358 protein-coding genes, 7 tRNA genes, 6 rRNA genes and 18 pseudogenes (2 of these 389 cut by a window edge) are annotated in these 461,373 nt (G+C 34.6%); 222 read left to right on the top strand and 167 right to left on the bottom strand.

Features of this window, described 5'->3' with window-relative positions:
• Positions 1-460: the final stretch of a leucine-rich repeat domain-containing protein gene (locus PC_RS10150; protein WP_079890472.1), read on the top strand. 1,292 nt of this gene lie to the left of the window's left edge; only the last 460 of its 1,752 coding nucleotides appear in the window; its start codon lies off the left edge, out of view; the stop codon is at positions 458-460.
• A gap of 991 nt (positions 461-1,451) precedes the next feature.
• The gene (locus tag PC_RS10145) at positions 1,452-1,700 is read left to right on the top strand and encodes a tyrosine-type recombinase/integrase (RefSeq protein ID WP_011176462.1); all 249 of its coding nucleotides are present in this window, start codon (positions 1,452-1,454) and stop codon (positions 1,698-1,700) included.
• Between the two features lie 195 nt (positions 1,701-1,895).
• Here PC_RS10145 and PC_RS11545 read toward each other — a convergent pair.
• The 3 genes and pseudogenes from PC_RS11545 to PC_RS09190 form a co-directional block, all read right to left on the bottom strand.
• Positions 1,896-3,249, bottom strand: a pseudogene (locus PC_RS11545) (BTB/POZ domain-containing protein); the annotation flags it as partial.
• Positions 3,250-3,746: 497 nt separating this feature from the next.
• Complete coding sequence (locus PC_RS10140; RefSeq protein WP_011176460.1) at positions 3,747-5,798, bottom strand: leucine-rich repeat domain-containing protein; 2,052 nt, start codon at positions 5,796-5,798, stop codon at positions 3,747-3,749.
• A gap of 489 nt (positions 5,799-6,287) precedes the next feature.
• On the bottom strand, positions 6,288-7,967 hold the full coding sequence (locus tag PC_RS09190; RefSeq protein ID WP_079890471.1) for a hypothetical protein: 1,680 nt from the start codon (positions 7,965-7,967) through the stop codon (positions 6,288-6,290).
• A 444-nt stretch (positions 7,968-8,411) separates the two neighbouring features.
• On the opposite strand from PC_RS09190, the gene PC_RS09185 reads away from it, so the two are divergent.
• Positions 8,412-8,678, top strand: a complete 267-nt coding sequence (locus PC_RS09185) for a hypothetical protein (protein ID WP_011176458.1) — start codon at positions 8,412-8,414, stop codon at positions 8,676-8,678.
• A complete protein-coding gene (locus tag PC_RS09180; RefSeq protein WP_011176457.1) occupies positions 8,671-8,937 on the top strand; it encodes a type II toxin-antitoxin system YafQ family toxin in 267 nt (88 codons plus the stop codon). Before PC_RS09185 ends, PC_RS09180 begins: the two co-directional genes overlap by 8 nt.
• Before the next feature lie 310 nt (positions 8,938-9,247).
• On the opposite strand, the pseudogene PC_RS12025 reads toward PC_RS09180, so the two are convergent.
• The 3 genes and pseudogenes from PC_RS12025 to PC_RS09165 form a co-directional block, all read right to left on the bottom strand.
• Positions 9,248-9,436: pseudogene (locus PC_RS12025) on the bottom strand (hypothetical protein); the annotation flags it as partial.
• A gap of 739 nt (positions 9,437-10,175) precedes the next feature.
• Positions 10,176-11,132, bottom strand: coding sequence for a hypothetical protein (locus PC_RS09170; protein ID WP_011176455.1), 957 nt, complete (start codon positions 11,130-11,132; stop codon positions 10,176-10,178).
• Positions 11,129-11,923 (bottom strand): hypothetical protein, encoded by a 795-nt coding sequence (locus PC_RS09165; protein WP_011176454.1) that lies wholly within the window; start codon positions 11,921-11,923, stop codon positions 11,129-11,131. Before PC_RS09165 ends, PC_RS09170 begins: the two co-directional genes overlap by 4 nt.
• Positions 11,924-12,304: 381 nt before the next feature.
• On the opposite strand from PC_RS09165, the gene PC_RS11905 reads away from it, so the two are divergent.
• The gene (locus PC_RS11905) at positions 12,305-12,424 is read left to right on the top strand and encodes a transposase (protein WP_044045635.1); all 120 of its coding nucleotides are present in this window, start codon (positions 12,305-12,307) and stop codon (positions 12,422-12,424) included.
• A gap of 191 nt (positions 12,425-12,615) precedes the next feature.
• On the opposite strand, the gene PC_RS09155 is transcribed toward PC_RS11905, so the two are convergent.
• The gene (locus tag PC_RS09155; RefSeq protein WP_011176452.1) at positions 12,616-12,885 is read right to left on the bottom strand and encodes a hypothetical protein; all 270 of its coding nucleotides are present in this window, start codon (positions 12,883-12,885) and stop codon (positions 12,616-12,618) included.
• 26 nt (positions 12,886-12,911) lie between these two features.
• On the opposite strand from PC_RS09155, the pseudogene PC_RS12015 reads away from it, so the two are divergent.
• Both PC_RS12015 and PC_RS11530 read left to right on the top strand, forming a co-directional pair.
• A pseudogene (locus PC_RS12015) lies at positions 12,912-13,007 on the top strand (hypothetical protein); the annotation flags it as partial.
• A 222-nt stretch (positions 13,008-13,229) separates the two neighbouring features.
• Positions 13,230-13,715, top strand: coding sequence for a hypothetical protein (locus tag PC_RS11530; RefSeq protein ID WP_011176451.1), 486 nt, complete (start codon positions 13,230-13,232; stop codon positions 13,713-13,715).
• Here the strand turns inward: PC_RS11530 and PC_RS11525 are convergent.
• Positions 13,624-14,035: pseudogene (locus PC_RS11525) on the bottom strand (IS1-like element transposase); the annotation flags it as partial. The gene PC_RS11530 and the pseudogene PC_RS11525 sit on opposite strands and share 92 nt — an antisense overlap.
• A gap of 311 nt (positions 14,036-14,346) precedes the next feature.
• Here PC_RS11525 and PC_RS09145 point away from each other — a divergent pair.
• From PC_RS09145 to rpoN, 4 genes are all read left to right on the top strand, one after another.
• Positions 14,347-14,607: a hypothetical protein gene (locus PC_RS09145; protein WP_011176449.1), complete on the top strand. Its 261-nt coding sequence runs from the start codon at positions 14,347-14,349 to the stop codon at positions 14,605-14,607.
• A complete protein-coding gene (locus PC_RS09140) occupies positions 14,608-15,036 on the top strand; it encodes a hypothetical protein (protein ID WP_011176448.1) in 429 nt (142 codons plus the stop codon). It abuts the gene before it with no gap.
• Between the two features lie 43 nt (positions 15,037-15,079).
• Positions 15,080-15,319: a hypothetical protein gene (locus tag PC_RS09135; protein WP_011176447.1), complete on the top strand. Its 240-nt coding sequence runs from the start codon at positions 15,080-15,082 to the stop codon at positions 15,317-15,319.
• A gap of 901 nt (positions 15,320-16,220) precedes the next feature.
• Complete coding sequence (rpoN, locus tag PC_RS09130) at positions 16,221-17,699, top strand: RNA polymerase factor sigma-54 (RefSeq protein ID WP_011176446.1); 1,479 nt, start codon at positions 16,221-16,223, stop codon at positions 17,697-17,699.
• Between the two features lie 80 nt (positions 17,700-17,779).
• On the opposite strand, the gene PC_RS09125 is transcribed toward rpoN, so the two are convergent.
• Positions 17,780-18,304 (bottom strand): hypothetical protein, encoded by a 525-nt coding sequence (locus PC_RS09125; protein WP_011176445.1) that lies wholly within the window; start codon positions 18,302-18,304, stop codon positions 17,780-17,782.
• A 314-nt stretch (positions 18,305-18,618) separates the two neighbouring features.
• Here PC_RS09125 and PC_RS09120 point away from each other — a divergent pair, with 314 nt between their 5' ends.
• The 15 genes from PC_RS09120 to PC_RS09050 all read left to right on the top strand — a co-directional run bounded on the left by PC_RS09120 (position 18,619) and on the right by PC_RS09050 (position 35,425).
• Complete coding sequence (locus PC_RS09120; protein WP_011176444.1) at positions 18,619-20,037, top strand: hypothetical protein; 1,419 nt, start codon at positions 18,619-18,621, stop codon at positions 20,035-20,037.
• A gap of 99 nt (positions 20,038-20,136) precedes the next feature.
• On the top strand, positions 20,137-22,689 hold the full coding sequence (locus tag PC_RS09115; protein ID WP_052278695.1) for a type II secretion system protein GspD: 2,553 nt from the start codon (positions 20,137-20,139) through the stop codon (positions 22,687-22,689).
• Positions 22,676-24,307, top strand: coding sequence for a type II secretion system ATPase GspE (gene gspE / locus PC_RS09110; RefSeq protein ID WP_011176442.1), 1,632 nt, complete (start codon positions 22,676-22,678; stop codon positions 24,305-24,307). The genes PC_RS09115 and gspE overlap by 14 nt, the downstream gene beginning before the upstream one ends.
• A 2-nt stretch (positions 24,308-24,309) precedes the next feature.
• Positions 24,310-25,497 (top strand): type II secretion system F family protein, encoded by a 1,188-nt coding sequence (locus tag PC_RS09105; protein ID WP_011176441.1) that lies wholly within the window; start codon positions 24,310-24,312, stop codon positions 25,495-25,497.
• An 18-nt stretch (positions 25,498-25,515) separates the two neighbouring features.
• Positions 25,516-25,920, top strand: a complete 405-nt coding sequence (locus PC_RS09100) for a type II secretion system protein (protein ID WP_011176440.1) — start codon at positions 25,516-25,518, stop codon at positions 25,918-25,920.
• Entirely contained in the window at positions 25,921-26,508 is a 588-nt protein-coding gene (locus PC_RS09095) for a prepilin-type N-terminal cleavage/methylation domain-containing protein (protein WP_011176439.1), read from the top strand.
• 52 nt (positions 26,509-26,560) lie between these two features.
• Positions 26,561-27,034, top strand: a complete 474-nt coding sequence (locus PC_RS09090; protein ID WP_044045263.1) for a hypothetical protein — start codon at positions 26,561-26,563, stop codon at positions 27,032-27,034.
• Positions 27,021-27,800, top strand: coding sequence for a type II secretion system protein GspJ (locus tag PC_RS09085; RefSeq protein WP_044045261.1), 780 nt, complete (start codon positions 27,021-27,023; stop codon positions 27,798-27,800). Before PC_RS09090 ends, PC_RS09085 begins: the two co-directional genes overlap by 14 nt.
• A gap of 1 nt (position 27,801) precedes the next feature.
• Complete coding sequence (locus tag PC_RS09080; protein ID WP_044045260.1) at positions 27,802-28,629, top strand: hypothetical protein; 828 nt, start codon at positions 27,802-27,804, stop codon at positions 28,627-28,629.
• Positions 28,630-28,684: 55 nt separating this feature from the next.
• Positions 28,685-29,656, top strand: coding sequence for a small ribosomal subunit Rsm22 family protein (locus tag PC_RS09075; protein ID WP_011176435.1), 972 nt, complete (start codon positions 28,685-28,687; stop codon positions 29,654-29,656).
• 121 nt (positions 29,657-29,777) lie between these two features.
• On the top strand, positions 29,778-30,626 hold the full coding sequence (locus PC_RS09070) for an efflux RND transporter periplasmic adaptor subunit (protein ID WP_011176434.1): 849 nt from the start codon (positions 29,778-29,780) through the stop codon (positions 30,624-30,626).
• Positions 30,623-32,353, top strand: a complete 1,731-nt coding sequence (locus tag PC_RS09065; RefSeq protein WP_011176433.1) for an ATP-binding cassette domain-containing protein — start codon at positions 30,623-30,625, stop codon at positions 32,351-32,353. Before PC_RS09070 ends, PC_RS09065 begins: the two co-directional genes overlap by 4 nt.
• Complete coding sequence (locus PC_RS09060; protein WP_011176432.1) at positions 32,350-33,477, top strand: ABC transporter permease; 1,128 nt, start codon at positions 32,350-32,352, stop codon at positions 33,475-33,477. The genes PC_RS09065 and PC_RS09060 overlap by 4 nt, the downstream gene beginning before the upstream one ends.
• Positions 33,478-33,486: 9 nt before the next feature.
• Positions 33,487-34,596, top strand: coding sequence for an ABC transporter permease (locus PC_RS09055; protein WP_011176431.1), 1,110 nt, complete (start codon positions 33,487-33,489; stop codon positions 34,594-34,596).
• 175 nt (positions 34,597-34,771) lie between these two features.
• Positions 34,772-35,425: an outer membrane protein gene (locus PC_RS09050; RefSeq protein WP_011176430.1), complete on the top strand. Its 654-nt coding sequence runs from the start codon at positions 34,772-34,774 to the stop codon at positions 35,423-35,425.
• A 247-nt stretch (positions 35,426-35,672) separates the two neighbouring features.
• Here PC_RS09050 and PC_RS09045 read toward each other — a convergent pair whose 3' ends face one another.
• The 5 genes from PC_RS09045 to PC_RS09025 all read right to left on the bottom strand — a co-directional run bounded on the left by PC_RS09045 (position 35,673) and on the right by PC_RS09025 (position 41,676).
• Positions 35,673-36,767 carry a hypothetical protein gene (locus tag PC_RS09045; protein ID WP_011176429.1) on the bottom strand — a complete coding sequence of 365 codons (1,095 nt, stop codon included), beginning with the start codon at positions 36,765-36,767 and terminating at the stop codon, positions 35,673-35,675.
• Positions 36,764-37,642, bottom strand: a complete 879-nt coding sequence (locus PC_RS09040) for a DUF58 domain-containing protein (protein WP_011176428.1) — start codon at positions 37,640-37,642, stop codon at positions 36,764-36,766. Before PC_RS09040 ends, PC_RS09045 begins: the two co-directional genes overlap by 4 nt.
• Positions 37,639-38,631 carry an AAA family ATPase gene (locus PC_RS09035; protein WP_044045258.1) on the bottom strand — a complete coding sequence of 331 codons (993 nt, stop codon included), beginning with the start codon at positions 38,629-38,631 and terminating at the stop codon, positions 37,639-37,641. Before PC_RS09035 ends, PC_RS09040 begins: the two co-directional genes overlap by 4 nt.
• A 66-nt stretch (positions 38,632-38,697) precedes the next feature.
• On the bottom strand, positions 38,698-40,467 hold the full coding sequence (locus tag PC_RS09030) for a sensor histidine kinase (protein ID WP_011176426.1): 1,770 nt from the start codon (positions 40,465-40,467) through the stop codon (positions 38,698-38,700).
• A 162-nt stretch (positions 40,468-40,629) separates the two neighbouring features.
• The gene (locus PC_RS09025; protein WP_044045256.1) at positions 40,630-41,676 is read right to left on the bottom strand and encodes a M24 family metallopeptidase; all 1,047 of its coding nucleotides are present in this window, start codon (positions 41,674-41,676) and stop codon (positions 40,630-40,632) included.
• A 109-nt stretch (positions 41,677-41,785) separates the two neighbouring features.
• Between PC_RS09025 and PC_RS10135 the strand changes: the two genes are divergently transcribed.
• From PC_RS10135 to PC_RS08980, 9 genes are all read left to right on the top strand, one after another.
• Complete coding sequence (locus PC_RS10135; RefSeq protein ID WP_011176424.1) at positions 41,786-42,871, top strand: inverse autotransporter beta domain-containing protein; 1,086 nt, start codon at positions 41,786-41,788, stop codon at positions 42,869-42,871.
• A 128-nt stretch (positions 42,872-42,999) separates the two neighbouring features.
• Positions 43,000-43,821, top strand: a complete 822-nt coding sequence (locus PC_RS09015; RefSeq protein WP_052278694.1) for a glycosyltransferase family 2 protein — start codon at positions 43,000-43,002, stop codon at positions 43,819-43,821.
• 837 nt (positions 43,822-44,658) lie between these two features.
• Positions 44,659-45,414, top strand: a complete 756-nt coding sequence (gene pyrH, locus PC_RS09010) for a UMP kinase (RefSeq protein WP_011176422.1) — start codon at positions 44,659-44,661, stop codon at positions 45,412-45,414.
• 11 nt (positions 45,415-45,425) lie between these two features.
• Positions 45,426-45,977 carry a ribosome recycling factor gene (frr, locus tag PC_RS09005; RefSeq protein WP_011176421.1) on the top strand — a complete coding sequence of 184 codons (552 nt, stop codon included), beginning with the start codon at positions 45,426-45,428 and terminating at the stop codon, positions 45,975-45,977.
• A 107-nt stretch (positions 45,978-46,084) separates the two neighbouring features.
• Positions 46,085-46,159: transfer RNA gene (locus PC_RS09000), tRNA-Glu, on the top strand.
• Between the two features lie 4 nt (positions 46,160-46,163).
• Positions 46,164-46,237, top strand: a tRNA-Lys gene (locus tag PC_RS08995).
• A gap of 390 nt (positions 46,238-46,627) precedes the next feature.
• On the top strand, positions 46,628-47,206 hold the full coding sequence (locus tag PC_RS08990; RefSeq protein ID WP_011176420.1) for a UvrB/UvrC motif-containing protein: 579 nt from the start codon (positions 46,628-46,630) through the stop codon (positions 47,204-47,206).
• Positions 47,190-48,266, top strand: coding sequence for a protein arginine kinase (locus PC_RS08985; protein ID WP_044045254.1), 1,077 nt, complete (start codon positions 47,190-47,192; stop codon positions 48,264-48,266). The genes PC_RS08990 and PC_RS08985 overlap by 17 nt, the downstream gene beginning before the upstream one ends.
• 10 nt (positions 48,267-48,276) lie before the next feature.
• Complete coding sequence (locus PC_RS08980; protein WP_011176418.1) at positions 48,277-49,371, top strand: CDP-glycerol glycerophosphotransferase family protein; 1,095 nt, start codon at positions 48,277-48,279, stop codon at positions 49,369-49,371.
• A 451-nt stretch (positions 49,372-49,822) separates the two neighbouring features.
• Here PC_RS08980 and PC_RS11520 read toward each other — a convergent pair whose 3' ends face one another.
• The 3 genes from PC_RS11520 to PC_RS08970 all read right to left on the bottom strand — a co-directional run bounded on the left by PC_RS11520 (position 49,823) and on the right by PC_RS08970 (position 52,653).
• On the bottom strand, positions 49,823-49,996 hold the full coding sequence (locus tag PC_RS11520; protein ID WP_181679113.1) for a hypothetical protein: 174 nt from the start codon (positions 49,994-49,996) through the stop codon (positions 49,823-49,825).
• 531 nt (positions 49,997-50,527) lie between these two features.
• A complete protein-coding gene (locus tag PC_RS08975; RefSeq protein WP_011176416.1) occupies positions 50,528-51,019 on the bottom strand; it encodes a hypothetical protein in 492 nt (163 codons plus the stop codon).
• Positions 51,020-51,102: 83 nt separating this feature from the next.
• The gene (locus PC_RS08970) at positions 51,103-52,653 is read right to left on the bottom strand and encodes a hypothetical protein (RefSeq protein WP_011176415.1); all 1,551 of its coding nucleotides are present in this window, start codon (positions 52,651-52,653) and stop codon (positions 51,103-51,105) included.
• A gap of 426 nt (positions 52,654-53,079) precedes the next feature.
• On the opposite strand from PC_RS08970, the pseudogene PC_RS11515 reads away from it, so the two are divergent.
• Together PC_RS11515 and PC_RS11510 are read left to right on the top strand one after the other, a co-directional pair.
• Positions 53,080-53,203: pseudogene (locus PC_RS11515) on the top strand (IS1/IS1595 family N-terminal zinc-binding domain-containing protein); the annotation flags it as partial.
• Positions 53,190-53,391: pseudogene (locus PC_RS11510) on the top strand (IS982-like element ISPasp3 family transposase); the annotation flags it as partial. The pseudogenes PC_RS11515 and PC_RS11510, both read left to right, overlap by 14 nt.
• A gap of 122 nt (positions 53,392-53,513) precedes the next feature.
• On the opposite strand, the gene PC_RS08965 reads toward PC_RS11510, so the two are convergent.
• Positions 53,514-54,161 carry a histidine phosphatase family protein gene (locus PC_RS08965; RefSeq protein WP_011176414.1) on the bottom strand — a complete coding sequence of 216 codons (648 nt, stop codon included), beginning with the start codon at positions 54,159-54,161 and terminating at the stop codon, positions 53,514-53,516.
• A 37-nt stretch (positions 54,162-54,198) separates the two neighbouring features.
• Positions 54,199-54,966, bottom strand: coding sequence for a peptidoglycan editing factor PgeF (pgeF, locus tag PC_RS08960; RefSeq protein ID WP_181679112.1), 768 nt, complete (start codon positions 54,964-54,966; stop codon positions 54,199-54,201).
• A gap of 183 nt (positions 54,967-55,149) precedes the next feature.
• Here pgeF and PC_RS08955 point away from each other — a divergent pair, with 183 nt between their 5' ends.
• Positions 55,150-55,788, top strand: a complete 639-nt coding sequence (locus tag PC_RS08955) for a hypothetical protein (RefSeq protein ID WP_044045252.1) — start codon at positions 55,150-55,152, stop codon at positions 55,786-55,788.
• A gap of 7 nt (positions 55,789-55,795) precedes the next feature.
• On the opposite strand, the gene PC_RS08950 is transcribed toward PC_RS08955, so the two are convergent.
• The 5 genes from PC_RS08950 to PC_RS08930 all read right to left on the bottom strand — a co-directional run bounded on the left by PC_RS08950 (position 55,796) and on the right by PC_RS08930 (position 59,304).
• Positions 55,796-56,692 (bottom strand): HvfC/BufC family peptide modification chaperone, encoded by an 897-nt coding sequence (locus tag PC_RS08950; RefSeq protein WP_011176411.1) that lies wholly within the window; start codon positions 56,690-56,692, stop codon positions 55,796-55,798.
• 6 nt (positions 56,693-56,698) lie between these two features.
• Entirely contained in the window at positions 56,699-57,559 is an 861-nt protein-coding gene (gene bufB / locus PC_RS08945) for an MNIO family bufferin maturase (RefSeq protein ID WP_011176410.1), read from the bottom strand.
• 115 nt (positions 57,560-57,674) lie between these two features.
• Positions 57,675-58,307, bottom strand: coding sequence for a hypothetical protein (locus PC_RS08940; protein WP_011176409.1), 633 nt, complete (start codon positions 58,305-58,307; stop codon positions 57,675-57,677).
• Positions 58,308-58,335: 28 nt separating this feature from the next.
• Positions 58,336-58,776 (bottom strand): hypothetical protein, encoded by a 441-nt coding sequence (locus tag PC_RS08935; RefSeq protein ID WP_011176408.1) that lies wholly within the window; start codon positions 58,774-58,776, stop codon positions 58,336-58,338.
• A gap of 33 nt (positions 58,777-58,809) precedes the next feature.
• Positions 58,810-59,304, bottom strand: a complete 495-nt coding sequence (locus tag PC_RS08930; protein WP_011176407.1) for a hypothetical protein — start codon at positions 59,302-59,304, stop codon at positions 58,810-58,812.
• A gap of 270 nt (positions 59,305-59,574) precedes the next feature.
• Between PC_RS08930 and PC_RS08925 the strand changes: the two genes are divergently transcribed.
• Entirely contained in the window at positions 59,575-60,777 is a 1,203-nt protein-coding gene (locus PC_RS08925; protein ID WP_011176406.1) for an MFS transporter, read from the top strand.
• Positions 60,778-60,871: 94 nt separating this feature from the next.
• Here the strand turns inward: PC_RS08925 and PC_RS08920 are convergent, their stop codons facing one another.
• From PC_RS08920 to PC_RS08900, 5 genes are all read right to left on the bottom strand, one after another.
• Positions 60,872-61,849: a hypothetical protein gene (locus PC_RS08920; protein WP_011176405.1), complete on the bottom strand. Its 978-nt coding sequence runs from the start codon at positions 61,847-61,849 to the stop codon at positions 60,872-60,874.
• A gap of 329 nt (positions 61,850-62,178) precedes the next feature.
• Positions 62,179-62,757, bottom strand: a complete 579-nt coding sequence (rsmD, locus tag PC_RS08915; RefSeq protein ID WP_044045620.1) for a 16S rRNA (guanine(966)-N(2))-methyltransferase RsmD — start codon at positions 62,755-62,757, stop codon at positions 62,179-62,181.
• Positions 62,758-62,764: 7 nt separating this feature from the next.
• Complete coding sequence (locus PC_RS08910; protein ID WP_011176403.1) at positions 62,765-64,036, bottom strand: DUF4864 domain-containing protein; 1,272 nt, start codon at positions 64,034-64,036, stop codon at positions 62,765-62,767.
• A 47-nt stretch (positions 64,037-64,083) separates the two neighbouring features.
• The gene (locus tag PC_RS08905; protein ID WP_011176402.1) at positions 64,084-65,115 is read right to left on the bottom strand and encodes a tetratricopeptide repeat protein; all 1,032 of its coding nucleotides are present in this window, start codon (positions 65,113-65,115) and stop codon (positions 64,084-64,086) included.
• 83 nt (positions 65,116-65,198) lie between these two features.
• The gene (locus PC_RS08900) at positions 65,199-66,131 is read right to left on the bottom strand and encodes a DMT family transporter (RefSeq protein ID WP_011176401.1); all 933 of its coding nucleotides are present in this window, start codon (positions 66,129-66,131) and stop codon (positions 65,199-65,201) included.
• A 453-nt stretch (positions 66,132-66,584) separates the two neighbouring features.
• Here PC_RS08900 and PC_RS08895 point away from each other — a divergent pair, with 453 nt between their 5' ends.
• Entirely contained in the window at positions 66,585-67,274 is a 690-nt protein-coding gene (locus PC_RS08895) for a response regulator transcription factor (protein WP_011176400.1), read from the top strand.
• Positions 67,275-67,334: 60 nt separating this feature from the next.
• Positions 67,335-67,787 (top strand): hypothetical protein, encoded by a 453-nt coding sequence (locus PC_RS08890; RefSeq protein WP_044045249.1) that lies wholly within the window; start codon positions 67,335-67,337, stop codon positions 67,785-67,787.
• 347 nt (positions 67,788-68,134) lie between these two features.
• Here the strand turns inward: PC_RS08890 and murI are convergent, their stop codons facing one another.
• The 7 genes from murI to PC_RS08855 form a co-directional block, all read right to left on the bottom strand.
• On the bottom strand, positions 68,135-68,956 hold the full coding sequence (murI, locus tag PC_RS08885; RefSeq protein ID WP_044045248.1) for a glutamate racemase: 822 nt from the start codon (positions 68,954-68,956) through the stop codon (positions 68,135-68,137).
• 3 nt (positions 68,957-68,959) lie between these two features.
• Complete coding sequence (locus PC_RS11655; protein WP_011176397.1) at positions 68,960-69,679, bottom strand: LysM peptidoglycan-binding domain-containing protein; 720 nt, start codon at positions 69,677-69,679, stop codon at positions 68,960-68,962.
• A complete protein-coding gene (locus tag PC_RS08875; protein WP_011176396.1) occupies positions 69,669-70,409 on the bottom strand; it encodes an OmpA family protein in 741 nt (246 codons plus the stop codon). Before PC_RS08875 ends, PC_RS11655 begins: the two co-directional genes overlap by 11 nt.
• A gap of 301 nt (positions 70,410-70,710) precedes the next feature.
• A complete protein-coding gene (gene tolB, locus PC_RS08870; protein WP_011176395.1) occupies positions 70,711-72,120 on the bottom strand; it encodes a Tol-Pal system protein TolB in 1,410 nt (469 codons plus the stop codon).
• A 61-nt stretch (positions 72,121-72,181) separates the two neighbouring features.
• Positions 72,182-73,243, bottom strand: a complete 1,062-nt coding sequence (locus PC_RS08865) for an energy transducer TonB (protein WP_044045244.1) — start codon at positions 73,241-73,243, stop codon at positions 72,182-72,184.
• A gap of 15 nt (positions 73,244-73,258) precedes the next feature.
• Complete coding sequence (locus PC_RS08860; protein ID WP_011176393.1) at positions 73,259-73,687, bottom strand: ExbD/TolR family protein; 429 nt, start codon at positions 73,685-73,687, stop codon at positions 73,259-73,261.
• Positions 73,688-73,701: 14 nt separating this feature from the next.
• Entirely contained in the window at positions 73,702-74,454 is a 753-nt protein-coding gene (locus tag PC_RS08855) for a MotA/TolQ/ExbB proton channel family protein (RefSeq protein ID WP_011176392.1), read from the bottom strand.
• 390 nt (positions 74,455-74,844) lie between these two features.
• Between PC_RS08855 and PC_RS08850 the strand changes: the two genes are divergently transcribed.
• The 11 genes from PC_RS08850 (at position 74,845) to PC_RS11505 (ending at position 88,481) form a co-directional block, all read left to right on the top strand.
• Positions 74,845-77,088 carry a protein-disulfide reductase DsbD family protein gene (locus PC_RS08850; protein WP_011176390.1) on the top strand — a complete coding sequence of 748 codons (2,244 nt, stop codon included), beginning with the start codon at positions 74,845-74,847 and terminating at the stop codon, positions 77,086-77,088.
• On the top strand, positions 77,076-77,873 hold the full coding sequence (locus PC_RS08845; protein ID WP_011176389.1) for a TatD family hydrolase: 798 nt from the start codon (positions 77,076-77,078) through the stop codon (positions 77,871-77,873). Before PC_RS08850 ends, PC_RS08845 begins: the two co-directional genes overlap by 13 nt.
• A gap of 243 nt (positions 77,874-78,116) precedes the next feature.
• Positions 78,117-79,079 carry a succinate dehydrogenase/fumarate reductase transmembrane subunit gene (locus PC_RS08840; RefSeq protein WP_011176388.1) on the top strand — a complete coding sequence of 321 codons (963 nt, stop codon included), beginning with the start codon at positions 78,117-78,119 and terminating at the stop codon, positions 79,077-79,079.
• A gap of 14 nt (positions 79,080-79,093) precedes the next feature.
• Positions 79,094-80,977, top strand: a complete 1,884-nt coding sequence (sdhA, locus tag PC_RS08835; protein WP_011176387.1) for a succinate dehydrogenase flavoprotein subunit — start codon at positions 79,094-79,096, stop codon at positions 80,975-80,977.
• Between the two features lie 17 nt (positions 80,978-80,994).
• Positions 80,995-81,765, top strand: coding sequence for a succinate dehydrogenase iron-sulfur subunit (gene sdhB / locus PC_RS08830; protein ID WP_042282006.1), 771 nt, complete (start codon positions 80,995-80,997; stop codon positions 81,763-81,765).
• Positions 81,766-81,867: 102 nt separating this feature from the next.
• Entirely contained in the window at positions 81,868-83,421 is a 1,554-nt protein-coding gene (locus PC_RS08825; protein ID WP_011176385.1) for an ArnT family glycosyltransferase, read from the top strand.
• Positions 83,422-84,057: 636 nt separating this feature from the next.
• On the top strand, positions 84,058-84,147 hold the full coding sequence (locus PC_RS10700; protein ID WP_075882539.1) for an AURKAIP1/COX24 domain-containing protein: 90 nt from the start codon (positions 84,058-84,060) through the stop codon (positions 84,145-84,147).
• 227 nt (positions 84,148-84,374) lie between these two features.
• Positions 84,375-86,252, top strand: coding sequence for a tRNA uridine-5-carboxymethylaminomethyl(34) synthesis enzyme MnmG (mnmG, locus tag PC_RS08820; protein WP_011176384.1), 1,878 nt, complete (start codon positions 84,375-84,377; stop codon positions 86,250-86,252).
• 6 nt (positions 86,253-86,258) lie between these two features.
• Positions 86,259-86,978 (top strand): lipoate--protein ligase family protein, encoded by a 720-nt coding sequence (locus tag PC_RS08815; protein WP_044045240.1) that lies wholly within the window; start codon positions 86,259-86,261, stop codon positions 86,976-86,978.
• Between the two features lie 183 nt (positions 86,979-87,161).
• Positions 87,162-87,578: a DUF1761 domain-containing protein gene (locus tag PC_RS08810; RefSeq protein WP_011176382.1), complete on the top strand. Its 417-nt coding sequence runs from the start codon at positions 87,162-87,164 to the stop codon at positions 87,576-87,578.
• Positions 87,579-87,845: 267 nt separating this feature from the next.
• On the top strand, positions 87,846-88,481 hold the full coding sequence (locus tag PC_RS11505; protein WP_011176381.1) for a hypothetical protein: 636 nt from the start codon (positions 87,846-87,848) through the stop codon (positions 88,479-88,481).
• A gap of 58 nt (positions 88,482-88,539) precedes the next feature.
• Here the strand turns inward: PC_RS11505 and PC_RS08800 are convergent, their stop codons facing one another.
• The gene (locus PC_RS08800; RefSeq protein WP_011176380.1) at positions 88,540-89,061 is read right to left on the bottom strand and encodes a methylated-DNA--[protein]-cysteine S-methyltransferase; all 522 of its coding nucleotides are present in this window, start codon (positions 89,059-89,061) and stop codon (positions 88,540-88,542) included.
• Positions 89,062-89,231: 170 nt separating this feature from the next.
• Here PC_RS08800 and PC_RS08795 point away from each other — a divergent pair, with 170 nt between their 5' ends.
• On the top strand, positions 89,232-90,662 hold the full coding sequence (locus PC_RS08795; protein WP_011176379.1) for a DNA-3-methyladenine glycosylase 2 family protein: 1,431 nt from the start codon (positions 89,232-89,234) through the stop codon (positions 90,660-90,662).
• A 30-nt stretch (positions 90,663-90,692) separates the two neighbouring features.
• Here PC_RS08795 and ligD read toward each other — a convergent pair whose 3' ends face one another.
• The 5 genes from ligD to PC_RS08770 all read right to left on the bottom strand — a co-directional run bounded on the left by ligD (position 90,693) and on the right by PC_RS08770 (position 97,693).
• Positions 90,693-93,179 carry a DNA ligase D gene (gene ligD / locus PC_RS08790; protein WP_011176378.1) on the bottom strand — a complete coding sequence of 829 codons (2,487 nt, stop codon included), beginning with the start codon at positions 93,177-93,179 and terminating at the stop codon, positions 90,693-90,695.
• 730 nt (positions 93,180-93,909) lie between these two features.
• Positions 93,910-95,289 carry a BTB/POZ domain-containing protein gene (locus tag PC_RS10130; protein WP_420885540.1) on the bottom strand — a complete coding sequence of 460 codons (1,380 nt, stop codon included), beginning with the start codon at positions 95,287-95,289 and terminating at the stop codon, positions 93,910-93,912.
• A 397-nt stretch (positions 95,290-95,686) separates the two neighbouring features.
• A complete protein-coding gene (locus PC_RS08780) occupies positions 95,687-96,364 on the bottom strand; it encodes an O-methyltransferase (RefSeq protein ID WP_011176376.1) in 678 nt (225 codons plus the stop codon).
• On the bottom strand, positions 96,361-97,215 hold the full coding sequence (locus PC_RS08775; protein WP_011176375.1) for a glutaminyl-peptide cyclotransferase: 855 nt from the start codon (positions 97,213-97,215) through the stop codon (positions 96,361-96,363). Before PC_RS08775 ends, PC_RS08780 begins: the two co-directional genes overlap by 4 nt.
• A gap of 7 nt (positions 97,216-97,222) precedes the next feature.
• A complete protein-coding gene (locus PC_RS08770) occupies positions 97,223-97,693 on the bottom strand; it encodes a nucleoside deaminase (protein WP_011176374.1) in 471 nt (156 codons plus the stop codon).
• 223 nt (positions 97,694-97,916) lie between these two features.
• Here PC_RS08770 and PC_RS08765 point away from each other — a divergent pair, with 223 nt between their 5' ends.
• Entirely contained in the window at positions 97,917-98,852 is a 936-nt protein-coding gene (locus tag PC_RS08765) for a phosphatase domain-containing putative toxin (RefSeq protein ID WP_011176373.1), read from the top strand.
• A gap of 195 nt (positions 98,853-99,047) precedes the next feature.
• On the top strand, positions 99,048-100,256 hold the full coding sequence (locus PC_RS08760; protein WP_011176372.1) for a hypothetical protein: 1,209 nt from the start codon (positions 99,048-99,050) through the stop codon (positions 100,254-100,256).
• Between the two features lie 34 nt (positions 100,257-100,290).
• On the opposite strand, the gene PC_RS08755 is transcribed toward PC_RS08760, so the two are convergent.
• Positions 100,291-100,971 carry a 2OG-Fe(II)-dependent halogenase WelO5 family protein gene (locus PC_RS08755; RefSeq protein WP_011176371.1) on the bottom strand — a complete coding sequence of 227 codons (681 nt, stop codon included), beginning with the start codon at positions 100,969-100,971 and terminating at the stop codon, positions 100,291-100,293.
• A 149-nt stretch (positions 100,972-101,120) separates the two neighbouring features.
• Here PC_RS08755 and PC_RS08750 point away from each other — a divergent pair, with 149 nt between their 5' ends.
• The 9 genes and pseudogenes from PC_RS08750 to PC_RS08710 all read left to right on the top strand — a co-directional run bounded on the left by PC_RS08750 (position 101,121) and on the right by PC_RS08710 (position 113,113).
• Positions 101,121-102,773 carry a glycoside hydrolase family 3 protein gene (locus PC_RS08750; RefSeq protein ID WP_011176370.1) on the top strand — a complete coding sequence of 551 codons (1,653 nt, stop codon included), beginning with the start codon at positions 101,121-101,123 and terminating at the stop codon, positions 102,771-102,773.
• Between the two features lie 9 nt (positions 102,774-102,782).
• Entirely contained in the window at positions 102,783-103,601 is an 819-nt protein-coding gene (locus tag PC_RS08745) for a hypothetical protein (protein ID WP_011176369.1), read from the top strand.
• A 198-nt stretch (positions 103,602-103,799) separates the two neighbouring features.
• On the top strand, positions 103,800-104,369 hold the full coding sequence (locus PC_RS08740; protein WP_011176368.1) for a biotin transporter BioY: 570 nt from the start codon (positions 103,800-103,802) through the stop codon (positions 104,367-104,369).
• Positions 104,370-104,812: 443 nt separating this feature from the next.
• A complete protein-coding gene (locus PC_RS08735) occupies positions 104,813-106,180 on the top strand; it encodes a sodium:solute symporter family protein (RefSeq protein ID WP_011176367.1) in 1,368 nt (455 codons plus the stop codon).
• Positions 106,181-106,429: 249 nt separating this feature from the next.
• The gene (locus PC_RS08730; protein WP_011176366.1) at positions 106,430-106,867 is read left to right on the top strand and encodes a hypothetical protein; all 438 of its coding nucleotides are present in this window, start codon (positions 106,430-106,432) and stop codon (positions 106,865-106,867) included.
• Positions 106,868-107,043: 176 nt separating this feature from the next.
• The gene (gene dinB / locus PC_RS08725) at positions 107,044-108,096 is read left to right on the top strand and encodes a DNA polymerase IV (RefSeq protein WP_011176365.1); all 1,053 of its coding nucleotides are present in this window, start codon (positions 107,044-107,046) and stop codon (positions 108,094-108,096) included.
• Between the two features lie 131 nt (positions 108,097-108,227).
• Positions 108,228-109,374 (top strand): annotated as a pseudogene (gene metK / locus PC_RS12010) (methionine adenosyltransferase).
• A gap of 73 nt (positions 109,375-109,447) precedes the next feature.
• Entirely contained in the window at positions 109,448-111,646 is a 2,199-nt protein-coding gene (locus tag PC_RS08715; RefSeq protein WP_011176361.1) for an F-box-like domain-containing protein, read from the top strand.
• Positions 111,647-111,697: 51 nt separating this feature from the next.
• A complete protein-coding gene (locus PC_RS08710; RefSeq protein WP_011176360.1) occupies positions 111,698-113,113 on the top strand; it encodes an NFACT RNA binding domain-containing protein in 1,416 nt (471 codons plus the stop codon).
• A 1-nt stretch (position 113,114) separates the two neighbouring features.
• Here PC_RS08710 and PC_RS08705 read toward each other — a convergent pair whose 3' ends face one another.
• A complete protein-coding gene (locus tag PC_RS08705; RefSeq protein WP_044045232.1) occupies positions 113,115-113,870 on the bottom strand; it encodes a hypothetical protein in 756 nt (251 codons plus the stop codon).
• 440 nt (positions 113,871-114,310) lie between these two features.
• Here PC_RS08705 and PC_RS08700 point away from each other — a divergent pair, with 440 nt between their 5' ends.
• Positions 114,311-114,871, top strand: a complete 561-nt coding sequence (locus tag PC_RS08700; RefSeq protein ID WP_232086078.1) for a response regulator transcription factor — start codon at positions 114,311-114,313, stop codon at positions 114,869-114,871.
• A gap of 806 nt (positions 114,872-115,677) precedes the next feature.
• Positions 115,678-116,769 carry a Fic family protein gene (locus tag PC_RS08695; protein WP_011176357.1) on the top strand — a complete coding sequence of 364 codons (1,092 nt, stop codon included), beginning with the start codon at positions 115,678-115,680 and terminating at the stop codon, positions 116,767-116,769.
• A 408-nt stretch (positions 116,770-117,177) separates the two neighbouring features.
• On the opposite strand, the gene PC_RS08690 is transcribed toward PC_RS08695, so the two are convergent.
• The 3 genes from PC_RS08690 to dnaB all read right to left on the bottom strand — a co-directional run bounded on the left by PC_RS08690 (position 117,178) and on the right by dnaB (position 119,422).
• Entirely contained in the window at positions 117,178-117,639 is a 462-nt protein-coding gene (locus PC_RS08690) for a hypothetical protein (protein ID WP_011176356.1), read from the bottom strand.
• 178 nt (positions 117,640-117,817) lie between these two features.
• A tRNA-Ser gene (locus tag PC_RS08685) sits at positions 117,818-117,905 on the bottom strand.
• A 71-nt stretch (positions 117,906-117,976) separates the two neighbouring features.
• Positions 117,977-119,422: a replicative DNA helicase gene (gene dnaB, locus PC_RS08680; protein ID WP_011176355.1), complete on the bottom strand. Its 1,446-nt coding sequence runs from the start codon at positions 119,420-119,422 to the stop codon at positions 117,977-117,979.
• A 260-nt stretch (positions 119,423-119,682) separates the two neighbouring features.
• On the opposite strand from dnaB, the gene PC_RS08675 reads away from it, so the two are divergent.
• From PC_RS08675 to PC_RS08665, 3 genes are all read left to right on the top strand, one after another.
• Positions 119,683-120,927 (top strand): NAD(P)/FAD-dependent oxidoreductase, encoded by a 1,245-nt coding sequence (locus tag PC_RS08675; protein ID WP_011176354.1) that lies wholly within the window; start codon positions 119,683-119,685, stop codon positions 120,925-120,927.
• A 712-nt stretch (positions 120,928-121,639) separates the two neighbouring features.
• A complete protein-coding gene (locus PC_RS11495) occupies positions 121,640-121,993 on the top strand; it encodes a hypothetical protein (RefSeq protein WP_011176353.1) in 354 nt (117 codons plus the stop codon).
• Between the two features lie 160 nt (positions 121,994-122,153).
• Positions 122,154-122,241: transfer RNA gene (locus PC_RS08665), tRNA-Ser, on the top strand.
• A 2-nt stretch (positions 122,242-122,243) separates the two neighbouring features.
• Here the strand turns inward: PC_RS08665 and PC_RS08660 are convergent.
• The 4 genes from PC_RS08660 to PC_RS08645 form a co-directional block, all read right to left on the bottom strand.
• Positions 122,244-123,143: a metal ABC transporter permease gene (locus PC_RS08660; protein ID WP_181679110.1), complete on the bottom strand. Its 900-nt coding sequence runs from the start codon at positions 123,141-123,143 to the stop codon at positions 122,244-122,246.
• Between the two features lie 19 nt (positions 123,144-123,162).
• Complete coding sequence (locus tag PC_RS10695; RefSeq protein ID WP_011176351.1) at positions 123,163-123,900, bottom strand: metal ABC transporter ATP-binding protein; 738 nt, start codon at positions 123,898-123,900, stop codon at positions 123,163-123,165.
• 9 nt (positions 123,901-123,909) lie between these two features.
• Positions 123,910-124,767, bottom strand: a complete 858-nt coding sequence (locus PC_RS08650) for a metal ABC transporter solute-binding protein, Zn/Mn family (protein ID WP_011176350.1) — start codon at positions 124,765-124,767, stop codon at positions 123,910-123,912.
• Between the two features lie 257 nt (positions 124,768-125,024).
• The gene (locus tag PC_RS08645; RefSeq protein ID WP_011176349.1) at positions 125,025-125,471 is read right to left on the bottom strand and encodes an Hsp20/alpha crystallin family protein; all 447 of its coding nucleotides are present in this window, start codon (positions 125,469-125,471) and stop codon (positions 125,025-125,027) included.
• 309 nt (positions 125,472-125,780) lie between these two features.
• On the opposite strand from PC_RS08645, the gene PC_RS08640 reads away from it, so the two are divergent.
• Complete coding sequence (locus PC_RS08640; protein WP_011176348.1) at positions 125,781-126,851, top strand: LOG family protein; 1,071 nt, start codon at positions 125,781-125,783, stop codon at positions 126,849-126,851.
• 69 nt (positions 126,852-126,920) lie between these two features.
• Here PC_RS08640 and PC_RS08635 read toward each other — a convergent pair whose 3' ends face one another.
• The gene (locus PC_RS08635; RefSeq protein WP_011176347.1) at positions 126,921-127,739 is read right to left on the bottom strand and encodes a hypothetical protein; all 819 of its coding nucleotides are present in this window, start codon (positions 127,737-127,739) and stop codon (positions 126,921-126,923) included.
• A gap of 142 nt (positions 127,740-127,881) precedes the next feature.
• On the opposite strand from PC_RS08635, the gene PC_RS08630 reads away from it, so the two are divergent.
• Positions 127,882-128,229, top strand: a complete 348-nt coding sequence (locus PC_RS08630) for a Fur family transcriptional regulator (RefSeq protein WP_052278693.1) — start codon at positions 127,882-127,884, stop codon at positions 128,227-128,229.
• Positions 128,230-128,554: 325 nt separating this feature from the next.
• Here the strand turns inward: PC_RS08630 and mnmA are convergent, their stop codons facing one another.
• Positions 128,555-129,703: a tRNA 2-thiouridine(34) synthase MnmA gene (gene mnmA / locus PC_RS08625; protein ID WP_420885547.1), complete on the bottom strand. Its 1,149-nt coding sequence runs from the start codon at positions 129,701-129,703 to the stop codon at positions 128,555-128,557.
• A 417-nt stretch (positions 129,704-130,120) separates the two neighbouring features.
• Here mnmA and nrdR point away from each other — a divergent pair, with 417 nt between their 5' ends.
• Genes nrdR through PC_RS08605 form a run of 4 tightly spaced genes read left to right on the top strand, consistent with a single transcriptional unit; the run spans position 130,121 to position 132,272 of the window.
• Entirely contained in the window at positions 130,121-130,609 is a 489-nt protein-coding gene (gene nrdR / locus PC_RS08620) for a transcriptional regulator NrdR (RefSeq protein ID WP_011176344.1), read from the top strand.
• 49 nt (positions 130,610-130,658) lie between these two features.
• Positions 130,659-131,024: a TraR/DksA family transcriptional regulator gene (locus PC_RS08615; protein WP_011176343.1), complete on the top strand. Its 366-nt coding sequence runs from the start codon at positions 130,659-130,661 to the stop codon at positions 131,022-131,024.
• 16 nt (positions 131,025-131,040) lie between these two features.
• A complete protein-coding gene (lspA, locus tag PC_RS08610; RefSeq protein WP_011176342.1) occupies positions 131,041-131,568 on the top strand; it encodes a signal peptidase II in 528 nt (175 codons plus the stop codon).
• An 8-nt stretch (positions 131,569-131,576) separates the two neighbouring features.
• Positions 131,577-132,272: a hypothetical protein gene (locus PC_RS08605; protein ID WP_044045230.1), complete on the top strand. Its 696-nt coding sequence runs from the start codon at positions 131,577-131,579 to the stop codon at positions 132,270-132,272.
• Positions 132,273-132,684: 412 nt separating this feature from the next.
• On the opposite strand, the gene PC_RS08600 is transcribed toward PC_RS08605, so the two are convergent.
• Positions 132,685-133,713, bottom strand: coding sequence for a Ppx/GppA phosphatase family protein (locus PC_RS08600; RefSeq protein WP_011176339.1), 1,029 nt, complete (start codon positions 133,711-133,713; stop codon positions 132,685-132,687).
• Between the two features lie 367 nt (positions 133,714-134,080).
• Here PC_RS08600 and PC_RS08595 point away from each other — a divergent pair, with 367 nt between their 5' ends.
• From PC_RS08595 to PC_RS08585, 3 genes are read left to right on the top strand one after another with little or no spacing between them, the layout of a single operon-like run.
• Positions 134,081-134,944 carry a class I SAM-dependent methyltransferase gene (locus tag PC_RS08595; protein WP_011176338.1) on the top strand — a complete coding sequence of 288 codons (864 nt, stop codon included), beginning with the start codon at positions 134,081-134,083 and terminating at the stop codon, positions 134,942-134,944.
• Positions 134,937-135,752: a TrmH family RNA methyltransferase gene (locus PC_RS08590; RefSeq protein WP_044045229.1), complete on the top strand. Its 816-nt coding sequence runs from the start codon at positions 134,937-134,939 to the stop codon at positions 135,750-135,752. The genes PC_RS08595 and PC_RS08590 overlap by 8 nt, the downstream gene beginning before the upstream one ends.
• A 1-nt stretch (position 135,753) precedes the next feature.
• Entirely contained in the window at positions 135,754-136,413 is a 660-nt protein-coding gene (locus PC_RS08585) for an RluA family pseudouridine synthase (RefSeq protein ID WP_011176336.1), read from the top strand.
• Between the two features lie 62 nt (positions 136,414-136,475).
• Here the strand turns inward: PC_RS08585 and PC_RS08580 are convergent, their stop codons facing one another.
• Both PC_RS08580 and PC_RS08575 read right to left on the bottom strand, forming a co-directional pair.
• The gene (locus PC_RS08580) at positions 136,476-137,708 is read right to left on the bottom strand and encodes a hypothetical protein (RefSeq protein WP_011176335.1); all 1,233 of its coding nucleotides are present in this window, start codon (positions 137,706-137,708) and stop codon (positions 136,476-136,478) included.
• 672 nt (positions 137,709-138,380) lie between these two features.
• A complete protein-coding gene (locus PC_RS08575) occupies positions 138,381-138,974 on the bottom strand; it encodes a thioredoxin family protein (RefSeq protein WP_011176333.1) in 594 nt (197 codons plus the stop codon).
• Positions 138,975-139,144: 170 nt separating this feature from the next.
• Between PC_RS08575 and PC_RS08570 the strand changes: the two genes are divergently transcribed.
• From PC_RS08570 to PC_RS08555, 4 genes are all read left to right on the top strand, one after another.
• A complete protein-coding gene (locus PC_RS08570; RefSeq protein ID WP_044045604.1) occupies positions 139,145-139,723 on the top strand; it encodes a D-sedoheptulose-7-phosphate isomerase in 579 nt (192 codons plus the stop codon).
• A gap of 77 nt (positions 139,724-139,800) precedes the next feature.
• Entirely contained in the window at positions 139,801-140,907 is a 1,107-nt protein-coding gene (gene lpxK / locus PC_RS08565) for a tetraacyldisaccharide 4'-kinase (protein ID WP_011176331.1), read from the top strand.
• 50 nt (positions 140,908-140,957) lie between these two features.
• Positions 140,958-142,187, top strand: a complete 1,230-nt coding sequence (locus PC_RS08560; RefSeq protein WP_011176330.1) for a dicarboxylate/amino acid:cation symporter — start codon at positions 140,958-140,960, stop codon at positions 142,185-142,187.
• 41 nt (positions 142,188-142,228) lie between these two features.
• A complete protein-coding gene (locus tag PC_RS08555; RefSeq protein ID WP_011176329.1) occupies positions 142,229-143,032 on the top strand; it encodes a hypothetical protein in 804 nt (267 codons plus the stop codon).
• A gap of 43 nt (positions 143,033-143,075) precedes the next feature.
• Here PC_RS08555 and icd read toward each other — a convergent pair whose 3' ends face one another.
• On the bottom strand, positions 143,076-144,524 hold the full coding sequence (gene icd / locus PC_RS08550; protein ID WP_044045228.1) for an isocitrate dehydrogenase: 1,449 nt from the start codon (positions 144,522-144,524) through the stop codon (positions 143,076-143,078).
• A 93-nt stretch (positions 144,525-144,617) separates the two neighbouring features.
• Between icd and PC_RS08545 the strand changes: the two genes are divergently transcribed.
• Entirely contained in the window at positions 144,618-145,577 is a 960-nt protein-coding gene (locus PC_RS08545; RefSeq protein WP_011176327.1) for a KpsF/GutQ family sugar-phosphate isomerase, read from the top strand.
• 22 nt (positions 145,578-145,599) lie between these two features.
• Here the strand turns inward: PC_RS08545 and PC_RS08540 are convergent, their stop codons facing one another.
• Positions 145,600-146,133, bottom strand: coding sequence for a hypothetical protein (locus tag PC_RS08540; RefSeq protein WP_044045227.1), 534 nt, complete (start codon positions 146,131-146,133; stop codon positions 145,600-145,602).
• 265 nt (positions 146,134-146,398) lie between these two features.
• Here PC_RS08540 and PC_RS08535 point away from each other — a divergent pair, with 265 nt between their 5' ends.
• The 6 genes from PC_RS08535 (at position 146,399) to PC_RS08500 (ending at position 155,678) form a co-directional block, all read left to right on the top strand.
• Positions 146,399-146,755, top strand: coding sequence for a hypothetical protein (locus tag PC_RS08535; protein ID WP_011176324.1), 357 nt, complete (start codon positions 146,399-146,401; stop codon positions 146,753-146,755).
• A gap of 308 nt (positions 146,756-147,063) precedes the next feature.
• On the top strand, positions 147,064-148,056 hold the full coding sequence (locus PC_RS08530; RefSeq protein ID WP_011176323.1) for a class I SAM-dependent methyltransferase: 993 nt from the start codon (positions 147,064-147,066) through the stop codon (positions 148,054-148,056).
• 1,515 nt (positions 148,057-149,571) lie between these two features.
• Positions 149,572-151,111 (top strand): 16S ribosomal RNA (locus PC_RS08515).
• A 308-nt stretch (positions 151,112-151,419) separates the two neighbouring features.
• Positions 151,420-154,369 (top strand): 23S ribosomal RNA (locus tag PC_RS08510).
• Between the two features lie 131 nt (positions 154,370-154,500).
• A 5S ribosomal RNA gene (gene rrf, locus PC_RS08505) occupies positions 154,501-154,615 on the top strand.
• The 16S, 23S and 5S rRNA genes sit together here, the layout of an rRNA operon.
• Positions 154,616-154,856: 241 nt before the next feature.
• Entirely contained in the window at positions 154,857-155,678 is an 822-nt protein-coding gene (locus PC_RS08500) for an NADAR family protein (protein ID WP_011176319.1), read from the top strand.
• A gap of 124 nt (positions 155,679-155,802) precedes the next feature.
• Here the strand turns inward: PC_RS08500 and PC_RS08495 are convergent, their stop codons facing one another.
• Positions 155,803-156,696: a phosphoribosyltransferase-like protein gene (locus tag PC_RS08495; protein ID WP_011176318.1), complete on the bottom strand. Its 894-nt coding sequence runs from the start codon at positions 156,694-156,696 to the stop codon at positions 155,803-155,805.
• A gap of 220 nt (positions 156,697-156,916) precedes the next feature.
• Here PC_RS08495 and PC_RS08490 point away from each other — a divergent pair, with 220 nt between their 5' ends.
• Genes PC_RS08490 through PC_RS08480 form a run of 3 tightly spaced genes read left to right on the top strand, consistent with a single transcriptional unit; the run spans position 156,917 to position 159,953 of the window.
• On the top strand, positions 156,917-157,909 hold the full coding sequence (locus PC_RS08490; protein WP_011176317.1) for a malate dehydrogenase: 993 nt from the start codon (positions 156,917-156,919) through the stop codon (positions 157,907-157,909).
• Positions 157,910-157,962: 53 nt separating this feature from the next.
• Positions 157,963-159,123: a citrate (Si)-synthase gene (locus PC_RS08485; protein ID WP_011176316.1), complete on the top strand. Its 1,161-nt coding sequence runs from the start codon at positions 157,963-157,965 to the stop codon at positions 159,121-159,123.
• Positions 159,124-159,131: 8 nt separating this feature from the next.
• Positions 159,132-159,953, top strand: a complete 822-nt coding sequence (locus PC_RS08480; RefSeq protein ID WP_039358849.1) for a hypothetical protein — start codon at positions 159,132-159,134, stop codon at positions 159,951-159,953.
• A gap of 55 nt (positions 159,954-160,008) precedes the next feature.
• Here the strand turns inward: PC_RS08480 and PC_RS08475 are convergent, their stop codons facing one another.
• Entirely contained in the window at positions 160,009-161,013 is a 1,005-nt protein-coding gene (locus PC_RS08475) for an NAD(P)/FAD-dependent oxidoreductase (RefSeq protein ID WP_011176314.1), read from the bottom strand.
• Between the two features lie 212 nt (positions 161,014-161,225).
• Between PC_RS08475 and PC_RS08470 the strand changes: the two genes are divergently transcribed.
• The 10 genes from PC_RS08470 to PC_RS08425 all read left to right on the top strand — a co-directional run bounded on the left by PC_RS08470 (position 161,226) and on the right by PC_RS08425 (position 179,931).
• A complete protein-coding gene (locus PC_RS08470; protein ID WP_011176313.1) occupies positions 161,226-161,780 on the top strand; it encodes a hypothetical protein in 555 nt (184 codons plus the stop codon).
• Between the two features lie 39 nt (positions 161,781-161,819).
• A complete protein-coding gene (locus PC_RS08465; RefSeq protein ID WP_226988462.1) occupies positions 161,820-162,569 on the top strand; it encodes an MBL fold metallo-hydrolase in 750 nt (249 codons plus the stop codon).
• Between the two features lie 3 nt (positions 162,570-162,572).
• Positions 162,573-163,907 (top strand): GTPase HflX, encoded by a 1,335-nt coding sequence (gene hflX / locus PC_RS08460; protein ID WP_011176311.1) that lies wholly within the window; start codon positions 162,573-162,575, stop codon positions 163,905-163,907.
• A gap of 7 nt (positions 163,908-163,914) precedes the next feature.
• A complete protein-coding gene (radC, locus tag PC_RS08455) occupies positions 163,915-164,610 on the top strand; it encodes a RadC family protein (protein WP_011176310.1) in 696 nt (231 codons plus the stop codon).
• 195 nt (positions 164,611-164,805) lie between these two features.
• A complete protein-coding gene (locus PC_RS08450) occupies positions 164,806-172,014 on the top strand; it encodes a hypothetical protein (RefSeq protein ID WP_011176309.1) in 7,209 nt (2,402 codons plus the stop codon).
• A gap of 193 nt (positions 172,015-172,207) precedes the next feature.
• Complete coding sequence (mtaB, locus tag PC_RS08445) at positions 172,208-173,512, top strand: tRNA (N(6)-L-threonylcarbamoyladenosine(37)-C(2))-methylthiotransferase MtaB (protein WP_011176308.1); 1,305 nt, start codon at positions 172,208-172,210, stop codon at positions 173,510-173,512.
• Positions 173,513-173,559: 47 nt separating this feature from the next.
• Entirely contained in the window at positions 173,560-174,639 is a 1,080-nt protein-coding gene (locus PC_RS08440) for a hypothetical protein (protein WP_044045225.1), read from the top strand.
• A 44-nt stretch (positions 174,640-174,683) separates the two neighbouring features.
• Complete coding sequence (glgB, locus tag PC_RS08435) at positions 174,684-176,867, top strand: 1,4-alpha-glucan branching protein GlgB (RefSeq protein ID WP_011176306.1); 2,184 nt, start codon at positions 174,684-174,686, stop codon at positions 176,865-176,867.
• A gap of 255 nt (positions 176,868-177,122) precedes the next feature.
• Positions 177,123-179,120 carry an NAD-dependent DNA ligase LigA gene (ligA, locus tag PC_RS08430; RefSeq protein ID WP_011176305.1) on the top strand — a complete coding sequence of 666 codons (1,998 nt, stop codon included), beginning with the start codon at positions 177,123-177,125 and terminating at the stop codon, positions 179,118-179,120.
• A 193-nt stretch (positions 179,121-179,313) separates the two neighbouring features.
• Positions 179,314-179,931: a superoxide dismutase family protein gene (locus PC_RS08425; protein WP_011176304.1), complete on the top strand. Its 618-nt coding sequence runs from the start codon at positions 179,314-179,316 to the stop codon at positions 179,929-179,931.
• 67 nt (positions 179,932-179,998) lie between these two features.
• On the opposite strand, the gene miaB is transcribed toward PC_RS08425, so the two are convergent.
• On the bottom strand, positions 179,999-181,315 hold the full coding sequence (gene miaB, locus PC_RS08420) for a tRNA (N6-isopentenyl adenosine(37)-C2)-methylthiotransferase MiaB (protein WP_044045600.1): 1,317 nt from the start codon (positions 181,313-181,315) through the stop codon (positions 179,999-180,001).
• Positions 181,316-181,854: 539 nt separating this feature from the next.
• On the opposite strand from miaB, the gene rplM reads away from it, so the two are divergent.
• Positions 181,855-182,286, top strand: a complete 432-nt coding sequence (gene rplM / locus PC_RS08415) for a 50S ribosomal protein L13 (RefSeq protein WP_011176302.1) — start codon at positions 181,855-181,857, stop codon at positions 182,284-182,286.
• Between the two features lie 17 nt (positions 182,287-182,303).
• Positions 182,304-182,693 (top strand): 30S ribosomal protein S9, encoded by a 390-nt coding sequence (gene rpsI, locus PC_RS08410; RefSeq protein WP_011176301.1) that lies wholly within the window; start codon positions 182,304-182,306, stop codon positions 182,691-182,693.
• 263 nt (positions 182,694-182,956) lie between these two features.
• Here the strand turns inward: rpsI and PC_RS08405 are convergent, their stop codons facing one another.
• From PC_RS08405 to PC_RS08375, 7 genes are all read right to left on the bottom strand, one after another.
• Entirely contained in the window at positions 182,957-183,526 is a 570-nt protein-coding gene (locus tag PC_RS08405; protein WP_011176300.1) for a YqgE/AlgH family protein, read from the bottom strand.
• Between the two features lie 19 nt (positions 183,527-183,545).
• Positions 183,546-184,775, bottom strand: coding sequence for an MlaD family protein (locus PC_RS08400; RefSeq protein ID WP_011176299.1), 1,230 nt, complete (start codon positions 184,773-184,775; stop codon positions 183,546-183,548).
• 5 nt (positions 184,776-184,780) lie between these two features.
• A complete protein-coding gene (locus PC_RS08395; protein WP_044045224.1) occupies positions 184,781-185,557 on the bottom strand; it encodes an ABC transporter ATP-binding protein in 777 nt (258 codons plus the stop codon).
• Between the two features lie 51 nt (positions 185,558-185,608).
• Positions 185,609-186,400 (bottom strand): MlaE family ABC transporter permease, encoded by a 792-nt coding sequence (locus tag PC_RS08390; protein ID WP_039358789.1) that lies wholly within the window; start codon positions 186,398-186,400, stop codon positions 185,609-185,611.
• Between the two features lie 365 nt (positions 186,401-186,765).
• A complete protein-coding gene (locus tag PC_RS08385) occupies positions 186,766-187,128 on the bottom strand; it encodes a hypothetical protein (RefSeq protein WP_011176296.1) in 363 nt (120 codons plus the stop codon).
• Between the two features lie 280 nt (positions 187,129-187,408).
• Positions 187,409-191,194 carry a translocation/assembly module TamB domain-containing protein gene (locus PC_RS08380; RefSeq protein WP_181679109.1) on the bottom strand — a complete coding sequence of 1,262 codons (3,786 nt, stop codon included), beginning with the start codon at positions 191,192-191,194 and terminating at the stop codon, positions 187,409-187,411.
• A 92-nt stretch (positions 191,195-191,286) separates the two neighbouring features.
• Positions 191,287-193,185, bottom strand: a complete 1,899-nt coding sequence (locus tag PC_RS08375) for an autotransporter assembly complex protein TamA (RefSeq protein WP_052278692.1) — start codon at positions 193,183-193,185, stop codon at positions 191,287-191,289.
• Between the two features lie 215 nt (positions 193,186-193,400).
• Here PC_RS08375 and hemL point away from each other — a divergent pair, with 215 nt between their 5' ends.
• Positions 193,401-194,699, top strand: a complete 1,299-nt coding sequence (hemL, locus tag PC_RS08370; protein ID WP_011176293.1) for a glutamate-1-semialdehyde 2,1-aminomutase — start codon at positions 193,401-193,403, stop codon at positions 194,697-194,699.
• Positions 194,700-195,082: 383 nt separating this feature from the next.
• Here hemL and PC_RS11490 read toward each other — a convergent pair.
• A pseudogene (locus PC_RS11490) lies at positions 195,083-195,746 on the bottom strand (IS1 family transposase).
• A 213-nt stretch (positions 195,747-195,959) separates the two neighbouring features.
• On the opposite strand from PC_RS11490, the gene PC_RS10120 reads away from it, so the two are divergent.
• Both PC_RS10120 and PC_RS08355 read left to right on the top strand, forming a co-directional pair.
• Complete coding sequence (locus tag PC_RS10120; RefSeq protein ID WP_011176290.1) at positions 195,960-196,793, top strand: hypothetical protein; 834 nt, start codon at positions 195,960-195,962, stop codon at positions 196,791-196,793.
• A 140-nt stretch (positions 196,794-196,933) separates the two neighbouring features.
• The gene (locus PC_RS08355) at positions 196,934-197,209 is read left to right on the top strand and encodes a hypothetical protein (protein WP_011176289.1); all 276 of its coding nucleotides are present in this window, start codon (positions 196,934-196,936) and stop codon (positions 197,207-197,209) included.
• 380 nt (positions 197,210-197,589) lie between these two features.
• On the opposite strand, the gene PC_RS08350 is transcribed toward PC_RS08355, so the two are convergent.
• Entirely contained in the window at positions 197,590-197,898 is a 309-nt protein-coding gene (locus tag PC_RS08350) for a UBA domain-containing protein (RefSeq protein WP_044045222.1), read from the bottom strand.
• Positions 197,899-198,030: 132 nt separating this feature from the next.
• Positions 198,031-198,876: a hypothetical protein gene (locus tag PC_RS10115; RefSeq protein WP_011176287.1), complete on the bottom strand. Its 846-nt coding sequence runs from the start codon at positions 198,874-198,876 to the stop codon at positions 198,031-198,033.
• 1,076 nt (positions 198,877-199,952) lie between these two features.
• On the opposite strand from PC_RS10115, the gene PC_RS08340 reads away from it, so the two are divergent.
• The 13 genes from PC_RS08340 to PC_RS08280 all read left to right on the top strand — a co-directional run bounded on the left by PC_RS08340 (position 199,953) and on the right by PC_RS08280 (position 214,982).
• Entirely contained in the window at positions 199,953-200,555 is a 603-nt protein-coding gene (locus PC_RS08340; RefSeq protein WP_011176286.1) for a hypothetical protein, read from the top strand.
• Positions 200,556-200,954: 399 nt separating this feature from the next.
• Positions 200,955-201,377 (top strand): hypothetical protein, encoded by a 423-nt coding sequence (locus PC_RS08335; protein WP_011176285.1) that lies wholly within the window; start codon positions 200,955-200,957, stop codon positions 201,375-201,377.
• Positions 201,378-201,797: 420 nt separating this feature from the next.
• On the top strand, positions 201,798-204,029 hold the full coding sequence (locus PC_RS08330; protein WP_011176284.1) for an NfeD family protein: 2,232 nt from the start codon (positions 201,798-201,800) through the stop codon (positions 204,027-204,029).
• Positions 204,026-204,505, top strand: coding sequence for an NfeD family protein (locus PC_RS08325; RefSeq protein WP_011176283.1), 480 nt, complete (start codon positions 204,026-204,028; stop codon positions 204,503-204,505). Before PC_RS08330 ends, PC_RS08325 begins: the two co-directional genes overlap by 4 nt.
• A gap of 41 nt (positions 204,506-204,546) precedes the next feature.
• Positions 204,547-205,575, top strand: coding sequence for a flotillin-like protein FloA (gene floA / locus PC_RS08320; protein ID WP_011176282.1), 1,029 nt, complete (start codon positions 204,547-204,549; stop codon positions 205,573-205,575).
• Positions 205,576-205,587: 12 nt separating this feature from the next.
• Positions 205,588-206,061, top strand: a complete 474-nt coding sequence (locus PC_RS08315; RefSeq protein ID WP_011176281.1) for a hypothetical protein — start codon at positions 205,588-205,590, stop codon at positions 206,059-206,061.
• A gap of 4 nt (positions 206,062-206,065) precedes the next feature.
• On the top strand, positions 206,066-206,755 hold the full coding sequence (locus PC_RS08310; protein ID WP_039358740.1) for a YggS family pyridoxal phosphate-dependent enzyme: 690 nt from the start codon (positions 206,066-206,068) through the stop codon (positions 206,753-206,755).
• A 178-nt stretch (positions 206,756-206,933) separates the two neighbouring features.
• Positions 206,934-208,193 (top strand): dicarboxylate/amino acid:cation symporter, encoded by a 1,260-nt coding sequence (locus tag PC_RS08305; protein WP_011176279.1) that lies wholly within the window; start codon positions 206,934-206,936, stop codon positions 208,191-208,193.
• Positions 208,194-208,506: 313 nt separating this feature from the next.
• Positions 208,507-209,535 (top strand): pyruvate dehydrogenase (acetyl-transferring) E1 component subunit alpha, encoded by a 1,029-nt coding sequence (pdhA, locus tag PC_RS08300; RefSeq protein WP_011176278.1) that lies wholly within the window; start codon positions 208,507-208,509, stop codon positions 209,533-209,535.
• Positions 209,536-209,546: 11 nt separating this feature from the next.
• The gene (locus PC_RS08295; protein ID WP_011176277.1) at positions 209,547-210,539 is read left to right on the top strand and encodes a pyruvate dehydrogenase complex E1 component subunit beta; all 993 of its coding nucleotides are present in this window, start codon (positions 209,547-209,549) and stop codon (positions 210,537-210,539) included.
• 12 nt (positions 210,540-210,551) lie between these two features.
• A complete protein-coding gene (locus PC_RS08290; RefSeq protein ID WP_011176276.1) occupies positions 210,552-211,853 on the top strand; it encodes a pyruvate dehydrogenase complex dihydrolipoamide acetyltransferase in 1,302 nt (433 codons plus the stop codon).
• A 538-nt stretch (positions 211,854-212,391) separates the two neighbouring features.
• Complete coding sequence (locus PC_RS08285) at positions 212,392-213,165, top strand: hypothetical protein (protein ID WP_011176275.1); 774 nt, start codon at positions 212,392-212,394, stop codon at positions 213,163-213,165.
• 356 nt (positions 213,166-213,521) lie between these two features.
• Complete coding sequence (locus PC_RS08280; protein ID WP_011176274.1) at positions 213,522-214,982, top strand: PP2C family serine/threonine-protein phosphatase; 1,461 nt, start codon at positions 213,522-213,524, stop codon at positions 214,980-214,982.
• Between the two features lie 85 nt (positions 214,983-215,067).
• Here the strand turns inward: PC_RS08280 and lpxD are convergent, their stop codons facing one another.
• The 5 genes from lpxD to PC_RS08245 form a co-directional block, all read right to left on the bottom strand.
• The gene (gene lpxD, locus PC_RS08275; RefSeq protein WP_011176273.1) at positions 215,068-216,117 is read right to left on the bottom strand and encodes a UDP-3-O-(3-hydroxymyristoyl)glucosamine N-acyltransferase; all 1,050 of its coding nucleotides are present in this window, start codon (positions 216,115-216,117) and stop codon (positions 215,068-215,070) included.
• Positions 216,118-216,268: 151 nt separating this feature from the next.
• A complete protein-coding gene (locus tag PC_RS08270) occupies positions 216,269-216,841 on the bottom strand; it encodes an OmpH/Skp family outer membrane protein (protein WP_011176272.1) in 573 nt (190 codons plus the stop codon).
• Positions 216,842-216,936: 95 nt separating this feature from the next.
• Positions 216,937-219,285, bottom strand: a complete 2,349-nt coding sequence (gene bamA, locus PC_RS08265; RefSeq protein WP_181679108.1) for an outer membrane protein assembly factor BamA — start codon at positions 219,283-219,285, stop codon at positions 216,937-216,939.
• A gap of 808 nt (positions 219,286-220,093) precedes the next feature.
• Positions 220,094-220,690 carry a recombination mediator RecR gene (gene recR / locus PC_RS08255; RefSeq protein WP_011176269.1) on the bottom strand — a complete coding sequence of 199 codons (597 nt, stop codon included), beginning with the start codon at positions 220,688-220,690 and terminating at the stop codon, positions 220,094-220,096.
• A gap of 416 nt (positions 220,691-221,106) precedes the next feature.
• The gene (locus PC_RS08245; RefSeq protein WP_011176267.1) at positions 221,107-221,343 is read right to left on the bottom strand and encodes a PT domain-containing protein; all 237 of its coding nucleotides are present in this window, start codon (positions 221,341-221,343) and stop codon (positions 221,107-221,109) included.
• Positions 221,344-221,997: 654 nt separating this feature from the next.
• Here PC_RS08245 and PC_RS08240 point away from each other — a divergent pair.
• The 4 genes from PC_RS08240 (at position 221,998) to acpP (ending at position 225,173) form a co-directional block, all read left to right on the top strand.
• The gene (locus PC_RS08240; RefSeq protein ID WP_011176265.1) at positions 221,998-222,996 is read left to right on the top strand and encodes a beta-ketoacyl-ACP synthase III; all 999 of its coding nucleotides are present in this window, start codon (positions 221,998-222,000) and stop codon (positions 222,994-222,996) included.
• 2 nt (positions 222,997-222,998) lie between these two features.
• The gene (fabD, locus tag PC_RS08235; protein ID WP_044045219.1) at positions 222,999-223,949 is read left to right on the top strand and encodes an ACP S-malonyltransferase; all 951 of its coding nucleotides are present in this window, start codon (positions 222,999-223,001) and stop codon (positions 223,947-223,949) included.
• Positions 223,950-224,018: 69 nt separating this feature from the next.
• The gene (gene fabG / locus PC_RS08230) at positions 224,019-224,774 is read left to right on the top strand and encodes a 3-oxoacyl-ACP reductase FabG (RefSeq protein ID WP_011176263.1); all 756 of its coding nucleotides are present in this window, start codon (positions 224,019-224,021) and stop codon (positions 224,772-224,774) included.
• 165 nt (positions 224,775-224,939) lie between these two features.
• Positions 224,940-225,173 carry an acyl carrier protein gene (gene acpP / locus PC_RS08225; protein ID WP_011176262.1) on the top strand — a complete coding sequence of 78 codons (234 nt, stop codon included), beginning with the start codon at positions 224,940-224,942 and terminating at the stop codon, positions 225,171-225,173.
• 70 nt (positions 225,174-225,243) lie between these two features.
• Here the strand turns inward: acpP and PC_RS08220 are convergent, their stop codons facing one another.
• From PC_RS08220 to PC_RS08210, 3 genes are all read right to left on the bottom strand, one after another.
• Positions 225,244-227,037, bottom strand: a complete 1,794-nt coding sequence (locus PC_RS08220) for a hypothetical protein (protein ID WP_011176261.1) — start codon at positions 227,035-227,037, stop codon at positions 225,244-225,246.
• Positions 227,038-227,476: 439 nt separating this feature from the next.
• Positions 227,477-228,907, bottom strand: coding sequence for a sodium/proline symporter (locus PC_RS08215; protein ID WP_011176260.1), 1,431 nt, complete (start codon positions 228,905-228,907; stop codon positions 227,477-227,479).
• A gap of 431 nt (positions 228,908-229,338) precedes the next feature.
• Positions 229,339-229,836 carry a hypothetical protein gene (locus tag PC_RS08210; protein WP_011176259.1) on the bottom strand — a complete coding sequence of 166 codons (498 nt, stop codon included), beginning with the start codon at positions 229,834-229,836 and terminating at the stop codon, positions 229,339-229,341.
• Between the two features lie 300 nt (positions 229,837-230,136).
• Between PC_RS08210 and trxB the strand changes: the two genes are divergently transcribed.
• Positions 230,137-231,087, top strand: coding sequence for a thioredoxin-disulfide reductase (gene trxB / locus PC_RS08205; protein WP_011176258.1), 951 nt, complete (start codon positions 230,137-230,139; stop codon positions 231,085-231,087).
• On the top strand, positions 231,087-231,908 hold the full coding sequence (locus PC_RS08200) for a hypothetical protein (protein ID WP_011176257.1): 822 nt from the start codon (positions 231,087-231,089) through the stop codon (positions 231,906-231,908). The genes trxB and PC_RS08200 overlap by 1 nt, the downstream gene beginning before the upstream one ends.
• Before the next feature lie 68 nt (positions 231,909-231,976).
• Here the strand turns inward: PC_RS08200 and acpS are convergent, their stop codons facing one another.
• Complete coding sequence (gene acpS / locus PC_RS08195) at positions 231,977-232,345, bottom strand: holo-ACP synthase (protein WP_011176256.1); 369 nt, start codon at positions 232,343-232,345, stop codon at positions 231,977-231,979.
• A gap of 142 nt (positions 232,346-232,487) precedes the next feature.
• Positions 232,488-233,582 (bottom strand): PIN/TRAM domain-containing protein, encoded by a 1,095-nt coding sequence (locus tag PC_RS08190; RefSeq protein ID WP_011176255.1) that lies wholly within the window; start codon positions 233,580-233,582, stop codon positions 232,488-232,490.
• Between the two features lie 543 nt (positions 233,583-234,125).
• Between PC_RS08190 and PC_RS08185 the strand changes: the two genes are divergently transcribed.
• Positions 234,126-234,617: a hypothetical protein gene (locus PC_RS08185; protein ID WP_044045218.1), complete on the top strand. Its 492-nt coding sequence runs from the start codon at positions 234,126-234,128 to the stop codon at positions 234,615-234,617.
• 750 nt (positions 234,618-235,367) lie between these two features.
• Here the strand turns inward: PC_RS08185 and PC_RS08180 are convergent.
• The 5 genes from PC_RS08180 to PC_RS08160 form a co-directional block, all read right to left on the bottom strand.
• Complete coding sequence (locus PC_RS08180) at positions 235,368-235,790, bottom strand: 23S rRNA (pseudouridine(1915)-N(3))-methyltransferase RlmH (protein WP_011176253.1); 423 nt, start codon at positions 235,788-235,790, stop codon at positions 235,368-235,370.
• A gap of 89 nt (positions 235,791-235,879) precedes the next feature.
• The gene (gene smpB, locus PC_RS08175; RefSeq protein ID WP_011176252.1) at positions 235,880-236,341 is read right to left on the bottom strand and encodes an SsrA-binding protein SmpB; all 462 of its coding nucleotides are present in this window, start codon (positions 236,339-236,341) and stop codon (positions 235,880-235,882) included.
• A gap of 176 nt (positions 236,342-236,517) precedes the next feature.
• The gene (recF, locus tag PC_RS08170) at positions 236,518-237,597 is read right to left on the bottom strand and encodes a DNA replication/repair protein RecF (RefSeq protein WP_011176251.1); all 1,080 of its coding nucleotides are present in this window, start codon (positions 237,595-237,597) and stop codon (positions 236,518-236,520) included.
• A gap of 8 nt (positions 237,598-237,605) precedes the next feature.
• Positions 237,606-238,730, bottom strand: a complete 1,125-nt coding sequence (dnaN, locus tag PC_RS08165) for a DNA polymerase III subunit beta (RefSeq protein WP_044045217.1) — start codon at positions 238,728-238,730, stop codon at positions 237,606-237,608.
• 173 nt (positions 238,731-238,903) lie between these two features.
• Entirely contained in the window at positions 238,904-240,268 is a 1,365-nt protein-coding gene (locus PC_RS08160) for a helix-turn-helix domain-containing protein (protein WP_044045216.1), read from the bottom strand.
• 400 nt (positions 240,269-240,668) lie between these two features.
• Between PC_RS08160 and PC_RS08155 the strand changes: the two genes are divergently transcribed.
• Positions 240,669-240,917, top strand: coding sequence for a hypothetical protein (locus PC_RS08155; protein WP_044045215.1), 249 nt, complete (start codon positions 240,669-240,671; stop codon positions 240,915-240,917).
• Positions 240,918-241,122: 205 nt separating this feature from the next.
• Here PC_RS08155 and PC_RS08150 read toward each other — a convergent pair whose 3' ends face one another.
• Together PC_RS08150 and folD are read right to left on the bottom strand one after the other, a co-directional pair.
• Positions 241,123-242,196, bottom strand: a complete 1,074-nt coding sequence (locus PC_RS08150) for an FAD:protein FMN transferase (protein ID WP_011176247.1) — start codon at positions 242,194-242,196, stop codon at positions 241,123-241,125.
• Positions 242,193-243,071, bottom strand: coding sequence for a bifunctional methylenetetrahydrofolate dehydrogenase/methenyltetrahydrofolate cyclohydrolase FolD (gene folD / locus PC_RS08145; protein ID WP_011176246.1), 879 nt, complete (start codon positions 243,069-243,071; stop codon positions 242,193-242,195). Before folD ends, PC_RS08150 begins: the two co-directional genes overlap by 4 nt.
• A 374-nt stretch (positions 243,072-243,445) precedes the next feature.
• Here folD and PC_RS08140 point away from each other — a divergent pair, with 374 nt between their 5' ends.
• Positions 243,446-243,949, top strand: a complete 504-nt coding sequence (locus PC_RS08140) for a hypothetical protein (RefSeq protein WP_011176245.1) — start codon at positions 243,446-243,448, stop codon at positions 243,947-243,949.
• On the opposite strand, the gene PC_RS08135 is transcribed toward PC_RS08140, so the two are convergent.
• From PC_RS08135 to PC_RS08115, 5 genes are all read right to left on the bottom strand, one after another.
• On the bottom strand, positions 243,944-245,212 hold the full coding sequence (locus tag PC_RS08135; protein WP_011176244.1) for a replication-associated recombination protein A: 1,269 nt from the start codon (positions 245,210-245,212) through the stop codon (positions 243,944-243,946). The two genes, PC_RS08140 and PC_RS08135, sit on opposite strands and share 6 nt — an antisense overlap.
• On the bottom strand, positions 245,209-245,727 hold the full coding sequence (locus PC_RS08130; protein ID WP_011176243.1) for a hypothetical protein: 519 nt from the start codon (positions 245,725-245,727) through the stop codon (positions 245,209-245,211). The genes PC_RS08135 and PC_RS08130 overlap by 4 nt, the downstream gene beginning before the upstream one ends.
• Positions 245,728-245,815: 88 nt before the next feature.
• Complete coding sequence (locus PC_RS08125; RefSeq protein ID WP_011176242.1) at positions 245,816-246,469, bottom strand: sugar transferase; 654 nt, start codon at positions 246,467-246,469, stop codon at positions 245,816-245,818.
• A gap of 170 nt (positions 246,470-246,639) precedes the next feature.
• Positions 246,640-247,524: a polyprenyl synthetase family protein gene (locus tag PC_RS08120; protein ID WP_011176241.1), complete on the bottom strand. Its 885-nt coding sequence runs from the start codon at positions 247,522-247,524 to the stop codon at positions 246,640-246,642.
• On the bottom strand, positions 247,521-248,903 hold the full coding sequence (locus PC_RS08115; RefSeq protein ID WP_044045214.1) for a UDP-glucose dehydrogenase family protein: 1,383 nt from the start codon (positions 248,901-248,903) through the stop codon (positions 247,521-247,523). Before PC_RS08115 ends, PC_RS08120 begins: the two co-directional genes overlap by 4 nt.
• A gap of 326 nt (positions 248,904-249,229) precedes the next feature.
• On the opposite strand from PC_RS08115, the gene PC_RS08110 reads away from it, so the two are divergent.
• The 3 genes from PC_RS08110 (at position 249,230) to PC_RS08100 (ending at position 253,761) form a co-directional block, all read left to right on the top strand.
• On the top strand, positions 249,230-251,086 hold the full coding sequence (locus PC_RS08110; protein WP_011176239.1) for a hypothetical protein: 1,857 nt from the start codon (positions 249,230-249,232) through the stop codon (positions 251,084-251,086).
• Positions 251,087-251,506: 420 nt separating this feature from the next.
• Positions 251,507-252,448, top strand: a complete 942-nt coding sequence (locus tag PC_RS08105) for a hypothetical protein (RefSeq protein WP_011176238.1) — start codon at positions 251,507-251,509, stop codon at positions 252,446-252,448.
• 65 nt (positions 252,449-252,513) lie between these two features.
• On the top strand, positions 252,514-253,761 hold the full coding sequence (locus PC_RS08100; RefSeq protein WP_181679107.1) for a hypothetical protein: 1,248 nt from the start codon (positions 252,514-252,516) through the stop codon (positions 253,759-253,761).
• 229 nt (positions 253,762-253,990) lie between these two features.
• Here the strand turns inward: PC_RS08100 and tal are convergent, their stop codons facing one another.
• Complete coding sequence (tal, locus tag PC_RS08095) at positions 253,991-254,959, bottom strand: transaldolase (RefSeq protein ID WP_011176236.1); 969 nt, start codon at positions 254,957-254,959, stop codon at positions 253,991-253,993.
• A gap of 20 nt (positions 254,960-254,979) precedes the next feature.
• Positions 254,980-255,372: a hypothetical protein gene (locus PC_RS08090; protein WP_011176235.1), complete on the bottom strand. Its 393-nt coding sequence runs from the start codon at positions 255,370-255,372 to the stop codon at positions 254,980-254,982.
• A 257-nt stretch (positions 255,373-255,629) separates the two neighbouring features.
• Here PC_RS08090 and PC_RS08085 point away from each other — a divergent pair, with 257 nt between their 5' ends.
• Positions 255,630-257,405, top strand: a complete 1,776-nt coding sequence (locus tag PC_RS08085) for a hypothetical protein (protein ID WP_011176234.1) — start codon at positions 255,630-255,632, stop codon at positions 257,403-257,405.
• 86 nt (positions 257,406-257,491) lie between these two features.
• Positions 257,492-258,319 (top strand): IS982-like element ISPasp3 family transposase, encoded by an 828-nt coding sequence (locus tag PC_RS08080; RefSeq protein ID WP_011174955.1) that lies wholly within the window; start codon positions 257,492-257,494, stop codon positions 258,317-258,319.
• A gap of 184 nt (positions 258,320-258,503) precedes the next feature.
• Here the strand turns inward: PC_RS08080 and PC_RS08075 are convergent, their stop codons facing one another.
• The 5 genes from PC_RS08075 to PC_RS11480 form a co-directional block, all read right to left on the bottom strand.
• Entirely contained in the window at positions 258,504-258,761 is a 258-nt protein-coding gene (locus PC_RS08075) for a hypothetical protein (RefSeq protein WP_042281325.1), read from the bottom strand.
• Positions 258,762-258,949: 188 nt separating this feature from the next.
• Positions 258,950-259,279: a hypothetical protein gene (locus PC_RS08070; RefSeq protein WP_181679106.1), complete on the bottom strand. Its 330-nt coding sequence runs from the start codon at positions 259,277-259,279 to the stop codon at positions 258,950-258,952.
• A gap of 544 nt (positions 259,280-259,823) precedes the next feature.
• A complete protein-coding gene (locus tag PC_RS08065; protein ID WP_044045211.1) occupies positions 259,824-260,333 on the bottom strand; it encodes a hypothetical protein in 510 nt (169 codons plus the stop codon).
• On the bottom strand, positions 260,330-260,608 hold the full coding sequence (locus PC_RS08060) for a hypothetical protein (protein ID WP_052278691.1): 279 nt from the start codon (positions 260,606-260,608) through the stop codon (positions 260,330-260,332). The genes PC_RS08065 and PC_RS08060 overlap by 4 nt, the downstream gene beginning before the upstream one ends.
• Before the next feature lie 41 nt (positions 260,609-260,649).
• Positions 260,650-261,465 (bottom strand): hypothetical protein, encoded by an 816-nt coding sequence (locus PC_RS11480; RefSeq protein ID WP_011176229.1) that lies wholly within the window; start codon positions 261,463-261,465, stop codon positions 260,650-260,652.
• A 613-nt stretch (positions 261,466-262,078) separates the two neighbouring features.
• On the opposite strand from PC_RS11480, the gene PC_RS08050 reads away from it, so the two are divergent.
• From PC_RS08050 to fumC, 22 genes and pseudogenes are all read left to right on the top strand, one after another.
• Positions 262,079-262,705 (top strand): V-type ATP synthase subunit E, encoded by a 627-nt coding sequence (locus PC_RS08050; RefSeq protein WP_011176228.1) that lies wholly within the window; start codon positions 262,079-262,081, stop codon positions 262,703-262,705.
• 13 nt (positions 262,706-262,718) lie between these two features.
• Positions 262,719-263,498, top strand: a complete 780-nt coding sequence (locus PC_RS08045; protein ID WP_044045210.1) for a DUF2764 family protein — start codon at positions 262,719-262,721, stop codon at positions 263,496-263,498.
• Position 263,499: 1 nt separating this feature from the next.
• Positions 263,500-265,281 (top strand): V-type ATP synthase subunit A, encoded by a 1,782-nt coding sequence (locus PC_RS08040; RefSeq protein ID WP_011176226.1) that lies wholly within the window; start codon positions 263,500-263,502, stop codon positions 265,279-265,281.
• 17 nt (positions 265,282-265,298) lie between these two features.
• Entirely contained in the window at positions 265,299-266,615 is a 1,317-nt protein-coding gene (locus PC_RS08035) for a V-type ATP synthase subunit B (protein ID WP_011176225.1), read from the top strand.
• 14 nt (positions 266,616-266,629) lie between these two features.
• On the top strand, positions 266,630-267,277 hold the full coding sequence (locus PC_RS08030) for a V-type ATP synthase subunit D (RefSeq protein WP_011176224.1): 648 nt from the start codon (positions 266,630-266,632) through the stop codon (positions 267,275-267,277).
• Positions 267,270-269,120 (top strand): annotated as a pseudogene (locus PC_RS08025) (V-type ATP synthase subunit I); the annotation flags it as partial. The gene PC_RS08030 and the pseudogene PC_RS08025, both read left to right, overlap by 8 nt.
• A gap of 83 nt (positions 269,121-269,203) precedes the next feature.
• Positions 269,204-269,626 carry an ATP synthase subunit C gene (locus PC_RS08020; protein ID WP_011176222.1) on the top strand — a complete coding sequence of 141 codons (423 nt, stop codon included), beginning with the start codon at positions 269,204-269,206 and terminating at the stop codon, positions 269,624-269,626.
• 103 nt (positions 269,627-269,729) lie between these two features.
• Positions 269,730-269,906 carry an AtpZ/AtpI family protein gene (locus tag PC_RS10685; RefSeq protein ID WP_079890445.1) on the top strand — a complete coding sequence of 59 codons (177 nt, stop codon included), beginning with the start codon at positions 269,730-269,732 and terminating at the stop codon, positions 269,904-269,906.
• A 22-nt stretch (positions 269,907-269,928) separates the two neighbouring features.
• On the top strand, positions 269,929-270,285 hold the full coding sequence (locus PC_RS08010; protein WP_181679105.1) for a hypothetical protein: 357 nt from the start codon (positions 269,929-269,931) through the stop codon (positions 270,283-270,285).
• Positions 270,282-271,097, top strand: a complete 816-nt coding sequence (atpB, locus tag PC_RS08005; protein ID WP_011176220.1) for a F0F1 ATP synthase subunit A — start codon at positions 270,282-270,284, stop codon at positions 271,095-271,097. The genes PC_RS08010 and atpB overlap by 4 nt, the downstream gene beginning before the upstream one ends.
• A 155-nt stretch (positions 271,098-271,252) precedes the next feature.
• Complete coding sequence (gene atpE / locus PC_RS08000; protein ID WP_039358578.1) at positions 271,253-271,486, top strand: ATP synthase F0 subunit C; 234 nt, start codon at positions 271,253-271,255, stop codon at positions 271,484-271,486.
• A gap of 7 nt (positions 271,487-271,493) precedes the next feature.
• Positions 271,494-271,976 (top strand): F0F1 ATP synthase subunit B, encoded by a 483-nt coding sequence (gene atpF, locus PC_RS07995; protein ID WP_011176218.1) that lies wholly within the window; start codon positions 271,494-271,496, stop codon positions 271,974-271,976.
• Complete coding sequence (gene atpH / locus PC_RS07990; RefSeq protein ID WP_011176217.1) at positions 271,973-272,518, top strand: ATP synthase F1 subunit delta; 546 nt, start codon at positions 271,973-271,975, stop codon at positions 272,516-272,518. The genes atpF and atpH overlap by 4 nt, the downstream gene beginning before the upstream one ends.
• An 8-nt stretch (positions 272,519-272,526) precedes the next feature.
• Entirely contained in the window at positions 272,527-274,053 is a 1,527-nt protein-coding gene (gene atpA, locus PC_RS07985) for a F0F1 ATP synthase subunit alpha (RefSeq protein ID WP_011176216.1), read from the top strand.
• Positions 274,054-274,070: 17 nt separating this feature from the next.
• Positions 274,071-274,928, top strand: coding sequence for an ATP synthase F1 subunit gamma (gene atpG / locus PC_RS07980; RefSeq protein ID WP_011176215.1), 858 nt, complete (start codon positions 274,071-274,073; stop codon positions 274,926-274,928).
• Positions 274,929-275,040: 112 nt separating this feature from the next.
• Positions 275,041-276,435, top strand: coding sequence for a F0F1 ATP synthase subunit beta (gene atpD, locus PC_RS07975; protein ID WP_044045207.1), 1,395 nt, complete (start codon positions 275,041-275,043; stop codon positions 276,433-276,435).
• A gap of 17 nt (positions 276,436-276,452) precedes the next feature.
• Positions 276,453-276,896: an ATP synthase F1 subunit epsilon gene (gene atpC, locus PC_RS07970; protein ID WP_011176213.1), complete on the top strand. Its 444-nt coding sequence runs from the start codon at positions 276,453-276,455 to the stop codon at positions 276,894-276,896.
• 427 nt (positions 276,897-277,323) lie between these two features.
• Positions 277,324-278,997, top strand: a complete 1,674-nt coding sequence (locus PC_RS07965; protein ID WP_420885539.1) for a leucine-rich repeat domain-containing protein — start codon at positions 277,324-277,326, stop codon at positions 278,995-278,997.
• 483 nt (positions 278,998-279,480) lie between these two features.
• Positions 279,481-280,098, top strand: a pseudogene (locus PC_RS11780) (transposase).
• 488 nt (positions 280,099-280,586) lie between these two features.
• The gene (locus PC_RS07950; RefSeq protein ID WP_011176209.1) at positions 280,587-281,525 is read left to right on the top strand and encodes an o-succinylbenzoate synthase; all 939 of its coding nucleotides are present in this window, start codon (positions 280,587-280,589) and stop codon (positions 281,523-281,525) included.
• Between the two features lie 571 nt (positions 281,526-282,096).
• A complete protein-coding gene (locus PC_RS10110) occupies positions 282,097-282,987 on the top strand; it encodes a tetratricopeptide repeat protein (protein ID WP_181679104.1) in 891 nt (296 codons plus the stop codon).
• A 6-nt stretch (positions 282,988-282,993) separates the two neighbouring features.
• The gene (fumC, locus tag PC_RS07940) at positions 282,994-284,385 is read left to right on the top strand and encodes a class II fumarate hydratase (RefSeq protein WP_011176206.1); all 1,392 of its coding nucleotides are present in this window, start codon (positions 282,994-282,996) and stop codon (positions 284,383-284,385) included.
• Here the strand turns inward: fumC and PC_RS07935 are convergent.
• Positions 284,382-284,810, bottom strand: a complete 429-nt coding sequence (locus PC_RS07935) for a hypothetical protein (protein WP_181679103.1) — start codon at positions 284,808-284,810, stop codon at positions 284,382-284,384. The two genes, fumC and PC_RS07935, sit on opposite strands and share 4 nt — an antisense overlap.
• 83 nt (positions 284,811-284,893) lie before the next feature.
• Entirely contained in the window at positions 284,894-285,985 is a 1,092-nt protein-coding gene (locus PC_RS07930; protein WP_011176204.1) for a 3-deoxy-7-phosphoheptulonate synthase, read from the bottom strand.
• Between the two features lie 452 nt (positions 285,986-286,437).
• On the opposite strand from PC_RS07930, the gene PC_RS07925 reads away from it, so the two are divergent.
• The 3 genes from PC_RS07925 to PC_RS07915 all read left to right on the top strand — a co-directional run bounded on the left by PC_RS07925 (position 286,438) and on the right by PC_RS07915 (position 292,966).
• Positions 286,438-287,832, top strand: a complete 1,395-nt coding sequence (locus PC_RS07925) for an alanine/glycine:cation symporter family protein (protein WP_181679102.1) — start codon at positions 286,438-286,440, stop codon at positions 287,830-287,832.
• Between the two features lie 16 nt (positions 287,833-287,848).
• Positions 287,849-289,231, top strand: coding sequence for an alanine/glycine:cation symporter family protein (locus PC_RS07920; protein ID WP_052278722.1), 1,383 nt, complete (start codon positions 287,849-287,851; stop codon positions 289,229-289,231).
• Between the two features lie 423 nt (positions 289,232-289,654).
• Positions 289,655-292,966 carry a hypothetical protein gene (locus PC_RS07915; RefSeq protein ID WP_011176201.1) on the top strand — a complete coding sequence of 1,104 codons (3,312 nt, stop codon included), beginning with the start codon at positions 289,655-289,657 and terminating at the stop codon, positions 292,964-292,966.
• Positions 292,967-293,037: 71 nt separating this feature from the next.
• Here the strand turns inward: PC_RS07915 and PC_RS07910 are convergent, their stop codons facing one another.
• Together PC_RS07910 and PC_RS11470 are read right to left on the bottom strand one after the other, a co-directional pair.
• Entirely contained in the window at positions 293,038-295,887 is a 2,850-nt protein-coding gene (locus tag PC_RS07910; protein ID WP_011176200.1) for a valine--tRNA ligase, read from the bottom strand.
• Between the two features lie 591 nt (positions 295,888-296,478).
• A pseudogene (locus tag PC_RS11470) lies at positions 296,479-297,287 on the bottom strand (IS982 family transposase).
• Positions 297,288-297,830: 543 nt separating this feature from the next.
• Here PC_RS11470 and PC_RS07905 point away from each other — a divergent pair.
• The gene (locus tag PC_RS07905) at positions 297,831-298,721 is read left to right on the top strand and encodes a U-box domain-containing protein (protein ID WP_044045205.1); all 891 of its coding nucleotides are present in this window, start codon (positions 297,831-297,833) and stop codon (positions 298,719-298,721) included.
• Between the two features lie 436 nt (positions 298,722-299,157).
• On the opposite strand, the gene PC_RS10105 is transcribed toward PC_RS07905, so the two are convergent.
• The 3 genes and pseudogenes from PC_RS10105 to PC_RS12000 form a co-directional block, all read right to left on the bottom strand.
• Positions 299,158-299,484: an integrase core domain-containing protein gene (locus PC_RS10105; protein ID WP_181679101.1), complete on the bottom strand. Its 327-nt coding sequence runs from the start codon at positions 299,482-299,484 to the stop codon at positions 299,158-299,160.
• Between the two features lie 235 nt (positions 299,485-299,719).
• Positions 299,720-299,872: an IS3 family transposase gene (locus PC_RS12005; RefSeq protein WP_420885546.1), complete on the bottom strand. Its 153-nt coding sequence runs from the start codon at positions 299,870-299,872 to the stop codon at positions 299,720-299,722.
• A gap of 127 nt (positions 299,873-299,999) precedes the next feature.
• Positions 300,000-300,164, bottom strand: a pseudogene (locus tag PC_RS12000) (transposase); the annotation flags it as partial.
• A 729-nt stretch (positions 300,165-300,893) separates the two neighbouring features.
• On the opposite strand from PC_RS12000, the gene PC_RS10095 reads away from it, so the two are divergent.
• Complete coding sequence (locus PC_RS10095) at positions 300,894-302,459, top strand: BTB/POZ domain-containing protein (RefSeq protein ID WP_011176195.1); 1,566 nt, start codon at positions 300,894-300,896, stop codon at positions 302,457-302,459.
• Positions 302,460-302,847: 388 nt separating this feature from the next.
• Here PC_RS10095 and PC_RS11460 read toward each other — a convergent pair.
• The 4 genes and pseudogenes from PC_RS11460 to PC_RS07870 form a co-directional block, all read right to left on the bottom strand.
• A pseudogene (locus PC_RS11460) lies at positions 302,848-303,600 on the bottom strand (IS982 family transposase).
• A 199-nt stretch (positions 303,601-303,799) separates the two neighbouring features.
• Positions 303,800-304,363 carry an NUDIX hydrolase gene (locus PC_RS10090; protein ID WP_011176192.1) on the bottom strand — a complete coding sequence of 188 codons (564 nt, stop codon included), beginning with the start codon at positions 304,361-304,363 and terminating at the stop codon, positions 303,800-303,802.
• Positions 304,350-307,298 carry a serine/threonine-protein kinase PknD gene (pknD, locus tag PC_RS07875; RefSeq protein ID WP_011176191.1) on the bottom strand — a complete coding sequence of 983 codons (2,949 nt, stop codon included), beginning with the start codon at positions 307,296-307,298 and terminating at the stop codon, positions 304,350-304,352. The genes PC_RS10090 and pknD overlap by 14 nt, the downstream gene beginning before the upstream one ends.
• Before the next feature lie 451 nt (positions 307,299-307,749).
• A complete protein-coding gene (locus PC_RS07870; RefSeq protein ID WP_011176190.1) occupies positions 307,750-308,091 on the bottom strand; it encodes a hypothetical protein in 342 nt (113 codons plus the stop codon).
• Positions 308,092-308,560: 469 nt separating this feature from the next.
• Between PC_RS07870 and PC_RS07865 the strand changes: the two genes are divergently transcribed.
• Positions 308,561-309,262 (top strand): hypothetical protein, encoded by a 702-nt coding sequence (locus PC_RS07865; RefSeq protein WP_011176189.1) that lies wholly within the window; start codon positions 308,561-308,563, stop codon positions 309,260-309,262.
• Positions 309,263-309,301: 39 nt separating this feature from the next.
• Here PC_RS07865 and PC_RS07860 read toward each other — a convergent pair whose 3' ends face one another.
• The 3 genes and pseudogenes from PC_RS07860 to PC_RS11455 all read right to left on the bottom strand — a co-directional run bounded on the left by PC_RS07860 (position 309,302) and on the right by PC_RS11455 (position 317,659).
• Positions 309,302-310,558 carry an MFS transporter gene (locus PC_RS07860; protein WP_052278688.1) on the bottom strand — a complete coding sequence of 419 codons (1,257 nt, stop codon included), beginning with the start codon at positions 310,556-310,558 and terminating at the stop codon, positions 309,302-309,304.
• 184 nt (positions 310,559-310,742) lie between these two features.
• A complete protein-coding gene (uvrA, locus tag PC_RS07855; protein WP_044045204.1) occupies positions 310,743-316,442 on the bottom strand; it encodes an excinuclease ABC subunit UvrA in 5,700 nt (1,899 codons plus the stop codon).
• Positions 316,443-316,757: 315 nt separating this feature from the next.
• Positions 316,758-317,659 (bottom strand): annotated as a pseudogene (locus tag PC_RS11455) (IS982 family transposase).
• A 118-nt stretch (positions 317,660-317,777) separates the two neighbouring features.
• Here PC_RS11455 and PC_RS07845 point away from each other — a divergent pair.
• A complete protein-coding gene (locus tag PC_RS07845; protein WP_011176185.1) occupies positions 317,778-322,379 on the top strand; it encodes a patatin-like phospholipase family protein in 4,602 nt (1,533 codons plus the stop codon).
• A gap of 59 nt (positions 322,380-322,438) precedes the next feature.
• Complete coding sequence (locus tag PC_RS07840; protein WP_011176184.1) at positions 322,439-322,717, top strand: hypothetical protein; 279 nt, start codon at positions 322,439-322,441, stop codon at positions 322,715-322,717.
• Positions 322,718-323,052: 335 nt separating this feature from the next.
• Here the strand turns inward: PC_RS07840 and PC_RS07835 are convergent, their stop codons facing one another.
• The gene (locus tag PC_RS07835) at positions 323,053-323,505 is read right to left on the bottom strand and encodes a transposase (RefSeq protein ID WP_011176183.1); all 453 of its coding nucleotides are present in this window, start codon (positions 323,503-323,505) and stop codon (positions 323,053-323,055) included.
• Between the two features lie 726 nt (positions 323,506-324,231).
• Here PC_RS07835 and pyk point away from each other — a divergent pair.
• Both pyk and PC_RS07825 read left to right on the top strand, forming a co-directional pair.
• Positions 324,232-326,028, top strand: a complete 1,797-nt coding sequence (pyk, locus tag PC_RS07830) for a pyruvate kinase (RefSeq protein WP_011176182.1) — start codon at positions 324,232-324,234, stop codon at positions 326,026-326,028.
• Complete coding sequence (locus PC_RS07825; RefSeq protein WP_011176181.1) at positions 326,025-328,817, top strand: hypothetical protein; 2,793 nt, start codon at positions 326,025-326,027, stop codon at positions 328,815-328,817. Before pyk ends, PC_RS07825 begins: the two co-directional genes overlap by 4 nt.
• On the opposite strand, the gene PC_RS07820 is transcribed toward PC_RS07825, so the two are convergent.
• The 3 genes from PC_RS07820 to folP are packed head-to-tail and all read right to left on the bottom strand — an operon-like array spanning position 328,764 to position 331,667.
• The gene (locus PC_RS07820; protein WP_011176180.1) at positions 328,764-329,486 is read right to left on the bottom strand and encodes an RsmE family RNA methyltransferase; all 723 of its coding nucleotides are present in this window, start codon (positions 329,484-329,486) and stop codon (positions 328,764-328,766) included. The two genes, PC_RS07825 and PC_RS07820, sit on opposite strands and share 54 nt — an antisense overlap.
• Complete coding sequence (locus tag PC_RS10670) at positions 329,476-330,852, bottom strand: diadenylate cyclase (RefSeq protein ID WP_079890442.1); 1,377 nt, start codon at positions 330,850-330,852, stop codon at positions 329,476-329,478. The genes PC_RS07820 and PC_RS10670 overlap by 11 nt, the downstream gene beginning before the upstream one ends.
• Before the next feature lie 20 nt (positions 330,853-330,872).
• A complete protein-coding gene (gene folP / locus PC_RS07805; protein ID WP_044045203.1) occupies positions 330,873-331,667 on the bottom strand; it encodes a dihydropteroate synthase in 795 nt (264 codons plus the stop codon).
• Between the two features lie 215 nt (positions 331,668-331,882).
• Here folP and PC_RS07800 point away from each other — a divergent pair, with 215 nt between their 5' ends.
• The 3 genes from PC_RS07800 to PC_RS07790 all read left to right on the top strand — a co-directional run bounded on the left by PC_RS07800 (position 331,883) and on the right by PC_RS07790 (position 335,142).
• Positions 331,883-333,280: a cytochrome ubiquinol oxidase subunit I gene (locus PC_RS07800; RefSeq protein ID WP_011176176.1), complete on the top strand. Its 1,398-nt coding sequence runs from the start codon at positions 331,883-331,885 to the stop codon at positions 333,278-333,280.
• Positions 333,264-334,295: a cytochrome d ubiquinol oxidase subunit II gene (gene cydB / locus PC_RS07795; RefSeq protein ID WP_044045202.1), complete on the top strand. Its 1,032-nt coding sequence runs from the start codon at positions 333,264-333,266 to the stop codon at positions 334,293-334,295. The genes PC_RS07800 and cydB overlap by 17 nt, the downstream gene beginning before the upstream one ends.
• Before the next feature lie 292 nt (positions 334,296-334,587).
• Positions 334,588-335,142: a hypothetical protein gene (locus PC_RS07790; protein WP_044045201.1), complete on the top strand. Its 555-nt coding sequence runs from the start codon at positions 334,588-334,590 to the stop codon at positions 335,140-335,142.
• Positions 335,143-335,236: 94 nt separating this feature from the next.
• Here the strand turns inward: PC_RS07790 and PC_RS07785 are convergent, their stop codons facing one another.
• The 6 genes from PC_RS07785 to PC_RS11450 all read right to left on the bottom strand — a co-directional run bounded on the left by PC_RS07785 (position 335,237) and on the right by PC_RS11450 (position 339,949).
• Positions 335,237-335,698 carry an FxsA family protein gene (locus tag PC_RS07785; protein WP_011176173.1) on the bottom strand — a complete coding sequence of 154 codons (462 nt, stop codon included), beginning with the start codon at positions 335,696-335,698 and terminating at the stop codon, positions 335,237-335,239.
• 209 nt (positions 335,699-335,907) lie between these two features.
• The gene (locus tag PC_RS07780) at positions 335,908-337,140 is read right to left on the bottom strand and encodes a bifunctional folylpolyglutamate synthase/dihydrofolate synthase (RefSeq protein ID WP_011176172.1); all 1,233 of its coding nucleotides are present in this window, start codon (positions 337,138-337,140) and stop codon (positions 335,908-335,910) included.
• Between the two features lie 4 nt (positions 337,141-337,144).
• Entirely contained in the window at positions 337,145-337,987 is an 843-nt protein-coding gene (locus tag PC_RS07775) for a PHP domain-containing protein (RefSeq protein ID WP_011176171.1), read from the bottom strand.
• A 3-nt stretch (positions 337,988-337,990) separates the two neighbouring features.
• Positions 337,991-338,890 carry a UDP-N-acetylmuramate dehydrogenase gene (gene murB, locus PC_RS07770; protein WP_011176170.1) on the bottom strand — a complete coding sequence of 300 codons (900 nt, stop codon included), beginning with the start codon at positions 338,888-338,890 and terminating at the stop codon, positions 337,991-337,993.
• The gene (gene nusB, locus PC_RS07765; protein WP_079890441.1) at positions 338,859-339,407 is read right to left on the bottom strand and encodes a transcription antitermination factor NusB; all 549 of its coding nucleotides are present in this window, start codon (positions 339,405-339,407) and stop codon (positions 338,859-338,861) included. Before nusB ends, murB begins: the two co-directional genes overlap by 32 nt.
• 239 nt (positions 339,408-339,646) lie before the next feature.
• Positions 339,647-339,949, bottom strand: a complete 303-nt coding sequence (locus PC_RS11450; protein ID WP_052278687.1) for a hypothetical protein — start codon at positions 339,947-339,949, stop codon at positions 339,647-339,649.
• Between the two features lie 520 nt (positions 339,950-340,469).
• On the opposite strand from PC_RS11450, the gene PC_RS07755 reads away from it, so the two are divergent.
• Positions 340,470-341,051, top strand: coding sequence for a 3'-5' exonuclease (locus tag PC_RS07755; RefSeq protein ID WP_011176167.1), 582 nt, complete (start codon positions 340,470-340,472; stop codon positions 341,049-341,051).
• Here the strand turns inward: PC_RS07755 and mnmM are convergent.
• Complete coding sequence (gene mnmM, locus PC_RS07750) at positions 341,024-341,656, bottom strand: tRNA 5-(aminomethyl)-2-thiouridylate-methyltransferase MnmM (protein ID WP_052278686.1); 633 nt, start codon at positions 341,654-341,656, stop codon at positions 341,024-341,026. The genes PC_RS07755 and mnmM overlap by 28 nt on opposite strands.
• A gap of 526 nt (positions 341,657-342,182) precedes the next feature.
• Positions 342,183-342,913, bottom strand: a pseudogene (locus PC_RS11445) (IS1 family transposase).
• Between the two features lie 372 nt (positions 342,914-343,285).
• On the opposite strand from PC_RS11445, the gene PC_RS07740 reads away from it, so the two are divergent.
• The gene (locus PC_RS07740; protein ID WP_011176164.1) at positions 343,286-346,066 is read left to right on the top strand and encodes a hypothetical protein; all 2,781 of its coding nucleotides are present in this window, start codon (positions 343,286-343,288) and stop codon (positions 346,064-346,066) included.
• Positions 346,067-347,242: 1,176 nt separating this feature from the next.
• Here PC_RS07740 and PC_RS07735 read toward each other — a convergent pair.
• From PC_RS07735 to PC_RS07725, 3 genes and pseudogenes are all read right to left on the bottom strand, one after another.
• Positions 347,243-349,657, bottom strand: coding sequence for a BTB/POZ domain-containing protein (locus PC_RS07735; protein WP_044045200.1), 2,415 nt, complete (start codon positions 349,655-349,657; stop codon positions 347,243-347,245).
• Positions 349,658-349,958: 301 nt separating this feature from the next.
• A pseudogene (locus PC_RS11440) lies at positions 349,959-350,359 on the bottom strand (IS1 family transposase); the annotation flags it as partial.
• A gap of 517 nt (positions 350,360-350,876) precedes the next feature.
• The gene (locus PC_RS07725; RefSeq protein ID WP_011176160.1) at positions 350,877-352,388 is read right to left on the bottom strand and encodes an ankyrin repeat domain-containing protein; all 1,512 of its coding nucleotides are present in this window, start codon (positions 352,386-352,388) and stop codon (positions 350,877-350,879) included.
• A 454-nt stretch (positions 352,389-352,842) separates the two neighbouring features.
• Here PC_RS07725 and PC_RS11435 point away from each other — a divergent pair, with 454 nt between their 5' ends.
• Positions 352,843-352,995, top strand: a complete 153-nt coding sequence (locus tag PC_RS11435) for a hypothetical protein (RefSeq protein ID WP_181679099.1) — start codon at positions 352,843-352,845, stop codon at positions 352,993-352,995.
• Between the two features lie 301 nt (positions 352,996-353,296).
• Positions 353,297-358,081 (top strand): hypothetical protein, encoded by a 4,785-nt coding sequence (locus PC_RS07720; RefSeq protein WP_011176157.1) that lies wholly within the window; start codon positions 353,297-353,299, stop codon positions 358,079-358,081.
• Between the two features lie 797 nt (positions 358,082-358,878).
• On the opposite strand, the gene PC_RS07710 is transcribed toward PC_RS07720, so the two are convergent.
• Entirely contained in the window at positions 358,879-359,406 is a 528-nt protein-coding gene (locus PC_RS07710; protein WP_011176155.1) for an Asp23/Gls24 family envelope stress response protein, read from the bottom strand.
• Positions 359,396-359,875: an Asp23/Gls24 family envelope stress response protein gene (locus tag PC_RS07705; protein ID WP_011176154.1), complete on the bottom strand. Its 480-nt coding sequence runs from the start codon at positions 359,873-359,875 to the stop codon at positions 359,396-359,398. The genes PC_RS07710 and PC_RS07705 overlap by 11 nt, the downstream gene beginning before the upstream one ends.
• Before the next feature lie 432 nt (positions 359,876-360,307).
• On the opposite strand from PC_RS07705, the gene PC_RS07700 reads away from it, so the two are divergent.
• Positions 360,308-360,784, top strand: coding sequence for a GYF domain-containing protein (locus PC_RS07700; RefSeq protein WP_011176153.1), 477 nt, complete (start codon positions 360,308-360,310; stop codon positions 360,782-360,784).
• 147 nt (positions 360,785-360,931) lie between these two features.
• Here PC_RS07700 and rpsN read toward each other — a convergent pair whose 3' ends face one another.
• Both rpsN and rpmJ read right to left on the bottom strand, forming a co-directional pair.
• On the bottom strand, positions 360,932-361,237 hold the full coding sequence (rpsN, locus tag PC_RS07695) for a 30S ribosomal protein S14 (protein WP_011176152.1): 306 nt from the start codon (positions 361,235-361,237) through the stop codon (positions 360,932-360,934).
• 10 nt (positions 361,238-361,247) lie between these two features.
• Complete coding sequence (gene rpmJ / locus PC_RS07690) at positions 361,248-361,385, bottom strand: 50S ribosomal protein L36 (RefSeq protein WP_011176151.1); 138 nt, start codon at positions 361,383-361,385, stop codon at positions 361,248-361,250.
• Between the two features lie 325 nt (positions 361,386-361,710).
• Here rpmJ and rpmH point away from each other — a divergent pair, with 325 nt between their 5' ends.
• Positions 361,711-361,848, top strand: a complete 138-nt coding sequence (gene rpmH / locus PC_RS10650; protein ID WP_011176150.1) for a 50S ribosomal protein L34 — start codon at positions 361,711-361,713, stop codon at positions 361,846-361,848.
• Between the two features lie 26 nt (positions 361,849-361,874).
• Positions 361,875-362,204: a ribonuclease P protein component gene (rnpA, locus tag PC_RS07685; RefSeq protein WP_011176149.1), complete on the top strand. Its 330-nt coding sequence runs from the start codon at positions 361,875-361,877 to the stop codon at positions 362,202-362,204.
• A 143-nt stretch (positions 362,205-362,347) separates the two neighbouring features.
• On the opposite strand, the gene PC_RS07680 is transcribed toward rnpA, so the two are convergent.
• Positions 362,348-364,087: a hypothetical protein gene (locus PC_RS07680; protein WP_044045197.1), complete on the bottom strand. Its 1,740-nt coding sequence runs from the start codon at positions 364,085-364,087 to the stop codon at positions 362,348-362,350.
• 480 nt (positions 364,088-364,567) lie between these two features.
• Here PC_RS07680 and PC_RS07675 point away from each other — a divergent pair, with 480 nt between their 5' ends.
• Complete coding sequence (locus PC_RS07675; protein WP_011176147.1) at positions 364,568-366,574, top strand: ATP-dependent helicase; 2,007 nt, start codon at positions 364,568-364,570, stop codon at positions 366,572-366,574.
• 56 nt (positions 366,575-366,630) lie between these two features.
• On the opposite strand, the gene PC_RS10075 is transcribed toward PC_RS07675, so the two are convergent.
• A complete protein-coding gene (locus PC_RS10075; RefSeq protein WP_011176146.1) occupies positions 366,631-367,254 on the bottom strand; it encodes a thioredoxin family protein in 624 nt (207 codons plus the stop codon).
• A gap of 239 nt (positions 367,255-367,493) precedes the next feature.
• Here PC_RS10075 and PC_RS07665 point away from each other — a divergent pair, with 239 nt between their 5' ends.
• Positions 367,494-367,958, top strand: coding sequence for a hypothetical protein (locus PC_RS07665; protein ID WP_039358368.1), 465 nt, complete (start codon positions 367,494-367,496; stop codon positions 367,956-367,958).
• Between the two features lie 68 nt (positions 367,959-368,026).
• Entirely contained in the window at positions 368,027-369,388 is a 1,362-nt protein-coding gene (locus PC_RS07660; protein WP_011176144.1) for an amino acid carrier protein, read from the top strand.
• Between the two features lie 237 nt (positions 369,389-369,625).
• On the opposite strand, the gene pgsA is transcribed toward PC_RS07660, so the two are convergent.
• Together pgsA and PC_RS07650 are read right to left on the bottom strand one after the other, a co-directional pair.
• Positions 369,626-370,243, bottom strand: a complete 618-nt coding sequence (gene pgsA, locus PC_RS07655; RefSeq protein ID WP_011176143.1) for a CDP-diacylglycerol--glycerol-3-phosphate 3-phosphatidyltransferase — start codon at positions 370,241-370,243, stop codon at positions 369,626-369,628.
• A 102-nt stretch (positions 370,244-370,345) separates the two neighbouring features.
• Positions 370,346-371,848: a glycogen synthase gene (locus PC_RS07650; protein ID WP_011176142.1), complete on the bottom strand. Its 1,503-nt coding sequence runs from the start codon at positions 371,846-371,848 to the stop codon at positions 370,346-370,348.
• Between the two features lie 367 nt (positions 371,849-372,215).
• On the opposite strand from PC_RS07650, the gene PC_RS07645 reads away from it, so the two are divergent.
• The 12 genes from PC_RS07645 (at position 372,216) to PC_RS07590 (ending at position 381,235) form a co-directional block, all read left to right on the top strand.
• Positions 372,216-372,287: transfer RNA gene (locus PC_RS07645), tRNA-Gln, on the top strand.
• 17 nt (positions 372,288-372,304) lie between these two features.
• Positions 372,305-373,246, top strand: coding sequence for a ribose-phosphate diphosphokinase (locus PC_RS07640; RefSeq protein ID WP_011176141.1), 942 nt, complete (start codon positions 372,305-372,307; stop codon positions 373,244-373,246).
• A 159-nt stretch (positions 373,247-373,405) separates the two neighbouring features.
• Positions 373,406-373,966 carry a 50S ribosomal protein L25/general stress protein Ctc gene (locus PC_RS07635; RefSeq protein WP_042281755.1) on the top strand — a complete coding sequence of 187 codons (561 nt, stop codon included), beginning with the start codon at positions 373,406-373,408 and terminating at the stop codon, positions 373,964-373,966.
• Between the two features lie 14 nt (positions 373,967-373,980).
• Positions 373,981-374,658, top strand: a complete 678-nt coding sequence (pth, locus tag PC_RS07630; protein ID WP_079890440.1) for an aminoacyl-tRNA hydrolase — start codon at positions 373,981-373,983, stop codon at positions 374,656-374,658.
• Positions 374,659-374,668: 10 nt separating this feature from the next.
• Positions 374,669-375,013, top strand: coding sequence for a 30S ribosomal protein S6 (gene rpsF, locus PC_RS07625; RefSeq protein WP_011176138.1), 345 nt, complete (start codon positions 374,669-374,671; stop codon positions 375,011-375,013).
• 11 nt (positions 375,014-375,024) lie between these two features.
• Complete coding sequence (gene rpsR / locus PC_RS07620; RefSeq protein ID WP_011176137.1) at positions 375,025-375,285, top strand: 30S ribosomal protein S18; 261 nt, start codon at positions 375,025-375,027, stop codon at positions 375,283-375,285.
• Between the two features lie 23 nt (positions 375,286-375,308).
• Complete coding sequence (gene rplI, locus PC_RS07615; protein ID WP_011176136.1) at positions 375,309-375,794, top strand: 50S ribosomal protein L9; 486 nt, start codon at positions 375,309-375,311, stop codon at positions 375,792-375,794.
• An 82-nt stretch (positions 375,795-375,876) separates the two neighbouring features.
• A complete protein-coding gene (gene ispE, locus PC_RS07610) occupies positions 375,877-376,710 on the top strand; it encodes a 4-(cytidine 5'-diphospho)-2-C-methyl-D-erythritol kinase (protein ID WP_052278684.1) in 834 nt (277 codons plus the stop codon).
• 121 nt (positions 376,711-376,831) lie between these two features.
• Positions 376,832-377,818 (top strand): ADP-glyceromanno-heptose 6-epimerase, encoded by a 987-nt coding sequence (gene rfaD, locus PC_RS07605; protein ID WP_011176134.1) that lies wholly within the window; start codon positions 376,832-376,834, stop codon positions 377,816-377,818.
• Positions 377,812-379,173, top strand: a complete 1,362-nt coding sequence (locus PC_RS07600) for a bifunctional ADP-heptose synthase (protein WP_011176133.1) — start codon at positions 377,812-377,814, stop codon at positions 379,171-379,173. Before rfaD ends, PC_RS07600 begins: the two co-directional genes overlap by 7 nt.
• Positions 379,174-380,601: 1,428 nt before the next feature.
• A complete protein-coding gene (locus PC_RS07595) occupies positions 380,602-380,835 on the top strand; it encodes a hypothetical protein (RefSeq protein WP_039358342.1) in 234 nt (77 codons plus the stop codon).
• Positions 380,836-381,058: 223 nt separating this feature from the next.
• Positions 381,059-381,235, top strand: coding sequence for an NUDIX domain-containing protein (locus tag PC_RS07590; protein ID WP_181679098.1), 177 nt, complete (start codon positions 381,059-381,061; stop codon positions 381,233-381,235).
• Between the two features lie 283 nt (positions 381,236-381,518).
• On the opposite strand, the gene PC_RS07585 is transcribed toward PC_RS07590, so the two are convergent.
• Positions 381,519-382,295, bottom strand: coding sequence for a hypothetical protein (locus tag PC_RS07585; protein WP_011176129.1), 777 nt, complete (start codon positions 382,293-382,295; stop codon positions 381,519-381,521).
• Between the two features lie 373 nt (positions 382,296-382,668).
• Between PC_RS07585 and PC_RS07580 the strand changes: the two genes are divergently transcribed.
• Complete coding sequence (locus PC_RS07580) at positions 382,669-383,496, top strand: hypothetical protein (RefSeq protein ID WP_011176128.1); 828 nt, start codon at positions 382,669-382,671, stop codon at positions 383,494-383,496.
• 84 nt (positions 383,497-383,580) lie between these two features.
• Here PC_RS07580 and PC_RS07575 read toward each other — a convergent pair whose 3' ends face one another.
• The gene (locus tag PC_RS07575; RefSeq protein WP_011176127.1) at positions 383,581-384,486 is read right to left on the bottom strand and encodes a DUF6492 family protein; all 906 of its coding nucleotides are present in this window, start codon (positions 384,484-384,486) and stop codon (positions 383,581-383,583) included.
• Between the two features lie 171 nt (positions 384,487-384,657).
• On the opposite strand from PC_RS07575, the gene PC_RS07570 reads away from it, so the two are divergent.
• Positions 384,658-385,893, top strand: a complete 1,236-nt coding sequence (locus PC_RS07570) for a hypothetical protein (protein ID WP_011176126.1) — start codon at positions 384,658-384,660, stop codon at positions 385,891-385,893.
• Positions 385,894-385,955: 62 nt separating this feature from the next.
• A complete protein-coding gene (locus tag PC_RS07565; protein ID WP_011176125.1) occupies positions 385,956-386,936 on the top strand; it encodes a tRNA dihydrouridine synthase in 981 nt (326 codons plus the stop codon).
• A 398-nt stretch (positions 386,937-387,334) separates the two neighbouring features.
• Here PC_RS07565 and PC_RS07560 read toward each other — a convergent pair whose 3' ends face one another.
• From PC_RS07560 to PC_RS07550, 3 genes are all read right to left on the bottom strand, one after another.
• Positions 387,335-388,162, bottom strand: coding sequence for an SDR family oxidoreductase (locus tag PC_RS07560; protein ID WP_181679097.1), 828 nt, complete (start codon positions 388,160-388,162; stop codon positions 387,335-387,337).
• The gene (locus PC_RS07555) at positions 388,149-389,354 is read right to left on the bottom strand and encodes a hypothetical protein (RefSeq protein WP_011176123.1); all 1,206 of its coding nucleotides are present in this window, start codon (positions 389,352-389,354) and stop codon (positions 388,149-388,151) included. The genes PC_RS07560 and PC_RS07555 overlap by 14 nt, the downstream gene beginning before the upstream one ends.
• 92 nt (positions 389,355-389,446) lie before the next feature.
• Positions 389,447-390,244, bottom strand: coding sequence for an inositol monophosphatase family protein (locus PC_RS07550; protein WP_011176122.1), 798 nt, complete (start codon positions 390,242-390,244; stop codon positions 389,447-389,449).
• 503 nt (positions 390,245-390,747) lie between these two features.
• Here PC_RS07550 and PC_RS11430 point away from each other — a divergent pair.
• Both PC_RS11430 and PC_RS07540 read left to right on the top strand, forming a co-directional pair.
• Positions 390,748-391,158, top strand: a complete 411-nt coding sequence (locus tag PC_RS11430; protein WP_181679096.1) for a hypothetical protein — start codon at positions 390,748-390,750, stop codon at positions 391,156-391,158.
• 120 nt (positions 391,159-391,278) lie between these two features.
• The gene (locus tag PC_RS07540; RefSeq protein ID WP_011176120.1) at positions 391,279-391,827 is read left to right on the top strand and encodes a methyltransferase; all 549 of its coding nucleotides are present in this window, start codon (positions 391,279-391,281) and stop codon (positions 391,825-391,827) included.
• A 20-nt stretch (positions 391,828-391,847) separates the two neighbouring features.
• Here the strand turns inward: PC_RS07540 and PC_RS07535 are convergent, their stop codons facing one another.
• The 3 genes from PC_RS07535 to PC_RS07525 form a co-directional block, all read right to left on the bottom strand.
• The gene (locus PC_RS07535) at positions 391,848-393,449 is read right to left on the bottom strand and encodes a peptide chain release factor 3 (protein ID WP_011176119.1); all 1,602 of its coding nucleotides are present in this window, start codon (positions 393,447-393,449) and stop codon (positions 391,848-391,850) included.
• Between the two features lie 77 nt (positions 393,450-393,526).
• Positions 393,527-395,326 carry an ABC-F family ATP-binding cassette domain-containing protein gene (locus tag PC_RS07530; protein WP_044045559.1) on the bottom strand — a complete coding sequence of 600 codons (1,800 nt, stop codon included), beginning with the start codon at positions 395,324-395,326 and terminating at the stop codon, positions 393,527-393,529.
• Positions 395,327-395,472: 146 nt separating this feature from the next.
• Positions 395,473-396,939 (bottom strand): RNB domain-containing ribonuclease, encoded by a 1,467-nt coding sequence (locus PC_RS07525; protein ID WP_044045196.1) that lies wholly within the window; start codon positions 396,937-396,939, stop codon positions 395,473-395,475.
• A gap of 133 nt (positions 396,940-397,072) precedes the next feature.
• Between PC_RS07525 and PC_RS07520 the strand changes: the two genes are divergently transcribed.
• Genes PC_RS07520 through PC_RS07500 form a run of 5 tightly spaced genes read left to right on the top strand, consistent with a single transcriptional unit; the run spans position 397,073 to position 403,696 of the window.
• Positions 397,073-399,835, top strand: a complete 2,763-nt coding sequence (locus PC_RS07520; RefSeq protein ID WP_011176116.1) for a bifunctional acetate--CoA ligase family protein/GNAT family N-acetyltransferase — start codon at positions 397,073-397,075, stop codon at positions 399,833-399,835.
• The gene (locus tag PC_RS07515; RefSeq protein WP_011176115.1) at positions 399,832-400,404 is read left to right on the top strand and encodes a GNAT family N-acetyltransferase; all 573 of its coding nucleotides are present in this window, start codon (positions 399,832-399,834) and stop codon (positions 400,402-400,404) included. The genes PC_RS07520 and PC_RS07515 overlap by 4 nt, the downstream gene beginning before the upstream one ends.
• Positions 400,397-402,316 carry an NAD-dependent epimerase/dehydratase family protein gene (locus PC_RS10640; protein WP_181679095.1) on the top strand — a complete coding sequence of 640 codons (1,920 nt, stop codon included), beginning with the start codon at positions 400,397-400,399 and terminating at the stop codon, positions 402,314-402,316. The genes PC_RS07515 and PC_RS10640 overlap by 8 nt, the downstream gene beginning before the upstream one ends.
• A complete protein-coding gene (locus PC_RS07505) occupies positions 402,295-402,972 on the top strand; it encodes an HAD family hydrolase (RefSeq protein WP_011176113.1) in 678 nt (225 codons plus the stop codon). The genes PC_RS10640 and PC_RS07505 overlap by 22 nt, the downstream gene beginning before the upstream one ends.
• Positions 402,962-403,696, top strand: a complete 735-nt coding sequence (locus PC_RS07500; RefSeq protein WP_011176112.1) for a cytidylyltransferase domain-containing protein — start codon at positions 402,962-402,964, stop codon at positions 403,694-403,696. Before PC_RS07505 ends, PC_RS07500 begins: the two co-directional genes overlap by 11 nt.
• Positions 403,697-404,199: 503 nt before the next feature.
• On the opposite strand, the gene PC_RS11775 is transcribed toward PC_RS07500, so the two are convergent.
• Positions 404,200-407,772, bottom strand: a complete 3,573-nt coding sequence (locus PC_RS11775; protein ID WP_232086074.1) for a BTB/POZ domain-containing protein — start codon at positions 407,770-407,772, stop codon at positions 404,200-404,202.
• Positions 407,773-408,179: 407 nt separating this feature from the next.
• Here PC_RS11775 and PC_RS11415 point away from each other — a divergent pair.
• Positions 408,180-410,134: pseudogene (locus PC_RS11415) on the top strand (hypothetical protein).
• Positions 410,135-410,323: 189 nt separating this feature from the next.
• On the opposite strand, the gene PC_RS10630 reads toward PC_RS11415, so the two are convergent.
• Together PC_RS10630 and PC_RS07480 are read right to left on the bottom strand one after the other, a co-directional pair.
• The gene (locus PC_RS10630) at positions 410,324-410,593 is read right to left on the bottom strand and encodes a transposase (RefSeq protein WP_079890438.1); all 270 of its coding nucleotides are present in this window, start codon (positions 410,591-410,593) and stop codon (positions 410,324-410,326) included.
• A gap of 75 nt (positions 410,594-410,668) precedes the next feature.
• Positions 410,669-411,004 carry an IS630 transposase-related protein gene (locus PC_RS07480; RefSeq protein WP_011176107.1) on the bottom strand — a complete coding sequence of 112 codons (336 nt, stop codon included), beginning with the start codon at positions 411,002-411,004 and terminating at the stop codon, positions 410,669-410,671.
• A gap of 514 nt (positions 411,005-411,518) precedes the next feature.
• Between PC_RS07480 and PC_RS07475 the strand changes: the two genes are divergently transcribed.
• From PC_RS07475 to treY, 5 genes are all read left to right on the top strand, one after another.
• Positions 411,519-411,794, top strand: coding sequence for a hypothetical protein (locus tag PC_RS07475; protein WP_011176106.1), 276 nt, complete (start codon positions 411,519-411,521; stop codon positions 411,792-411,794).
• Between the two features lie 776 nt (positions 411,795-412,570).
• The gene (locus PC_RS07470; RefSeq protein WP_011176105.1) at positions 412,571-414,118 is read left to right on the top strand and encodes a DEAD/DEAH box helicase; all 1,548 of its coding nucleotides are present in this window, start codon (positions 412,571-412,573) and stop codon (positions 414,116-414,118) included.
• Between the two features lie 288 nt (positions 414,119-414,406).
• Positions 414,407-416,350 carry an ATP-dependent Clp protease ATP-binding subunit gene (locus tag PC_RS07465; protein ID WP_011176104.1) on the top strand — a complete coding sequence of 648 codons (1,944 nt, stop codon included), beginning with the start codon at positions 414,407-414,409 and terminating at the stop codon, positions 416,348-416,350.
• 20 nt (positions 416,351-416,370) lie between these two features.
• On the top strand, positions 416,371-417,414 hold the full coding sequence (gene hemH, locus PC_RS07460; RefSeq protein WP_011176103.1) for a ferrochelatase: 1,044 nt from the start codon (positions 416,371-416,373) through the stop codon (positions 417,412-417,414).
• A gap of 186 nt (positions 417,415-417,600) precedes the next feature.
• Positions 417,601-420,471, top strand: a complete 2,871-nt coding sequence (gene treY / locus PC_RS07455; RefSeq protein ID WP_011176102.1) for a malto-oligosyltrehalose synthase — start codon at positions 417,601-417,603, stop codon at positions 420,469-420,471.
• 121 nt (positions 420,472-420,592) lie between these two features.
• On the opposite strand, the gene PC_RS07450 is transcribed toward treY, so the two are convergent.
• Complete coding sequence (locus PC_RS07450; RefSeq protein WP_011176101.1) at positions 420,593-421,153, bottom strand: hypothetical protein; 561 nt, start codon at positions 421,151-421,153, stop codon at positions 420,593-420,595.
• Positions 421,154-421,370: 217 nt separating this feature from the next.
• On the bottom strand, positions 421,371-422,207 hold the full coding sequence (locus tag PC_RS10065) for a fasciclin domain-containing protein (protein ID WP_011176100.1): 837 nt from the start codon (positions 422,205-422,207) through the stop codon (positions 421,371-421,373).
• A gap of 621 nt (positions 422,208-422,828) precedes the next feature.
• Between PC_RS10065 and PC_RS11410 the strand changes: the two genes are divergently transcribed.
• The 6 genes from PC_RS11410 (at position 422,829) to PC_RS07430 (ending at position 428,506) form a co-directional block, all read left to right on the top strand.
• Positions 422,829-424,368 (top strand): 16S ribosomal RNA (locus tag PC_RS11410).
• 130 nt (positions 424,369-424,498) lie between these two features.
• Positions 424,499-424,571, top strand: a tRNA-Ala gene (locus tag PC_RS11405).
• Positions 424,572-424,583: 12 nt separating this feature from the next.
• A tRNA-Ile gene (locus tag PC_RS11400) sits at positions 424,584-424,660 on the top strand.
• A gap of 282 nt (positions 424,661-424,942) precedes the next feature.
• Positions 424,943-427,889, top strand: a 23S ribosomal RNA gene (locus tag PC_RS11395).
• A gap of 131 nt (positions 427,890-428,020) precedes the next feature.
• Positions 428,021-428,135: ribosomal RNA gene (rrf, locus tag PC_RS07435) — 5S ribosomal RNA — on the top strand.
• A 77-nt stretch (positions 428,136-428,212) separates the two neighbouring features.
• Positions 428,213-428,506 carry a hypothetical protein gene (locus PC_RS07430; protein ID WP_011176098.1) on the top strand — a complete coding sequence of 98 codons (294 nt, stop codon included), beginning with the start codon at positions 428,213-428,215 and terminating at the stop codon, positions 428,504-428,506.
• Between the two features lie 608 nt (positions 428,507-429,114).
• On the opposite strand, the gene PC_RS07425 is transcribed toward PC_RS07430, so the two are convergent.
• The 5 genes from PC_RS07425 to PC_RS07405 are packed head-to-tail and all read right to left on the bottom strand — an operon-like array spanning position 429,115 to position 433,864.
• On the bottom strand, positions 429,115-429,363 hold the full coding sequence (locus PC_RS07425; protein WP_011176096.1) for a hypothetical protein: 249 nt from the start codon (positions 429,361-429,363) through the stop codon (positions 429,115-429,117).
• Positions 429,364-429,375: 12 nt separating this feature from the next.
• Complete coding sequence (locus PC_RS07420; protein ID WP_011176095.1) at positions 429,376-430,080, bottom strand: hypothetical protein; 705 nt, start codon at positions 430,078-430,080, stop codon at positions 429,376-429,378.
• Between the two features lies 1 nt (position 430,081).
• A complete protein-coding gene (locus tag PC_RS07415; RefSeq protein ID WP_011176094.1) occupies positions 430,082-430,522 on the bottom strand; it encodes an ExbD/TolR family protein in 441 nt (146 codons plus the stop codon).
• A complete protein-coding gene (locus PC_RS07410; RefSeq protein ID WP_039360327.1) occupies positions 430,522-431,184 on the bottom strand; it encodes a MotA/TolQ/ExbB proton channel family protein in 663 nt (220 codons plus the stop codon). Before PC_RS07410 ends, PC_RS07415 begins: the two co-directional genes overlap by 1 nt.
• The gene (locus PC_RS07405) at positions 431,174-433,864 is read right to left on the bottom strand and encodes a tetratricopeptide repeat protein (protein WP_011176092.1); all 2,691 of its coding nucleotides are present in this window, start codon (positions 433,862-433,864) and stop codon (positions 431,174-431,176) included. Before PC_RS07405 ends, PC_RS07410 begins: the two co-directional genes overlap by 11 nt.
• A 492-nt stretch (positions 433,865-434,356) precedes the next feature.
• Here PC_RS07405 and hctA point away from each other — a divergent pair, with 492 nt between their 5' ends.
• The 3 genes from hctA (at position 434,357) to yajC (ending at position 436,809) form a co-directional block, all read left to right on the top strand.
• The gene (gene hctA, locus PC_RS07400) at positions 434,357-434,752 is read left to right on the top strand and encodes a histone H1-like protein HctA (RefSeq protein ID WP_011176091.1); all 396 of its coding nucleotides are present in this window, start codon (positions 434,357-434,359) and stop codon (positions 434,750-434,752) included.
• A gap of 84 nt (positions 434,753-434,836) precedes the next feature.
• Entirely contained in the window at positions 434,837-436,264 is a 1,428-nt protein-coding gene (rlmD, locus tag PC_RS07395) for a 23S rRNA (uracil(1939)-C(5))-methyltransferase RlmD (RefSeq protein ID WP_044045192.1), read from the top strand.
• Between the two features lie 146 nt (positions 436,265-436,410).
• Complete coding sequence (gene yajC / locus PC_RS07390) at positions 436,411-436,809, top strand: preprotein translocase subunit YajC (protein WP_011176089.1); 399 nt, start codon at positions 436,411-436,413, stop codon at positions 436,807-436,809.
• 124 nt (positions 436,810-436,933) lie between these two features.
• On the opposite strand, the gene PC_RS07385 is transcribed toward yajC, so the two are convergent.
• The 7 genes from PC_RS07385 to PC_RS07355 all read right to left on the bottom strand — a co-directional run bounded on the left by PC_RS07385 (position 436,934) and on the right by PC_RS07355 (position 448,383).
• A complete protein-coding gene (locus PC_RS07385; RefSeq protein ID WP_044045191.1) occupies positions 436,934-439,174 on the bottom strand; it encodes a hypothetical protein in 2,241 nt (746 codons plus the stop codon).
• A 302-nt stretch (positions 439,175-439,476) separates the two neighbouring features.
• Positions 439,477-440,007: a hypothetical protein gene (locus tag PC_RS07380; RefSeq protein ID WP_011176087.1), complete on the bottom strand. Its 531-nt coding sequence runs from the start codon at positions 440,005-440,007 to the stop codon at positions 439,477-439,479.
• Between the two features lie 8 nt (positions 440,008-440,015).
• Entirely contained in the window at positions 440,016-442,586 is a 2,571-nt protein-coding gene (locus tag PC_RS07375) for a hypothetical protein (protein WP_011176086.1), read from the bottom strand.
• A gap of 1,204 nt (positions 442,587-443,790) precedes the next feature.
• Positions 443,791-444,600, bottom strand: coding sequence for a hypothetical protein (locus PC_RS07370; protein ID WP_011176083.1), 810 nt, complete (start codon positions 444,598-444,600; stop codon positions 443,791-443,793).
• Between the two features lie 143 nt (positions 444,601-444,743).
• Entirely contained in the window at positions 444,744-445,940 is a 1,197-nt protein-coding gene (locus tag PC_RS07365) for a purple acid phosphatase family protein (protein WP_181679094.1), read from the bottom strand.
• A gap of 178 nt (positions 445,941-446,118) precedes the next feature.
• The gene (gene htpG / locus PC_RS07360) at positions 446,119-447,966 is read right to left on the bottom strand and encodes a molecular chaperone HtpG (protein ID WP_011176081.1); all 1,848 of its coding nucleotides are present in this window, start codon (positions 447,964-447,966) and stop codon (positions 446,119-446,121) included.
• 27 nt (positions 447,967-447,993) lie between these two features.
• Positions 447,994-448,383, bottom strand: a complete 390-nt coding sequence (locus PC_RS07355; protein ID WP_011176080.1) for a Rid family detoxifying hydrolase — start codon at positions 448,381-448,383, stop codon at positions 447,994-447,996.
• Between the two features lie 241 nt (positions 448,384-448,624).
• On the opposite strand from PC_RS07355, the gene nqrF reads away from it, so the two are divergent.
• On the top strand, positions 448,625-450,022 hold the full coding sequence (gene nqrF / locus PC_RS07350; protein ID WP_011176079.1) for an NADH:ubiquinone reductase (Na(+)-transporting) subunit F: 1,398 nt from the start codon (positions 448,625-448,627) through the stop codon (positions 450,020-450,022).
• 215 nt (positions 450,023-450,237) lie between these two features.
• On the top strand, positions 450,238-450,795 hold the full coding sequence (locus tag PC_RS07345; protein ID WP_044045190.1) for a DUF2231 domain-containing protein: 558 nt from the start codon (positions 450,238-450,240) through the stop codon (positions 450,793-450,795).
• 56 nt (positions 450,796-450,851) lie between these two features.
• Here PC_RS07345 and epmA read toward each other — a convergent pair whose 3' ends face one another.
• On the bottom strand, positions 450,852-451,796 hold the full coding sequence (gene epmA, locus PC_RS07340) for an EF-P lysine aminoacylase EpmA (RefSeq protein ID WP_269474214.1): 945 nt from the start codon (positions 451,794-451,796) through the stop codon (positions 450,852-450,854).
• A 3-nt stretch (positions 451,797-451,799) separates the two neighbouring features.
• On the bottom strand, positions 451,800-452,372 hold the full coding sequence (efp, locus tag PC_RS07335) for an elongation factor P (protein WP_011176075.1): 573 nt from the start codon (positions 452,370-452,372) through the stop codon (positions 451,800-451,802).
• Between the two features lie 543 nt (positions 452,373-452,915).
• Here efp and PC_RS07330 point away from each other — a divergent pair.
• Both PC_RS07330 and PC_RS07325 read left to right on the top strand, forming a co-directional pair.
• Entirely contained in the window at positions 452,916-453,158 is a 243-nt protein-coding gene (locus PC_RS07330) for a hypothetical protein (RefSeq protein ID WP_011176074.1), read from the top strand.
• 23 nt (positions 453,159-453,181) lie between these two features.
• Positions 453,182-454,027, top strand: coding sequence for an AMP nucleosidase (locus PC_RS07325; RefSeq protein ID WP_011176073.1), 846 nt, complete (start codon positions 453,182-453,184; stop codon positions 454,025-454,027).
• A gap of 79 nt (positions 454,028-454,106) precedes the next feature.
• On the opposite strand, the gene PC_RS07320 is transcribed toward PC_RS07325, so the two are convergent.
• Together PC_RS07320 and PC_RS07315 are read right to left on the bottom strand one after the other, a co-directional pair.
• Positions 454,107-455,600, bottom strand: a complete 1,494-nt coding sequence (locus tag PC_RS07320; RefSeq protein ID WP_011176072.1) for a hypothetical protein — start codon at positions 455,598-455,600, stop codon at positions 454,107-454,109.
• Positions 455,590-456,114, bottom strand: coding sequence for a SycD/LcrH family type III secretion system chaperone (locus tag PC_RS07315; protein WP_044045189.1), 525 nt, complete (start codon positions 456,112-456,114; stop codon positions 455,590-455,592). The genes PC_RS07320 and PC_RS07315 overlap by 11 nt, the downstream gene beginning before the upstream one ends.
• Positions 456,115-456,318: 204 nt before the next feature.
• On the opposite strand from PC_RS07315, the gene PC_RS07310 reads away from it, so the two are divergent.
• Both PC_RS07310 and PC_RS10625 read left to right on the top strand, forming a co-directional pair.
• Positions 456,319-457,464, top strand: coding sequence for an AI-2E family transporter (locus PC_RS07310; protein ID WP_011176070.1), 1,146 nt, complete (start codon positions 456,319-456,321; stop codon positions 457,462-457,464).
• Positions 457,465-458,223: 759 nt separating this feature from the next.
• Positions 458,224-458,323, top strand: a pseudogene (locus tag PC_RS10625) (transposase); the annotation flags it as partial.
• Between the two features lie 255 nt (positions 458,324-458,578).
• On the opposite strand, the gene mfd reads toward PC_RS10625, so the two are convergent.
• Positions 458,579-461,373, bottom strand: partial view of a transcription-repair coupling factor gene (mfd, locus tag PC_RS07305; RefSeq protein WP_232086073.1) — the 3' portion only. Its footprint extends 490 nt past the window's final position; the window shows 2,795 of its 3,285 coding nt (coding positions 491-3,285); its start codon lies off the right edge, out of view; its stop codon occupies positions 458,579-458,581.

The raw sequence follows: 461,373 nt of genomic DNA, 5'->3' as shown, positions 1-461,373 counted from the left end.
AAATAGCTGTAAAAATCTCACCGATAGAGGATTATCCCATTTAAAATCCTTAATGGCTTTGCAGCACCTAGTTCTAAGCGGGTGCGATAATCTCACGGATGCAGGATTAGCGCACTTGAAACCCTTAACGGCTTTGCAAACTCTAGGTCTAAGACGGTGCCAGAATCTCACTGGTGATGGATTAGCCCATTTGGCACCCTTAACGGCTTTGCAAACTTTAGATTTAAGCTACTGTAAAAAACTTAAGGATGCAGGATTAGCGCATTTGAAACCCTTAACGGCTTTGCAAACTCTAGGTCTAAAATGGTGCAGCAATCTCACGGATGCTGGATTAGCCCATTTGAAACCCTTAGCGGCTTTGCAGCATCTAGATTTAAGTTATTGTAATAATCTCACCCGTGCAGGATTAGCAAATTTTAAAATTTTAGGAGCTTCACTCAATTTAGAAATTGTTAGGTAAAAAAACTTAATAAAAAAGAAGGAATTTTAGTGCCAAAAACCAAGGGTAATTTGTTTTAAGATAAAGAATAAAATTTCATTTTAAAACGGATTAAGCATGCTTGATAATTTGGTGAAGAGAATAATCAATAGCTTTTCTTACATATCGAGGAGGTTGCTGAACGAACATCTAGTGATCTCACGTAAAGTAAATCTTAAGCATGGTGCATTGATTTGTTAAAAATCTATCTTAGTGTCTCATTAGAAAATTAGTTAAAATTTTAGGATAAATTTTAAATACGATCCATTTTATTTTTTTAGCTGCCCTAAGTTATGCTCTGTTAATAAAATACGTACGCAATGTAAGATATTCACCTTATTCAGATAGGCAAAAATGGTAAAGACTGAATCCTTTTTTGATTGCATTCTCATTGACATTTTTATATTGTGAATTAGTAAAATATTGATTTAAAGTATCTTTGAGGGGGAGTATCTTTAGGCTAGAGAACATTCGGCTGAATTTTAGACCTATTATTAAGAGAATTTTGTGGCCTATACTAGATTGTTTCCAACTCGAACGTTAGCTGCTTTTATAGTTTTGCAAGGAACAACTTATAGTAGAAATAAGGGTAAAAAAAGCGATCATCTTAATCATAAAACTATTTGTTTTGATCCATAATCTTACCTAGCACTACTATTCTTTCCTTTACCCGATCACCTTTTTTACAAAAACTAAAATCATGTCAGCTTTCCTTTAATACCAGCAAAAAAGTTAACTTAATACCATAGTGGTTCTGAATGAGCGCTAAGAAGAACGAAATCTTTGATCCTAAGAGCTACGCTTATGTTTTTAGAACACATTAGGAAAGATATTAAGGAAGGGGAGAGTTATGGCTATTCCTTATGGATCAAACATTCTCACTTGCCCTGTCAGAACTTTAAAAAATTAGCTTAATTGTTCTAAAATTAACGAAGGGACATTATTTCGACCGATTAATCGGCATGGTCAAATTATGGATAAAGCTTTAACTTCCAAATCTGTCGCATTGATTATTAAGCGGAACAAACATTTAGAAAAGCAAAAACATTCATTCTCAGGACATAGCTTACGGGCTGGATTTGCTACAACCGCTGCCATCTTTGGTGTTCCTGAGCATCTGATCATGAATCAAACAGGTCATAAAAGCTCTGATACCATTAGAAGGTATATTCGATTGGGAAACATGTGGATGGAAAACGCCGCCACTAAAATTGGTTTATAAGCTTAATTTCCATCCTATAATACATCTTATAGCGGATATTTCTATTAAATAAGCGCCTCAATGGAAATTGATCAACTTTAATGAAATTTTATCCTTAATCCACTTAGGACAAAGTACTCTTTTATTTTCACCGCCAGTTTTCTCTTTTTATTGAAAATTTTTCTATATTTAATTAATAATTCTTAGATTGAGTGAAGCTGCTAAAGTTTTAAAACGAGCTAATCCAGTATTCGTGACTTTGTCACATCTCCTCAGATTAAGTTGCTGCAAAGCCTTTAAAGGTGTTAAATGCGCTAATCCAGCATCAGTGACATTACGGCAATTTCTCAGATTAAGGTGCTGCAAAGCCGTTAAGGGTTTTAAATGGACCAAACCATCGTCAGTGAGATTCATACAATCGCTTAGAGCTAGATACTGCAAACCCGTTAAGGGTGCCAAATGGGCTAATCCTGCATCCGTGAGATTCTCACAGCAACTTAGACCTAAATGCTGCAAAGCCGTTAAGGGTTTCAAATGCGCCAATCCAGCATCGGTGAGATTCATACAATCGCTTAGATCTAAATGCTGCAAAGCTGTTAAGGGGGTTAAATGGACTAATCCATCATCGGTAAGATTATAGCATGCATTCAGCTTTAGATGCTGCAAACCCACTAAAGGTGTCAAATGGACTAATCCTGCATCGGTGAGATTCCAGCATCCGCTTAGATCTAGATGCTGCAAAGCCGTTAAGAGCGTCAAATGCTCCAAACCATCATCAGTGAGAGCCTGACATGCCTCTAAATAAAGTGCTTTTAAATTTTTACAATCTTTTAATGCTAAAAGATGGGCATTTGTTAAATAAGCCTGATTTAAAAAATTAAGTCCCTCTATCTTCTTTGAGAAATGATTTATAATTCTTTCAAACTCCGCTAACTGAGAAGTCTGGTTTAGCAAGGCGCTCACAACAGTAAATTCTAAATAGTTCTTCAATGTATTTAATTGACAGCGATGTGCAATATTTAAAAGCTTTTTTAATTCGATTAAACTCTCTTCAGTGGAATTAAAGGGTTCAAATCTTTGAGATTTATATTCCTCTATCAGCTGTTCTTCTAAGTTTTTCACAACATCTGTCAGTAGATAACGATTTGCTAGCTGAATGGGCAGAAGTAATCTCTTCTAAGGGAACTTTAAAGTTAGCATCCATGACACAATTGAGCAAAAGTGTAAAGTCTTTTTGTGTTAAACTGAGAGGATGTTGCAGGGTTTCTTGAAATTGCCCTGACCACAGATTGTTAAAGTAGTGTGATTCTTCCTTTAACAAAGCTAGCTGAGAATGAGAAATAGTCAGAGAAGTTCCTTCTTGAAAGCTCAGTTGAAACTCTTCAGATGAAGGTGAAAGAGCGGAAGCTTGAATCGTTGACGCACTAGTTTCCTCTGTATTAGCCAAAAGATTGTCTAAGGGATTATTCTCATCCACAAGAGGGTCATTAATACCTTGAAGAGGATAGTAAGAAGGAGTCGTTGTATGGACAAGGTGACTAGAATTAAACCCAAAATTAGAAATATTCAAAATGACCATCCCAATGAGTAAAATAAATTTAAATTTATAGATGTTTTAACAATATGATATATAGAAAAAAATTATGGCAATATTAAGTAAGTTAAAATAGGCAGTCACATTTTAAGAGAATTTATTCTTATCAATGAAGAGCTATTAAAAAACAAATAAGGATCAATATGGTTCAAATATAAACTCCTTAGTTTTTGATTTGAAAGTGCCTCAAGTCTGCGAGATGATAGGATTAGGAAATAAGCAGCTTATAAAATCTCTGATACAATTAAAGGGCATATTTGATTAGGACACATGCGGATAGAAAATACCGTTACTAAAATTGGTTTATAAGCTTAATTTTCATCCTATAATACATCTTATAGCGGATATTTCTATTAAATAAGCGTCTCAATAGAAATTGATCAACTTTAATAAAATTTTATCCTTGATTCTCTTAGGACAAAGTACTTTTTTATTTTCGGCGCTAGAATTCCTGCTTTTTTATTAAGGTTTTTTTACCTAACAATTTCTAAATTGAGTGAAGTTGCTAAAGTTTTAAAACGGTCTAATCCATCATCAGTAAGACGACTGCATTGGCTTAGGGCTAGATGCTGCAAAACTGATAAAGGCGACAAATGGGCTAATCCTGCATCGGTGAGATTCCTGCACCAGCTTAGATTGAGATGCTGCAAACCCGTTAAGGGTGTCAAATGGGCTAATCCTGCATCGGTGAGATGCCGGCATTCGCTTAAATCTAAATGCTGCAAAGCTGTTAAGGGTGTCAAATGAGCTAATCCTACATCGGTGAGATTTTTACAGTTAGCTAGAGCTAGATACTGCAAAGCCGTTAAGAGTGTCAAATGGGCTAATCCTGCATCGGTGAGATATTTACAGTTAGTTAGAGCTAGATGCTGCAAACCTGATAAAGGTGTCAAACGGGCTAATCCTGCATCGGTGAGATTAATGCAATATTTTAAATCTAGATGCTGTAAAGCCGTTAAAGGTGTCAAACGGGCTAATCCTGCATCGGTGAGTTTATAGCACCTGCTTAGATTTAGATGTTGTAAAGCGGTTAAGGGTGTTAAATGGGCTAATCCTGCATCGGTAAGTTTCCAGCATTGGCTTAGGCGTAGATATTGCAAAGCTGTTAAGGGTGCCAAATGCGCTAACCCATCATCGGTGAGATTCTCACAATAGCTTAGATTTAGATGTTGTAAAGCGGTTAAGGGTGTTAAATGCGCTAATCCTGCATCGGTGAGTTTATAGCACCTGCTTAGATTTAGATGTTGTAAAGCGGTTAAGGGTGTCAAATGGGCTAATCCTGTATCGGTGAGATTCCAACATTGGCTTAGACCTAGAGTTTGCAAAGCGGTTAAGGGCCTCAAATGAACTAATCCTGCATCGGTGAGATTAAAGCAAAAGTAAAGATTTAGATGCTGCAAAGCTGTTAAGGGTGTTAAATAGGCTAATCCTGCATCGGTGAGATGCCCACAATCGCTTAAATCTAGATTCTGCAAAGCTGTTAAGGGTGCTAAATGCGCTAGTCCTGCATCAGTGATATTCTTACAAACCCTTAAATCTAGATGCTGTAATGCCGTTAAGGGTGTTAAATGCGCTAATCCAGTATCAGTGAGATTCCTACAGTGGCTTAGATCTAAATATTGCAAAGCTGTTAAGGGTGCCAAATGTGCTAATCCTGCATCGGTGAGATTCCTGCACCAACTTAGATTGAGATGCTGCAAACCCGTTAAGGGTGTCAAATGCGCTAATCCTGCATCAGTAAGATTACGGCAACCTTGAAGATAGAGCACTTTTAAATTTTTACAATTTTTTAAAACTAAGAGATGAGCATCGGTCAAATGGGCATTTTCTGAAAAATTGACTCTTTCTATTTCATTTGAGAAATGGTTTAAAATTTTTTCAAATTCCGTTAACTGAGAAGTCTGGTTTAATAAGGCGCTCACAGTGGTCAATTCTAAATAGTTTTTCAAAGCGTTTAATTGACATTGCTGCGCAAAATTTAAAATTCCTTTTAATCCGACTAAGCTTTCTTCAGTGGAGTTAAAAGATTCAAATCTCTGAGATTTGTGTCCCTCTATCAGCTGTTCTTCTAAGTTTGTCACCACTTCTGTTAGTTCATAATAATCGGCGAGTTGAATGGCAGAAGTAATCTCTTCTAAAGGAACTTTAAAGTTAGCGTCCATCAGGCAATTGAGCAAAAGCGTAAAGTCTTTTTTTGTTAAATCGAGAGGGTGTTGCAGGGTTTCTTGAAAATGCCCCGACCACAGATTCTTGAAATAGGGTGATTTTTCCCTTAAAAAAGTTAGCAGAGAATGAGAAATGGTTAGAGAAGTTCCCTCTTGAAAGCTTAGTTGAATTTCTTCAGATGAAGGTGAAAGTGCGGAAGATTGAATCGTTGACGTAGTTTCTTCTAGATTAAGCAAGGGTTTGTCTAAGGAGGTATTTTCATTCTCAAGGTGATCGTTAATGTCTTGAGGGGGAGAGTAAGATGGAGACGTTATATTGGCAAATTGACTAGGATTAAACCCGAAATTAGAAATATTCAAATGACCATCCAAATAAGTTAAATAAATTTATAGATGTTTTAACAATATGATGGATAGATAAAAATTATGGCAATATTAATAAGTTAAAATAGACAGTCACATTTAAAGAGAATTTATTCTCATCAATGAAGAGCGATTAAAAAATTATGTAAAAATTGATAAAGCTTACCTACGGACTCTTTAATTTTTGATCTGAAAATGCCTTAAGTCTACGATTCGATTAGGAAATATATAGACGAGAAATTGCCGCTACTAAAATTAGTCTATAGGCTTAATTTTAGTCCATAGTACATTTTTAAGCGTATTTTTTGGCGTCTACAAACATAGAACTGTTTGTATAGTATCACTCAAAATGAGCGAATATTTTTCTTAGAGAAACGTCTCGTTGAGAGTCGATAAACTTTAATGAAATTTTATCTTTGATCTTCTTAGGATAATGCACTCTTTTATTTTCGGCGCTAGAATTCCTGCTTTTTTATTAAGGTTCTTTTACCTAACAATTTCTAAATTGAGTGAAGTCGCTAAAGTTTTAAAACGGTCTAATCCATCATCAGTAAGACGCCTGCATCGGCTTAGATCTAGATGCTGCAAAGCCGTTAAGGGTGTTAAATGCGCTAATCCTGCATCGGTGAGATTAATGCAATATTTTAAATCTAGATGTTGTAGAGCCGTTAAAGGTGTTAAATGGGCTAATCCTGCATCGGTGAGATGCCGGCATTCGCTTAAATTTAGATGTTGCAAAGCCACTAAAGTTGTCAAATGGGCTAATCCTGCATCGGTAAGTTTATAGCACCTGCTTAGATTTAGATGCTGCAAACCCGTTAAGGGTGTCAAATGGGATAATCCAGCGTCAGTAAGGTTAAAGCAACAGCTTAAATCTAGATGCTGCAAAGCCGTCAAAGGTGTCAAATGGGCTAATCCTGCATCGGTGAGATTCTCACAGCCAATTAAATATAGATGCTGCAAAGCCGTTAAGGGTGTCAAATGAGATAAACTAGCATCAGTAAGGTTATAACAACAGCTTAAATCTAGATGTTGCAAAGTCGTTAAGAGTGCCAAATGGGCTAATCCTGCATCCGTGAGATTCTCACAGCAACTTAGACCTAAATGCTGCAAAGCCGTTAAGGGTGTTAAATGCGCCAATCCTGCATCGGTGAGATTCTCGCAATAGCTTAAATCTAGATGCTGCAAACCCACTAAAGGTGTCAAATGGACTAATCCTGCATCGGTGAGATTCCAGCATCCGCTTAGATTTAGATGCTGCAAAGCGGTTAAAGGTTTCAAATACGCTAATCCTGCATCAGTGAGATTCTCACAGTAGCTTAGATCTAGATGCTGCAAACCCTTTAAAGGTACTAAATGCGCTAATCCAGCATCAGTGACACCCCGACATTTCTTAAAATAAAGAACTTCTATATTTTTACAATCTTTTAATGCTAAAAGGTGAGCATTTGTTAAATGAGTATTTTCCGAAAAATTGAGTACTTCTATCTTCTTTGAGAAGTGATTTATAATTTTTTCAAAATCCACCAATTGAAAGTTCTGGTTTAATAAGGCGCTCACAACGGTGAATTCTAAATAGTTCTTCAATCTATTTAATTGATAGCGATGCGCGAAACTTAAAATCTCTTTTAATCTGACTAAATTTTCTTCAGTGGAGTTAAAGGATTCAAATCTTTGTAATTTGTATCCATCAATCAACTGTTCTTCTAAATTTTTCACCACTTCGGTTAGTTCATAATAATCGGCGAGTTGAATGGCAGAAATAATCTCTTCCAAGGGAATTTTAAACTTAGGATTCGTTAGGCAATTGAGCAAAAGCGTAAAGTCTTTTTTTGTTAAAGCGAGAGGGTGTTGCAGGGTTTCTTGAAAATTTCCTGACCAAAGAATTTTAAAATAAAGGGATTTTTCCCTTAACAAAGCTAGCTGAGAGTGAGAAATAGTTAGAGAAGTTCCCTCTTGAAAGCTCAGTTGAAATTCTTCAGATATAGGTGAAGGAACGGGAGCTGGAATTGTTGATGCACTAGTTTCTTCTAGCTTAGGCAAAGGATTGTCTAAGCCATTATTTTCATCCACAAGAAGGTCATTAATTTCTTGATATTGAGAGTAAGAAGGAGCCGTTGTATGGACAAGATGACTAGGATTAAACCCAAAATTAGAAATATTCAAAATGACCATCCCAATGAATGAAATAAATTTTAATTTATAGATGTTTTAACAGTATGATATTTAGATAAAAATTATTGCAATAATTATGAGATAAAATAGGCAGCCATTTTAAAGAGAATTTATTCTCATCAATGAAGAGCGATTAAAAAATAAGTAAGAATCAATAAATATGGTTCAAACATAAACTCCTTATTTTTCGTTTGGAAAACGTGTTTATTTATCACTTTTCTAGGCCAAATAAGGTGAACATTTGAGGCTATCCCATATTAAAAGGACAATCCCGAAGGTAGCAATCCGTATTTTTTATGTTTTATTCGGAGATAGGGCTAAGTTAGAGATTTATCAAGAATAATTCATAAATTTTAGTGCCTATTTCCCTACTTTTAGAATTAACTAAAAATAGTCTTCATGTTAGAATAAAGAAATAAACCTAAGGAAGAGCACATGACTTTCCATTCACAGCCACATAGAGTAAAAGTCACTATCGATGTTTCTGAAGACGAGAGAACTTATATTAAGATGCTCGCCACTAAGAAAAAAATGACTATTAGCGAGTTTATCATGTCATACGTTAGACCAAATATTCCCCATAATGAGCCTAATGCTGAGACGCAAAAAGCAATGAGCGACATCGACAAGAGAAAAAATCTCACCCGCTGCAATTCTATAGAAGAATTTTGGCAGGCGGTGGGGATAGATCCTAATGCTTAAAATTGAATTGACTAAATCCATAAAAAGAGATCTGAAAAAATATAAACATCAAAAAAATGTGCTGCTAGAGCTTCAAGATATTATTGGTTTTTTGGTTAAAAAAAGAACTTTACCATCAAAATACCGCGATCATAATTTGACTGGTAATTGGGTAGCTTACAGAGAATGTCATGTTAGGAATGATATTTTACTCATTTATAAAATAGAGGATAGTATCTTATTTCTAACTAGATTCGGCTTTCATTCTGAGCTTTTCTAAGAATTTTAATGAGATTGTTGACAGAGATTATTCTACTACAAGCGTAGTCTTATAAGAAAAATAATGGAAAATTAAAATTTAATTTTATTAAAAAATCTAGCGGTTAAAGTATTTACATTTAAGGATGTCAACGTATATCCATAATATATTTTTATCAAATTTTAAGTTCCATTTAAACTAATTACGATTTATCTGCTTGAACCGAAACTTTTCTAAGATTAGGTGTTACAACCCTCCATAAAGCTTGCATAGTAGATAAGCGGAGTCCACGTATATCCATAATATATTTCCACCAAACTTTAAGTTTTGTTTAGCCTAATTCCTCTGTTGGTTCCTCATAGCGCGCATATAAACATCCTGGGCACTCTATCTTTTCTGGATAAACACTAGTTATTCTATTATATTCTATCATATAAGGTTCTGAAAAATCAGCAATTACTAGCGTTTCTGCCTCATCTGACAATTCAATTTCTTCTTCTGAAGGTTGATGATCATGAAAAAATGGAAAAAGATTATATTGTCTTTCTCTTGAATATAAGCTCTTCTTACGTTAGGTGTAATCATTCTTAATAATGCTAATGCTCTTGTAGCAGATAAACGAAGACTTATATTATCCATAATATAAAATTAATTAATAAAATCCTGATTGATTCAAAATTTTTAAAGGGGATTGCTCGACGGCAGACCTACCAAGTAGATATTTTTCTATCCTTTTTTGAAGACCAGACAACTAAAAGTGAATTTGAATTTCCTCTTCTTTGAATAATATTGGCAATTCAACCCTAATCCCCTTATTTAAATTTTGTTCTCAAAAAATTTATTGAATAATCTTTATTATTCCAAATAGCCAAGTAATTGTTTGGGTTTGTAGACTCTAATTTGGAACATAGATGAGGGTTAATAAAATGGTTATTCACTTTATGTTCAAATGTAATATCTCCTAAAGGAGTTGTTAATTTTAAAGGGTTGATATTGATTGGAAATGTATTTTGTTTTGTTGAAAATAACTTCATTTTTTTTGCTTATTTATAAATACATTTTTTAATTTTAAATTCTTTACAAGCAAAATAGATGTCAAAAATTTTTCTGAGTACATCTTCGGTAAACTTATAAATTTTTTCTTATTCTTTTTTATCAACCTCTCACTCAAATTAAATAATATACAGTCGTATATCTATTGATTGACGACTTAGCTTAATAAAATTAGAAAATTTTTGTTTTAGCTATCTTTAATATCATCATTCTATTAACGTGCCCAAAGAACGCATGATTGGTTGGATGAGATTGTATTTTATATGAATAACGGCAATAGATCCGCCCAGAGCCAGGCTTATCAAAGGATAATGATAAATAAATGACTGAGCCATCAAAACAGTCATGATGCCTAGTACCACCCAATAGGTAAGATTGGCACTTTTAGCAAGCAATGTATATCCCCATTTGCCTAGGTTTGTCAGGGTGCTTTTCATTTCTCCCACACTTGAAATACTACCTTTAGTCCATTCGATTGTTTGAGAAGCAATGGCGGTAATATTAGTCCAAGAATGCAACGAAAGCGCTTTAACCCTCAACTTTATCTCTTCTTGTTTATTTTTCATTGCCGCTTTCAAGTCATGAAGCCGATTTAGACTTCCCGTATACACTCTATGGATTTTCTTAACTAGGTAAGGTGAAAATACATTTATTTTTTGCCCCACTTCGATAGATAACTGTTCCATTTCTTGTTTAACAAGTTGAACTTGTTCATTTAAGAGATGAGATTGAGTAGTCATTTTTTGCTGACTTTCTCGTATTTGAGCGAAATCTTCAGCAATTATTGAAAGTTCCGCTTGTTGCTCATTTAAATTCGAAGTCAACTCTAAAAATGATTTCTCAATTCCTGGAAGGGTTTGCGAAAGCTGGATTTGGTTAGCCGCGACTGCATCTATGCTTTGCTGCAAATTGTTAAGATCAGCAGATGCCCTCTGTACGGATAAAATTTGAATTTTTTGTTCTTCCTCAATGCGGATGAATGCATGCATTGCTTCTTTTGCTTGCTCTAAGATAAAATTTCCTAAACGAAGATTTTCTTCATCAGATTGTTGAGTTTTCAAAAAATTTTCTTGTGTTGCTTTTTTTCGTGTCTGTATGGCTAAAAGTTTATCTTGTAAAGGCAGCCCTGTAGGTGAAAAAATTCCTTCTTGATAGATCATCATAAGTTTGTTCCCTGTGTTGACTTTCTACGGGTGGGTTTGCTATATACAACATGATTCATAAACAAACTATTATACTTAGTAAAAGTACGCCAGCTAAAATTAGTAACGAAGCTTATCTGATCGATGAAAGTGAATTCTTCAGCCCGTTCTTTTAATCGCTGATTTTCTTGATTCAAAACAACAAGCTGCTGTTCAATATTGTTTTGTCGAACCTCGAATTCTCCATTTTGTACTTTCAATAAATCTATTTCTTGTTTCAAGTCTTTATTTTCCTTTTCAATAGCTATTTTTTGAGTTTGAAGTACTTGTTCTTTATTAATAAGTTCTTGCACTTTGGCAGTTAATACTGCATTGTCATTTTCTAATTGTTCTTGTGCTTGAAGAGTAGCTTGTTTTTCTTGTTCCAGGTTTCCAAAATTTACACTGATTTCATCATGACTTCTTTGAACCAAATCGGCTTTTTGGACCAATTTTTCAATTTTTGAACGAAGCTCTTCATTTTGCTTTTTAAGTTCTTGCTTGCCAGAGTCAATTTTATTATTAGCCTCTAATAATAGGAGGTTTTCTTTTTCTAATTCGTTTAAACATTGTAAAGCTAAAGCATCTGAAACACTACGAGACAGGTTTATAGATTCGGTAAAAATAGCTGTAATCTGCCTTACTTTTTCTTGGTCTGAGTTTTGGGTCAGTATAATTTTCGCGATATTTCCGTAAACGGTAGACAAAATGGGGTCAGTTTGAAAAGCATTATTTTGGTAGGGCCTTGTCAACGTTTCACTGTTAACTTGCATAGTATTTCTCCTATATGGTGGATGTTAACTTTACTTTTTGCCTTTGAATGATCAAATCCTTTCATTTCGCAAAAAGGTTTTGACTCAATAAATTTTTTTAAAAGGTATTAATTGCCGTTTCAATGAGATACATTACAACTACGCGAAAGTGCTTATTTTCTATAATGCGCAATCATTTAATCAAAAATTGTATATATAATTAAATAATTTTGTATACAGTTTTTTATTTTTATACGAGATTTTATATAAAAATTATCATTGCTAAATGATAATTCTTATTTGAGAAAATGGAAAAATAGGGCTTGAGGTGGCATTGCCCCGCAAAAAAGGTTCAACAGAAAGTAAAAAAATTATGCTATCCTTTAAAAAAAGGAAAACAGTATGAAGGAAAGCTTCATAGAAGAACAAATTATTAAAATCCTAAAAGAAGTCGACTCAGAAATACCTCTTGTAGAAGTTTGTCGCAAGTATGAAGTCAGTACAGCTTCTTATTATCAATGAAGATGGTTTACTATAGCTGTAGAGGAATACGATAATAATTTTGAATGCAAGGCATCTCTTTGAAATAATTTCATGTTTGGACATAATTTAACCGTTTTCCTCGTTGAATTTTTCCCGCTCTGAATCACTAATAAATGTATGATCAAATTGATCAGGATATTTTTTAAGTGGAAGAGATAAAACACCTAATTTCACCCACTTTTTTTAAGCCCTCGAATTGTAAGAAGTTCGTCCACTAACTCGGCTTCCGCTAAAAATACATGTCCCAAAGTATTTTTTAAAAATAGAAACCAAATTGTTTTATCACGTGACAAAAAAACGTCAGCTTTTAAACGGCCATAAAGAGGGCTATTTATAAATTGCGATCTTTCATTATTGGTAAAATCGGGATTTTGTTCGAAAACTAGAAAATCATTTGAACGGGGGTCTTTTGGTAACTCTTTAGGGTCTAGAAGAATCATATTATTTTTATGAATTTCTTAAAGGTGGTCTCATGCTAAATTTAGGATTCAAAGGGGTTCATAGACCTACCAAGGATATTGATTTATTTGCTAAACGTTCAACTAAAATTAACAATGTATAGTGTATAGCGCATCGTCACGGAAATTGCAGGATTGACGTGTGATGAAGATGGAATCACTTTTGATACGCAACAACTCATTCTTCGCAACACCTAACAGTTGGGAATTGTGGCGGTATAAATAGCAGTTATAAATAAATTTATCCTTTTGAGACAATTTTTATGATAGTCTTGCCCACGTCTAGTGATTTGGAAATTCCAATTAACAATGAATCCTACGAATAAGTGCAATCCTTTAAAACAAATGTCATTTGGAGCACGCTAGATCGATTTATGGTAGAAGGAGTTATTGGAGTTTGGTTAGGAACCTTGAATCGTTCGACTCAGATTAACTATCATTCCGGTATGAAGCAACTAGCGCAGCAAGGCCTGATTAATTTAAGGATCAGTTTGCAAGCTTTTTCTTTTGTCAATCACGAAGCAATTTTGGATCAAATAAAATTAGTTCAGGATTGGTCTGAAGACACAAGACAGACAAGAGCTGCTTGCTATGTGTCTTTTACAGATTATTTGAACAGGCAATTGCAAGGAGTTGTGCTAAAGGCCATACAAAGCAAAGAAAAGGAAACAAAACGTTTTTCAAAATACAGGAAAAAGATGGTTACAGAGGCCATGAATCAAGCACATTGGCGACTTTTTTATGGAAGACAAGCCATAACCACTGATCATTTTTCTTATTTCCTACAAAGCTCTATTGCTCATCTCCTTTAAGTTTAGTTACTTTTAATTCATCTTTCTCATGACAAGTGACTTATGCATTTAAATCCTCAGGTAAATCATTGATAATGAAATCAATAAAATCATAGCAACTATGATTTCCTTACATCAAAAATTCTACAAATTCCATGAAGAGACACTCTTTTTAAAAGAGCTTTTCTGACAAGTTCCTTTATTTATTTGCTAATGATTTTAGCTTCATTGTTTTTGCTTCGCTATTTGCCACACTCTAAACAGCGAAAATTTAGCTTTTCCTGTCTTGTATCACCATTCTTTTTACCAAATTTGAGATCTGTGCAGTGTGTACATCTCATTACTCTTCTCCACTTGAATTAGAATATTTTCTTTATCAAATATAACCTTAAATGTTTAGTATTACTAAATAGTTAAATTTTATTTGATTATTAATAAAAATAATATTATTAATGTAATTAATTAGTGTGGGTAATGTAATTTTTATTGGTTTTTAAATTGTTTTTGATAAAAAAAGGAGATAATATGGATCCTACATTATCATCATCATTAAACTCTAAAATTTTTATACAACCAACCCAAGACACGGAAAATCCCCAAAAAACATATAGTAGAAAAAAATGTAGACGAGAGACAAATTGAATCATCTGAAATGGCCACGACACAAGGTTCTCTTTTAGAAAAACAAAGAAATGCTGAATTCAAACAACAATTCGTTTCTCAACAATTGCAGCAAATAACTACTGTCGCATTAGATTTAATAGAAACAGACGCGGCTACTTTTTACAAATCAATAGTTGATGCTAAAAATGCCGGCTTAGAGGAAGATCGACAAAATGGAATGTTTGGAACCAAAAACTCAAAGTGGTTTGGAGCAGCCGTACCTACTTATCCGGAAGAAGATTATGCATAAATGCGAATGTTCTTAAGCCCAGATAATGAATTTGGTGTAGCGATCAAAGAAAGTGGAGATATCGTCTCAGTTTTTAAACATCCTGCGACAGACAAAAGTATAAAAGCTGTAGATATACTTCTTCCCAAAGCTATTGAAAATGGAGGTACTCATCTTGATTGTTTCAATCCCATATTGCCAATTTTATATGCTAAACATCGTATGGAACCTATTGCAAAAGTAAAATTTAATGAAGAGTTTGCACCGGAAAATTGGAATTTTACACGAGATGGGACTCCTGATATCATTTTTATGGTGTATAATAAAGAAGCCAATCCTCCACAAGATCCTACTTTATTAAAAGAATTAGTACAAAAACAAATAAGTGAATTGCCTTATTCTAGTTATGAAAAGGCTATAGAAAAACAAATTTTTTTTACTAAAAAGTAAAAAATGATATTATATAGTTTATAATTATAAAAAAGGGGGAGCTATGGTAAGTTCAAATTATCATCATTTTAATTGGGATCAATCTGAAAAGTATGAAACGCAAGATTCCAAAAACATTACTCCCTCAACCCTAATACACAAAAAGCAATTAATGGAAATTGAAGAAGAAAAGGAACAACCTCTGGAAAAACTTGAGGAACGTGATGTTCTTATTAATTTGATTATGGAAGAAAAGGGTGTTTCAAAAGAAGTTGCGGAAGCAGAATATGATTATTTCAATTAAATTATAATAAATATTTTACTTTGCATTTTTTTAATTGAGTCTAAATAGTTAAATAAGATTTTATTAAATATTTAAATTTTTTGTTTTCTAAAAGCTAAGGGTTGAATTTATTTCGCTTGATTGATGTAAATACTAAAATTTAATTCCTTTAATTTCATTTTAATTGTAAATGAATAATTTTTTGGAAATAGTTTTCTAAATTTTAATCAGGTTTTTACATCAATCAACATCAACAAGGCTTCAAACTTTCATTTTATTTTTCAATTTTTGTGACTTCGAATTAAAAGTATTACGAAAGTTTATAAATTTTCTTTAAAAATTTGTGTTAATTATTCCAAGCAGACACTAAAATAGTTTTGTCTGTTTCTGAATTTGCAGACAATAAAAATAAGGCCGTATATTAACAATATTTTATTTAATTTTTTCAATTTTCAAAAGCTCAATCTGTTCTTGGAAAAATTAAATCCTTTTTTTATTATAAAGCATCTTTGAAAAAATCCGCCGTAAGGTTTGCTTTGCATTTCTTTCCAAAGCAAAATATTTTCTTCTGCAGAAACATTTAAATGATTATGCCAAAGTTTAAAGCGTAATCTCTAAATCAATTATTTTCCTGACATTTTCTTTTTCCTACTTTTTATCAACCCCTTTTTTAGGATTATCATTGGTATCTCACTTACTTAATCACGGTTAGTCATAAAAGCTTCATTTGAGAAATTTATTGGTGAAGTATCTAGTCAGTAGATTTATGTAGCTTGAGGTGTTAAGTGTTTGTATGACAATTGCTTGTGTTAGGGTGTTATAAAGTTAACTCCATTATTTAAGTTTTAGATTGCTGAGATAAGGATAAACCTATTATGTCTGATTTGAATAGGTAGTTAATAAAAGCAACCAAGGATTTCATATGAGTACAGTAGGGATTCCTTCTTCTTCTTTGCAAATGCAGCAAAAACAAGGAATGAACTTGACACAGCGTTTGATGATGTCAACTCATATGCAACAAGCCATTCATTTACTTCAATTGCCTATCTTAGAATTAGAGCCGTTTATTGAAGAACAAGTTGTTTCAAATCCTTTGCTCGATATTATCCCTATAGAAAAAGAGGGAGCTTTTATAGAAGAACGCACTTCAGCTTCTGAAAAAATGGAAAAAGAAATCACGATTGATGATCGTGATTTGGCTATTTTGAACCGATTGGATGAAGATTATCGAGAGCATTTTGCAGGAAGTGAAACAACGCCAATGAAAAGATCCAGTGAAGAAGAAAAGTTAAAAAGCTATTTAGAAAATTCAATTTGCGCGGATCCAAGTTTATTGGAAAAATTGCATCAACAAGCGATCGATACATTTAATAATCAACAAGAACTGGCTATTGCAGATATTTTAATTGGTTATATTGACGCCAATGGTTTTTTGAAAACACCTCTTCAAGAAATTTGCCTTTTACATAATCTTGAAGAGTCTGCGGTGAAAGATATTTTAAGAGAAATGCAGGAATTTGAGCCTTATGGAATCGCTGCCGCTTCTATTCAGGAGTCGCTATTAATTCAATTAAGATGCTTGCATAAGGAGGGAAAACTTGCTTACCGTCTTATTAAAGATTATTATAATGAATTGTTACACAATCATATTCCTTTGATTCAAAAACAATTAAAATGCTCTTTCTCGGAAATTCAAGAAGCGATTGAAAAGGATATCGCAAAATTAGATTTGCATCCTGGCACGCATTTCTCTGCTCAAACATCTCAAGTACTTATTCCCGATGTTACTTTGCGTCAAGAAGGAGAAAAGCTTATTGTTGATGTTGATCGTGATAGAGCTCCTACCTTAAAAATTAATCGAAAATATTTGCGCTTGTTGAACGATTCTTCAACATCAAATGAAACAAAGCAATTCATTAAGCGACACCTTTTTTCAGCTCGGTGGCTTGTGCGAAATTTGCAACAGCGATATTCGACGATTGAAAGAATTGCTGAATTTTTAGCGGTTAATCAATATGAATTTTTTACACAGCCCGATGGACAGTTAAAACCTTTAACCATGAAAACGATTGCAGATGCTTTAGAATTGCATGAATCGACAATTGCAAGAACTGTCTCCAATAAATATATCAATAGTCCCAAAGGAATTTTTTCTCTCCGGTCTTTTTTTACAACCAAATATACGTCGGAAGAAGGGGAAGATCTTTCAGCTAAAACAGTAAAAGAGGCTATTTTAGAAATTATCAGTGGCGAAAATAAGCTTCGTCCTTTTTCCGATGAAAAAATATCGGAATTTCTAAAAAGTAAAGGGATTACCTGCGCTAGACGCACCGTTGCTAAATATCGACAAGCCCTAGATTTAGGAAATACGCAACAGCGTAAAAAATTTCATCAATCTTAAGAGACTATAAGAATAAATGGCGTTGATTCGATGCGGATTAATTCTGCATCGAATCAACGCCATTTGTATATTACAATTTGTTATTCATCACGATTGCCGCCCTTATTAGGCATGAATTGTTGTATAGCTGCAATAATGGCTGCGCCGATAAAAATTCCTGGTGCTGCAATAAATAAAGCCACTAGAACAACTGTTAATACGATAGAGCGAAGTTGCTCTTTATTCGAAAAAAAATGCCTGACGTTTTGGAGATAAAAGACAATCTCGGATGCAAAGTGATAGCCTACAACCATTCCAATGATTAGCTCTCCTAATAGGCTACCGTACATAAACATCATGAGAACAATCCCTAGCCCTAAAAGAAGATAAGTGATCATTTGTTCTTTGTTGTTTTTTGCAAAATCGAAAATTTCATCATTATTTTTCGATTCTCTAGCAAAACGTAATTGTTCTCTAATTTTATCTTCAGCTCTTTCTTTTTGAGAAAAATTTTTGTCTTTTTGTGTCATGTCAGGATTTGAATTTTGACTTAATTGAGAAGCGTCGTAAGGCGTAAAAGGCTTGTTAGGTTCATTATTAGATTGGTTTGAATCGTTACTGTTCATTATTTTTCCTTATTTAAATCTTTTGTTAGAATAAACATTTGATTTTACACTATCTTTTTTCGTTGGATTTATTGATAAGTTTCAAATTTCCTAGCTTACACTCTTATAACATCCAAAAACTCGTTATAATATGCATTTGTGAACCATGCAATCTTTTTTTTAATTTTAGAAGCTATTAAAATTTTACTCGCAGTTTATTTAATAATTTTCCACTTGATATGAGTTTTTACTAATTGTTTGTTTTTTTTAAATAAAAATGACATAATCCATTATTAATCAATAGGTAAATCTAAAAATAAAAAAAAGAGAAACAGATGATCAATCGCTGGTTAATGGGCTTAAATTCTATTATCTTAGGAAGCTGTTGTCTTTTAGCTATTGGAATTGGAGTGATGAAGTTTACTTATTCCAATCAGATTATTTGTAGAGATCCTAAGGCAAACCTATGTGGATTGCCAAAAGGAGCTTTTGAATTATCAACAGAGTCTTATGAACAGTTAAATGGCCCTTTATTAGCTTTAAATGAAGCTTCTCCTTCTTTGCAGCTTCCCGATTTGCGACAACAATTGATTTATTATGGAAAAAACAGTAGACCAGATGCTCAGTCTGAACAAACCTTGTTGCATTTTGCTTTTAATACAAATAAAAATATTGTATCGATTTCTCCTGGGGAGCGACTTTACTTAGTTTACGATAAAGAAAGTGTTCCAAATAAATACGTTTTTAGTCCTCAGAATAAAAAAACGTCTTTGTGGATAGAAGCAATGTTGGCTGATTCTGAAGTTGTTGTTAAGTTAACTTTGGAAAATGACAAAGGAGACTTGATTACAGAGCCTGAAAATCATTATCAATTTCGACTTCCTGAAAAAGAATTCATTCGCTTTGCTGGGAAAGTTTGGGAATTGGGAACATGGAGAGTCGATGGAACACTTTTAGCCAGACAAAAAGCGCGCTGGTTTGGGATTGATCGGTTTTTAGAAAAGCACGGAGGAGACGAATACCAACACTGCTTGGGCAAACAAAGAGTCGATTTTGGGGAAAATGAAAATATTTATTCTGTTTTTATTGGCCCTGGAGATTGTTTAATTTGGGATGAAAATCAATGGAAAGTCATTCAACCAGGAGCAGGTTCACGGGCTTATCCACTTTTGGTCGTCAAAAAAATTGATGAGCGATTATTGACTTTGGAATTGTGGGATGTAGAAGGGAAAGGTAAGATCCTGTTGAATTTATTAAAATCTGTTGAACCTTGGATGGTACAAAATGCTCAAAATATTCAACATATGTTTAAATTTGTCGGGGCCAAAACAAGGTCGCAATGTGTATTTGAAATTAATAATGAAAGAATGATTGTTAGTCCTTCCGACTGGCTTTTGATGACTCAGAAAGGATGGAAAAAACTTACTTCTGCTGAGGAAATAGATGATTATGTAAAGCGTAAAACGGCTGGGACATTGTTTGTATTTGAAAGATTAGTGCGTAAAGATGATCGCCAATTGATGTTGGGAACTTTATATAATTCTACTCGTAGTGATAGTCAATCAATTGAACTGACTTTACAGCAAGGTAATAGCAATAAATCTTTTACAACTAAAGAAATGAAGGATAAAGAGGTTAAAGAGCCAGGAGAAACGATTTTGCAAACAGAAAAAGGGATTACTAGTGTTGGTAAGACTGAAGCTGATTTGGCAAATCGTATTCCAGTTGTTCCTAATCTCTCGAATAAGAATTAAAACAAGGCTTCTTATAAAGTTGTGTGTTGAATGACAATAGATTTCATTGACACTGAATTAAATTTGGTAAGAGTAGATTAAAGCGAATCGACGGTAAACATGATAAAGCAACTGGTTTGGATAGTAGGTCTTTTTTGCCTAGCAGGATCCCCTTTTCATCAATTGTGGGCACAATCAATATCAGAAAAAAAAGCTAACCTTCAATCTTCTGAAAGTGATTTAGATCAAGAAATGGATCGTTTCTTGACGCAAGTAAATAGAGAATCTCAACACATTCAATTTCAAATTGAACGGCTTTATGATGAGGTTTTTAAACTTTACCAAGCAAAGGCTCCTGTAGAAGATTACAAAGAATTACTCAATCGCATTAACCAACATAAAAAGCATTTGAATCAACTTGAAAATAGATGGCGTGACTTAGCTGTCCGAAGTAATAAAGGTGAGGCTTATGGACTTTGGCATGCCCCAGATACAACTTTAGAACAGTTGATTATTGATTATGGATCTCAAGATTATGTCTATTTAATTCCTCCAGACGTAGGTGCAATTCGCTTAAGTATTGATTCTAATTTACCAATTCCCAGGTCATCTTGGAATGAAATGTTAGAATTAATTTTAAATCAAAATGGAGTAGGAATTAAAACTTTGAACCCTTACCTGCGTCAACTTTACTTAATTACTCTCAATAATTCTAACCTACGTTTGATTACTAACAAACGGCAAGATTTAGAAATTCTTCCGATAGATTCAAAAATTGCTTTTGTATTATCTCCAGAACCATCAGAAGTTCGGCGAGCTTATTCTTTCCTAGAAAGATTTATCAATCATAATACAACAGTTTTACAAGTTCTTGGAAGAGATATTCTGTTAGTGGGTCAAGTGGGTGAAATTCAAGATATTTTAAAACTTTATGATTTTATTGCCTCAAATCGCGGAGAAAAAGACTATCGCCTCATTCCTATTTGCAAGGTTCGTGCAGATGAAATGGCCCGTATTTTAACAGCAATTTTTGATCAAGAAGAAGGAGACACTTCTTTAGCCATTCCTGCAAATGGAGAATCTTCCCGACAATATGCTAGAGGAGATGTCAATGGATTGAAAATTATTGTCTTAGATAACATGACGCAAGCACTTTTTGTTGTGGGAACAAAAGAAGAGATCCGCAAAGCAGAAGACGTTGTACGAAATGTAGAAAATCGGATTGGCGGAGTAAGAGACAAAACAGTTTTTTGGTATACCGTAAAACATTCTGAATCTGAAGAGCTGGCTGATGTTTTATTCAAAGTATACAATTTAATGATCACAACAGGGACGGGTGTTAGATCAGACGGACAAGGAATAGTTTCAAGAAATGCAGGAACTGAAATCAATGTTATAGATAATAATTCAGCTCCTCCTCCCATAACGCCTCCTATTCTTAACCCACAAAAAGAGCCTCCCCAAACCTTATATGGACAAGAAGGCTATTACCAAGAAGGAGGGTTCATTGTTAATCCGGCTCCTGCTCAACCTGGTGCCTTTATCCAAACAGATCCCAATGTAGGACGAGATAATTTTATTGTTGATGCGAAATCTGGATCAATTGTGATGGTTGTGGAAGCTGACATTCTTCCAAAAATCAAAGAGTTACTCAGAAAATTAGATGTTCCTAAAAAAATGGTACAGATTGAAACACTACTTTTTGAAAAGATTTTAACCCGTGAAAATACATTTGGATTAAATCTTTTAAAAATTGGTGAGCATATTGCTAAAAACACAAATTTAACTGGAGCAACTTTTAATAACATTTTTCCTGTTAAGGGAGAATTTACTCCAGCTAACGCAGGGGTTTTTGACTTTTTATTAAGCCGGAAACAAACAAGTAGTGGTATTCCAGCCTTTGATTTAGCTTATCGCTTTTTATTGTCTCAGGATGATGTACAGATTAATTCAAATCCATCCATTTTGACCATGAATCAAACTCCCGCAACAATCGCTGTCAATGAAGATATTTCTATCAATACGGGGATTTTTGAAGTGGAGACTGCTAAAGGAACAACGCTGAAAGATGCTTTTACGCGTGCTCAATACGGGATTACAATTAGTGTTAAACCGACTATTCATTTAAACCAACATGATACAGAGGATGAATGGGATTTTGATTATGTGACACTTGAAACGGATATTACTTTTGATACAATTCATGCAGGAGGAGATCGCTCACGACCTGATGTGACGAGACGCCATATTACTAATCAAGTGCAAGTTCCTGATGGAGATACAATAATTTTAGGAGGATTAAGGCGAAAGACAACGAATGATAATAAAGATTCCATTCCTTTTTTGGGAGAATTACCGGGACTAGGTAAATTGTTTAGTACGAATTCCCTTAAAGACAGTAGCTCTGAAATGTTTATTTTTATTACTCCTCATATTGTAAAAGATCCAAAAGAGCAGCTCCAATGTCTAAGACAAGAGCTTTTATGTTTGCGTCCAGGGGATGTTCCTTACTTTCTAGAATGTGTTCAAGAAGCTCATCGTTATGAAAAAACAAGATTGATGGAAGGGAGTATGACGGTATTATTCGGTCGTCCTCGTGAACGTTATTACATCTCTGATTGCTGCAAAGTAGATGACCATAGCCAACTTGAAGGAGAATATGACGGGCGATAATGAGGAAACAGGAAATAAAGAGTTTTTATTAAAAGAAAAATTAGGAGGAGAACAAGCTCAAGCGAAGCTTGCCGAACAATTTGGGATGACTTGTTACCTTGACTTGTCTTCTTTTCGAGTAAGTAAAGAGCGTTATAGACAAGTTCCTTATGCATTTGCCAAAAAGCATATTATTCTTCCTGTGGAAGATCAGGGAACTATCGTAGTTGTCGCTGTGGCTGATCCTCTTAATTTAGCTCCACTAGAAGAGCTTCGGTTTTTTTTAAACGCTGAAATTGAAGCCGTTTATAGCCCTCGTGATGTGATTTTGTCAGCTATACATGATTGTTATAACACTGAACATGGTGCAGCTTCGCAACTGATTGCTGGGATGGGAGACAAAAGCGAAGAAGGAAAAGAAGGCGATATTGAAATTTTTGATCTTTTTGATCAAAGCAAGCTGCAATCCCCAGTTGTCCAGCTCCTTAATTTAATTTTAACAGAAGCCATTCAGCAAGGGGCTTCTGATATTCATTTTGAGCCTTCAGAAAATGGAATGCGGGTTCGATATCGCATTGATGGAGTTTTGCAAAATAGGCATGCTCCTTCGCAAGATTACCAAACTCAATTATTGACTCGTATCAAAGTCATGTCCAAATTAGATATTGCCGAGCATCGTTTGCCGCAAGATGGACGTATCAAATTACGTATGGGAAGACGGGAAGTAGATTTTCGTGTAAGTACAGTGCCAATTGCAGGAGGCGAGCGTATTGTTTTGCGTATTTTAGATAAAGGAAATGTCTTACTTGGATTGGATAAAATTGGGATGCTTCCTTCTGTTTTTGAGCAATTTCAAAAGCTCGTTTCATTACCAGAAGGTATTGTTTTAGTGACGGGGCCAACGGGAAGCGGAAAAACGACAACTCTTTATAGTGCTATTTGTGATATGACAAATGATGAGATCAACATCATGACCATTGAAGATCCAGTAGAGTATAATTTAAGAGGGATTGCACAAATTGGAGTCCACCATAAAATTAAGCTCGATTTTGCTACGGGTTTAAGACATATCTTACGTCAAGACCCCGATGTGATTATGGTGGGAGAAATTAGAGATAAAGAAACAGCAGAAATAGCCATTCAAGCTGCTTTGACAGGGCACCTCGTTTTAAGTACGCTTCATACCAATGATGCTCCTTCTGCGATTACTCGCCTTGTCGATATGGGAATTGAACCTTATTTATTGTCTTCTTGTATTGTAGGTGTTCTAGCTCAAAGGCTTGTCAGAAGAATATGTTCAGATTGTAAAGAAACTTATGAACCGAGTCCTCGAGAGTTGCAAAGTTTGGGAATTCGGTCAGAAGAATTGAAAAATGGTTTCCTCTATCGAGGTAAAGGGTGTTCCTCTTGTTATGGAACTGGGTTTAAAGGGCGTCAGGGCGTTTATGAGTTAATGCCAGTTAATCATGCAATCAATAAACAAATTGTCCAAAGTCCAGATGCCATAGAAATGCGTAAAGTGGCTTTGTCACAAGGAATGGTGAGCTTACTTGGTCATGGAGCAGAACTGGTTAAACAAGGTGTTTCGACTGTAGCAGAAGTACTGCGCGTGGCAAGAGGAATTGAGGAAGAAGGGTAGGTATGCCGCTTTATCAATATCAGTATGTCGATGAGAAAAAAAAACGTCGAACAGGAGTGATTGAAGCGATCAGTGAACGTGATGCTAAAGAAAAATTGCGCGATCAAGGATTACTCATTACGCAGATTCAAACAAAAAGTAAAATTAACGGAAAGCAAAACCTAAAAGGAGAGGCTCTCTTAGCTTTTACAGTTCAACTTTCTCAATTAGTCAATGCTGGTATTCCCCTTTATGAAAGCTTAATTGCTATTGAAGAGCAATCGAGAGGAGAGTCTTTTCACCGCGTTGTTTTAAGTTTATGTGAACAAATTCGTACAGGAATGAGTTTGTCTGGAGCAATGGCAACGTATTCGGAGAGTTTTGACCAACTGTATTGCGGAATGGTAGCGGCTGGAGAAGCTGTTGGGATGCTAGGTCCGATTTTAGAAAAACTCACGCAACTTCTTGCCAAACAAATGAAATTAAAAAAACAAATCACGACAGCAATGATTTATCCTTGTATCTTAGGGGGATTTTCGTTGTTGATTATCACCCTCTTACTTGGATTTGTCGTTCCCTCTTTAGAAGGAATTTTTGCAGAACGTAAACTCAATGCTTTTACAAATGCCATTTTAGGTTTAAGCCACTTTTTTAGAAATTATTGGTGGTTATACTTGCCTGCTTTCGTAGCAGGAACAGTTTTTGTCATTTGGAAATTTCGTTCTTCAGAAGGAAAGTTATGGATGGAAAAAACGCTTTTGCGCATACCTGTGATTAATACTTTAGTTATTCAAACGGCTGTGGCAAGATTTTGCCGTACGATGGGAACGCTTCTTCAGGGGGGATTGAACATGATAGAGTCTCTTCGCATCTCTCGTGGAGTGATGCATAATGTGGTTTTGGAAAAAGAAATTCAACAGGCTGAAGCGAAGATTATCGAAGGGCACTCTTTAAGCCAAGAATTAGGGAAGTCTAAATATATTCCTCCATTGGTTTCAAAAATGTTAGCTGTTGGTGAAGAATCAGGGACGTCTATCGTGATGTTAAGTCGTATTGCAGATATGTATGAACAAGAAATTGAGAAAACATTAGATCGGGTGATGGCTTTGGCACAACCAGTTATTTTAATTGTGATGGGACTCGTTATTGGCACAGTGCTTTTGGCTATTATGTTGCCATTAACAGATGTCAGCTCTTTTTCAGCAGGTTGAAAAAATAAAGAGGATGTTATGAAAGTTGTAAAAAGTAAAAAGCATTTTGTTACACTTGTAGAAATGATGATCGTCATGTTCTTAATCGCAATGATTACAGGCGTGATAGCTTATAACTATACAGGTAGTTTAGATGAAGGAAAGGCCTTTAAAACAAAAGCGGGAATTGAAAAAATTCATACCGTTTTAGATTTACATTTTGCCATGCATCCGGAAGAAAAAGAAAATGTAGCAATGAATTGGAAAAAGATTTTAAGCGATTCACCGCTCGTTAAAAATTCTCGTGATCTCGAAAAAGATGGGTGGGGGGTAGAATATACTGTCACGACTAAAGAAAATGGAGAGATTGAAATCACTTCTGCGAAATATACAGATTATCTGAATAAAAAAGGGCAGGGCAGTTTATTCAAGGATTCAAAATAATTGAACGAGTGGTCTGTGAAAAATGCCTTGCATAAGGCTCATTTTACGTTATTAGAAGTATTAGTCGTCCTTTTAATCCTATCGATGGGCGCTACTTTAACTGGAATGAAATTAAAAAAAGCTTATGATGAACAATGCTTTTATTCTGAATGTCAAGAAATTCTCAACCGCTTAAGAACGGCTCAAGAGTTAATGTTGCTATTAGATGCCGATGTGTATGTTATAATAAGCCATACGGTGAATAACCAGGTGGCTTGTTCGCTAGAAATTGAAAAGCCATTAAACGATGCTTGGGCAAAAATGATTGAGCGCCCATTAATGTTATCTGCTATCGAAACTTATCAACTGGGAGGAAGAACGGAGGAATCTTTAAAATTGGTTTTTTCCTTGGGAAATATGAGTCAAGGCTCACTTGTATTAACCGGTAAGCATGCTAACAAAGAAACTATTTATTTACGTGGTTATCCCAGTCCCATTGGAAGGCAACCCCCCGGAGAAGAAATGGATAAAATAGAAGAAAGCCAACGTCTTTATCCTGCAGAAATCTATGAAGAGATATATCCTGATACCAACTCAGATCTGCAATAATCAAATGCTTCAACCCCAAAAAAATAAACGTCATTTTCAATTGTTGGAGGTGATGATTGCGATGTTGTTGATTTTGATTTGCGTGATCCCCTCTTTTCAAATTTACGTTAACATCAATAAACAACAAGCAAATGTGATACAAGTCAATCAACGTGACCACCTTGTTCATCTAATTCATGCCGATTTAATTGAAAAATTATACAAACAGACGATCTCTCTCGATCAAATTTTGGCTCGGTTTCAAGCTCCCTTTGAAGGAGAAGAATTAAAAAAAAAACTGGAGGAAATTGGGTATGAAGCTGTTTATTCCCTGTGTTTTCTGTCTTCCGAAAAAGATATTAAAACAGCTAAAAAATATTTAGTTGAATTGGTCATTCAACTACAAGATAAAAAGCAAGAAAGTTCGTTTGATTATACTTATCATATTTACATCGATCGAGGCGAGAGAGCTTTTAAACCAGGGTCCAAAAAACCTTTAGATTCTGAGGAAAAAGATGTTCCTGAAAAAGAACATGCTACTGAATAAAGGAAGAGCTAGAGAGTTTTCTTCTGAGTTTGTTAAGCATCGCAAACAATATTTTACTTTGCTTGAAACATTAATTGCCATGTTGTTGCTTTCCCTTTTACTGACACTTATCTTTGGTTTTTTTCGAGAGCTTTCTTTGATTGATACTTGGACGGAGGAAAGAGAAAAAGAAAGTTTTCAAATGCGTTACACGGAAACTCGTTTAAATTATTTATTTCAACGACTTGTCAATGAAAATCAAGGCACTATTAGACGATTTTACTTTTATACTCAACCTCCTGACGATCATATTTCTAATGCCCCTAGTCTCATTTTTACTTTTAATAACGAAACGCGAGCTAATCCTAATTTTTCTACCGACATATTAGCTAGGCTGTATGTTGATCAACAACATCGTCTTGCTTTGGCTATGTGGCCAATTTATTCAGACAAACCTTATCAAGAGATGCAAAAAGAAATTTTATTAGAAAATGTGGAAAGTATCAATTTTGACTTTTACGCTGCTCCTGAGCGCTTTTCCAATATTCATCCGATTAATCCTATGCAGCCATATCCTGAAAAGAAAACCCCAGAAAAAAATCAATGGCATCAGGAATGGTTTAAAACCTATTCACAAATGCCTTCCATATTGCGTTTAGAAGTTGACGTGGCTACTAATCCACAAGCGCTAAATAAACGAGCAGGTAAAATTGAAACGAAGACTTTGAAGTTTGCGTTTGTCTTGCCCTCTAGCCAAAATTATATTTTTTATTCATCCGAGGGTTGATATGAATGTATTACCTCTCGTTTTAATGCTTATTCTAATGACAGCTGTTATCACAGTGGAAAAATTAGAAAAATTTAAATCTACAGTTATTGTTCAACGGCAATATCAAGTCTATTTAGAAGAAGACGAGCGACAGGCTTTGAATTTGCATCAAAGGAATCTCTATGCAGAATATGAACCTTCCCAACGTCAGCTCTCCTTTACAATGTTTTTTAATAAGAAAAATCGGGAGAAAAGCCCAGAAGTTTTTCGACAAATACGTCAAATAACAGAGGATTTAATCAAAGTTTTGTATGGACAAGCAGCTTTTTACAAAAGGCTTGAGAGTCAACGTCCCAATTTTGTGCACGAAATGTTAGATGATTTCATGGCAGCTGCGGAAAAATTAAATAAAATCAATAAAATTAGGCAAATCGAAGATATTCAACGTATTCGCTTAGAAGATCCTGTATTACAACAAGCTTTTTATCATATATTAAAAGGAACCATAACAAAAAAAAAGTTGAAAGAATTGCAAATAAAAGAAGGAACTGATGAAAAAATTGCCCTTTCACAACGCAATCAAGAGAAAGGGTATTATTCATTGCTCAACTTTATCAAGCATACAGAAAAACCTCAAATCGAGATTCAGCTTGCTTCTCGGGAATTACTTTTAGCGATTTTTGGAAACGAAGAGATTGTGGAGGCTATTTTGATCAAGCGGAATGAAAAATCTGCCGATATCGGAGCTCAGTTCATTGAATCTTTTAAAGGAAAGCAAAAACCAGGAATTAGTAACGAATTACTTAACTTTAAACTGACTAAAACGGATAAAAAGCCTTATGATTAATCCTTTTTCCTTATTGAATAAAAAAAACGAAAGAAACATGCTTAGGTAATAAAACATGCAACTTCCCGAAGATCTACAAAATGGTGTGATTGAAGCGTTAGAACAGGCAGGTTGGAATGAACTGCTAAATGCAAGAGAAGTATTAACAGATCGTTACCGCTCCCACCAAAAACAGCAGTTCATGACTAATGATCAGCAACGCCTTTCTTATTTAGCTACACGTCTACCAGCCACTTATGCTGCCGTTTATCAAACGCTCAATCAAATTAAAAAAACAGTCAACGGCATATCTATCCATTCTTTATTAGATCTAGGAGCAGGTCCTGGAACAACTCTGTGGGCTGCTGCGCAAATTTTTCCTTTGCAAACGGCAACTTTATTTGAAAAAGACCAGTCTTTAGCTCTACTGGGTCAAAAATTAGCTCAGAGGAAAGAATTAGCTGTTTTTCAAAATTGCCAATGGAAAATAGGGGACCTAGAGCTATTAGAGGAGCTTCCGGTGCATGATATGGTTACTCTTTCCTATTCAATAGGCGAATTATCTTCTGCCTCTATTTTTCCGGTGTTACAGAAGTGTTGGCAAGCCACAAAAGAAATTTTGGTGATCATCGAACCTGGGACTCCGACTGGTTTTGAAAGGATTCGACTTATTCGCCAAACATTAATCGATATGGGAGGACACATCGTAGCTCCTTGCTCTCATGCCTTAAAGTGTCCGATTCTGAGAGGAGATTGGTGCCATTTTACAGCTCGTATCGAAAGAAGTTCTTTCCACAGGCGTTTGAAGGGAGGAACTTTAAATTATGAAGACGAAAAGTTTTCCTATATTGTTGTTTCTAAGTCCTCTCTTTTATTACCACCTGCTCGCATTTTACGCCATCCTCAACATCGATCCGGTCATAGTCTGTTTACGTTGTGCACTCCAAACGGAATTCAACAAGAAACGATTTCCAAGCGAACTCCTCTTGAATACAAGATAGCTAAAAAACTCGAATGGGGGGAAGTCTTTTCTTTATCAGCAAAATAAATAAATTTTCGTGAACAACAAAATGGGTTTTATTTTTAATCTTTGACTTTTGTTGCATAAAAGATTATGTCAATTGAGAACAAATTTAATGAAAAAAGTCTAAATGACAATAGGTTGATTTGTGAAACGATTTGCTTTAATTTGTCTTTTCCTTTTTATCTTGGCAGCAGTAGTTCATATTTACTTTCATTATTTTTTAGAAAAAAAAGAGAGTGAGGATTCTATTACTCTCTACGGAAATGTCGATGTGAGGCAAGTTGATTTAGGATTTAGAGTAAAAGGAAGAGTAGATCAGATGTCTTATCAAGAAGGAGATTTTGTCTCTGTTGGACAATTAATAGCCACTCTTGATAAACAGCCTTATGTCGATTTAGTTTTACAAGCCAAAGCTCAGGTAGAATCAATTGAAGCCTCTTTAAAAAATGCTGAACAGTTGATAGAACGAAGACGTACACTGATTGGGACTGGAGCGATTTCAAGTGAGGAATATGAAGATACTCTATCTTCTCGTGACGTCTTATTGGCAAATTTAAAAGAAGCACAAGCAGCTTTAGGAGTTGCTTTGACTAATTTACAAGATACAGAAATTTACGCTCCCAATGATGGAACGATTTTAACACGTATCAGAGAGCCAGGTTCTATTGTAAGGGAAGCAGATCCCGTTTATATTCTGTCATTGATTTCTCCGATTTGGGTTAGATCGTTTGTAGCAGAGCCTGAACTAGGAGAGATTTATCCCGGTATGATGGTTGAAATATTCACTGATACAAAAGAAGGAAAGGTTTATCAGGGGCATATTGGATTTATTTCTCCCGTAGCTGAATTTACCCCCAAATCAGTAGAAACAACTAAATTACGCACAGACTTAGTGTATCGTTTACGAATTATTGCTGAAAATCCTGATAAAGGATTGCGTCAAGGAATGCCAGTAACACTTCGATTAAAAAAACAAACTAAGGAAATCCTGTGACGGAAGCTTTAGTTTTCCTTCAGAATGTTTCTAAAATATTTGATCCCAGCCATCCTCCTGCTTTATGTTCCCTCAGTGCTAAGCTTATGCCTGGAAAAATGATTGGGATTGCCGGTCCAGATGGAGCTGGCAAGACAACCTTACTTCGTTTAATTGCTGGTTTGCTTTTACCTTCTAGTGGCTCTATCACAGTTGCTAAATACGATACTGTTCTACAAGCAAAACATATTCATTCGCTCATTGGCTATATGCCTCAAAAATTTGGTTTATATGAAGATCTGACGGTTGATCAGAATCTCGCACTATATGCCGATTTAAAAGGTCTTGAAAAAGAAGAAAGAAAAGAAATATTTGATAAACTTCTTGATTTTACTGGATTAAAGCCATTCACCAAACGATTGGCTAGAGCTTTATCAGGAGGAATGAAACAGAAATTAGGATTAGCTTGCACGTTGCTTCGCAAACCTCAATTATTATTATTAGATGAACCCAATGTTGGGGTAGATCCGATTTCTCGTCGCGAATTATGGAGAATGGTTCAGGATTTAATTACTAATGGAATAACAGTTTTGTGGAGTACTGCTTACTTAGATGAAGCCGAAAAATGCGATTCTGTCATTTTGTTAAATGAAGGTCAGTTACTTTATCATGGTTCTCCTTATGAATTTGCGGAACGGGTCAGAGGTCGTACATTCAAACTCACTCATTTACAAGGAAATCGACGAGAAATTCTCACGCATATTTTAAATCAACCTTTTGTTAAAGATGGGATAATTCAAGGAAATGATATTCGCCTTGTGACAGAAAATCCTAATGTAGAGTTGAATCCCTTATCTTTACCAGCAGGATTATCTGCAACTGTCATCCCAATCCTACCTCGTTTTGAAGATGCCTTTGTCGATATTTTAGGTGGGGGACCGAAAGGACCCTCACCTTTAGCAGTGCAGATTCCTCAAATTTCCAGTTGCCAAAAAGAAATTATCCAAGCAAGAGATCTCGTTAAAAAATTTGGGTCGTTTACAGCAGCAGATCATATTAATTTTACAGTCGAGGAAGGTGAAATTTTTGGATTATTAGGTCCTAATGGAGCTGGGAAATCGACGACATTTAAAATGATGTGCGGTTTACTCAAACCGACTGCGGGTTCCGCCATTGTAAATGGATTAAATTTACAGCTTGCCCCTGGAAAAGTGCGCTCTCAAATCGGGTATATGGCTCAAAAATTCTCTTTATATGGAAACTTAAGTGTCTCTCAAAATTTAAATTTTTTCTCAGGTATTTACAACTTAAGAGGAAAACATCGTCAAAAAATGATCGATCAGATGATTGTTATTTTTGGATTGCAAGACTATTTAAATGAATCCGCAGAAACCCTCCCATTAGGATTAAAACAACGCTTAGCCTTATCATGTTCCTTAATGCACTATCCCAAAGTTCTTTTCTTAGATGAACCAACTTCAGGCGTTGATCCTATTACCCGTCGAGAGTTTTGGAATCACATTAATGGCCTTGTTAAAAAAGGTGTGACGGTAATGGTAACAACACATTTTATGGAGGAAGCGGAGTACTGCGATCGAATTGGCTTAATTTATCGAAGTCGTTTAATTCAGGTGGGAACTCCAGAGAATTTAAAAAGCATTGCAAAAACAGTTCAAAATCCCTACCCAACACTTGAAGATGCTTTTATTCACCTTATTGAAGAATACGAAAAAGAGAATCCAACATGAATATAAATTCTTTTATTCGTTTAAAAGCATTGATAATCAAAGAATTTTTTCAAATTGTGAGAGATCCAAGCAGTCTTTCTATCAGCTTGATCCTGCCTCTGATACTTTTATTTCTTTACGGGTATGGAGTCTCACTTGATGCCAATCATATTAAAATAGGATTGATTCTTGAAGATACTTCCCCAGATGCACAAAGTTTTGCTCAAACTTTAAAAGATTCTCGTTTTTTTGAAGTCACTGTGGCTCATGATAGGCATATTTTAAATACGCTTATGGTTGCTGGTTCCATTAAAGGAATTGTCATTGTTCCTTCGTACTTTACTTCCTTTAAAATGCGTTCTTACCATAAGGCTCCTATTCAAGTCTTAACGGATGGGAGTGAACCAAATACAGCTAGCTTCGTTCAAAACTATATTCAAGGAGCATGGCAAAACTGGCTTATTCAAGAATCAACAATTCAGTCTAACCAAAAGATCCCGTTTGTTCGCCCTTTGCCAAGATTTTGGTTTAATGAAGAATTAGAAAGTCGAAATTTTTTAATTCCAGGATCCTTAGCGATTATTATGACCTTAATTGGAACACTTTTGACCGCTTTGGTTGTGGCAAGGGAATGGGAAAGAGGGACAATGGAAGCTTTGATGTCCACTTCTGTAACAATTACAGAATTATTAATTGGTAAACTCGTGCCCTATTTCATTCTAGGAATGTTTGCTATGACTGTCTGTGTGTGTATCGCAGTCTTTTTTTATCACATTCCTTTAAGAGGCTCTTGGCTACTACTCGGATTTGTCACAGCCATCTTTCTTTGGACAGCTTTGGGATTGGGACTGCTAATTTCCACGCTAACAAAAAATCAATTTACTGCAGCACAAGCGGCCATTGTTGCCTCATATTTACCGGCTTTTATTTTGTCAGGATTTATTTTTGAAATTTCTAGTATGCCAACACCTATTCGTTGGATTACCTATTTGATTCCGGCTCGGTATTTTGTTTCTAGTTTACAAACGATTTTCTTAGTTGGCAACATTTGGAAACTTATCATTCCCAATACAGGAGTGATGTTACTGATTGGCTGTGTGATTTATTTGTTAACTGCTAAAAAAACAGTGAAAAGACTCGATTAGGAAAAACGAATGATTGATCGTATTATAGCTTTAATTATTAAAGAACTTTTAGCTGTTTGGCGAGATAAAAAGAGTCGATTCATTTTAATTGTTCCTCCCCTTATTCAGCTATTTGTTTTTGCACTCGCTGGCACATTAGAAGTAAAAAATGTACCGATCGGCATTCTCAATCTTGATAGGGGACCATCCTCATTTGAATTATTACAACGATTTCATGATTCGCGTACCTTTACTCCTATTTATTACCTGAAATCTATCCATGAAATTAAAGAACTCCTAGATAAGCAAGAAGTGATGTTAGTCATTCACTTAGATGAACAATTTTCTCGCAACTTGAAAAAACAGCAAGCAACAGACGTTCAATTGATTCTGGATGGAAGAAAATCCAATACAGCTCAAATTGTTCAAGGGTATGTCGCAAGAGTGATTGATCAATTTAATCACGATTATGCTCAACAGGCGGGATTTTCAAATTCTTCTTCTGAGCTCATAATGCGTCATTGGTTTAATCCCAATTTACTGTATGAATGGTTTAATGTTCCCAATTTGATGGGAATTTTAACAATGTTGGTGGGGTTAATTGTGACAGCTTTATCTGTCGCTCGAGAAAGAGAGTTAGGGACGTTTGATCAGTTACTCGTTTCTCCTCTTCAACCCATGGAAATTTTGTTGGGTAAAACAATTCCTGCTTTATTAATTGGGATAATAGAAGGAACAATAATCCTTTTAGCCGCAGTTTTTATTTTTCAAATTCCTTTTACAGGTTCTGTCGCGATTTTATATTTAAGCTTATTTATATTTATTAGTGCGGTAGTAGGGGTAGGGTTATTTATTTCTTCTCTTTGTATGACCCAGCAGCAAGCCATTTTAGGAACATTTGTTTTTATGAGTCCATCTGTGATGTTATCTGGATTTGCTACACCGATTGAAAATATGCCATCTTGGTTACAAACCGTGACATTACTTAACCCTCTTCGCTATTTTTTAGTGATTGTGAAAGGGGTTTTTTTGAAAAACATGCCTTTAAATATTGTTTTTCAAAATTTATGGCCTATGTTTTTGATGGCTATTTTTACATTAGCTTGCGCAAAGTGGCTTTTTAAACGCCGTCTAACTTAGGCTTTAATAATAAATGATTTACTGATAAATTGCGTTTAGGCCGATTGTTTGTTTTTCTTTTATTTATAAAAGAGAAAAAATTGGCTCTTGCATTTTTTGAAATCAATTTATATAGTCGAAAAAAATGCGTAAAGCCTAAAAAAATTTCTCTGTAACCCTTAAAAAGGCGATATATATGAAACTTTTCTTCTCAACATTTTTAGCTGCAGTAGCTATTTTCAGCGCCTCAAGTACTGTACAAGCATGGAATGATTGTGGCTCATGTGATCCTTCCTATGGCTCATTTTCATTCTTAGATGATGTAGCAGTAGAAGCTAGAGTTGCTTACTTCCGTCCTTGTTCTAAAAAAGTTAGGCATATTTATGGAAATGGATGGGCAGACTACCAAATTGAGCTTTCTAAAAGTTTTTGCAATAACTGGCGCGGATGGGTTGGCATAAGCGGGTTTGAAAAGAAAGGTCACTCGATTGGCGACCATGATAAAACAAAATTCCGTATGATCCCATTAACTTTGGGTGTCAAATATTTATTCAATATCAATCCGTATGCAAGTTTATATGTCGGAGCAGGTGCTTCTTACAATTGGGTAAGAGTTAAAAATCATTCTTCTTTTGTTCATGAAACAAGTAAAAAGCAAACGTGGGGCGGTATTGTGCAACTAGGCGCTTACTACTCTTTGGCAGAAAATGTTTTCGCTGACGTATTTGTAGATTATGTATTCCAAGAGTTTAAGTTCCATTCTCATAATAGCAGTGATTATGTTAGCCATCATCACAAAGTTAACTTGAATGGATTTAAAGTCGGTGGTGGTCTCGGTTATCGTTTCTAATTTTTAGGACGTACCGATTTTCAAAATTGTTTCTTATATTGGTGATTGAGGCTGTTCAGTTTAGAATGAGCCTCAATCACTAATTTTTTTTCTATTGATAAAAGAAATAATCTAGACCTTTGCTAAATAAATTTCCCTTGAATTTTAGTCTTTTTTTTATGCATTTCTCTTTTTTAATCGGAGTTACGAGCGAGGCTTGTTCCTTCCTGTGCAAAAAATAGATGTTCTTTGTTTGTTCTAATGACTTTCAACTAGAAAGCTCTTTATTTTCACCAGAAGTAAAACGAGAAGATTTTAGAGAAATACGCTGAAGTTGATTGCTGGATGGGTGAGAAAAAACAATTGTTTCCACAAGTTTTTCATCCATCTCCCATTCTATATTTATGAGAGGATCATTAGAAAATCTAATTTGATTGGCTTTTTTTACGAAATTGATAATGGGATCAATCCATGTGGGGGAAAAATTAGATTGAATAAGTTGAAAATGTAACTCTTCTGCAGTGAAAGATTTTAAGCGCATCTTTAAATGCTTTTCTAAATACGATAAAAGTAGATCTTGAAGTTGTGTGTAAAAAGATTTGTATAAACCTTGTTGGGGAAGTTGTTCTTGTTTTAATAGCAATAAAGTTTGTTGAGCGTTTAATTCTGGGGATTTTTCTGAGAGCAAAGTTATATGCCTGAGGAAAAATATATTTCGTCCATACCAGGCAAGCAGTAAACACAATAACAGCAGGATTGTTAGCCAAGGAACCGTCCTTTCTGAAAAAATTTTTTGATTTCTTTCTGCTTCTAAATCCAGTTGTTTTTTATTTTCGTAGATATCAATTCGGTTACTTTCTGTTAATGTTAAAGGAAATTGACGATCAATGGAGAATAAGGGTGCAATAGGTAAGAATTGTTTATCCAATTCTTCGGAATTTGCCACTTCGATAGAAAAAATGGGTGTAAAAATATTTTTGATTTTCTCTTCCTTTGTTGTTTCAAATAAAATATTTAAAAAGGATAAAGGAATTTCTCCAACTTGCAATGGAGAAAGGATAAGAGAAAAGTTTGTACGTTGTTTTTGATTTTCTTCTTGGGATGTTTGAATAACTTCCTGGATTGCAAAAACTGGCTGAAGGGGATTAAATGAATGTGTCAATTGATGGATAAGCATATTTTTATTCATTTTATCAGAAGAGGGAGAATGTATGTTCGCCTTCACAGTCAAAGGCTGCTCTAAGGTTATATGTTCTGAAGAAAATTCTAATCCAATAGAAATATCATTTTGGATAGTATTCCATGTTAATTCTGCTTGAAGGAATATAGGGAGGAATAGGATGAATCGGATCCAAAAAATCACTTTTTATGCCTAAATTTAAAAAAGTTATACAATGCTTGAGTAGAAGATTCATCTGTTCGAATTGAAATCCATGCTGCGCCAGCTTTGGCAAATGTTTTTTGCCATAATTGTTGTCTATATTTTGATGACTCTTGATAAAACTTTTGTAAGGACTTGTCAGATGAATCTATTAATGCTTTTTTATTTGATTCTAAATCATATAATGAAATTAATCCCATAGAGGGGAAATTTTGTTCATATTCGTCATAGAGTTGAATTCCGATAAGTTCATGTCTTTTGGCGGTGACATGAATTGCATGAAATAAAGGTTGTGTCAAAAAGTCTGAAATTAGAAAGCAAGTTGATTGTTTTTTCTGGACGTTTCCTAAAAATCTTAAAGCTTTTTGAAGATCTGTTCCCCGATACTGAGGCTGAAAAAATAGAAGCTCACGAATAACTCTCAAAACGTGTCGAAGCCCTTTTTTAGGTTTCAAGTAGAGTTCTATTTGATTGGAAAATAGAAGCAATCCTACATTGTCTTGATTCTTAATAGCTGAAAAAGCTAATAAAGCAGCAACTTCTGCAATTAATTCACTTTTTAACTGTTTGATATGGCTAAAATGAGACGAGGCAGAGATGTCAACTACCAACATCACTGTGAGCTCTCTTTCTTCTCGAAAATTTTTTAAATAGGGTGTTTGAAGTCTAGCTGTGACATTCCAGTCAATGCTTCGAATATCATCACCTGGTTGATATTCTCTAACATCTTCAAATTCTAAGCCGCGACCTTTAAAAGCTGAGCGGTAAATTCCTGCAAAAAGATCATCCACATTACGGGTTGTTTCAATTTGGATGCGGCGGATATGTTGAAAAATTTCTAGTAGAGTTGGATTCATGGGATAGGCAGCGTATCTAAAATTTGTCGAATGACAGCATCTGTTGTTAAATTCTCGGCTTCAGCCTCATAAGAAAGTCGTAAACGATGTCTTAAAATGGGAAGACACACATCTTTAATATCTTGCGGGTTTACAAAATAACGCCCTCTAATAAAAGCATGCGCTTTCGCAGCTTGTTTTAATGCTAAGGTGGCTCTTGGAGAAGCTCCATATTCGAGTAACCCTTTAATCTGTCCTAATTGATAATCCTCGGGTTTACGCGTTGTTTGAATAATATCTAAGATATACTCAAAAATTTTCTCATCTAAGTAGACTTCATTGACAAGCTTTCGAAAAAAAAGAATGTCTTCTACACTAAGGATAGCTGAAATAGCGGGTAAGGGGGATAAAGATCCAATACGTTTGAGAATTTCTTTTTCTTCTGCTCGAGATGGGTAAGTAAGCAAAATTTTCATCATAAAACGGTCTGTTTGTGCTTCAGATAAAGGATAGGTTCCTTCTTGCTCAATCGGATTTTGAGTCGCTAAAACTAAAAAAGGTCGAGGGGCCTCAAATGTTTCTCCTCCAATTGTCACTTGTTTTTCTTGCATGACTTCTAGTAAGGCGGATTGAACTTTAGCAGGGGCGCGATTGATTTCATCAGCAAGTAGAATATTGGTAAAAATAGGGCCTTGCTTGATACTAAAAGTTCCCTCTTTAGGATTATAAATAGGGGTTCCAACTAAGTCTGCAGGTAAAAGATCAGGAGTAAACTGAACTCTTTTAAATTGACAGTCTATGATTTTAGAAAATGTGGTGGCAGCCAGGGTTTTAGCAAGACCAGGTACACCTTCTAAGAGAAGATGGCCATCAGCAAATAGGCCAATTAATAAACAATCGATCAAAAATGTTTGCCCAACAACAACTTTTCCTATTTCTTGTCTAATCTGATCAATTTTGTTTTGGGCTTCGTGAATTAAATCTGAAGTTAAGCGAACATCATTAGTCATCAAATCTCCCTATCAAGTGTTTTCTCGCATTGTGGGAAATCTCACTATTTTCGGTAAATAAAATCTTTAGAATTCCACTTCTGGACGAATTGATTTAGGAAGGGTAATCGTGAAAGTCGATCCTTTACCTAGTTCAGATTTTAAGGTAATTGTACCAAAGTGTTTTTCAATAATTGTTTTAACGATAGAAAGTCCAAGGCCTGATCCTCCCATTTTTTGAGAGTGAGCTTTATCTACCGTGTAAAAACGATCAAAAATATGCTCTTGATCGGCAAGCGGAATGCCGATACCTTGATCAGAAACTTCAATCACAATATGATCGGATAAATCGTTTAATTTGACAAAAATATGCGCCGGCCTCGAAGAATATTTCGCAGCATTTTCAATCAAGTTCATGATCGCTAATTCGAATAAATCTTCATCTACTATTAATTTAATGTCATCGCTTGACGTTTCGATATTCACTTCGGCATCAGGAAATATTTCATGAAGCATAGATTGACAACGAGTTGTTAAATCAAAAAGATCACATAAGCTTAAGCGAGAAGAAGGAATGTTCTCAATATCTGCTAAGGTTAATAAATCTTTAATGAGAGCCGTCATGCGCTTACAGTTACGGACAATTTTAGTGGTAATTTCATTTTGAATATCTTGAGGTAGCCCCGGATTATCGTAAAGTGCTTCAGCAAATCCACGGATAATAGTAATAGGTGTTTTTAATTCATGGGAAGCGTTAGCAATAAAATCTCTTCGCATTTCGAATATTTTATAGTGCGCTGTTTTATCTTGTAGAACAAGTATTGCTCCACTGTTATTCCTTTTGGGAGCCGCAACAATATCAAGGTAAAGTTTTTTCCCCTCAATATTTATTTCTAGAGTGTCTGTTAAAGGTTTTTCTTCTTCTTGACATTGTCTTAATAGTGTTAAGTATTTTTCTTGGTTTAGAGAAGAAAATTTTTGACCTATTAAATCAAGTTGATTTAATCCAATAAATTTGATTGCCATGTGATTTGCATAAGCGATACACATTGTACGGTCAACGGCAATTACTCCTTCCACAAGTGATTCTAAGATGGCTTCTTTCTCATCTCGCTCTTGCGTTAAAATATGAATATGATTTCTAATTTTTGCTGATAGGCTATTGAGAGTAAGAGCTAATTTTGTAAAATCATCTTTAGGATTTAAATTACTTGTATCTATCTCTGAAAAGCTTTGTTGGCCTCCCATTTGATAAGATCTAGCTGATTGGATGATTTTTTGAATAGGTTTTGTTAAATGATTCATGGCAATCCATGTGATCATGCTAAATAAAAGTAAAATCGCAGTTGCAAATACCAAGAAACCAATTTCAAAATCTCGAGTCATTTCATCGACATATTGCTGAGGAAAGGCGGTTCTCAAAACGTATGTTTTATTCTGATAACCAAACGATTTAGCAAAATAAGTAAACTTTTGCTGAAGAATTTTGGAATATGCTTCGTGAAAACCTAATCCGCAATCAAATGCTTCACGAACTTCAGGATGATCTAGGACATAATTCTGATGAAACTTAGGCCCTAGAATACGTTTAACGTGAGAATCGTATAATACTTTACTTTCTTCACTGATAATTCCCATGCGAAAGAAAATATTACTCTTTTGATCTTTTAAGCGTTTGATTAAAGTCTCTTTATTAGGAGCATCTTGAATATGAGCTATAATTTCCGAAGCACGATTTTCCATCCCTTTGACGATAATTCGATGAACCCAATGAGAAACTAAAGGAAACAAAGGAATAATGAAGATACAAAAGACAAATACATAGCTAATAAAAATTTTTTGTCGGAAACTAAACATGTTTAAGCCAGGAACTTTTTTTATTTAATAAAAATTGTAACAACTATTTTAATTAAGAAAAAGTAAATAATTTGCTGTTAGTTAGTTAAGATTGGGTTAACTTAATGAAATAATCAATTATTTCCTAATTTTTTTATAGATAATGAATATATTTTGTAATGACTATTGAGTCAGAATCTCATAACCCGTTTCTGTAATCAAAAGAGTATCTTCTAATCGTACGCCTCCAACTCCTTTAAGATAAATTCCCGGTTCAATCGTGATGACCATTCCTGCTTGTAAAGGATAATCACTAAATGGACCTGAGCGTCGAATGGTAGGAGATTCGTGGATATCTAAACCAATTCCATGTCCAAGACTGTGGGTAAAATAATCGCCATATCCTTTGGATTCAATGAAAGAGCGCGCAGTATTGTCGAGTTCTCCTATCAAAGTGCCTGGTTTGCATAAATGCATTGCTTGATGCTTTGCTTCCTCAACAATAGAATAAATAGACTGAATTTGTTCAGAAACATTCCCAAAAAAATCAACTCGAGTCATATCCGAGTGATAATGATGAACGACAACTCCAATATCAATTAACACAGGCATGTTAGCCTGTAAAATTTCTTTATCAGCTCGATAATGAGGCTTTGAGCTATTAAAGCCAAAAGCAATAATTGGATCAAAGGCTAATTGTTTCGCCCCCTTTTTTTTCCAGAAAAATTCCAATTCAAAGGCTAATTCTGCCTCTGTTACTCCTACTTGGAGTAAAGTTTTTAAATAATGATATCCTTCTAAAGCTAGTTTTGCCGATTCTTTTAAATAAATAATCTCTTGTTCATCTTTAATCAGACGCATTTCTTGTAAGGGAGAAGGAATAGGGATGATAGTGCATGAAGAAAGAGAGCTAGATAAAAAAGAGTATCTTCCAAAAGTTGTTGTCTCTGGATCTATCCCCAAATTTTTTAATTGGTATTCTTTTAACCAATTTGTGAGAGAAGATTCGTGAAGAAGAATGACAGGATAAAGAGTTTGTTGGTTGCAAATTTCAAAATATCGTCCATCCACAATCAAACATGTTTGATTTTCGCTAACTAGAATTTTCCCGGCAGATAATTCCAATCCTGTTAAATAGAGAATGTGGGTGGGATGTTCAATTAAGAGTACATCGCAAGGCAAAGAAGATAGTTTTTCTCTAAGTTTGCATAATCGATTGACGTAGTTCATAAGAATAAGTAAGATTCAATTATTTTTTATGTGATATTGAATAAAGGAACACGGGGATCAGATTACCAACAATATCATTATCTCAAGCAATAAAACCAGAGGTTTTTAAATGAAATATTCCTATTTAATTTTGTTAATACTGTTTCCTTATTTAGTTGTGGCTGATTTTAGTGAAGGTCATCCAACTTTAGACTCAGAGCTTGAAGAAAGTGTTTTTATTTCAGATCATCAAGAAAATCCTGCTCCTTCATACTCAGAAATAACATTAGAAAATTTTCCTAATAATATCGAGAAGGAAGCCTATTTTTCTAGAGAAAATCGGAATGATGCAAAAAATTTGGTAGTCTTAAATTTGAATTATACATTTGGTAAAAGCTTGGGTTGCCAAAAAAGCTATGGGACATTTGGTGGGATGATCTTTCCCTTTTTTTCTTCCTGTCGCCCATTTCAGATTTTTTTAGATGGAAAAGCATTTCTTTTTGATCATGGTAAGTGGGGAGGAAGCGTAGGAATTGGGCTGCGCCATTTTTCGTATAACGGATGGATGGTTGGGTTGAATGGTTATTACGACTATCGACGTTTTAATGGCTGGGATTTAAATCAATTAGGATTAGGAGTGGAACTTTTAGGAGATTGTGTTGAATTTAGAGTCAATGGCTATCTTCCTGTCAATAAAAACAGATGGGATCAATGTTGTCTTTTTAACTATTCTGGTAGTTATTTTGCAACATTGCGGGAGCGTGGATATGTTTGGTCTGGCTTAGACACTGAAATTGGTACCTGGCTTGTCAAACCTTCTTGTTGTCAGGATATTGGACTTTATGTTGCTGCTGGACCATATTATTATAGACGGTCTCATGACCAGGATTTTTTTTTCCATGATCAAAAGCATCACACCATTGGTGGAAAAGCCAGAATATTAGCAACACTTGGAGATTTTATCGAATTATCAATGGCAGCGACTCATGATTCTGTTTGGCATACACGAGTGCAAGGAAGAGCTGAAATCATTGTTCCGTTTGATTATTTTTACACATTATTTAATCCTGTTCATGATCAATCTACTTGCTTGGTTACGCCTTCTCACTCATCATTAACAAGACCTGTTTATCGTCAAGATTCGATAGTTGTTAGTAAAAATCATTATTGGACTTGGAATTGGTGTGATAGATCCATGAGTGATGGAAATGATTAGGCTTATTTTTCAATTTTATTAAATTTATAGTTTTTTTAAACAATCCTTCACCAATAGCTCCTATGTTTTATTCATTTTTTCGAAGAATACATCTTTTTTTATTTTTATATATTTTTATGGGCCAGCTAATGGCTGTAGATTTACATTCCAGTGATCAACAAACTGTGCTTTTAGCCTTATTAGCTCGTAATAAAGAACACACACTTCCTGCGTTCTTAAATTGTATTGAACATTTAGATTATGATAAGAAATGTATCTCAATTTATATTCATACTAACAACAATATTGATAAGACTCAGGAAATTTTGGAAGCCTGGGTTAAAGAAAAAGGAAATTTATATAAGGATGTCATCTTTGTTAAACAAGATTTGAACACAGTTTTAACAAATCGCCCTCATGAATGGACTCCAGAAAGATTTAAAATTTTGGCAAAAATTAGAAATGACAGTTTGGAATATGCCAAGCTTTTAAAGTCAGATTATTATTTTGTTGTCGATTGTGATAATTTTATTACAGCTGATACTTTAAAAGACCTTATCAAACAAGATAAGCCTATTATTGCGCCCTTGTTACGATCTTTAGAAACTAATAATTATTATAGTAATTTTTTTTGTGCAATTGATGAAACGGGATATTACGGTTATCATCTCGACTATTTAAAAATCGTATCATATGAAAAGATTGGTGTTTTCAAAGTTCCTGTTGTTCATTGCACCTATCTGATTCAGTCTAAATATCTTGATCAACTGAGCTATATTGATGGATCAGAGGATTATGAGTTTGTCATTTTTTCTAGGAAGGCACGTGAAAAAAATGTCGATCAATATATTAGTAATGAAAAAAAATACGGATATTTGGTTCATTTTTTCGATAATCTTTCTTTAGAAGAAGAAAAAGAACGCATGGCATCAATAAATATTCTTAGGAGAATAGCGGATTTAAGGCATTAACTACTCTCTTTCTTCACAGATCTTTAAATTACTGAAAATAAACAATATAGTGTTTGAGATGGCATTTTTCAAAATGATATAAATCAAAAATTTAGGAAGTTAAATAAAAGAAGTACTACTTATTTTTCTTCTAAATCTTCTAAACTAATCACATCGGTAAATGTTTTATTTACTTAAGGATTAGCTGATAACTTGCTTTTTATATGGCTTATTAAACAGGTCTAGTTTAAATGCTTTTTCTATATATGTAAGCGTTAGTGGACTATTAAAAGGATTTATTCCTTTTGCCAGAGTCTCATACGCTTCTTTTTTTAAACTAAATTGATATTCCCCAGGTTAGGGATTAATATCGATGAATAGAGAAGCTGCTTACTTAAAAGACCTGTCTGCTAAATAAATTTTCATTAATTCGACAAGATAAGGGTCATTTTGATGAGTTAACTCATAGGATTTTTTTATGTAGTAAATAATGGTTTTTGACTGATTTTAACGAAAAGCCATTTTGGCTTGCTCAATTTGAACAGTGTCTAAATAAGCTTTAAAAAGATCTTGTCTATTTGATTCCGGGTTTAACGTAAGCCCAACTTTTAATTTCTTAATAGTTTCATCATAAGAAGTGCTTATAAAAAAAATTGTTTCCAAAATTTATTTCAATGCATGCGATTTTTGTCAATAAAGAGGCAATTAATGCCTCCTTAAAATTTTAACTTTCAAAAAAGTTGTCATTGAAAAAAAAGAGTTTTATAAGAAGTTAAACGCAGTATTGATTTACAAATGGAAAGTTTAGCTAGAGCTTTTTAAGGATTTTAAATTATTTTTACCTTTTCTAAGGATTTTATGAGCACCTTTCCCAAGCGCATTTTACTCAAGTTATCGGGAGAAACGTTGATTGGTAACCAAGGCTTTGGCATCCAGCAACAAGCTTGCCTTCAAATTACTAAATCTATTCAACAAATTCAACAATTGGGAATCCAATTAGGAATTGTGATTGGAGGAGGAAATATTTTCAGAGGAATAAACCTTAAAGCAAATGGAATGCCTCGTGTTCCTGCAGACCATATGGGAATGCTTGCAACGCTTTTAAATGGGATCGCTCTTCAACAAGCTTTAATAAGTTTAGAAGTCAAAACGTGCGTGATGAGTGCCTTAGACTGTCCAAAAGTAGCAGAGTCTTATCAATGGAGTAAAGCTTTGCAATATTTAGAAGAGGGGGTGGTTGTCATTTTCGTCGGAGGAACAGGTAACCCCTATTTTACAACAGATACAGCTGCAGCTTTAAGAGCAAGTGAAATACAAGCAAATTTACTGCTTAAAGCGACTAAGGTAGATGGGATTTATAATCAGGATCCTTTAAAAAATACCCAAGCTGTCAAATATGATCGAATTTCTTATTCTCAAGTGCTTGCAGAAAAATTACAAGTCATGGATGCTACTGCTATTGCTTTATGTAGAAATCATCAAATTCCTATCTTTGTGTTTAACATGAAGCGTCTATTTGAAAATAGATTAGACCATGTCTTAACAGATTATAGTCATGGAACTTTAGTTGATGATGGAGAAATTGGTCATGAAGCTAACAAGCTAGATAGATAATAGGAGTTAATATGAGCATAGTTGATCAAACTAAAACCAAAATGATAACGGCAATTGAACATTTAAAGAATGATTTGAAAAATATTCGTACGGGTCGTGCCAATCCGGGAATGGTTGAGCATGTGATGATAGAAGTCTATGGAAGCCCTATGCGTCTAAAAGATGTTGCTTCGATTTCTGCTCCCGAGGCGCGTCAACTATTAATTACTCCCTTTGATCCTCAAAATGCGGGATCGATTGGCAAAGGTATTGAAAAAGCAAATTTAGGTTTAATGCCTATTGTTGATGCGCATTCTGTTCGTATAAAAATTCCTCCTATGACAGAAGAAATTCGAAAAAAAATGGCAAAAATTTGCCATGAAGAAAAAGAAAAGACAAAAGTTAGTATTCGAAATATCAGACGCGATGCCAATGAATTAGCAAGAAAACAAAAATCGGAAGGAATCATTGCAGAAGATGTTTTAAAAAAACTCGAAAAAAATATTCAAGAGTTAACGGATAAGTTTTGTAAAGAAGCTGATGAAATCGCGGAAAAAAAAGAAAAAGAAATTTCCACAATTTAATGCTTGTAAAAAAATGAGGCTTTATTTTAGGATAAAGCCTCTTCAATCAAAAATTGAAGAATAGTTTGGATCCTATTTATTCTAAATACGATTTAAGTTTTTTACCTGGCCCCATCGTCTAGCCAGGTCTAGGACACCGGATTTTCATTCCGATAACAGGGGTTCGAATCCCCTTGGGGTCATCAAGAGTCTTTAGCTCAGTTGGTTAGAGCACCTCACTTTTAATGAGGGGGTCGATGGTTCGAGTCCATCAAGACTCATATGTCTTTTAGGCAGATTTATTCTAATAAGCTCTTTTCTTGCGATTACTTTTAATAAGTGCTTTTTTCAAAAAGCTTTTTCTTTATTTTTTTAATATTTAATTTCTTACATATTGAAACGAACCAGTCCCCAATTTTAAATCGTTTGATCCTTCGAAAGCCTCTTTTTTAAAAACTTTTGTAAGGGCTCCTTTTATCCTTTTTGCAAAAAATTTACATTGCTATTTGAAAAAATTTTACATTAAAGTGTGATTTGGTATGACTTTAATGATAACGATGTTAGGGTTGATGAGACTGAATTTTTAATAAGCTGGAACTCTTTAAATGCCTAATTCTTAATAAAAATCATTTGGTTGGTTAATAACGTTTAATTTCAGAGGTTTTATTTCGATGGTCGATAAAAATCCAGACAAAAACTTTTCCGATAGACCACTTGAATGTGGAGAATGTAAAAAACCAATTGCTGTTCGCTACACAGAAATTGTGGGTGAGAATATGACTCATACTAGTATGTGTGCAAGTTGTCCAGAGTTGGAAAGAAGACTGCATGGAACAAGCCCAAAAGAATATATTCAAAGTCAAGTAGGCTTAGGGGCTGCTCTAGAATGTGGAAATTGCGGAACTACTTTAGAAGAAGTTAAAAGAGGACATCAGTTAGGTTGTCCGGAATGCTACAATGTATTTGGTAATATTCTATTAGCTGAAATTCAAGCCGCTAATCGACTTACTTCTCGCCTTGTTTCGATTAAAAAATCATCACCTATTCATATTGGTCGAGCTCCTGGAGAAACTTTAGTCATTAAGCCTTCTTCTCGCTTATTAGCCCTTGATGAAGCTCTTAAAGAAACTCTTCAACGAGAAGATTATGAACAAGCGGCTTTGTTGAGAGATCAAATTCGTGCCTTAACAGAGCATAAAGAAGATTCAAAACCAGAAAAAGAAGGGGAAGAGCGTGACGAATCAAAATAACCCTTATTCTTTATTATGTAATCAAAACCCATGGAGTGTTAATGGAAATGATATTTGGCTAGGAACAACTTTGACGCTTTTAAGAAATTTAGAAAAATTCAAATTCCCAAGTAAGCTGGAGACAGATAAACGGAAACAAATCGTTTCTCTTTTATACAAAGACCTTTTAAAAAATGATTTATTAAAAAAATCACAGCTTTTTAAAGCTGAAGATATGCAACCGATTGAAAAAGAATTGTTGGTGGAACATTTTCTAACACCAGAAAGCTTTCATCAAGCGAACACGGGTGAAGCATTTGTATTAGATGCCTCGGGAGAATTTTTAGCCGTCTTCAATTTACGCGATCATTTGATGCTGCATTGGGTAGATACTAAAGAAGAATTAGAAGGAGCTTGGGAACGATTAGTTAAAATCGAAACAAATTTAAATAACTTAGTAAATTTTGCTTTTTCTTCGAAGTTTGGTTTTTTAACCGCAGATCCTACCAGATGTGGAACAGGCCTCATTGTGACTATTTTTTTGCATCTGCCCGGATTGATTTATACAAACCGTTTGAATGACGTTTTGCAAAAAGATAAAGATGAGGGAATTGAGCAAACAGGTTTACAAGGAAATCCCCATGAAATCATAGGGGATATTGTGGCTTTTCATAATAATTATACTCTTGGAATGACAGAAGAAAATATTATTTCTTCATTAAGAACTTTGGCGACTAAATTAGCCTTGGAAGAAAAAAGTGTTCGAAATATTTTGAAACAAGAGCATGACCAGGAAATTTCTGATCTCAAAGATAAAATTAGTCGTGCGTATGCGATTCTTTTACATTCTTACCAAATTGAATCTATTGAAGCAATGAAGGCCATTAGTTTACTTAAATTGGGTCTTGATTTGAACTGGTTGAAAGGTATCGATCAAAAGACATTAAATGATTTGTTGTTTAGTATCAGACGAGCTCATTTAATCTGCCACCAAAAACAAAAATTGACCCCTGAAGAAATACCTCATAAAAGGGCTGAATTTATCCACAAAGCTTTAAAAGGTAGCTCATTATTAATTTAAGAGTAGAAATATGAAGCAAAAAGCCTGTGTCGGCTTAAATCCTAATTCATATGTTCATTTGACTGAACACTTAGCCCCTCTTTGTGTAGCAATGGGGATGCCATTACTCTTAACGGATGAAAAACACGCGATCAACTCTCAAAAACTCTATCCTCAATTAAAAATCCTCCTACATGATTGGGAAGATGTTACACCTCGTTATTTAATTGAAAATTTTGATGTCTTCTTTCAGTCGGAGCCTTGGCACCGCCACGATTTCTACGCTAAATTTCAAGGGCTTGAAAAAGCTTTTCAAAAAGAGGTAAGAAATGTCCATTGTCCTCATGGTTTTTCGGATAAAATCTTTTGGCTAGAAAAGAGTGTATGGGAAGATATTGTATTAATATACGGACAAAACATGTTGGATTTGTTCAAAGATTTCAAAATTCTAAATCATCTTAATGTTGCTCCTAGGACAGGAAATTATCGATATTTGTACTACAAAATGTTTCAAACTCATTTTGATTCCATCGCCGAAGAACTGGTTTGGGGGAAATTTAAAAAAAAGCAAACTACAATCTTGTATGCTCCAACTTGTCATGACCAAGATCATACGACATCCTTTATGCATGCACAGGCTATATTTGAAAATCTTCCTGAGGATTACAATTTGTTGGTTAAAATTCACCCTGCTTTAGAGGAAACGGATGGCCCGGCTCTTTATCAAATGATTGGAAAATATGAAAAAAAAGAAAATATTATTTTTGTTCAAGACTTTCCAGTGATTTATCCCTTACTCGCGCGATCTGATATTTATTTAGGAGATATGTCGTCAATTGGCTATGATTTTCTCACCTTCAACCGCCCGATGTTTTTCTTAAATCAGCGAAAACGAGACGTTCAAAAAGATAGAAATTTATTCCTATACCGCTGTGGATTTGAAATTCAACCTCATAACTATACCCAGTTTTATCAAATTTTAGAGAAAGAACTTTGTTTTGATCAAGCACGCTATGATCAAATACGTCAAGACATTTACCAATATACTTTTGGTGAAGAAGTTTCTTTTGATCATTTAAAAGAAATGATTTATCAGGCAACTTTTTCTCCAAAAAAATTTGATTGATGATAACAAATTTATATTCGAACTCTACCTTCAAACGGAAAAAAATTCCTCTAGCTCCCACTGAATTTTCTTAAACTCAGCAGCTTAATTTATATGCTTCTTCTCAAATAGAAGGTAGTCCTAAATAGGTAGGTAGGTAGGTAGTGATTTCAAATTGCTATTGTCGTTACAGATAAACACCTTGATCAATCAATATCGTTTTCTATTTTCTTTGAAAAAGATCCTATTTTTCGAATGAGTCTTGCGCATCGCTGTCTGATTGGATACTCAATTTTTTCCGTGTCACTTGTCTTCTTGATTCTTTGCCAACAGGACTGTGCTGCTGCTATGGGATCATTTCATCCTAAGCTACGACTGTATCTGTGAAAAAGTGGGCTTTTTTCTTATTTTGTAGGCAGTTTTGCCATCAAAGTCTTTCCTGAAGCTTTTGGCCTTTTTCTTGCATGACATGCTAAGATTTGGCGTGTTGTTGAATGCATGAAAAGCCATAGCCACTGACATTTTTCGAACTTCCCACAAAACTCCACATTTCAACTCCTTTAAGGATAAGCACTCCGAACTTTTCATTTTCAACAATGACTGATGCATTTAAGTTTTTTGGCAATAACTGAAAAGTTTGCTCCATGGACCCTAAATAGCCAAGGCATGCTTACATCAAATATTTTGCAATTCCTTGTAGAGAAACTCTTTTAAGATCTTCAAATTCGTTCTCTAGTTTCGTTTGAAATGTTTTTATTTTGAGGGTTCTCAAATGACTGCTTTCGAAATGCAACGCATTCCTATTTTTGTTTTACGATTTGAATGGAACCATTTTCACGCATGGGATGTGAATGGCGATTAAAGCAGAAAATGTCCATCAAATGCTCCCATATTTTTAAAATAAAAAAATAAAGCGTTCATAAAATAAAAATTTATATCACTATCTATTTAGGGCTACCTAATTTTATTTAAATATTTATATATAGGAAATTCAATTTTATTGATTAACTTATAAAATAATATAATTAAAATAAAGTTTTAACATTATTTAATAAACAAGATTAGTGATAATAATTTCTTTTTTATAATTTTGAATACGTTCTATTGATTGATGTTTGAAATTCTAACTATATAGGTTATCATCTAACTTTGATTCTTCTTATTACCTGACAAATTTTCAAGCTGGTGCAAGCCATCTATTTGGACCTGTATAAGCATCATGCCAATCTGTACATCGAATAGGATATTTGTTAAATATTTTTTTGTATTGATGTTCTGTATAATAATCAAAAGTGTCTTTCCAAAAATAATTATCCCATTCAAATTTGATTCCGTATCCACCTTCTTTATTAAATTTCCAAAGATCTCTTATTTTGCAAATAATTTGAGTAAACCAATTTTTATCATTAATCCTTTTTTTATTTTGTTCATAAAGATTCTCAATAATAGGAGTTATAGATTTGCCAATTAATCGTTCGTCCTCACTAAAATCAAAATCCACTCTAACTAACTCCATGAGTTTTGATGCCAAAGCATCAATTGGTAATGTATTTTCATAGCCCACTATATAGATATAACGATATCCCCAAAAAGAAATATTTTCTTTAGCATTTTTTACAATAGAAAATAATTCAATTAAGTTTGTTACATTATTTAAATTAAAGTTCATTTAATCCTCATTTATTTAAATTTAAATATTAAATAATTAAAAATTATTTATTTTATTTTTAATTGTTTTTAAAATAAACTAATTTATAATCTCTGTAAAGGTGGAGGGCAACTTAAATGTACCTCATCTTTTTCTGTATAATCTTTAGCTTTTGTAATTAAAATTTGTTTATATTGGTTTGACATTAGTTTTAAGTAATTTATTTGATCATCAAGATTAATATTTAACATTTTAAGCTTTTCTCTAGCCCAAGTCGTGCAATTATGGCATCCTCGACCAACTATCGAATCACTTCCAAAAAACGAAAAAGGACTTTTTTCTTTAAGAGGAGTCTCTTTTTCTTTTTTAATTTCTATAAGCATTTTTTTTATTTTTTCACTAGGGGCTAAATAAATTGCAGACCTTTCTTCATATTCAGCTTCCTCGTTTCCTGGAAAAATTACATCACTTTCAATTGATGGTCGATAATGAGATACGTACATAAAATATTGACCTTGTTCCAAAGAAATAGGGTTTTTACTAGTTGAAAATTGGCTATTGTCAAATCCATCACTGATTCCTTCAATACGAATTTCTGCATGATTACCATCACAACCTGTATGGGCGACTAAAGTTACAGCCCATATCAGTTGACTCACGGATACACGATCATCTATTCGGCTTTTTTTACTTATTGGCTCAATTCCTATATAAAAGGGGTGGATAGGATGGTCTAATTCCTTAGTTTTAATGATAGTCTGACTAAACACGCAACTGGGACCATTAAATATCCATTTATCGGAAGTGTTAATAACAAATTCTCTACCAGAACCTAAAATACTCAATTCTTCTTTTGCTGCAAATTGAAATTGATATTTAGGGCAACAACTTTTTACATAGTGCTGACTAAATATCTTAAAACATAAAAATTGAATACGAGCGATTGAATGGGTGATAGGAACTAATGCAAGATGTTTTTTGATAAAGTCAATTTTATGTTCCAAGGGATAATTTTTAAGCGCTATTTCGATTTTACGTTTAGTTGTGGATTCACAATAAAAAGTTTTAAAAGTTGATTCATTAAATGGAACTTGAGCAATTGTTTTAGTATTTTTATTGAATAGCTGCCAAATTAAATCATTATTTTTCCTTAACAAAGTAATTTCGTTATTTTCAATTTCCCATTGATGGCAAATTTCGTAAGTAGGAGGTAGTATAAAAGAGGGTGTATGATTGTCATTAATTATTAATTCGCAGCTTAAAAGACATTTAATTTTATCTTGAATAGTTTCAAGTTGTGGAATAAGTAGATTTTTTTTTTGAATAATAGATTTATTAATACGATCCAGTAATTCATAGGAAATATTTTCATTATCTTGAATTAAACGAAATTCTTTACTTCCTATTAACCATCTACGAATATACGTTTCTGTATTATCACAGCTAAATGGATCAACAAATTTTTCTCCTGAGTAACAAAATTCCATAAAAAATTCTGAATTAGGTGTTTCCCCTACCACATCAACTTTATTAATAAAATATTTCGTCGTTGCAATATTAGTAGGAAAAATAGTTGTTTTTACTTCTACTTCTTCTGGTTTATTTTCCGATTTAATTATAATTTGATTTGTTAATGTAGAAATTGGTAAAGACATAAAACCTCAAAATTTTATTTTTGTTTAATTATATAATTTAAAAAAAATAAATTCAATAAAATTTATTTGTTAATTAAAAATAAATTTTATAATAAATATTTATATTTTATAAATAAATTATTATTTTTTACATTTATTTATTTTTATAAAGTTGTTTATAATTTATTGTTAATTAATTAGTTTGTTGATATTTTATTTAGTTAACTTTTTTTATTATCTATTAAAATTGAATGTTAATTATTTTTTCTGTTAAAAATTAAATTTATATCTTTCCTATGTTTTTAAAATAGTTCGTGATTTAAAGAAAACTCGATACAATATACACTCGTACCCTGACATATTTGGGTAGTGCTAAATAGGTAAGGCTATTTCAATAAACTAACTAATTAGGTAGACTAATTGTCCTAATTCAAGCGAAGAAGAGCAATGAGATGTACACACCTGCGGCTCAGGTTTGGTAAAGAGGAAGGGTGATACAAGACAATAAAAGCAAAATTTTCACTGTTTAGAGTGTGGCAAACAGTGGAGCGAAAACAATGAAGCCAAAATTTCAATCTCTTCACTTAATCGACTTACATGATTTTGTAAACTTGAAGCACATTAGAAAATTTATTGAGGGGGATTTGGCGTGATATCAAGACTGATGCCTAGAAAAATTCATGCAACGACGTTTAATGGATTTGAAATTAAAGTGTTAGGATTTTAGTAGCAGCTGCAACAAATTTTTTAACAAATTAGTTATTTGCAACTTACATTAAATATGTGAGTTTAAATCTTTATCCTTTCAACAAACAGACACAAATTCTAATCGATAGTATGAAGATCAATTATTGGATTCGGATTTTAACTCCCTTATAAGGTCAAAATGTTGAAGAGGAGGCTCTTGAGGTCTTAATCCCATGACATTCCGCAATAGTCATTCCACCTCTATTATTGGCACGTATTTTAATAAATCCACAATTATCTACATGCCATCTGAGTTCACTTTTAAAATCCAACTGATAAAGAACTGAGCGTAATAATCCTCCGTGGGAAGACAGCAAAATTGTAGAGCCTAAGTACAATGGAGAGATCTTTAAAACAAGCCTAGACAAACGGTTGAATACTTCTGCATAGTTTTCAGATATTGAATCCCACTTGTAGGCTAAAAAATCTTCTTGAGTGAAAGAATCAATTTGACTGTTCTTTTGCAACCAATTTTTTAGGTCATCTATTGATTGACCTTCCCATTCGCCTAGCTGTCGCTCTCTTAAAACAGCTGTTTCCTCTATCTTAATGTCTTTTGATTCGAGAACAATTTCTGCCGTTTGACGCGCTCGGCTAAGATCAGAGGAAAAAGCTGCTGCAAAATTAATGTGATTCAGTTGCTTTTGAAGGTTCCGAGCTTGAATCTTACCTGAGCTGTTAAGAGAAATATCAATATGCCCTTGTAATTTTCCTAACATGTTCCAATCTGTCTCTCCATGCCGGATTAAATAAATATCGCAAAATAAATTTTTATCTACCATTAATGTGCCTTTTTAGTACTTTAAATAGGGTTACTTTTTACAAAAGCATAATAATTGTGGCATTCCTTCCCGTTATTTTTTCTCTCCGATAGGAAAAATAATCGTTTGGATTTGTAAATGTACTTAATCTTGCCACTTCGATGTGATGAAAAAGAATTCCCTCTTTTTGCAATTGATACTCCGTTAATGACCAAAAATCAAAATAATTTGGTTTAAATTGAAATTCCCAAAATTCTTCAGGGAATTCATTTTTATAATGAATAAATTCTGATTCCTCAGGTCCAAGACTGGGGGAAATGCAAACAAGTAGATTTTTAGGGTCAGATCCAAATCGATCTTTCATCTGCGTAATAGTTTTTGCATAAATATTTTGTACACTACCTCTCCATCCAGCATGAACATTCGCAATCACGTGATGTTGAGGATCATAAAATAAAGCAATTTGACAATCTGCATGGGTCATCATTAAAGCAATGCCTGGTGTTGCGCAAGTTAAACCATCTGTCAACAGAATAGTTGAAGGAGAATCGATCTCCACTGGAGCGACTTGATGGCCATGACAAGCATGCCCATGAATCATTTTAAATGTATGAGGAGTGCCATTTTTTAGACTGTTTTCAATCAAGCTACGATTTTTTTCAACTGAGATTGGATTGTCTCCTACAGAATAGCTCACATTCAATTGATTAAAAGGATCAACACTATATCCCCCTTTACGTAGAAAAACAGCATGTTTTAAGTGAGGAATATCTGTTAAAAGCTCAAATTCTAGCCACTCGAGCCGATCTTCTTTGAAATGTCGCATCATTTAACCGTAGTAGGATTATTATTATTATTGAAGAGTAAAAAAATTATGAAGAAAAAGGCAAAACTTTGCGGGGTAACAGACAAATGCTATTGACTTCTGTGATCTGCTAATTTATAAATTTTCTCAAACTTCAATTGAAATAAGAAATAACGTCAGTATTTAACCCTTAAGTTGAAAAATATGAAATTTAATTCTTTCCTTCTTTTTCTTTTACTTCCTATTTGCTTATGTGCATCTGATTGGACTTTAGAGGTTCGAGGCGCTTATTTTCAACCCTCTTCTAAACAATTTAGAAAAGTTTATTCTTCTTGTTTGATTGACTACCAAGTCGAAACATCCAAACGCGTTCACCCACTCTTTGAAGTTTGGGCAGGGATCAATTGGATGAATAAAAAAGGAAATTTGCGCGATGACTATAGCATGTTTAAACAAAAGAATCGAATTTATATTCTTCCCCTCACTTTAGGCTTTAAGTTTACCTATCCTTTAACAAATTATTTAGATATTTATACGGGAGCTGGAGCTTGTTATTCATTTTTGCATATAAAGCATCGCTGGGAAGATTTTAGTCGGGACAGTAGCTATTCTTCTTACTTTTCTTCCTTAAAAAAACATATTTCAAAGCATGGAGTAGGAGTTGTTGCAAAAGTTGGTTTAAGATGGACAATAGGACCAACGACGTTTATTGATTTATTTGCTGATTACTTTGTCCAACAATTTCATTTTTCACGCAAACACGATTTTAATGGGAATCATGTTTGGAAGCACTTAAATTGTGATGGTTTGAAGTTAGGGGCTGGTTTTGGGGTCTATTTCTAAGACCTCTTCATTTTTCAATTAGCCAATGTTGCTGAGCCCAATTTTGGATCCATTTTTGTAGATGATTGCAAGCTTGCTCGTAAAGTTTTGTACTTTGTTGTTCAATCTTTTCGCAAGCTTTTTCAAGACTTATGCCTTGTTGAAGAAGTTGAAGTAAGAAAAACTCTCCTTCTAAGACCTCTCTCCACGCTAATATATTTTTTTCAGTACGATAAAGAACGTAGTAATGAATCTCTTCTTTTTTAAGTAGGGGAATGCGGTGATTCGTCCAATAATGGATATCTTGTTTTATTAATTCTTCTCGAAATAAAAATAAATTAACATTCCATTTAAAAAGATGAATATGAGGCTGAAGAAAAAGTGTTTTTCTTAAAATCTCTTCCGGATTTTGTTTGTTGAGTTCTGAGAGATTCAAAGGAATATGCTTAGAAGCAATCCAACTAGCTGTAAAAGCCCAGTCAAGTTGAACAGCTTGTTCTATCAGTGAATGATCCGGTCTCTTATAATTTTTAGAAATCCAGTCCGGTAAACGCTCTCCTACTAATGATAATGCCCAGTGATTGGGAGGACATTCCGATAAATAAGGGATGGCAATTTTTTCTTTAAATATTTTGCAACCTGTCAAACGTACAAGAAGCGGAAAATTTGTATAAAGTATGTTAATTAATCGCCACCAGTATTGTTGATTATAAATTTGTATGCATTGATGAGGAAGAAGCGTAGGGCTTGGAGCAATATAGTTTTTTGCTTCCTCGGAGATTAAATCTCCGTTTTTAGTTTTATGATGAATCGTATCATTTTTTGCTAAAGGTGTAGTAATAACATTTGCAAACCATTCCTGGATTAGTTGAAGATCTTTTGGAATATTTACTTGTTTATAACTTGAGTTGCGAATTCTATTCATTTATCCTCAAACAGAGTTGACTAAAGAAGAGGGTAAAGGAGAAGAAATATTTTTTTGAAATTGTTTGGCTTTTAAAGCTTCTTTCCAAGTTTCTTCAAAAGATAAAAGATTGTCATCCCATTCAAGAAGAGTAGAAACTCCTCCAGTCAATGGATAGATTTCTGCATATAATTCCCAGACTTCATCTCTGACGGGATGATCGTGTGTATCTAAGACATAATCCCCAAAATCTTGGTGACCTGCTAAATGAATTTGAATGACTCGTTCTAGGGGAATATTTTGATAGTAAAGTTTGGGATCAAATCCATGATTTCGACTAGAAACATAAATATTATTGACATCTAGCATCATGTAAATGTTTGCTTTTTCTACAATGGCAGCATAAAATTCCCATTCTGGCATTTGATCTTGTGTAAATGCCACATAAGAAGAAAGATTTTCTAAAGCAAAAGGAATTTCTAAATAATCTTGAACAATCCGAGCTCTTTCTGCCACATAATCAACGACTTCTCGTGTATAAGGAAGTGGAAGTAAGTCATGGTAATGAGCGCCTGGTTGGTGTCCCCAACATAAGTGATCAGAGACCCAAGGAGTTTTTGTTAATTTAGTGAGTGCTTTGAGTTTTTTTAAGTACGCGTAATCAAGAGGAGCAGAACTTCCAATTGCCAAGGATACCCCATGTTGAACTACGGGATAGCTTTCTAAAATTTTTTGTAAATACTCTAAAGACTTACCCTCATCTAACATAAAATTTTCACTGATGATTTCAAACCAATCGATTTCTGGCTTGAATTTAAAAATATCTTCTAAATGGGGAAAACGTAATCCAATACCAATGCCTAAATTTGGAATTTGACGGGGTGCCATTTTTTGCCTATCTAAAAAGTCATTGAACGTGACTTGTCAGCTTTTAAAGGTGTTTAGAAAAATAAATGTGCGCAACCACTACTGGCACGCACATGCATCTATTTGACAAAACAGATTAACGAACCATTACGTCTGCTTTTTCAGTTCTTTTTTGCGCTTCTTTAACAGCCAAATTCTTATCACGGTAATTATCTTGGCTAGCTAATTGAATTGCTAAAGCCTTACCTTGAGTACTTAAGCTATCATAGATCTTACGTGTTTCACCGTTAAGTGAACTCACTAATTGCTCTTCAGAGCTTGTATTAGACACTGCAGATGTAGCATGATTATAATCAACTTCTTCTGCATTGTTATAACTGTGATAGCCATTAGCGTTTGATTGATACTGCGTACCCGTTTGAGAATAAGAATGATTAGAGATATGCGCTGCATTCCAGTCATTATTCTTGAGATTTGGAGTGCTTACACTATCATTTCCTGGACTTGTGCTTGTCCCATTATAAGTATTGCTTATATTTTCATAGCTACTATTTGAATTCATTTGGTATGAATTATTGTTCGCAACATAGGAATTTGTGCCAGTAGAGTTGTCAGCAATTTCTCTTTTGCCTTGTTTAGGATGATAAGCTCCACAGCTAGCCGCTGCAAGTAATAACTCTTGCGAATGTTGATCAGCTTGAGCGACAATAGGCAGAGCTGATGCGAGCACCAGAGCTGCTAAAGCTGATTGAGTTAGACCTTTCTTCATAACTTTCCTCGCATAATTTAATTTGTAATTATTTTTTAGTCGTCGGATTTGTTGTTACTCCGTCACTTGTATTCATTTCATTGGGGTTTTTGGCATCTATCGAATTTGTTGTCGTTGATAACGTATTCCAGTTACTATTAGTATTAGATGTAGCATCTGCTAGATTTGAATTACTAGATCGGCTATAATTGTTTTTATCTGTATTACCGTTGTTATTAGATGCAGTTGTGTGTTTTGAATTGTTTAATATGTTGTCTATTTTTGCACTTGTTTCTTTTGGAGGAGGGGTAGCTGCACCACAACCATGAGAACCGTCGCTTGCACCGCAACCTGCCGTCGCAAGCAATGTCTCAGAAGTTACCCAACCGTCAGTCGCTGTTCCATCTGTTGTCTGAGCAGTAACAGGGCTAGATGCTAATACTAAAGCTGCAAAAGCGGCTTTCACTAATTGTTTTTTCTTGTTTTCCATTTTTTCCTCCAAAAGGTTAATATTTTTGTTCTCTTATCTCTTTATTTGATGATAAGCATCTAAATTAGCTTTGATATTTCGATCATAATACCGACGATCAGTTTTATAAGTGCCATTAGGGGTGCTATGATATCCATTGCTAATTCCAGAGCCGGTACTTGTTCCCGAATAGCTGCTTATCCCAGAGGGATAATTCCCTACATTAAAACTTGTATTATAATATCTATTAGAACGGTTCATTCTGTCAGAACTTTGTTTTGAACGACAAGAATAGCTAGTTTCAGACCCTCTAGAATGTTCTTTATAAGAGTAAAGGCTATTGTCACATCCATACGAATAATTATCAGCTAAATCACTCCGAGTAGAATGGGATTGAGAATCAAAACTTACTTGACTGCCACAATCTTCCTTGCTTAAGTTGGGAGAATAGCTTGAAGCTTGTTTACAAGTTGCTTGTGCATTAATGGATTGAACAGAGGCTAATAAAAGTGTTGCAAAAACAACTTTTGCTAAATTTTTAATTTTCATAAAGCCTCTATGGTATAATTAAAAGAGAGGATAATTCACTAAGTAATTTTTTGAATTTAACCTGACCATAAAAGCAATAAGAATTTTTTGTCCATCATCATTTGGAAATTTTATTTGATAAAAAGTGTTTTTGTTGAATTGATAATCGAAACTATTTAATCATTAATTTATTTAAAAAAATTTATAATTATTTTATTATATTTATAATATTAATTTAATTTAACTAATAAAAATTGTTGTTATATTCGATAAATTTTGAAAAAGGTTTGTATGGTTTTTTCTGCGAAACAATCTATTCCATTATCGTTAGCTCCGTTACTGGCTTTGACATGGTTAGCACATTTTTTTATTGATACAATGCTAGGAATTTGGCCTGTCTATAAGTCGATGGCTCAATTAGATTTCGCCAAAGCTGGCCTTGTCGTTGCAGCAGGAGCATTTATTGGGGAAGGAGCTCAATTATTTTTTGGAGCATTTAGTGACAGAGGTTATCGAAAGCATTTAATGATTTTAGGATTGCTATTAGTGGTTGCTAGTACACTTGTAGTCCAATTTAGCCATTATGGGATTTTATTTTGTCTTTACTTATTTACCTGTTTAGGTTCAGGTAGCTTTCATCCTGCTGCAGGCAGTTTAATGGGAAGTTTGATTCCAACGAGGCGAGGCTTATTAATGGCTATTTTTGCTTCGGGAGGGAGTTTAGGACTTGCTTTTAGCCAACTGATTTTTTTATTTGTGTATAAAAATATGAATGGACAAACGTATTTACTAGCCATCCCCGCCATTATTTTGAGCTTTTTTTTGATTTTTTATCGTTTTCCCGTGATACAATCTGTTCAGCATACTTTAAAGAAGGGTATTTTAAGAGATTTTAAGGCTTTTTTTTGTCATATTCCCTTGCGAATGCTTTATTTAGCACAAGTGGCCAATCAATCCATTTTATGGGGGATGATTTTTATTTTACCAGATGCTTTAAAAACCCTAGGTTTAGCCGAATGGATTTATTATGGAGGAGGGCATCTATGCTTAATTTTGGGAGGAGCATGTATGATGGTGCCAGCTGGCTATTTAGCTGATAAATACTCTCCTCGGCAAGTCATCTTATACGCTGGGATAGTCAGTTGTGCGACTTTTTATTTTATCTTGTTTTTTGGAAGTTTTTCTATGTGGCTTTCTCTCCTATTACTTTTTATTTTAGGAGCTTCATTGACGCTTGTGAATCCGATTGGAATTGCGCTTGGTGTACGCTATGCACCTGGGCAGGCAGGATCTATCAGTGCTTTTTTAATGGGGATGGTTTGGTGTATATCTGAAGCAATCGGTCCAGGATCAGTTGGGTTAATGACAGCTTTTTTTGAGAATTATGCACCTATCAAAGCGTTGGCTGTGCTTGGTTTACTATTCCTCATTCAAATTTATGCAACATTCTCTCTTCCCAAAGAAGAACAAGAATTAGTTTTTTCTCCTTGTTAAACAAGGTTAAACAATCTTCATTTTTTAACAGCTATTTCAGAAATTTGGTTTAGCTCGATGTGAATGAGGAGTTCCCCATCGAGCTAAGATGGACTTAGAAAGAATGGGATAATGCTGCGTTGATTCCAACCGATTCCCATTTAAGTTCATCTTTACGGGTATGAGATTTCAACCATTTATAATCCAAGGAAATCTTTCCATACCAACAATTAGATAAACAAAAGGTTGTTCCTAAATTTGTATTGAAACCCCAAGCCCAACGATTACGATGGTAATGATCAACAAAATACACACCTGTCCAAGATTTTCTTTTACGGTGGCAACTATCTAAACAGTGGGCTTCTAATTCTGCATAGAGAGTCCATTCTTTATCAAGGGCGTAGGCGATATCAGTGCCTAAATAAAATCCATACCAGTTGAAACGGTAAGTACTTGTCCGTCTTGATACATTAAGTCCCAGTTTGTTGGCGATAATGGGATTTGAGTCACTGGATGGTTTTACAAAAGGATTAGAGTCATTACCATAGAGTGGGTTAGAGGAAGAGATAGGAGAAAAATAAGACGAAGAAGAGGAAGAATCTTTTTTTCCTTTAACTCTTAAATGTTGGCGATGAAAAGAAAAACCGATTAAAGGAACCACATTCAAACGTCCGTAACAGAAACTTAAAGGATAACCTGTGGCGATGTCAAAGTCGTAGACTTCACTTCTTTTTTTAATAGGATCATGTGTATTTACTAAAATATCTTTGTTTAATAAGGGTGTATCCAACTGAAAATGCTCTCTTGCTTCTCCTTTGAAAGATGTTCCGTAGTCAGCAGATAAACGCACATAATATTTTGAGCCGATCCATTTTGCTTTTGCATAAGCCATGTACAACTCAAGTTTTTTAAATTGTATATGGGAATCCACATTTCCAGAAATCTGATCCAGCTCTATATTTTTTAACTTCCAATTTAGCTTATCTCGTCTCCAACCTACACCCATTTCCACACTTTGTTGACAACTGGCAATACACAACGTAGATAAAGTCATTAGGCAAATGGCCATCAAAGCGACCAGAGATCTAAACATGAATCGTCTCCTTTTCAAATTAACGCGAGATAGATAAATTTCTTACGCTCGCCTGGAATTAAACATCTTTTGAATACATCACTTGTATGTAGAGTGCTAAAATAAAGCAATAAAATTTCAAAAATTTAAATAGATAAACACTTTTTGAAGTTTATTAGTAGGATAAAAAACTAAATTATGATGAGGATTTCTTTATTTGAAGACTGACTTACCACTGCAATAAGAACAACAAGATTTGCACTCTAATAAATTGAAAAGATGAATTGTTCTTCTTTTCAATCTAATCAATTTCAAATCAGAGTGGAAAAAGCGAAGTCATTTTTATTATTCTAGTTTATGAATGAATAACGTTGTAGAGAAGAATGCCCTATTTTTCTGCTATTAATGAGTTGAAGTTTTTTTAAATCGTTCAATTGAGGGGAAAAACGACTGTCTTCTTCAATAAAAAGAGTTCCTTTTTCTGCTAGTAAGTCACTTGTATCGATGCAACGGATAATTTTCTCGCTATAAGAAGGCTCATTTGCATAGACCTGTTTAGCATAGGGAGGATCGGCAAAAATGATATTAAAACGTTTTTGTTGTTTTTTGAGGTATTCTAAAAGAGTAAATACTTCTCCATATAATAGTTGACATTGTTGTTCGACTCCTAAAAGAGAGGCATTTTTTTGCTGACATTTTAAGGCTTCTTTGCTGGAATCAATAAAGGTTGCTGATTTGGCTCCTCGACTTAAAGCTTCAAATCCTATCGCTCCTGATCCAGCAAATAAATCAAGAAATGCTGCTTCTTCAATAAAGTTTTGACAAATGTTAAAAAGAGCTTCTCTTAAGCGACTAGCTGTTGGACGTGTTAAATCGTCTTTAGGAGTTACTAAGCGTTTATGGCGATATAGTCCTGTAATGATATACATAAAGGAATCACTCAACATTAAAATCTATAATTTTATTCAAACCGGAAGAGGTAGTGATAATCAGTCTGTAATGTCCTTTTGGCCAGCCAGCTGATGGAGGAGTAAAAACAGACATCAATAGGGTATCCCCCTCTTCTTCAATAATTGCTTTCGCCGGGATCGATGTCCCACTTTCTAAATGTTGAAGATTTAACTGAATAACACTGTTTTTAGCCGCATTAGCTATTTCTAGATCAATATAAAGATCTTTCAAATCCCCTTTAAATTTTGTTTGTGGATGATCAATGGATCCTTCTTTATTAACTGAAGATCCTAAATGATAAGAACCAAAACTCATCTTTGTTGTTTGCAAATGTTTAGGATTTTTTTTTGCATGCTGACGAGACTCTTGAGCACCTTCTTCTGGAGATAGGATTCGCATACTCCAAACTTTCCATGCGTTGTCTTCGTAAACAAGATAATACTTAACATAAGCGGTCAAGTGATTTGTTTGCAGAATGACAGCAAGTGTTCCTATTCCATCACTTACTTTCCGTTTATGATATGAGGCTGTTTGATAATCCTGTAAAATGGGATAACGCTTCACAAAATTTTCAAATTCACTTTTTGAAGTTGTTTCTTTGAATTCCTCTGCAGAATATTCTTCATATGCCTTCAAAAGTTGATTATTTTGAATTAATTGAAGTTGGTTTTGAACAACGTTAATTAAGTCTTGAGCATTTGATAAAGTTTTTTCTGTATAGGGGCTTAGTGATTGAAGTAAGCGGATACTAAGAATTTTCCATTTATCATCTTCCTTGATCAATCTGTATTCTACAGGAATATTAGTGTGGTTTTGAGTTGAGAGGTTTCCTTTTAATGTACTTACATTATTTTTAATGGCGCGTTGCGTAAAGTGAGCAGAGTGATTGTTTAAAAAAGCAGGATAAGTTTCTACAAATTGACGATATTGATCTAGCGATGTCGCTGCTTGAAATTCTTTTGAAGTATATTCGTAATAAGCTTTGGAAATCTCGTTATTTCTAAGAGCCTCTAATTGTTTATCAATGACATCGACAAGAGTTTCTGTAAATAAAATTCCTCCCGTGACTCCAACGAGTAATAAAAAGGCTACCCCAATTAAAATTTTAAACCAAAGAGGCATTTTTTTCTTTTTGACGGACTGAGAAGAGGAAGTTGTAGCAGACGTGCCAGAAATATTTTTATGAGAGGGGGTTCCACAAGAAGGACAAGGTTGATCATTTTTACCAATTTCAGTGCCACATTGCGAACAAAACATAACGTCATTTTCCTTTATGAATACAATTATCTGAATATAACAAATTTTTAGATCGCGTAGGCGCCATAAAAATGGATTAAACTTTCTGCTTTTTTATAGTTGGATTTTTTTAAAATTTCGTAAATTTGCAGCCCTTTAGCGTTTAAGCCCTGTTCAAAATAAAGTTTACCCAGTTTAAATAAGGTTTCTTTATCCTCAGGACATAGTTGCAAAATAATTTCATATTCTTTGATTTCTTCTTCGGGCATCTGAAGATCATGATAACTATAAGCTAACTGAGCATGAACCCATGGATCTTGAGGAGCATAATCACTTAAAATTTTAAATTCTTCAATAGCTCTTTCGGCAATGTATCTAAATTTTAACTGAAAAGATTCGTTGTATTTATTGGCTGGCAGCCATCGGTCGTCATCTAAACCCTCTATAGTTCTAGGATCAACATACAGTCCAGATAACATGACATAAGCATTAGCAAGTCCTGTATGAGCTTCTAGGTCAGTTGGTTCAAGTCTAACTAACTTGATGTGCTCTTCAATACATCCTTGAAGCAATAATTCTTTCATCGTATGAACATCTTGCCAATGAACCCAGCAACTTATTTTTTCGATCATCGGAAATAAAAAATTTAGTCTAAAAGGAACTTGGTAGATGACATATTCTTTACCGTGTAAATCTGCGGCTAGTCGACAACAGGCATAGGCAATAGTGAGATGATATTCTGGAGAATCTTCTAAATCTTGAATATTTAATTCACATGCATGAATAAAATCAGATTTTAAATCCATTAATTGCTCTGTTTTCCGACTCTCAAAATAAACTTTTAGAGTAAAGTAAGAAAAAATTGTTGCCACAATTAATGCTAAATGAATTGCTAAAACAAATGTTTGCGCTAAAAAAGTGAGGTGGATAAAAAAATAAATTATTTCCGCTGAGAGTAAACTGAGAAAAAAGATATTAAATAGTGTATAGGATTTGATAACACGTAAAAATTGTTCTATTGCAGGCTCCATCAAGGCTTGCGTACGATTTTTATAAAATTCTCTATCAAATTCTAGTATAATTTCTTTTTCAGCAGCCATAACCCTCTGATTTTCCTGATATCTAAGAAATTTTTATATCATTAGTTGACAAAATTTAAACAAATATTTTTTGAAAATTTTTATTATTCGGACAATTGAGGCTGAGAAAGCAATTTTCCTCGATAGCTTTGTTGCAATTCTTCTTTATCAAATAAAACTAGCCCTAAAAAAACTATTCCAAATGAAATATAAAATGGCCAAGTCACTACCTCTCCTAAGAAAACCCATCCAAATAGTGCTGTAAAGAGAGGAGTTGTGAAACCAGCAAAAGAAATAAAAGTTGCTGAGTATTTCTTCAATAAAGTTCCATAAAGATTATAACAGATAAGATTGGAAATCAAAATGAGTAGGAAAGTACATTCTAAATAAATGGGTATGTTTGTAACGGGAATAGGTGACCAATTTTCAACCAGTAATGAATGACAAAGAGCAAATGCGCCCCCTATAAACATACTTGTTCCATTAGCGGTTATAGGAGAAAGATTATTTTCTTTAACTAATTGCATCAGAACAATCCATCCATAAACACTGCAGATAGCAGCCATCATGACAGATAATTCTGCCCAAGAGAAAAATAACAGATGGCCGGTTGCTTCTTCCGAAGATGTTTGATTCATTAAAATAGGCAGAAAACCCATAAATCCAATTAATAATCCCATCCATTTTTTTGTTGTTAATTTTTCTGAGAAAAGAGTGTAGCAAAACAAAGCTGATAAAAATGGAGATAAACTATAAATGAAACATGTCTTGAATGATGTGAGATATTTTAATCCCCAGAACTCAAAAACATTTGTTAAATAAATGTTAAAAGCCGCAAGTTGTACAATACGCCACCAAGTTTGCTTATCAAATGAGAAGTGTTCCTTATTCACAATTTTTTGATACCCTAATAAAAGGCATCCAGCTAATAACATTCGGGTTCCTACCAAGAAAAAAGGTTGAGAATATTCCAATCCTGTTTTAGCAATCGTGAAAACACTTGCAAATAAAGCATACAAAAGAATGACGTAGAACATAAAACCTATTAATTCATTTCATTTATTAATATAAACGGCAGAGGTTGCAAGGTTGTTTTTCTTGCCTGATCCTTTGCTTTAAAGTTTTTTTGGATAAAAATTTTCTTTAATGAGGTTAATTTCGAAAAATTTATACTCAGTATATCCTTCATCAAAAAAAAAATAAAGTTAAAAGGGCTAGTTTTCTAATAAAATTATCATTTTATAAATCCTTGAAAACAAACTATTTAATAAATAAAAGTTTTAAAAATTGTTAATTAAAACTAAATTTTATTTTATATTAATGTAATAACACATTTATATGATTTAAATTTTTGTTATAATAAACAATAGGTGTATTTTAAATGTTAGCTGTAGTTATCAAATGAAAATAAAAATAATTATAATAAAAAAACTTGAATATTAGAAAAATTTAAATTATAAAATACCAATTCAGTACGCGGAGCTATTAAAATGCAAAAAACAAAAATATTGCTTATTGAAGATGAAGAGGATATAGCCTCTTTGATTAAACTTCAGGCAGAATTGGCTGGATATAAAGTCCATCTGGAAATGGATGGATTAAATGGTTTTTTGGCTATAGAAAGAGAAAAACCAGATGTTATTATCCTTGATATTATGCTACCTGGATTAAACGGACTAGATGTATGCCGTAAAATCAAAAGTAATCCTGATTTAGAAAATATTCCTATTATTATAATTTCAGCAAAAAGCGAAGAGCTCGATGTTGTTTTAGGACTTGAGCTAGGTGCAGATGATTATGTCGCTAAACCATTTTCTCTAAAGGTTTTATTTTCACGTATTAAAGCTGTTATGAGACGTGGAAAAGAAGGAGAAAAGGAAGCAAAAACATTAGTTTTTGGCGAATACACCATGGAAGTCGATCGGTATTTGTTGAGAAAGAAAGATAAATCTATTGCTTTAACCCTTTCTGAATTTGGAATTTTGAGACGCTTACTTCTTAATCGTGGAAAGGTATTGACTAGAAATCAATTATTAGACGATGTACAAAATGACGAAGCCTTTATCATCGATCGTAACATTGATGTGCATATTGCCTCTTTGAGAAAAAAATTAGGTCCTAATTTTGATGGTATTGAAACTGTCAGAGGGGTAGGTTATCGTTTTAAAGACGATGAATAAGATAAATTAAAACTGAATTAATCCTTTGCAGGATTAATTCAGTTTTTCTCGGGTATGAGAATGTGGGTTCTAAAACTTATTATTTTTAGCTTCTTTTTTTTATCCTTTACAACTTCCTCACAAATAACTTTTGAAGAATTACAAAGCGAAAATTATTTTTTCGTGCCTGAACAATCCGTTCAAATCAAAGGCTTTATTTATCAATCTCCTTGGAATACCTTTATACTAGCTTCTCAACCTAATTTAAAAAGTTGTTGTATTGGCAATTCTCATCAAGTAGCACAACAAATTTTTTTGAAAGGAATTGATAAAATTTCTACTAATCAAATGGTGACAGTTCAAGGGATATTAAAGTTACAAGCGCAAGAGGAAGGGAAAAAATTAAGGCAATTTTATATTTTAGAAAATGCAGAAATCATTTCTCAGAAAGTCTTTCCTTTTTGGACGGTAATTTTTTGTTTCATCTTTATCATTTTTTCTTTTTTCGTTTCTAAGAAGAAACAAAAAACATAACTTTTTCAGTCTGAATGCCTTTGCTTTCCCAGAAAAAATCTTGTTAAACTCAAAATTTAGGTTTAAAAAAGCCATTAGGTGAGAGTTAATTTAATTGACAAAACCTAAGCTGCTTACCATAGCTCATCGTTGCCACAAGGTTAAACTGTAATTTTATATAATTAACTGTTTGTAAACTATTTATTTGAAGAATGTATTTTATTGTATATAAATATTTAATGTTGAATTTGATTTATTTAAAGTAACCAAAGAAATAACAAATGTTATTATTTTCGCAGGGAATATACAATTAAATTTTTCTAACAAAATGCGACAAGTTGGTTTTTAATTGACTGAACTCAAATAGATTACGAATGAATTATTTTGTGCAATTCTACTAAAGGAAGAGGAGATTGAAACAAATATTCACCAAGTTGGCGAAATTTCTCTGGATCATCTGTGACGAAATATTGGTGAATTGCGTGTTGATTCGAATTGACAAGTTGATGACTTTCTAAAAGTTTTTTGACGGTTTGGGCACAGGTCAAGGCTGAATCTATAATTGTAACAGATGAGCCCATTATTTCTTCAATGAGGGGTTTAAGTAAAGGATAATGGGTGCAACCAAGCAAAATAGTATCGACATCTGCCTTCTCTAAATTTTTTAAATATTCTTGGATAATGAGTTTTGAAGCAGAATGATAGAGAAAACCTTCTTCAACGAGAGAAACCAATAGAGGACATGCAATTGGAAAGATAATCGCATCAGGAATTAGTTGATGAATTGCAGACTGGTAAGCACCAGATTCAATGGTTCCTTTAGTTCCTAAAACGGCTATACGTTTGTTACGCGTTGTTGCAGCTGCTAATTTAGCCCCAGGTTCAATGACGCCTATGATTGGGAGGTGAAAGAGCTGTTTTAATTTTGGAAGCGCTAAAGCTGAGGCTGTATTACAAGCAACCACCAATACTTTAATTTGCTTTTCAAGTAGAAAAATAGCATTTTCAATGCTATAGCGAATAATTGTTGCTGCGCTCTTATTTCCATAGGGTACTCTTGCTGTATCCCCAAGATACAAGAGGTTCTCTTGGGGCAGCAAACGAATCATTTCTCGCATGACTGTTAACCCCCCTATCCCTGAGTCAAATAAACCAATAGCATGAGAAGAAGCAAGGTGATTGAATGCCATAGATTAAGGAAGTTTAAGTACTTGTCCGACCACAATAAGATCAGAAGTTAACTGATTACATTCTCTCAAAATTTTGACAGTCGTTTTATTAGCCTTTGCAATTTTTTCTAAACTATCTCCGGGTTGGACCTTGTATGTTTTAGATGAATTTATCGCTTGTTTGTTTGCAATTTCTTGTGTTGCTGTTTCTCTTGCCTGCCAGACATCTATGAGAGAATGCAAAGCTGCCTCCAGGCTGCTAATATGCTGATCCTGTGCTTCAAGAATTTTCTCAACATCAACCAATTTTTGCTTATATTGAGCTAAAACATTTACCGAATCATTGGCATGATTTTTTAATTGTCTAAGATCATTCATCAAACCGTTGACAGCTTTATCAAGAGTATCAATTTTCCCTTCTAAATTAATACTCATCGCTCGTGTATATTCTCTTTGCCCCTCTAAATCATCTACAATTTGTTGACGAATTTGATCAAGTGAACTTTCTTGATTATGCAATTTGTTTTCAAAAATGCGTATCTCTGCTTCATGATTACTTAATTCGTGTTTAAGATCGGCTAAACTATTCTTAAATCGGATTGTATTATTATCAAGAACTGGACGAGTAGATTGTTGATTAGGCAAGTTAGAATGTGCCGAGTAATTTGGATAAGTTGCACTCATGCAATTTAAAAGTGGGAACATGATTAGTGTTCCCATAAGGAAAGAAAATTTAACGTTCATAAATCTTGAACTCTACGCGACGGTTTCTAGACCAGCCTTCTTCATGTTTTTCTAAGACGACGGGTCGTTCTTTCCCATAAGAAATGGTAAAGAGATTATCTGGATTAACATCTTCACTAATCAAAAGGTTACGAACGGCATTGCTACGACGGGAACCTAGAGCCAAGTTATAAGCTTGAGGTCCTCTTTCATCGGTATGCCCTTCAATAAAAATATAAACATTTGGATGGCGACGCATGAAATCAGCAATTTGATGAATTGTTTGTAAATTTGCCTGACCTTTAATCATACTGCTATCATAATCGAAGTAAATCGTTTTAAAAATGGCTGCGAGTTGGGGAATCATGCAAGGATCTTGAAAAGATTCAATACTCGGAATGGAACTACCTATTTCACCAGGCGTTTCTCGAGGTTGGCGAGCAAGGATATCTGCCATTGCAAACTCATTGTTGGCTTGATCTTGTAAGGGAATGAAGTCTGCGCGAGAATAATCACAGTCTTGAAAACCTCCTTCTTGATGGCTATACTCATCATCTACGCATTCAAAATCGTTTTTTGAATGAACTTGGCGAGAGTCGCCATGTTTGCCGCCAAGAGCCCTTACACCACGGTTCATGTGCCGGCCAGCGGATTTTGTATCTTCCCAAACATCGCTACCATTTCTTGCGCAACTTTGAAGTAGACAGGCAGACCCTAATAAGGCTACTAAATAAAAAGAATATATTCTCATAAGATTTTCTCCGGAAATTAGAGAGAGCTCATTGAAGTTTTGTAAGTGAAAAAACGGTTTCTTTTTGAAATTTACTCTATTTGCAAAAAAAATTTTGAATGAATTTGTAATTAAATTTTTGAGAAAAAATAAAATATAACGTTAAAAAAAAATTGATCATAAAAGCTTCAAAAAAAACATTTTAGCAAATTAATGAAATCTCGAAAAAAGTCGAACATAGTTTAACAAAAATCATGTCAAATTAGCAAAAAAAAACACTAGCATTCTCAATCTCTTATCTAATTAGATGATAAACAAGCGATTAGCGATCAAAACGTAACTCCCAATTGGGATAACGTTTTTCTCCTTTTCCTGAAGTTATGCGAGTTGCCTCCGTTTGATTCAAATTAATCAAATAGAGCTGGCTATCATTTGTATCAGCTGAATTATAAACAAGATGAAGGCTATTGGGAGCCCACGAAGGATTTTCCTTGTTAATAGGTCCTTGCGTTAATTGTTTTTCCTGGTTGGTTGTAAAATCGTAAATCCAAATTTGCCTAATCCCATCAGTTCGGGAGCAATAAGCAATTTTTGTTCCGTCTGGTGACCATGCAGGAGCAGAACTTTCTCGATTGCGCTTAGTAATTAGAGTTGCCTTTATATTTTTTAAACTTGTTCCAGGTTCTGGAATGGCAATGACGTAAATTTTTGGAGAACCATCTTTATCAGATACAAAAGCTACTTTGGTTCCATCAGGATTAAATGAAGGAGTACTTTGGGTAGCTAATTTAGCAGAGAAAATTTGCTGCGGTTTTCCAACAACACCTGTTTCAGGATTGAAAAGTTGCAAAAATAAATCGGGATTGCCAGTTGCGTCGCTAATAAAGGCTATTTTATCTCGTTGTTGAGAAAGTGTAGGCATCAGTTGATTACCTTTAAGCTTCAATAAACGCTGTCCTTTGCCATCTTTTAAATTCGCAATATAAATTTTTGATTGTCCGGCTTGATAAGAAACATAAAGAAAATTGCCTGATAAAAAACCTTTTTTTGGTGGAATGTAAGTAGGATTCACACAAAAAGATTTTTCTTGGGTAATTTGTCGTGCATTTTCTCCATCGTAATCAGCTTCCCAAACTTCGGAAGAAAGTTTTTGTTTATTATCGACAAGAGGAGTTTTAACTGTGTACAAAATTTTAGTAGAGGCAACTCCCTCCACTCCAAATAAGGCTTTATGAATAGTGTCTGCAATACGATGAATTAATCGGCGATCTTGGGATAAATCACCGGTTAGCATAACGGGATCACATTTTTTAAGATTTTGTGTATTCGTATTTAATATAAATACCTGAAGAAAGTTTTCTTTGATAATACCTTTGATCACATAAAAAATATTTTGTGCTTGCCAAGTTTGAGCAATACCTAAATCTTCTAGCTCACCTGCATTGGCTAACTGGTCATTGGAGGCATTTCTTTTTGATAAATAAGTAGATCCATTGTGATTAAGATCAAATGTTAAGATATCTTCCAATTGTTTAAGATAGGATGGAGAAAAATTTGTCTGTTCTATAGTGAAAGGAGCTAAATAAAGAGGAACAAGAGAAGAATCTGTCGAGAGGCGAACAACAATAGGGTCTTCGTCTATCGAATGAGCAAAAAAGGGGGCTAAAGATAAACAAAAGCAGATGAGAAATTGTATCCAATGGTTAGATGTTTTAAAAAAAAATGCATACATAAAATTTCTTGGGTTTTTAATAATCTAATAGATTTTTTAGTGAATAAACTTGTAATCCAGGTTAATAATCGTTATTTAACGTAACTAAAAAAGTGTATTGTGAAAGTCCTTCAAATCGAGTTCCGAAAGCTGGAAAATAAATCGTGGGAAGGTTTTTTTCTATGTACTGCTGATTTTTTGAACTTTCACTTTTTACAATGCTAATTTGAGCAATTTTGCCTGTTCGGTCGATTGTCAATTTAACTTGTACAGATCCGTAATCGGGTAATTTTAGAAAAAGTTTTAATCGTTGAGCAATTTCTTCTCGATAACTGCTATCCCTTCCATTTAACTCTCCTTGAACACTATTTCCTTGAGGTAAAGTGTCAATTTGTAGATTTTGAATCTGTTTTAGAATAGGGGATTCTCCAATTTTAGTTAGCGTGGTAGAATTGGATTTTTGTTTTGCCTCTCCTATTTTGGCTAGATTTTCTTTAGCTTTAGCTAAGAGCTGTTGCTCTTTTTTTAGAGCAGCCTCTTGCGAGGCTGCTAATTCTTGCTTAAGTCGCTTGTCAGCATCTTTGGCAAGAGTTTCCTTAGCAATATTTTCTTTTTTAACAGCCTCTTTTTTTTGTTTTTCTTTCTCAAATGTTGATGCTGGAGTCGCTTTTACTTTTTTCTTCTCTGCTTGTTTTTGTTCAGTGGTTTTTTGTGGGGGGTCAGTTTTTTTTATTTTTGGTGAAGAGGCTGTATTTTTTTTTGGTTCAGTTTTTGGAGAGGGTTTAGATTCTAACTTAAGTTCAGATTTTTTTTCAGTCACTTTATGTGATTTAGAAGAGTCTTGTGGTTTTGTCTTAGCAGGTAAGGGATTTTCTGGTGTTAAAGGTAACGAAGTGGATGAGACTAAACTCTTATCAATCTCTTGTGTAAGCAAAGTTTTTATAGAAGAGGGAGGAGCGGAAGGTTGCAAGATAAGTGTCGAGACTACTAATTTCGTCGTTTGTTGTTTTTCTGGTGAAATTGACCATGTAGAATTAACTAATAAAATCAGTAAATGAAAAAATATGACCGCAATAGCAATCAACCACCAAGCTTTTTGCTGGGTATATGTTTGAAAAAAGAGAGAAGTTGGATCATTGTGCATAAGCAATGGGTTGCTTTAAGCAGGTTTTAAAATAATGTCTACTTTTGAAAATCCTGCTTCTTCTGCAGCATTCTTGACTAGTTGGTATGTCCCGAAACAGGCTTTTTTATCATGAAAAATTTGAGGCGTAATTTTGGGATGTTTCAATTTAATTTGTTTAAGCTTTTCGGCTAATAGATGAGGAAGTATAAGTTCTTGATTTAACCAAATTGTGTTATCAGATCTTACATGAATAGTAATCGGACTATTTTCTTGAACAGACTGATGATTATTTAAATTAAACTTTGGCGCATCAGCAAGTTCAACATGATCTTGTTCTAATAAGGGGGCAATTACAATAAACATAATCAAAATAACAAACACAACGTCAATTAAAGGTGTCAAATTCACGGCAGGTTCATCGGGAATTGAAGAGTGAGAAAAAGAGAAACGGTTTCTAATCATTGTGCTCACCTTTTCTAAGCTTCTACTTTGCGATATTGTAATTCAACAGCAGCTAAAATGTCGTTTGAAAAACCTTCCATATCCATCGAAAAATCACGAATTTCATTTTTTAAATAATTATATCCAATTAAAGCGGGAATCGCGTCAAGAAGCCCCAGAACTGTGGTAGCCAAAGCAAGGGATAGTCCACTGAGTACCATTTGATGAGTACTTCCGCCTGATTGATGAGATTGTAATTCCGCAAATGTTGTCAAAATCCCCCAAACAGTTCCCAATAACCCTAGAAATGGTGCCAAACTGACAGTTGTGGAAAGAACGTAAAGATTTTTTTCTAAATATTTTATTTGAGAAGCAACTTGAGTGGATAAATGAGAGGCAACGTAGTCTATATCACTTAACGAAAGAAATGTGGGTGATTGCGGAGTGTTAGATAGTTGAGTATGAAAATGGCGATTTTTAGCCAATACATCTAAAGTTTGTCGTTTTAAAACTTTATAGAGGTCTAAAAAAGGATTAAGGTGTGTTTTGTTATTTATTGTATCATAGTCGAGGCTAAGGGGATTCGCTTTTTGTAATTGAAAAGCTTCATGAAATCGGAAGGCATATTTTTTGGCTTGAGAAGTCAACCATAATTTATGAATTAAAACAATCCAGCTACAAATAGAAAGAATATATAAAGCTAAAAAAATTAGTTTACCTAATACATCGGATTGAGAATAAGCTTCAAAAAAAGGATTATTAGCTAATATATTAACATTTACATACATTTACAATACCTTTATTATTTATAATAATTTACTTGAATATAAATTTTCAAATTTATTATACTAATTATCCAATGTGATTAATATCAAATAGGTGATTATACCCTATTTGTCAAGTTTTGTAAAAATAAAAACTAGATTTAAATAGGAATTTTTTGATGACTTCACCTTAGATTCGAACTTTGAATTATTTTCGCGAAAATTCAGTTTTTTGTTTTTGTTTTAAAAAGATCAACTTGTGAAAATGGGCTTGCCAATTTTCCTTCAGAAGATTTTTTGATACTGATCAAAGTTTTGACTTTCAAAGAATAAACAAAACTCACGCAAAGTGAAATTTCATCCCCCTTCATTTGAAAGGCTTCAATAAGCCGTATAAAGCCAGGAGATGTTTGAATGAACAATTATATTCGTTTCTTTTTATTATTAATTGGGTTTGCTTCCCCCCTACCGTCTTTTGCCACATTCGAAGGTTCTGCCCATGTACAAGTTCAGTTAATTCAAGAAGAAGAGACAATTCAGCCAGGCCATCCTTTTTGGGTTGCCCTTCATCTTAAAATCGAAGATGATTGGCACGTGTACTGGAAAAATCCGGGGGATGCGGGAATACCATTAAAAGTTGAGTGGACATTACCTCTCGGGTTTGAAGTGGGGCCTTTACAATGGCCTTTTCCTGGAAAATTTAAGGTGGCTGATATGGTGGGATTTGGATATGAAGGAGAAGTTGTCCTACTAAGTTTAATTACCCCTCCTGCTAATCTCTCTATTGGACAAACTTTCCAATTGAATGCTAAACTCAAATGGCTTGTTTGTTCAGATCTTACGTGTCAGCCAGGATCAACAACGACAGCTCTTCAAGTTGTCACTCAAAATGATGCGCCAAAATTAAAAACTGAAACGGCTACTCTTTTTTCCCAAGCACGTTTGAAAATTCCCAGTTTTCATGCAGAAGTAAAAACTGTGCGTAAATCAGGAATTGTCCAAATTGAAATGCCTCACGCGAATCAAATACCAAATGTTGACCCCGTTATTGGAGTTTATTTTTTTCCTGAAGAAAAGGATGTTATTGATTATAAAGTTGATCCTGTTCTTGCTGCTGCTTCTAAGCAAGATCAGCGATTTTTAGTCAATTTAAAAGGAAGCGATGAGATTGGGGCTAAAAGTCAGACTTTAAAAGGTGTTTTGGTGGTGCATACTCAGCAAGGGAATGAAGAAAGTGTCCAAGCTTTTGATATAGATACACCAATCCACGAAGTTGGCGAAAAAGAGTTAATCAGTCATTTGGACACTCACTCGATAAGATCTTCCACGCTTGAAATGGAAACTCAAAAAACCCAAGCATCATCTTTTGAGTTTGAAGGAGGAATTGCTCTTGCTCTTTTATTTGCTTTTTTAGGGGGGATGATTCTAAATTTAATGCCTTGCGTTTTACCTGTTATGTCATTCAAAGTGATGAGCTTTGTTAAAATGGCCGGTCAAAGTCGTTCTTTAACGATCAAACATGGTTTAATGTTTTCTTTAGGAGTCATTCTCTCATTTTGGCTATTAGCTTCTGCAATGCTAACTCTACGTGCTTATGGTCAAGCTGTGGGTTGGGGATTTCAATTGCAAGAGCCTATTTTTGTGGTTATTTTAGCCTCTGTTTTATTTATATTTGCATTGAGTTTATTTGGACTTTTTGAGTGGGGAATGTTTTTTGCTTCTTGGGCGGGGCAGACGCAAGCTGAAAAAGCAACTCAATGGTCTGGTTACATGGGTTCTTTCTTAAGTGGAGTTTTAGCAACAGCTGTTGCTACACCTTGCACAGGGCCTTTTTTAGGCTCTGCTGTGGGATTTGCTGTCACATTACCTGTTTTTCAATCATTACTAATTTTTACATTGCTTGGATTAGGAATGTGCTTTCCTTATTTATTACTTGCTAGTTTTCCCGCTTTTTTGCGGTTTATGCCCAAACCTGGTCCATGGATGGAAACTTTTAAAGAACTTATGGGATTTGTTTTACTAATCACTGTCTTATGGTTAATGTGGGTATTTAGTGCACAGACAAATACTTTTTCTCTTATTTGCTTAATAGCTGGTTTCTTGAGCTTTGCTATAGGAGCTTGGATTTATGGGAAAGGGAGTCATCCTCTTATAAGTTCAAAAAAGCGAATAATCGCTTATGTCACCGCCTTATTCTTCATCTTAATGGGTATAGAAGCTATTATTTTACCAAAAGATTCGTGGAATGATAGTTCAACTTTTTCTCAGATTGGAAATGCAGAGTGGGCTGGATGGGAGGTATTTTCACCGGAACGAGTTGCCGAATTAAGAAAACAAGGAAGACCTGTTCTGATTGATTTTACCGCTAAATGGTGTTTGATTTGTCAGGCCAATCATATCGTTTTAGGTTCTAAAGAAGTTGATAAAAAACTTTCGGAAAAAGGTGTTGTTAAAATGATAGCCGATTGGACCAAGAATGATCCAGTGATTACTGAGGCTTTGAGCCAATTTGGACGCAATAGTGTGCCCCTCTATGTTTTTTATGGAAGTGATCAGAAGCAAGAGCCTACTATTTTACCTCAAGTACTCACTTCTGATATTGTCAAAGAACACATTAATTCAGTTTTGAATTCTAAAGAGGTAGCATGGATAGAATGAGCTATTCTCTTTCATTTATTGACTCTCACGCCCATTTAACAAGTTCTCCTGTTTACGAACAAATCGATGTTCTTTTGGAAAGAGCGCAAAAAGAGCACGTTCATCAAATAGTCAATATTTGTACTGATCCCGAGTCGTTAAAAAAAGGGATAGAACTTTCCAAAAAATATCCTTGGATTTTCCAAACGGCTGCAACCCCTCCCAATAATGTACAAAAAGAAGGTGAAGCAGCATTTGAAACGATTGCAGATTATGCTCGTAAAGGTTATTTAAAAGCGATTGGAGAAACAGGATTAGATTATTATTATGATTACTCTTCAAAAGAGATTCAAAAAGACTTCTTCCATCGTTATTTGCATTTAGCTCTTGAATGTCGATTACCTGTAGTCATTCATTGTCGAGAGGCTTTTGCAGATTTTTTTGAAATTATTGACGCAGAATATCGAATTGACTGTCGTCATGCTCCAGGTGTTTTACACTGTTTCACAGGAACAATTGCAGAAGCTGAAGAGGTCATTAAAAGAGGGTGGATGCTCTCTCTAAGTGGGATTGTCACTTTTAAAAAAAGTTTTGAGTTGCAGCAAGTTGCAAAAGAAGTTCCTCTGTCCCAATTATTGATTGAAACAGATACGCCATATCTAGCCCCTCAAAAATATCGGGGCCACCCCAATGAGCCTTCTTATATCATAGAGACAGCTCGTTTGATTGCATCTTTAAAAGGTATTTCTCTAGAGGAAGTGGCACATGCGACTTCTGAAAATGCACGTTATTTATTTCGAATTTAATGATATAAATTTATTTGTTGAAAGTGTTAAATATTTTTTTACGATCCATTTTTGAAATTATATTTAAATTTTTTGACATTTAATGATTGTAAAAATTAATTATTTCCTATTTTTATAAATAAATTTATTTTGATTTTATAATGAATGAAAATATCATTATATATGATCAATTTTAAATTGAATTGGATCCACTAGCTAGGTATATATAGACTCAAAACATTGGAAATCGTTTTTGAGTATCCCATGACTTATACTTATCAATCTCCTCCTATTCCTAAAGCTTTTATTTGGCGAAGAGCTCATTCTTTAACAGGTCTTTGGTTAGTTTTATTTTTGATCGAACATTTACTAACTAATTCTCAAGCGGCGCTTTTTATTGGAGATGATGGAAGTGGCTTTGTAGCGGCAGTCAACTGGATAAAAGGATTACCTTATTTACCTTTGATTGAAATCATTTTATTAGGATTACCACTTTTAATTCATGGATTTTGGGGCATTCATTATTTATTTCAGGCAAAATACAATACTCAGCCTTCTGATGGATCGCAACCTTCTCTTCCAGGGCATTTTCGCAATCATGCCTATACATGGCAAAGAATTACTTCGTGGATTTTATTGTTTGGAATTGTGGCTCATGTCATTCATATGCGTTTTTTAGAATATCCAGTAACTGCTCAATTGGACACTCAACATTATTATCTCGTTCGCTTGGAAAAAGATAATGGTTTGTACACCCTTTCTAAAAGACTAGGATTTGATCTCTACTCTCAATCGCAAATTCAAGAGATAAAACAAACTATTTTCTCCCATTTAGGTCCTTTAGTTGCTTTGGAAGAAACTCCTGAGCAATTAATTGCAGCTCAGAAAAATCGCGAAGAAAAAGCTTGGGTAGAGGCTTTTGAAAGTTTACATATAAACGCAAATCAGTTAGTGGCCGCATCAAAAACTTTTGGTATCGCTGAATTATTAATTGTAAGAGATACTTTCAAAAAACCAATCATGATTTTTTTGTATTCTGGTCTTGTGATTGCTGCTTGTTTTCACGCTTTTAATGGACTTTGGACATTTATGATCACCTGGGGGATTTCTTTGACTGCTAGATCTCAAAATTTTATGAGGAAAATGGCTACTTTACTGATGATCATGATTGCTTTTTTGGGGTTTGCGGCGATTTGGGGCACATATTGGTTTAATCTCTCACATTAATAGGAATTGGTAAGATGTCTAAAGCTAAAGAAGTAATCGTGGTTGGAGGGGGATTATCAGGGCTTTCTACGGCTATGAAACTCGCAGAAAATGGTTGCAATGTCAAAATCGTCTCAGTCACAAAAGTGAAACGCTCTCATTCTGTATGTGCTCAAGGAGGAATTAACGCAGCGATGAATTTAAAAGGAGAAGATGATTCTCCTTTGATTCATGCCTATGACACGATTAAAGGAGGTGACTTTTTAGCTAACCAACCTCCTGTTTTAGAAATGTGTTTAGCAGCTCCAGCAATTATTCAGATGATGGCACGGTTTGGGTGTCCTTTCAATCGAACTTCGGAAGGAAATTTAGATTTTAGACGCTTTGGAGGCACGCTTTATAATCGAACCGCTTTTTGTGGTGCTTCTACTGGACAGCAGCTGCTTTATGCTCTAGATGAGCAAGTTAGAAAATACGAAGTGATGGGGAGAGTTGAAAAATTTGAATCTCATGAATTTATGCGTCTGATCTTAGATGAACAAGGACTCGCTAGAGGTATTGTCATGATGGATCTTTTTAACATGAAGTTAGATGTGCTAAAAGCCGATGCTGTTGTGATAGCAACGGGAGGAATTGGAATGATTTTTAAAAAATCGACAAATTCCACGTTTTGTACTGGAGCTGCTAATGGTCGTTTATTTAAACAAGGCATGATTTATGCGAATGGAGAATTTATCCAAATTCATCCAACAGCTATTCCGGGGCATGATAAACTCCGATTAATGTCAGAATCTGCCCGTGGGGAAGGAGGACGCATTTGGGTTTATGGAGATTCTTCTAAACAGATAAAAAAAGCGGATGGAACTGAAATTCCATGTGGAAAAACAGGAGAGCCTTGGTATTTTCTTGAAGAGTTATATCCAGCATTTGGAAATTTGGTTCCCCGCGATATTGGTGCAAGAGAAGTTTTACGTATTTGCGAAATGGGATTAGGGATCAATGGGGAAATGCAGGTTTATCTCGACGTATCCCATCTATCGGATGAGAAAAAACAAAAGCTTAAAGCGATTTTGGAAATTTATCAAAAATTTACTGGTGATGATCCAAAAAAGGTTCCTATGCGAATTTTCCCTGCTATGCATTATACAATGGGGGGGGCGTGGGTTGATTGGCCAGCTGCGGATGATCACGATCGGTTTGATCGTTTTAGACAAATGACTAATTTACATGGATGTTTTAATGTTGGCGAATCAGATTACCAATATCATGGAGCTAATCGATTAGGAGCCAACGCGCTACTCTCTTGTATTTTCAGTGGGCTTGTTGCCGGGCAAGAAGTACCTAGATATTTAGATCAATTAACCCATTCTTATCGAGAAACTCCATCTTCAGTTTTTGAATCAGCTTTAAATGCCGAACAAGACATAAAAAAAGATTTATTATCGAGGAAGGGTATTGAAAATATTCATCGTTTACATGACGAATTATCTGATTGGATGCTTACAAATGTAACAGTTAAACGAAATAATGCCGACCTACTAAAAACCCTTAATAAATTGAAGGAACTGAGAGAGCGATATCAACACATTTCGCTAGATGATCGAACGCAATTTGCTAATCAAACATATGCTGTCGCCAATCAGTTTGGGCCTATGCTCGAGATTGCTATGGTAATTACTAAAGGTGCTCTTTTACGGAATGAATTTAGAGGAGCTCACTATAAACCAGAGTTTCCAGAGCGAAATGATAAAGAGTGGTTAAAAACAACTTTAGCAACTTATCAGGTAGATGAACCGCGCATTGAATATGCAGAAGTAGATTTACGCCATCTCCAACCTATTCAAAGAGATTATACACAGGCTAAAAAAATTAAACCCAAATTAGAAAATATCCCTGCCAATCTTATTTTACCTATTTAATACCTAGGAGATTTTTGATGGTTCGAACATACATTTTAAAAATATATCGGGGAGAACCGGGATCTCAATATTGGGAAGAATTTGAACTTGCTTTAATTCCTTATGCGAATGTGATTTCTTCATTAATGGAAATCCAACGCAACCCTATCAATATTAAAGGGGAAAAAGTCAAACCTGTCGTATGGGAGTCAGGTTGTTTAGAAGAAGTTTGCGGGTCTTGTTCAATGCTTATCAATGCTTATCCTCGGCAAGCTTGCACAGCTCTTATTGAACCAATTTTGAATGAAACAAAGAATTTGATTATTACTTTAGCGCCTCTGACCAAATTTCCTTTAGTGAGAGATTTGATTGTAGATCGTAGTCGCATGTTTGAAAATTTAAAAAAAGTGCATGCATGGATTGATGTCGACGGAACCTACCAGCAAGGTCCAGGACCAAATATTGGTCCAGAAAAGCAAAAAGTGATGTATTCTTTAGCAACCTGCATGACTTGCGGCTGTTGCTCCGAAGCCTGTCCTCAAGTTAACATGCATTCTCCGTTTATAGGCCCTGCGGCAATTTCGCAAGTCCGCTTATTTAATGCAAACCCGATTGGAAAAACGCAAAAAGAAAAGCGTTTAAGGCCTTTGATGCAGGAAGGGGGAGTGAATGATTGTGGAAATAATCAAAACTGCGTGAGGGTTTGTCCAAAAGACATTCCCTTAACAGATTCTATTGCAACAATTAGTCGCGATGTCACAAAACAAGCAATTGAAGATCTTTTTAGTTTTCCTGATAGACAAGACTAACCATTCATTTAATAATTATTAATTAAAGTTAAAATACTAATGACTGTCAATTAATAATTTGTTATTATATTAAATTTAATTTTTTTAATTCTATAGGATATAATGTCCCTTCATACCTATTATTTTAAACGCTTAATCTGGGTTTTAATTGCAAAAACCTGCTTCATCGTCGGATTTATTATTTGGGGTGGGGTGGGATTGGGACCTGACGAAGCTCAATATTGGACTTGGAGCCAAAAGCTTGATTGGGGTTACTACAGTAAACCCCCTGGCGTTGCTTGGCAAATTTGGTTAGGGACACAGTTGTGGGGGCAAACAGAATTAGGAATTCGTTTTTTTTCTTTAATATGGTCATTTTTACAGACTTATTTAGTATTTGTTTTAGCGTTAGAAGCTGGATTAAAGCCTAGAACAGCCTTTTGGAGTGGAATTGTCATGGCTTTTTCTCCTATCGGTTTGTTAGGATCTTTTCTTGCCATTACGGATGGAGGGTGCTTAATTTTTTGGACATTAGCATGCATAATTGTTGTGAGAGCTTTGCGGAAAAATCTTAGCCCTTCTCCTTTTTTGGTTGGTTTATGTTTAATGGCTGGAGCTTTATTTAAATGGCCCATCTATTTTTTTTGGGTATTTTTTCTCATCAGTCAATATCTTTGGTTTCCTCAACTTTCTTTGACAAGGCTTGTAAGTGGGATTTGTGTTTCTCTAATGGGTCTTTTACCAAGTTTTTGGTGGAATATTTCTCATGATTGGGCAACCTTCCGTCATGTTTTCTCTACTCTTCAAGGTGGGCATGGTGCAACAGGCGGGAATTTTTTTGAATTCTTAGTGATTCAAGCTCTGTTAATCTCACCAATTTTGTTTGGATTGTTACTTTATAGTTGGTTTTATCAAGCAAAAAAAATGAAGCCTATGCCTCTTATCCACACAAGTTTTAAAAAAACTCTGTTATTTTGTGGAGGACTTTCATTAATATGCTTAGCGTGTGCTTTAGGCCTGTCACTTTTTCAAAAAATTCAGGGAAATTGGATTGTTTTTGCGTATCCGACAGCAATTGTTTGGTTAGCAGGTTTTGCTTGCGAAGGAAGTCGCCACGAGAAATGGTTGAAATTAGGAGTAGCTACTGCAGGATGCTTAGTTTTGTCTCTTTTTTCTTTTCCACTGTTTTACCAATCTCAATGGCGGCCTATTTTTATGACGTATAAGTGGAACCCTTTCAAACACAATATGGGTTGGGACCAGTTAGAACAATCATTATTAGAAGCCAAATATAACCCTTTAACCGACTTTTTAGTTAGCGATAAATATCAGACAACCAGCATCTTAAGTTTTTATGGCCCTCTGCAACAAAGAGCCTATTTTCTTAACCTTCATCATGCTCGTCAAAATCAGTTTTCGTATTGGCCAAGCATGGTGGATGACTATGCAGGAAAAACTGGTTACTTCATCTGGATGGAGAACCAACCTTATTTAGAGCGTGATTGGAAAAAAAAGTTAGACTTTTATCAAAATGAATTAAAAAACTATTTCAAGCATGTAGAACTTATGGGTCTTTTTCCCCTTCTTTATGAGAATCAAAAAGTTGTGAAAGGTGTTTTTATTTTTAGATGCACTGACTGTAAATCAAACCCTCTTCCCTCAACACAAATTTTTTAAACTGATAAGTTTATAGTCGAAAAAAGCAAAAATGGGTTATTATGAATTTGTAAGTGATTTAGCTCAAAGTTTGAGATTTCAGCCATTTTTTTCACCGCTGATTGGGATATTTGAATATTAAGCCAATCAACGATATTTATTTTTTTTAAGGGACCATGACGCTAATGGTACCGCTTGAATTGTACGCAATTTAAAGCAAAACCATTAGGAAACGGACCCACGTTAACAAAACGTGTTGATCGAGCCAATTCAAGTCCCTCTCAGCGGTGTTTTCTTTTTTGATAATTCATTATGTTCCAGAATAACCTTAAATTACGTTTTCCGAGCACTTTATATAAACTTGTTTTTAAATGCTAAGTTTGAGAGAGAATAGTTTAGAGGTTCATTATTAACTACGGTCATCGAAAAGGGGATAAGTAGAGAAGATGCTTAATCTAGTGTGTTTCAATTAGACTTTTGTTTCAAATTCTTAATCTTTACATTTTATCCTCTTTTTTCTAAACTAGTTCCATGTTTACAAAGTTAAGCAAATGACAATCTCAGTTTTGAGTTTATTTAATTGGGAAACACTTTGATTGTTAATCAATTAAATAAACTCAGGACTTAGGGCTAATATGAATAAGCATTGGAGAGGATATGTCTTCTGTTAAAAAGAAGCGCAAATACAAAATTGCGAAACACAAGCGTAAGAAGCGTAGCCGGCGTGATCGGCACAAAGGAAGATAGATTTTTTTCTAATAGACCTCAGAGAAAAATTTAATCACCACTTGCAAGCTTAAATTTATCTTAAGCTTGCAAGTTCTACTAACTCCATCCTAAGTTCTATAACTTCTTTTTATCTTATCTATAACTCCAACTAATACAAATTTATTAAATTGATTAATTTATTTTGTAAAACTTGAGTTTTTATTTTAAAATTTTGGATTTAAATATTAATTAAATGAGTGTTTTGAATGATGCTTTGGAAATTTCCTGTTCGTTATGATGTAATTGTTATTGGTGGAGGGCATGCAGGCTGCGAAGCAGCATTGGCATCTGCACGAATGGGGTTGAGAACTTTATTACTCACAATGAATTTGGATACAATAGCCAAAATGAGTTGTAATCCTGCTGTAGGAGGAATCGCTAAAGGACATATCGTTAGAGAAATCGATGCATTGGGTGGGGAAATGGGTAAAGTGATTGATGTCACTGGGATCCAATATCGCATGTTAAATGCGACTAAAGGCCCTGCCGTTTGGGCACCTCGCGCGCAAGCCGACAAACTTGCTTATCAAAGTGAGATGAAACACCGTATGGAGCGAGTCTCTAACTTGGATATCAAGCAAGGCACAATTGAAGATTTGTTAATTGAAAACGATCATATTTGTGGCGTGATTACGAAAGAAGGAATTAGTTATGATTGCCAAGCGATTGTTCTTTCTTCTGGGACATTTTTAAGAGGCCTTTTACATATTGGTGAAACAAATTATTCGGGGGGTAGAGCTGGAGACCAGCCTTCAGTAGGTATGTCAGCTAGCTTAGAAAAATATGGTTTGAAATTAGGTCGATTAAAGACGGGAACTCCTCCTAGAATCAATAAACGATCCATTGACTTTAGTTGCACAGAAGAACAGCCGGGTGATCCGGGAGTCAAATTTTCTTACGATAATGAGGGAATTCCTCGTTTGCCGCAAGTGTCTTGCTACATTACTTATACGACAGAAGAAACAAAACAAATTATTTTATCCAACATTCATCGCTCTCCTATGTATTCAGGCAAAATCAAAGGAGTGGGACCTCGTTATTGCCCTTCCATTGAAGATAAGGTTGTTCGTTTTTCGGATAAAGAACGCCATCAAATTTTTTTGGAGCCTGAAGGACTCCAAACCCAAGAAGTTTACGTCAATGGAGTCTCTTCTTCATTACCCTTTGATGTACAATTGGCATTTATCAAAAGTATCCCTGCACTTCGTCATGCTGAAATCATGAGACCTGCTTACGCAATTGAATATGATTATGTTATAAGTGGTCAAATTGATTTTTCTCTCGAATGTAAAAAAATTGGAGGCCTTTTCTTAGCTGGCCAAATTAATGGAACGTCTGGTTATGAAGAAGCTGCCGGCCAGGGATTAATGGCAGGAATTAACGCTGCGAATAAAGTGATGGGTAAAGCCCCCCTAATTTTAAAACGTTCGGAAGCATATATAGGAGTGATGATCGATGATCTAGTCACAAAAGGTTTAGATGAACCTTACCGAATGTTTACAAGTCGTGCAGAGCATCGTTTATTACTTCGGCAAGACAATGCCGATCTTCGTTTAAGACGCTATGGCTATGAAGTGGGATTAGTCGATCAAACGCGTTATGATCGGGTAAAAGAAAAGCAAAGAATCATGGAGGAAGAAAGCGAACGTTTAGCAAAAACATTTAAGCAAGTATCTAATAAGGGATATACATTAACTCAATTATTATGCCGACCCGAAAATACATATGCTTCCTTGCTAAAAGAATATCCAGATGTGATGCAAAATTTTGGAGAAGAAATTAATTTTCAAATTGAATTAAATTTAAAATATGCGGGTTATATCGATCGCCAAACAAGTGAAGTGGCAAAATTGGCGCATGTGGAGAAAATTCAAATTCCGATAGGGTTTGATTTTTCAACTGTAAACGGTTTGCGTAACGAAGCAAAGCAAAAATTGAACCAGATCGCTCCACGCCATTTAGGCCAAGCTTTACGCATTTCAGGAGTTTCTCCTGCAGATATTTCGATTTTAATGATTGCTCTTACGCGGTATCAAGAGCCAATAGAAAAAGAACGGCTAACATCTGATTGTTCCGAGGCATAAGAGGTCATGCTTGAATGTAATGTTGTGCAGTTAAAAAACGTTCCTATTTTAACTCAGTTAAAATGGGAAGAAGCTTTACTACGTACAAAACACGACAACTGGTGTTTAATTAATCAAGGCTCACCGCCAGCTGTTGTTCTAGGGATTTCTGGGCGTGTTGATGAGTTGATTAATTTAAATTATTTCTATCAAAACCCAATTCCTTTGATTCGTCGTTTTAGTGGAGGAGGAACAGTGGTTGTGGATGAAAATACCATTTTTGTCACCTTTATTTGTCATGCTTCACAATTATCTATTTCTCCTTTCCCTCAACATATTATGCAATGGACAGAAGAATTTTACCGTCCTATTTTCCCAACTCACCCATTTCAGTTAAAAGAAAACGATTATGTTATGGGCCTAAGGAAATTTGGAGGTAATGCGCAATCGATTACTAAAAATCGGTGGTTACATCATAGTTCGTTGCTTTGGGACTTTTGCTATGATAAAATGCAATATTTATCTCTTCCTAAAAAAAGACCCCATTATCGGAAAGATCGATCCCATTTAGATTTCCTTTGTTCGTTAAAAGATTTTTGTTCCGATCAATCAAAGTTCCAAGATCAACTCTTGAATAGACTCGAACAGAAGTTTTCTTTAAAACATTGCTCCATTAATGATTTAAAAGAAATATCTCAAATTCCTCATCGTCACATAACTCAAGAGATTTTTTTAGATTTTTTATGAATTTTTTATCATAAAAAATGTTTCCCTTTTTACTATTAATCCTAAATAGTTTTCATTAAGGATTAAAAGTCTATTGACCTGCTTTTGCAATTAGATTAAATAAGAATTAAAGAAGCCATCGCTTCTAAAGATTAATAACCTAAACTTTATAAATAATTAAAAAAATCTAATCAGGAGAAAAATATGTTTTTAGAAAATATTTCTATAAATTATACCACTATTTTTTTTGCGGCAATGGCCTATTTTATATTAGGAACTATTTGGTATTCTCCAGCTATGTTTGGGCAACGTTCTAAACGGTACGAAGGAGTTATTAATCCACCGATTAAACAAACATCGCTTGCATTAGCTTATATCGGAGAATTATTAATTTCTTTTTTTATAGCTTACACTTTGGCTGTCTTTATACAAATCACGCAAGCGAAAGATTTTTTAGAAAAGATTGTCGTTGTTATCTGGATTTGGTTTGGTTTTGTGGCGACAACGCATTTTTCACCGGTACTTTGGGATAGAAAAACCTTAAAAAGTTTTTTCGTTCATGCAGGTTTTATGTTATTTGGATTTTTATTAATAGGGTCGCTCATTTCAATTGTACATTGATTTAAAAATTGTTTGTTTAAAATGATTTTGGTTAGCTTATAATTGGGCTATTTTATCACCTATAAATAATATAGATAGGTTGCTTAATACTTTCCAAAACTCAAGTAACAATTAGCCAAAATTCTAAACTTTGTATTTCTTTTTATAAATGGGATTTAAAATTCATCGGAAAAATTAATTTAAAATGTTTTTTGCGAGAATCAATTTGCATGAATTTCTAAAAAATATTTTAATGACAATAGAATAACAAAACAAAGGAGTGATGTTATGGTTCAAGGTGATAAATCAAGTTATACGAATAAACAAAAAAAACAAGCAGAACATATTGAAGAAAGCTATGAAAAGCGTGGTGTGAGTGACAAAGAGGCGGAAAAACGCGCTTGGGCTACAGTTAACAAGTTAACTGGTGGCGGCTTAAAAGGTGGGGCGAAAAAATCAAGTTCATCAAAAGCAGCAACGGCTAAAAAAAGTGCAACAGCTAAAACGGCTACCAAAAAGGCAACAGCGACAACAGCAAAAGGAGCCACAGCAGCTAAAAAACCAGCTGTAAAGAAAGCAACAACTTCTGCAGCTAAAAAGCCTGCTCTTACAAAAAAAAGTCCGGCAGTTAAGAAAGCAGCACCAGCTAAAAAAAGTGCCCCTGTAAAAAAGGTATCTCCCGCAAAGAAAGCAGCACCAGCTAAAAAATCGACAACAACTTCTCCTCGTACTAATACAATCAAGAAAACGACAGCAACTAAAAAAACGTCGGCAAAAACGGCTTCTAAAAAAGCACCGGCGAGAAAAGTTGTAACAGCAACAGCAAAAAAAAGCTCAGCCACTAAGAGGAGCAGTACTAAAAAAACAACACCGAGCAAAAAATTTTCTAAGAAGGGTATTTTAAGCTCTATATTTTCTTTTTAAAAGATATTGTTTTCTTCTAAATTTAGTCGCTTAAGGGATATTCTTTTAAGCGACTTTTTTATTTTTTTAATTTACTTTCCAATTGAAGATATTGCAACTTGCGTTCAATTCCCCACCGATACCCAGATAAGTTTCCGTCTTTTCTAATAACTCGATGGCAAGGTGTCACAAGAGCTAAAGGATTAGCCGCACAAGCTCCTCCTACAGCACGAACAGCTTTTGGCGAGCTAATTTTTTTTGCAATTTCTGCATAGCTAGATGTTGTTCCAATTGGAATTTCTCTTAAGGCTTTCCAGACAGATCTTTGAAAGAGGGTTCCTCTTTCATCCAAAGTAAAGTCTATTTTTTTGAGAGGATTTTCCATTAACTCAATAATTTGAGAAAGTATGTTTTTTGTTTTGTAATCATCATGAATTAAATGAGCTTGAGGAAAACGAGCTTGAAGGAGTAATTGAAGTTCTGCAGGATTTTCCCCTAGAATAACTGCGCAAAGCCCTACTTGGCTTTGAGCAACAATGACTTGTCCAAAGCTAGAATTACCGATAGAAAAAAATATCTGCTCTACATGTTTGTTATGCATGTTTTATCCCTCTCTTTTATGTTCTAACAAGCATATCTAATTTTATACTTTAAGACTCGCCAGTTTAGGTCATCAAATCTTTTAACCCTTTCCTAACTTTAATGTCCGAAAGTGGCTAGAAAATTTTCTGAAAATCTTTTACCATAAAAAAGATGAAGATAGAACAACAAATGTATTTCAAAGCTTATCTTTCCCGCGATGCACGTTTTGATGGGATTTTTTATGTGGGAGTCCTTTCTACTGGAATTTACTGTCGGTGTATTTGTCCTGCGAGAAGACCAAAAGAATCAAATTGTCGCTTTTTCAAAAGTACAGGGGAAGCTGAAAAAGAATTTTTTCGACCTTGTTTACGCTGTCGCCCAGAGCTAGCACCGGGTCAGTCCCCAGTGGATGATGCTCATCGCATTGCCAATCTTTTGATTTCTTCTATGCAAGAAGGGTTGTTCGATGAATTAGGACTTGAAGATATTGCCTTAAAATTCAATTTAAGTTCTCGTCAAATTCGGCGTGTCATTCAGAAAGAATTTGGTGTCTCACCTATTCAATTATTATTAACTCGCCGGTTACTTTTAGCAAAGCAGTTATTGACGGATACCGATTTGAGTGTGATAGATATTGCTTTTGCTAGTGGATTTTCTAGCCTGCGTCGTTTCAATGATGCTTTTAAAAAGCATTATCGCATGCCTCCCAACCAATTAAAAAAAGAAGGTCAACGAAAGAAAACTTTTTTTCCTTCCGCATACATTACGCTGCAATTGAATTATCGTCCCCCCTATGATTGGATAGGTTTTTTAAATTTTTTATCTATTCGTTCTTTAAAGGGGATAGAGCTAGTTAAAAATAATTGTTATTTACGTACTGTACAGATTAGAGAGTATAAAGGCTGGATTCACGTTTCTCATGTAGAGGATAAACATTGCCTAAGAGTCAAAATTGCTTCTTCTTTAGTTCCTGTGCTAGCGATATTATTAGAGCGAATTCGCAATTTTTTTGATTTAAATGCTAGGCCTGATAAAATTTCTGTCCAACTTGAGCAAGATCCCTTTTTGGCAGAAGAAGTGGCAAAAAATCCAGGTTTGAGAGTTCCTGGAACATTTGACGGATTTGAGCTAGCATTTAGAGCTATTTTAGGGCAACAAATTACTGTCAAAGCAGCCACTACACTCGCTAGTCGATTTGTAAAAGCATTTGGTGAGGAATTTAAAACTCCCTTTGCAGAGTTGCATTATTTATGTCCAAGTTCTCAACGCATTTCTTCTTTAAAGTGGGAAGAAATTGCGACTATTGGAATTATTCGTGCAAGAGCTCAAACAATAATTGAATTAGCCAAACAAATGTCATCAAATACTCTTAAATTAGAAGCAGGCGTTAATCTGAGATTGACAATTAAACAATTAACATCGATAGCAGGGATTGGCCAATGGACGGCTCATTATATTGCTTTACGAGCTCTCCAATGGCCTGATGCGTTTCCAAAAGAAGATGTGGCATTGCGCAAAAAACTTGGCAAAGTAACGGCGAAGCAAGCGGAGAAATTATCACAAGTGTGGCGTCCGTGGCGCAGCTATGCAACGTTGTACCTGTGGCAAAAAAAGGACTAAAATAGCTGATTCAAATTTAACGAACTTTAATTAATCATCTAGTTGTTTGAGAATTTTTTCCAAATTTATTCCTTTACCAAGAATTGGTTTGAATAAATCACCTACTTTTTGAAATCTTTTTAAACAATTTTTTATAGTAAAATCTGTTGGGCGAAGACCAACTTTCACTTCTTTCCATGACAAAGGGGTAGAGATAGGGGCTTCAGGTTTGGGACGAACGGAATAAGGAGCAACGACAGTTTGCCCAAAATTGTTTTGTAAATAATCAAGGTAGACTTTGTTTTGTCTATTTTTAGGGTTTCTTTCTAAAGAAGTGAGATCTGGCATTTTTTCATGAGCTAAGTGAGCGATCAATTTGCCAAATTGTGTGGTTTCTTCAAAAGTATAACGAGTCCCCATCGGAATATAAATATGGAGTCCGGTAGCCCCAGAGGTTTTGCACACGTGAGGGATGTCTAGCGGATCCAAGATGTGGTGAATTCCTTGAGCGACTTCAATGACATAATCAAATGAAATGCCTTCAGGATCCAAATCAAGGATTAAATAATCTGGATAATGCAAAGATTGCCTTCGAACATTAAAGGGATTTAATTCAATACATCCTAAATTGATTACATAGAGTAAACTTTGCTCATCATTGATGATAATATAGTGTACCTCTCTTTCTTCGTGAGAGATGGTTTCTATTTGAACCCAATTGGGTGCATGAAGGAGATCTTTTTGATAAAAACCAGGCTGACCAATTCCATTTGGATAACGATGGAGCGTTTCTGGCCGATCTTTTAAATAGGGCAAAATTAAAGGAGATATCGATCGATAGTACTCAAGCAAATCTCCTTTTGTATATCCTTCTTGGGGCCAATAAATTTTATCTAAATGCGTAAAAGATAATTCCGTATGGATGCTAGGTTTTATTTTTTGTTGTTTAGAAATGGGAGAAGTTTCTTGTAAAATTTTTTTGACTTTTACTTCCTCTTCTAGCACAACTTCTTGTTTTTTTTTATCTTCGCGAAGATCAATAAAAATCGCTTGTCTCATGATTTTTTCTTTTGTCCATTCAGCAAATTGGATTTCGCAAACTAGCTCAGGTTTTACCCACGTGGTTGGTTGATGGAGTTTGGGAGGAAAAGAAAAAGGGCAGGTTTCTTGAGGTTTTAAGAGGTCACGCACATAAGTTAACGATTTTTGATCGAATCCACTGCCTGTATGGCCCACATAAAGCAATTCATTATCTTTGTAGACTCCTAAAAGTAGAGATCCGAAATGCTCTCTGGAACCTCTCGGAGTTGTGAAGCCACAAATAATTGCTTCTTGTCTTTGATGAGTTTTAATTTTTAGCCATTTTTTACTGCGCGTGGATTGGTAGGTGCTATCAATTCTTTTAGCTACAATTCCTTCAAATCCAGCTTGAGAAGCCACTTTAAAAAAGGCTTTTCCTTCTTGAATCAAATGTTCACAAAAACGAATGCGGGAATTTTTTGGTAGAATTTGTTTGAGCAGCTCTTTCCGCTGTAAAAGGGTTAATTCTCGTAAATCGTTATTTTTTAGGTAGAGAAGATCGAACACGTAGTAAACTAAAAATCCTTCTTGATTTTTTAGGTAATTTTGAACGAGTTGAAAGCTCGGTTGTCCATTTTCATTTAAAACGACAATTTCTCCATCTAAATAAGCATCGACTGTCATTTCATTTAAGGCTTTTACAATCGGATCAAATCGTGAGTTAAATGAAAGATGGTTACGAGACCATAAAAAAACGGATTGGTTGTGAATTTGAGCTAGCGCCCTGTATCCATCCCACTTAATTTCAAATAGCCAGTCGGGATGGTCAAAAGGTTTATCGACCAAAGTGGCAAGCATGGGTTTGATTATTTGTGGCATGGTCGTTTTTTGGATTTCTTTTTGAATAAGGATCGAATTACGCGTTTTTTTGGGATTTTTACCAGTTTTTTTTGGATCTAGAGAAATGATTCGTTGAGACAAAACAGATTCATTTTTTTCGAGAATGGATACTTGAGAAGCATACACATCACTTTTCTTAATGAGTAACCATTGCTTGTCATCGCCTTGAAATCGAATAAGAGAAAATTCGCCTTTAAGTTTGTGCCCATTTAAAACAAATTTTAAATGTCCTTTTTTTAAACCTTGTCTTATGAATTGTTCGGACTCTTTTTGGGACTTTGCTCCTAGAGCTGAATAATTACCTTTATCCCAAACGATAACTTCTCCTGCTCCATAATTTCCTTTTGGAATAGTTCCCTCAAAATTATGATAAGAATAAGGATGATCTTCAACTTGAATGGCTAAACGTTTATCATTGGGATTGAGAGAGGGCCCTTTAGGAATAGCCCAACTTTTAAGAACCCCGTCTAATTCTAATCGGAAGTCATAATGTAAATGAGAGGCGTTGTGCATTTGCACGACGAACAAAAGGCTTTGAGAGGAATGTTCTTTAGTCTTTTCGTGTGGTTCAGTTGTCTCGTTAAAATTTCTTTTACTAAGGTACTTTTTTAATTCCATATCACCTCCAAAATTATTTAAGCCCCTTTTATTGATGAGTCTCTAAATTTTCTTTCAACATTACCCTGATATCTTTGTCAGGAGTAAGTAATGTTTAGTTTTTTTTGTGTGATCTTTTCTTTCCTTTGACTTTATCTGCAATAATGTCTCTAAGTTCCTTTGTATACGTTATCCTAATAGTCTTCGGGATGAAAATGGGAAATGAGTTGATCGAGCGATGAGTTTCGGGGCTATTGCGACTTCTTTATTCGTATTTATCCCGCTTTCTAAAATATGTAAAACTATAGGGTTTTCATTTCATTCAAATAGCGCAATGGATTTAATACCAACAAATTCTCGTAAGGCTTAACGATAGCAATATATTCTCGATTATGTAAAACAAATTTTCCAATACATAATTTTTAGATTTTTTTGCGTTTTCCTTAAAAGACTATAAGTCTTTGATTTTCTTTCTAAATGAAAAGAAGAAGATAGAAGCGAAAGCTAAGGCATTTTGTTGCATTTTTAGAACAATATAGTCTCGATTACTTCTTTAAAGAAGGAAAATAGGTTAAATGTGGTATTACAAGCATTTAAAACTCGTAGACAGCTGTTTCTAATCTAGCAAAATAGGAATTCAATTTGCTCATTACGATTACATGTTTTACTCATTGCTTAGTACTAGAAATTCTAGAATATTATTTGCTTTGGAAAAGCGAACAATATTCTTGTATCTAGCATCATTGAGAGTTTACCAACGCAGATCCAAATGTGTTGTAGCTGCTAAGAATTTAAAATGCGCTAATCCAGCATCGGTGAGCTCATAGCAATTAGCCAGATCTAGATGCTGCAAAGCGACTAAGGGCCTCAAATGCGCTAATCCTGCATCAGTAAGGTAAGAGCATCCACTCAAATTTAAATGCTGTAAAGCTACTAAGGACCTCAAACGCGCTAATCCATTACCGGTAAGTTTCCAGCATTGCATTAAATCTAGATGTTTTAAAGCGACTAAGGGTGTCAAATGTGCTAATCCAACGTCTGTGATATTTTCACAATTTGTCAGATTTAAATGTTGCAAAGCTACTAATGGCCTCAAGTGCGCTAGTCCTGCATCGGTAAGATTCCAACATCGCATTAAATCTAGATGTTTTAAAGCGATTAAGGGTTTCAAATGCACTAATCCTGCATCCGTGAGATCACAACCAATCAGATTCAAATGCTGTAAAGCGACTAAGGGGGACAAATGCGCTAATCCGGTGTCCGTGACTCTGAAACATCCCGTTAAATCTAGATGCTGCAAAGCCGTTAAGGGTGTCAAATGCGCTAACCCTGCATCTGTAAAATTCCAGCATTCTTGGAGATCAAGCACTTTTAAATTTTTACAATTTTTTAAAGCTAAGAGATGAGCATCTGTTAAGTCAGCATTGTTTGAAAAATTGAGTGCTTCTATCTCATTCGAGAAATACTTTAAAATTTCTTCAAATTCCGTTAACTGAGAACTCTGGTTCAATAATGCGCTCACAACGTTCAATTCTAAATAGTTTTTCAAAGGGTTTAATCGATATTGCTGCGCAAAATTTAAAAGCTCTTTTAATCCAACTAAACTTTCTTTAGTCGAGCTAAAGGGTTCAAGTCTTTGTGATTTGTACCCATCAATTAACTGCTCTTCTAAGTTTTTTACCACTTCTGTTAGTTCATAATAATCGGCTAGTTGAATGAAAGAAGGGATCTCTTCCAAAGGAACTTTAACGTTAGCATCCGTCAGGCAATTGAGCAGAAGCGTAAAGTTTTTTTGTGTCAAAGCGAGAGGATGTTGAAGGGTTTCTTGAAAATTCCCTGACCAAAGAGTCTTAAAATAAAGGGATTTTTCCCTTAACATAGCTAACTGAGAACGAGAAATAGTTAGAGAAGTTCCCTCTTGAAAGCTCAGTTGAAGTTCTTCAGATGAAGATGAAAGATCGGGAACTTGAATCGTTGGTGCACTAGTTTTTTCTAGATTATCCAAAGAATTGGCTAAGGAGTTAACTTCATCTCTAGGAGGATCGCTAACTTCTTGAGATTGATAGTCAGAAGGGGCCGTTGCATTGACAGGATAACTATAACTTAGGTTAGAAATATTCAAAATGACCATCCAAATGAGTTAAATAAATTTTAATTTATAGATATTTTAACAAAATTACATATAGCTAAAAATCATTGCAAGAGTAACCTAAATTTTGGCTTTTCAGCTTAACTTTGTAAATGCTGCTAATGTCTTCCGTTGCCGAAACCTTGCCGAAAGGGATTTTTGGGAAGCTAGTTGTTGACAAGGGGGGGTATTTCGAAAGAACTTTCACAGTAAATAATCCATTAAAAAAATATTTATTAGATTAAATAGACACACCATAGAAATGCCAAACCAACCTAAAAAGCCATCCATTAACTTAGCAGAACAACATCGCCTATTATTAAAGGCTACCTAAAAATCCAAATTTCAGATTAATTTTATTAAATAGCACACCAAAAAAGAAGTGTAATTATTAGAATGTTTAGGACTTTTTGACACGAGCAAGAGCCAGACCGTCTAATCTTCCTTCTCGCACAAGAGTGGGAATGAGGACTGTTTCAAGTTTTGGATGAACAGCCAAATAATCATTAAAAGCATAAATGGTTTGAGCTTCTTCGTGATTTGGGTAACCGACATGCTTACCTTTCGGGATGAGATTATCAATTAAAATCAATGAACCAGGTTGAGATAAATGAATAGCCCAATCTAAATAAAGGACATTGTTTTCTTTATCTGCATCAATGAATACAAAGTCGAAAGAGGCTAAATTCTCCGTTGCAATTTGAGCTAATAAATCTACCGCATAGCCTTGCCGAATTTTAACGAGGTGACTTAACTCAGCTTTATGGAGATGTTCTTGGGCAATTTGGCAATACTGGGGGTTGGCTTCGAGTGAAATCATATATCCTGTTTCTGGTAATGCTCGAGCTAACCAAACTGTACTATATCCACCCAATGTGCCAATCTCTAAAATATGTTTAGCTTGCAGAGTCGAGGCTAAAAAATGAAGAAGCTTACCTAGATAAATAGGAATTTGAATGGAAGGAAGGCCTTTAATAACCGAGTTTTGACGTATGTGATGTAAGACCGCATCTTCTTGTCCAAACCGTCTGTCTAAATACTCTCTTAACTCTTCAGGATTTGGATGATTTTTATTCATGGAACAGACTCAAATTTAACTTCATATAAGTAAGGCCATAATTTTCCAGTTAAGTAAAATGTGCGGGTTAACTCATTGTAAGCAATGCCATTTAAAACGGATTCGTATCCAAGACTTTGTTTGATTTTTTTAGGTAATAATTGAGAGGCATTAATGATACCATTGACGATGCCTGTCTCTTTATCTAATCGGATGATATAATCTGTATTCCAGACATTTGCATAAATATATTTTTCCACGCAGATGAGATCATTCAAAAACTTCACGGGTTGTCCATTCCAGGTAACTGTGATTGTTTTTTCAATGGTAAAATCCCGGGGATGACGTTTCAAGAGTTCAGAAGATCCATTACTCATATAAAAAAAATCATCTTCTTTATCATGGCAAAGACCCCAACCCTCTCCTTCATAATTGATTTGCCGTATTAAACGAATAGGATTTATTTGATAAATAAGAGCAATTCCTTCTTTCCAAGTCAATTGGATAAGTTCTTGATGGTTTAAAGTAATACCTTCTGCAAACAGGTGACGAGGAAGCAAATACTTTTGAGTTGTTTTTCCTGTTGAAGGATTTATTTCTTTTAAACAAGATTGTCCGTAAAGCCCTGTGCTTTCATATAGTTTATTTTGATAGAATACTAACCCTTGGGTAAACGCATTTGTATCGTGTGGGTAGGTTTGAACAATGACTAGATTTAATGTTTCAACTTTTTGATTATCAAAGCTGTATAGAGAAAATTTCCATAATAGAACTAAAATAATTAAAAATTTTTTAATATAAAAATTTATTTGTTTTGTTTTGTTTACCTCTCTATTTTTAGGATGTGAAATGGTAATTTCATCTGTTTTCATATCGTTTTTAATAGAGCCGCCTGTTTAATGAATGCCATTTAACAAAAATTTCTTCACATTGTTTTGAAGAATCTGGATCAAATGTAGCTAGAACCTCTCTTTTTTCCGGGGGTAGTAATAATTGTTCGTAAAAAAAAGCGTCGTCAAATCCATAACGGGCAGCACACTCTTTTTTTACACCTATGTACACTTTTTCAATTCGAGCCCAATAAATAGCTGCCAAGCACATGGGACATGGTTCTGCGGTCGTAAATAATGTATATCCTGATAAAATGTGAGTCTTTAAACGACGAGCAGCTTCGCGAATACAATTCATTTCTGCATGGCAAGTTGGATCCTGATCTTTCAACACAGTATTATGTGTGACAGCTAGTATTTGGCCTTGTTTGTCGACAATACAAGCTCCAAATGGACCACCCTCATCTTTATCAATTCCTTCATAAGCACTTTCAATAGCACGCCTCATATAATCAAACATATCTTCATTCTCGAATTAAAAAAAATTAATGATGAAAATCCTTAGTTTGACTAAGGTTCTCTCTATTCCTCTATATTTAGACATTTTCTTAATGATATTTTAACATATTTTTAATCAATATTTGATTAACAGCTGTTAATTTACAATAGTATTTGATTAAGTTTAAAATATTGGTTTTTCTTATATCTAAAAGTAAAAATAGAGATTAAACAAAAGTTACATAATGAAAAATATATATATTTTGCTCTTTCTATTTAGCTTAGGGGTAGTAGCGCAGTCATTTCTCTATCAACACCAACCAACTTTATTTCCCATTGTTGACGCTCCTTTAAATTCTGAAAATCACTTACCAAAAAAATGGAGAAGCACAAAGCAAATTTCTCAATTGGTTGGAAATTATGCTAATTTAAAAGGTTTGACTCAACTTCATTTATCTGGTAGTGGGCAATTTTCTCAAGAAGATTTAAAAAACATGTCTCAAGAAATCAAGGGGAAAGCGTTTGTTCTTGATTTAAGAGAAGAATCACATGGTTTTATCGATGGAACACCTATCAGTTGGACTGATGGCTTAAACTATGGCAATGTGGGTAAAACTCTTCGTCAAATCGAACTAGATGAGCAAAAACGATTGAAATTAACAGCTCAAAAAGGATCTATTATTGTTGATTTATCAAAAGATTTAGGCGAGAATTTTCAAAAATTTTTTGTTAGAGAAGTGAAGACAGAGAAAGAATTAGTAGAATCTTTTGGCTATACATATATTCGTTTGCCAATCACGGACCATCATCGACCGGTTGATTCTGTTGTTGATCAATTTATTGAAATTGTTCTAAGCCTTCCTGCCGATTCTTGGATTCATTTACATTGTAAAGGAGGAAAAGGGCGTACAACAACCTTTATGACTTTATATGATATAATGCATAATGCTCAAACTGTCGGATTAAATGATATTTTGTCTAGACAAACATTGTTAGGTGGAGCAGATCTTGTTCAAGCCGAAAAAAATGAAACTTATAAACAAAAACCTGCCAAAGATCGTATCGAGTTTATTCGAGCTTTTTATACTTATTGCCGGGAGGTTCCCAATTTTGAAATGACTTGGTCTGATTGGGTTCATCAAAAACAATTAGTTGCCTATCAGACTTCTTCTTCTAACTAATTACTTCTAAGTCAAAATATTGAAACATCTCAAAAAAAATTTAAATTTATTCAATTTCTAGTTCGCCTGAAAATTTTTTGTGTAAATATCTTTTTAAAAAATATTAACTATAAATAAGAAAAATATTTAAATCTTTTTAATTTTAATTTTTTATAATATATATAATAACAATTAATTATTAATAGAGTTTGATTTATGGATTATTATGATTTATTAGCTATAGCTACATCGGCAGAAAAAAATAGCTTTGTGGTTAAATTCGCTGCATTATGTGACAAAATAGGATTATTACAATTTCGACAGATCCGGCATTTTTTTTCTATCAGCTTTACTAATATTCAGAAAATCAATGAGTATTTTATTCAAAAGCATCAAGATTTGCACCGAATTAAAATAAGTAAAATTGCTGGAGAGGACGAATGGAATAGAATGTGTAAAAGGTGGAAGGTGTCTATTTACAAACATGATCACCTTATTATCATGCTTGACCAATTATTTAAGCACCGGATGGAAGGCTCTCCCCATGTTGCTTCACCAAATAATGCAGACTTGCAAAGGAAACTTGCGTCGATTAATCCCGATTTATTTCAATGGGGTGTAGAAACATTAAATAAACGTACTCAACTAATGCAAGGTCATTTAGCTCATATTCCAGGCTATAAACAAACTGAAAATCAGCTTCAAATCGATGGAGTGACTTATCAAGTTGTGACTTCAGAAGTCACTCAATTTGCAGAACCTGAAAAACCTCTTGTTTCCTGTGGTTCATCTGCAAGCAGAGAAATGATTTTATTAGATCCTCAAAATTCTCCTGCACTCAATGACAAATACAATCAATTTGAACAATTGATTATGAAGTTTATGCGAGCTAAAGGTAAGCCTAATCTTTCTCCTAAAGAGCTTTTGATACTCACAAATTATTTTATGTCCACTATTGTCTTTCCTAAAGATTCATTGGCGAATGAGAGAATTAACAAGCTAGTAGCCAATTCTCAAAATGATGCTGCTATATATAAAATCAACTCCCAACCTTGTATTCCTATTGATGTATTTATTGTTAATCAAGTAGGGGTCTGCCGGCATCATTCGCTAGTGGCTGCTTTCTTTTTAGATAAATTTATTCAAACTCATCCTGATATTGGTTTCACTGGCAAGGTTCAAATTATGCGTGACGAGCTTGTCAAAGATAATCGAGTGATCGGAGCCCATGCTTGGATAACTTTGGGCTTTAACAATGATCAGATTTTGTTACTAGACTCTTTAAATGGATTTTTAGGGGATTTAAATGAGGAGGATTTTCAGAAAAAAATCCGAAAAGTATTCGGAGACAAAGCGATTCGTCACCAATTAGAAAAAGCAAAACGAATGTTGCAAAAAGGCAATGGTGAAAGAGTGGTTAATTAATTCAATACAGCCACAGGCTAGAAAAGTTTTTTAATTACCAATAAATTCGCCAAGTTCCATCTGCCCGGATCGCATGTCCTTGTAAAGTGATGCGACAATCAGACTCATTAAATCCTTTGGCTGGAGCAATTTGGTGAATAAGCAAACCGTTATGTAAGACCATTTTTCCAACCTCATATTCTATATAATGGCTTGGAATGTCTTTAACAGCTTGCGCTGGATTTAAAAGATCTTGCGGATCGTAGGGTTTATCCCAATAATTTAGTCCACCTCCTTGTTGAGGTAAGGCAAGAGCTAAAGTAAAACTTAAAGGGTTAGACCAATCTACTTCTTTGTAATGGCTCCAATTTGCTTGTTTAAATTGAAGATCGAAATGGATTTTGCCACCTTGTTTAACAAATTCCGGGCAAGATAAAAAAATATGAAAACCCGGGAGTGCAAGAGAAGACTCATACATCACGTCGCTTTTTAATTCTTTTTTTAAGATGTCTAAGATTCGATCATATAAGTCTGAAAAATGAAGCATGAGAAAAAGATTATTAGATTCAATTTTTTTATCGTAAACTGTAAGTTCGATGTTTTTATCTAAATAAAGGGCAGCACCCAAGGTGTAAAAACGTTCTTGCCTTTTGTTCCAAAAAAAACGCAATTTTTCAATTTTATGTAGTATAGCTTCTGTTTCTGTTGAATTTAAAACAGGGATAGGTAACAGCATAAGGTTTCCTTTGTAGAATTAATCTAAATATCTAGAGACCATTCTGAATAAATTTTTACGACTAATAAGAAGATTTTTAGAGAGACACGAATTGTTTGTTTTTTCCAATATCTGGTATAAGGATTATTTTTCTTCTTTAGGTCTTTTTTATGTTTACTATCATTTCAAAAAAGTTTCCATTCATTTACAAAAAAAATTTATTATTATTATTTTTTTTGTTTGTTTCATTAAAGGCAGAAAATACTGTTCCTAAGCTTGAAGATTTAACTTTAGAAGAAAAAATTGGTCAATTATTAATCGTTCATTTTCGAGGGGAAGATTGTAATAAAGAAGCTCTTCAAATGATATATGAAGCCCATGTAGGAGGAGTTATTTATTATCCATGGTCAAATGGTTTAAACTCTCCTCTTCAAATACAACATTTAAGCGCCCATTTACAAGCTGCGGCATTTCAAAAAAAAAATAAAATCCCTTTATTAATTTCAGTGGATCAAGAAGGGGGGGTTGTCAATCGTTTAACCAAAGGGATGACTCTTTTTCCTGGTAACTATGCTTTAGGTCAAACGAAGGATCCTCAATTAGCCTTTGAGTATGCGAGTGCGTCAGCAAATGAACTTCTAGCGATGGGAATCAATATGAATTTGGCTCCTGTTATAGATGTCAACACTCAACCTTGTAATCCAGTCATTGGGATTCGCTCTTTTAGTACTTGTCCAGATGAAATTGTTCGATTTGGTTCAAAAGTAGTTGAAGGATTTAACAAGGCTGGATTGATTGCAACTCTAAAGCATTTTCCTGGCCATGGTGATACAAACTCTGATTCGCATCATACTTTGCCTATCGTTAACAAAACGCTTGTTGAATTAGAAAAAGTCGAACTTGTTCCCTTTAAAGCCCTCGCTTCTCAAACACCTGTTGTCATGACTGCTCATTTGCTTGTTCCTGCACTTGATGCTTTGAATTGCGTAACATTTTCGAAATCTGCGATTGATGTTCTAAGAAAAGAGATCGGAGAAAAAGGAATCATTTTAACAGATTCGCTTGTAATGCAAGGGGTATTGCAAGATGGCAAAACTGTAGAACAAGCTGCTTTAAAAAGCTTACAAGCAGGACATGATCTCTTACTGCTAGGAGGTAAACGACTTTTAAATGAATCTAGCGAGTTTGAGTTGGAAGCTAAAGACGTTTTAAAAATTCACCAATTTCTTGTTAATGCAGTTAGACAAAATCTTATTTCTGAAGCGAGAATTGATATCTCGGTAAAAAGGATTCTTGCTCTTAAGGAATCCTATCATCTTTTTCAATCAGAAGAAGATGATTTACAATTGAGGAGAAGAGAACTTTCCCTTCAAAAAAATCAAGCTTTGGCAAAAAACATTGCAGAAAAAGCCTTGCATAATCTAAATGAGGATTTAAAAATTTCATTTCAGAATCCAAGGGTTACTTTAATTGCACCTGACATTTTAAAAGAAGAATTAGAAAAAACAGATTGGTTAACACCTAATCAAAATGTGCAAGTCATTTTGTTTGACGCCAATTTAAAAGAATTTCAAACCGTTTTGGAAAAGTGTCAAGAAATTAATGTTTGTGTATTCTTTTTTTACAATCATAAAAAATATCCGAATCATTTAGATTTCTTCAACTTTATTAAAGCTCATAAAAATAGCGAAATGATCGCTGTCGTTGTTGCCGATTCCAATATCCAACATGATTTGGCAGATGTGACTCTATATACTTACAGTCCTTGCGCGGTTTCACTTCAATGTGCTAAAGAATATTTAATGACAATTTTTGAAGAATAAAAGGAGAAAATGAAAAAAGTATTGTTGCGTCTATTACTTTTAATGTTTCTCATCTCTTTTAATTGTTCTGGTTTGGCAGTAGTCATCAATCCTGCTTTTTCAATTAATCCTGATGAAGCCCAAAAAATGGGAATGCTAATTTGGAAAAACGAATGTGGGGCTAAGCAAGAAGGTCTTACAAGTTGGAATAAAGGAGAGGAATTTGCATCAGTTGGAATAGGTCATTTCATCTGGTATCCACCGGGGAAACAAGGTCCTTTTAAAGAAATGTTTCCTTCTTTATTAATTTACTTACAAAAGCACGGAATCCTTTTACCCGAATGGTTAAAGATAGCGCAAGGATGCCCTTGGCAAACACGTCAAGTCTTTTTGGATGCCCAAGAAAGCACTAAAATGAAAGAATTTCGTCAATTATTAGTCGATCACATTGATTTGCAAATTTGTTTTATGGTTGAAAGGCTTTCTTATGCTCTTCCTATTTTACTTAAACATGCAAAACTTGAAAAACAAGATCAAATCTCTAAACAATTTCATCGTTTAGCTCAAACTTCTAATGGATTGTTTGTCCTTCTTGATTATCTCAATTTTAAAGGAGAGGGAATTTCTTTTCAGGAATGCTACCAAGGGCAAGGGTGGGGATTATTGCAAGTATTGGAAAGAATGCAAGGAAGCGAACAGGGAAAAGTTGCTATTGAAGAATTTGTATGTGCCGCAAAAGAGATACTCAAATTAAGAGTTCAAAATGCTCCCATTGCAAGAGGTGAGCAGCGCTGGTTAAAAGGTTGGTGTAATCGAATTGATTCTTATTTACAAGTTTCACTAAAATAAAATCTTTTTTCTAAACTAGAATCGTATAAAAAAATGTTTTTTAAGAAGTCTATTGACGACTATCCTGGAGTTTGTTTATTATAGAAGCACTTAATATGTAATCTCAGAAATAAAGTGATAAATTCAAACATTAATTGAGAATTTATTTTTTATCATGGGTTATCTCTAGTTTAAATTTTGAACCCTCATAGGTATAAAATGGCCAACTCTGTAGATCTTAGCCACGTTGATGAATCAACTAATTCCCTAATTAAAAATTGGAGTGTTGCTTTTCAAGTGTTAGCAGCTTCTTTTTTTCTTGCTCTCTGTGCTCAAATAAAAATTGCACTTCCATTTACGCCGATTCCATTAACAATGCAAACGCTAGCAGTGATGATAATTGGAGTCACACTAGGAAAGAGAAATGGGGTATGGGCGATTTTAGCTTACTTTGCTGAAATAGCGGTTGGCATGCCAGTTTTATCTAATTTCGAAATGAATCCTCTGGTTTTCTTTGGTCCTAAAGCTGGGTATATTTTTGGATTTCTTGCCCAAGTTTATTTAATGGGATGGGCTGTAGAAAAAATGAAAAAACATCAAATTCAGTTTCTCGCTTTAATGGGTTTTGTGGCTTGTATTACGCAACTTGCGATTGGAGTATTAGGCTTAGCTCCTTTTGTGGGTTGGAAAAATGTGATAATGATGGGATTTTATCCTTTTATCGGGGGTGAAATTTTAAAAATTTTCTTACTTTGTATATCCCTTAAAACTTTAAGAAAGTCTATTTGATAATAAAATTGGGACCCTTCAAGTCTTTCTTATTTAGTTGAAATAAAAAAGGTTGTGGGTCGTTTATTTCCTAGAAATTGAGCAATGTATCGTTGACTCTAAATAATACGCTATTATAAAATAAATTTATTGTGGTTTTTATTTTAGCGTCTATTATAAATAATAAAAAAAGAGAAATTTTAAATTAAGGATGTTATATGCAACGAAATAATCTATCCCGTTTTAGGCCGTTAATTAATCCTTCTTCTTTAATTTTTCTTCATCATTCCCACCCTTGTTTTCATTAAAATTCTTGTGAATCTTATTTGTTTTGTTAATTAAAATTTTCCATTCAAATTTTAAATGTTTTTGAAAGCGTAAAAATTTAAAAATAGATTTAAAAAACCTACTTGTAAATTTTTAAAGTTCTTATTCTATACAAGTTTTTTTATGACAGGCACCAAATGAATACGTCTATTTTTATTAGTCTTGTGGTGATTATCCAAATTATCTGTTTCTTAGCAGGGAAAAAAGCCACACAAAATTTAAAAAATCAACAAGATTATTTTTTAGCAGGAAAAGATGTTTATTTTTTTCCTTTATTGATGACTTTTATTGCCACCCAAATTGGAGGAGGATTGATTTTAGGGTCGGCAGAAGAGGCATACCGTTATGGTTGGGGAGTGTTATTATATCCTCTCGGATCATGCTTAGGGTTTGTTTTATTGGCAATGGGAATTGGAAAAAAAATGGCTCAGTTTCAAGTTTCTACTGTTGCTCAACTATTTGAGATTGTCTATCAATCGAAATTTTTAAAACAAATAGCCTCTCTTCTTTCCATAGTTTCCCTCTTTATGATTTTAGTTGCACAAGTCATTGCTTCTAAAAAATTCATGGTCAGTATGGGTGTCGACCAACCTGTGTTTTTTATGGCTTTTTGGGGTTTAATTATTATTTATACCGTGATGGGTGGTTTGAAAGCAGTTGTTTCCATTGATATTATTCAAGCATTATTTTTTATCTGTGTGTTTGTTGGAGGTTTTTTCTTTGTTTTGATCAGCCAAGAATCTACATGGGCACTCTCTTGGAAAAATGGTTTTGATGCTTTTGCGGGAGACCCTTATGCATCTAAACTCAGTGGATGGCTATTAATGCCTCTACTTTTTATGGTCATAGAACAAGATATGGCACAACGATGTTTTGCAGCAAAATCCCCAAGCATTGTCACAAAAGCTGCGGCTTGTGCGGCTATTTGTACATTTGGAATTAGTATTATCCCTATTTTTTTTGGGGTATTAGGAAAGCAAATGGGTCTATCTATTCCCAGTCATTCTAGTGTTTTTATAGAAGTTTCTAAAACAATCACCAATCCCACCTTTGCTGCTTTTTTAGGATGTGCTGTGCTGATGGCTATTATTTCAACAGCCATTTCTCTTCTCAATGCAATCAGCTCGAATTTAAGCCAAGATTTTGACTTTGTCACTTTAGACAAAATGGATGGGGTTAAAATTTCGAGATTATTAACAACGGCTATAGGGGTGGCCGCATTTCTTGCCTCATTTGGTTTTGGCGAAATTGTTGATTTGTTAATACAAAGCTACGAACTATCTGTTTATTGCTTATTTGTACCTGTTTTTGCGGCTATGTTTAATAAAAAAGGATCTTCATCTGCAGCTTTTTTAGCGATGGGATTTGGTGCGATTGGATTTTTTCTTTTTCGTGATTTACAAATGAATTTTCTTAAAGAAATGTCAAGCATTGGCTTGTCTGCAATTGGAATGGGTCTCGGTTTTTTTTGGGATAAAAGGCAGGTAAAATCTCAAGTTTTTTAATCGTGGGAGGCTTTTTTCTCTCGGCTTTTTAAGGTTAGAAGCCAGATTTATTTCTTAGATAATAATTTACCTTAACCACTCGACAAATTTGTGAGACGGTTAAATTTCCCTATACAAGTGATTAGATATCTTGTAAAAGAAGGTATGGATAAGCTGAATTGGAAATTTTCCTGCTGAAAGTTAAAATTTTTGTTTTTGTAAATCAAAAGAGAAACTCTAATTGAAGGTAGGATATTCTAAGAGGAACGTATGGTATTTTTACAAAAATTGGGAACGTTTATTTTTTGCTTTAGCAGTTGCTTTCTCTTCTCTTTATCTGCAGAAACGCAATCGCAAAAAATTGATGATGAAAAATGGGAAGAAAAAAGAGAAGAATGGTGGCGGCAACAAAAACGAGATCAAGAAAAAAAAGAAGAGGTTAAACGCGTGCAAAAACAAGTTGATGAAGCACGGCAGGAAGATCAAAGAATTCAAGAAAAGATGGATGAGTTACATCGTGAAGAGTTAAAAGTACAAGCCAACGTGGATGCTTCTCAACGTCAACAAAAACGCGTTCAACAAAGAATGGATGCTGCAAATCGACAACAACAACGAGTCGTCAATCAAATGTTTCAAAATAAGCGATTAGACGATCGTCTTTATGAGCAAAGGCGAGAAGATAGAAGGCGTGCAGATTCTAAAAGATAAGAAAAATACATCTTTTTTAACGCTTTAGCAAAGCTAAAAAATGAGTTTTTTATTTTCAGAGTCTATCGATAGATAATTTGCTTTCTGCTACCTTGTCTATATGTGCCGTTATCCCTGAATAATAAGTGATAAAATATTCAGATTAAACTTCTTAGCAATTTATTATTCTTTTATTTATGACACTTCGAAAAATCATTCACATAGATATGGATGCTTTTTATGCTTCTGTTGAAATGCGAGATGATCCTTCATTAGTTTTAAAGCCAATTGCGGTAGGGGGTGATCCAGATAAACGAGGAGTTATTGCAACAGCTAATTATTTAGCTCGTAAATTTGGGGTACGTTCTGCTATGCCCTCTTGGAAAGCTAAACAGCTTTGTCCAGATCTAATTATTTTATTTCCTGATTTTGATAAATATAAACGAGAAAGTAAAGCTATTCATGAGATTTTTCATCTATTTACAGATTTGATAGAACCTCTTTCTTTAGATGAAGCTTTTTTAGATGTGACAGATGTAGATGCCTTAAGAGGCAGTGCAACGTGGATCGCGCAAGAGATTCGGCAATTAATTTGGAAGGAAAGAGGATTAACCGCGTCTGCTGGAGTAGCTCCTAATAAATTTTTAGCTAAAGTGGCAAGTGATTGGCATAAACCAAATGGTCAGTTTGTGTTAACACCTAAAGAAGTTGATGCTTTTATGGTCCATCTTCCTGTTGAGAAGATTTTTGGAATTGGCCATGTCATGGCAAAAAAATTACACAGTTTAGGATTAATGAATTGCGGGGATTTACAGACACTTGACATTACAACTTTGCAAAAACTTTTTGGAAGCCGGGCTTGGAATCTTTATGAGCTATGCCGAGGAATTGATCATCGTTTTGTCATATCAGATCGTATTCGAAAGTCATTAAGTGTAGAGTCCACATTTTTGGAAGATTTAAATAATTTGGAGCTTTGTTATCAAGAGATTCCAAATTTGATAGAGAGGTTGATGATTCGATATGAGAAAATTTCTAATCAATATTATAAAAAAAAACCTTTTATCAAGATCAAGTTTGCAGATTTTACAACTACCACGGTCGAAAATACTTTTTTTAAAGCGTTTGATTTAGAAACTTATCAAACGTTAATTCGAATAGGATGGGAAAGAAAAAAAGCGCCTGTTCGTCTTTTGGGACTCGGAATGAGTTTAAGTCTTGAAGAAGAGATTCAATTAACACTTTTTTAATGGCTATTTTAAAGAGTTATCGTATAGGTCATTCCTTTCTTTAATTTAAAAAATTTGCCTTAAAAGCCATCAAAGAGGATAAAAAGGGGGAGAGGGAGTATTTTTATCCTGAAAACTTTAAATTAAAAAAAATGAAAAATCAGACAATTAAAACCCGTAGGCAAAGGTTTAGTCATACCTCACTTTCTTTTACTTCTGAATCCGTTGCGATTGAACATCCTGAAAATGGCAGATCAAATTTCAGTTGCCATTTAGATGCTTGTTTAATGATCGATCAGAATGCTCAAGTGGCCTGTGTAATACTTGTTTGCCGAGGGATGGTTTTTATTGCGGAGAGATCACCATTCACGCAACGACTGATTATCAAGAAATTGCTCGTAGACTCAGACAATCAAAGAAATTGGTTATGAAAATCCCGAGTTAGGATTCGATTATCAATCTTGTGGCGTAATAAACTCTCTCAGTAAGCAATCCCAAGATATTGCCCAGGTTGCGTTAATGAAGCATTTGGTTCTTACCAGGAACAAGGGGCCGGGAAATCAGAGGATTATGTATGGCTATGCTCTTGTAAGAAAACTGTGCATGAAGAGACAAAAGAGAGAGCTAAAATATTTATGACCTGATGCCAAATCTCAAGTGACTATTGAATATGATCAAAATCATTAACCGATTCGAATTCATATCATTGTTATTTCAACTCGACATTCTGAGGAAGTTAGACAAAGAGCTAATTTTAGATATAAAGCAACTCATTCGAGATGTTGTACCCTCTTATCTCATCGATGAAAATACTCTTTTTTTATTAATTCAACAGGTCGTTTCGTGATAGGAGGGCCCGCAGGTAATGGTGGTTTAACAGGCCGAAAAATTGTTGTAGATACTTATAAAAGAAGGGGAAAGTATGGTGATGGCGCATTTTCGGGAAAAGTTTTCTCTAAAGTCGGTCGTTCCGCTTGTTATGCTGCGCGTTATATAGAGTAAAATTATTGTGGCTGCTAAATTGGCTCGACGTTGTGAAGTGCAGTTATCCTATGCCATTGAAATTCTTTACCCTATCTCAAAAAGTAGATACTTTTGGTACGGGAACTGTCAGTGAAGCAGAGTTGAGTCGCATTATTCCTCTAATTTTCGACTTGACTACAAAAGGAGTTATTCAAATGCTTAATTTGAAGCGCCCCGTTTATCGTCAAACAAGCTTACGAAGGTCATTTTGATCGTAAAGGATCTAACTTTACCTGGGAAAATAGATCGTGTTGCTTCCTTATTAAACAAAATTAATTAAAATAATTAATTTTATTTTTAAATTTAAATGTAATAATTTTTTTTAATTTAATTAGAAAAGGGAAAAATTATGTGTTCAGTGACTTCAATCTCTGAGTATGCTCAGGAAATTCACCTTGCTCTTCCTTATAATCAGCCACGAATTCAAGAGCTATTAGAAACTAGTTATCCTGAAATTTTAGCTAAATTTTATGAAATTTTTACTCGGTTCCCTAAAAAATTTTCTGAACTAACCGATTTATACGAAGAAAATAATGAACGTGTTATCTTAATTAAAAAAAGACAAGTTTTGTCTGTTCCTGAAGAAAAATTATATCGCGCGCTTAAAAAGCTAGTTTCAATCTCAATAAGGACAACTATCCCGTTGGGAGAAATTTCTCAACCTAATCTGTTTAATTCTCTAAAAACTATAAAAGACAGCGAATCACAAAATGAAGGAGAACTTAAGCTAAATGTTTTGCCGGTAGAGATTTTAGAACAAATTTTTTCTTATGAAAAAACATGGAATAAACTTGGTCAAATTGGCTTAGTTTGTAAAATATTTCATAGTATAGTCACAGAGCCCTTATTTTTAAGAAAATTTTTTAATCAGTACCCCCATCAATTTTCAACGATTCGAACCAATAGCTTGAGCCGCCGTTTACTTGATTGGACAAATTACCTTCCTTCCTCTTTTTTTCCTCGACAAAACAATCTCTCTGATGGCGATTTGCAAAGTCTAGCAAGACATACGGTAAAGCTTGAAAATTTAGCGTTGAACGGGGGAACTTATACTCCAGAAGGACTTGCAAATTTACTTCAACAGTCACCCAATTTGCAAACATTAGAATTTTATCATCATCCCTCACTGTCCTTTGATGATTATATTGCTATTATTTGTTTATATGCCCCACAAATCAAAAATTTGAAAATCATCGATTGTCACATTTCCGACCTGTCCTTACTTGAGCTTGCACTTTCAGAAATTAAATTAACTCATTTTGAATGTTGGGATAGCTCAGGGAAAGGGTCTTTGACTGATTACGGACTATATCCTTTAATGAAAAAAAAAAGTTGTCTAGAAAAATTATCCCTCACAGGTTTTCCTCTGGTTACTCAAGAGTCTCTTTTTACCCTTACAAGTCACATCAAAACTTTAAATTTTACTAATTGCGGTGCTGTTAATCATCGGTTATTAGATACTATTGCAAGTCGCTTAACCCAATTAGAAGAATTGGAGTTAGGGTTTCTTCCTTGTTCTAACCGCTCTAGCGATACTCAACGCATGCAACAAGCTTTCTCGAATGTTGCTCAAAACTGTCAACAATTAAAAAAAATTAAAATTAGCGATTGTTTTTTTTTAAATGATGAAACAATAAAAGAAACCTTAAACAAATGGCTTAAACTTCAGCATCTTGAACTTTATCGAAGCATTCCTATGACAAAAACTTTTTTGGCGCAATTAAAGTCTTTAAAAAATTTGAAAGTTTTTAAATTTGAAAATCCATATCATTCGCCAGGCGAATTTTCAATCGAACCCCATGATTTTAAATGTTTAGAGACATTAAAATTAACAAATTGCCTGATCGATGAAAAAGAGTTAATTGCTTTTCTCAAAGCCAAAAGCTCTTCAGAAGCATCATCTTTAAAACGTTTATGCTTATTTAATACAGGATATATTAGTCAGCAACTATTAGAAGCCTTAGGAGACTATTGCCCAAAATTAAAAGTCGTCGAGCTTGAACAGGACAAATTAATGGCTAAACACGCCATAATTAATGATGAGGGGATTCAAAAATTAACCAAACGTTGTCGTTTTCTTAAAACCTTACATATCAAATCTCCTAATCCTTCTTGGAATTTTACGGATCAATCTTTGATGTATCTCAGTGCTTGCTCAAAGTTAGAACAATTAACTCTCAGTCACTTGCATTCAACCTCTAATAATAACGATAATATTCGGATTTTTCATCTCCAGTGTCTGCATTTGAATCATTTAGGAATTCCTTTTCATCAACTGGAAGAGCCTCATCTTACAAATTTATTAGAAAGATATAGTGAGCAGTTACTTTCATTAGATATTCAAGCAATGCCCAATCTGAGAAAAAAATTAAAAGGGAAGTTTTCCCATCTCCGCTCACTTACAACAGACTATCAAAATTTAACCATAGCGACCATCTCTTTTCTTCAATTATCAGCTCCCTCATTACAACTGATTAATATCAAAAATCAAGAAGGTTTTATGCAACACCACCCATTTTCTGCGTATTTGAATCAACTAAATAATTAACGTTATTTATCCACGTTGACGAAAACTTAATATTTCTTGGATAATAAAAACATGAATCTACCTGTTTTTAGTGCGCTGCAGATCACTGCTTTACTTTCTGAGATACGTCAACAATTGATTGGACTTTCTTATTTTATTTGTCATTCCCATAAAACAACCCAATTTTTTCTTCAATTTAAAGAGGAAAATAACGTCAAAACCCTTTTTTTAAGTTTTCAGACCCCTTTGATATGCTTTTATTTAACAGAACAAAAAATTTTTCCTCTTGCAAACTTGATGGAAAATTCTTGGCAACATTATTTATCAGAGGCAATTCTGGTAGAGATTGAACAATTAAATCAAGATCGTATTTTGAAATTTGGCTTTAGAAAAAATCAAAGCCAATTTTCCCTTATATGCGAGTTTTTTACGAAACACCCTAATTATTACCTTTTAGATGAACAGGGAAAAATTTTATATTCTCTTTATCCTGTATTAAAAAAAATTTATCAATTACCCTTTCTTTCTCCTTTACAGGTACAGCCTTCTGTCGTTTTAAAAGATTCTAAACAGCTAGAAGAAATTTATAAAAGAGCTGAACAGGAATGGTTTTTTCAACGAGACAAGTCGGCGTTGGAAAAAGATTTAAGTAAGGGCATAAAAAAACTTCAAAAAAAACGAGAAAACTTATTAAAAGCAGAAAGAGAGTGCCTTGATTGGGAAACCATTCAACATGAAGGAGAACTTTTAAAGTCTTCTTTCTCTCAACTTAAAAAAGGAATGTCTCAATTAACGCTTTGGGATTGGTTAAAAAACCAAGAAGTATGTTTAAAGCTTGATCCAGAGCTCCTTCCTAGTGAACAACTCAAATATCGCTTTAAAAAAGCTAAAAAACTTCGAATAGGTTTACCACATTTAGAAAAACAACTTCTCTACGTCGATCAAGATTTACTTACGCAAGTCGATCAATTAAATAGGCTGCAAAAAACGACCAGGATTGAAGAATTAAGTTCTTTCAAATCTAAAAAATTAGTTCTTCGAAAAGCTGCAGAACAATTACAAAAAAAACAACTACCTTATAGAGAATTTTTATCAAGCACTAATACCACAATTTGGGTGGGAAAAAATGATAAGGGCAATGATCAGATGACATTTGCCCTGGCTAAAGGTTCTGATTGGTGGTTACATACACAAGATGTTCCTGGATCACATATTGTGATTCGGACTAAAAAAGGTCAAGATCCCGATGAAGAAACTTTAGCCGATGCCATGCAACTAGCACTTTATAACAGTAAAGCCAAAGTTAGGCAAGAAGCAGAAATTTGCATGACTCAACGAAAGTTTCTTTCAAGAATGGGAAAAAAACAGCTTGGAAAAGTACAAATCTCAAAACATCGATCTGTTTGGATTCGCTTTGATTTAGAGCGTTATCAAGCCATTCTAAAAAGACAAAAGTTGACAAATGAGCGATTTTTTTCTTTTGAATAACTTAATTTTGCATGATATTATGAAGGATTGTTTTTTTCTCAATCGTTAAAAAAACACGAATCCATGATAACTGTTTTTCTTGAGAGATAAAAATCCGATTTAAATAATCTAACGATTCATAAGAACTTCCTGGATAAAACTGATAGCGGTAACCTTTATCAATAAGAACTAATGAGCTTGCGCATTGTGTTAAGATATCCTCTCTTGTGTTTTTGATAAACAGATTTTTATCGGGAAATAAGTGTATAAAAGTGTTGGAATAGGCAGATTCCGCGTCTTTTAATAAAAGCTCATGAAAAGTTGAGTCATTTTCAGCTAGAGATTCTATTACTTTTAAGAAAGAAGCAAAATTTTTATTTTGGGAAATATAAGAATGACCATAAACGACATTGCAGTTTTCAAAATAAGATTGATATCGATTGCGAAGCGCGTGAGCTTTGATTAAACACTCCTCCTGGGCTTTCTGTAGATCGTTTTGAAATCGGAGGCTCATTGTATTAATATGTGCGCGATCGGAAAGTAAAACAGTAATTTTGCCTTTTACATGATTTCTGATAGTGGAGACAAAAGCATTCATTTTTAAATCGCCACTAATTTTTTCATGAAATGAAGAATGGGTGCTAACGAGAATAATTACCGGTTTTTCGGTTTCCAACCAATGAGTTTCTTCAGTCTTAAAAGCTAACTTTCCTTTAATAATTTCTTTTTGATTTGAAAGAATAGCTGTAAAATTCTTTCTCCATGTATATTTATTCATCTGGCAATTTTCATTAATTAATAATTCGCTAATTTTCAGCAGAAAATTAATTTTTTAAAAGAGCGTTAAATACTCTAAAATAAAGTAAAAAATACTATTTGGTCTATCTCCGCTAAAACTGAAAAATGACGTTTCATAAGTGCCCAAATCATAAGATTAAAATTATTAATAACAATTTAAATTTTTAAAAAATGAAACCATTTCAAGAAATGTTAAGAAAAGTCTCTTCTTCTCCCTATTATAATCAAATGATAAAAACGGTCATGCCTTTACATAGCTTTGGGATTAACCATTTTTGGTATTATAAAATTACTTTTTCGGGTGATTATTCTTATTTAGGAACACATTCATCATGGAATGAATTTTGTTTTGATAATAATATGCTAAGTTATTTTTCTTGTTTACGTCATCCTGATTATTTGCAAAAAGGGATTAATTTAATGAAAACAAATGTTGATAAAAACTATAAAAAAGTTTTAGACATTGCTTGGAACGATTTTCAAATTAATTTTAACATTAATCTAATTTATAACACAACTGAAGGGGTGGAAGCGTATGGATTTGCTACTCGCTTTAATGATCCTTATGCTGAGCAAAGATTATTAAACGAGTTACCAGCTTTACGCTTTTTTATTAAAAAATTTAGGAAAGAAAATAAAAAAATTTTTGACTTAATAGATGATCATCCAGTTAACCTTTCTAAACAATTTGGTTCACTATTCTATGAACAGCCTACAATACCGGTTGTTCCTAATAAGAAAGACGAATTTATGAAGAAAATGGGTTTCAATGAAATTTTTTCACTAACTCCTCGAGAAAGCGATCTCGTTAAATTTCTATCAAATGGTTATCCGGCTCATTATATCGCTACAAAGCTTGAATTATCTAAACGAACCGTAGAGAATTATATCGTGACAATAAAATGCAAGCTAGGTTGCACTTCTAAAGTTGAACTTATTCAAAAAGCTCAGGAAATTATATCAACAGGCTATTTTGATTAGATGCATATTAATTTTAACTTATCGTCCTTAAAGGGGGAGCACTAGTAATTTCTCAATACTCATCTGTTCCAGCAATCGAACCTCAATTTTTTTCTATTTATTTGAGTTTCTCAGCTTTTAGAGTATGATGTCGATGTTGTTTGATAAATCTATAAAGACGATGAATATTAAATTCAATTGAAGCTCTTCACAGATCAGCCTTCAATTTCTTTGGGTACCTACATCAAACTTGATAAAGTTGAAAAATTCCTGTTAGTTAAGCGAAAAAAATTACTGCATATCAACGGCCTTAAATTACCTTTCATAAGTTTCTGTTACTCAGAAAGGAAAGCATATAGCTTGAACTAAGATATGAGCCTTATTTCAGATTTATTGCTTAATCTAAAGCGTTATACTAAGCTAAAACTAGCGTTACAAAAAAGATTAATGGTGTATTGGATAAAATAAATCGTCTAGATGCCAGTTATTTTACTTGGAGCTTATTCACATTTTTCATAAAAAGGCTGAATATGCTACAAAAAAAATGGCCAGTATACCTAAAAGGCTTTTTTACTTGATTAAATTTTTTGTAAAATTAGTTTTTGCAAAGAAAAGTGAATTGTAAACAATATTTGCTTAAAGAGATCGGGAAACATGGGACAGTCTTCGAACTTTTCAATGGCGTGAATTTGATGTTACTCTAAAGGAACTACTTCCATTTGCTGCTTGAGTTCTAAATATTGTCTTATGATAAAAGGCACCTTGCTTTTTCTGCATTTTATCTGCATAATACAGGCATCATCTAATGCAGATAAAGAGCCATTATTATGCTGATAAAGTTTGCGCCAAATTATACCATTTCATCAAAAGTCATGAATTGTCTGATTCGCATTGAAGCAGCCAAGCAAAAAATATTGCATTTACCCTTAATGCCAACAGTCCTTAGTTCTTTGAGAGAAACAACACGCCTTTATACCACTCATTATTCCACAATGATTGAAGGAAATAGGCTGGATCCAGATCAAGTAGAAGAAGTTTTAAAGCACCAGGGCCACTTTCCTGGACGTGAACGCGATGAACATGAGGTAAAAGGCTACTATGCTGCATTAACTCAATTAGAAAAATGGGCAGCACAAGGTGTAAGCATTGCAGAGAAAATGATCCAGATACTTCATGCACTTGTGATGGCCAATGGTAAAGGAAATGCCAAACCAACTGCATATAGAGATGGTCAGAATGTTATTCGAGATGGTAGAACAAAAGCAATTGTCTATATGCCTCCTGAGGCTAAAGACGTAAAAAGCTTGATGACAGGTATGGTAAATTGGATTAATAAAAATACTGACTTGCCTTGTCCTATTATTGCAGGAATTGCCCACTATCAGTTTGCAACCATTCACCCCTATTATGATGGGAATGGTAGAACAGCTAGATTACTTACCACTTTAATTTTACATTTAGGGGGATATGATCTAAAAGGACTTTATTCTTTAGAAGAATACTATGCTCGGAATCTAGGTGCTTACTACGAAGCAATTAGCATTGGAGAATCTCATAATTACTATATGGGACGTGCTGAAGCAGATATTACAAAATGGGTGGAATATTTTGTAGAAGGAATGGCTGTTGCATTTGAAAATGTTTTAAAACGCATGAATGAAGCCAAAACTCAAGGCTCACCCGATCAAAGCGCTCTTATTAGAAAACTTGATCCCAAACAACGCAAGGTACTTGAATTATTCCAAGAATTTGAAACAATTACTAGTCGGCAAATCGGTGAACTATTTGGATTTAAACCACGTACAAGTGCGGTCCTTTGTGCAAGTTGGGTTGAAAGTGGCTTCTTAACTATGGTTGATTCATCAAATAAAGGACGAAAATATAAGTTATCTGTTGGTTATCAGAAGCTAATCAATTAGATGGATAGGGGAAATTTTTCCCCTATATTGAATTATGAAATGAACGCTTGGGTTATTTTTAGCGTAAAAATTAGGTGATCATCTCATTAACAGGAAAGGTGAAATAAGGGCCATAAAAGCATCCAGATTTTTGTAAAGCAGCTTGCTCTACTTTTAAGCGAAGCATTCGTTGCTTATTAAGTTCTTCTTCATTCTTCTTTTACCTGAATGTATTCGAAACTATAATCACCAGAACCTGGTTTTTTATTTATAACTATGAGTCGTTTTTCTCCTTCTATATCAGCATAAATTAAGCCACGGTCTAGACTATAACTATTTACTAAGTATCTGGAAGCCGATATGTGGTTGTTTCCTTTTCCGTATGCGTTCCTTTATGCCAGCGAAAATCGTCAAATCTTCCTGTTTCTATTACACCATCTGGATAAATTCTTCATCCTTCCCAATAAGTCCACCGATCTCCACCTTCACTTTCTCTTGAAGATTGAACTTCTTCAATGACCCCATTGTTATACTTACGAATAGTGAGATTTTTTTGAGTCTCTTCTGTTTTCTTAGGCACAATATAAACGAAGTCTTTCCATCGAGTTTCAATAACATCAACAACGCTTTTAATTCTTCTATAAATTTCATTGCTTGTGTTCTTTCCGATCCATAAGAAGAAACGTCGTTGCGGAGTTTGACGTGTTTATCCAAAACTAACTGGCCGATTTCTTGCGCTTTTAGGCGCATTTCTTCTTTAGAGGAAATAGGAGGAAGGTTTTTTTCTGAGACTTTAATGGCAAATGGATGAAAAGCCTCTTTTAGAGGTGAGGTTGGAATAATCTCTTGCCGCACTCGTTCTATAGGTTGTGCAGTTATTGTTACTGTCAAAATTGTCCTAAATTTAGCTCAACGTGCAAGAAAACTCTATGAAAGTTCGAAAGTAGAAAAAAAACGGCAAAATCTTAATTTCTTATTTTCGAAATTAGAAATGTAGGCCAAAAAGGCGATCATAACACTGCGTGAGCCGTTTGATAGGCTTATAGCAGTGTCAGATCATCCCAAGTGTCGGAGGAGGTGGGATTCGAACCCACGGTACGTGTTTAACGTACACACGCTTTCCAAGCGTGCTCCTTAAGCCACTCGGACACCCCTCCAAAGAAGCGAAAAGATTAAAATAAGATGATTTATGATGCAAGCTTTTATCAGGTAAATTTCTTTTATAAATTTAGGGTGAAAAATGTTTAAATGCTTGTTCAGTTTCTGAATCAATTTGAGAAGGATCGTAGCGAACAGGAGAGTAATTTGCAAATTGTGCAAATTCTTTTCGAAATGTTAAATTGACACTACCTACACTTCCATGTCTATTTTTAGCGACAATCAACTCGGCCATTCCTGGTTTGTCGTTAGGATCGTAGTATTCGCGTCTTAAGAGAAACATCACAATATCAGAATCTTGCTCGATACTTCCACTTTCTCTTAAGTCACTCATCATGGGGCGGTGTCCAGGACGTTCTTCCACTTTTCTTGATAATTGAGACAAACAAATAATAGGGATGTTCAATTCGCGTGCTAAGTTCTTGAGCATACGGGAAATTTCTGAAATTTCGTTTTGTCGATTCTCTGAGGTGCGATTAGAACCCGATCCCGAAAGCAGTTGAAGGTAATCAATAATCAGAAGCCCAATACCGTGACTTTCTTTCATTCTTCGGGCACGAGCTCTTAAGTCGGTAATTTTTAAACCTGCTTGATCATCAATGATCATCACATGGTTTTGCATGTCATTGACGCAGCTAACAATGCGTTGAAATTCCACTCCATCTAAAGCACCTGTTTTAATTTTATCGGATTGGACTTCTGCTTGTGAACAAACAATGCGATGAACTAATTGTTCAGCTGACATTTCTAAGGAGAAGATACCGACAGGAATTTTATTTTTAAAACACACATTTTCTGCAATATTGATGGCAAAAGAAGTTTTTCCCATTGCTGGGCGGGCGGCTAAAATCATTAAATTTGAGTTATTTAAACCATTAATCATTTTATCTAAATCAATAAAATGAGAGGGGATTCCACTAATTCCCGAATCTTCTGGCCCTCGTTGAGCGTACCTCTCTTGTTTTTCTTGTAACTCTTTTAAATAAGGAAGTCCCGATTCAGATTTTAATCCGGAAAAAATATCTTGGAGAATGAGTCCTGATGTAGGATTAGAGGTTTGGCCAATTTGAAAAAAAAGTTGTTGAGCTTCATCTAAAGCAACTTGAACATCTTGTGATTCTTCTAAAGCACTTTTTTCAATTATCTGAGCAGCATGAATCATGCGTCGGAGAATCGATTTATTTTTGACAAGTTCAACGTACTCTTCAATAAAAGCCGACGTTCCGGCATATTGAGCTAAAGTAGCTAAATAAGAAACGCCACCGACAGCACTTAGTTTTTCTACACGTTTGAGTTCCTCGGCGACAAGATGAATATCGGCCGGCTTATCTTTTTTATAAGCAGTTTTAAGAATTTGAAAAATGATTTTGTGTTCATTAAAATAAAAGTCAGAGTCATCAAGAGAATCAGATGCAATATTCAGACTATTGATGCTTGTCAGCATGCAGCCAATAACCATCATTTCTGATTCTTTAGAGTGTGGAGCAATTTTAACTTTAACGTTAGCTTCTGTCATGGCAATTTTTAATGTTAATCTTTAAAATAAATAGGTATGAGCAGAAATTTCTTTCATCTATGATGACAAGAAGTTTCTTTTCTGAAAGTTAATTTTTGTTTACACATATTGAAAGGATAAAACTTTAAAAGTAGCAATGGCTATTTTCTTCGGCTTAATCTTTTCAAATACTACTTTTGGATAAAAAAATTCCAAGCTTAAGTGGTTATCACCATAAATCATTCCGTATCTAAAGTCTATTTGAAAAAAAGGTTAGATAAATGCGTAAAATAATTGTTGTAGGGGGAGGATTTGGAGGATTGAATACTGTCCGATCTCTCAAAAATGCCCAGGTAGAAATCTTATTAATTGATCGAACTAATCACCACGTTTTTCAACCTTTGTTATATCAAGTAGCGACGGCAGCATTATCTGTTGAAAATATTACCACTCCTCTAAGAGAAATTTTAAAAAATCAGTCCAATGTCAGAGTTTTGATGGCTGAAATTGAGAAAATTAATCTCGAAAACCAATACATACAAGCCGTTGACGGACAACAATTCTATTATGATGATTTAATTCTTGCTCCTGGGGCAAGGCATACCTATTTTGGGCATGATAACTGGGAACATTTTGCACCAGGATTAAAGACAGTGGCAGATGCTTTTCGTATTCGAGAAAAAATGTTAATGGCATTCGAAAAAGCAGAGAGATGTGAAAATCGAGAAGCTGTTCAATCATCTTTAAGCTTTGTAATCATAGGAGCGGGGCCAACAGGTGTTGAAATGGCGGGTTCGATGGCGGAATTTGCTCACCGCACCCTATTCAAAAATTTTCGATCTATTAATCCCGCTAATTCTAAAATTTATTTGATAGAAGAAGGCCAACAAATTCTTCCAAGTTTTCCTGGAGAATTAGCAAATCGAGCTTTAGAAGATTTAAAACAATTAGGTGTAGAAGTACTTTTAAATACTTTTGTGACTCAAGTCACAGATCAAGGTGTTTATATGAATGAAAAATTTTTACCTGCTTTTACAGTTGTTTGGGCTGCGGGGAATGAAGCTTCTCCGCTTGTTAAAAGTTTAGGCGTTTCTTTAGATAAACAATCAAGAGTAAAGGTTCAGCCAGATTTAACAATTCCTGGATTTACAAATGTATTTGTCATCGGAGATGCTGCTGCTGTAGTGTCTTCTAAAAATGAGTTTTTACCTGGAATAGCACCTGTTGCAATTCAACAAGGACATTATGTAGCAAACTTAATCAAAAAAAATATATTACCTTCAAATCGAAAGCCATTTCTATATTGGGATAAAGGAATGATTGCAACCATTGGGCGGGGAAGAGCTGTAGCTATCTTAGGTAATTTTAAGTTTTCTGGTTTTCTAGCTTGGTTGATTTGGTGTTTTATTCATATTCTTTATTTGGTCAGTTTTGGCCATCGTCTACTAGTGATGATACAATGGATTTTTCTGTATTTATTTAACAGACGACAAGCCAGAGTTATCATTCGACCTATTCAAGAGTAAAGACAATCTTCATACAATGTAAGCAAACTCATACTTTTGACAGAACTATCCTTAATGAATTCGCCAGTCATAATTATAAAATAATTTTGAAAGTTCTTCGCCTTTCTATATGTCTTTTAAAGCAACTATGGATTGTTCACTAATTTGTCAGTTTCCATCAGGTCAGGTACTATCTCACAAATTAGAGATTGATGAGTGATTAAAAAAATGTGAATTATCAAATAAAATGATCAAACCATTTTGCATCGGCAATATAACTAATTGTCTTAAGTAAATTATAACGGATAATGATGCCCTCGTTTTATGAAAACTATTGATAAATGTTTTTATTTAAGAATGGGTAATGACTTAACATATTTCTGGGAAATATTGCTAGATGTTTTGTCCTTTTGGATAATTTCCTCAACAAAATTTCTCATCCTTGCAATTTTACTAGATCTAACGTTGTTTTTATTAATAGCATAAATCCCTTACTCCTAAAAAAGTTAATATTTCTAGTAAAAATTTAAATATTTTTGCACAAAAACTGATTACTATTTCATTTAATAAATACAATTTTTTTTGATTAATTAAATTAAAATATGAAAAATATTTATAATTATAATATTGATATATGACTTAGGTTAATTTAGATGAAAATTAAATAAAATAATTTGGCATGATTATTGCAAAATAGTGAGATAGTCCATTAAAAAATATAAAAGGGGGCTTTATGTACCGTACCTTGAAATTGAGAGTCTGTGGATTAATTTTTCTAACTTTATTTCTTCTACCTTTTAATTTTGTAAATGCAAAAGGAGGACATGGACACGGAGGAGGACATCATCATAGTAGCGGTCATGGTGGATATCATGGAAAAAAACATCATGGAGGTCATCATCATGATCACCAGAGTAGACATTGGCATAATGGCTATTATGGATATGGTTTAGGAGGTTTTGGCTTGGGATATGGCTTAGGGTATCATGGAAGTAGTTATTATTATTCTTCACCTTCTTACTATTATTCCTATCCTTCAAATAACGATACTAGTTCTAATTTCTATTTTAAAGTTCCTTTAAAGTAAGAAAAATTTTTTCTTAACCCACTAATTTTTAAACCTCAATCATAGGTTGGGGTTTTATGTTTGTAGGTCAAAAATTTCTTTTCTCTTAATCATTTTGGAAACAATACTTGCATAAAAACCAGATGGATATTAGGATAGTCGTTTTCGTAATAGAAAATTTGGAAAGATGGCTGAGCGGCCGAAAGCACGTCCCTGCTAAGGACGCATACCCCTAAAGGGTATCGAGGGTTCAAATCCCTCTCTTTCCGTATCAGGGACTTTGGACTTTATGTTCAAAGTCCTTTTTTTTTGCCCTCAGTAAAGGTAGGTGTAGGTGTTTGCGAAGCTGAAAAAAAGTTAAACTAAAGATATAAGCAATTCCTGCAATCAAAGCAATCGTCGCTCCTGTGGGCCAATCAAAGTAATAAGCAACGCTATTTCCTGTTAAACAAAATAAGCTACTGAAAAAAATTGCCAATAACATCATTTTTGAAAGGCTAGACGTAAGTAAGTTGGCAATCGTTGCGGGGATCGTTAGCATTGTCATCACCAAAACAATTCCTACAACTTGAATAAGCAAAACAATTGAGATAGCAATTAAAATCAGGAGTAATAAGTAAAGACCATTAACAGGAAGCCCTTGTAAGCGAGCTTGTTCTTCATCAAAACAAATTGCTAAAAATCGCTTGTGGAGACACAAAACAAGCAAAATCGTGCAAATATCCAATCCCCAAAGAATATAAAGATCTGTCTGGGAAACCCATAAAATGTTGCCAATCAAAAAATTAGTCAGCTCTACATTGAAGCCAGGGGTTTGAGAAATAAACAGAATGCCAATAGCCATTCCAATTGACCAAATGGCGGCAATCACAGAATCTTCTCTTTGTCTATAGTATAAATGAATCCAGCCTAAGATCAATGCCGATAAAATAGCGGCAGTTAACGCTCCAAGTAAAGGAGAAGCCCAATGAATCCCTTGAGTTCTTTCTAACCAAATACACAGACCAATCCCACTTAAGACTGAATGTGAAATACTTCCCGCAATGAACACAATTCTCTTTACAATAACATAAGAGCCGATAATGCCACTGACAATTGAGGCAGCAAACCCTGCTAATAAGGCTGAGAAGAGTAGAGAATGGGTCATGATGGCTTCAAAAAATGTTGGCATAGTCACCTTAATTTGAAAATCAGAAAAAAGTAGGTGTTTGTTTGGTTGGGATAAGAGGAGTATGATAAAGTCCCACTGCGAAATGTTCGCAAACCTCTTCGGGTTGTAAAGAAAAAACATGTCTTTGAATACAAAGTAACCTTTCAACTTGCTCAATCGCTGCTTGTAAATCGTGTGTGACCATCAAAATTGTCATAGAGCCTTTCAATTCTTTTAATAATGCATAAATATCAGCTTCTGCACGGCTGTCAACACTAGCTGTAGGTTCATCTAAAAGTAGCAAACGGGGTTTGGAAACAAGAGCTCTTGCAATTAAAACTCTTTGTGCTTGTCCTCCAGAAAGGGTGCCGAAAGATTCGCGGCTGAATTCTTTTAATCCCACCTTTTCAAGAGCTTCATAAGCCGCCAATTTAGCTTTTTTGGAAAAGTGCCCATACCAAGGAAGTTGGGATAGAAGCCCAGATAAAACGACTTCAAAAACTGAAATGGGAAATTCTCTATCAAATCGAATTGACTGAGGGACGTAAGCAAGTTGTTGGAAACTTTGTGCAATAGGGTTTTTACCAAATACTTCAATTTTACCGTTTTCTGGTTTTAAAAAACCCATAATTAACTTTAAAAGGGTAGTTTTGCCTCCACCATTTGGTCCTATAATGCCAATGAATTCTCCAGGATTTACTTCGAAGGAAATATCAGAAAGAATAGTGGAATTATCGTAGCAAAATGAGAGGTGATCAACTTTAATAATTGGCAACATAAATAGGTATTATTCTCCGACAAAAGCATGAGCGATTTCAAGCATACTTTTAAAATATAGTTTAGAATAAGGATCTAATAGCCTGATTTTTGCACCTATTTCTCCAGCTACAAGCTGAGCAGCTTTATTATTATATTGGGGCTGTACAAAAATTGTCCGTATATTGTGTTCTTTAGCCCAAATTAAAAGCTTAGTCATTTGTTGAGGAGTTGGATCTTTCCCTTCTAGCTCCACAGAATATTGTTGAAGATGATAATCTCTACAAAAATATCCGTACGCTGGGTGAGAAACAAGAACTGAATGGATGGAAGATGTTTTAAAAAGTTCTAGGATTGTTTGATCAAGTTCTTGAAGCTCTTGCTGAAATAACTTCAAATTTCTGCCATATAATTTTTTATATTCAGGAAAAGCTTCGATTAATGCATCAGCAATTGTTTTTGCTTGAATTTGAGCTAGTCGAGCACTCAACCAAAAATGGAGATCTTCAGATCCCGAACAGCAATGACATTGAGTATCTTTATCCTGATGAATGAGATCGAGCCCTTGGCGCAAATCGACAATTTTAAGGTTTGGATTATGGCTAGTTAACGATTGAATAGCTCTTTGTTCAAAAGATTCGCCGATGCGAAACCAAAGCTTTCCTTGACAAGCTCCTAGCATCTGTTTAGGTGACGGTTCATAAGTATGAGCGCTGGCCCCTGCAGGGACCATTAATTGGACATGAACTGTATCATTCGCAATTTTTTCCACAAAAAATTGGTGGGGAGCGACGCTTACTAAAACAGTTGGAATAGCGGTAAGGGAGGGGAGGGTAAATAGAAAAATAGTAATGATTGTTAAAATGACAAAAAATGGGCGCCATCCCATAGGTAATCCTTTAAGAAAGAGTTCTTGTAAGAAATAGAGTTATCGCTTCTAAAAATTTGGATATTAATTATATGTTTTGAGGAAATGTCAATTTTTAAACAAGAGTAGTTAGGCTTATGGATAGAGAATTTTGTTGCTTACAATTGTCATTTCAACAATGACTATATCATTTCTTAAATACTCGGTGTAGAATTTTTCATTTATTACCTAGATTCTCGTCTTTCAAAACAAGAATCTAGTTGAGTGATGAATTTGTTTTACACAGTCTTTTGTTCGCTACTATCTGAGAGTGCAATTTTTCGTGCTTGTAAACGGGGATTTTTTTTAAAAGTGATGGTTAATACTCCGTCTTTGAAGCAGGCTTGTTCTGTGCTTTCTTCGACTTGAGTAGGAATATCTATTTGATAAAAATAAGAAGTTTTAGACCGTTTATAAAATTTGCGGTCTTTATAATCTTCTTCTTGTTTTTTTTCCCCTTTGATCCAAACTGCATTTTGATAAAAAGAAATGTCTATTTCGTCAGACTTTAGACCTGGTAAATGAGCTTCTACATAAACATTAGAATCATCTTCTGAAATGCTAATTCCAGTATCGGCCTCCCATCCCATCCAACGATTCATTTTATCTTCCATTTCATCCCACAGATTAGGTAAAGAAGAGGGGAGACGAAAAAGAGAGCGGCGAGGTTGAACATCACGATCCATAAGACTACCTCCAAATAAATTTTAATCATTATTAAAATCTTCCTAAGAAATAACCCAAAGTATCAAATATTAAAAATAAATAAGAAAATGGATTCACTAGGCGCCCATCATCATAACAATTCTAAGAAATAATCCAAAGTACCAAATATTAAAAATAAATGAGAAAATGAATTCATCAGGCGTCAAGTTAATAGCTGTTATTGAAATTTACCTCTAAAAAAATTCATGAATGAGCATATAAGTAAATTTCATTAAGTATTTATTGTTGATGCTCTCGAAGATTGTTGATTATAATTAAAGGGTTCTCTAATGGAAAATGTAGACAAAGAGTTGCTTAAAGGCGATTTATTAATTAATAGTGAAGAAAATTTGCTTCAAGAAAAGCTACAACAAAAAATTCATGAGTTAATAGAATTTATTGGAGCAGACCCTGAATCATTTCAATCAGTATTAATAGCACAAATTATTGCAACAAGTTTAAGGATGGGTCAAGAAGGGTTTGCACTGGGCCAACTTAAATTAATGACGCGTGCTTTTAAAGAGATGCGGTATGCTTATCGTGTATTTAATAAATATCCGGTAAATAAACGAATTAGTATTTTTGGTTCGTCTAGAACACCTGAATCCCATCCCGATTATCAAGCTGCTAAATTTTTTGGAGCAGCTATGGCTGACCTTAACTGGGTTTGTATTACTGGAGCTGCTGATGGAATCATGAGAGCTGGACTGGAAGGAGCAGAAAAAGAATCCCGCTTTGGTTTATCTATTCGTCTACCTTTTGAGTCTCCTTCCAATTCACTTCTAGCCGGAGATCCAAAATTAATTAACTTCCGTTATTTCTTTACACGGAAATTAATGTTTTTGAGTCATTCGGACGCTATAGCCGCTTTTCCAGGGGGAGTTGGTACCCAGGATGAATTATTTGAAGTGTTGACTTTAATGCAAACTGGAAAAGCTAATATTCTACCCGTTGTTCTTATAGAAGGAGAAAATGGATCCTACTGGCGAGCCTGGCAAGATTACCTATGTCAAAATTTATTAGCTAATGGATGGATCAGTCCGGAGGATTTAAATTTATTTTACCTTTCTTCATCGGTGAATGATGCTGTTGCCCATATTCAGCAATTTTATCGTCGCTATCACTCAAGTCGTTATGTCAAAGATGTTTTAGTCATTCGTTTATTGAGTACACTCACAGATCAGCAGGTAGAGCAATTAAATCAAGAATTTTCCTCACTTTTAAAAGAGGGGAAAATGTATCTTACCAAACCTCTCCAAGAAGAAACAGATCATTTGGAGCTACCCAGGCTCGCTTTTGAGCATAATAGAAGATATTTTGGTCTCCTTCGTTTACTTATTGATAAAATTAATAGCTTTTAAGGTTGCCTTGGAAAAATTTTGCAAAATAACTTTAAAAACTATTTTTTAATCGTTGTACTTCAATTCTCATTAAGTAGTAGGGGGATTGAGAGGGGGAAATGTTAAGCGAATTTTTTGTTTTTCAGGATGCAAGCGATTTAAAACACTTAAACTCTGAATTAACATGACGATAGATCTTATTTTCAAAAAGGAAAATTCTAACTTTGTTGGAATCATGTTGAGTTCTGAAAGCATAAAAACGGATTCAATCAATAGTCCACTACTTTGAATGATTAAATCTGATTGAAAATAATGTTCATGTTGTTGCGAGGAGTAAAAATGCTTCCAAATAAGGCTTGTTGTATGAATCGTATAGCCGAGTAATGTTAAAGTAGAGCTGAACAAGGCTAGTCGTTGATCCCATTTATCTAAAGAAAGAAGTTTAAGTCTACCAAGTAATGATGTTGTAAATAATCCATGAGCGATAAAATGAGAAACCCGTGCAGCTGTTTTAGCGATATCCATAAATGGGGGATGATTTCCCCGTTGTTTGGTAAGTACGATAAAAGTTCCATTTGCAATTTTTAATAAATCGCTCAGGACGCTAACCCCATGCAACCCCTCGTGTAAAACATGGGCACCGTCATGAAGACTCTTAAAAAAATCATATGTTTCTATAGTCGCATACAATTTTAAAAGGCGATTAAATAGATGGAAAGTCTCGTTGACGATAATTGCAATTTTTTCTGCTGAAGCGATGTTTTGAAATGCATAAAGTAGTCGACGGGAAGGCTCTTTAGGTTTCAAATAGAGAGATACACGGGCTTCTTGGGTACCGGCTTGAAATTTTTTAATTTTAATTTCAGGTTTAAATGTTTCTAGTCCAACGCATGCACCCCCACCACACATAGTATGCTCCTTTTTTAAAAAATTGTTTCAAGAAAAACAGTAAAGCAGTAATGTTATTGCAAATGCATTATTAATAGCAATAAGGAATTCTAATCCTTTGTGTTTACTAACTTTACTTAAATATCGGTTGGCAATGAAAAGAATGACGCGACAACGATGTGCGATTTTAAATTGTTTTAAACAAGTTAAACGCCCTTTAAGTGCTCAAGAATTAGAAGAATTAACAATGATTAATTTAGCGACAATTTATCGAAATTTAAAAATGTTAATGGAAGAAAAAATTTTAGTTGTAGTCCAGCTACCTGGGCAACCCCCTCGCTATGAATATAATGGTTTAGAAGAACACCATCATTTTTTATGTCAATCCTGTAATCGCTTATTTGATGTGGAAGAAAGTGCTGTTCATGCCTCTTCCCACATTCCAGAAGGTTTTCAATTAGTAAAATGTGAGGTGACTCTTCATGGCGTTTGCGGAGAATGTAATTCCTAATTTGAATATATACTTAAATTTTAAGAGGTGAAAATGCATTATTTATTAAAAAAACTACTTTTGGTTGCATTAGTTTTTTGTTTATGTGGAATAAAACACATAGAAAATTATTTCTATTTATTTCAAAACCCTCAGAAATGTACAGCTTGTAAAGAGTGTTAATAAAGCTGAAATGAGGCTAATTAAACTTCACTATTTCGTTCATGGCTTGCAAACAACAAGAAGATGTGTAGAAAAATAAAAAGAAAGTGAATTTTTTTTGAAGATTTAGTCGAACAGATTTCTTACTCCTTGCCAAAATTTCAAACCAGAAAGAACATAATTTTTAGTCATTTCTTGGGCTCTGGTGAGGCAAGGACTTTTTCTGATCATAATAAGTAGGTCCCGGTTGTTGAATGACCCCTCCTCCTAGACAAATATTACCTACATAAAAGACAATCGATTGGCCAGGTGTGACGGCTCTTTGAGGGCGATCGAATGTTACAAAAGCTTTCCCATTTTCAATCCGATGAATCGTACAGAACTGATCGTTTTGTCGATAACGAACTTTTGATTGGCAGGTATAGGGAAGAAGGGGAGCTTCAGCAACCCATGATAAATCGGTGGCTATGAGTTCATCACAGTATAAGGCTGGATGATTGGCTCCTTGTTCTACAAAAACAATCCCCCGTTCGTGATCTTTACCTACCACAAACCAAGCTTCTCCCGCACCACCAATACCTAACCCTTTTCTTTGACCTAAGGTGTAATAAGCTGTGCCCATATGCTTTCCCACATTTTTTCCTTGTAATGTTTGAAAAGCGCCGGGTTGAATAGCCACATATTGGCTGAGGAATGAGCGAAAATCTCTTTCTCCAATAAAGCATATTCCAGTGCTGTCCTTTTTTTCGGCAGTCACTAATTGATGTTTACGAGCTATATCTCGCACTTGGCTTTTTTCTAACCCTCCAACAGGGAAAAGCACCTGCTGTAAAATCTGTTGATTGAGTGTGTAAAGAAAATAAGTTTGATCTTTATTGTGATCTATCCCTTTAACTAAAGATGGCGATCCTTTATCAAGGATAAGATTTTGACAGTAGTGACCTGTTGCCAAAAAATCAGCGCCTAATTCTAAGGCTTTTTCTAAAAAGACTTTAAATTTGATTTCTCGATTGCATAAAATGTCAGGATTAGGTGTCCATCCTTTTTGAAAATCAGCAATAAACTGGGTAAAAACTTGTTTTCTGTAATTTTCGACAAAATTAACGGCATAATAGGGGATATTAATGTGATCGCAGACACGACGTACATCGTCGTAATCTTGTGCTGAACTGCAAACCCCGTTTTCATCTTTTTCTTCCCAATTCTTCATAAAAAGGCCAATCACGTTGTAGCCTTGCTCTTTCATCAACAGAGCCGAAACAGAAGAATCCACTCCTCCAGACATGCCAACGACAACAGTTTTTTGATTTTTCATAACTATTTTAGTTTTAATTTTTTAAAAATAAATATAAATAGCATTTTCTTAAAAATCAAGAATTCATCAAAGGTAAACAAATAGGAAGTTGAACTAATTAAAAAATAATCAGAGAAATTCATTAAATTGGGAAAAGCTATTGTAGAAACTAAATAATTAATTTAAAGTTTTTTTTAATAAATTATTCCAAATTTAAATTTGATTTTGAAACAAATAATAATTTAGAAGTTGATTTTTTTGTCTTCTCTGCGTAAAAACTTGGTGAATAAATAAATTAAGGCATTTTTTGCTAAAATAAAAATAGAGAATAGTTGAAACTTTATTATTTCAATCGATTTTTAAATAGGAGCGATTGAATTTATACAATGAAGAAAAGTCGAATTTGATGTATGAACAACTTTGACTGAAAATGAATGAACTCATGGAGGATTGAGCATGAGATGTCCCTTTTGTCAATTTGAGGGATTGAAAGTGACTGACTCTCGAGATGCAATGGAAATGAATGCGATTAGAAGAAGAAGAGAGTGCTTGAATTGTCTTAAGCGTTTTACTACTTTTGAAACAATCGAATTGACAGTACAAGTGCAAAAAAGAGATGGAACTTATGAGGATTTTCAACAACATAAGTTAATTAATGGATTAGCTGCTGCATGTAGGCATACCAAAATTAGCCATGATCAGGTAATCAGTTTAGCTGCTCAAATGACAAACGAATTAATGCAGTCTCAAATACAACAAATAAGCACCACACAGTTAGGTGAGATGGCCATGAAACATTTACAAAGTCTTGACCCCATCGCTTATATTCGTTTTGCGTGTGTGTATAAAAGATTTAAAGATTTAGGTGAGTTAGAAGAAGCAATTAAAACAATTCAATCTAAAGACGAAGACAAATCTTGCTCGATATTAAAGGATTTGTTATAGGCTTCGAACTTTATTGTTAAAAGCGCAAATAGACGATAGGAGGTCAAAAATGGCATTAAAAAAAACAGAAGTTGCAAAGTTTAAAAAACGTTTAGAAGATATGCGTATGCAACTTACGCATTCATTAAAGGGATCAACAGCGGAAGTAAAAACACCAGATGAAGCGACTGGTTACTCTCAACACCAAGCAGATCAAGGGACAGATGACTTTGATCGTACCATTAGTTTAGAAGTCACAAGTAAAGAATATGGGATTTTAAGACAGATTGATCGGGCTCTAGAAAAAATTGAGGAAAATACTTATGGTATTTGTGACATTACAGGTGAAGATATTCCTATTGCGCGATTAGACGCTGTTCCTTACGCGGTTATGACTGTTAAAGCACAAGAAAAATTTGAAAAAGGTTTGCTATAGGACTTAAGTTAAGTAAATGAATGAATATTTCTCAGTTATACCAACTCATAAAAATCAATTACTCTTTCGCTTTATCTGGATAGGGTTAGCTATTTTATTATTGGATCAGATCTCAAAATTCTTCGTTTTCCATCTTGTTCCTCACATGGATTTTTCTGCATATAAGTATCCTTATGGAGGGGTGGAAGTCGTGAGGAATTTTGGGGGAATTGAGTTTTCGATCAACCACATGACGAATAAAGGGGCTGCCTGGGGAATGTTTGGGAATTACCAGTTGTCTCTGATGCTCTTTCGTATAGGATTGATTGTTGGGTTGTGTGTGTACTTGTTTCATTTTAACCAACAAAAAGCCTGGCAAATTCCTTTGATTTTAATTATCGCAGGAGCAATTGGTAACGTCTTGGATTTCTTTTTTTATGGACATGTGGTGGATATGCTTCATTTCGTATTATGGGGATATGACTTTCCTGTTTTTAATGTTGCCGATAGCTTTATTTCAATTGGCATTGGTTTATTGTTTATTCTTTCTTTGTTTAAGTCTTAACGGTGCCCATGTATCCTTCCTTACCTATTCGTACAAAAGTGGAATCCCCTTTTCAAGCTTCAAGATGGTTGCAATGCCCAGTCTTATTAGATGAAGAAGAAATGAAATGCTTATTGACAGCGCTTGGAAATTTCTGGATTTTTAATGTCAGCAGTATTTTAAAATCTTCAGAAGGAGATATTTCCCAAGAAGAATTTTTAAAACAGTATACGTTGTATATTCAAAATTTAAAAAATGGTCAGTATCCGAATGATCAACTCATTAGGCGGTTTTTCTCGACTGTTTTTACTTTGGATCTAAATGCCCTTTATGAAGTACCTGTTGCTAACGACCGAAAACTAATTCGAGTGGAAAAACCTGTGATTCAATTGCAATCGCATCGCTTTGATTACTCTTTGGCTGATGGGAAGTTTCGTTCGATGATTCTGGGCCAACATAGCATTTACTGGGGTATTCAATTTTCTTATCCCCAACTTTTTCAAGATCGCTCTTTTCAAGTAAAAAATGTCAGAGAAAATGAAGAATTTCCCAATACGGTTTTATTTAAACGTCTGCAAGGATGGGTTAGACATCACACAACTCCCACTTCATTTCTTATTAATCAACAAAAAATAAATGTCCCTATCAGGTTGGGAAAGCAATGTTTAAGCTGGATCAACAAACATCCCCAGTTAAATGAAAAAAAGATGTTTGTTCAAAACTAGTAAAAAGTACTTAGCTTTTCAACTAGTTTTAATCGATAAATTGCTAATACTTCAGAGGCCAATTCTTTATAATTTTTTCAAAAAAAGAAAGATAGGTAGTTTATTTGCATTGTTTAATTTTTTCGACGAAATAAGAGAGTTATTCTTCATTTTTTCAGCTCTTTACAAAAAAATTCCTCTGTTATTGTCAATAATAACTTGTCGGTTAAGCATTTCTGTAACAACTTCTTGGCTTCTCTCGCATCCTTTTGATAGTGATTAGTGGAAACATCAGAAATTTATCTTGGTTCGCTATTACCATCATAACGCTCCAACCTTAATTGAATAATTTAAATAAAAATAAATCGTTTAAAACAAATGACGTTGAGTAACCAACCCAACGTCAAAAAGTTAAAAAATGGAACTAGAGATTTTATTTCCAGTAAGGAGGATAAGTTAACGCTCCATCAGCATTATTGACTTGCATTATTTCTAATCGTGATATTTGCAAAGCTTTCATGTAACCTAAAACAAGGAGGGGATTGGAAACAGCAACTTCTGCCAACGTCCCTCCAGAAAGATCAGCATCGGTTTTTCCTGCCATTTTATACACGGCCATTTCTAATTCAACTTGTTCGATTTTTTGATTGTTGTCAACCACTGGTCTAATTCCATAGTTAAATAGACTTCCGACAGCAATCATTTTTGTTGAAGGATGATGGATTTTTTCTAAAATATAAGGATCCGTCTGTAAAGCTAAAGTGCCTGCATAATCGAGAGCTGTGTTCATTTCTTTTAAAGTCATGGGATTAGGAGAAGGTTCAGTGGCGATGTTTTTTTGTTTAATCTGTTGAATAATAGCATTTTTAAATGAAATGGAGGCTGTTTTGCCTTTTTCAACAAGATAAGTTCCGGATTCTGTTAGTGTAGTTAGTTGCATGCTTCCTCCTCCAATATCCCAGACCACAGTTTTCTCAGGTTCCGCGGAAGAGAGTGCTAAAGCACCTCGAAAGGCCATGATTCCTTCTTCATCTTGATTGATGATTCTTACTTGCACACCTGTTTGTTTTTCAATTTCTTGTGCAAACTGAGGAGCATTAGCCGCTTGTCGAAATGCTGCAGTGGCAACAGCAATGATTTTTTTTGCTTGATAACCGTCAGCTATTTCTTTCAAACTTTTAATGGCTTGCATCCCTTGTTGCTTAACAACTTGATCAAAAGTATTATCGTTAGACTGTTCTAAATGTTTTTGATAAGGAACAGGAATAGATCTTTCAAAAATTTGAGAAATAATTTTATTTGTTTCTGGATCGACTCTTGCGACTTTTAAATTAGTCGCTCCAGATCCAATGTCTAAAGCAGCTCGTATTTCTCCTTTTGGCTCTGTCATTTGTTTCGATATCGCAAATAGAGCGAATACAACAAATAATGTCATGAATAACCAGGCCAAACGTTGATTCATAATCTCCCCTTTCCTGAAAGGATATCGTTTATACTGATAAACTGATTCAAGATTGCAAAATCAATGCCAAATTCAAGTATTCGCTTTGTTCTTATGTTAATGAGAAAAGTGTAACTTTTTGTTCTGAATAATTTGAAAAATAATTTTTCTCTTTCATTTCGTTAATTGAGTTTTCAAGTATTTAATAATTAGAAGATTATTATTTTTTTTTAATTTTTTAATTTATACGTCGATTATTTACTGAGAAATAAAAAATAGATCGAATGCGAAGCAACACATAAATCACGTTGTTGCTTTCTTCTATGTATGTTATGCTTGTAAAAAAAACAATTGGGAAAATACATTTACCCTATTTTCAAGAGTAATAATGACACTACCTTTTCAATCCTATGCTTTAATTGACAGTGGAAATGGTCGTAAACTTGAGCAGTTTGGTCCCTATGTACTTTCCCGTCCTTGTTCGCAAGCTGTTTGGAAACCTCAACTCTCATTGGCAAAATGGAATGAAGCACAGGCAAGTTTTTCTCGAGAATTGGAAAATAAATGGACGAATCTGTCTAATATCCCTGAGGTATGGCACATTGAAGTTGCTGGTGTCGTGTTTAAAATTTCAGCGACAGATTTTGGACATTTAGGAATTTTCCCTGAACAAAAGTCTTTTTGGGATTGGATTCAAAAAATTTTAAGGCCTTACGCTTCCAAAAAAGAAAAACCTCGTATTTTAAATCTTTTTGCCTATTCGGGAGGGTCTACATTAGCAGCAGCAAAAGCAGGAGCTGCGGTATGTCATTTAGATGCTTCTAAAGGAATGGTGACCTGGGCAAGAGAAAATGCAGCTTTAAATCATCTCGAGCATGCACCTATTCGATGGATTGTGGAAGATGTCAAAAAATTTTTAGCAAGAGAATTAAAACGAGGATCTCGTTATGAAGGCATTATTTTAGATCCACCTAGTTTCGGGAGAGGTTCTAAAGGAGAACTATTTAAAATTGAAGATGAAGTTACTCAACTTCTCCAAAGTTGTCGTGATTTACTCAGTGAAAGACCTCTTTTTGTGATGTTTTCCTGCCATACTCCAGGATTTTCTCCTGTCGTTATGCATCATCTATTAAGCCAGGCTATGCAAGGAGTGAAAGGAAAGATCGAATTTGGAGAAATGTTATTAGAGGGACCTGATTCTTTGAAGCTTCCAAGCGGCACTTATGCGAAATGGGTGAGAGAAAATGATTGAGCTGACGAGTGTGCAAAATCCTAAGGTTAAGCAAATATTACATTTACGTGATCGACCCGAAAGAGATATTTCGCAAACTTTTTTAATTGAGGGTTATAGAGAACTATTACGTGCTGCTGATGCGGATTGGGAAGTGAATTTACTATTCATTTGTCCCGCTCTTTTTTTGGGAATGAATGAACCTACTTTAATTGAAAGATTGACATCACGTGGAACAGAACTTTTTTATTGTTCGGAAAAAGTTTTTCGCAAAATTTCCTACAGAGACAGACCGGATGGGTTATTGGCAATCGCTCCTCAAAGACATTTAACTTTAGATGATTTGTCTTTGAAGACTAAAAAACCAATGGCGCCCTTCTTTGTTGTCGCTGAAGCAATCGAAAAACCGGGGAATTTAGGCACAATTTTACGCTCTTCTGATGCTGTTGGGATTGATGGGTTGATTGTTTGCGATCGATGTACAGATATTTATAATCCTAATGTTGTTCGAGCAAGTGTAGGTACTCTCTTTACAGTTCCTACAGTCGAAGCAAGAGGAGAAGATATTTTACTTTGGCTGAATAAGCAAGGGATCGACATTTTAGCAGCGACACCTCATGCAGAAAAAGAATTTACACAAGTAGATTTGACAAGTCCAGTTGCAATTGCAGTCGGTACTGAGCAATTAGGCTTATCTGAGCGATGGATGAAACAAGCTACTATGCAAGTGCGTATTCCTATGATGGGAGTGGCAGACTCGTTAAATGTGGCAATGGCAACAACCCTTCTTCTTTATGAAGTCCTTAGACAGAGGCAGTTGAAAAAATAAGATGACAGCTTCTATTTCGATTGTGTACGAAGATAATCATTTGTTTGTTTTAAACAAACCGGCAGGATTATTGACCCAGCCAAGTGGAACCGCACACGATAGTTTAGAATCACAGGCGAAAGCTTATTTAAAAATCGTCTATCAAAAACCTGGGAATGTTTTTTTAGAAGCTGTGCATCGCCTTGATAAACCGGTAAGTGGAATCGTTGTTTTTGGTAAAACAAGTAAGGCTTTGACTCGTTTAAATGCTTCTGTACGCGCTAAACAAACAAAAAAAATTTACTACGCATGGGTAGATTCTGTTCCGGTAGACGAGCAAAAAACGTTAGAGAATTTTCTTATTCATAATGATTTTCAGGCCCAAGTTGTTTCTTCTAAACATCCTCAAGCTAAATTAGCAAAACTGACTTATCGTGTCATAGAACGAAAGAGCGTAGGGGCTTTATTAGAAATCAAATTAGAAACTGGACGCTATCATCAAATTCGTGCTCAGCTCGCTCATCTAGGATGTCCGATTCGTGGTGATATCCGTTATGGAAGTCAATACCCGTTTACTCCCCATGCAATTGCTCTACATCACGAATCGTTAGAAATTTCACACCCCATCCACCAAGAGACTATGCTTTTTCAAACTGCGTTACCTTTTAGTTTTAATCCCTGAAACTGCTTATCATAGCTTTACTTCAAATCTTTTTAATAGGAAAAAATCTCTACTTTTATAAGTTATTTTAGGTTGGAATTTGCTGTTGTAGGGGAATCATCTTCTAAATTGGGAATGGGAGGAATAGAACGCATGACTTGGCCTAGGACTGTAAATTCTTCCAAGATACGGTCAATCTCATGAATAATTACAGAAGTATCTGGATGATTAACCATTTTTTCAGCTTGAAACATTGTTTTCAACTCTTCAAAAGGTTGTACTAGCAATTTGATGCTCGTATTTTTCTCTTTTTTGAACGTCGCTTTGGCAATAGCATTCAATCCATTAACAATAGCTTGAAAAGGACTTTGCAATTCAGCATAATTGATGTTGACATCTTTTAAAATTGTCTTGGCAATTTCAAGTAGAGTACTCGTTGTTAATACTCCCACCTCTTCAAAATGATGTTGTAAAGCTTTTAAACCAAATTTGGTCAGAAAATGTGTTGGGAAATTCACCATGGTTAAATCAAATTTAGCACATGATACAATGAGTTTTCCCATCGTCATTATCATCTGTCGACAAACAGTTTCCAAACGGTTTTGTAAAGCACGATCGTTGATAAGTTCTAATCTTTGCAATAGATAAAAAATTGTAAAGCTGGCTTCATCTCGACCTGTCTTTTTTTCTGTTTCTGCATCGACATTTATGCGGCTGATACTTTTTGAAGAAGCAAAAAAAGCATCCACAATGGGAGGAAAAGACTTGAGTGTTTGAGTACTAAGGGCAATTTTGCTTTTCTCAATAGACCTTACAGCTATTTCAGATAAATTATCTAAACAACTCCATAAAGTGTCATCTTTTTCATTTTGAACAGCTTTTTTACCTTGCCTCGTAAGCATATTTACAAAATCACTTGGATTTAAAAATTGCATTAAGTTTTGCCAATAGCATTTCAGTAAATCTAAACTCAATCCAAATGTTACCAGCCAAATGGGCATAATCCATTCTTTAAATTGAAAAGAATTTGAATTTATCCAATTTACGGCAAAAAAGGAAACAAGAGGAAATAAAAAAAGACAAAATCGATTAATTTTCAACCAGCGATTACGTTTATATAATTCTACAAGATTGGGAACTAGGTTTTGCTCAAGCTTTTGTAGAGGTAGTAATGAAAGGGTAATTGATAATACTGTTAGCAAAAGAACAAGTAGGCTTCCCGCAATGATTAAAATCGAAGACTCCTGAGGATTAAATGAGGGAAAATAACTCTGGGTCAAATAAGCAAGAACAATGGCAAAGATAGAAATTAACATCGTTTTCATCTCCTAAGCAAAACCTTTTTTTTAACTGTTCATTTTGCATGTAAAATAAATTTATTTAACGGTAACTCAATAAATTTTTCTAGTGAGTTCAACAATTAATGAGTAAATAAGTATAAAAATTTGCTTAATACGAATGAATTTATTGAAATTGAACATTAGAGAAGATCGATTTTATATACAAGGAATTCAAATCTTCGTTGGTTCTAGCTTATCTCATTTTATTATCGAATGACGCAAGTGATTAAAGGTTATTAATATTCAGAAATAATTATAACTGTTAGTTAAACGTAAATTTTTCCTGTATAAAGTTAATAAATGGTTTGTACGTAATAAAGGATAGGAAAAAGGAGGTTGAACAAGGATCATAAATTTGATAAAGACATTATCAGCAAGAAAAGGGCTGTAACAATTAATAGAGATGGACAAATATAGAGGGGGATTATCAAAATTAAAACTGAAACCCATTGATGTAGAACGGTATTTATAGTAGTGTTTTACACTTAATTCGGGAACAAAAAAAATTGTCAATGCAAATACTAAAACAAATAAATAAAATTTTAAAATAAATAATTAAATATAATAAAATCTAATTAAGTTAAGTAACCATAATTAATTTAAATTATTAGTGATTTTTAATTGTAAATTTAATAGTTTTATAGAAAGTTAAGTTAAATCACAGGCGTCATCAGGCATCCAATGCTTGTCTTTTCCTTTCCACTTTACATTACATCCAATTGGATTGGTTAAGGGTTTTTTAATGGGGCGTTCGTGTAAATAATCTTCGATTGCGTCTTCTAAATCATTAACAGTTATTTTTAAAGGCTCTCTAGGAGAATCAACTGCTCTTCCAGTGTAAATTAGGCGACGTTTATCATCAAAGACAAAGAAATGAGGAGTACGTAAAGCTCCATAAGCTAAAGCGATGCCTTGAGAGCTATCATGTAAATAAGTCCAAGGAAAGTGGTATTGTTTCATTCTCTCAATCATATTTTGAAAAGAATCTTCTGGATAAGTTGTTTCACTATTTGAATTAATAGCAATAAAGTCAACGCCTCGGTCTTTATATTTTTCTACTGTTTTTCTCGTGATTTCATCTGAGTTAATTACATAAGGACAATGATTACATGTAAAGAAAAGGACAAGAAGTTTAGCTGAATCAAAGTCGCTTAATTGATAATTTTTTTCATCCGTTGCTTTTAAATTAAAATTTGGAGCTTGAGATCCTAAAGGAAGAGTAAATTGTTTTTTTTCTGTCATAGGTATCCTTATTAGTTAGCATCATAAAGAAATTCTAAAAAACATCTTATATTTAAAAAAAACACAGTTTAAGAAAAAGGAAAACCCTTGCTTCTTAACGAAGAGTGAGTCAAAATAATGATACCATTTTTATAATTTACTTTATCAATTCAATCTTCAGATCTCTTGATATGCAAACTAATTTATTAGACGCAATCGATGATTGCATAAAAGCCGTTGAACAACTCAAACTTCCTTCTTCAATTAATTTTATAGAACAGACCGCTCTTCTTTTAGCTACGTGTTTCCAAAATGGGGGTAAAATTATTCTTGCTGGGAATGGAGGAAGTTTGTGTGATGCTTGCCATTTTGCTGAAGAATTAACAGGGTATTTCAGAAAAGCACGGCGACCTCTGCCAGCCATTGCTTTATCTGAACCTGGGCATATCACTTGTACTGCCAATGACAAAGGATTTGAATGGATCTTTTCAAGAGGCGTAGAGGCTTATGGTAAAACTGGCGACGTTTTTATCGGTCTCACAACAAGTGGAAATTCTCTAAATATAATTCGTGCTTTTGAGCAGGCAAAAAAACAAAGTATGCATACGATTGCGTTTTTAGGAAAAGACGGAGGAGTGTTGAAAGATGTTGCTGATTTCGAATTAATTATTCAGGGATTTCAAACATCGGATCGCATTCAAGAAGCTCATATGGCAGCTATCCATCTCATAATCGAATTAGTTGAAGTGCATTTATTTGCAAAAAATTAAATTTTATCAAATGTTAATGATTGGGAGTTTTTAAAATTTTATCATTCATTTTTATCGAGCTTAATAAGGTTTTTTGCATGTTTTTGAGAAAAATTGAAATTTATCTCAAGGAAATCATTAAAGAAAAACGAAAAGGAAAATTATCTACATTTATTAAATGGATACTTTTACCGTTGAGTTGGATTTATGGTTTTATTGTGTCTATTCGAAATTGGCTTTATGATCAAGGATGGATGAAAAGATACGTTCCTCCCGTCTCTTTGGTCATCAGTATTGGCAATATCGTCGCTGGCGGAACAGGTAAAACTCCGGTCACTCTTCTTCTTGCTCAAGCTTTTTATGAACGTTACACATTAGCTATTTTATCTCGAGGGTATCGATCGAAAGTAGAAAAATTAGAAACCCCAGTTATCCTTTGTGAGGGGCAGGGACCAATTTTTCCTGCTTCTTATTCCGGAGATGAACCTTATATTTACGCTCAACGTTTTCCCAAATCGATTGTGATTGTTGGAAGGAACCGTAAAAAAGCATCTTTTTTAGCAGCCAAAGCTGGAGCTCAAGTTATTTTATTAGACGATGCTATGCAACACCGTCGCATTGCTAGGGATTATGATGTTGTCGTGATAGATGTTTCAGATCCTTTTGGCCGAGGTTATTATCTACCAAGAGGATTTTTAAGAGAGGATGTCCACTCTTTATCTCGGGCCGATTTATTAATTTTAAACAATATTGTTGATGCAGAACAGTTTGAGAATGTAAAAAATCAGCTTAGAGCTTATAGTTTAGCTCCAATAGTAGGGGTCAAAGGAATAGTCTGCCATCCAAGGGATTTAAAGGGATGCCAAATAGACAACTTACATGAAACTAAAGTGGCTATGTTTTGTGCGATTGCTCATCCAGAATATTTTAAGCGCACCTTAGAGTCTGAGGGAATAAAAGTTGTTTCAGAATTTTGTTTACCTGATCACGATGAGATTAAAGAGAGAAAATTAGAATTATTTGCTTTACAATCTAAAGAGTTAGGGGCTGAGTGGTTGATTTGTACGGAGAAAGATCGTGTAAAATTACCAGATCAAATGACTTTAAGTTTACCAATTGCTTGGATTCAAATCGATTTAACAGTTATCGATGGGCAAAACGAATGGAATTCCTTTCTTGCACAGGCTGAAGCTAAAATTTCTTAAAAATCTTTCGCTATTTCAAATTGTTTAATGACGAGGCATGAATTAAAAGTATGAAGTTGTGGCTGAAAATTTTCATTGGTTTGGCGTTAGGTGTTTTAGCAGGAATTATTTTGGGAGAAAGGGCTGCTTTATTAAAGCCTTTAGGAACTATTTTTCTCAATTTGATCAACATGATTATTCCTTTGTTGATTCTCTCTTCAATGGCTATAGGAATCACAAGTATTCACGATCCTCAAAAATTAGGGCGCGTGGGGGGTAAAACGATTGGGATTTATTTCATTACAACAGTCATTTCTATTTTAATCGGTATATTATTTGCTAATTCTTTTCAAGTTGGTTCAGGCCTTCATTTAACATCTGTCAATATCATAGAAGCAAAAACTCCTTCTTTTAGTGAAATTATTGTCTCAATTATTCCGAGCAATCCAGTTGCTGCTTTAGCGAGTGGGAGTATTTTGCAAATCATTGTTTTTGCAGTTTTTTTAGGAATTGCAATTAATTTTTCTGGAGAAAAGGGAATTCCTTTAAAAAACTTTTTAGAATCTTTAGCTGATGTCATGTACCGTTTAACTTCATTAGTGATGGAATTTTCTCCGATTGGAGTTTTTGGCATCATGGCTTGGGTCGCTGGGACGTTTGGTATTTCTTTATTGATCCCTTTGTTTAAATTTTTAGGCGTTTATTATTTAGCTTGTCTCATTCATTTGGCAGTTGTTTACAGCCTTATTTTATTAAAAGGATTAGGACATTTGCAGATTTTACCTTTTTTTAAAGGAATGGGTGACGCCATTATGATGGCTTTTTCAACAGGAAGTAGCGCAGCAACTTTACCTGTGGCCATGCACTGTTTACAAGAGAACTTAGGTGTTTCAAAAAATATTTCAAATTTTGTCCTTCCTCTTGGCTTGACAATGAATATGAACGGTTCAGCTATCTTTCAAGCCATGAGTGCTATATTTATTGCAAAAGCCTATGCGATCCCATTAGACCTATCTGCTTACATTACACTTTTAATGACAGCAACCATGGCTGCCATCGGGACCGCTGGGGTTCCTGGAGGCGGATTTGTGATGCTCTCGGCGGTCCTTACTTCACTAGGACTTCCTTTAGAAGGTTTAGCTGTTTTAGTGGGTATCGATCGGTTACGAGAAATGGTTACCACAGTATTGAATATTTTAGGCGATGCTGCAGTGACAGTGTTTATTGCTAAGCAAGAGGGCGAGTTGGACGAACGTAAATATTACCATACTGAACTTGTCGAATTCGAAGGGAAAATCTAATTTATGCTTTATTTATAGATTAGGTATAAAGATCATAGAATATGTCAGAGTCTACAAAAATGAATTGGTTATCAAAAGATTTTATTCAATATGATAAAGGTATTTTAATTGCTTGCGATCAAACTTTGGAATGGTTATTACCTTGGTGGTGGAGTCATTATCAAACGAATAACCATCTTCCTGTCGCTTTTGTAGATTTTGGAATGTCGGCAGCCGCTAGGGAGTGGTGTAAGGATAAGGGCATTTATATTCCTTTTATTGAACCTCTGGATTTCCTCGTTTCCCCTGATAAAATTAATCGAATACTGAGAGAAAAATGGAAATCTCTTTTTTTAAATAAAGAGTTTTGGAAAATTCGGGCCCTTTGTTTAAAAAAGCCTTTTGCAATGATTAAAAGCCCTTTTTTAAAAACAGTATGGACAGATGTCGATTGTGAAATTAAAGGTTCGCTTGATGCTCTATTTGAAACATGTCAAAATGGGTCTGGATTTGCTATAGCACCTCAACCAGAATTTGCGTTGAAAAATTATATTCAAGAAGGTCTGCTTAGGCCAGGGCAAAAAATTTATAATGCAGGTGTAGTGGTTTATCCTTATCAATCACCTCTTGTTTCCACATGGGCACAGGCGATCATTGAACGTAATGCTTATTTCTCGGGAGATTCAGACCTTTTAGCTGATATCATACAATCAGAAAATTTTCCTATCTATGAGCTTCCTCAAATTTATAATTGGAGAATGGCTCAGGGAGAAAATCCCGAAGCTGTCATTATTCATTGGGTAGCAGATTGGGGTAAAAAACATATTAAAGAGAATATGAAGAATTTATCGCTTGAAACTTTTTGATTAACGAAATTTCATTCTCATCTCAGACTTAAATATTAGCTTTTTATTGTTCATCTTGAGCTAAAGTATAACCCGCCTGTCCATCAAAAGCAAATAAATAAGCAGTTTGTGTCAGCGTAAGTTTTTTTTGTACAAGTCTGTTTAGTAAATTGAGAATTTGCTCTTGGGATACGATTTTATTTGTAGAAGATATGAATCTACAACGCCAGTTGTCTATGCAAGCTGTTTCAGGCATTTTATTTGGCCATACTTTTACACCTCGGTTATTGATCATTTTTAATTTTAAATCGTGATTAGACGTGGATTGAAGAAGAGTCGCTAATGTTTCTACATCTTCGCTCCATTTAATAAAAATGTCTATCCCATATAATTCTTGTTTGAAATTTTTAAGAGATGAAAAGTTGGAATGTTTGATATGAAAAGATGTGCTATAGTGAGCTGCGGGTAATGTTTCGGGTTTTTTTCCTAAACGGGCAGTTACGGCATTCGCAAATTCCTTTGTTCCAACTTTCTGCTTACTTGTTTTTTCTTTAAAAATATCATAAGTATGAATCCCTTCTTCAAGCGTTTTTAGCCAGGCATTATGAATGAGTTCAGCTAAATTCGATTGTTCTAAATGAACAAGCATTTGAATGGCAGCCAGTAAAAGACCTGAAGGATTGGCTAGATTTTGTCCAGCCCGTCTAGGCGCAGATCCATGAATAGCTTCAAACATGGCTCCCGAATTACCAATATTTGCAGATCCGGCTAGACCGACAGATCCAGCAATTTGAGCAGCAACATCTGATAAAATGTCTCCATACAAATTAGGCATAACAATTACATCAAAAGCTGTTGGTGTATCAGCTAGTTTAGCTGCTCCGATATCAACAATCCAATGCTCTTTTTCAATTTGTGGATATTCGGCTCCAATTTCATCAAAAATTTTATGGAAAAGCCCATCAGTTAACTTCAAAATATTATCTTTTGTAAAACAAGTGACTTTTTTGCGGTGATAGATTTGCGCATATTCGAAAGCATAACGAATGATTTTCTCACATCCGGGTCTTGTAATGAGTTTAAGTGCTTCGTAGACGTCGGGAGTTTGTCGATATTCAATTCCAGTATAAAGGTCTTCTTCGTTTTCTCTGACAATCACAACGTTCATGCCTGGATATTTGGTTTCAACGAATGGGTAATAAGCTACACAAGGGCGCACATTAGCATATAATCCTAGAGTGGTGCGAATGGTCACGTTTAGACTTTTAAAGCCACCACCTTGGGGAGTGGTAATTGGGGCTTTTAAAAGAGCTTTGGATTGTCTAATTAAATCCCAAGTGGAATTTTCAATTCCTGTTGGTTGTCCACTTAAATAAACCTTTTCTCCAATTTCAACATTTTTTATATCTAAAGGAGCTCCAGCTGCTTTTAAAATTCTTAGCGTAGCATCCATAATTTCCGGCCCAATTCCATCTCCCTCGGCCACAGTAATCGGTATCAGTTGTGCTGCCATCACAAATTCCCATAAATTTATTTTTAAATAATCAAACTTGAGACTAATCCGTTCGTTGTTTAAAATCCAATCAAAACCTTACTGAAAGTAACTATGCTGAAAGAAATACTTGATAAGCAACATCTTTATACCAATCATTACTTTGAAACGTTGGATCTAATTGCTATAGAAAAATTAGTGGAACTTCTACTAGAAACTGAAAAATCTATTTTTTTTACCGGTGTTGGTAAAAGTGGATTAGTCGCTAAAAAAATTGCTCTTACAATGGTTTCTACGGGAACCAAAGCTTTATATCTCTCACCAACAGATGCTGTTCATGGAGATATTGGTATTGTTTCTCAGGATGATATCTTTATTATGTTAAGTAAGAGTGGAGAAAGCGATGAACTGCTGAATTTAGTACCGCCTATTCGTAATAAAGGGGGCATCTTAGTCGCAGTTGTTTGTAACCCACAATCTCGTTTAGCAGCCGCTTGTCATTATGTGATCACTCTGCCTTTTCAAGAGGAGCTTTGCCCTTTTGATATGGCACCCACGATGTCAACGATTTTCCAAGGGCTTTTTGGAGACTTAGTGACTGCTGCACTAATGCGTAGAAAAAATTTTAGTTTAAATGATTATGCATTAAATCATCCTTCAGGCCGAATTGGAAAACGAATGACGTTGAAGGTTAAAGATATTATGCTCACTGGAGAAAAAGTTCCTATTTGTTATCCTCAAGATCAATTAACAAATGTTCTCGTTGAATTATCCAACAAACGTTGCGGATGTATTCTTGTGGTTGATCGCGATCATCGATTACTTGGCATTTTTACAGATGGTGATTTAAGGAGAATGTTGCAAAAAGTGGGAGGGAAAGTACTAGAATCTTCTATGATTGAAATCATGACACCCAATCCTCGGTCAATCGAGTCAGAACTTCTGGCTTATGAAGCCATGAAATTGATGGAAGCTGACTATTGTAAAAGAATTTCTGTTTTTCCTGTGCTTAACCTTGAACAGCAAGTAATTGGCTTGCTTCATATTCATGATCTTATTCAAACAGGGTTATAATCTAAATTTATTGCAAAAAACTTCAACTCTCAGTTAATAACCAAGTTTGTAGCTCATCGAAAGAGCGTTGAGTGAAATAAGGAAAGAAAATATCTGCTTTTTCAACCAAAAATGATTTCTTTTGGAAATTCACCAAACTAAAAGGATGGCTATAAATAATAAAAGGATTAGCAAGAGGAAATTTGAGTCTAACAATGATTCCAAAATCTTGATCCTTATTATAATATTCAATTTGTTTAATAGAAGAAATTGGTAAACCTAAAACTTTTTTTCCTTTTAGATAGTAATCAATTTGATCTGTTTCCGAAAGTCTTAATTCATCAGGTTTTTGCTGAATAGAAATGAGTTGTTTATACGGAACTAAACCAGCAGTGATTAGTCCAAAGCCTATTAAAAAAGCCCAAATTCCCCATTTTTGAAGAAAAGGTAATTCGGCAAATCCTCCTACATAAATCATTGGAATAAGTCCAAGCAAACTCCATACAATTCCTTTCCATAATCTTTTTTTTATCCACTTTTCAGGAATTGCTGTTCGTAAAACAAAATTGTTATGCATGGCTTTCTTTTAATCTGTCTGTGAGTTTGGATGTCAATCAATTGACCAGTGGCATAAATACTTTCAAAGAAAAATAGCAACTTCAATTTGATGACAAATTTCTTAGAAATTTTCGATTGAGTATATATTTTTTTTAATAAAGCAGATATATCTGAATTTTGTTTTGTTTTCTTTGAAGGTATAAAAATTGTCGATTTCAATGAAAAATTTAAAATTTAAATTATATACATGTGAAATGATATCGAACAATAAATGAGGAGTATTTATGTGCCCTGTTTGCCCCCCAGTTAGTTTTTTAGGAGGTTTATTAGGAGGATACTGCGGAGTTAATCCCCCTACCACTTTTAAAGGACATTGTATTAGTCTCGTTTCAACAGCTACTCTCGTGACTACAACTGTTGTAGCTCTTAAAGTTTTATTTCGTATTCCTTTTTGTTATGGAACAGGTTTCACTTTTAGTAATGTCAGTTTTATTTTGGCTAAAACTTTAGTTTTAGGTGTCATTTACTCAATGGGAGTTAATTTTTTGCTTAATCGATTCGCATCCCACGATGATTTTTCACAAGAATATAAGAATCCCCTACAACTACCTCAGGGATGTTCTCATTGCACCTCATCTTAATATTCCTTAATACGGCTTCTAGCTAAACCTGACAAGGGTTTGGCTAGGAATTTTTTTGACGCATTCATAATCTCAATCAAACAACAAATTCTAATAATATAAAGTGCAAGTATGTTCTTATTTACTTTATAGTTAAATTGGTTAAGTCCATCAAAGAGGAATTATAGATTATAAAAATTTTAAATTCATAAATGTTTGCAGTTGGTCTTCATTTCAATCGAAAGGTGAAGTCAAATGCTGGATTGATTTTAATTTTTTAGTGATAAGATTTTATTTCTATTAAAAAGCTTTATATAAGGGAAAATAACATGTCTGTTGCAACAATGGGTCAGTCTACAATTTCATCAATACCAGGACCAGGATTGCACGTTTGTTCTGGGAATCATAAAAAAAGACTTTTGATAGGGGAAGGAAATTTCTCATTTGCTTTAGCTTTGATTAATAAACATGATACGAAAGTTGGCCATTCTTCTGAGCAGTCGTTGGCTCATTCCATTATTGCAACAGAGTTAATTGATAAAATTCATTGCTCTGACTGTGATTCTGACTGTGATTCTGACTGTGATGATATGTTGGAAAAGTTTTCAGATCTTGGAGTTTCAAATATAAAAAGTAATGAGCCTAAACAGCCTAATTCCTGTAACAAATGTATAACAACCGTAAAGAGGATCGATGAACTTAAGAAAAGAGGAGTTATTGTTAAGCTGGGAATTGACGGAACGAAAATACATGAAATAGAAGAATTTGAGAACGTAAAATTCAAAAGGATTCACTGGAACTGCCCCCATGATAAAAGTAGGTTTCAAGACCAAACCTTACCGCCGCTTATTCAGAAATTTTTCAGGTCATGTGCAAAAGTACAAGATCCAGATGACAGAGTACATATTACTTTAGCACAGCCCCCAAGGAAAGTAAATTTTTATCAAGGCTATGTGTATGATATTACTAAAGCAGCTTCTGTAGCAGGCTATGTAATACTGAAGAAAAGAAAATTTGATAAGGAAAGATATCCTGAATATGAGCATGTAATAACTGGGACCAATAAGACAGCTACTGTTACTGAAGAAGGAGTACGAGAATTTGTATTTAAAAAAGTAACTAAAGAGGTCTTTGCTGAGGCCAAAAAAATTGTGAAAAAGCAAAATGGGAAAATGACCGTTAAACTTGTAGCGGAAAAATTAATAGAGAATTCAGAAAAGCAATGTAAGGTTGTTTCAGAAGTCTTTTGTAAATCTTCCAGAAATTATTTTTCTTGTTCAACTGACGACGATTCATCAGACTATGACGATTCATCAGATTAAGAAGTGTAGACACTATTTATATTACGGACCTCTACATTCTCCTATTGGTAGGGTTAGCCTTGAGGTAATGTAACACGATTTTGGCAGAAAACGTCATTCAAACTCCATTTGGAATTGTCAATTTTTTGATCTGCTAGAAGAAAAAATTGACAATTAAAAGTTCTACATGCGTCCAATTGTCTCCATTCTTTTGGACGCTTTTTATAGTCCACTAGTTTCGAATGCCCTCAAAAATCTTTTCAAATTCTTTGCAAGCGCCTTTGGTAGATGACTCAGTGATTTCAAAGAATTGTTTAACGACAAAGTCCTTTCTCTCGGCATATTCTTATAAACACCCTTCCTGAGCAGGAATTGATTGAGTTCTTTCTCTTGTCTTTACTTGAAACTCTAGCAAGCAGTACCGGTTTCATATTCGAGCCTTTATTACATCTTTAATTGAAAAGCTATTATGAGATCTGATTTGAAAAATTAGTTTACAAAAGGAGAGAAGCTAGCTGCCGTTTAATAGTAATCTGAATTTTGGGTTTTTAGGCAGCCTTTCATAATAGGTGATGTTGTTCTGCTAAGTTTATAGATCGCTTTTTAGGTTGGTAAGTATAAGTGACAATCCCGAAGGTTCTTCTCTAAATAAACAAAGCGATTAGTGCTCATTAAATGTAGAAACTCTTTGCCTAAGTAATTAATAACATGTTCGTAAGAGTGCTTAAATGGCGGTTTTTTTTACCCTCTACTAGTTTTAGCAAAAGAAAAATAGAAAAAATAATTGAGAAAAAAATCCAAGCGAGTTCAAAAGAAGGAATATTTAAAAAGAGGACTTTTATTTCGCTTTGGAGCTTTACTATCCCTACTGATTTCGAGGCATAATTTTGTATTTTTTTATAATTTTTAATAATTAGCTGCTTTTTTCCTTTATTCAATCATTCAATCATTTGTTTTGCCGTTCTAGTTTTGTATGATTTCCGGCATTTTTTTAAGCATCTGAAATTCCCATGGCATGTTTGTAGATGAGAGATCTCGATCTTAAAGAAAAATATTCTCTCGTAAGCGGTTGGATTATATAACCGACACGCAAATCTAAATGCTAAGCAAAGCTGAATAGGGTAAATAGCATTGACGGGTTCTAACAAAACTACTGAGAGGAAATAGTTTTTTCTTCTTTCTTATTGTCGTTACTCAAAAATTCAGTGAGTTTGCAAAAATTGGAAAAGCAATCAAAAAATAAAATAGCTTTAAAATATGTTTTGAAAACGAAAAGGCAAAAAAGATAAAAAGTGTGTTGCGATAAAACATGAATATTTTGTATGTTAGTAGTCTCTTCCGCAATAAACGTTGAAAAACAAAACGCGTAAGAATAGCGATCGCCTTGAGCGATGCGAGATTGTTTTGACAGTATAAGAAAGACAATGTGCAAGCAAACAATAGAGCTTGTGTGAGGCATGAAGATGCCCCACATATAGCACTACATTTAAGTAGTGCAGATTAATATAATCAACTCAGGTTTTCAAGAGTTTATTTTTCTGTGAGAATTTGATCTTGGTTCAGATTGAATGCTGACAGCGTGGATGAGGCATGCAAGTCGAACGAAACCTTCGGGTTTAGTGGCGGAAGGGTTAGTAAGACATGGATAACTTGCCTTTAACTCTGGGATAACGGTTGGAAACGACCGCTAATACCGGATAGGGTGAAAAGAAGACATCTTTTTTTTATTAAAGTGGGGGATCGCAAGACCTCGCGGTTAAAGAGAGGTCCATGGGATATCAGCTAGTTGGTGTGGTAAAGGCGCACCAAGGCTAAGACGTCTAGGCGGATTGAGAGATTGACCGCCAACACTGGGACTGAGAACTGCCCAGACTCCTACGGGAGGCTGCAGTCGAGAATCATTCGCAATGGGCGAAAGCCTGACGATGCGACGCTGTGTGAGTGAAGAAGGCCTTAGGGTCGTAAAGCTCTTTCGCCTGGGAACAAGATGAGCTGGCTAACATCCAGTGATTTTGAGCGTACCAGGTAAAGAAGCACCGGCTAACTCCGTGCCAGCAGCTGCGGTAATACGGAGGGTGCAAGCATTAATCGGATTTATTGGGCGTAAAGGGCGCGTAGGCGGGGGTGTCAGTCAGATGTGAAATCCCGAGGCTCAACCTCGGAACAGCATTTGAAACTACATCTCTAGAGGGTAGGCGGAGAAAACGGAATTCCACAAGTAGCGGTGAAATGCGTAGATATGTGGAAGAACACCGGTGGCGAAGGCGGTTTTCTAGCTTATACCTGACGCTAAAGCGCGAAAGCAAGGGGATCAAACAGGATTAGATACCCTGGTAGTCCTTGCCGTAAACTATGTATACTTGGTGTAACTGGACTCAACCCTAGTTGTGCCGTAGCTAACGCGTTAAGTATACCGCCTGGGGAGTACAGTCGCAAGGCTGAAACTCAAAAGAATTGACGGGGACCCGCACAAGCAGTGGAGCATGTGGTTTAATTCGATGCAACGCGAAGAACCTTACCCAGACTTGACATGTAGTAGACCGGTCTAGAAATAGGCCTTTCCTTCGGGACTGCTACACAGGTGCTGCATGGCTGTCGTCAGCTCGTGCCGTGAGGTGTTGGGTTAAGTCCCGCAACGAGCGCAACCCTTATCATTAGTTGCCAACATTTAAGGTGGGAACTCTAATGAGACTGCCTGGGTTAACCAGGAGGAAGGTGAGGATGACGTCAAGTCCGCATGGCCCTTATGTCTGGGGCTACACACGTGCTACAATGGTCGGTACAAAAGGCAGCGAAGCCGCGAGGTGAAGCAAATCCCGAAAGCCGGCCCCAGTTCAGATTGTAGTCTGCAACTCGACTACATGAAGACGGAATTGCTAGTAATGGCGAGTCAGCAACATCGCCGTGAATACGTTCCCGGGTCTTGTACACACCGCCCGTCACATCATGGGAGTTGGTTTTACCCGAATCCGCTGGCTTAACCGCAAGGGAAGAGGCGTGTAAGGTGAGGCCGATGACTGGGATGAAGTCGTAACAAGGTAGCCCTACCGGAAGGTGGGGCTGGATCACCTCCTTTAAAGGACAGTTTGCTAATTTAGCAAACAGGTTGGGCAAGCTCTATGCTTCGTACATTGTCTTACTTATACTGTCAAACGACAGAAACTATTTTGAAAGTCATAAAAGTTTAAGAATCAAGTTTAATCTGAAACGTTGATTGTTCGAAAGAACAAGAAACGTGAAAAGTAAAGATGACCAAAGTCATCACAAATTCACTGATCAAAATCAGCGCTTGAGAATAATCTTCACACAAAAATTTAAGTGACATAAGCGATCAGCTTATGTGAGTCGTAACTCATACTTAATTGCTTGAGACTAAAATTTTTTGGTCAAGCTATTAAGGGCTATTGGTGGATGCCTTGGCATTAACAGGCGATGAAGGACGCGAAACCTGCGAAAAGCTTCGGTGAGCTGGAAAAAAGCATTGACCCGGAGATATCCGAATGGAGCAATCCAACCAGAGTAATGTCTGGTTATCCTTAACTGAATCCATAGGTTAAGGAGGCGACACCTGCCGAACTGAAACATCTAAGTAGGCAGAGGAAAAGAAATCAAATCAGAGATTCCCATAGTAGCGGCGAGCGAAGTGGGAAGAGCCCAAACCACTAATTTATTAGTGGGGTTGTAGGACTCATCACAACGGCTAGCGAACTTTAGCAGAACATTTCTGGAAAGTTAGGCGATACAAGGTGAAAGCCCCGTATGCGAAAAAGAGAGCTAGTCAGATGAGCACCTGAGTAGGGCCGGACACGTGAAACCCGGTCTGAATCCGGAGGGACCACCCTCCAAGGCTAAATACTCGTTAATGACCGATAGTGAACCAGTACCGTGAGGGAAAGGTGAAAAGAACCCCTGTTAGGGGAGTGAAATAGAACCTGAAACCAATAGCTTACAAACGGTCGAAGGCCTATGCCCAATGATTTGGGAATGGCTGACGGCGTGCCTTTTGCATGATGAGCCAGCGAGTTGCGTTAAATGGCAAGGTTAAGGGATCTCATTCCGAAGCCGAAGCGAAAGCGAGTCTTAAAAGGGCGTTAAGTCATTTGGCGCAGACACGAAACCAAGTGATCTATCCATGACCAGGTTGAAGCAAGGGTAACACCTTGTGGAGGACCGAACTAGTAACTGTTGAAAAAGTTTTGGATGAGTTGTGGATAGGGGTGAAAGGCCAATCAAACTTGGAGATATCTTGTTCTCTTCGAAATAACTTTCGGGTTAGCCTCGGACAGCCCTTTACAGGGGTAGAGCACTGAATTCACGCGGGGGTCTTACCGACCTACCAAAGGAAATCAAACTCCGAATACTGTAAAGTCGTCCGGGAGATAGACAGCGTGGGATAAGCTACGTTGTCAAAAGGGGAACAGCCCAGATCGCCGATTAAGGCCCCTAATTCTATGCTAAGTGAGTAAGGAAGTGGAGTTTCTAAAACAGTTGGGATGTTGGCTTAGAGGCAGCCATCATTTAAAGAGTGCGTAACAGCTCACCAATCGAGAAACTCTGCGCCGATAATATCCGGGACTAAAGCATAGAGCCGAAATCGCGGGTTTATTCTGTTAAAGAATAAGCGGTAGGAGAGCGTAGTATGCAGCGTCGAAGATGTACCGTAAGGAGCGTTGGAGCGCATACTAGTGATAATGCATGGCATGAGTAAACGATAAAGGAGGTGAAAATCCTCCTCGCCGAAAACCTAAGGTTTCCAGGGTAAAGTTCGTCTTCCCTGGGTTAGCCGGTCCCTAAGCCGAGGCTGAAAAGCGTAGGTGATGGAAAGCAGGTTAAATATTCCTGCGCCACCTAAAACTATGGTGACGGGTCGACGGAGTACGTTAAGCGCGCGGACCATTGGATGTGTCCGTGGGGCAATGAGGTTGGTTAGTAGGTAAATCCGCTAACGGAAGACCAGGTTGTCACTAAGGGAAACCTTCGGGGGAACCGATAGCGTAGCGCAAGGCTTCCAAGAAATAGACTCTAATCGTTGATGGTGACCGTACCAAAACCGACACAGGTGGGTGGGAAGAATATTCTAAGGCGCGCGAGAGAACTCTTGTTAAGGAACTCGGCAAATTATCCTCGTAACTTCGGGAGAAGAGGAGCCACAAGTTGTGATAGCACTAGCTGCTAGAGCATCCTGTGGCCGCAGAGAAATGGCCCAGGCGACTGTTTAACAAAAACACAGCACTATGCAAAGACGTCTAAGTCGAAGTATATGGTGTGATGCCTGCCCAATGCCAAAAGGTCAAAAGGAGATGTTAGCACGTTAAGTGCAAAGCATTGAATTTAAGCCCTGGTGAATGGCGGCCGTAACTATAACGGTCCTAAGGTAGCGAAATTCCTTGTCGGGTAAGTTCCGACCTGCACGAATGGTATAACGATCTGGGCACTGTCTCAACAAGAGACTCGGTGAAATTGTAGTAGCAGTGAAGATGCTGTTTACCCGCAATAAGACGGAAAGACCCCGTGAACCTTTACTGTACTCTGATATTGGCTCTTGACTTGTCATGTGTAGAATAACCAGGAGACTAAGAAAGCTCATCGTCAGGTGAGCTGGAGTCGTCGTTGAAATACTGGTCTTGATAAGTCGGGAATCTAACGAAATCCCATGAAGCTGGGATTCGGACATTGTCAGACGGGCAGTTTTGCTGGGGCGGTATCCTCCTAAAGAGTAACGGAGGAGTCCAAAGCTTGCCTCATCGTGGTTGGCAATCACGAGTAGAGCGTAAAGGTATAAGGCAAGTTAACTGTGAGACCTGCAAGTCGAACAGAGACGAAAGTCGGGCTTAGTGATCCGGCGGTGGAATGTGGAATCGCCGTCGCTCAACGGATAAAAGGTACTCCGGGGATAACAGGCTTATCGCCACCAAGAGTTCATATCGACGTGGCGGTTTGGCACCTCGATGTCGACTCATCGCATCCTGGGGCTGAAGAAGGTCCCAAGGGTTTGGCTGTTCGCCAATTAAAGCGGTACGCGAGTTGGGTTCAAAACGTCGTGAGACAGTTTGGTCCCTATCTTTTGTGGGCGTAGGATACTTGAGAGGAGCTGCTTCTAGTACGAGAGGACCGAAGTGGACGAACCAATGGTGAGCCGGTTGTTCTGCCAAGAGCATTGCCGGGTAGCTATGTTCGGAACGGATAAGCGTTGAAAGCATATAAACGCCAAGCCTCCCTCAAGATAAGGTATCCCTATCAGACACCATATAGACCATGTGGTTAATAGGTTGGGTGTGTAAGCGCAGTAATGCGTTGAGCTTACCAATACTAATCGGTCGATCGGCTTGACCACCTTTTTTTCTAAAGGATGAAAACCATTCCCTTTAGCACAAACAGTGTGGTGCGAAATAAAAAATCAAGCGTGTGAGATTGTTTTCAAGAGCTGATTTTGATAAGTGAAACTTAAACCTTTTATGATTTTCGTTTGGTGGCATTAGAGAAAGGGAAATACCTGAACCCATTCCGAACTCAGAAGTCAAGCCTTTCATCGCCGATGGTACTGCACACAAGAGTGTGGGAGAGTAGGTCGCCGCCAAACTTTTCTTTTTGGCCTTAAAACACCCCGTTTTAAGGCCCTTTTTTTTGCCCCCTTTCTTCCCTTTTCTTTGAGGCTTCCTTGCCAACCGTCCATGATTTGCCTGGCATTCCCAATAAAGCTACTCATGAATTTGTTTTGTATTTAAGAAAAACATTTTCTAAATATTCAAATTTAATTTGATAAATATTATTATCTAAACTAAAAAGTTTTTAAATTTATATAAATTTTAAAGAGAGATGATATGAATCCAGAATTAAGATTTGAAACAGCATTGAAAGCTTGCTATGGTCAAAACGAAAAAATAAACAGTAACGAAAAAATTTTATTGGTTCAAAATGGCCAATGGCAGAGCGTTGATCAATCCTACAAGTATATCCAAGCTCTATTTGAACAAACGATTCAAGAAATAGTCTTGCTAGATTCGAGTCAAATAAATACTCCTTTTTTAGCTGTTTGGATTCGAGATTTTAATGCGACTAAAACGACAAAAGATTTGCAAAATAAAAAAATTACAACCATTAAAGCCTCTGATACCCATATTCAATTTAGTTCTGTAAAAGGATTTGAATGGTTGTCCAATTTTTATCCCACGCTTATATATGATGCTGAAAATCAATTTATTTATCCCCACGTAGAGGCCGCTTATGTGGCCTTTAAAGCTAAAATGGCGGGTAAAAGCCCAGAAGAAGTCAGAGAATTTGCAATAACAATAGACCCCAAATTAGTGAAACAGCTTGGATCTCATTTGTGGAGATGGGAAACTCCTGAAGATGGTAAAAAAGTAATTCAAGAAATGAGGCGTTTGGTGGCATTAAAAGTGAGTCAAAATCCTCTAATTAAAACTTGGCTAACGCCTTCGGCGGATCGATCGTTGACTTTCGAAGAATTTACATCAGATACATTTTGGGGAAGCGGTTATGGAACAAAGATCGATGATATGCAATCTAATCATTTAGGAAGAATTTTTAATGAAATCAGCAACGAGCTCAAAAGCAATAGTAATGTCCAAAATTTCACCAATTCAGCACTGAAAGCAAAATCAAAAAAATCTAGAAATTATTAGTGAGCGGGCCAATTTTTATTTTTCCGAATAAAAAATTAACTTCTTGAGCTTGAGACTAGACAAGTTGACTTTGAAATTCTACTTGGCGAATTTCAAAGTCAAGTTGGTTTTTACATATTTTTTCTTACGATTTATAAGGGGGTGTAAATTCAGGAATAAAAGGAACAGGATCACTTGTTGTTTTTGATTTAGGATGAGTAACAGTTCCTTTTGCTAAAACATCTGGGAATGACATTTGATTGGGAACTTTATGAGCAAACCAATGAAGAGCCGCTGTGGTAGGCCGTTGTGCCTGCGCATTTTGATTCATGCCTTTCCAAAAGACATCTTTGATTTTGTTTAGATCATTTGATTTAATTTCTTCTGAAATTGTTTTCATGATTACAGCATGATAGATCTGAATTTTTACATTACTTTTTCTTAATTCTTCTAATTTATCGAGCGCAGTTTTGGTAATATAAGGAATAATAACATGAAAGGTAGGCTTTACGCCCGTATTATTAAAAATAATCTCATTAGCACGAGTAATATTATTTGCCATTTGATTGCCAGAGTAAGATCCATCATCGACAATGACGTAGTTTGGTATGTCTCTATTTTCTTCCATTTGCTTTAAAGAATAGTCTAACCTAGCAGCTCCTTCTTCCCCTACACAAAGATAGGCTTTTGCGTTTAACCCTTGTTGCATCACTAATTCTGTTACCCATTTTTGGCTTTTTCCGGGTTCGACTAAAGCAATGTAATCGTTAACTTTACCATGAAATTGTTGGTAAGCTCGGGTAAGCTCATCATGAAAAGTTTGAAATGAAACATACGTAATTTTACTTTGTAAGTTGTTTAATGCTGGTTGATATTTAGCTTCGTAACTTTCTACCCATTGTTTATAAGCATGGCCGTTAATTTGTTGTTCTGGAGGTTGTTGTGGTTCCCCCATCGTTAATTCTCCTTCATAGGGATAAGTTCCAATGATAGGGATTCCATCATTAACTGGACCGATATGGTGATTAGAATAATCCATTTTAATTATCCTTTATTTTTTATTATTTATTAAAATGAAGGTTAAATTATCTTTTTTTATCGCATCTTGTTAACTTTATTTTACTACTAAAAATAGTTTTATTTATTAAGCATTTATTAATTATTTGTTAATTGTTTAACTGGATCAAAATTGAATAAATTTTTTTGCGAAATATAAAGGGGAAAACTATAGTGAGGATAACTACGTTCACGGAGGGAATATGTCTCAACCAATCAAAATTGCAATTTCGGGAGGAGCGGGGCAAATTGCTTATAGCTTATTATTTCGCTTAGCGAGCGGAGAATTGTTTGGGCCTAATCAATTGATTGAATTACAGGTTTTAGAAGTTCCAAATGCTTTGTCAGCTTTAGAAGGCGTAAAAATGGAGATAGAAGATTGTGCATTTCCGCTTCTATCTTCCATTAAGATTTGCAGCGATCCGTATCAAGCATTTGAGGACATTGATTACGCTCTTTTAATTGGTGCAAAGTCACGCGGTCCTGGAATGGAGCGAAGAGATTTATTACAGGAAAATAGTAAAATTTTTGTTAATCAGGGACAGGCTTTAAATGCTGTGGCAAAGTCTTCAGCTAAGATATTTGTTGTCGGGAATCCTTGTAATACGAATTGTTTAATTGCATTAAACAACGCCCCCAGCTTAAAAAGAGAAAATTTTTATGCTATGACTCGTTTAGATCAAAATCGAGCTACGTTTTTTCTTTCCCAAAAAAGTCAAGTTTCAACAAAGGATGTCTCTTGTGTAACGATTTGGGGAAACCACTCTGCGACGCAGGTTCCTGATTTTGTGAATGCAAAAATTAGTCAGAAACCGGTTGAAACTATAATTCCCGACCGTCAATGGTTAGAAAAAGATTTTATAGAGTCTGTTCAAAAACGAGGAGCAGCGATCATTCAAGCTAGAGGAAAATCATCTGCAGCTTCTGCGGCCAGTGCTTTATTAGACGCCATGCGAGACCGGATTTTACCAACCCCCACCGGACAATGGTTTTCTACTGCTCTGTTGTCAGATGGGAATCCTTATGGAATTGAAGAAGGATTAATTTTCTCTTTCCCTTGTCGCGTCAAAAAAAATGGAGAGCTTTCTATTGTTTCAGGGCTTAAATGGGATGCATTTTTGGAGGAAAAAATTAAATTAACAGAGCAAGAATTAAAAGAAGAAAGAGAGATGGTTAGTTCAATATTAAAAATTTGAAATATTTTATTTTTTTATTTGATATAAAGATGGATTAAACCCAAGGAATCGTTATGTCTGAAGTCCTGTTCGAAATAACAAAAGAAAGCTTAGAAACTGGTTTAAGGGGTTATCCAGTCGGGTACTGCACAACTTCAAGTGTTGATCCTGTCAAAGGTCTTTTTTATGCAGGGCATCCAGTATCAGAAATTGATCAATGGGAACCCGAGCAAGTAATTTATTTGCTTTATCATGGATATGTTGGTAAACCTGAAGAGGTTTCTAGATTTAGTCAAGATTTATTAATAAGAGCCAATTGCTCAACAGCGTTGATTGAATCGATTGAAAAATTGCCTAGAAATATTCATCCTATGAAACTTTTTTCTATTGCTTTACTTTTAGCAAGTGGATTTGAAGGAAAAAATGATTATCATGAAGATTATTTAAATTTAATCGCGAAAGTTCCTGAAATTGCAGCGACTGTTATTAACCATCATGCAGGATGGGGGAAGACCAAACAATCACAGCCTCAACTCGGCTATATGGAAAATTTTACGCAAATGCTTAATGTGCCAGATGCTAATCAGCAAGAGTTAGCAAGAGCCTTTAAATTTTTTAACGTTTTGCACTATGATCATGGAGGAGGGAATCTTTCAGCTTTTGTTGGTAAAGCTGTTGCTTCAGGCTTAGAAGATTTATATGGATCTATGTCAGCAGCTATGTGTGCATTAGCAGGGCCACGTCATGGAAAGGCTAATCAAGATTGTTTGACTTTTGTTCATCAACTCGTTGAAGAGTTAGGCGAACATAGCACAGAAGAAGAATTAGAAAGGCTTATTCGGGCTCATTTAGATAAAGGAGAGTTGATATTTGGCTTTGGACACGCCGTTTTACGTGTTGAGGATCCACGAGCTACTCTTCTTTACGAAGTAACTAATCAGTATTATGCTTCCCATGCTCTTGTAAAAATGGCACAGCTTTTAAGAAAAGTGGGTAGTAAAGTGTTGCAAAATAATCCTAAAATTTCAGATCCTTATCCCAACGTTGATGCTATTTCAGGAATTTTATTGACAGCCGCTGGCTTTCCTTGTTCTGAATATTACACTGTTTTGTTTGGACTTGCACGTGTAGTGGGAATTGGAAGACAAATCGTCTATGAAAGAAAAGAAGCGCGAGAAGGAAAAGGCACGCCAATTGTGAGACCTAAATACTTTTTTAAGGAAAATAAACAATAGAAGATTTAATGGATTTTAATGCAATTTCTCATATTTTTAATCGGGCTCTAGCTTTAACATTTACAAAGAAAAAACTTTTATTGGTTTTTTGTATTCTTGCCATGAGCGGTGTTTTAATCGTCTTTTTTCGAGGAGTTTCTCTTCATGCGGGACGGTGGGTACAACTCAGCCTCACTTTTTTACCTATTTTCATTTGTACGGGAATTTTATTATCTGCAGGAATTTTATTAATCCGCATTTATCATGATGAAGTAAAAAATTATGAAGTAAATTATTGGAACATTTTATCCAAATCATGGGAAGTCATGATAGGCGCATCGTATTTTGCTATTCCGATTATTCTGAGTTATTTGCTTCTTTGGATTTTATTAGGGGTTTTTGTTTTATTACAAGAAATTCCAGTTATTGGGGAAGTCTTTGGTTTAATTCTTTCTTTTGCTCCTTTTCTCATTAATTTGGGTACGTTAATATTATGCGTACTTAGCCTTCTAGTTTTATTTTTTGTGGCTCCTGTCATTGCCTTAAGGGGAATCGAAAAAGGAGCTGTTTTTCATTTAACAGTCAAAAGATTAGAGCAAAATCCCTTCAACAATATTTTTTTAATAATGATGTCTTTATTACCTCTGATTTTTATTTTAGGTTTATTACTACTTTCTACATGGATGACTGGAACAATCTTTGTAGAATGTCAAAAGCCTATTTATACTATCCTAAAATGGTTTTTTATTATGCTTCCCTTTGTTGCTTTCCTGACACCTGCTGTAATTTTCTTTTTTAATTTTGCTGCAGAAGCACATGTATTGATGCAGAAACAAAAAGATCTTTCATAACCATCTTAATTCTTTATATGTTGTTGAAGGCTATTTTGTAGTAGACTTTATACAATTAAATTGATTTTGCAATGGCTTTAACAAGTTGCTTGGACATGAGGGCGTGGTATAACAGCCCTTTTGATCCCATGCCGGTCAAAATCCAATGACGGGAAGAAAAGCGATGGATAAAAGGTAGATGCTTGGGACCAACCCCTCTTAACCCTGCATAGCTGTTGACGACAGGAAGCTTTTCTAAGAAGGGTAAGATTGCCTGCGCTTTGGGCATAATTTCTGTAATTGCAATTTCTTTTTCGGGTTCGGCACTTGAAAATTTTTTTTCATACGTAGCTCCAACTAAACAGGTGCGTTTAGATTTAGACATCACAATGTATGCTTGAGAATTTACAGCAACTGGTAAAGGGGGAATAGTGTCTGGCCAGGCTAGCTCTAAAATTTGTCCTTTCACCACCCGCAGTGGTAGAGTGGAAAATTCAGGTAAAAACGAAGTTTGTGCTCCCATTGTCAAAATAATATAATCGTTATTTTCGATTTCTTGTAAGGAGTGTATATGTTGTTTTTGGAATTGAGCCCCTCTTTTTTGGCAGGCATTCCACAATCCTCGAAGATAAAGGGAAGAATAAACAATTAATCCTTTTTTTATCCATAAGGCAGGAGCTGGTGCGATTCCCGGTATCCAAGATAGAATTTTTTCTTGAGTTAACCACTCGACATCCATTGGATGGTTTAAAGCACAATTTTGAAAGTCTATAAGTTGTTTCGCACTTAAAGCAATTCGTAAAATTCCTGCACCATCACTAAAAACGGATTGTTTTAGTTCACGAGAAGCAATTTGAAGTAATTCATACGTTGCTTGGAAACCCTCCCATCCCGATAAATTTAATTTTGCTTGACCTCCTACATAGGGATGTAAAAGTCCCGTTGCAATCCCTGAAGCTGCTCCACCGATGCCTTTGGCATCAACGATTTGGATAGACGCGAATTGAAATTGAGGATGATTCAGCAAATGCCAAGCTGTGGCTAAGCCGCAAAACCCAGCTCCTACAATGGTAATTTTCATAATAGTAAAAAAATGTTAGAAATCGTTTTAAATTACTTTAATGTCTCAAATTCGGAGTAAAAATTGTTTAAAATTTTCCAATTCTTCCGAAAAAAATAACAAAGCGTCTTCTTTGTTAAAAGAGTTGTATACATGATTGTTTTTCAAAATTGTCATTTAAATCTAGCGAGGTTAGTATAAATCGAATAAAAAGTGTAAAAAAGGCAGCTATTTTGGAAAACACAAGCATCCATAAACAGGTGAAGCAAATTGTTCTTCTTTTAATAATGGTTGTTTTGTCTGCTGTTTTTTTATCTGCTTTTTTTCTTTATCTTTATAATCTTATAGGGCAGAGCGATGTAAATAAAATGCTGATTGATTCAACTGTTTTTAAAAATTCTCAATTGGAAAAAAGGGAACAACAAGTAGTTAATAGATTAGAGTTTTCTTATTTTGTTCCAAAACTGACTCAATTTGTGATGCGTCCTGTGACATTTAAAAAATATCAAGAGTTTTATCGATTCATTGCTTCCGAAAACATTTTGCAGTCAGTGGATGAGAAATTGGATCTTATTTTTCATCATCATTCGACGGTATTAACAATGAAATTGAGATCGGATCCACAAAGTCAATTGGTTTTTCAAATCGCTCAATTCCTATTCCTACCTGATCATTATTTCCGCATTCAGTTGATTGGAGATGACAAGAGAGGAGGGTGGGTTTATTTTTCCCGGTCTGAACTTTACAAAAAACTTTTTTCATTACTTACGATTAACCAAAACTTTTAGATTATGGGAAAATTATTATTTCTTGGGACTGGAGCTTCGATGGGAATACCTGTTTTAGGTTGTGGCTGCGAAGTGTGTCATTCTTCTTCTTCTTTTAACCAACGCTTACGTCCTTCAGCATTAGTTAAAACTCATTTCAAACAGTTTTTGATTGATGTAGGACCTGATTTCCGTTTACAAGCTTTACGTCATCGCATTCATGCCTTAGATGGAGTCATATTAACTCATGCTCATCAAGATCATACAGCCGGTATTGATGATTTGCGTCCCATTTATTATAAACGAATAACTCCTCTTCCTATTTTGCTTTCGGAAATCACTAGAATAGATATCCAACAACGTTACCATTATTTATTTGCTACAGAAAAAAAAGATTTTATTCAACGTTTGCATTTGCAAACGCTTCCTTCTTTAATTGAAGGAAGCGTGACATTTGAAGGAACTTCTATTAATTATATGACCTATGAACAGGGAGGAATGGCTGTTAATGGATTTCGTTTTGGTGATCTCGCTTATTTATCAGACATTCGAACGTTTCCACAAACGATTTTTACTCAGTTACAAGATTTAAAAATCCTTGTTATTAGTGCATTAAAGTATACAGCTTCTCAGCTTCATTTTTCAATTGATGAGGCATTAGACTTTGCTAATAAAATTGGTGCTGAGTCTGTTTGGTTGACGCATCTTTCACATGAATTAGATCATGATAAAGTAAATGCTTATCTCCCCAAACATGTGAGACTGGCTTATGATGGCTTAGAGATAGAATTTAATGATTATAAGGAATAAGAAATGAAAAATGATAAAACTGTCAAAGATGAATCAGATTTTATTTTACATGAAGAAGAAAAAAACCAGAAAGCTTTATTGATTTCGGTTTATCAAGGGAATAAGCAACTAAGGCTTTGTGAAGAACACTTAGAAGAGTTGGCTTTATTAGCTTATACATTTGGGATTGAAGTTGCAAAAAAAGAGCCTTGCTCACTACGAAAATTCGATGCTTCTACCTATGTTAGTAAGGGTAAGCTAGAGGAATTAATTCAAATCGCTAATGAATTAGCTGTAGATCTTATTATTTTTGATGATGAAATCACGCCTGCTCAGCAGAGAAATTTACAAGCAGCTTTCAATAAGCCGGTTATTGATCGAACAGAATTGATTTTGGGTGTTTTCGCGCAGAGAGCTCACACTAAAGAAGCGCGTTTACAAATTGAATTAGCAAAAATTAAATATGAAGCTCCTCGCCTAAAAAGATTGTGGACTCACCTTTCTCGTCAGCAGGGAACTTCAGGTTCTGGCGGGGGAGGGGCTTATTTAAAAGGAGAAGGGGAAAAACAAATTGAAATTGATAAACGAATTCTCAAACGTAAAATGGACGTTTTACAAAAAGAGATAGACGATGTTAAAGCTGTTCGTGAGACGCAACGTTTATCAAGAGTCCGCTCTGCAATTCCTGTTTTTGCTATTATTGGTTATACGAATGCAGGAAAGTCTACTCTTCTCAATGCTTTGACTGATGCAGGCGTATTTGTGGAAGATAAGCTTTTTGCAACGCTCGATACGACCACCCGAAAATTTACTCTGCCTAATAACCAAGATATTTTAATTGTCGACACCGTTGGATTCATTCGCAAGCTCCCTCACTTACTAGTAGCTGCCTTTAAAAGCACGCTTGAAGAAGCAATTGAAGCAGATATTCTTTTACATTTGATTGATGTCAGTCATCCCATGGCAGAAGAACAGGCCGCTACAACTTATGAAGTTTTACAAGAACTTGGAGCAGGAAAAAAGCCTATTATTACAGTTTTAAATAAAATCGATCAATGCGAACATCCTCATATGATTCATCGAATTAGGATGAGTTATCCAAAAAATGTGCAGATTTCAGCTTTAAAAAAAATAGGATTTGAAGAGCTTCAAGAAGCCATGATTCAGGAATTGAGCCGCCAAAGACAAGTTGCCGAATTTCGTATTCCTCAAAGTGATTACGGTAGTGTGAGTGAGATTATCCGTTTAGGGCATATTTTATCTCAAGATTATGAAGATAATGATGTTTTACTAAAAGTTGATTTGCCAGCATTGATTGTTGATAAATATGCGCATTATCAAATCTTAGCAGAAAGATAGGATAGGGATGAGAATAAATGAGCATTCCATTCAGTCTTTACCTAAAGAAGAAAGACCTAGAGAGCGATTAATTCGGCATGGCGCAGATTCTTTATCGCTGATAGAAATTCTGGCGATCATTTTAGGTAGCGGTTCAAAAGTGGCTTCAGTTTTGGAAGTATCTCGAGCTTTGGTGACACGATTTGGAGGATTAGAAGCCTTAATGCAAGCAACTTTGACAGAGTTACTAGAAGTTCAAGGGATTGGATTTGCAAAAGCCATTCAATTGAAAGCAGCCCTTAATCTTGGATTTCGAGCGACGCGCCAACAAATTAAATCTCGCTATTTAATCGAACATTCCTCTCATGCCTACCAGTTGGTCAAAGATGAGCTTGAAAATGAGAATAGAGAAATTTTTATGGCGATATTTCAGGATACAAAAGGATATTTAATTACTTATGAAGTAATTTCTATTGGAAGCTTGTCCCAAACGCTTGTCCATCCAAGAGAAGTTTTTTATTCTGCGATTCGCCACAAAGCAGCCAGTTTAATTGTTGTTCATAATCACCCAAGTGGCGATCCAATGCCTTCAAATCAAGATTTAAAATTGACGCAAATTTTATTAGAGGGAAGTCGATTGCTAGGCATCCCGCTTCGAGATCATTTAATTATTGGTAAAAATTCTTACGTATCATTTAAAGATCAAAACCTTTTGTTAAAATAAATATTCTACAAAATTTTTTTGGCATAAAGTATGCAGAAATCTTTTTAGTAAATGTATTTTTAGGTTTTTTAAGATTGAGTTGTTTTTATTTTAAGATATTATTTTTTTTTGAGTATCGATTTACTAATATAATTTTATTTGTTAAAATATAGTTATGTTAAAAATTATAAAATTATAAATAATTTTTAGGTTTTTATGGCACCGATAAATTCTGTCACACCTTCAAGCCATCGCTCTCAAAGTGATCAATCAAATACTAACGACGTAAACAATGATACTACAGAAGCCAGAACTGATGAAAAAGCCCAAAATGTTTTAAATGGTCAAACTTATCGGGGTGGATTTTTCAATCCTCTGAATTGGGGGTGGGGGATATTAGGTCCTAAAGAACCTAAAGATTCAGATGACATGGATGATGGAGCTGAGTCAAATTTAGATACTGATACTGAGGAAGAGCAAAGCGAGAATTTAGACTGGTCTGAAACGGTTGCAATAAACTCGAGAGAGTCTCTAGCAGAAGAGATCCCATTTTTAAATTCACAAGAAACAGAACTAGATCCTTTTGATACAATTTCCTCTCTTAATAATGAAAATTCTGAGCAAATATCTGCTGCTAAGTCAACTGCTGAAAAAGCAAATGAAATCACTGCCACTCGTATTTGGAATGCTATTACAACTGTTAGTTCTGCTTTACAGACCATTGGTTCATCTGTGAAAGCAGGGACATTTGCTGCCTTAAAAAAAGGCGGTGAAATGTATGTTTCAAGTTATGCGAAAAATTTAGATAAAGAAGTTCTTGTTGCAGTAGCTTATGAGCGAATTCATGCTTCGGGAGTCGGTTCTGAATATATTGCTTTTTCACAATTTGTGACTAAAATTCTTTACGAGCCAATTACCAATTTAATTCCCTCTACTATCGATATAGATAAACAACTTATCAAAGACCTTTTAGATATTAATTTAGCCATTGCTTTTTCAAATCTTGCTGTGAATGTACAAAAAGAGGGAAAATCAATTAAAAATTTTGGGAATCAACCTGTTTTAGTTAGCATCATTTCTTTATTTGCTCAAAAAATTTCCGAACCTGTCGCTGAAGTAAAAATGGCACAAGTTGAAGAAAAGTATCGTGAGCATAGACAAAAACACGCTAAATTAATCAAAGAAATTTTTCCAAATATTGATGATGATTCAGAAAAGAAAGCTCTTTTAAATCAGTGGGCAAATGGACAGCTTTCAGGATCTCTTTCTGATACATCGTTATTTCCTGAATTTCAAGGTTTATCAGAAGAAGTTCTCGAAGGTTATATCATGCAAGGTGCGGACGATTCGACAAGAATTGGAAGCCGGTGGAATCAGGCGAGAATTTTAGCATTCAGTATGGAAAAAGAGATAGAACGTCGACAAGAACTAAAAGCTATCTTTAAACCAGCTGTTGATGATCTCATCAAATACTGTTTTCCAAACAAAGTGAAAGATTTGGTGATTCCAAAGCTCAATTTATCAACCATAGGCATGGGATCTTTACAAGAAAAACTTGAGGGTTTTATTTACAATTCCCTAATGGATGTATTAACCAATCAATTGGTTGAAGCTTATAATCCACTGGAAAAAGATCTTACACTTAGACAAGGAAGAGAAAGAGTAATCCAGGATCGCATTGGAGATGTAAATATTGAAGGATTAATCGATGCGCCAGCTGCTCTTATTCTTAATTTAGGAAAAAAATTTATACAGACCGATCCAAAAGTGATTAGTTTGGTAGAAGATATTTTAAATACACCTAGCCTAGCTGTTCAGCCGCAAACAACTTCTGCAATTTTAGCGAAATGTTCTCAAGAACAATTAGCAGGTTGGATTGTAGAATCTGTTCAAATAATGTTGCATACGAATGATCCCAACCTACTTAAGGTGGGTTATTTTACCCAAGGTGTTTTGAGAAATTTAACTCTATCTTTATTAGCTCAAGGAGCAGAATTAGTTATCCCTGAAGGTCAAACAATTGATGAAGGTCAATTTATTAAGGAATTAATAGACCGGATTCTAGCAAAAATTAAAACGATTGAAGGGGGAAAAGTTATCTCTGACGAATTCTTAAAAGATTTTGCACGTAAATTACCTTTACCTGAACTTTTAATAGAAAAATTGCTGATACCACGGCTCATAGAGAAAGCAAAAAGTTTGCAGAATGTACTCACTGAAATGAGCCCAGATTTTCAACAAGTTCAGTCTCTTTATAATGATGCAGTACAAAAAGTTAATGAATATCAAGAAGGTGAGCAGCTTTTAGAAATTAGCCAGGCCTTTAGTCATCAAATTGTCGATACAGCTTTATCTCGCCACCTTGATTTGATCGATTCAATAGGATTGGGTAGCGAATTAGAGGAATTATTTAACAACTATTTACCAGGTCTAAAAATTGATGAAACTTTAAAACAATGGTTTAAGAGGAACATCACGGCTTTAACTGCAAATTCTATTGGAGAGCCAGAATCAGTTTCTTTAATAAAGAAAGGGATACAAGCCGCTATTTTGAAAGCGATGGTCAATACGATCCAAATTAATTTCCATGAAGACAGCAGTGATTATGCTGCTCAATTATTTTCAAATATTCATCAAGCTTTTCAAAAAGCTTTTCCTGTATTAAATGCAGAAAAAATTGAAGAAATGAAAACGGCGCTTGCGTTGCAAGGGACTATCACTAAAAATGATCAAGAGATCAAACGCCTTCAAAAAATTATTGCGAATCCATTCTCGGGAATTACTCCAGAACAAACTTTACTAATCCAAGCTGTTATTCAAGGAAACAAGCAACTTCTTCGCGCAAGTCATGAAGTAATACTTCTGGAAAACAGGTTAAATCACATTTTTGAGAAATTAAATAAAAATTCATCAATTGATTGGAGTCGCCTTCAATTAAATAAAGCTCGAGCGGCTATCGCTTATCGACAAACAATTCAAGATCAATTTCAAATCGAAAAAGAAAGTCAAAGTTTAATGAGTGATTTAGCAGTCATTCGATCGCTCAAATTGAAATTGGATGACAAATTAGCTTCATCTGCCGCTTTAATTGATTTGCAAAAGCTACAAGAGGAGCGATTACATTTAGACATGTTGATTACGCTTTTTTCTCTTTCAACAGAAGAACTTTCGCTAGTTTCTGAAGCGATGGTGATGGAAAAAACGCTTCAAAATGCGAATAAAGAGCATGATTATCTGTTGAAGGTTTTACAAGAAAAGGAAAAGGCCGTTCAAAACGAAAAACCTTCCATTAATCAAGCACAATGGGATCAAGCATTAATTCAGAAAGGTTTTATTATTGATGCTTTTCACCAAATTCAAGAATATAAAAAAGAAAATTTACGTTTAACAGTAGAATTAGATAAGCATTTAGGCATGTTCCAAGTTCTGGTTAATGAATTGTCAGGCTTAATTGGTCTGGGCCAAAAAGAAAAATTAGAGCTCCCAGTCGCCATTCAAGATCAAATTTGGCCTTATATAGAAAGTGTGAAAGAAAAGCAGCTAGGCCGACTAGTTTTTGCTCAACTTTCTCCTATAATTTTAACTATTGTTGAAGCAAAATCTAATCAACAGATGTTGGCTTCAATGGGAACAGGAAGCCAGTTGTTAGCTCAACTTTCACATGTCGCTGCAAGTAGTCTTATAGATCATCTACCTAAAATGGTGGCAAGTTATAAGCCTTTTGCTCAATCCATATTAAAGTTGGGTAACATTATAGACCCTTCTGAAGGTCAAATTGTTGCTATGGAACAAGCCTTAACTGATGAAATGCAAAAGCAAGGGTTAAGCGCATTAAATTTAGGTCAAATTAAACATTTTTTAGAAAAACGGATTCCTCAGGAAGATATTGATCGTGTTAGTGAACGGCTTCTTGTTTTGAAAGAAAGCAGACAGATTTTATCAGAAGAGCATATTCGTACTATTTTAGCTGAAAATCAAGAGCTTTATGAATTAAATCTGGATAAGAAATCGAAAGAATTGGTTTTAGAGCTTCATCACATGTCCATTCAGTTAGGGAAAGAACACCTTACTACCGAATTGTTGGTTTCAGCGTTTGAAAGAGCTTTAAATCAAACGTTAGATGAACAAGAACAAGAATTTTTGAAAGCTTCTTTAGAAAATCAAAAAATACTTGGACACATCAAGAAGATTCTCTTGACTCCTGAACGTTTAGCGGAATTATTAAACGATGCTATTCCTGGAGCAAGCAGCTTGCATACTCTAATGGCTCCTCAAATCCAAGAGATGTTATCTGGCACGGGAACTGTTTTTCAAGGTAATTGGAGTATACTTGAGCGTTATATAGAAGGAACTTTATTAAAGGTTTTTGTTAAAATTGCAGAAACTAATGAAGGAGAAAATTCTTTAGCTGTTATTGGTGAAAAATTAAACAATTTTATTCAAGATCCAACGCTAATTCAAGGTCGTTCCAAAGAAGAAGCGGCTAGCTTGGTGACAGAAAAAATATTAAAAAATATTTTAGGCGTTCAATCTGAGCAAGATATTATTGGTATTCCAGCAGTTTTGCAAAAAATGGCTTATCAAATTCTTAAAGAACAGGCTTATGAACACTTAAGTCCCGTTCTTTTGCCTATGATAGAAAAAGAGCAAAATAAAGAAATACTTAAGCATGCCTCAGGCTCCAAGCTGCTTGGAAATCTCGCCCGAGCTTTTTCAAAAGATGTATTTAAAGTTTTTCCTTCCGTTTTTAGAAGCTTGCGCCCAACAGCCAATCTTATTTTTAAGGATTTAGCCGGACGTGAACCGACAAGTGCTGAACTTGATGAATTTACACACAAAATTGCAGAGTTGACAGAGCATGCTCGCGAGCAAATGATCACGAATAAAGCTGTAGTAGATGCCTATTTACAAACGGCGCATCTTCATATAGAAAATGAAGTTGAATTTACAAATCTCATTCAAATTATTGATCAAAAAAGTTACAGGGATCAACTTTTTATACTTTTGGAAGAGTTATTTGATGTATTAATAACCCCTGAGCAAGTCACTAACTCCTTGCAAAAAGGTTTACCTCAAATGAATGGAATTATTGCTCAACAGTTAGCGAATCAACTTGAATCAACAACGCATTTAGATAACCCAGCCTATCAAAATTTGAGCGGATTTGCCTCAAATTATGTGGAATCTATGTTTTTACGATTGTTCGTAAAAATAGCTCAGAAAAATCCTCCAAGTAGAGGTAAGGATAGTTTAATTGTTTTAACTGAAAAACTGTTGGCAGTTGTTGAGCGCAAATACCAAGAAGCTAAAACTAGGCAGATCGAAGTTGTTGCGCAAGAACTCAATGACGAAGTTTTTAAAGAAATTTTAGGATTAGATTCTGAGGAGGCTTTTGAAGGAATTCCAGAACCTTTAAGAAAAGTAGTGTATGATGCTGTTAAAGATCAGCTTAACCAATTAGTTCTGCAAATTCATCACCATGTTTCTGAAACAGCAGATCAGCAAAATCAGACTATTCTTCATACCAAAGAATCATTAAAAAAATACGGTGTGGAAGCTCAAACAGGTAAAGCTTATGTCGATATTATAGTAGAGGATATATCTCAGGAGGTAATGAGAGCTATTCTTTCTATCATCAATGAAGCAGGACCTAATGGAAACCGTTTGATTAATAAAGCGACGACTGGAATAAATAGTTATTTAGAAGATTTATCAAAAGCTAATTTTGAAGTCGCTAAAATATTGCTCAATTATGCAAAAGCACCAGCCTTCCAACAAATGGTTGGAGAGAAAATTGAAAAAGTTTCAGCTTCGGATGTTCTAATCGAAGATAAACAAAAAGTGGCTGCTCTTGTAGGTAATCTCGTTTTAGGAAATCTGCATCAGCTATTTGAACGAGTTATTCATTTTGAAGAACAGCAGGGTGCGCAATTCAATCGTAATTTGATGAGTAATCTTTTCAGCGTAGTTGGTAAACATATTGAACTATATAACAAAGCTAAAAAAATAGCAAAAGTTGCAGGTAGAAACCACATTAGCCATGAAGATTTTGTAAAAGCAGCAGATTCAGAGCTACACTCTGCTATTCCAACTAAACCGATTAGTTACGATCTGTCTGTCGCTGAAATCAATAAACGTTTGAACGAACGCTTAACAATTGAACAGCAAAACCTTTTGAAGATCGAGTTAGCAAATATGGTGGCTTTACAAGAAAAAGGGGACGAGGCTATATCCATCAACAAATTGGTTGGAGTCATCGAAAAAATACGTGGCGTCCCTCAAGGTGCTCAACCTCTTAGTAAAAGTCGCAAACATGCTCTAAATAAAGTTATTGATGGTAAATCCATCAAAGATTTTATTAAGAGTGATGCAAATATTATTAAAGCTCAAAGACAAACACATTTTCACGATCCTGCGACTAAAACATTGATGAAAATGTTATTTCCAAATGGTAAAAAAGATTTAGATTTCATTCCTGAAAATCTTCGTTTGACGATTTGGAAATTGTTAAAAACAGATGTGTTCCCCATCGCAATTCAGTCGTTTGTTGAAACTGTGCTTGATGAGGCAAATGTTAAAAAAATTATTTCAAGCGCACTAGCAATTACTCAAGAAACTTTAAATAAAGAAATTGTTTTAGATACAACTCCTCCTGAAGATCCTTCTTTAGAACAATTGAATGATGCATCCGCAGAGTTAATAGCGGCTGTATTAGAAATGATTGAATTGCCTGCAGTCGTAAAAAATAAATTGAGAAATTCTAAAACGGGTAAAATTAATCCATCATTGAAGCGGGCTGTTGGAGCCTCGTTAGGAAAACAATTTAATGAAAACTTTATAGAAAAAATTTTGAAATCAGCTCTTAAAAGTGCAGCTGAGCGAGACTCATTGACTCGAGAACCTACAATTTCGATTGATCCTTCTTCCGAAACCGCTAAAAAAATTAAGCGTGAGCAAAAAATTGCCGAACTTGATGTAAAAATCAAACAACAAACTTACGATGTTGTAGATGCTAGTGTTTCTTATGCGATTAAGAATTTATGGAAGACCGCTCAAGCAAAATTTGATGCCCTAATTTTCAAAGCTTTTGGGAAAATGGGGCTTAATCTCAAAAATGCCTTGGATATCTTATTTAATTTTATTTTCTTTAAAATAATTGGGTCTGTTCTTGAATTTATTTATGACAAAACAGGGCTTAAAAAGTTAATGAAAAAAATTCTTTATAATTTCTTATCTCTAGATGCCAATCGCGAGAGAATTTTAGATTTCTTAACTTGTACACCAGATAATCAACCGGTGGATTCTCATCCTTTACATCTAGAAGCGTTGGTTTACAATTTAGCGAAGGAAATACAATTAACTGTAGAAAAAGCTTTAAGAGAAGATGCTTTTTCTTTTCCAGTTGAAGAAAATAGTGTTTCATAAAGCTTGTTTTAATAAAGATTTTAGCTAAATGGGTAATTTATTTTATAGGAGGCTAGGCTAGCCTCCTTTTCATTTAAAATTTTTTTAAAAGAAAAAAATTCTTTCATTCAAGTTAGCTAACTAACGTGAGTTTATTTTCTCAATTTGATATATTTTTAAGCGAATTACATCTGAAAATACATAAAGTAAATGCATGGAAAACGAAACTAATAAATTTAAAATTATAACTTTAGGTTGTCGGACAAATCAGTATGAGTCACAAGCCTATCAAAATCAATTGCTGAGGATGGGATATCAGGAAGCTAAAGAAGGTGAAAAAGCTGACATCTGTATTGTCAATACATGCACGGTTACGGAATCTGCAGATAGTAGTAGTCGACATGCTATTAGGCAATTAGCAAGAGAGAACCAAGGAACGCAACTGTTAGTGGCTGGATGTTTTGCCGAAAGGCAACCAGAAGTCATTCAGAAGATAGATGGGGTCACGCATGTCATTCCCAATCGGGAAAAAGAACAGTTGCTGGCTCGTTTATTCCCTAAAGAAAATCTCCCTGAATTTTCAATCACTCAATTTGATTCGCATACAAGGGCTTTTATTAAAGTGCAAGATGGCTGTAATTCTTTTTGTACTTATTGTATTATTCCTTATGTAAGAGGGCGTTCTCGTTCAAGAAGTGTGGAAGAAGTTCTCGAAGAAGCAAAAGCATTGATTTCGAATGGATATAAAGAAATTGTTTTAACAGGAATTAACATTGGTGATTTTGATGGAAAAGTTGCTAAAGGGGAAACTCCTGTTAGACTATCCGAACTTGTTCGAATGGTGGATCAATTGCCTGGTTTAGAGCGCCTTCGCTTATCTTCAATAGACCCTGACGAGGTAGATGATGAATTAAGTGACGCCATTCTAAATGGGAAGCATACATGTCATTCGATGCACATCGTTTTGCAATCAGGATCGAATGTCATTTTAAAACGTATGAATCGCAAATATACAAGGCAAATTTTTTTAGATACTATTGATAAATTAAAAGCGGCTCACTCCGATTTTACTTTTACGACAGATATTATCGTGGGTTTTCCAGGAGAGACAGATTTAGACTTTCAAGATACGATAGAAGTTATGAAGCATGTTAAATTTGCTAAAGTGCATATGTTTCCTTACAGTGATCGACCTCGCACACGCTCGAATCTGATGCCAAACAAAGTTTCACCTGAAATGATACGGATGCGCAAACAGGAAATTTTACGCGTTGCAGAGCAAACTGCTTACAAGTTGCGAGAAGGTTATCTCAATCGACGCATGAAGATTTTAACGGAAAGCATAGATGAAGCAAGGCCTGGCGAAATTCACGGGCATACAGAGAATTTCTTAAGTGTATGGATTCAGGATGAAGGCATTCAATCTAATAAGATTGTTGAAGTAGAGCTCGTAGCTAATACACCTGCAGGGCTAATTGGAAAGCCATGTCTAAATCCTTTCAAATTATACCAACCTTAGTAGGTAGGTAACATCTTTAGTAAAAACTCAACTTAAGTTAATAAATAATGATTAAGATTGCAGAGCGGTTGCGCCCTTTTAGTCACCAAAGTGGGACTTTATGTTTAATTCCTATGTCCTCTTTTGCTGTTCAAGTATTTCCTTGTTTGATTCGTTTGTTTCGTTGGGATTTACCTACCCCTCAACTTGTTAACGAATATCATATTTTTTTAAAGGGTCCTGTTGAAGACTTTACTATTCAAACAGATTTAGAAAAAGGTAAAATTCTTGTTTGGGGAAAAACAGCTCTCGGACCGATTCGCTATATTATTACATCGACTTCCACTGGCATATCACTGATGTTAGATCGTTCCTCTGAACAAGGAATCGTTTTTAAAAATCAAAATGAAGAACAATATGTGTTGAAAGGGAAATCGATTTATTTAATCAAGTTGATGCAAAGTTTAGAATCTCCCTCTTTAGAAAGACTTTCTTTAGGGAATCATAAAAAACAAGATTGGGATTTAATCAAACGTCGGTTGGATTTAACTGAAATCTTTCCCATTTGGTATAGTTTAGGACAATGGATCCCCAGTAGTTTAGGAATCAATAACGCTTTAGAGGAAATGGGATGCTATTTCCGAAAAATTGAAGAAATTATTAGTCAGAATCAATCCGATCAAGCAGTTCCCATTTGGAAACAAATTTTTCAAGCGACTTTTCAAGGAATTTTAGTCCCTTTTTGGGAAGACGAATTTTTTCAAGGGATTATTGATCAAACAATAAGTCCTGTTTGTTCCCCTTTAGCCCTTTTGAAGAAGGGAATGCATTTGATGCAACGTCATTTTATTCAGCAAGAGTTTAATCATATTTATTTGTTGCCTGTTTTACCTCCTGAATTTCATTGTGGTAGATTATTATCTATAAAATTAGCGGAACAGGGGCTTTTAAACATGGAATGGACTAAAAAAGTCATTAGGCAAGCTTCTTTTTATTCTGCTCAACAACAAGGTTTACATTTACATTTTCGCCATGTAAAAAAATGTCGCATTAAAAAACAAGGTCAGATGGAAACTGAATGGATAACGTCTGGTGAATGTTTTAATTTTGAAAAAAATTGTTATTACATCTTTGACAATTTTAAATAATTGACTATGATCCAGTCCAATTGCTGATTCCAATAAGGTAGACTATGATGACTATGCAACAGACTGAATTTGACTCTCAATTTAATGAACACATTTATCGTATCGTTCATGTTGTTCATCACCAACCTCATGCTTTTTTGGGTCTTCATTCTTTTTTCGAAGGATCTAAAGTTATTCGACTTTGGAGACCCAATGCGCAACAAATCTTTCTAGAATTATTCGGAAATATTGTTGAAGCTAGGCGTATTCATGAAATGGGGATTTTTGAATGTATTGTTCCTAGTCATACAACAGCTATAGATTATAAAATATTTCATCAAAATGGAAAGCTTCATTTTGATCCTTATGCATTTCTACCCACATTTGGAGAAGTCGATCAATATCTGTTTGGAAAGGGTGTTCATTATGAACTTTATCACCAAATGGGCGGAAGGTTAGCAACGCATCAGGGTATTCAAGGAGTAAAATTTGCTGTTTGGGCTCCTAATGCGAAAAGTGTTTCCTTAATAGCTGATTTTAATCATTGGGATGGAAAGGTCAATCCTATGCGTATCATGGGATACTCGGGTGTTTGGGAATTATTTGTACCTGGTTTGCAAGAGGGAGAAAAATATAAGTTCGAAATTCATACTCAACAAGGGGAAAGAATTCTTAAATCCGATCCTTATGCGTTGTCAAGTGAACTGCGTCCAGCAACGGCCTCTAAAATTGCTAATATTGAGCGTTTTCAATGGCAAGACCAAGCGTGGATGGAACAAAGAAAGGCGAAAAATTGGACTTCTTTACCTATGAATATCTATGAAGTTCATTTGGGGTCATGGAAAAAAAAGGATTCGAATTCAGAATTTTTAAATTATCGAGAACTTGCCCATGAATTGACTGCCTATTGTTTAGATATGGGATTTACTCATATAGAACTTCTTCCTATTCAAGAACATCCTTTAGATGAGTCTTGGGGATATCAAGTTTCTGGTTTTTATGCCCCAACTAGTCGCTTTGGGCACCCTGAAGATTTTCAATATTTTGTGAATTATCTTCATCAACACCAGATAAGTCTTATTTTAGATTGGGTTCCCGGACATTTTCCAACAGATGCATTTTCATTAGCACGTTTTGACGGCTCAGCTCTTTATGAACATGCAGATCCTCGTCAAGGCTATCATCCTCATTGGCATACAAATATATTCAATTTTGGTCGACATGAAGTCTCCAATTTTTTAATTGCTAATGCCTTGTATTGGTTAGAAATCATGCATGTCGATGGCCTTCGAGTCGATGCTGTTGCTTCCATGCTATATTTAGATTATGGCAGAGAGGAAAATGAGTGGATTCCCAACGATGTTGGAGGGAAAGAAAATTTACAAGCGATCGAATTTTTAAAACATTTGAATTCTATTGTGCATTCTAAATGTCCAGGTTCATTGATGATTGCGGAAGAATCTACATCATTTACAGGGGTTACGCATTCCGTAGAAAAAGGGGGATTGGGGTTTGACTTGAAATGGAATATGGGATGGATGAATGATACACTGCGTTATTTTTCCAAAGATATGTTATTTAGAAACTACCATCATCACGATCTAACTTTTGGATTAGTTTATGCATTCTCTGAAAAATTTATTTCTGTTTTTTCACACGATGAAGTCGTTCATGGTAAAAAAAGCTTATTGAGCAAAATGCCTGGGGATATGTGGCAACAATTTGCTAACTTACGTTTATTGATTAGCTATATGATTTGTCAACCGGGTAAAAAACTGCTGTTCATGGGTGCAGAAATTGGACAATGGAATGAATGGAATTGTAAATCGGGACTGGAATGGTTTTTATTGCAATTTCCTACCCATGCTGGAATTCACAAATTTGTTCAGGAAATTAATCATTTTTATTTAAAACAGCCAGCTCTATGGCAAAAAGACTTTAGTCATGAATCTTTTGAATGGGTAGATTTTGCAGATATGCACAATAGCGTGATTAGTTATGTCCGTAAAGGGGGTACAGAACGCCTTCTTTGTGTCCATAATTTTACGCCTCTTTATCACTCTGATTATATTTTACACTTAAGTCAGTTTGAGCACATCGAAGAAATTTTTAATTCAGATGCAGAGAAATTTGGAGGCTCTGGAAAACATAATTTGAACCCAGAAATTATTCGAAATGAAGCTAGGTCTGTAATAGGGTTACGTCTCATCTTAGCCCCTCTTGCTACCCTAATTTTTAAACTCTCTTAGTTGCTTGGTAACCTAGACGTTTTAAATTTTTTTTGAAAACCTGCCCAGAGACTCAAAATTCATGTGTATGAACTTAGAAAAACAAAATCATTTTACATTATTGACAAGTGGTAGCTTCTAACAGGCAAATTTTATTTCTCTGTATATTTTTATTTACTCAATATCGATTCACATGCAAATTTGAAGCGAAAAACTCAACTTCTCGATTCGAAATATTAAATAACATAATAAAATTAAAATTTAGGTTATGTCTCAATGATCACGCAAAAAGATTATGAAAAACTTTGTCATGAAATTTGGCATCATAACAAACTTTATTACATTGAACATCAACCCATTATTTCTGATGAAGAATTCGATGCTCTTTTAAAAAAGTTGGAAGAAATTGAGCGATCGCATCCTGAATGGATCACGGAATTTTCTCCCTCTCAACGCGTTAATGAAAGTTTAACAAGTGGTTTTAAGACAGTTGCACATCGTACTCCTATGTTGTCTTTAGCAAATACGTATTCTAAGGAAGAAATTGAGGATTTTATTAAACGCCTTCAAAAACTCGTCGGAAAACGACAAGTAGAATTTTCTGTAGAGTTAAAAATGGATGGGATTGCAATTACTGCTATTTATGAACAAGGGATTTTTAAGCGCGGAATTACAAGAGGAAATGGAAAAAGAGGAGATGACATCACTACTAATATGCGAATGATTGAAAATCTTCCTCTTCAACTTAGTGGAGAAAATCTTCCTGATTTCTTAGAAATTAGGGGAGAAGTTTTCATGCCACGACAAGTATTTCTGCAATTAAACGAACAAAAGTTACAAGATGGAGAAGTACTCTGGGCTAACCCACGCAATGCTGCAGCAGGATCTTTAAAACTCTTGGATCCAAAAATGGTTGCGGAACGAAGGCTAGCTGTTGTTTTCTATGGTCTTGCTGAAGATTCTTCTGCCTCTATCAAAAAGCAAGCTGAAGTTCCTTCATTTTTTCGATCTATTGGTCTTCCGGCATTAGAACATCACGCATATTGTCAAAATATTGAACAAATATGGAAATTTGCTGAAGAAATTCGATCTTTGCGAACTATTCTTCCTTATGATATCGATGGGATTGTTATCAAATTAAATGATTTTAAAGATCAAAAAAGATTGGGTGTCACAGGCAAAAGCCCTCGTTGGGCTATTGCTTATAAATTTGCTGCTGAACAAGCAAAAACCAGAATTATTGACATCACTGTTCAAATTGGAAGAACGGGTGTTTTGACTCCAGTTGCAGAATTAGAGCCTATCTTTTTGTCAGGAAGTACGATTGCGCGAGCCTCCTTATATAATCAAGAAGAAGTGCAACGAAAAGATATTCGAATTGGAGATTTAGTCACTATTGAAAAGGGAGGAGATGTCATTCCCAAAGTTTTGAATGTCGAATTATCTCAACGTCCTTTACATTCCCAACCTTGGCAAATGCCTCTTTACTGTCCTTCTTGCGGAACGCAAGTCATTAATATCATAGGAGAGGTAGCCGTTCGATGTCCCAATGAAGATTCTTGTACTGAACAACAAATTAGAAAATTGATCTATTTTGTGGGAAAGCAAGCTATGGATATTAAACATATGGGAGAAAAAATCGTCATTCAGTTATTTCAAAAAGGATTTATTCATCTTCCATCTGATATATTTGCCTTAACTGAAGGGCAAATTTCGCAGTTGACGAATTTTAAAACTAAAGCCATACAAAATTTAATGAGAAGTATTGAAGAGTCTAAACATGTCTCTTTGGAACGTTTTATTATGGCCCTTGAAATTAAATATATAGGAATAGGGACGGCCGAATTATTAGCGGCAAGAGCTGGGACTATTGAAACGCTTATGCAATTAAACGAGGAAGATCTTATCAAAATAGAGGGAGTGGGCGGAAAAGTTGCACAGGCCGTGGTTGAACATTTTCAAAATCCAAAGCATCGGCAAGAAGTTTATCGATTATTAGAATTAGGTGTTTGTCCCCAATCTAAAACAGTTCAAATTTTTACGAACCATGCTTTTCAAGGAAAAATTTTCGTACTTACAGGGAGTTTGGAACATTATACAAGACAAAGTGCTGCTAGTTTGATTAAAGAACGAGGGGGAAAAGTTTCAGATTCAGTTAGCAGAAAAACCAATTATGTGGTTGCAGGAGCCGAGCCTGGATCTAAGCTTGACAAAGCCCGAACATTAGGAATTCCAGTTCTCAACGAAAAAGAATTTATAAGTCTTTGTCATTAGCTTTTAAAAAAAACTATTGAGAGTAGGTTAATTTTTTATTTGCTTTAGAAATCCTCTAAAGTTTATGCATAAAGCTGATAAAAATGAGAATTTGAAGAATCAAATGTTTATTTAAAGTTGGTTTTGCTTAAGGGATAAACTTCAATACTTATCCATACATGTATTAAAAAGTTTTTACCAAGGAAAGGTGTATATGTCTAAACAATCATTTCATCATGCTTTACGATTTTCAAAGTTTTTTGCAGCAGCTTTACTTGTCATAACAGCCGCAAGTTGCGCATGTAAAGATTCTCATGCTCATACACGACAAAATAACAATAAGAATAACGAAGTGGCAGATGCTGGTGTAATTCAGATTCGTCAAATTAAAAAAGCTAAAGCTGTTGTACATGGAGTTAATGATAACAAAGTCAGAGGAACAGTGACATTTACAAAAGTTATTGGAGGAGTCAAAATTATTGCAGATGTAATGGGATTAACGCCAGGTAAACATGGTTTTCACATCCATGAATTTGGCGATTGTGGAAAAAATGGTGAAGCAGCTGGTGCTCATTTTAATCCCATGAATCAAAAACATGGCGGTCCTGATAGTTTGGAAAGGCATGTGGGAGATTTTGGTAATTTAGAAGCTGATAGCCATGGACATGCTCATTATGAAAGAGTAGATAAGTTTATCGAACTAGATGGTAAAAATTCAATTATTGGTCGCTCGATTATGATTCATGCTGATGAAGATGATTTTAAAACTCAACCAAGTGGTGCTTCTGGAGCTAGAATTGGTTGCGGAACAATTGAAATCGAAAATGAATAACCATTAAGGCTGATTTAAAAAAGTGGGTTATTCGTATTTATATCACCCACTTTTTTAAATCAGTCAGTTACTGTAAATCACCTAACAAAGTTTGATGGCTATAGCCATGAATTTTAACTTGCTGCATTGTTCCAACCAACTCATCTCCACCTGTAAACAAAACGTTTTTCCAGCAACGCGTGCGACCTTTGACAAGGCGATCATCTTTAAAGTTTCGTCTTTCTACAAGAACTTCTACTGTTTGCCCTAAAAACGCCTGTCTATGTTTCATATAAATAGTATCTTGGAGTTGTAAAAGCCTTTGCAAACGGTCTTGCTTGACTTCTTCAGGGACATCATCACGCCATCGCATGGCTGGAGTTCCTTTCCTTGGGCTATATGAAAACAAGAAAGCAACGGAGTATTCAATTTCTTTGAGTAAACGGTAAGTTTCTTGAAATTCTTCTTCCGTTTCGGTTGGGAAACCAACAATAATATCCGTTCCAAGTGCAACATTGGGAACAATTTCTTTAAGCATTTGAACTTTTTCTAAATATTGTTCAACGGTATAAATGCGATGCATTTTTTTTAGGACGCGATTAGAACCAGCTTGTAATGGAAAGTGAACAAATTCGCATAGCGTTTTAAGATCTCGAATAGCTTCCATGAGCTCTTTCGAAATATCAACAGGGTGGCTTGTCATAAATCTGACTCTTTCTAATCCTGGAATTTTATCTAATTGATAAAGCAAATCATGGAAAAGGCATTTCCATTCAAGTTTGTCTTTTCCGTAGCTATTGACATTTTGTCCAAGTAAAGTTATTTCTTTATAGCCTTGATTGACAAGGTGACGACACTCTTCTAAAATATTTTCAGGAGCTCGAGAAACCTCTGAACCTCTTGTATACGGAACAACGCAATAAGTACAAAATTTATCACATCCACGGATAATCGAAACATAAGCTTTAATTTGATCTTCTCTTTTTGCATTCAAGTAATCGAGTTCGAATTCAAAATGATCATCTGTTCGAATAGATTGCTTACCTGAAGCTAAAACTTCATCAAGTACATGGTTTAAATCATGGATATTGTTAGTACCAAGAACAAAGTCAATATGAGGAAGTTTTTGGAATAGGGAGTCTTTTTTAGCATTAGCCATACACCCGGTTACGCCAATAATTGCTTGACTTTGTTTAGTTAATCCTAATTTTCCTAATTTGCCCATGACTTTTCTTTCTGCGAGATCTCGGATAGAGCAAGTGTTAAAAATCAAAAGATCGGCGTCATTTTCATCATGACTACGAGTCAGCCCTCGATTTTCTAATTGGCCAATCATAATTTCTGAATCGAGTTCATTCATTTGACAGCCGTAAGTTTTGACAAAAAACTTTTTTAATGATCGCATAATTATGTATTGGGTTAAAAGATTAAAGCTGAACATTTAAAGGCTTTTGAATCGAGCCAAACCCGCTATTTCAAAAAAACCAGCCAAAAAAATTCGCAGAGAGAAAGAATTTTAATGATAAAAGATCTTTATTTCAACCCGAAAACATCTTTGTAATTGCGTTTATTTTAATATCATTTTTGAATGAGAAAATTTAACTCCTTAATTAGGAAAAACTTGAAAACATTTTTTTGATTTAACAAAGTTTACTTGAGTTGTTTGAGTTGGTATTTATTTTTTTTATGCCCTATATTTATACCCTATATATTGTATGCCAAATAAATAAACCTCCCTAGTTTTATTTCGGAATGAATCTGTTTTTTTTTAACAGAAAATTAAAACTTCGATTGCAAGAGATAAAATTAAAAAATGCTTGGCAAAATAGGTGTAAATAAGTATGATTACGGCTTATATTATTTAAATAATCAGGTTTACGACTTACCCGTTAACCTGAGCTCTTTTTTGCAAAAGAGTGAAAATTATGCATAAGGTTCGAAAACATGCAAAAGACGTTTACTCCGAATAAAAATGAAATAAAACTTAAGTGGTTTGTTTTAGATGCAACCGGAAAGACTTTAGGTCGCTTGACATCTGAGATTGCAAAAATTCTTCGTGGAAAGCATAAACCTACTTACACAACTTATATGGATTGTGGAGATGGTGTTATTGTGGTCAACGCTGATAAAGTAGAAGTCACGGGTTCTAAAGAAGCTCAAAAAATTTATCATTATTATACAGGTTCTATGAGCGGTTTGAGAGAAATCCCTTACCGTACAATGAAAGCTCGTAAGCCTGAATATATCATTGAGCATGCCGTTAAAGGAATGATGCCTAAGACGCGCTTGGCAAGACAACAAATTAAAAAATTGCGTGTATTTGCCGGAAAAGAGCATGATTTAGCTGCTCAACAACCAATCCACGTTAACATTTAAGAAGAAGTAAGAGGATTATGTTAGAAGAAACAGTAGCAACTGGACGACGAAAAACAGCTGTTGCGTCCGTTAGACTTAGAAGTGGAAATGGCAAAATTGATATTAATGGAAGATCCCTTGAAGAGTATTTCCCACTAGAAATTCAAAGAAGAACCGTATTTGCTCCTCTCGAAAATCTCGGCGGTAATAATCGTTATGATATGGTTATTCGTGTAAAAGGCGGTGGTGTTGAAGCTCAAGCTATAGCTATTCGTTTAGGATTAGCTAGAGCTCTAGTTGAAAATGATGAAAATTTACGTCATGAGTTCAAAAGCCATGGTTATTTGACACGAGATTCACGTAAGAAAGAACGCAAAAAATATGGCCGTGCTGGAGCTCGTAAACGATTCCAATTCTCTAAACGTTAATATTTTCTTGCTAAATTCCAAGATCAAGCACAAAGCAAATTTATGCTTGATCTTTACCTATTGTTAAGTAAAACTTTTAATCAAACTAGATTTTTTTCAAAAGTTTATTAAAAACTTTAAAATTCTTTTCTTTTAATAATTTTTGACAATTTAAAAATTATCATTGGCAGTCTAAAACGAGAAAACTCTCGTAGATGAAATCTTACTCGCTATGTTTTAGAGATTAGGAAAAATTTTGGTAGATTGAGTTATTTCTTCAAATTTTAATTTAAAGATAAGTCCTCAGGAATCATCGATAGGGTAGCATATTTGCCTCCCATTTCACGTAAAAGATGTTGCCATAGTTTATCAGGTGAAATATAAAAAACATGCCTTAATTCTGCTGGATGTAAAAACCAGTGCCCATCCAAGAATTCTCTTTCTAACTGACCTGCTCCCCAGCCTGAATAACCAAAACATAAGTGAATATGAGGTCCATTTTGATCTGTAATTGCATCTTGTAAAAATTGTAGGTCTCCTCCAAGATAAACACCTTCTGTAATCATCAAGGTTTGTTGCTGAATTTGACTAGAGGTATGAAGAAGCATCATTTGGTTAGTTTGAACCGGTCCTCCCGATCGAATACTAATATAAGGATTGATTAAGTGTTCAGAATTTACAATTTCTTCAGGGAGTTCTAAGTCTAAGCTCTTATTAATCAATAAGCCAAAAGACCCGTTGGCATTATGCTCACAAATTAAAATGACACCACGAAAGAAAAAACCTGAATCAATATCAGGAGTGGCAATTAAAAAAGTTCCTTTCTGGATTTGAGAATAAGGCATGTTTTCCATCCGATTAACTCCTTAAAAACTACTCTTGGTCGATGACTTGTTCATTATACATCTTTAATGCGTTTTCCATTTCCCCCACACGCTTAATAAGGTCCGCAAACCGGCAGGTGAATTCCGGGGTATTTAATAATGAATAGGGATAACACTCTGCTTCGTTTAATACCATAGAAATACTAGAAAGAGAAGATGAAATTTGATTGATTTCGTCATTGAAATAATTAGCAAATTTGTTTGAATCAGATAATTTATGTAATAATTTCATTCGTTGCGCTTGAAGACGTTGCCACCGTTTGTTGTGTTGAAATAGAATTCCATACTGCTTAATATCGCTAAAAATGTTCTCACCTTTATTTAAAATAGATTTAACTCGTAAATATAAATCATCTGCTACGAATAGCTTACCTAATGTTCCTTTTCCTTGCGCCATATTTGCAACTAAAAGTTGTGTTTGATTCGTCATTTTTTGCAAATTGACTGACGCTAAATTGAATTCTTTTAAAGTATTTTCAACAGACAACCAGGAAATATTAGCTTTCTCACTGAGTTGATAAAAATTTTGACAGGCTGCATCTAACGTCTTCCACGATTGGTGGGTTCGTTCAGATAAATTAACAAAGTTAGTAAGCATACGGCTTAATTTTTCTGGTTGATTTACAACCTGAGTAATTTCCCCTATATTTTTTATTGTTTGAGCAATTCCTTCAATGACTTTTTCATTTTTCAAAATTGTAAAAGTGTCATGGAAGTCTTCCAATACGACCTTGAGTTGCGTGGAAATTTGATCAAATTGTTTTAATGTTTCTTCAACAGATCCAGAAGGAGAAGCATAGAGAATTTGGTTTTCGACATCAATGAGTGTCCCACCTGATTTAAGGGGCTGAGGATCGATTTCAATATTTTTTTCACCCAATAAACCGGAAGTGCGAATAGAAATTTCATCTGAATTATAGACACTCACGCTAGAATCCACTTTCAAAGTTAGTTGATAGATATAAACGTCACCTTGATGGTTGATTCGACCGATTCTTGCATCAGGTATCTCTTCAATTGAAACAACTTCTCCGACAGGTTTACCGGCAAATGTAACACGCGAGCCAACATTGATTTTATCAATATTGGTAAAGCGAACTCGTAATGTTTTTGCATTATCTCCGACAGAAGGATGAAGAAAAAGAAGTAGGAAGACAATAATGGCAAGAGCGAGAAGAACGAAGATTCCTATTAGAATATTTTTTACCGATGCTGCCATAGTAATTATGAATCTCCCGACTGTTTTGGCTTATAAAAAATTTTTTTATCAATGAACGCATTATTGAAAAAATCATTAAGGAGCGGATCATCGATTTTTAAAAAATCATTTTTTGGAGCTATTTGAGCAATTTTTCCATCATTGTGGAAAGCAAGACGATCTCCGACTTCCAACGCTGAACGAATATCATGGGTAACAACAATACTTGTTGCATTAAGCTCTGCTTTTGTTTGATTAATAAGTTCGCTAATCTGCATAGAGGTGATGGGATCCAGGCCTGTTGTAGGCTCATCATATAAGATAATTTGAGGTCGATAAACAATTAAGCGAGCAAGAGCTGCTCTTTTACGCATTCCTCCTGAAAGTTCAGAAGGCATTTTTTTTTGAGTACCTTCTAAACCGACCATTTTTAAAGATTCTGCAACGCGTTCGAGAATTTCAAACTCAGAATAAGCAGATTCAGGATGCTGTCTTAAATAGAAGGCCGTATTTTCACCGACATTCATTGAATCAAATAGAGCAGCTCCTTGAAAAAGCATCCCCATCGGTTTGATTTTCGTTTGATAAGCACGAGTATTTAAATTTGTTACTTTTTCGCCTTCTATTTCTACAAATCCTTTATCAGGGGTTTCAAGACCGATAATTTGTTTAAGTAGAACACTTTTTCCAACGCCGGATCGACCTAAAATAACAAGGGTTTCTCCCTCATTCACAATCAAATCAAGGCCTTTTAGGACTTGCAATTTGCCATAACTTTTCCAAATTTTCTGAACCCGAATCATGATTGGTGCATCACTATATGTTTAAGCAAAGTTAACGTTTGGTATTATCTCTTAAAACCATTTCGTCAAAAACTCATTAATGAAGTTAAAGGAAGAATTTAGGCCAAGAGTTAAGATGAAGTTTATAATGAGAATGACAGAATAGCAAATGACAACGCTATTGGTTGTTGAACGTCCCACTCCTGCAGCTCCACCTCGGGTTTTCATACCTTTATAACAAGAAATCGTTACAATGATAATCCCAAATACAAAGGCTTTAACCATGCCACTAATAAAATCAAATGTGTTGATATGAAGAGGTAAAGGATCAATAAAAGAGCTTGCTGGCATTTTATAAAAATAAACAGCAATAAGATATCCTCCAAAAATCCCCATAATAGCGCTAAATACTGTTAGTAATGGCATCATTATCATTCCCGCAAGAAAACGAGGCGCGACAAGATACCCAAGTGGATTAACAGACATGGTGCGCATTGCATCTATCTGCTCTGTGACCCTCATGGTTCCTAATTCTGCACACATAGCAGCTCCTACTCTTCCAGTAACCATGAAAGCTGTTAAAACAGGTCCCAGTTCAACTAACATAGCCTTAGCCACCATTAATCCCGTTGCGCTTGCTAAGCCTTTGTCAGAAAGTTGAAAAAAAGATTGAGCAGCAAGAACCATTCCTGTCGAAAAACCTGTAATCGCAACAACGGGTAGTGACATGACCCCAATATCAAAAAGCTGATCTCTGATAAGAATCCAAGTCGGAGGTCGCCGTAAAGAAACCATTATCACGTTAGTAATCAGAAGAATATAATCTCCAAACGAAGATAAAATATTGAAGAAAATAGAATTCATTAAAATACACGATAAAAATGATAAAAAGAAAAAATAGTTAGGGAATCAAAGATGTGGCTAGATAGATTTGAATTGATTCGTTTTGCCATTTTTTTCCAAATTTTTAGATCAGAAATATTTTTCAAACTTTCAAAGAAACGTTGTTTAAAAATAGAGCTTTCTTAAATGAAGTGTAAAAGGGATTGAATTCTGTAAAAATAATATAAAACCGGATATTAGGAAATGACAAAATTAGAGTCAAGATAAGGTCCCTATTTGACCAGTTTTAACCATTATTATTAGCCTTAAAAGTGAAGAAGAATTGAAAAGCCCTCTACTCTAGAAGCAGAAGGCACAGAAAATTTCATTAAGTTAAAACAGAATTTCTAATTCTTACCACTAGTAAAATGGAGAATATCAAAAAATATTTCCGTCAAAATTAACGGAGCAGCCACCATTAAAACAGTTTTTGAGTTTACTGTTTGTTTAGTGATTAAATGCTGGGCAACAAAACTTATCGTGATTCCTAATGCTGTTGCAATATAAGTAGAAATAACATTGTTAAACAATTTTTTCGTAACAGCGCTAACTAGAGAAGCCAAAGAAGCCACTAAAGTTAAGTGTGGAAAAGAAACTGAATAGTGATTAAGTTTTCCTGAAATTGCATTTATTGCAGTCACTGCTGAGGTTTGTAAAATTGGTCGTAATAGGTTGATATTTAGAAAATCCGGTTCGGCTTTTATTGCCATAAACAACTCCTGTAAGTTTAGAATTTAGCCAATCTTTTATTGATTAAACTGATTTCGGGTTTAACAACCGATTCACGCTTCCGACTGGTTTCGCGATTGCATCAAAAGATTGGTTAAAAATAATGGTGATGCAGTTGCGGTAGAATAGAAAGCTAATTGCTTTTTGTCAATAGACCATTTTTTTATTCGGATGAATAATGATTATGAGAAGTTTTATTTTTTCAAAAAATAAAAAGGCTTTGGAGCTTTAAGAAGAGAACTGAACATTCCAACTTAGAAGTTAATAATCATTTTTCCATTTTAATGAGATTTTACCTTGGTTGGCAGTACCAAGCTCTACTTCAGCTTGAGCTTTTAAATTTTTATGAACATTAGCTTCAATTGCTAGCCGATTCCCTATATCACTAATACTTTTGTTAATAGAGACAAAAACCCCTTCTGTAATGTATTTTCCAATTTGAAGAGAAAGGTCTTTGTTATTATTATCGTTGGCAGAAATATCTAAACGATCAATCCCAATATTATTTCGAATTTTGGTTAAAAAATCATCACTACTTGAATTTTGTTCGCTAGCATTTAAAGATATGAAAGATTGACTTAATTGATCCCCTTGATCAGGAGTAATGTCGGCAATTCCTCTATTGAAGAGAATGTAAGAAAGAACTTCTCGTTGTGAAAGAGGAGGATTTGATCGAAAACTAACGACTAATTTATCTGCAGCTCCTTTGACGATGATATCTGCACGAATTCGATCAATTTCTTTGCTTGCGACGACATAAATACTCGTTTTTTTCCCAGGAGATCCTGCGAAATGGATATTTCCTTGCGAAAGATTAAAGGTTTTTCCGTTGAAATCATATTGACCATTGATGACGCTTAAATCCCCATTCAAAAGGGGGTTATTTGCTGTTCCTGTAATTGTAATAGCACCCTTCCATTCGGATGAAAGATTGTTTCCTTCAATAGAGACATTGCCAGGGATTTGGAGTTTGATATCAAATGCTAAGGGAGAAGAATTAGAAACCTCAGAGGAGCGTTTAGACTTATGATCAGGATTTTGATTAATAAAAATGACTGCTACAGACTTAATTTGTTTAGGTAAAGCTTCTTCCATATGAATCACAGCATTATCTACTGTTAAATCACCTCGAAGTTTAGACTTCTTTAGATTTCCTACAAGTTGCAAGGATCCGCTAGCTTCTATATCAGCATAATCGGATTCCATAATTGCAATTTGTTTAGGCTCTAGTTTAATATCGAAGGGGAAATGCTGCTTTTTATCCAAACTAATTTTCCCCTTAGCAGTAATAGAACCATGTTTACTATTTTCTGCAGAAAAATGTTTGATAACAACAACGGAACCATCACCTTCTAAAATTGCTTGTATATTGTGATAAATACTTCCAGATTTTAAAATTTCATAAGCACCATCGGTAAGTTTAATTGAGCCTTTGATTTGAGGGTTATCTATTTGTCCACTTAGATTAATGGCAATTTTCACCTGCCCCGTCAAATTACTTGTGTCATTATAAAATAAGTGCATATAAGGACCAATTTCTCCTCGGGCTTCGAGAGTTACAGAAAAGGGGTTATCTTTTTGTATTACCATGGAGATTGGAGATAAACTAAAAGCAATAGGCAGTGTTCCTTGTGCGTGAACAGGAGAACTCCCAATTCCATTTAAAGTGCTTTTTAAATTGATTCCCGAACCATTAAGATCCAATTGTATATTTCCTTGCACTAAAGGATTTTGGGCAAAAATTTCTTCGGTAATTTGCATATTTCTTAAATAAATAAGCAGACTTCCTTCGGGTTGATCAATTGTTCCACCTAAATGTCCTTCAAAGGAGGCTTTCCCTGTAATAGGTAAATCGGGATAAAAATATTTAATAAGTGTGGTGGAAATATCATTTGTTCGGAAGTCGAAAATAATCTCTTTATTAATCTTTTGAAATTGAGCCTCGATTTCCGCCTTACCAAAAGAGAGATTTAAATCTGCTAAAGAAACATTTCCTTTTTGGTATGAAATCCGTAAAGGATTTTGAAGTTTTAAAGGTTGGGTACCGTAGATCCCTTCAAGTTTTTCTAAAACACAGTTTAATCCGTTTTGAAATGACCAAAAGCCATTTGCTTCAGCATTCCACTCGACTTGGCTGTTCCCTTGCATATATATTTGAAAAGGATTCTTTTTTTCAAATGAATTTAAAGTAGTTATTGCATTTAAATGATTAAACGTAGTTGCTTCTGTTTGAATGCGTTCTAAAGAAACGTTTACCTCTCCTTGAGGAGTTGTGAATGGATCTTTTAAGAAAAAATAAATTTGGCCAGATTGTGCTTCGCCCCTCACAGATGAGATTTTATCTAAATGTATTTGAGTGGATAGATCAAAAACAGAATAGGTATCCAAATTGATGTTTTGAGTAGTATTTACAGAAATATTTGATATTGAGTAGTCAGTAGATTGTAATTCCTTAGCTTCAATTTCCGATTGAAGAACATAAAAATTTTGTTTTTGAGGAGAAGGGTAAAATTTTGCTTGGTAGCTTAGTTCATCAATTTGATGATCATTCATATCTAATTGATACCCATTAAGCTTTGCATCGATAGCTTGTTGTTGATTATCATTAATATTGAGGGCCGGTTTGAGTTTAATCTGAGCCAGACCATTTCCCTTTATAGACGGCAAGTTAAAAAAATTAGAGAAATTTTCTAAATTTGTAAAATGAATATCAAGATGCCCTTCTGTGATCAAATTCAGTAAATTTAGTGTTAAATCTCCTTCTGCAAATGAATCTAAAGCTTTGACACTCAAGTCAGAAAGAGTGAGTAATTGATCATCAATAGAAAAATTGGAATTTAAGTTACAATTTTGATTAAGATGTTCAAATTCGAGCCCAATCTTTCCCATCATATGTCGATTTTCTAAATGGGTTTTTGAAGATATGTGAACATTTTTAAAGGAATAATTTTCTAATTTCACCTCTGGGCTTGACCCTTCAAAAATAATTTGAGGTTTATTTCTTGAGCCTAAAATGCTTCCTTCAAAAGTTAGCAATCCTTTAATGTTCTTATTAGATAAAAAAGAGAATTTTTCTAAATCTAAGATAGTTCCGTTGAAAAGGCTTTCTCTAATATAAAAATTTTTATCTATCGCCGCTTGTCCATTAAAAATGAAAGTTTGACTATTCAATTGGATTTCTGATAGCAATAAAAGGTGATTTTTCTTGAAAGAAAACTTCCCTTCTAATTGTAGCTCTTTTCCTAATAAATTTTTATAAAACGAATCTGTTTCAGGTAGTAAAGCGATGATTTGATAAGAGCCGTTAATTTTATTTCCTTGCTGTTTGGGATTTTGAATGGTTTTTTGCCAATCATTGAGGGAAGCTATAAAATTAATTTTCATGTCTATAGGAATGACTTCGTTGGACAACTGGAGAGGATAAGTAAAATGATCGTAATTAAATTTAGATGTTAAATGATTGTTATCAATATCAAGGTTGACTACTAGTGGAAGGGGTAAATAATTATTGTTAGCGATTTCGAGAATAGCGTGAGTAGAAAATAAATTCTTGAAGGGATTATTTTTTAACGTACCTTTGATAGAGAATTTAAGTTCATCAGCTTGTTCAATAATGTTAGCTGAAAGATTGAGTTGTTTAAAAACAGTAGGTGCTATTGAAATGTTACGTAAATCAATATTTCCAACTTTTACATATAATGGAAAAGGAAAGGTTTTAGAGTTGGCTTCAGACGAACTATTTTCGTTTTTAGGCGATTCGTAAATATCTAATAAATTTTGTAGAAGAATATTTTCGGCCTTTAAAAAGGAAATCACAAACTTGCCTTTGAACAGTTGCCAATATTCACAAGCAATGTTGAATTTTTCTATAGTTAAAATAGGCTGTGCTTGACGGGAGACTGAAAGGCCTTCAACGTGTAAATGAAAGGGGAATGTATATTCAAATATTTCTGTTTGAATGGTTGTCTCAGTTTGTTTTTCAAGATAAGCAAGACCTTTCTCTACCACCCATTTTTGCCCTTGTCGTGTAGAAAATAAGGCAATCAAGACTATCCAAATAAATATTAAAGTTGTAAGCAATGTTAAAAAGACTTTAACAAGAGATTTTAATAGTTTCATAATATTCAACGTGTTTATTATTAAAATGATTGGCCAATACTAAAATAGACTTCAAAAGCATTATCGATATGTTTTCTTCTGTTGACGGGCACAGCAAAATCCAGACGCAAAGGTCCAATAGGTGTATAATATCGAATCCCTAATCCAATCGATTGTAAAAATTTTTTTCGGAAATTGGGGTAATAATTTTGAAAAACATTTCCTATTTCGTAAAAGGTAACAAGGCCAAAATTTTTCGTGAGTTTACTTCGTAATTCTAATGAGTAAATGAATAAGGAACGTCCACCTAAGGGTTTATGCTCTCTTCCAATTGGACTGACAGTTAAATAGCGATAACCTCTTAAAGCATTTTCAGCACCGGCATAAAAACGTTCTGGAGGAGGGATATCATGTTTACTCGCTCCTAAAATAGTTCCAAACATTAATTTTACAGCAAAAACATGCTTTTTATTTTTTGTAAGAGCTTGGTAGAGAGAAGTTGTTAATGAATTAATTGAATAGGCAAAAAAAGGAGAAATAAACTGCACCGATGGAATGATTCTAAGTTGGACGGCAGCTCCTTTTGTCGGATCTAATAGACTATCTACATTTGCCCATTGTAGCTGAAGCGGAATTTTAAATAAATCGAAGGTCCCGTTACGTTCAGATCTTTCGCTGCGCAAAAGTTTATACATTAAGCCATATGAGACGCGTAGTTGATCTGAAAGCTTCCTTTCAATAGTTGCTGAGACTGAAAGTGCTTTTTCGGTAAAAGCTTTTGTTCTTTCATGATTATAGTCTAAGAGCCAGACTAAGTTTTGATTTTGCCTTCGATAATCAGGAATTAAGTAAGAAATTCTAGCATCTTGTAATTTTTCCCATAAATCTGTTCGGAAGCTCACTTTTTGTCCTTCTCCAGCAATATTGCGATCCTCCCATTCGGCCGTAATTCCAGGTCCAAATTGAGTGGTATAATTTACTCCAAAACCCATACTTCTTTGTTTTGCTTCTAAAACATTTATTTCAAGTGGAAGCAAATTTCCTTGAACAGGTTCTTGTGCAGGGCTAATATTAATTGAACTAAATAATCCAGAAAGTTCAAGGGCTTCTTGAGTTTTTTCTAATTTTTTAGGGTCGTAAAGTTCTCCTTGATTCCAGTGCAATTTCTTATAAAAAAAGCTTTTTTTTACGCGATCGCAACCATTAATTTTGATAGGGCCAAAGTAAGTTAGAGGCCCAATTTCTACTTCTAATAGGACAACGACAACATCTTTTTTCAGATCAGCAAAAACATCTCTTTTTCTGATTTTTGCGAAAGCATAGCCTTGAAGGTTAAGCTTATCTAATAATATATCTTCTGCCGTTAAAATCACTTCAGGAAGGGCACGTTCTCCTAAAGTTACTTTTAGTTCACATAATGACGGGAAAGAGGTAAGTGCTGAATCTAACTCTTCTCCCATTTGGAAATAGCGAATAATAAATGCTTCTAAAGGATAAATAGGTCCAGGTATGACCTGAATAGTGACAGAAGATCCATCTTCTGCAACTTGAAAAGAAACTTTTGCCTCGTAATAAGCTAAACTTTGCATGGCTAAAGTTAAGTCAGAAAGATCTGATTCCGCCCGTCTTCTTATTCCTGTTATTGTAGCAGGAGGAGAATTTTTGAGTTTAACGAGTTGTGAAACTGATTCAAGTAAAGAAATAGCTTCTTGATCTTGAATTCCTTCAAAATAAACTTCGTAACAAAAAATTGATGAAAATAAATTTGAAAATAGCGCTGCTAAAATAAAGGTCTTTTTACTATTTTTAAAAGCTAATTCTTTATTCCAAAAGTTTTTAAATAGGTTGTTTATTCGCTGATCACAATTTTGTTTGAATGGGCGAATAATGCTAAAAATGTCCTTCAAAAATGAGTAGAAAACAATAATGATTTTAAACATTATCATTAATGTAGACGAAAGACATAGGTTAAAAATATTAAAAAAAGTTAGCAACTAAGCATCCCTAAATTTTCTAAATAATTGAAGAAATTTGTTTTTGGTCTATGAGATAAAACTTCTAGCTTACAATTTTATATGCATAATTCTTGCGATTTTATAAGCTTTGAACAATAAATTAAACCCCGATTTTGTTTTTTAATTCTATGGTAAGTGATATGATTAGCCGTCCCATCAGCCAACAAATTTATTCAAACTTAAATCGAGTCATTCCTGGGGGCGTTAATTCTCCAGTTCGAGCCTGCGCTAATATGGGACAAATTCCGATGATCATCGATCATGCCTATCGTGATACTTTAGTGGATGTGGATGGAAAAACTTACGTTGATTATTGTGGGTCTTGGGGAGCTTTAATTCACGGCCATGCGCATCCATCTATTCTTGAAGCTGTGCAACAACGAATGAAAAAAGGAACCAGTTTTGGGATTACCACGTCTATTGAGGGGGAACTCGCTCAAGAAGTCATTAAATTAATTGATTCAGTCGAAAAAATTAGATTTGTTTCGTCGGGAACTGAAGCAACCATGAGTGCGGTTCGCTTAGCGCGTGGATATACCAATAAAGAATTCATTGTAAAGTTTAACGGTAATTATCATGGACATGCTGATTTTTTTTTAGTTCAGGCGGGATCCGGTGTTTTAGAAGTTTCTCCCTCAGCCTCATCCGCAGGGATTCCTGCTGATATTGTTAAACAAACACTATGTTTACCTTATAATGATATTGAAGCTTGCCGCCAGATCTTTCATCATTCCGATTATCGACATAAAATAGCAGCTATTATTTTAGAACCTATTGCAGGAAATATGGGAGTTATTCCAGCTTCTCAAGAATTTATGCAGTTTTTGAGGAAAGAAACTTTAGCGATGGGAGCGTTACTGATTTTTGATGAGGTCATGACTGGATTTAGAGTCGCCTTGAAAGGAGCACAGGACATTTACCCTGTTGAACCTGATTTAACTTGTTTTGGTAAAATTATAGGAGGCGGATTTCCCGCGGCTGCTTTTGGCGGCCGAGAAGAGATTATGAATCTGTTAGCCCCGTTAGGCTCTGTTTATCAAGCCGGGACACTTTCTGGTAACCCCATAGCAATGGAAGCTGGCTTGCAAAGCTTACGTTTAATTCAACAACCGGGTTTTTACGAAGAATTGCACAGAAAAACAGATTTACTTTTAAACCCTATTAAAGAAACCATTAAAAAAAACAATTGGCCAATTTGTATTCAACAAGCCGGATCCATGTTTACTTTGTTTTTCTGTAAAAATAGAGTCCGTAACTTAGAAGATGCACTGAAAGCGAACACAACTATTTTTGCAAACTTTTTCAGAAAGCTATTTGATCAAGGCATTTATATCCCTCCTTCTCAGCATGAAGCTTGGTTTATTTCTCAAGCTCATGAAGAGTCTAATTTAATCAAAACGCAATCTGCCATTTTGACTTTTTTAGAAGAAAATTTTTAGAAATTAATCGTTTAATTTTAATATTGCCATTAAATTGTCAGCCAGAAAATATTCAGAAAATAAATATTTATGATGAGAGGAATAGAAAAATTTGGGCATCACTATTTTCTAAATAAATGAGATGAGCAATTTTTCAAAAATAAGCTTATTTTGCTGAATCTGTAAATATAGAAAAGCCTTCTATTTAATTGAACGCAAGCAACGTTAGAACAAAGTTCTAAATTTCTAAAACAAGTATTAAAATATTTTGATGGGTCAAAGAAGCTTGTCTGAAGCAAAAGCAAAATATATTTTATAAGACCGAGAAATTTATACTCATTTAGGTAGGGCTAAATAGGTAAGGCTCTCAATTGTCTTTAATCACAAATAAAATATTTTATTAACTAAATGGAATCAGGTAGTTTTTTAGAAAATGAAAGTATTTTCCTTACAAGTTTTGTACACCTTTGTCTGAGATTACAATTAAATCTTTCCATGTCGCTTGTCTGACCCGATTGCTTGCTAACTGGTTAATGTTAGCTCCAAGGAATGGTTTCATAATAAACATTAAATTTATCAGTGAAATAGAAAGCTTTTTTTAAGGATTCAGCTCATTTTGCAAAAAGAAGCACAGCGTTCATTTCGAGGATCCCCTTGCCTAGCAAGCACTTGGCGACTTTTTTTATGGAAGACGAGCCATAGCTACGGATCATTTTCCTTATTTCTTACCAAACTCCATCGCTCTCTCCTTAAAGTTTAGCCAATTCCAACTCATCTTTCTCATGACAAGTGACTTGTGCATTTAAATCCTCCTCAGGTAAATCTTTGATAATGAAATTAATAAAATTGAGCAAACATGGCATTCTTATATCAAAAATTCCATGAAGAGACACCCTTCCTCTAGGAGCTTTTCTGACAATTTCCTTTAACTGTTCGTTAATAATTTTAGCTTCATTGTTTTCGCTCCACATTTGCTACACTCTAAACAGCAAAAATTTTGCTTTTCCTGTTTTGGATCATCAATCTTCTTTTCTTTACCAAATCTGATCCGCAATGCATGCATTTCATTGCTCTTCTCCGCTTGAATTAGAATAATTAATCTATCTAATTAGATAAGTTTATTGAAATAGCTTTACCTATTCAGTACTACCTGTATTTTTATTTTTTATTTTAATAATAAATCAAAATTTCAAATAATTTAATTTTTTAATATAAAATTAATAAATTAGTTTAATAATTAAGAAGGAGATTAAATTAAAATTTATAATAAGGAGGCTGTGTATGAATATACCGACTAGTGGATCAACTCCATCTCTTCAAATAGAAGAATTAGTGCAATCAAGGGAAATGACATCTGAACAACCAAAAGAAAATACTTCAAAATCATCTGAGGATTCTCAACAAAGTATATCTACAGAAATAGGTGATACTAGTGTTTCTATGCAGGCTAATCATAATGCTTCTGTGCTTGGGCATTTAACGTCAACAAAATTACATCGAGAAATAGATCAGCAACAATCTGTTGCTAAAGCACAGGAAAGTGAAACAATTTCTGTAAATCCAAATGCACTTAGACTAGCAAGTGCCGAAGAATTTCATCAAGCAATAACAAATGCAAAGGCTGGCAAAACTGTATATATTTATCCTGTTGAAGAGTATGCTGAAATGACAATGTTGCTATCTAATGCTGGGTCTTTTGGCGTTGCCATTAAGAAAGATGGAGATATTGTTTCTGTCTTTAAAAGTACTGTTTCAGAAGTGCCTAAAGGTGTCACAGATATTCTAATTCCGGAAGCTTTAAAGAATGGAGGAAGACGTTTGGATTGTTTTAATATGCCAAATCTTCCTTTACCTCTGATGTATGCTAAACACGGGCTTGTTCCGGTTGCAAAAGTTGCATTTGATCCGAAAGAAAAGCCAGATGGTTGGGAAGAGAAAGATGGAACACCCGATGTTATATTTATGGCTTACAATCCTGCAAAACCCTACCCTACAGATACAAGAGAGAGGCTACCGCTAATAAATGCTGATATTAACAAATTAGAAGCTGTGGATTACGGCAGTGCTATAAAAATTCAGGAGGAGAAAGTAGAAGAGTTTAATTCTAAAAATTGAGAAATTTTTATTGCTTTAAGTTATTTTTTAAATAAGCTATTTGTACAGACATAACAAATCTGCTAAATAAATTAATAATGTTGGCTGATATTAAGATTATCTTAATCTGGCATCGTTAAATTACAGATAAAGGAGATATTATGACAAAAGGACTAGAAGAATTTAAACATAATTTCTTTTTAAATGATCATAAAAGCAGTTTTTCTACAGAAAAAACTTCTGCTCAATTACAACTAATTTCTGAGCAAATTTCCCGTGTTTCTGAAGCTGATATTAAAAAATTAATGAGTCAAACTAATTTTACCGAAGCAAAGGCAAAAGAAATTTTAGAGGATCGAGAGTTTTATATTGAATTGGCTATGAAGCAAGGTTTAAGCAGAGAAGGGGCAGAAAAGCATGTTGATTCTACCTTTTAAAAATTTGCAAAATTCGAGGGGAGTCTAATATTTAGTTGACTTCATTCTGGGTAATTGAGACATATAAAGAATAGTGATCTTAATTCATTAAAATTTAAATGTCCAATTACCAACGAAAATTAGGTAGATCTGTTTAATTTATAAATAATAGGTATGGGTAGTGCCAAATAGATAAGTTTATTGAAATAAACTTATCTATTTGGCACTACCTAATATTGATTTATCAAATAATTTTAAAAATATGTTTCACTTTTTCCTTCTTTGGTAGTCGAGCATGTAACTTTTTTACAGTTTAGTTTTTAAACTTAAAAATTTTTGTTAATGTGCCTCAATTACCAAAAAGGAGTTAATGAAAAATAAATTTTAACTAGCTTTGAATTTTAATAGGCAGAATCTACCTCTTCCTCTGCCGCTTGTCTAGTTAAACCTTGCTTCATAGCAAATTCAATATAAAACTCTCGATCCTCTAAAATTTCTTTTGCCTTTGCTTCGGTAATATTAGTTTGACTCATTAATTTTTTAATATCAGCTTCAGAAACACGGGAAATTTGCTCAGAAATTTGCTGCGAATGAATAGAAGATTTTTCTCTATTTGCAGATTCAACTGAACAATTTTGCTTTTTCTGAAAAAACTCATTTTCTTCACTTGGAAAATAATGATGTCCAAATCCATTTAATCCACTTATCATAAACATCTCCTTTGTTTGCAATTTAATAATGATCATTTAAAATTTTTAACGTTTGCCAACTTCATTACTTTAGCAAATGTAGTATTTATATTCAAATAGCTTATTTTTAAAACTTTAAAAAATTAAAGGGCTTTAACCTCTATAAGAATGAAATTCTTTTACTTTCTCTTCCTGAATTTTTATAGCACTGTCGTAATCCACAGCTTCTAATTTGTTAATATCAGCATTTATTAGTGGTAGCCTCTCTCTTGTATCTGTAGGGTAGGGTTTTGCAGGATTGTAAGCCATAAATATAACATCGGGTTTTCCATATTTATCTACATCCCAGCCTTCTGGCTTTACAGCTTCATCTTCATTAAATTTTACTTTGGCAACAGGAACAAGCCCGTGTTTAGCATACATCAGAGGTAAAGGGATCGTAGGCATATTAAAACAGTCTAAATGTGTTCCCTTATTCTCTAGAGCTTTGGGAATGAGGATGTCGACAACGCCTCTCGGAGCTTTTTTAGCATCTTTGAAAACAGAAACAATATCTCCATTCAGCTTAACAGCAACGCCAAAAGACTTATCAGTAGATAGAAACATTGTCATTTCAGCATACTCTTCAACGGAATAAATATATACAGTTGGCCCCGCATTTGCCTTCGTTATTGCATCGTGAAATACTACTGGATCTGTTTCTTGTCTAAGTTCAACATAACTCATAGGTGACGTAGTATTAACTTGCCCCTGTAACGGTACAATTGCCCGTTGCTGATCTATTTCTTGATGTAGTTTAGCTGACGTCAGTTGCTCATGCACTAAAGCAGCGGATTTGAATTGCCTAGAACTACTATTATCAACAACCTCTGTAGATATGCTTTGTTGAGGATTATCATCAGTAACTTCTGGAATATCTAGGTTTGTCTGATTAGAATTTTCCTGAGATGTAAATGTCGGCCTTGTCTGAGAAATTGGGTTTAATTCACTAGGTTGCATATAATGGACTCCTATTATAAATTTAAAAATAAAAACATTAATTTACTAAAATAAATTATTATTGTTTAACATAATACATTTAAATTAAATTTAAGTCAAATTAATTTAATAAAATTTCATTTTTAAAATTTTAAAAATAATTTAAATATTTAATAAAAATTTTTTTAAAAAAATTTAAAATAATATCTTACACTTTGTTTAAATTAAAGCCTTCATGAACATAAAAGTTAAAATAAGCTGCATAGGTTGAAAAGAAAGATATGAATAGCAAAATTAAATAGTTTTCTAAAAAAAATGCAAGAATAATTGTATGCAATTTCCATACATCATTTAATTTATGAAAAAATAAAATAAGATTTAATTTAGCATTCTCGAATGCAAATTAAAATAATAAAGCGGCTTTTTTTAAACTTTTAGCAATTTTTCCTTCAACCCTCCAGCACCTTTTCGCATTCGCTTCCCCATCGTGTATGGCTAAAACTTGCCTCGTAGCAGAGTGAAAACAAGTCACAACCATTGTTGACTATTCTTATTTCTCCATAGCTCAATTGTTCATCTAATTCAATAACAGCGATTTAAAACTTGTTGGCACTCATTACAGTTACATTCATCCTTCTGTTAATTCCTCAACGTTTTCATGAACAAAATGCGGCTGATACCTTCTTTAGTAAAATTTAGTTGAGGAATGCTTAAACAATTCAGGATCGCTTCTCTCCACTAATCATGTTATTATGGATGTTCTGTGACAAACTGACGTCCGTAGTTATAAGGTATGAATGATTCTGCTTTCCATTATAAATATGATCATTTTTTTATAGTCGTCGATTTGCAACTTGGTCATGATAATGTCATTTTAGTTCTTCCTATGATGAATACCTTATAAGAAAATCATTTACATTAGAAAAGCCAAATGGAAATTTTTAATTAGCATGTTATGTTTAGGATCCCCTTAAATTAATATTTCCTTAATAATTCCTTGCTTTAAAATAAATATTTTTTTTGTTTGATAATTAAACTAATTGCTGATAAAAAAATAAATAATTTACTGTTTCATTAACATTTAATAAGGTGATGATATGATTAATTCAATGCTCATTTATGATGTACAAGATTTTAATCTTCCAAATGTCGGCCAGAATATGAATATTTTAACTAATGATGGAGATATTGAAAGTCTTATAGAAGCTGTTAATGCTGACCAGCAGTTACCTATGACGGATAAAATTCGCTGTTACATGAATTACCTTTCTCAGACCCTTTCCTCACGAGGAAGATTGCAAGGAAAGTGTGAGAGCTTATTAAAAACACGCCTTTATGATATAGCGAAATTAGATCGACTTAATATGCAATTAGTTATTAAAGAAGAAAATTACAAAAATAATTCTAAGTTAAAAGGAACAATCGAAAAATTAGATTATTTAGCATCTAGATATTTAATAAGAGCTGGCCATCAATTGAAAAATTCTTATGTGAATAATAAAAGTTATGGGGTTAGCTATTTTGGTTCTGGGCTTGGTTTATTTTTAACCGGTCTAATGGCTTCTTATACAGACAATCCGTCAAATCCTGAAAATGATAAGAAAGATATAATTGCTTGGACAGGTATGAGTACCGGTGTGATTTTGCTGGCTTATCCTTTCTTTAATTCATTTTATCTCGCTTATGAAAATGAACCCTAACCTTAAGTTAGATGCTGAATATAGTTAGGATTTAGCGATAAGAAGGAATACTCCTTCTTATCGCTTTAAAACAAAAAAATTAAGTTTTTGGTGTTTAAGGGTTATTTTCATTATTAATTAATATAAAAAAGTTGCTGAAATATATATCCTAATGATTTACAAGAATAAAATCGTTCGCAAAAAACAATACATTTAGACGAATTATATAAACGATGTTTATTTGCAATGAATGTGATAGTATGATACAGTTAATTTTTAGTATATTTATTTTTAATAAACTTATCCGTAAATAGAAAAATTAAAGTTTTGCTAGTATTCTAAATCATTTAGCATGATAAATATAAAATATTTTAATTTGATGTTTTGTTAATAATTTCATAATCCAGAAGAGGAGCTAATATGAACAATTTTTATAATTTATTTGGTTGTTTTCCTTCTAAAACAGAGATAGATTATGTGGCTTTGTCTAAAAAATACGAGGATTACGAAAGTGAAGAAGGTTATGGCAATGAAGCAATTAAAAGCTGGCAAAAAACTTACACCCCCATGTATGTACAAAGTTATATTAGAAATACTTCTTTAAAAAAAATAAATGAATATGCTCGTGAAGTTATGAAAGCCCTCGCTCAAATACCTCTAACTCCTGCAAATTTAGATATCGCGCAAAAACACCTAATTGATTTGTCTAAAAAAAGTTGCCATTTGAAAGAGGCATTAGCTGATAGACTAAGCTATCTTAGCATAAAAGATGGAAAAAGGCTTGTATCTCTCCGATTAGCGATTCTTTTAACTTCCGAACAATTATCTAGTGACGGGCGATAGTTGAAAAATTAACTCGCAATTTTTAATTATTTTAAATAAGAGCTTTTGCCTGTAAATATCTACATTTAGCTTTTTAATTCAAATTTGGAAAATTTATTTTTAGTAGAGCAGCATTTTAGCATTGCTTGAGATAAGAACACCGCATTTTTCTATCGTACAGTAGAAGTTAATGCGAATTTTAGATCTAAATTATCTTGGCTAAAGGGTCCTATCGCGCTCTACTTAAATTTTTCTAATCCTATAAAAATCAAAAATATTTACTTAAATGGATATCAGTAAAAAATGCAAAGGCTTTATATTTAATAGATGCAGAATAAATGCATTTTTTTTATTAGAAAAAAGAAAATCTTTGCTACAGTGACGAAATGTGAAAAATAAGTTCGCAAAAATAGCTTCAGACACCAACTTTGCCACTTCAATATGTTTAAATATTACCTTTATTCTCTTCTTCTATTTTTCGTTAGCTCGACTTGCTTGCTTTGTGGAATGGAAGAAAAACCTATTAAACTGTATTTAAAGGGATTTTTAGATAAGAGTAAATTAGAACCAGCACAAAAAATATTAACACACTTTTACGAGCAACCTCACTCTCTTATCATTATTGAATTAAACTCTAACTCTGGCGATTTGGTTGATGTTTTAGATTTTGCCAAATCGCTCTATATTTTGAAACAAACACAGCAACAAAAAATTATTGTTTATTTAAATGATGTCGTGACCGGCCCTGCTGCTATCATTCCTTTTTTAGCGGATGAAATGTATGGCTCATTAGTTTTTTCGTGGGGAGATATCCCTGGGAGTGCTGAAAGAGATTTACCCACCAATATTCTCCGTAATCAAGTGCGGAGCTTAATTGATAGCAAAAATCCGCATGCTTCTACCTTATTCTTATTGGCGGATGGGATGACTGATCCTTTTTTGCAAGTTAATGATAAAATCGAAGCTTATAAAAAAAGTCCATACGCGCTATTTTCTTCGGAGGGACAAACGCTAGTTGTAAATCAAAATCAACTTAAATATTTAGGGATAGTTGATGCTCTTTTGCCTTTAAAAGATTTTGAAAAAAAGTATTTGTTCGAATCAATCGATCAAAAATCTAAAACTAATACGACGGATTTGTCAACTTTAAGTTTAGAGCAAAAATTGCAAAAAGAGATTTCATTTAAGAGTAAAAATAACAAGATTGGTTATTTGTATGTTGGCAATCGGGAAACCTCTATTAATGAGTCTACTTGGCTTTACATCAAACAGGGACTTGAATATTATAAAAAAAATCCCCCCTTATTTATCATTCTTGAACTAGATACACCTGGTGGAGAAGTCTTTGCTGCACAAAAAATCTCTGACGCCTTGAAAGAGATGGATCTTCAATATAATATTCCTATTGTGACATTTATTAATAATTGGGCTATTTCTGCGGGAGCGATGCTCGCTTATTCTACCAGATTCATTTCTGCCGTTAAAGGTGCGAGCATGGGTGCTGCTGAACCTGTTTATACGAATGAGAATGGAAAAATGGAGTCAGCTTCAGAAAAAATTAACTCTGCTTTAAGAGCTGACTTTGCAAATCGCGCAAAGCTTTTTGATCGAAATCCCTTTATTGCTGAAGCGATGGTTGATAAAGATATAATTTTAGTTTGGAGACATGGAAAAATTCTCAAACTTGAAAATGAGAATCAAATTCGTCTGGGTGGTAAAGATCCTGATCAAGTGATTACAGGTAAAGGAAAACTTTTGACACTCGATGCGGAGCAAATGAAGCAATATGAAGTCGCAGATTTGGTGTTAGCTCCTCAAAAATTGTCTTCTATCACTGAAGAAGAAAAGGCTAAGGGGAAATGGTCAGCAGACAAAATGCTTCTCTTTCATGCTTCTTTTTTTTCTCAAATTCCTCATGCAGAAATTGACGCTTATCGAATGGATTGGAAGACTCAGTTTTTCGTCTTTTTAGCAACCCCCTTGGTTTCATCCCTATTAATGATGGGATTGCTGATTGGAGGGTATATAGAAATCAATAATCCAGGGTTTGGGGTGCCGGGATCTATTGCGACAATTTGTTTATTTTTAATGGTTCTGTCTAGCTTTTCACTTCAAATAGCTAATTGGTTAGAAGTTATTTTGCTTTTGAGTGGTCTGGGTTTAATTTTAATAGAATTATTCATTTTGCCATCTTTTGGATTACTGGGAATAATGGGAGGATTACTATTTTTATTTGGTTTATTTGGTTTATTGATACCAGGTGTGAATTCCATTCATTTTGAATACGATACACAAACATTTAATGCAGCCGGGCAATATTTGATTAAGCGTTTGGTTTGGTTTTGTGGAACATTGATCTTAAGCAGTATTGTGATTGCTTTATTAGCACAGTACGTGTTACCTAAGTTTTCTGGCTTAAATAAATTTGTATTAAAAGGTTTTGAACAAGAGGGGTATATTGCTGGGAATAATCCTTTAGATTTTCCTCAGCCATTGGCAACTGGGAAAGTACTAACACCTCTTAAGCCAGCTGGTAAAATACTTGTTCAAGAAAAAATTTATGAAGCTATAAGCTCAGGTGGTTTTATTGAAGCAGAGACATCAATCGAAATAGTTCGCCTTGAGGGTAACCTGATTATTGTAAGACCTTTAATAAATAAAAATATATTATGATAGCTTCTATTTTTCTTTTATGTGGACTTGCTCTTATTTTTATTGAATTTTATATTCCTGGGGCAATCATGGGAGTGTTGGGATCAATTTTTTTGATTGCTAGTATAATCGTATTTACTTCGCAGATAAATTCAATTTGGGCAACGATTTTTTACATTTTTTTTACATTTAGCTGTGTGGTATTGCTAATCCGGTTTACTTTATGGCGTATTGTGCACACTAGGCAAGAATATAGCATCTATTTAAAAAAAGATCAGAAAGGGTTTCAGGCTTCCGAATACGATCGAAATGCGATTGGAAAATTAGGAATGGTACTTACCGATCTCAAACCAGGAGGATATATTTTGATAGATGGGGAACAGCATCAAGCAATTTCATTGACTGGCTATATTAGTAAAGGAGAAGAGGTTGTTGTCGTTTCCGGGCAAGAAGAAAGTTTAATTGTAAAAAACTTATTTCCCACTCAAACAATTTAAAAAAGATTAAGAAGAATAAAATTTCATCGAAGGAATTAACTATGTCGACATTATTGTTACAAAATCTGTTAGAAAATGGAACAGAATTTTATTTTTTTATCTTTGTACTTGCTATTGTCTTGCTGATTATTTTAAGTGTAATTGGTAAATTTATCAGTTTATGGTTTCAAGCCTTTGTATCTGGGACACCCATTCCTCTTTTTAATATCATCGGAATGAGTTTGCGTAAAATTCCTCCAAGGGAAATCGTCAATGCCAGAATCAACTTATACAAAGCTGGATTAAAAGATATTCATGTTGGAGATTTAGAAACGCATTATTTGGCTGGTGGACATGTTCCTAATGTAGTCGAAGCTTTAATCGCTGCTGATAAAGCTAATATTCCTCTCGATTGGAGACGTGCAACGGCAATTGATTTAGCGGGTCGCGATATTAAAGCTGCCGTCCAGACGTCAGTAAATCCACGCGTGATTGATTGTCCAAATCATGGAGGATATATTACGGGGGTTGCTAAAGACGGAATTCAATTAAATTGCCGTGCCAGAGTAACAGTGAGGACAAATATCGCTCAATTAGTTGGGGGGGCGACGGAAGAGACGATTATTGCTCGTGTGGGAGAAGGAATTGTGAGTGCAATTGGAGGATCTGATACGCATAAACAAGTTTTAGAATCTCCTCAAAAAATTTCAAAACTTGTGCTTGAAAAAGGGCTTGATTCCTCAACAGCATTTTTAATTCTCTCCATTGATATCGTAGAAATTAATTTAGGCGAAAATATTGGGGCGAAACTCAGAACGGATCAAGCTGAATCTGATATTCGAATTGCAAAAGCGGAAGCTGAAAAAAGACGGACGATGGCTGTTGCTCAAGAACAGGAAAATTTAGCGAAAGTCAGAGATATGGAAGCAAAACTTGTTGAAGCACAAGCAGCTGTTCCTTTAGCGATGGCAGAAGCATTTAGAAGTGGAAAATTAGGTATTATGGATTATCAACGTATTCAAAATATTCAGTCAGATACGGATATGCGTAATGCATTAGCAAAACCAGATTCAGATAAAAAGCAAAATTAAGGTCTTTTTTTTATGTCTATTGTGGAGTTTATTGGATTTGCGATTAGCTTTTTTTCTCTCATCTTCTTATTTTTTCGCAATCAAGCTTATTTTTTTCAAGGTAAAGACGAAGAACATGAAGAACAACAATGGGGGAATGAGCCTCTACAAGTTTTTCTTACAAAAAGAGAAGAAGAGAAAAAAAAGGAGTTAGTACCTTCTTTAAAGCCCTCAATTTCTTCCTTGAATTTTAACAGAGAGATAAAAAATTTTGAAAAACAAAAGGATGTTTTAAAGAAACCAGAAAAACACATGATTTCATCAGATCAGTTAAAAGATTCCTTAAAACAAAAATTTATTATTAATGATGTTGCTGATCTACGTGTTGAATTATTAGACAAGCAACCATTGGTGAAGATAATGATCGGGGATTTAAAAGACCTAAAAGATATTATCATTTATCGAGAAATTTTAGATAAACCAAAAAGCCTACGTTCTTGGGATTAAATTTATGCAAAATACTATTGTAGAGAGATACCAAAAAATTCAAGAAGAGGTAATTTCTAAAATGGTATCTTCTGGAAGAGATCCACAAGATGTTAATTTGATTGTTGTTTCAAAAAACCAACCGATTACTGTTATGCAAGATGTTTATCAATCTGGTTGCAGACAGTTTGGCGAAAATCGAGTGATGGAGGCATTAGCGAAAATTCCCGAAATGCCTAGGGACATACAGTGGCATTTAATCGGAACGTTGCAGAGTAATAAGGTTGCAAAAATTTTAAATTCCTCAATTTCTCTCATTCATTCTGTTCATTCATTTTCTTTAGCTAAAAAGATTTCAGAAGGAAGCCTTCAAAAGCAAAAAATCACTTCTATTTTGCTTCAAGTGAATGTTTCCAAAGAAGAATCTAAACAAGGTTTAACGCATGATGAATGGGAAAAATTATTAGCACCTTTACAAGAGCTTTCTAATCTGCGCATTGAAGGATTGATGACAATAGCTCCTCATACAGCAGATTTGGGATATGTGCGTTTCTGTTTTAGACAATTGTTTGAGTTAAGAGAAAAATGGAAAAAACAAATGAATAATCCCACTTATTTTAAACACCTTTCTATGGGAATGACAAACGATTATTTAATTGCCATTGAAGAAGGAGCAACGCTTCTTAGAATAGGATCAGGTATTTTTGGGCACTAAAAGATTGCCTATCTGGAATCAAAAGTAGGTAAATTAAGTTTTTGTTGAACTTAATAAATTGGTACTTATAAGCTACTCCGTTGAATACTTCTCTTGAACCTTTGTAATTTTGTTAAAAGTAGAATGTTTAAGAGACTTACATGCATAAATTTTTCAGCTCATTAACAAAAGGTTATCAATGTGCAAAGAAGTCAAACACAAAATAAATCCAAATATATTTTTTGCTTTAGCAATCGTACTTGGTGTTTGTGCTGGCTATGTTCAAGAGCCTCTTATCTTTCAGACAGCAGAAACAATTTCTCAATTATTCATTAATTTGTTGAAATTAGTTAGTTTACCCATCATTTTTCTTTCCATTGTATCGACAGCTTCTGGAATGGAGAGTATGCATCAAATTAAAGTATTAGGCAAAAAAGTTGCAAAATATACGCTTTTAACAACTATCATCGCTGCGACAATTGCTCTAATCCTATTTGTGGTTATTGATCCAGTTAGAGGGCAAATCACTGTTAACGCCCAAGAAACGATCACTCAATCTTCGCAACCAACCTATCTAAAATTTTTTATCCAAATTATCCCCTCTAATGTCATTCAACCATTTAATGAAAACAATGTGATTGGAGTTTTATTTTTAGCAATGTTACTTAGCTTTGCCATTGTTTCTTTGCCCACTCAATCGAGAGCTGTCCTTCATTCTTTTTTTTCTAGTATTTATGCAGCGATTATTGTTATTACTCGTTGGGTTGTGGCGCTTATGCCTATTGCAATTTGGGCATTTATTACTTTATTCATGTATGATTTAAAACAAGGATTAGACGTCAAAAGCCTTGCACTTTATTTAACCGTTGTGATTTCCGCCAACCTTATTCAAGCTGGGTGCGTTTTACCTTTATTACTGAAGTTAAAAAAAATTTCACCTCTTTTTATGATAAAAGGAATGCTACCGGCTTTGTCAATTGCATTTTTTACTAAATCTTCTGCTGCTGCCTTACCAATGGCTATGCGTTGTGCAGAAGAAAATGTGGGAATTTCTCGCAAGGTTGCCAGTTTTACCCTTCCTCTTTGTATAACAATTAATATGAATGCTTGCGCTGCATTTATATTGACAACTGTCTTGTTTGTTTCGATGAGCCAGGGCATTACCTATAGTTTTGCTGAAATGGGGCTTTGGATTATCTTATCAACAATTGCAGCCATAGGCAATGCTGGGGTTCCTATGGGTTGTTACTTTTTAGCCAGTGCGTTTTTAGCCGCTATGAATGTGCCTCTTCATATTTTAGGAATTATTTTACCTTTCTATTCGTTGATAGATATGCTAGAAAGTGCAATTAACGTATGGTCTGATTCTTGTGTAGCTGCGGTTGTTAATCAAGAAGTGAAGCAAGAGCAAATTTCTTTCGATCAAACACCCATAGATTTGAATTCTGTCATTATTTAAATTTAAGTTAACCAACTTTTTAACAACGGCAGTTGGTTGTTATTATCAATTGTCAACGAATTGGTTGTATTCTTATACCATTTCTTTTTAAAAAGAAAATTTTATCGTTTTAGCATAAGCAAATAAATTCACTGTTTAGGTGGTTAAAATTAGGGCAGCTTTAACTTTGAGTTTTTCTAATTCATCCGTTTTGGTATAATTAATTACTTTTAAAAGAATTCAAAAAAAAATTTATAAACTATTTATTTTTTGTTTGCTATTTTTAATAATGGCGATAAAAGAAGATCCCAAAAAAATGAAATGTAAGGCAGAAATGAAAACAGACGTTTTACCCCAGTTTTTTTCTGTAGACCAAGATGCTGTCATAAAAAAATTGGGACCGCAAGCTCTCATTGAATGCTTTCAGCAAATGTTAAAGATTCGAAATTTTGAACTTCGAGCAGAATCGGCCTATCAACAAGGTAAAATAGGGGGATTCTTTCATGCTTATGTCGGCCAGGAAGCTATTCAGACAGCTGCTGTGCAAGCCATCGGGCAAAGCAATTGGTATGCAACTTCTTATCGTTGTCATGCTTTAGCTTTATTGCTCGGAGCTACTCCTAATGAATTAATGGCAGAACTTTATGGTCGAGCAACAGGAAATGCAAAGGGCCGGGGAGGTTCCATGCATTTTTTCACTGATCGTTTGCTAGGAGGGTTTGGAATTGTAACAGGTCAAGTTCCTATTGCTACTGGAGCTGCTTTTGCTTTAAAATATAAAGGAAATAAAAACGAAGTTGCTGTTTGTTTTATGGGTGATGGGGCGGTTCCTCAAGGATCTTTTCATGAGTCATTAAATTTGGCTTCATTATGGAACTTACCTTGCATCTACGTTATTGAAAATAATCAATGGGGAATGGGAACTGCTATTCAAAAAGCTGTAAGCGTTAAACGTTTGGCGGAAGATAAAGCAAGTGGCTATAACATGAAAGCCTATACTCTTGATGGGATGGATTTTTTTAATTGTTATGGTGGTTTTGCTCAGATTCATCAAGAAGTTTTACAAAGACAAAGACCGGTGCTAGTAGAAGTTGTTACTGAAAGATTTAAAGGACATTCTATTTCTGATCCGGGTCTTTATCGTGCAAAAGATACCCTCAAGCAAATTATGGCAAAAGATCCGATTCTTGCTCTTCAAGCAGTTTTGATTAAAAAAGGAATTTTAACAGAAGATATGGTCAAGCAAATGAACAAAGAAAACCGAGAGAAAATTATTGAGGCAATGTCTTTTGCAGAAAATAGCCCATGGCCTGATCCGCAAACATTGGAAGAAGACGTATTCGCCCCCAATTTCATTGTATAGGAGTATACTCAATGAGCACTGAAAAGCAAACTATCGACATTAGAGAAGCGTTACGACAAGCAATTAATGAGGAAATGGCAAGGGATTCTAGCGTTTTTGTCATGGGGGAAGAAGTTGGCGAATATAATGGAGCGTATAAAATTACTAAAGGAATGTTGGATAAATGGGGAGCAAATCGCATCATAGATACCCCTATTTCCGAATTAGGTTTTGCTGGTTTGTGTATAGGCGCTGCTATGACTGGACTTCGACCAATCGTTGAATTTATGAGTTTTAATTTTTCATTTGTTGCAGCCGATCAATTGATTTCTAACGCGATTAAAATGTACTATATGTCAGGTAATCGTTTTTCTGTTCCCATTGTTTTTAGAGGGCCTAATGGAGCGGCAGCACAAGTTTCCAGTCAACATTCTCATTGTGTAGAAGCTATTTATGGAAATTTACCAGGATGGACTATTATAGCTCCAAGCAATGCTTATGATGCGAAAGGATTATTAAAGTCTGCTATTCGAGATAATAATCCTGTTTTATTTCTAGAATCAGAGCTTTCTTATGGAGATAAGATGGAAATTCCGGTCGATGAATATCTAATTCCGATTGGGAAAGCACAGATTGTTGTGCCTGGGGCAGATGTGACTTTAATTGCTCATAGCCGCATGGTTACAATTTGTAAAGAAGTTGTAAATGAATTAACAAAAATGGGAATTTGTGCTGAACTTATTGATCTTCGGACAGTCAAACCTTTAGATATTGCTACTATTGCAAATTCAGTAAAAAAGACTAATCGCTGTGTCATTGTTGAAGAAGGACATTTATTTGCAGGCATTGCGGCGGAAGTTGGCTTTCAAATTATGGAACATTGCTTTGATTATTTAGATGCTCCTTTGGAAAGAGTTTGCCAACGCGAAACACCCATGCCTTATTCGAAGGTATTAGAAAAAGAAACAATGCCAAATAAACAAAGAATTCTTTCTGCAATTTATAAAACACTTCAAAAAAATTAGGAGTTAAGTGGTATGCCTTTTACACTGACAATGCCCAAACTCTCTCCCACAATGGAAGAAGGAACACTGATCAAGTGGCATAAAAAAATTGGGGATTCGATACAAACTGGCGACTTGCTAATTGAAGTAGCTACTGATAAAGCAACTGTAGAATATAATGCTATTGATGACGGATGGCTTAGGCAGATTTTAATTCAGGAAGGAAAAGATGCTGCTGTTAATCAAGCTATAGCGATTTTAACCGTCGATCAGAATGAAAGTTTAGAAGGTTACCAAGCAGACGGGGTAAAAGAAAAGGCTTTGCAACTTTCATCTGACAGCATTGAGATGCCAGAGTTAAATTACAAAGAGAAGAAAGAACCTAAAAGTAAAACTACGGCTTTTCAACAGCCTGTCTTTGTCCCAGAATTTCCTTTGGAAAATTATACGTTTGAATTCCCGATAGAAAGAGGGGATAAAAAATTATTAGCTTCCCCCTTAGCTAAAAAACTCGCTAAAGAAAAAGGATTAGATCTTACAACAGTAAAAGGAACAGGTCCTCAACAACGAATTATAAGTCGAGATCTTGACAAAGCTCAAGCTGCTGGAGTTGTCAATTTTGGACATCGTGAGACTCCTCAATTACCTCCAGGTAGTTATGAAGAATTATCTTTGACTCCTATGCGTAAAGTTATCGGACAAAGGTTACAAGAATCTAAATCCTTTATTCCTCATTTTTATGTCACTTTAACAATCGATGCTAGTCCATTGACCCAAATCAGAGAGCAACTTAAAAATAATCAAGTTAAAGTATCTATCAATGATTTCATTGTTCGAGCCTGTGCATTAGCTTTACGTCAGAATCCCGGTTTAAATTGTGGTTTCAATTCTGCGAATCAATCGATTATTCAATTTAAAACAATTGATATTGCAGTTGCTGTTAGCCTGGAAGAAGGGCTAATCACTCCTATTATTCGTCACGCAGACTTTAAAAATTTAGGAGAACTGTCGGTAGAAATGCGTGTGTTGGCTCAGAAAGCACGTGAAGGAAAGCTTGAACCTCAAGAATATAAAGGAGGATCATTTACGATTTCAAATTTAGGAATGTTTGGTGTTTCCGAGTTTCAAGCGATACTAAATCCTCCACAAGCGGCTATTCTCGCTGTGAGTGGAATTTTAGATGTTCCTGTTATTCAAAATAACATGGTGATACCCGGTAAAACAATGAATTTAACTTTATCAGTTGATCACCGTGTAATAGATGGGGTGGCGGCTGCCAAATTTCTTCAAAGTTTAAAGCAATTGTTAGAAAATCCCGCTGGATTATTGCTTTAATAAACAAGTAAAATGAGGTTTAAAAATTGATCACGTTAAACCTACGTAAAAAATGCTCTATAGGAAAAAATAGAAACTTTGTAATATGATTTAAAATAAATATTTGATTTTGTAAGTCAAATCCAGCAGAAATCCAAGAGATTTTAGTATGAACGATTTTTTAGGAAATGTATAAAATCTAGCATTAAGCATATGGGGTTTAAGAAATTGTGTAATTTACTTCATTATTAAAAATCCGTTTATTAGAAAGTTTATTTAAATTTGGCTGTTTTGGTGGATAGCATATAATACAAAACCCCAGGATTAAATTAAAAAATAAAGAAAAAGTCTACTCTCATCGTTCATAAATTAGTAGGTATTGAATTTATTACCAAAAAATTGATTAGATACATTTAACCCTTATTTCAGCTTTAAATTTTAGATTTTCGACTTTAATAAATTTAAATAGCAGTTTGTTTAATTTTATTGATTTTATGTTGTTAATCTTTTAATATTATTTTATATATAAATTTATTAATCTAGACATTTTATACAAATTATGAATCAATTAACTAATCCTCCAACTAACTCTCAAGGTATCTTCCCAGGAAGCCCTTCTTCTCCTGATGAAATTGATCGAGTACACACGATTCGTGTTATTCGCTCTAATAATCCCCGTAGGGACGAACAACGTAGATGCGAAGACCTACGTAGATGTGAACTAGAAAAGATTAAAGAGGTTTTAAACAACCTTCATTGGGCTGCAAATTCGACTCCGCTATCTAATCGAACAATTTCTTCGGAAACTACAAATTATTCTTCGTCTTACCACACTCTTTCTTATAGAGAATTTTCTGTTCCGGAAGAAAATTCATCAGAGCAAACTGCTTCTAGAAATATTTTAGGGACTATTTTTTCTATTTTTCAAAATGAGCAAGAACGCAGCGTAAAAACAAATCTTGCACAGATTCGAGAAGATGCAAGTGCTTGGGGGAAATTTAATTTTCTTTCCGATGATCAGAAAAGTAAATTTAAGAGTATTTATGAAGTAATTCAAAATAAATTAGAAGAGCAGCAAACATTTTTTAAAAAGAGATTTTTATTAAAAAGTATTTTGCTAGTTTCGATTGCTGTTACTGCCTTAAGTATCCTGTTACACAAACATCTTTATTATTCATTGGGTGGCGTTTGTGTAGGAGTGACAACAGTATGTGGTTTAGCTTTGGAGTATGGGCGGAAAGCTTCCTTTAACTCTATTCAAGCAAAGAAAATACAAGATGAAATTATCCAATTACAAAATAATATTGAAACGTCATTTCAACAGCAAAATTAATAAAATTGGTCGATGTCTTTAATGTGATTAAGACATCGACTAAACCATATGCGAAAAATTTTTGTTGCAAAAGCTTCATATCCCTATATTAAATAATTTTTTTTATTTGTTTCTTTTTTTATTAAAATAAATTGTCATTTCTCTGAAACTGCTTAACTTTTTTGTATAAGCTTTTTTACACTCGATAAGCCATATTAAAAAAAAGACTTATAAAAGATAAAAATCATTTTTACTTTAAATTGTTTTTACAATTTTAATTTGAATAGTTGATTTTTTTTTTATAAGTGTTTAAGGTAATAACAATTTTTAAATTTTAACTATCCTAATTGGTGTAATCAATAAAAAAAGTATAAAAAATGTTAGAACTTTCGCTTGCAGCTCATCCTAAAGGGTACGAACTTAATAAAACAGAATTTTGCCAATCTCTCCTGTTTCATCCTTATGCTGTGAGACATTATGAACTATTCCGGCAAACTAATAAAGCCGGACACCTTTTTATAGCCTTTTTAGAATCGATTCCAATGGCTGGAGTTGTTATATCGGTAATTGAGAGAATTATTGTTATTGCCACTCAACTTTCAAAAAATCACTTATACTCTACCAATTCCACAAACCAAATTTTCCTATCTAATGTGATAAAAAGAAAAAAAGGAAAGGCGTTGGCAGTTTTTGTGGAAACAAAAGGCTCAAATAGCAATTCGACAACTGAGGATTCATCAGAAATCACGTTGACGAACAGTGAGCTTTCAATCGTTAATAAGCAAGAAGAAAATGGCCTTTTATTACCTAATTCACAACTAAATACGCCCATTTTATTATCTGAAGCTCTCTCTTTACCTGCTCATACAACTGTAGAGCTTAAAATGATTAAAAATCTGAAAAAAGCTATTTTTGAACATAAATTAGTCGAGAAAATTGAGGATGCATCAGAAATAGCCAAAGAATTAACAAGACCTTTACGAACGATAGCAGAAAATGTGAAGTTTAGCGTTACCAGTGCAGCAGAGCAAGGGTTTTTTCGCCCAACGATGGAAGATGCGCATTTTCATCTTTCCCTGCCTGATGGAGAATTACTAGGTGTTTTTGATGGGCATGGAGAAAACGGGCAAGTCGCTCACTATGTTTCTGAAAGGGTGCAAAAGCTTTTTGTTGAAAGAAAATCTGATTCAGAAGATATGATAGAAGTATTTAAAAATTTATTTAAAGATATTCATCAAGAAGTGATTACTAAAAAAATTGACTGCATCAACGGAAAATTAGTTGGAGGAAGTACTGCTGTTGTTTGTTATGTTTGCCGAAAAACTCTTAAAACAGTTGTTGCTACTTTAGGTGATAGTGAAGTTTGGCATTTTCGGCAGCGGAAAGCCCTTATTAAAGCCACACCACTATCTTGCGTACGAAAATGGTCTTCAAAAAAAGATTTCAAACGAATAAATACTTACTGGCAACAGCATTTAGGTAGACTTACTTTATCTAGAGATTTCAAGAGTATAAGTTTGAAGGGAGCGGGAACTCTTCAACCAAGTCGCTCAATTGGTGACCGTCAGTTTTGTTCTGATCAAGCCTTCCCTCTTGTTAGCCAAGAACCCATTGTATCCATGATACAATTACAGCAAGGGGATCGCCTTATTGTAGCTTGTGACGGTGTTTGGAATTTTCTTACTAAACAAATGAATCAACTGATAGAAACAGTCATTCAACACACTTGGGATAATGAACAAATGAACATTGCTCAAGAAATTGCAAATTTGGCTTTGAGCAAACACAATGATTATGACAATGACAATGTATCTGTTATTAGTTTAAGAATTGATTAACATTTTAGATGAATGAATCGAGAATCTTTTAACTTTATCTAATTATCCGATTGAATAAGATCTTCCTCATTTCTTAAGAGCTAATTCAGTTTTGAGATTCCAATTCTAGCACCCTTTTTTCAAGGTTTTTGATTTGGTTGATGTAAATTTCAATTTTTCTTAAAAAAACTTGGTTGCGGTTATAGTCTTTTATTGGCATAGCGGGAATACCACTATATTTACCGGTATTTAAAGACTTCGTAACCCCACTTTTGCCTGCTACCACCACATGATCTTTTAAGTGTAGATGTCCTGCGATAGCAGCTTGCCCAGCAATAACAACATATTTACCTGTTGTAGTGGAACCCGCAATTCCTGTTTGGGAAACAATGATATTATATGATCCAATTGTCACGCCATGAGCAATTTGGACAAGGTTGTCAATTTTTGTTCCTTGACCAATACGGGTACTTTTAAAACGTGCTCGATCTATTGTTGTATTAGCACCAATTTCTACATCATTTTCAACCCACACATTGCCAACTTGATTCAGTTTGATGTGTTGTCCTTGTTGGTTAGTTGTATAGCCAAATCCGCAAGAGCCAATAACAACACCTGGTTGTAAGATGACTCGATTACCTAAATAGCATTTTTCTCTAATAACGACACGCGGATGAATGGTACAATCTTCTCCAATTTCAGAGTATGATCCTATATAGACTCCAGCACCAATAAATGAGCCTGAACCAATCTTTACTCCTTCATCAATGACTGCTTGCGGGCAAATCGTGACTTTATTTCCAATTTCTGCCGTCGGATGTATAACAGCAGAAGTGTGAATACCCGTAAATCCCGAGGGGTGTTTTTTTTGAGGATATAATGTATCAATTAAATGTTGAAATGAGCGGGAAGGATTTTCAGATAAAAGATAGTTTTTCCCTTCTATTAACGGAGTTTGTAAGTCGACAAAAACAACCCCTGCCTGAGACTCTTTTAAGGATTGTAGATAACGATTATTAGCAAAAAATGAAGCATCTTCTTCTGAGGCATTTTCTAGATCTGCTACGCTCTTGATGATTTGTGATGGGTTACCAACAAGTTTACAGTCCGTTAAAAGAGCGAGTTCTTGTAAGGTAAAATGTTTTTTCTCGTTCATATCCCACTAGTTTTTAACCAATAAAAATTTTCACTCAAATTAACAATTTTACCAAATCGAAAAAATAACATTTATTTTTTCAATTTGGTATTAGTCGAAAAAGCGTACTTTCAAGCTAATTTTTTTCTTTTTTTACTTTATTTACAAATATCTATTTTTTAGAGGCTTCTTTTTGTTCATTATCATAGATAGCATTCATTTTAGTGACAACACGATCAGTAACATCTAGTCCAGGAGCAAAATAGGTACAAGCTTCATCGCTAAAAATCACATCCACAGCTTGGCCAATTGTAGTATCTTGAGCAACTTGACTAGAGGCTTTTGCGATTGTGTCTGTTAATTTTTGTACGATTTTAAGATTTGCTTGCTGTAAAGTTTGAATATATTGATTTTGAAGTTGTAGTCCTTCATTTTTTAGATTTCGTTTTTTACGTTTTAGTTCGCTAGCAGCTTCTTCCGAAATGCTATCCATGTAATCTTCATCATTGATTTTGCTTTCAAGTTCTTCTAAATCACGTTCTTTATCTTGAAGAATAGACTCCATTTGTTTTTTCATTTTGTCAAAATTTGCTTGTTCTTGCTTACCTAATTTAGATTCATCCAAGCATTTTTTTGCATTGACAATTCCAATCTTTAAAGGTTGGGAAGTTGTTTGGGCAAATGCCGACGTTGAAACGACAAAGGTACAAAATAGAGTTAATAGTAATTGACGTAGATTTTTCATAAGTCTTCTCCTTGTAAATACTCACATTTCATCTATAGTTCTTCAGAACCGCCATTATTTTCAGCTAATGAACAATTTAGTTCCAAAAATGTTGTTTAAAAATTTCCACCTAAAGAAAAAAAGAATTTTTTTACTTCACTTCGATTTTTTGCATTTAAAGGATATCCCATTCCAAGGGTAATTGGAGGGACGCTAGCTAGCAGCTTAAATCGAGTTCCATATCCTACAGATACACTCATTCGACCAAATTCCCATGTGTCCTCAGAAAGATGACCTGCATCTAGAAAAGTAAAAATTTCAAATTCACCCATAATTTTTCTCGATAATTCGACTGAGTAAAACTGCATTGAAAGTCCTCCGCGAGGTACATGTGTATTCTTATACTGAGGACCTAATCGATAAGGTCTAAAACCTCGTACGTTGTAGTCTCCCCCTAAAAAAATACGCTCATCTAAAGGTAAAATATCATAGCGCGTGTGGCCCATAGGTTGAATAAAACGCAAGTCGGCTCGATATTTTAATACCATTCTGCTTCCAACCGGATAATAATAAGAATTAAAATATCCCAAGCTAAAAAATTGGTGATCACCGCCTAAGCCAGCATATTCGATTAAGAGTTTTGATCTAAATCCCGCTGTTGGTTTAATAGGATGATCTGTAGAGTCATAATTTAAAGAGGTTCCGATAGCGGATATTAATCCATGAATATGTGCATCATGTTCTAATTTAGGAATGTGATCTCCCCGATGACCTAAATGAACAACACCATTTTTTAGCCGGTATTGAACTCCAAAGCGAACGAATTGGTTAATATTATAATTAGCTCTTAATATTAAAGAAACTGTATCAAGATCATAGTCTTTAGAAATATAGCGAGTGCTTGCTTTAGATAAGTCAAAACCAATAGTCCATTTTGTATCCATAAAATAGGGTTTTGTCCAAGAAAAAGTATAGTTTCGGCTTTTTTGTCCTATTTGTATGTTAAACTGTGCATATTCTCCTCCACCTCTTAACGCTCTTAATCCATCTCGCCAGAGATAATAGAAACCTTCATGATTAAAGTTTCTTTCAGTAATGTTGATTCCTCCAAAAAGCTCTTCCACACTACTGTAACCAACAAAAGCACTAAATTGTCCTGTATTCGTTTCCTCGACTTCGATATAAACATCTCTATAGTTGTTTCCTAAAGTAGATTCTGTTCCTTTAACAATATAAACGTTAACATGTTTGAAATAACCAATGTTAATAAGCCTTTGCTCTGTGGCTTTTAATTTAATCGTATTAAATATTTCTCCAGGAATCATCAGTGTTTCATGGAGGATCACAGATGTTTTCGTCGAAAGGTTTCCGAAGACGCGAACCAATCCTACATAAAATTGTTCACCTTCTTCAATTTTAAAGTTAACATGATATTTGTAGTCACGCTCATCTAACTCTGGTTCAAAATCGATGATTGCGTCAACATATCCTAAACGACCATAAGCATCAGTTAATGTTTCTATTGTCTCTCGAATACTTTCGATTGAAAAAAATTCTCCTTGACGAATACCAAAAAGTCGATCAATTTCTTCATCACAAATAATTTGGTTGCCTTCAAAAGATAAACGGCCAAAATAGTACCGCTCTCCTTTATCGGCGATGATCGTCACGATGATTCGATCTGTTTTACTAGCTTCCATGACGTTGATTTCAACAGAAGCATCTGCATAACCTTGATTTTGCAAATAATTGGTAATAATGAGTCGATCTTGTTGGATAGCGTCTTCGTTATAGGTACCTTCCTCGCTAAACCAGCTTAGAAAAATATTATATTTTTTAGTCATCATTTGACTTAATATTTCGTGCTCTTCTTTTTCACTAAAATTTACAAAATCGATTTCTTGTATTTTTCCTGAACGTCCTTCTTGAATTTCAATGGTAATGTTTACTTCATTTGTTTCAGAATTAAGTTCGACATGATAATTTAATTGAGCTTCAAAAAAACCTTTGCGAATGTAGTAAGCCTTCAATTTGTGAAAAGCTTGATTAAAGGCTTGGCGCTCAAAAGTGACAAAACACCCAATCCCTAACTCTTTTTGAAGGCGATTAGTGCTCACTCGATGGTTTCCACACCAATGAATATTTCGAATTGTTGGTTTTGGCCAAAGGTTAAGTGTGATCGATACTTTTTCTTCTGTTGTATTGACAATTGGATCGACTCGATCGAATTCTTGAGCCAATGTTTTTAAATCTTCATCAAAATCAGCCTGTGAAAAAAATCCTCCAGGTTGTGTACGTAAACGACTCATTAAGGTTTGGTTATCGGTAATGATTCCCGCACGACTATGAACTTGGATCTCTATTTTATTAATAGCTTGATTTTCAAACTGTAGAATTTGGCCATATACAGCATGAAGAAAAAGGAAGGAAAAGCAATAAAACGTAAAAAAAATTTTCTTCAACATAACAAACCTTAGCGTTGGCAAAAAAGAAAGCCTCTTTGCATCATTATTAACTTGAACGCAAATTTTAGAGAAAAACCCTTCATTCAAGTGAGTACACATAGAAAAGTTAAGTGATCATAGGCGAATGAGAGCTATTTTGCAACTAGAACTCACTTGTTTTCGGAATGGCTAGCTTTTTTTTTAGAATGTTAGGGCCTCAATTTCAATTTATTGAGAAACTCCATCAAAATGAGAATAACAACATTGATTTTTTTAGATTTGTTTATTTTTTATAATATTTAATATATTGTATTAACTAACAAAAGGGAAATTATGCCAGTTATTGGTGAAATTTTTATTATCAATAAACTTTTAAATTGCATATTTAAATAAAAATCAATCAAAGCAAGCCAGCCGTTGTTTTTAGAATTCAATCGATTATTAACGATGTATTAAAAGAGAATTCAGAAGCTTTAAATGCTTAAGGCAAACTAGAAGAATTGTCCGTTAAAGCCCACAAGCGTATGCTATAGCTTTTTTGCCGACTATCTTCTTGCTGAAAAATTGGCTGAATTTCGATACTTTGCTTGAACATGTAAAAAAAGTAGCTAAGCAAATTGACGGATCTAGCTGCCGAACAAATCTTGGTTCCAACTTGCCTGAGCGTAATTTACTTGGAATGGCGGCTAATTTAACCACTCAGAAAAATTTGACCGATTTCTTTCAAATTCAAGTTATGTATTTTACGAAAAAGCTAACGAAAAATTAGAAGCTCTGCATATGGGAAGTACGGAACACACTTTTCCATAAAAAAATGTTTAAATTAATTTTAGAAGCGACTGCGCCCTGCTAATGCTCTGGCTAAAGTGCCTCCATCTACATAATCTAGTGAGCTCCCCATAGGAAGGCCAAACGCGAGACGAGAAATCTGAATGTCGTCGGCAGCCAATTCTTGTTTGAGGAATAGGGCAGTCGCATCTCCTTCTAACGTAGAATCTAAAGCAATAACAACCTCTTTAATTTGTAAGTCTTGGATTCTATGTTTTAGTCGAGAAATTGATAAATGTTCTGGTCCACGATTTTCTAAAGGAGATAATACCCCTCCTAAAACGTGATATAAACCCCGATATTCGTGAGTTTCTTCAATTGAAAACACATCACGCGGGAAAGCTGTCACGCAAATAATTTGCGAGTCTCGCTGATTAATATCACAAAAATAACAAGCTGCCTCATCTGTTAAACAGCCGCAGTTCAAACATTGTTTTATTTTGTCTTTTGTATTTTTGACAGTTTCGCTTAATTCAATGAGATGCTCCATCGGCCAATTTAATAGATGGAAGGCAAAACGCTCGGCACTTTTATGGCCCACACCCGGAAATTTTTTCAAAATATGAATTAACTTTAATAAATGCTCAGGGTAACGCATTTTAACCTCAACAATGAATTTTGAAAAAAGTTTAACAGATTGTAGATGAGTTGTAAAGCAACTAAACCGGTTAACTAAGTTGTTTTAAGCAGAGAAGGGTAATATCATCGGAATGAGCAGCGCCAGAAGTAAATTGATAAAGGTCGTCTAAAATATGATCAATCAATCTATTCAGTGATCCTATTTCCCATCTTTTTAAAGAGTCGAAAAATCTTTGTTCCGTTTTAAAGGCGAGTAATAATTGATAATGCATTTTCAATAATTGATATTGAGAAGAATTTAAACCTGCCGCTAAGGCTTTTTTAAAAGCTTGAGTGGGAGTTGATAAGGTCTGATCTTTAGCTAAATAGGCCGCATTTTTTCCTTTTCTTTAAAATAAGTTTCTATTAATTGAGCTTGACGCAAACTTAGTGCTTTCAAATGATTGGTTGATTGGTTGATTGGTTGATTGGTTGATTGGTTGATTGGTTGATTGGTTGATTGGTTGATTGGTTGATTGGTTGATTGGTTGATTGGTCTAGGATCAATTTTTTGGATAATTCATAGGAAATAAAAGTTGTCCAAATAAGCGGAAGCAGTACGAGGCTTAAAAGCCATAAAATTAATTGCTCTTTAAAGCTTCGATGTTCAAATAAATCAAAAAGTTTTTGCATAAAAACTTAAGTTTGAGGAGATGGAACGACTTCTTTGTATAAATACTTGGTTAACATATCCCATTCAGATTGAGAGCGATGAATTTCAAATGACATGCATGGGTTGCAAAGGTTTATAAGGAGATTGAAATAAATGGAAAACAAATAAAAATAGACCGATCTGAAGTAGAATTAATAAAATGAATATAATTGCGATTAATATTTTCATTGTTTGGCCATACTGTTTATGACTAAGTTTTCAACTTTTTATGTAATTACTAAAAATAAACCTATCTGTTTAGCTGAGAAATGAAAATAAAATGAACCAATGCTTACACATATCAATCAATTTGTTGAGGACCTAACTTACTTACGCAATCAAAATTTTAAGTCTAAAAAACATAATATATGGCTACTTATTTCATGCAATTTCCCTCTTCAAAACTGTTTTATATGTAAATTTGAATCCAAACCCCGATTAATTCGACATCGACTATTTATTGATATTTTGCTATATTTTTTTTCTGAACTTTGGATTTTTCTCTTTGAATTTTAGATTCTTTGTAATCATTTAGCCTCGTTAATTGGATTGAAAAATTTTAAATTGGTGCGAGCTAACTTTTTTCTTTGATCATTCCAATTTCAGATAATTTAAAGAGAGAAGGAATAGTATTCATGGCAAATCAAATAATTGCTCGGATAACAGGCGTAGGATCTTATTTACCTGAACGCGTGCTTTCTAATCAAGATTTAGAGAAAATGGTCGAGACTTCAGATGATTGGATCGTATCTAGAACGGGAATACGTGAAAGACGCTTAGCAGATGCGAAAGAATTTCCTTCCGATATGGGAACTTACGCTGCTCAAAAAGCTCTTAAAACTGCCAATTTGAAAGCTGAGCAAATTGACATGATTTTAGTTGCCACAATGAGTCCTGATTATATTTCACCCAGTACAGCTAATCTAATTCAAGCAAATCTAGGAGCAAGTAAAGCAGCCGCTATGGATATTCAGGCAGCTTGTACAGGATTTTTATATGGTTTGTCAGTAGCAAAAGCTTATATTGAATCTAATATGTATCGGCATGTTCTTGTTATTGCAACAGAAAAAATGTCTGCCTTTATTGATTATAAGGATCGGACGACATGTGTTTTGTTCGGTGATGGAGCAGCGGCGGCTGTTGTTAAAGGAGAAGGGGAAGGGTTGAAGATTGATTCCTTGTGTTTGGGTGCGGATGGAGAATTAGCTAATTTAGTTTTAATTCCCGGCGGTGGATCGAGAAAACCCGCCTCAATAGAAACGGTTTCGGAAGGGTTACATTACTTTAAAATGTCAGGTAATGAGGTTTTTAAACATGCTGTTAGGCGCATGAGTGCAGCGGCACGCGAATGTTTAGTTCGAGCTGAGCTCCAAGAATCTGATGTGAGTTGGCTTATTCCTCATCAAGCAAATAAAAGGATTATTGATGCCATAGCTAAAAATTTTAATTTCCCCGATGAAAAAGTTTATCAAACTGTTCACAAATATGGAAATACTTCTGCTTCAAGCATCGCAATTGCTTTGGATGAATTAATCAAAGAACATAGCTTTGAGAATGGTGAGCATTTTCTCTTAACCGCTTTCGGTGGAGGATTAACTTGGGGTGCTTCAATTTTGACCAAAACAACAAGGTAAAAATGGATAAAAAAATTTATAAACGCATTTCCTTTCTTTTTCCTGGTCAAGGGGCCCAATATCCAGGAATGGCTAAAGATTTTGTGAATCAATTTTCTCTGGCTCAACTTACATTTGAAGAGGCCGATGATATTTTAAAGCGTTCTCTTTCAAATATTGTATTTAATGGTTCTGAAGAGGAGTTGACTTTAACAAAAAATAGTCAGCTTGGAATTTATGTCTCTAGTATAGCCATTTTGCGAGTAGTTTCCGAATTATACAATTTAAAGCCATTTGTTTGTTCAGGTCTTAGTTTAGGGGAATATACAGCATTAACTGCGAGTGAAATGCTCCCATATCAAGAGACTTTGCCTTTAGTTCGATACCGTAGTGAATATATGCATGAGGCTTGTGAAGAAACTAAAGGATCAATGATTGTTGTCATAGGGCTTGAAAACTCTGTTGTTGAAGAGATGGTGAACAAGCTGAATTTAACAAATGATTTATGGATTGCTAATTTTAACTGTCCCGGTCAGGTTGTTCTTTCTGGAACCTCTTTGGGCATTGAAGCTGGAGTTGCAGCGGCCAAGGAGCATGGAGCAAAAAGAGTTCTTCCCTTACGAGTGGCAGGTGCTTTTCATAGTGGATTAATGCAAGTAGCGGAAAATCGATTGAATCCATTTATTTCGTCAACTCCTTTCCAAAAAGGGTCTTCTCAACTTGTGATGAACGTGTCTGGGGATTTCGTCGATGATTTAGAACTTGTCCGAACTCATTTAAGCAAACAAATCACACATTCTGTTCGATGGGAGCAGGGAATTCGCGCAATCGAAAGTCATGATGTGGATTTATTTATTGAATTTGGTCCAGGAAAAACACTCAATGGGTTGAATAAGCGAATTGGGGTGAAAGCACCAACATTGTCTATTGAAAAAGTAGAGGATTTAGCTCTTTTAGATCATATTATCCAATAGAAAAGAGATGAAACCGACTAGAACAAGTCAATTGCTAATGCTGTACTAAGTTTATATAAAGGAATGACGATGAATCAGTTGTTGTTAAATCAAGTAGCTATTATTACAGGTGGTAATGCAGGAATTGGAAAAGCCATTGCCTCGAAATTTGCAGAAGAGGGTGCAAAAGTTATTATTTTTGGAACGAATGCAGAAACAGGGCAAAAAGCAATTAATGAAATTCGAGAAATTACACAATCTCAAACTATTTACTTTCGCTGTGTGGATGTTTCTCAAACTCAACTAGTTGATGAGGCAATTAAAGATGTTGTAGAAGAATTTGGAGTGGTGGACATTTTGATTAATAATGCAGGAATCACTGCTGATCAATTGTTGATGAAGATGCCTGAACAAGATTGGGATAAAGTTTTAGATACTAATTTGAAATCTTGTTTTAACACTTGTAAATCTGTCGTTCGTGGAATGATGAAAGCCAAAAAAGGAAAAATTATTAATATCAGTTCTGTGGTTGGATTGATGGGGAATGCCGGGCAGACAAATTATGCCGCTTCAAAAGCAGGAATCATCGGTTTTTCAAAAGCTTTAGCTAAAGAATTAGCTTCTCGAAATATTTTAGTAAATTGTATTGCTCCAGGTTTCATTCAAACAAAAATGACCGATGCTTTAACACCAATACAGAAAGAAATGATTGTAAAAGATATTCCTCTTAATCGCTTAGGGGAGCCTTCTGATATTGCTAATTTAGCTTGGTTTTTAGCTACGCCACTTTCTAACTATGTCACAGGCCAGGTCATTACTGTGGATGGTGGAATGGTGATGTCATAATGTTCAATTAATCAATTGATTTAAAATAAATTGACAAAGAAAATTAGTAAAAAAAATATTTCATATCTAATTTCTACTGTTGATTAAAATAATCGTTTTTAACAGAATATTATACCGTTCAGTTTTTAAATAAATTTATAAAGCCTTAACGAAAGGGATTTTCTTATGTCAATTGAACAAGAAGTCATTGATATTGTTGTAGAACAATTAGGAGTTGATAGAGATGATGTCAATTCAGAAAAGTCATTTGTAGAAGATTTGAATGCAGATTCTCTAGATCTAACAGAACTCATCATGACATTTGAAGAGCGTTTTGAATGTGAGATTTCACAAGAGGATGCTGAAAAATTAAAAACGGTAAACGATGTGATTAGTTATCTTGAAAAGCGCAAATCATAGTAGATTTTGCCGATGCTGAATAGAATATTCAGCATCGGTTTCTTGGACTTTTTAATCAGTAAAATATTGGTTATTTTTCATTTTCAAATAAATTGTCGTCTGTGACTTCCTCTGATGAAGATAGATCTTCTTCTGACGTATAGTCTCCTGAAGTTGCATCAGAATTAATAGAAGAAGTTTCATCTTCGTTATCTTCGTCAGTGTAATCTCCGTCAACATCAACTTCTGACATCAGTTTTTGAGAGTCTGTTCTAAATTGGGGAATGCTTAGGGGCCCATTTTCATCTTCGTCATCTTCGGCAAGTTGATATTCATCGATGTGAAAGCCATTAATAAATTTTCCCTTCTTACCATCATTTCTTGTGCCATATCCAGTTAAGAACATAGCATCTTCAATTGTGTGTTCTGAATGTATTAAATCAAATTCGTAAACGTATTCTTGAGTATTAAGTATAATATTTTTAAATTTTTCCCCGTGCGAAGTGAACCTGACAGTTCCCTGAATTTCGGTATCACTAGATATATCGTTAATTATAACAGTATACTCTCCTGACTCTGCTTTAAAAAAGTCAAATTCAAATTCCCCAACATATTGATGAATGATTTTTATTTTTTTACCTTCTCTTTCGTGGAAATAGGTAGAGCAGAGAGTTCCTTGTCCATGTTTAAAATATGTCTGAAGGGATCCTTCATAATTAATAGAGATATCTGTTTCTGTCCAGTCTTCGCATTCTTCATCATAAGAGAGTATTGTACTTTGGTAGCCAAGAACTTGTTGTTGTTCAAATGAGAGTTCTCTGATTTCAGATATCGTTTCTTGCTTTAGTACTGTATAACTCTTTTTTGTGGAATCATACTCAGCAGAGGTGAAATTTCCTTTAAAATAAACTCTTTCTTCACTTTCGCCTTCTTGTTTGTAAATTCCTTTTCCGTGAGGTAACTGATCGACGATCGGCCCTTCATAACAGGCATTAAAATCTTGTAATGAATCAGTATTATGGGGGGAATTCGTATTATAAAAGATTTTTCCTTGTGAGTCGGTAACTTTTCCATTAATAAAACGACCTTCAAATTTCGTCAGTCGATCAGGAGTTATAATAGATGTTAAAATTAATTCTCCATTTTCGTAGTAACCCTCTAATATAGCTCCTTTTTTATCTAAAAAATAAAATGTTTTAAACATTCCTTCAGCAAGGGTTGCTTTGATACTGATAGAAGATGCTATATTAATCGTGTATTCGCCAGAAAGTTCATTAAAAGGTGTGGAGATGCTTTTGTTGTCTTTATAAATCTTCGCTGTTTGGAGAATAGTTTTAAAGTTACTTTCAAAGCCACATTGCTCAAAGTATCTATCAAAAAAATCAACACTGTATTCAAAATTAGGAGAGTAAGCAATGGAGGTGAGATTGGGTGATGAAACTGAAATTGCGGGCTGGGAGGAGGAGGAATGTAAAGATGAACATGTTTTTTGTGGGCTTTCAGGTGCTATGTGAGGAGGGAGATTAGGCTCACTTTGCGGGTTGGTTGAAGGGACTGATTTGGTGGGTGACGAAAGCAGTGAAACATTTACTGGGGTAGTATGCGTAGTGGGTGAGATAGAAATTGAAGAAACTCTTCCCTTTAAAGATTTTATGAGCCTATTTGAATCCGAAAGGTACTGAACACTAGGGGCGATTTCATTTGCTCTACGCTTTGTCAATGCGACGGTTTTTAACAATTTAGCTGAGTAATTTGCTGTTGAGCAAATTAAACTCCAAATTCTACCGAAAAAAGCGTTTAATTGTTGAGAAAAGCGAAGCTGCGATATTTCTCGATTCACAGATCGAGATGTTAAATGGCCAGAAGGAACAACATCAAAACTCATAAAACCCTAATATTTAAAAGTGGAATAAAATAAAAATAATTGAATTTATTAAACTTATATTGTTTATAAAAAGATACCAGTAAAAATTTAAATTACTTTCAATATAAGTAATCTCTAAGTCTCATCGTTTATTAGCTCAAATTTCAAAAATTTTCAATTTGTTTAGTTTAATTTTTTATAAACTGAAGAACGTAGGTTTTTGATTTGGTAACTTTTTATAAGATCGCCAAGTATATTTAAAAAAAATAAATTTTCTTTTTAAGAAAACAATTTATCAAAAAATGAAAATAATTCAAAGGAAGATTTTGGTAAATAGGCTTATTAGGAAACTTGGATTATTAAAGACAGCCAACTCCCCAACAAAATCATGAAAATTCTTTGGTTGGAGAGATTTGATACTGAAATGAAGTTTTCAGGAAGATTTGATAAGTGTACTGATTTAATTCAAAGAATTTTTTCGAGTGTATTTTGAAGCTAAATAAATGGCAGTCAAACTTGTGAAAAAACCAGGAATCATTGGTAATAATTCATATCGAAATAATAGAGGGTTTAAACTAGGCCATACCACAACGACGAAAGTTCCGGTGATCATTCCTGCAATTGCCCCATAACGATTTGTTTGTTTAGAATATAAACTCATTAAAACTAATGGGCCAAAAGCACTTCCAAGACCTGACCATGAATATAAAACCGTATCTAAAATTGTATTACTTTTATTGAATGCTAGTAATAAAGCGATCAAAGCTACCGTGACAACGCTCATTTTAGAAACCCAAAGGATTTTTTGATCGGATGGTGTTTGTTTATAAAAATATTTATAAAGATCTTCGCTTAAAATAGAACCGCAAACAAGGATTTGAGAATCCATTGTTGACATATTAGCCGCAACCACAGCACATAAAATAAAGCCTGCTGTAAAAGGATTAAAAAGATCCTTTACCATTTCAACAAAAACCATTTCTGGTTTAGCTAAGCCGTTTGGAAAATAAGCAATTCCAATTAAGCCGACGACTGCAGCAGCTCCTAAAGTAACAAATTGCCATGTCATGCCAAGCCATTTAGATTTGTGCATTTCATTGACATCTTTAATACCCATAAATTTAGTGATAATATGAGGCATCCCAAAATAACCAAGTCCCCATCCCAAGGCCAAGGAAGAAATTTTGATAAAGGAGTCCAGACTACTATCACCAAACAGAGATAAAGAAATTTTTTTTTGATGAGCCATATGCGAAATGGTTTGCCAGCTATCAATCTTTGTCATTGCTATGGTAGGAACTAAAATAATCATTAGGAGAAGAAAAGCACCTTGAAACAAATCTGTCCAAGCAACTGTTGTAAATCCACCAATAAATGTGTAGACGACTACCACCAACATAGCAACAGATAAACCAAAGTAGTAGTTAAGGCCAAATAATGATTCAAGCAAGTAACCCATTGCGATTAGACCTGCTGAAAGATAATGAGTAAGAAAAATAAGCATAATAATAGCACTTAAAATCCTTATGTATCCAGAAGTGTCTTTAAATCTTTTCTCAAAAAATGAAGATAATGTATAGGTGTCATAGCTTTCAGTCATAGAGCGTAATTTTGGGGCTACGAATTGCCAGTTGAAAAACATTCCCAATAAAAGTCCTAGTGCAATCCAAATATAGGGAAGTCCCAATACGAAAATTGTCATAGGAAATGCCATAAAAAGCCAAGCACTCATATCACTTGCGTGAGCAGAAAGAGCCACCAGCCAGAAATTGAGTGATCGGTTGCCCATAATAAAATCAGAGGAGGTTGTTTGTTTTTTATGACAAACAAGGCCAATGAGAAGAAGTAAACTAAAATAAGCAATAAATGCTAAAATGACTTGAATTTGCATAGTTACGTCTCTGTTTTATGATGTTCGCATTTCGTTATTAAAATTCTTGATGGTGAAATTGATCTTTTTTGCCCGAAAATTTCTTTGCTACTTATCCCTGGATAGAGAAAATGAGTATTTTTTTTAAATTCTTTTGCTTCAAGGTATAAACTTTACATGATCAATTTATGGATTCATCAAGAAATAAAAACCAAAAAACCAAATAGCTCGTTCTCTTATAAAGAGTTTTGAATTAATAGGCCAGCTTTGCTATTGTGCCTTTGATCATAAAATTGGGTGATTGCGGGTTAATTAAAAGAAATCAGATCATAGAATAATGAGCACTAAAATAACGGAGCAAATTTATTCTTGAAAAGTAAATTTTATCAAAAGCAAAAAGACTAAGCTTATTTTTTAAAGAATAATAAGCTTAGCCAGATAATTAGATAGGATTAGACAAGTAAATCTATTCCCTTTTGGGCTAAAATATTACCGGCTGCTAAACCACCAGCAAATGGAAATAAACTAACCCCGATGTAATTAGTAGTAAAAAATGTTCCTAAGGCGATTGAATCTATAGCAGCTACTGTTGCAATAAGCAAACTAGTGTTATTGACATAATTTGGGCCGAATTTTGTGCCATCTAAGTAGGGGTTATGTTCTTTCTTGATATATTCGTTAAATAAATATCTTACTTCAAATCGCAAGACAATGGCTAATACTGCGCCCATTATAAATAAAGAAGGTGAAAAATAAGCCGTTGCACAAGAAGCGCTTAGAAATAAAATATTATGCAAATTATTTCTAATAAATATCTCGATCTTTTTTAAAGTATTAGATAATGAAGAAGTTATGATATTCGTGTGAGTCCGTAATTTTGAATAAATCATATCAACACGATAATTGAATTGATGATTAATAACAGTTCCAGTACTTACATAAACATTCATATTAAACTTCACCTTTTTTTTGTTTTTTAAAAAATTAGTTTTATTTCATTTATTTATGTTTTTTAATTATAATTTTAGTATTAATTTATTAATTTATTATAAAATTAATTGAAAAAGTTTGTTGTTGTTTATATTGCTTGCTCTTTGAATTGCTGTGAGATAAACTAAATTTTTAAAAATAAACTTCTCCCCATTCGAGTTTTTAAGAGATATTAATTGATAATAATATTCTCTTTTTTTCTCCTTTATGATACGGATATGAATCAGTAAATATAAAATTTAAATTGGTTAGGAAAGAAAATGGAAAAAGCAAAGCTAATTATTATTGGATCTGGGCCCGCAGGATATACAGCTGCTATTTATGCTGCTCGAGCTAACTTAGAGCCTATTTTATTTGAAGGATTTTTTACAGGCGCTGCAGGGGGTCAATTGATGACAACAACTGAGGTAGAAAATTTTCCTGGCTTTCCTGATGGAATTACAGGACCCGAGCTAGTCGATCGTTTTCGACAACAGGCCATTCGTTTTGGAACAACTATAATTAGTGAGGATGTAGACTCTGTTGATTTTCAAGTTTACCCTTTTATTATTAAAGGTAAGAAATCGCATTATCAAGCTAGTTCTGTTATTGTCTCTACTGGAGCTACAGCAAAACGTTTACCCATTCCAGGCGCAGGTGATGATGAATTTTGGCAAAAAGGTGTGACAGCTTGTGCTGTCTGTGATGGGGCGGCTCCTATTTTTCGCAATCGCCCTTTATTTGTCATAGGTGGAGGAGATTCAGCCATTGAAGAAGCCACATTTTTGACAAAGTTTGGAAGTCGTGTTTTTATTGTTCATCGAAGAGATACATTACGAGCTTCTAAAATCATGCAGGAAAGAGCCTTTAATAACCCTAAAATTGAAATGATTTGGAATTCAGAAGTTATTCAAGTAAAGGGAGACCAAATCGTAAAAAATCTTGTGATTAGAAATGTCAAAACAGGACAGGAAAAAGAATATGAAGCAGCAGGACTTTTTTTCGCGATTGGACATAATCCAAATACTGAGTTTTTAAAAAATCAATTGGAATTACATTCGAATGGTTACTTAAAAGTTTTCAAAGGAACCCAAACAAGCATTAAAGGCGTATTTGCAGCAGGAGATGTTCAAGATTTTGAATATCGGCAAGCTATTACTGCTGCAGGTAGTGGTTGTATGGCAGCCTTGGATGCTGAAAGATGGCTCGCTGAAAAAGGATTAGACAATTAATGTTTTTCAGAAAAATTTGGAAATGGTTATTTTGTGTTTATTTATTACCAATTCTAGGCTGGGCTTATGAAGATCAGCCTTGGATAGGCAATTATCTTGAATTTGAATGGACCTCTTCTCTTCAATTTCAATGCTACAAAGATTTATCGTGTAAATCTAACTCAAAACCTTACCTTTCTCGCGATATTTTTCTTTATACTCAATTAGCACTTGCCGCCACTCCTCAGCTATCTTTAAATTTAGGAGCTATGGCTGCCCGAACAAATAAACAGGCGGGTAGTATCGATCACTTAGAATTTAACGGACGTTATATCTTTTTGGATGATGTAATTGGAGATCCTGTGACATTAACCTTAGGAATCAACCTTGTTCATGCGTTTCCCTGGAGTCTGCGAGATCCAAGTTCTTTTCATCATGGCAAAAACGAAGGGGAGTTGTTTATTTCTATGGGTAAAGAATGGGCAGAAAAAGATCAGTGGTCTTCTAGGCTATGGGCTAAAGTAGGGCTTGGGAGTGCACTAAATGATTCTGCTTGGATTCGTTTAAAGATTGCTTTTGCTCAAAGAATTAGACTTTATCACGAATTTGAAATTTTCTCGCGAACTCTTTGTGGTTTTGGGAGGCGCTCCTTAAATTTACGTCATTTTCATGGATATGGCTCTATTGATCATCAATCTATTGATTTAGGACTGCGATACACTTATCTTATTGATTTTGTAGGAAATTTGTCTGTAGAATATGCAAAACGTGTTTATTCCCAAAATTTTCCATCAAAAGCAAATCAAATTCAATTGACGTTCTTTTACCCTTTTGGATTGTAAACCCTTTACGTGTAATTTTGTCTTTTTCAGATAAATAAAAAGACCCGAAGAATGAAATTCGGGATCAATTAAGAAGACCAAACAGCAAATGCTGTTGCGTAATGATGGCAGTGACTAATCGAGATAAGAAGTTTAGGGGAAGCAAATAACTGAGTTAAAAGAGGAGAAATAGAAACGTAAGGTTTTCCATTTGCATCATTGAGGATTTCGACGTCTAGCCAAGAAATACCTTGGCTAAAACCTGTCCCCAAAGCTTTGACCACCGCTTCTTTAGCGGCAAATCGACCGGCAAGATGTAGAGCGGGCATTTTACGATTTAAACAATATATTTGTTCATTTTTGGTAAAAACTCGATTTAAAAAGCGTTGTCCATACTTTTTAATATTTGCTTGTATTCGCTCAATCTCAATAATATCGTTGCCAATTCCTAAAGTCATGTTAACAATGGGGTAAGGTTTTTGTTTGATAAAACCAGCGTTTCATTTGACGTATGAAGAGATCAACTTAAATAAAAAAAGGTTACTATTTTTAGAAGCTAATCCCTTCAAAGATTTTTTTTAATTCTAGCCTCAAACTATATTAGTAAGTTAAATAACTTTTATGGCTTTCTAATTCAGCAAGGGAAGGTGAAAAATCTTGTTCCATCATTAAATTGGCTTCTTCTGATGCGTTACAGAAAATCATACGACCGGAAGTAGTGTGTTTAACAGACAAAACATGTCCTTTGATTGTTTCTCCAATGAATTCTGCTCCGCCGTTAACAACTACCATTGTTCCGTCTTCAAGGTAACCAACACCTTGACGAGCTTCTTTTCCATATCTTTGAATTTTAATGTTGATGACTTCGCCTGCTTGAGTAATGGGTTTTAAAGCGTTAGACAACATATGAATATTAATAATTCGAACGCCTTCAACTGAAGATTGTTGGATGCGATTAAGATCAGAGGTGATGATGTTGGTATCTAAAAATCTGGCTAAATGAATAAGTTTTGTCATCGGATCTTTAATTTCGACAAAATCTGTATCGACATAACGAAGATCTAAATCTGGCAGGCTTTCTAATTTTTTAATTACTTCAAGTGATCGACGAGCTCTTGCTTTGACATTTTCTTCCGTGCTCTCAGCTTGAGTATATAAATCCTTAATCGCAAAACGAGGAACAATGAGTTGATGATCTAACAACCCCGAAGAGGCAAGATCAATGATGCGAGGATCCATTAAAACCGATATATCCACAAGAACGTCTTTTTTCTTATGACTAAGAGCTTTAAACTCAATAAAGGGGATGCTAACATGGATTTCTTCAGAGGCTCTTGCTGTCATTGTCATTCCCACATAACAGCAGAAAAGATAAACAAGAAAACGTGTCGGTAGTAAAAATGCTTCGGTAGAGTCAATATTCATCATTCCAGTGAAAAGAAACAAAATTGCTTGTGCCATTAAATAGCCAAAAAACAAGCCTAAAATAGACGTATTAAAAGATCTGAGGTTAAAGCGATTAAAAATAAAATCTAAGGCAATTAAAATTCCTGCGATACCTATTCCACCAAGCATGCCAACAGCTGTATTGATTAGATTAAATCCTCCCTCAAGATTTTGAATAGCAAAAGTTGTAGAAAATAGTAAGCATATAGTGAGGAATAAAATTCGGATAAAAGAGAGAGAAATACTCATATTTTTAATTATATCCTATGTATTTGAATTTTTTGTATAATATCATTAAATTAAGGGAAATTTGGCTAGAAACGAATGCTTGCAAACAATAGTTTTGTATCTTTTTATGATCTCCAATACAGTGATTTAGGTGATATAAAACGAATTTCCTGGTTAAAATTAATGCTTGTGTGAATTTATGTGTAATTAACTATAAACGGGAGCTAAGTTTATGGTATAAATTTAGAAAACCCTACTTTCAAAAGCCTGGTTCTTTTAACGTAAACATAACACAATCTTAACTAAATCTTCTTTTAATGTACATCAATTATAAAACTTATGTGATTGAAGGAAATACTTGATAAAAAAAATATTGTTGATTTGAGGATGCTTTTTAGAGGCTGTTTCTTTGAAAATCTTAACAAAATTTGTTACTTCACAATAAGAAATGATGTACTGGTTAAGCAGGAATTAGATGGACATCTCGCTTTAGATCATTTATAAATCTTGTCAAAAAAATAATCGGCTTAATTTACATTTGTTTACAATTTTTTGAGAGGTATTATGTTAAAAGTCACTCATACAACAATGGTTGTAGTATCAGGGCTGGTTTGGTTAATCGTCGGCTGCGTGCTTCTTCCTTTAGGATTAAATTTTGTGGTAGAGTCTATTTTAAAAGAGAATTTAGGGGTTATAAATCGCCCACTTTTAGATCCTTTGATGAAATGGGTAGGAGGGGCTGATCAAGCAGTCTTATTTTTGATAGCAATTTCTTTATGGATTGGATTTATTAAAGGGCGATTTGTTTTTGCGAAAACAGTGCAAAACAGCGTGAATCGAATTCTTTTGCTTCCTAATCCTGTTAGTATTAAACAAATCTATACAAAAAAGTATTACTTGCTTTTAGGTTCGATGATTTTTTTAGGTTTTTTAATGAAATACACTCCAATGGATATAAGAGGAGCTGTTGATATTATTATCGGATCTGCACTAATCCAAGGAGGAATGCTATATTTTAGAAAAGCATTCGCTATTCGCAGCCACAAGATTTCTTGAATTTAAATAGAAAAAATTTTCTCTCATCTGTTCAATCATCGTCAAATAGACTAATAAATGCGCCATAAAATATTTGTGGCGTTTTGTCTCAAACCTGATAACTATTTAAATTTTTTAACGTTTGTCGATAAGTGGGACGAATATGATTTAAAAAAAACAAATCGAACTTACAAGCTCGAACTGAATATTAATAGTTACCTCTGCTATAAAAAAATGAAATAGTAAAAAAAGCTTGTCGTTGCTAGTAAAGCGACATTTAAAGCATTTTATACTATTTCATTTCCTTGTTTCTCCGTTCAACAATCGGAGCTAATCGTATGAATAATTCCATAGACATTTGTGAGATTGCCGGCACGTGTTAAAATAAATTCTCAATATTGATAAATTTTTTTTAGGTATTTTAAATGATGCTGGCACATTTTAAATACTTCATGGCCAGCTATTTGGGAATTTTTCTACAACTCCTTCCCTCTGCCAATTCGGATTGGCAGCTTTAACAATAATATTTGAAACTTCCTTTGTTAAATCTTCTTATTTAAGACAAGTTTTTGAATAGCTATTAGCTTTTCTACCTACCTTGGATTTTGTCGAAGGTTAGAAAATTGTTGAATTGTTTTTGATAAAAAATAACAATTAAAAAAATATTAACATAATTATTTTAATTGATTTTTAAAAATAAATTTAACATCAAAAGTTTTAAATTTTAATAAAAACTAAAGAATCATTATAAATGATTCAATTTCTTTATAATTATTTATGATATTGTGAATTTTTAAGAATCTCTGTGGCTCGATAAATTTGCTCAATTAAAATAAGGCGAGTAATTTGATGGGTAAATGTTAAAAGAGATAGACTAATGAGTATGGAATGTTGTTTCAACTCTAAAGGTAAACCCTCTGCACCGCCTATCACAATTGTCAATCGTGATCCTCCTTGTTCCCAACATTTACTGAAAAAAGTAGCAAATGCTTCGCTTGTCAATAAACGTCCAGTAGGATCTAAACAAATGATCAGAGATTCTTTTTGAGTCCATTCAAGCAGTTGGTAAGAATCTTTAGCCCACAGACATTCGATTTGTAAATTTGCTTTCAGTCTTTTTTGATATTCATTAAAAGCATCTTCTAGCCATTTTTCTTTTGTTTTTCCTACGGATAAAATTCGTAGTTTGAGCATAAACTTCCATTGTTTGGCGTTGAATTCATTTTTCCTATATTTCCTAAAAAATAAAAAAAAATTCCAGATAAATACAAACCAAATTTAGTTTAGTACTGTTGTTGTTTAAGGGCTTGTTGCATTTGACGTTTATCATCTCGTTCTTTAAGATCGGCACGTTTATCGAAAGATTTTTTTCCTTTTGCAATAGCTATGCGAACTTTAATGCGCCCCTGTTTGAGATATAAAGCTAAGGGGATTAATGCAAGGCCTTTTTCTTGTATGGCTCCTTTACATTTTTTGATCTCTCTTTTGTGCATGAGCAGTTTGCGATCTCTTTTTTCTTCATGGTTATGAATATTGCCAAAACGATAATGAGCAATGTTACATCCAATAAGCCAAAGTTCATTGTGAATTACTTTTACATAGGCATCTTGCAAAGTTGCTCCATGATCTCGAATAGATTTAATTTCTGTTCCTTGTAAAACAATACCGGTTTCAAATGTTTCTAAAATTTCATAATCATGAGTGGCCCGTCGGTTTGAAACCAGGTCACTGTGTTTATCTTTCATATTAGTTAATCATCGGGTGTTAAATGAAGTTATAGTCGTTTCTGCATAAGCAAAGTTAAATATAGAAGTAAATTTTAAAGAATTAAAGATATAAGTCACACGATTTTTTTGATAGTAAGCTATTCTTTTAAGTTCAGCCATTGTTAACGAATTAAACCGAATGTTATTTCTGATATTTAGTTATAAAAAGGGAGGGTAAAAATTTTTTTATCGGCATCTATATGATCGAGAAATTTAGGGTCAGTTGTGGTTAAAAAAACCTGTCCAACAGATTGCAATTGTTCAACCAATCTGTCTTTTCTATTTGAATCTAAACTCATTCCTATATCATCAATCATAAATAAAGGGAAATCGCCATCTCCTCTTTGATGTAATCGATTCCACTCTGCGAAATGCAAAGCATTCACGCAGCTCCTTTGTTGTCCTTCACTTGCAAAATAACGAATATCTCGCCCTCCAATCGCGACAAATAAGTCATCTTTATGAGGGCCACTTAAGGTATAGCCAATCTGCATCTCTCTTTGCCTATTTTTGCAGAGTTGTTTAACAAGAAGCTTTTTAATTTCATCGATTGACAAATTGCTATTTGCGATCGATCGATATTCAAGCGTTAAAAGATCATTTTCCCCCGACAATAAATGATAATATTTTTGAGCAAGGTTTTGTAAATGAGTAATTGTTTGGTACCTTTGTTGAATTAAATAAGCTGCTGAATGTGTCATTTCTTGTTCCCAGCTATCAATCGATATTTGTTGTTTCATTTTAAGGAGATGATTGCGTTGCTTGAGAGCTCGCCCATAACGATTTAAATGGTGAACATAAAGAGGGTCGACTTGTGCAATTTGAATATCTAAAAATTGACGTCTTAGCTGAGGGGAACCTTTAACTAATTGAACATCATCAGGAGTGATGATAACCCCTGGAATGAGGCCTAACAAATTTGATAGTGTGGCTAAAGGGGTACTGTTATAAATGATTTTACGATCGGTAGTATGAAAGCCAAATTTAAGTGTTTGCTCGATTCCATGTTTGTAAAATTGAGCTTCTAAGAAAAAAGATTCAAATTGTTGCTGAATTAAATCAGGATAATGAGAAGTTCTAAAAGAACGCCCAATCATTAAGCAATGGATAGCTTCTAAAAGAGTTGTTTTACCTTTAGCATTGGGCCCACAAATTAAATTGAATTGAGGACTAAATTCCAAATAAGCTTCTTCATAATTGCGAAAATGTTGCAAGTACAGAGAGCGAAGGGTCATAATTCTATTTAATCTTCTGACAAGCGCATCGGCATAATTACAAAAAGAGGAGAAGCGTCTAATGAATTCGCTAATTCTGCGCTGTCTGTAATAATACCAGGATTGTAGGCATCTGTGAGTCCCATGATGACTGTTTCTCCTTTGCAATGTCTTAAGATATCAATAAAAAAACCTGGATTAAAGGCTATTTCGAGCTTCGGACCATCATAATTGACGGGCATGCTGACATTACCTTCTCCAATGTCCATTGTGTTTGCTGTTAGTTTCAATTCTCCCGGAATAAAAGTAAATCGAACCGAGTGATTATGGTCTGCTGTAAAAAGAGAAATTTGTCGAAGCAAGCTTGACAACTCTTCTCGATGAAGGGTGACAATAATTTCTGATTTTTCTGGAATCACTCGGTTGACATCAGGATAATCACCCGACAGGAGCTTGGTTAAAATTCGCATTTGATTGGCTTCAATAGCCACTTTATCTGCCATTAATGAAATTTTAACTTCCCCCTCATCTGTTAAATTTTTAAGAATTTCGTCCACAGCTTTAATTGGAATAATGGCTTGCCCGCTGAAAGAGGGATCATTATCTATTACGCCTTTTGCTCGAGCTAATCGCTTTCCGTCTGTTCCAATGAAAGTGATACTTCCATTAGCAATTTGTATAAAGACACCGGTTAACACATAGCGATTATCTTCTTTTGAAACAGCAAAAGAGGTACGATAAAGCAAATCTTTTAATTCACTTTGTTTCATCTCAAATGTATGAGATTGAGAAAGATCAGGGAGTGATGGATAGTCTGTTTTACTCATGCCATTTAATTTGAAACGTGAGCTACCAGCGATAATGGTTGTAATTTCATTGGTATTAGTAGAGATCTCTACATTGACTGCTGTTAATTCTCGAACTAATTGAGAAAGACGCTTAGCTGGAAGTGTCGTAGATCCTTCTTCGAGAATTTTAGCTTCAGTGTGGCAGTGAATGCCCACTGTCAAGTCAGTAGCAGTTAAAATTAATTCATCATTATAAGCTTCGATAAGAAAATTAGATAGAATAGGAATTGTCGGTTTTTGAGCAACAACATTTAGGATTTTGCTAATGAGATAGTTAAGTTCTTGAGTGGAGATAACAAATTTCATAATCTCAATCCTCTTTATTTCTGATAAGTTTGGTGACTGAAGATACGAGATTACTTGCTCTGTGTCAAGGATCTTTTTCCCTTCCATCCTAATAGCGCAATTTACGTATGTGCTAATTTCAAAATTAAATTTTTTGTTAGCTACATACGCAAAAAGTTAATGGTGGTTAGTTTTTAGTGGATAAACTGATGTCCAAATGCAGTGACAGTAAAACAGACTTGATTTTGATGTATTCCTGTTGAAACAATCCCTAGTTGGAAAAGAGTTTTGGTAATCACTTCCCGAATAAAATTAAGCTCTTCCGATTGGTAAACGGGAAGAGCATATTTCCATTTTTTTCCTTTGTTAACAAGATTGATAGGTCCGCGATCTCCCATAGGGCCCATAAAACTTTTAATGAAATCTTCCAAATAAACCCAATCATGATATTTGAATTGCTTGAGATATTTTTCAATTAAACGAAAATTACGTGGATTCCAATAAATTGATAAATCGTCTGCTTCGAAAGGTTCGCTTAACCAATCCCAAGCAAGTGAAGTCATTTGCGCAATGGGAGGTCTTTTTAACCATAGCATTCCTTTTTCAGTTGCAACCATCATATCTTGAATTTTTTTTAGGAAACCAAAATAAACGAGTTTATCAATTAATGATTTAAATTCTGTTGAATTAGATAAATAATTCATTGATAGAAGATGTAGTTCTTTTTTACTTTTACAATTAGAAAGAATAGCTTCAACTTCTCTGATATATCCAAATTCTGTAGAAAGTGTATGTTGAATTGTTGACTTATCAGCGATTGCTTTTGGCGTATTCTGAGCTTTAACGAGAAGGTATTCATGGTATTCATGAAAAGGAGTAACAATTTCTTCCCAGTATTCACCAACTTTTTTATATCTTAAACAACATACAAAGTAGTATTCGAGTAGTAAAAGGTTCTCTTCGAATTTTTCTCTAGAGAGCTTATATTTATCAATAAGAGCGACTGCAGTTATAGTAAAATCTGGCGCTTCGTAAACATCTTTCATTATTTCTTTTAAAATAGGATCTTCAAATTGAAGATCTCCTAAATATTCTCGATACATTTTGGGTGTTTGAAAATATTTTTCAATAATAGAAGAAAAGATATGATCTGAACTTCTAGGAATAGCATACCAAACAGGAAGAACGTGAATAGGAACTTTATTAAGAAGGCTTTGCAAAAATTCTAGATTAGGTTCAAAATCTTCTTCAAATTTCTCTAATTGAATTTCAAAATACTTTCGTACTTCTTTATCAACAATTAAAGTCAACTCATTTCGTTTGAACAATTTCGTTGCACTAAGTTTATCTAGGTGCGAAATCAGTATAGGTGAAGAAATTTCTAATTCTTCTGCTAACTCTTTAATAGAGATCTTCAGGGAAGAGTGAAGGATTTCTTGCAAGATTTTGACTTCTAGAATACTTAAATGTGAAAGTAATAAACGATTTTCGATATCTCTTTTGTAAGGATAATCACTTAACACAATTTTAGTTTTACGCCCTATTGGAGGCATATTCATTGGCACACCTATTTTAACAAAAAATTACTGAAGTTTCGGGGGATGTTTAAAAATTTCATTCCCATGAATCACAAGATTATTGATTGAAATTATTGATTTGAAAAGATGGAACAAAAAATAAATTGCATATTACGTATACTTTATCGCTATTAAGGATTTTTAATCAAATTATAAAGGTTTAAAAAATAAATAAAAAAAATAATTGCATTGAATTTTGTTTTTAATTTATAGATGAAATAATAATAAAATTAAGCAAAAAATTTTTTTTGAAATAGGGTGAGACTAATATTAAGATTGCATGAATGTATGAAAAGAATGCGATCTTAGGGAAAAAGTGAAGTAAGGCAAGGGGCTTTATTTCTGTTTTTAAATAGCTTAAATGAAATAAATGAGAACAAAAATGAATCCTCCAAATTACGATAATCAAAAACCTGTTTCTTCCAAGAGGCAATACGACGAAATTGATCAATTGGCAGAGTTTATTTTAGATAGTTTAGAAGAATCTCATCAATCAGAATGGGAACCTTTTGAAGTGTATGCAAAAAACTTACGTTCTCATATTTATGCAGATCAACGTGTTTTTCGCCAGAAATTTACTAAAGGTTATGAATCCCTTTTAGAAGTTTTAAGTCATCGTCACTCTAGTTAATCTAAATCGACGAAAAATTGTTACTTAAACTGCGAGTATGGCTTAACCATACCTTTCAAAGAATAAATAATTACAGACTTTGTTGAGCCTGTAACTTAGAGCTTCTCTTTACTCAATATTTTTACTGAAAAGTTGAAAATGGCTTTTGAAAATTGAAGTTTATAATTCTTTTTTAACATACATCATTACCCAGAATTTAAAGATTTTATTCGGGATTAAAAGAGGCTCGAATTAACATCCAATAAGCTAAGGAAGGAATTTGCGATTGCATTTTTTTTACCCATTGTTCTGCTTCTTCTTTAGAATCAAATAACATCATGACTTTTGCAAGTGCATCTGCAGTTAAACAATCGTTTGCAACTAAACTGGCGCTAGCAATAGACCCTGTACGAATTTTTAATGGGGAGAGTGTTAAAGGATTAAAAATATGACAGTAGGTTTGTAATTCGTTGTTACTTATGACTGTCCAGTATTGGAAATAATCTCCGCTCGTGGCAATTGCTTGATTGTTGAGGGATAAAAAGGCAATCGCATCTTTAGGGTCGGTACTATCGAGATGACTGATATAAATATTCCAGGGTCTTTTTGCAGGATGGCGGCCTGATGTCCGAATGTCTCCTCCCCATTCTACATAAAGATTGGGAAATCCAGCTTCATTTAAGCGAGAAATTAACAAATCGATAGCAAAACCTTTAGCAATTCCTCCTAGGTCAAGTTCTGTCAAAGAATTTTCTTTAAAAAAGATTCCTTTTTCAAAATGAATCTTATCCCACCCAATAGAGGGTTTAATGAGAGCTATTTCATCTGGAGAGGGAAGCTGTTGAGAGTTTAGTTTTTCTTTCCAAAGTTTTTGCAACGGCTCTATCGTTGGATCAAAAAGCCCTTCGGATAAAATTACCAGTGCATCAATTTGCTTAAATAATTGAAATAATTGAGGAGAAAGGGGAATTGTTTGAAAGGCTTTTAAAGAATTCAACCGAGAAATTTCAGATTGGGGATTCCATTTATTGTAGATGGTATCAATTTCTTCAAATGTCGAATCGATGATCGTTTGAATACGAATTTTGTCTACCTCTGAGACAGAATTCCCCACTAGGATACGGTATTGTACTGTCATGACGACATCTTGAAAAGTGGTTACAACTTCAGATTGAGAAGTTTGACAACCTTCCATCAAAAGAAAACTAAAACTCATCCAAATAAGCATAAATAAAGAGCGAAATTTGGCAGTAAAAGTTTGCAAGGAGCGAATATAAGTAAATAAATGGATTGTATTCACAAGTTTAAATTCTGCGATTTCGAATAGCTTAATAGAGTATTATATAAAAGCATAGCGATTGTCATTGGTCCTACACCTCCGGGTACTGGTGTGATAAAAGCACACTTGGGAGCTACATTAACAAAATCGACATCTCCTACAATTTGGTAACCATTTTTTTTGGAAGAATCATGAATTTTATTGATACCTACATCGACAATAATGACCCCCTCTTTGACCATATCTGCTGTAATCAATTTAGGTTGGCCTATGGCTACGATAATAAGGTCCGCTTGTAAACAGAGTTCTTTGAGATTTTTGGTATATCGATGAGCTACTGTAACGGTTGCATTTCCTCCAGGATATGATTGCATTAACAAAGCTGCCATTGGTTTACCCACAATATTGCTTCGTCCAATAATCAGAGCATGTTTCCCACAAACTTCAATGCCAGTGCGTTCTAACAATGTTTTAATGCCGAAAGGAGTGCAGGGTAAAAAACCATCTAATTCACCAATCAGCATTTTTCCAACATTGAGAGGATGAAAACCATCGACATCTTTTTGAGGATCAATATGGTAATTAACCCGATTAGAGTTGATGTGAGGAGGTAGAGGAAGTTGAACAAGAATTCCATCAATTTGGGGATCAACGTTGAGCTTTTCGACTTCTCGAATTAATTCTTCTTCAGAAATCGTGAAAGGTAATTCACACTTGATAGAAGCAATACCAACCGCTTTACAAGCTGCAGTTTTACGATTGACATAGATTTGAGAGGCAGGATGGCTACCCACAATTAAAACAGCTAAGCAAGGAGGGCGACAGAGAGATTGTTGGATGAGTTCTTTGATTTCCAGTTGAATTTCTTCTGCTATTCGCTTTCCATCAATAATCATTTCATTTCCTCGTTTCTTTTCAAGTAGATTATTATAGCAAGTTTTTATTAACCTCAAAAGAGTCGAAGTTAAATTTTAATGCTTTATTTATCTCGTGAAAAAATAATTAAAATTTTTGTTTTTCTTGCTTAAAATAATTGAGTCATTTAGAGATTATAGATATTCAAAATTTTCTAGAAATTCTTCATAAATTTGTTTGAATTCCAAAATTTTATATTGAATGTTGTAATTTTCTAGTCAATTTAATGTAAAAAAACCACAATGAGAAAAAATAAGCCACCTGATACAAATAAGACAAGCGAGCATCAACGAAAGCGCTTTAAATAAGGCACCTATCAATGAAATTCTAAAGATTGAATGTAAGGAGAATTAACATGAAGCAAATTATTTCGTATGTCTATTGTACAATTGCGTTAAGTTGCTTTCAGCTCATTGGTGCTACCGAGCATGCGGATTTAGATGTCGATTCACCAGTATGTACTAAGCAGGAGTTGATGGCTTATTTTCCTCAGATCCTTGTCAGAAAAATTTTACTCAAATCTAATATTCAGGAGCAGCAAGCTAGGGCAATTGCAGAAGAGCTGGCTCAAAAAGGACAAGAATTAGAGAAAATTGTGGCCGAAAAAGCTTCTAAACTAGATCCGAATCCTTTTAAAGATCTTAGTCAACGGGATGTTGCTATTAAAATTTATCGAGAAACTCTTTATGAGATTTTTGCGAAAGTTTTAAAAAATCACGGCATTACTGATGGAAATCAAATTCAAATTCTTTTAGATAAGATGCAGTTAGCTAAAAGTAAAATGTTTATAGATTGCATTCGCAAAGAACAAACTTCTGCCAAGAAGGTTTTGGAACATGAAACTTCTCCATCTTCATAATTTCTTTTTAAGTCGCAATTGTTCAAAATATTCTAATCGTTTTTTAAGCTCGCGTTCGAACCCTCTTTCGACAGGCTCATAGAAATGTTGCTTTTCTAAGCTGTCAGGAAAATAATTTTGTCCGGAAAATGCTTCTGGTAAATCAGGATCATATTGATAGTCTTTTCCATAACCTAAGTTTTTCATCATTTTAGTTGGCGCGTTGAGAATTGTTAAGGGAGGGTTTAAATAGCTTGTTTTAGAAGCGCTTTCTTTTGCCATTCCAAAAGCGCGATAGACTGCATTACTTTTGGGAGCCAAAGCAAGGTAAATGACGACTTCTGCGAGGGCAAGTTCTCCTTCAGGAGAACCTAACATTTCATAAGCATCTTTTGCTGCAATTGCTAAGGGAAGGGCTTGCGGGTCACTCAATCCAATATCCTCAACTGCCATGCGAATCAAACGTCTGGCTAAAAAAAGAGGTTCTTCACCACCTTCTAACATTCTCGTGAACCAATAAATAGCGGCATTTGGATCAGATCCCCTCACAGACTTATGCAATGCTGAAATGAGATTATAATGTTGATCTCCTCTTTTATCAAAAAGGGGAGAGCGTTTTTGAAAAATTTTTTCAAGTAAAGGGATATCTAAAATTTGCTTTGAGGCATACCTTAAATTTTCTATTAAGTTATATAAGTAACGACCATCGCCTTGCGCGCAAGTAATTAACCAATGACGAGCTTCTGCAGTTAGAGGCAATGGTGCGAATTGCTTTTCATAGCGTTCTAAAAGTTGCTCGAGACTAAATCCATCTAAGGGATAAATCGGCAAGACTCGGAGCCGAGACAATAAAGCTCCATTTAAATAAAAAGAAGGATTTTCAGTGGTAGCTCCAATTAAAATAATCGTTCCATTTTCAACAAAAGGAAGAAATGCATCTTGTTGAGATTTATTAAACCGATGTATCTCATCAACGAATAAAAGAGTTCCTTTGTGAAAAAGAGGTTGATTTTGTGCTTCTTTAATCGTTTTTTTTAAATCCGCCACACCGCTAAATATTGCGCTCATCGAAATAAATTGCATATTGAATGCTTGTGCATAAAGGCGAGCAATAGAGGTTTTACCGCAGCCTGGCGGCCCCCATAAAATAACCGATAAGGGTATTTGAGATTCAATCGTTTTAGTGATTAACCCGTTTTCTCCTAAAATGTGGTCCTGTCCGACAATATCATTTAAGTTTTTAGGCCGTAGCTGTTCAGCGAGAGGCAGAACTTTTTTTATCATTTGTTCTCTCTTTGTAAAATCACTTTATTTCTTCTAAAAACCTGTCTTTTGGGTAAAAAAAGAGAGGGTAAGCTAAAAACCAGGAGAGCATAAATGCCATCACAAATCGGCATCCAAATTAAATCGTTTTTTACCCAAGCACCCGTTAACTTGAGCCCATGGCCAAACATAAAAAACAATGAGACATGGATAACAACAAATAAAATACTAAACAAGCTTGTCAAAATAGATACGGTATATAATCCATCTTCAAAAAAATGACGTTTAAAATAGTATAAGAGTTCGATGGTTAACACATAATTTAAGGCGTAAAATCCTAATCTCATTTGAAAAGAGAGTAAATCTACAAATAAACCACAAAGAAAAGCGAGCCATAAACAATCGGTCTTTTCTCTTTTATAGATGGCTATAACTAGAAATGGAGCGAAATATAAGAGGGGAAGGTGCGGTAATAAAATAGGTAAAATAAGTGTTAGGCCCAATGTGTAAAAAAATAATAAACTTAGACGACCCATGATTATTTTTATAAAAAGCTAAATATAAAGACTAAAGTTAATAACGCTTAGTAGCAAGTATTTTTGAGTAAAAAAACCAAAGATCAAATTAATAAGCACCTTTAGAGAATAACATGGTAGGGATGGTTTTGGCAATCAACTTTAGATCTAAAACCATTGAGCGGTGGTCTACGTAATACTCATCTAATAAAATTCGTTTTTGATAACAATTAATATCACTTCTACCGGAGACTTGCCAGGGGCCTGTTAATCCGGGTCTAATAGATAAAATTTTATAAGCTTTTAAACCTAAATATTTATCCACTTCAGCTTGCACGATTGGACGAGGACCTACGACGCTCAAATCTCCTTTTAGGACATTCCAAAATTGAGGAAGTTCATCAAGAGATGTTTTTCTTAAAAAATTTCCTATAGAAGTAATTCGAGGATCATTTTTTAATTTAAAGCAGTTGTTCCATTCTTTTTTAAGATGAGAATTTTCATTTAAAATGTCTTTTAATCGCTGGTCTGCGTCCTGATACATGGTGCGAAATTTATAACATCGGAAAGACTTCCCTCCGCGGCCAATTCTCTCGTGAGAATAAATGATTTTCCCAGGAGACGTTAGCCAAACAGCCAAAGCAATGGTTAAAAAAATAGGCACTCCCAGTAGTAAGCAAAAAATACTAAAGGTAATATCAAAAATTCTTTTAAGTGGATAATGTCTAATTTGATAGGAGTGCGCAGAGCTTACCGAATTCATAAAAGCATTTTCCTTATACTATTTATCTAAAAAAACTACCTATTCGCAACCACCAAGGACTATAATAATTATTTTTCATTGGTCTATAATAGTATCAGTTTTAAAATAATCGTCAATTTATAAAAATTCAGAAAAAATACCAAATCACTTAAAAACTTGATTAAAATCAGTCAATAATGACGATGAATAATAAAGTCAGCTAAATGTATTAGAAAAGAATTATCATAGGGAAGGAGTTTTAAAGCATTAATGGCCTTTTGATAAAAATTTAAAGCGTATGCTTTGGCTTGTTCTATTCCAAGTAAGGATACATAAGTCGATTTATCTTTTAGGATGTCAGACCCAATTTTTCGCCCATGTTTGGCTTCGCTTGATGTGATATCAAGGATATCATCAGTGATTTGAAAAGCCAGCCCAATATTTTCACCAAACTCCCGGATATGAGCGAGCTGTTCTTCTGTTGCATTTGCTAAAATTCCTCCGAATTCAACAGATGCTGTAATCAAAGCAGCTGTTTTATTACGATGAAGTAATCGAAGGGTTTCAAGATTAATTTTTTGTCCCTCGCTGGCTAAATCCAAGGCTTGCCCGCCAATCATTCCATCGTATCCGCTTTGTCTGGATAAAATAGTAATAAGTTTAACTTTTTTTTCAGATGTCAAATATTTATCGGTCGCTAAAAGTTCAAATGCGTATGTTAAAAGGAAGTCTCCCGTTAAAACGGCGTGGCCTTCTGAATATTGGCGATGAACAGTCAGTTTTCCTCTTCGATAATCATCATTATCCATGCAAGGTAAGTCATCATGAATAAGAGAATAAGTATGGATAAGTTCTAATGTGCAAGCAGGAGATAAAGCTTCTTGAATATCTCCATGAAGTGTCTGAACAGTTGTCAAAGCTAAAATTGGACGTAGCCTTTTTCCTCCACTTAAAAGAGCATAACGAGCAGCTTCAATTAAATTTTGGTGAGGGCCGTGACGTTTGGAGACAAGTTGATCCAGGCGTTTTTCAATAAGCTGACTTTGTGTTTGTAAATAATTGGCAACATCCATCATACATCGCCACCTATATTTCCAACTTGAAGTGAGAGATCTTCTGCGTACGCTGCAGATCGTCCAATACTAAAATAATCGAAACCTTTACGTGCCATTTCCTCCGGATGATATTGATTACGTCCATCAAAAAAAGCTTTTCCTTTCATGCGTTTTAAAAGTAGTGGAAAATCGAGGAATCGAAACTGCTTCCACTCTGTCATTAAAATTAGGCCGTCTGCTTGATCAGCTACTTCGAGTTCTGTTTGGCACCATGTAATGCAAGTATGAGCTGAAAGTATTTGTTGAGCTTTCGGAATAGCGACTGGATCATAAACTTTTAATAAAGCTTCTTCTGCAATGAGATCTTTAATTAAAGTTAATGAGGAAGCTTCTCGCATGTCATCTGTATCGGGCTTGAATGAAAGGCCTAAAATTCCGAAGGTTTTTCCTTTAAGTCCTCCATGATCGGCAAAGTAATTTTTAACTTTTTGTCCTATGATATGTTTTTGGTGTTGGTTAATCTCATCCACTGCCGTTAATAAAGAAAGAGGATGGCCCAATTCTTTCGCTTGAGTAATTAGAGCTTTTACATCTTTTGGCAGGCATGATCCACCATAACCTGCACCAGGATATAAAAATTTATGTCCAATTCGATCGTCAGCTCCCATTGCCTTACGAACCCACCCAATATTCGCCCCCACATTTTCACATAACCTTGCCATTTCATTCATAAAGGAAATACGTGTCGCTAACATGGCATTAGCCGCATATTTTGCTAGTTCTGCCGATAAAATATCCATTTCCAGTAAGCGTTCATGATTAAGCATAAAAGGAGAATATAATTCACGCATGATTTTGGCTGAACGAGCGTGATCCGATCCTACAATGATTCGGTCAGGTTTCATAAAATCTTGAACGGCATTTCCTTCTTTTAAAAATTCAGGGTTAGAAACGACATCAAACTCCACATGACAATTTCTGTTTTCTAAAGCATTTTGAATGATAGCAGAAACTCGATGCGTTGTTCCAACAGGAACTGTAGATTTCGTTACAATAATACAATAATGATTGATAAACTCTCCCAACGTTTTTGCAACACATTCGACTTGAGAAGTATCAGCTCCTCCTTGTGGCGTTGTAGGTGTATCAACAGCAATAAAGCAAATATTAGCGAGAGGAACTGAAGAGGAGTAATTGGTTGTAAAAGTCAAACGCTTAGATTTTATGTTGCGTTTTACCATTTCGTCCAACCCAGGTTCATAAATAGGGATCATGCCTAGTTTTAATTGTTCAATTTTTTCCTTATTAATATCCAAACAAGTGACATAATAACCCATTTCGGAAAAACAAGTGGCCGTCACTAGTCCTACATATCCTACACCAATAATAAGAAGATTCATACATGTCCTTTCTTTCGAATAAAGCAAATATTATACTGACTTAACGTTTTTGCTGCATGCTTATAGTTTTTAAAACAACATATTTATTTAGAAGTTGTTTATTTTTGAATAAATACGTTTTCGATCAAAGAAAAAATAGATGAAAGGCTTCTGAATTTCATCTAGAAAGATTAATAGCAAATTTGGCATGAAATATGTATTATTTATTGTTATTGTATATTATTTTATTATAAATTTTAATTTTATTTATCTATATAGTTGTTTATTGATGATCAATAGTTAATTATGATAAAATAAAAATTAGAAATTAATAAATAGGTTCATATATGATTGTTTCCAATTGGCAGCCTCCTTCTCGAAATACTTCTTCTATTTCAGATAATTCGCCACCTCCTTCAGAGGTTTATAAAGGGGGGAAAATAGGGGTACATAGAACTTCAGATTTGACAGGTGATGATTCAACGACTTCTTTGGTTGCGGCACCAAAAATACAAGGACTGCCAGATACCACATTTGAAATAAGCGATTTCAGTGTGACATTAGCTCCCATAGATCAGGATGTGGTTACAAGAATTAATCAAGCTGTTACCCCACTTGTTGCTCCACAAGATGAGATCATTGATGGCAATTTGCCAGATACCTCTTCTTCGTTGGTAGATGATGATGACCCTATTCAAGATTTAGAAGATGCTTCTAGGACGATTGGAGCTGATAACTCTGATATAGGGATTGAATCTGATGTTGAAAGTGATATCGAATTACAGTTTACCCAAACAACTCCCTTGCAGGCAGGGGAAACATATAAAATCGAAGATATGGGGGTTAATACAAATATTAATGTTCCCCCTCAGCGGATGTTAACGGATGCAATTGCTAAAGCAAAACAAGTTGCTGGTTTTGAGAATGCGACTGTTAAGATTAAATCAAGTTTAGATGGAAAACTTAAAGAAGCGGAAAGAAATAATGTTATTCCTAATTATAAAGTTGAACGTTATGTCAACGACCATGGGGTAGGACTTTTTAAAGTTAGCGTTGATTATGTAGTTGAATTAAAGACCGAGACGGATCCTCCTGAAAAAATGCATTTAAAGTTGACAAGAGAGTTTTTCTCTAATGCAAATAATGAGAATGAAGCGCTTTTAGCTGTTTATCATGTTTCAAGATCTATTCAAAAAGGAGCTATTGATGGAAAAACAGAGACTGAAACCACAAGTTTTAATTTGACTTATGCACGCGATCCAGAATCTCACAAAGTGGTTGGGGTAGAACGTGTCATGGCTGGTGAAGTTGATGTAACTCAATCTCTCAAGAAAAAATATACAAGAGAAATGGGAGAAGATGGAACAATCGCGTTAAAACGAGCTAAACAAGAAAAGGCGGAAGTATCCAAAGAAAGTCGGTTATTAAATGCTAACGTGTCAGTGGCCAATTTGACTTCTATAGAAGTAATAAAAAAAATGAAAGGTGGGGTAAATGCTTATATTAAAATACAACAAAACGAAATGAATTCATTTGAAGTTAGAATAAATAGTCTTCAAAAAGAAATTGAACAACATGAATTAGTGCAAGGGATGATAGCACAAGACAAAAAGAAGTTTGAAACTTTACTTGAGGAATTGAAAAAGGGGGAAGCCGATTTGAGCAGTCTTGAATTACCAGTAGTTGTGATTAATTACTTATCCAGTAAACAAGCTCTTATTCAATTGAAAGTTAAAGGCTCAGACACGTCAGAAGCAGAAATTTATTACAATCAACAGAGAAACCTGTTTTTTGAAGAATTTAAAGCATTATTTAGGCAACTTGACAGTTTCCAAAATATTCAAAGAAAACTGCAATCTAAACAAATAGAACTCCAACAGGTTAAAGTCAATTTGCGAAATCAACCTGATGTGGATGAAAGCATTATTGCAAAACAAGAACAACAAATGGATGCATTATTACACAAAGTTGATCAAGAAATCAAAACGAACAATCAATTATTATTTGTTCAAAAACAATTAGGGCATTTGATGAAAAAAGAAGAAACGCCTTATGCTGATAGACTTGAAAATTCCTCAGTACCCACAGCTTCCGCATCTGAAACTTCTACATTAAGTACTCCATCAAACGGTATGCCTGATGTAATTGTTGCATCCGACGACGATGTGTTTGGTGCTGTTTCTGTTATGCCGATGAATGAATGAATTTATTAGGAAGTTTAGCAAAGAGTTCAAAAGCAGGCAAAAGTTTAAACTAAGTGGGATATTGACCCTTAAAATTTATTTTCTCAGTTCATTTATATAAAGAAATTAACTAAATTTCTTTTAAATTTTTTAAGGGTAGTGCTATTAATTTTATTGGTTGTAAAAATATAAAATAGATTTTTCTTTAGCTGGATGAGCCTTCGTTCTGCGTAAGGTAAAAAACTCCTCCATTTTTCCCTTTTTATCAAAATTATCCATCTTCTAATTTGTCAAAAAACACCTTAATAATTATTATTTTAACATTAATTGCTGAATAATTTCATTTTTTTATCCAGCAGTCATTTTGAGAAAAATATAAGAAAAAACAGTTTGATAGACTTTGGCCTTAATTTGAATCATTTCTATTGGATTTAAGGTAAAATGAAATTTTTTAGATTTAAAAACTTAGGGTGGGGGATTCTAGCCTTTGCTCCTATAGGATTAATCAGTTATTTTCTAATTTTAGAAGATGAACTGGATTCCAGGAATCTCACTTCACATGCTCGTTATAAATTTAAATGGGAAATCACAGCGATTCCTAAAGAACTTGCTAAGATTGATAAAATTCTAGAACAACCTTTCTCTTACTTAGGCGAAGGTGGGCAATCTTATGTTTTCTCTAGCGAAGATCAAAAATATGTATTAAAATTTTTTAAATTTAAGCGCTTCAAGCCAAGTTATTTAGTAAAAAAACTACCCAACTCCTATCCATTCAAAAATTATAGAGATAAACATATTGCTAAAAAAAAGCAAAAATTGATGAGAGTTTTGAAGGGACATAAACTAGCTTACGATCTTCTTAAACGAGAGAGTGGGTTAATATTCATTCAACTTAACCCCTCAAACCTCTCTAAATGGATTACCTTAGTCGATAAAGGTAATCAAAAAAGAAAAGTAAATTTAGAAACTGTTTCTTACATCCTTCAAGAAAAAGGTGAAATGTTAAGTCAAGATTTAACTTATCTTCTTAATCAAGGTAATTTATCAATCGCAAAGCAACGCGTCGACCAAGTTTTAGGTCTATATCTTTCTGAATATCAAAAAGGAATTTATGATTTAGATTATGGAATTATGCATAACATCGGCTGCCGAGAAAATAAAGTTTTTCACTTAGATGTTGGGAAATTGATCGTCGATGAGCGGATGAAACAGCCAGAATTTTATCAAAAAAATATTGTTAAAGTAGCTTCAAAACTCCAGGAATGGTTTTCTTCCAAGTATCCTCAATACTCTCGAGAGTTGATAGATCACCTAGAAAAAAAACTATCAGTGATTTTAGATCGAAAATTTACATTTTCTCAATCAGCAGGTAGCGTAGAATAATGATTCTGAAGAAAGTATTGATCGGATTAACATTTGTTTGCTTCATTTTCATTGGTTGGTGCAATTTGCCAGCGAAATTCATAGAAGAATCTAAAAATGTTTTTGAGTCTTCTATCTATAAACAATATAAAATCAAATTAAGACATTACGTTCTAACTCATCCTTTATATAAGCGTGTTCAACAAGCAACAGCAACAAATTACAATACAGCTATCCGATCACTTTTGGAAGAGATTGAAAAAACTTTTGAAAAAGCGGAGGAACTTCGATCTTCTCACGAATTATTTCTAAGGAAAATTAGGCAATTAGCACAATTTTCTGAGCATGACAGAGAAGAGGAACAAAACTCTAAAAAATTTTTCGAAGACTTTGTCAATTGGTTATTTTTACATGTTAATTTACAACCAGAAATGGAAGCGTTCCTTTATCATTTTATTAATCCTCCTCAATGCGATCTTTATTCTTATTTAGTAGAAACTCAAAAAAAATTGCATAATCATCCCCAATTTTGCAGTATTCAGCACCAAGCGCCTTTTGAAGATCAATTTCTCCAAGGAAATCTTCCTGCCTTTATTACTTTGGTTAAAGAGACAAGGTTAATTCGCCTAGGACAACCGATTTGTCAATCACGCGGTTTTTGGTCAACACCTCAAATTTCACCAGAATTCTTATTTTTTTTAAAAAATCAACCTCATCACTTCTATGTGAATTTGATGAAAAGAAAAGGAAGAGAAGGAGCTTTGACGAGAGCTTTGGAGAGGTTAGAAGATAGGAGAGAAAATTTATCAATCATCACACTTGATAAAAATTCCTCTTTTTATTGGCAATATGCATCTGATTATCCTGAAATTTTCGATAGTGAAGAGTTTAAAGAGATTTTTTTAAATAAAATGTGTGGAATCGAAAGCCATTATTTTTGGTCAAAGCATTTAGAGCCTGGGAAATGGAAAGAAACATTACAGGAAATTTTAAACCATGTCCATTTTGTCATATTTAAAAACGTCCGTCTTTTGAATCGGCAAGAAAGGCAAGATTTTATTGAAATTACCTATCTTGCTATTTTAAATTCTCTTCAAGAGAAGTGGAAACCTTCATCGATGAATATCACTTGCAAGCAGGGAATGGATCGTGGCCCCTCATTAATGGTGTTATGGATGCTATATAACGAGTTAATCGAAAATAATGAGAAGCTAACAAACTTACTTTTAACGCCTCCTTTGGTCATTCGAAATCGCTCTAGTCATCGTTCGAGATTAGATCGATTTGTCTCCGCGGCTAAAAGATTAAAGTTGGAATTAAATGAGATAAATTAAAAATAAGATTTTTGCCTTTTTAAAAAAAGCCACAAACTATGAATCATAGTAAGATAAATTTTTATGCGGATTTCTCTTTTTATATGAAAAGAGAAAAATAGAGCCTATTTGTAGTTGTCTTGAGGGTTATTCGCAATAAATAAGATTTTTTTATTGAATGAAGTAAGATAAGAAGCATCGTCAAGTAAAATTTTGTAAAAACATACTTAACGATGACATGAAAAGTTCTTTAACCAATTTTGTATGTAGTTCGAAGCATTTTTTCTAACTTCTGCGCATCTTTAGCAAAATTACGAATTCCTTCAGAAAGTTTTTCGGTAGCCATAGCATCATCATTAAGGGCGAGCCGAAATGCTTTTTCGTTCATTTTGATAGGCTCAATATTCAATTGTTTAGATTTAGCTGCATCGAGTTTTTGTTCGACATTTCCGCTTGCATCATGAAGTTCTTGTAAAAAGTGAGGTGAAATGGTTAATAAATCACAGCCAGCGAGTTCTAAGATTTCTTCTTTATTACGAAAGCTAGCTCCCATAATTTGCGTTTTATAGCTAAATTTTTTGAAATAGTGATAAATAGTTGTTACAGATTTAACACCAGGATCTTCTGCAGGAGCATAACCTGGAACATTATCGTGTTTTTTATACCAGTCAAGAATGCGTCCAACAAAAGGGGAAATTAAAGTGGCTTGTGCTTCTGCACAATGGATTGCTTGTGGCATACTAAAAAGAAGTGTCATGTTGCAGTGGATACCCATTTTTTCTAATTGTTTAGCCGCAAGGCCACCTTCCCACGTGGAAGCCAGCTTAATAAGTATCCGTTCTTTTTCTATGCCCATTTCTTTATAAAGGGCGATAAGAGATTGTGCTTTTTGAATACTTCCTTCTACATCAAAAGAAAGACGAGCATCCACTTCTGTTGAAACACGACCTGGAATGAGTTTTAGAATTTCACAACCGACATTAACAAATAATTTATCTAAGAATAAAGAAATTTGCTCCCCAGAAGATTTAGCTTTTTGGCTGTAGTGGTAAGCTTCTTCCATCAAAGGTTTGTAGGCAGGTTTTTCTACAGCAGATAAGATCAATGATGGGTTTGTTGTAGCGTCAGTTGGGCTGTATTCCTTGATAGCTTCAATGTCACCTGTATCGATGACGATAGTTGTCATGCTTTTAAGTTGATCTAATTTATTTTTTTCCATGAAGATCTCCTTCCTGGGCTTTAATGTGTTTTTGAAAAAGTGTCTAAAGAGGGCATTTCTAAAGTTGGTTCAATTCGAAATGTAATCGTTAAAGGGCGATCCCCCACAGTTAAATCCAAAGTAGAATTCAAACGAGTTAGGAGTAATTTATAGGGAATTTTGATTTCTCGATCATTGAGATAAATACCGACTGAAGTGTTAGATAAAATTTCTTCAGAAAGATGTATTTGGCGACAAAGTTTTTCAAACTTACGTAGTTGCCTTAACAAAGATTCATCACTGAAGTCATAAATTATTCCACATTCATGACAAGGGATTCTCCCTTGTTCTGCTTTTTCTAATTCAAATACCGAAAATTGAATGAGATGTTGACATGTCTGGCAACAAAATTGAAGAAGATGTCCTTTTTGCATAAAAATTAAGACCTTACTGATTTTTATTTATCTTATCAGGTTTAAATGGTCTAAGCAATAGCTTTCCATTTTTTAACTAAATTTTTTAATTATTTAATAATGAACTATTTATGTAATAATTCAAATTTATGTCAAGTTTTTTTTAGAAAATCAACTAATTTGGTAAAATAAAGATAAAGGGGCATTTTTTGGGAATACTTCGCGGAATTTGCTTATATAAGGGTTGAAAAATTCAAAATCGTGCATTAGGAGAATTTATGGTTTGGCGTTCTCTTGATTTTTATAGTTTAAATGATTTAGATCAAAAGATAGTTGACCAATTAGAACTGTATTTACATCAAAGGGAAACAAGGCTAGCTCATCAAATTCTTAATGCTATTCCATCCACTAATCTTGAGACTTTCAGTCCTATTTTATCCCAAGAGGGAGGAATTCTCAAACTCTCAGATGCGGTAGAAGGAATTACAAAAAAAGTGAGAACGTTTGTTAAAACCGACACTCAAAGAGTTGATCAAGATCAAGATCGTAAATTTCGTCAACACATTAATCATGTTTTATGGGAATTTACAGAGGTTTTAGAAGGATGCGTTGTTGAACTCTTTCAACAAATTAAACAAGTTAGGGTAGATCGATGGCATCGTTCAATTTTTAAAGCTGTTTATGCGATCAAAAATATCCTTATTCATTATATCGAAGATCTCGCTTGGGCAGTTCGCCGCTTAGAAAAGCCTCTAAAAGAATATTTTCAATATTGTAATGCAAAGTTAACTTTATTCAATCATTGGATGTTAGGTTGGCAATCTTTTGTTGATCCCCAGATCGCTAAAAACTTAAATCAAAGTGAAATTTTTTTAAAAAAAGAGTATCAAGCTTTTGAAACATGCTATCAAAACTACATACAAATTAGTATTAAGATTGAATTTGACTTAGAAGAAATGAAAACATTTCAAGCATTTGCTCAATTAGGTATTGCGGAGCAGAATTTGTATGTGGATGTATTTCGATTGTTAAAAACACTAGAGCAAAATTCCAAACCAAAAGATTTACTTAGCCAGGAAACAATTCGATCTTTAAAAAACATTGCCAATTTCGACACTATAGAAGATGTTTTAAAAAAATATCACAAAATCCTTAAAAAAGCTTTTTTTGATAGTAGTTTAGCTTGGAAAAAATTAGATAAAGATGAGGATTCTGTTAAAGAGAAATCGGAGGAATTGAAAAATTCTGTTTATCACTACCAATATGAACTTCAACAATTATTAAAAACAATAGGACATTACCGAACTTTCCTTCTTAAAACGGATCCTGATCCATATGTGGGTTCTCGATGGGGATTTTCTGAATGGATCGTTAGTCCTGAGCCTATAAGAGCTAAAAAACTTATGCATTTAATGTATTTTTTAGATGAGCTAAATAAAGGATATGAAAAGCTTTTTAAAGCATTTGAGCGCGATAAGCTGACTTTACAACTATTGGAAAATAAAGCACATGAGGTAATTGAAAAGCTTTTACATGAAATGGAGCAGCCTTTAATTTCTCGCTCTATGATGCAAAATCGAGCTTTGCAATTAATTAGTCAATTGCAACTTTGTGATGAAATTGGAAGCGATCAACTTGAAATCATCAGTTATTTTGATGGTATCCTTGCTAAAGCAATGCGTGAAGATTGGAAATATCACGTCTTACATGGCTTTCCAGCTTTTCATGAAATTTATTGGCAGCATAAAGGATTAGGCGAGTTTACTCATGATCCAGCCCACGCCTTTCGAGTAGAGCGATTTCAATTATTGATAGATCGAGTTGAAGGTTGGATGAAAAAAGGGGAATTCTATGTTCATACCTATGAGGTAGAGTTAGATAAAAATGATATAAAAACTTATTTACAAGACTTTTTAGCGATTGTTCAACGAACAGAGAAAGAAAAATCGCTAGATCCATTCCTTGATGAAACTATTGATCGCTTAAAACAGCAGTTTTTAGAATATCGATATCTATTTGGACAGTTTCTATTTAATAATGTAAGTTGCAAATAACTAAGTTAAAATAAAATTTAGATGTAAATAAAAAGGCCTCAGATCCTTAAATTGTTTTTGTGGAACAAATAACAAGGATTGAAGCCATGGAAGAACAAATTATAGCACTTTATTGCCTTTTAGACGACTACATCCTTTCGATTGGATACAAAGATTGGCCAAATACAAAACTGTCTACTTCGGAAATTATGTTGATAAATTTAGTAGGAATGAGATTTTTTTACGGAAATATGGAAACGTCCCGAAAATTTCTTATTGAGCATAGATATATCATGAATAAACTGAGTAAGAGCGCATTAAATAGAAGAATTCATCAAATACCCATGAAATGGTGGGAGGAAATTCTTGAGTTTATTCAAAAATTAAAAAACTTTGGAAAATTACCTTTTGAATATATTGTTGATGCATTTCCTGTTTCTGTTTGTAGAAATATAAGAATTCAAAATTGTAGAATTTATCGAGGAGAGGAATTTAGAGGGTATAATGCTAGTAAGCGAGAATATTTTTATGGATTGAAAGTAACAGTCTTAGCTTCTCAAGATGGGTGCCCTTTTAGAGTTATCCTTTGTCCAGGCAGAGAGCATGATGCTGTTCCTTTTAAATACATGGAACGAAACTTACCCGCAGGCAGTAAGATTTATGGAGATTCTGCCTATGTCGATTATAAGCATCAAGACATGCTTGAAAAGATAGAAAACATCAAGCTCATAGTGGAGCCAAAATCTAATTCTCTTCGTTCAATCGATTTACATGATTTTGTAAATTTGAAGCACATTAGAAAATTTATTGAGGGAGTATTTGGCGTGATATCAAGACTGATGCCTAGAAAAATTCATGCAACGACGTCTAATGGGTTTGAAATTAAAGTTTTAGGATTTCTAGTAGCAGCTGCAACAAATTTTTTAATAAATTAGTTATTTGCAACTTACATTTAATATACAAATTAAGGATATAGATGGCCAATATCGCAATAAATTTCTTTTTATAGAACAATATTTTGAATCGATTGAAAATTTATTGTTTGAACTAAAGATGTGCTGGGAAGGAAAGAGATAATATTCAATAGAGGGGCAATTTCCCTCTATTGAATATTTAGCATTATAGAGACGATGAGCTAAAATGAGCGTGAGCGTGTGAGCTTGAGCCGCATGAGCTGTCACGGTGATGATGGTGGTGGCGATCCGTTGTAGCAATGATGATTGCAGCAACAACTAAAGCACCGATAGGAAGAAGAGCAGACATTGTAGATGCTCTATTGCTGTCATCATATGCTTGAGTTTCATCATAGTATTCTTGACCCTGCACTTGACCTACTAACATAGCCATTGCGGTTGTCAACATCAATAATTTTTTCATGTTTTTATTCCTTTTTGATACGTGTCACGTCCGAGACTGAAAAACATCAGTGTAAAATTGGTACATTCACAACGAATGAGGTGTCTCTAAAGCTTTACATTTCACTGTTATGACCTAAAGATAAAATTATCGCAATAATTTTTTTATCAATTGTCATTTTTTTAGCAAAAGCAACAATTTCCATTATTCTAATGGTTATAGCCACTTCCAAGCGAATAACCAGAATAGTTATAACTACTGCTGTCTAGTGGTCCTAAACCATCTTGACTACTTGAACTGGCATGGCTGCTATAACTTTTATGATCTTTATCAGCAATAGACCAAATAATGCCGGCTGCAATAAGTGCTACGATGGGTACATAAGCAGACCAATGAGCCGTACGGCTACTTTGTGCATAAGCTGAATCAAAGCAATCATCATATTCATATTCTTGGTTATAACGAGACTGTCCATATATGGAATGTGTTACTAAGACAAAAAAGAGAGTTAACGTGACAAATTTTCGAGCTACTTGCATAATCCATCCCTTTAAATGACAAGGCATTTTTTTCATTTTTCTTTGAGATATTTCCCACCCGTCAAAACAAATAGGCAAATTCATAAAACTTGAATGGTTAGAGTTAATGGGTCATTAAATGATCAAGGCAGAAATCTGCTTATAAACTAGATTTTGGATCATTCTTCTTGAATCATTCGCATTGATATAGGAAAAAATCAGTCCTTGAAAATAGAAATTCATATTTTTTTGAACCAATTTTTATAAATTACCGAGACGTTGGGTTTCAAGAAAGTAAATCTAAAACTCAAATTTATAATAATTCCAACTAAAAAACTTTTACCATCCAGCATTTAGATCTTTTTTAAATTGTATTGCTAAAAGCGGCTAAAAAGAAGATCTACTGATAAATTTGTCTTTTTATTGTTCAGGTTTTTACGGATCTTTTATCTGTTAAAAAATAAATTTTAGCAATCTTTTTATTTAACGATTCTTCAGCATAAAATAAAGGATGATTAATTAGATAGGCTTTAAAAACTCTAAATTTTCTGAAAAATTATCTTTTCTAGTAAGTAGGAGGATAGGTTTCAACAGTAAGGGACATCAATTTATTATAACTTTTAGAAAAATTTTCTAAGGGAATATAAAGTTCATGTCTTCCAAATTTAATTGTAAAAGGTAAATTATCTAATAAAGTCTGAATGATGAAATTTGTGTCATTAGAGGAAAAAAGTAACTTTTGCCCCCCTTGAAGAATTTGAGGATAAAGGGAAATGATTTTATCTTCAAAAAAGAGGTCAACTTTTGTAAGGGTGGAATCTTCTTTACAAGGTGGAGCCTGTAAAAAAAGGATATTTAAATAGAGTCGAATTCCCGACCTTCCTTTCACGATTTCCATTGTGAGCCGTGCAGGATCTGAATTTGCGGGTAAAAATAACCTTCCAAAATTAAAACGAGGAGAGTTCGTCAAGACTGGGTGGTATTGCCATTGTCGAGAAGCTTGTGAGCAAGAGCTGAGATTAAAAATAGCGCAAAAGAACATGATTTTTTGCGCTAGATGAAAATAATTTATCATTGGGAATGGCTGTAATACCCTGTATTTGTATGGCTACTAGAAGATGAATGGGATGAAGATGAATGATGAGAGTTTTGCACAGCAATAGCAATAATACCAACGATGGCTACTGTTCCAAGAGCAATTGCAGGAGCTAAATTAGTAGCTGTTCTTGACTCATCATACGCATATCCACCGGTATCTGTAACGTAGGTAACAGCTTCTAATTGTTGGTTAGATAAACCTGTCATGACAATGGCTGTAACGATTACGATCCACTTATTTAAAAAATTCATTTTTCCTCCTGATATCATTATCTAAATGTTATCGTTTTAATTTAGTTGACGGATGTTTCAAAAAGGTCATCTTCGACTTGTTTCAAAAGAAGTGATTGCCATTCAGCACCCATCTCATTATATTTTTGGTTAATCATGTGCTTAAAAGGTATCCAAACACTAGCTTGGAAATTTTTACTTGTAAAAGTTTGTTCTTTTATATTTTCTAAAGTGTCATTTGGATTATCTTTAATATTTTGTGAGAGTTCTTTTTCCCACTGATTTTTGACTTTTTGTGCCGCATTTTTGAGTTGAGTTCTTTGCTGTGTATTAACGATCATTTCAAATGCTTCTTTCGCAACTCGCAAAGAACGCATAGAGTTGAAAAAATCTTTGTAAAATTGAGAAAACTCATCTTGCAATGCTGAGGCTGTTAAAATGTAAATGACTCCATTTTTTAAAAGAATCACATGCATAAGTCTTACACTACCCCATTCAGATTTAGTATCAACCTGAGATAAGCTGGCATTACCTGCTTCTGTACGAATTGTTCCTAAATCTTTCCATTGATAACCCTGAGCCATATTAGTGTTTTTTACACTTTTAAGATATTGTTTAAGCGATCCTGAATAAGGTTCTAAACTCAAATTCATGGAAGGGGGAAATGCAGAAGGACCTTGCCCTACGACCATTAATTTGACTCTTTCTGGGAGTATTTTTGGGTCAGCCATTCTCCAACCAGAAGGGGGTGTAAAGAGAACAATTCCACTGTCCATCGATTCTGTCGAAGAAGAAAGATTAGAAGGTGTTGCAGATAAAATAGATACTTTTGCTAACAAACAGCTTAGACATAAAACAAAAAATGCTAATTTTTTCATGATCCCCCATAACTTGAAAAATAGAAAGCAACTAACAAATGTTTATGCAGTCAATTTAATTTGAACCAACTTGAAATCAACTTTGTCAGAGTAAATCAATATAATGACTCAGGTTTTACATGTGAAGAAATTTTTAAGTAGTGGTTTAGAAAACCAATCAGATAAGTAAATTTAAATTAAACATGATTATAAATTCAGTTTTGTCTTGTTGGGTAGAATAGGCAGCCAACCTTTGTTTTTTTTCTCTAATAGTAATGCACCTCAATCTAATCTCTATTTTTAATTTTCCCTTATGCATTTGTTTTCATAAGCTATTTCTTAAAATAGACAAAAACGAACTTTTGAATAATTATTCGATAAAACGCTTGAAAATTACATCTCTAATCCGCTAGAGTAACCAGGGATAGCAACTCTGTTTATTTTAGTTAGTTGAAACCAAACCGGCGAAAAATTTGCATAAATTGACGAATCTTTAAAAAAATTTCTTTTTTTGTAAGCTTCTTTTTTAAGAAATAAGCAAAGTTTGTTTATTGATCCGTTCATGTTTACGTGCTTATCTACAGGTTTGGTGCATAAATATTAAAATCTAAATTATTAATTTTCTGGTTGGCAAATGAAATCACTTGAGCAAGGACAAGAAAAAATTCAACGAATTTGTGATAAAATAAGACATCAAACAATTGAACCTGCGCAGGAAGAGGCTCGAAAAATTATTGAAGCTGCTCATTTGCGAGCCAAAGAAATTATTGCTAACGCTGAGCAGCATGCTGAGCAGTATATTAAACAAGCTAAAGGGCAGATCGAACAAGAGCGAAATGTTTTTCATTCTTCTTTGCAACAGGCTTCAAAACAAACTATTGAATCTCTCAAACAAGAAATCGAATATCATTTATTTAATGAAGAGTTGCAAAGTGTTTTAGAAAAACAGCTTTCGGATCCTAAATTAATAGCGGAGCTAATCAATGGTATAGTAAAAGCCATCGATAGAGACGGATTAAACACAGACTTAACCGCTGTTATTCCTCGTGCTGTTTCCGCAGATGATGTGAGCGCACTGCTTTTAGATGGTGTGCGAAAAAAATTAAAAAGAAAACCTTTAGAGATTGGTCAATTTGCTGGAGGAGCTCAAATAAAATTGCATGGTAAAAAAATGACCGTGGATTTAAGCGATCAAACGATTAAAGAACTTCTTGCCAATTACGTTAGAAAAGATTTTCGACAGTTAATTTTTAGCCAGTGAGGTGGTTTTATTCATGGCTAATTATTATTACGTTGGAGTTTCACTTTCGCCACTTTCGTTCGATGCCCCCCCTGAGATAACATTTGAAGAACTTGAGAGATTGCTAAAGGATAATCTTTCTACAAAAGATTATCAAAAAATTCAACTCATTAGGCATTATTACGATATTCTAAATTTACGCTCTTATTGGTTAGGCGAACCTTTAGATCCACGAGGAGAATTAAACTCATTGGAACTTAGTGAAGCTTTAGCAACTCAAGTTGGATTGCCCTCTTATGTTTATGATTTTATGCTTAAATATGAGAGTAAAAAAGAACGAATTCATCATTTTTCATTTTTATTAGCAAAATTTTTTCAAAAAGCTGGATCAGAAAAAAATCTTTTTTTAAAAAACTATTTCAGTTTTGAAAGAGAATTGAGATTGGTGTGGACAGGATATCGTGCTAAAAAGTTAGGAAGAGATTTGAGTATCCAACTGCAATACGAAGATCCCGAAGAGAACTTGATCGCTCAATTACTTGCTCAAAAAGATGCGAGAAATTTTGAATTGCCAGAAAAATTTCTGAATTTGAGAGAAATTTTTGAGAATTTTGCTGATCATCCATTTGATTTAGAGAAAGCTTTGGATCAATACCGAATTGAATATATTGAGAAAACGGTAGAAGAAAATGACAAATTTTCGATCGATCGAATTTTAGCTTATACGATACAGCTTGTCATCCTTGAAAAATGGTTTGAATTAGACAAACAGAAGGGAAAAGAAATCATCGATAGGATTGTGAGGGGAACATAGCATGAAAACTTTAGAGACTAGAAAAGAAAAAAAAGCCCAAGGAAAAGTTCTTAAAGCTTTTGGAAACTTACTTCAAGTTACATTTGAAGGAAATATTCGACAAGGTGAAGTGGCTATGGTTCATGTGGACAACCTTCAACTAAAATCGGAAGTAATTGAAATTCTTGGTAATCAAGCTAAAATTCAAGTATTTGAAGATACAAAAGGAGTTCGTTTAGGTAGCTTAGTTAGTTTTACAGGAGATTTGTTAGAAGCTGAATTAGGCCCGGGTCTTTTAAGTTCGATTTTTGATGGTCTGCAAAATCCTTTAGTGGATGTTGCTGATCAAGCTGGCCTCTTTTTACCAAAAGGAATTTATTTATCTGCGCTGGATCGTCAAAGGAAATGGGATTTTGAATCTTCTGCTAAGGTTGGGGATGTTCTTTTCAGAGGAGATCGGATTGGTTCGACAAAAGAGGGTCGTTTTCATCACTTTATTATGGTTCCATTCTCATTATATGGAAAATATCGCTTAACATGGGTAATAAATTCAGGTTCTTACACTGTTGATACAGTTGTTGCCAAAGCTATAGATGAATCCGGCCAAGAACATTCTTTTACCATGGTTCAAAAATGGCCTGTCAAAAATGCCCTTATCCATGGAGAAAAAATTAAGCCGACTAAGATGATGGATACCGGCGAAAGGATTATAGATACACAATTTCCTTTAATGAAAGGGGGTACCTTTTGTACTCCTGGGCCATTTGGAGCTGGTAAAACTGTTTTGCAGCATCATCTTTCGAAATATGCGGCAGTGGACATTGTTTTATTTGTAGCTTGTGGAGAACGTGCAGGAGAAGTTGTTGAAGTATTAAGAGAGTTTCCGCATTTGATTGATCCCCATACTGACGAAGCACTAATGAAGAGAACAGTGATTATTTGCAACACTTCATCTATGCCTGTTGCCGCTCGAGAGTCATCTATTTATATGGGTATTACCATAGCTGAGTATTATAGACAGATGGGGTTGGATGTTCTAGTTTTAGCTGATTCAACTTCCAGATGGGCTCAGGCTTTGCGTGAAATGTCCGGGCGATTAGAAGAAATTCCAGGAGAGGAAGCTTTTCCCGCTTATTTATCTTCCCGAATAGCAGAGTTTTACGAGCGTTCTGGTGTGGTCTCTCTTCGTCATGGTAAACCAGGCTCTATTACGATCGGAGGAGCAGTTTCACCTGCAGGAGGAAACTTCGAGGAACCTGTAACGCAAGCAACTTTATCAGTGGTAGGTGCTTTCCTTGGGCTATCAAGAGCTCGTTCTGATTCAAGACGTTACCCAGCAATAGATCCATTATTATCTTGGTCTAAGTATGTTGATACAGTTGGAAATGAACTTAGTCATCAAGTTGATGGATGGGATCAAATGGTTAAGCGAGCTCGGCATATTTTATTTAATGGAAATGAAATTGGAAAGCGAATGGAAGTGGTGGGAGAAGAGGGAATATCGATGGAAGATATGCTTACTTATCTCAAAGCTGAGCTTTATGATTTTAGTTATTTACAGCAAAATGCTTTTGACAAAGAAGATGCTTATTGCCCGTTAAAAAGGCAAATAGCTTTGTTTCAATTAATTAATCAAATTTTTGACACAACTTTCGATTTTCATACACATGATCAAGCTCGTGAATTTTTCTTGGATTTACAAAATCGTATTAAAAACATGAATTTTATTTCTTTTGATACTGAACAATACCGAAAGGTATTTGCAGAAATTAAAAGCATTATCGAACAACAATCTCGGAAATAATTAAAGGATACCATCATATGAAAATTGTTTATGATCGAATCAATAATATGCGTGGAAACCTTATTACGATAACAGCTGAAGGAGTTAGTCTCGGTGAACTAGCACGTATAGATTTAAAAGATGGAAGAAATATTTATGCTTCCGTACTCCGTATCGACGGAGATCAAGTAACCTTACAAGTGTTTCAGACGACTCGTGGAATTTCAACTAGTGATCAAGTCACTTTTTTAAATCGACAAATGCAAGCAGTTTATGGAGACACTTTACTTGGAAGGCGTTTAAGTGGAACTGGATTACCTATTGACGGAGGACCTCAGGTTATAGGAGAGTCAATTGATATTGGATCAACTTCTTTCAATCCTGTTAAGAGAATTGTTCCAAGAGATATGGTTCGAACAAATATTCCTATGATTGATGTTTTCAATTGCCTAGTCAAATCTCAAAAAATTCCCATTTTTTCAGTTCCTGGAGAGCCATATAATGCTCTTCTTATGCGTATTGCGAATCAAACTGATGCAGATGTCGTCATAATTGGTGGGATGGGATTAACCTTTAAAGAATATCAAGCTTTTATTGAAAATGCTGAAACAGCCGGAACAATTAATAAAACTGTGATGTTTATTCATCGAGCAACTGACCCAGCTGTTGAATGCTTACTTGTACCAGATATGGCTCTTGCTTGCGCTGAACGTTTTGCAACAGATGGTAAAAATGTTTTAGTGCTATTAACAGATATGACTGCTTTTGCAGATGCAATTAAAGAAATAGCAATTACGATGGACCAAGTCCCTTCCAATCGAGGTTATCCAGGTTCTTTATATTCTGATTTGGCATCTCGATATGAAAAAGCAGTCTCTATCGAAGATAGCGGTTCAATTACAGTTATTGGGGTAACTACAATGCCCGGAGATGATGTGACTCATCCAGTTCCTGATAATACTGGTTACATCACTGAAGGACAGTTTTATTTACACCATGGTAAAATAGATCCTTTTGGATCTTTATCTCGTTTGAAACAACTTGTGATTGGGAAAGTCACTCGAGATGATCATGGTGATTTAGCCAATGCGATGATTCGTTTGTATGCTGAATCCAAAAAAGCAAGAGAGCGGCAAGCTATGGGTTTTAAACTTTCTAAGTGGGATGAAAAGCTTCTTACTTATTCTCATTTATTTGAAGAAAGAATGATGAATTTAGAAGTAAATTATACTTTAGAAGAAGCTTTAGATCTTGGATGGGAAACGTTAGCAGAATGCTTTCTAGCAAGCGAAGTTGGAATTAAGGAAAGTGTTATTTCTAAATATTGGCCAGAAATTGCTCAAATAAGTAAGTGATTGAGGGGTGATTTGTGGCTGATGTCAAATTAACAAAAAATGAGTTGCGTGACCAACAAATGCAACTTGTACAATTAGAAAAGTATTTGCCAACTTTACAGCTTAAAAAAGCTATGCTTCAGTCAGTTATTCAGGAAACACGCATTGAAATTCATCGCCTCGAAGACTTAATGGGGAAAAAACAAGACGCAGTTAACATGTTCAGTTCGCTTTTAGCGATCAAAACGACAATTGATCCGATGCAAGCTATACAATTGAAAACAGTTTTTAAAAGGTATGAAAATATTGCAGGGGTAGAAATTCCTTATTTTGAGGGAATCGAATTTGAAGCTTTCACATATAGCTTATTTGAAACATCTCCGTGGATTGATGCAGCCGTTTTAGGTCTACGTTCTTTAGTTGAATTACGAGAGCAAATTAAGATTACGACAGAGCAAAAACAAGCTTTAGAGCGCGAACTCCGTGAAGTCTCAATTAGAGTGAATTTATTTGAGAAAATTTTGATTCCTCGAGCTATTGAGAATATTCGTATAATTAAAGTATTCTTAGGGGATCAGCAATTAGCTGCTGTTTCTCGAGCAAAAGTTGCTAAAACAAAAATTGAAGCGAATAAGAAAGCTTTTCTTTTGACTCTTTCCAAAAAGGAGTTCAAACATGCGTAAAGATGTTAAAAAATTCTTATTTCTTGGATTAGCAGATGAAAAAAAATCTTTTTTTCAACAAGCTCAAAAACTTGGGTTTATTCACTTTATTGATCCTTGCCAAACTTCAAACCGTGATATACCTGAAGCTATAGAAAAATTGACTACTGCAATAAAAATTTTGCGTGGCTTACCTTTCGTTGAACAAGAGGAAAATTATCAACCCTTAAACTCAAACACGATAGTAGAAAATATTCTTTCGCTATGTAAAAAAAGTGAGAAAAAACAAGAAGAAATCCGTGTATTAAGATTAGAAATGTCACGGATTGAAATTTTTGGGAATTTTTCTTTAGAAGATATTTATTTCATTGAAAATGCAGGTAAACGAAAAATTCAATTTTTTGTTGCACGCTCTAGTGCGTTTAAAGAACAAGATCCGCCTGATGAGTTGATTTATATCTCTTCAAACCAAGGTTTGGATTATTACTTTGCTATTAACGAACAATCAGTTTCTTATGATAAACTCATTGAAATTAAGATCAATCGATCTTTGCAAAACTTAAATCAACAATTAATTGAAGCAAATTCAGAAAGAAGACGAATTGATCATCAACTTAAAGAGTTAGCAAAATACAATGAATTTTTGCATCATGCCCTAGTAAATAAACTCAATAGTCATCATCTTAATCACGCACAGACCTATGTTCAACAAACGATGGATGGTTTACTATTCGCTGTTGAAGGATGGGTGCCGGCGAACAAAGTTGATCAAATAGAAAAAGTCACGAAAGCTTTAAATGTCTATATTGATGAAGTGGCAATTGAAGCCTCAGATGTTATTCCTACTTATTTAGAAAATAGTGGTTTTAGTAGATTGGGAGAAGATTTAGTTAATATTTATGATACACCGTCATCTTCAGATCATGATCCTTCAAATTGGGTTCTTTGGTGTTTTACGCTCTTTTTTGCTTTTATTATCGGTGATGCCGGTTACGGATTTATTTATTTAGCTTTAGCACTTTTTCTTCGTTACAAATATCCTGATTTGAAAGGTTTAAGTAAACGTTTACTGAATCTTTTTACTATTTTATGTGTAGGATGTATTGTGTGGGGGACTTTGATGACCTCGTTTTTTGGGATGCAAATCGATATCAATAATCCCATACGTAAAATTTCTCTCGTACAATGGTTATCAAAGGAAAAAATTGCTTATCACATTGCTCATCAGGATAGTACTTACCAAAAATGGCTTCAAGCATATCCTACATTAGCAAATCATGCTGATGCTCATGAGTTTGTTTCGTTTATTCCAGATTGGGAGCCAAGCAAAGGCCCAGTTATTTTAAGTATGATCAGTGATACAATTATGTTTGAATTGGCTTTATTTATTGGTGTCGTTCATCTTTTGCTATCGTTGTTGCGCTATGGATTGCGCAACATTCCAAATTTAGGGTGGGCCGCATTTCTGATTGGAGCTTACCTTTATTTCCCTTCTCACCTTCAAGCTCCAAGTTTTCTTAATTTTATTGGAAATGTGGATTTGAATGAAGGGGGAAAAATAGGTTTACAATTTATGATAGGGGGTATTGCTTTTGCATGGATAACCTCTATTTGGAAAAATGGGTGGACGGGAATTTTTGAAATCACAGTTTTAATTCAAGTTTTTGCCGATGTCTTATCTTATTTACGTCTTTATGCTTTGGCTCTGGCCGGAGCTGTTGTGGGCGCGACAGTCAATGAAATTGCCAGTGGATTACCCTTATTAGCTTCTTTCTTTTTGGTTATGATTGCCCATTTTGTGAATTTGATTTTGGGAACAATGGGAGGAGTAATTCATGGATTGCGACTTAACTTTTTAGAGTGGTATCACTACTCTTTTGAGGGGGGAGGAAAAAAATTTCAACCACTTAAATTATTAAAAATCGAGTAAATCAATAGGAGTTTTCAATGGATATTAATATGGTTGGCCCTGCAATGGCACTAGGATTGAGTAGTATGGGATGCAGTATTGGATGTTGGATTGCAGGGTCAGCTTCTCATGCAGCCATGAGTCGGACTGAAGAAGGGCATGGTAAGTTTATTGGAATGGCTGCAGCCCCTTCTTCTCAAGTTATTTATGGATTTTTGCTTATGTTACAAATGAGCCGTGCAATTCAAGCAGGAACGCTATCTCCTTTTTCTGCTATTGCAATTGGGATTTTTTCTGGTTTAGCAATTGGGCTTTCCTCTATTTATCAAGGCAAGGTTTGCGCGACAGGGATTCAAGCTTCTCTTAAACAACCCTCCGTGTATGGTAAATGTTTTGCTGCAATTGGAATTATTGAATCATTTGCATTATTTGCATTTGTCTTTGCACTTTTGATTATATAATTCACCTAAAAACTTTCTGAGGAGTGTATTTCTGGTAGACAAAAAAATTTCAGAAAATGATTCGAATGAAATTAAGCCAAAGTGGACACAAATCGGAGTCTATATGACAATCCCTTTCGTTTTGGCTATTTCTCCTATTATTGGGTGGTTAATTGGGGGGTGGTTGGATCAAAAATTGGAAACAACTCCTTATTTAACCTATATCGGACTATTCTTAGGTTTTGTAGCTGGTTTCAGAGAATTATATCGAATGATTAAGCGGTTTGGTAATGGAGATTAATTTTATTTTTCGACTCATTAAGATGACGTTATTTTTAGCGATTTTAGCTAGTCTTTTTGTTTACTGCTACATAGATTTAAGCACTAGTCTCGGTATTTTAAGCGGAGCATGTTGGGCTTGTCTGAATATCTACTTTCTTAAAATGTTATTAGAAGAATATTTAAAATTAACCTCACTAAATGTACTAAAATTTTACACTTGGATGGGAATTAAATTTCCATTAATTTATTTAACAGGATATTGGTTAATAAAAACTCAGTTTTTTTCTGCCATTAGTTTGATGAGTGGGTTTTCGCTTCTCTTTATTGCAATTTTTATATTGGGAATTGCTAAAATAATTTTTGAAAAAGTAAAAGAAAAAGTAGGATCGTCAGCATGATTATGGGGCAATATTTATTCTGGCTTGCTAATGCTCACGAACCAATTGAAAATCGAATACCAGAATTACCTAATTTTATTTCCGTGCTCTATCATCGTTTTCAACATACAACTTGGGCGCAGTTTTTACATCGTTGGGAAAATATCATTTTTGCCATTCTCGTTGCCAGTCTCATTTCTTTAGTGGCCTATTTAGGTGCGCGAAAAAAAGAAATTATCCCATCGAAATTTCAGAATCTATTAGAAATCGCAGTGGAGAAATTTAGTCATTTAATATTAGAAGTGTTAGGTCCTGAAGGAAAAGCTTACATTCCGTTTTTAGGAACGCTATTTATCTACATTTTTACTATGAATATATTTGGAATGGTTCCTTTAATGAAAGCGCCTTCGTCTAGTTTGAATATTACCGCAGCTTTGGCGATTTGTGTATTCTGTTTAGTTCAATTTTTGAATATACGAAATATGGGAATTTTTGGTTTTTTATATCATTTGGCTGGCTCGCCCAAAAGTATGCTAGAGTGGCTCCTTGCTCCTTTAATGTTTTCTTTGGAAATCATTTCACAGCTTTCTCGCCCCCTTACTCTTGCTCTACGTTTATTTGGAAACGTGCTTGGAGAAGATATCTTAATAGGAACATTTGCTTTAATGGGAGTTGTTATGATTTCTTCTGTTGAGACATTCGTAGGCATTCCTTTGCAACTTCCTTTTATGTTTCTGGGCTTACTTACAAGCTTTATGCAAGCTTTAGTCTTTACTTTATTAAGTACGGTCTATATTTTATTATCTATGCACAAAGAAGGTGAAAAAAACTGATTTTTTTGCTATTAATTGGATAGTTAAAGTTCGTGATAGCAAAAAAGTAAATACCCTTCTTTTTATGCATATATTTAATCGTTGCTAAACTCATGCATTTAGCACGAAATCCAGCCCTGAAAAGCATTTACATTAAAATAAGAAAGAGGAAAACAATGAGTATTGGAACAGCATTAGCTCTCTCTGCTCCATTTGCAGTCGGTCTTGCAGCATTAGGATCAGGTCTTGGTCTTGGTCGTGCTGTGAGTAGTGCAATGGAAGCTATAGGTCGTCAACCTGAAGCATCTGGTAAAATTTTGACGACAATGATTATTGGCGCTGCTTTGATTGAAGCCCTAACAATTTATGCTTTAATTGTGTTCTTCGTTGTTTTAGAAAAAATGGCATAATTTAATTATGAATTTTGAAATTGAGCAAATTTTAACTCAAATCATCGCTTTTTTAATTATGCTAGGGGTTTTAAAAAAGTTCGTTTGGAAACGCCTTCTTAATTTAATAGAAGAGCGAAAGCAACTGATTCAATCAGAATTTGATAAAATCGAAAATCAAAAAGAAGAAGTGACAAAGCTTTCTGAAGAGTATAAAGCTAAGTTACATGATATTGATGCTGAAGCTCGTCGGAGAATTCAAGAAGCCGTTGTTAAAGGGAGAGATATTGCTCATGATATTGAGCAAGAAACTCGCCAAAAAGTAACTTCTCTTTTGAATAATGCTCAGGAGGAAATGAAGCTAGAGTTAGCTCAAGCTAAAGAGCAATTGAAAAAAGATGTCATTAATATCTCCTTCGCTATTACAGAAAAGCTTATCCATGAAAAAGTGGATATAAGTAAACATCAAAAATTAGTTGAAGAAGCTGTAGAGCAAGTTGAAATCCGATGATAGCTAAAGGTGTTTCTTTAAGATATTCAAAAGCTTTAGTAGATATTGCAACAAATCCAGAACAAATCAAAAGCCATTTGTTGGCTTTAGAAGAGTTTGTGGGGATATTGGAAACCATTCCTAAGCTAAAAGAATTATTATTTGATCCTCACCTCAGTACTTTAACAAAAAAGAGTATCCTTCAACGATTGTTTAAAGATCGTTTAGATGAAACTATTTTAAATTTTCTGTTCGTGTTAATTGAAAAAAATCGTTTTAAATACATTGTGGATATCAGAAAAGAATATCATCGCTTAGCTAAAAAACGGTTGGGAATTTTAGAAGTTCGCTTGTTAACTGCTGTTTCCGTGAGTGACATACCTCAAGAAAAAGTTCGAATAAAACTACAAAAAACTTATCAGAAAGAAGTTGAAATTCAAAATGTTGTCAATCCAGATATAGTTGGAGGGATGATTCTGATCATGGATCATCAAATTTTTGATAACAGTGTGAAGAAAAGACTTGCAAAACTAAAAGTTAGCTTATTAACGGCTAAGGTCTAGGAGAGAGAATGCGTTTAAATCCTGAAGAAGTATCTTGGGTCATTCAACAAGAAATTGAAAAATATCATGAAGATCTCTCCTTAAAATTTGAATCTGCTGGACGTGTTTTGTATGTAGGAGATGGAATTGCGCGCGTCTGGGGTCTTGATGATGTGATGATGTCAGAACTTGTTGAATTTCCTGATGGAACATTAGGAATTGTTTTGAACCTTGAAATCGATAATGTGGGAGTCATCATTTTAGGTTCCGATCGAAATATTCGTGAACAAGACATCGTCAAAAGAACAGGAAAAATAGCTTCAGTTCCTGTCGGTGAGGGAATGCTAGGGCGTGTCATTAATGCTTTGGGACAACCAATTGACGGGAAAGGAGCAATTGAAACAAAAGAATTTAGAGCAATCGAAAGTTCAGCGCCAGGAGTTGTGCAAAGAAAACCTGTGAATGAACCCGTTCAAACAGGAATTAAGGCCATTGATTCTATGATCCCTATTGGACGCGGCCAAAGAGAATTAATCATTGGAGATAGACAAACAGGAAAAACGACTGTTATTCTTGATACAATCATTAATCAAAAAAATACGGGAGTTTGTTGTATTTATGTAGCGATTGGGCAAAAATCTTCTACAATTGCTCAAGTTGTCAAAATCTTAGAAGAACATGATGCAATGAAATATACGATAATTGTAGCTGCCACAGCTTCTGATCCCGCAGCGTTACAGTACGTCGCTCCCTATTCAGCAACGGCATTAGGTGAGCATTTCATGTACAATGGTAAGCATGTGATCTGCTTTTATGATGACCTTTCTAAACATGCACAAGCTTATCGAGAAATAGCTCTTCTTTTAAGAAGACCTCCTGGCCGTGAAGCCTATCCGGGAGATATTTTTTATTTACATTCTCGTTTACTTGAAAGATCCGCTAAATTAAGCACTGAATTAGGTGGGGGATCTTTGACAGCGGTACCTGTCATTGAAACTCAAGCGAATGACGTGACGACCTATATCCCTACAAACGTTATTTCTATTACAGACGGCCAAATTTATTTAGAGTCTGATCTTTTTTACGCAGGTGTGCGTCCAGCTATTAATGTGGGAATTTCAGCTTCTAGAGTTGGTGGAAAGGCTCAATCGAAAGCCATGAAAAAAGTTGCAGCAAGTCTACGTTTAGATTTAGCTCAATATCGTGAGTTAGCTGCATTTGCTCAATTTGGTTCTGAAATGGACAAAACAACGCAAGCTCAGCTTGTCCGTGGTGAAAGAATGATAGAAGTTTTAAAGCAAGACAAATTCAAACCTATTTCATTATCCAAACAAGTGATGATTATTTTTACAGGAACGAAGGGATTCTTGGATGATCTTCCTCTTCCTTTTATCAAAAATTTTGAAAATGAATTTTATCTATTCATGGATGAAAATCATCCTCATATTTCTAATTCGATTGAACAAAGCCTTGATTTAGATCAAAAAACGATGGAGCAATTAAACGAAGCTGTGACGAAATTTAAATCTGATTTTAAGTTACGCTATCAAATATAGATGGGGAATAATAAAAGATGGCTAGTTTAAGAGAAATTCGTAAGCGTTTACAGTCCATTCAAAACATTCAGCAGCTGACCAAAGCAATGGAAATGGTGGCAGCTTCTCGTTTGCACCAAGTTCAAATAAAAGTTAAACAAGCTAAGCCGTACGTCGTTAAACTTTCTGAAATTTTAGATCGTTTGAGTCAAATAACACAAGATATTAAACACCCTCTGTTAGAGCAGCGTGAAGTTAAGAAAGTTGGTGTTGTAATTGTAGCAGCTGATATGGGATTATCGGGACCTTATAATAAAGATATTTTCTCAGCCGCTAATAAATTTCTGAAAACATATGCTCAAGAGCAAGTTGAGCTAATTTTAGTCGGCAAAAAAGCAACCGACTATTATAAAAAACGACCTTGGAACATTCGATTTGAATTTGGTGAATGGGGAGAAAAACTAACATCACATCAAATAAAAACTTTTGCAAACCAATTGATGAGCTGGTTTTTAATTGGAGAATTGGATGAAATTTGGCTTGTTTATACGCATTATGTGACAATGATGACCCGTAAAGTCATGGTTGAGAAATTTTTAAATATTCAGCAAATCTCTCCCAAATCTGAAAAATCCCCCGTAGATTATATTTTTGAGCCAAATCCTAAGCAGATTTATGGAGCAATCTTATTTAATTATTGTATGACTAAATTCCAGTCAATTTTAAATGAATCTTATGCTTCAGAATTAGCTGCACGCATCTTTGCGATGAAGGCAGCCACATCAAATGCGGATGATATGATTGAAAAATTAACTTTGGTTCGTAATAAAGTACGACAAGCAGGCATCACTAAAGAGATGTTAGAAATCACTTCTGGAGCAGAAGGATTAAAGTAAAGAATAGTAAAAGAATAGTAAACGAGACAATATAGCGATTTCCTTTGTGAATTTTTCGAATCATTTGAAGAAACTCAATAGAAAAGGCTCAAATAAAAATAAAAGGCAAATGATGGCGGTAGGAAAAGTCAAACAGATTGTAGGTCCCACATTAGATATCGAGTTTCCTCCTGGGCAGCTTCCAAACATTTTAAATGCGATTAAAATCATTGATCCCAAAGATCAACGAGAATTAATTGCTGAAGTTGCGATGCACTTAGGAGATAACCAAGTTCGTTGTATTGCCCTATCATCTACAGATGGTTTGGTGAGAGAAGCCCAAGCCGTTGATACTGAAGCTCCTATTTCTATTCCTGTGGGAAGTCCAACACTTGGCCGGCTCCTTAATGTCCTAGGTCAACCGATCGACGAAATGGGAGCTATCGAAAACGCTGAAATTTCTCCTATTCACAAAGCTTCCCCCACTTTCGAAGAGCAAGATACGCAGGGAGTCATTTTTGAAACAGGGATTAAGGTTATTGACCTTCTTTGCCCCTATACAAAAGGAGGGAAAGTTGGATTGTTTGGAGGGGCAGGAGTTGGTAAATCAGTCATTGTAATGGAATTAATTCATAACATTGCCACCCATCATGGAGGCTATTCTGTTTTTTGCGGAATCGGGGAAAGAACAAGAGAAGGAAATGATTTATGGTTAGAAATGAAAGAGTCCGGTATTCTCTCTAAGACTAGTCTCGTATTTGGCCAGATGAACGAACCTCCTGGGGCAAGAATGCGAGTAGGTTTAACAGGATTAACGATGGCAGAGCATTTTAGAGACCAAGAGCATCAAAATGTCCTTTTATTCATTGATAATATTTTCCGTTTTGTTCAAGCAGGATCAGAAGTTTCTGCGTTGCTAGGTAGAATGCCGTCCGCTGTCGGTTATCAGCCAACTTTAGCAAGTGAAATTGGAAGTTTACAAGAAAGAATCACTTCGACAAAGCATGGTTCTATTACCTCAGTCCAAGCGATTTATGTTCCAGCAGATGATTATACAGATCCGGCACCAGCTAGTATTTTTCCCCATTTAGATGCTGCAACAACTCTCTCGCGTCAAATTGCGGAACTGGGCATTTATCCAGCTGTAGATCCTTTAAATTCAAGTTCGCGGATTTTAGACCCCCACGTTTTAGGTGAAGAGCATTATCAGGTTGCTAGACAAGTGCAAAAAGTTTTGCAGCGTTATAAAGATTTGCAAGACATCATTGCAATTTTGGGAATTGATGAATTATCTGAAGAAGATCAGTTAACAGTTTCTCGTGCTCGTCGCATTCAAAAATTTTTATCGCAACCATTTTTTGTTGCCGAAACGTTTACAGGAAAAAAAGGACGTTTTGTTAAATTGCCTGATACTATCAAAGGATTCAAAATGATAGTAGAAGGCGAAATGGATAATATTCCTGAGCAAGCTTTTTATATGGTGGGAACAATTGAAGAAGTTTTCGAAAAAGCTGAGCAAATGAAATAAGGTTAGGGTGATTACAGATGCTTTATCCATTATCCATTTTAACTTCTGAAAAAAATGTCTTTAATGAAGACGTTTATTCTGTGAATGTACCAGGCGCTGATGGATACTTCGAAGTGCTAGCACATCATGCTACTGTAATCGCCTTGTTGCAGCCAGGGAAATTGACAATTATCAATAAAGATCATCAAAAGCTTTATTTCGGCATAACAACTGGATTTATTGAGGTTTCTCATAACAGTGCAACAATTATTGCTGATGCAATTGAATCCGTTCAAGAAATTGATGTCGAAAGGGCAAAGCAGTCTTATGAACGTGCTAAAATGCGTTTGGAGAGTCCTGATAAACACGTGGATAAAGAACGTGCAAAACGTTCCTTGAATAGAGCAAAAAATCGTATTAAACTGTTTTTAGAAATTCATCCACAAGTTAGTTTCATACCTCTCAAAGCATTATTAATTTAATTTTCTTTGTAAACAAGTACTAGTAAGGAATTTAAATCCAATTTTGTAATTCAAACTTTTTGCAATTATATTTAATAAATCTTTAGTAAAAACATTTTCATATCAGAAAAATCCATCCCTGATTTTTCTATTCAAAATCGGCTTTCTTAAGTTTTTAATCATGTTTTGCGCACGTGCTAGCAAAGGTATATCTTTAGGAAATCCTCCCAACGAGTTCTGTTTTCATCGATCACCTTTTTCTTTTTTCTTAATAGCTTCTAGTTGCTGTTTAACCTATTTTACAGAATCTAGTTAAATTCCTTCAAAAAAAATGAAGGTGTTCTAAAACTCTAAAAATCAATTTACTATTGCAATAATTTTTAGCTATGTGTCATGTTGTTAAGACATCTATAAATTAAAATTTTTTTAACTCATTTGGATCATGATTTTGAATATTCCTACTTTAAATTATAGTTATTTTGTCAATACAACGACTCCTTCTTACTATCAATCTCAAGAAATTAGCGATTCTCCTAGAGATGGAGATAACTCCTTAGGCAACCCTTTGGCTAATCTAGAAGTAACTTGGGCACCAACAATTCAAGCTCCTGATCTTTCATCTTCACCTGAAGAATTTCAACTAAGTTTTCAAGATGGAACTTCTCTAACTATTTCTCATTTTCAACTAGATTTGCTAAGGAAAAAATCGCCCTATTTTAAGAGTTTTTGGTCAGGAAATTTTCAAGAAACCCTTCAACACCCTCTCGCTTTGACACAAAAGGAGTTTACGCATCTGCTTAATTGTGTCATGGATGTTAACTTTAAAGTTCCTTTGGAAGAGATCACTTCTTTCATTCAACTAGCCGATTATTATGAACTAATAGAAGTGGTGAAAAATTTAGAAAAGCAGTTAATTGATGGGTACAAATCACAGAGATTTGAACCCTTTAGCTCCACTCAAAAGAGTTTAATCGGATTAAAGGAGCTTTTGAATTTTGCGCAGCAATGTCAATTAAATATTTTGAAAAACTATTTAGAATTCACCGTTGTGAGTGCATTATTAAATCAAACTTCGCAGTTAACGGAGTTTAAAAAAATTTTAAAGTTTTTTTCAAATGAGATAGAAGCACTCAATTTTTCAGAGAATACTTATTTAATAGATGCTCATCTCTTAACTTTAAAAAATTGTAAAAATTTAAAAGTGCTTTATCTCCAAGAATGCCATAATCTCACGGATGCTGGGTTATCCCATTTGGCTCCCTTAGTGACTTTACAGCATTTAAACTTAAGCTATTGTAGCAAACTGACTGACGCAGGATTAGCGCATTTGACTTCCTTAGTGACTTTACAGCATTTAGATCTGAGTAAGTGCTATAATCTCACGGATGCTGGGTTAACACATTTGACTCCTTTAGCGGCTTTACAGCATTTAAACTTAAGCTATTGTAGCAAACTGACTGACGCAGGATTAGCGCATTTGACCTCCTTAGTGACTTTACAACATTTAGATCTGACTTGGTGCGTTAATCTCACCGATGTTGGATTAGCGCATTTGACTCCTTTAGCGGCTTTACAGCATTTAAACTTAAGCTATTGTATCAAACTCACTGACGTAGGATTAGCGCATTTGACCTCCTTAGTGGCTTTACAGCATTTAGATCTGACTTGGTGCGTTAATCTCACCGAAGTTGGATTAGCTCATTTGACACCCTTGGTTACTTTACAGCATTTAGAATTGAGTAAGTGCCATAATCTCACGGATGCTGGATTAGCGCATTTGACCTCCTTAGTGGCTTTACAGCATTTAAACTTGAGCATTTGTAAAAAAATTACGGATGTTGGATTAGCGCATTTGACTCCCTTAGTGGCTTTACAGCATTTAGATCTGAGTGGATGCGATAAGCTCACTGACGTAGGATTAGCACATTTGACCACCTTAGTGGCTTTACAGCATTTAGATCTGACTTGTTGCGTTAATCTCACTGACGCTGGATTAGTGCATTTGAAACCTTTAATGGCTTTACAGCATTTAAACTTGAGCTATTGTACAAATCTCACTGACGCTGGATTAGCGCATTTTAAAAACTTAACAACTTCACTCAATTTAAAACTTAGTAGATAAAAAACTTGTGACGAAAATAGGATTTGCCTGTCCTAAGAAAATAAAGAATAAAGTTTTATTAAAGTTTATTAAGTCACATCTTGATAGCCTATTTAGAGAGACCTCGGCTCATTTTAGTGTCACTATACAAGCAGTTTTTATGCTCGTAAACGACAAAAAAAGACGCCATTTTATTAAGAATAGGAAGGAAGACAAAAGAACAAAGTTCCAAAAAAGAAGGAAAATCTCAATAAAAAATAGATGAAAGGGGAGTTAATCCTTATGTTTATAGAGATTTTGAAATTAGAAAATTGGCAAGGAAATCCAGAAATCAAAGCCTATATTTTACCTCATCAACCTAATTAATATTTAATATGACATGAGAAATCAAAAAGGGTTTAATTAGATGCTATTGTCGTGTAAATGATTTTTAGAAGTCTTTTAAGCAGATATGGAATAAATAGTTGGTTGACCATGGCAAAACAAAGCGAGGACCTCAACTGAATGATCGATACCAGTGAGAATGACAATTGTTATTTTATTTCATCAATCGATGATCGGGCATTTAAGCAACTTTATGGGTATGTTACCAACTACTTAGGTAAAGAATTTTCAAACTTAATGAGTACTAGCCGCTTTGTTTATTTAAAGAAGAACCTTTTTGGTCCTGTATTTGCTTATCTTTTGGACAAAAGAGGAGAAATCACAAGAATTGCTTTTATTGATTTTCCATCGATAGATGTTTGCCACAATAGACGCATAAAAAGAAACAAGGTATTCCAAAGTTTGGCAAAAAGAGAGAAAACAACCTTAGAATGGTTTTTCGGATTTAAATGACATCTCATGCTTAATGAGAAAGGAAATTTTGGCTTTTCAGCTTAACTGGACATGTTACTGATGTCTCTGTTGCCGAAAGATTATTGAAAGGGATTTGGAGAAGCTATTTGGTGGTAAGGGTTTATTTCGAAAGAACTTTCAAAAAGGCTTTTGAAACAAGATCCCGAACGATTGACGAACATAAAATCGAATAGGATGCAGAAGCTGATGAAGTTGGCAGACAAAATTCTTAGAAAACGAGCTATCATTGAAACGGTAAGCCATCTATTAAAAAATATTTCTTAGATTGAATAGACACATCACAGTAGCGCCGGAAATTTTTTGATTAATCTATTGACAGGGATTGCTCGCTTATCCTCACTAACCCAAAAAACCATCTATCAACTTAGCAAAAACAACATTGCCTATTGTTAATAGCTGTCTAAAAACCCAAAATTCAGGTTAATAACAAAATAGGCTCAATTATTTTACTTTCTTAATCTTGCCAAATTGTTCAAAAACGTATTCTGACAGATATCCGGAATAACCTGGTGAAAATAAATCAAAAAAAGGTCATAAAAAGCTGAAGTGACTTCGAGTTCTTACGTCAAACCTAAAGAAAATTGAAATGATTGGCTCGCTTTATTGTTTAGATATTGTAAGTATTAAAAAAATCTAAGCTATCACAAATTTTAAATTAAAAAAGAAAACATTGATAAATAGTTTCTTGCGTAATTATTCTATCTGCCTGTTAAAATTGGTTTTTAAAAAAAGCTCGTGATGTAAAAGGTCTAATGAAATTCGAAAAATTTATTTGCAATCTTCGGCAATTTACACTCACTAATGGATTAAAAAGATCTATTGCGATTATTTCTTTAGTTGATAAAAAAGGAAATATCTCAAAAGGAGAAGTCGCCCCATTACCCCCTTGGAGCAAAGAAACCTTAGAAGAGGCTATTCGCCAAATTGATGCCAAAAAAAGCTTTATTTTAAATATAGATTGGACAATTGAAAATTATAGAGATGCATTAATGCATCTTCATCTTTTTCCCTCGGTACAATTTGGAATAGAATCGGCTCTTCTATCCTTTTTAGATCCTTTAAAAACATATTCTATACCAGTAAGCGCCTTATTGATGGGATCCAAAAAAGAAATTCTTGCTCAAGCAAAACTTCGCCTACAAGAAGGTTATCAAATAGCTAAACTTAAAGTCAGCCAACTTTCGTTCTCCGATGCTGCAAAGCTTATTCACCAATTAAAAGATACTTTTCGTTTAAGAATAGATGTTAATCGAGCCTGGAAAACGGAAGATTCTTTACAATTCTTTTCAGAATATTCTTTAGATAGTTTTGATTATGTTGAAGAGCCTTTTCAAAACCCTAAAGAATTATCTCTTTTTTCTCATCCCCTTGCTGTTGATGAGTCTTTTCCTTCAAATTTTTCTCTTCAAGATTTAGAAACTTTATGCTCTCTTAAATCTCTTATTTATAAACCCACTCTACAAGGGGGAATGACAACTTGTTTGCCTGTATATAAATGGGCCAAACAACGCAATATTGAATTCGTTCTAAGTAGTAGTTTTGAAAGTGAATTGGGACTCTCCCACCTCATTTCAATGGCTGCAAGATTAAAGCTGACTTCACCTATAGGAATTGGCACCTATCATTTTTTGCCTCAAACGGAAGGTCCTTTTCTTATTTCAAATGGACAGGTTAACTTAAAAAATTTGTAACTAATCAGTAAGCTTTATTTGAAAAAAATAAAAGATAAACGCAATTTAAAATTTTTGTGGGTAAATTCTAGTCAAAAATTTAAGTTGAATTATTTTTGATCAGAGTAACTTTCTAGGTTAAAATAAACAATTTGGATGTTATATAAGTTGTTTATGGTTAGGTATTTGTGTTTTGTTGCAGTATGGTTAAGCAAATAAATTTCTAAGCATTTGCACATTCTTAAGAAAATTTGACAGATATCAGAAAAAACGATAAATCTAAAATCTATCAATAAAAATAATAGAAAATTCCCTTATGAGACAGTTCTTGCATCATTTGATTTATTAGCTAAAAAAAGAAACGGGAAGAGTAACTTTAACGCTTGCTGATACGATTATTTTTTTGAAATCATTTGCAAATAAATCAATGCTTTCGATCTCAAAAATTTGGTCATCAATACGTATTATTAGAATATGTGTAATTCAAAACAGGCTTTGGTCTTAATTTTTTTTGGCTTATTTAGCTTTCAAAGACAAAAAACAAGCAAGAATAAAAGTTTTATTAGTTCTAGCGAAAGTGGTGGGGGTCATTATGAACGCAGTGGATTTTTATTGCGGTCAATACTTAGTCAATCCAGTCAATCAATTGATACTAAGTCCCTTTCCAACTGAGCTTAATAAACCTCTGTTGGTAAGACTGTCAATGCTTTATCATGCGACTGTGGTGTTAGTTAATTCACAAATGACTTCAATCTTTTACTTCTTACTTGGTAGAGTCAATAATTTTATTTCGTGTGCATGTTCTGAACGAAATACAGCTTTAGCGGTGAAAATTTTGGCCAGTCAAAAAAATGCTCGAGCTCAAAATTATTTAGGTTACTTATATGAGTCAGGCAAGGGAGTTAAACAAAATAACGAAAAAGCTTTTTATTACTATCGATTAGCTGCCCATCAAAATATTACGAACGCGCAACTTAAAATTGGTCTGATGTATTTAGAAGGAAAGGGAATTACACAATCGGATGAGCAACAAGCCGTTTTTTATTTAAAACTCGCTAGTGATAATGGTTCTTTAGAGGCGAGATATCGACTTTCGTTGCTATATTTAAGCGGGCATGGAGTTGAAAAAAATGAAAAGAAGGCTTTACAGCTTTGTCAGTCTGCCGCTAATAATGGATACATGTTGGCTCAATTTAAACTTGCCAAGAGTTATGAATATGGCTTAAATGGTGTCTCTAAAAATCAGCAAAAAGCTGCAGAATATTATAAAGGAGCTGCAGATCAGGGGCATCTTGAAGCAAAACATCGTTATGGCATTTTCTGTTGTTTAGGACAAGGTTGTTCACAAAATAATCAAGAGGCAATTAAATATTTGCAGTCTGCCTATGATTTAGGATATTTAGGATCTAAAATTTACCTTGATAAAATTCTCAGTTATGAGAATAGACTGAGAATATATCATTATTGGAATATGAGAGAATAAGATTAAATGGACTATCGAACAGAAAAAGACACCTTAGGAGAAGTTAGAGTTTCTGCAGACTGTTATTATGGAGCTCAAACGAAGCGTTCCTACGATAATTTTTCGATTGGAATAGAAAAAATGCCTAAGGAAGTAATTCATGCGCTTGCTCTAATCAAGAAAGCGGCCGCCTTAACTAACGAACAGCTTGGTTTATTACCAAAAAATAAACAACTCGTGATTTGTGAAGTTTGCGACGAAATTTTATCTGGCTGCTTAGATGATCAATTTCCGTTATCTGTTTGGCAGACAGGGTCTGGAACGCAAACAAACATGAACCTCAATGAAGTGATTAGTAATAGGGCCATTGAAAAGCTGGGTGGGGTGCTTGGTTCTAAATATCCGATCCATCCCAATGATGATGTCAACTTATCTCAATCGTCTAATGATGTGTTTCCTTCAGCCATGCATATTGCGGTGATGTTTGATATATCTAAGAAGTTGTTACCAAGTTTAAGAGAACTAAAAGAAACTTTAGAAGCGAAAGTTGAAGCTTTTAAAGATATTGTAAAAATTGGGCGTACGCATTTAATGGATGCGACCCCTTTAACACTTGGACAAGAATTTTCGGGGTATGTCAGCCAAATAGAGCATGGAATACAAGCTCTAAAAAATACGTTTGCGCATCTTTCTGAATTGGCCTTGGGAGCAACTGCTGTGGGAACGGGAATGAATACGCATCCCAACTACGCAAAATTAGTGGCTGAAAAAATTAGTGAGTTGTCCGGATTTAATTTTGTTTCTGCCAGGAATAAATTTGAGTCGCTCGCGACTAATGACGCTCTTGTAGAAGTTAGCGGGGCTTTAAAAAGGGTGGCCGTTTCAGTGTTTAAAATTGCCAATGATATTCGGTGGCTTTCTTCAGGCCCTAGATGTGCCATAGGAGAAATCGTTATTCCTGCTAATGAACCAGGCTCATCGATTATGCCAGGAAAAGTTAATCCTACACAAAGTGAAGCCTTAATGATGATTGCCATTCAAGTAATGGGGAATGATGGGATCATTGGTTTTGCAGGTTCGCAAGGCAATCTAGAATTGAATGTTTTTCGCCCTCTTATTATTTATAACTTAATTCAATCTATTCGATTATTGAGCGATGCTATTTCTAATTTTAACCAAAAATGTGTTGTCGGAATAGAGGCTAACCAAACAAGAATTGCAGAACATCTGAATCGTTCCTTAATGTTAGCAACTGCTCTTAATCATGCAATTGGTTATGATCGTGCAAGTCAAATTGTAAAAAAAGCATACTTAGAAAATATAACATTAAAAGAAGCTGCACTAGCTTTAGCCTTTTTAACCGAAGATGAATTTGATCAGATTATGGATCCTAAAAAAATGATTGGGCCAATGACTTAATATTTTGCTGATTTTGATTTGTTAAATGTTTCTTGTTCTTTTTTTGTGTTTTCAGTGGAAAAATCAAAAGAGATTAAGTCTACCCATAGGGGATGCGTCCAGCTTTCTAAAAGGCATTCATCACCGATCAAATCAATTTTATAGGTGGCAATTCCCCCCGAAAAACAAAATTTTTCATTTAATAAATGATAAAGATAAGTTCCCGATGATTTCGTTAATTGCAAATAAATATTTTCTTCTCTGCGGTTGCGGAATCGTATAGCAAGATGTAGGTAAAACTCTCGAAAATTTTGATCTTGTTTAAGCATGTGCCATTGAATTAAAATTGTTTGACCAATCGTGGGGTTTTCTTTATGAGGATCAGGGGTATATACATGGTAACTTGCTAATTGTTCGCGATTTACATAATGAGTTTGTACGTTCAATCGTTGAAGGCTACAGCTAGTCGGACAAAGAAAGCAGATGATAGCTATTAAGATTTTTAAGGAGCTTTTTATTAAAGCGTTTTTTAACTTTTTAGCTTTGTACATATCATCGAACTAAAAAGAGATTCTGAAGACAAAGATAACTTCTTACTCGGATTAAGATTTTCTTGCAATTGATGAGCACCCCATTCAATGAGTGTTTGAGTTGAATTCCAATCTAAGCAAGAATCCGTAATCGAAACACCATAACGAAGCTCTTGTGGATTGAAATGAAAAGGTTGATTGCCGGCATAAAGGTGACTTTCTATCATTAAACCTTTAATAAAGGAATTTCCTGCCAGTACTTGATCGATAATGGATTGAAAAACAATTGGTTGTTTTTCATGTTTTTTATTTGAATTATGATGAGAACAATCGATCAACACTCTTTCTGGCAAGTTTGCATGGGATAACCTTGCAAGCGCTTCAGATATCGAATGAGAGTCAAAATTGGTTTTTGTTTCCCCACCTCTTAAAACAATGTGAGTATCGAGATTTCCTTTAGATTGCGTTGCAATTGGCCATCCATTTTCGTGTAAAGCCATGTAAGCATGGGGTTGAGAAGCCGCATAGGCTCCTTGAACAGCAGCTGAAATATTACCAGCAATTCCATTTTTAAAGCCTATCGGAATTTGCAAATTCGAAGCAAATTGCCTGTGGATTTGTGAAGAGGAAGTTCTCGCTCCAATCGACCCCCAAGAAATTAAATCTTCATAATAATAAGCGGTTAAAGGATCTAAAAATTCGGTTGCGGCAGGGATTCGCAAATCGCAAAGCTCTAGCAACAATTCTCTTGTCTTTTTGATTCCGAGTAAAAGTTGATTGGAACCGTCTAAAAGTGGATCATACAAAAATCCTTTCCAGCCCGTTGCTGTTCTCGCTTTTTCACAATAGACACGCATTAAAATGAAAAAATGAGACGAAAGAGATTCTGCTAAGCATTTTAATCTAAATGCAAATTCCTTAGCAGAATGAAAATCATGGATTGAGCAGGGCCCTACAATCAATAACAATCGCTTATCAGTACCATTTAAAATAGATTTTACAGTTTCTCGACAATCTTCAATGAAATTATCTTGAGATGCGCTTGCCGGAAATTGGCTTTTTAATTCTTTATATGAGGGGAGAAGTTCCATGTTAGTCCATTATTCTGATTAGTCCGGAGTCTAACAAAGATTGACATTTTCGTGAATCAATCTAACTGAAGTTTTGGGTTTATTTTTTCAAAATTACCAATAGTAATTATGAAAAAATGGTGAAGTTTAATATAGTTATGTTGTTGATTTTCTAATTAGTTTATGAGTTTTATTAAATAAACTAAGAATTCTAAATTTCTACATAATTGATTTATGTCCTTGATGAAGAAACAAGAAAATGCCATGATCTTGCCCAATTTTGCGTTAATTTTTTTTGCGGGAAATAAGAAAATGGTTATTTCAAGCTGCTTAAAAACAGTTTTTATACTTACCCTTATTATCTAAGCTTTAAAATATTGGGTCTAACCAATTAGGTCTTACTTACAAAGACTAAATTATTTGTTAGTATCCTAACTAATTTACGATCGGGAACCTCATTTGATGGGTAAATAATGGAACAAGTGGATCAATTCTTAAGCGAACTTAGAAATTGGATTTGGGGATTGCCTTTGCTCATGCTATTGCTTGGCACTGGGGCTTATTTAACTATTCTTTTGAAAGGAGTGCAATTTCGTTATCTTGGGTATGCATTTAAGCAGGTCATTGCTAAGCAAAAACAAGACTCGCAAGGAGATATTAGCCATTTTCAAGCTTTAATGACCTCCTTAGCCGGGGCTATTGGAACAGGAACAATTGTTGGGGTGGCGACAGCGATTACAATTGGAGGTTTAGGAGCTATTTTTTGGATGTGGGTAACAGCATTTTTAAGTATGGCGACTAAATATGCAGAGTCTTTGCTAGCCGTGAAATATCGTGAGCAAGATAGCCGAGGAGAAATGTCTGGGGGACCCATGCAATATATTGAAAAAGGTTTGGGATGGAAATGGATGGCATGGATTTTCGCTGTTTTAGGAATGATTGCAGCCATGAGTACGGGAAATCTTGTTCAAACAAATTCAATTGCTGAAGCTGTGAATCATGTATGGAATATTGAACCTTGGACTACAGGAGTTGTATTGTGTTTTTTAACAGCAGCTGTGATCATTGGTGGAGTTAAAAGTATTGGGAATGTTGCAAGTGTTTTAGTCCCTGGAATGGCAATCATTTACATTTTAGCTGCTCTTTATATTCTAGTTGTTAATTATTCTTCAATTCCTCATGCATTTATGTTGATTTTTCATAGTGCTTTAAATGGTCAAGCTGCAGTTGGTGGCTTCCTCGGTTCTACAATGATATTGGCTTTACAGATGGGTGTAGCAAGAAGTGTATTTTCTAATGAAGCAGGACTTGGAATATCTTCTATAGCTGCAGCAGCAGCCAAGACAGATAGTCCTGGACGTCAGGCAATGGTGACAATGACTGGTGCATTAATTTCGACTGTCATCGTTTGTACGATGACAGGCCTTGTCCTCGCTGTATCAAAACTAGTTGGTTCTTATTCACAGTCGGGTCAACTGTTAAATGGAGCTTCTCTAGCGATTGCTGCGTTTAATACTCACATTCAAGGTGGTGAATACCTTGTAACGATCGGTCTTGTTTTATTTGCGTATACCACGGTTCTTGCCTGGTCTTATTACGGAGAAAAATGTTGTGAATATTTATTTGGGGAAAGTTCGGTTTTTAGCTATCGCATCTTATTCGCTTTAATGGTTATTCCGGGAGCAGCATTAAAAATGGAGACTGCTTGGTTTTTAGCAGATATCAGTAACGGATTGATGGTGATTCCAAATTTAATTGCTTTAATCGCTTTATCTAAAGTTATTAAAAAAGAAACCAAAGATTTTTTAATTGTGGTGGATCGTGAAAAAGAAAAAAGGGAAAATTCCAGTGGTCTAGGAGATACATAAAATGCCTGCTAATATAATGACAAGTATCATGAATAGTTTAGATATAATTTATAGCTGGATATGGGGGGCTCCTCTTCTCGTGCTTTTAACTGGATTGGGAATTTATTTGACCATCACCTTACGAGGATTACAATTTCGTTATTTAGGTTATGCACTTCGATTAGTCTTTGGTTCTCAAAAAGCCCACCCAGAAGCAGAAGGACAAGGAGATATCAGCCACTTCCAATCGTTGATGACAGCCTTAGCTGCTACAATTGGAATTGGAAATATTGCGGGTGTTGCAACAGCCATTACAGTCGGTGGACTAGGAGCTCTTTTTTGGATGTGGGTGACTGCTTTATTGGGAATGGCGACGAAATATGCAGAAGCTATTTTAGCGGTAAAATATCGTGTTACTGACGAGCATGGAGAAATGTGTGGTGGGCCCATGTATTTTATCGAATCGGGTTTAGGTTGGAAATGGTTGGCTTGTTCATTTGCTTTTTTTGGAGCAGTCGCTGCTTTGGGTGGAGGAAACATGTTGCAAGCTAACTCTGTAGCAGATGTTATGCGTACGATGTTTCATGTAAATCCTTGGTGGTCTGGTCTAATTATTGCAGCATTGACAGGCTTTACCATTGTGGGAGGAATTAAAAGTATTGGAAAAGTCGCTGGTTTATTAGTTCCGTTCATGGCTCTTTTTTATATTGCGGGAGCAAGTATTATTTTGGCGTATCACTACGATCGTATCTTTGATGTCATTGTTGCTATCATTACCCATGCGTTTACGGGTCAAGCTGCATTTGGTGGTTTCTTAGGTTCAACAATGCTATTAGCACTTCGAGTCGGGGTGAGTAGAGGATTAATGACAAGTGAGGCTGGACTAGGAACAGCATCAATTGCCGCAGCTGCAGCAAAAACAGATCTTCCAGGTCGCCAAGCCTTAGTTTCCATGACAGGCTCTTTTTTAGCGACTATTATTATGTGCTCCGTGACAGGCCTTGTACTTGGCGTGACCGGTGTATTTGGTTCGCTAGATGAGCAAGGAAAATTGCTTAATGGCGCTTCTATGACTGTTGCAGCCTTTAACTCTATTTTTACTGGTGGGGGGTATATTGTAACAATTGGATTAGTCCTTTTTGCTTTTACAACGTTGCTTGGTTGGGCTTATTACGGTGAAAAATGTGTTGAATATCTTTTTGGTATTAAGTCTGTCCCCATTTATCGAGTTTTATTTACTTTAATGATTATTCCAGGAGCTGTTTTAGAACTAGATATTGTTTGGAAAATTTCTGATGTTTTCAACGGATTAATGGCTTTTCCAAATTTAATTGGATTGTGTGCACTTTCGAGTGTTGTCATTTCAGAAACAAAGTTATTTTTGAATGTCTTAAAAGCTGAAAGAGAAGCTGAGAATTAGGCTAAGCTTATTTCTAAATAAAAACCTAGTAGAAATTTCAGGTGAGTTAAAAAATAATTTGTTAGATGCCGCTTGGATGCTTTGTTAATAAGTTTTTGAAGTTTCAATCATTTCAAATTGACGAAAAAAATTAAAAAACCCGCTTAATTTTTTTATTATTGCGACATAACTGTCTTCTAATAAGAATAGTCATTCTATTTTATTGGCAAGTAAATGCAAATGCGTTAATTTTAAAAAATTCTTTAGTAGTCTTGCTGTCTAGCAAGCAGTTTTGCAAAATTTAACACTTACAACTTGTATTCAACTTTATACAATTCAAAAATTGAGCAGTCCTATTGCCTATATTAATCGTGATGCTCTTGTGAAAGCGAAAGAATAGAAATTCTCAAGCTTGTACATACATATACAACCAAAGTTTGAAATATGGTAAATCCTATAGCAAATCCTGCACAAGTTCTTCCTGTGCTTCCTACAGAACCCCACCAACCCTTAAGTATACGACGCTTATCCACAACACGCATTGTAAAGATGTTGACGACTGAAGAAAATGAGCATCTTCACACTTTGACCCCTCAAAAAAGACTTAGCCATCTATGTTGTAAAATCATGAGGCTAGCCAATGCAAGGCTACAAAAAAAAGGGATTACTCCCAAATCTATAGGCGACGAGATTGAACACCGGGGTCTTTTTGAACTAGTTATAGAAAAACAAGATGTCGGAGAAGGCTTCAGTCTTCTTTACTATACAAGACAAATCTCAACTCTGTCAAAATTAGCGCAGTCTCTTTTAAAGCTAGGAGGTGAAGCATCCAAAATGCAGTCTTCTCGAGTTGAAATGATCGGTTTTCTTTTTCGACAACACATATATAGCACCTCTAATAAAAAACAAAAAAAGGAGGATATCTATGCCCTTACCACAAGCGATGCCTGGCGTGAAATTTCACATCTGACAGAATTTGAGTTTCCTCAGGCAATTCTCATGCGCCTTTTAGAAAACAAAGTGCATCATGTTGTCTATCAGCCCCTTGTTGGAAATGCTCTAAGAAATGAAAAAGACTTCAAAGAGGGGGAAGAACTCCATATCACTCGTTATTTTGATAAATTTATTACCCAGTTGACTTCACGCGTTCGGCCACAAGCATCGCTGTACTGCCTCAAGTCTTTTTGCAATAAGGGAGAGAAAATTCCAAAAAATGCAACGCAAGTTAAAATTGAACTAGGAGCTGTCCGCTTTCAAAAGCAATTTGCCCTTGCAGATTATCCCTCGCTTCTTGACCATCTTTCTAAAATTCATCATGGACAAAAGACATATCTTGTTAAAGTAGGAGAAAAACAAAAAATTCTTGGGAAGGGTGAAGAGGAAAAAGATCATATAGATCTTGCTTTTTGGAAGTATTTAAAACCAGTAGACCCTTCAGAAAAGGCAGCTCTTGAGCAGTTAATGGATCAATCAATTTGGAAAGCTTTCCAGGAGGGGATATCGCTTCCTCTTTTTTTCGCTCATCGATTAGTCAAAGACTATGCCACCTCATCCAGTTTCCGGCTTGTTTCTCATTTGATTCCTCAACGCAAACGAAAAGATTGCAAATGGGATTCTGCAAAATCTGCTCAAGAAATACTGCATCTATTACGTGAAGTGGTGCCAAGTTTAGAAAAATGTCAAAATGCTGATGACTTTGCAAAAATTCTCAAAGAAATCAAGATAGAATTCAAAGTACGGGAGAAAATAGAGAAGAGCTCTCTTCGAAAAATGTTTGGTGGGGAAATTAGAATTACAGAAAGCCAAAAAAGCTATTTTCTGGTTGGAGGTCTGTGGCTCTCGCTTTCTCCTGATTACCTACGATGGGTTCGGACAGAGTTTCGTGGACTATTACGGGATTGCCTGCTAAAACCTGGAGACCGTCGAAATCTTACTCATCCTTGGCCAGCTAATGAAGCAATTAAAGAGGCTAAAAAAAATGGAGAGGGTCTCTATGCTGAAGATGTTTATAACCGCTCGTACGCATCTCTTGACAATTACTTAATTGGCGATCGAGTTCTTGTCGAAAAAATTGAGTTATTTGATCTTCTATATATGCTAGATTTTGGAACAACACAAGAAGTGATTCTTTATCATGTCAAAAAAGGCTTTGGACAAGAGACAAGGGATGCCGCCTCTCAAATACGTGTGAGTCTAGCTCTTGTGCATGAATTTCTTAGCGATTCAGCAGCTAAAAAACCGACAAGGCTCGATCAACTTTGTGAAGCTCTGGAAAAGCGTTATCCAAACTGTTTAGAAAAAGTCGGACAAAGACAAGGCCTCATAGACGCTTTTAAGAGAAATCAGCTCACCTATACCTATGCCGTATATGATGACTCTTCTTCAAATCGCTCTCTCTGGGATGAAGTGAATCGAAAAGAGGAGCTCACAGTCGAAGACTTTGAAGCAATAAATGATAAGAAAAAAAATATCTCATCTCAAACTATTGTAGAAAGTCTACAAGCCGCAGGCTTTCTCGCAGCAGATGGTTTACTCACAACAAAATTTCACGGGACAACTAAGAAAGAGTTTAAAGAGATTATTAGCAAGCAGTTGAATTGGACTAAGAGTAAAGCCGATGTTCTTCATAAACGTATTTGTGACTTAGCTGTATCGCCTTATGATTCTCTCATTGCCCGGCTTGAACTGTTGAAACTGCGAAAGCAAGTTGAAAGCAAACAGATCAAATTTAGAATATGCGAAATATCCAAAGCTGGAAATGTTAAAAAAGAGATAGAAAATGAGGAAAGCCGCGGATCAGATGTTTTAAAGATCCCATCTTTACCCGTTGTCAAAGAAATACCTATTTTGACTGAAGGATCGATTTTTACCTACAAAGACGATCGTTTTCAAATCGAAAAGACACTTGGAGATGGCACCTGTGCTTTACATGCTGTTTTTGGTGAACCAAATGCTTCGGGTTATTTTTTTTATCCAGGTGGATCTGAAGTAGCACGTAAGTCTTTTGCTGATGATTTAACAAAGTGTTTAAATAATCCGATGCATCCAAGAAAGAGTGAAGTCAGTTCAGCCTATGAAAAGCTCATTTTAGATTTACTCATAGGTAGGGGAGCTCAAGGAATAAATGGGAAAGTCTTGACAAGTAAACTTAGAGTTTCTGGCAAAGAATATCAACGAAAGTCTAATACATTTGAGAAAAAACGTCAAAAAGCTGTGCAAGATCTGGAATCTGCTTTTTTTAAAACTTTTAATAAAATGCAAAATAAAAATGCTGTGAAATTTCCGAATTTGATGAACATTTTAAATCCTGATCTTAACCCAAAAGAGAAAAATACTTGGGCGCAACTGTATAGAGATAATCCAAAACAACTCAGCGCTGCTTTTGACCAAAAACGTGAAGCGATTCGGCAATTTTTTTGCGCAGATGGCTTTACGAAAGCATATAACGCTCCTGTCAAGTTCTTTAAGGCAATTGAGCAAGCCGAGGATGAATTAGAGAAAATAGAGGAAGAAATTTGCCATCAACCTGAAGTTTTTAACGCCTATCTAGCTTGTATCCAGGATCTCGATTATTGGTTTGAAACGAATGAAATTTGTCTCGCTGGACTTTTACGGGGACAAGCTGTGCGCATTTTTGCACAAACGGGCAATGGTGAGATTACGATTGCAGATGAGGAGTTAATAGAAGGAGGTGGCGATGTACGTCTAATCTTTCATTATGGCAGGCACTTTATGCGATGCACTCCTCTTAAGTAAATTTTTAAAAGGGAAAAAGGGGATAAAATTTTTTTATCCCTCTTTCCCTCTAGATAATCTCCGCAGAATACTTATGGAAGAGTCATTAACTTTTCTTTAATTTCTCGTAGTTCTTGTTCAGTTTGAGAAAGTTGCTGATTTTGCTTTTCAGTTAAATGAGCGGGTGCTCGTCTGACAAAATCTGTATTAGAAAGCTGGTTTTTTAATTTCTCTAGAGAAATTTCTAATTTTTCTTGCTCTTTGTTTAAACGTGTTTTTTCTTGTTTGAGGAGCTCTTCTGGAAGAGGAAGTTGAATTTTTAAAGCATGATAAACTCCTGTGCAAGCAAAACCTATTTTTGGTTCTTCTGTTTCGACTAGAATTCGTCGTGTTTTGACAAGAGCAGAGATCATCGTAATATGTTCCCGAGCAGATTGCCATTCGGGATCATCTGCTTGCCCAATGATATAGACATCAGTTGCCGTCCCTGGAGATAACTTCATTTCACCACGAATATTACGAATGGTATAAACAATTTGTTCCATCAAAGCAAAAACAGCTTCGACTTTTTGATTTTTTTCTCCTATCCTTACAGGATAAGGAGCAACAAGGCAGGCTGAGCTCTGTAAAGCTTGAATACATTCTTTTGTATAAGGATCTGCATTGGTTAGTGCTTCAACACCTTCTAATCGCTCTTTAAGTATGTGAAAAAGCTCTTCAGTAATAAACGGGGCCATGGGATGAATCAAACGAATAGCTTGACAAAGAACGATGACAAGAAGTTTTTGTTTGTTCGTTCTTTCTTGCGCAGTTCCTATTTTACCAAACAAAATGGGTTTGGCGATCTCTACGTAATAAGCACAAAACTCTTTCCAAAAGAAATCGTAAGCTTCAATTGCTGCTTGATCAAACTGATAATGATTTAAATGAACGTTAACACTTTCGACTGTTCGATTTAGAACAGAAAGAATCCATCGATCTTCTAAAGTAAATAAAGCTTCATCTAAGCCTTGAGAAAAACCTTGCGAGGTTAAAGACATGGTTCTATTTTGCTCATTCCCATCTAAATTCATGAGAACAAAGCGCGCTCCATTCCAAATTTTATTTGTAAAATTTTTAAATTCTTCGAAACGCCTTCGATCTAAATCAATTTGACGAGCTTGGGTTGCGCTCGCACAAAGTGCCATGCGCACAGCATCAGTCCCAAATTGATCGATCATTTCCAAAGGATCTATAATGTTTCCTTTTGATTTAGACATTTTTTCCCATTTGGAGAAAACCTCTTTAGGGATGGGTTTTCCCATATCAAAATCAGAACGCTCTTGTTCATTGACGTATAAAATTCCTCCATTAGACTCTTGTCGCCAATAAGATTTACCATAAATCAGCCCGAGCAAATATGTTTCGGGGAAAGGTGGTTGATCCAGGGCATAATCACCCATCAAAATCATTCTGGCCACCCAGAAAAATAAAATATCGTGTCCAGTGACAAGAACAGAAGTGGGATAAAATTTTGCGAGTTCCGATGTTTGTTCCGGCCAACCAAGCGTCGAGAAAGGCCATAAAGCTGAAGAAAACCAGGTATCTAAAACATCTGAATCTTGAATCCATTCCTCTGGAGCATTTTTCACTTCATCAGGTAAATCAGAGCCAGCATAACAAATTAACCGATTCGAATCTTCTTTGTGATACCAAATAGGAATTCGATGACCCCACCAAAGTTGTCGACTAATGCACCAATCGCGTAAGTTGTCAATCCAATGAAAATATGTACTTTCCCAATGAGAGGGGATTAATTTAACTTGGCCATTTTGAACAACTTCCCGAAGCTTTTTAGAGAATCCATCCATTTTCACAAACCATTGTTTAGAAAGGTAGGGTTCAATAATGGCTTTAGATCGATAAGAAATTCCCACGCGATTGAGATGAGGTTCTACTTTTTCTAGGAGTCCTTTTTCTTTCATTTCAGAAACAACAGCATGTCGGGCTTCTGTCATACTTAATCCTTGAAAATGCCCCCCATTTTCATTGATTTTGCCATCTGGAGTCATGATGTTGATAAACGGTAGCCGATGACTAAGACCTATTTGATAATCATTGGGATCATGAGCGGGAGTGATCTTGACAACTCCTGTTCCAAAAGAAGGATCGACATGGTGATCTGCAATAATAGGAATTAAGCGATTCATTAAAGGGAGTCTAATTTCTTTTCCGATAAGGTGCTTAAACCTTTCATCATTAGGAGAAACAGCGACAGCGGTATCTCCTAGCATAGTTTCTGGTCGCGTCGTGGCAATGGAAATAAATTCAGATTCATCTCTCAATGGATACTTAAAATACCAAAGGAAAGATTGCTTATCTTCATATTCAACTTCATCATCTGCCAAAGCTGTTTGAGTATGAGGATCCCAATTGACAAGATAATCTCCACGATAAATAAGACCATCGTCGAACAATTTCTTAAACATTGTTCGAACCGCCAAACTATTGTTTTCATCCATCGTAAAACGAAGACGGGTCCAATCGCAAGAGTTTCCGAGTCTTTTTAATTGCTCAATAATCCGATTTTCGCTCTTTTCTTTCCATGTCCACACATGTTTTAAGAATTCTTCGCGTGTATAATCTGTTCGTTTTTTTCCCTCAGTTTTGATGAGGTGCCTTTCTACAACCATTTGGGTGGCAATTCCTGCATGGTCTGTTCCTGGAACCCATAAGGTTTCGAAACCAAGCATTCTTTTCCAACGAATTAAAATATCTTGAACTGTGTTGACTAAAGCATGTCCCATATGAAGAACGCCAGTGACATTAGGAGGAGGAATGACAATACAGTAAGTAGGTTTGTTCGATAGAGGATTAGCTGTAAAATATCGTTTTGCATCCCAAAATTGGTACCATTTCTCATCGATCTTTTTTGCTTCATAGGCTTTAGGTAATTCGGTCATGATTCTCCTTAATCTTAACTCTCTTTTGCTTCGACAAAGTAGGTTTTTAGCTTTGCTTTTTGGTTAAAAAACAAGACATAGGTTTAGCACTATATCATTTATCAGAATTTATCTCTAAGGTTGCATAGATTATCAATAATGAATCGAAACAAAATTTAATCATGTTAAGTTAAACATAAAAATAAAAGTAACTTGTTTCCAGGTTAATGAATGTACAGCTTAGGAACAGACTAACTTAGCAATGATGGCTAATTTATAGGCTTTGTCCACTTCCACTTAGAAAAACGAGAGTGAGCTGCTAATAAGCTCCTAATTTTTGCAAAAAAAGAAGCAGTATAGTGACTCAGAAAAGAGCAGTCATTGTAAAATAGTGGGAAAGAGGGCGGTAGAAGTTAGGAATTTCGTGGAAAGATAAGTATTGTAGGAAGAATTTGTATCTGAAAATTTAAAATATGGGCAGTAATTAGGCTGAGTAAATTTTTTTAACTGCACCGCATTCTCAAAAAGCATACAAACCTGAATTTTGGGTTTTTAGGCAGCTATTAACAACAAATGATGCTGCCCTGCTAAGTTTATTGATGGCTTTTTGGGTTAGTGAGGATAAGCAACAATCCCAGCTAATCGATTAATTAAAAAATTTCCGGCATTTCTGTGGCGTGTCTATTCAATTTGAGAAATATTTTTTAGTTGATCATTGACCGTTTCAATAATAGCTCGTTTTCTAAGAATTTTGTCTGTCAACTTCATCAGCTATGCATCCTATTCGGCCTTTAATCAATAGTTCAAGACCTTGTTTCAAAAGCCTCTTTGAAAGCTCTTTCAAAATACCCCCCTTAGCACCAAATAGTTTCCCAAAAATCCCTTTCGACAAGGTTTCGGCAATAGAGACATCAGCAATATGTCTAGTTAAGCTGAAAAGCTAAAATTTCTCCTTTCTCATTGATCATGAGATGCAATTTAAACCCGAAAATCCACCCTGAAGTTGTTTTTCTCCCTCTTTGCCAAATCTTTAAAGATCTTGTTTCTTTTTATGCGTTTATTGTGGCAAACATCTATCGATGGAAAATCAATAAAAGTAATTCCTGTGATTTCTCCTCTTTTGTCCAAAAGATAAGCAAATAGAGAAACAAAAAGTTTCTTTTTTAAATAGACAAAGCGGCTAGTACTCATTAAGTTTGGAAATTCTTTACCTAAGCAGTTGGTAACATACCCATAAAAGGCTTAAATGTTCGATTATTTGATTGATGAAATAAAATAACAATTGTCATTCTCTCTGGTATCAATCATTTAGGCTGAGGTCCTCGCTTTGTTTTGCCATGATTAATTAACTGTTTATGCCATTTCTGCTCAAAAGACTTCCAAAAATCATCTAGGCAACAATATCATTTGATTAAATCCATTTTGACCTCTGATGTCCTATTAAACATTAGTTTTGGAAAACAAATTTTTTAAATCATACAGAGTTCTTTTGCCATTTAAATTTTATTCTTTTTATTCATTATCAAAAGGGGAAATCTAAAATTCAGGTTAATAAAAAAAGAGCTTTGTAAGCTCATCATTTTGTATCAAAAAGCGAAAGTCTGCGAGCTTTATAATACATTGTTATAAAAATTCCAAAAGCCAAACTATTTCTACCTTTTTTTTATCTTTTTAACTTAGCAATTAAAAACCGCAGTTAAATAGATGTAATTTGACCAAACAATTGCCATTTATTTAACATTTTATAAAAAAAAGGTTGATAAAAAAAAGGAAAAGTTTTTGTATTGCTTCTATAGATATCCTTTGATAACTATGAATAAGCAGATATATAAACAACTAATTTTCTAAATTAAATTTAAATTTTTATTGTTTATCAAGTTTAAGTAATTTAAAGCGTGACAAAACACGTCTTTTATCTCATTTTAGATAAATGTTTTATTTTAAATTTTATAGGAGTGTTAAATATGTCAATAAATTTAAATTCTTCAATGTGTAATTCCGTTTATCCCGTATTAGATCAACCGACATTGAATCAAACAACATTGAATCAACCAAAAGAAAAAGTGTGTGAAGAAGTTGTGTTGAAAATAACTAACTGTTCTCATACTCCTGAGAATAAGCCTTGTGTTATAGGCGAGAATAAACTTCCTGTTGAAGATGGGGTGAATTTTAGATCTTTTAATTGTCCTATTACCCTTTACCCATTTACAGATCCTGTTGTAGATGAATGTGGCCATACATTTGAACGAGAAGCAATTATGGAAATTTATAACAGAGCAATTGCAGAAGGAACTTCATTTACGTGTCCTTTGAATCCTAGTAAAATTCTCGACGTTAGCAAACTTATTAAAAATTATAATTTAGCTGGTGCTAAAGAAGAAGTGGACGAATTTACTAAAAAACATACTTCTGAAAAAAAGACCTCCCTTGAGTTAATGAAAGAACTTATGCAAGAGCATACACTAGAAAGGCGAGAGTATAAAACAGAAATGCAAAAATTAATAAGCAGGCATGAACGATTTTTAGAAGATTTTAGGCCCCTTGCACGCGATACAGAAGAATCTTTAAATACAAGTGCTAATATTTTAAACCAATGTTCTATTCTTAAGGATAAAAACGTCATTTTGGAGAAAAAAGTTAAGAATTTTGAGACAATGAGTGTAGCAGATAGACTATTTTCATACCTTTTTCCTCGTTATAACGAAGCTATTTCCACGAGAAATATAACGCTTGAAGAACAAGAGCTTCTTAATAAATCTACGATAACTAATACAGAAATTGAGGCTGAAGGAAGAAAGTTAAAAAACCTAAAAAATAAGATAGAAAAATATTATCCATCAGTAGAGACAAAATAAAACTTTTTGTTTTGGTTAATCTAAATTTGAAAATAATTTCTTTCAAATTTAGATTAACTCAATCTTGTCCAAACTTTGCTCAGTTAGCTATAAATCATTATTAGTTCATTTTCATTTAAGAATCTTTATTGATACAAATTCACACAACCATAAATAATTTAGGGCAATTACTTCAATTTTAGTAAAGCGAGCAAAAAATGTTTTTTATGTCATTTTATAAAAATACTTAATTTTAAAATTTAGCGAAGTATTACATATGCCAACGCATTTAAAATTATTTAGTCAGCCCTTAAGCTTATTTTACAGCAAATTATAAAGAAATTTTCCAATTCATTCTGTTACTAGTGCGCAAAAAAAGTGGACAGGGACACCCAGTACTATTGATTCCCCTCAAGAATGTAATTCAATTACAAACTCATACTTTTATTAATTTTTATCATTTCTTGTTTAAAAAAGTATTTGCTAGCGAATTCTGCTGGGTCGAATACTCAAGCAGGCTATGCGGCCGCTCTTTATTGTATTCAACCCTCCAAGCTTCTATGATTTCTTGTGCCTCCTGTAAGTCTAAAAATAAATTTTGATTTAAACATTTTTGTCTGATTTTTCCATTGAAACTTTCAATGTTGCCATCCTTTATTGGCTTCCCAGGTGGAATACAATTCAGTTCAAGCCTTTTTCTTTGGCCCATTTTTGAAGTATACTCAGGGTCATTGTCTACTCTTATGCTTTCTGGCATTCTTTTTATCAAGCTCAAACGATCCAAACCCCCAATCACTCAGTAGCTTGGCATAGAGCTTCCCTCTAAAATCGCTGGGTATTCTCTTGAAAAAATATCTATAATATTCAGCATTCGGATTTTCTTGCCTGAAGCCAACTGTCAGACGTAAGATCCATTGCCTATTTTCAATTTGAGCAGTGACCTTTTTCAAAGGAGGTTTTCTCAATCGATTGGCAAACTTCTTCTTAACTCTTCTTTTTAAACTTAACGACTCTTCGACTTATAGGCGATAAACATTTTTATGATTTACCGAGCATCCTTCTCTTTTAAGAAGAGCGGAGATTCTTCTATAGCCATAGCTTTTATGCTTTAAAGAAATCTGAAAAATACGCTCTTTTAAGTCTTTGTTCTCTCGAGCATGACTTTTATGCATGGTCGATCGCACTACTTTGATGAGTTCACAGCCTCTTCTTTCGCTTATCTCAAAATGCTTTTTCAGATAACCGGTCGCTTTCCTTTGAGCTTGTGAGCTTACCACTTTTTTTTGAGACAATATAACCTTAAGGGCTCAATTGTTTAATAGCGCTTTCACAAGCATCGCTTTTAGCTTTGCGTCTTCTTCTAAAGCCTTTAGATACTTGGCTTCCGAAACTGTTCATGCCGCCAAATTTAGCTTTCCATTTATAAAAGGTATTGGGTGTCACATTGTAGTTTCGGCAAAGCTTTAGAACTTTATACCAGCTTCCATTTCGCCTAAATTAAAAATAATTTGCTCTTCGTAAAACCGACTTCTAAACATCTCTTTTGCTCCTTAATTAAAATTTTATTTATCTTAAGATAGATTAATTTTTTGGGAGTAGGTCACTATTAAAAAACCTTGAAATAATGACAGAACATATGCCAAAAAACTAAAAAGCAATTAAATAATGTGAATCAGAGACGCGAAAGTTAATGGGCGATGATCATAGATGGTTCTTAGAAAATTTCAAATTTCTTTCATAAAAGGCAAAAAAGTTTTCATCAATACATGGACTGATTCTGATAAAAAAGCATTATAGAAAATTATATAAGCAGTATTTTTTCCATCTGCGAATTTAACAATTCAAAAGTATATAGCGGAGATAGGTTGATTTAAGATAGTATTAAAGATAATTAATACAGCCTATTTCTATTTAAACGATCCATCACTAGTCCTACAAAATTTTCTCTTTAATATTGCTTTACAGAAATACTTCTTTTAGCATAATCCAATAACTTAAGCCTCTTTGATATTAAAAATTAAAAGCTTGGTATTTAAGCCTTATCGATTCTTATTTACTTACTAGTAGCTATCAATCAATAAAATTGAAATTTTCCTTCGAATTTAATTTCTATCTTTTATTGCATTAATATTGCACTAATTTTATCTTATATAATATATTTTAAGGTTAAATACATTTATTTAAACAAGTGGGGTGGTAATTTTGATTACTTATTATAATAATCCAATTTCTAAACATAATAGTCTCACTACCAATACAAATACCTGCTCTAGCTATAAATCGAACAACTATTTAAAATTTTCTGAGCGTATTAATTTACTTTGTACAACAATTTTCCAATGTTTCCTCAACTTATTCTTTAATTGTATCCCTAGAGATCAACTTCAATCTCAATGGAAAGAAGTTTTTTGGGGAAGAAAAGTAACTGTTAATCGCAAATTTATGGAACATCGCCTATCATCCGATCCAACTTCACTAAGTAAGATTGAAAATAAGCTTTTAAGAAATTCTTCAGTTACCCTAGAAGAAATTGATGAATCAACAATCCCATCTTCTAATCTTTTACCTTTATCTCAAGAATTTAAATTGAGCTTTCAAAACAACACTTTTCTAACTATTACAAGTTCCCAAAAGTCTTTATTAATGGAAAAATCGCCCTATTTTCAAGGTCTTTGGTCAGGAAATTTTAAAGAAACTTTTCAACATCCTCTTGCTTTGACACAAAAAGAATTTACTCGTCTAATCAATTGCCTATTGGATGCTAACTTTAAAGTTCCTGTGGAAGACATTACTTCTTTCATTCAACTAGCTGATTATTATCAACTGACAGATGTTGTAAAAAATTTAGAAAAACAGCTGCTTGATGCATACAAATCAGATAAATTTGAGCTATTTAATTCCAGCGAAGACAGACTAGTAGAATTAAAAGAATTTTTAGATTTTGCTGAGCGATTTCAATTAAATATTTTAAAAAATTATTTACAGCTTACAGTGGTGAATTTATTGTTAAAGCAAACTCCTCATTTAAAGGAGTTTGAAAAAATTTTAAATTATTTTTCAAATGAGATAGAAGGACTTAATTTTTCAGAAAATGCCTATTTAACTGACGCTCATCTTTTAGCATTAAAAAATTGTAAAAATTTAAAAGTGCTTCAACTTCAGTCATGCCACCATCTCACTGACACAGGTCTAGCATGTTTGCCATCTTTAACAAATTTACAGTATTTAAATTTGAACGGTTGTAAAAAACTTACTGACGCTGGATTAGCGCATTTAACACCCTTAGTGAATTTACAATATTTAGACCTGGGCTTTTGCGATAAGCTCACTAGTAAAGGATTAGGGCATTTTAAATCCTTAATAGCTTTACAACATTTGAACTTGAGTGGGTGTAAATTTATTAGGGACAACGGGTTAGCGCATTTAACACCCTTAGTGGCTTTACAATACTTGAACTTGAGCCAGTGCACTTTTCTTACTGACGCAGGATTAGCACATTTGGTACCACTAGTAGCTTTAAAACATTTAGATCTAAGCTGGTGCAATAGCCTTACCAATGCTGGATTAGCACATTTAGTACACTTAGTGGCTTTACAATATTTAAATCTGAGCGGATGCATTTATCTTTCTGAAGCTGGGCTAGCACATTTGGCGCCTTTAACTAGTTTACAGCATTTGAATTTGGAAGATTGCGAACATTTTACAAATGCTAGATTTAGATTAGCGCATTTTAAAGCTTTATTAGCCGCTACAAATTGAATCTGAATTGAATCCAACTTACATTAATCTGGATTAGTTATGGCATCCGTAGTGGCTGTTCCACATTATTAAATCTTTTAAAAAATAATTTTTCTTATCTCACGTTTATTTAGCAAAAAAACGGAATATATCCTTACTTCTTATATTTTTCCCAACCCAACTCTTGCTTTGAAGATATATGTCGAATTTGTTGTTTAAGTAATTAGTCCCAATAGTGCAGCAAGTGTTTGCCCAATTTTTAAGATTATCACGATAAATACTTAACAAGAAAAAATAGAAGTTTTTGTTTTTCAAATAAAAATATTTTATTAACCTGAATTTTGGGTTTTTAGGTAGCTATTAACAACAAATGATGCTGCTCTGCTAAGTTTATCGATGACTTTTTGGGTTAGTGAGGATAAGCAATAATTTCAGCTAATCGATTAATTAAAAAATTTCCGGCATTTCTGTGGCGTGTCTATTCCATTTGAGAAATATTTTTAATTGATCATTGATCGTTTCAATAATAGCTCGTTTTCTAAGAAGAATTTTGCCTGTCAACTTCATCAGCTATGCATCATATTCGACTTTAGGGGAGTAAATAGTTCAAGACCTTGTTCCAAAAGCTCTTTGAAAGCTCTTTCGAAATACCCCCCCTTATCACCAAATAATTTCCCAAAAATCCCTTTCGACAAGGTTTCGACAACAGAGACATCAGCAACATGTCCAGTTAAGCTGAAAAGCTAAAATTTCTCCTTTCTCATTGATCATGAAATGCAATTTAAACCCGAAAAACCATCCTGAAGCTGCTTTCTTCCTCTTTGTCAAGCCTTTAAAGACCTTGTTGCTTTTATGCGTTTATTATGGCAAACATCTATCGATGGAAAATCAATAAAAGTAATTCCTGTGATTTCTCCTCTTTTGTCCAAAAGATAAGCAAATACAGGACCAAAAAGGTTCTTTTTTAAATAAACAAAGCGGCTAGTACTCATTAAGTTTGAAAATACTTTACCTAAGTAGTTGGTAACATACCCATAAAAGGCTTAAATGTTCGATTATTTGATTGATGAAATAAAATAACAATTGTCATTCTCTCTGGTATCGATTATTCAGGTTGAGGTCCTCGCTTTCTTTTGCCATGATTAATTAACTGTTTATTCAATTTCTGCTCAAAAGGCTTTCAAAAATTATCTAGACGACAATATCATTTGATTAAATCCATTTTGACCTTTCAATCAAAGGGATAAATCCAAAATTTAGGTTAGTAATACTTTCTTCTCGGATAAATGTAAAATTTTAAAAGATTTGGGTAATCAATTCAGATTTATTTTTGAAATTTAAATAACTCATATAGGTAGAAATTAAGAAGTGGATTCAGATAAAGAGTTAAAAAACAAAGCAGTGCAAAGAGTGCCGTCTAGTTCAGCATTTTTGGAAATCATCTCTTTAAGTTGATCGAAAGAACATAAACGAGTTTGAATAATTTCTGAGGGTTCTAACCGCGGTGACGTATTAAATTTAGCTCCAAGAGCTTTAACATAAAAAGTTTTTTGTCCGCTAATTCCTGGATAAGGGTAAGCACTTCCTAAGAGGTGAAAGCTTTCAGCTGTATAACCTGTTTCTTCTTCCAACTCTCTCTTCGCAGCGGCCAGAGGATTTTCATTGTCATCTATAAATCCACCAGGAAAACATAGTAACATCTTTTTTGTCGGATGGCGGTATTCTTCATTTAATACATAATAGCCATCAGCAGTTCTGGCTAGAACAACAACAGCTTGAGGAGGAGTAATGAGTGTATAATAAGAGTAGGGATCTTCATGGGCGAGGCGTAAACGATCTCGTTTGATTTTAATGAACGATTCTTCGAAAGCAAGCGTCGTTTCTTCGACAAAAGGAATGGCGAAAGTTTTTTTAGAGTTCTGCATGAATGAATTGTTCTTGGTACAATTTTTGAAAATGTATACGTTTGGTTTCATTACCAACACAATGATAATAAAGTATTAATTGCTTGCAAAGTTGTCTTTTTTCCCACATAAATGCTTTCTCATAGCTATCTTTAGATAAATTGTTAGTTAGAAAGCGTGCTCCAAGAGTCCAGGTACGGGGAAACATAACAGGATTCACCCCAGCAAAATGAACATTTGCTATTTCTGCACCTTCGGTGACTTGCAGCCAGCATCCATATAAAAAATGAAGAAGAGAAGAATCCTTGTTTAACGTTTCAACAGAATAAGTATAGAGCAAGTTACCGGCATCTTGCCAATTTTTGTCTAATAAATAAGCCCAAACACGACGACAATTCAATCTGAGGCGATCTTCAAAGCTGAGTTCTGCATGTTCGAATTGTCTAGCAAGGGTATATATTAATGAAGTATTTAGCTGATCCAAGCATTGGTCCATAAAGTATAGGACGGCATGAAGATGGTCAGCATTGGTCGATGGAATTTGGAAAAAAAAATCTTTATAAACATCTTCTAATGTTTGATAGTGACAGGCAATAAAAGCTTTCAGATCTAACCATTTAGGGTTTTGAGGTAAATTAAGATAAGTTTGAATGGTATTTAATTTTTCTTGTGCATATTCCCATGAACCCAATTCCACAAGGCATAATAAAGCATTATTTACTTCTTCAATTGGAAAAGGTGGGCTTTGGATTAAATCATCAAGAATTTCTCCTAATATAAAAGGCTTAGCTAACCAAAAGGCAAGGGGTGTCGCAAATCGTGTAGAAAGAGTCGTTAAGGGAGATGGCGATTTATATTCAATGAAGGGTAATACTTCCCAATGCTTTTGTAGGCTATTGAATAAACGTTTCGTATGAGTGTCGATTTTATTAAGAGGCAAATGCCTAACTGTTAAAAGTGTAAATCGATAAGTTGTAATTCGTTGCATTCTAGAAACTTCATGCAATCTAGAAATGATTTGTTCCTGAAGCATTGGTAGAATAGGATGATTGGGATAGCGACGATAGGCAAGTTCATAACATTTAATTTCTTCTTCGCTATCGTTTATTGATTCATACGCGAGAGCTTTTCCTAAATATTCTAAAGGAGCACTTGGTGTACCATGAAGTTTTTCAAATTCATTTAATGCTTCTTCTAGCAATGGCATTTTATTTTCAGCTGTTTTTGCTTGTTCAAGGAATGTCAGTCCTGCTCTAAATAAAGCTTCTCTTCCTTCTGTCCGATCAGGAAAAGAATAAGCGATGCGACGATATTCACTTAAAGCTTGGTTGTAATCGCGATGTGCTAAAAAAGCATCAGGAACAGCTAAACAATTAACATTGATATTTAAGTTACCAACATAAATTTCAAGAGGACTGATTTCAAAATCAGCATCTCGCGATAATAATCCGACGTGAGTGCCAATCAAAGGAATATGAGCAATATAAGAAAACTGCAAATTATCATTAATGTAAACATGAATAGATTTATCAACTTTTTCAATACGTACATGGTAAGTTTGCTGCCTTTTTAAAAAGATGTCAGGTGCATGCACGACTTCAACGTTTGAGCGTAGAAGTTTAGTTGTTTTACTAAAATCCGAACCTAGCCATAAACAATAGCCTTCGATAAGATGTTCTCGTGCGCTGGCTTCTGGAACGCTGAGAAGAAAACCAATGCCATGTCCTTGTTCGCCTAAACAAACATCTGCTTCGATTTTTGTATTTCCTGTAAAAGATTGCTTTGAAATCATAAGGCTAACCCATTCAGCGTCATCCGTCATCCGAGTAATGGCAACATGTTCAGCAATTAAAACATTTTCTTGAAACTCCCAATCGTTTTTTTCTTTAGTATTGAGATTTGCAATACAAAACCATTCAGATCGGCCCTCTAGGTAGTTTTCAATATCTCGAATGAGTTCTTCAACGCTTTGATAACGGTTTTGTAAATCAAGCGATAAACATTTTTCCGTAAAACTAGCCAACATTCGAGGAACTTCTCTATAGGGAGCCGCTGTGACAGGATCTTGCCACTCTTCTCGACTCATATTTTTTCGAAATTCATCTAAAGTTCCTCGTTTAAAAGGACTTTTTAAAGTTAATAACTGATATAAAATAACACCTAAAGAGTAAATATCAGTTTGAATTGTTGCAGGTTGACCCAAGGCTCTTTCTGGAGCCATATAAGCAACAGTTCCTACAACTTTTCCAATTTTAGTAATATCTTTTTGTTTAGTGAGAGATTCTGGAAAAGAGGCCAACAATTCTTCTTCAGGAGACTGATCAATAAATTTGGCTAATCCCCAATCTAAAATTAGGACTTCTCCATATTTTCCAATGATGATATTTTCTGGTTTTAGATCCCGGTGTAGCACTCCTTTCGAATGAGCGTAAGCAACAGCCTGGCAGATTGTAATAAACACTCTCATTAAAGCCAAAATGGATCCACCAAGATAATCTAATGTTTCCCCATTTTTTTCCTGTAGTTTGGTTTTTCGGATGATTTGCTTAAGTGTATCTCCTTCTACAAAAGGCATTGTATAATAAGCTGTATCGGCATCCGATCGAATTGTGTAAATGGGAATAATGGCTGGGTGGGTTAATTGCGAGGTCATATGGGCTTCTTTTAAAAAGCGCTTTTTAATTTGAGGATGTTCAAGAAGGTCTGAGCGGATTTTTTTGATAGCAATTTGTCTTTCATAACAAGGATCGTAGGCTAAAAAAACCTCTCCCATTCCTCCTTTGCCAATGCTTTTAATGATTTGATAAAAATCAGATTGAATAGGTAAACCTGTCGATTCATTTTTTTGCGATTTACCACAGAATGGGCAAAAAGCAGGACACTGAGCAAACGATAGTTTGCAGTTGTTCTTGCAGAAAGGACAGGTAAAAGAATAATCAGGAAAAGAATGGGGCATATTAAATCAAATCGATTATTAAAGCTGGTTTGTTTGTTGCAAATATTGCCATAAATCGCAAGTTTCTAAAAAGGTATTATGGACAACACAATTATATAGTCTAGCTCTTCTTCAAAATATACACCTTTATTGAAGAATAAAATGTTTCCATTTGACAAAATAAAACATTTGTTTCTATTTCATCTCTTCTGGAAATGTATTACCAAGATCCGCACTTTAATATTCTAAAATGTTCTAAATAGATCATATTTCCAATAAATATGGGCTGCAACAATCGCTTTCTCACTTGTTCCCTAGATAAGAATTTTTTTCCAGGATTCATTTCAAACCAAACATATTGATAACGATTCAATGGTTTTAAAAAAGATATCATTTTTGTTCATTTTATCTTTGAATTTCACCAATATGAATCAGTCGATTATTCATTTATTTTTCCTATTGAAACTTTTTATTAATCGTTTAAATCCTCTCTTTTTAAATGCACAACGCCATTATGAAAGGAGTATTCTCGCCAGACGAGATAAAACCCTGTTCCCATAAGCAAAATAGGTAGAAAAAAAGAAAATGCCATTCCAATCAATGTAATAAATCCTAAAACGGCAACCAAAGCCACTGTCACAAAAAAATCTAATCGTCTGCCCATTAAGTATTGCCTTAAACCAAATGTAATACCCAAAACAAATAAGATGCTCGGCCACCACATTTTAGTGTAAAATAAAATACCTAATAAAATTAGGAAAATTCCATTAGAAATATTATCTGCACGCCTTTTTGATAAATAAGGGAACTTCATCTTTTATCCTTTTATTCATATGTTTTCAAAGTAGTTTTAACTCTCATTGGTATTTAAAGGTGAGAGAAAAATGAGAAAAAGTACAACAATCGTTTAAAATAGGTTTTTATTAAAAACAAAGAATTTTTGAGCAATTCTAGTTTTAGCGCAAAATGCATGAAATTAACGTTTTCGGAAATATTTAATATTTCTAGGTTTATCCTTGTACGATCAAGAGTCACTGTATATGTTCGTGGGAATTAAAATATCACGTGACGTTTACTGTTTCAATTTTATTGCGAGATGGCAGCTGAAAACCTGCCAAGATGTGCAACTCAAATTTTCATTATTTATTTTATACTATAAAAGTATAAATATTTAAATAATATTATCAATTATAATTTTTTTATTTGTGTAATTTGTTGTCATAAATTTTTTTATTTTTTATAATAAATGTTACTATTAATGTAATAATAAGAGGGAGCTATATATGGTCGAACTATCTATTGATTTTGTCGTAAACATGGTGAATGGTAATTTTTATGATACAAATGTAGAGGTAGCAGCAAACTTATTCGTCGTCTCAAAAAAGAATAATCGATTAAAAAAGATTGATCTAACTCGAGATCTTGAAAAAATTGAAAAATGGGCTGAAAACAATCGCTTTGTGGCAGTTGTTGAAAAAGGGGATCAGACTTTTATTTGCGCAAGTTCTCAAATTGTAGAAAGTTTAAAAAAACAAAATGAGTTAAATATCGAGGGAAAGCAGCTTAGTTATTGTGTGCTATCTGATGATGATTCTGAAAGAATGTCCGCTATTGCCATGGAGGCATTAAATTTAAGTGAAAACTCTTTAGAGAATGAAAAAAAAGATCATAAAATTCCGCCGCATGAGACAACTAAAAGTTTCGTCCGCGACTATTTAGCCAAAATTTCTACAAAAAAAGATCAAACCATGACAATTGATTGTTTGATTTATAAGATGAAAAACATTCCAGGTAAGCAAATTCTTAAATTTCTACGCGATATGCAAGAGACTAGGAATGAGCAAGAGCGCAGAAAAAAAGAAGACTTGATCCGACAAGAAGTAAAATCGATAGACCTCAAACATGCAATATTTAAAAAAGAAATTTTAAAAAATGAAGTGAAAAAGAGTGAAATTAAAGCCCAAACTAAAAGGCTGTCTAGCTAATCGTGCCTTTAGTTGTTGTTAAAAGGAGTTTAAAATTGGTTACTCAACAGCAGAAAATGTAAGATTATCTGCTTTTCGATCTTGAAATTCAAGCCAGTAGGAGTAAAAAGCTCCAGCTAAGCAACACCCTGCACTACAGAAAAATACCACACTAAAATTCGTTGTGCAGAAAAGAAGCTCCCCAATAAAGGGAGCTATACATCCTCTTAAACCGATCATAGCTATGTTTACACTTGTGTATAATGTACTGTCTTCTTGTTTGGCAAATTGAGGACCTGCTAAATGCCAACTCATCTCACTTCCCGCTTGCATAATGCCATAAATCAAATAGGCTAAATAAAGCCATAAAACTTCTTGCTGGATAGTAGCTAAAACAATAGCAAATAGGCCAGCTAATGCCGTGACAAAGAAATTAAATAAATTAATAGAGATGCGATTAAATGCGTTAGCCCATAAAGGAGAGGTGATAGCAAATCCTATTCCTTTACATAATGAGACAGCAAAGATAAGTTGAGTATACGATAAGTGTAGAATTTGCTCAAAAAAAAGAGGTAAAACAGGTTGCGAAAGAATTAAACCCGTTCCTCCCAATAAAAAAACGATTTGGTAGTTGCGAAAATCAGGTCGTTGCTTCATTAATTGCCAGCTATTTTTCCACGGATCAAATATGACGGATCGAAAAGAGAAAGAATTGGGAGCAAATGATGATGATTCATGCTTTTCTAAACGGACTTTTAAACGAAGTAAAAAAACTACGTGAGCGAGTTGAATAAGAGCCAAAATAAAAAATATTTCTGTCCAAATTGAGGGATAGTAATCTAAAATTGGCGCTAATAATAGAGGAACAAAGATGTTAGCGAGATAATTAACTGTGGATCCCTTAGAAAAAATAGCGCTTCTTCCTTCTGGGCCAATATTTCGTTTAAAAATTTCAGCCCAAGCAGGAAGCATGGCTTTCGCTGACATCATAAAGAGAGCGAAAGCAAAAATAAAAAACCAACAATTAGTGACAAAAGGAAAAGCAAAACAAGGAATAAAACTCAATATTGTGGAACTGATAATTAATGATTTGAGTCGTTCAGGCCTGTTTTTGATAAAAACAGAACTATAAAAAGAAATAAGAGCTACAAGAGGCTTAGAACTAATTAGTAAAGTAATTTGAAAGGGGGTTGCATCAAGCTGCTTGCAAATTATAAAAGACAAAAGATTATACATCGCTCCTAAAGGGCTATTTAGAAGCTTACTGGCAATAAAAATAAATTGAGTATTTTTTAAATAATCTAAATTTTTTTGCATTTTAATAGGCGTTTATCATTGATTTAAATCCTTTAATGTTCGATGAGTCAGAAATTAAATTTTTTAATTAATGAGCTAAATCTTTAACTGTTAAAAATATTAACTTAAAATTTTGGATTTGATCATATCATTTTGCTTCAATTTTTAGTCAAACTTTAAACTTCAATTATTTATGTAACTTGAATCAAATTGATAATACATTTTTTAAATAATGTCCTGTCCAGGAAGAAGAGAGTTGAGCGATTTGTTCGGGCGTTCCTTTTCCCAAGACTTTCCCACCTTTTTCCCCAGCTTCTGGGCCTAAATCAATAATATAGTCAGCATTTTTGATTATGTCTAAATGATGTTCAATGATAATCATCGTATTCCCTTTATCAACCAAACGATGCAGAACTTGTAAAAGTTTATAGATGTCATCACTGTGTAAGCCTGTTGTTGGTTCATCGAGGAGATATAAGGTACGTCCCGTTGATCTTTTAGCTAATTCTCGACTCAATTTTAACCTTTGTGCTTCTCCTCCCGATAAACTAGCTGTTTCTTGCCCTAGCTTTAAATAGCCAAGTCCGACAGCGATCAGTGTATCTAAAATTCTGACAATTCGAGGATGATTTTGAAAAATTACCCGTGCTTCATCGATCGTTGTATTAAGATATTGTCCTAAATTTTTTCCTGCATAAGTAACTTCCAAACTTATAGGATTTAACCTTAATCCTTGGCAATCTTCACAGGTTACTTTAACTGCAGGAAGAAAATGCATTTCGACTCGTCGATATCCCAGTCCCCAGCAGCCTGTGCACATCCCTTTACGATGATTATAACTAAAATTTTTGGGTTGAAGTCCTTTTGTTCGAGCAGCTGGCAAAGAGACAAAAAACTCACGAATGCGAGTCAAAACATCGACGTAGGTGCAAACGTCTGAACGAACTGTTGTTCCAATAGGATCTTGATCAATCGAAATCACTTTATCAAAATGTGATAAGCCAGACACTATGGCTCCTTCGATTTCGACAATATCGTGATTTTGTCTTTTTTCAAGAGCGGGAAGCAAAACTTGGTGCAATAACGTAGACTTACCTGAACCAGATACCCCTGTTAAACAGGTCAAAGCAGCTATAGGGATTTCAACACTAATAGATTTTAAATTATTTTTCTTTGTGTGTTGAATAACGATTTGTTCCTGATCAATTGAGCGTCTTCTGGAGAGAATAGGAATTTTTTTCTTACCAGACAGATAAGCTCCAGTCAAAGAAGTTGTACTTTTTAAAATTTGCTTAAAGCTTCCTCTTGCGGTGACATGTCCCCCATGCTCTCCAGAGGCTGGGCCGAAATCGAGAAGATAATCTGCTGTTTCAATAGTCAACGGATCATGTTCAACCATGAGTAAAGTATTTCCAAGATCTTTAAGTTTTTTTAATGCTGCATTTAATTTGGCATTATCATGAGGATGGAGTCCAATGGTTGGTTCATCAAGAACATACAGAACACCCGTCAATCCGCTTCCTAACTGGCGGGCCAATCGAATTCTTTGTGCTTCTCCACCGCTTAATGTGGGGGCTCGACGTTCAAGAGATAAATAATGAAGTCCTACTTCACAAAGAAAACTTAAACGATTGATAAGTTGTGTGTGAACTTCTTCTAGAAGTTTTTTATCTTGTGGGCAAAGTTTAAGCTTTTTAATGAAATTTAAAGTTTGTTCAATTGGCATTGAACAAATGTCATGAATAGAATGATTGTGAATGGTGACGTTTCTTGCGAGCGGATTGATTCTTGCACCTTGGCAAGAGATGCATGTTTGTTCTTGTAAAAGGGGAATAATCGCTTCTTTTTTTTCTGATGCTGCGTTTTTTCCAGCTTTTGCGAGAACCTGATCAATTCCTATCCATCGGTAACGAAGTCCGGACGCATTTGTATACCAGCGTTCCTCCGAAGAACCTTGCATTAGAAATTGGATTTTATCGATTGGTAGTTGATTAAGTGGAACATGAGGATCAATCCCTTCTTCATCGAGAATGTGTTCCATATAAGCAAAAGCATGACGAGTGAATGCTTGCTGCCAGAGATGTCGCATTAATCCAATAACTGAATAAGATGTCATTTCAGTGTTACGCGCAAAGTTAGCGCCATATTGGTAACCAAGTCCTTGGCAATCCACACACATTCCCTCATGAGTATTGAAAGCAAAGGTATGAGGTGTAATTTCAGGGTAAGATTTACCTGTACTTTCAACAGCAAAAGAAAGGTTAAAAGGAATATCTTCATCTTCTTTCATTACAACAACTTTTCCATCTCCAATTGAAGTCGCATTTTCAATGGCTTCAAATAAGCGAGCTTTGATGGATGAATTTGTTTTTAAACGATCGATGACCAAGAAAAGTTGGTTTTTACGTTTTCGATCAAAAGGAATTTGATTTATTTGATCTTGTTCCAGAGAGTAAAATTCTCCATTTAATCGAATGCGTAGAAAACCTTGTCGATTAAATTTAAGAATTAAATCTTCAAATTTCTCGTTTTTATTTAATTCTATGGGGGCTAAAATTTGTAATCGTTGATTTTCGGGATAGGATAGAATACGTTCGACAACGAGTTCTTTGCTAATGGATTTAATAACTTCTCCTGTTTCGGGGCAATGTGCTATTCCCAACCTTGAAAATAAGATGCGTAAGTAATCGTAAATTTCTGTCAAAGTCCCAACAGTGCTACGAGGATTTCCTGCATGAGCTTTTTGTTCAATTGCAATAGCAGGCGAAAGACCACTTACCTGTCCCACTTTAGGCTTTGGCATTTGTTTGACAAATTGACGAGCGTAAGGAGATAAAGATTCAATATAACGCCTTTGTCCTTCTGCATAAATGGTCTCAAAGGCTAAAGAAGATTTTCCAGATCCGGAAGGGCCTGTGCAGACAGTAATTTTTTCACGGGGGATAGTCACAGAAATTTGTTTGAGATTGTTTTGTTCAGCACCTATTACATTGATGTCTTTAATTAAGAGAGCCTCTCTTTGCTTTTTGGTTTTGCGCCGTTTTTTACTTGTCTCGAGAGCAGTTGCTATTTTTTTTTCTATCTCAGGATAAAGTGCATAATTAACGGCTATTCCTGTGGGAGTTTTCATCTTAGCAATTTTTTCTGGATTTCCAGTGGCAATAATTTGCCCTCCTCCAGCTCCTCCTTCTGGACCTAAATCAATAATCCAGTCAGCTGTTTTGACAACATCCATGTTGTGTTCGATCACTAAAACAGTATTACCTTTCTCGACTAAAGCATGTAGAACTTCAAGAAGATGTTTGATATCATGAAAATGGAGGCCTGTCGTAGGCTCATCTAAGATATATAAAGTCTTACCCGTCGCTGGTCTAACAAGTTCTTTAGCCAATTTGATACGTTGAGCTTCTCCTCCCGAAAGAGTTGTTGAAGCTTGCCCAAGCTTAATATAATCCATTCCAACTTGGCTCAATGTTTCAAGCTTATGTTTAATAGAGGGAATATTTGTAAAAAATTCTAAGGCATCGCACACATCCATTTCTAAAATATCATGAATATTTTTCCCTTTATATAAAACTGAAAGAGTTTCTGAATCAAATCGTTTTGTTTTACAAAGAGGGCAATCATCCCATGCATCTTCCATGAAATCCATGTCAATTTTAATCATTCCCATCCCTTCACAATGTGAACAAGAGCCATCTTTGACATTAAAACTAAATCTCCCAGCCTTATAACCTCGCGCTTGACTTTCTGGAAGTTGGCTAAATAAATCTCGAATTTCATCAAATAGTTTAATATAAGTAGCTGGATTAGAACGGGGATTACGTCCAATAGGAGACTGATCAATAGCGATCACTTTGTCTATGGCTTCTAATCCTTGGATCATTTGGTGATTTCCGACTGCATGTTCTCCACCATGAAGTGCATTGGATAAAGCAGGATATAAAATATCGGTAATTAAAGAAGATTTGCCGGATCCAGAAACTCCCGTCACTGCTACAAATAAACCTAAAGGAATTTTAACATCGATTGATTTGAGATTATGATGCTGAGCCCCTTTGATTTCTAAAAAATCTTTGGATGCTTTACGTCGTTTTTTTGGAATATCAATTTGTTTACGGCCTGTTAGATAAGCTCCTGTTATAGATTCAGATTGATTAAAAAGATCTGATAAGTCTCCGTTTACAAGAATGCGACCTCCTTTGACACCAGCCCCCGGTCCGAAATCGACAATGCGATCAGCTTCCCATATTGTTTCTTCATCGTGTTCGACAACAATAACAGTATTTCCCATGTCTCGAAGATGCTTTAAAGTATCGATCAATTTTCGGTTATCACGAGGATGAAGTCCAATGGAGGGCTCATCTAAAATATAAGTAATTCCCACTAACCCACAACCAATTTGGGAGGCAAGCCGCACGCGTTGAGCTTCTCCTCCAGATAGGGTAGGAGCGGTCCGTTCTAAAGTTAGGTAATGAAGTCCCACTTCTAATAGAAATTGTAGCCTTTGTCGAATTTCTTTTAAAAGTTCACCTGCAATTAAACTGTCTTGTGGTGAAAGTTTTAAATTTTCAAAAAAAACGGAGCAATCAAAAATAGTCATTGAGGTTAATTTGCTAATTCGTTGACCACCTAATAAAGTCGCAGCTGGGTAAGGTTTAAGCCTTGTTCCTTCACATTCAGGGCAAATTTGAATGCTCATGACTTTTTGCATTTTCTTTCGGTAATTTTCACTTTTTGCTTCTGAAAATCGAGTGTGAGCGTCGTGTAGAACGCCTTTCCATTGAATATGATCTGTCCAGCGAGCTCCCGTGATGGGATGAACAAAATGCATACGCGTCCATTTTTTTTCTGTTCCAAATAAATAAACTTTACGGGCACTTGCAGAGAGGTTTTTCCAGGGTGTATTTACACTAAAGTGATATTGTTCAGCTAGATTGTCGTAAATATTTCCATAACGAACTGTTTGATAAGGACTAGCAATAGAGCAACAATTGTTTGCGATGCTGAGGTTAGGATCAATAACGAGATCTAAATTGAATTCATGAATATTTCCCATTCCTTGACAGCGAGGACACATACCAGAAGGGCTATTAAATGAAAAGTCATGGGGTTCTAAAGAAGAGTAAGATAATCCTGATTGAGGGGAATAGGCATGCATAGAAAAAAGCTGCTCATTTTTTGATTCAGCGTCTAATATGCTGCATACACCCTGTCCAAGTTGCAGAGCTTGTGTTAACGAATCAGCAATTCGTGATAGAGCATTATTTTCAATTGTCAATCGATCAATCACAACATCGACATCGTGAGTCACATTTCCATCTAAGGTCAGTTCATCCGTTAAATTCACAAAGTGTCCGTCCACTCTGGCTCGCATAAAACCTTTGCGGATTAACTCTTGAAAATCTTCTTTAAACTCTGCTTTTTTTGCCTTTGCATAAGGAGCTAAAATAATAATTTTTGTTTTGGGGGGAAGATTTTGGACAGATTTTATAATTCTTTCTCGACTTTGAGGGGTTACAGCTTCCCCGCTAACAGGACAATGAGGGATCCCGATTCGAGCATAAAGAACTCGTAAATAGTCGTAAATTTCGGTTAACGTCCCCACGGTTGATCGAGGGTTTTTTCCAGCTGTTTTTTGTTCAATTGAAATTGTAGGAGAAATTCCACTTGCATGTTCAAGATCGGGTTTAGACAATTCTCCTAATTGACGTCTTGCAAATGTAGAAAGGGATTCTACATAACGCCTTTGCCCTTCAGTATAAATGGTATCAAACGCTAAAGAAGATTTTCCTGAACCCGATACTCCAGTAAAAACGATGAGCTCATTCTTTTCTAAAGTCAGATCCACTGTTTTGAGATTATGAACACGCACTTTTTTGAGGACAATATTTTCCTGATTCATCATTCATTCCTGAAAAGATTAGAAATTCATCATTGTAAGATAAAGAGGGAGATCTTTTGAAATTTCTTAAAAACAAAATGCTCGTAATTTTTAATTGATTGAGCTAAGTTTTCGTCACTATAGACTTTTCAAATTTTTTTATTCTTTTATTCTCTTTTCTTTGTGTTTGGTGAACCAAAATTATACCAGACTTTAGAAATAAATGTAAAAATGCTTGTTTTTGGTATTTTTTTAAGAAAGAATTATATAAGGTAGCTTTATATTTACTATAAAAGTAAAGATTTTAAATTTTTTATTAAACTGAATTTTGGATTTTTAAGCGGCGAATAACAATAGACGAAGTTGTTCTGGTAAATTGATAGATGGCTTTTTAAGTTGATGAGTATAAGCAACAATCCCAGCTAATAAATTAATTAAAAAAAATTCCGGCATTTCTATGGCGTATCTATCCAAACTAAGAAATATTTTTTAATTGATCATTTACCGTTTCAATGATAGCTTGTTTTCTAAATACCGTTTCAATGATAGCTTGTTTTCTAAAATTTTTTTCTGTCAGATTCATCAGCTTCTGCTTCCTATTCGATCTTAGGGGTGTCAATCGTTCAAGACCTTGTTTCAAAAGCCTATTTGAAAGCTGTTTAGGAATATACCCTTTATCACCAAATAGTTTCCCAAAAACACCTTTTGATAAAGTCTCGGCAATAGAGGCATCAGCAACATTTTCAGAGTTAAGCTGAAAAGCCAAATTTCACCTTTCTTATTGGTCATTAGGTGCAATTTGTTCCCAAAAAATCATCCTGAGGTTATTTTTTCTCTTTTTACTAAACCTTCGAAGACTTTTTTTAATGCGTTTATTGCGGCAAACATTTATCGATGGAAAATCAATAAAAGCAATTCTTGTGATTTCTCTTCTCCTGTCTTGAAGTTAAGCAAATAAAGGAACAAAAAGATTCTTTTTTAAATAAACAAAGTGACTAGTACTCATTATAAGTTTGAAAATTCTCTAACTAAGTATTTAAGAACATATTCATAAAAGTGCTTGAATATATCCGATCGTTCGATTGATGAAATAAAATAACAATTGTCATCATCTGCGGTATCGATCATTCAGGTTGAGGCCCTCATTTTGTTTTACCATGGTCAATTAACTGTTTATCCCATTTCTGCACGTAGATGCTAGAAATCGCCGCTAATGTCGACGTCACCGTAGAAGCTATTTCTTTACCCTTGCAAAGACGTTAAAATCAAATTATTTTTTATTGCTTTCTTTTATGGTAAAATATAAATTCAAAAAAAATAAGTTGGTCCATATGCAAAATTTAAGAAGTGAAAAATATGACAAATGTTTCCCTGGGTATTTCAACAGTTCGTCCTCAATATTTAACATCTTGTTTTCCTAATAGAATTTCAGCTTTAAAAATAGGTTTTGATAGAAAAGGCGGAGGGTTATCATTTCTAGGTAAACAAAATTCCCGTGTCTATTCGTCATCAGCAAGTACCCTTCTTTTAAAGCAGAAAAAATTTACGTATGCGAAATTCACGACAAACAAGAATTCTCGCTGGACGCTGCATATACGTTCTTTATGCCACATGCCAAATGATCATGGAAAGCTTCATAGTGATCTAGCATTACCAGTGTTTTTTTTGGCTTGCATGGGATCAAATTTTTTATCAAACAACACTGTAGATTCTGAGAATCAGCTGACCTCTCTTTCAGCAAACGAAACTGTAGATTCTGAGAATCAGCTTACCTATGAGCAGTTGCAACAGTTAGCTGTTGTTTTTAATTTACCTCTACTACAGGATCATGAGACGTCGGAAAAACTTCGTCGCTTGAGGAACCAATGTTTTGTAGCAGCTTATGAAGCTTGTAATAAAGGAGAATGGGATAAGATCAAACCGATTGCTAAACAGCTTTCTTTGTTAATAGATTCTTGTGGCGATACACTACTTATGCATGCAATTGGATGCCATAATGAAGAAATTGTGAAAAATTTGATAGAATTAAAAATCGGTCTCAAAAAAAAGGATTATAATGCAAATACCCCTCTTCACTTAGCAGCTATGGAGGGCAATGCGGTTATCTTTTCCCTACTTTATGGCTGTTTTACTCCTGAAGAAAAAAATTCTTTAGGGGAGACTCCGCTCCACATAGCAATCCAATCGGATCAAAAAGAAATTTTGCAAATTTTAATGAAAAAAGGGGCTAACCTTCAATTACCTCTCGAGTATAAATCTCATTCTCTTAGTCCACTTGAATTATGTGTTCGCCACAGCGCCAAAGGATGTTTTGATTTATTGTTGACCGAGGAGGGAATAAAATCGAAATTTGAAGAAGAAGGAAATCTTCTTCACTTAGCGGTTTGGTCAAGTAATAGTGGAATGCTTTCTCATCTTTTAAAGGATTATAGAACTAAAACCCTGATTGAGGAAAAAGACGCGAAAGGAAGAACATCTCTAAGTCTGGCTGCTTATTTGGGAGACGAGGCTGCAATTAAAATTCTCTACGAGGCTGGGGCGGAACTCGATACACGAGATCTAGAATCAAATACACCTTTACATTGGTGTGTGAAGGGAAAGAAAGAAGGGTCATTTGAATTTTTATTAAAATTAGGATGCCAAGATGTCGAAAACAACTCGGGACAAAATGCTTTACAACTCGCTATTGATCTCAATAATAAGGAAATAGAAAATTTTATTCAAAAAAATGTTGTAGGCGAATCATGGGATCCTAAAACGCAGCCTCCGAAAAATCTTGTCATTAAAGGAGGAGGACCTAAGGGAATTGCTTATATTGCGGTTTTAAAAAAATTGGAAGAACACGAAGCTTTAAAAAATCTAGAAAGGATTGCTGGAACCTCTTCCGGAGCAATTTTTGCATCATTAATTTCTGTAGGCTATACAAGTTCTGAAATAAGGGATATTTTAGATGAAATCGACTTAAATAAGATTCTTGACTATCCCGACGATTTAAGACTCGATATTGAAAAATTAAAAAAAGTGCTTTTAGATGCTAAAGAAGAAGTAGGACTTATTCAAAAAAAAGGAGTGTCTAATAGCAAATTCAAGATTGCCTTCAATCTCATTTTTAACTGGGTGGATTGGTGGGGGATTCCGTGTGATCAAAAAAAGATTTTAAAGGAAAGATACGCATCCGGAGGCCTTTGTAAGGGAGAGTATTTGCGTGAATTAATAGAAAAAAAACTTACTGAAAAAGTTGAAAAACATCAAGGAACGAAAATAAACCATCTCACCTTTGGAGAACTCCGCGAATTAATTAAAACAGAAAAAAATTCCCCTTTTAAACATCTTTACATTGTTGCAGCTAAGCTTGGTCCACAACATGGGGTGAGGATATTTAGTTCGGAAGACCCTAATTGTGATGACATTATCATTTCCGATGCTGTGCGAGCCTCTATGTCCATCCCTATAGTTTTTTCACCTCACACGCTTTGCAAAAAAGTAAATGGAATGCGGATTCAGGATGAAAGTCTCGGAACTTATGTGGATGGGGGAATTTTGATGAACTACCCCATTGGGATATTTGATAAGAAAAAATATAAAAGGGATCTCGTCTCTGAGGAAAATGAAAATGATCACTGGCTAAATCCGTTTACATGGGGATTAAACCTCTACTCGCCTAAAGAAGAAGATACGGAAGAAAAAGAACCTTCGACTGTTAACGAGATTATTATAGAATTGATTAATGTGTATACTTCAGCGGAAAATATTCTTAGAAATAAAGGAAAACAAGATCTGCGAAACATTAATATCGATAATCGAGGCGTTGGATTATTGGATTTTGATCTACCACCGCACAAAAAAGCAGAGCTTTTGGAATCAGGAGAAATTGCCGCACGTCAGTTTTTAGCAAACTCTAAAACAAACCAAATTGGAATAAGCCCTCTTCATTATAATCCTATTGAGCTAATGGAAAAAAAACGCAAGGGCTTTTTCAATTTGATAGAACCTCATCCTTCGTTTATTGATCGCCCTAAAATTATGCAAAAGTTGGAAAGCCTTCTCCAGCCGAATAAATGCGGACAACAAATTCTTTATGGGCATGGAGGGGTCGGTAAATCAGAAATTGCGATTGCTTACGCCTACCTTCATCTTGAAGATTATTCCTTAATCTGGTGGATCGATGAAGCAACACGGGAAACACAAAACCTGGGATACCGAGAGTTAGCCGGGGTCTTAAAAATTCCATTTAATAAACCGATAGAAGAGATTTCACTTGACGAAGTAAAAGGAAAAATCAAGCTGCATCTTGAGAAACATAACTTTGGTAAACCCTGGTTACTCATCTTAGATAACACAAAAGAATTGCCTCAGCAACTGCCTAGCAAAGGTGGATCTATGTTAATCATTACTCGCCCAGAACATAACCCTTCTAAAAAGGGATTACTAATAGGCCATTTTGATAAAGAAGAGGCATTGAATCTTCTCCAAAAAGTTATAGATGAGAAAAGGTCGCCAAAGATGGAAGAGCTAGCGAGAGAACTCGACTATTCTCCCTTAGTATTAAATTGTGCAGCTCACTATATCGCTTCAAGGGCAGGACTCGATATAGCAGATTATGTGAAAAGATATAAAACAAAAAAACAAATTCAGGAGCAATCCCCTCTAGATATGAGTGATCCTGATAAGCGTCATGTAAGTTTAGCAGCGACATATTCAATTACTTTAGAAGATTTGCGACAAGAAGAACCTTACGCCGTTGATTGTCTTCAGGCTTGTGCTTATTTGAGTCCAGACAATATTCCTGTAGATTTTCTCGATGCTTTATTGAAAGAAAAGAAAAAAAGCATCAGGGATAGAGAAAGGTATGTTTACAACATTTTAAAATCTTTAAATATTTACGAATTGACCCGTTTCAATCAGGAAACTTTTTCCTTACATAAATTATGGCAAGAGGTTCTGCAAAAGATGCAAACTCAACCTTTTCCTAGAAAAATTCCTAGAAAAATACTTACAGCTTTAAACTCCTATCGTCATGTAAAAGATTATAATCCTGCACATCGAGAAACAGTTGAACCTTTTAAAAAAATGTTACCTCACTGTCTGTCTGTTTTAGATTTCGATGCTTTTCTTACAGATGATCCTAAGGCTGCCATGCAGTTACTTTTGACTGTTGTGCGCTATTTCCTAGATACGGTTAGAAATCCTGATGAAGCTGAGGTCTATCTTAACAAAGCGGTGAATCTTGCAGATGTGCATTTGCTGCATAGGGCAATTCGAGGCAGGTTGGATTTTTATAGGGGCGTACTATCAATAAAGCGCGCGCATTTAGCCCAAACTGTAGAAGATAGTCAGGTTTTCTATACCGAAGCTTTAAAACATTTTAAAAATGCAGAAACTCACTATGAAAACGATCAAGTCCCTACACATTATGAGCAACTTGAACAAAATAAAGATAGATGTAGTTCCACGTATCAAATCGGTATTTCGAAATTTTATCAAGCCCAAAATTTAATTCGCCTTGGCAAATTAGGTGAGGCGAATGATCTACTCGACGAAGCAAATGCAAAATTTATAGATGTTGCAAAGGATGTGGGTGAAAAAGAGCATTTTGATTCATCACGTGTGTTGAGAGAAAAGGGGATCATTTTATGGAAGCAAGGAGATAAAGTATCAGCAAGAGAGCAATTGATAGAGGCAATTAAGATGAAAAAAAGAGTTTGTGGAAATCGTTTTAACCATCAACCGTCCGCTGCGGCAACATATGAAATACTTGGGGATATATGTCTGGATCAAAATGATCGCGATGCAGCTATTGAAGCGTATCGAGAAGCAATAAATATAAACGAAAATTTGTATGGAACTGAGTTCTACATAAAAGCTCTGCGCAAAAAAATTAATTCGATTATCCAAGAAAAAAACTGCATCTATGATGATTCTACGAATTCAACAGAAAATACGAAGGTGACACCATAATAAAACTATTGACAATTTTTAATCTTAGAAGAAAATAGGCATGCAAGCAGATAAGTTCCTTGGAATCTGGAAATCAGCTTTCTACAAAATTACCTTGTATGCCTCCTGCCTTAGAAAATCTAACAGCTCAAGCCAACCAAAAAGTTTTAATGATTGGTCCTAATAGCGATCAGATTATCTGTGGAGTTATGGGGAATGTTAAAATGGTCAAGGTTTTAATTTCCTATAATAAACTAGATCTCTGTGTAAAAGTTTTAAATAGATTTACATCTTTATATCAAACTGTAATCGATGGTTATGTACCTATCGTAGAACATCTTTTAAATCATCAAAGTTAGTGTAATCTTTCGGATCCTCAAGCTCCCAATTTTTAGAAAATCTTGCAAAAGTAACTAAAAGAAGAAATAAAAAAGATGTTCAAAGATTATCGTTCCTAAAATTTTCAACAAAATAGGAACAAATTCAGTACCTCTAGTTAACCTAAAGTACTGATTTAGTAATACAAGAAACAATAGTCTTAAACATAGAGTGATGTTAAAGGGTTTAACTTATAAAAATTTCATTGATTTTTACAAAAATGTTTCTCTCGCATTATTTTGAATATTAACACAACTTGAAAGTGTTTAAAAAATCGTTAATAAAGAGGGGGTTAAATTAAAAATTATATTTTTTGTTATGAGTATGCTAAAAATGAATAATCGATCGCTTCAGATAAGGAAGTAAATTTTTTTAAATTTTCGCTAATCGTTCTTTTTAAATTAGCCCAGAATAATTCTATTGGATTTAAGTCGGGTGAATAGGGCATCAAGAAAAGCACTTGATACCCAGCGGATTGAATTAAATCTTTTGTTTTTTGAGATTGATGAAATGTTGCATTGTCCAAAATCCCAGCTTGGCTAGGTCTTAATTCTGGAATTAAAAATTGTTCTAGCCATAGATTAAACAAATCCGTATTGAATGTCCCTTGGGAATAAAACGGAACCATGGTATCAGAACCAACTTTTACAGCAAGAAATCTTTCTCTTTGATAACGCTTTCTTGATGCTGCACTGAGTATAGGTTTCCCTGAAAGGGAGCTAGCCAAAGGTCTATTAAACGTATAGTTTGATTCTATTTCCATCCACATAAAAACGATTTTTTAGTAGCCTATTTTCTATTTTTTAGAAAAAACAAGAAATTTAGTTTCAAAAGATGTATCAAAAGTTCAGGGGATTCAAGCTGCACATCTGATAAAATAGCACCCGTCTTGACAGAATATCGTGTATACTAGCGTCTAAAACGGCTTGTTTGTCAATTGGCAACCTTTAGATTTAAGTGATAAGGATCATGGTTTGAGAAAAGAGTGACAAGTATTGATATATTGATAAAAAATCTTTTAATGAAAAAGGAATTTTAAACCAGTAGAAAATAATCATAAAGTATGACTGAATATTGATCGTAAAACTTTTTTAGAAGATTTTATTAAAAAAATGGAAAGCTGGAAATATGTTAATAAATTAATTTGAAGTGTTTCATTCGCACATTTCAAGGTTTTCTATTTGAAGATCATTTTATATGTTAACTTAGTTAGAAATAAACGCAACGGGACAACTTCCAAGCCCTTTTTTATATTTTTAACAAAATTTTTTTGTTAATGAAAATCAAAAATTTACCTATATTTTATATTTTAGTAAAAAAATTTTATATCATTCATAATTAAATAGCATGATTCTAAATGATATTTTTGTCGAAAATAAAATAGAAGGAAAAGAAGACTTTTAAAGTTTTAGCAATAATTAAGTTACATTTGTCAAAATAGTCCCTAGTGATTAAATTAAATCAAAGCACGTTCAAATAGAAACTCAGGAAAAATATGGCATTAATTAGAACAAAAATTGTTTGTACAATAGGACCTGCTTGCAATTCCTTAGAGAAAATTATTGAGTTAATAAACGTAGGAATGAACGTTGCAAGGTTGAATTTTAGTCATGGAACTCAAGAAGAACATTTAAGGACAATTAATCTTTTAAAAGAAGCGAGATGTCAACTTAACTTACCTTTAGCCATCATGTTAGATACAAAAGGGCCAGAAATACGGCTAGGAAAAATTCGAGATGGACAAATTTTTTTAACGGTAGGTCAAAAATGGCGGTTAGTGAAAAAGGAGGTTTTAGGAGATGAAAGTCAGGTTTCTATTTTTCCTCTCAATATTTTAGATCAACTTCCTGTTGGGACAACAATTTTATTTGATGATGGGTATATTGCCTCACGCGTGATTGAAAATTCATCCGAAGGTGTGCTTGTTGAAATTAATAACAGCGGGATGATTCGTTCAAGTAAAGGAGTTAATATTCCCAATACAAGCCTAAATTTGCCTGCTGTCACCGAAAAAGACATTGACGATATTCGTTTTGGATGTAGCCAGGATATTGACTTGATTGCTGCTTCCTTTGTTCGTTCTGCAGAACATGTCTTGGAGATTAAGCGTTTATTAGCTGATGAAAAAAAAACTGATATTCTAGTTATTGCAAAAATTGAAAATAGTGAAGGGGTGCAAAATTTTGATAGCATTGTCCAAGCAGCAGACGGAATCATGATAGCAAGAGGAGATTTAGGGGTTGAAGTTCCTTTAAGCCATGTTCCTAGATTGCAGAAAATGATGATCCGTAAAAGTTATTTGGCAGGCAAGCCAGTTGTGACAGCAACGCAGATGTTAGAATCAATGATCAATAATCCTAGACCAACTCGTGCAGAAACATCTGATGTAGCAAATGCGATTTATGATAGTACATCTGCTATCATGCTTTCAGGAGAAACAGCAATTGGTCGTTATCCTGTTGAGACGGTTAATGTGATGCGAAGTATCGTAGAAGAGGCTGAAGCTGATTTCAACTACAGTACTTTTTTTGATCAACATGCCCCTTTAGTTTATCATGATGTTCCCTCTGCTGTGACTTTAGCTACTGTAAAAACAGCTTACAGTTCTAGCGCTAAAGCTATTTTTGCTTTTACTAAAGCAGGAACAACGGCACGACTTTTATCAAGACTTAGGCCTAAAATGCCTATTATTGCGATGACAGCAAAAGAAAAAATTTTTCATCAGTTGGCATTTAATTGGGGAGTTATTCCTTTTTTAAGTGAACCTTGTAACTCTTTAGATAAAAGTTTAAAAAAAATCAGTGATTTCGCCCTTGGAAGTCAACACGTCAGCTATGGAGATTTGGTTGTGATTACTGCAGGAACTCCTTTTGGATTTTCAGGAACGACCAATATGATGATCGTTGAAAATATTGGAGATGTTTTGGTAAGAGGGCACTCTGGATATGGTATACGTGTGCATGGGAACGTAGTAATAGTTCTTGCTCCTCAGTCTAAAGCTCCTTATGCGGTCAAAGATCAGGTACTTGTGATTGCCAAATGCGATGAGAGTTATTTATCTTTAATGAAGGAAGCTTCTGCTATTATTTTACAGAACCATATCAATGATTTTGCGTCTGAAAAATACGCGAAGAAGATTGCTCTGAGTTTAGGTAAGCCTATTCTTCTTCGAGCTGATGCGGCATGTCAAATTTTAAAAGAAGGACAGCTTGTTACTCTCGATCCTGAAAAAGCCCTTGTTTACAAAGGAGTTGTTTTGGACCAATTGTTGGCGAGTGGAGAATTTTCATGAGTGCTGTCCAAGCATTCCCTTTTCATCTATTTTCTTATATTTCGCCATTTTACTATCAAAATTATGTTGTAAACAGCAACCAACAAACTTTTGTTTTTCATCGAAAATTTATTCCTATTATACAAAAATTTTTAGAATTTGGAACTTATAATGATATACATCGAACAGGCATTGGCTTATCTCATTCAGTCTCTTTGCAAACAGATTTAAATAATGTCCTGCAGTTTTATGCTTTAGGGCATTTGCCTCAATCAATTTTGGAAGATTTAAAAACACGTCAAAAAAAACAAATTCGCCAACTTGAAGAAATATCGCAGCATTATGCTCTTAATTTATTGAGCTCCATCCTTTCTGTTAGCCAGATAGATCCAAATTTGGAGTCAGAAAACTCTTTAGCATTTTTTGATCAACTTGAATTATGTGCGCTAAGAAATAATCCTGAGAAATTTATTAAATTATTAAGCGAAAAGTCGTTAGATTTGCAGCATGAAAGCTTGCTTGATCAAATTTATCAAATGTTGAAATTTTTTGATAAAGATGCTTTTGTTAAAGTGGTTACTGCTTTCAAAAAAGAGCTCTTTGTCTGCGATTATCAAAGAGCTTTAAGCATTTATTTGGAAGCTAATCCAGATCAATTGGACGAATTAATTTATGCTGTGCAAGAATCGGAATTTAAAATTGAATTGATAAGTTTAATTGACGATCTTGTTGTTCGGTTAATGTTTTTTGAACAATTTCCATTAAAACTTTCTTCAAAGTTAGTTCAACAAAAACTTATCAAACCACTTTTCGAAGAAGAAACATACGAAAAAATATATCCCTATGCTCATCAATACCAATCAGCTATTTTAGAAAGTTTTGCAGCAAGGGTATCGCCTAGTCCAAAACTATTTTTAAAAAAACATTTAGAATCTATTTTCCAAGATTTTGCAAGTCAACCAACACCTTTTCATTTAGATCATTGTACAGAAAGAATTATACAGGCTTTTCAAAAAGAATTAAAGAAAGAGAATACGCAAGAATTCACAGTTTATGCTGTCCAACAAGTGACGCAATTATCTATGGAATTTTTTATCGATCTGTATTCCAAGACTTTTTTGCCAATTACTATTCGACAACGTAGATTGTTTCATCCGGTATTTATGCAAGACTTGGAGAAAATAAAAGATTTTATTTTCCCTATTAAATCCATTCTCGAAAAAGTCTTTGAGAAGGACCTTCTTGAATTAAAGCTGCCTGAAGCACAGAAATTTTTATTAGATGAACAGTACATTGAGAAAAAAGTTATTTCTATCGCGTGTCGTTTGTTTCAAAAGCAATTTTCTCTTAAAGAAGAATTCCTCCTTCAATATATCAGTAAAAAATTACAACCCTTTTTCTTTAAACCTTTTGATTTAATTTTTTTACAGCCAGACTTTTTTTTAGATGATTTAAAAAAGAGTTTAAAATGCGCTGATTTAAATCCGAGCTTAAGTAAGAGCGATCAGGTTTTTCTGATTTGTGCCTATATTCGAAAACGAAGAGAAATAAATGATTATCGAAAATATTCGATAAGTTTTTTGGAATTAGAATTTGAAATTAGTCAATTGATGCCCACACTTAAACCCTCGAAGATTTTTAAACTAAAAAATTTATATCGAAAGCAAAATAGTTCTAGAAGTTTTGTGGAAAAAATTTTTAAAAAGAATCAAACTAAAATTTTAAATGTAATAGATGAAAAACATTTAATTGACGAACTCGTACGGCTTAGTTTCGATCATTTTTCATTTAACTTAGACATTTTAAACGAAAGCTTTTTTTCAGATATTGAACGAATATTAAATATTAAATTTAGGAAAGGATGGACTCAAGAATTAGCTTTTCACGCCATGATGTTAGTTAGGACTTATATATTAAATTTTTATAGGTTAAAGATTGTTAACTATTTAAGTAAATACTGTTTGCTCTCTGAACAAGAGCAGTATTGCCTCTATCCCGGATTTTTCTCTGATTACGAATTTATGGAATACATTCAAAGTCAAGTGTATCTTTTGCAAAAAAAAATTTTAAAATCACCCCAAATATCAAATTTACTCAAAAATTATGAAAAACAATTTTTAAATACTTCTACAATGTCATGGTTGATCGAAGCTTCTGATAAAAATTTTCAACAAAAATTTTGCAAAGAGCATTTTTTTCTTGAGCAAATTAGCAATTATTTTACTAAATCGTTTGCTTCAGATCTAACATGGGTTCGACTAAATAGTCATCAAGCGTTAGCTGAAGATTTACCTACGAATAAGGAATTTTTAAGGGCTAGATCATTACAAATACCTTTAACAAATGATTTAAACGAACAACCATTAACTCATAGTTCCCGAAAATTTACGACTTTGACAGATTCTTCGACATTTTTAATCAGCCTAGAAGAAAAAATGATTGAAAGTAGCTCAGAAAATGTTTTAGCAGGAGAAGATCTTTTATTTATTCTTCGAATGTGGATTCGAAAAACTGTCGAGGATAAAAATGCGAATTTAGATAAACCTATTAATCCCTATAATACAAGTAAAGAAGCTGTGGATATGCAAATTATTGAAGAGATTCAAAAAGATCTCGAAAAAATTTTTAAACCAATGCTATCTAAATATTATTCACGATTACCAAATAAATATAGATATGTCTATGGTGGAGCTTTGCTCAAAAGAGAAATCATTATCCAAGCTAATCATGCAAAAAAAAGAAAAGAACTATTAGGTTTACTTAAACGGAATGAATTTCCATTGTTGAATAATACTCAAAGCAGCAATTGAAGCTGTATCAGTGCGCAGAATGTTAGTATGTAACCTGACTCCTTGCACACCCATTTTTTTTAACTGCTGCCGTTCTGCATCACTCCAACCACTTTCAGGGCCTGTAAAAAAAATAATAGGATAAGAGGACCCTTCATTTGCAGCAGCAAGAAAGGGGGCATGAGGATCTAAATCGCCAAAAAAAGCCTGTGAAAAAATACTATCCCATTGATTTAAAGCCGGCTTAAAAAGAATTTTAGGAAGAGTTAAACGACCACATTGTTTCATAGCGGCGATGATTAGAGATTGGGCGCGTTCTTGTTGGTGAGGATAAATTTCTTTTTGGGAACTTAGTTGACCAGGAAAAAGCCAAAACTCATCGACGCCTAGCTCTGTTCCTTTCTCCAAAATAAAGGCTAAGCGATCAGGTTTGACATAAGCTTGAGCTAATATTAAGCGTGAAGAATCCATTCGTTCAGTTTTTATGTGATCTATTAGTAAGACTGCTTGGCCTTTATGGATGTCTAAAACAGTAGCCTGGGCTAAAATGCTTTTACCATTCACGAGTTCAACACGCTCACCTTTTTTTGCCCTCATCACGTGCGCAAGATGGTGAAATTCATTATCTTTTAATAGCACATGTTGATGCAAAGATATTTCCTCAGAGGTAAAAAAACGCTCAGCTGGCATTAGTTGGAACTCCTTGAGATAAGGCCGGAATCTTAATTCGAATTTCTTGATCTTTCAAAGAGCTTTCTAATTCCAATTTTTGATTCGAATTTAAATAAAGAGTTAAACGTTGCATGTAATTGCGGAATCTTTGCCTGAAATATTTTTCCCTTTCTTGAACTTTCGATTGAGAATACCCATTATTTGATTTGGTATTGCTAAGTAAAAAAGCTGCGTAAGTATCCTCTAAGTGAGAGTCATCAATAAAGCCAATTCCCCATTCGAGTTTACGACGCTCTGTTTTTGGGGCTGTTACAATTTCAATTTCTAAATTATCTTTGACAATTTCAACAAAAAGTTTACTGACATTACTGGCGAGTAAGGGGAGCTTTAAAATAGGAATATGGTTCTTCATATGAACATAATCATTAATTGCTAAAGCATAAGTATTAGGATTGATTTCATCGCTATACTTAAGAGGATAATATACGTGTAAGGGAAGGTCATTTTTCAAAGGAATTAACTGCTGTTTCAAAAAGCTTAAATGAAGAAATTTTGATTCAGGGTCATTTAAAGCAACAGGGCCTCTTGCTAAAAAAGGAATAGATACTTTTTTCCAAGCATCTGGAATGTAAAAGTTAATTTCATCGTCGTATGGACTTGTCGATTGTAAAGCATCTAATTGCTCTTTTGAAATTTCATTGAAATCAAAAGTAAGCTCAAGCCCTTGATTTTTCAGATTAAGGACTTGATCTTGAGGACCGCTGACAGTTTGCATTAAAACGATAGGCCAACTATCTAAAAACTCGTATCCTTTTGGAACTTCACCAATTGGTCGATGGATGGTAATTAGAATAGTTGCTGCAGATAAAATCGTCGTTCCTCGAACAAGGACAGCTCCATCATGCAAAGGTGTTGTGGTAATAAAAATAGATTCTAATAACTCAGGGGAGAATTGCGCATTAATTAATACTGCTTTGATGGCTAAGTCTTCTAAAGAATCTTGATTTTCAAGAACGACAAGGGCTCCTATACGCCTTTCTGATAAGCGGTAGATAGATTGAGAGATGCTTTCAAGAAATTTATCGAACTCTGTCACTTCGCGATATTTTTTAGTTTTTAAACTGAGTTTAGATAAAGAAAGTCGAATTTCTGGCTGAAAGATAATTAATAAAGCTAATACAGCGACGTTGACGACATAAAACATTAGTTTTTCTAAGACAGGCAAATTTAGCCATTTAGAAAGAGCAAAGAAAGCTAAAAAAGCTAAACTCCCATAAAGCACATCCATAGCACGCGTATTCCAAAAAAAAGACAAAAGATAGTAGACGAACAAAGCTATGATCAATATCTCTATTCCTGGAATGAACAGCTGAAAAATCCACATACACTATGCCAAAACTTGCTTTAGGTTGAAAAAAATTGTTGCATCACTTTTAAAATGTCTTTATGAGCTGCCACATCGTGGACACGCAAAATATCTACTTTAGCAAGAATCGCTAAAGTATTGGCCGCTAATGTTGAAGGAAGTAGTTCTGGATAAGTTTTATGAATGATTTTTCCTAAAAAAGATTTTCTGGAAAGGCCTATTAGAAGAGGAAATCCCAATTCTTTAATTTTGTGTAAATTTTGTACAATTTTCACATTATCGGCAACCGTTTTTCCAAAACCAATCCCAGGATCTAAAATAATTTGCTTTTCTTGTACTCCTTCGGATAGTAATAAGTCTATTTGCTTAGAAAACCATTCTATTAAAAAAGGAATCACTCCCGATGGATAAATAGGATTATTTTGCATCGTTGTTGGAGTTTCATGCATATGCATGACACAAATAGAAGATCGAGTTTCAACAGCTAACTTTCTCATAAAGGGGTCTCGAAAACCAGATACATCATTGATTAAGCTTGCCCCTGCTTTTAAAGCCTCTTCAGCAACTTTTACTTTCATTGTGTCAATTGAAATAGGAATCGAAAGTTCGGCTTTTAAATGCTGAAGAACCGGAATGACGCGATTTAACTCTTCTTTTTCAGAAACTGGTTTTGCACCAGGTTTTGTGGATTCTCCCCCAATATCTAAAATATCGGCTCCTTCAAGGAAAATTTGTTTACCCCTTTCAATTGCTAATTGGGGATCAAACCATCGTCCTTGATCAAAAAAAGAGTCGGGGGTAACGTTAAGTATTCCCATTAACTTTGTGTGCATCTTGATACCAATTATTGGATTGAATTTGCATTTTTCTCCTTGAAATTCAACATTTTTGTTGGCATCTTACAAGGATCGGTTTTTGGAAATAGTAATTTTTATTTCCCTAAATTTCAGAATATAGACTTTCAAAGAGAAAAATTCAAATTCAGTGACACAAAAATTGAACGTTTATATTTTTAGATTTCTTAAACAGACACTAATGAGGTTTAAGTGTGGATGTTTTGATATTAGCTAGAATTCAATTTGCTTTGACAATCATGTTTCATTATATTTATCCCGTTTTGAGCATTGGCCTTGGATTGATTATGGTCATTGTTGAAGGATTGTATATAAAGACTAAAAATCCTATTTATTTGCGCATGGCACAATTTTGGACAAAAGTTTTTGCGCTCACCTTTGCGATAGGCGTGGCGACAGGAATTGTCATGGAATTCGAATTTGGGACAAATTGGGCAACGTATTCTCGTTATGTGGGAGATGTCTTTGGAAGCGCTCTTGCAGCGGAAGGTGTTTTTGCTTTTTTTCTTGAATCTGGATTTCTAGCGGTTGTCATTTTTGGTTGGAATCGAGTCAGTCCTAAGTTTCATTTTTTTGCAACGACAATGGTTTGTTTGGGGGCCCATTTTAGTGCTATATGGATTGTAATTGCAAATTCTTGGATGCAGACACCGGCAGGCTTTAAAATTGCCGGAGAAGGAATGAATGCGCGAGCAGAAATCACTGAATTTTGGGAAATGGTTTTTAATCCCTCTTCAATGATACGACTTGGCCACGTCATTTTAGGATGTTGGTTAGCAGGAGCTTTTTTAGTCATTAGTATTTCGGCTTATTATTTGCTTAAAAAGAAGCATCAAATTTTTGCGCGAAAATCAATCATTATTGGTTTATGGGTTGCTTTCATCACATCTATTCTGCAAGCTTATTCAGGGGATAGTAGTGGTAAAGTCGTTGCTAAATATCAACCAACTAAATTAGCAGCGATGGAAGCTCTTTATCAAACGGAATCAGGTGTCCCTTTAACATTATTTGGTGTTGTAAACACTGAGGAAAAGAAAATTGATTATGCTATTCAAATCCCAAAATTGCTCAGTTTTTTGTCATTTGGAGATTTTAATGCTGAAATGAAAGGATTAGATCAGGTTAATCCTGAGGACTGGCCCAATGTGCCAGTTATATTTAATGTTTATCGATTAATGATTGCTATGTGGGCACTGATGTTCTCACTATCAATAGCTGGATTATACTTATGGTATAAAAAAACGTTAGAAAATCATCGCGGTATTTTATGGCTGATGGTTTTTTCAGCTATTTATGCACAAGTGGCTAATCAAGCAGGTTGGTATAGTGCAGAAACAGGGCGTTATCCTTGGCTTGTCTATGGCTTGTTACGCATTTCTGAAGGGCTTTCTAAGAGTGTTAAAGCTAATCAAGTTTTGGGCTCAATTATCATGTTTATGTGTGTTTACCTCTTATTGTTTATTCTATTTGTGTATATGCTCAACGAAAAAGTTAAACATGGTCCGGAAGAGGAAATAGAAGATGATTCTTCTACTCCTTATCATGGACTTCATCATTTGGTAGAGGAAAATCATCATGATACCCGTCTCTAATTTAGAATTTGGTTGGTTTACAATTTTTGTCATCCTGCTTACAGGCTATGCTATTTTAGATGGATTTGACTTAGGAGTCGGAATGCTCCATTTGTTTGCAAAAAAAGATATTGAAAGACGGGTCATGTTAAATTCGATTGGGCCAGTTTGGGATGGCAACGAAGTGTGGTTAGTGACAGCTGGGGGAGCTTTATTTGCTGGATTTCCGGATATTTATGCAACGATGCTTTCAGCTTTTTATGTTCCTGTCATGGCTTTACTTAGTGCTTTAATTTTTCGCGCTGTGGCTATCGAATTTCGAAGTAAGAAACAGATGGCTTGGTGGCGCTGGACTTGGGATATTGCCTTTTCCTTGGGAAGTTTGATGATAGCTTTCATTTTGGGGCTTGTGATGGGAAATCTTATTAGGGGAATGCAGTTAGATGGTTATAAAGAATTCATTGGTCAATTAGAGGATCTTTTACAACCCTATGCCCTTTTAGTTGGAGGAATGACAGTTTTTCTCTTTCTTATGCACGGTTCAATTTACATTTTGATGAAAACAGAAGGGGAATTTCATGATCGGATGAGGATGAAAGCGGTTTCCTGTATTATCTTTTTTATTATTACTTACGCTATTACCACGATGGCAACTTTAATTTATATGCCTCATATGATTGAAGCTTTTCGCCATAATCCTTTTTTCTTTATAATTGCTCTTATCAATTTATTAGCCATTGCTAATATTCCTCGAGAAATTTACTTTGGAAAAGATTCAAGAGCTTTTATCTGTTCTTGCCTTAATATCATTTGCTTGCTTGCTCTGTATGCAATAGGAACTTATCCTAATGTCATTCGCTCTATTGATCAGCCAGACGTTCTTAGTTTAACTATTTATAATTCTGCCTCCTCAGTTAAAACATTGGAAATTTTATTTTTAATTGCTTTAATTGGAGTCCCTCTTGTTATTGCTTATACAACAGCCATTTATTATATATTTAGAGGGAAAGTTAAAATCGATCCTCACAGCTATTAAGCACACATTTTAAAATATATTTTTGATGTAAAGGCGTTTTTTAAGAAATACAAGTAAATCTTTTGTTACTTTATGGAAAAAAATAAAATAAGAAAACATTTAAAATATGTTGAATTTATTTTTACATTGTTGAAGTATTAAACTGTTACCAAATTGAAAGTTAATCACTTGAAGTTTTGTAAAAAAAAATTGGATAAATGGAAAAGGTATAAAATTTTATTCAAAAAATATTAATGGTAAAGAATTTTTTTTGCCATGCGTTAACATTGTGTATTTCATAAGGAGGTTTCCTATGATAAATTTATTTCCAGTTATGGAACATCCCACATTTGTAGAATATGACTTTGAAAGTAAATACAGTAACAAAATACCACGTTTAGCACAAAGAGCAATTGTAGCTGCAGGATTTGGTTTTTTTTATGGAAAAATGTTTGAAGTAAGTCGTCACCAGACAGCTAAAGTTTTTGCAATAACTGAATTAGCGCGCAACATTCTTCGTTTGTTAATTATTAAAGGCGGAGATAGTTCAGTAGAGCAACAAAAACTTGCTAGTGGACTTTTCTTTGTTGATACCGTATGCAATGCGGTTTTAGCCGGTACGATGTATAAATTAAATTTGATAGCTGTGCCAGGTTTATTAGCATTTTCTGTATTTTACGCTCTATATTTTACAGAAAGATTTATAAATGTGCAGCAAATAGCTAGTGAAGATTATGAAGGAGTAGTAACTACGGAAAGAGTAGTAACTATGCAAGGAATACCTAGTCCCGAAGGAAGAGTTAGTCTCGAACAAGGACAACCATCTAGTCTCGAACCAGCACAACCACCTAGTTCCGAACAAACTTGAGAATATATTCAATTTTCAAATGATCTTTGCAAATTCAGCATCGACCATTAGTTGGCTCGATGCTGAGTTAATTCGAGTTTGAATTCTCAATTGATTAATGAATATCTTGAGGAATGTGTAATTCTTCGTTTACCGTTTGTTGAGCAGCTTCTTTTTTAAACTTTTCTTTTGTTTCTTCTATAAAAAGTTGGAGTTTTTGTTTCTCTGCATCCATTTGTTCGAAGATGGCCTGGACTTGATTCATGACTTGATGACAATTTTCTCTTTCAATATTCACTTCTTTTTTTATATCTTCTAAAGCTTGCAAAATTTGTTTTTTAAATGCCTCATTTTCTTGATTATGGAATTGATGATGATATTCGCTTGCATATGTCTCAAAAAATTGTTGGTTTTTAATCACAAGGCCGGCTGCCAAAGAAAAAATAAGAAGCAATAAAGCGACAGAAAAACCAATCCATTTTTTGATGACTAAAAAGATGGTAATAAAGAAAATTAATACAGCAATTAAAAGAGCTAAACGAGGTTCAGATTGTAAAAATATGATTGTTAAAAACATAAAAAAGGTACCTTTATCATTTAAAAGTGGTTAATGCCAAATAAGTTTTTGTCATTTGTTTTAAGTCATACAAACATTTTAATTCAAAGCATGTAGCAGATTTTGAATAGTTGATAAATCTAAAATTTGAGTTATTCAAAAAAAGTGACTATTATTTGAAAAATTTAGGAATAGTCATCTTTATTTTTTTAAATTATCAAATTGATAAATTAATATGAATTCATGCTTTTTTCATTAAGTTCTATCGAGTCCAAGTGTTCTATCATACCTAAGGCTTGCCTAACTTGGCTCATAATAAAAAATGAACCACAAATAAGTAATAGTTGGCCGCTGGACTCTGCTTGCTTTATTGCTATTTTTACTCCTTCTTGAATATTTATATGAGAATAAATGACTGTAGACGCAATTCCTGTATTCATAAGGCCTTGCTTTAACAGATCAAATGAAATCCCTCTGCCATTAGGAGCTTCGACAAGATGAAAAGCACTTCCATGGCGACTTAAAATTTTCAAACAACCCTCTAAATCTTTACCTTTTGATAATCCAAATAAAATTCTCAAAGGTTGATTTGGAAAGTGAGTTTGAGTTTTTGCAAACAGTGAAGTAAGGCCGCTTGGATTATGTGCGACGTCCAAAATTACCGAATTATTTATAATTTCGAAACGGCAGGGTTGTTTAGCTTCTAACCCTTTAAAGATAGCCTCTTGAGGGATATCCCAGTTTTCACTTAAAACTTCTAGGGATTTTTTGGCAATTGCATTGTTTTCTTGATCGAAAAGTAGAAATTGATTTTTTATAGTATGGCAGAAGCTATTTTTTTGATAAGCTAGCTTTTCAATAAATAGGTAAGGTGTTTGTGGGCCAATAATGACAGGAGTGTGCGATTTAATGATACCAGCTTTTTCTTTAGCAATTGCTTCAAGGGTATCACCTAAAATATCTGTATGGTCTAGACTAATAGAAGTAATGATTGAAAGAACGGGAGAGACAATGTTTGTTGCATCTAAACGCCCACCTAAACCCGCCTCTAAAACGGCAAAATCAACTTTTTCTCGAGAAAAATAGACAAGTGCTAAAAAAGTAGTCAGTTCAAAAAAAGTCGCAGGAATAGAATATTGAGCAGTCAAATTAAAAAGTTGGGAGAGAATTTTTTCAACATCTGCCTCAGAAATCATTATTCCATTAACGCGAATTCGCTCACGAAAGGAGGAAATGTGAGGGGACGTATAGACTCCGACGCGATAGCCAGCATATTCAAGTGCTGATGCGATTTTTGCAACCACCGATCCTTTGCCATTTGTTCCTGCCACGTGAATAGATGAAAAAGAATGGTCAGGAAACTTAAGGATTGTTTGCAATTTTTCACAATTTGATAAACCTAATTTTATTCCTCCATGAAGATTAAGCGCGAACAGACGTTGAATCAATTCTGAATAAGGCATAATGTTAGGTATGGCAATTGTTTTTATAGTGATTTTCTAAAATGGAAAAAGTGTCTTGATTAACCCATGAACATCCCAAAGGGAGATCTGGTTTGATTGCTCCATGGAAATCAGATCCTCCAGTAATAAGCCAATTCTTATGATTCCCAATCTTAATCCAACGATCCTCTTTTCCGCGAGGGAAGCGGCCATAATATCCTTCGATACCGTCAAAGTTTAGCTGAAGCAATTTTTTTGTAATGGAAATATTTTCAATGAGGTGGGGATGAGCGATAATTGCTAAACCATTTGCTTGATGAATTATATCAAGCGTTTCTTCTACAGTAAAAGACTGTCCTGAAATGTAGCAGCTTTTTCCTTCCCCAATATACTCTTGAAATGCCTTCTGAATAGTGGGTACATAACCCTTTTTTACCATTGCTAAAGCTATATGAGGGCGACCCATACTTTTTTGAGAAATTAAGGATTCAGGATAGATTTCTTCTAAGGTAAGAGTCATTCCATGAGAAGTAAGGCGGTCTAAAATAAGTTGATTGCGCACCAATCGTCTTTGATGATGTTTCTGACAAAAGTCTAAAATAATAGAAGATTTTAAAGAGAATCCGTAACCCAAAATATGTACACTTGTTTGACCGAGGGAGGCTGAAAACTCTACCCCAGGAATAAGAGATAGTCCTTTTTGTTGAGCGAAAGGAGCAGCATCTTTATAAGCCTCAATTGTATCGTGATCTGTGATAGATAAGCCTTGCAATCCAGAGTTAATTGCTAAATTAATGATCTCGAGAGGATCAACAGTTCCATCTGAACAAGTTGTGTGGCAATGTAAATCTGCTCGAAAATTGTTCATAGTTTAACCTTGATTAACATCATAGGGGACATAGCGTATTTCACTTTCGAGTTCCGCACCAGTCTTTGCTTTTACTGTTTCTTGGATGAGGCGAATGAGAGCTAAGACGTCTTGAGATGTTGCCAGACCACTATTGATAATAAAATTAGCGTGCACAGAAGAGACTGCGGCTCCTCCAATTTTTGTTTCTTTTAAACCTGCTTGTTCAATTAAAGCTCCTGCATGACCACAGTTGGGATTTCGAAATACACACCCTGCAGATTTTGCTTTGTAAGGTTGAGTTTTTTTTCGATAATCAATAATAGAAAGTTGTTTTTGACGAGCTTCTTGAGAGGCGTTTAATTGAAATGTGGCTGAAACAATAGCGCCTTTAATATTTTGAAAAGGTGATGTGCGATACTGAAAGTTTAAGTTAGAGCGTTTAAAATGAATGAGTTTTCCTTGCTCATCTACAAAATCTACACTAATCAAATTGTCTGCAGTTTCTCGACCATTCGCACCAGCATTCATGAAAATAGCTCCTCCCACACTACCTGGGATACCAGACGCAAACTCCAGTCCTTCCCAACCTTGCCTTGCTGTTTGAGATCCCAATAATGAAAAGCTATAGCCAGCTCCTACATGCCAACAACCTTTTTCATTTTTTTCCAGACAATCAATTCGATTAGCAATGACAAGTCCGTTAAATCCTCGGTCATCGAAAAGAGAGTTTGATCCTTTTCCTAAAATAAAATACGGAATTTCATTTTGATAACAAAATAGAAGGGTTTTTTGCATATCGGGAATTGTGCGAACTTCAACAAAATACTTAGCGGGGCCCCCAATTCCAAATGTTGTGATCTCTTTTAATAGACAGTTCGTTTGATATTGATTAGGTATTTTCATGGGAATCGAGTATTTCATTATGTTTTTCTTTGCTAAGAGGACTTTCTAAAGAAAAATCAGCAGCGACTTGTTCGCTTTGTTCAAGGATTTGAGAACTTTCGACAAGCAGATTTGAATTGACTTCTTCTCCTTTACTCTTTTGATAAAGTTGGTCTAATAATGCGTTTACAAAAGAAGCAGATTCTGGAGTACTAAATTTTCGAGATAAACGAATAGCTTCAGCAATGACAACTTTTTGAGGAATATCTGTTTCAAAAAAAAGTTCGAAAACTCCTAAACGCAAGATGTTTTTTGTAACAGTTTGAATGCGATTGAAGTGATAAGAAAGCGAGACAGAACTAATTTTTGAGTCGATTTCTGCTAACTGAACCACAATTTTTTGAACTTTCTCTTGTGCGAGCCGAACATTTTTTTTTGAAATAGATAACTCATTCATGATCAGATCAGTCATGATATTTTCATCAGGGTGAGCGATATCTTGGCTGTAAAGGAGTTGCAGAACGATTTCTCTAAATTTTTGTTGAGATAGTGCCATGAATTTCCAGATTGTAGAAGTTTAGAAATAGACTTCTTGCAAAATTCCAGTTGGAAGATAAAAACAATTTTTTTGTTTCACTTTTTCTAATTTTGATAATCGAAAATGACGATATCAAAAACCATGAACTTAACGAAATCTAATGAAATTAGTTTAGCATAATAGGGATGTTTCAGACTATTAAGAAATAGAAATTTCATATTTTTGCTTAAGATCTTTATGCTTAATATAAATTCTCCTTAATCTTGCTTTTTCATCAAATTGAAGCATAAATTCCATCCACCCGCCATTAAAATGATAGAAAAAAAGAGAATGCCTTTGCGAATGGCAGTTTGAAAAAGATTTTCTGCTTGTTCGCGAGGCATAAATCGAGAAAGTTTGCTTGGACGGCAATTAGGATTAGTGAGAAGTGAAATAAATTCTTGAAAATTCAAGGTATTTGAAATATTGATTCCTAAATCAGTTGCAACTACTGCGGGTAAAGACGTGGGATAACGAATCCGAGTCAGCAAATTTGTTAAAGGTTGTATAAATAATTTCATAGGCAATGGGGGTTATGTGATTATGGAAGACAACATCGCTAACAAATAAGAAAGTAAAGAAAATCTGATACTCTATTGCGGAATTATATATATAATAAATTGAGACTTATGTTGCTTTTAAAGATGCTGTCTATGAACAACTTACTTTTACCAAGTTGTTTATTTAGATTTAAAAAAATTCTATATATACAAGGACAAAAAATGAGTGTATAGCAAAAAAAAATTTAGAAAGTTTTCATAAACCAATTATTTTTTTAGTCTAGAAGAGTAATGAGGCAATGAGATATTTAAAAAACTTACTTCATTTTACTCTTAAACGCGTCAGCTTAATAACAAAAAAATCCTATTTATTAAATTGAGGACTGCAATCAAAATATGAAAACAAAGGAAATTCGAAAAGTTTGTTAAATATGTTTTTTTTTGGTATATTTCACTGATTTAAATTAAAGTGATCTTACAAATTGATCGGTTAAGTGATATAAATAAAACACTAATAATTATTTCTTAAAATGTTGAAATTATGCTTGCGATCTTTTTAGATATAGAATCTTCGGGTTTAGACTCTTTTCACCATCGAGCTTTAGAGATAGCTTTTAAAGTAATAGATGTACGTACTGGGGAAGAAAGATTGACCTATCAAAGCATTGTCAAACAGCCTTTAGAGGTTTGGGAGAAACGAGATCTTGCAAGTATTGAAATTAATGGGTTTACTTGGGAAAAACTTTTATTAGGTCAAGAAGAGGCAGTGGTTAAATCGGAAATAGTGCAAATATTTAATGATTTAAAAATACAGAGAGGGCGTGCTGTTTACATTTGTCAAAATCCGGCCTTTGATAGGGGGTTTTTTTCACAAATTGTTGATGTTTATACACAGGAAAAATATCACTGGCCCTATCATTGGCTAGATTTTGCTTCTATGTATTGGGCATTGCAGTTTAAGTTTTACACACAAAAGCATGAACATTTTCCTTTAGAAATTAATCTTTCTAAAAATACTATCGCTCAACATTTCGGGTTACCAATAGAAAGTAGCCCCCATAATGCTCTTAATGGTGTTAATCATTTAATCTTATGTTATAAAACCGTTGTGGGATTTGGGTAATATAAAGTTTGCTGGCAAGTTTTTTGAAGAAGTAATAGGCTTGGCGATTGTCGTCGATTAATCCATGAATGATAACAACAACTCCATTCCATAGGAGGAAGGTTGAGAGCAAACTTAAGAAGGGCTTTTTCTTCAAGTAATCCTTCCGCATGACCTGGATAACATGTTATGCAGATCATCCCTCCCGGCTTTATTAAGTTTAAGCTATTTTGCAAACTTAGTAAAGTTGTAGAAGTGAGTGTCGTCTTTTTCTTGTCTCCGCCTGGTAAATACCCTAAATTGTAGACAATCAGTTTAATTGTATTAGGTAAAACATAATCGGAAAATTTAGAGTGGCATCCTAAAATAAAATTAATTTGCTTAAACTGATCTAAATTTAAGTGCTCACGTAACAATACTTTTGTTTTATCAATCGCATCACTTTGATTGTCGAATGCATACACCTTTCCATCCCCATTTGATAAGAGAAGTTGGCATAATTTAAGTGTATCATTTCCATTACCACATGTTGCATCAATCACTCGATCATTGGGCTGAAGGATCCTACGCCAATAATCGTGAGCGAGATCTAAATGAGATTGAAATAAAGGAAAGGTGGCTCTCATAAATAAAGTAAGTTTTGAAAGATTGAGTTAGATAGTTTTATCAAATTAAATAAGATTTGGTATTTTTAAAATTTTAGCGATGGCTTCTGCTTCTATTAAAATATCCAGAATTTATTTTTGCGAGAATTGGCTTTTCCAATTTTTTCTTAAACCTAAAAATATTTTTTTTATCATGAATGATTTTTTGAGGATAAGTCATTTTTCTATTCTAAAAAACATTACTTTTTTTAATGGATTTTATGTTTATTTCTAAAAAAAGCTACTCAAAAAAGGATTAGCATAGGCTTTCATTGGTTTTCCTTTTAAAAAGTAAAATAATTGTTAGGGGAGTCGAATACGTTTTCTTCCTGAGCTTTAAGTTGATTATGAACATTTATCTACTAGATTGAAAAATAATCTATTTATATTTATGCCTAAAAGCATTTTAAATAAAGCTAAACTTATTCAATTTTTTGACAAAGAAGAGATTTTCTATAACACAGTTTGAGTTCAAGTAAAAGCAAATTAATACTCACTTCTAGATAGACTAAATGGGTAAGGCTCTCAATTGTCTATTGTAATCACAAATAAAATATTTTATTAACCCTATGGGATTAGTTAGCTTTTTAGAAAATGGAAATGTTTTCCTTACAAGTCTTGCACACCTTTGTCTGAGAGTAAAATTAAATCTTTCCATGTGGCTTGTCTGACCAGATTGCTTGCTAATTAGTTGATGTTGATTCCAATAAATGATTTTATAATAGACATTAAATTTATTAGTGAAATAGAGGGCTTTTTTTTAGAGATTCAGGTCATTTCGCAAAAAGAAGCTCAGCGGTTTTTTATCTCGAGAACCTACTTGCCTAGCAAGCACTTGGCGACTTTTTTTATGGAAGACAAGCCACATAACCACTGATCATTTTCCTTATTTCTTACAAAGCTCCATCGCTCATCTACTTCAAGTTTAGCTACTTCCAACTCATTTTTCTCATGACAAGTGACTTGTGCATTTAAATCCTCAGGTAAATCATTGATAATGAAATTAATAAAATCTAGCAGCCATGGCATCCTTAGATCAAAAATTCTACAAATTTCATGAAGAGACACCCTTTCTAGAAGAGCTTTTCTGACAAGTTCCTTTGTTTATTCGTTAATGATTTTAGCTTCATTGTTTTCGCTCCACTGTTTGTCATACTCTAAACAGCGAAAATTTTGCTTTTCATGTCTTATATAACCATTCTTCTTTACCAAATCTGAGCCGCAGTGCGTACATCTCATTGCTCTTCTCCGCTTGAATTAGAATAATTAATCTATCAAATTAGATCAGTTTATTGAAATAACCTTACCTATTTAGCACTACCCAAAATTTTAGAAGTATTATATTACATTCAAATTCTAATTTTTTAAAAAATATTTAAATCAAATAGATATATTTGTTGTTGTATTATTTAAATTATATTTTAAATTTAAATTTTATTTTTTAGTATTTTTTAAAACAATCTTTTTTGTTTAAATAAAAATAAATGTTTAAAAATTAATATTTTAGAAAATAATTTTTTTATTAATTAATAAATAAATAATTAATATGTTACAGTTAATTATATAGTGATATTGTATTTAATATAATAATATAATTGTTAAGGAGTAATTATGTATATTCCTACTGATGATTGTAAACCTTCTTTAACTGAAAGTACAAGTTCTCAAACTAGTGAAGTTCAAACATCTTCACAACAGGTCAAAAGTCCAACTGAAGTAAATATTGAAAAAATTGCCACTAAATCACTGCCAGCTATAGAAGAAGAGACGAAGACAATATCTTTTTCCGAGAAATCAACTAAATTTTCTAAAGGAAGATTTTTATGTTCTTATAATAGGGGAGATTTAAAAACTTCAATTTTACAAACAAACGATTTACAAAAAAGGATTTATATTAAACTAAATGAAAAAATTGGGGATAAGTTCATTAATAAAACTAAAAAGTTATGGATAAAAGTATGTAGCCAAAGTGAGTCGGAAAGTTTAGTTAAGCTAACTCTATCTTGTGAAAATAAAACCGTCGACATTCTAAATGACAAAACATTAAGCAAAAAAAGTCAGGATTATCAAGAAGTAAAAATAGAATTAGATAAAAATAAAATGAAATTAGATGGTTTAAATAAACTCTTAACAAATATAAAAAAAAGAACCTATGCAGATAAAATAAAGGAATTAGAATTATTAAAAGAATTAGACAAACCGATAATAAATATTGATAATTTTTTACTAAGTTTTGAGCAATTTTTAGAAAAATATCAAGAAATTGATGTAGAAAAACTAACAACAGAGGACATCGAATTTTTAAAAAAAGAACATAGTGAATTAGAAAAGGGCTATAACGATCTTAAAAAGATACTACCAGGCACTATTCAAAGACTAAATCAGAATGTGAAATTAACTAAGGGTGGTTTACAAAAAAACATTGAAACGGTTTTAAAAGGTATTAATACTGCTCTTCAAGGGCAAGAAGTCAAAAATTTAGATGATTCTATAAATCAATTCAAAGTGATTAAAACATCTATCAAAGAAGCTTCAGAGGCTTATCCCGGCAAATTGAATCAAGTTCAGCAAGAGGTCGATGAAATTTGTCCTCGTTATATGAAACTTTTCCAGGAAATTGAAGAGGGAAATTTAGAAAGATACCCTGATTTTATTCATGAGATTAAAGAAATTTTACTTAATGTTAGCCATGATCCTGTCGCTTATAAAGACGCTTTGCAAACACTATCAGATAAGGTTATTCCTTCTATTCAATCTCAGGTACTGGGAATAACTAATGAACTCAGAGAGAGGCTAAACAGAAAAAAAGATGTAGAAATTATTACTATAGATGATTGTATTGCTCTAAAAACATATATTGAAGACTATTTAAAACCTCTTTTGGCGTTGACAGAACCAATGGCAACCGAAAAAGCACCCGTATTCGAAGACCAATTTAAAAATTTATTTAATCTGCTTCCTAATTCTGGTAAAGAGATGACTGCCCAAGAAATTGTATCAAAGATTAATTCATTTTCTTCCCCAGAGGGTTCTTTGAGAGTTTATCGAAATTTTATCAATAAAAATTTGGCTGGAATAAAAAAAGAATTAAACCAAGAAACTAAGATTAAAAAAGAGATTGAAGACCTAACAAATTTATTAAAAGAATTAAAAGGAAAAAAGGCTGATATTTTAGAAAGTTTTTTTAACGAACTTATGGAAAAAGAAAAAAACAAAATCTCTGAATTATTAACTGGTGGTGTTGAGCAAGTTCAAAATTTTGTAGATATTTTTTTAGGCCATTACCTTGTTCATTCTCAAGAACGTTTTCCCAAACTTTTAGAAAGCCATCGAGACTTTGCTGTTAGAGTTTCTGACATGTTTGAACTAGTAAAGGATCATTTATCTGAGGAGCAATTAGGTGAAATCAAATTAGTTTTAAATGACTTTTTAACTCATCATATTACAAATCAAACAGGTGAGATTGAAGAAAGTTTAGGTACATCTCTTCATCAAAATCAAAAAAGTTCGGAAAAGGTTACTAAACCTGCAAAGCCTTTATATAGAAAGGTTCAGGGTGCGCATGAATTTGGAGATGATTTTTCAATAAAATGCCAACATGTTTGCAAACAAGTTGAAGCCCTTCTGCCTTGGTTATTCGGGAAAGGATTTGTTGCCTCGCCTCAAGCCGCGCATTTAGTCCCTTTCCCTGGAATAGTTTCTTGGGATGTTAGCTATCTATCCACACTTTTTAAGACAAGGCTTGGATTAGATCTAAGCCAAAAAGAAATAGAAAATCGTTTAGAATTATTCAATAAAAATGTTGAACCTTTTTTAAAGACAGTCCAAGCAAATGAGAAAGTTGATCAAGAAATGGTTAAAAATTTATTACAGGAAAAATTTGATAATAAAGAAATAAATGATAACTTTTATTTCATTTATACAAACCTTATTCTTTTAAGCCATCTTTCTTCTTTAGAAATGTCAGAAACAAGGCACTTACCAGAGTTTTTTAATCAAACAATGGATAAGTTTTCGGAATCTGAAATAAAATATAATTCAGATGGCAGTAGAGGATATAAAGTCTTATTAGGAGAAGCTTTCATTGATCTTCTTACTTATCCAAAAGAAAGTCTATTAAATCCTCAGTCAGCTTTAAGTAAGAAACATATAGAATATTTACAAGCTACTCTTGATACTGTTTCTGAACGACTAAAACAATTGGCTGACGAAAAACTGCAAAATCGAGCATTAAAACCAATCGAACTTGTAGAATGTCACGCACTACATAGTATTTATTTAGGGGTGAAAAATTTATATACTCAAATAAAATTGGCTGATTCGGATGAGGATTTTTTAAATAAAGAAAGAAATATTATTAAAAATACTGAAGCTATTTTAAGTAGAGATTAAAATGCAATATATTTTATATATTTACTTGATTTTATATTAATTTAAATTAATTTTTTTAAAAATTATAAAATACCAGTGCAAATTTAATTTTTATAAATTTTATATAAATGGCTTGTAAAAAATTAATAGATTTTAGATTAAACATCTTTTTGCGTTTGTTTTCGTAAAAAATTTTCTTCGTTGAAGTTTATTTTATAACAGATTGGAATTTATAAATTGCTAAAATAAGTAAGAATTCACTAAGTAGACCTAAAAAAAATTTAATTATACTAGCCTATCGATGGAATATTTTTGATTAACAACGCCCTTTGTTTTATTTTTGTAAAAAGTGTTTAGTATTAGAGAGAGTGTTCAAAAACCTAGAATTTGAATTTGTTGTAGCCAAGTCAAATTAGTTTGGCAAATGGCAGCGATGAAAAAAATACCCTGCTAATCTTTTGGAGGGATGGGATCTAATCGAGTCTCTATTCCAGATAAAGATATCTAAAGGGGAGCGTTCCTTCCTAAAGTCTTTAAAAGAGAAATATTGAATGCAGTAATTACTGGGCATATTTCCTAGGATTTTCCTCCTGGAGAAGCATTTACGTGCAGTTCTTGAAATGAGCATACTACGGTCTTTTAAAAAATGATTGGTTGATAATGAAGGCTAATAGCTCGTGCGTTTGTGACAGCTGCTAATCTCGAAGATAGAGAGGGGGAAGGAGGGCTTTTGAGATAACTGGAAGAATTCAAAGAGAAAAATGAAGATCATTTGGGTTGTTGGTAAATGTACAGGAGATGACGTAAAGATTTCTTTGGCTGTCTTTGAAAGTCGTCAAACGTATAGATAAGAGCTTTAAAATATTGCCTAAACCTTTGTGTGCTTGAGTAAGTATTTGCTTGGTTTGGGAAATATCCTAGATTAGTAAAGATTATGAATATGACACACCGACGAGTGAAGCTATTTTGTACATCAGAATTTTTAGGGCAATATTAGAGAGAGTAAGAAATTTTTGAACATTCTCTTGATTTTGAAGTTTTCAATAATAAATTTGTTCTATAAGGTTAAACCTCAAGCAAAAAACTTTTTTATGATCTCTATAGTGCTGAGCTATAATTTTGAGTGTTCAAACATCCACATAATATTCTCATACGCAGAACGTTCGCTCAATTGACACTACTTTTTTTTACCTTCTTTTAACGAAGGATTATTTGTTGATTTTGTATGTAATGAGCCAACCCAGCGTCTGTAATGTTTTTACATTCTCGTAGCTCTAAATATTGTAAATTTACTAGGGAAACTAAATGTGCCAATCCAGTATCAGTGAGATTTACACATTCACTCAAATTCAAATGCTGTAAAGTCACTAAGGAGGTCAAATGTGCCAATCCAGTGTCAGTGATTTTTTTACACCCACTTAGATCTAAATGTTGTAAATCTAGACCTACTAAAGAGGTCAAATATGCCAGTCCCTGGTCCGTCAGATTTATACACCCACTTAGATCTAAATACTGCAAATTCATTAAAGGAGTCAAATCTTCTAATCCATCGTGACAAAGACCAAAACACTCACTTAGGTTTAAATGCTGTAAATTCACTAAAGATGATAAATAAATTAATTGAAAACTAGGAAGGTGATAGCAGCCGCTTAAGTCTAGATGCTCTAAATTCACTAAAGATGTCAAGTGCGCTAATCCATAGCCATTGATCCTACGGCAGTCATTCAAACTTAAATGCCGTAAAGCACTTAAGTGTGCCAAATGTTCTAGTCCTTCATCAGTGATGTCACTGCCCTTTAAACTCAAATACTGTAAAGCAACTAGGGGTGTCAAATAGGCCAATCCCTCATCCGTGAGATTTTCACACCAACTTAAGTCTAAATGCCTTAAAGCCGTTAAGGGCGTTAAATGTGCTAATCCAGCATCCGTGAGATTTTCACGCCAACTTAGATCTAAATGCTTTAAAGCTGTTAAGGACGACAAATGTGCTAACCCATCGTCAGTGAGATTATGGCAACAACCTAAATCCAAACCTAAATCCAAATGCTCTAAAGTCGTCAAGGGCGTCAAATGCGCTAATCCAGCATCGGTGAGATTTTCACACAGTTTTAGAGATAAATATTGCAAAGCGACTAAGGAAGATAAATGCACTAGTCCATCGTCAGTGAGATTTTTACACTCACTTAAATCTAAGTGTCGCAAGGCGACTAAAGGTGTCAAATGTGCTAATCCAGCATCCGTGAGATTTCTACAATCACTCAAACCTAAGTGTCGCAAAGCGACTAAAGGTGTCAAATGGGCTAATCCATCGCCAGTGAGATTTTCACTCTTACTTAAATCTAAATGTTGCAAGGAGACTAAAGGTGTTAAATGGGCTAACCCAGCATCCGTGAAATTTCCAGAATCACTTAAATCTAAATACTGTAAAGCGGTTAAAGATGACAAATGGGCTAACCCAGTATCCTTAAGTAGATAGCATTCACTGAGATCTAAGTGTTGTAAAGCCGTTAAAGACGTCAAATGGGCTAATCCGGTGTCAATGGGAGTGTAGAATATTTTTAGACACAGCACTTTTAAATTTTTACAATTTTTTAAGGCTAAAAAATGAGCCTCTGTAAAAAAATCTTTTCCTGAAAGATTGAGTCCTTCTATTTCATTTGAGAAGTGGTTTAAAATTTTTTCAAATTCGTTCACATGAGAAGTATTGTTTAATAAACCGCTCACTACTGTGAACTCTAAATAATTTATTAAATTATTTAATTGATACAGACGCGCAAAATTTAATAGCTCTTTTAATTCTATGAGACTTTCTTCGTTCGAATTAAATAGAGCATCCTCTGATTGATAGATTTTAATCAGCTGTTTTTCTAAGTTTTCTACCACTTCTGTTAATTGGTAATAATCGGCTAATGCAATGGAACAAGGAATGTCTTCCACCGAAAGTTTAAAATTAGCATCCATTAAGCACTGTAGTAAGTTAGTAAATTTTTTTTCTGTTATAGCAAGGGGAACTTGAAGCGTTTCTTGAAAATGTCCTGACCAAAGGCTGTTAAAATAGGGTGATTTTTTCTTTAACAAAGCTAATTGAGAATAAGGAATGATTAAAGAAGTTCCTCCTTGAAAGCTCAGTTTAACACCTTGGGGTGAAGGTGCCAGTTGGGAAGGGGGAATTATTAAGGGATCCACTGTTTTTGGGAAATGACTGTTTGAGGTATTTGAGTCTATTGAAGTATCTAAAGAGTTTATTACCAAATTGCTTTCATTCTTAGGATAATCAATAGTTTCTTGATTTCGATTCGCAGTTATAAAAGGGAGGGCAAAACCCGAAATTTGGCTCGGACTTGATAGAAAGATCCCAGATTCTGATTGAGTTGGAGCAAGATTAGAAATGACGAATTCTTTTTGTCCCCAAAAAACTTCCCTCCATTGAGATTGAAGCTGTTCTTTTTTGAGATAATTAAAGAATAAGTTGAGAAAACTCTGAAAAATTGTTTTGCACAATAAAACAATTCGTTCAGAAAATTTTAAACGATCGTTTGATCGAATGTAAGAATGAGTGTCTGTATTGACAATTAAATTACTAGAATTAGATCTTATGTTCTGAATATTCAAAATTACCACCCGAATTAGTTGAATCACTTTTTAAATTTTACATTATTTATTAATAAAATACTATAAGAATAAATAGCATCGCAATTTTAAACAAAAGAGATCTATATTTAAATTTGTTATTGAAAAATAAATAAGGCTAATTAGATATATTTATCTAATTCGTTTGAAATTTAATTTATTTAATTAATGATTAGTTTCATTCAAAATAGCTTTTTGCAGAAAAATCAAAAATAAATTAGGATTTTAATATCCTTACAAAAATATTTGAGACTATTAGAATAAAATTCCAAGAGAGGTAGTACTAAATAGGTAAGGCTCTCAATTGTCTATTGTAATCACAAATAAAATATTTTACTAACCCCACATGATTAGTTAGCTTTTTAGAAAATGAAAGTGTTTTCCTTACAAGTCTTGCGCACCTTTGTCTGAGTATACAATTAAATCTTTCAATTAGCTTGTCTGACCTGATTGCTTGCTAACTGGTTGATGTTGGCTCCAAGGAATGGTTTCATAATAGACATTAAATTTATCAATGAAATAGAGGATTTTTTTAATGATTCAGGTAGTTTTGCAAAAAGAAGCACTGCTGTTTTTTTTATCTCGAAGACTCACTTGCCTAGCAAGCACTTGGCGACTTTTTTTATGTAAGACGAGCCATAACCAATGATCATTTTTCTTATTTCCTACAAAATCTCCAAGTTTTGAACTATAATGGCAAATTTTAGGATCATTAATGCCTAAGGCTAGAGATGCGAGGCAAAGACTATTCATAGTATACTATAAAAAATTTATAATATCCTCTTTTGAATACTCATAACGCTTACGTTAATGCGATATACTTATAGGATAGACAACGAGCGCCCAGGCCTGGAGCTCACAATAATCTAGGTAAATGACAAAAAGATGAGGTGGTAGATTGAATGCTGCAAGCCCAGTAGTTTTAGCAGAGCTGGCAGATACGTTAAACTGGTAATCCTTGGCTGCTGATGGTTTCTTTAATTGACAAAGACGGAGAACAAAAGTTTAGCGATGAATTTAAAGACAAAAGAACAACAACACATCTTTTTAGTCGATAAGAACGCATCAACTTTTACTTTCGAAAAAGCATAGCTGCTAATGAAGTTGAGTGAAAATGGGGGACTCTCTCTCGACTAAAATTGACTTTTTTTGTATTGCTAAATCAGTACTCCAGCCTAGCCTGGAGTACTGATTTTGGTTCCTATTTTGTTGGAAATTTTAGAAATAATAATCTTTGAATATCCTCTTCATTTTTTCTTTTAGGTGCCTTTACAAGGCTTACTAAAGAATTGGGATCTTGAGAATCTAAAGGATTACGCCAACTTCGGTGGTTTAAAAGATATTCTACGATAGCTACATGACCATCGGTTACAGCGTGATACAAGGGTGTATATCCCTTAGAGTCTTTTACACAGACATCTAATTCATCATAGGAAGTTAAAATCTTGACCATTTTAACATTTCCTTGGATAACAGAATAATGCAGGGGAGTGAGCAAATGCTCATCTAAACCAGCTTGTGCATTGATATCAGCCCCTTCCTCAATCAATAATTGCGTTGTCTGCACTCTTCCATTAAAAACGGACATGTGCAAAGGAGTTCTTCCATACTCTCCTCGTGCATTGACCAAACCTTTTTTATTATCTCTATCAATTCTATCAAGGAGATATTTAACGACGGAATATGCACCCTTTTTAGCAGCCCAGTGAATAGGTTGGTATTGATATCTGTCTAAAGCAGCTACATTAGCTCCATTTTTCAGCAAAATTTTTACAATCTTAAGATGATTATGATAACAAGCTGAATGCAAGGGAGTAAATCCACTCGCATGAACTTGATTGACAAAAGCTTCTTTACTACAAGGACGTGTGAATAGATTCCAAGTTCCTAGTTTGGCAAGGTTTTGCTCAAGAAATTGATCGTCATTTAATTGACAAGCTGTAAAAATATCACAAACTTTTAATTGTGAAAGCAATCTATTTTTTTCTGCTTTTAATTTTTCTAATTGAGGCTCGAGCTCTTTCCTCAGCTCATATTCTTGCATGGTTAAAGTTTGCTTTCTTGCAAATAGGTCGTCATATTCTTGCGTTTTTTTTCTAAAATTTTCCTTTAATTCTTTCTTAAGTTGATTTAAATCTGTGATGTCATCTATTTGAAATCCTTCCCTAGATTTTAGAAGTTTTTCATCCAATCTCTCAGCAAAAGTCTGCATCAATTCTTGTCGTTTTTGCTCGTCAAGCACAACCATGTTTCCATTAAAAAATGTAGCTTCTCTAGCTTGAAGAAGGCCGTCATAGTTAAATAAATAATCTTCTCGAAGTTGGCGAATTTTTTCATCAATGTCTTCAAAAAGAGTTCTCTGATTCAAGGATAGTTTTATTTCTCCATTAGCTTCAGTCTCAAGTTCATCTTGTATAATCTTAGAATGCCCTTTGGGCAGACTATTAGTCTCCGGTTCATTTTGTATAATTTCATAATGCCCTTCAGGCAGGCTATTTTCTACAAGTGAGTTTTGTTGTCTTTGCCTCAATTGTTTAACCGCTTCTAGTTGACATTTCGTTACTTCTGCAGAAAGGCTAATACTTTCTCTCATAGTATTATCCATAATTTGAATAACACTTTGTAAATGAAAAACTTTGTTTTCAAGTACATGCAATTGAGTACTCACGTTATTTAAAGAGGCATCACGATGGATGATGGGAGGACAACTCATAATCTAATCCTTTAAAATAATTTAAGTTCTAGGATTTGACAAATCACACATTTTGTCAGCTAAAACATTTTTTACTTTATTAGAGGCAAGATATTCGACTCAATAAATTTTTAAAAAAAGAATTAACCTAGCAAGCCTGAATCTATGATGAAATTTTTTTGATTAATGAATAGTTTTGAATCGCCTTAATAAAATTACCTTCTTTTTTAGTAAGATAGGAGATGCAAGAAGATTTGAACCATTAATGGCGAATTTTAGGATCATTAATGTCTAAAAAGCTAGAGATGCGAAGCAAAGAATATTCACATACACCATAAAAAAATTTATAATAGCCTCTTTTGAATACTCATAACGTTTACGTTGGTGCGATATAACTAAGGGTAAACAATGGGAATCAAGACCTGGAGCTCATAATAATTTAGGTAGATGACAGAAAGATGAAGCGTTAAATCGAGTGCTGCAAGTCCCACTAGATTCAGCAAAGCTGGCAGATACGTTGAATTGGCAATGCTTGGCTGTTATGGTTTTTTTAATTGACAAAGGCGGAGAACAAATGTTTGGCGATGGATTTAAAGGCAAAGGAACAACAACCCATCTTTTTAATTGATGGGAGCGAATCAACTCTCACTTTCGAAAAAGCATAGCTGCTAATGAAGTTGAGTGAAAATGGTGAAGCCTCGCATCGGCTAAAGTAGAATTTTTATCTTTTAGCTTGAGAATTTTGGATTGACCCCTTAGTGAGCTAAATTTAAAGCTGCAATACTTGAACCAAACTCTAGCAACATAATTTTCTCTCTTCAGTCGTTTAAAATTCCATAATAAATTTTTCAAATTTTAAATTGATTAGGGATATTTTTTTTGCTACTATCCTTTCATTGCGAATTAAAAAACAAAAAGATAGTCAAATCATGCAAAGCACTCATTCTATCCCCTCCCTATTCTCTTCCCTCTTATTTGTTGAGCAGCCATCGAAATTCCGAGAATTAGTAGATAGCCTTGATGCAGTTTTGGATGCTATCGCAAAACATAAATATTCAAAAGCCATTGAGAAGTTTAATGTTTTCATGACCTCTTTGCCGTCTCAGGTGGAAAAAGAAGTGCTTGAAAAGATTTTTGCCTGCCTCTTGGCGCTTATTCCTGTGATAGAGGCACCTCAAGAGATAAATGAGAGTGTACGTTTACTGCTCAATTTGACAGCAGATCCTTGCTTTGTAGAAGAGCAACAGCTGCTAGCTATTGAGCTAGCCAAGTGGCACTACAAAAAAGGAAAACAAGAAAAACAAGAAAATAAACAACTGAGTTATTTTATTGATGCCATTCATTATGTAGGAAAGGCTCAGACTATCTCGAAGGCTTCCTCAGAACTTCAATGTTTGGCTTCGCGCCTTTTTAAAGCCGCTTCGACCTCTCTTAGCTTTTTTAAGCAACGCTTAGAACAAGCGGTGGGAAAAAACGATAGCCAACAAGTCGTGCAACTTTTCCCAAATCTTGCAACGCGTTTCGAATCGATCTGTTGCCCAAGTGAAAAGCATGCTTTGATTAAACTATTCTATAAACAAGTGCATGCAGTTATCTCGCATACGTTAAAAACACGAGGACTAGAGCGGATCCAAGCAAGTGGTTTGGGTACTCTAAATGAAACGATGCTCTCTTACTTAAATAGTGAATCTCTTCCCACGACTTGTTTTATCACGGCTAAATATCGAGAAAAATTGGATACTTATCGCGAAAATTTCCGCGCGTTGTATCAGATGATCAATTTGCAAAAATTTACGATAAAAGAGGTGTGCACTTTTCAAAAAAAAGTTTCGACAGACTTGATCAAGTTATTGCACGCTTTAATTGATGATGCTATTGCCATTTTAGGAGATCCTCCTTGCTTATATGATTTACGAGCAATGGGGTCCCTAGCCAAAGAAGAGTTTTGTCCCTACTCAGACTTAGAATGGTGCATCCTCATAGAAGGAATTGAGCATCGACCCTACTTTGTGAAATTAGCCCGTCTGTTAGAACTACAGATAATAAACCTTGGAGAGGATCCGGCACAAGGGTTGCTCGTTTTTACTTGTATCGGGGCTAAACATCGTTCCGGTTTTCATATCGATTCTGGCGGTAATCCAGCTGTTATTTCAGATCTTATCAACACACCCGATGGATTGGCTCAGATGCAAAAAATGGAGGAGTATTCTTCTAATTCCCATAGTAATACGCTGCGTAAAACTATTTCCTTTCATCAAACGAACTCGGTGCTCTTTGACCTTTACCAAACACAAATGCACGACTATCTCGATGAAGAGTTGCCGCAAACAGGGGAAGTCAGACGCAAAAGCCAAGCATTACAAATGCTGATAGATCGCCTGCAAACCTATGAAGAGATTTGGCATGATCCTTTTAAAGTCCAGTTTATTGATCTAAAAAAACACTACTCGGAGCTGCTCCATCACCTTTTAAATGATTTATCTCTTTATTTCGGCATGGAAGAAGCCAATACAATCAATCTTATCGACGCGTTTGTGAAAAAGGAAATTTTCACGGTCGAAAGCGGCTTCTTATTGCAAGAGGCGGTGGCGGCTATTTACCTAAAAAGAGTAGATCTTCATTTTACTTGTGGGGAACAAAAAGAAGAGGTTAGCCTAAAAGAATTTCATGATGAAAAAGAAATCCTGGCCAAGATTTACTGGCTTGTCCTGCGCCCTCTTTACCGCAAATTGAAGCTTTGCTTTTCCGGTTGGGATACTCCTGATTTAAATTTTTGCATTTCCAGCCTAAACTCTCATCAATTAAAGCTTTGCATTTTTAAGCTAGATTCTCATTTTCAAAAACTAGATCTTCTTCAAGAGGCTTATTACGAAGAGAAACTGCATCCTGATACAATAGAAAATCTCAAGCCCTGGATGACTCATTTCGTGCATCATCTTGTTTTCAGGCAACAAGCAAAGGCGCTTGATCAAGCTTGGGTTTGGCATGAAGCTTACTACAAAAGGCTCTCTCAAATAACTTTCACGGAACCTTTGAGAAAGACCTATCTTAAAGTTTTGGACAGTTATGCCAAGGAGGTAGATTTTGCTGCTTTAATCGCTCATCTTGCCTCGATTCCCAACCCAAGCGGTGTTAGACAAAGCCAGCATTTGGAAGAAGAGCAGTTTCAAAAAGCAATTTTTGCCATGACAACCGACCATCCGGATTCAGACGATCCCTTCCAAGTCAAAATCCGCTGCCCGGCAGTACCGCATGCTCGGTATCTCAACCAGGCCGTGTGCAAACAAATTTTAGAAGAAACGGGCAATCTCAAACGGCAATACAAAAGCGCTCACCCCGTTGCACGTGCCTCCTATGAAGGCTATCATCTGCACTTTAAACAAAAACCAACGCATCCTTTGCTGGAATATGCCATTTATGCGCTGACGGCACGCATTGCGGGGCATTTGAGTCCTCCAACTGAACTAGCACGCTTTGAAGTTGATGTGAAAGGAAAAAAACAAATCTATCCCGTCTTAATTTCAAAAACAATTCAAGGACAAACGTTAGAAAACGCAGAAAAGCTAGATGTCAAGCAACTGACCTGGGCTTGCCTGTGTGCCTTATTGACACGTCCAGGCGATGGTCGCTTCTCGAACTATGTCGTCGAAGAAGAAACGCAACGCATTTTTTGCGTCGATAATGATATTTCTTTTGTCGAACCTGTCATCCACCATTTCGCCGGACATAAGGTCCATTTTTCCTCAGCTCTTTTTTGCTTACCTGCTAAATACCGTTTAGATCCTGAAGTACTACAGGCTTTTCTTTATTTAGATCCTAACCTCATCCTCAATAGTTGGCTCGAAGACTTAATCCAAAAAGACGAGAACTACCGTGCTCTTCATCTCTTTACTCCTAAAGAAGAAAAAATTTTATATGAAGAAAACCCGGAAGATTGCTTTAAAGGAACGCTACTTTTGCGCAGCGGGATGGTGACGAATCTACTCATTCAATTTTACCATTTGCAAGACTGCTTACGCCAAGATTTAAAAAACAAAAAAGATTTTGCTTCTCTCGATCTTTTGCCCTATCTCATCAACTTACGGGGCAGTCACAAGCAAACCCTAGATCGCTGGGTGTACTCTAAATATAAGCAAGCTAATGCAAGCAGCCTAAGTCCCAAACAAAGGCTACAACAAGCGATCGATCGTCAGGTAGACATTTCTCTCACTTCCGCCCAAGCTGACGCAGCCACCTTTGGCAAACCCCCGACGTTTGAAGAAATTCAAGCACGTGAAGAATACTCTCCTGAAAAAGCTCAAAGTGAGCTTTTTGCGTTTACTTTAAGTCGGTGCACTTCACATGTCGCGTTCGGAACAAACAAAGAAGGAGAATGGATTGAAGCAGATTTTAGAAAGATGGTTAAAGGAAAGACACCTGATCGGGAGCGGCAACGTCTCGTTTTAAATGCCCTAATCTTTTTAATGAAAAATAAAAAGCTTCGACCCAGAAAAGTGACTTTGATGAACTGTGCTGTTTTAGATCACATCTCGTTAAAGCCTTTCTTGCATGTTGAACTCGACTATTTAAATGTGAGCGGCTGCCCGCTTATCAAAGAAGAAGCCATTCAGGAAATCGAAAAGCGCTCTCCTAACCTCAAAATGCTTTATTTAAACCGCTGCATTCAGCTGCGCGCGTTTGAAAAAACACGCTTTCCCTTCGCCTCTACTTATTTGCAGTTTGCCAAATTAGAAGAATTGCAACTCATGAGGTGTGAGGTGCTTGCCTCGATTCAGCTAGATGCTCCTTTTTTGCATATTCTAAAAGCCGATAAAAATCCCCATTTAAAAACGCTTTTTTTCAAAACAATGGCTCCCTATGTCAAAGGAAGTTTCACAAGTTGCTCAGCTTTAGATTTAGAAACGATAAAAAAAGAAAAAGTAAGCAAAATTTTAAGAGAAATAAAAACTTCAGAAATTGACCGTACACAATTATTTCAACTTTATATGAATGATTCTCGGCTCACTTCGCTTGACCTTAGTTACAGGGGAATAAGCGATAAGGAAGCGGAAGTTATTGCTAATGGACTTACTTTTAACACGGCTCTTAGTTTTCTCCGGCTTAATAATAACCAAATAAGCGATAGGGGAGTAGAAGCGCTTGCTCGTGCTCTTACTTTCAATACTACTATTAAACAGCTTTGGCTTGAAAGTAATCAAATAAGCGATAGGGGAGCAGAAGCGCTTACTCGAGTTCTTGCTTCCAATACTGCTCTTATGACTCTTTCTCTTAGAGAAAACCTAATAAGTAATAAGGGAGTGGAAGCATTTGCTCAGGCTCTTGCCTCCAATACTGCTCTTAGAAAACTTTATCTTAACGGGAACCAAATTAGCGATAAGGGAATGGAAACTTTGGCTCGCGCTCTTACTCCCAATACTACCCTTGAGTCACTCGATCTTGACAGAAACCAAATAAGCGATAGGGGAGTAGAAGCACTTGCTATTGCTCTTGTTTCCAATACGGCTCTGAGAACAATTTATCTTAACAGAAATCTAATAAGCGATAAGGGAATGGAAGCGCTTGCTCGCGCTCTTGCTTCCAATACTGCTCTTACGACACTTTCTCTTAATGGTAACTTAATAAGCGATAAGGGGATGAAAGCTCTTGCTAAGGTTCTTGCTTCTAATACTGCTCTTAAGAAGTTCTGGCTTAACGGTGATTTAATAAAGCAATAGGAAGTTATAAACAATTAGACAAGCTCTTGATTCCGAAGGAGCTCTGTTCGTAGAGTTTTCCGTCTTCACAAAAAAATAAACATTTCAAATTTTTATACAGAAAAACTCTAGGATGATTGGTTATAGTGTTGGCTAGGTTTTCATTTATTTGTGATGAAAGCATCCCTTAGACTGGCCCCTATCAAAGCAAGCAATGTCTTTTAAATCAAATTTTTTACCTAGAAAACAAATGGTTATAAACATAACCATTTTAATTAGAACAAGTTGGTTATCTGGAAAGCTGGATGGATACCTGATTGGGAAAATTATTGTTTGGGCGGATGATTAATTGGATCTAGATTGCCAAAGGCTTCTTAAAATTAAGACAGCAGTGCATTGGCAATTTAATCAGTATTATGTGGTTAGGATGGAAAAGTTAGTCGAAAAGTTATGGAAATTAGAAAAAAGCCAAGACAAAGACAAGATATATTCGCCTATTGTAGACATCAAGAGCGAAATTGAATCCTCTTGTGGCGTTAACATTGATCTAAGGTAAACAGATGGATACGGTTGAAAACCAGCTTACAGAGAAAAAACTAGAAAAGCCATAAAGAATAAAATAAAAAAAGAACAGCAGACATACTAATATTTAGCTTCTACTTCGAGTTTGTTAAAACCTTTTCAATAAATAGTTTGACTGAATTAAAAAATTTAATTAGGAATGATTATATGACTATATTAAGTGATGATATATCAGCTACAATACCTATTTAAATAAAAAAATGATTTTATTAATCAATAATTTTAATAAATTCTAATCATTTAGTTCCAATATTTCTATTAAAACTAGCTATTAAATGGACTTCGTGTGGATAGCCAAGAACTTCTCCAAAAAGGTATGAGAAATCCCGATTAATTTTTTCTAAAACATTTTTTTGATCTTTTTCAGGCATGGCGGGTAGATCCGCGGCTACTTGAAGAAAGTTTTTACGAATCATGAGCTGAAAAGGAACCTCGCTTTGAGAAAATTGCTCTTTCCAATAACTCTTCAAGTATTGTTCGATTAAATTTTCATCAATAGAAATCGAACGATTTCCTGTTTTAATAAATGTATAACGGTGCTTGGTGCTAATCGCTGTGTAAATAAATATTGAAAGACCTATCAGAGCAAAGCCAAGCCCAAATAGTGATAAGATTAGGGTGTTTTCTGTTATAAAACGGATAATTGCATTTCGAAGAAGTTCAGACCAAGGTAACGCAATACTGAACACACCAACAACAAAGAAGAAAGCTCCAAAAATAAAACTAATAGCTACGTAGAAAAAACGTTCAAATTTAAAATTCATCGGAATAATCTTCATCTAAGTTGGTTCCCATTAATTTGGGAGGACCTTGTGTAAAACTTTGGCTTAATTTCTGGGCTTGCTCATGAGAAATGACATTTTTAAATACGACATGAACAGAGGAAACGTGTAGGCCTGTTAACTTTGTGATTTCTTCTGCAATTTTTGTTTGAATTTCTTCGGCTTTTTCTGGAATTGAGGTTCCAAATAAAATGTTTACTTCTACTTTAATATTTACAGATTGATTTTTATCATCTTGTTCGGCGTAAATGCCTTTTACACCTTCAGCAATACGGCCTAGAAGATGATCGATATAATTTCCCTCAACTAGACTAATTCCATCAATTTGCGCAAGACATTGCAAAGCAATAGATTGGAAAACTTTATCTTCAATATCTCGAATAAAAACTGTCTCTGGAAGTTCAAATTCTTTTGTATCTACTTTCTTTTTATCAACTTTAGGGTCTATCATGAACTTTTTCCTTGTAGCAATTAGATCCGCTTCACTTACGTATCAATTGAGCAATTTTATTTAAACAAGTCTTTAAATGATTAAGCATATTTGTATAAATATAATTTTTACAGCAGGTTTTGCTGATTAATTTAAATTTTTAACTTATCATTACATCTCATTATTTTGATGCACTCTAGGCTGCAACATTAGCAGTTAAATTTTAATCTGACTAGTCCTTTATCATTTAAAAATATTATTTATAATTTTATTCAAAACTTTTTTTATAAGTAGGCAAATTAAAGATGCTATGATAAATTTTTTGTGAAAAATGATGTGAGGTGTTAAGTTCAAAAAATAATCACCACTCTTGTAGACTTCTCTGCAGATTTTGAAAGTTATCTCAGCGAATTAAAAGGAGAATTTAACGATTTTATAAGTAAAGGTTTGAGAATGCCTCAATTAGACGCAACACAAATAATGACGAGTTTTGTTTTATCTGCAATCATTGGCTATTTGACAGGGTATTACGCAGATCAAAAAGGAAGAGATTTTACTACCTGGTTTATTCTTGGATTGCTGTTTAATTTCTTCGCAACAATCCTATTATTTTTTCTTCCTTCTATCAAGAAAGAGGAAAATATTAGGCCAACGATGACTATTGCAAAGCCAGATCCTGCTATTTCTATTTCACAGCCACAACAACCCATTTCCCCCTCTAGTTGGAAAGAGGAAGAAAATAAATTGTGGTATTATTTAGATCAAAACCATGAACAAGTTGGACCTGTTAGCATCATTGCTTTACGGAATTTGTGGAATAGTGGGTTGTTGGGATTCAATAGTTATGTTTGGGCTGAGGGAATGGACCGATGGCAAAAAGTTGATCAACTGACTAATCTCAAAGAAGCGTTAAGCAAGCATAGCCTTTAAATAGGCTTAAAGTTTAATCTGTTTATGCAAAGAATTAAAAGTAAGCTTCAATTTTTTTAAAAATTATTTACAGATTAAATTGAGGGATAAAAAAGGATGACAAAAGTCATCCTTGAGAATGCAGATTAAATTCTAAAGAATAGGGGATTACCAGCTTGACTTAGTCACACCTGGAATCATTCCCATAGAAGCTAGTTCTCTAAATGTCAAACGAGAGAGCTTAAACTTACGCATAAAGCCACGAGCACGGCCAGTCATTTGGCAACGATTTCTTAAACGTATAGGGGAAGAATCACGCGGCATTTTGTTAAGCGCGATGCGAGCTTGCTCTCTTTCTTCTTCGCTAAGGTTTATGTTGTAACTTTTTTCGCGGAGCTCTTTTCTTTTATCCCATTTTAATTGGACGAGCCTTTCGCGGCGCTTTTGCTTTTCTACCGATGACTTCTTCGCCATGTTTTATTCCTTATTTTTTACGGGCTGGGCCTTTCTGGCGCTGTTTGCGATTAGGATCTTTTTTGTTAATAACATACAAACGACCACTGCGACGAACAAGTATATCGCCTTTAGAAGGATCAGCTTTGATCGATGCTTTGACTTTCATGAGAATTCCCTATTGAGTTAATCAGTGAAGGTTATAAAGTAAGCATTGTTTATAAATCAAGATTCAATTTTATTCAAGAATTTTCTCAATCAAATGAGGCTTAAAAAGCGTTTGTTAGTGAATAGCTGAAATTGAAATTCTAATAAAGCTAAAGCTTACCATTCAAGGATAAAAGAATAAGAATGTTACCTTTCTGATAAATACCTATAAAGAATTATTCCTTGCAATTATTCTTAAAAATCAATATTATTTTGTCCATGTTTAAACGTTTAAAAGCAAGCTAAGCTTTTATTAACATTGAATTTAAATTTAAGGAAATTTAGCCGTGAAGCGTACTTATCAACCCAGCAAACGTCGCCGTTCTTCTGAGCATGGCTTTTTGAAAAGAATGGGCACAGCCAACGGACGTAAAATTATTAGTAGACGTCGTAGACATGGACGTAAACAATTAACACGCGTTTAACTTATCGTTTTCCTAAGTCAATGCGCTTGCGTACGCGTAAGCAGTACCAGCGCATGGCTAATGGATCTTCTCGGTACATTGGACGATGGATTATTTTAGATCTTCGTTTTAATGATCGCTCTCATTCTCAGTTAGGAATCACAGTCACACGCCGATTTGGTAAAGCTCATCAGCGAAATCGATTTAAAAGAATAGTTAGGGAAGCTTTTCGCCTTTCCCATCATACATTTCCTCAAGCACTACTTTTAAATGTTAAACCTCGTACACTTGCTCATCAAGCTAAAATGCAAGATATTCAAGCAGAATTAATGGAATTGATCAATCAAGCTTATAGGCACTATCAAAAATTAAGCTAAGTCGTTAAATGATGGTTGATTAGATGAAGTTTAAAGCATCAAAACATTAACTTTTTTAAGATTTTGAATGTCATAAATTTAGTATTAGCAATTTCGGTACTGAAAAAACTTTAAAGTTTTTTCAGTACCGGTATCAAACAAGATTAATCAAAGCGCCTTTGAAGGAATAAGAAATTGATAATAAAACGCCACCAGGGTTGAGCAGGAGGTGTAATCTCTGCTTTGAACCAACACGTTCTGTGTTTAATTTCAACTGTAAGATTAGCCATTTGCTGTCTAAACGTTTTTAAACAACTTTCAATTTTTTCAACATTTGAAAAACACTTAATCATGTTGCTTTCCAAACTAACTGTTCTCTCTTTGAAAGTATTATGCACCACACTAAAACTAGATTGTAACTCAAGAAATTTCAAGTAATCTTGTTTAAGCAAATTTTTTTCTATTTCGGGGGGGGAAATGTGCGCTAATGAAGAGTGTATAGTCACTCGTTCTTGAAGAGCAACAAGACTGTTTAAAAGATCAGCTCCTTTTTTTAATTCAGCTGATCTAGAGTTATTTCTTCTTACGTTAACAGTCACTCTTTCTCCCTCCATAATTTTATAGCCGCTTAAAAGCGTTCTGAGATTAATTAATCTTTTCTCAATTTTTTTCTGATAAGCCCTGATCATAGCAATCTCAAATTTTCGTTGAGCCATCTGACTTGGCAAAAGTTCAGTGTTTGTTTCTGCTTCTAGTTCACGAAGACGCTGTGCTATTCTTCTTTGATTTTCATCGTAGCATCTACTTTGTTTTTTCATTCTGTTAAAATGCAGGTAATAACTTTCACATCTAAATTGGTCTGCAGATTCACCCTCTAAAGATTTTAATGTTTTTTGATGAACTAAAATTTGCTCTTCTAATTCTGCAAGTTTAGTGTTTATTGTAGTTACAATTTGCGTTACTTCATGTGAAGTGCGAGGTGGAGAATTTTCTGGAAGTCTGTTTAAATCATTAAGAGAAATTTTTAAATTAAGACGTCGTTGTTCTAGTAATTTAAACACTGTTTCTGCGTGGTAAGCAATCCCAAAATGAGGGGCAAACCACCCTCTAGTGTTGCCTTTGTGTATTTCTTTTAAATGCATTTGCTCTGTTTGCATCTTTTCATACTGAATTCTATAAACATCTTTTCTTGTTTGCATTAATTCTTCTATTCTAAGAGATTGTTCAGTTAAAACTTCGTAAGAGGCTTGATCTTGCTCCTTTATTTGGCTGTAGGCCTCTCTTTGTAAGATCGTTAATCTGCTCGCATCTAATTCATAAGACTTGTTTTTTTGGGAAACAGCGAGAGCAAAACTGGCTACCATTCCAGATAGACATGTCAAAAATGACATTGTAATAGTTTGGCTTCTGTCAGAGGTATTTCTAATAATTTGTTCCATTTCTGCTTGATCCTCAGGAGTAAACCAAGTATTTAAACGAATAGGAGTTTGCCTTTCAATAAACGCCATAATTTTAGTTGCTAATGTTTGGACTAAAGGACCTTCATCTTGATGAGAAACATGAGCTAAAATTAAAGGAGAAGTAGGAGCAGAAATTGGATCTGCTTCAACAGATTGCTCTGCTTCGCTTGTGGGAATCGCAGAAAAATTACTTGTGCTATCTGAATGAGTCTCTCTAAATCTATTTTGAGGGGGAGTCCCTGAATTTTGAGTCATTGGCGTAGGAGAAATTTGAGTACATAAAATGCCATTTGCGCGAGGAGAAGCTTCTGGTAAAGGTAAGGGAGAAATGAATGGAGGAATAGGGGGATGGGGTGGGATTGCTAGATTTTGACTCGATTGTTCTCCTTGTAGATTTGTTCCATCGTGAGTAGTTGATGATGATCTTAAATCTACTATATGCATAAAAAAAACTCCTTGTTTGATTATTGGAGACGGAAATCTTATTAACTTTTTTGTTTTTAAAACGTCCAAAAAATAATTTTTTAACAAGTATGAGAATCGACTCTTTCCTAGTTTGTTAAAGCAGGAAAAAGACAAGCGATCATTTGTCAGTTTTATATCCAGTATTAGCTAATTAAGAAGCTCTAGCTTGTGTAAATATAAGAGCAAAAGGTCGTTAGGGGGGTGAGCAGATATCAAATGTGCATCTAATCCTCTGTTTACTTTAAACTAAAATTATTTGTTAAGAAAATTTTTATTTAAATCATTTGCACTTTATTAAGTATTTAAAAATGAGAGGGTTAAACGATTAAGATAATATTTAAACCTTGTTAAGAAAACGGCTGTTGTTAATAAAAGACCGATCTGTCAACCTTTTGAATTGTTTTTGGTAAACTTAATCCTTATCTCATATGTAAATGAGCAAAATTAGAAATTGTATCGATGGAAAAAGAATTAGAAACTTTAAATCCAGAGCAGAAGCATGCAGTTAAGCTCATTAATGGAAGAGTATTAATTTTAGCTGGAGCTGGAAGCGGAAAAACTCGCGTGTTAACAATGCGAATGGCTTATTTAATTCGTTATTTAAATGTTTCACCCAGAGCTATTTTAGGCTTAACTTTTACAAATAAAGCGGCCGCAGAAATGCGTCATCGATTGGCAAATTTTGTAGATTCAAAATTAGCCAAGCAAGTGACCTTGTGCACATTCCATGGTTTTTGTATGCAGATTCTGCGCCAAGACATTGCCAAGCTTGGTTATACAACTAAATTTAGTTTGTACGATGAACAAGATGTGCAACGATTAATTAACATGATTGTTCGCGATATTTTGCAGCATGAAGGGGAACTTCCCTCTTTGACTTCTACACTCAACGCCATCCGGCATGCAAAAAATAAAGGAATTTCTCCTGAAAATATTGAAATTTCTGAGTCAAAATGGCACAATTCATTTGTTCAAGACGTTTATCGCCGTTTACAAGCAAGTATGAGAGCATATAATGCTGTTGATTTTGACCATCTTTTGAGCTTGACTGTTGAGTTGCTCGAACGATTTCCGGATGTTTTAGAAGCTTATCAAGAACGATTTCGCTATATGATGATTGATGAATATCAAGACACGAATCCGATTCAATATCGACTTGCCTCTTTACTTACTTCTAAATACCAAAATTTATGTGTTGTTGGTGATGACGATCAGTCGATTTATGGTTGGCGAGGTGCAGATGTTAAAAATATTTTAGAATTTGAAAAAGCAACTGTCATTAAATTAGAACAGAATTATCGTTCGACAAATTTTATTTTAAAAGCTGCAAATGCAGTTATTGATCACAATCAATATCGACATAAAAAAAAATTATGGAGTGAGAAAGGAGAAGGACATCCTATTGAGGTCTTTCATACACCGAATGAGCTAGAAGAAGCTCAAGTAGTAGTTAAAAGAATTGTAAAAATGAAAGAAAGTTTAAATTTGCAGTGGAAAGACTTTGCCATTTTATATCGATCTAATGCTCTATCTCGCCAATTTGAAACGGCTCTCATGAGACAGGTTTGGAAATTTCAGAATCGGTGGATTCAAGGAATTCCTTATGAAATTTTTGGAGGCACAGAATTTTATGAACGAAAAGAAGTTAAAGACTTATGTGCTTATTTGAGATTAATCATTAATCCGGCTGATCAAGAAGCTCTGCTACGAATTGTGAATCAACCAAGAAGAGGAATTGGTGAAGATAGCTTAGATCTATTGACGACCCATAATAGGCAGTTTCAAAGGCCTCTTTGGGATGTTTTAAAAGAGGTTGCAAATCAAAAAGGGGAAGGAGCTAAACTAATTTATCATGGAAAAGCCTTTAAAGGAATTTGTGAGTTTACTCATTTAATTAGCGAAGCAAAAAAACGATTCCAAGAAGGTAATTTAGCAGAAAATTTGAAATGGCTAATAGAGCAAATAAATTATCAAAAAGCCATTAAAGAGGAAGTGAAAAGTCAACAAATGAGGGACTTTAAATGGGAAAATATTCAAGAATTTGTTTCTTCTTTAGCTGAATTTGAACAGCAGGCACAACTCAACCCCGATTTAGAAAGCTCTTTAGAAAATTTTTTGGGAAATATGTATGTAGATAATAAATTTAATCAATCGACAAAAAATAATCGTCATGAAGACCGCGTAAGTTTACTTACATTTCATAGTGCAAAAGGGCTTGAATTTCCAGTTTGTTTTTTAGTTGGTATGGAAGATCATATCATTCCACATGAAAAAAGTATGAAAGAAACAGGAATCGAAGAAGAAAGAAGGTTGATGTATGTTGCAATTACACGTGCTCAGCAGCATTTAACAATAAGTATGGCTCAGCAACGTAAACGTATGGGTAAGGATATGGCTAGCCGCCCATCGAGATTTTTATTTGAAATTCCGAAAGAGTTATTGAAAATGACTGACTGGAGAAATTAAAAAAATAATTCTGAATCCTGATTTTTTTATCGTGATCCAGAATCAACTTTAAATAATTATCGATAATAAGTGTTAAAGTGGTTCATAGAACCCGAGAATTGGCCTGGATTGAGTTTTTGTAGTAATTCGTTGATATAAACAGTAGGCCCACCAGCTTTGTAATTAACGGTAAACAAAAGTTGCCCACTTGCGTTGATCACAACAAGAGTGGGGAATGCATTGATGTTATAGCGTTGCAATAAAGTACTATATGGAGATGACATAATAGCATCTTCACCATAGTCTGGAAATTCGGCTTTGAAGAAGATAAATTGATTGCCCACACCTTGTGCAAATTCAGGCTTAGTTAACACCTCTTTTTCTAATTTCATGCAAGCTGGACACCAATTTGTGCCTGTAAATAATAAAATGATGGGTTTTCCTGTCGACTGAGATTGGGCAACAGCTTCATGATAATTTGTTATCCAAGTCAAAGAGTGTTCATTAAGGTTTTGTGAGCCAAAATGACGAGAAGATTGATCATGGGTTTTGCTTTGATTCATTTGTCCCTTTGTCGTTGTTGGCTGGGCATATGTTTGATTAGGGTAAGCCTGCTGATTGGAGGGAGATTGGCCAAATAAGGGGATAATAGCAGTTAAAGTTAAGGTGCCACTGATTAAGAAATTGGTTATTTTTTTCATTTTTCATTCCTTTCTTGAATTTATGCTTAATGAATATTAAAATATTGGGCTAAATTCTTATTTTATTGCACAATTAGACTAAATTTAAAATCGATTAAAAATAGCAATGTTGTGCAGACCTATGGGTAATGGGCTTTAATTTTGATTAAACTTAAATCAGTATCATTTTGCAAAAAAGAAGAAAGTCATGTTTTGTTTGCTATTTGTTCAAATTCCAACTTAAGGCAATTAACTCAATAATGCAACCTTTTCCTCCCACTGTTATTATTCGACATCGGCTTGAAAATCTAAAAAAATGTAGTTTGCGTGGTTTGGAAACAAGAAAAGATTTTGTTTTTTTGAAATATCCTTATGAAAAATTACCAGATTTACAAGGATATATTATTTTATCAGTCAATGCTCCACCTCTCACTAATGAAGATTGTAACAGAGGATTACTTGTTTTAGACGCGACCTGGCGTTATGCAAGAAAGATGATACAGCCATTTGAAAATCAAACAAATTATCTATACCGAAGTCTACCGCATCATTTTCGGACAGCTTATCCTCGTTATCAGGATGATTGTCCAGATCCAGAGAGGGGACTTGCATCAATAGAAGCTATTTATCTGAGCTATTATTTAATGGGGCGCTCTGTTTCAGGTTTATTAGATTTTTATTTCTGGAAAGAACAATTTCTTCAAATAAATAAACTAATTAATTGACTTTTAAATCAAAATAAATAATAATTTTGTTAAAATTGTTTAATTATTAAATTAAAATTAGGCGATAAATGCTTACAGCTTTAAGTAGTCAATTAAATCAGCTGGAAAATATTCTATGGACTTATGCAGGAGTTCCCATTGTCATTCTGTTGGGGCTGTATTTATCTTTAAAATCAGGTTTTTTTCAAATTCGACATTTACCCACCGTTTTTAAGACATTTTTCAGTTTTATGCGACTACGCAGTTCAGAAAATCAACATGGAGTTCATCCTCTCAAAGCTTTTTTTGCTGCAGTAGGTGGATGTGTAGGAATTGGTAATATTGTAGGGATTTGTACAGCCGTTCAACTTGGCGGGCCTGGAGCCTTATTTTGGATTTGGATGACTGCTTTAGCAGGGATGATTTTAAAATATTCAGAAGTTTACTTGGGTTTGCGCTATAGAGTTTCCAATGCAAGTGGGGGATATAATGGGGGACCTATGTATTTTTTGCAAAAAGTCTTTAAAACTAGCTGGATTCCTAAACTTGTTTGTGTATTGCTGTGTGTTTACGGAGTAGAAGTTTACCAATTTAGTGTCATCTCCACTAGTATTACAACAAACTTAGGCATCAACTCTTATTTGGTAACAGCGACCTTACTGGTTCTTGTGGTTTTTGCGGGAAGTGGAGGAGTTCGTCGGGTAGGAACTATCTCAAGTACGAGTTTACCAGTTTTTGTTGTGATTTATGTAGGAATGGGAATGTGGGTATTGGTCAATAACCTTTCCGCTTTACCTACAGTAATTCAACAAGTATTCACTTCTGCTTTTTCAGGGCATGCCGCTATTGGAGGATTTGCTGGAGCTGGAATTATGAGTACTATGTCGTATGGAATTCGAAGAGGGTGCTATACAGGTGATATTGGAGTGGGTTATGCATCTGTCATTCATAGTGAAACTAGCGTGCAAATTCCAGAAAAACAAGCCTCATTAGCTATTTTCGATATTTTTCTCGATACATTTATAGTTTGTACAACCAGTCTTTTCTTGATTTTAACCACTGGATTTTGGCAGGAACCCATAGAGGCAGGTCTCTTAGTTCAACTATCTCTAGGGCAATATTTCCCTTATATGCATTTATTCATGCCTATTTTTTTGTTTATGCTTGGTTATAACACAATCAATGCTTATTTTTGTGTTGGATTAAAATGTGCAGAATATCTCTCACCTAAATTTGGCCGGGGCGTCTATTATATTTACGCGGTTGTAGCCTTAGTTCTGTTTTCTTTTATGGGAACAAGCCAAGCACAAACAGCAATGGCTATTGCTGGTGTTTCTTTATTGATTATTAATGGGTATGGAATTTTCATGCTAAGGCATGAAATTTCATTCAATCTTGTAAGAGAAGAGGCACGCTTATGTGAAAGCCATCCCCTTGCAGAAATTTCGTAACTAAAAATTTGATATTTCTTACTTCTGAAATTGTTATTTAATTTATAGAGGAATTTTTTTGAGGAATATCCAAAAAGTTGTTTTACGCAAATAAGGGAATTGAAGTCATAATAATTTTATTTCAAATTATCATTTGCTGAGATGAATTCCAATTAGATGAGTATTTTGTTCTCAACAGAATAAACTATTCATTTTTAATGTTTATAAACCAACTGTAAAAAGGGAATTTTTCGAAATTTAATCAATTAAATCTCGTTTTAGGCTATTTTTAGATGTCAAAAGCTTCATAATATATTGTTTATTGGCATAAACATATTCTACACCCGAAAGTAAGGAATAAAGAGCGGCTGCTAATACAACTATCATGCTAATATATTGTAGCGAATGAAGAGATAAATAACCCAGCGAATAAGGAATTAGCAAAATAATGACAGTAAATGAAGCTAGGGCTTGAAAGACAGCTTTAATTTTACCGCTAGGTCTAGCAGCAAGTGCGAATCCTTTCAAAGCACAAATAGTTCTTAAAGTGCTTACAACAGAATCTCTATAAATAAAAATAAAAATCAAAAGCATGGGAAGCTGAACAGGAGGAAGTGTAAAAGTTAGAAAAATTGAAATTCTATAGATGCTGTCTGCCATAGGATCTAAAATTTTACCCAGATCTGTAACTTGATTATATTTACGTGCAAGATATCCGTCACAGGCATCAGATAATTCTGAGATACCTAAAAGAAAAAGTAAAATATAAGGCAAAGTTGTCATTTGGATATTTAAAAACTCATATTCTAAATAAACCAATAGAAAAATGGGGCTAATAAAAATACGAAAAAAAGTCAGACAATTAGGAATACTCAAGATAATCTTCCTTTCAACCATCGCTGATAGTTATATTAGAAATCCAAGACTCAGACGAGAAAGGAAGAATAACTACATTTTTGTATTAATTCAAGAGTCCCTTTAATTTTTTGCTGAGATAGCTTGATAAATTTTCAGATAACAATCTGAAGATTGATTCCAGCTAAAATCCATTTTCATTCCATTAAGCATCAACTGACGCCATTTTTCAGGTTCTTCAAACCAACAATGAATGGCGCGGTCGATGGCAGAATCTATTCCATTAGCATCTGGATCGTCAAAAACATATCCATTTTTTTTATCAGGTTGTTGATCTGTATGATCGACGTCGATAATTGTGTCAGCTAATCCTCCTGTGCGACGAACAATGGGAACAGTGCCATATTTAAGAGCAATGATTTGTGTAAGGCCGCAAGGTTCAAAAAGTGAGGGAACAATAAACATGTCAGAGCCCGCATAAATGAGATGAGCAAGTTCTTCGCTATGATGCAAAATTAAGTGAATATGTGGATGGTCGGTGTATTGATGCTTTAAACGATGAAATTCATCATTAATACTAGGGATAGGACTTGAGCCTAGTAAGATAAACTGTCCTTTTTTTTCAACGATATGTCTAATCGTATGTTTAATCAAATCGATTCCTTTTTGTGGGACAAGTCTAGTTATGCATCCAATAATAGGTCTATGTTCCTCGGCCAAATAAAGTTTTTCTCTTAAAATTTTTTTGATAAAACCTTTTTTATCAACAGTATTTCGATCTTTTTTATTTTTAGGCATTTCTCTTAAAGAATAATGAGCGGGCAAAAATCGATCAATTTCTGGATTCCAATAAGAGTAGTCAATTCCATTTAAAATCCCTTTGAATTTATGCTGATATTCTACTAAGGTGGCTTCAAGTCCTCTTCCTTCCTTCGGTGTTAAAACCTCTTTTGCATAATTAGGAGATACAGTGGTTACGAAATCTGAATAAACGATGCCGCCCTTGAGCAAATTAATTAAATGAGGGTAGAGATTGTCTTGCATAAAACTATGTTGTTGATATCGATTGCCATCGAGGCCAATGTAATTCAAATCATGTGCTGCACATTTTCCCTGATATTCCATGTTGTGAATTGTAAACAATATTTTTGGTTTTGTGTACCCAAGCTTTTGATACATGTCTTTGTACAGAGGAGCAATAACAGCTGTTTGCCAATCATGGAGATGAATAATATCCGGCAAGATAGACTTTTTATACAAAAACTCTAGAGCTGTACGAGAAAAGTATAAGAAACGTTCGAGATCATCTTCACAACCATAAAAGCAGCCGCGATTAAAAAAGAAGCGAGGGTGATGGGGTTCAATAAAATAAACTTTTAAATTTTCCACCCATCCCATCCAAACTGTATTGAAAAACCATTCTCCATTATAAAATGAGGGGAGTTCAAAATAATCCACTGTCAGGTCTCGGATTTGCTCGCTATCCATGCAATCATACTTAGGAATAATGATGTCAACATCATGCCCTTTCCAAGATAACTCACGGCAAAGACCTAGAACAACGTCTGCTAATCCTCCAACTTTGGCTAAAGGGGCAAGTTCTGAGGCTATATGAATGATGTGCATGACAAGCTCCGATTCTGAATTAGCATTTTCATTGAATTTTAATATTTTTTACTTTCTATTGGCAGTTTAGTGTTGGTTATTTCAATCAATAAAGGATAATGATTAAATATTTCCACAAACAAATATATTTTTGAAGATTAGACTTCGAATATTTAATTTAGATTTTTATCGAAATTTGTCTATCCCTGGATTTTTTGAAAAGACAAACTTTTAAAAATAGCTATTTTATCTACTTTTTTTGTATTCATAAATCTCTAAATATTTATGTTTAGCTGCTTAATTTAATATTTTTTTCTTGTTTTTCTTGTTGCAAAAAAATCAAATCAAGAATATCATGTTATCTTTGTTAAAGCGATCGGTTCATCGATGGGGTGTAGCCAAGCGGTAAGGCAGCGGTTTTTGGTACCGCCATGCGGAGGTTCGAATCCTTCCACCCCAATGTTATAGGCAATTCAGATGTCCTTTTGCCACCAACCACTATTATTTGCTGGATCTTCACATCCCATTCTTGCAACTGAAATTGCCCAACAACTCAAAATTTCTCTTGGTCAAATGCAGTTAAGCAAGTTTCCTGATGGGGAAATAGGGGTGCAGCTTTTGGAGAGTGTGCGTGGTAAAGATACTTTTGTTTTACAATCGATTGCTCTTGATCCCAATTTTTATTTGATGGAATTACTAATTATTGTTGATGCCCTCAAAAGAGCATCAGCGCGAAATATTGTAGCAGTGATTCCTTATTATGGATATTGCCGACAAGACCGTAAAGATAAGTTTGATGTGTCAATTACAGCGAAACTCGTTGCAAATTTATTGGTAGAAGCCGGCATAACGCGAATTTTGACAATGGATCTTCATGTAGATCAATTGCAAGGGTTTTTTGATATTCCTGTAGATCATCTTAGTGGACGTCAACTATTGATTGATGAATTACAGAAATTAGATTTGACTAATAGTATCGTTGTAGCTCCCGATATAGGAAGCGTCAAAACAGCTCGAACTTTTGCAAGTCAGCTCAGTGTTGATTTTGCAATCGTTGATAAGCACCGGAAAAGTGCTATAGAAGTTGTAGACTATCACCTAATCGGGGATGTTAACGGAAAAGATGTACTTCTCGCTGACGATATCTGCTCAACTGGAGCGACATTAATGTCAGCAGCGAAAGCATGCCAAGAGAAGGGAGCAAATCGTATTTTTGCTGCATTTACCCACGGTTTACTTGTGGATGATTCAGTTAAGCAGATAGAAAATAGTTTGCTCGAAATAGTATGGATGACGAACACCATTCCTCATACTAAACGGTTAAAAGAAGCTTCTAAGCTTAAAACCGTTTCCATAGCCTCTCTTTTGACTCATGCCATCCAATGCATTGTATCGGATGAGTCCATTTCTTCTTTATAACATATATAAATGTGTGATAAACTTTTTGAAAAAATGACTGAAAAATTTAGTAACGTAAGTTTTAAATAAGAAAAAAATCTATTTCAAACTATCTTTAGTAGGCAGGCTTCAAGTTTATCTTTTTAAAATTTATTTAACTTTATCCTTTTTGGGGGATTCATGAAATTGAAAGCAATATTAAGAACAGGCAAAAGCAAAAGCGAAATCAATCGCCTTCGCCGTGAAGGAATGATTCCAGCTGTTCTATATGTGAGAGGAAAAGAGGGCGAAACTTTAGCAATTAACAGTGCTGAATTTAATTCTTATCTACGTCATGTGAAATCTGGTCATCTTCCTACAACAATTTTTACCTTAGTTGATGAAAAGGGTTCAGAACGTCGTGTATTAGTGAAAGACATTCAGTATGCGATTACAACTTATCAAGTAATGCATCTTGATTTCGAAGAACTTATCGATGACCATAAAATTAATGTTAAAGTTCCTATTGAGTGTACAGGAACTGTAGATTGTGTGGGGGTTAAATTAGGTGGTGTACTTCGTCAAGTCATTCGTCATGCACGTATACGTTGTTTACCAAAAGATATGCCATCTTTCTTTGAATTAGATGTGCAAGAGCTGGGACTTAAGCAGTCTAAGCGCTTAAAAGATATGAATATTCCAGAAACAGTACGCCCTCTTATTGATATGAATGAGGTTGTAGCTGTTATTGTAAAACGTTAAGCTTTTTTTAAAATGTGACAACTTCAACTTCGCAATCTTATCTTTTTGTAGGGCTTGGTAATCCAGGGCTTCAATATGAATTAACAAGGCATAACATGGGTTATCTTGTTATAAAAAGTTTAGCGAACAAGTTGGGATGGTCATTTAAAGAAGATAAACGTTTTAATGCTTTAATATCGAAAGGAATGGTTGAAAACAAATCTGTCCACCTAATATTGCCACTTACCTATATGAATTTAAGTGGAACAGCTGTTAAGCGTTATTTAGATTTTTTTAAATTTCCCATGACAAATCTATTTGTTGTGACAGATGATATATCTCTTTCATTTGGAAAGTTGAAATTGAAAACAATGGGAAGTGCGGGTGGGCATAACGGTTTAAAAAGTGTAGAAACTCATTTAGGAACCTCTCACTATAATCGTTTAAAAATGGGAATTGGACATCCTGGCGAAAAAAATTTTGCTAGTTATGTTTTAGATGTTTTCACTCAAGAAGAATTACAAGTTTTAGCGACTTTTGTTGATCGTGGAGTAGAAGTTTTACTCCGCTTAATTAAAGAAAGCGTTTCACAAGTGATGAACGCGGTTAACACAACTCCTAGCAAAGACAGATTAATGCCTTTGCCTAAAAAGCTCAAAAAAGCTTTAGAAAAGGAGTCAATAGATTTAACAAAACCCCCTTTGCAGGGTTAGGAGAATATACATGAGTCAAAAAGTACAAAACCTTTACGAAGGAATGTATGTCATTAGCGCAACGCTCAGTGATGATGCTCGCCATAAGGCTTTAGATAGAATTCAAACTGGAATTACTGGTCATGGAGGAGAAATAAAAAAACTTCATGAGCAAGGAAGACGCCGTTTAGCTTACGAAATTGATGGCCACCGCGAAGGCTATTATTATCTCGTTTATTTTACAGCTCCTTCTTCAGCTATTTCTGATCTTTGGCAGGAATATCATTTGAATGAAGACCTTATTCGTTTTATTACTCTACGCACTGACGAAGTGATGGAGAAAATTGAATTTAAAACTCTAGATGAACAGCAGTAAGGAGTAGATTTATGCTACAAAGAAAACCAAAATATAATTCTGACTACTCTGATGCCCGCTCTAAAAAGCGTAAGCGTTGCCCTTTTACTGCGGCAGGAATTAGAGAAATTGATTACAAAGATATAGATACTTTGACAAAATTTATCACTGAACGTGGTAAAATCTTACCAAGACGAATTACAGGCGTATCTGCTTATCATCAAAAGAAATTGACAGCAGCCATTAAACGCGCCCGTCATGTGGCGTTGTTGCCATTTGTTGCTGAAGTTTAAGAATCATACGAGGAGATAACAGTATGGCACAGTTGTTGTTAATAAAAGATGTGGAAGCACTTGGTAGAAGTGGTGAAATCGTTAACGTGAAGCCTGGTTTTGCTCGTAACTTTTTACTTCCCCAAAGTTTAGCCGTTATCGCTGATAAAAACACCTTGCGTATGCAAGAGCGTTTAAAAGCTGAACGTGAAAAACGGGCAATTGCTGATAAGAAAGAATCAGAAGCAGTTGCTATGCAAATTGAAGGAATGACTTTAGTACAGGTTGTTAAAGTAGACCAAGAAGGACATATGTATGGTTCTGTAACAGTGGCGGAAATCGTCCACCTTATTCAAGATCACGCAAAAATTGAACTTGAGAAAAAAGACATTCAATTAAAGCATCCGATTAAGACAACAGGAGTGCATTCTCTCGTTGTTAAATTAAAAGAAGGTGTAACGGCAAACTTTAATTTAAAAGTGATGTCCGAAGAAGGATACCGTACAAGTTTAGAAGAACAAAAAGCTTAAGGCGGCTTAAGCTTTCTTGTTCTAATTTGTAAGGCGCAATTAAATTTAATTGCGCCTATCTATTATTGAGATAATAAATAGTATGTTTTCCATTCGATTATTTTCACCGGCAAAAATAAATTTATTTTTAAAAGTTATTGGCAAAAGAGCGGATGGGTATCATGAGCTTTCCTCACTTTTCCAAACAATCTCTGCTGGGGATATTTTAACATTTCAAAGGCAGACAATAGATACGCTCACCTGTTCAGATCCTTATCTTCCCACCGATGATTCTAATTTAGTTCTTAAAGCCATGCGTTTATTTCGTTCAAAAACTGGTTTGGATTTACACTTGCGCATTCATTTAGATAAACGACTTCCTTCTCAAGCAGGACTTGGAGGAGGTAGCAGTAATGCTGCGACTACTCTTTGGGCTTGTAATCAACTAGCAGGAGAAATCGTAACAACAGAAGAGTTAATGCAATGGGGATCCGAAATTGGGGCAGACATTCCTTTTTTCTTTTCCAAAGGAACTGCTCATTGTACTGGCAGAGGAGAATGTGTAAATTCTTTAGAACCTTTAGCTCATTGTAAAATTTGGATTGTTAAGCCTCCTTTTGGACTTTCGACTCCAGAAGTTTATAAGCACTTAAATTTCTCTCAGCCTAATGAAAATAATAACGATTATGCAAGCTTTAAAGAAAAACCTTATTTTAATGATTTAGAAGCTTCGGCTTTTGAAATCAAACCTGAATTAAAAATACTAAAAAACACTCTTCTGTCTTCTGGTTTTGATACAGTGCTTATGTCTGGGTCAGGATCTTCTTTTTTTTGTATTGGTCAAGGGCAAATTCCTGCTTCTTTTAAAGCTTTTTCTGCGTACTTTATCAACCGTTCATCCAATCGTTGGTATTCTACGCTGCCCAAATTAACCTGACGCTTGTTCCATTAGCCTTAGGAATGCCAAATTTATTTTTCCAAAATTTAATTTTTAGTTCTTTCTTGTCTTATTTATGATAGACTATAGATTTATTTATTTTTTTTGATGAGTTCGAATAATGAAAATATATGATGATCAATTAATAGTAATCACAGGTGGAGCTGGATTTATTGGCTCTTGTCTTGTTCGCTATTTGAATAACAAAGGAATGACGAATCTCTTGATTGTTGATGAACTTGGGCACAGTGAAAAATGGAAAAATCTTGTTGGTAAAAAATTTGCCGACATCATTCCTAAACATCAATTATTTAATTGGTTAAATGGAAAAGAATCCTTGATTGAAGCGTTCGTTCATTTAGGAGCTTGTTCAAATACATTAGAGAAAGATGCTAGTTACCTTTTAGAAAATAATTACCGCTATACAGTTCAATTAGCTGAGTATGCGTTAAAACATGAGCATCGCTTTATTTACGCTTCTTCAGCAGCCACTTACGGGGATGGCTTAAAGGGATTTCAAGATAAAGAAAACGAGTTGTACTCGCTTGAACCTTTAAATATGTACGGCTTTTCTAAACAGCTTTTTGATCAATGGGCTTATACAGAAGGAGCCTTAGAAAAAATTGTGGGATTAAAATACTTTAATGTATTTGGTCCTAATGAATATCACAAAGGGCGAATGGCCTCAGCTGTGAATAAAATGGTACCAGAAATTTTAAAGGGTGAAACAGTCAAACTTTTTAAATCGAGCGAGCCTCATCTTTATGCAGACGGAGAGCAAAAAAGAGATTTTATTTATGTCAAAGATGTTGTTAGAATCACGTGTGCATTTTTAGAAAACGACGTTGGAGGTTTATATAATGTTGGTAGCGGGGAAGCTTCTACATGGAATTCCTTAACACATGCTGTTTTTAAAGCTCTCGATTGTCCTGTCAAAATTGAATATGTTGACATGCCAAAAGAATTGGTTGGGAAATATCAAAATTACAGTCGTGCAGATACAAAAAAGCTTGAAACGATACTAAAAGATCAATCTCATCCCATGCTTTTGGAAGCTGCTATTGAAGATTATGTAAAAAACTATTTGGTGACGAAGAAAATATGGTAGCGTTAGCAAATACATTGCGAGATTTAAAACCTGTTAAGGTAGCAGTAATTGGAGATTTCTTATTAGACACTTATACTATAGGAAAGGCTAAAAGAATTTCTCCTGAAGCTCCTGTTGCTGTCATTCATGTTCACCATGAAGAGCATAAACCAGGAGGAGCCGGGAATGTTGTGCTCAATTTAATTTCGTTAGGTGCACAGGTAACAGCGATAGGTAGAACAGGTAAGGATTGGGGGGGCGATGTTCTTTGCAATGTCTTAAGTCAAGAAGGAGTTGATACGTCAGCTATTTTCAACCAACAAAGATACAGAACGCCTGTCAAAAACCGCGTTATTGCAGAAAATCAACAAATTGTCCGCATAGATTTTGAAGAAATTGTCTCCCTTGATGCCCAATTAGAGCAAGAAATCATTCTTGCTATCCCAACCTTTATGCATGATGTTCAAGCGATCGCGATTTCCGATTATGGTAAAGGTTTTCTAACAGATCAGCTCCTTAAAGCTATCATTGATTATGCTAATAAAAATGCCATTTTGGTTGTAACAGATCCAAAAGGACACGACTTTTCTAAATATACTCAAACAACTTTAATTAAACCTAACCTTTCGGAAGCTTATGCAGCAGTTGGGTTACCGCCTTCAGCACCACTTGATTTAGTTGCCCAAAAAATCTTGCATATCACTCAAGCACGCTTGTTAATGATTACTCGTTCAGAAGCTGGTATTTCCCTTTTTGAACCGTCGGGAACTCGGCAGGATTTCCCTGTTCACGCAAAAGAAGTTAAAGATGTTACGGGTGCTGGCGATACCGTGTTGGCTATGCTCACTTATGCTTTGGCGAATAAAACTACTTATTCAGTAGCAGCTCAACTTTGCAATGTCGCAGCTGGAATTGCCATTGAGCAAGTGGGATGCGCAAGAGTCACTTTATCAGATGTTGCTTACAGATTATTTCAACATGATATGAAACATAAAGTCTTTGATCATGAGCAAGTGTTTGTACTTCGAGAAGTCCTGAAAAAAAATCCTTTCAATCTGCTAATTGTACAATGCATTGAAAGCATCTCTTTATCTCTTTTTCAATCGATTCAAGAGTTGACAGTTGGTGAGCAACCTCTTTTAATCTATGTAATAGATTCCGAGCCTTCTCGATTGGGAATAGATATGCTTGCCTCTTTAAAAGAGGTCAGTTTTATACTTATCCAGCAAGATAATCTAAAGTTTTTATGCAGCGATGTAAAACCTGCTAAATCATATGCCTATGATGGTCATCACCTTCAATGTGTGGATCCTGAATCTTATCTTTTAAATGTTTGGCTGCATGACGATTTAAAACTTCCAGTCACTTTGAATTAACAAGATTTAGGAATTTCTATGTTTTTTAATTTTTGATTTCATGTTTTGATAAATATGAGTGATGGTTTTGTAAACAATCCTATATTCAAATAAACGCTATACTGTGTTAATAGGTATTTATTTTTGCAAGAGGGATTTTAGCATGAATATCAAATCAATGCAGCTTTTCAATGGGAATGTCAACTGAAAGCTAAAAATTGGATGTTAGAGTTTGTTGAAAAAGTTATTCTATTCTATTCAGCTATCTCTTAACTTTAAATGAGAATGGTTGGATATTTTTTTTAACAACCAAAAGAGTCGGCAGTATTTTTGTCCGCAAATTATGGCTATTTTTTTATGTGATTTTAAATAGTTGAAATATCGATAGAATTTGAGTTTTTCACATTCAAACGATATAAGCTAAACTCTGGCAGAATATTAACAGGGCCCTACCTTCCATAAATCCAACGTTCAAGGTGAATAGTCCGATATGCTTGATAATAGGGCATAAATAGCATATCGACCGAATGAGAAGTCTCGGTCCTGCATGAGCAGACTTTTCAGTGATAAAAACGATAAAAAATAGAAGAAAACTTGGCGGACCCTGACAAAAACTCCATCTGGAAGCGCAAACTTAAAAATCATTTCGCTTAAATTTCTTTTTCTCGCCTCTTCAAATAAATATCTAGACACCGTTGATCCAATTTCTTCATTCGAATTTAGGATCACTTCCCAGCTAATTTAGTCAGCATAAGAAGAATTTTCCAATGCCATCATTAACATTGTGACCAGAATAGCCAGTCCATTTCATGTCAGTCACTCTTGGGCCAATCCAAGTGTAGTGGTTTTTCTCTACAACTTTTTAAAGTGGGTTACAAGGAGAGTGAACAGGATCAAAATGTCTAGCGGATAAAATTTTGATTGGTGCTGGAAGACGTTTTCTTATTCTTAAAACTTACTTGAAGGGGTGATTGAATTGGCTCTCATTTAGATTCTAACCTTGTCGAGTAGGAAGAAAAATTAACTCTCTCTCATCTCCTAAACACAGGAAATTACGTCGTAATAGAACTGTTAGTTTTTTCAAATCTTTCGTGTAATAAGAAAAAGAATGAATGGAAGACTAATTTTGACGCGATTTTGCAAGTAACCAGATTGGCTTTTCAATTCACTTTAAATAAGAAATAAAGATAAGAGCGGAATAAAATATCCATTTGTAATTCTCTATTTATTTGTCTATGGTCTTCATTGCATTAGATTTGTGAATGATTTAAAAATTATTTATATTAAAGAAAAAATCAACTTTTCAATTCGCTTGTGTATAAATTGGCGTATCCGCTAATGTGACTTCTACTAAGGGGCTGGCTTATGTTTTCCTCTTTTTTTAAGACCTTTTTAATGTCAGTTTAGTTTGATCTTTTTCCTTAATTGAATCTATTTATCAGGAGAAATATGAGCAATTGTAGTCGAAAGCATTTACAAGAGGTTTTAGATAAAAATCCATCTTGTTATGTGCTCATTACCTGCGGAGAGCCAACAGAAGATGGACAAATGCAAGTCGAAATGACTTATGAAGGTGATGTTACGTTGGCTTCTTATCTTTTACAAGGTGCACAATTGTGCATAGATCAAGAAGAAGAAGAAGCATGTATACAGTCTGCGCCAAAAATTCAGTTAGTAAAATAATCTTTCTTGGTTAAAAGTAAGCTCTTTAAAATCCGAAATTAAAATTTCGGATTTTTTCCGCCAAGGAATTTGATCCATATTTCCTAATTATTTTAATAACTAGGCAAAAGGATGTTGGATAAAGCTATTGGGAGCCCTAAGAATGTTATTTGAGCCAAAGCCATTGGTATCATTTGCTTTGAAAATCGCCTCCTTGTTTGTGAAGTTTTAAATAATGAGAGGGTTGCTTAAAGATTGGTGTTCATTAGGAGGTGGGGTAGAATTTGGAGAAACCTTTGAAGAAGCTATTCACAGAGAAATTTTTGAAGGATTAGGATGTCAGATTACTATTCTTAATAACTCAACAGTTTGTGAAAATATTTTTGAGCATTATGGTATAAAAGGACATGAAGTAATTTAATCTTTTCATTTCTGCTTCATGATTCAGAAATTTATCGAAAATAAAGACTTCAGATTAAATAAGATAACGTTTTTTATATTGGGTAGAGTAAGTAGAATCAAATTGTTTTAAAAAACAGAGGAGGTTTTATTTCCTTTATCGCTTCTTTCCAAAACTGAAACATTAAAGTAAAAATCATTTTTTTTAATTTCCTTGAAAATATTCCATAAATCCCTTGCCAACAGCAAATTTTTCTAAAATTCTATTGAATAGAGATTGGATAATTGAATTGCAAAGAATCTTTTTAATTTAGTTTAATTTCTTGATTTTCTAAAGCTCTAAAAATTTCTAAGGCGTAAGCTTGGCTTTCTGGTCGAAGAAATGGCATCGCTCTTTGTAAATAACCTTCTCTTTTTTCCTTCCACTTTTCAGTATCAATGAAAGTGATTTTGTTTTGATAGGTGAAAGGCATATTGTGAAGCATAGAGTCTAAACCCCTAAAACAAAAAACAACAAAGCAAAGCTCTTTCAATAATTCTTCTTGAATATGTTGGTAATGAAGCGCGACTTCTCCCATTGGATCTACCCCACCTTCACAAATATCCATTTCTTCCACAATTAAAATATAAGTTTGCTCTTTCGTTTTCGAATCAGAAAACTTTTTTGGAAGAGGATATAGCCATTTTTTAGGAACGATAATATGGTTTATATGATTGCGTATAATAAATTGGCTCAGTGCTTTCGCACCTGATGCTCTCTTTAAGTAATTGTTTAACTGTTTTTTAGCTGAAACTGTATTTTGAAATTTCTTAAATAAATAATTTTTTACAGTTGGATGGCGAGCTACCATTAACTTGCGATGAACGCGATCAAGCACTTGGAATCCTGAGAGATGCCACTCTCTGGGAGAATCAAACATGTTTGGAGTTTGAAAAAGATTTTTTAAGGGAATTTGTAATGGGTGATTTTTAGGTAGTAAGTATTGCTTTATTTCATATTCTCTAGCATTTAAGGCTGGGAAAAGATAACAGAAAGATACCACCATTATTAGATAGATTGAAAAAATTATCGTTTTTTTCATAGACCTCTTTTTGAAAAAGTAGTTTTGTCCATCAGCATTTTTTATAAGGTAAAAGTTAATAACATGTACTGGAAATAAAGTCATTCCTTCAAATTCTCTATTTATTTTTTTATTGTGCTATTTAAGTAAATTAACGATTTATCCTCGTTATTTTTGAACGGATAATAAAGATCAATTTTTTAACTTATCTCTGAATAAGCGTTTTATTTTTTATTCGATAGTATTAATTGCACTAAAGGATTAAACTTTTAAACCATCTATTAAATCGCGAATTTTTTTAGCTTAATTTCTGCGGGTTCAAATTAAGTGTTTAGAAAATATAAATTCAAATAAAACAAGTAGCTCGGTTGCAAATCTCACATTAGGTTTTAGTATGTTAAATCTTCAGTCTAAACTTTCATTTTTTCATTTTTTTTTCATTTCTCTGATTGTTTTTGGCGAATTACCTGCCCAACTAGACCCCCAAAAACAAGAAAAAAACACTTGTCAAAACAAATCTCTTGAACCATATTTACTTCCTCGCAGACATCCTTTACACGATGCTTTAAAAATGATTTTTAAAGATTCAAAAATGTTTAAATCTTCTGATCATTTTAAACAAGCAGGTTTTAAAGTCATTCATGGTCACCGTAAACTTATGGTAGGATCCCATTATTATGTACAAGGTTATTTGTTTAAGAAATTCCCAAATAGTATGACGCAAGAGAAACAACTCGAAAATTTTATTAAGCGTCTCCAAGGGGCAGAAATTTTGCGACAATACGTTTTAAAACATGGATTTAATCATCTGGTGGTGCCAAAAAAATGGCTTTATAGGTTACCTAAATCATTTTCTCAGGGTGATAAAGATCCATCTTACCTTTTAATTGTTGAAAACATGGATATTTATAATGATTACAAAAATCCGAATGGAATGTGCATGCAAATGTACTATCATATGAACATTGATGTATTGACAGAGCTTTGTACTGTTTTACATGCTGTGGGAGGATGTGATGCCTTTCCTCGCAATCAACCTTTTACAAAATCTGGAAAAATTGCCTTTGTAGATACTGAGCATGTAGGGAAAATGAAAGGACATTTTCTTAAGCATATCGTTCCAGCTTTAAATCCTGATATGCAAACTTATGCTGTTGCTTTATGGAATAAGCTTGAGCAAGAGGAGCAAGAAAAATCTCATTTTCAAAGAGGTAGCCCTTAAATTTGTTTTTGAGCTCATATAAATATTCAATGCATTTCTTAGTTTACAAAAACATAAGGTGAGAAATGCATTTTCTAACAATTATTATTGAGTTCCATAAATACTTGGCCATTTACCAATCATATAAGTATGAAAAGAGACAAAGTGATATCCATCTCTTTTATAATAAGCCCAATCAGCTAAATGAGCACTATTGGCCCATATTAAAGGGCGAATTTGAACTTGATCAGTGTGCCTTAAAGCATAATTATAATAAATTTCGTATTCGGAAGCACCTTTCTTTTCTGCTTCCACATCCACACAGTTACAGAAAGCAATCCAAAAAGCTTTTTTATGGTAATTCTCAACTGTCTTGAACATCTCTTTTAAAATGGGTTTTTGAAATAGCATATGATGACAAACACTATAAACTTCTGGATAAATTCTTTGGTAATCGGGAAGTAGTTTTTCTGCATGTCTGAAATACGGTTTTTTACCTGGAAAAGGGCTGACGCAAAATAAACCTCCCTGCCTCTCATTAATAAAGCTTACAGGATTCATAAAGAGGGTGTCGGCATCGATGACTAACACATTAGAAGAAATATCGGGGATAACAAAAGCGGAATAAAGTTTGAGAAGTTGTTGAAAATACCAGCCAGCTCCTCGTCCCGTTTTTTTAAAAAAAGTCTCTGCCTTTTTTTTGTCTCCTCTCCCAATGACTTTTGTAATAGTGTCTTTGCTGAAGGGAAATTGATGTTCGTCAAACCATTCGGCACAGTCTGTTAATTTAGTTTCGGAAACCACAATCACACGTCTAATTAAAGCACCATTATCTTTAATTCCTTGAATGCAATAATCCAGGGTATTTCTATCTTTTGGATGAGAAACAATCACAACATCGATAGGATCGGCTTTAAGAGGATAGATTTTTTTGAGAGGGTCCTTTTTTTCAGCGTAGAGAAAAATATTTATACACATGAAAAATAAAATGTATAATAAGCGTTTATTCATACAAGCTCCCCGTCATTTGTCTTGAATTTTTTATAATCAGAAGAGTTATTAACAATATAAAGATTTTTCGTAAATAAGATTTCTAGAACGGAACAACATTGTATTTTTATGGATGTGATTTTTTAAATTAAATTACTCCAGATGTTTAAAAAAAGATAACCCAGGGCTAATATGTTATTGTTAACTTTATTTGCATTTCTGATTGGGATAGTTACTGTCCTTTCTATTCCTCTGTCTTCTATTTTATCGAGGTTAGACCTTCCAGAGAGAAATAAAAAAGAGAAATTGTTGGTAGTGACTCTGTCATGGGTGGGAACTTTTCTAGTTGGCTTTTGGCTATTGACGATCCTAGTAGCAAGCTTTGAGATTTCCTTTATCACACTTCGCTACACAGCAGTTTTATGGATTGCTTTTTGTGGATTGGTATTAGTTTTTCCGACTTTTACTTCTTTATTTGCTAAGTTTTTAGAAATTTCTCTTCAAAGTTTTCCTCAAATTTTTTCAGTAAGCTCGAAATATAATGGATTATGGGGAGGGTTATTAGGTTTTTTATGGAGTCCTATTGCTTGGTTTTTTTTAGCTCCTTTAGTTACTTTTGTAACATCAACTAATACAATTTTTATGTTGTTAATTCTTGCGTTGGTTTACGCCTTAGGAGTTTCTTTTTCTCTATGCCTTTTTTTATATGACTTACATGTCAATAAATTAACTCTGATTCAGTTAGGAGAAAAACTGAGGTTGGGAATGGGTTTGGGGTTGATCATTTTAGCGGTTATCTTAGCCTTTAACTGGAATACATTTTTCGGGCGCACAATGTTACATGATTTGCCTGATATGCAAATTGAGAATCAACAATCGGCTAATCAGCAACTTAGATCCTTTGATATTGATCATCCAAATTTTCCTAATCTTTCTAGTAACCCTTTTTCCAATAAACTGGTTAAAACTTCTGTTGAAATCACTCCTGATATTTATTTAGGGTATGAACAAGAGAATTCTTTCATGCAAATGCCCCAACTTCTTCCAAATATCATTTACTTTTATAAGGATATTTTTGATGCAGTAAGTTTAAATCAGGTAGCTTTACGAGGAAAATGGGAAGCCCATGAACGGGATATTCTTTCACAATCGCAGTCTTCTCAGCTAAAAGTTAATTTTCAAGCAGAACAAGTTTATGTTTTGCTAGGAGGAAAAAGTTTGACCCCTATCCAATTAATAATTGACGGGAAACCTTTAAAATCAGAATACTATACGAAAGATATGAATGAAAATGGTGAAATTTTTGTGAATCAGGAGCGTCTTTATCAACTTTTAGATTTAAAAAGTAGATTAGGAAGACACGAATTAATACTCACAATTCCTCAAGGAATTAAGGTGTATGCATTCACATTTGGAGCTAACCATTGATATTATCCTGAATAATGCATTTTTTTTATTTTTTAATTCAACACTCGTTTTATGATGTAATGATGACTTTTCTTCCTAAAAATTCTTTTGGTTGTCCTTATTTGATCCTTGCCCCTATGGAAGGAGTCGGAGATCGCAGTTTTAGAAAAGCTATGGCATCAGTGGGGGGATTTGACGAAGCTTGCACAGAATTTATGCGAGTGCCCAGTAATGCTCATGTTCCTAGTTTAGCCAATCGTTATGAAGCGAATGAAACTTTTCCCATTCCCCAAGCTGCGCAATTGATGGGTTCGGATCCAGAGCTTATGGCAGAAATGGCAAGAGCTGTAGAAAGGCGAGGAGCTCAGCGTATTGATTTAAATTGTGGTTGTCCCTCTAATACAGTAACCGGAAGAGGGGCTGGATCTAGTCTACTCAAAGAACCTGATCATTTATATAAAGTTGCTAAATCAATGGTAGAGGCTGTAAATGTACCTGTAACAGCAAAGCTTCGTTCAGGTTTTACAGACACCTCTTTATTTCATGATAATCTCCTTGCAGCGCAAGCCAGCGGAATCAAATATTTGACACTGCATCCTAGAACAAAAGTTGATGGATATGGACCTCCTGCGAAATGGGAATTAATAGCACAAGCTAAGCAACTCTTAAAAATTCCTGTTGTGGGAAACGGCGATATTTTAACTGTCCAAGATGCATTGAACATGCTTAAGCAGACAAAATGTGATGGTTTAATGATTGGAAGGGGGAGTGTGATTAATCCTTTTATTTTTCATGAAATTAAAAGTCATTTTTCCGCTCAGCCCTTTGAAAAAAAATGGGATGTATTTAGCCGCTATATCGACGTTTTTACTGAAGATTTAAAAGAAATGTCTGTCAAAGGACAGCTTAATAAGTTAAAACAATTAATGAGTTTTTTATTTAAATTTAATAGTAAATTAAGAGAAAAAAAACAAAAAATTCTTACTCACCAGACGGTAAATGCCCAAAGTTTTTTATCTTTTGCCTTGGAAAACTACCAAGAAGATTGGATGGAAGCCAATTAAAATTTTGTAAGCTTAGACGTCCAATTATCGTTGTAATTGAATGTGGCATATTTAATACATTTAATTGTAGTAGTTCAATAATAAGTGACGTGTATTCGGATAAGAATTTTTTATTTAAATTTCGTTAATTGTTCACAAGGGAGTCGGTATATTAAGTACTACCCCATTAATTTTATTAATTTTAATCCTTCCAGATATTTTGCTTATCTGGCCTTATAGCGCTTAGTTGGGGAAAGGGGATACGGCCTAAGCGGCATGATGGGAGCTGTTTTCTTAGTCCTGATTGCTTCAATTTTAATTGGCGAAATTTAATAATTTGAACCTTCTTATATCTGATTCACTTTCAATAAGTAATATCAGATCAAAGGTTTACTTCATTAAAAAAACTTTTCCTTGTTTTATGCTCGATGGATGATCGAAGAAGAAGCTTGACTTTTTGGATAGATCACCATATCAGCAATGTTAACATGGGCAGGACGCGATGCAATGAACAAAATTGCTTCGGCAATATCTGTCGCATTTAAAGCTTCTAATCCTTCATAAACTTTATCAGCTTTTTGCTTATCTCCTGCAAAACGGACCAGACTAAATTCTGTCTTTGCTATTCCTGGGGAAATAAGGGATACGCGAATAGAAGTCGAAATAAGTTCTGTCCTGAGAGTATCTGTTAAAGCTCTTAAAGCAAACTTTGTAGCACAATAAACCCCACCTCCAGAATAAATTCCGTGACCAGAGGTACTTCCTACATTAATAATATGTCCTTGATCAGCTTTTAACATGGATGGGACAATGAGTCTTGTTGCATTAAGAACACCTTTGATATTTGTATCAATCATCGTGTTCCAATCTTGAGGCTTAACTTCCCACAGTTTATCCAATCCCTTAACCATTCCTGCATTATTAATCAAAATGTTTGGTCGTTCAAAATTTTTGTCAAGATCGGATATTTGTTCTTCTAAAAGCTCAAAATTTCCAATATCAGCAGTAATACAGTAACTTTTTGTTTGAAATTTTTCTTTTAACTCATTTTGCAACTCTACTAATCGATCTTTTCGCCTTGCGAGCAAAATCAAACGAGCCCCTTCTTTAGCAAATAATCGGGCCGTTTCGGCTCCAAAGCCAGAGCTTGCCCCAGTAATCATAACTGTAGAATTGATGAATAATTGTCCCATTAAAGCTCTTTCTTGCAATTTTCTTAGGTAAGGAGGAAGCTTAACGCCCCCCATTTTTAACTAAACGATCCCAATAAGCCCTCATTTCAGGACTTAAGTATTTTCTAATGCGGTCATAGTCAGGCCCTTTGGATGGATATTCTGTATCAATGAAAGCAAATTGTCCTTTATGCGTATAGGCGATATTATCTGGCCGATAACTTGAACCTTTGGCGTGGGTAATAATGACATAAAGTTCATGCAAATGCTCTTTTGTGATACCCGATTGCCAAACCTGTAAATTCACATCATGGGGAACTAAATCCATATCATTAACAAGCAGTAAAGCATAATGACGGGTGTGAGAAGCATTTTTTGGTGGCGCTGGATTTTCAGGAAGAGGATAAATCCATTTTGAAGCAACTGTAAATTGTTTTATTTTTCGATTAGCTATAATTCTAGCAATTTTTTCGGCTCCTTCACAACGTTTAGTCAGCCAGTACCAGCTTGGATGGTTTTGTTTTTGGTCCAGTTCATTGTCCATGTAAGCTTTAACTAAATAACCATTTATACTAGGGTGTCTTGCGACATAAACGTAAGAACGAGGACCTTTTCTTAGAGTTTTAAATCCATTAGCATGAAAAGTTTTTTTATCCACAGTCACACGTTTTTTTAAAAAAATTGTATCAAGTGCATTTTTCATAGGGTGATTCTCAGCAATAAGATAAGGAGCAATTGCTCTTCTTACTTTCTGCGGGATAGCTTTATTTTTCTCAAAATCTTGATTGATAACAGTTTGTTTTGTCCTAATTAAAGCAGTTACATTGTTTAGATCAAGCTTTTCTTCCTGATCGATGGCTGTTTCCCATAAAAAACAAAGTAAGTTAAAAGATTGCTTAAAGTTTAAAGCTGCTTCTTTCAGTTGATACAATTGAAGATTGCTTTTACCTTCCTCATAAAAAGAATAAGCTTGATAAAGCTGCGTAATAAATGCATTGGATACCTGATTGTTGAGAGAAGCTTGCGTTTGAAAAGCTAATTCCCACAGTTTAAGAGCTTCTTGTTCGTCAAAGATGACGCTTTCTTCTAAATTTGTTTCATCTAAACGAGATTGGATTTTTGTATGAAAAGTTAAAGAGCCCAATGCTTGGATGTAATTATCTTGATTTTGGTCAATAGCGACACAAGGAGTTATTATTACTACCAATAAAAGCAAAAATATTAAGCCGTAAAAACGGTAAAAAGTGTTTTTTAAATGATTAAACATATAAACCATGGGGTGAAATTTCGAAAAAATGAAAATGAAATTAACTATATTACTTTAACATAAAATTTTTTTGTCCATCAACATGAAAACAGTTAATGTTTAATGCATTTAAGAAGTTCAGGATGAAGTTGGCTATTAGTGGCTAAAATAGTTGAAGTTGTAAAAAGATTTTCTTTTTCAGGATAAAAAGTCAGCTTGCCTTGAGATTCTTCAATCATCAGCTTTCCGGCTGCCCAGTCCCAAGGATAGAGATGGTTCATCCAAAAAGCATCTAATTTACCGGCTGCTAAATAAGCCAAAGCTAAAGAAGAGGATCCTAAATTTCTTAGAGAAGCTCCCAATAGGGTAAATTCTCTAAGTTGTTCAATAGAAAAAATAGGGTGATCTTTTACATCGTAAGGAAAATTGATGCTAATTAAAGCATCTTTAATAAATTTTGTAGAACTAACTTGTAATTTTTTTCCATTTAAGTAAGCTCCTTGATTTTTTTCGGAAATAAAAAGCTCATTTGTAAAAGGTTGATAAATTACACCACAAACGATTTCCTGTTTAATCATTGCAGCAATACTAATTGTAAAAATAGGAATATGATGAATAAAGTTGGTTGTTCCATCTAAAGGATCGATAATCCAAAGCACTTCTTCTGGTTCAATCTGATAAGAAAGACCACTTTCTTCGGCTAAAAACTGATGACTTGGAAACTGATTTTTTATAGACGAAATAATACAATTTTCTGATTGGTTATCATATTCAGTCACATAATTTTGTCTTCCTGGCTTTGTTGAAACTTTTATCGATTGTTTAAAGCCATTTTTTAAGATTTTCGCAGCTTCTAAAGCTGCTTCTTTAGCTGTTAGGGCAAGAGAGGATAAACCCAAAGGTAAATTCATGAATTTCTCAGTTTTTGTTTAATAACTCTTTTTACTCATAATCTCCCCATGGGAAGGGAAATCGTCATGTTTGAGAAATATTTAGTTTTATTCAATTCAAAAGACGCCTTTCTTTAAGCCATCGCTACTTAAATTTTTTTATGTTATGTATCGTTTTATGTTATAGCAAGTTCATCCAATTTATTTTTTCATATAAAAACTTTTCTTTAAAGGTAAAAACCTCGAAATTTGCATCTCGACCAGCTTTAGGATGATAACAAATAGTATAAATAAGCTAAGTTTATCAATTATTGTTGAGAGAATAAATTTTTTTATCTATGTTTGATGAAGTAGAAAAAGAGTGATCCTCAAGGTGCCCTAAAATAAGACGTAAGCTAAAAATGATTGGTATTGAATTAATATCTTGGTCCATTGATAAAAAATTTTCTTATCAATGAGTTATCAAGATCGTTTGCTCATTCAATTCCAATAAACATTAACTAAACATTAACGTGAGGTTTAGGATGTTTTCAAGAAATGAAATCATGGCTAAATGTCGTCAAGCTTCTATGCCATACCCTAAATTCTCCTTCTACCAAATAGGTTTTATTGAAATGATTGCAAAACATGTAATATTTGATGACGTTGAAGAACATTTCTGTCTTGATATGTATTTATCAATCTTCAATTCTGACGAAGATGACAATGAAGAAATTTACGACGGAGATGACGAAGACGATGACGAAGACGATGACGATGACGATGATGACGAAGACGATGACGACGATGATGACGATGATGACGAGGACTATGATGACGAGGACTATGATGACGAAGACGATGATGATGATGATGACGACGACGATGATGACGATGAAGATTTCGAAACTGAAGTTGAAGAAGAAAATATTTTTAGATTTTCTTTAGCTGCTTAACAATTATTATTGAGAATTAGCAGAAATGTCTTTTTGCTAATTCTCAAGTTTATAACCTAAATTTTGCTGCTAATGGCTTGAAATGATTCAGGCTACTTTAGCCTTAAAATGAGAGTTTTTTTGATAATCATTTGTTTTTTGTTTAGCTTGTTTTTTATTCTCATTCATATTTTTTGGTATTCCTATTTTTACGGAATTACTCCTACACCAACTTCTCTTAAAGTTCAAAAAAGTATGGTTGCTTTACTGCCTAAACAATTGAATGGAAAGGTGGTTGAATTGGGATCGGGTTGGGGTAATTTGACTGTAGCTTTAGCACGAAGCTACCCAGAAAAAGAAATTATCGCTTATGAAATATCCCCCATTCCTTATTATGTTTCCAAATTTTTTTTCTATTTAATAGGACTAAAAAAAATAAAAACATATAGGAAAGATTTTTTTAAATGTAATTTTAAGGATTCTGGGATAATCATTTGTTATCTTTATTCTAATGCCATGCAAAAGTTAAAGATTAAATTTGAGCAAGAGCTAAGAGCGGGAACATATGTTTTGTCACATACATTTGCCATCCCAGGTTGGAAACCCATTCAGATTTACTACGCTAAAGACATTTATAAAACACCGATTTTTTTGTATTGCGTCCAAGAAACTTTAAAATATGGTATTTAATAAATTGTGTCAGGTTTGCACTAAGAAAGAATATCTACTAGTTGGTGATCAGGATTTTGTTTGATGGCATATTGTTTTTCCCACTGTTCTCCAAATAAAATAATCGGTCGATCAAAACGATCTTGAACAATGACCGCTGTTGTAGGCTTTTTGAAAGTCTCTTTATCTCCTATCAGCCAAGCACTGCATTGATAAGGGAGAGAATTAATAATTGTTTCAACACTATACTCATCTTTGAGACGATATTGCATGACTTCGAATTGAAGTTGGCCTACTGCAGCAAAAATTAAATCCCCACTTAAATCATAAGGACGAAGCAATTGAATCGCACCTTCGTCAGTTAATTGCAAAACACCTTTATCGAAAGACTTTCTTTTACCGACGTCTTTTGGTTGTACACGAGCAAAAATTTCAGGCTGAAATTGAGGCAAAGGTTTAAAGTTAAATCCTCCTGTGAGTGAGATGGTATCGCCAATGGCAAAAACTCCAGGATTGATCACCCCAATTACATCACCTGCATAAGCAATATCTAATGTTGTTCTTTCTCCTGCAACCATTCCATGGGGCCTTGAAAGACGAACTTCTTTGCCGAGTCTATGATGTTTGACGACAAGATCCCGATCGAAGCGGCCCGAACAAATGCGTAAAAAAGCCATGCTATCTCGATGCCTTTTATCCATATTAGCCTGAAGTTTAAAAACATAAGCACTAAATGGTGTTTGGACGGGGTCAATTTCAATTTCTTCTCCTTTATCATTATTTGCCATTCGAGTGTGTGGCGCTGGAGCTAAATTCACAAAGGCATCAAAAAAAGGTTCTATTCCAAAATTGGTTAGAGCTGAGGCAAAGAAGATGGGGGTGACATTTCCTGCTAAAAATTCTTTTTGAGAAAAAGGATTCCCTGCCATTTCAAGAAGTTCTAGTTCCTGGATAAGCTTTTCAAAATACTCTTTGCCAAGACGTTCTTTCGTTTCTTCATTATAAAGGGGAATACGCGTTATTGCAGCTTTTTGAGCTCCACCAGCTGCTATTTTTGTGAAAAATAAACATTCTTTGGTGGCACAATTGAGTACACCACAAAACTCTTTACCAGTTCCAATAGGCCAATTAAAGGCAGAAGAGTGAATTTGCAAAACGTTTTCAACTTCATTCATTAAATCTAAAGGATCTTGGCCTGGCATATCCATTTTATTAATAAATGTTAAAACTGGTATTTTACGTAATCGGCAAACTTCAAATAATTTACGCGTTTGTCTTTCAACCCCTTTTGCAGCATCAATAACCATGATCGCGCAATCAGCAGCTGTCAAAGTCCTGTAAGTGTCTTCGGAAAAGTCTTCATGTCCAGGGGTGTCTAATACGTTAATAATCGTGTTATTATACGTAAATTGCATGGCTGAAGCTGTAATGGAAATCCCTCGTTCTTGTTCCATTGCCATCCAATCGGAAGCTGCAGCTTTGCGTCCTTTACGCCCTCGAACCATTCCTGCTGTATGAATCATTCCAGAATATAGAAGAAGCTTTTCAGTTAAAGTTGTTTTGCCTGCATCCGGGTGGCTGATAATGGCGAAAGTTCGCCTTTTTTCGCAAGCTTCGGCTAATTGTTCTTGTTCTAAGGCCATATAATGCGCTTCCTAAAATCTAATGTGAATTAATCGCAAAAGTATATCACTGTATAGCATTTTTTACATGTAGTGATTTATGCTTTGGATTCTAATTCTTCCCAACGAGAATAAAGGGCTTCTAAAGATTTGTGTTTTTGGTTGAGTGTTTCGCATGCCTGTTGATGTTTATCAGGCTGATTAATTAGAATAGAGTCTTGTACTATAGCTTCTAATTGTCCAATTTCTTTTTCTAAGTCCAAAATTTTGCCTTCCATCTGTTCCCATTCACGTTTTTCTGAATAGCTCATTTTCTTTGAACGGTTCTCAGATTTAGGAAGCTCTTTTTTTTCTTTTTCTTTGTTTTGTGAGGTTGTTTGTTCAAGTTGAAGTTGATGGGCTTCCCACTGGCGATAATCCGCAAATAAAATGGTATCGCTGTTAGTTCCTAACCCTAAAATAAGATTAGAAATCTGATCTAGTAAATATCGATCGTGGGAAATTAATACAATAGCTCCAGGAAAATCAGTTAAACTTTCTTCTAAAATTTCGAGGGTAGGGATGTCCAAATCATTTGTAGGTTCGTCTAAAAGCAGAATATCTGCAGGTTTAAGCATAAGGCGTGCTAAGTGGACGCGTGCTTTTTCGCCACCTGATAATTGGCCAAAAGGAAGATCTAATCGATCGGGGCTAAATAAAAACCTTCGGCACCAAGAATTGACATGGATAGGTTGTCCGCGATAGTATACAGTATCTCCCTCGGGGGCAAGTGCTCTTCTTAAAGGTACATCTGAGGGGAGTTGTGTACGATGTTGGTCAAAATAAACAATTTTAATTCCATCAGCAAATTTAATTGTTCCTTTATCTGGTGTTTCTTCATTCATAAGCAGTTTTAATAAAGTGGTTTTTCCACTTCCATTAAGTCCGACAATACCTAGTCGAGTTCCAGGAGATAATGTAAGATTAATTCCGGAAAAAAGAAGACGGCCACCAAGCGACTTTGTTAAATTAGTGGCAACTAAGAGTTTTTGCGTATCTCTTTTCGTTGCAGAAAAGTCAATTTGTGTTTGGCTATCTTTATTACGTGTTTTGAGTTCATCTAACTCATTAATTAATCGTTCTGCTCCTTGTATACGTGATTGAGATTTAGTGGTACGCGCTTTAGGATTTTGTTTTAACCATTCCACTTCCCGTCTTACTTTTGAAGCAAGAGATCGTTCTTGTTGCATTTGTCCACTTAAAAACTCATCTCTTTTTTCTAAAAAGATACTGTAAGTTCCTTCTGCGACAAATAAACCTTTAGGGTAGCTTCTATTTAACTCCATCATGCGATTTGTGATATGCTCTAAAAAATAGCGGTCATGGCTAATCACAATATAAGCAAATGAGGAATTTTTAAGAAATTTCTCTAGCCAAATAACTCCTTCAAGATCTAAGTGATTAGTCGGCTCATCAAGGAGAAGAACATCAGGAGATTTCACTAATTCCACTGCTAAAGCAAGTCTTTTTTTCCAACCACCAGATAGATTAGTTGCCAAAATATTAAAATTTGTAAATCCCAATTTACTTAATGTGATAATAGCTTGGGTTTGCTTTTCTTCAACACTTAAACGATGATCATTTATTAAAGAATGACTGACAATATCTTGGATGGAAATGGGCTCAAAGTTTGTTTCTTGAGGAATATAGCCGATTCGTAAAGAACGATTACGCGCCACTTCACCTTCATCTGGAGATTCAAGCCCTGCTAAAATTTTTAATAAGGTTGATTTACCTGAGCCATTGGGCCCAATTAAACCTATTTTATCACCTCGAAATATGCCTAATGACATATCTTTAAATAAAAGACGAGAACTAAAAGATTTGGTGAGTTCTTGGCAACTTAAAAGCAAAGTCATATAAAAAAATAAATTCAAAATTTGATGATAATTGACATAGGAATATAAGAAAAAAGCACGGTACACTTATTTTAATTCAGAGCGGACTTTATTCACAAGTGAACTAAAAAATTTAACTTTTACAAAGTCAAGCGAATTACTAAAACTTATACCTTTGTAAAATCAATATGCCCATTTTCAATATCTAAATGGATAAGCTTAACTAAAATTAAATCGCCTACATCCTTATTTTCAAATCCACCAACTAATTTCCCGTCAACAGAGGGATTAAAAATGTGTACCCAAGTTCCTTTAGTTCCAGCTCCTGTGATGATCGCATCAAAAACTTCACCAAATTTAGAAAATAAAAGCATCATGGCTGCTGATTTTCTCATTTTACGCTCTACTTTATCAGCTTCGACTTCTTGAATTGTGCAATGTTTAGCCAATTTTTCAAGTTCATTTAAAGTGTAAGGCATTTCTTTATTTTCCAAAGCAGCTTTAATGATTCTTTGTGTAATTAAATCGAGATATCGACGATTAGGAGCTGTAGAATGTGTATAATCAGCATGAGCTAAACCAAAATGACCAATCGGCATATCATCATAATATTCAACGATATATTCTCCATTTCCAAGAAGCTTAATAATTGTCAGCGATAAATCAGGGAAATGGACAGGATCTAATAATTTTTGTTTAATTAAGAATAAATCTAAAGCTTTGGAGTCTGGTTGATCTGGCAATGTTTCACCAAGGTCGCGTGCAATTTCTACAATACGATCCCACTTTTTTGGTACCCTGACTATTTTGCGAAATGAAGGGAGTTGTTTAGATTTTAAATAAAGAGCTGTGATTGTGTTGGCTACAATCATAAAATTTTCAATTAAATCCCGGGCTCGATTTTTTTTAGAAATTTTAATATCAATAGCATCTTCCTTTTCAACGATAGTTTTTGGTTTAATCGTCTCTAAGGCTAATGCTCCTTTTTGATTTCGAAACTCTTTTAAAAGTTGAGTAATAGTATCTTGAAGATACAATTGTGCTTCCATTCCTGTTACATTGGCAACTTTTTCTGGGATAGGCCCATTTCCTTCTAACCATGTCGATACACTATTATAAGCGAGCTTAGCATGATTGTGTACAAGAGCTGAATAAATGTTGAAGTTTCCTAAAGCTCCATTATCATTAACTTCAACTTCAACCACTATCGCTAAGCGATCTACACCTTCATTTAAAGAAGTTAAACCTGCCGATAGTTTCTCAGGAAGCATTGGAAAAACTTTTGTAGGAGTATAAATCGAGACAGTATTATATTGGGCATGTCTATCAATGACAGAATTTTGAGGAACAAGGTGATCGACTTCAGCAATAGCAATATAGATTTTATACGTTTCATCATCCAATTTTTCCGCATATGTTAACTGATCTAGATACTTTGAATCATCGTTATCAATTGAACACCAAAGAAAATCTGTCATTCTTTTTGTAGCGGGGGAAATGGCACCATGGTCGAAAGTTTTTTCTGTCGCTTTTTGGACATCCAGTAAAAATTCCGTCAGAAGATTTTTTTCGCGCATTGTTTTTTTGGCGATTTCTGTTAAGTCAAAAGTCGGTTTGAGCTCTTGAATTGCCATAAAAATCCTATTGAATGGATATGTTAATCTTTCTATGTTTTTTAATGTGGTTGATGATTTATACACAAGTGAAATGGGAAAATGATTTTTTGAAACTGCCAAAGCATAATTATGTAAGGAATGGAGAGATTCAATGAATGAAAGGGTATTACATCGAACTGATCCTTCTCAAAATTTTATTCATCGTTATCCTCAGCGTTTAGATGCGATTTTTTATCCCAAAACGATTGCTGTGATAGGAGCAAAAGACGATTTTGGTAGCGTTGGCGCAACCATTATGAATAATTTGACTAATGGATTATTCAAAGGAAAAATTTATCCTATTAATCCTAAAAGAGATCGTATTTTAGATCTCATATCTTTCCCCTCAATTTCTTCTGTGCCTGAAGTTGTGGACTTGGCCATTATTGTGACTCCTGCGTTAACGGTTCCGAAGATTATCAAGGAATGCGTGAATGCTAAAGTTAAATCGGCAATTATTATTTCAGCAGGCTTTAAAGAATTAGGAGAAGCAGGGAAAAAATTAGAAGAAGAAATCCTTTTTTATGCGAAACAAGGTCCTTTATCAATTATTGGTCCTAACTGTTTAGGTATCATGAATCCTCACACTGGATTAAACGCTAGCTTTGCAAAAGGGCTAGCTTTACCGGGTCAACTCGCTTTTATTAGTCAGTCTGGAGCCATGTGTACAGCTGTTTTAGATTGGAGTTGGCAAGAAAAAGTAGGGTTTAGCTCATTTGTTTCTATCGGTTCGATGGCAGATGTTAACTGGGGAACTCTAATCGACTATTTTGGAAGTGATCCTCATACTAGTAGCCTCTTACTTTATATGGAAACGATTGGCGATGCACGATCTTTTATGACAGCTGCCCGAGAAGTTGCTTTAGAAAAACCGATTATTGTTATCAAAGCTGGACGATGTCAAGCAGCAGCTAATGCAGCAGCCTCTCATACAGGTTCCTTAGCAGGCAGTGATGAAGTTTTTGATGCAGCTTTAGAAAGAATAGGCGTTTTACGTGTTAATCATATTTCTGAACTTTTTAGCATGGCTTCCGTATTAGCACGTCAACCCCTTCCTAAAGGCCCCAATCTGTCAATTATTACGAATGCTGGAGGTCCTGCGGTCCTGGCTACGGATGCTACTGTATTAAATCATGCTGAAATGGCGCCATTAACACCTCTAACTATCAATAGTTTAAACGAATTTTTACCTCAAGCTTGGAGCCATAGCAATCCAATTGACATTTTAGGAGATGCAGATGCTAAACGGTATGCGAAAACGGTTGAAATTATCGTAAATGATGCAAATTCTGATGGACTATTAGTGATTCTTTCTCCTCAAGATATGACAGATGCTAAAGGAACAGCAGAAATACTGACTAAGTTTGCGATCCTCAATGAAAAACCACTTTTAACAAGTTGGATGGGGGGAGATTCTGTTATAGAAGGAGCAAATATTTTATCGCATGCTAAAATTCCTGTTTTTAATTATCCGGATGATGCTGCAAAAACTTTTGCAACCATGTGGCGTTATAGCCAAAATTTAAAAACTCTTTACGAAACGCCTCAGGCAGATTCATTGATCTGGGGTGAGAATGAGCAAGCACAAGCACTGGTTAATCAAATTATTTTAAAAGCTCAGGAAGAGAAAAGAACAATTTTAACTGAATTTGAATCTAAACAAGTATTGAGCTTATATGGAATTCCTATTATCCAAACAGAAGTTGCTAAAAACGCAGCTGAAGCTGTTAAATTAGCCGATCAATTTGGTTATCCAGTTGTTCTCAAGCTTTTTTCTGAAACAATTACTCACAAAACCGACGTGGGAGGCGTTAAGCTTAATTTAAAAACTTCTCAGGAAGTTTTAATTGCTTACGAAGAAATTTTTCAATCTATATCAAAAATAAAAGGAGTGCAGCATTTTAATGGAGTCACTGTTCAACGTATGATTAAACAATCAGGCTATGAATTGATTTTAGGTAGTTCAACCGATCCTCAATTTGGACCTGTTTTATTGTTTGGAACTGGGGGACAGCTTGTTGAAGTATTTAAAGATCGTGCTTTAGCGTTACCTCCTCTTAATAGAAATCTTGCTCAACAGCTTATGCAAAAAACAAAAATCTATGAAGCATTGCTTGGTGTAAGGGGGAGAAAGGCAATTAATTTATCTCATTTAGAAGAAATTCTTATTCGGTTTTCTCAACTTATTGTAGGCAATAAGTGGATTAAGGAATGTGATATTAATCCTCTTTTAGTATCTGACAATGAAATTATTGCTTTAGATGGACGTATCATTTTACATGATAACGATGTTCAAGATCAACAATTACCTAAATTAGCCATCCGTCCTTATCCTTCAAATTACGTTTTAAAAACGGAATTAAATAATCAAAAACAGGTGATTTTAAGACCTATCCGGCCTGAGGACGAACCCCTTATTGTGCAATTTCATCATGATTTATCTGAGAAAAGTGTACGTCAGCGATACTTAGAATTTATCAGTTTAGATCAACGAGTCACTCATGAACGTTTAATTCGTATTTGTTTTAATGATTATGACAGAGAATGGGCACTTGTCGCTGAAGTCGTGAATTTTCAACAAAAGCAGATTGTTGGAGTAGGCCGTTTATCTCGCATCCCAGGAACTACTTATGCTCAGCTTACGCTTGCAATTATTGATGCTTATCATTATCAAGGCCTAGGAACTCAATTTATTACACAATTGCTTAAAATTGCCAATCAAGAAAATATTGAGCAAGTTTACGCAAATATTTTAGCTGAGAATGAGGGAATGTTAAAGATTTGTCAGAGACAAGGATTTAAATTAACACCTCTGCCTGATCCAGAAATTATTCAAGCCTTGTGGTTGAATCCAAAAATGGAAGAGAGCAAATGAAGCCTCTTTATTCTTTGTTAGAAAGTCAAATTTTTAATCATTACCAACTTGTTGCTATTAGACAACAAGATATGGAACAAATCCGTCTTTGGCGCAATGAACAAATAGACATTTTACGGCAACAAAAACCTATTTCAAAAGAAGATCAAATTATTTACTTTGAAAAGTTTATCAAACCTTTATTTGATCTTTATCAACCCAATCAAATTTTGTTTAGTTATCTTTATCAAGGTCAATGTATTGGATATGGAGGGCTTGTTAATGTGGATTGGCAATCAAAAAAAGGAGAGCTATCCTTTTTAGTAAAAACAGAAAGAGCTAGTTTTGAGACGATCTACATTCAAGATTTTTTGCATTTCCTTACTCTCATCTCTCAGTTTGCATTTAAAAAATTAAATTTTCATCGTATTTACACAGAAACCTTTGCTTTTAGGCTAATTCACATGCAAGTTTTAGAAAATTTTGGATTTAAAAAAGAGGGGATCCTGCGAGAGCACATATATAAAAAACAGCGCTGGATAGATTCATTGATGCATGGGTTATTAGCTCATGAGGTCATTCATGAATAATAAACGGATTTTTATTAGCGGTGGAGCTGGAGTTATTGGAACAGCCCTTGTTAACTCTCTATTAAAAGAAAAAGTAAGTCTTTTTGTTGGAGATTTAAAACCTTGTCCAAAAGAATGGTTGGGAAAGCTTAAATATTGGCAGGGAGACTTAAATGCAATCCACCCTGAAATTTTGCAAAATTTTGATCCTGACATTTTTTTTCATCTTGCTGCAACATTTGAAAGGTCAGAGGAAACTTATTCTTTTTTCTTGGAAAATTTTCACCATAACGTTCGTTTGAGTCATTATTTAATCAATCTTCTCAAAGATGGGTTATCTTTAAAAAAGGTGATTTTTGCTTCTAGTTACTTAATTTATGATCCTACGCAATATCAGTTCACTTCAAAACAAGAACAAGTTTCAATCTTAAATGAAGAGAGTCGAATATATCCCAGGAATATTTGTGGGGGAGCGAAGCTTCTTCATGAGCTAGAACTTCGCTTTTTAAATCATTTTCTTGGCCATCAGGCTTCGTTTATTTCTGCTCGGATTTTTAGAGTTTATGGCTACCAATCTAAAGACGTTATTTCTCGATGGATTAGATCCGCGATAAGAGGAGAGCCTTTGACTGTCTATCGTCCAGAAGGGCAGTTTGATTATATTTTTTCTGATGATGTTGCAGAAGCTTTATTGAAGTTATCTCAAACTGAGCATAGCGGTGTTGTAAATGTTGGATCTGGGGAAGCCCGTTCGGTTCAAACTATCCTAGACCTTCTTCATCAATATTTTCCCAACCTTCAAATCCAATCTTCTCAACAAAACATTCTTTTCGAACATTCGCAAGCCAATATTGATCGATTAGAACAGTGGATAAAATGGCGACCCAAAAACCGTTTAGAGCAAGCCATCCCTAAATTAATTGAATTTGAGAAACAGAAATGGGAAGCGCCTATTTTTCACGAAGATACGTGTTCGATACTTATCACGAGTATTTCGAAGAAAATGCCTTTGATTGAAGCTGTTCGCGAAGCAGCTCGTAAGACGGGGCAAATCAAATCTATTCACGGTTGTGATGCAGATGTTAACTGTATTGGAAAATATGGTGTAGATCAATTTTGGCATTGTCCTTCTCTTTCTCATTTAATGATTGAAGAAGTTATCGCATATTGCAAAGAGTATTTTATTAAAATGATCATTCCTACGCGGGATGGAGATTTGCTTTTTTTTGCCCAATATAAATCACTTTTGCAAGCCGAAGGAATTCAAATCATGTGTTCTTCTTTAGACACTGTTTTGATTTGTCAAGACAAGAAAAAATTTGCTGAGTTTTTATTAGAGCACCATTTTCAACCCATTTTAACCAGTGTAAAACTAGATGATATTGACTCTGTGCATTATGTAGTCAAAGAACGCAAGGGGGCTGGATCTTTAAAAATGCTTTTAAAAGTCTCTAAAGATGAAGCGATGCAAGGTGCCTTAAAATTAGATGATCCTATTTTTCAACCTTACATGATTGGTAAAGAATGGAGTATTGATCTTTATCGCTCAGCAGAAGGAAAAATACACGGTTGTGTAGCTAGATTGAGAAATTACACAGTAGGAGGAGAATCGCAGATTACAACAACTACTAACTATCCTGAATTGGAAAATTATTGTATAGACATTGCAAACCAATTGAATGTTAGCGGCCATGCTATTTTTCAGGTGATTGTAGATGAATTTAGTCAATTTCACGTGATTGAGTGTAATCCCCGTTTTGGAGGGGCGTCGACAGCTAGTTTAGCAGTCGGGTTAGATTCTTTTTTTTGGTTTTTTCTTGAAAGTTTAGGCGAAAATTTGCAAAGTTATCCTTTTAATAGATCCAAACATGAAATTCGCCAAATTCGATACCCAGCAGACAGGATTATTCCATGGTCTTCGTCTTTGACTTAGATGATACACTTTATGAAGAGAAAATGTTTGTTTTAAGTGGATTTAAAATTGTTTCGGAGTTTTTAAGTTCAACTTTTAGAAGCCAATCTTCAGACATTTATCAAGCTTTAATAAATGAGTTCGAAATTAAAAGAGAACATGTTTTTGATCGACTCCTACAAAAGTTTGGGCTGTACAGCAAGAGCTTGGTAAGAAAATGTGTAGCTATTTATCGAGCTCATTCTCCTCAAATTCAATTGTTTCCTGAAGCCTTGGATTGTCTTCAACGTTTAAGCTCTTATCCGATTTATGTTGTCACAGATGGAAATAAGTTAGTTCAAAAAAGAAAATTTTTGGCCTTACATTTAGAGCATTATGTAAAAAAATGCTTATGTACTTATACTTACGGATTAAAATATAGCAAGCCTTCTCCCTATTGCTTTGAAAAAATTTGTGAATGGGAAAAGGTGAGCCCTAAAAAAGTCGTCTATGTGGCTGATAATCCTAATAAAGATTTTGTAGGCATCAAACCTTTTGGATTTCAAACAATCAGGATATTAACAGGTCCTTACAAAGATATAGTTGTGGATGAAAAGTATGATGCTTCTATTACTCTTCACCACCTAGCAGAATTGAACGATGCGCTATTAAAAAAAATCGAGGAAAATGCGTACTGAAATATTTGTTCAAGCTCGAATGGGATCAACGAGGCTTCCTGGAAAAGTTCTTAAACCTGTTTTGGGCAAACCTCTACTTGGTTATCTTCTTGAACGATTAAAAGACGTTAAAGAAGTGGATGAGATAGTCATATTATCCACAACTAACTCACAAGATGATGTAATTGAAGCTTATTGCCAGCAACTAGGTATTTTTTGTTTTCGTGGATCTGAAAACGATGTATTAGAGCGTTATTATCAGGCAGCATTGATTCGCAAAGTAGATGTGGTTATTCGTATCACTGCCGATTGTCCTTTAATTGATCCAGACATTATTGATCAAGTAGTTGGATTATTTAAAAAAGAAATTTTTCAATATGATTATATTTCTAATAGCTTCGAAAGAACTTTTCCAAGAGGGCTTGACGTAGAAGTTTTCACGTTTGAAGCGCTTCAAACAGCTTTTAAAATGGCAACAAGTCTCATCCAAAAAGAACACGTCACTCCTTTTATTTATCAAAATCCCGGTCTTTTTAAATTAAAGAATATTGCACATCATCCATCTCTCCATCTATATCGTTGGACAGTCGATACACCAGAAGATTTCGAATTAATAAAGTTAATCTTAGAAAATCTTTACCCTCATTGTCCAAAATTTCGCTTAAACGATATTCTCCATTTGTTAAGTCTAAACCCAGATTGGAATTTAATTAATGCATACATAAAACAAAAAACTATTTATTAACATCTATTTATTGAATGATTTCGTATAAAATCAACTTAGTTTAAATTTGTTGATTATAGTTATATTACCAAGTTAAATGTCTATATTTATGAGTGAGCAAAAGAGAGTCATGAATTTAGAAACAACTTTTGTAGCGAGAAACATTTTCTTTGATCACGCTTTCCTAATACTACAACCCTGAGCACAGGTTTTGCTGATTAAAACCCGGCGGCAAAAATTTTACAAACGTATGGATTAACTCCGCTTCTATCTATCTTTCATTCTTTTATTGATATTTTCTACTTTTTAAAAGTCTGCTCTTTTGCTTTTATTCCTTTCTTCTCTTTTTAAAAGGATTTTTTTGTCATTTACAAACATAAAAACTGCTTATGCATTGACGCCAAAATGAGCAGAGAACTTTCTTAAATAGGCATCTGCATAAGACTTAATAAACTTTAATAAAACTTCACCATTTATTTTCTTAGGACAGGCAACTCTTATTTTCGGTACCAAGTTTCCTTTTTTTATTGAAAGTCTTTTTGCCTAATAATTTTTAAATTGAGTGAAGCTGCTAAGGCTTTAAAATGCGCTAATCCAGAAATAGTAAAATAAGGACATTCGCTCAGATCTAAATGTTTTAAAGACGCTAAGCGAGTCAAATGCGTTAATCCATTGTCATTAAGACTATCACAGTAACTTAGATTTAAATACTGTAAAGCGATTAAGGGAGTCAAATGCGCCAATCCTGCACTAGTGAGGTTGTCGCAAGAGCGTAGATTGAGATGCCGTAAAGCCACTAAGGGGCTTAAATACGCTAACCCATCATCAGTGAGACAAACGCAACAGTTTAGATTGAGATGCTGCAAAGTCACCAAGCGACTCAAATGTGCCAATCCTCTATCAGTGAGATTATCGCAACGGTTTAGATTGAGATACTGCAAATTGACTAAGAGGCTCAAATGTGCTAATCCTGAGTCAGTGATTTTATAGCATTCGCCTAGATCTAGATGCTGCAAAGCCACTAAGTGGCTCAAATGTGCCAATCCTCTATCAGTGAGATTATTGCAACGGTTTAGATTTAGATACTGCAAATTGACTAAGAGGCTCAAATGTGCTAATCCTGAATCAGTGAGTTTTGCGCAATCACGCAAATCTAAATGTTTTAAAGATGTTAAATGGCTCAAATGCGCCAATCCTGAATCAGTGAGATTATTACAACAGCCCAGGTTTAGATGCTGCAAAGCCAATAAAGAGCTTAAATGTGCTAATCCTCTATCAGTGATTTTCCAGCATCTGTCCAGATCTAGATACTGTAAAGCCACTAAGTGGCTCAAATATGCTAACCCATCATCAGTGAGACAGACGCAACGGTTTAGATTGAGATGCTGCAAAGCCACCAAGCGACTCAAATATGTTAATCCTGAGTCAGTGATTTCATAGCATCCGCCCAGATCTAGATGCTGCAAAGCCACCAAGCGACTCAAATGTGCTAATCCTGAGTCAGTGATTTTATAGCATCCACCCAGATCTAGATGCTGCAAAGCCACTAAGGGGCTCAAATGCGCCAATCCTGCATCGGTAAAATTACGGCATTCGTGAAGACGAAGCACTTTTAAATTTTTACAGTCTTTTAATGCTAAGAGGTGAGCATCGGTTAAATAAGCATTGTTTGAAAAATCAAGGCTTTCTATCCCTCCTTCTATCTCATTTGAAAATAAATTTAAAAATTCTTCAAATTCCGTTAGCTCAGAGATCTGATTTAATAATACACTCACAGCGGCGCATTCTAAATAGTTTTTCAAAATATTTAATTGACGTTTACGGGCAAAATTTAAAACAAATATTAATTCATCTAGATTGTCTTCGATGCAGCTAAGCAGCTCCAATTCCTGTGATTTGTACCCATTAATTAGCTGCTCTTCTAAATTTTTCACAACTTCGGTCATTTGAAAATAATAGGCTAGGTGAATAGAAGAAAGGATTTCTTCCAGAGGAACTTTAAAATTAGCATCTAGCAGGCAATTGAGCAGATTTGTAAAATTTTTTTGCGTCAAAGCGAGAGGATTTTGAAGAGATTCTGGAAAACCGCCCGACCACAGACTCTTAAAATAGGGAGATTTTTCCATTAACAAAATTAGTTGAGAGTGAGGAATGGTTAGAGAAGTTTCATCCTGAAATATCAGTTCAAATTCTTGGGATGAAGTTAAGTGATTAGGAAGTTGAGTTGTTGATGGAGCCACCTCTTCTAGGCCAGCTAAGGGATTTACTGGAATGTTGCTTTCATCCTCAAGATGCTCGCTACCTACTTGAGACCAGCAGTAAAAATGAGTAAGCGAAGTTGCTAAGGCTGTAAAATGCGCTAATCCAGAATCAGTAAAATATGGACATTCGCTCAGATCTAAATGTTTTAAAGACGCTAATCGGGTCAAATGCGTTAATCCATTGTCATTAAGACTATCGCAGTAACTTAGATTTAAATACTGTAAAGCGATTAAGGGAGTCAAATGCGCCAATCCTGCACTAGTGAGGTTGCCGCAACAGCGTAGATTGAGATGCCGTAAAGCCACTAAGGGGCTTAAATATGCTAACCCATCATCAGTGAGACAAGCGCAACAGTTTAGATTGAGATGCTGCAAAGCCACCAAGCGACTCAAATGCGCCAATCCTCTATCAGTGATTTCCCCGCATCTGTCCAGATCTAGATACTGCAAAGCCACTAAAGGGCTTAAATGTGCTAATCCTGAGCTTGTGAGTTTTTTGCACAATCCTAGATCTAAATACTGTAAAGCCACTAAGTGGCTCAAATGTGACAATCCTCTATCAGTGAGATTATAGCAACGGTTTAGATTGAGATACTGCAAATTGACTAAGAGGCTCAAATGTGCTAATCCTGAATCAGTGAGTTTTGCGCAATCACGCAAATCTAAATGTTTTAAAGATGTTAAATGGCTCAAATGCGCCAATCCTGAATCAGTGAGATTATTACAACAGCCCAGGTTTAGATGCTGCAAAGCCAATAAAGAGCTTAAATGTGCTAATCCTGAGTCAGTGATTTTATAGCATTCGCCTAGATCTAGATGCTGCAAAGCCACTAAGTGGCTCAAATATGCTAACCCATCATCAGTGAGACAGACGCAACAGTTTAGATTGAGATGCTGCAAAGCCACCAAGCGACTCAAATATGTTAATCCTGAGTCAGTGATTTTATAGCATCCGCCCAGATCTAGATGCTGCAAAGCCACCAAGCGGCTCAAATGCGCCAATCCTGCATCGGTAAAATTACGGCATTCGTGAAGACGAAGCACTTTTAAATTTTTACAGTCTTTTAATGCTAAGAGGTGAGCATCGGTTAAATAAGCATTGTTTGAAAAATCAAGGCTTTCTATCCCTCCTTCTATCTCATTTGAAAATAAATTTAAAAATTCTTCAAATTCCGTTAGCTCAGAGATTTGATTTAATAATACACTCACAGCGGCGCATTCTAAATAGTTTTTCAAAATATTTAATTGACGTTGATGGGCAAAATTTAAAATTGATATTAATTCATCTAGATTGTCTTCGATGCAGCTAAGCAGCTCCAATTCCTGTGATTTGTACCCATTAATTAGCTGCTCTTCTAAATTTTTCACAACTTCGGTCATTTGAAAATAATAGGCTAGGTGAATAGAAGAAAGGATTTCTTCCACAGGAACTTTAAAATTAGCATCTAGCAGGCAATTGAGCAGATTTGTAAAATTTTTTTGCGTCAGAGGACCTTGAAAAAATTCTTCAGATTCTTTCGACCACAGATTCTTAAGAAAGTTTTCCGACCACAGACTCTTAAGATAGGGGGATTTTTCCCTTAACAAAGCTAGTTGAGAGTGAGGAATGGTTATAGAAGTTCCATCTTGAAATTCCAGTTCAAATTCTTGGGATGAAGTTAGGTGATTAGGAAGTTGAGTTGTTGATGGAGTCACCTCTTCTAGGCCAGCTAAGGGATTTACTGGAATGTTGCTTTCATCCTCAAGATGCTCGTTACCTTCTTGAGAGGGGTAGTAAGAATGAGTATCTGTATTGATAAGACAATTATGATTAAAGCCTAGATTAGAAATATTCAAAATGACCATCCAAATTAGCTAATTAAATTTTAATTTATATATATTTTGGCAGTATTCTATATATATACAAATTATTGCAATAGTCATTTGATAATAATCGGCTAGTTGAATGGAAGAAAAGTTCTCTTCCACAGAAACTTTAAAGTTAGCATCCAAAATCTTTTCGTGCTAAAGCAAAAAAATGCTTATATAGTGTGCCTGGATGAGCGAGAATTCCTCTTAAATAGGCATTTGGATAAGACTTAATAAACTTTAATAAAACTTCATCTTTTATTTTCTTAGGACAGGCAAATTCTATTTTCGGTACCAGCTTTCCTTCTTTATTGCATTAATATTATCTATTTAATTTCACTAATATGAATTGTCTGATATACTTCAGAATTATTTAGCTAATTTGGAGGGTAATTATGCATATTCATAATTCAAATTCTCATCAGCCCACTCCCATTGTTAATTCAGATACTCAATTTTACTCTCCATCAAACGAACGTTTAAAATTTTTTGAACGGGTTAGTTTATTATGCAAAACAATTTTTCAGTCCTTTTTGAACCTATTCTTTAACTATATCAATAGAGATCAGCTTCTGTCTTAACGGAGAGAAATTTTTTGGGGGCGAAAAGAAGTTGTCACAACTCGTCCAGAATCTAGCGTATCTTTATCAAGTTCGGCTCAAAATTTAAGTTTTGCCTCTCCTTCTTTAACTAAAACTCACACTCAGAAAACTATTGATAATCCTAATGATAAAACTGGAAATGAAAACACACCCTTAGTAAATCCTTTAACTGCCATAGCAAACTTAAATACTTTAAACGACCTTTTCCCAAAGGAAATTGAGGCATCCACAATTCAATCTTCCACTCCTTCGCCTTTTCTCCAAGAAGAATTTAAATTGAGCTTTCAGGATGGAACTTCTTTAATTATCCCTAGTTCTCAATTATCTTTGTTAATGGAAAAATCGCTCTATTTTAAGAGTCTTTGGTCGGGAAATTTTCAAGAAACTCTTCGAGATCCTCTCACTTTGACACAAAAAGAGTTTATTCATCTGCTTAACTGCCTGATGGATGCTAATTTTAAAGTTTCTGAGGAAGATATCCCTTTTTTTATTCAATTAGCCGATTATTATCAACTGACAGGAGTTGTGAAGAATTTAGAACAACAGTTGCTTGACGCATATAAATCCAAGAAATTTGAGATATTTAACTCTAGCGAAGATAGCTTAGTAAAATTAAAAGAACTTTTAAATTTCACGCAGCAATATCAATTAAATGCTTTAAAAAATTATTTAGAACTCACAGTTGTAAGTTCATTATTAAAGCAGGCTTTTTATTTAACCAAATTTGAAAAAATTTTAAACCACTTCTCAAATGAAATAGAAGGACTCAATTTTTCAGAGAAGTATAGTCTGACTGACACCCATCTCTTAGCGTTGAAAAATTGTAAAAATTTAAAAGAGCTTCACCTCCAAGATTGCTACATGCTCACGGACGCTGGGTTAGCGCATTTGGCATCCTTAGTGGCTCTGCAGCATTTGAATCTGGCTGGGTGCCGTAAGCTCACGGATGCTGGGTTAGCGCATTTGACGCCCTTAGTGGTTCTACAGTATTTAAGTCTAGCTGGGTGCGATAATCTCACGGACGCTGGGCTAGCGCATTTGACACCCTTAGTCGCTCTACAGCATTTAGATCTAAATGGATGCCCTAATCTCACGGGCGTTGGATTAGCGCATTTGAAACCTTTAGTGGCTTTACAACATTTAAATTTGAGTTGGTGCGATAAACTCACGGACGCTGGATTAGCGCATTTGAAACCTTTAGTGGCTTTGCATTATTTAAATCTGGCTGGGTGCGATAAGCTCACGGACGCTGGATTAGTGCATTTGATGCCCTTAGTCACTTTACAGCATTTAGATCTAACTGCATGCTCTAATCTCACCGACGTTGGATTAGCGCATTTGAAACCTTTAGTGGCTTTACAACATTTAAATCTGGGTTGGTGCCCTAATCTCACGGATGCTGGATTAGCGCACATTTGATGCCCTTAGTCACTTTACAACATTTAGAGCTAAGTGAATGCCCTAATCTCATGGACGCTGGGTTAGCGCATTTGAAACCTTTAGTGGCTTTACAACATTTAAATCTGGGTTGGTGCCCTAATCTCACGGACGCTGGATTAGCGCATTTGACTTCCTTAGTGGCTCTGCAGTATTTAGATCTGAGTTGGTGCCCTAATCTCACGGACGCTGGATTAGCGCATTTGAAACCCTTAGTGGCTCTGCAGTATTTGAATCTGCGCTATTGCAGTAAGCTCACTGGCGCTGGATTAGCGCATTTGAAACCCTTAGTCGCATCAGAGCATTTATAGTTAATTGAATTTAATTGTGCACTTATGTGCATATTTGACAGAAAGAATAATCAATGGCTTTTGCAAGACTTGATAATTTGTTTAAACTTAACCGAGCTAATTGTTTAAAATTTGCCCAGAAAGCTTCGATTAGATTTAAATCAAGTGAATAAGAGGGAGAAAATAAAATTTTACATCCGGCTTGTTTAATCAGATATTTGGTTTTTTAGACTGATGAAAAGTAGTATTATCCATAATAATGACTTGTCCAGTTTTAAGCTCTGGAATTAATATTTTTTCTAACTGTGTATTAAACAAGGTAGTATGACACGTTCCCGTATAGCAAAAAGGAGCAAAAATTTTAGATTGACATTTAGCTGCTATAAATCTTTCTCTTGCAAAACAATGCCCAGATACTGCTGAATAAACTTTCTTTCCTCTAAAAGCTCGCCCACTATGACGTTTTAGACATTCATTAATTCCCTTTCATCAATATAAACACAATCTTCTTTTGCTATCTTTTCTAATTCTTTTTTAAACTCCTCACGTTTTTTCTTATCTCTTTCTTTGTAAAATAAGGCCTTTTTTTAAAGTGATTTTAAGCCTCTTACAAGCATAGAATATAGAGGAAGGATCTACATTAAATTCTTTTGCTAACTCTTTAAAATAACTATCAGGATATTTTTTAATATAGTTCTTTAGTTGGTCATTATCAATTTTAATTGGATGCCTTTTTCTTGGTTTATCTTCTAAACATCCATTTCTTTGACGTTTCAGCCAGTTAAACACTGTTCTTAACGCTATACCGAAAACTAGTCTTACTTCTTCTGCAGAATGTCCAATTTCTAAATAGCTGAGTGCTTTTTGACTTAAATTTTTGGAGTATGCCATAATTTTTTAACTCAAACTGTATTTATACATGCACGATTAAATTCAATTAACTATATAGAGCTTGCTAAAAGTGACAAAATTATTTATTAGATAGTACTAAAGTTTCTTCAATTTTACTATCTTTTCAAGCAAATAAAGCTTTTCTATGATGTTGCAAATAGGTTTGATAATTTTGAAAGAGAGTTGCGTATATCTTTCACAAATTTATGACATAAACTCCGAGATCAGTATCGCTCTTAGGACATAAAAAAAGTTCCATGAATTTCCATCTAAATAAGACTTTATTTGGTAATTTTGCTGCAGAAAATACCTATTGTTTAGTTTGAATATCACATTTTTATAAAAAAAGTTTTTTTTCGAACAAATTGAACAAAAAGTTTGCATTCTATATATAAATAAATGAATAAGAAAGTCTTTAGACTAGCGAATTGCCTCAAACCAAAAAGTTTGTTAGGGGAATTTTCCAGCATTGTTTTGAAATGCATTTTCTTGAACTGAATTTTAGGAGACTTATATGTGTAGTAAAAAGCAATTAATGAAACTACTTACCGTACTTAGTTCGTTTACATTAGTCACAACAGCTGAAGCAGCAGTTTCAAAGCCCGTTAATTCATCTACTCAGGTAGATTCTAATTCCAGAGTTGATGCGAAATATGAAATTATGCGCCGCAATGGAATTGACAATACAGATGTTTTGGCTATTCCCCTAGATGATAGCGAAGTAGAAGATCAAGAAGAAGTTAATCAAGTTGAGAAAAAAGAAGTTTTTGCGCTTCCTCATTCTCGCTAGTCAGTTACTATTTTCGTCTGTATACTCCTTACATTAGACTTTAGTAAAGTTTAGAGTAAGGAGTATTGTTTTTTTCAGCATTTTGCGGTTATAGGGCAAATTATCTTCAAACTCAAATATAAATTAAAAATTTTATAATTTAAAATTTTTCAATTATGGTTTGTTTTTAAATCATTTATTTGTTATAATTTTTTATGTTGTCCTTTTACGCTAAATATACTTAAGAAGTTTTTAAAATCTACCTGACATGGTAGAAGTTTGAAACTTATCATTCTTTAACTGCACCAAAACTTTTATCTTTTAATTTAAGGATAAATCGGTCGAGTTTTAAATGATGGAATAACTTAATCGCACCCTCTAAGGGCGCTTTTAAGCTGGTAAATGAAAGAAGATTTAAAAAGCTCGTTGAATTACAAAAGCTTGTTTAGCTTTCATAGCTTAAAATGTTAAGTTACCCACCATTGGCGCGCATGGACAAATAACGATCAGTGTAATGAAAAGTCATTTGTCTAATTAGATATTAACCTGAAATTCAAGAGCAATAATCAAAATTGATTATCAAAAATCTTGCGGTTTGGGTGCTATTGAAGCGATTTAGCCCCTTCAATTTTTTCAGATAACTAATCGTTGATAATTTTATTAACCCAACTTTTGACTATTTTATTTGAGTAATTTAGAGCGTTAAAGATTTGATCTTAGATGGCTCTTTTTATTTTATTAATGAAATACGCTAGTTATCACTTTATTCTTTTTTAAAGAATATAAATAGGAAAAATATGACCCAAGATTCAATTATTGAGCAAGATTTAGCTTTTGAGCAATTTGGTTTAAAAGCCCCCATTTTACAAGCATTGCAAGAAGCTGGTTTTAAAATAGCAAGTCCTATTCAAAAACAAGCAATTCCCGTCGTATTAGCAGGGCATGATGTAGTTGCTCAGGCGCACACAGGAACAGGAAAAACAGCTGCATTTGGTTTGCCAGCTTTACACCTAATCCATGATAACCCAGGCTCTCAACTTTTAGTATTAACCCCCACGCGTGAATTAGCCAGTCAAGTAAGTGATGAGTTATTTCGTTTAGGGAGGCATTTAGGAATTCGTACAGCAACAATTTGTGGCGGTAAATCCTTTAGACCTCAAATTGAAGCTTTACAGCGCGGGGTTCAAGTTATTGTGGCTACACCCGGTCGATTACAAGATCTTTTAGAATCTGATAGCTTACCTGATTTTCGGCCCGCTATTGTCGTTTTAGATGAAGCGGATGAAATGTTAGACATGGGATTTTTAGAAGCAATCCAAAGAATCTTCACTTTTTTACCAGCAAAGAGACAAACTTTACTTTTTTCGGCGACAATGCCCTCAGCTATCCAAAAATTAGCTCACCAAATATTAAAAAAGCCTATTTTCATCAGCGTCACGCAAAAAGAGACGACAAATAAAGATATCAAGCAAGTTTATTATGTTATTCGTGAAGATGAACGCGACGATGCAATTTTACGTTTGTTAGACAGTGAAGAACCTGCTAAATCAATTATTTTTTGCCGAACAAAAAAAGATGTTGATCGTTTATCAACAACGTTAGTGGCTAATGGCTATCATGCTCGAGGTTTACATGGTGATATGGAACAACCACAACGAGAAGAGGTTATTCGCCATTTTCGTTCTGAACAAATTCGTGTTTTAGTCGCAACTGACGTGGCTGCTAGAGGTTTAAGTGTTTCAGACGTTTCTCATGTCTTTAATTACCATCTCCCTTTTGATCCTGCCAGCTATGTTCATAGAATTGGGCGTACAGGTAGAGCGGGAAATAAAGGGGTGGCGAGTACCTTCGTCACACTTAGAGAATGGCGAGAATTTCAAAGATATGAAAAAGTGACTGGTGCTCCTATTAATCGAGAAATTATTCCAACTCTTGAAGATGTAAAAAAGTTAAAGAGACAAAAACTTGTAAGTCGAATTCAAAATCAACCCCTTCATCAAGAAACTGAATTAGTTTTAGAATTGATGAAAGAAGTCGATCATTCAACTTTGGTCTCTAAGTTTATTTCATTTGTTTTGGAGCAAGAGACTATTCAAGGTCCAGATCGAATTGGTGTAGAGCCAAGGGGTCAAGAAAGGGATACGAGAGGGCAACGCACTGACAAATTTAATGATGAGCGTCGCCGAGCTAATCGACCCCAACAAAAATTTGGGAAAGCTAACGGGTTCAAAAAAGAGCATGATAAAGGCTTTAAAAAAACTTTTGGGCAAAAAAATCGTGCAAGTCACCCAAGTAAAGTACCCAGTTCAGCAGCTGGTTTTAAAGAACGTACACGTTCTATTTAATTAATTTTAGATCTTTTTTAGTTGTTACATCAACTAAAAAAGATCTAAATTTTTATTCGTTATTTTATATAAAAACAAAATTTATTTTTATTTTGAAGAAATTGTTGTTTACTAAACTTAAATAAGTATTATAAAATTTTTGATCAATTTTGATACATATTTGTCTTGAATAAGCTTAGTAAAAAATAAACAATTCCTTTTGGATAAAATTTTCCAACAGATATGATAGAAAATCACATTTAAAAAACTTTTGTAATTTCCCATATTTAAACTTGATTAGAAGAGAAAATGATGCCTTGGAATATATCGATTTTACCCTCTTTTATCCTTTTTAACACACATTCAACTTTAGTTAGTCCACCTTCTTCCCCCTTACAAAATTTGCGTTCACTTGAAGATTTAGCAGAATTGTTGTTGTCTGAAGAATGGGGGATGGATAAATGGGAAAAATGGCAAACACAACTTACTCAATTTATACGTGAGCATTCACAAGATAAAGAAAATTTCGATCGATTTTTGTCAAATATTGTTTTTGGTATGGTCCAAAAAGACCTGCCAAAAGCCTTGAATTTTCTTTCTGAAGTCATCGATTTAGAATTAATGAATGAAATTGCTCATTTTAAAAGTCAACAAGAAGAACTTCCTCTATTTCGCAGTGCTTTCGAATCCGCTTTTTTAAGAGCTTCCTTATGTACACAACGTAATACCACAGCAATGGCTGATAAATTTTACGGAGAATGGAAACGTTTTCGCCCTATTGCTATTTATTTTTTCCCAAACTTAATCAATCTCTTTTTAGGTGCCTTCAATTTTTTAGATTCGCATAAAAAATTTACTACTTTATGGGATAAATATTTATTACTGGATATTGTTTATAAGTTTTTTGCTATTCCTTTTTTTTTGGTACAAGTATTACAGCCGATTGTTGGGGTGACAGTAAGAGTCTATGCAATTGCAGCAGCGATTATCGTCTGTGGAGGGGTTTTGGCCGCTTGCTATCAAAAGTGGCTAAAGCCTTTACCTGATGAAATCGTGAATTGCACTAATTTAGATAAACAGTTTGAAAGAGGGAATATAGATCCTAAAGTTGGCATGACTAAAACAGTTAATCAAATCATTTCCGCATTGCTAACAGGATCTAATATCCTTCTGGTGGGGAAGTCTGGAGATGGAAAAACTGCTGTTACACAAAGGCTTATCCAACTCAAACATGAAAAGAAGTTACCCCAAGAGTTGCTTAAAAGAACGAACTATGAAGTTGATTGCGGGTTATTAATTTCGAATTATAGTTTTGGACATTCAGAATTGATTAATCAAATTAAAAATCAAATTGACGGATTTGAAGATCAAATTCTATTCCATTTTGATGAACTCGATCAATTAGCTACCAATGATTCTGCTTTTAAAGCTTTCAAGAAAAGGTTTTTGACTGATCGCCCAAGTCCTTTATTTATTGCAACCACAACTTTTGAAAAATTACAGCAAATAGAAAGTCTCGATACTGATGGGGCATTTAGAAGAAAAATTGTCAAAATTATTGTTGATGGAGATGACGAAAATCAAAATCGACACATGATTCAAGAATTGATTAACCGTACAGCTATCGACATTCCTATTCAAGATGAAGCGGTTGAAAAAGTTTTAGAGCTCTCCAAGCGGCAAAATTATTTACCAAATATTGGAGCACCGGCAAAAGCTATTAAATTACTGGAAGATGCAATTGGTAAATGTCGATGGGTTTATAGCAAAGACTTTACTTTGCTTGAATTAGAACTTGCTAAGCAAGAGCTTCAACATATGAATTCTCGTCAAAGTAGAGCGATTAGAGAAACTGCTTTAGAAATGGAAACTTATATCAACCTAAAGAGACGCATAGAAGAGTTAGAAAAAAAAGAAAAGAAATTAAAGGACGAAATTCAAAATATTAAATTTTTAATTTCACAACAATTATCGTTAAAAGAAAATTATTTTAGATTAACACATCAACTTGCCAAAGTATTTTCACAAAATAGTTCGATTAGAGAGGGAGAGAATAGATATACGGGAAAGAAGGAAAAAGAGCAAAAAATTTACCTATTATCTTATTTTTATGCTATTCATGCCTTTAAATCGGCTTTACAACAAAAAATCAATACTATCCATTCTCAACTGCACATCCAAGTAGATGCTTCACTGATTCAACAAGTTTTTAATGAATCAGTAGCACTGTTGCCCGACACGCCTATTTTATAAACTTGATAAATGAGAAAAAAATGAATCAAAGAACAGGAATTTTACTTGTTAACCTTGGAACACCTAAAACTCCTCGACCTAAAGATGTCTATCGTTATTTGAATGAATTTTTAACCGATGGGAGAGTAATTGATTTGCCCTGGCTAAAAAGACAGCTCTTAGTAAGATGCATTATTGTTCCTTTTAGATATAAACAATCAAGCATGCTCTACCAAAAACTATGGACAGCTGAAGGATCTCCTCTTCTTGTTCATGGAATAGCTGTTCAAACTAAACTGCAAATGATTTTAGGTGAATCATTTCAAGTTGAGTTGGCGATGCGTTATCAAAATCCCTCAATTGAAGAAGGTTTAGAGCGCTTAAAATTAGCAAATGTAAAAGAAATTGTGATTTTTCCTTTATTTCCTCAATATGCGTCTGCCACAACAGGCTCTGTACATCAAGAAGTTATGAAACATTTACAGCAGTGGCAAAATATCCCAACACTGACATTTATCAATAGTTACCCAGACCATCCTGGTTTAGTAGGAGCTTTCTGTGAAAGGGCAAAGCAATACGATTTAAGTATTTATGATTATTTTTTATTTAGCTTTCACGGATTACCGGAAAGGCAGATTCGAAAAGGAGATTCAACAGGTAAATGTTTAACAGAAAACTGTTGTCAAGTGATTTGCTCGGACAATGCATTTTGTTACAAAGCCCAGTGCTATAGAACAGCAAAAGCCATTGCTTCAAAACTTAGGATTAAACTCGAGCAATATACCGTTTGTTTTCAGTCTAGACTCGGAAAAGAGACATGGATTCAGCCTTATACAAGTGATTTATTAAAAGATTGTCTCGCAAAAAATAGAAAAAAAATCCTTGTTTTTTGCCCTGCTTTTGTTTGTGATTGTCTTGAAACCACGTGTGAAGTTTCTATCGAATATGCTGAAGAATTTAAACATTTGGGAGGGGATACTCTGCATCTAGTGGAGGGTCTAAACAGCCATCCCGTTTGGATAGAGGCTATAAAGACGATCATTCAAGAACATCTTCCTCACCCTCACAGTCAATTTTCTCGGTAAGATTTTGCCAAAATAGATTCAAATAAAAAAAGCTATTTATTGTAAGTTAAAATTTAATTGACCTCGAATGGAAAACGGGTTAAGGTCCGAAAGTGGACTAAAAATTTTCTCCTATAAAAATAATAAACACATGCCAATTCCACTCATTCCAATTCCCTTACATTTTTAGAATTTTTAGAGGAAATTATGAACGATCTTTCTATCATCCCCTTAGTCACTTATCGTTTACAATTCAACCAACATTTCACATTTAATCAAGCAAGCAAATTAATTCCTTATTTTAAAGATTTAGGAATTTCTCATCTTTATGCCTCTCCTATTAATAAATCGCAACCAGGCAGCCTTCATGGGTATGACCTTATTGATATCACACAATTAAATCCGGATATTGGAACAAAGGAAGAATTTTTTCTTTTTACTGAATCTCTTCGAGAAATGAAAATGGGACTAATCGTCGATTTTGTTCCCAACCATATGTGCATTAATGAAGGAAATAAATGGTGGAACGACGTATTGGAAAATGGGCTCAGTTCTCTTTATGCCGAATATTTTGATATTAATTGGACGCCTCTAAAACCAGAATTAAATAATAAGGTTCTTTTGCCGATATTAGACAAGCAATACGGAAAAGTGATAGATGATCAAAATCTCAAAATTGCCTTTAAGCAAGGAGCCTTTTTTGTTCAGTACCACAAAAAATTTTATCCTTTAAATCCAAGTTCTTGGGTACTCATTCTTAATTTGCTTGTTGAACACTTAAAAAACAATTTAGAATGCAATCAATCTCAGTTATCCGAATTAGAAAGCATTGTAACAGCTCTCGCATATATGCCAAGTATTCTGGAAACAGATTTAGAAAAACGTAAGGAGCGTAGCCGAGAGAAAGAAGTGATAAAAAAAAGATTAGTTAAATTAATTCAGCACAATCCCACTATTCTAATTGATATTCACGAAGTTTTAAAAAAATTTAATGTGAGTGAAGATTGCCCTCCTAATTATGATAATCTCGAAAAATTGCTCAATGAGCAAGCATATCGGTTAAGTTATTGGCGCGTCACCAATGAGGAAATCAATTATCGTCGATTTTGTGATATTAATGAATTAGCAAGCATGTGTGTAGAAAATGAGAGTGTGTTTGACAAGATGCATTCTTGGATTTTTAATATGATCAAACAAAATCATGTACAAGGCTTACGCATCGATCATGTAGATGGTTTATTTGATCCTGAACAATATTTCATGCGTTTGCAAGGCAAATATAAACAATTGCTTGGAAATTACGATTTACATGAGCAAAAAGCTTTTTATGTCGTTATCGAGAAGATTTTAATTGGGAATGAAAAACTTCGTTCTCACTGGCTTGTTCATGGAACAACAGGTTATGATTTTTTAAATTTAGTCAATGGCGTATTTGTTTTTACTCAGCATAGTGAAGACTTTTATCAAATTTATAGAAATTTTACAGGCTCTTTCCAAGAAATCGAGGAAATCATTTATCAAGCTAAAAAATTGATATTGTCCAATTTTTTATCCAGTGAACTACAAATGCTCTCCCGGTGTTTAGAAATAATTGCCGAACAACATCGTTGGTCTAGAGATTATACATTTGAAAGTTTAAGGTCCGCGCTAATTGATATTGTCGCGTGTTTTCCCGTTTATCGTAGTTATATTCGCTTTTCTGATGAAATAATCAATCCAGAAGATAAAGTTTTAATCAACGAAGCAATTAAATTAGCAAAAAAAGTTAATCCAGCAAGCGATTTATCTGTTTTGAATTTCGTTCAAGATGTTCTTCTATTTGAAAATCCGCCTGGTTTAAATCAAAAGCAAATTGATGATCGAAAATATTTTATTATGCGTTTTCAGCAATTATCCGCGCCTATTGCAGCAAAGGGGATAGAGGATACTTTTTTTTATCGTTTCTATCCTTTAAGTTCGTTAAATGAAGTGGGAATGAAACCCGGCCAATTTGGTATTGATGTCAGCCATTTTCATCGCATCAATCAAATGAGACTACAAAATTGGCCTCATAGTTTATTGACAACCTTCACTCATGATACTAAACGAAGTGAAGATGTTCGAGCGAGGATTAACGTATTATCAGAAGATCCTCAAGAGTGGAATTTAATGTTGAACCGTTGGCATAAATTTAACCATCTCTCGCAAAGCGAACTACATCAAAAAGAGTTAGATCGCAATGAGGAATATCTTTTATATCAAACACTTATTGGAACTTGGCCTATTTATGAAATGGATGCTAATGCTTTGGTACATTATTGCCATCGGATAGAACTTTACATGATAAAAGCATTAAGAGAGGCTAAAATTCATACTAGTTGGATTAACCATCAAGTCGATTATGAAAATAGCGTTAGAAATTTTATTCAAAGAATTTTGTCGCCAGATAGCCTATTTTTAATAGATTTTAAAGCGTGGATTCCAAAAATTATCAAAGCTGGATTGTTTAATTCAATCTCCCAATTAATTTTGAAAATAACAAGCCCTGGAATTCCTGATTTCTACCAGGGAAGCGAATTATGGGAGTTTTCATTAGTAGATCCGGATAATCGTCATTTGGTTGATTATTCAAGTCGACCCCAGCTATTACAAATTATTAAACAAAGATCAAAAGAAGATTTACCTAAATTTATTCATCAATTGGTTCAAAATCCAGAAGATGGATTGATCAAATTGTACGTTACATCTGTTCTTCTAAATTTTCGTAATGGCTATTTCAAAATTTTTCAAGAAGGAGATTATCAACCAGTAGAAATTATAGGAAATAAATCTCAACACGTGATTGCTTTTACTCGTTCTATTTCTAATATGCAGCTTCTTGTCGTCGTAGGAAGATTTTTCAAAAATTTAACCGATATATCAACAATATTACCTATCAATCAAGTTTGGGATCAGACCTATTTATCGATTTCTTTACCAAATGGGGAGGCTTATCGAGATATACTGTCTGGACAAACTTTTGAATTTGAATCTTGTCAATCAATCAGTCTTTCGCAGTTGTTTTCCCATTTTCCTTTTGCCGTTCTTTTGAAAGAATAAATATTCATAAACTTTTTATTTTTCAAAATAAAGCTGTTTGTAAGAAATCAATGTTTATAAAAAAAAGACCACACAAATAAAATTTTGTGTGGTCTGGACGTTATCAAGCTAAAGCTAAGTATTAATGAGCTTTTTGTGTCGATGAATTTATGTTTTGATTTACTTCATTCGTTTGACTATAAGAGGGATTATTCTTATTTAGATCATCAGGATTATAGTTTCCTTGTAGATCTTCAAAAGCAATTGCTTGATCAGTGCTATTTTGATGCCCATGATTCTCATTAAACCCTTGGTAATTACGGTCTATTGGACGGTCATAACCTGGATTAAATTCTGGATGATCACCATAAGTTGGATATTTGTGCACTCCATGACCGTCAAAGTCATGGTAATAAGCGTTTCCATTATAGTATTGATAGTAGTCGCCTTGATCATTTGGAGCATTGTAGGGACCCTGTTGTTGAGGTGAGCCATGAGAGCGTTTATAGCTACCCCATGGATATCCTTTTAAACAATTTTGATCCATTGGAGCATGGTAAGATTCACGTTGCTGTTGAGATGAACCATAACAGCGTTTATGGCTACTCCACGGATATCCACTTGAAGAACATTGAGCCATTACATTAGCAGCAACTAAAGTCGATAAAATAGAAGTCAGTACAGTTTTTGATAACATTTTCATACAAATCTCCTTATGTTTTGTCTTAAATGTTGCTAGATTGGAAAACGGTTAAAATTACAGCATGAGCAAAATGATTTGAGATTTTGTGTATATTGAATTTGGTTAACCGATCCATTAATACTCCGAAAATTGAATAAACTAAATGCGAAATCACTCCATTCATGCCTCATTGTTTTTTTTTAATAAAGGAAAATCTAAAAGATGAGGCAAATGTTTATTATTTTACGGAGTCTATAGGACTTAAAAATAAAACTTGATCAATTACATACATCACACCATCATCGTTAGCAGTTTCAGTTCGAACAACTTTAACACCATTCACTGTTAATATATCTCCGTTGACAGAAATATCTAAATCCTTACCACTCAAAGCTTTCACTTGCATACTTTTAATATCTTTTTTAATGATTTTTGCTGGAACGATGTGATTGCTTATCCAATTAGATAATTGTTCTTTATTTTCAGGGATGAATAAATTTTTTAAAGTTTCTGGTGGAAGAGCACGCAAAGCTTCATTAGAGGGAATAAAAATTGTAAAAGAGCCACTGAGTGTTGTTAGCAAATCCTTCGTTTTTAAGAGATTTACCAAAGTAGAAAAAGTTTGTGAATTTGCAGTTTGTGTAGTGAATTGAGAAGGTGAATTAACTGAGAGCTGATCTTGAGGAATTTGAATACTTTCTTCGATTGTTTCTTCCACAATTTTGTTTTGTGGATTCTTAGAATCTTGATAGACATTTTCACTAATGTAAAGATTGCCCGTCACATTTGGTTGATTTTCAACTTGTTCTGAGGTTGGTGCGGCAGCAGTAAGCTTATTAGTATTTGTTGATTTGGGATTCGTGCTTATAGTGGTAGAGTTTGATGAGCTAGAGAGTTTAGGTTGATCTACCATGCTAATGTGATCGTCATAGTAACCGACTTGTTGAGGATGTTCAGCTTGTTCTTTTGCACGTTCAGCCTCAATTTTTTTGCAGCGGAGGCAATCGGCTTCAACCTGATTACATAAACTGCCTACGACTAAAGCGGAAAAGATAAATTTGTAAAATATTTGCATAACGAAGATCCCCCTAATATGCTGTTTTTTTGTCTTAAATGAGCTAAATTGGATTATACATTCATAAAAATTATTTTAAACTAAATTAAAACCTAGCCATCATTTTGATATAGACAGTAAGGCAAACTTGATAGATGGCCTTATATCTATATGATCATCTTTCTGATTCATTTTCAAAAGTTTTTGCAATTATTTTAATTTTTGACAGAGAAAGAGTAGTTGATTAATCTTAAGCAATTTAAGAATTCTATTTTCATTTTCTCTAAATATAAATCATGTTTTCAAATAATTCGAACGTATAACCAAAAAAATAACAGTGCCTTATAAGTCTTTATGATTAAAAGCATATCGATAAAATTTAAATCTGAAGTAAAAAGGTATTGCGATAAATCAGCCGTTTTCTGTAAATTAGGAACTTCTTACGAACGAAACGTACAAAAATGTAAGTAGTAAGAATAACGAGTGCCGATGAGCACTTGTACTCATGTTTTGACAGTATAAGAAAGACAATGTGCAAGCAAACAATAGAGCTTGTGTGAGGCATGAAGATGCCCCACATATAGCACTACGTTTAAGTAGTGCAGATTAATATAATCAACTCAGGTTTTCAAGAGTTTATTTTTCTGTGAGAATTTGATCTTGGTTCAGATTGAATGCTGACAGCGTGGATGAGGCATGCAAGTCGAACGAAACCTTCGGGTTTAGTGGCGGAAGGGTTAGTAAGACATGGATAACTTGCCTTTAACTCTGGGATAACGGTTGGAAACGACCGCTAATACCGGATAGGGTGAAAAGAAGACATCTTTTTTTTATTAAAGTGGGGGATCGCAAGACCTCGCGGTTAAAGAGAGGTCCATGGGATATCAGCTAGTTGGTGTGGTAAAGGCGCACCAAGGCTAAGACGTCTAGGCGGATTGAGAGATTGACCGCCAACACTGGGACTGAGAACTGCCCAGACTCCTACGGGAGGCTGCAGTCGAGAATCATTCGCAATGGGCGAAAGCCTGACGATGCGACGCTGTGTGAGTGAAGAAGGCCTTAGGGTCGTAAAGCTCTTTCGCCTGGGAACAAGATGAGCTGGCTAACATCCAGTGATTTTGAGCGTACCAGGTAAAGAAGCACCGGCTAACTCCGTGCCAGCAGCTGCGGTAATACGGAGGGTGCAAGCATTAATCGGATTTATTGGGCGTAAAGGGCGCGTAGGCGGGGGTGTCAGTCAGATGTGAAATCCCGAGGCTCAACCTCGGAACAGCATTTGAAACTACATCTCTAGAGGGTAGGCGGAGAAAACGGAATTCCACAAGTAGCGGTGAAATGCGTAGATATGTGGAAGAACACCGGTGGCGAAGGCGGTTTTCTAGCTTATACCTGACGCTAAAGCGCGAAAGCAAGGGGATCAAACAGGATTAGATACCCTGGTAGTCCTTGCCGTAAACTATGTATACTTGGTGTAACTGGACTCAACCCTAGTTGTGCCGTAGCTAACGCGTTAAGTATACCGCCTGGGGAGTACAGTCGCAAGGCTGAAACTCAAAAGAATTGACGGGGACCCGCACAAGCAGTGGAGCATGTGGTTTAATTCGATGCAACGCGAAGAACCTTACCCAGACTTGACATGTAGTAGACCGGTCTAGAAATAGGCCTTTCCTTCGGGACTGCTACACAGGTGCTGCATGGCTGTCGTCAGCTCGTGCCGTGAGGTGTTGGGTTAAGTCCCGCAACGAGCGCAACCCTTATCATTAGTTGCCAACATTTAAGGTGGGAACTCTAATGAGACTGCCTGGGTTAACCAGGAGGAAGGTGAGGATGACGTCAAGTCCGCATGGCCCTTATGTCTGGGGCTACACACGTGCTACAATGGTCGGTACAAAAGGCAGCGAAGCCGCGAGGTGAAGCAAATCCCGAAAGCCGGCCCCAGTTCAGATTGTAGTCTGCAACTCGACTACATGAAGACGGAATTGCTAGTAATGGCGAGTCAGCAACATCGCCGTGAATACGTTCCCGGGTCTTGTACACACCGCCCGTCACATCATGGGAGTTGGTTTTACCCGAATCCGCTGGCTTAACCGCAAGGGAAGAGGCGTGTAAGGTGAGGCCGATGACTGGGATGAAGTCGTAACAAGGTAGCCCTACCGGAAGGTGGGGCTGGATCACCTCCTTTAAAGGACAGTTTGCTAACTTAGCAAACAGGTTGGGCAAGCTCTATGCTTCGTACATTGTCTTACTTATGCTGTTAAAGCATAGTTATTTGAAAAAGATCGCAAATCTTAGACAGCCGATCTTTATAAATCGGGGGTTTAGCTCAGTTGGTAGAGCATCTGATTTGCATTCAGAGGGTCAGGAGTTCGAATCTCCTAGCCTCCAAGATTTGCTCTTGCGGTTATAGCTCAGTTGGTTAGAGCGCGACACTGATAATGTCGAGGTCCCAAGTTCAAGTCTTGGTAACCGCACCAGTTTAATTACCTATAACAGTTTTGTTTGTTATAAATAGCCTGCTTAGTGCAGGTAAGTTGTTATTTTGAAAGTCATAAAAGTTTAAGAATCAAGTTTAATCTGAAACGTTGATTGTTCGAAAGAACAAGAAACGTGAAAAGTAAAGATGACCAAAGTCATCACAAATTCACTGATCAAAATCAGCGCTTGAGAATAATCTTCACACAAAAATTTAAGTGACATAAGCGACCAGCTTATGTGAGTCGTAACTCATACTTAATTGCTTGAGACTAAAATTTTTTGGTCAAGCTATTAAGGGCTATTGGTGGATGCCTTGGCATTAACAGGCGATGAAGGACGCGAAACCTGCGAAAAGCTTCGGTGAGCTGGAAAAAAGCATTGACCCGGAGATATCCGAATGGAGCAATCCAACCAGAGTAATGTCTGGTTATCCTTAACTGAATCCATAGGTTAAGGAGGCGACACCTGCCGAACTGAAACATCTAAGTAGGCAGAGGAAAAGAAATCAAATCAGAGATTCCCATAGTAGCGGCGAGCGAAGTGGGAAGAGCCCAAACCACTAATTTATTAGTGGGGTTGTAGGACTCATCACAACGGCTAGCGAACTTTAGCAGAACATTTCTGGAAAGTTAGGCGATACAAGGTGAAAGCCCCGTATGCGAAAAAGAGAGCTAGCTAGATGAGCACCTGAGTAGGGCCGGACACGTGAAACCCGGTCTGAATCCGGAGGGACCACCCTCCAAGGCTAAATACTCGTTAATGACCGATAGTGAACCAGTACCGTGAGGGAAAGGTGAAAAGAACCCTGTTAGGGGAGTGAAATAGAACCTGAAACCAATAGCTTACAAACGGTCGAAGGCCTATGCCCAATGATTTGGGAATGGCTGACGGCGTGCCTTTTGCATGATGAGCCAGCGAGTTGCGTTAAATGGCAAGGTTAAGGGATCTCATTCCGAAGCCGAAGCGAAAGCGAGTCTTAAAAGGGCGTTAAGTCATTTGGCGCAGACACGAAACCAAGTGATCTATCCATGACCAGGTTGAAGCAAGGGTAACACCTTGTGGAGGACCGAACTAGTAACTGTTGAAAAAGTTTTGGATGAGTTGTGGATAGGGGTGAAAGGCCAATCAAACTTGGAGATATCTTGTTCTCTTCGAAATAACTTTCGGGTTAGCCTCGGACAGCCTTTACAGGGGTAGAGCACTGAATTCACGCGGGGTCTTACCGACCTACCAAAGGAAATCAAACTCCGAATACTGTAAAGTCGTCCGGGAGATAGACAGCGTGGGATAAGCTACGTTGTCAAAAGGGGAACAGCCCAGTTCGCCGATTAAGGCCCCTAATTCTATGCTAAGTGAGTAAGGAAGTGGAGTTTCTAAAACAGTTGGGATGTTGGCTTAGAGGCAGCCATCATTTAAAGAGTGCGTAACAGCTCACCAATCGAGAAACTCTGCGCCGATAATATCCGGGACTAAAGCATAGAGCCGAAATCGCGGGTTTATTCTGTTAAAGAATAAGCGGTAGGAGAGCGTAGTATGCAGCGTCGAAGATGTACCGTAAGGAGCGTTGGAGCGCATACTAGTGATAATGCATGGCATGAGTAAACGATAAAGGAGGTGAAAATCCTCCTCGCCGAAAACCTAAGGTTTCCAGGGTAAAGTTCGTCTTCCCTGGGTTAGCCGGTCCCTAAGCCGAGGCTGAAAAGCGTAGGTGATGGAAAGCAGGTTAAATATTCCTGCGCCACCTAAAACATTGGTGACGGGTCGACGGAGTACGTTAAGCGCGCGGACCATTGGATGTGTCCGTGGGGCAATGAGGTTGGTTAGTAGGTAAATCCGCTAACGGAAGACCAGGTTGTCACTAAGGGAAACCTTCGGGGGAACCGATAGCGTAGCGCAAGGCTTCCAAGAAATAGACTCTAATCGTTGATGGTGACCGTACCAAAACCGACACAGGTGGGTGGGAAGAATATTCTAAGGCGCGCGAGAGAACTCTTGTTAAGGAACTCGGCAAATTATCCTCGTAACTTCGGGAGAAGAGGAGCCACAAGTTGTGATAGCACTCGCTGCTAGAGCATCCTGTGGCCGCAGAGAAATGGCCCAGGCGACTGTTTAACAAAAACACAGCACTATGCAAAGACGTCTAAGTCGAAGTATATGGTGTGATGCCTGCCCAATGCCAAAAGGTCAAAAGGAGATGTTAGCACGTTAAGTGCAAAGCATTGAATTTAAGCCCTGGTGAATGGCGGCCGTAACTATAACGGTCCTAAGGTAGCGAAATTCCTTGTCGGGTAAGTTCCGACCTGCACGAATGGTATAACGATCTGGGCACTGTCTCAACAAGAGACTCGGTGAAATTGTAGTAGCAGTGAAGATGCTGTTTACCCGCAATAAGACGGAAAGACCCCGTGAACCTTTACTGTACTCTGATATTGGCTCTTGACTTGTCATGTGTAGAATAACCAGGAGACTAAGAAAGCTCATCGTCAGGTGAGCTGGAGTCGTCGTTGAAATACTGGTCTTGATAAGTCGGGAATCTAACGAAATCCCATGAAGCTGGGATTCGGACATTGTCAGACGGGCAGTTTTGCTGGGGCGGTATCCTCCTAAAGAGTAACGGAGGAGTCCAAAGCTTGCCTCATCGTGGTTGGCAATCACGAGTAGAGCGTAAAGGTATAAGGCAAGTTAACTGTGAGACCTGCAAGTCGAACAGAGACGAAAGTCGGGCTTAGTGATCCGGCGGTGGAATGTGGAATCGCCGTCGCTCAACGGATAAAAGGTACTCCGGGGATAACAGGCTTATCGCCACCAAGAGTTCATATCGACGTGGCGGTTTGGCACCTCGATGTCGACTCATCGCATCCTGGGGCTGAAGAAGGTCCCAAGGGTTTGGCTGTTCGCCAATTAAAGCGGTACGCGAGTTGGGTTCAAAACGTCGTGAGACAGTTTGGTCCCTATCTTTTGTGGGCGTAGGATACTTGAGAGGAGCTGCTTCTAGTACGAGAGGACCGAAGTGGACGAACCAATGGTGAGCCGGTTGTTCTGCCAAGAGCATTGCCGGGTAGCTATGTTCGGAACGGATAAGCGTTGAAAGCATATAAACGCCAAGCCTCCCTCAAGATAAGGTATCCCTATCAGACACCATATAGACCATGTGGTTAATAGGTTGGGTGTGTAAGCGCAGTAATGCGTTGAGCTTACCAATACTAATCGGTCGATCGGCTTGACCACCTTTTTTTCTAAAGGATGAAAACCATTCCCTTTAGCACAAACAGTGTGGTGCGAAATAAAAAATCAAGCGTGTGAGATTGTTTTCAAGAGCTGATTTTGATAAGTGAAACTTAAACCTTTTATGATTTTCGTTTGGTGGCATTAGAGAAAGGGAAATACCTGAACCCATTCCGAACTCAGAAGTCAAGCCTTTCATCGCCGATGGTACTGCACACAAGAGTGTGGGAGAGTAGGTCGCCGCCAAACTTTTCTTTTTGGCCTTAAAACACCCGTTTTAAGGCCCTTTTTTTTGCCCCGTTGCTTCTCTTTTCTTTGAGGCTCTCTTGCCAACCGTCCATTATTTGCCTGGCATTCCCAATAAAGCTACTCATGAATTCGCTCATGTTTTTTATTTAAAGGAAATTGAGAAAAAGATAAATAAATTATCTGAAAACAGAATTGGGCAAAATTTTCTACAAAAATATGGAAAAAACCATAATGGCTTTGACGAGTATTTATCCAATACAGAATTAAATCTAGAGATAATATTAGCGTCTCAAAAAATTCAGTCGATCGAAAGGAAGTCAACATTATTGATAAGCTATAATCAAAATGATGCCAACTTGCTTCTACTTTAAAAGAAAATTATTTCTGCTAAAGTTACCGTGGCTATTACAGAATCTGTTAAAGAAGCTAAGTCTTTGAAAGAGCATTCTTTTAAACACTCAAAGCATTGATCGAGGACTAATTCAGCTAAGCTGTATCCAAGGTAGACAAAAGATTTATTTGCAGGAATATAAAAACTTAAATATTAAGGGGATTTATTAAGCAAATCGACGAGATGGTTTGTGACAGAAAGCATTTTAATGACAAAACCATGCAATTAAATAGTTGATTAAGAAACTCTAAACGATAAAACAAATAACAAGACAAGACATTGTTAGTATTGTTTTCAATATTTCTTAAAACTAAGTATTTTTTTATCCGCCATTGATTATTTTTTAAGAGTTTTAAAGGACCGGAGAGTAAGCCTATCAAAAACTTTTTCGGAGAGAGGACTACTAAATAAGTTTTTTGCTGATAATAAGACAAGTTAGGTGAAACGTTAATATTAATAATTGCTAATACAATACCTTTAATAATAGTTTAAAGATGATAATAAAATTTTTCTAAATTGGAAATAATCTATGTTTTTTACTATTAATTAATTTTTTTTGTTAATTTTAATATAATGAATAAATTAAATTTAACTATTTATGTGTTTGTAATAATTTTGTTTATTAAAAAGATTACATTGCGGACAACGATTGAGCTCTTTTATATTTTCTTCTAAATAAGCAAAGTGACAATATTCGCATACAAATAAAGATTGTTCTGTTGAAAAAATAGTTTGCTTACGTGTTCGATAATGGGAGTAAACCCATGTTCCTAATAAAGCGCCTATGGTAACACCCAAGTAAAGCATAAACGCTGTTGTAAAGTTAAGCTCAATCATTTTTAACCTCTATTAGTAAATGACAAAATTTAACCAACCTGATACTGGTACAAAGGTGGTTGAGATAGACTTAAATTTTGTATTTAAAAGGATTTGCTCGGTAAGGAAATCTTTCTCAACGACTCCACTCGACTGAACACGTTCATACCAAAAAATAACTCCAGTTTTTCCATCTAATTTTACTTTATAATTTATATAATAAGGATCTTTAGCTGGATTGTTGAGCAATATCTTAGATTCTAGGCGAGGATCAGAATTTAATAAGGGATAAGCAGATAAATCTCCCGAAACATATAGTGTAATGGCAGGTTTTTCTATGGTTAGAGGAGGTGAATAAATAGGCCAGTATTTTTCTTCTATAGAAGCAAAATCGATTAATTGAAGTTGTGTTTGATTTTGAAAGTGAGATACGGGAAAGAAATAGGAGAGATTGTCGATCGGTGTTGGAGGGGTTAGATATTGAATGCTTTCATCTTCTTGTAGTAGAAGGAATGGAGAAGAAATCTCGAAAGAAGGCTCAGCTTCTACTTGAATTGGAGGATAAAGAAAAGTTGAGGTAATTTTAAAGGGTTTAATATGAAATAAAAGGATTGCAACGAAATGAATGGAGAGTGCAAACACCAATGCTTTGATCAGTAAAGGAGAAAAAAATGTATCCCGGTGCCTTAAAGAGATGGTAATATGACAACTTTTTGCACATTTTTCTAGTTTCAACATCTCAAAATTCTTCCAAATGTTCTAAAGGTTGATAAACAAGCCTTAAATGTGGGCAGCATTCTTGTGCAATTGCAAAGAGCTTTAAAAATAATCCATACTCAATGCGTCGGTCTACGCTTAAAACAACGGTGGGCCAAATACCTCCATTTTGTTTTTTTAAATTTTGTATTTCATTTTCTAAATCGCTCTGCAAGGAAGAAAAATCGACAATGCTTTTTTTGGATCCTAAATAGATGACTTGTTGGGCATCCATCACTAAAAGAAGCTGAGTTGTTAGGGGAGTAGAGTCTTTTTTTAATTGAGGATTTTCAATATTCAATGATTTCAGAGGAAGAATATCTGAGGTCACGATAAAAAATATAAGCATCAAGAAAATGACATCAACAAGGGGTGTTAAATCAATTAATGCATTCGAGGACTTTAAGCGAGTTTTAAATTTCATTAAAACTCCTCTTCACGATCTAAAAGGAGATCAACAATTTCTGCAGAGGCTGTTTGAATTTCTAAAACAAATCCTTCAACCCTACTCACCAAATAATTATAAGCTATTACAGAAGGGATTGCCACTACCAGTCCAGCCGCGGTTGTAACTAGAGCATATTCCATAGCCTCTCCAATCCTTGTGGCAGAAATATCTACAAGTCCACTTAAACGCATTTCTGAAAAAGCTTGAATAAATCCTAAAACAGTTCCTAGCAGGCCAATTAAAGGTGCAATGTAAGCAATAATAGATAAAATTTTGGCGTTTCTCTCAAGACGGGCAATTTCTACAAGCCCTGAAATTTCCATGGCTGATTCAATTTGCTCTTTATCACGATTATGTTTGATCAATCCTGCTTTGATAATAGTAGCAATTGTTCCGCCAGTTTTTTCACAAATTTGAATAGCTTCAACAATATTTCCTTCTTTAATTGTTTTTCTCATAGAGATAATAAATTGATTAGTATCAATTTCTGATTTTTGTATTTGCATCAATCTTTCAATAAAAATCGTTACGCTTAGAATTGAGCAGCCAATGATGATTAATAAAATAATGTTCCAATTAGAGCCATAAAAAAATAGATTTGCTAAACAGGGTTCAAACAATAAATAGTCAATAGGCATAATCTTTTTCCATTTTTTCTTTTGCTTTTTTGCTCCATTCGCCCCCCTTTTTCGAGGTAGCATCCAATTGCTTCAAGGCAAGCTCAGGTCTGCCTTGTTGAGTATAAATATCTGCTCTTAAATACATAGCTTTAACCCGTAAACTTGAAATGGCTTCGTCATTAATGACTTTCGAGAGAAGTAACATAGCTTCTTCTAGTTGTCCCAGCTCTTTATAACACTGACTTTGTTGAATCCATAAATCCAATTTTTCATCGGGACTTAAGAAGTTGAAAGCATGATTGACTTCTTCCGCTTGTAGAAAATCATTTAAAGCTTGGGAGTAATTGTATTTTTTTTGAGAAAGTACTCCTTTTTCATAATAAGCCTTCGCAAGTAAATAATTGTTTTCTGTAATATTCTGCTGAGCTTTTTGAGTCAATTGATCGAATAATTGATAAGCTTCATCTATTTTATTTCGTCTTGTATATGTTTGCGCGAGTCCAAACTCTGCTTCTTGTAAGATTTTAGGATAGGATTGATCTTTAAGTAGGGTAGTTTGGATAAGAGGATTTGGGTCATGAAAGACCTGAATTAGTTCTTTAAAAACATCTTCGGTATATTCCAAATAAATCATTTTTTTGGTTGATGTGGATTGATCGGCAATTGCTAAATTTGCTGATGCTCTTTCCAGCATAGCCTGATACTTGATATGAATGTAGTAAATTGTGTCGATAGGGGTTAATTTCTTTTTTTCAAATAACTCATCAAATTTACTTTCTGCCGCTTGGAAAGCGGCAATCGCAGCAATCTCATCTTTTCGGCGATGAGTCTTGCCATTGTAAGTCATGTGGTTTTTTAAATGGTCAAGGCCAATTAAATAATAAGCACTAATTACGTAAGGGCTTTCAGAAAATAATTCTGGCATTGCTTCTAAGTGCTTAATCGATTGTCGCTGTCCTTGCATATATTCTCGGTAAGAAAATAAATTAAAATATGCTGGGGCCGCAAAAGGGCTTTGAGGATAATTCAGATAAAGAGTCCTTAAATGTTCCTGCCTCACTTGTTCATTATTTAAATGGCTGCAACAATCGGCCATCCAAAAAAGAATTTCACCTATTTCAATGGAATGAGGGTAATATTTAAAAAAGTCAGAAAAATGATTGTAAGCAGCTTTCCAATCATTTTCTTTGGTCAATAAAATTCCTTGAAGCTTGAGAATTTTTTCATTGGTTTTTTGATCAAAGTTGGGAGAGGTTTTTAAAAGAGTTTTTGCATTCAAAAGGTCTTCTGAATCAGGATTTTTTATGGAAGTGACAATTAAACCTGCTAAGATTAATAACTGACCTGAATCAGAACCATTTTTTGTGAGCGCGGTCAGGAGTTTAAAAGCTTGTTTTTTTTTAGAATCGTCTGATTGATAAAAATTCGCTAAAATCTGATTTTTTAAGGCATCTCCTGCGGATTGCGGTTGAATATTTAAATAAAGTTGATGAGCATGTTTGAACGATAATGCCGCTTCTTCAAAATAAATATTAGAGAGAGGAAGTGAGGAAATAGATAGGCATTGAATTTGTCCTTCTTCTAGCTCGTTTAAACCTTTCAAATACCAAGCATCGGCTTGCAAAATGAGATCAGATTGGGCATCTTGAATAAGCTTATTATACTGTTCAATTCGCTCGACTCGACAAGGAGCAGCATTTGCAAGTTTGAGCTTTGCTTGCCTTTGACCTTCTTCTGTGTTAAAGGTAGCTAAATTTTTCAAAATCTCTTTAGCTTGCTGGTAAGCATTTGGATCACTTAAACGAGCTGCTTTCAACAAATAAAAATCGCAGAGAAGAAGATTTTTTATTTCATCAGAAGTATTTTTTAAAATTGCTTCTGCTTGTGTCAGGAAATCGACTACTTCTGCCTGATCTGTGGCTTTCTCGGCTAATTTAAAAAAGCATTTTACTAAATGAGCTTGAACTTTTTTTTGATAAGAGTTTGAAGTAAAATTGACTTTTTGTAAGTAAGTAATTGCTTCTTGGTATTTGCCATCTTGAAAATACATCATTCCTTCTAAATAATTTTTTTCAAAATGAAGAGGATGGGTATCGGGTAATTTATCGTGCAAATGTAAAAGGGAAGCCTTTGCGGAAGAAGTTTCTTTATTTAATAAAGCCATTCTAATGAGATAAAGCTTTGATAAATAATACATAGTTGGCTCAAAGGGAGACCACTCAATTTTTTTTAAAAAAAAAGCGGAATCTTTTGACTTTCCTAAATAAAAGTAATTGATCCCTTTTTCAAAATTGATTTTATCACCTAATGCAGTGTCTCGATTACTATCTATTGTATTTAAAATATTCAAAGCTAATTGATAATTTTTCTGTTGTCGATAGGCTAGGCCAATCAAATAGTTTTGATAGGGGGAGTGAGGGTTGGAATCCTGAGTCAATAAATCAATAGCGAGCTCAGGTTGATGTAATTCTAAGAGGCAGTGAGCTTGTGATAGATGCATTGATTGACAAAGCTCAGGTGTCGTTTCAAAATGTTCATCCATGAAAAAATAATAGTGCAGAGCATCTTCATAGTGTCCTTCAGCTTTTAACCTTTCAGCATGTAGAAATTTTTTCGAGGAATTTAAATCTGCCAACTCTGCTGATAGAAAGGTTCTGCAGCTAATAATATAAAAAAAGAAAAACAGGCATTTTTTCATCAGTCCTCTGAGAGTCAATTTATCTAAACAATATAGCAGAATGGCGACAATTTTTCATCATGTCTCTAAAATCATCGAATGAGTTTGGGAGTCTTGACTCCATTATCACAAGCTAATTAACGTTGAATGCAATTAGAATGAACTGGCGGTGTGGATTAAGACTGTGATTTAGAAGTTAAATCGAAATTTGATTTGATTAAAGATTTAATATTTATTGACCCCTGAGTATCAAGAAAATAGTGAAAAATACTCTACAGCAAACTTTAAAACGTTTTTGATTTCATTTATATGAAAAAGAAAATGAAATTTCAATCTAGGTTCAGATCTACTTTAAAAGAATGCGGATTGAACGACAAAAGCTTCTAAATGGGGTGTTTTTTTAAAAAAAATGAAAAAAAATTGAAATTTATGAGAAAAATGTTGCACAATATATCCAAAGTTAATATTTAGTTAATGGTGAAATTATAACTCTAAATAGGAGGAGTTCAAAACATGTCATTAAAAGACACATTTAAAAATTTAAGAGAATTATTATCAAATATCACTTCGGATCTGGAAAAGTCTGAAAATGGTAATAAGGCAGCTTCTCAACGCGTTCGCACAGGTACAGTTAAATTAGAAAAAATTGCTAAATTATTCCGTAAAGAGTCTATTGCTTCTGAAAAGAAAACAAAAGGCCAGAAAAAGCCTGCAAAAACAGCTCCTAAAGCTGCTAAAGCCCCAGCTAAAAAAGCCGCTGCTCCAGCGAAAAAAGCAGCAGCAGCACCCGCGAAAAAAGCTGCAGCGGTAAAAGCAAAGCCAAAAGCAAAATCAACAAGCTTTAGACCAAGACAAATGTCTGTTAAGCGCGCAACAGCTAAGATTCCTACAAGAAAAACTAGCGCATAAGCCAACTTGGCAAAAAAAGTTTCAGGGGGGTTTTATAAACCTCCCCTTTTCTTTATCCTTCTTTTTACCCCCTTAGTTATTTAAATGAAACAACGTTCAATTGATGCCCAAATTAAAGAATTTTCAACCGATGGACACGGAATGGGCTCTACCCTCCTCCTATCAAATCAAAAAGAAATTCAAGTGGAAGTTCCTTTTACGATTCCTGGGGATCAGGTCAATGCTATTTTATATAAAAAAACGAAAGACAAATATTTAAGCCGTTTGTCAAAAGTAACCATGCCTTCAAATAATCGTATTGACGCGTTATGCATGCATTTTGGTTCTTGTGGAGGGTGTTGCTGGCAACAATTGCCTTACGAGCTGCAGTTAAAGCAAAAAGAAAAATCTATTCAGAATCTTTTTAAACCCTACTTGAATGAAAATGTAAAATGGCATTCAATTATTCCAAGTTCTCCTTGGCATTATCGGAATAAAATGGAATTGACATTTTCAAGCGATAAAGCTGGTCGTCGCTATTTGGGATTGATTATGCAAGGAACACGCGGACATGTATTTCAAATGAAAGAATGTTTATTAGCGAATGGGTGGTTTGCTCAGGCTGCTAGAGCTATACAGAAATGGTGGGATAATTCAGATGTACAAGCTTACCATGCTATTAAAGATAGAGGATCTTTAAGAACATTAACGCTACGAGAAGGCTTGAGGACAGGGGACCGCTTAGTAATGCTTACTGTATCTGGTAATCCTGATTATGCCTTAACTAAATCCCAATTACAAAGTTTTGTTCAGGTTCTACGGGATTCTATAGAACTTTCTAATTCTGATCAAAAGTTATCAGTTTTTCTACGAATACAACAAATTGCAAAGGGAAGACCTACCAACTTTTATGAAATGCTCCTGTATGGTCCAGATCATATTCGAGAAAAACTCTATTTACCAGATTTCAATGAAGCTATTCAAACATTGAATTTTCGAATTAGCCCTTCAGCATTTTTTCAACCTAATACTGAGCAAGCGGAAAAACTTTATAGCCAAGCTTTAAAGCTAGCCGATTTATCTGCTTCTCATGTTGTTTACGATTTATATTGCGGAACAGGGACGCTGGGAATTTGCTCGGCTAAATATGTCAAAGAGGTTATTGGAATAGAGTTAAGTCGAGAATCTGTGTTAGATGCAAGAGAAAATGTGAAAGAAAATGGTCTTTCGAATGTTACCATCAAATCGGGAGATGTGGGACAAGTTCTTGAAGCACTTTCGCAGGAAAACTCTCTAAAACCAGATGTTGTAATGGTAGATCCTCCTCGGATCGGTTTAGATGCGAAAGCGATTAAACATATTTTAGACCTTAAAGCCCCTAAACTAGTTTACATTTCCTGTAATCCCAAAACTCAAGTGATGAATTTGGGCCCTCTCATAGATGGGGGATATCAATTGCAAATTGTCCAACCTGTTGACCAATTCCCCCAAACTGTTCATGTGGAAAATATCACTTTGTTAACACTCCCATAAATTTTTGTAAAATTGATTTTTAAATTTCTTCTATTATTAGGTTATTTCAAAAATTAATTCTTAATATTAGTATAAGTTTATTTCTATAATTTGGTATAAACTCAGTCAAAAGTATTTTTTTAACGAATTAGAACAAAGGAAAACAAATGAAATTTAAATTATATGCTTTTTTAACAACATTGCTATTCCTGTCAAATGGTTATCTATTTGGTGAAGGAGAAGATGTCCTGCCTCCTCCAGACCAAAGTTTTTGGCAGACTCTCGTAATGATCGGAATTGCTTTTTTATTTTTTTATGTCATTTTATGGAGACCAGAACAAAAAAGACGTAAAGCTTTAGAAGATCAGCGAAGTGCCTTAAAAAAGGGAGATCGGGTTGTTGCAATGGGGATTATTGGAACTGTGGTTCGATTGGGAGAGCAGACTGTCATTGTTAAAATGTATGATGGAGCCAAATTAGAATTTTATAAGGCAGCTATCACAGATATTTTACCTGAAGCAGATGAAAATGATAAAAAAGTAGAATTACTATCTGAAGATCAGTAGAGAATAAACATGATTAATCACTGCTATTAAATGACAAATTCAGTAGTAGTGATTAATTTCAATATAAAAGTTTGAATAAAAAAATAATTGAAGATGCAAGTGTTTTTAAAATATCTGTTAAAAATTAAACTCTCACAAACACTTCTTGTCTATGTTCAAATTCTTTAAAAAAATTAAAGTCATTTTGAGTAAAAATTTTTCGAAATTCTTCCTTAATACTTGTCTGAGTTTTCTCGTTTAACACAATACCCAAGTTTTTTTCATAAAAATCCCGAGAATTTTCGTTTAAACAAGACAAATCTAAATTTGACAATGCATCTGTTAAATGTTGTAGGGGCGTGTAATCATTTCCCTTTTTATCTTGTATTAATGACTTTGAATGAAAAGAGGCATTAATATCTTTTATCTTGAATCTATCTAATTTGTCTTTAAGCTGATTTTGATAAGTTAGATTTTCTTGTTGATAGCTTTCAAGCTGGCCAATAAGCTTTTGAAGCCTTAATTCTTGTTCTGATGCATTTTGAGGTTTCAAGATGAATTTTTCAAGCATTTTGACACGAATAAACAATTGAAACCTTCGAACAAGATAATGAAAATAATACAGCTGAGCAACTACTTCAGCTTTTTTCAATTGTAAATATGTTTGGTATCCTTCCAAACTATATTCGTTAGGTTTATAGCCAGATCTACAGAGGTGGCTTATTCCAGCTAAAAATAAGTTATCAGTTGAGCATCCTCCTCCCGAAGAGAAGATAGAAACTAAACCTATGCCTGGAATAGGAAGATCTTTCACCAAATAATGTAAAAAAGATTTATTTAAATCCCAAAAGGTCGAAGGCATGAAAATAGCAAATCGTAAAATAAGTAGAAAGATACGTAATATTTGTTCACATATATATACGTTCAATAAGGTTGCTTCTATTTGAATTTTTGTAAGTAAAGCAACTCGACTTCCTTGCTCTGTTAACTTTGCAACTGTTTGCTGATAGTCTACCCATTGTTTACATAAAATCTTTTGAAGTGTTCCTGCCTGTAGTTGGGCATTCCACTGTTGCTCATTATTAGGAGCTCCTTCAAAGTTTAAATTCAAATGATGTTCTTTTAATTTGGATGTACCTGTTTCGAAAGACAATGCTGTAAGGTCGTCGAATAAAGGCTGTAAATTAATGCTAGCAATCATCAAATGTTTTTCGTAAGCTTCTTTTTCTTTGGATAGATGAGAAAGAATTGTTTCCGAGTTGATTGCTAACTTTTGACCTTTATAAATTTGGTAGCGATTCGATAAAAATTGTACAAAACGATCATTTGCTAAGTTTTCTTTCCATTCTTCCATATCGACAGGAAGTTCGATCCGAATAGAATATTTCTTTAAAATTTCTTGAATATTATCAATTGTTTGGCAATTAGATAAAGAACTTAAGAATTGATCAACGTCTATTTTTAGTTGCTCTTGATTATTTACTTCTGCCGCTACATTAACCTGAATCATTGGAGCAGCTAAGTCTGCAATCCAATCTTCTTTCACTGCACTTATCCCTTTAAAATCTAGTAAATTTTTTATAGAACTCTTAAAATCATAAGCATTTTTGACGCATTTCTTTAAATTATGAGAACTCCAGTTAGCACAAATAAAGAAAATTTTAGGTAAAGCGCGAGGGAGAATTTCATGGAAACCGGCTTTTATTAAATTCTGCCGGCGATTGCTTAGCGCTATTTGTTGTTGTTTAGCTATATTTATGTAACACTTGTTAATTCTTCTTTCTAATTTCTTTTCTAATTTAATATGAGAATATTTTGCACAAAGTTGATCTAACCGCTTTTTAGCTTCTTGCTGAAATGACCATTCATTGACATTCGATAGAGAAGCTTTTACAGGTTTCCCTGATTTAATAGAGGTAGCTAACCATCCTAAAAAGTCACAAATTTTATTAATTAATTCAGAAGGAAAGCTGGGAGCAATATAGCCTTTAACATATTCATGATTAATGAAAGCTTGAACATTTTCTCGGATAGTGTCGACATGTTTAACACTATTAAAAAAAAATTTATCAATATTTTGATTGTGCTTTAAAAGAACGCTTTGAAATTCTTGATGCCACTGGCAAAAATCTTTGATAAAATCTAAGTAAATAAGATCTTCAGCATTAACCGACTGTTTATCTTTCAAAAACTCCATACCCATTTTTTCCAAAAGATGTTTTCTTTCGTTAAAAAAAGTAAATCTTTTAGGATTAAAGATCAAAGAACCTTCTTCTAAGAATTGAGAGAAAATAATTGGAAGATTAAAACTTGATTCATTAGAAGCGTTATTAAGTGGCATTTCCGATGTTGCGAGCACTTGTTTTAATGCTTCAGAAACTTGCATAAATATCTCTTAAGTAGAGAGTTAAGATTGGTTAAAAAAATCCTAATTTGAAATCTAACATAAAAAACAAAATATGTCCAAGATAAAAATTAATTTATAAAAGTAAAAAAGTAGAAGATTTATCCGAGTTGGGATAAAAAGATCATTATAATTTTTCTTTGAAAATTAAGCGTTAAAAATTAAGATAGATAGGTTTAAAAAAAGGAACTGAAAGTTTACTTTTTAATGCAGCTTCAAAATTCGAATTTAAAATAAAAAAGATAAATGGGCGAAAACTTGAAGATAAATTCCTATAAATTTTTTTAATTCTTTGTTCGATGTCCGAATTCAGCAATTCCTCTTAATAATTCATTAAAAGTCAGCTGTCCGTCGGCAATTTGCTTGATGGCATCATTAAACATGTCGAGGCTTAAAAGTAGATTTCCTGTGATAATGGTTAGTTGAGCTGTGTCAATAGCCGATTCTTTGATTAACCAATTGTAACGATATGTTAATCTATTATTTAACTCATCTAATTCAAATCCAGGCCAATCTAAGTTTTGATTGAGAAATAGTAACAAACTTGCTATTTGATTTACTGCAAGTGGATTGACTTCAAATGGTAATTGATGCAAAAACTGGATTCTGAAACATCGATCCTTATCGAACTTTTTGAGCATTGAGGGATCTAATTGCTGTTCAAAAGCCATGATTTTAATCATTTTCCTTTTTTCTTTAGAATTCGTTTCTGCAATGGCAATCAAATAATCAAATGGCTCTATTTCAGAGGCTGCAACATAGGAACAATCAAAAAAAGTTTCTTTTAAAAGAGAAGAAATGCGTTGTAAAACCATAATTTCACTTAATTAGGATTCATAGAAGGAATTAGATTTGCTTGGATACGAGCTTGTTGATATTGAATAAATTCAACTATTTCAGAATCTTCTAATGTGAAGAATTTTTGCAAAGCTTTTTTTAAAGATTCTGGATTTTTCATCGCTTGAGCTTGTAAAACTTCAATGTCTAACCCTAATTGTGTTTGAAGAAGTAATTTGGTTTCTTCGCTCAATAAGCTTAAATCCATAGCTAATAATGATTCGTTTAAAGCCTTCCAAGTATCAAAATTTTGTGGACTCTCCGCAATTTTTAAAGACGCAGATTTTGCAAAGTCTTGCAAACGTGCATTATTAATACGAGTTTGTATTGCTTTTATTTTTCGATTCCACTCTTGGACTTTAGATTGACTCAGTGCATATTGCGTCTTAGCTTCTTCATATTTTTTAAATGCTTTTTGATATTCCTCAGTTGAAACGTCTTTTTTATGTAAGTTTTTTAGAATAAAAGCTATATCTTGTAATTTTTTATTTTTGCGTAGAGAGCAATATTCTTCAATTCTTGCTCGGACACGATTGAACATTAATTTCACATCTGTCAAATATGTTTCTACAGCCGTAGAAGCAGATTTGTATTTAGATTTTTGATAATAGCTAGCACATAAAAACCCCAACGAAAAAATTGTCGATGCGATAGATAAGCCTATTAAGATAAAACCAGCGCCAGCGACAGGTATGGTTAATAATCCTATAATAGCGAAGGTAGTAGAAATAATGGCAAAAATCGAAGCTATGGTAAAAAGTGTCCCTGATTCTACTAATTTAAATTTTGTAAAATTTCGCTCGATTTCATGTTTTTTTGAAATCATTTCTTTAAGGCTATTTTTCGTTATATGTTCTAAAGTTTCTTGATGGTCCACATAAAAATATAACAGGTCTGCTGAAGTATAATTTTTCATAAATCGATCAAATTGTTTATCTGAAACGATTACACGTTCAAAAGCATTGATTATGTGAGCTTTGTCCTTAAAACGAGAAATTGTAAAACCGAGTTGAAGCTGGTTCGCAATGCTTTGTAGCTTGATGATTTTCTGTTCATTAAAAATAACTTCTTGTTCTTTTAAAATACGTTCAACTTCTTTTTCCGGTAGGTTTTCAAAAAGAATAGGAGATAAGTTTTTTTTAGAAAATTTTTCTCCATATAAAACTCTAAATTGCCCAGCAAGTTGTTCGTACTGCCTCTTTTTCAATTCAACAATTTTAGGTTTGAGTTCTTCAAAATGAGGGGTTAATTGTAAGACTTTTTTTCTGCTAACAGCTTCTCTTTTAATCAGCAAGTTTTTACTTGTTTGAATAAGATAATCGAGCTGACCTAAAACTATTGCAAAGTCCGTGTATTTAAAAATCAAATCTTGTTTAAATTCAGCGTGAAGTTCCCAATGATCAATTAATTCACTCGTTGTATTGATATCTTCCATTAATTCAATACCAAAATTTTTAAGCTCTTGTTTAATTTCTTCAAAAACCATCGTTGGGTGATAAATGAGCTTATCTAGCTCTTCTTGAAATTTCTGAAAGTTTTTTTCAGAAATTTCACTTAAAATTTCAGGAAATTGAACTTGAAGGGGGGGCTCTATTTGGGTAGCTATATGACTAGTTGGTTGTTGACGTTTTTTCCATTGCTTAAACGTTTCTGTCCACCCTGTATAAACACAATGATTGGTTACAGCTCTATGTAAAATGAATCCAGAAAGAACAAGTGATAAAGCTGTTTTTGCAACAGTGACACCTGTTAAAAGAAATTGAAAGGCCTTAGCAGTTTGATCAATGGGAAGATATTTTAAAGGAATTTTGACGAATGAAAAGAATTTTTTACCGACTTTTAATTGATACTTAGTTTTTTGTAAGTTGATTTGCTTTTCTTGAATTTTAAGCTTAATTTCTAATTCACTAATAATTTTTCCCAATGTAGCTAAAATTTTTTTAATTTCTCTTTGTTCGCCTTTGGAAATTTTCTTATCATGAAGCATTTCTTTTTTTGTGTCATATTCGTTTTTTAAACTTAAAAAAACTTTTTTTGAAATTTCTAAAATCTTTATTTTATGCATTAACACTAAACCACTTACTCCCAAATCAAGAGCATTTAAAAATTTCCCGGCATGGTCAGCTATCTCATCTAAAGACTCTAAATGATTTCCAAGGATCGATCCTTCTTTGATTAATTTTTCTGGAAGCAAATTTTGGAGATATTCTATTCCACTTTGCACAGTGTCATTGCCGGTATCAGCATATTCATGTGCCCATTTAGTGAAATCCAAAACCATTTTATAAAAACGACTACCGTGAATTACTTCATCTATTTTTTCTAGAGTTTGCGTAATTTGTTCTTCTTTTTGAACAATTAAAGCATCTAATTCTTCCTCCAATAATAAATTCAATCGTTCGGAATTTGAAAGTTTTAGTGGAGGTAATAAAGTTTGATTGACTGGAAAAAGGGGATTATTATCAATTAATTTATAAGTTGTTTGTTTTTTTGTTTCAAAAAAATACGAAGGAATAAGATTACTTGAATGGATTGGACCTCCAGCAGGTGAAGCCATAAATTCCTCCTAAAATAATGATAATAATAAATGTATAATCGAATTATATAATTTGATTATTAATTTATAATTAATTACATTGAATAATTAAAAATTATTTAATTTGTTTAATATTTTTTAATTATAAAGGAATTAAATTGAAATTTTTGGGCCAACCAAGAGATTTTTAGACATTTTTTTGATTTTATATGAAGAAAATTAAGTAAGAGTCAAAAGTAAATAAAAATATTTAAAAGTATAAAAATTTAGAAAAAATGTGAGAACTCATCCATTTAATATTCGCGCCCTTAGTTATAAAATCTCTGTGGTATATGTTTTTTGAATTTGAGGAAGATGTTTTTGCTGCTCTGAACTGAATGATGTCCGTATAAATATCGGCATATTCCGGTAATAAAGGGAGTTTTTCGGAAATTCTGACTCCTTGTGCTAAATTATCATAACATTTTCTTTTCAAAATCTAGTGTGTGGGTTTTTTAGACTTATTCCAAAATTGATACCCATTCCCTCCTCTATACATTTCTACTAAAATCAAAGCAGCCTCTTAGATTTTTTGTGCTAAGTATAGATAGGTATGGTTTGTGATTATCAAGAGCTAGAGGAAAAGCATGAAAACTATCGTAAAAACCCTCAGGCATGATCAATACACTTTTATTATTTAAAGAATTAGAGATATTTTTGTGATTTGCCTAAGCACGATCAATCCAATTTTGTCCAAAATCTTAACTGTAGGTCTTTTTTATTAAGTTTAGAGGAAAAATTTCTATTGCCACTGGTTTTTTGTATTTCTATTTGGAAATTTCATAGGTAAAAAAATCATTTGTAAAGAAATTGGTTTGATTGCGACTTCAATTTTCCAAAATAATGAGAAAATACATAATGGTTTTCTCAACCTTGGCTTAACTCCTAACCATTCTCGCGATAAGGAATGAAGAGAGCTTGAGAAAGTTCTATTGAAATATTTAACTGACTTTTCAACAAAAATATATGGGTTTAATTGATGTGAACTATTGTTTTTCAAGGATGGAATTTTGTTTGGATAGGTTGTAGTAAGCTATTTGGGTAATTGATAAGAAACTTGATGCTCATCTGTTCCCAGGCGCTGCTTTGTCAAATAATACTTTCATTTTGTTTATCTAAATTAACTTTTAAAAAAGTTAATTGAAATCATTAATAAGAGTAAAAGTTAATGTTAAATGATTTTTCCTCATTTGGCAGTTGTGTGTTTTGAGTTCACATATCCAGAGTCTTTCTGATAAAATATTTTAATTAAAACTTTTTCATCAGGGGCAATATCAAAGGATGAGGATGGAATTGTTTTGGTGGTATAACCAGCAAGCTCTTCTGCTATCACATAATAATGTTTTCCGGGAGGAATCGGTAAATTAGTGATAGATCCAATAGAAGAATGAATGATTTGTCCGTTTAATAAGAGTTTCCAACTAACGGATCGATTAACTGTTAAACTAAATCTAGCCATTTTCAGAGGAATACTTTCAGAAGAAAAAATATAACGAGGTAAAAGGGAATAAGAAAAAGAAGGAGAAAAAACCTTGAGATTGTTTATAGATAAGGTACTATTTGGCACTTTAAAATCAGACATGGCGACGTCATGAGCTGTTTTATGACGAATATGAATTTCTTGATCCACCTTGAGAACAGCTTCACTTGTCAAAATAATTTTTCGAACCGGAATTTCTTCAAAAAAATCATCAGCATTGGGAAGCACAAACTCAATTCGATACTGACCAATTGGTAAATGGCTGATAACAACTGTACGCTCAGAAGAGGTATGGGTATTCGCAAGAAAGTCATCTTTTTTTGGGTATAGCGTTTTTTCGTTGTTCTCATTAATTAACCAAAAACGGACACGATCTAGGCGATGACCTTTTTCATTTGTTTGATAATTAACAATTAATGTACCAACTTTATTTGTTTGGGTTTGTTCTCCTAAAAGATTAATAACAGGAGCAAAACAAAATAGTAGCACAGTTAACAAATATATCAAACTTTCCACGCCTATCTCCTAGAATGTATTATATATAATTATAATTTTATTTATAAGTTTTATATCAAATTTTAAATTTCAAAAACAACATTTTAATAATTGTATGTTTTGATCATCAGTAAATTACAAAATGTATTAGATTGTTAGCTTTTTTAAGGATAATTGAGATTTGGTATGGTATTTGGGTTGGAGTTCTCTAAATTTTGTTGATATTCATCAATCATTTGGCCGTACTCATTAATACACATAAAATATTGTTTATCTGATTGAAGAGTTACAATAATTACATGACGTATAGAGATAAATTTAGCTAAATATGAGGGTTGCGTATGTTTAAGCTGTCGCGCTTTTTTAATTCCCCAAGCACCGTCTCCTAAATAAAGTATTCCTTTGGGATGAATTTTATTTTGTAAGAGAGGGTAAGTTCTTTTATAGGCGTGATCATGGTGTTCAAAAGCTGCGTGAAGATTTCCTTGTTCAAAAGCAGGTACCCAAAATTTCCGGATAATAGAACTTCGTTTATTATTGAAATTACGAATGGAAGGGTAAGCGGGTACATGATAAATCGCAAAACGATGTTGTGTATGCTGCCTTTCCCTTAAAGTTCGATTTAGCCAAGTGGTTTGTTGACCTGATACAGGGTTGGCATGCCCTGAATCTAACAACCAGATACTTAAATAAGAATTAAAATCAAAGACATTATAAATGCTAGTTTCAGCCATTGGGAAAAGAGAACTGAAGATTTTGGCTTGTGCTGGGGTTTGTTGATAATGTCCTATTAGGTCATGATTACCTATTGCTGCAATAATGGGAATTAATCTTCCTTCAGGAGTAATCATGGATTGATGCCAAGCTTTCAACCATTCTATCCAACGCTCGATTTTTTGGAGAGGGATGTATGATGCTCCAACGCCATAAGCTATGTCGCCTCCTACAAGCGCAAAAGAAGGATTTGTTTTGGCTGCTTGTTTGCATATGTCAATCATCAAATCAATCCCATCATGATACATATCTCCACCTACGACAAATCGAAGAGGTCTTTGTAAAGAGCAAGGAAGTGTACGAAATAGCTGAGTTTGACTATTTGTTTCAATTTTGAAAATATACTCAGTGTCGGGTTCTAAATTAGTGAGTTCTACCCTGTTAATGAAATACGAAGGAGAATGAGGAAAATTAAAAATGATTCCTTTTACTTGTATCCAATTGGCTTCTGTACTTTGTCGGTAAAATAATTGCACTTCTTTTTCTTTCTTAGAAGAAATCCATTGAATTGTCATTGTTGTTGTTGGATCTTTTTGCCAAGTTAAGTAAACAGTTTCTGAGGCAAGATCATCACCATATAAAGACAAATTTAAAAAAATACAAAAAATACTTAAAAGGGAAATAAAATAAGAAAACCTGGATGGCTTGTATTTGAATTCAACATTAGAGTTGGACGTATACGTGGTTGACATAATTTTAACGCTTTGAAGAAGTAAAAAGAGGCCATATGTAGCATATTGCCTCTTTGAGTTCAAGCGAAGAGATTTATGTGTTTTTAAGAGCTTCTTTTGTTAAAGCTTCTAAGACACGATTACTTCGGTTAACAAATTCATGTAAAGAATGAGGTTCCATTTCTCTTTGTGAAAGAAGGGCAAGCTCATAAACTTCTTGGGTCAAATCTTTTGCCAAATTTGGATTTTGTTGGTCTAGCTTTTGAATCGATTCAAAAAGAGAGTTGTTTGTGTTAATCACAAAAGTTTTTTTATTAAACAAAGACATTTGGATATTACGTTCTTCTGGATCTAAGCGCATCATGTACTCACGCATTCTCCGTTGTTTCTCATCAATAACAATAAAACCTGGAAGTGAATCAGAGGCCAAACTTTTCGCTTGGACTTCAACATTATCATCATTCAGTTTAGTTTGCACAAATTCAGCAAGCTTGGTTGCTTCAGTTCTCCCTTCAGCATCAAGAACTGTTTTTTCTCGGCTTTTATCCACTAGATTTTCATGTACTTCAGCATCAATACGCTGGAATGTGATAGGGGCTAATTTATTTTCTAGAAAATTGATTAGGTAAGGATCTAAAGGACTATTCGCTGATAGTATTTCAATACCTTGTTGTTTATAAATATCCATCATGTGAGCGCCAATTTTCTCATCAGTAGCATAAAAAACTTTATCTTTCGTTTTCTCTTTATTTCTTTCTAGATAATCAGGGATAGTCAACCATTCTTGATCAGTATTTTTCCAAATTAAAAACTCTTTAGCTCTTTCATAAAATTTATCATCTTCTAAAATTCCTAATTTGACGATAACAGAACTATCCTGCCAAGCTTGAATAAACCTTTCCCTGTCAGTTTTATAAAGGGTAGACAAGCTATCCGAAACCTTTTTAGAAATATGACTTGCAAGTTGTCGAACAGTGCGATCCATTTGTAAATAGCTTCTGGAGACATTCAATGGAATGTCTGGACTATCAATAATTCCTTTTAAAACACTTAAGTAGTTGGGAATTAAATCTTTGCAGTTATCTGAAACGAAAACTCGATTGCAGTAAAGGCTAACATGACTTTTATTCATATCAAAATCACGTTTGATTTTAGGAAAATAAAGAATTCCTTTTAAACGAAATGGATAATCGACGTTAAGATGAACCCAAAAAAGAGGATCTTCTTCTAGAGGAAATAATTGGTGATAAAAATTTAAATAATCTTCTTTTGTACAATCAGAAGCAGATTTAATCCATAAGGGTTCAAACTCATTGATTCGCTGACCATCTAAATAAATGGGATAAGGGAGAAACGAACAATAGTGTATTAAGATTTTTTTTAAGTGTTCTTTATCTAAATATTCATCGCTATCTTTACTAATAAAGAGAGTAATTTCTGTTCCTCTGCTACTTTTAGTCCCACGATCCATTTCATAATCAGATGATCCGTCACAAATCCATAGAACAGGTTCAGCCTCATTTTTATAAGAAAGTGTGTTGATTTCTACCTTATCAGCGACCATGTAAGCAGAATAAAAACCTAAACCAAAATGACCGATAATTTGTTCGCTTTCTTGATTTGATTGATATTTATTTAAAAATTCCTCAGCACCCGAAAAAGCTATTTGCGCAATATATTTTTTTACTTCTTCCGCATCCATTCCAATTCCATTATCGATAAATTTTAGGATACGAGTTTCTTTATCTATTTGAATATCAATACGAAAATCTTCATCTTTAACTTCTACGTCTCCTTGATCGCGTAATATTTTAACTTTTTGAATCGCATCGCAGGAGTTAGAAACCAATTCTCTCATAAAAATGTCTTTATCAGAATATAGCCATTTTTTGATGATTGGTAAAATATTTTCACTGTGTATTTGAAGAGAACCTTTTTCCATTTGAATACCTTTAAAAATTCATTAATATTAAGAAATTATAGCAATGCAAGAGATTTCTACTAATGCGTCTAGAGGAAGTTTTGCCACTTGAACAGTTTGTCTTGCTGGGGGAATAGAATGAGAAAATCGTTTACTATAAGCTTCGTTAACGATTGCAAAATCATTTAAATCTTTGAGAAAAACATCGCAACGAACGATATTTTGAAATGTACATCCAGCTTCTTTAAGAATTGCTTCAAGGTTATCTAAAACCCGATTGATTTGGAGGGAAATATCATTTAATTCTAATTTCCCTGTCGTTGGATCAATGCCTAGCTGTCCAGAAACATACAAATGTTTATCTGCTAACACAGCTTGGGAATAAGGACCAATAGCTTTTGGAGCCTGCATTGTCTCAATTTTTTTTAAATTAACCATAAAAAACTCCTCATTCATAAAAAATATCAAGTTTGGCATTTTATGCACTTAGGAAGTTTTTGCCAATAATAGACTTGTTTTAAAAGGTCAAACTCTCAAAGAAAAAATAAAACTTAAGGGTATCAATAAATGAGCTTACCATTTTTATTGCTGGGAAAATACTAGCAGATTATACCTTGTATAATATAATGACTGAGGGTAGAAATAAATCATTTAACATTTTGTTGATCTGTAGGATTGCATGATAAATTACTTTTTTTTTCTAGATACTGTTTTCGCTTTCCGATGTTTATTTCAGCTCACTATTCCCGAAAAAATATTGCCGATTGTTGTTGCTGATTCTGGAGGATTTGATCCTGTTTTAAGTTTATATGCAATTGCTGCTTTTGTGTTGATAGGTGTCGGTTTAACAGCTTTAATACTTTTTACAAAGGCCAAGTTTGTTAACTCTGAAACGTGTACAATTAAAATCAATCAAGATGATGCTTTAACTATTCATACTCCGGGAGGAGGAACGCTTCTTCATGCTTTGACCTCTCATGGTATTCCCATTCCTTGCCCATGTGGGGGAAAAGCAACTTGCAAACAGTGTCGAGTTCAAATCCTTGAAGGAGCTAGTGTTCCTTTACAAACTGATATGGATACATTTTCAAAAAAACAACTGAATGATGGTTGGCGCCTCTCCTGTCAATCCAAATTAAAAAGGGATTTACAAGTTCAAGTTGATGAGCATGCCTTAGGAGTTAAAGAATGGGTAGCAACAGTTTTAAGTAATGATAATGTTGCTACTTTTATTAAAGAGTTAATTGTTGAAATTCCCGAAGGAGAAGAAGTTCCTTATCAATCGGGAGGATATTTACAATTTCATGTTCCTTCTTTCAAAACAAATACAGAAAATTGGAAAACAACGATGAACCCCAAATATTATGCCGATTGGGAAAAATTTGGCTTATTTGGTAAAGAAATTGACTTTTCCCATTTACCTCAAAAACCCAATGAAGTCATAAGAGCTTACTCGATGGCGTCTTATCCTGCGGAGGGACGGAAGTTAATTTTTAATATTCGTATTGCAACACCACCTTTTGTAAATGGAAAAATGCAAAATGATGTTCCTTGGGGCATTTGTTCATCTTATGCGTTTGGTTTAAAACCTGGAGATAAAATTCGTTTGTCTGGTCCTTATGGAGAATCGTTCATGATTCATGATGAGCGAGAATTGGTTTTCTTAATTGGAGGTGCTGGTTCTTCTTTTGGGAGAAGCCACATTCTTCATTTATTCAATACTGTAAAAACCTCAAGAAAACTAACCATGTGGTATGGAGCAAGATCTTTAAAAGAAAATATTTATCAAAATGAATATGAAAAATTAGAAAAAGAGTATGCTAATTTTGCTTATCGATTAGTTTTATCAGAACCACTCCCAGAAGATTTAGAAAAAGGCTGGCCAGCCAAGGATCCTATCAAAACAAACTTTCTTTTTAAAGCTTTTGAAGAAGGACAGCTTAAAAAGATGGATTATCCAGAAGAATCTTTATTTTATGTTTGCGGCCCTCCAATGCACAATAAAAGTGTGCTTAAATTATTAGATGAGTATGGAGTTCCGCGAGAAAATATTATTTTAGATGATTTTGGGAGTTGAAACACTTATTAAGGCAACTTTAACTTTTTAGTCTAGGCTGCTTGGCGGACTTTCTGGAGTTTTCCGGATTGATCTGCAAGGTATTTTCAGTTTTCCGCTTGAATTGGGGGGTAAATAAATAAAATTTAATAAAAATAAGCCTGTTCTGCAATTAGCTGCACAAAAAAGCATTTTTGTGAGAAGATTTTTTGTAATTGTACGGAAGCGGAGTAATAATGAAGAATCGATGGATTTTAATTGGTCTATTACTTTTATCACAGGCCTTTCTTCAAGCTTATGAAGAACATCATCCTAAGGCATTTATCGCTCAAATGCAAGGTATAGACTATAACCCAGAAAAAAATTGGACTGATTGGGTGGTCAAAATTGGCCATTTCCACCACATTTTTGTTCATTTTCCCATCGCATTGCTTACTATGGCTGTTTTTGCAGAAATTTTATTTGCTTGGTATAGAACTTCTTTTTTTGAGAATGCAGCTGTTTTTATGATCATTTCTACGGCAGTTTTAGTGCCCATTACTGCTTTGTTGGGATTTGCGCTGTCATTAGGCCAATTTTACCCCGATACACTAAATGATGTATTTGTTTGGCATCGCTATTTTGGCGTAGTCACTGTCATTCTGGCTCTATGGGCATGCCACTTGCGCAATCAATATAGCCGCGATTCTTCCAAGGGATTGTGCTCTTACTATATTTGCTTATTTTTCTCTTTCTTAGTTGTCAATCTTACGGGGTTATTAGGCAATACTCTTACATTGGGATGGAATCTTTAATTCTTTTCAAAATAAATTTAATGAAAGCTCTTTATTGTTGCCATTAGTTTTGGATTTTATGCTTCCACCCATCCCCAAGCAATGACGTCTGCTATAGTTGTCGATTGGTGTCGCAACATCATCAAGCGATCAAATCCAACAGCAACGCCACAACAATCAGGAAGTTTTTCTAAAGCTTCTAAAAATAAAAAGTCTAAAGGGAGTGATTTTTTGCCAAGATCGATTCTTTGTTTGTTGCTGGCTAAAAATCTTTGTTCTTGTTCTTTGGCATCTGTAAGTTCGTGGTAACCATTTGCTAATTCAACTCCTTTGTAATAAATCTCAAATCTTTCTGCAACCTCTTCTGCGCCATGCTTGCGTTTACAAGCAAGAGCAGCTTGTGTGGCTGGATAATAAGCTAACACACACAATTCTTGTTGTCCTAATTGCGACTCAATTTGAGCTCCTAAAATAAGATTAAGGAGGGCATCCCGTCCTTCTTCAAGAATGGAAGTATAAAATGGAATTTGATGGGCTTGAATATAAGCAAATAATTCTTGATTCGTTGCTAAACAGTAATCAATCCCTGTATATTTAAGAAAAAGATCTCGATAACTAATGGTTTGATAGGAGAGGTTACCTAAGAACAAACGAATAAAAGCAACTGTTTCTTCAATCATTTGTTCTAAATCAAATCCTAAACGATACCATTCAGCCATCATGAATTCAGGATTATGCTTAGAACTTAATTCTCCATCGCGAAAAACGTGAGAAAGCTGATAACAATCACCCATGCCCTCAGCCAAAAGACGTTTCATTCCATATTCGGGAGAAGAATGGAGATAGCAGGTTTCTTGTTGATGATAAAGTGCGGGAATTAAGTCAATATGGGCATCGATAGATGCTCTTAAACTGAGACAGGGGCAATCAACTTCCAAAATTTGGCGGGCTGCAAAAAATTGACGGGATTGACCGAGCATGGTAGCTCGATCATGTAATCTTGAAATTTTAGACAGTTGCACTGATTAGCTCGAAACTCGCGAAACATATTCTCCAGTACGAGTGTCTACTTTAATTTTTTCACCTTGCTCTACAAAAATAGGAACTTGAACTTTTGCACCGCTTTCCAATATAGCTGGTTTTAAAACTCTACCTGATGCCGTATCTCCTCTAACGCCAGGAGAAGTATCTGTAATAACCATTTCCATAAATGTAGGAGGTTCAACGTTAACGGCATTTCCATTGTAAAAAATCACTTCATAGACATGATCGTCTAATAACCATTGTACAGTCTCTCCAATGCTTTCTAAAGAAATCTTAATTTGTTCGAAGCTTTTCTCATCCATAAAGATGACCCCATCACTTTCTTTGTAAAGCATTCGCATTTCTTCTTCGGCAACATCAGCAAGATTTAACTTTTCTCCGGACTTGAATGTACGCTCGATGACACGTCCTGTTAATAAATGTTTCATTTTAATGCGGTTAAAGGCTTGCCCTTTACCTGGTTTGACAAATTCATTACTGATGATAGTGTAGGGTTGTGCTTCGACCTCTACCTTTACTCCACCCCTGATTTCGCTTGTGCTCATTTGTGCCATAGATCACATTCCTTTGCTAAAATCTTATTTTGATAACGGGATTAGAAATAAGTAAAAAAATCCATTACTTATTCTAAATTCGCGTTTGATAAATATAAAAGTTGTTTTTAGGTAATTAAATGAAAGCTTTAATGTCATTGATAAATGATAAAACTTTTTACTAAAAAACTAATAACTCAAATTTTGAATTTTTTAGATCATTCACTATACGTTAAAAAGTGATGGAAAGTCCAGAAATTTGCTTTCTTTGAAAACGCCATTTTATGCATTAAATGAAACAAAATCGTTGAATCATCAAAAGAACTTCTGAATTTTTCCTGAAGTTGCTAAGTTAGATCAAACTAGTATTAAGCTTAAATTCATCAAGAGGTTTGAATATATAGTTTAAGAAATATAAAGATTATCTAAATGATAAACCTTTAACAAACAAATAAGTTGAGCCCAATCATGGAATCATTGATTGTAAAATGCCTGATCTTGATGGAGAGGAGAACAAATCATCATTAGAAAAAATCCACAAAGAAAGGATTATTTGGGACATTAATGATCAACTTTTTTGGAAATAAAAAAATCATCAATGATCCAAGACAACAGAGAAACCATCCTCGGGATCTCGTTCTCCGTTATTATCTTTGTCCAAAATGGGGTTATATTATAGAAAATCGCAATAAATATGAACGTCGAATGCATTTGTTTCAAAAAAGATCTGCCGTGACTGTTGTTACCATCATGTCACTGTTACAAAAAAAGCCAACATTTGGACCTTTACTTGGCCCTTACGATTAGATTATTAGATTAAAGGAATGATTATGAATCACAATTTCCTCGAAATAGAAGAAGAGCGATTATTGCAAGAAAAAATTGCCCGAGATACCTTGGAGCGTTATTCTGGATCTCCAGTTGAAGATTTTCAACCATACGTATTACTGACAAATTTTTCTAAGTATGTGCAATATTTTGCCGATAGTCGAGAAGTACCTGTCATTGAAGGGTCGACATTTAAAGTAGCTCATTCTCCTACTGAAAAAGTCTCCATTTTAGATTTTAAGATAGGCTCACCTGCAGCTGCATTGGTTGTGGATCTTTGTGCTTTTTTGCCCATTCGAGCCGCTTTACTACTTGGAATGTGTGGCGGATTAAGAAGGCATTATGTGATAGGTGAATATTTTGTTCCTATTGCAGGAATCCGTGGGGAAGGTACTTCAGATTTTTATTTTCCGGCGGAAGTTCCTTCTTTGGCTAATTTTCTCGTTCAGAAAATTGTGACAAATGTCCTAGATGAAACACAGACGGCTTATCATGTGGGAATTACTCATACAACTAATAAACGTTTTTGGGAGTTTGATCAAGAATTTCGCAGACGTTTAAAAGCTACGCGTCCTCAAGCTATTGAAATGGAGTGTGCTACATTGTTTATGGGAGGTTATAGCCATAAGCTTCCCTTGGGGGCTTTATTATTGATTTCAGATCTCCCATTGAATAAGGATGGGATTAAAACCAAAAAAAGCTCTGAAAATGTTTTTAAGACTTATACTGGAGAACATGTCGAAAAAGGCGTTCAAATTATGCGTGCTTTAGACGTTGCCTTAAAAAATGAAGCTAAAGGGATTTTTAGAGGAAATCGAAAGCGATTTGAAAGTACTATTTTGGATTAAAATTCTCTTTTTAAAACGAAGGATCCGTTTAAAAAAAACGACAACTTATTTTTTTTAAACGGATTTATTCTTCCCTAGTTTACCCTTGAATGATCATAGAAAAATAGTTTTCTTCATGAAGAGGATCGACATCCGAAGAGATGGGATGGTTTGAAATTGTTAAAATTTTTTTCAACATCTCAATTAATAAATATTGAAGTACTCTCCATTTTTCCATGTCTTCGCCGTTAATTTCTGTTTCTTTCGCAAGGTAGCGAATAAATTGTTGAATCCTTAATTGATTTCCCTCTTTTTCACATCCCTGGATTAAAATGAGAGCAGCATTAGCATAAAAAAAAGGCTCGTGTAAAGTAGAATGAGAAGCTATTTTTTTTAGGGTTTGAGCTATTTTGATTCTTGAGGAATGGCTTTGCTCTGCATAACCAATCGAAATAATCAATGCAAAAACAATTAAGCTTTTTTTAATAAGATTTTTTTCTAACGCTGTACCTAAAGATGTATAACCGTCGATATCGTTAGTCAGTAGTTCGGCTATCCGTTCCTTCAACCATTGATGAATAACCTGAAGCCCAAAATCAAAGGGGTCAAATAATGGATTGATTTGGTGAATCATCACAAAACCTAGAGCTTGATGAATGATAATTTTGATAAGCAGTAAATCGAGAGTTTGCTGAATATCAAAAGGTAAGATATTGAATTCGACGGGAGAATTAGTAACCAGAGTTTCTTTTTCTTTAGAATTAGGTTTTAGTAATGATGATTCTAATAACCATTCAGAAAGCATTTTATTAGCGAGTTGCGGAAGAGGAAGAAAACTTAGATTTTGAGCAATTAAAGGGTGAATTTCTTTTTGCTCGAAACTAATTTCCTTATTTAAAAATGATTTCCAAAATAGTTTAAATGTGTCCATGTGATCTTCGTTTATCTTTCCATCGTGACCTAAAACTTTTTTTTCTTCGTTTAATTTTAAAAGGGGTTGACAAATTTCTTCGAAAGTAAACTTTATAAGAGGGGCTAAAATCTTAATTTGTGCGGCAGGTAGTGTTTTAAAAAGAGATTGAAAAGAATTATTTTCTCGCGAAAAGCGTACGCGTATTTCTGATAATCTTAGTATTGCGTTGACTAATGCCCGGCTATCATAGGTTTCTAGAAAATCCATTTTACTTCGTATGGGATGAAAATGGGTTAGGGCAGTATCCATCAATTTTAAGAAAGTTTGCAAAGAATCTTTCATCTCGATGACTTCTTTTGAAAGCGTATTGTTCGTTTTCTCAGTCAAATTAGGATTTAAAAGCTTTAAAGCTTCTTCCACAATTTCAGTTGCTCCTTGAACCTTTTTTTCGAGCAATTTTTGCAGGGAAGTTGTTTGAAGCGTTAAGCTATTAGGCTCTATTAAAGTTGGCAAATCCGAAGGGGTGATGGAAGAAATAAAATCTTCATTCGTTTTTTCGAAAGAATTCGCTTTATCAACAAGAGAAGCTTTTTGTAAATTTATAGAAGAAAATGGAGGTGAAAGAGCTATAGATAAAGGCTCTGGTTGTTCAGCCCAGAGAGAGTTAGAATTAATAGTCATGATGCCTCGGCTGTTTTGTTTTTTGTTGACTAGGCATTAATGTTTCTAATGTCATCTCCGCTCGTTTTTGAATTTCAGAGTATTGAGAATTTAATTGCGCTCGTCTAATCACAATCTGCAGTGCAATACATGCTGAAACTCGTTCCTGTTTATTCAAATAACAGTCTGCTGCATAAAAGTAAGGAAGAGGGTTTTTAAGATCAAGCATTCCACATCGAATGTAACCTTCAGCTGCTTTTTCATATTCTTTCAACATCAAACAGCAGCTTGCCCAACCGTAAATAAAATTAAATTCATTATATTCTACAAGAGCTAACAAACTAAATATTGCTTGAGCGTTTTGAAATTTACCAGCCGTATATAATTGATAGGCTCTAGAGTAAAGCTTTGTCATTTTTTCTGGATCTAAATCAAAAGAACTTTTTGATAATAATCCATCTTCCAGAAGATGTAAAAAGCAAATACGCTTAATTTCCTCCAATTTTTCTAAATCGACATGCCGATGAGTTTTCATAAAAAGTATTTCCATTTTTAGTTTCATTCAAGCAAATTGCAAAGGAAAAAAAAGTTATACTTCTTTATATTAATTATATTTTAAAAAAAATATTAGCACAATAAAGAGCTTGAAAACGCATTGCTTTAAATAAGTAAAGGCAGTTAGATAAATAGCAGACGAAGAAAGAAATAAAAAAAGCATTTGTAAAAATTCAGGAATCTCATGGAAAATGATAAGCCTTTTGTAGAAAAGAGAGTCGTTAAAAGAATATTTTCTCCGTGGTATTATAACCAATATTTTAAATATTCTTTCGGAATTTTACTTGGTTTATTAATTATCTTGGTATTTTCGTATGTCGCTACTACTTTATCACCTATTTTTAACTTTGTTTCTTCTCTTTTTATTCCCATTGTTTTTTCTTTTTTATTTTACTATCTCTTAAGACCTTTAGTTTGTTTTTTTGAACATTTAAAAATGTCGCGCTTCTTTAGTATTTTATTGACCTATGTCTTGATTGGAATCGTATTAGTAATCTTTTTTGCTTATTTGCTTCCTATTTTAGCTACGCAAATTGTAGCTTTTGCTAATACCTCGGTAGAAACTTTGGAAAAAGTTAAAAACTCTTCCCAAACCTTTGTTTTACCAACTGGATTTAAACTTGATTTAGAGGGAGAAATTGAACGGAGGCTACTAAATTTAATCCAATACGCGACAGCAATTTTGAGTCAAAATTTATTAGATATTGTAGGATATCTTACACGTTTAGCCACAATTTTAGCAGTCATCCCCTTCATAGTCTTTTATTTGTTAAAAGACGATCATGATTTTGCTTCGGGATTTTTACAGCATCTTCCTCAAGATTTTGGACAAAATGTGCGCAATATTTTAAAAAATATAGATGAAACGCTATCCAATTATATTAATGGACTCGTATTAATTTCTTTTAGTGTTGGAAGTATGTTATTTATAGGCTATTTAATCATTGGGTTAAAGTACGCTTTGATCTTATCGATTATGGCTTTAGTTTTAACAACGATTCCTTATTTGGGGCCTTTTTTAGCTATTACGCCCGCTGTATTAACAGGGTTATCACATAGCCCTACAATGACTTTAAAAGTCATTGCAGTATTCGCTATTGTTCAACAAACGGAATCAAATATTGTGTCTCCACAAATTATGGGACAAAGGCTAAATATTCATCCTTTAACTCTCATTTTACTTCTTTTAGCAGCAGGATCTCTGTATGGGTTAATAGGATTATTATTAGCCACACCTTTCTACGCCATTTTAAAAGTATTAGCCGAAAATTTTTATAAAATATACCTTCTTCGTTATCCAAAGATGCAGGCTAAACTATACCAGCCTTAACAAGGGATATTGATCAAAAAAAGATAATTAGGTGAAAAAATTTCCAAATCTGTAGCATAAAAGAGTATTGATCTATCGTTGGAAGTCCTGACTGCTCCCTCGACTAAAACGCGAAGGCTTCTAGAAGTTGTTCTTCGGCCATCCAATCCGATTGCATCAGTGATGCTTTTTGCGAAATAAGAGCCAACTCATTTTTTTAATGTGAAATCTTTTACGCAAATTTATTGATATTGCTCAACGTTTTTTTAAATCCTTTATGAAAAAAATTTTTTTAATTATTGTTTCTCCTGAATGTTAGCGACATCTTTCCCTTGCTTTCACTGTTCCTTTGTCTCTTTATTTGGCTTTGCGAGTTGGGGTTGACTTTTGCAAAACTTTTTTTCCTTTTTGAAAAATCGGGACGAGAATCGACGATCTGCTTTCCATGCCGGTAAAAGCGCAAAATGTTCAAGCCTCATCTCTATGCTAACAACATTTATTAAGCTGAATTTGCGACGCTTTCGCTTGTTTTTCGTAGGGCGTAACTGAATGAAATGTTTTGTGAATTATCGTGGTGCCATATTATATTTTGGTCTACGAATGTATCAACGAATTTGAGAAGAGGAAAACACGTTTTTTTCTCACGCATGTTTATTTGGTCTTTGTGAAAAAATGCGGGACAAAATCCTTCAGCAAACCGGTACTCAAGGAATTAAAGTTAATTTTTTACAAGTATTTACCCTGTTTTGAAACCCCGATTGGTCACAAATTTGAAGCAAAGATGACTATGTTCGTCTTCTCATTAACTATCCACCTAAAATAGCTGTCTCTAAGGTGGTAAATAGTTTAAAATTTGTTTCCTTCAAGCTGGTCAGGAAAAAAAATATCTAATTATTCACATACGCTGTGGAGCGACAGTCTATAGTTTCCAAGCTAATTTTTTAGGAGCATGTAGAGAAGTTCCGTTTGCTGTCATTCGCCAACATATTGAACAACAATAATCTCTCAAAATTTAAATGCGTGCTTCATTTTGAACCTAAAAAGCTGAGTTTTCTCGCATCTTTGATAAAAATTTATTCTATTCTAATGCTATTTTTATTGAGCCGGATTGTGCAGGCAGATTTAATGACATTCTTTAGAATTTTTGGTTTAATTCTGCTATAATTTTAGCTTCAAGTTCTTGGGGAGATTTAAATTTTGGCATCAGAATTTTCCGAATTATAAGATCTTTACCTTTTTTGCCTTTTTCCATTGTTAAAGAAAGCTTTTCTTGTTTGATGAGAGTAAATCCAAAGCGAGAAGCGTGGACTCGTATGCGTGTTAAATGATAGAGCCATTGCGCTGGTTCTGGAGGAGGACCAAATCGGTCTCGAATTTCTGACCAAATGGAATCCACTTCTTCAAGTGAAAAAGCTTCACCCAATCTTTGATAAACTTCCATACGTAAACTGACTTCATTGACATAATCTTCTGGAAGTCTGGCATCAATAGCTAATTCGATTTTGGTTTCTGTGACGATGCTTGGTAATTTGCCTTGCAATGTCTGAATTGTTCGTTTTAGCATTTTACAATAAAGGTGAAATCCAATCGAAGATACATGTCCTGATTGCTCTAAGCCTAAAATGTCACCTGCCCCGCGGATTTCCAAATCTCGCATGGCCACTTTCATTCCGCTTCCATATCCACTCGCTTCAGATAATGCTTGAAGACGCTTACGTGTTAATTCAGGCATTACTCTTAAGTTGGGCACCAAAAAATAAGCGTACGCTCTTCTATTCCATCTTCCAACCCTTCCACGAAGTTGATAAAGTGCCGCCAAACCAAAATGATCTGCACGATCAATTAAGATCGTATTTGCGTTAGGAATGTCTACTCCATTTTCCACGATCGTTGTGGCGACTAAGATATCTGCTTGACCGCTTTTAAAAGCATGGAATGTGGCATCGATTTCATCGGCGTGCATTTGTCCATGTGCGACTAAAACACGTGCTTGTGGTAAAAGAGATTTAATTCGATTACTAACAGAGTAGATTGATTCTACACGGTTGTGAATAACAAATGCTTGACCATCTCTAGACAATTCTCTTAAAAGGGCATTCTGAATAATTTGATCGCTAGGTTCTGTGATAATAGTCTTTGTTGGTAGTCGATCCTGAGGAGGGGTATTGATGACTGACATATCTCTTGCACCAATGAGAGACATGTATAAAGTACGAGGGATAGGAGTTGCAGAAAGTGTGAGACAATCAACTCCAATTTTAATTTTCTTGAGATGTTCCTTGGCTTTTACTCCAAAACGTTGTTCTTCATCAATAATGACAAGGCCTAAATCTTTGAATTTGACATCTTCACCAATAATGCGATGTGTTCCAATAACGATGTCAATAAAACCGTTAGCAATACCTTCCAATGTTTCTTGAATTTGCTTTTGAGTACGAAAGCGAGAAAGAATTCCAATATTAATTGGAAAATTAGCCATTCGATCTAGAAAATTATCGAAGTGTTGCATGGCTAAGACTGTTGTGGGGACTAAAACCGCCACTTGTTTAGCTCCATCTGTCACAGCTTTGAAAGCCGCTCGCATAGCCACTTCTGTTTTACCGTAGCCTACATCTCCGCAAATGAGACGATCCATCGCTTTTTTAGACATCATGTCTTGTTTAATGCTGGAGATGGCTGCCAATTGATCCTCGGTTTCGGAAAAAGGAAATTCACCTTCAAAAGATTGTAAATCCGCAGAATCGATAGGATAAGCAAAGCCTTCTTTAATTTCTCGTTCTGCGTAGCTTTTGAGTAAATCAGAAGCATAGCCTAGAATTGCTCTTTCTGTATGTTCCTTTGTTTTTTTCCATTTACTACTCCCGATTGTGTGTAATTTCGGAATGACTTCATTGGATCCAAGATATTTAGTGATAAGGTGTGCTTGATTAAAGGGAACGTACAACTTAGCTTGATCAGCATATTCGATTGTGAAAAATTCACTGAGAATGCCTAAGTGGTTAGCCCTTTTTTCGATTCCAAGATAACGTCCAATCCCATTATTTAAGTGAACTATTACCTCTCCAGGAGTCAAATCATATGTTTCAGCAGGAGAGGTATGATAGGTACTTCGAAGCTTTTGTCGCCTTATTTTATATCTATGCGTTAGTTCCGTTAAGGGTAAAATCATCCATTCTTCATCTTGAATGACAAGGCCACTTGAGAGATAACCGATTTGATAAGTGGTTTGCTTAGGTAAATGGATATTATTTGAAAGGAGTTTTTGACGTAAGTTATTTTCTTCTAATTCACTTGCACATAAAAGATCAAGTCTAAAAGTTTCATGGGAAAGAGAAGGCAGACGATAAAGAATTTCATCCCCATTAAAGTCCCCTTGTTCTTCTTGAGAAATAAAATAATTTGTAATTGTGTTAAAAGGATGACGCCAACGTTTAACGGTCCAATCACGATTAAACATTTGAAACTTAAGTTTGTGAAAAATTGTCGTCTGAGAATAATAACCGCTTTGTTTAGAATCTAGGTGTTTGACTTCACTAAGCTCTTCAATTGGTTTTTGTGACCAAAACATTTTTTGATAGGGAGTCAATAGATGAAGAAATTCTTCAATAGAACTAAAAAATTTATTATTCGCTCCTAAGCTAATTAAAGAGGCGTATCGATCTTCTAAGGCAAGAAGATCATCAAAAATAATTAATGTTTCAGGCCCTAAATAATCTAAAAAAGAAGCCTGTTCATTTGATTGATTGAGCAATTCAAGTTCTAGGCCGGGTGCAATATCAATTTGCTCGACTGCTCTGACGGATATTTGCCCAATTGGATCATAAATACGAATAGATTCTAAGTCATCTCCCCAGAATTCCAAGCGGTAAGGATCGGGAGAGGAAACAGGAAATACATCGATAATTCCACCACGTACTGCAAACTCTCCTT

The sequence above is a fragment of the Candidatus Protochlamydia amoebophila UWE25 genome, assembly GCF_000011565.2.
Taxonomy (GTDB): domain Bacteria; phylum Chlamydiota; class Chlamydiia; order Chlamydiales; family Parachlamydiaceae; genus Protochlamydia; species Protochlamydia amoebophila.
This window is presented reverse-complemented; position numbering and strand designations above follow the sequence as displayed.

Excerpts from the sequence above, each read along its gene's own strand:
- PC_RS08555 (WP_011176329.1), top strand. The coding sequence starts at position 142,229 with ATGTCAGAGTCTACAAAAATGAATTGGTTATCAAAAGATTTTATTCAA.
- PC_RS08355 (WP_011176289.1), top strand. The coding sequence starts at position 196,934 with ATGACAAAAGGACTAGAAGAATTTAAACATAATTTCTTTTTAAATGAT.
- tal (WP_011176236.1), bottom strand. The coding sequence starts at position 254,959 with ATGGAAAAAAATAAATTAGATCAACTTAAAAGCATGACAACTATCGTC.
- PC_RS08070 (WP_181679106.1), bottom strand. The coding sequence starts at position 259,279 with ATGCAAGTAGCTCGAAAATTTGTCACGTTAACTCTCTTTTTTGTCTTA.
- PC_RS08635 (WP_011176347.1), bottom strand. The coding sequence starts at position 127,739 with ATGTGTGGTGGGGGTGCATGCGTTGGACTAGAAACATTTAAACCTGAA.
- nqrF (WP_011176079.1), top strand. The coding sequence starts at position 448,625 with ATGATAAATTACTTTTTTTTTCTAGATACTGTTTTCGCTTTCCGATGT.
- PC_RS08240 (WP_011176265.1), top strand. The coding sequence starts at position 221,998 with ATGGCAAATCAAATAATTGCTCGGATAACAGGCGTAGGATCTTATTTA.
- PC_RS07825 (WP_011176181.1), top strand. The coding sequence starts at position 326,025 with ATGAGTGCTGTCCAAGCATTCCCTTTTCATCTATTTTCTTATATTTCG.
- hemL (WP_011176293.1), top strand. The coding sequence starts at position 193,401 with ATGATTAGCCGTCCCATCAGCCAACAAATTTATTCAAACTTAAATCGA.
- PC_RS08200 (WP_011176257.1), top strand. The coding sequence starts at position 231,087 with ATGTTTTTCAGAAAAATTTGGAAATGGTTATTTTGTGTTTATTTATTA.
- PC_RS07405 (WP_011176092.1), bottom strand. The coding sequence starts at position 433,864 with ATGAAAAAATGCCTGTTTTTCTTTTTTTATATTATTAGCTGCAGAACC.
- PC_RS07820 (WP_011176180.1), bottom strand. The coding sequence starts at position 329,486 with ATGCCAGCTGAGCGTTTTTTTACCTCTGAGGAAATATCTTTGCATCAA.
- murI (WP_044045248.1), bottom strand. The coding sequence starts at position 68,956 with ATGGCATTCAATCACCTTGCTTCTTCTCATGCTATTGGTTTATTTGAC.
- rplI (WP_011176136.1), top strand. The coding sequence starts at position 375,309 with ATGGCACAGTTGTTGTTAATAAAAGATGTGGAAGCACTTGGTAGAAGT.
- PC_RS07665 (WP_039358368.1), top strand. The coding sequence starts at position 367,494 with ATGCAACCTTTTCCTCCCACTGTTATTATTCGACATCGGCTTGAAAAT.
- PC_RS08650 (WP_011176350.1), bottom strand. The coding sequence starts at position 124,767 with ATGGGATGGCGCCCATTTTTTGTCATTTTAACAATCATTACTATTTTT.
- PC_RS08405 (WP_011176300.1), bottom strand. The coding sequence starts at position 183,526 with ATGGAAAACATGCCTTATTCTCAAATCCAGAAAGGAACTTTTTTAATT.
- recR (WP_011176269.1), bottom strand. The coding sequence starts at position 220,690 with ATGCGTTACCCTGAGCATTTATTAAAGTTAATTCATATTTTGAAAAAA.
- PC_RS08495 (WP_011176318.1), bottom strand. The coding sequence starts at position 156,696 with ATGGATTATTCTAATCACCATATCGGTCCAGTTAATGATGGAATCCCT.
- PC_RS08815 (WP_044045240.1), top strand. The coding sequence starts at position 86,259 with ATGCTTGAATGTAATGTTGTGCAGTTAAAAAACGTTCCTATTTTAACT.
- PC_RS11505 (WP_011176381.1), top strand. The coding sequence starts at position 87,846 with ATGGTTCAAGGTGATAAATCAAGTTATACGAATAAACAAAAAAAACAA.
- PC_RS08010 (WP_181679105.1), top strand. The coding sequence starts at position 269,929 with ATGACGTTATTTTTAGCGATTTTAGCTAGTCTTTTTGTTTACTGCTAC.
- PC_RS09120 (WP_011176444.1), top strand. The coding sequence starts at position 18,619 with ATGATCAATCGCTGGTTAATGGGCTTAAATTCTATTATCTTAGGAAGC.
- PC_RS07865 (WP_011176189.1), top strand. The coding sequence starts at position 308,561 with ATGGTCGAACTATCTATTGATTTTGTCGTAAACATGGTGAATGGTAAT.
- PC_RS07585 (WP_011176129.1), bottom strand. The coding sequence starts at position 382,295 with ATGAAAAAAACGATAATTTTTTCAATCTATCTAATAATGGTGGTATCT.
- PC_RS07520 (WP_011176116.1), top strand. The coding sequence starts at position 397,073 with ATGAATGAAAGGGTATTACATCGAACTGATCCTTCTCAAAATTTTATT.
- PC_RS07700 (WP_011176153.1), top strand. The coding sequence starts at position 360,308 with ATGCCTCAATTAGACGCAACACAAATAATGACGAGTTTTGTTTTATCT.
- PC_RS09180 (WP_011176457.1), top strand. The coding sequence starts at position 8,671 with ATGCTTAAAATTGAATTGACTAAATCCATAAAAAGAGATCTGAAAAAA.
- PC_RS07505 (WP_011176113.1), top strand. The coding sequence starts at position 402,295 with ATGGTCTTCGTCTTTGACTTAGATGATACACTTTATGAAGAGAAAATG.
- rlmD (WP_044045192.1), top strand. The coding sequence starts at position 434,837 with ATGAAACAACGTTCAATTGATGCCCAAATTAAAGAATTTTCAACCGAT.
- PC_RS07555 (WP_011176123.1), bottom strand. The coding sequence starts at position 389,354 with ATGTTTAATCATTTAAAAAACACTTTTTACCGTTTTTACGGCTTAATA.
- PC_RS08315 (WP_011176281.1), top strand. The coding sequence starts at position 205,588 with ATGTCTATTGTGGAGTTTATTGGATTTGCGATTAGCTTTTTTTCTCTC.
- PC_RS10135 (WP_011176424.1), top strand. The coding sequence starts at position 41,786 with ATGAAATATTCCTATTTAATTTTGTTAATACTGTTTCCTTATTTAGTT.
- dnaB (WP_011176355.1), bottom strand. The coding sequence starts at position 119,422 with ATGACAGAAGCTAACGTTAAAGTTAAAATTGCTCCACACTCTAAAGAA.
- PC_RS07870 (WP_011176190.1), bottom strand. The coding sequence starts at position 308,091 with ATGAAGTTCCCTTATTTATCAAAAAGGCGTGCAGATAATATTTCTAAT.
- dnaN (WP_044045217.1), bottom strand. The coding sequence starts at position 238,730 with ATGAAATTTGTTATCTCCACTCAAGAACTTAACTATCTCATTAGCAAA.
- PC_RS08120 (WP_011176241.1), bottom strand. The coding sequence starts at position 247,524 with ATGATGGATGTTGCCAATTATTTACAAACACAAAGTCAGCTTATTGAA.
- PC_RS08935 (WP_011176408.1), bottom strand. The coding sequence starts at position 58,776 with ATGGAAAACAAGAAAAAACAATTAGTGAAAGCCGCTTTTGCAGCTTTA.
- PC_RS08590 (WP_044045229.1), top strand. The coding sequence starts at position 134,937 with ATGATTGAGCTGACGAGTGTGCAAAATCCTAAGGTTAAGCAAATATTA.
- icd (WP_044045228.1), bottom strand. The coding sequence starts at position 144,524 with ATGGCAGCACAACTGATACCGATTACTGTGGCCGAGGGAGATGGAATT.
- PC_RS08775 (WP_011176375.1), bottom strand. The coding sequence starts at position 97,215 with ATGAAAACAGATGAAATTACCATTTCACATCCTAAAAATAGAGAGGTA.
- PC_RS07560 (WP_181679097.1), bottom strand. The coding sequence starts at position 388,162 with ATGGGGGGCGTTAAGCTTCCTCCTTACCTAAGAAAATTGCAAGAAAGA.
- PC_RS08855 (WP_011176392.1), bottom strand. The coding sequence starts at position 74,454 with ATGTATGTAAATGTTAATATATTAGCTAATAATCCTTTTTTTGAAGCT.
- fumC (WP_011176206.1), top strand. The coding sequence starts at position 282,994 with ATGGACTATCGAACAGAAAAAGACACCTTAGGAGAAGTTAGAGTTTCT.
- uvrA (WP_044045204.1), bottom strand. The coding sequence starts at position 316,442 with ATGAATCAGGAAAATATTGTCCTCAAAAAAGTGCGTGTTCATAATCTC.
- PC_RS08975 (WP_011176416.1), bottom strand. The coding sequence starts at position 51,019 with ATGAACTTTAATTTAAATAATGTAACAAACTTAATTGAATTATTTTCT.
- PC_RS12005 (WP_420885546.1), bottom strand. The coding sequence starts at position 299,872 with ATGCATAAAAGTCATGCTCGAGAGAACAAAGACTTAAAAGAGCGTATT.
- PC_RS07920 (WP_052278722.1), top strand. The coding sequence starts at position 287,849 with ATGACAAGTATCATGAATAGTTTAGATATAATTTATAGCTGGATATGG.
- PC_RS07325 (WP_011176073.1), top strand. The coding sequence starts at position 453,182 with ATGAATCACAATTTCCTCGAAATAGAAGAAGAGCGATTATTGCAAGAA.
- PC_RS08180 (WP_011176253.1), bottom strand. The coding sequence starts at position 235,790 with ATGCTCAAACTACGAATTTTATCCGTAGGAAAAACAAAAGAAAAATGG.
- PC_RS07930 (WP_011176204.1), bottom strand. The coding sequence starts at position 285,985 with ATGGAACTTCTCCCCTCATATAAAGAATTAAAAAGCCAATTTCCGGCA.
- PC_RS08585 (WP_011176336.1), top strand. The coding sequence starts at position 135,754 with ATGACAGCTTCTATTTCGATTGTGTACGAAGATAATCATTTGTTTGTT.
- PC_RS09015 (WP_052278694.1), top strand. The coding sequence starts at position 43,000 with ATGGCTGTAGATTTACATTCCAGTGATCAACAAACTGTGCTTTTAGCC.
- frr (WP_011176421.1), top strand. The coding sequence starts at position 45,426 with ATGAGCATAGTTGATCAAACTAAAACCAAAATGATAACGGCAATTGAA.
- PC_RS07755 (WP_011176167.1), top strand. The coding sequence starts at position 340,470 with ATGCTTGCGATCTTTTTAGATATAGAATCTTCGGGTTTAGACTCTTTT.
- PC_RS09030 (WP_011176426.1), bottom strand. The coding sequence starts at position 40,467 with ATGTTTAGTTTCCGACAAAAAATTTTTATTAGCTATGTATTTGTCTTT.
- PC_RS09145 (WP_011176449.1), top strand. The coding sequence starts at position 14,347 with ATGGCCACGACACAAGGTTCTCTTTTAGAAAAACAAAGAAATGCTGAA.
- PC_RS08600 (WP_011176339.1), bottom strand. The coding sequence starts at position 133,713 with ATGAATCAACGTTTGGCCTGGTTATTCATGACATTATTTGTTGTATTC.
- PC_RS08080 (WP_011174955.1), top strand. The coding sequence starts at position 257,492 with ATGGAAGAACAAATTATAGCACTTTATTGCCTTTTAGACGACTACATC.
- PC_RS08760 (WP_011176372.1), top strand. The coding sequence starts at position 99,048 with ATGGATTATTATGATTTATTAGCTATAGCTACATCGGCAGAAAAAAAT.
- recF (WP_011176251.1), bottom strand. The coding sequence starts at position 237,597 with ATGACCCTTCGCTCTCTGTACTTGCAACATTTTCGCAATTATGAAGAA.
- rpmJ (WP_011176151.1), bottom strand. The coding sequence starts at position 361,385 with ATGAAAGTCAAAGCATCGATCAAAGCTGATCCTTCTAAAGGCGATATA.
- PC_RS08215 (WP_011176260.1), bottom strand. The coding sequence starts at position 228,907 with ATGCAAATTCAAGTCATTTTAGCATTTATTGCTTATTTTAGTTTACTT.
- PC_RS09055 (WP_011176431.1), top strand. The coding sequence starts at position 33,487 with ATGATTGATCGTATTATAGCTTTAATTATTAAAGAACTTTTAGCTGTT.
- PC_RS08595 (WP_011176338.1), top strand. The coding sequence starts at position 134,081 with ATGACACTACCTTTTCAATCCTATGCTTTAATTGACAGTGGAAATGGT.
- PC_RS07345 (WP_044045190.1), top strand. The coding sequence starts at position 450,238 with ATGAAGAATCGATGGATTTTAATTGGTCTATTACTTTTATCACAGGCC.
- miaB (WP_044045600.1), bottom strand. The coding sequence starts at position 181,315 with ATGCGATCATTAAAAAAGTTTTTTGTCAAAACTTACGGCTGTCAAATG.
- PC_RS09155 (WP_011176452.1), bottom strand. The coding sequence starts at position 12,885 with ATGATTCTTCTAGACCCTAAAGAGTTACCAAAAGACCCCCGTTCAAAT.
- PC_RS09025 (WP_044045256.1), bottom strand. The coding sequence starts at position 41,676 with ATGAACTACGTCAATCGATTATGCAAACTTAGAGAAAAACTATCTTCT.
- atpD (WP_044045207.1), top strand. The coding sequence starts at position 275,041 with ATGGCGGTAGGAAAAGTCAAACAGATTGTAGGTCCCACATTAGATATC.
- PC_RS09040 (WP_011176428.1), bottom strand. The coding sequence starts at position 37,642 with ATGAATCCAACTCTACTAGAAATTTTTCAACATATCCGCCGCATCCAA.
- PC_RS07575 (WP_011176127.1), bottom strand. The coding sequence starts at position 384,486 with ATGAATAAACGCTTATTATACATTTTATTTTTCATGTGTATAAATATT.
- PC_RS08560 (WP_011176330.1), top strand. The coding sequence starts at position 140,958 with ATGAAGTTGTGGCTGAAAATTTTCATTGGTTTGGCGTTAGGTGTTTTA.
- PC_RS08575 (WP_011176333.1), bottom strand. The coding sequence starts at position 138,974 with ATGACAGAAAAAAAACAATTTACTCTTCCTTTAGGATCTCAAGCTCCA.
- PC_RS07950 (WP_011176209.1), top strand. The coding sequence starts at position 280,587 with ATGAAATTCGAAAAATTTATTTGCAATCTTCGGCAATTTACACTCACT.
- PC_RS07570 (WP_011176126.1), top strand. The coding sequence starts at position 384,658 with ATGTTATTGTTAACTTTATTTGCATTTCTGATTGGGATAGTTACTGTC.
- PC_RS08115 (WP_044045214.1), bottom strand. The coding sequence starts at position 248,903 with ATGAATCTTCTTATTATTGGTGTAGGATATGTAGGACTAGTGACGGCC.
- PC_RS11450 (WP_052278687.1), bottom strand. The coding sequence starts at position 339,949 with ATGAAATTATTTATACAACCTTTAACAAATTTGCTGACTCGGATTCGT.
- rsmD (WP_044045620.1), bottom strand. The coding sequence starts at position 62,757 with ATGTATATCATTACAGGACTATATCGCCATAAACGCTTAGTAACTCCT.
- PC_RS07650 (WP_011176142.1), bottom strand. The coding sequence starts at position 371,848 with ATGCACATCATTCATATAGCCTCAGAACTTGCCCCTTTAGCCAAAGTT.
- PC_RS09105 (WP_011176441.1), top strand. The coding sequence starts at position 24,310 with ATGCCGCTTTATCAATATCAGTATGTCGATGAGAAAAAAAAACGTCGA.
- PC_RS07705 (WP_011176154.1), bottom strand. The coding sequence starts at position 359,875 with ATGATAGACCCTAAAGTTGATAAAAAGAAAGTAGATACAAAAGAATTT.
- PC_RS08640 (WP_011176348.1), top strand. The coding sequence starts at position 125,781 with ATGGAAAATGTAGACAAAGAGTTGCTTAAAGGCGATTTATTAATTAAT.
- PC_RS07515 (WP_011176115.1), top strand. The coding sequence starts at position 399,832 with ATGAAGCCTCTTTATTCTTTGTTAGAAAGTCAAATTTTTAATCATTAC.
- PC_RS09035 (WP_044045258.1), bottom strand. The coding sequence starts at position 38,631 with ATGACTAATGATGTTCGCTTAACTTCAGATTTAATTCACGAAGCCCAA.
- bamA (WP_181679108.1), bottom strand. The coding sequence starts at position 219,285 with ATGTTGAAGAAAATTTTTTTTACGTTTTATTGCTTTTCCTTCCTTTTT.
- PC_RS09050 (WP_011176430.1), top strand. The coding sequence starts at position 34,772 with ATGAAACTTTTCTTCTCAACATTTTTAGCTGCAGTAGCTATTTTCAGC.
- PC_RS08920 (WP_011176405.1), bottom strand. The coding sequence starts at position 61,849 with ATGTTTAGATCTCTGGTCGCTTTGATGGCCATTTGCCTAATGACTTTA.
- atpE (WP_039358578.1), top strand. The coding sequence starts at position 271,253 with ATGAGTATTGGAACAGCATTAGCTCTCTCTGCTCCATTTGCAGTCGGT.
- PC_RS08705 (WP_044045232.1), bottom strand. The coding sequence starts at position 113,870 with ATGAATAAATATACATGGAGAAAGAATTTTACAGCTATTCTTTCAAAT.
- bufB (WP_011176410.1), bottom strand. The coding sequence starts at position 57,559 with ATGGCACCCCGTCAAATTCCAAATTTAGGCATTGGTATTGGATTACGT.
- PC_RS08450 (WP_011176309.1), top strand. The coding sequence starts at position 164,806 with ATGGCACCGATAAATTCTGTCACACCTTCAAGCCATCGCTCTCAAAGT.
- mtaB (WP_011176308.1), top strand. The coding sequence starts at position 172,208 with ATGGAAAACGAAACTAATAAATTTAAAATTATAACTTTAGGTTGTCGG.
- PC_RS08220 (WP_011176261.1), bottom strand. The coding sequence starts at position 227,037 with ATGAGTTTTGATGTTGTTCCTTCTGGCCATTTAACATCTCGATCTGTG.
- PC_RS09100 (WP_011176440.1), top strand. The coding sequence starts at position 25,516 with ATGAAAGTTGTAAAAAGTAAAAAGCATTTTGTTACACTTGTAGAAATG.
- PC_RS08340 (WP_011176286.1), top strand. The coding sequence starts at position 199,953 with ATGATTAATTCAATGCTCATTTATGATGTACAAGATTTTAATCTTCCA.
- sdhB (WP_042282006.1), top strand. The coding sequence starts at position 80,995 with ATGGTTCGAACATACATTTTAAAAATATATCGGGGAGAACCGGGATCT.
- PC_RS08795 (WP_011176379.1), top strand. The coding sequence starts at position 89,232 with ATGTATTTCAAAGCTTATCTTTCCCGCGATGCACGTTTTGATGGGATT.
- PC_RS08715 (WP_011176361.1), top strand. The coding sequence starts at position 109,448 with ATGTGTTCAGTGACTTCAATCTCTGAGTATGCTCAGGAAATTCACCTT.
- PC_RS07550 (WP_011176122.1), bottom strand. The coding sequence starts at position 390,244 with ATGAATTTACCTTTGGGTTTATCCTCTCTTGCCCTAACAGCTAAAGAA.
- gspE (WP_011176442.1), top strand. The coding sequence starts at position 22,676 with ATGACGGGCGATAATGAGGAAACAGGAAATAAAGAGTTTTTATTAAAA.
- PC_RS07525 (WP_044045196.1), bottom strand. The coding sequence starts at position 396,939 with ATGGCAATTCAAGAGCTCAAACCGACTTTTGACTTAACAGAAATCGCC.
- PC_RS11655 (WP_011176397.1), bottom strand. The coding sequence starts at position 69,679 with ATGAACGTTAAATTTTCTTTCCTTATGGGAACACTAATCATGTTCCCA.
- PC_RS08295 (WP_011176277.1), top strand. The coding sequence starts at position 209,547 with ATGAGCACTGAAAAGCAAACTATCGACATTAGAGAAGCGTTACGACAA.
- PC_RS08755 (WP_011176371.1), bottom strand. The coding sequence starts at position 100,971 with ATGCTGTTACCTATCCCTGTTTTAAATTCAACAGAAACAGAAGCTATA.
- acpS (WP_011176256.1), bottom strand. The coding sequence starts at position 232,345 with ATGACTTTAGGAATTGGCAACGATATTATTGAGATTGAGCGAATACAA.
- PC_RS08860 (WP_011176393.1), bottom strand. The coding sequence starts at position 73,687 with ATGATTAGAAACCGTTTCTCTTTTTCTCACTCTTCAATTCCCGATGAA.
- dinB (WP_011176365.1), top strand. The coding sequence starts at position 107,044 with ATGACACTTCGAAAAATCATTCACATAGATATGGATGCTTTTTATGCT.
- PC_RS08290 (WP_011176276.1), top strand. The coding sequence starts at position 210,552 with ATGCCTTTTACACTGACAATGCCCAAACTCTCTCCCACAATGGAAGAA.
- PC_RS08745 (WP_011176369.1), top strand. The coding sequence starts at position 102,783 with ATGAAAAAAGTATTGTTGCGTCTATTACTTTTAATGTTTCTCATCTCT.
- PC_RS08190 (WP_011176255.1), bottom strand. The coding sequence starts at position 233,582 with ATGAGTATTTCTCTCTCTTTTATCCGAATTTTATTCCTCACTATATGC.
- PC_RS08890 (WP_044045249.1), top strand. The coding sequence starts at position 67,335 with ATGTGGGTTCTAAAACTTATTATTTTTAGCTTCTTTTTTTTATCCTTT.
- PC_RS07470 (WP_011176105.1), top strand. The coding sequence starts at position 412,571 with ATGACCCAAGATTCAATTATTGAGCAAGATTTAGCTTTTGAGCAATTT.
- PC_RS08425 (WP_011176304.1), top strand. The coding sequence starts at position 179,314 with ATGTCTAAACAATCATTTCATCATGCTTTACGATTTTCAAAGTTTTTT.
- PC_RS07415 (WP_011176094.1), bottom strand. The coding sequence starts at position 430,522 with ATGAAATTTAAAACTCGCTTAAAGTCCTCGAATGCATTAATTGATTTA.
- PC_RS08155 (WP_044045215.1), top strand. The coding sequence starts at position 240,669 with ATGAATCCTCCAAATTACGATAATCAAAAACCTGTTTCTTCCAAGAGG.
- PC_RS07580 (WP_011176128.1), top strand. The coding sequence starts at position 382,669 with ATGTTAAATCTTCAGTCTAAACTTTCATTTTTTCATTTTTTTTTCATT.
- ligA (WP_011176305.1), top strand. The coding sequence starts at position 177,123 with ATGATCACGCAAAAAGATTATGAAAAACTTTGTCATGAAATTTGGCAT.
- hctA (WP_011176091.1), top strand. The coding sequence starts at position 434,357 with ATGTCATTAAAAGACACATTTAAAAATTTAAGAGAATTATTATCAAAT.
- PC_RS08500 (WP_011176319.1), top strand. The coding sequence starts at position 154,857 with ATGAATCCAGAATTAAGATTTGAAACAGCATTGAAAGCTTGCTATGGT.
- PC_RS08675 (WP_011176354.1), top strand. The coding sequence starts at position 119,683 with ATGCGTAAAATAATTGTTGTAGGGGGAGGATTTGGAGGATTGAATACT.
- PC_RS10115 (WP_011176287.1), bottom strand. The coding sequence starts at position 198,876 with ATGCAACCTAGTGAATTAAACCCAATTTCTCAGACAAGGCCGACATTT.
- glgB (WP_011176306.1), top strand. The coding sequence starts at position 174,684 with ATGATGACTATGCAACAGACTGAATTTGACTCTCAATTTAATGAACAC.
- atpH (WP_011176217.1), top strand. The coding sequence starts at position 271,973 with ATGATAGCTAAAGGTGTTTCTTTAAGATATTCAAAAGCTTTAGTAGAT.
- PC_RS08735 (WP_011176367.1), top strand. The coding sequence starts at position 104,813 with ATGAATACGTCTATTTTTATTAGTCTTGTGGTGATTATCCAAATTATC.
- PC_RS08530 (WP_011176323.1), top strand. The coding sequence starts at position 147,064 with ATGTCTGTTGCAACAATGGGTCAGTCTACAATTTCATCAATACCAGGA.
- PC_RS07565 (WP_011176125.1), top strand. The coding sequence starts at position 385,956 with ATGACTTTTCTTCCTAAAAATTCTTTTGGTTGTCCTTATTTGATCCTT.
- PC_RS07385 (WP_044045191.1), bottom strand. The coding sequence starts at position 439,174 with ATGCAAGTTTCTGAAGCATTAAAACAAGTGCTCGCAACATCGGAAATG.
- PC_RS08185 (WP_044045218.1), top strand. The coding sequence starts at position 234,126 with ATGTTAAAAGTCACTCATACAACAATGGTTGTAGTATCAGGGCTGGTT.
- PC_RS10130 (WP_420885540.1), bottom strand. The coding sequence starts at position 95,289 with ATGGTCATTTTGAATATTTCTAACCTAAGTTATAGTTATCCTGTCAAT.
- PC_RS07845 (WP_011176185.1), top strand. The coding sequence starts at position 317,778 with ATGACAAATGTTTCCCTGGGTATTTCAACAGTTCGTCCTCAATATTTA.
- PC_RS08090 (WP_011176235.1), bottom strand. The coding sequence starts at position 255,372 with ATGCAAAAAGGACATCTTCTTCAATTTTGTTGCCAGACATGTCAACAT.
- PC_RS10075 (WP_011176146.1), bottom strand. The coding sequence starts at position 367,254 with ATGAAAAAAATAACCAATTTCTTAATCAGTGGCACCTTAACTTTAACT.
- PC_RS07635 (WP_042281755.1), top strand. The coding sequence starts at position 373,406 with ATGAAATTGAAAGCAATATTAAGAACAGGCAAAAGCAAAAGCGAAATC.
- atpG (WP_011176215.1), top strand. The coding sequence starts at position 274,071 with ATGGCTAGTTTAAGAGAAATTCGTAAGCGTTTACAGTCCATTCAAAAC.
- PC_RS11430 (WP_181679096.1), top strand. The coding sequence starts at position 390,748 with ATGTTTTCAAGAAATGAAATCATGGCTAAATGTCGTCAAGCTTCTATG.
- PC_RS08305 (WP_011176279.1), top strand. The coding sequence starts at position 206,934 with ATGTGCAAAGAAGTCAAACACAAAATAAATCCAAATATATTTTTTGCT.
- PC_RS08490 (WP_011176317.1), top strand. The coding sequence starts at position 156,917 with ATGTCTCAACCAATCAAAATTGCAATTTCGGGAGGAGCGGGGCAAATT.
- PC_RS10065 (WP_011176100.1), bottom strand. The coding sequence starts at position 422,207 with ATGCAAATATTTTACAAATTTATCTTTTCCGCTTTAGTCGTAGGCAGT.
- PC_RS08395 (WP_044045224.1), bottom strand. The coding sequence starts at position 185,557 with ATGATTCGGGTTCAGAAAATTTGGAAAAGTTATGGCAAATTGCAAGTC.
- PC_RS08065 (WP_044045211.1), bottom strand. The coding sequence starts at position 260,333 with ATGATAAATTATTTTCATCTAGCGCAAAAAATCATGTTCTTTTGCGCT.
- PC_RS08440 (WP_044045225.1), top strand. The coding sequence starts at position 173,560 with ATGATTAAGATTGCAGAGCGGTTGCGCCCTTTTAGTCACCAAAGTGGG.
- PC_RS08980 (WP_011176418.1), top strand. The coding sequence starts at position 48,277 with ATGAAGCAAAAAGCCTGTGTCGGCTTAAATCCTAATTCATATGTTCAT.
- PC_RS08020 (WP_011176222.1), top strand. The coding sequence starts at position 269,204 with ATGGATATTAATATGGTTGGCCCTGCAATGGCACTAGGATTGAGTAGT.
- PC_RS11480 (WP_011176229.1), bottom strand. The coding sequence starts at position 261,465 with ATGAAAAAATTAGCATTTTTTGTTTTATGTCTAAGCTGTTTGTTAGCA.
- atpF (WP_011176218.1), top strand. The coding sequence starts at position 271,494 with ATGAATTTTGAAATTGAGCAAATTTTAACTCAAATCATCGCTTTTTTA.
- rpsI (WP_011176301.1), top strand. The coding sequence starts at position 182,304 with ATGTTAGAAGAAACAGTAGCAACTGGACGACGAAAAACAGCTGTTGCG.
- PC_RS07910 (WP_011176200.1), bottom strand. The coding sequence starts at position 295,887 with ATGACCGAATTACCTAAAGCCTATGAAGCAAAAAAGATCGATGAGAAA.
- PC_RS08110 (WP_011176239.1), top strand. The coding sequence starts at position 249,230 with ATGATTGTTTCCAATTGGCAGCCTCCTTCTCGAAATACTTCTTCTATT.
- murB (WP_011176170.1), bottom strand. The coding sequence starts at position 338,890 with ATGAAATACTCGATTCCCATGAAAATACCTAATCAATATCAAACGAAC.
- PC_RS08245 (WP_011176267.1), bottom strand. The coding sequence starts at position 221,343 with ATGCAAAAACTTTTTGATTTATTTGAACATCGAAGCTTTAAAGAGCAA.
- PC_RS07680 (WP_044045197.1), bottom strand. The coding sequence starts at position 364,087 with ATGCATATAGTAGATTTAAGATCATCATCAACTACTCACGATGGAACA.
- floA (WP_011176282.1), top strand. The coding sequence starts at position 204,547 with ATGTCGACATTATTGTTACAAAATCTGTTAGAAAATGGAACAGAATTT.
- PC_RS07425 (WP_011176096.1), bottom strand. The coding sequence starts at position 429,363 with ATGATTGAGCTTAACTTTACAACAGCGTTTATGCTTTACTTGGGTGTT.
- atpB (WP_011176220.1), top strand. The coding sequence starts at position 270,282 with ATGATTATGGGGCAATATTTATTCTGGCTTGCTAATGCTCACGAACCA.
- PC_RS08925 (WP_011176406.1), top strand. The coding sequence starts at position 59,575 with ATGGTTTTTTCTGCGAAACAATCTATTCCATTATCGTTAGCTCCGTTA.
- PC_RS08330 (WP_011176284.1), top strand. The coding sequence starts at position 201,798 with ATGTTTAAATATTACCTTTATTCTCTTCTTCTATTTTTCGTTAGCTCG.
- PC_RS08050 (WP_011176228.1), top strand. The coding sequence starts at position 262,079 with ATGAAATCACTTGAGCAAGGACAAGAAAAAATTCAACGAATTTGTGAT.
- PC_RS08940 (WP_011176409.1), bottom strand. The coding sequence starts at position 58,307 with ATGAAGAAAGGTCTAACTCAATCAGCTTTAGCAGCTCTGGTGCTCGCA.
- cydB (WP_044045202.1), top strand. The coding sequence starts at position 333,264 with ATGATACCCGTCTCTAATTTAGAATTTGGTTGGTTTACAATTTTTGTC.
- PC_RS09090 (WP_044045263.1), top strand. The coding sequence starts at position 26,561 with ATGATTGCGATGTTGTTGATTTTGATTTGCGTGATCCCCTCTTTTCAA.
- PC_RS08335 (WP_011176285.1), top strand. The coding sequence starts at position 200,955 with ATGAACAATTTTTATAATTTATTTGGTTGTTTTCCTTCTAAAACAGAG.
- folP (WP_044045203.1), bottom strand. The coding sequence starts at position 331,667 with ATGCACACAAAGTTAATGGGAATACTTAACGTTACCCCCGACTCTTTT.
- PC_RS08130 (WP_011176243.1), bottom strand. The coding sequence starts at position 245,727 with ATGGGTCGTCTAAGTTTATTATTTTTTTACACATTGGGCCTAACACTT.
- PC_RS07375 (WP_011176086.1), bottom strand. The coding sequence starts at position 442,586 with ATGGCTTCACCTGCTGGAGGTCCAATCCATTCAAGTAATCTTATTCCT.
- PC_RS07500 (WP_011176112.1), top strand. The coding sequence starts at position 402,962 with ATGCGTACTGAAATATTTGTTCAAGCTCGAATGGGATCAACGAGGCTT.
- PC_RS07785 (WP_011176173.1), bottom strand. The coding sequence starts at position 335,698 with ATGTTTTTAACAATCATATTTTTACAATCTGAACCTCGTTTAGCTCTT.
- PC_RS09075 (WP_011176435.1), top strand. The coding sequence starts at position 28,685 with ATGCAACTTCCCGAAGATCTACAAAATGGTGTGATTGAAGCGTTAGAA.
- folD (WP_011176246.1), bottom strand. The coding sequence starts at position 243,071 with ATGATTATTGATGGAAAGCGAATAGCAGAAGAAATTCAACTGGAAATC.
- PC_RS08045 (WP_044045210.1), top strand. The coding sequence starts at position 262,719 with ATGGCTAATTATTATTACGTTGGAGTTTCACTTTCGCCACTTTCGTTC.
- PC_RS08325 (WP_011176283.1), top strand. The coding sequence starts at position 204,026 with ATGATAGCTTCTATTTTTCTTTTATGTGGACTTGCTCTTATTTTTATT.
- PC_RS07465 (WP_011176104.1), top strand. The coding sequence starts at position 414,407 with ATGATGCCTTGGAATATATCGATTTTACCCTCTTTTATCCTTTTTAAC.
- PC_RS07775 (WP_011176171.1), bottom strand. The coding sequence starts at position 337,987 with ATGAACAATTTTCGAGCAGATTTACATTGCCACACAACTTGTTCAGAT.
- PC_RS08800 (WP_011176380.1), bottom strand. The coding sequence starts at position 89,061 with ATGCATAACAAACATGTAGAGCAGATATTTTTTTCTATCGGTAATTCT.
- PC_RS07925 (WP_181679102.1), top strand. The coding sequence starts at position 286,438 with ATGGAACAAGTGGATCAATTCTTAAGCGAACTTAGAAATTGGATTTGG.
- PC_RS08135 (WP_011176244.1), bottom strand. The coding sequence starts at position 245,212 with ATGATAAAAAAAGTTCTGCCTCTCGCTGAACAGCTACGGCCTAAAAAC.
- ispE (WP_052278684.1), top strand. The coding sequence starts at position 375,877 with ATGTTTTCCATTCGATTATTTTCACCGGCAAAAATAAATTTATTTTTA.
- PC_RS08750 (WP_011176370.1), top strand. The coding sequence starts at position 101,121 with ATGTTTACTATCATTTCAAAAAAGTTTCCATTCATTTACAAAAAAAAT.
- PC_RS08400 (WP_011176299.1), bottom strand. The coding sequence starts at position 184,775 with ATGGCAGCATCGGTAAAAAATATTCTAATAGGAATCTTCGTTCTTCTC.
- PC_RS08660 (WP_181679110.1), bottom strand. The coding sequence starts at position 123,143 with ATGCCAACATTTTTTGAAGCCATCATGACCCATTCTCTACTCTTCTCA.
- atpC (WP_011176213.1), top strand. The coding sequence starts at position 276,453 with ATGCTTTATCCATTATCCATTTTAACTTCTGAAAAAAATGTCTTTAAT.
- rfaD (WP_011176134.1), top strand. The coding sequence starts at position 376,832 with ATGAAAATATATGATGATCAATTAATAGTAATCACAGGTGGAGCTGGA.
- PC_RS08035 (WP_011176225.1), top strand. The coding sequence starts at position 265,299 with ATGAAAATTGTTTATGATCGAATCAATAATATGCGTGGAAACCTTATT.
- PC_RS08765 (WP_011176373.1), top strand. The coding sequence starts at position 97,917 with ATGAAAAATATATATATTTTGCTCTTTCTATTTAGCTTAGGGGTAGTA.
- PC_RS07725 (WP_011176160.1), bottom strand. The coding sequence starts at position 352,388 with ATGAGTTGTCCTCCCATCATCCATCGTGATGCCTCTTTAAATAACGTG.
- PC_RS08485 (WP_011176316.1), top strand. The coding sequence starts at position 157,963 with ATGTCTGAAGTCCTGTTCGAAATAACAAAAGAAAGCTTAGAAACTGGT.
- acpP (WP_011176262.1), top strand. The coding sequence starts at position 224,940 with ATGTCAATTGAACAAGAAGTCATTGATATTGTTGTAGAACAATTAGGA.
- PC_RS07535 (WP_011176119.1), bottom strand. The coding sequence starts at position 393,449 with ATGGCCTTAGAACAAGAACAATTAGCCGAAGCTTGCGAAAAAAGGCGA.
- PC_RS08770 (WP_011176374.1), bottom strand. The coding sequence starts at position 97,693 with ATGTTTGATTATATGAGGCGTGCTATTGAAAGTGCTTATGAAGGAATT.
- PC_RS10700 (WP_075882539.1), top strand. The coding sequence starts at position 84,058 with ATGTCTTCTGTTAAAAAGAAGCGCAAATACAAAATTGCGAAACACAAG.
- PC_RS07675 (WP_011176147.1), top strand. The coding sequence starts at position 364,568 with ATGGAAAAAGAATTAGAAACTTTAAATCCAGAGCAGAAGCATGCAGTT.
- PC_RS08060 (WP_052278691.1), bottom strand. The coding sequence starts at position 260,608 with ATGAATTTTTTAAATAAGTGGATCGTAATCGTTACAGCCATTGTCATG.
- PC_RS07720 (WP_011176157.1), top strand. The coding sequence starts at position 353,297 with ATGCAAAGCACTCATTCTATCCCCTCCCTATTCTCTTCCCTCTTATTT.
- nrdR (WP_011176344.1), top strand. The coding sequence starts at position 130,121 with ATGAGATGTCCCTTTTGTCAATTTGAGGGATTGAAAGTGACTGACTCT.
- PC_RS08965 (WP_011176414.1), bottom strand. The coding sequence starts at position 54,161 with ATGGTAGATAAAAATTTATTTTGCGATATTTATTTAATCCGGCATGGA.
- PC_RS08845 (WP_011176389.1), top strand. The coding sequence starts at position 77,076 with ATGGATAGAATGAGCTATTCTCTTTCATTTATTGACTCTCACGCCCAT.
- lspA (WP_011176342.1), top strand. The coding sequence starts at position 131,041 with ATGAATGAATATTTCTCAGTTATACCAACTCATAAAAATCAATTACTC.
- PC_RS08385 (WP_011176296.1), bottom strand. The coding sequence starts at position 187,128 with ATGGCAATAAAAGCCGAACCGGATTTTCTAAATATCAACCTATTACGA.
- PC_RS08990 (WP_011176420.1), top strand. The coding sequence starts at position 46,628 with ATGGTCGATAAAAATCCAGACAAAAACTTTTCCGATAGACCACTTGAA.
- PC_RS08160 (WP_044045216.1), bottom strand. The coding sequence starts at position 240,268 with ATGAATATGCCTCCAATAGGGCGTAAAACTAAAATTGTGTTAAGTGAT.
- PC_RS11905 (WP_044045635.1), top strand. The coding sequence starts at position 12,305 with ATGAAGGAAAGCTTCATAGAAGAACAAATTATTAAAATCCTAAAAGAA.
- radC (WP_011176310.1), top strand. The coding sequence starts at position 163,915 with ATGAGAATAAATGAGCATTCCATTCAGTCTTTACCTAAAGAAGAAAGA.
- PC_RS07905 (WP_044045205.1), top strand. The coding sequence starts at position 297,831 with ATGTCAATAAATTTAAATTCTTCAATGTGTAATTCCGTTTATCCCGTA.
- PC_RS07860 (WP_052278688.1), bottom strand. The coding sequence starts at position 310,558 with ATGCAAAAAAATTTAGATTATTTAAAAAATACTCAATTTATTTTTATT.
- PC_RS08480 (WP_039358849.1), top strand. The coding sequence starts at position 159,132 with ATGGATTTTAATGCAATTTCTCATATTTTTAATCGGGCTCTAGCTTTA.
- ligD (WP_011176378.1), bottom strand. The coding sequence starts at position 93,179 with ATGGAATTAAAAAAGTACCTTAGTAAAAGAAATTTTAACGAGACAACT.
- PC_RS08605 (WP_044045230.1), top strand. The coding sequence starts at position 131,577 with ATGTATCCTTCCTTACCTATTCGTACAAAAGTGGAATCCCCTTTTCAA.
- rplM (WP_011176302.1), top strand. The coding sequence starts at position 181,855 with ATGCAAAAGACGTTTACTCCGAATAAAAATGAAATAAAACTTAAGTGG.
- PC_RS08955 (WP_044045252.1), top strand. The coding sequence starts at position 55,150 with ATGAAATTTAATTCTTTCCTTCTTTTTCTTTTACTTCCTATTTGCTTA.
- PC_RS08350 (WP_044045222.1), bottom strand. The coding sequence starts at position 197,898 with ATGATAAGTGGATTAAATGGATTTGGACATCATTATTTTCCAAGTGAA.
- mnmM (WP_052278686.1), bottom strand. The coding sequence starts at position 341,656 with ATGAGAGCCACCTTTCCTTTATTTCAATCTCATTTAGATCTCGCTCAC.
- PC_RS08390 (WP_039358789.1), bottom strand. The coding sequence starts at position 186,400 with ATGAATTCTATTTTCTTCAATATTTTATCTTCGTTTGGAGATTATATT.
- PC_RS07660 (WP_011176144.1), top strand. The coding sequence starts at position 368,027 with ATGCTTACAGCTTTAAGTAGTCAATTAAATCAGCTGGAAAATATTCTA.
- yajC (WP_011176089.1), top strand. The coding sequence starts at position 436,411 with ATGAAATTTAAATTATATGCTTTTTTAACAACATTGCTATTCCTGTCA.
- PC_RS10685 (WP_079890445.1), top strand. The coding sequence starts at position 269,730 with ATGACAATCCCTTTCGTTTTGGCTATTTCTCCTATTATTGGGTGGTTA.
- PC_RS07475 (WP_011176106.1), top strand. The coding sequence starts at position 411,519 with ATGTGTAGTAAAAAGCAATTAATGAAACTACTTACCGTACTTAGTTCG.
- PC_RS10120 (WP_011176290.1), top strand. The coding sequence starts at position 195,960 with ATGAATATACCGACTAGTGGATCAACTCCATCTCTTCAAATAGAAGAA.
- PC_RS11520 (WP_181679113.1), bottom strand. The coding sequence starts at position 49,996 with ATGGAGCAAACTTTTCAGTTATTGCCAAAAAACTTAAATGCATCAGTC.
- PC_RS08970 (WP_011176415.1), bottom strand. The coding sequence starts at position 52,653 with ATGTCTTTACCAATTTCTACATTAACAAATCAAATTATAATTAAATCG.
- PC_RS08085 (WP_011176234.1), top strand. The coding sequence starts at position 255,630 with ATGGTTTGGCGTTCTCTTGATTTTTATAGTTTAAATGATTTAGATCAA.
- PC_RS07480 (WP_011176107.1), bottom strand. The coding sequence starts at position 411,004 with ATGGCATACTCCAAAAATTTAAGTCAAAAAGCACTCAGCTATTTAGAA.
- tolB (WP_011176395.1), bottom strand. The coding sequence starts at position 72,120 with ATGTATGCATTTTTTTTTAAAACATCTAACCATTGGATACAATTTCTC.
- pyk (WP_011176182.1), top strand. The coding sequence starts at position 324,232 with ATGGCATTAATTAGAACAAAAATTGTTTGTACAATAGGACCTGCTTGC.
- hflX (WP_011176311.1), top strand. The coding sequence starts at position 162,573 with ATGAAAAATGATAAAACTGTCAAAGATGAATCAGATTTTATTTTACAT.
- PC_RS09085 (WP_044045261.1), top strand. The coding sequence starts at position 27,021 with ATGCTACTGAATAAAGGAAGAGCTAGAGAGTTTTCTTCTGAGTTTGTT.
- PC_RS08645 (WP_011176349.1), bottom strand. The coding sequence starts at position 125,471 with ATGGATCGTGATGTTCAACCTCGCCGCTCTCTTTTTCGTCTCCCCTCT.
- treY (WP_011176102.1), top strand. The coding sequence starts at position 417,601 with ATGAACGATCTTTCTATCATCCCCTTAGTCACTTATCGTTTACAATTC.
- rpoN (WP_011176446.1), top strand. The coding sequence starts at position 16,221 with ATGAGTACAGTAGGGATTCCTTCTTCTTCTTTGCAAATGCAGCAAAAA.
- PC_RS08465 (WP_226988462.1), top strand. The coding sequence starts at position 161,820 with ATGGGAATACCTGTTTTAGGTTGTGGCTGCGAAGTGTGTCATTCTTCT.
- PC_RS07835 (WP_011176183.1), bottom strand. The coding sequence starts at position 323,505 with ATGTGGATGGAAATAGAATCAAACTATACGTTTAATAGACCTTTGGCT.
- PC_RS08270 (WP_011176272.1), bottom strand. The coding sequence starts at position 216,841 with ATGAAAAATCTACGTCAATTACTATTAACTCTATTTTGTACCTTTGTC.
- pdhA (WP_011176278.1), top strand. The coding sequence starts at position 208,507 with ATGAAAACAGACGTTTTACCCCAGTTTTTTTCTGTAGACCAAGATGCT.
- PC_RS08375 (WP_052278692.1), bottom strand. The coding sequence starts at position 193,185 with ATGTTTAAAATCATTATTGTTTTCTACTCATTTTTGAAGGACATTTTT.
- PC_RS10670 (WP_079890442.1), bottom strand. The coding sequence starts at position 330,852 with ATGTGGATTTTTCAGCTGTTCATTCCAGGAATAGAGATATTGATCATA.
- PC_RS07740 (WP_011176164.1), top strand. The coding sequence starts at position 343,286 with ATGTATATTCCTACTGATGATTGTAAACCTTCTTTAACTGAAAGTACA.
- efp (WP_011176075.1), bottom strand. The coding sequence starts at position 452,372 with ATGGCACAAATGAGCACAAGCGAAATCAGGGGTGGAGTAAAGGTAGAG.
- PC_RS08910 (WP_011176403.1), bottom strand. The coding sequence starts at position 64,036 with ATGTTTTGTTCGCAATGTGGCACTGAAATTGGTAAAAATGATCAACCT.
- PC_RS09170 (WP_011176455.1), bottom strand. The coding sequence starts at position 11,132 with ATGATGATCTATCAAGAAGGAATTTTTTCACCTACAGGGCTGCCTTTA.
- PC_RS08475 (WP_011176314.1), bottom strand. The coding sequence starts at position 161,013 with ATGAAAATTACCATTGTAGGAGCTGGGTTTTGCGGCTTAGCCACAGCT.
- PC_RS08905 (WP_011176402.1), bottom strand. The coding sequence starts at position 65,115 with ATGGCTGCTGAAAAAGAAATTATACTAGAATTTGATAGAGAATTTTAT.
- fabD (WP_044045219.1), top strand. The coding sequence starts at position 222,999 with ATGGATAAAAAAATTTATAAACGCATTTCCTTTCTTTTTCCTGGTCAA.
- PC_RS10110 (WP_181679104.1), top strand. The coding sequence starts at position 282,097 with ATGAACGCAGTGGATTTTTATTGCGGTCAATACTTAGTCAATCCAGTC.
- PC_RS08700 (WP_232086078.1), top strand. The coding sequence starts at position 114,311 with ATGAAAACAAATGTTGATAAAAACTATAAAAAAGTTTTAGACATTGCT.
- htpG (WP_011176081.1), bottom strand. The coding sequence starts at position 447,966 with ATGGAAAAAGGTTCTCTTCAAATACACAGTGAAAATATTTTACCAATC.
- fabG (WP_011176263.1), top strand. The coding sequence starts at position 224,019 with ATGAATCAGTTGTTGTTAAATCAAGTAGCTATTATTACAGGTGGTAAT.
- PC_RS11495 (WP_011176353.1), top strand. The coding sequence starts at position 121,640 with ATGTACCGTACCTTGAAATTGAGAGTCTGTGGATTAATTTTTCTAACT.
- PC_RS07315 (WP_044045189.1), bottom strand. The coding sequence starts at position 456,114 with ATGAAAACTCATCGGCATGTCGATTTAGAAAAATTGGAGGAAATTAAG.
- atpA (WP_011176216.1), top strand. The coding sequence starts at position 272,527 with ATGCGTTTAAATCCTGAAGAAGTATCTTGGGTCATTCAACAAGAAATT.
- PC_RS08540 (WP_044045227.1), bottom strand. The coding sequence starts at position 146,133 with ATGCATAACAATTTTGTTTTACGAACAGCAATTCCTGAAAAGTGGATA.
- pgeF (WP_181679112.1), bottom strand. The coding sequence starts at position 54,966 with ATGCGACATTTCAAAGAAGATCGGCTCGAGTGGCTAGAATTTGAGCTT.
- lpxK (WP_011176331.1), top strand. The coding sequence starts at position 139,801 with ATGTTTTTGAGAAAAATTGAAATTTATCTCAAGGAAATCATTAAAGAA.
- PC_RS07595 (WP_039358342.1), top strand. The coding sequence starts at position 380,602 with ATGAGCAATTGTAGTCGAAAGCATTTACAAGAGGTTTTAGATAAAAAT.
- PC_RS08075 (WP_042281325.1), bottom strand. The coding sequence starts at position 258,761 with ATGAAAAAATTATTGATGTTGACAACCGCAATGGCTATGTTAGTAGGT.
- PC_RS08140 (WP_011176245.1), top strand. The coding sequence starts at position 243,446 with ATGAAGCAAATTATTTCGTATGTCTATTGTACAATTGCGTTAAGTTGC.
- PC_RS10090 (WP_011176192.1), bottom strand. The coding sequence starts at position 304,363 with ATGCAGAACTCTAAAAAAACTTTCGCCATTCCTTTTGTCGAAGAAACG.
- PC_RS08545 (WP_011176327.1), top strand. The coding sequence starts at position 144,618 with ATGCTGAAAGAAATACTTGATAAGCAACATCTTTATACCAATCATTAC.
- PC_RS08630 (WP_052278693.1), top strand. The coding sequence starts at position 127,882 with ATGACGCGACAACGATGTGCGATTTTAAATTGTTTTAAACAAGTTAAA.
- PC_RS07410 (WP_039360327.1), bottom strand. The coding sequence starts at position 431,184 with ATGCCTATTGACTATTTATTGTTTGAACCCTGTTTAGCAAATCTATTT.
- PC_RS07710 (WP_011176155.1), bottom strand. The coding sequence starts at position 359,406 with ATGAATTTTAAATTTGAACGTTTTTTCTACGTAGCTATTAGTTTTATT.
- PC_RS08535 (WP_011176324.1), top strand. The coding sequence starts at position 146,399 with ATGTGCCCTGTTTGCCCCCCAGTTAGTTTTTTAGGAGGTTTATTAGGA.
- PC_RS08950 (WP_011176411.1), bottom strand. The coding sequence starts at position 56,692 with ATGAATAGAATTCGCAACTCAAGTTATAAACAAGTAAATATTCCAAAA.
- PC_RS08615 (WP_011176343.1), top strand. The coding sequence starts at position 130,659 with ATGGCATTAAAAAAAACAGAAGTTGCAAAGTTTAAAAAACGTTTAGAA.
- PC_RS07310 (WP_011176070.1), top strand. The coding sequence starts at position 456,319 with ATGGAAAATGATAAGCCTTTTGTAGAAAAGAGAGTCGTTAAAAGAATA.
- PC_RS08125 (WP_011176242.1), bottom strand. The coding sequence starts at position 246,469 with ATGAATTCGGTAAGCTCTGCGCACTCCTATCAAATTAGACATTATCCA.
- PC_RS07640 (WP_011176141.1), top strand. The coding sequence starts at position 372,305 with ATGTCCTTTTGCCACCAACCACTATTATTTGCTGGATCTTCACATCCC.
- PC_RS10145 (WP_011176462.1), top strand. The coding sequence starts at position 1,452 with ATGGATAAAGCTTTAACTTCCAAATCTGTCGCATTGATTATTAAGCGG.
- PC_RS10640 (WP_181679095.1), top strand. The coding sequence starts at position 400,397 with ATGAATAATAAACGGATTTTTATTAGCGGTGGAGCTGGAGTTATTGGA.
- PC_RS08810 (WP_011176382.1), top strand. The coding sequence starts at position 87,162 with ATGTTTTTAGAAAATATTTCTATAAATTATACCACTATTTTTTTTGCG.
- PC_RS09140 (WP_011176448.1), top strand. The coding sequence starts at position 14,608 with ATGCGAATGTTCTTAAGCCCAGATAATGAATTTGGTGTAGCGATCAAA.
- PC_RS09115 (WP_052278695.1), top strand. The coding sequence starts at position 20,137 with ATGATAAAGCAACTGGTTTGGATAGTAGGTCTTTTTTGCCTAGCAGGA.
- mnmG (WP_011176384.1), top strand. The coding sequence starts at position 84,375 with ATGATGCTTTGGAAATTTCCTGTTCGTTATGATGTAATTGTTATTGGT.
- PC_RS08040 (WP_011176226.1), top strand. The coding sequence starts at position 263,500 with ATGAAAACTTTAGAGACTAGAAAAGAAAAAAAAGCCCAAGGAAAAGTT.
- PC_RS08710 (WP_011176360.1), top strand. The coding sequence starts at position 111,698 with ATGAATCTACCTGTTTTTAGTGCGCTGCAGATCACTGCTTTACTTTCT.
- rpsR (WP_011176137.1), top strand. The coding sequence starts at position 375,025 with ATGCTACAAAGAAAACCAAAATATAATTCTGACTACTCTGATGCCCGC.
- PC_RS09165 (WP_011176454.1), bottom strand. The coding sequence starts at position 11,923 with ATGCAAGTTAACAGTGAAACGTTGACAAGGCCCTACCAAAATAATGCT.
- PC_RS07380 (WP_011176087.1), bottom strand. The coding sequence starts at position 440,007 with ATGGTTTTACAACGCATTTCTTCTCTTTTAAAAGAAACTTTTTTTGAT.
- rpsF (WP_011176138.1), top strand. The coding sequence starts at position 374,669 with ATGAGTCAAAAAGTACAAAACCTTTACGAAGGAATGTATGTCATTAGC.
- pknD (WP_011176191.1), bottom strand. The coding sequence starts at position 307,298 with ATGCCCCATTCTTTTCCTGATTATTCTTTTACCTGTCCTTTCTGCAAG.
- PC_RS07530 (WP_044045559.1), bottom strand. The coding sequence starts at position 395,326 with ATGACTTTGCTTTTAAGTTGCCAAGAACTCACCAAATCTTTTAGTTCT.
- PC_RS08900 (WP_011176401.1), bottom strand. The coding sequence starts at position 66,131 with ATGTTCTACGTCATTCTTTTGTATGCTTTATTTGCAAGTGTTTTCACG.
- PC_RS07450 (WP_011176101.1), bottom strand. The coding sequence starts at position 421,153 with ATGAAAATGTTATCAAAAACTGTACTGACTTCTATTTTATCGACTTTA.
- PC_RS08105 (WP_011176238.1), top strand. The coding sequence starts at position 251,507 with ATGAAATTTTTTAGATTTAAAAACTTAGGGTGGGGGATTCTAGCCTTT.
- PC_RS08850 (WP_011176390.1), top strand. The coding sequence starts at position 74,845 with ATGAACAATTATATTCGTTTCTTTTTATTATTAATTGGGTTTGCTTCC.
- PC_RS08570 (WP_044045604.1), top strand. The coding sequence starts at position 139,145 with ATGCAAACTAATTTATTAGACGCAATCGATGATTGCATAAAAGCCGTT.
- PC_RS07330 (WP_011176074.1), top strand. The coding sequence starts at position 452,916 with ATGATCAACTTTTTTGGAAATAAAAAAATCATCAATGATCCAAGACAA.
- PC_RS08840 (WP_011176388.1), top strand. The coding sequence starts at position 78,117 with ATGACTTATACTTATCAATCTCCTCCTATTCCTAAAGCTTTTATTTGG.
- rpsN (WP_011176152.1), bottom strand. The coding sequence starts at position 361,237 with ATGGCGAAGAAGTCATCGGTAGAAAAGCAAAAGCGCCGCGAAAGGCTC.
- PC_RS08210 (WP_011176259.1), bottom strand. The coding sequence starts at position 229,836 with ATGAATGTTTATGTAAGTACTGGAACTGTTATTAATCATCAATTCAAT.
- PC_RS10695 (WP_011176351.1), bottom strand. The coding sequence starts at position 123,900 with ATGTTGCCAATTATTAAAGTTGATCACCTCTCATTTTGCTACGATAAT.
- PC_RS08865 (WP_044045244.1), bottom strand. The coding sequence starts at position 73,243 with ATGCACAATGATCCAACTTCTCTCTTTTTTCAAACATATACCCAGCAA.
- PC_RS07420 (WP_011176095.1), bottom strand. The coding sequence starts at position 430,080 with ATGTTGAAACTAGAAAAATGTGCAAAAAGTTGTCATATTACCATCTCT.
- PC_RS09080 (WP_044045260.1), top strand. The coding sequence starts at position 27,802 with ATGAATGTATTACCTCTCGTTTTAATGCTTATTCTAATGACAGCTGTT.
- PC_RS08930 (WP_011176407.1), bottom strand. The coding sequence starts at position 59,304 with ATGAAAATTAAAAATTTAGCAAAAGTTGTTTTTGCAACACTTTTATTA.
- trxB (WP_011176258.1), top strand. The coding sequence starts at position 230,137 with ATGGAAAAAGCAAAGCTAATTATTATTGGATCTGGGCCCGCAGGATAT.
- PC_RS08875 (WP_011176396.1), bottom strand. The coding sequence starts at position 70,409 with ATGAGAATATATTCTTTTTATTTAGTAGCCTTATTAGGGTCTGCCTGT.
- PC_RS08895 (WP_011176400.1), top strand. The coding sequence starts at position 66,585 with ATGCAAAAAACAAAAATATTGCTTATTGAAGATGAAGAGGATATAGCC.
- smpB (WP_011176252.1), bottom strand. The coding sequence starts at position 236,341 with ATGAAAGATAAACACAGTGACCTGGTTTCAAACCGACGGGCCACTCAT.
- PC_RS07790 (WP_044045201.1), top strand. The coding sequence starts at position 334,588 with ATGATAAATTTATTTCCAGTTATGGAACATCCCACATTTGTAGAATAT.
- PC_RS07600 (WP_011176133.1), top strand. The coding sequence starts at position 377,812 with ATGGTAGCGTTAGCAAATACATTGCGAGATTTAAAACCTGTTAAGGTA.
- PC_RS09135 (WP_011176447.1), top strand. The coding sequence starts at position 15,080 with ATGGTAAGTTCAAATTATCATCATTTTAATTGGGATCAATCTGAAAAG.
- PC_RS07780 (WP_011176172.1), bottom strand. The coding sequence starts at position 337,140 with ATGCCTTATTCAGAATTGATTCAACGTCTGTTCGCGCTTAATCTTCAT.
- lpxD (WP_011176273.1), bottom strand. The coding sequence starts at position 216,117 with ATGAACGAGAAAAAACATTTTACCTTACAAGAACTCGCTCTTTTAACG.
- PC_RS07915 (WP_011176201.1), top strand. The coding sequence starts at position 289,655 with ATGGTAAATCCTATAGCAAATCCTGCACAAGTTCTTCCTGTGCTTCCT.
- PC_RS09060 (WP_011176432.1), top strand. The coding sequence starts at position 32,350 with ATGAATATAAATTCTTTTATTCGTTTAAAAGCATTGATAATCAAAGAA.
- PC_RS08825 (WP_011176385.1), top strand. The coding sequence starts at position 81,868 with ATGTCCCTTCATACCTATTATTTTAAACGCTTAATCTGGGTTTTAATT.
- hemH (WP_011176103.1), top strand. The coding sequence starts at position 416,371 with ATGAATCAAAGAACAGGAATTTTACTTGTTAACCTTGGAACACCTAAA.
- sdhA (WP_011176387.1), top strand. The coding sequence starts at position 79,094 with ATGTCTAAAGCTAAAGAAGTAATCGTGGTTGGAGGGGGATTATCAGGG.
- PC_RS08780 (WP_011176376.1), bottom strand. The coding sequence starts at position 96,364 with ATGAATAAAAATCATCCAAATCCTGAAGAGTTAAGAGAGTATTTAGAC.
- PC_RS08285 (WP_011176275.1), top strand. The coding sequence starts at position 212,392 with ATGAATCAATTAACTAATCCTCCAACTAACTCTCAAGGTATCTTCCCA.
- nusB (WP_079890441.1), bottom strand. The coding sequence starts at position 339,407 with ATGGCACTATCTCAACAAAAATTTAGAGAAATCGTTCTGCAACTCCTT.
- PC_RS08280 (WP_011176274.1), top strand. The coding sequence starts at position 213,522 with ATGTTAGAACTTTCGCTTGCAGCTCATCCTAAAGGGTACGAACTTAAT.
- PC_RS07320 (WP_011176072.1), bottom strand. The coding sequence starts at position 455,600 with ATGACTATTAATTCTAACTCTCTCTGGGCTGAACAACCAGAGCCTTTA.
- PC_RS08730 (WP_011176366.1), top strand. The coding sequence starts at position 106,430 with ATGGTATTTTTACAAAAATTGGGAACGTTTATTTTTTGCTTTAGCAGT.
- PC_RS08580 (WP_011176335.1), bottom strand. The coding sequence starts at position 137,708 with ATGTTAATTTCTATCTTTGCCATTGTTCTTGCTTATTTGACCCAGAGT.
- PC_RS07355 (WP_011176080.1), bottom strand. The coding sequence starts at position 448,383 with ATGGTTAATTTAAAAAAAATTGAGACAATGCAGGCTCCAAAAGCTATT.
- PC_RS08695 (WP_011176357.1), top strand. The coding sequence starts at position 115,678 with ATGCTGATAAAGTTTGCGCCAAATTATACCATTTCATCAAAAGTCATG.
- PC_RS08740 (WP_011176368.1), top strand. The coding sequence starts at position 103,800 with ATGGCCAACTCTGTAGATCTTAGCCACGTTGATGAATCAACTAATTCC.
- PC_RS09125 (WP_011176445.1), bottom strand. The coding sequence starts at position 18,304 with ATGAACAGTAACGATTCAAACCAATCTAATAATGAACCTAACAAGCCT.
- PC_RS08310 (WP_039358740.1), top strand. The coding sequence starts at position 206,066 with ATGCAAAATACTATTGTAGAGAGATACCAAAAAATTCAAGAAGAGGTA.
- pyrH (WP_011176422.1), top strand. The coding sequence starts at position 44,659 with ATGAGCACCTTTCCCAAGCGCATTTTACTCAAGTTATCGGGAGAAACG.
- PC_RS09185 (WP_011176458.1), top strand. The coding sequence starts at position 8,412 with ATGACTTTCCATTCACAGCCACATAGAGTAAAAGTCACTATCGATGTT.